Origin of the sequence: Citricoccus sp. NR2 (genome assembly GCF_027594385.1) — a bacterium.
Taxonomy (GTDB): domain Bacteria; phylum Actinomycetota; class Actinomycetes; order Actinomycetales; family Micrococcaceae; genus CmP2.
Genome location: NZ_CP115154.1, coordinates 2624165 through 3085537, shown reverse-complemented (window position 1 = coordinate 3085537; position 461373 = coordinate 2624165). Strand labels below are relative to the sequence as shown.

432 protein-coding genes, 9 tRNA genes, 1 other RNA gene, 3 pseudogenes, 2 riboswitches and 1 other annotated feature (2 of these 448 only partly in view) are annotated in these 461373 nt (G+C 63.9%); of the genes and pseudogenes, 298 read left to right on the top strand and 147 right to left on the bottom strand.

Annotation, left to right across the window (positions count from 1 at the left end):
- From O1A05_RS14565 to O1A05_RS14530, 8 genes are all read left to right on the top strand, one after another.
- Window positions 1–769, top strand: partial view of a sensor histidine kinase gene (locus tag O1A05_RS14565; protein ID WP_270105892.1) — the 3' portion only. The gene continues 359 nt to the left of window position 1, outside the view; only the last 769 of its 1128 coding nucleotides appear in the window; its start codon lies off the left edge, out of view; it ends in the stop codon at window positions 767–769.
- Window positions 766–1434 (top strand): response regulator, encoded by a 669-nt coding sequence (locus O1A05_RS14560; protein ID WP_270105891.1) that lies wholly within the window; start codon window positions 766–768, stop codon window positions 1432–1434. The genes O1A05_RS14565 and O1A05_RS14560 overlap by 4 nt, the downstream gene beginning before the upstream one ends.
- Before the next feature lie 103 nt (window positions 1435–1537).
- Window positions 1538–2443, top strand: a complete 906-nt coding sequence (locus O1A05_RS14555) for an ABC transporter ATP-binding protein (protein ID WP_270105890.1) — start codon at window positions 1538–1540, stop codon at window positions 2441–2443.
- Complete coding sequence (locus tag O1A05_RS14550; protein WP_270105889.1) at window positions 2440–2691, top strand: hypothetical protein; 252 nt, start codon at window positions 2440–2442, stop codon at window positions 2689–2691. The genes O1A05_RS14555 and O1A05_RS14550 overlap by 4 nt, the downstream gene beginning before the upstream one ends.
- Window positions 2688–3434, top strand: coding sequence for an ABC transporter permease (locus tag O1A05_RS14545; RefSeq protein ID WP_270105888.1), 747 nt, complete (start codon window positions 2688–2690; stop codon window positions 3432–3434). Before O1A05_RS14550 ends, O1A05_RS14545 begins: the two co-directional genes overlap by 4 nt.
- Before the next feature lies 1 nt (window position 3435).
- Window positions 3436–4188, top strand: coding sequence for an ABC transporter permease (locus O1A05_RS14540; protein WP_270105887.1), 753 nt, complete (start codon window positions 3436–3438; stop codon window positions 4186–4188).
- Window positions 4189–4253: 65 nt separating this feature from the next.
- Window positions 4254–4646: a hypothetical protein gene (locus tag O1A05_RS14535; protein WP_270105886.1), complete on the top strand. Its 393-nt coding sequence runs from the start codon at window positions 4254–4256 to the stop codon at window positions 4644–4646.
- A 271-nt stretch (window positions 4647–4917) separates the two neighbouring features.
- Window positions 4918–5874, top strand: coding sequence for a helix-turn-helix domain-containing protein (locus O1A05_RS14530; RefSeq protein WP_270105885.1), 957 nt, complete (start codon window positions 4918–4920; stop codon window positions 5872–5874).
- 20 nt (window positions 5875–5894) lie between these two features.
- Here O1A05_RS14530 and O1A05_RS14525 read toward each other — a convergent pair whose 3' ends face one another.
- A complete protein-coding gene (locus O1A05_RS14525; RefSeq protein WP_270105884.1) occupies window positions 5895–6590 on the bottom strand; it encodes a hypothetical protein in 696 nt (231 codons plus the stop codon).
- Between the two features lie 478 nt (window positions 6591–7068).
- Here O1A05_RS14525 and O1A05_RS14520 point away from each other — a divergent pair, with 478 nt between their 5' ends.
- The gene (locus tag O1A05_RS14520) at window positions 7069–7404 is read left to right on the top strand and encodes a DNA cytosine methyltransferase (protein WP_225984242.1); all 336 of its coding nucleotides are present in this window, start codon (window positions 7069–7071) and stop codon (window positions 7402–7404) included.
- A 744-nt stretch (window positions 7405–8148) separates the two neighbouring features.
- Here O1A05_RS14520 and trxA read toward each other — a convergent pair.
- The 21 genes from trxA to O1A05_RS14415 all read right to left on the bottom strand — a co-directional run bounded on the left by trxA (window position 8149) and on the right by O1A05_RS14415 (window position 23953).
- A complete protein-coding gene (trxA, locus tag O1A05_RS14515) occupies window positions 8149–8472 on the bottom strand; it encodes a thioredoxin (RefSeq protein ID WP_006214176.1) in 324 nt (107 codons plus the stop codon).
- A 94-nt stretch (window positions 8473–8566) separates the two neighbouring features.
- The gene (locus O1A05_RS14510) at window positions 8567–9181 is read right to left on the bottom strand and encodes a CueP family metal-binding protein (protein WP_179861205.1); all 615 of its coding nucleotides are present in this window, start codon (window positions 9179–9181) and stop codon (window positions 8567–8569) included.
- A 114-nt stretch (window positions 9182–9295) separates the two neighbouring features.
- On the bottom strand, window positions 9296–10237 hold the full coding sequence (locus O1A05_RS14505; RefSeq protein ID WP_006214174.1) for a cation diffusion facilitator family transporter: 942 nt from the start codon (window positions 10235–10237) through the stop codon (window positions 9296–9298).
- Between the two features lie 2 nt (window positions 10238–10239).
- Window positions 10240–10629, bottom strand: a complete 390-nt coding sequence (locus O1A05_RS14500) for an ArsR/SmtB family transcription factor (RefSeq protein ID WP_040560570.1) — start codon at window positions 10627–10629, stop codon at window positions 10240–10242.
- A 136-nt stretch (window positions 10630–10765) separates the two neighbouring features.
- Window positions 10766–11356 carry a LysR substrate-binding domain-containing protein gene (locus O1A05_RS14495; RefSeq protein WP_197464198.1) on the bottom strand — a complete coding sequence of 197 codons (591 nt, stop codon included), beginning with the start codon at window positions 11354–11356 and terminating at the stop codon, window positions 10766–10768.
- A 322-nt stretch (window positions 11357–11678) separates the two neighbouring features.
- Window positions 11679–11825 (bottom strand): hypothetical protein, encoded by a 147-nt coding sequence (locus O1A05_RS14490; protein WP_156491183.1) that lies wholly within the window; start codon window positions 11823–11825, stop codon window positions 11679–11681.
- 44 nt (window positions 11826–11869) lie between these two features.
- Window positions 11870–11943 (bottom strand) — tRNA-Cys (locus O1A05_RS14485).
- A 15-nt stretch (window positions 11944–11958) separates the two neighbouring features.
- Window positions 11959–12477, bottom strand: coding sequence for a carboxymuconolactone decarboxylase family protein (locus O1A05_RS14480; RefSeq protein WP_040560569.1), 519 nt, complete (start codon window positions 12475–12477; stop codon window positions 11959–11961).
- 13 nt (window positions 12478–12490) lie between these two features.
- Entirely contained in the window at window positions 12491–12862 is a 372-nt protein-coding gene (locus tag O1A05_RS14475) for an ArsR/SmtB family transcription factor (RefSeq protein ID WP_061867933.1), read from the bottom strand.
- 35 nt (window positions 12863–12897) lie between these two features.
- Window positions 12898–13587, bottom strand: coding sequence for a hypothetical protein (locus tag O1A05_RS14470; RefSeq protein ID WP_040560567.1), 690 nt, complete (start codon window positions 13585–13587; stop codon window positions 12898–12900).
- A gap of 52 nt (window positions 13588–13639) precedes the next feature.
- The gene (locus tag O1A05_RS14465; RefSeq protein ID WP_006214168.1) at window positions 13640–13945 is read right to left on the bottom strand and encodes a metal-sensitive transcriptional regulator; all 306 of its coding nucleotides are present in this window, start codon (window positions 13943–13945) and stop codon (window positions 13640–13642) included.
- Window positions 13946–13955: 10 nt separating this feature from the next.
- Window positions 13956–16193: a heavy metal translocating P-type ATPase gene (locus tag O1A05_RS14460; RefSeq protein ID WP_006214167.1), complete on the bottom strand. Its 2238-nt coding sequence runs from the start codon at window positions 16191–16193 to the stop codon at window positions 13956–13958.
- 70 nt (window positions 16194–16263) lie between these two features.
- A complete protein-coding gene (locus O1A05_RS14455) occupies window positions 16264–16863 on the bottom strand; it encodes a YdhK family protein (RefSeq protein WP_006214166.1) in 600 nt (199 codons plus the stop codon).
- 97 nt (window positions 16864–16960) lie between these two features.
- Window positions 16961–17290, bottom strand: a complete 330-nt coding sequence (gene fdxA, locus O1A05_RS14450; RefSeq protein WP_006214165.1) for a ferredoxin — start codon at window positions 17288–17290, stop codon at window positions 16961–16963.
- Window positions 17287–18522, bottom strand: a complete 1236-nt coding sequence (locus O1A05_RS14445; RefSeq protein WP_006214164.1) for an MFS transporter — start codon at window positions 18520–18522, stop codon at window positions 17287–17289. The genes fdxA (O1A05_RS14450) and O1A05_RS14445 overlap by 4 nt, the downstream gene beginning before the upstream one ends.
- 45 nt (window positions 18523–18567) lie before the next feature.
- Window positions 18568–19713: an FAD-dependent oxidoreductase gene (locus tag O1A05_RS14440; RefSeq protein ID WP_006214163.1), complete on the bottom strand. Its 1146-nt coding sequence runs from the start codon at window positions 19711–19713 to the stop codon at window positions 18568–18570.
- 47 nt (window positions 19714–19760) lie between these two features.
- Window positions 19761–20114: a metal-sensitive transcriptional regulator gene (locus O1A05_RS14435; protein ID WP_006214162.1), complete on the bottom strand. Its 354-nt coding sequence runs from the start codon at window positions 20112–20114 to the stop codon at window positions 19761–19763.
- A gap of 66 nt (window positions 20115–20180) precedes the next feature.
- Window positions 20181–20432 (bottom strand): YHS domain-containing protein, encoded by a 252-nt coding sequence (locus O1A05_RS14430; RefSeq protein WP_006213356.1) that lies wholly within the window; start codon window positions 20430–20432, stop codon window positions 20181–20183.
- A 53-nt stretch (window positions 20433–20485) separates the two neighbouring features.
- A complete protein-coding gene (locus O1A05_RS14425; protein WP_040560307.1) occupies window positions 20486–22756 on the bottom strand; it encodes a heavy metal translocating P-type ATPase in 2271 nt (756 codons plus the stop codon).
- A gap of 46 nt (window positions 22757–22802) precedes the next feature.
- Window positions 22803–23744 carry a hypothetical protein gene (locus O1A05_RS14420; RefSeq protein WP_040560308.1) on the bottom strand — a complete coding sequence of 314 codons (942 nt, stop codon included), beginning with the start codon at window positions 23742–23744 and terminating at the stop codon, window positions 22803–22805.
- Window positions 23744–23953 (bottom strand): heavy-metal-associated domain-containing protein, encoded by a 210-nt coding sequence (locus O1A05_RS14415; RefSeq protein WP_006213359.1) that lies wholly within the window; start codon window positions 23951–23953, stop codon window positions 23744–23746. The genes O1A05_RS14420 and O1A05_RS14415 overlap by 1 nt, the downstream gene beginning before the upstream one ends.
- Before the next feature lie 553 nt (window positions 23954–24506).
- On the opposite strand from O1A05_RS14415, the gene O1A05_RS14410 reads away from it, so the two are divergent.
- The 13 genes from O1A05_RS14410 to O1A05_RS14350 all read left to right on the top strand — a co-directional run bounded on the left by O1A05_RS14410 (window position 24507) and on the right by O1A05_RS14350 (window position 36952).
- A complete protein-coding gene (locus O1A05_RS14410) occupies window positions 24507–25298 on the top strand; it encodes a helix-turn-helix transcriptional regulator (RefSeq protein WP_225984163.1) in 792 nt (263 codons plus the stop codon).
- Window positions 25299–25544: 246 nt separating this feature from the next.
- Entirely contained in the window at window positions 25545–26630 is a 1086-nt protein-coding gene (locus tag O1A05_RS14405) for an ArdC-like ssDNA-binding domain-containing protein (RefSeq protein WP_006213361.1), read from the top strand.
- Window positions 26630–27538 carry a bifunctional DNA primase/polymerase gene (locus tag O1A05_RS14400; protein ID WP_235044703.1) on the top strand — a complete coding sequence of 303 codons (909 nt, stop codon included), beginning with the start codon at window positions 26630–26632 and terminating at the stop codon, window positions 27536–27538. The genes O1A05_RS14405 and O1A05_RS14400 overlap by 1 nt, the downstream gene beginning before the upstream one ends.
- On the top strand, window positions 27538–28419 hold the full coding sequence (locus O1A05_RS14395; protein WP_179861206.1) for a DUF2637 domain-containing protein: 882 nt from the start codon (window positions 27538–27540) through the stop codon (window positions 28417–28419). The genes O1A05_RS14400 and O1A05_RS14395 overlap by 1 nt, the downstream gene beginning before the upstream one ends.
- Window positions 28416–28820: a hypothetical protein gene (locus O1A05_RS14390; protein WP_006213364.1), complete on the top strand. Its 405-nt coding sequence runs from the start codon at window positions 28416–28418 to the stop codon at window positions 28818–28820. The genes O1A05_RS14395 and O1A05_RS14390 overlap by 4 nt, the downstream gene beginning before the upstream one ends.
- A gap of 98 nt (window positions 28821–28918) precedes the next feature.
- A complete protein-coding gene (locus O1A05_RS14385) occupies window positions 28919–29806 on the top strand; it encodes a hypothetical protein (protein ID WP_040560311.1) in 888 nt (295 codons plus the stop codon).
- A 40-nt stretch (window positions 29807–29846) separates the two neighbouring features.
- The gene (locus O1A05_RS14380) at window positions 29847–30905 is read left to right on the top strand and encodes a ParB N-terminal domain-containing protein (protein ID WP_040560312.1); all 1059 of its coding nucleotides are present in this window, start codon (window positions 29847–29849) and stop codon (window positions 30903–30905) included.
- Between the two features lie 23 nt (window positions 30906–30928).
- Complete coding sequence (locus O1A05_RS14375) at window positions 30929–31609, top strand: hypothetical protein (protein WP_040560323.1); 681 nt, start codon at window positions 30929–30931, stop codon at window positions 31607–31609.
- A gap of 32 nt (window positions 31610–31641) precedes the next feature.
- The gene (locus O1A05_RS14370; RefSeq protein ID WP_270107605.1) at window positions 31642–33288 is read left to right on the top strand and encodes a M23 family metallopeptidase; all 1647 of its coding nucleotides are present in this window, start codon (window positions 31642–31644) and stop codon (window positions 33286–33288) included.
- Entirely contained in the window at window positions 33288–33554 is a 267-nt protein-coding gene (locus tag O1A05_RS14365) for a DUF6112 family protein (RefSeq protein WP_006213369.1), read from the top strand. The genes O1A05_RS14370 and O1A05_RS14365 overlap by 1 nt, the downstream gene beginning before the upstream one ends.
- Before the next feature lie 129 nt (window positions 33555–33683).
- Entirely contained in the window at window positions 33684–34010 is a 327-nt protein-coding gene (locus tag O1A05_RS14360; RefSeq protein WP_006213370.1) for a DUF6112 family protein, read from the top strand.
- A 30-nt stretch (window positions 34011–34040) separates the two neighbouring features.
- Entirely contained in the window at window positions 34041–35474 is a 1434-nt protein-coding gene (locus O1A05_RS14355; RefSeq protein WP_006213371.1) for a hypothetical protein, read from the top strand.
- A 5-nt stretch (window positions 35475–35479) separates the two neighbouring features.
- Window positions 35480–36952 (top strand): SCO6880 family protein, encoded by a 1473-nt coding sequence (locus O1A05_RS14350; RefSeq protein ID WP_006213372.1) that lies wholly within the window; start codon window positions 35480–35482, stop codon window positions 36950–36952.
- A gap of 6 nt (window positions 36953–36958) precedes the next feature.
- On the opposite strand, the gene O1A05_RS14345 is transcribed toward O1A05_RS14350, so the two are convergent.
- On the bottom strand, window positions 36959–37537 hold the full coding sequence (locus O1A05_RS14345) for a hypothetical protein (RefSeq protein ID WP_270105883.1): 579 nt from the start codon (window positions 37535–37537) through the stop codon (window positions 36959–36961).
- A 187-nt stretch (window positions 37538–37724) separates the two neighbouring features.
- Here O1A05_RS14345 and O1A05_RS14340 point away from each other — a divergent pair, with 187 nt between their 5' ends.
- From O1A05_RS14340 to O1A05_RS14330, 3 genes are all read left to right on the top strand, one after another.
- Window positions 37725–38645, top strand: a complete 921-nt coding sequence (locus O1A05_RS14340; RefSeq protein WP_006213374.1) for a hypothetical protein — start codon at window positions 37725–37727, stop codon at window positions 38643–38645.
- A 120-nt stretch (window positions 38646–38765) separates the two neighbouring features.
- Window positions 38766–39212, top strand: coding sequence for a hypothetical protein (locus O1A05_RS14335; protein WP_270105882.1), 447 nt, complete (start codon window positions 38766–38768; stop codon window positions 39210–39212).
- Window positions 39209–40708 (top strand): hypothetical protein, encoded by a 1500-nt coding sequence (locus tag O1A05_RS14330; protein WP_006213376.1) that lies wholly within the window; start codon window positions 39209–39211, stop codon window positions 40706–40708. Before O1A05_RS14335 ends, O1A05_RS14330 begins: the two co-directional genes overlap by 4 nt.
- Window positions 40709–40846: 138 nt before the next feature.
- Here the strand turns inward: O1A05_RS14330 and O1A05_RS14325 are convergent, their stop codons facing one another.
- Window positions 40847–42076 carry an MFS transporter gene (locus O1A05_RS14325; protein ID WP_006213377.1) on the bottom strand — a complete coding sequence of 410 codons (1230 nt, stop codon included), beginning with the start codon at window positions 42074–42076 and terminating at the stop codon, window positions 40847–40849.
- Window positions 42077–42120: 44 nt separating this feature from the next.
- Window positions 42121–42486: an ArsR/SmtB family transcription factor gene (locus O1A05_RS14320; RefSeq protein WP_197464170.1), complete on the bottom strand. Its 366-nt coding sequence runs from the start codon at window positions 42484–42486 to the stop codon at window positions 42121–42123.
- A 126-nt stretch (window positions 42487–42612) separates the two neighbouring features.
- Here O1A05_RS14320 and O1A05_RS14315 point away from each other — a divergent pair, with 126 nt between their 5' ends.
- The 4 genes from O1A05_RS14315 (at window position 42613) to O1A05_RS14300 (ending at window position 46185) form a co-directional block, all read left to right on the top strand.
- Entirely contained in the window at window positions 42613–43125 is a 513-nt protein-coding gene (locus tag O1A05_RS14315) for a hypothetical protein (RefSeq protein WP_040560327.1), read from the top strand.
- On the top strand, window positions 43122–44909 hold the full coding sequence (locus O1A05_RS14310) for a type IV secretory system conjugative DNA transfer family protein (protein ID WP_063249311.1): 1788 nt from the start codon (window positions 43122–43124) through the stop codon (window positions 44907–44909). Before O1A05_RS14315 ends, O1A05_RS14310 begins: the two co-directional genes overlap by 4 nt.
- 81 nt (window positions 44910–44990) lie before the next feature.
- Window positions 44991–45560: a single-stranded DNA-binding protein gene (locus O1A05_RS14305; RefSeq protein ID WP_006213381.1), complete on the top strand. Its 570-nt coding sequence runs from the start codon at window positions 44991–44993 to the stop codon at window positions 45558–45560.
- Window positions 45561–45579: 19 nt separating this feature from the next.
- Window positions 45580–46185, top strand: a complete 606-nt coding sequence (locus O1A05_RS14300; RefSeq protein ID WP_006213382.1) for a hypothetical protein — start codon at window positions 45580–45582, stop codon at window positions 46183–46185.
- 105 nt (window positions 46186–46290) lie between these two features.
- Here the strand turns inward: O1A05_RS14300 and O1A05_RS14295 are convergent, their stop codons facing one another.
- Entirely contained in the window at window positions 46291–47829 is a 1539-nt protein-coding gene (locus O1A05_RS14295) for a recombinase family protein (protein WP_006213383.1), read from the bottom strand.
- A gap of 35 nt (window positions 47830–47864) precedes the next feature.
- Between O1A05_RS14295 and O1A05_RS14290 the strand changes: the two are divergent.
- A pseudogene (locus O1A05_RS14290) lies at window positions 47865–48374 on the top strand (ABC transporter ATP-binding protein); the annotation flags it as partial.
- Window positions 48375–48517: 143 nt separating this feature from the next.
- Window positions 48518–48778: a DUF1304 family protein gene (locus O1A05_RS14285; RefSeq protein WP_270105881.1), complete on the top strand. Its 261-nt coding sequence runs from the start codon at window positions 48518–48520 to the stop codon at window positions 48776–48778.
- 12 nt (window positions 48779–48790) lie between these two features.
- Here O1A05_RS14285 and O1A05_RS14280 read toward each other — a convergent pair whose 3' ends face one another.
- The 3 genes from O1A05_RS14280 to soxR all read right to left on the bottom strand — a co-directional run bounded on the left by O1A05_RS14280 (window position 48791) and on the right by soxR (window position 51482).
- Window positions 48791–49828, bottom strand: a complete 1038-nt coding sequence (locus O1A05_RS14280) for a methionine synthase (RefSeq protein WP_270105880.1) — start codon at window positions 49826–49828, stop codon at window positions 48791–48793.
- Between the two features lie 5 nt (window positions 49829–49833).
- Window positions 49834–50832, bottom strand: coding sequence for a putative oxygenase MesX (locus tag O1A05_RS14275; protein ID WP_270105879.1), 999 nt, complete (start codon window positions 50830–50832; stop codon window positions 49834–49836).
- A 224-nt stretch (window positions 50833–51056) separates the two neighbouring features.
- Window positions 51057–51482: a redox-sensitive transcriptional activator SoxR gene (soxR, locus tag O1A05_RS14270; protein WP_270107604.1), complete on the bottom strand. Its 426-nt coding sequence runs from the start codon at window positions 51480–51482 to the stop codon at window positions 51057–51059.
- A 150-nt stretch (window positions 51483–51632) separates the two neighbouring features.
- Between soxR and fdxA (O1A05_RS14265) the strand changes: the two genes are divergently transcribed.
- Together fdxA (O1A05_RS14265) and O1A05_RS14260 are read left to right on the top strand one after the other, a co-directional pair.
- A complete protein-coding gene (gene fdxA, locus O1A05_RS14265; protein ID WP_270105878.1) occupies window positions 51633–51959 on the top strand; it encodes a ferredoxin in 327 nt (108 codons plus the stop codon).
- Window positions 51956–52465, top strand: coding sequence for a flavin reductase family protein (locus tag O1A05_RS14260; protein ID WP_270105877.1), 510 nt, complete (start codon window positions 51956–51958; stop codon window positions 52463–52465). The genes fdxA (O1A05_RS14265) and O1A05_RS14260 overlap by 4 nt, the downstream gene beginning before the upstream one ends.
- On the opposite strand, the gene O1A05_RS14255 is transcribed toward O1A05_RS14260, so the two are convergent.
- Window positions 52448–53356, bottom strand: coding sequence for an amidohydrolase family protein (locus O1A05_RS14255; RefSeq protein WP_270105876.1), 909 nt, complete (start codon window positions 53354–53356; stop codon window positions 52448–52450). The two genes, O1A05_RS14260 and O1A05_RS14255, sit on opposite strands and share 18 nt — an antisense overlap.
- A 77-nt stretch (window positions 53357–53433) precedes the next feature.
- On the opposite strand from O1A05_RS14255, the gene O1A05_RS14250 reads away from it, so the two are divergent.
- Window positions 53434–54231, top strand: coding sequence for an alpha/beta fold hydrolase (locus O1A05_RS14250; protein ID WP_270105875.1), 798 nt, complete (start codon window positions 53434–53436; stop codon window positions 54229–54231).
- A gap of 166 nt (window positions 54232–54397) precedes the next feature.
- On the opposite strand, the gene O1A05_RS14245 is transcribed toward O1A05_RS14250, so the two are convergent.
- Window positions 54398–54700, bottom strand: a complete 303-nt coding sequence (locus tag O1A05_RS14245) for a hypothetical protein (protein WP_270105874.1) — start codon at window positions 54698–54700, stop codon at window positions 54398–54400.
- Between the two features lie 54 nt (window positions 54701–54754).
- Between O1A05_RS14245 and O1A05_RS14240 the strand changes: the two genes are divergently transcribed.
- The 7 genes from O1A05_RS14240 (at window position 54755) to O1A05_RS14210 (ending at window position 60189) form a co-directional block, all read left to right on the top strand.
- Window positions 54755–55081 (top strand): ABC transporter substrate-binding protein, encoded by a 327-nt coding sequence (locus O1A05_RS14240; protein WP_270105873.1) that lies wholly within the window; start codon window positions 54755–54757, stop codon window positions 55079–55081.
- Between the two features lie 61 nt (window positions 55082–55142).
- On the top strand, window positions 55143–56102 hold the full coding sequence (locus O1A05_RS14235) for an ABC transporter substrate-binding protein (protein WP_270105872.1): 960 nt from the start codon (window positions 55143–55145) through the stop codon (window positions 56100–56102).
- Complete coding sequence (locus O1A05_RS14230; protein ID WP_270105871.1) at window positions 56099–57043, top strand: amino acid ABC transporter permease; 945 nt, start codon at window positions 56099–56101, stop codon at window positions 57041–57043. Before O1A05_RS14235 ends, O1A05_RS14230 begins: the two co-directional genes overlap by 4 nt.
- 1 nt (window position 57044) lies before the next feature.
- The gene (locus O1A05_RS14225) at window positions 57045–57809 is read left to right on the top strand and encodes an amino acid ABC transporter ATP-binding protein (RefSeq protein ID WP_270105870.1); all 765 of its coding nucleotides are present in this window, start codon (window positions 57045–57047) and stop codon (window positions 57807–57809) included.
- Between the two features lie 43 nt (window positions 57810–57852).
- Window positions 57853–58389 carry a GNAT family N-acetyltransferase gene (locus tag O1A05_RS14220; RefSeq protein ID WP_270105869.1) on the top strand — a complete coding sequence of 179 codons (537 nt, stop codon included), beginning with the start codon at window positions 57853–57855 and terminating at the stop codon, window positions 58387–58389.
- A gap of 64 nt (window positions 58390–58453) precedes the next feature.
- Window positions 58454–59464 carry an MDR family oxidoreductase gene (locus tag O1A05_RS14215; protein WP_270105868.1) on the top strand — a complete coding sequence of 337 codons (1011 nt, stop codon included), beginning with the start codon at window positions 58454–58456 and terminating at the stop codon, window positions 59462–59464.
- 32 nt (window positions 59465–59496) lie between these two features.
- Window positions 59497–60189, top strand: coding sequence for a metal-dependent transcriptional regulator (locus O1A05_RS14210; protein ID WP_270105867.1), 693 nt, complete (start codon window positions 59497–59499; stop codon window positions 60187–60189).
- Between the two features lie 347 nt (window positions 60190–60536).
- On the opposite strand, the gene O1A05_RS14205 is transcribed toward O1A05_RS14210, so the two are convergent.
- From O1A05_RS14205 to O1A05_RS14190, 4 genes are read right to left on the bottom strand one after another with little or no spacing between them, the layout of a single operon-like run.
- Entirely contained in the window at window positions 60537–61460 is a 924-nt protein-coding gene (locus O1A05_RS14205; protein ID WP_270105866.1) for a metal ABC transporter permease, read from the bottom strand.
- Window positions 61457–62401 (bottom strand): metal ABC transporter permease, encoded by a 945-nt coding sequence (locus O1A05_RS14200; RefSeq protein ID WP_270105865.1) that lies wholly within the window; start codon window positions 62399–62401, stop codon window positions 61457–61459. Before O1A05_RS14200 ends, O1A05_RS14205 begins: the two co-directional genes overlap by 4 nt.
- On the bottom strand, window positions 62398–63156 hold the full coding sequence (locus O1A05_RS14195) for a metal ABC transporter ATP-binding protein (protein WP_270105864.1): 759 nt from the start codon (window positions 63154–63156) through the stop codon (window positions 62398–62400). Before O1A05_RS14195 ends, O1A05_RS14200 begins: the two co-directional genes overlap by 4 nt.
- Window positions 63146–64195 (bottom strand): metal ABC transporter solute-binding protein, Zn/Mn family, encoded by a 1050-nt coding sequence (locus O1A05_RS14190; protein WP_270105863.1) that lies wholly within the window; start codon window positions 64193–64195, stop codon window positions 63146–63148. Before O1A05_RS14190 ends, O1A05_RS14195 begins: the two co-directional genes overlap by 11 nt.
- Window positions 64196–64337: 142 nt before the next feature.
- Here O1A05_RS14190 and O1A05_RS14185 point away from each other — a divergent pair, with 142 nt between their 5' ends.
- From O1A05_RS14185 to pth, 6 genes are all read left to right on the top strand, one after another.
- Window positions 64338–65126, top strand: coding sequence for a creatininase (locus O1A05_RS14185; protein ID WP_270105862.1), 789 nt, complete (start codon window positions 64338–64340; stop codon window positions 65124–65126).
- 55 nt (window positions 65127–65181) lie between these two features.
- Window positions 65182–65253: transfer RNA gene (locus O1A05_RS14180), tRNA-Gln, on the top strand.
- A gap of 35 nt (window positions 65254–65288) precedes the next feature.
- Entirely contained in the window at window positions 65289–66767 is a 1479-nt protein-coding gene (gene glmU / locus O1A05_RS14175) for a bifunctional UDP-N-acetylglucosamine diphosphorylase/glucosamine-1-phosphate N-acetyltransferase GlmU (protein WP_270105861.1), read from the top strand.
- Window positions 66768–66809: 42 nt separating this feature from the next.
- Window positions 66810–67790: a ribose-phosphate diphosphokinase gene (locus tag O1A05_RS14170; protein ID WP_270105860.1), complete on the top strand. Its 981-nt coding sequence runs from the start codon at window positions 66810–66812 to the stop codon at window positions 67788–67790.
- Window positions 67791–67931: 141 nt separating this feature from the next.
- Entirely contained in the window at window positions 67932–68588 is a 657-nt protein-coding gene (locus O1A05_RS14165; protein WP_270105859.1) for a 50S ribosomal protein L25/general stress protein Ctc, read from the top strand.
- A gap of 17 nt (window positions 68589–68605) precedes the next feature.
- Complete coding sequence (gene pth, locus O1A05_RS14160) at window positions 68606–69205, top strand: aminoacyl-tRNA hydrolase (protein WP_270105858.1); 600 nt, start codon at window positions 68606–68608, stop codon at window positions 69203–69205.
- Here the strand turns inward: pth and O1A05_RS14155 are convergent, their stop codons facing one another.
- Entirely contained in the window at window positions 69206–69703 is a 498-nt protein-coding gene (locus O1A05_RS14155) for a DUF2505 domain-containing protein (protein WP_270105857.1), read from the bottom strand.
- 155 nt (window positions 69704–69858) lie between these two features.
- Here O1A05_RS14155 and mfd point away from each other — a divergent pair, with 155 nt between their 5' ends.
- Complete coding sequence (gene mfd, locus O1A05_RS14150) at window positions 69859–73500, top strand: transcription-repair coupling factor (RefSeq protein WP_442867698.1); 3642 nt, start codon at window positions 69859–69861, stop codon at window positions 73498–73500.
- A 200-nt stretch (window positions 73501–73700) separates the two neighbouring features.
- On the opposite strand, the gene O1A05_RS14145 is transcribed toward mfd, so the two are convergent.
- From O1A05_RS14145 to O1A05_RS14125, 5 genes are read right to left on the bottom strand one after another with little or no spacing between them, the layout of a single operon-like run.
- Complete coding sequence (locus O1A05_RS14145; protein WP_270105856.1) at window positions 73701–74846, bottom strand: acyltransferase family protein; 1146 nt, start codon at window positions 74844–74846, stop codon at window positions 73701–73703.
- Between the two features lie 54 nt (window positions 74847–74900).
- Window positions 74901–75185, bottom strand: coding sequence for a hypothetical protein (locus O1A05_RS14140; protein ID WP_270105855.1), 285 nt, complete (start codon window positions 75183–75185; stop codon window positions 74901–74903).
- A 3-nt stretch (window positions 75186–75188) separates the two neighbouring features.
- Window positions 75189–75896 carry a deoxyribose-phosphate aldolase gene (deoC, locus tag O1A05_RS14135; protein ID WP_270105854.1) on the bottom strand — a complete coding sequence of 236 codons (708 nt, stop codon included), beginning with the start codon at window positions 75894–75896 and terminating at the stop codon, window positions 75189–75191.
- Window positions 75893–77617, bottom strand: coding sequence for a phospho-sugar mutase (locus O1A05_RS14130; RefSeq protein ID WP_270105853.1), 1725 nt, complete (start codon window positions 77615–77617; stop codon window positions 75893–75895). Before O1A05_RS14130 ends, deoC begins: the two co-directional genes overlap by 4 nt.
- A gap of 4 nt (window positions 77618–77621) precedes the next feature.
- Complete coding sequence (locus O1A05_RS14125) at window positions 77622–78446, bottom strand: purine-nucleoside phosphorylase (protein WP_270105852.1); 825 nt, start codon at window positions 78444–78446, stop codon at window positions 77622–77624.
- A 65-nt stretch (window positions 78447–78511) separates the two neighbouring features.
- On the opposite strand from O1A05_RS14125, the gene O1A05_RS14120 reads away from it, so the two are divergent.
- Window positions 78512–79909, top strand: coding sequence for an NAD(P)H-quinone dehydrogenase (locus O1A05_RS14120; RefSeq protein WP_270105851.1), 1398 nt, complete (start codon window positions 78512–78514; stop codon window positions 79907–79909).
- On the opposite strand, the gene pdxT is transcribed toward O1A05_RS14120, so the two are convergent.
- A complete protein-coding gene (gene pdxT, locus O1A05_RS14115; RefSeq protein ID WP_270107602.1) occupies window positions 79842–80555 on the bottom strand; it encodes a pyridoxal 5'-phosphate synthase glutaminase subunit PdxT in 714 nt (237 codons plus the stop codon). The genes O1A05_RS14120 and pdxT overlap by 68 nt on opposite strands.
- Window positions 80552–81400, bottom strand: a complete 849-nt coding sequence (pdxS, locus tag O1A05_RS14110; protein ID WP_270107601.1) for a pyridoxal 5'-phosphate synthase lyase subunit PdxS — start codon at window positions 81398–81400, stop codon at window positions 80552–80554. Before pdxS ends, pdxT begins: the two co-directional genes overlap by 4 nt.
- A 189-nt stretch (window positions 81401–81589) precedes the next feature.
- Here pdxS and pdxR point away from each other — a divergent pair, with 189 nt between their 5' ends.
- Entirely contained in the window at window positions 81590–83071 is a 1482-nt protein-coding gene (gene pdxR, locus O1A05_RS14105; protein ID WP_270105850.1) for a MocR-like pyridoxine biosynthesis transcription factor PdxR, read from the top strand.
- A 61-nt stretch (window positions 83072–83132) separates the two neighbouring features.
- Here pdxR and O1A05_RS14100 read toward each other — a convergent pair whose 3' ends face one another.
- From O1A05_RS14100 to O1A05_RS14085, 4 genes are all read right to left on the bottom strand, one after another.
- Window positions 83133–84542 (bottom strand): MFS transporter, encoded by a 1410-nt coding sequence (locus tag O1A05_RS14100; protein WP_270105849.1) that lies wholly within the window; start codon window positions 84540–84542, stop codon window positions 83133–83135.
- A gap of 30 nt (window positions 84543–84572) precedes the next feature.
- Window positions 84573–86420, bottom strand: a complete 1848-nt coding sequence (locus O1A05_RS14095) for an acetyl/propionyl/methylcrotonyl-CoA carboxylase subunit alpha (protein WP_270105848.1) — start codon at window positions 86418–86420, stop codon at window positions 84573–84575.
- 221 nt (window positions 86421–86641) lie between these two features.
- A complete protein-coding gene (locus O1A05_RS14090) occupies window positions 86642–87355 on the bottom strand; it encodes a Maf family protein (protein ID WP_270105847.1) in 714 nt (237 codons plus the stop codon).
- Window positions 87352–89055 carry a DUF885 domain-containing protein gene (locus tag O1A05_RS14085; protein ID WP_270105846.1) on the bottom strand — a complete coding sequence of 568 codons (1704 nt, stop codon included), beginning with the start codon at window positions 89053–89055 and terminating at the stop codon, window positions 87352–87354. The genes O1A05_RS14090 and O1A05_RS14085 overlap by 4 nt, the downstream gene beginning before the upstream one ends.
- Before the next feature lie 295 nt (window positions 89056–89350).
- Here O1A05_RS14085 and O1A05_RS14080 point away from each other — a divergent pair, with 295 nt between their 5' ends.
- The 4 genes from O1A05_RS14080 to O1A05_RS14065 all read left to right on the top strand — a co-directional run bounded on the left by O1A05_RS14080 (window position 89351) and on the right by O1A05_RS14065 (window position 92732).
- Window positions 89351–90139: an amino acid ABC transporter ATP-binding protein gene (locus O1A05_RS14080; protein WP_442867697.1), complete on the top strand. Its 789-nt coding sequence runs from the start codon at window positions 89351–89353 to the stop codon at window positions 90137–90139.
- 53 nt (window positions 90140–90192) lie between these two features.
- The gene (locus O1A05_RS14075) at window positions 90193–91050 is read left to right on the top strand and encodes a glutamate ABC transporter substrate-binding protein (protein WP_270105845.1); all 858 of its coding nucleotides are present in this window, start codon (window positions 90193–90195) and stop codon (window positions 91048–91050) included.
- Window positions 91051–91176: 126 nt separating this feature from the next.
- Complete coding sequence (locus tag O1A05_RS14070; protein WP_431521145.1) at window positions 91177–91851, top strand: amino acid ABC transporter permease; 675 nt, start codon at window positions 91177–91179, stop codon at window positions 91849–91851.
- A complete protein-coding gene (locus tag O1A05_RS14065) occupies window positions 91848–92732 on the top strand; it encodes an amino acid ABC transporter permease (RefSeq protein ID WP_270105844.1) in 885 nt (294 codons plus the stop codon). Before O1A05_RS14070 ends, O1A05_RS14065 begins: the two co-directional genes overlap by 4 nt.
- Window positions 92733–92735: 3 nt before the next feature.
- Here O1A05_RS14065 and O1A05_RS14060 read toward each other — a convergent pair whose 3' ends face one another.
- On the bottom strand, window positions 92736–92969 hold the full coding sequence (locus tag O1A05_RS14060; RefSeq protein ID WP_270105843.1) for a hypothetical protein: 234 nt from the start codon (window positions 92967–92969) through the stop codon (window positions 92736–92738).
- Window positions 92969–94585, bottom strand: coding sequence for an acyl-CoA carboxylase subunit beta (locus O1A05_RS14055; protein WP_270105842.1), 1617 nt, complete (start codon window positions 94583–94585; stop codon window positions 92969–92971). The genes O1A05_RS14060 and O1A05_RS14055 overlap by 1 nt, the downstream gene beginning before the upstream one ends.
- Before the next feature lie 158 nt (window positions 94586–94743).
- On the opposite strand from O1A05_RS14055, the gene O1A05_RS14050 reads away from it, so the two are divergent.
- Genes O1A05_RS14050 through O1A05_RS14035 form a run of 4 tightly spaced genes read left to right on the top strand, consistent with a single transcriptional unit; the run spans window position 94744 to window position 98241 of the window.
- Window positions 94744–95679, top strand: coding sequence for a biotin--[acetyl-CoA-carboxylase] ligase (locus O1A05_RS14050; protein WP_270105841.1), 936 nt, complete (start codon window positions 94744–94746; stop codon window positions 95677–95679).
- Window positions 95680–95681: 2 nt separating this feature from the next.
- On the top strand, window positions 95682–96275 hold the full coding sequence (locus O1A05_RS14045) for a PH domain-containing protein (RefSeq protein ID WP_270105840.1): 594 nt from the start codon (window positions 95682–95684) through the stop codon (window positions 96273–96275).
- Window positions 96272–97486, top strand: a complete 1215-nt coding sequence (locus tag O1A05_RS14040) for an adenylate/guanylate cyclase domain-containing protein (RefSeq protein ID WP_270105839.1) — start codon at window positions 96272–96274, stop codon at window positions 97484–97486. Before O1A05_RS14045 ends, O1A05_RS14040 begins: the two co-directional genes overlap by 4 nt.
- Window positions 97486–98241, top strand: a complete 756-nt coding sequence (locus O1A05_RS14035; RefSeq protein WP_270105838.1) for a protein phosphatase 2C domain-containing protein — start codon at window positions 97486–97488, stop codon at window positions 98239–98241. The genes O1A05_RS14040 and O1A05_RS14035 overlap by 1 nt, the downstream gene beginning before the upstream one ends.
- Here O1A05_RS14035 and O1A05_RS14030 read toward each other — a convergent pair.
- Entirely contained in the window at window positions 98234–99511 is a 1278-nt protein-coding gene (locus O1A05_RS14030) for an amino acid permease (protein WP_270105837.1), read from the bottom strand. The genes O1A05_RS14035 and O1A05_RS14030 overlap by 8 nt on opposite strands.
- Window positions 99512–99625: 114 nt before the next feature.
- Between O1A05_RS14030 and ligA the strand changes: the two genes are divergently transcribed.
- The gene (gene ligA / locus O1A05_RS14025) at window positions 99626–101956 is read left to right on the top strand and encodes an NAD-dependent DNA ligase LigA (RefSeq protein WP_270105836.1); all 2331 of its coding nucleotides are present in this window, start codon (window positions 99626–99628) and stop codon (window positions 101954–101956) included.
- 114 nt (window positions 101957–102070) lie between these two features.
- Here ligA and O1A05_RS14020 read toward each other — a convergent pair whose 3' ends face one another.
- Complete coding sequence (locus O1A05_RS14020; RefSeq protein ID WP_270105835.1) at window positions 102071–103252, bottom strand: hypothetical protein; 1182 nt, start codon at window positions 103250–103252, stop codon at window positions 102071–102073.
- A 143-nt stretch (window positions 103253–103395) separates the two neighbouring features.
- Here O1A05_RS14020 and O1A05_RS14015 point away from each other — a divergent pair, with 143 nt between their 5' ends.
- The 11 genes from O1A05_RS14015 (at window position 103396) to phnE (ending at window position 116031) form a co-directional block, all read left to right on the top strand.
- Complete coding sequence (locus O1A05_RS14015; protein WP_270105834.1) at window positions 103396–104301, top strand: inositol monophosphatase family protein; 906 nt, start codon at window positions 103396–103398, stop codon at window positions 104299–104301.
- Between the two features lie 70 nt (window positions 104302–104371).
- A riboswitch (glycine riboswitch) is annotated at window positions 104372–104470 on the top strand.
- A 201-nt stretch (window positions 104471–104671) separates the two neighbouring features.
- The gene (gcvP, locus tag O1A05_RS14010; protein WP_270105833.1) at window positions 104672–107578 is read left to right on the top strand and encodes an aminomethyl-transferring glycine dehydrogenase; all 2907 of its coding nucleotides are present in this window, start codon (window positions 104672–104674) and stop codon (window positions 107576–107578) included.
- A 2-nt stretch (window positions 107579–107580) separates the two neighbouring features.
- Entirely contained in the window at window positions 107581–108786 is a 1206-nt protein-coding gene (gcvT, locus tag O1A05_RS14005; RefSeq protein WP_270105832.1) for a glycine cleavage system aminomethyltransferase GcvT, read from the top strand.
- Window positions 108787–108816: 30 nt separating this feature from the next.
- On the top strand, window positions 108817–109200 hold the full coding sequence (gcvH, locus tag O1A05_RS14000) for a glycine cleavage system protein GcvH (RefSeq protein ID WP_270105831.1): 384 nt from the start codon (window positions 108817–108819) through the stop codon (window positions 109198–109200).
- Window positions 109201–109209: 9 nt separating this feature from the next.
- A complete protein-coding gene (locus O1A05_RS13995) occupies window positions 109210–109782 on the top strand; it encodes a GNAT family N-acetyltransferase (protein ID WP_270105830.1) in 573 nt (190 codons plus the stop codon).
- Between the two features lie 49 nt (window positions 109783–109831).
- Window positions 109832–110128 carry an Asp-tRNA(Asn)/Glu-tRNA(Gln) amidotransferase subunit GatC gene (gene gatC, locus O1A05_RS13990; RefSeq protein WP_270105829.1) on the top strand — a complete coding sequence of 99 codons (297 nt, stop codon included), beginning with the start codon at window positions 109832–109834 and terminating at the stop codon, window positions 110126–110128.
- 5 nt (window positions 110129–110133) lie between these two features.
- Window positions 110134–111696, top strand: a complete 1563-nt coding sequence (gatA, locus tag O1A05_RS13985; protein ID WP_270105828.1) for an Asp-tRNA(Asn)/Glu-tRNA(Gln) amidotransferase subunit GatA — start codon at window positions 110134–110136, stop codon at window positions 111694–111696.
- A complete protein-coding gene (gatB, locus tag O1A05_RS13980; RefSeq protein ID WP_270105827.1) occupies window positions 111696–113195 on the top strand; it encodes an Asp-tRNA(Asn)/Glu-tRNA(Gln) amidotransferase subunit GatB in 1500 nt (499 codons plus the stop codon). The genes gatA and gatB overlap by 1 nt, the downstream gene beginning before the upstream one ends.
- A gap of 216 nt (window positions 113196–113411) precedes the next feature.
- Complete coding sequence (locus tag O1A05_RS13975; protein ID WP_270105826.1) at window positions 113412–114365, top strand: PhnD/SsuA/transferrin family substrate-binding protein; 954 nt, start codon at window positions 113412–113414, stop codon at window positions 114363–114365.
- Complete coding sequence (locus O1A05_RS13970; protein ID WP_270105825.1) at window positions 114365–115168, top strand: phosphonate ABC transporter ATP-binding protein; 804 nt, start codon at window positions 114365–114367, stop codon at window positions 115166–115168. The genes O1A05_RS13975 and O1A05_RS13970 overlap by 1 nt, the downstream gene beginning before the upstream one ends.
- Window positions 115165–116031: a phosphonate ABC transporter, permease protein PhnE gene (phnE, locus tag O1A05_RS13965; protein ID WP_270105824.1), complete on the top strand. Its 867-nt coding sequence runs from the start codon at window positions 115165–115167 to the stop codon at window positions 116029–116031. The genes O1A05_RS13970 and phnE overlap by 4 nt, the downstream gene beginning before the upstream one ends.
- Window positions 116032–116078: 47 nt before the next feature.
- Here the strand turns inward: phnE and O1A05_RS13960 are convergent, their stop codons facing one another.
- Both O1A05_RS13960 and purU read right to left on the bottom strand, forming a co-directional pair.
- Entirely contained in the window at window positions 116079–117182 is a 1104-nt protein-coding gene (locus O1A05_RS13960) for a baeRF3 domain-containing protein (protein ID WP_270105823.1), read from the bottom strand.
- A gap of 68 nt (window positions 117183–117250) precedes the next feature.
- Window positions 117251–118156, bottom strand: coding sequence for a formyltetrahydrofolate deformylase (gene purU, locus O1A05_RS13955; RefSeq protein WP_270105822.1), 906 nt, complete (start codon window positions 118154–118156; stop codon window positions 117251–117253).
- Between the two features lie 171 nt (window positions 118157–118327).
- Between purU and O1A05_RS13950 the strand changes: the two genes are divergently transcribed.
- The gene (locus tag O1A05_RS13950) at window positions 118328–119251 is read left to right on the top strand and encodes a LysR family transcriptional regulator (RefSeq protein ID WP_270105821.1); all 924 of its coding nucleotides are present in this window, start codon (window positions 118328–118330) and stop codon (window positions 119249–119251) included.
- A gap of 39 nt (window positions 119252–119290) precedes the next feature.
- On the opposite strand, the gene fdhA is transcribed toward O1A05_RS13950, so the two are convergent.
- Entirely contained in the window at window positions 119291–120508 is a 1218-nt protein-coding gene (fdhA, locus tag O1A05_RS13945; protein ID WP_270105820.1) for a formaldehyde dehydrogenase, glutathione-independent, read from the bottom strand.
- Between the two features lie 329 nt (window positions 120509–120837).
- Here fdhA and O1A05_RS13940 point away from each other — a divergent pair, with 329 nt between their 5' ends.
- Together O1A05_RS13940 and O1A05_RS13935 are read left to right on the top strand one after the other, a co-directional pair.
- A complete protein-coding gene (locus O1A05_RS13940) occupies window positions 120838–122139 on the top strand; it encodes an aromatic ring-hydroxylating oxygenase subunit alpha (protein ID WP_270105819.1) in 1302 nt (433 codons plus the stop codon).
- Entirely contained in the window at window positions 122136–123551 is a 1416-nt protein-coding gene (locus O1A05_RS13935; RefSeq protein ID WP_270105818.1) for a flavin reductase family protein, read from the top strand. Before O1A05_RS13940 ends, O1A05_RS13935 begins: the two co-directional genes overlap by 4 nt.
- A gap of 208 nt (window positions 123552–123759) precedes the next feature.
- Here the strand turns inward: O1A05_RS13935 and O1A05_RS13930 are convergent, their stop codons facing one another.
- Complete coding sequence (locus O1A05_RS13930) at window positions 123760–126381, bottom strand: GcvT family protein (RefSeq protein ID WP_270105817.1); 2622 nt, start codon at window positions 126379–126381, stop codon at window positions 123760–123762.
- A 121-nt stretch (window positions 126382–126502) separates the two neighbouring features.
- On the opposite strand from O1A05_RS13930, the gene O1A05_RS13925 reads away from it, so the two are divergent.
- Complete coding sequence (locus O1A05_RS13925) at window positions 126503–127237, top strand: IclR family transcriptional regulator (RefSeq protein WP_270105816.1); 735 nt, start codon at window positions 126503–126505, stop codon at window positions 127235–127237.
- On the opposite strand, the gene O1A05_RS13920 is transcribed toward O1A05_RS13925, so the two are convergent.
- Window positions 127208–129238: a BCCT family transporter gene (locus tag O1A05_RS13920; protein WP_270105815.1), complete on the bottom strand. Its 2031-nt coding sequence runs from the start codon at window positions 129236–129238 to the stop codon at window positions 127208–127210. The two genes, O1A05_RS13925 and O1A05_RS13920, sit on opposite strands and share 30 nt — an antisense overlap.
- 606 nt (window positions 129239–129844) lie before the next feature.
- Between O1A05_RS13920 and O1A05_RS13915 the strand changes: the two genes are divergently transcribed.
- Complete coding sequence (locus O1A05_RS13915; protein WP_270105814.1) at window positions 129845–130600, top strand: aminotransferase class IV; 756 nt, start codon at window positions 129845–129847, stop codon at window positions 130598–130600.
- Window positions 130561–132744 (top strand): chorismate-binding protein, encoded by a 2184-nt coding sequence (locus O1A05_RS13910; protein ID WP_270105813.1) that lies wholly within the window; start codon window positions 130561–130563, stop codon window positions 132742–132744. Before O1A05_RS13915 ends, O1A05_RS13910 begins: the two co-directional genes overlap by 40 nt.
- 14 nt (window positions 132745–132758) lie before the next feature.
- Here the strand turns inward: O1A05_RS13910 and O1A05_RS13905 are convergent, their stop codons facing one another.
- Entirely contained in the window at window positions 132759–133841 is a 1083-nt protein-coding gene (locus tag O1A05_RS13905) for a phosphotransferase family protein (protein ID WP_270105812.1), read from the bottom strand.
- Between the two features lie 37 nt (window positions 133842–133878).
- On the opposite strand from O1A05_RS13905, the gene O1A05_RS13900 reads away from it, so the two are divergent.
- Window positions 133879–134748: a CPBP family glutamic-type intramembrane protease gene (locus O1A05_RS13900; protein ID WP_270105811.1), complete on the top strand. Its 870-nt coding sequence runs from the start codon at window positions 133879–133881 to the stop codon at window positions 134746–134748.
- Here O1A05_RS13900 and O1A05_RS13895 read toward each other — a convergent pair.
- On the bottom strand, window positions 134745–135392 hold the full coding sequence (locus O1A05_RS13895; protein ID WP_270105810.1) for a VOC family protein: 648 nt from the start codon (window positions 135390–135392) through the stop codon (window positions 134745–134747). The two genes, O1A05_RS13900 and O1A05_RS13895, sit on opposite strands and share 4 nt — an antisense overlap.
- Window positions 135393–135456: 64 nt before the next feature.
- Window positions 135457–138210, bottom strand: a complete 2754-nt coding sequence (gene hrpB / locus O1A05_RS13890) for an ATP-dependent helicase HrpB (protein ID WP_270105809.1) — start codon at window positions 138208–138210, stop codon at window positions 135457–135459.
- A 197-nt stretch (window positions 138211–138407) separates the two neighbouring features.
- Window positions 138408–138523: riboswitch (SAM riboswitch) on the top strand.
- Window positions 138524–138591: 68 nt separating this feature from the next.
- On the opposite strand from hrpB, the gene O1A05_RS13885 reads away from it, so the two are divergent.
- Window positions 138592–139911: an O-acetylhomoserine aminocarboxypropyltransferase/cysteine synthase family protein gene (locus O1A05_RS13885; protein ID WP_270105808.1), complete on the top strand. Its 1320-nt coding sequence runs from the start codon at window positions 138592–138594 to the stop codon at window positions 139909–139911.
- Between the two features lie 58 nt (window positions 139912–139969).
- Window positions 139970–141139, top strand: a complete 1170-nt coding sequence (gene metX, locus O1A05_RS13880) for a homoserine O-acetyltransferase MetX (protein WP_270105807.1) — start codon at window positions 139970–139972, stop codon at window positions 141137–141139.
- Window positions 141140–141169: 30 nt separating this feature from the next.
- Here metX and O1A05_RS13875 read toward each other — a convergent pair whose 3' ends face one another.
- Window positions 141170–142036, bottom strand: coding sequence for an SGNH/GDSL hydrolase family protein (locus O1A05_RS13875; protein WP_270105806.1), 867 nt, complete (start codon window positions 142034–142036; stop codon window positions 141170–141172).
- Window positions 142037–142251: 215 nt separating this feature from the next.
- On the opposite strand from O1A05_RS13875, the gene O1A05_RS13870 reads away from it, so the two are divergent.
- Both O1A05_RS13870 and O1A05_RS13865 read left to right on the top strand, forming a co-directional pair.
- On the top strand, window positions 142252–142953 hold the full coding sequence (locus O1A05_RS13870; RefSeq protein ID WP_270105805.1) for an alpha/beta hydrolase: 702 nt from the start codon (window positions 142252–142254) through the stop codon (window positions 142951–142953).
- A 98-nt stretch (window positions 142954–143051) separates the two neighbouring features.
- Window positions 143052–145475: a bifunctional metallophosphatase/5'-nucleotidase gene (locus tag O1A05_RS13865; RefSeq protein WP_270105804.1), complete on the top strand. Its 2424-nt coding sequence runs from the start codon at window positions 143052–143054 to the stop codon at window positions 145473–145475.
- Window positions 145476–145583: 108 nt separating this feature from the next.
- On the opposite strand, the gene O1A05_RS13860 is transcribed toward O1A05_RS13865, so the two are convergent.
- Complete coding sequence (locus O1A05_RS13860) at window positions 145584–145817, bottom strand: RNA-binding S4 domain-containing protein (protein ID WP_270105803.1); 234 nt, start codon at window positions 145815–145817, stop codon at window positions 145584–145586.
- A 127-nt stretch (window positions 145818–145944) separates the two neighbouring features.
- Here O1A05_RS13860 and O1A05_RS13855 point away from each other — a divergent pair, with 127 nt between their 5' ends.
- The 3 genes from O1A05_RS13855 to O1A05_RS13845 are packed head-to-tail and all read left to right on the top strand — an operon-like array spanning window position 145945 to window position 149610.
- Window positions 145945–147324 (top strand): glycine--tRNA ligase, encoded by a 1380-nt coding sequence (locus tag O1A05_RS13855; protein ID WP_270105802.1) that lies wholly within the window; start codon window positions 145945–145947, stop codon window positions 147322–147324.
- Window positions 147321–148238, top strand: coding sequence for a GNAT family N-acetyltransferase (locus O1A05_RS13850; protein ID WP_270105801.1), 918 nt, complete (start codon window positions 147321–147323; stop codon window positions 148236–148238). Before O1A05_RS13855 ends, O1A05_RS13850 begins: the two co-directional genes overlap by 4 nt.
- Entirely contained in the window at window positions 148231–149610 is a 1380-nt protein-coding gene (locus O1A05_RS13845; RefSeq protein ID WP_270105800.1) for a YibE/F family protein, read from the top strand. The genes O1A05_RS13850 and O1A05_RS13845 overlap by 8 nt, the downstream gene beginning before the upstream one ends.
- Here the strand turns inward: O1A05_RS13845 and O1A05_RS13840 are convergent.
- Window positions 149574–150029: a hypothetical protein gene (locus tag O1A05_RS13840; protein WP_270105799.1), complete on the bottom strand. Its 456-nt coding sequence runs from the start codon at window positions 150027–150029 to the stop codon at window positions 149574–149576. The genes O1A05_RS13845 and O1A05_RS13840 overlap by 37 nt on opposite strands.
- 441 nt (window positions 150030–150470) lie before the next feature.
- Here O1A05_RS13840 and O1A05_RS13835 point away from each other — a divergent pair, with 441 nt between their 5' ends.
- A complete protein-coding gene (locus O1A05_RS13835; RefSeq protein ID WP_270105798.1) occupies window positions 150471–151622 on the top strand; it encodes an acetyl-CoA C-acetyltransferase in 1152 nt (383 codons plus the stop codon).
- A 19-nt stretch (window positions 151623–151641) separates the two neighbouring features.
- Here O1A05_RS13835 and O1A05_RS13830 read toward each other — a convergent pair whose 3' ends face one another.
- The 4 genes from O1A05_RS13830 to O1A05_RS13815 all read right to left on the bottom strand — a co-directional run bounded on the left by O1A05_RS13830 (window position 151642) and on the right by O1A05_RS13815 (window position 155341).
- Window positions 151642–152829 carry a hypothetical protein gene (locus O1A05_RS13830; protein WP_270105797.1) on the bottom strand — a complete coding sequence of 396 codons (1188 nt, stop codon included), beginning with the start codon at window positions 152827–152829 and terminating at the stop codon, window positions 151642–151644.
- 76 nt (window positions 152830–152905) lie between these two features.
- Window positions 152906–154045: a hypothetical protein gene (locus O1A05_RS13825; RefSeq protein WP_270105796.1), complete on the bottom strand. Its 1140-nt coding sequence runs from the start codon at window positions 154043–154045 to the stop codon at window positions 152906–152908.
- Window positions 154046–154137: 92 nt separating this feature from the next.
- Window positions 154138–154914, bottom strand: coding sequence for an LLM class flavin-dependent oxidoreductase (locus O1A05_RS13820; protein ID WP_270105795.1), 777 nt, complete (start codon window positions 154912–154914; stop codon window positions 154138–154140).
- A 37-nt stretch (window positions 154915–154951) separates the two neighbouring features.
- The gene (locus O1A05_RS13815; protein WP_005464729.1) at window positions 154952–155341 is read right to left on the bottom strand and encodes a heavy metal-responsive transcriptional regulator; all 390 of its coding nucleotides are present in this window, start codon (window positions 155339–155341) and stop codon (window positions 154952–154954) included.
- Window positions 155342–155448: 107 nt separating this feature from the next.
- On the opposite strand from O1A05_RS13815, the gene merA reads away from it, so the two are divergent.
- The 4 genes from merA (at window position 155449) to O1A05_RS13795 (ending at window position 160114) form a co-directional block, all read left to right on the top strand.
- Window positions 155449–156873, top strand: a complete 1425-nt coding sequence (gene merA / locus O1A05_RS13810; RefSeq protein ID WP_270105794.1) for a mercury(II) reductase — start codon at window positions 155449–155451, stop codon at window positions 156871–156873.
- 587 nt (window positions 156874–157460) lie between these two features.
- Window positions 157461–157829, top strand: coding sequence for a Cd(II)/Pb(II)-sensing metalloregulatory transcriptional regulator CmtR (cmtR, locus tag O1A05_RS13805; protein ID WP_094454062.1), 369 nt, complete (start codon window positions 157461–157463; stop codon window positions 157827–157829).
- Complete coding sequence (locus O1A05_RS13800) at window positions 157826–159799, top strand: heavy metal translocating P-type ATPase (protein WP_270105793.1); 1974 nt, start codon at window positions 157826–157828, stop codon at window positions 159797–159799. Before cmtR ends, O1A05_RS13800 begins: the two co-directional genes overlap by 4 nt.
- A 12-nt stretch (window positions 159800–159811) precedes the next feature.
- Entirely contained in the window at window positions 159812–160114 is a 303-nt protein-coding gene (locus O1A05_RS13795; RefSeq protein WP_007321360.1) for a hypothetical protein, read from the top strand.
- Window positions 160115–160262: 148 nt separating this feature from the next.
- Here O1A05_RS13795 and O1A05_RS13790 read toward each other — a convergent pair whose 3' ends face one another.
- Complete coding sequence (locus tag O1A05_RS13790; protein WP_270105792.1) at window positions 160263–160526, bottom strand: LLM class flavin-dependent oxidoreductase; 264 nt, start codon at window positions 160524–160526, stop codon at window positions 160263–160265.
- 121 nt (window positions 160527–160647) lie between these two features.
- On the opposite strand from O1A05_RS13790, the gene O1A05_RS13785 reads away from it, so the two are divergent.
- The 10 genes from O1A05_RS13785 (at window position 160648) to O1A05_RS13740 (ending at window position 172993) form a co-directional block, all read left to right on the top strand.
- Window positions 160648–161343 carry a TetR/AcrR family transcriptional regulator gene (locus O1A05_RS13785; RefSeq protein ID WP_270105791.1) on the top strand — a complete coding sequence of 232 codons (696 nt, stop codon included), beginning with the start codon at window positions 160648–160650 and terminating at the stop codon, window positions 161341–161343.
- Window positions 161343–163958: a YhgE/Pip domain-containing protein gene (locus tag O1A05_RS13780; RefSeq protein ID WP_270105790.1), complete on the top strand. Its 2616-nt coding sequence runs from the start codon at window positions 161343–161345 to the stop codon at window positions 163956–163958. Before O1A05_RS13785 ends, O1A05_RS13780 begins: the two co-directional genes overlap by 1 nt.
- A 104-nt stretch (window positions 163959–164062) precedes the next feature.
- Window positions 164063–164692: an RNA polymerase sigma factor gene (locus tag O1A05_RS13775; RefSeq protein ID WP_270105789.1), complete on the top strand. Its 630-nt coding sequence runs from the start codon at window positions 164063–164065 to the stop codon at window positions 164690–164692.
- Window positions 164689–165939, top strand: a complete 1251-nt coding sequence (locus tag O1A05_RS13770; protein WP_270105788.1) for a serine/threonine-protein kinase — start codon at window positions 164689–164691, stop codon at window positions 165937–165939. The genes O1A05_RS13775 and O1A05_RS13770 overlap by 4 nt, the downstream gene beginning before the upstream one ends.
- A gap of 114 nt (window positions 165940–166053) precedes the next feature.
- Window positions 166054–167355, top strand: coding sequence for an OmpA family protein (locus O1A05_RS13765; protein WP_270105787.1), 1302 nt, complete (start codon window positions 166054–166056; stop codon window positions 167353–167355).
- Between the two features lie 28 nt (window positions 167356–167383).
- The gene (locus tag O1A05_RS13760; protein ID WP_270105786.1) at window positions 167384–168136 is read left to right on the top strand and encodes a hypothetical protein; all 753 of its coding nucleotides are present in this window, start codon (window positions 167384–167386) and stop codon (window positions 168134–168136) included.
- Window positions 168136–168750: an OmpA family protein gene (locus O1A05_RS13755; protein WP_270105785.1), complete on the top strand. Its 615-nt coding sequence runs from the start codon at window positions 168136–168138 to the stop codon at window positions 168748–168750. Before O1A05_RS13760 ends, O1A05_RS13755 begins: the two co-directional genes overlap by 1 nt.
- A gap of 68 nt (window positions 168751–168818) precedes the next feature.
- Entirely contained in the window at window positions 168819–170108 is a 1290-nt protein-coding gene (dusB, locus tag O1A05_RS13750) for a tRNA dihydrouridine synthase DusB (RefSeq protein WP_270105784.1), read from the top strand.
- Between the two features lie 40 nt (window positions 170109–170148).
- The gene (locus tag O1A05_RS13745; protein WP_442867696.1) at window positions 170149–171468 is read left to right on the top strand and encodes a deoxyguanosinetriphosphate triphosphohydrolase; all 1320 of its coding nucleotides are present in this window, start codon (window positions 170149–170151) and stop codon (window positions 171466–171468) included.
- A gap of 124 nt (window positions 171469–171592) precedes the next feature.
- Window positions 171593–172993, top strand: coding sequence for an IS1380 family transposase (locus tag O1A05_RS13740; RefSeq protein WP_270105289.1), 1401 nt, complete (start codon window positions 171593–171595; stop codon window positions 172991–172993).
- Between the two features lie 185 nt (window positions 172994–173178).
- Here O1A05_RS13740 and O1A05_RS13735 read toward each other — a convergent pair whose 3' ends face one another.
- Together O1A05_RS13735 and O1A05_RS13730 are read right to left on the bottom strand one after the other, a co-directional pair.
- Window positions 173179–174624, bottom strand: a complete 1446-nt coding sequence (locus tag O1A05_RS13735) for an aldehyde dehydrogenase family protein (protein WP_270105781.1) — start codon at window positions 174622–174624, stop codon at window positions 173179–173181.
- Window positions 174625–174741: 117 nt separating this feature from the next.
- Window positions 174742–175560, bottom strand: a complete 819-nt coding sequence (locus O1A05_RS13730) for an SIR2 family NAD-dependent protein deacylase (protein WP_270105780.1) — start codon at window positions 175558–175560, stop codon at window positions 174742–174744.
- Between the two features lie 90 nt (window positions 175561–175650).
- Here O1A05_RS13730 and dnaG point away from each other — a divergent pair, with 90 nt between their 5' ends.
- Entirely contained in the window at window positions 175651–177540 is a 1890-nt protein-coding gene (dnaG, locus tag O1A05_RS13725) for a DNA primase (protein WP_270105779.1), read from the top strand.
- A 32-nt stretch (window positions 177541–177572) separates the two neighbouring features.
- Here the strand turns inward: dnaG and O1A05_RS13720 are convergent, their stop codons facing one another.
- Window positions 177573–178208 carry a PepSY domain-containing protein gene (locus O1A05_RS13720; protein WP_270105778.1) on the bottom strand — a complete coding sequence of 212 codons (636 nt, stop codon included), beginning with the start codon at window positions 178206–178208 and terminating at the stop codon, window positions 177573–177575.
- Window positions 178209–178349: 141 nt separating this feature from the next.
- Between O1A05_RS13720 and O1A05_RS13715 the strand changes: the two genes are divergently transcribed.
- The 5 genes from O1A05_RS13715 (at window position 178350) to O1A05_RS13695 (ending at window position 181647) form a co-directional block, all read left to right on the top strand.
- Window positions 178350–179360: a serpin family protein gene (locus tag O1A05_RS13715; RefSeq protein WP_270105777.1), complete on the top strand. Its 1011-nt coding sequence runs from the start codon at window positions 178350–178352 to the stop codon at window positions 179358–179360.
- A gap of 41 nt (window positions 179361–179401) precedes the next feature.
- Window positions 179402–179707 (top strand): transposase, encoded by a 306-nt coding sequence (locus O1A05_RS13710; RefSeq protein WP_270107598.1) that lies wholly within the window; start codon window positions 179402–179404, stop codon window positions 179705–179707.
- Window positions 179668–179796 (top strand) — a sequence feature (AL1L pseudoknot). Its footprint overlaps the gene before it by 40 nt.
- Window positions 179704–180474: an IS3 family transposase gene (locus O1A05_RS13705; RefSeq protein WP_270105776.1), complete on the top strand. Its 771-nt coding sequence runs from the start codon at window positions 179704–179706 to the stop codon at window positions 180472–180474. It overlaps the preceding feature by 93 nt. Before O1A05_RS13710 ends, O1A05_RS13705 begins: the two co-directional genes overlap by 4 nt.
- 206 nt (window positions 180475–180680) lie before the next feature.
- Window positions 180681–180929, top strand: coding sequence for an IS110 family transposase (locus tag O1A05_RS13700; protein WP_270105775.1), 249 nt, complete (start codon window positions 180681–180683; stop codon window positions 180927–180929).
- Between the two features lie 148 nt (window positions 180930–181077).
- Window positions 181078–181647 carry a transposase gene (locus O1A05_RS13695; protein WP_270105774.1) on the top strand — a complete coding sequence of 190 codons (570 nt, stop codon included), beginning with the start codon at window positions 181078–181080 and terminating at the stop codon, window positions 181645–181647.
- A gap of 485 nt (window positions 181648–182132) precedes the next feature.
- On the opposite strand, the gene O1A05_RS13690 is transcribed toward O1A05_RS13695, so the two are convergent.
- From O1A05_RS13690 to O1A05_RS13680, 3 genes are all read right to left on the bottom strand, one after another.
- Window positions 182133–183059: a DUF1963 domain-containing protein gene (locus tag O1A05_RS13690; RefSeq protein WP_270105773.1), complete on the bottom strand. Its 927-nt coding sequence runs from the start codon at window positions 183057–183059 to the stop codon at window positions 182133–182135.
- Window positions 183060–183155: 96 nt separating this feature from the next.
- The gene (locus O1A05_RS13685) at window positions 183156–183866 is read right to left on the bottom strand and encodes a hypothetical protein (RefSeq protein ID WP_270105771.1); all 711 of its coding nucleotides are present in this window, start codon (window positions 183864–183866) and stop codon (window positions 183156–183158) included.
- A 374-nt stretch (window positions 183867–184240) separates the two neighbouring features.
- A protein-coding gene (locus O1A05_RS13680; RefSeq protein WP_270105189.1) for an IS3 family transposase occupies window positions 184241–185529 on the bottom strand; the annotation gives its coding sequence in 2 pieces (ribosomal slippage) (window positions 184241–185256 and window positions 185256–185529; 1290 coding nt in all).
- An 80-nt stretch (window positions 185530–185609) separates the two neighbouring features.
- On the opposite strand from O1A05_RS13680, the pseudogene O1A05_RS15800 reads away from it, so the two are divergent.
- Window positions 185610–186338: pseudogene (locus O1A05_RS15800) on the top strand (zinc-ribbon domain-containing protein); the annotation flags it as partial.
- Window positions 186339–186398: 60 nt separating this feature from the next.
- On the top strand, window positions 186399–186782 hold the full coding sequence (locus O1A05_RS13675; protein ID WP_270105770.1) for a hypothetical protein: 384 nt from the start codon (window positions 186399–186401) through the stop codon (window positions 186780–186782).
- A 34-nt stretch (window positions 186783–186816) separates the two neighbouring features.
- Here the strand turns inward: O1A05_RS13675 and O1A05_RS13670 are convergent, their stop codons facing one another.
- From O1A05_RS13670 to O1A05_RS13660, 3 genes are all read right to left on the bottom strand, one after another.
- Window positions 186817–188064, bottom strand: a complete 1248-nt coding sequence (locus tag O1A05_RS13670; RefSeq protein ID WP_270105769.1) for an FRG domain-containing protein — start codon at window positions 188062–188064, stop codon at window positions 186817–186819.
- A 56-nt stretch (window positions 188065–188120) separates the two neighbouring features.
- On the bottom strand, window positions 188121–188912 hold the full coding sequence (locus O1A05_RS13665) for a hypothetical protein (RefSeq protein ID WP_270105768.1): 792 nt from the start codon (window positions 188910–188912) through the stop codon (window positions 188121–188123).
- 81 nt (window positions 188913–188993) lie between these two features.
- On the bottom strand, window positions 188994–189617 hold the full coding sequence (locus O1A05_RS13660) for a TetR/AcrR family transcriptional regulator (protein WP_270105767.1): 624 nt from the start codon (window positions 189615–189617) through the stop codon (window positions 188994–188996).
- 527 nt (window positions 189618–190144) lie between these two features.
- Between O1A05_RS13660 and O1A05_RS13655 the strand changes: the two genes are divergently transcribed.
- From O1A05_RS13655 to O1A05_RS13640, 4 genes are all read left to right on the top strand, one after another.
- On the top strand, window positions 190145–191398 hold the full coding sequence (locus O1A05_RS13655; RefSeq protein ID WP_270105766.1) for an IS256 family transposase: 1254 nt from the start codon (window positions 190145–190147) through the stop codon (window positions 191396–191398).
- Window positions 191399–191651: 253 nt separating this feature from the next.
- A complete protein-coding gene (locus O1A05_RS13650) occupies window positions 191652–191804 on the top strand; it encodes a hypothetical protein (RefSeq protein WP_270105765.1) in 153 nt (50 codons plus the stop codon).
- Between the two features lie 455 nt (window positions 191805–192259).
- Window positions 192260–192703: a hypothetical protein gene (locus O1A05_RS13645; protein WP_270105764.1), complete on the top strand. Its 444-nt coding sequence runs from the start codon at window positions 192260–192262 to the stop codon at window positions 192701–192703.
- 135 nt (window positions 192704–192838) lie between these two features.
- The gene (locus O1A05_RS13640; RefSeq protein ID WP_270105763.1) at window positions 192839–193414 is read left to right on the top strand and encodes a recombinase family protein; all 576 of its coding nucleotides are present in this window, start codon (window positions 192839–192841) and stop codon (window positions 193412–193414) included.
- A 264-nt stretch (window positions 193415–193678) separates the two neighbouring features.
- Here O1A05_RS13640 and O1A05_RS13635 read toward each other — a convergent pair whose 3' ends face one another.
- The 4 genes from O1A05_RS13635 to O1A05_RS13620 form a co-directional block, all read right to left on the bottom strand.
- The gene (locus tag O1A05_RS13635) at window positions 193679–194560 is read right to left on the bottom strand and encodes a hypothetical protein (RefSeq protein ID WP_270105762.1); all 882 of its coding nucleotides are present in this window, start codon (window positions 194558–194560) and stop codon (window positions 193679–193681) included.
- Window positions 194557–195045, bottom strand: a complete 489-nt coding sequence (locus tag O1A05_RS13630; protein WP_270105761.1) for a hypothetical protein — start codon at window positions 195043–195045, stop codon at window positions 194557–194559. The genes O1A05_RS13635 and O1A05_RS13630 overlap by 4 nt, the downstream gene beginning before the upstream one ends.
- Window positions 195046–195048: 3 nt before the next feature.
- Entirely contained in the window at window positions 195049–195822 is a 774-nt protein-coding gene (locus O1A05_RS13625) for a YfbU family protein (protein ID WP_270105759.1), read from the bottom strand.
- Window positions 195823–195998: 176 nt separating this feature from the next.
- On the bottom strand, window positions 195999–197045 hold the full coding sequence (locus tag O1A05_RS13620; RefSeq protein ID WP_270105758.1) for a DUF4062 domain-containing protein: 1047 nt from the start codon (window positions 197043–197045) through the stop codon (window positions 195999–196001).
- 109 nt (window positions 197046–197154) lie between these two features.
- Here O1A05_RS13620 and O1A05_RS13615 point away from each other — a divergent pair, with 109 nt between their 5' ends.
- Window positions 197155–197565: a hypothetical protein gene (locus O1A05_RS13615; RefSeq protein WP_270105757.1), complete on the top strand. Its 411-nt coding sequence runs from the start codon at window positions 197155–197157 to the stop codon at window positions 197563–197565.
- 63 nt (window positions 197566–197628) lie between these two features.
- On the opposite strand, the gene O1A05_RS13610 is transcribed toward O1A05_RS13615, so the two are convergent.
- The 15 genes from O1A05_RS13610 to O1A05_RS13540 form a co-directional block, all read right to left on the bottom strand.
- Window positions 197629–198516: a hypothetical protein gene (locus O1A05_RS13610; RefSeq protein WP_270105756.1), complete on the bottom strand. Its 888-nt coding sequence runs from the start codon at window positions 198514–198516 to the stop codon at window positions 197629–197631.
- Window positions 198513–199046: a hypothetical protein gene (locus O1A05_RS13605; protein WP_270105755.1), complete on the bottom strand. Its 534-nt coding sequence runs from the start codon at window positions 199044–199046 to the stop codon at window positions 198513–198515. Before O1A05_RS13605 ends, O1A05_RS13610 begins: the two co-directional genes overlap by 4 nt.
- Before the next feature lie 774 nt (window positions 199047–199820).
- On the bottom strand, window positions 199821–201677 hold the full coding sequence (locus tag O1A05_RS13600; protein ID WP_270105754.1) for a type IV secretory system conjugative DNA transfer family protein: 1857 nt from the start codon (window positions 201675–201677) through the stop codon (window positions 199821–199823).
- Window positions 201678–201691: 14 nt separating this feature from the next.
- On the bottom strand, window positions 201692–203158 hold the full coding sequence (locus O1A05_RS13595) for a conjugal transfer protein TraC (protein WP_270105753.1): 1467 nt from the start codon (window positions 203156–203158) through the stop codon (window positions 201692–201694).
- A gap of 115 nt (window positions 203159–203273) precedes the next feature.
- A complete protein-coding gene (locus tag O1A05_RS13590; RefSeq protein ID WP_270105752.1) occupies window positions 203274–204878 on the bottom strand; it encodes a PrgI family protein in 1605 nt (534 codons plus the stop codon).
- Window positions 204879–204919: 41 nt separating this feature from the next.
- Window positions 204920–205939 carry a hypothetical protein gene (locus O1A05_RS13585; protein WP_270105751.1) on the bottom strand — a complete coding sequence of 340 codons (1020 nt, stop codon included), beginning with the start codon at window positions 205937–205939 and terminating at the stop codon, window positions 204920–204922.
- A gap of 44 nt (window positions 205940–205983) precedes the next feature.
- The gene (locus tag O1A05_RS13580; RefSeq protein ID WP_270105750.1) at window positions 205984–206280 is read right to left on the bottom strand and encodes a hypothetical protein; all 297 of its coding nucleotides are present in this window, start codon (window positions 206278–206280) and stop codon (window positions 205984–205986) included.
- A gap of 102 nt (window positions 206281–206382) precedes the next feature.
- Window positions 206383–206991 carry a hypothetical protein gene (locus O1A05_RS13575; RefSeq protein ID WP_270105749.1) on the bottom strand — a complete coding sequence of 203 codons (609 nt, stop codon included), beginning with the start codon at window positions 206989–206991 and terminating at the stop codon, window positions 206383–206385.
- Window positions 206992–207073: 82 nt separating this feature from the next.
- Window positions 207074–207382: a hypothetical protein gene (locus O1A05_RS13570; RefSeq protein WP_270105748.1), complete on the bottom strand. Its 309-nt coding sequence runs from the start codon at window positions 207380–207382 to the stop codon at window positions 207074–207076.
- Window positions 207379–208269: a sigma-70 family RNA polymerase sigma factor gene (locus O1A05_RS13565; RefSeq protein ID WP_270105747.1), complete on the bottom strand. Its 891-nt coding sequence runs from the start codon at window positions 208267–208269 to the stop codon at window positions 207379–207381. The genes O1A05_RS13570 and O1A05_RS13565 overlap by 4 nt, the downstream gene beginning before the upstream one ends.
- 28 nt (window positions 208270–208297) lie before the next feature.
- On the bottom strand, window positions 208298–209422 hold the full coding sequence (locus O1A05_RS13560) for a helix-turn-helix domain-containing protein (RefSeq protein ID WP_270105746.1): 1125 nt from the start codon (window positions 209420–209422) through the stop codon (window positions 208298–208300).
- Window positions 209419–209571, bottom strand: a complete 153-nt coding sequence (locus O1A05_RS13555) for a hypothetical protein (protein WP_270105744.1) — start codon at window positions 209569–209571, stop codon at window positions 209419–209421. The genes O1A05_RS13560 and O1A05_RS13555 overlap by 4 nt, the downstream gene beginning before the upstream one ends.
- A gap of 79 nt (window positions 209572–209650) precedes the next feature.
- Window positions 209651–210811 carry a DUF2637 domain-containing protein gene (locus tag O1A05_RS13550; RefSeq protein ID WP_270105743.1) on the bottom strand — a complete coding sequence of 387 codons (1161 nt, stop codon included), beginning with the start codon at window positions 210809–210811 and terminating at the stop codon, window positions 209651–209653.
- Window positions 210811–211242, bottom strand: a complete 432-nt coding sequence (locus O1A05_RS13545) for a hypothetical protein (protein WP_270105742.1) — start codon at window positions 211240–211242, stop codon at window positions 210811–210813. Before O1A05_RS13545 ends, O1A05_RS13550 begins: the two co-directional genes overlap by 1 nt.
- Before the next feature lie 482 nt (window positions 211243–211724).
- Window positions 211725–211979: a helix-turn-helix domain-containing protein gene (locus O1A05_RS13540; protein ID WP_270105741.1), complete on the bottom strand. Its 255-nt coding sequence runs from the start codon at window positions 211977–211979 to the stop codon at window positions 211725–211727.
- Window positions 211980–212090: 111 nt separating this feature from the next.
- Here O1A05_RS13540 and O1A05_RS15795 point away from each other — a divergent pair, with 111 nt between their 5' ends.
- Window positions 212091–212417: a helix-turn-helix domain-containing protein gene (locus tag O1A05_RS15795; protein WP_442867695.1), complete on the top strand. Its 327-nt coding sequence runs from the start codon at window positions 212091–212093 to the stop codon at window positions 212415–212417.
- On the opposite strand, the gene O1A05_RS13535 is transcribed toward O1A05_RS15795, so the two are convergent.
- Window positions 212379–212451 (bottom strand) — tRNA-Asn (locus O1A05_RS13535). The genes O1A05_RS15795 and O1A05_RS13535 overlap by 39 nt on opposite strands.
- 445 nt (window positions 212452–212896) lie before the next feature.
- Window positions 212897–213055 (bottom strand): hypothetical protein, encoded by a 159-nt coding sequence (locus O1A05_RS13530; RefSeq protein WP_270105740.1) that lies wholly within the window; start codon window positions 213053–213055, stop codon window positions 212897–212899.
- 403 nt (window positions 213056–213458) lie between these two features.
- Here O1A05_RS13530 and O1A05_RS13525 point away from each other — a divergent pair, with 403 nt between their 5' ends.
- The 3 genes from O1A05_RS13525 (at window position 213459) to O1A05_RS13515 (ending at window position 214649) form a co-directional block, all read left to right on the top strand.
- Entirely contained in the window at window positions 213459–213656 is a 198-nt protein-coding gene (locus tag O1A05_RS13525; RefSeq protein ID WP_270105739.1) for a hypothetical protein, read from the top strand.
- A 67-nt stretch (window positions 213657–213723) separates the two neighbouring features.
- A complete protein-coding gene (locus O1A05_RS13520) occupies window positions 213724–213894 on the top strand; it encodes a hypothetical protein (RefSeq protein ID WP_270105738.1) in 171 nt (56 codons plus the stop codon).
- A gap of 116 nt (window positions 213895–214010) precedes the next feature.
- A complete protein-coding gene (locus O1A05_RS13515; protein ID WP_270105737.1) occupies window positions 214011–214649 on the top strand; it encodes an RraA family protein in 639 nt (212 codons plus the stop codon).
- On the opposite strand, the gene O1A05_RS13510 is transcribed toward O1A05_RS13515, so the two are convergent.
- Window positions 214630–215292, bottom strand: a complete 663-nt coding sequence (locus O1A05_RS13510) for a TetR/AcrR family transcriptional regulator (protein WP_270105736.1) — start codon at window positions 215290–215292, stop codon at window positions 214630–214632. The two genes, O1A05_RS13515 and O1A05_RS13510, sit on opposite strands and share 20 nt — an antisense overlap.
- 106 nt (window positions 215293–215398) lie before the next feature.
- Between O1A05_RS13510 and O1A05_RS13505 the strand changes: the two genes are divergently transcribed.
- The 7 genes from O1A05_RS13505 to O1A05_RS13480 all read left to right on the top strand — a co-directional run bounded on the left by O1A05_RS13505 (window position 215399) and on the right by O1A05_RS13480 (window position 220286).
- On the top strand, window positions 215399–215941 hold the full coding sequence (locus tag O1A05_RS13505; RefSeq protein WP_270105735.1) for a thiamine pyrophosphate-binding protein: 543 nt from the start codon (window positions 215399–215401) through the stop codon (window positions 215939–215941).
- 2 nt (window positions 215942–215943) lie between these two features.
- Window positions 215944–216540 (top strand): thiamine pyrophosphate-dependent enzyme, encoded by a 597-nt coding sequence (locus tag O1A05_RS13500; RefSeq protein ID WP_270105734.1) that lies wholly within the window; start codon window positions 215944–215946, stop codon window positions 216538–216540.
- 44 nt (window positions 216541–216584) lie between these two features.
- Window positions 216585–216869, top strand: a complete 285-nt coding sequence (locus tag O1A05_RS13495) for a hypothetical protein (protein WP_270105733.1) — start codon at window positions 216585–216587, stop codon at window positions 216867–216869.
- 134 nt (window positions 216870–217003) lie between these two features.
- On the top strand, window positions 217004–217267 hold the full coding sequence (locus O1A05_RS15790; RefSeq protein ID WP_442867640.1) for a YdcF family protein: 264 nt from the start codon (window positions 217004–217006) through the stop codon (window positions 217265–217267).
- A 137-nt stretch (window positions 217268–217404) separates the two neighbouring features.
- On the top strand, window positions 217405–217899 hold the full coding sequence (locus O1A05_RS13490; protein WP_270105732.1) for a hypothetical protein: 495 nt from the start codon (window positions 217405–217407) through the stop codon (window positions 217897–217899).
- Window positions 217900–217920: 21 nt separating this feature from the next.
- The gene (locus tag O1A05_RS13485; RefSeq protein ID WP_270105731.1) at window positions 217921–219513 is read left to right on the top strand and encodes a sensor histidine kinase; all 1593 of its coding nucleotides are present in this window, start codon (window positions 217921–217923) and stop codon (window positions 219511–219513) included.
- Window positions 219510–220286: a response regulator transcription factor gene (locus tag O1A05_RS13480; protein ID WP_270105730.1), complete on the top strand. Its 777-nt coding sequence runs from the start codon at window positions 219510–219512 to the stop codon at window positions 220284–220286. Before O1A05_RS13485 ends, O1A05_RS13480 begins: the two co-directional genes overlap by 4 nt.
- Here the strand turns inward: O1A05_RS13480 and O1A05_RS13475 are convergent.
- The 4 genes from O1A05_RS13475 to O1A05_RS13460 are packed head-to-tail and all read right to left on the bottom strand — an operon-like array spanning window position 220271 to window position 224852.
- The gene (locus tag O1A05_RS13475) at window positions 220271–222028 is read right to left on the bottom strand and encodes an ABC transporter transmembrane domain-containing protein (RefSeq protein WP_270105729.1); all 1758 of its coding nucleotides are present in this window, start codon (window positions 222026–222028) and stop codon (window positions 220271–220273) included. The two genes, O1A05_RS13480 and O1A05_RS13475, sit on opposite strands and share 16 nt — an antisense overlap.
- Window positions 222028–223209 (bottom strand): DUF1611 domain-containing protein, encoded by a 1182-nt coding sequence (locus O1A05_RS13470; RefSeq protein WP_270105728.1) that lies wholly within the window; start codon window positions 223207–223209, stop codon window positions 222028–222030. The genes O1A05_RS13475 and O1A05_RS13470 overlap by 1 nt, the downstream gene beginning before the upstream one ends.
- 57 nt (window positions 223210–223266) lie before the next feature.
- Complete coding sequence (locus tag O1A05_RS13465; RefSeq protein WP_270105727.1) at window positions 223267–224175, bottom strand: hypothetical protein; 909 nt, start codon at window positions 224173–224175, stop codon at window positions 223267–223269.
- On the bottom strand, window positions 224175–224852 hold the full coding sequence (locus O1A05_RS13460; protein WP_270105726.1) for a hypothetical protein: 678 nt from the start codon (window positions 224850–224852) through the stop codon (window positions 224175–224177). The genes O1A05_RS13465 and O1A05_RS13460 overlap by 1 nt, the downstream gene beginning before the upstream one ends.
- A 206-nt stretch (window positions 224853–225058) precedes the next feature.
- Between O1A05_RS13460 and O1A05_RS13455 the strand changes: the two genes are divergently transcribed.
- From O1A05_RS13455 to O1A05_RS13430, 6 genes are all read left to right on the top strand, one after another.
- Window positions 225059–225916 carry a phage holin family protein gene (locus O1A05_RS13455; protein WP_270105724.1) on the top strand — a complete coding sequence of 286 codons (858 nt, stop codon included), beginning with the start codon at window positions 225059–225061 and terminating at the stop codon, window positions 225914–225916.
- A gap of 46 nt (window positions 225917–225962) precedes the next feature.
- Window positions 225963–226658 carry a CDP-alcohol phosphatidyltransferase family protein gene (locus tag O1A05_RS13450; RefSeq protein ID WP_270105723.1) on the top strand — a complete coding sequence of 232 codons (696 nt, stop codon included), beginning with the start codon at window positions 225963–225965 and terminating at the stop codon, window positions 226656–226658.
- On the top strand, window positions 226655–227578 hold the full coding sequence (locus O1A05_RS13445; protein ID WP_270105722.1) for a DMT family transporter: 924 nt from the start codon (window positions 226655–226657) through the stop codon (window positions 227576–227578). The genes O1A05_RS13450 and O1A05_RS13445 overlap by 4 nt, the downstream gene beginning before the upstream one ends.
- A gap of 21 nt (window positions 227579–227599) precedes the next feature.
- Window positions 227600–228799 (top strand): glycosyltransferase, encoded by a 1200-nt coding sequence (locus O1A05_RS13440; RefSeq protein WP_270105721.1) that lies wholly within the window; start codon window positions 227600–227602, stop codon window positions 228797–228799.
- A gap of 39 nt (window positions 228800–228838) precedes the next feature.
- Window positions 228839–228912, top strand: a tRNA-Ile gene (locus tag O1A05_RS13435).
- A gap of 164 nt (window positions 228913–229076) precedes the next feature.
- On the top strand, window positions 229077–230195 hold the full coding sequence (locus tag O1A05_RS13430; protein WP_442867694.1) for a glycosyltransferase family 4 protein: 1119 nt from the start codon (window positions 229077–229079) through the stop codon (window positions 230193–230195).
- Window positions 230196–230223: 28 nt separating this feature from the next.
- Here the strand turns inward: O1A05_RS13430 and O1A05_RS13425 are convergent, their stop codons facing one another.
- Window positions 230224–230790 carry a M23 family metallopeptidase gene (locus O1A05_RS13425; protein ID WP_270105719.1) on the bottom strand — a complete coding sequence of 189 codons (567 nt, stop codon included), beginning with the start codon at window positions 230788–230790 and terminating at the stop codon, window positions 230224–230226.
- 482 nt (window positions 230791–231272) lie between these two features.
- On the opposite strand from O1A05_RS13425, the gene rpsB reads away from it, so the two are divergent.
- From rpsB to O1A05_RS13395, 6 genes are all read left to right on the top strand, one after another.
- On the top strand, window positions 231273–232133 hold the full coding sequence (gene rpsB, locus O1A05_RS13420; protein WP_270105718.1) for a 30S ribosomal protein S2: 861 nt from the start codon (window positions 231273–231275) through the stop codon (window positions 232131–232133).
- 67 nt (window positions 232134–232200) lie between these two features.
- Window positions 232201–233037 (top strand): translation elongation factor Ts, encoded by an 837-nt coding sequence (gene tsf, locus O1A05_RS13415; RefSeq protein ID WP_270105717.1) that lies wholly within the window; start codon window positions 232201–232203, stop codon window positions 233035–233037.
- Window positions 233038–233213: 176 nt separating this feature from the next.
- Window positions 233214–234026 carry a UMP kinase gene (gene pyrH, locus O1A05_RS13410; RefSeq protein ID WP_270105716.1) on the top strand — a complete coding sequence of 271 codons (813 nt, stop codon included), beginning with the start codon at window positions 233214–233216 and terminating at the stop codon, window positions 234024–234026.
- A gap of 117 nt (window positions 234027–234143) precedes the next feature.
- Complete coding sequence (gene frr / locus O1A05_RS13405; protein WP_431521163.1) at window positions 234144–234665, top strand: ribosome recycling factor; 522 nt, start codon at window positions 234144–234146, stop codon at window positions 234663–234665.
- A 41-nt stretch (window positions 234666–234706) separates the two neighbouring features.
- Window positions 234707–235930, top strand: coding sequence for a phosphatidate cytidylyltransferase (locus O1A05_RS13400; protein WP_270105714.1), 1224 nt, complete (start codon window positions 234707–234709; stop codon window positions 235928–235930).
- A gap of 55 nt (window positions 235931–235985) precedes the next feature.
- On the top strand, window positions 235986–236603 hold the full coding sequence (locus tag O1A05_RS13395) for a DivIVA domain-containing protein (protein WP_270105713.1): 618 nt from the start codon (window positions 235986–235988) through the stop codon (window positions 236601–236603).
- A 39-nt stretch (window positions 236604–236642) separates the two neighbouring features.
- Here the strand turns inward: O1A05_RS13395 and O1A05_RS13390 are convergent, their stop codons facing one another.
- A complete protein-coding gene (locus tag O1A05_RS13390) occupies window positions 236643–237110 on the bottom strand; it encodes a GNAT family N-acetyltransferase (protein ID WP_270105712.1) in 468 nt (155 codons plus the stop codon).
- A 102-nt stretch (window positions 237111–237212) separates the two neighbouring features.
- Here O1A05_RS13390 and O1A05_RS13385 point away from each other — a divergent pair, with 102 nt between their 5' ends.
- The 6 genes from O1A05_RS13385 to O1A05_RS13360 all read left to right on the top strand — a co-directional run bounded on the left by O1A05_RS13385 (window position 237213) and on the right by O1A05_RS13360 (window position 244018).
- Complete coding sequence (locus O1A05_RS13385) at window positions 237213–238571, top strand: M50 family metallopeptidase (protein ID WP_270105711.1); 1359 nt, start codon at window positions 237213–237215, stop codon at window positions 238569–238571.
- Between the two features lie 21 nt (window positions 238572–238592).
- Window positions 238593–239594 carry a hypothetical protein gene (locus tag O1A05_RS13380; protein WP_270105710.1) on the top strand — a complete coding sequence of 334 codons (1002 nt, stop codon included), beginning with the start codon at window positions 238593–238595 and terminating at the stop codon, window positions 239592–239594.
- A 28-nt stretch (window positions 239595–239622) separates the two neighbouring features.
- On the top strand, window positions 239623–240552 hold the full coding sequence (locus tag O1A05_RS13375) for a GNAT family N-acetyltransferase (RefSeq protein ID WP_270105709.1): 930 nt from the start codon (window positions 239623–239625) through the stop codon (window positions 240550–240552).
- An 86-nt stretch (window positions 240553–240638) separates the two neighbouring features.
- Window positions 240639–241232, top strand: a complete 594-nt coding sequence (locus tag O1A05_RS13370; protein WP_270105707.1) for a hypothetical protein — start codon at window positions 240639–240641, stop codon at window positions 241230–241232.
- A gap of 20 nt (window positions 241233–241252) precedes the next feature.
- Window positions 241253–242110 carry a hypothetical protein gene (locus tag O1A05_RS13365; RefSeq protein ID WP_270105706.1) on the top strand — a complete coding sequence of 286 codons (858 nt, stop codon included), beginning with the start codon at window positions 241253–241255 and terminating at the stop codon, window positions 242108–242110.
- Between the two features lie 93 nt (window positions 242111–242203).
- Window positions 242204–244018: a proline--tRNA ligase gene (locus O1A05_RS13360; RefSeq protein ID WP_270105705.1), complete on the top strand. Its 1815-nt coding sequence runs from the start codon at window positions 242204–242206 to the stop codon at window positions 244016–244018.
- Here the strand turns inward: O1A05_RS13360 and O1A05_RS13355 are convergent.
- The gene (locus tag O1A05_RS13355) at window positions 243987–244751 is read right to left on the bottom strand and encodes a hypothetical protein (protein ID WP_270105704.1); all 765 of its coding nucleotides are present in this window, start codon (window positions 244749–244751) and stop codon (window positions 243987–243989) included. The genes O1A05_RS13360 and O1A05_RS13355 overlap by 32 nt on opposite strands.
- A gap of 86 nt (window positions 244752–244837) precedes the next feature.
- On the opposite strand from O1A05_RS13355, the gene rimP reads away from it, so the two are divergent.
- The 15 genes from rimP to O1A05_RS13285 all read left to right on the top strand — a co-directional run bounded on the left by rimP (window position 244838) and on the right by O1A05_RS13285 (window position 259846).
- On the top strand, window positions 244838–245413 hold the full coding sequence (gene rimP, locus O1A05_RS13350) for a ribosome maturation factor RimP (protein WP_270105703.1): 576 nt from the start codon (window positions 244838–244840) through the stop codon (window positions 245411–245413).
- Between the two features lie 105 nt (window positions 245414–245518).
- Window positions 245519–246496: a transcription termination factor NusA gene (gene nusA, locus O1A05_RS13345; RefSeq protein WP_270105702.1), complete on the top strand. Its 978-nt coding sequence runs from the start codon at window positions 245519–245521 to the stop codon at window positions 246494–246496.
- 142 nt (window positions 246497–246638) lie between these two features.
- Window positions 246639–246971 carry a YlxR family protein gene (locus O1A05_RS15785; RefSeq protein ID WP_431521147.1) on the top strand — a complete coding sequence of 111 codons (333 nt, stop codon included), beginning with the start codon at window positions 246639–246641 and terminating at the stop codon, window positions 246969–246971.
- A 126-nt stretch (window positions 246972–247097) separates the two neighbouring features.
- Entirely contained in the window at window positions 247098–249923 is a 2826-nt protein-coding gene (gene infB / locus O1A05_RS13340; RefSeq protein WP_270105700.1) for a translation initiation factor IF-2, read from the top strand.
- A gap of 139 nt (window positions 249924–250062) precedes the next feature.
- On the top strand, window positions 250063–250518 hold the full coding sequence (rbfA, locus tag O1A05_RS13335; RefSeq protein WP_270105698.1) for a 30S ribosome-binding factor RbfA: 456 nt from the start codon (window positions 250063–250065) through the stop codon (window positions 250516–250518).
- A gap of 3 nt (window positions 250519–250521) precedes the next feature.
- Window positions 250522–251484 (top strand): tRNA pseudouridine(55) synthase TruB, encoded by a 963-nt coding sequence (gene truB / locus O1A05_RS13330; RefSeq protein WP_270105697.1) that lies wholly within the window; start codon window positions 250522–250524, stop codon window positions 251482–251484.
- Entirely contained in the window at window positions 251481–251843 is a 363-nt protein-coding gene (locus O1A05_RS13325) for a hypothetical protein (RefSeq protein WP_270105695.1), read from the top strand. Before truB ends, O1A05_RS13325 begins: the two co-directional genes overlap by 4 nt.
- 10 nt (window positions 251844–251853) lie before the next feature.
- Complete coding sequence (locus O1A05_RS13320; protein ID WP_270105694.1) at window positions 251854–252327, top strand: hypothetical protein; 474 nt, start codon at window positions 251854–251856, stop codon at window positions 252325–252327.
- Between the two features lie 80 nt (window positions 252328–252407).
- On the top strand, window positions 252408–253391 hold the full coding sequence (locus O1A05_RS13315; RefSeq protein WP_270105693.1) for a bifunctional riboflavin kinase/FAD synthetase: 984 nt from the start codon (window positions 252408–252410) through the stop codon (window positions 253389–253391).
- Entirely contained in the window at window positions 253391–254200 is an 810-nt protein-coding gene (locus tag O1A05_RS13310; RefSeq protein ID WP_270105692.1) for a class I SAM-dependent methyltransferase, read from the top strand. The genes O1A05_RS13315 and O1A05_RS13310 overlap by 1 nt, the downstream gene beginning before the upstream one ends.
- A 94-nt stretch (window positions 254201–254294) precedes the next feature.
- On the top strand, window positions 254295–254564 hold the full coding sequence (gene rpsO / locus O1A05_RS13305; protein WP_270105691.1) for a 30S ribosomal protein S15: 270 nt from the start codon (window positions 254295–254297) through the stop codon (window positions 254562–254564).
- A gap of 297 nt (window positions 254565–254861) precedes the next feature.
- A complete protein-coding gene (locus O1A05_RS13300; RefSeq protein ID WP_270105690.1) occupies window positions 254862–257117 on the top strand; it encodes a polyribonucleotide nucleotidyltransferase in 2256 nt (751 codons plus the stop codon).
- Between the two features lie 141 nt (window positions 257118–257258).
- Window positions 257259–258587, top strand: coding sequence for a M16 family metallopeptidase (locus tag O1A05_RS13295; RefSeq protein ID WP_270105689.1), 1329 nt, complete (start codon window positions 257259–257261; stop codon window positions 258585–258587).
- 9 nt (window positions 258588–258596) lie between these two features.
- Entirely contained in the window at window positions 258597–259367 is a 771-nt protein-coding gene (dapB, locus tag O1A05_RS13290; protein ID WP_270105688.1) for a 4-hydroxy-tetrahydrodipicolinate reductase, read from the top strand.
- A gap of 35 nt (window positions 259368–259402) precedes the next feature.
- A complete protein-coding gene (locus O1A05_RS13285) occupies window positions 259403–259846 on the top strand; it encodes a hypothetical protein (protein WP_270105686.1) in 444 nt (147 codons plus the stop codon).
- Here the strand turns inward: O1A05_RS13285 and O1A05_RS13280 are convergent.
- On the bottom strand, window positions 259843–261054 hold the full coding sequence (locus tag O1A05_RS13280) for a heparan-alpha-glucosaminide N-acetyltransferase domain-containing protein (RefSeq protein ID WP_270105685.1): 1212 nt from the start codon (window positions 261052–261054) through the stop codon (window positions 259843–259845). The genes O1A05_RS13285 and O1A05_RS13280 overlap by 4 nt on opposite strands.
- A gap of 107 nt (window positions 261055–261161) precedes the next feature.
- On the opposite strand from O1A05_RS13280, the gene dapA reads away from it, so the two are divergent.
- The 13 genes from dapA (at window position 261162) to dapF (ending at window position 274746) form a co-directional block, all read left to right on the top strand.
- A complete protein-coding gene (gene dapA / locus O1A05_RS13275) occupies window positions 261162–262061 on the top strand; it encodes a 4-hydroxy-tetrahydrodipicolinate synthase (RefSeq protein WP_270105683.1) in 900 nt (299 codons plus the stop codon).
- A 27-nt stretch (window positions 262062–262088) separates the two neighbouring features.
- Window positions 262089–263774, top strand: coding sequence for a ribonuclease J (locus O1A05_RS13270; RefSeq protein ID WP_270105681.1), 1686 nt, complete (start codon window positions 262089–262091; stop codon window positions 263772–263774).
- Window positions 263775–263879: 105 nt separating this feature from the next.
- Window positions 263880–264254 carry an ectoine synthase gene (locus O1A05_RS13265; RefSeq protein WP_270105680.1) on the top strand — a complete coding sequence of 125 codons (375 nt, stop codon included), beginning with the start codon at window positions 263880–263882 and terminating at the stop codon, window positions 264252–264254.
- 114 nt (window positions 264255–264368) lie between these two features.
- The gene (locus O1A05_RS13260) at window positions 264369–267443 is read left to right on the top strand and encodes a DNA translocase FtsK (protein ID WP_270105679.1); all 3075 of its coding nucleotides are present in this window, start codon (window positions 264369–264371) and stop codon (window positions 267441–267443) included.
- 65 nt (window positions 267444–267508) lie between these two features.
- Complete coding sequence (locus O1A05_RS13255) at window positions 267509–268069, top strand: CDP-alcohol phosphatidyltransferase family protein (protein ID WP_270105677.1); 561 nt, start codon at window positions 267509–267511, stop codon at window positions 268067–268069.
- Window positions 268044–268538, top strand: a complete 495-nt coding sequence (locus O1A05_RS13250; protein WP_431521148.1) for a CinA family protein — start codon at window positions 268044–268046, stop codon at window positions 268536–268538. Before O1A05_RS13255 ends, O1A05_RS13250 begins: the two co-directional genes overlap by 26 nt.
- Window positions 268539–268726: 188 nt before the next feature.
- Window positions 268727–269167 carry a helix-turn-helix domain-containing protein gene (locus O1A05_RS13245; protein WP_270105674.1) on the top strand — a complete coding sequence of 147 codons (441 nt, stop codon included), beginning with the start codon at window positions 268727–268729 and terminating at the stop codon, window positions 269165–269167.
- 83 nt (window positions 269168–269250) lie between these two features.
- The gene (locus O1A05_RS13240) at window positions 269251–269484 is read left to right on the top strand and encodes a DUF3046 domain-containing protein (protein WP_270107597.1); all 234 of its coding nucleotides are present in this window, start codon (window positions 269251–269253) and stop codon (window positions 269482–269484) included.
- 224 nt (window positions 269485–269708) lie between these two features.
- On the top strand, window positions 269709–270767 hold the full coding sequence (gene recA, locus O1A05_RS13235; RefSeq protein WP_270105673.1) for a recombinase RecA: 1059 nt from the start codon (window positions 269709–269711) through the stop codon (window positions 270765–270767).
- Entirely contained in the window at window positions 270764–271336 is a 573-nt protein-coding gene (locus O1A05_RS13230; RefSeq protein WP_270105672.1) for a regulatory protein RecX, read from the top strand. Before recA ends, O1A05_RS13230 begins: the two co-directional genes overlap by 4 nt.
- 4 nt (window positions 271337–271340) lie before the next feature.
- A complete protein-coding gene (gene miaB, locus O1A05_RS13225; protein WP_270105671.1) occupies window positions 271341–272846 on the top strand; it encodes a tRNA (N6-isopentenyl adenosine(37)-C2)-methylthiotransferase MiaB in 1506 nt (501 codons plus the stop codon).
- Window positions 272847–272895: 49 nt separating this feature from the next.
- Entirely contained in the window at window positions 272896–273780 is an 885-nt protein-coding gene (gene miaA, locus O1A05_RS13220) for a tRNA (adenosine(37)-N6)-dimethylallyltransferase MiaA (RefSeq protein WP_270105664.1), read from the top strand.
- A 9-nt stretch (window positions 273781–273789) separates the two neighbouring features.
- Window positions 273790–274746: a diaminopimelate epimerase gene (gene dapF / locus O1A05_RS13215; RefSeq protein WP_270105662.1), complete on the top strand. Its 957-nt coding sequence runs from the start codon at window positions 273790–273792 to the stop codon at window positions 274744–274746.
- Window positions 274747–274761: 15 nt separating this feature from the next.
- On the opposite strand, the gene O1A05_RS13210 is transcribed toward dapF, so the two are convergent.
- A complete protein-coding gene (locus O1A05_RS13210; RefSeq protein WP_270105661.1) occupies window positions 274762–275403 on the bottom strand; it encodes a class I SAM-dependent methyltransferase in 642 nt (213 codons plus the stop codon).
- Between the two features lie 370 nt (window positions 275404–275773).
- On the opposite strand from O1A05_RS13210, the gene O1A05_RS13205 reads away from it, so the two are divergent.
- The 3 genes from O1A05_RS13205 to O1A05_RS13195 all read left to right on the top strand — a co-directional run bounded on the left by O1A05_RS13205 (window position 275774) and on the right by O1A05_RS13195 (window position 280542).
- Window positions 275774–276457 carry a transglycosylase family protein gene (locus O1A05_RS13205; RefSeq protein WP_270105660.1) on the top strand — a complete coding sequence of 228 codons (684 nt, stop codon included), beginning with the start codon at window positions 275774–275776 and terminating at the stop codon, window positions 276455–276457.
- 439 nt (window positions 276458–276896) lie between these two features.
- On the top strand, window positions 276897–278468 hold the full coding sequence (gene hflX / locus O1A05_RS13200) for a GTPase HflX (RefSeq protein ID WP_270105659.1): 1572 nt from the start codon (window positions 276897–276899) through the stop codon (window positions 278466–278468).
- The gene (locus O1A05_RS13195; protein WP_270105657.1) at window positions 278458–280542 is read left to right on the top strand and encodes an ATP-dependent DNA helicase; all 2085 of its coding nucleotides are present in this window, start codon (window positions 278458–278460) and stop codon (window positions 280540–280542) included. The genes hflX and O1A05_RS13195 overlap by 11 nt, the downstream gene beginning before the upstream one ends.
- A 93-nt stretch (window positions 280543–280635) precedes the next feature.
- Here the strand turns inward: O1A05_RS13195 and lexA are convergent, their stop codons facing one another.
- Entirely contained in the window at window positions 280636–281367 is a 732-nt protein-coding gene (lexA, locus tag O1A05_RS13190) for a transcriptional repressor LexA (RefSeq protein WP_270105656.1), read from the bottom strand.
- Between the two features lie 354 nt (window positions 281368–281721).
- Here lexA and O1A05_RS13185 point away from each other — a divergent pair, with 354 nt between their 5' ends.
- From O1A05_RS13185 to O1A05_RS13160, 6 genes are all read left to right on the top strand, one after another.
- Entirely contained in the window at window positions 281722–281979 is a 258-nt protein-coding gene (locus O1A05_RS13185; RefSeq protein WP_270105655.1) for a LysM peptidoglycan-binding domain-containing protein, read from the top strand.
- A gap of 100 nt (window positions 281980–282079) precedes the next feature.
- Window positions 282080–283141 (top strand): histidinol-phosphate transaminase, encoded by a 1062-nt coding sequence (locus O1A05_RS13180; protein WP_270107596.1) that lies wholly within the window; start codon window positions 282080–282082, stop codon window positions 283139–283141.
- A gap of 59 nt (window positions 283142–283200) precedes the next feature.
- Window positions 283201–283818: an imidazoleglycerol-phosphate dehydratase HisB gene (gene hisB, locus O1A05_RS13175; protein ID WP_270105654.1), complete on the top strand. Its 618-nt coding sequence runs from the start codon at window positions 283201–283203 to the stop codon at window positions 283816–283818.
- Complete coding sequence (hisH, locus tag O1A05_RS13170) at window positions 283815–284462, top strand: imidazole glycerol phosphate synthase subunit HisH (protein ID WP_270105652.1); 648 nt, start codon at window positions 283815–283817, stop codon at window positions 284460–284462. Before hisB ends, hisH begins: the two co-directional genes overlap by 4 nt.
- 226 nt (window positions 284463–284688) lie before the next feature.
- On the top strand, window positions 284689–285459 hold the full coding sequence (gene priA / locus O1A05_RS13165; protein ID WP_270105651.1) for a bifunctional 1-(5-phosphoribosyl)-5-((5-phosphoribosylamino)methylideneamino)imidazole-4-carboxamide isomerase/phosphoribosylanthranilate isomerase PriA: 771 nt from the start codon (window positions 284689–284691) through the stop codon (window positions 285457–285459).
- A complete protein-coding gene (locus O1A05_RS13160) occupies window positions 285456–286361 on the top strand; it encodes an SseB family protein (RefSeq protein WP_270105650.1) in 906 nt (301 codons plus the stop codon). The genes priA and O1A05_RS13160 overlap by 4 nt, the downstream gene beginning before the upstream one ends.
- 29 nt (window positions 286362–286390) lie before the next feature.
- Here the strand turns inward: O1A05_RS13160 and O1A05_RS13155 are convergent, their stop codons facing one another.
- Genes O1A05_RS13155 through O1A05_RS13145 form a run of 3 tightly spaced genes read right to left on the bottom strand, consistent with a single transcriptional unit; the run spans window position 286391 to window position 288667 of the window.
- Window positions 286391–286879: a MarR family winged helix-turn-helix transcriptional regulator gene (locus O1A05_RS13155; RefSeq protein WP_270105649.1), complete on the bottom strand. Its 489-nt coding sequence runs from the start codon at window positions 286877–286879 to the stop codon at window positions 286391–286393.
- Window positions 286854–287495, bottom strand: a complete 642-nt coding sequence (locus tag O1A05_RS13150) for a CE1759 family FMN reductase (protein ID WP_270105648.1) — start codon at window positions 287493–287495, stop codon at window positions 286854–286856. Before O1A05_RS13150 ends, O1A05_RS13155 begins: the two co-directional genes overlap by 26 nt.
- Before the next feature lie 2 nt (window positions 287496–287497).
- Window positions 287498–288667, bottom strand: coding sequence for an LLM class flavin-dependent oxidoreductase (locus O1A05_RS13145; RefSeq protein ID WP_270105647.1), 1170 nt, complete (start codon window positions 288665–288667; stop codon window positions 287498–287500).
- A 214-nt stretch (window positions 288668–288881) separates the two neighbouring features.
- On the opposite strand from O1A05_RS13145, the gene O1A05_RS13140 reads away from it, so the two are divergent.
- Window positions 288882–290228 carry an MFS transporter gene (locus O1A05_RS13140; RefSeq protein WP_270107595.1) on the top strand — a complete coding sequence of 449 codons (1347 nt, stop codon included), beginning with the start codon at window positions 288882–288884 and terminating at the stop codon, window positions 290226–290228.
- Here O1A05_RS13140 and O1A05_RS13135 read toward each other — a convergent pair.
- Window positions 290166–291911, bottom strand: a complete 1746-nt coding sequence (locus O1A05_RS13135) for an FtsK/SpoIIIE domain-containing protein (RefSeq protein WP_270105645.1) — start codon at window positions 291909–291911, stop codon at window positions 290166–290168. The genes O1A05_RS13140 and O1A05_RS13135 overlap by 63 nt on opposite strands.
- 1487 nt (window positions 291912–293398) lie before the next feature.
- Between O1A05_RS13135 and O1A05_RS13130 the strand changes: the two genes are divergently transcribed.
- From O1A05_RS13130 to ssrA, 15 genes are all read left to right on the top strand, one after another.
- Window positions 293399–294622: a CpaF family protein gene (locus O1A05_RS13130; RefSeq protein ID WP_270105644.1), complete on the top strand. Its 1224-nt coding sequence runs from the start codon at window positions 293399–293401 to the stop codon at window positions 294620–294622.
- Complete coding sequence (locus O1A05_RS13125; RefSeq protein ID WP_270105643.1) at window positions 294622–295479, top strand: type II secretion system F family protein; 858 nt, start codon at window positions 294622–294624, stop codon at window positions 295477–295479. The genes O1A05_RS13130 and O1A05_RS13125 overlap by 1 nt, the downstream gene beginning before the upstream one ends.
- 38 nt (window positions 295480–295517) lie before the next feature.
- Window positions 295518–296405 carry a type II secretion system F family protein gene (locus O1A05_RS13120; protein WP_270105642.1) on the top strand — a complete coding sequence of 296 codons (888 nt, stop codon included), beginning with the start codon at window positions 295518–295520 and terminating at the stop codon, window positions 296403–296405.
- Between the two features lie 57 nt (window positions 296406–296462).
- Complete coding sequence (locus tag O1A05_RS13115; RefSeq protein ID WP_270105641.1) at window positions 296463–296663, top strand: hypothetical protein; 201 nt, start codon at window positions 296463–296465, stop codon at window positions 296661–296663.
- Window positions 296664–296680: 17 nt separating this feature from the next.
- The gene (locus tag O1A05_RS13110) at window positions 296681–297082 is read left to right on the top strand and encodes a TadE/TadG family type IV pilus assembly protein (RefSeq protein ID WP_270105640.1); all 402 of its coding nucleotides are present in this window, start codon (window positions 296681–296683) and stop codon (window positions 297080–297082) included.
- Complete coding sequence (locus O1A05_RS13105; protein WP_270105639.1) at window positions 297063–297512, top strand: hypothetical protein; 450 nt, start codon at window positions 297063–297065, stop codon at window positions 297510–297512. Before O1A05_RS13110 ends, O1A05_RS13105 begins: the two co-directional genes overlap by 20 nt.
- Window positions 297509–297955, top strand: coding sequence for a hypothetical protein (locus tag O1A05_RS13100; protein ID WP_270105638.1), 447 nt, complete (start codon window positions 297509–297511; stop codon window positions 297953–297955). Before O1A05_RS13105 ends, O1A05_RS13100 begins: the two co-directional genes overlap by 4 nt.
- A gap of 65 nt (window positions 297956–298020) precedes the next feature.
- The gene (gene prfB / locus O1A05_RS13095; RefSeq protein ID WP_270105637.1) at window positions 298021–299139 is read left to right on the top strand and encodes a peptide chain release factor 2; all 1119 of its coding nucleotides are present in this window, start codon (window positions 298021–298023) and stop codon (window positions 299137–299139) included.
- 54 nt (window positions 299140–299193) lie between these two features.
- Window positions 299194–299661 carry a polyketide cyclase gene (locus tag O1A05_RS13090; protein WP_270105636.1) on the top strand — a complete coding sequence of 156 codons (468 nt, stop codon included), beginning with the start codon at window positions 299194–299196 and terminating at the stop codon, window positions 299659–299661.
- Between the two features lie 93 nt (window positions 299662–299754).
- The gene (locus O1A05_RS13085) at window positions 299755–300945 is read left to right on the top strand and encodes an acetyl-CoA C-acetyltransferase (RefSeq protein ID WP_442867639.1); all 1191 of its coding nucleotides are present in this window, start codon (window positions 299755–299757) and stop codon (window positions 300943–300945) included.
- Window positions 300946–301173: 228 nt separating this feature from the next.
- Entirely contained in the window at window positions 301174–302130 is a 957-nt protein-coding gene (gene ftsE, locus O1A05_RS13080) for a cell division ATP-binding protein FtsE (protein ID WP_270105634.1), read from the top strand.
- Window positions 302127–303041 (top strand): permease-like cell division protein FtsX, encoded by a 915-nt coding sequence (gene ftsX / locus O1A05_RS13075; protein ID WP_270105633.1) that lies wholly within the window; start codon window positions 302127–302129, stop codon window positions 303039–303041. Before ftsE ends, ftsX begins: the two co-directional genes overlap by 4 nt.
- Before the next feature lie 81 nt (window positions 303042–303122).
- Entirely contained in the window at window positions 303123–304661 is a 1539-nt protein-coding gene (locus O1A05_RS13070; protein ID WP_270105632.1) for a peptidoglycan DD-metalloendopeptidase family protein, read from the top strand.
- 95 nt (window positions 304662–304756) lie between these two features.
- Window positions 304757–305272, top strand: a complete 516-nt coding sequence (smpB, locus tag O1A05_RS13065) for an SsrA-binding protein SmpB (protein ID WP_270105631.1) — start codon at window positions 304757–304759, stop codon at window positions 305270–305272.
- A gap of 96 nt (window positions 305273–305368) precedes the next feature.
- Window positions 305369–305739, top strand: a transfer-messenger RNA (tmRNA) gene (gene ssrA / locus O1A05_RS13060).
- Between the two features lie 114 nt (window positions 305740–305853).
- Here the strand turns inward: ssrA and O1A05_RS13055 are convergent.
- From O1A05_RS13055 to aroA, 5 genes are read right to left on the bottom strand one after another with little or no spacing between them, the layout of a single operon-like run.
- Complete coding sequence (locus O1A05_RS13055; RefSeq protein WP_270105630.1) at window positions 305854–306222, bottom strand: fluoride efflux transporter FluC; 369 nt, start codon at window positions 306220–306222, stop codon at window positions 305854–305856.
- Entirely contained in the window at window positions 306219–306683 is a 465-nt protein-coding gene (locus O1A05_RS13050) for a FluC/FEX family fluoride channel (protein WP_270105629.1), read from the bottom strand. The genes O1A05_RS13055 and O1A05_RS13050 overlap by 4 nt, the downstream gene beginning before the upstream one ends.
- Window positions 306684–306704: 21 nt before the next feature.
- Window positions 306705–307535 carry a histidinol-phosphatase gene (gene hisN, locus O1A05_RS13045; protein ID WP_270105628.1) on the bottom strand — a complete coding sequence of 277 codons (831 nt, stop codon included), beginning with the start codon at window positions 307533–307535 and terminating at the stop codon, window positions 306705–306707.
- Window positions 307536–307544: 9 nt separating this feature from the next.
- Window positions 307545–308660, bottom strand: coding sequence for a ribosome small subunit-dependent GTPase A (gene rsgA / locus O1A05_RS13040; RefSeq protein ID WP_270105627.1), 1116 nt, complete (start codon window positions 308658–308660; stop codon window positions 307545–307547).
- Entirely contained in the window at window positions 308657–310114 is a 1458-nt protein-coding gene (aroA, locus tag O1A05_RS13035) for a 3-phosphoshikimate 1-carboxyvinyltransferase (protein WP_270105626.1), read from the bottom strand. Before aroA ends, rsgA begins: the two co-directional genes overlap by 4 nt.
- 73 nt (window positions 310115–310187) lie before the next feature.
- Between aroA and O1A05_RS13030 the strand changes: the two genes are divergently transcribed.
- Both O1A05_RS13030 and rsrA read left to right on the top strand, forming a co-directional pair.
- Complete coding sequence (locus tag O1A05_RS13030; RefSeq protein WP_442867638.1) at window positions 310188–310946, top strand: sigma-70 family RNA polymerase sigma factor; 759 nt, start codon at window positions 310188–310190, stop codon at window positions 310944–310946.
- An 8-nt stretch (window positions 310947–310954) separates the two neighbouring features.
- Window positions 310955–311254 (top strand): mycothiol system anti-sigma-R factor, encoded by a 300-nt coding sequence (rsrA, locus tag O1A05_RS13025; RefSeq protein ID WP_270105625.1) that lies wholly within the window; start codon window positions 310955–310957, stop codon window positions 311252–311254.
- Between the two features lie 94 nt (window positions 311255–311348).
- On the opposite strand, the gene O1A05_RS15780 is transcribed toward rsrA, so the two are convergent.
- The 3 genes from O1A05_RS15780 to O1A05_RS13015 form a co-directional block, all read right to left on the bottom strand.
- Entirely contained in the window at window positions 311349–311423 is a 75-nt protein-coding gene (locus O1A05_RS15780; RefSeq protein ID WP_431521165.1) for a 50S ribosomal protein bL37, read from the bottom strand.
- Window positions 311424–311482: 59 nt separating this feature from the next.
- Window positions 311483–312085, bottom strand: a complete 603-nt coding sequence (locus O1A05_RS13020) for a GDSL-type esterase/lipase family protein (RefSeq protein WP_270105624.1) — start codon at window positions 312083–312085, stop codon at window positions 311483–311485.
- A 134-nt stretch (window positions 312086–312219) separates the two neighbouring features.
- Window positions 312220–315978: a multifunctional oxoglutarate decarboxylase/oxoglutarate dehydrogenase thiamine pyrophosphate-binding subunit/dihydrolipoyllysine-residue succinyltransferase subunit gene (locus O1A05_RS13015; protein ID WP_270105623.1), complete on the bottom strand. Its 3759-nt coding sequence runs from the start codon at window positions 315976–315978 to the stop codon at window positions 312220–312222.
- A gap of 256 nt (window positions 315979–316234) precedes the next feature.
- Between O1A05_RS13015 and O1A05_RS13010 the strand changes: the two genes are divergently transcribed.
- The 6 genes from O1A05_RS13010 to O1A05_RS12985 all read left to right on the top strand — a co-directional run bounded on the left by O1A05_RS13010 (window position 316235) and on the right by O1A05_RS12985 (window position 323066).
- Window positions 316235–317695 (top strand): GuaB1 family IMP dehydrogenase-related protein, encoded by a 1461-nt coding sequence (locus O1A05_RS13010; protein ID WP_270105622.1) that lies wholly within the window; start codon window positions 316235–316237, stop codon window positions 317693–317695.
- A 146-nt stretch (window positions 317696–317841) separates the two neighbouring features.
- Complete coding sequence (locus tag O1A05_RS13005; RefSeq protein ID WP_270107593.1) at window positions 317842–319191, top strand: hemolysin family protein; 1350 nt, start codon at window positions 317842–317844, stop codon at window positions 319189–319191.
- Entirely contained in the window at window positions 319188–320246 is a 1059-nt protein-coding gene (locus O1A05_RS13000; protein WP_270105621.1) for a hemolysin family protein, read from the top strand. Before O1A05_RS13005 ends, O1A05_RS13000 begins: the two co-directional genes overlap by 4 nt.
- Window positions 320247–320325: 79 nt before the next feature.
- The gene (locus O1A05_RS12995; RefSeq protein WP_270105620.1) at window positions 320326–321357 is read left to right on the top strand and encodes a metal ABC transporter substrate-binding protein; all 1032 of its coding nucleotides are present in this window, start codon (window positions 320326–320328) and stop codon (window positions 321355–321357) included.
- 6 nt (window positions 321358–321363) lie between these two features.
- The gene (locus O1A05_RS12990) at window positions 321364–322305 is read left to right on the top strand and encodes a metal ABC transporter permease (RefSeq protein ID WP_270105619.1); all 942 of its coding nucleotides are present in this window, start codon (window positions 321364–321366) and stop codon (window positions 322303–322305) included.
- The gene (locus O1A05_RS12985; RefSeq protein WP_270105618.1) at window positions 322302–323066 is read left to right on the top strand and encodes a metal ABC transporter ATP-binding protein; all 765 of its coding nucleotides are present in this window, start codon (window positions 322302–322304) and stop codon (window positions 323064–323066) included. Before O1A05_RS12990 ends, O1A05_RS12985 begins: the two co-directional genes overlap by 4 nt.
- Here O1A05_RS12985 and O1A05_RS12980 read toward each other — a convergent pair.
- Entirely contained in the window at window positions 323063–323500 is a 438-nt protein-coding gene (locus O1A05_RS12980; protein WP_270105617.1) for a Fur family transcriptional regulator, read from the bottom strand. The two genes, O1A05_RS12985 and O1A05_RS12980, sit on opposite strands and share 4 nt — an antisense overlap.
- Window positions 323501–323588: 88 nt before the next feature.
- On the opposite strand from O1A05_RS12980, the gene O1A05_RS12975 reads away from it, so the two are divergent.
- The 3 genes from O1A05_RS12975 to O1A05_RS12965 all read left to right on the top strand — a co-directional run bounded on the left by O1A05_RS12975 (window position 323589) and on the right by O1A05_RS12965 (window position 325733).
- Entirely contained in the window at window positions 323589–324278 is a 690-nt protein-coding gene (locus O1A05_RS12975; RefSeq protein WP_270105616.1) for an MBL fold metallo-hydrolase, read from the top strand.
- The gene (locus tag O1A05_RS12970) at window positions 324266–325240 is read left to right on the top strand and encodes a sulfurtransferase (RefSeq protein WP_270105615.1); all 975 of its coding nucleotides are present in this window, start codon (window positions 324266–324268) and stop codon (window positions 325238–325240) included. The genes O1A05_RS12975 and O1A05_RS12970 overlap by 13 nt, the downstream gene beginning before the upstream one ends.
- 64 nt (window positions 325241–325304) lie before the next feature.
- A complete protein-coding gene (locus O1A05_RS12965) occupies window positions 325305–325733 on the top strand; it encodes an HIT family protein (protein WP_270105614.1) in 429 nt (142 codons plus the stop codon).
- A gap of 18 nt (window positions 325734–325751) precedes the next feature.
- Here the strand turns inward: O1A05_RS12965 and hrpA are convergent, their stop codons facing one another.
- Both hrpA and O1A05_RS12955 read right to left on the bottom strand, forming a co-directional pair.
- Entirely contained in the window at window positions 325752–329834 is a 4083-nt protein-coding gene (gene hrpA, locus O1A05_RS12960; protein ID WP_270105613.1) for an ATP-dependent RNA helicase HrpA, read from the bottom strand.
- A 43-nt stretch (window positions 329835–329877) separates the two neighbouring features.
- Window positions 329878–330897, bottom strand: coding sequence for a LacI family DNA-binding transcriptional regulator (locus O1A05_RS12955; protein ID WP_270105612.1), 1020 nt, complete (start codon window positions 330895–330897; stop codon window positions 329878–329880).
- A gap of 336 nt (window positions 330898–331233) precedes the next feature.
- Between O1A05_RS12955 and O1A05_RS12950 the strand changes: the two genes are divergently transcribed.
- The 3 genes from O1A05_RS12950 to O1A05_RS12940 are packed head-to-tail and all read left to right on the top strand — an operon-like array spanning window position 331234 to window position 334401.
- Window positions 331234–332235, top strand: a complete 1002-nt coding sequence (locus O1A05_RS12950; protein WP_270105611.1) for a tripartite tricarboxylate transporter substrate binding protein — start codon at window positions 331234–331236, stop codon at window positions 332233–332235.
- Between the two features lie 13 nt (window positions 332236–332248).
- The gene (locus O1A05_RS12945; RefSeq protein ID WP_270105610.1) at window positions 332249–332812 is read left to right on the top strand and encodes a tripartite tricarboxylate transporter TctB family protein; all 564 of its coding nucleotides are present in this window, start codon (window positions 332249–332251) and stop codon (window positions 332810–332812) included.
- On the top strand, window positions 332809–334401 hold the full coding sequence (locus tag O1A05_RS12940) for a tripartite tricarboxylate transporter permease (RefSeq protein WP_270105609.1): 1593 nt from the start codon (window positions 332809–332811) through the stop codon (window positions 334399–334401). Before O1A05_RS12945 ends, O1A05_RS12940 begins: the two co-directional genes overlap by 4 nt.
- 102 nt (window positions 334402–334503) lie before the next feature.
- Here the strand turns inward: O1A05_RS12940 and O1A05_RS12935 are convergent, their stop codons facing one another.
- The 3 genes from O1A05_RS12935 to O1A05_RS12925 form a co-directional block, all read right to left on the bottom strand.
- Window positions 334504–335880 (bottom strand): NAD-dependent succinate-semialdehyde dehydrogenase, encoded by a 1377-nt coding sequence (locus O1A05_RS12935; RefSeq protein WP_270105608.1) that lies wholly within the window; start codon window positions 335878–335880, stop codon window positions 334504–334506.
- 118 nt (window positions 335881–335998) lie between these two features.
- Window positions 335999–336637: a hypothetical protein gene (locus O1A05_RS12930; RefSeq protein WP_270105607.1), complete on the bottom strand. Its 639-nt coding sequence runs from the start codon at window positions 336635–336637 to the stop codon at window positions 335999–336001.
- Between the two features lie 71 nt (window positions 336638–336708).
- Window positions 336709–336784, bottom strand: a tRNA-Arg gene (locus O1A05_RS12925).
- A 140-nt stretch (window positions 336785–336924) separates the two neighbouring features.
- Here O1A05_RS12925 and argS point away from each other — a divergent pair.
- From argS to O1A05_RS12825, 20 genes are all read left to right on the top strand, one after another.
- Window positions 336925–338571 (top strand): arginine--tRNA ligase, encoded by a 1647-nt coding sequence (gene argS, locus O1A05_RS12920; protein WP_270105606.1) that lies wholly within the window; start codon window positions 336925–336927, stop codon window positions 338569–338571.
- Complete coding sequence (lysA, locus tag O1A05_RS12915; RefSeq protein WP_270105605.1) at window positions 338571–340040, top strand: diaminopimelate decarboxylase; 1470 nt, start codon at window positions 338571–338573, stop codon at window positions 340038–340040. The genes argS and lysA overlap by 1 nt, the downstream gene beginning before the upstream one ends.
- A complete protein-coding gene (locus tag O1A05_RS12910; RefSeq protein WP_270105604.1) occupies window positions 340037–341392 on the top strand; it encodes a homoserine dehydrogenase in 1356 nt (451 codons plus the stop codon). The genes lysA and O1A05_RS12910 overlap by 4 nt, the downstream gene beginning before the upstream one ends.
- Before the next feature lie 6 nt (window positions 341393–341398).
- Complete coding sequence (thrC, locus tag O1A05_RS12905) at window positions 341399–342508, top strand: threonine synthase (RefSeq protein WP_270105603.1); 1110 nt, start codon at window positions 341399–341401, stop codon at window positions 342506–342508.
- Window positions 342509–342522: 14 nt separating this feature from the next.
- Window positions 342523–343452, top strand: a complete 930-nt coding sequence (gene thrB, locus O1A05_RS12900) for a homoserine kinase (protein WP_270105602.1) — start codon at window positions 342523–342525, stop codon at window positions 343450–343452.
- A 250-nt stretch (window positions 343453–343702) separates the two neighbouring features.
- Window positions 343703–345751 carry a transcription termination factor Rho gene (rho, locus tag O1A05_RS12895; RefSeq protein WP_270105601.1) on the top strand — a complete coding sequence of 683 codons (2049 nt, stop codon included), beginning with the start codon at window positions 343703–343705 and terminating at the stop codon, window positions 345749–345751.
- A 113-nt stretch (window positions 345752–345864) separates the two neighbouring features.
- Entirely contained in the window at window positions 345865–346938 is a 1074-nt protein-coding gene (gene prfA, locus O1A05_RS12890; protein ID WP_270105600.1) for a peptide chain release factor 1, read from the top strand.
- Entirely contained in the window at window positions 346928–347857 is a 930-nt protein-coding gene (locus O1A05_RS12885; RefSeq protein WP_270105599.1) for a N5-glutamine methyltransferase family protein, read from the top strand. Before prfA ends, O1A05_RS12885 begins: the two co-directional genes overlap by 11 nt.
- Before the next feature lie 10 nt (window positions 347858–347867).
- Window positions 347868–348557, top strand: a complete 690-nt coding sequence (locus O1A05_RS12880; protein ID WP_270105598.1) for an L-threonylcarbamoyladenylate synthase — start codon at window positions 347868–347870, stop codon at window positions 348555–348557.
- The gene (locus O1A05_RS12875) at window positions 348554–349765 is read left to right on the top strand and encodes an MraY family glycosyltransferase (RefSeq protein ID WP_270105597.1); all 1212 of its coding nucleotides are present in this window, start codon (window positions 348554–348556) and stop codon (window positions 349763–349765) included. The genes O1A05_RS12880 and O1A05_RS12875 overlap by 4 nt, the downstream gene beginning before the upstream one ends.
- Window positions 349752–350153 carry a hypothetical protein gene (locus O1A05_RS12870; protein WP_270105596.1) on the top strand — a complete coding sequence of 134 codons (402 nt, stop codon included), beginning with the start codon at window positions 349752–349754 and terminating at the stop codon, window positions 350151–350153. Before O1A05_RS12875 ends, O1A05_RS12870 begins: the two co-directional genes overlap by 14 nt.
- 281 nt (window positions 350154–350434) lie before the next feature.
- Window positions 350435–351247 carry a F0F1 ATP synthase subunit A gene (gene atpB / locus O1A05_RS12865; protein WP_270105595.1) on the top strand — a complete coding sequence of 271 codons (813 nt, stop codon included), beginning with the start codon at window positions 350435–350437 and terminating at the stop codon, window positions 351245–351247.
- A gap of 187 nt (window positions 351248–351434) precedes the next feature.
- Complete coding sequence (locus O1A05_RS12860) at window positions 351435–351650, top strand: F0F1 ATP synthase subunit C (protein ID WP_270105594.1); 216 nt, start codon at window positions 351435–351437, stop codon at window positions 351648–351650.
- Between the two features lie 72 nt (window positions 351651–351722).
- Window positions 351723–352298: a F0F1 ATP synthase subunit B gene (locus tag O1A05_RS12855; RefSeq protein ID WP_270105593.1), complete on the top strand. Its 576-nt coding sequence runs from the start codon at window positions 351723–351725 to the stop codon at window positions 352296–352298.
- A complete protein-coding gene (locus O1A05_RS12850) occupies window positions 352298–353110 on the top strand; it encodes a F0F1 ATP synthase subunit delta (protein ID WP_270105592.1) in 813 nt (270 codons plus the stop codon). Before O1A05_RS12855 ends, O1A05_RS12850 begins: the two co-directional genes overlap by 1 nt.
- Before the next feature lie 79 nt (window positions 353111–353189).
- Window positions 353190–354827: a F0F1 ATP synthase subunit alpha gene (atpA, locus tag O1A05_RS12845; RefSeq protein ID WP_270105591.1), complete on the top strand. Its 1638-nt coding sequence runs from the start codon at window positions 353190–353192 to the stop codon at window positions 354825–354827.
- A gap of 68 nt (window positions 354828–354895) precedes the next feature.
- Window positions 354896–355792, top strand: a complete 897-nt coding sequence (locus tag O1A05_RS12840; RefSeq protein ID WP_270105590.1) for a F0F1 ATP synthase subunit gamma — start codon at window positions 354896–354898, stop codon at window positions 355790–355792.
- A 57-nt stretch (window positions 355793–355849) separates the two neighbouring features.
- Entirely contained in the window at window positions 355850–357304 is a 1455-nt protein-coding gene (gene atpD / locus O1A05_RS12835) for a F0F1 ATP synthase subunit beta (protein WP_270105589.1), read from the top strand.
- Window positions 357305–357307: 3 nt separating this feature from the next.
- The gene (locus O1A05_RS12830; RefSeq protein WP_270105588.1) at window positions 357308–357601 is read left to right on the top strand and encodes a F0F1 ATP synthase subunit epsilon; all 294 of its coding nucleotides are present in this window, start codon (window positions 357308–357310) and stop codon (window positions 357599–357601) included.
- Window position 357602: 1 nt separating this feature from the next.
- A complete protein-coding gene (locus O1A05_RS12825) occupies window positions 357603–358076 on the top strand; it encodes a DUF2550 family protein (protein ID WP_270105587.1) in 474 nt (157 codons plus the stop codon).
- A 180-nt stretch (window positions 358077–358256) separates the two neighbouring features.
- On the opposite strand, the gene nucS is transcribed toward O1A05_RS12825, so the two are convergent.
- Window positions 358257–358952, bottom strand: coding sequence for an endonuclease NucS (nucS, locus tag O1A05_RS12820; protein WP_270105586.1), 696 nt, complete (start codon window positions 358950–358952; stop codon window positions 358257–358259).
- An 82-nt stretch (window positions 358953–359034) separates the two neighbouring features.
- On the opposite strand from nucS, the gene O1A05_RS12815 reads away from it, so the two are divergent.
- On the top strand, window positions 359035–359394 hold the full coding sequence (locus O1A05_RS12815; protein ID WP_270105585.1) for a hypothetical protein: 360 nt from the start codon (window positions 359035–359037) through the stop codon (window positions 359392–359394).
- A 14-nt stretch (window positions 359395–359408) separates the two neighbouring features.
- Here O1A05_RS12815 and O1A05_RS12810 read toward each other — a convergent pair whose 3' ends face one another.
- Window positions 359409–360656 (bottom strand): AI-2E family transporter, encoded by a 1248-nt coding sequence (locus tag O1A05_RS12810; protein ID WP_270105584.1) that lies wholly within the window; start codon window positions 360654–360656, stop codon window positions 359409–359411.
- Between the two features lie 159 nt (window positions 360657–360815).
- On the opposite strand from O1A05_RS12810, the gene O1A05_RS12805 reads away from it, so the two are divergent.
- The 6 genes from O1A05_RS12805 to O1A05_RS12780 all read left to right on the top strand — a co-directional run bounded on the left by O1A05_RS12805 (window position 360816) and on the right by O1A05_RS12780 (window position 368553).
- Entirely contained in the window at window positions 360816–362795 is a 1980-nt protein-coding gene (locus tag O1A05_RS12805) for a hypothetical protein (protein ID WP_270105583.1), read from the top strand.
- Window positions 362796–362862: 67 nt separating this feature from the next.
- Window positions 362863–363804, top strand: a complete 942-nt coding sequence (locus O1A05_RS12800) for a co-chaperone YbbN (RefSeq protein ID WP_270105582.1) — start codon at window positions 362863–362865, stop codon at window positions 363802–363804.
- Between the two features lie 88 nt (window positions 363805–363892).
- Complete coding sequence (locus O1A05_RS12795; protein ID WP_270105581.1) at window positions 363893–364702, top strand: ABC transporter ATP-binding protein; 810 nt, start codon at window positions 363893–363895, stop codon at window positions 364700–364702.
- Window positions 364687–366267 carry a hypothetical protein gene (locus O1A05_RS12790; protein ID WP_270105580.1) on the top strand — a complete coding sequence of 527 codons (1581 nt, stop codon included), beginning with the start codon at window positions 364687–364689 and terminating at the stop codon, window positions 366265–366267. Before O1A05_RS12795 ends, O1A05_RS12790 begins: the two co-directional genes overlap by 16 nt.
- A 30-nt stretch (window positions 366268–366297) precedes the next feature.
- Entirely contained in the window at window positions 366298–366648 is a 351-nt protein-coding gene (locus O1A05_RS12785) for a DUF3039 domain-containing protein (protein WP_270105579.1), read from the top strand.
- Between the two features lie 96 nt (window positions 366649–366744).
- Window positions 366745–368553 (top strand): DEAD/DEAH box helicase, encoded by a 1809-nt coding sequence (locus O1A05_RS12780; protein ID WP_270105578.1) that lies wholly within the window; start codon window positions 366745–366747, stop codon window positions 368551–368553.
- A 77-nt stretch (window positions 368554–368630) separates the two neighbouring features.
- Here O1A05_RS12780 and O1A05_RS12775 read toward each other — a convergent pair whose 3' ends face one another.
- Both O1A05_RS12775 and O1A05_RS12770 read right to left on the bottom strand, forming a co-directional pair.
- Window positions 368631–369305 (bottom strand): isochorismatase family protein, encoded by a 675-nt coding sequence (locus tag O1A05_RS12775; protein WP_270105577.1) that lies wholly within the window; start codon window positions 369303–369305, stop codon window positions 368631–368633.
- Between the two features lie 78 nt (window positions 369306–369383).
- Window positions 369384–370649: a nicotinate phosphoribosyltransferase gene (locus O1A05_RS12770; RefSeq protein WP_270107592.1), complete on the bottom strand. Its 1266-nt coding sequence runs from the start codon at window positions 370647–370649 to the stop codon at window positions 369384–369386.
- A gap of 144 nt (window positions 370650–370793) precedes the next feature.
- On the opposite strand from O1A05_RS12770, the gene clpS reads away from it, so the two are divergent.
- The 7 genes from clpS to O1A05_RS12735 all read left to right on the top strand — a co-directional run bounded on the left by clpS (window position 370794) and on the right by O1A05_RS12735 (window position 376310).
- Window positions 370794–371168: an ATP-dependent Clp protease adapter ClpS gene (clpS, locus tag O1A05_RS12765; protein ID WP_270105576.1), complete on the top strand. Its 375-nt coding sequence runs from the start codon at window positions 370794–370796 to the stop codon at window positions 371166–371168.
- A 30-nt stretch (window positions 371169–371198) separates the two neighbouring features.
- Window positions 371199–371924 (top strand): DUF2017 family protein, encoded by a 726-nt coding sequence (locus tag O1A05_RS12760; RefSeq protein WP_270105575.1) that lies wholly within the window; start codon window positions 371199–371201, stop codon window positions 371922–371924.
- Window positions 371921–372826 (top strand): glutamate racemase, encoded by a 906-nt coding sequence (gene murI / locus O1A05_RS12755; protein WP_270105574.1) that lies wholly within the window; start codon window positions 371921–371923, stop codon window positions 372824–372826. The genes O1A05_RS12760 and murI overlap by 4 nt, the downstream gene beginning before the upstream one ends.
- A 108-nt stretch (window positions 372827–372934) precedes the next feature.
- Window positions 372935–373771, top strand: coding sequence for an MBL fold metallo-hydrolase (locus tag O1A05_RS12750; protein WP_270105573.1), 837 nt, complete (start codon window positions 372935–372937; stop codon window positions 373769–373771).
- 53 nt (window positions 373772–373824) lie between these two features.
- On the top strand, window positions 373825–374577 hold the full coding sequence (rph, locus tag O1A05_RS12745; protein WP_270105572.1) for a ribonuclease PH: 753 nt from the start codon (window positions 373825–373827) through the stop codon (window positions 374575–374577).
- Window positions 374574–375200, top strand: coding sequence for an RdgB/HAM1 family non-canonical purine NTP pyrophosphatase (gene rdgB, locus O1A05_RS12740; protein WP_270105571.1), 627 nt, complete (start codon window positions 374574–374576; stop codon window positions 375198–375200). The genes rph and rdgB overlap by 4 nt, the downstream gene beginning before the upstream one ends.
- Before the next feature lie 3 nt (window positions 375201–375203).
- Window positions 375204–376310, top strand: a complete 1107-nt coding sequence (locus O1A05_RS12735; RefSeq protein ID WP_270105570.1) for an exonuclease domain-containing protein — start codon at window positions 375204–375206, stop codon at window positions 376308–376310.
- Here O1A05_RS12735 and O1A05_RS12730 read toward each other — a convergent pair.
- A complete protein-coding gene (locus tag O1A05_RS12730) occupies window positions 376307–377230 on the bottom strand; it encodes an ADP-ribosylglycohydrolase family protein (protein ID WP_270105569.1) in 924 nt (307 codons plus the stop codon). The two genes, O1A05_RS12735 and O1A05_RS12730, sit on opposite strands and share 4 nt — an antisense overlap.
- Before the next feature lie 249 nt (window positions 377231–377479).
- A pseudogene (locus O1A05_RS12725) lies at window positions 377480–378487 on the bottom strand (IS110 family transposase); the annotation flags it as partial.
- 389 nt (window positions 378488–378876) lie between these two features.
- Between O1A05_RS12725 and O1A05_RS12720 the strand changes: the two are divergent.
- Window positions 378877–380052, top strand: coding sequence for an exonuclease SbcCD subunit D (locus tag O1A05_RS12720; RefSeq protein WP_270105568.1), 1176 nt, complete (start codon window positions 378877–378879; stop codon window positions 380050–380052).
- Window positions 380049–383180 carry an AAA family ATPase gene (locus tag O1A05_RS12715; RefSeq protein WP_270105567.1) on the top strand — a complete coding sequence of 1044 codons (3132 nt, stop codon included), beginning with the start codon at window positions 380049–380051 and terminating at the stop codon, window positions 383178–383180. Before O1A05_RS12720 ends, O1A05_RS12715 begins: the two co-directional genes overlap by 4 nt.
- 19 nt (window positions 383181–383199) lie before the next feature.
- Here the strand turns inward: O1A05_RS12715 and O1A05_RS12710 are convergent, their stop codons facing one another.
- The 4 genes from O1A05_RS12710 to bcp form a co-directional block, all read right to left on the bottom strand.
- Window positions 383200–384660, bottom strand: coding sequence for a malate:quinone oxidoreductase (locus O1A05_RS12710; protein WP_270107591.1), 1461 nt, complete (start codon window positions 384658–384660; stop codon window positions 383200–383202).
- Window positions 384661–384796: 136 nt separating this feature from the next.
- The gene (locus tag O1A05_RS12705) at window positions 384797–386347 is read right to left on the bottom strand and encodes an ABC transporter substrate-binding protein (RefSeq protein ID WP_270105566.1); all 1551 of its coding nucleotides are present in this window, start codon (window positions 386345–386347) and stop codon (window positions 384797–384799) included.
- 231 nt (window positions 386348–386578) lie between these two features.
- Window positions 386579–386660 (bottom strand) — tRNA-Leu (locus O1A05_RS12700).
- 70 nt (window positions 386661–386730) lie between these two features.
- The gene (bcp, locus tag O1A05_RS12695; protein WP_270105565.1) at window positions 386731–387219 is read right to left on the bottom strand and encodes a thioredoxin-dependent thiol peroxidase; all 489 of its coding nucleotides are present in this window, start codon (window positions 387217–387219) and stop codon (window positions 386731–386733) included.
- Window positions 387220–387368: 149 nt separating this feature from the next.
- Between bcp and O1A05_RS12690 the strand changes: the two genes are divergently transcribed.
- Genes O1A05_RS12690 through O1A05_RS12680 form a run of 3 tightly spaced genes read left to right on the top strand, consistent with a single transcriptional unit; the run spans window position 387369 to window position 389307 of the window.
- On the top strand, window positions 387369–388679 hold the full coding sequence (locus O1A05_RS12690; protein ID WP_270105564.1) for an aminotransferase class V-fold PLP-dependent enzyme: 1311 nt from the start codon (window positions 387369–387371) through the stop codon (window positions 388677–388679).
- Window positions 388676–389128, top strand: a complete 453-nt coding sequence (gene sufU, locus O1A05_RS12685; RefSeq protein WP_270105563.1) for a Fe-S cluster assembly sulfur transfer protein SufU — start codon at window positions 388676–388678, stop codon at window positions 389126–389128. Before O1A05_RS12690 ends, sufU begins: the two co-directional genes overlap by 4 nt.
- Window positions 389129–389181: 53 nt before the next feature.
- Complete coding sequence (locus tag O1A05_RS12680; RefSeq protein ID WP_270105562.1) at window positions 389182–389307, top strand: hypothetical protein; 126 nt, start codon at window positions 389182–389184, stop codon at window positions 389305–389307.
- Between the two features lie 64 nt (window positions 389308–389371).
- Here O1A05_RS12680 and O1A05_RS12675 read toward each other — a convergent pair whose 3' ends face one another.
- From O1A05_RS12675 to O1A05_RS12665, 3 genes are all read right to left on the bottom strand, one after another.
- The gene (locus O1A05_RS12675; protein ID WP_270105561.1) at window positions 389372–390772 is read right to left on the bottom strand and encodes an MFS transporter; all 1401 of its coding nucleotides are present in this window, start codon (window positions 390770–390772) and stop codon (window positions 389372–389374) included.
- 211 nt (window positions 390773–390983) lie between these two features.
- A tRNA-Lys gene (locus O1A05_RS12670) sits at window positions 390984–391056 on the bottom strand.
- A gap of 160 nt (window positions 391057–391216) precedes the next feature.
- Complete coding sequence (locus O1A05_RS12665; protein ID WP_270105560.1) at window positions 391217–391699, bottom strand: hypothetical protein; 483 nt, start codon at window positions 391697–391699, stop codon at window positions 391217–391219.
- 284 nt (window positions 391700–391983) lie between these two features.
- Here O1A05_RS12665 and ilvD point away from each other — a divergent pair, with 284 nt between their 5' ends.
- The 15 genes from ilvD (at window position 391984) to O1A05_RS15775 (ending at window position 410311) form a co-directional block, all read left to right on the top strand.
- Window positions 391984–393630 (top strand): dihydroxy-acid dehydratase, encoded by a 1647-nt coding sequence (gene ilvD, locus O1A05_RS12660; protein ID WP_270107590.1) that lies wholly within the window; start codon window positions 391984–391986, stop codon window positions 393628–393630.
- A 385-nt stretch (window positions 393631–394015) separates the two neighbouring features.
- Entirely contained in the window at window positions 394016–395884 is a 1869-nt protein-coding gene (locus tag O1A05_RS12655) for an acetolactate synthase large subunit (protein WP_270105559.1), read from the top strand.
- A gap of 4 nt (window positions 395885–395888) precedes the next feature.
- On the top strand, window positions 395889–396401 hold the full coding sequence (gene ilvN / locus O1A05_RS12650) for an acetolactate synthase small subunit (RefSeq protein ID WP_270105558.1): 513 nt from the start codon (window positions 395889–395891) through the stop codon (window positions 396399–396401).
- A 48-nt stretch (window positions 396402–396449) separates the two neighbouring features.
- Entirely contained in the window at window positions 396450–397478 is a 1029-nt protein-coding gene (ilvC, locus tag O1A05_RS12645; RefSeq protein WP_270105557.1) for a ketol-acid reductoisomerase, read from the top strand.
- Between the two features lie 210 nt (window positions 397479–397688).
- Window positions 397689–399296 carry a phosphoglycerate dehydrogenase gene (gene serA, locus O1A05_RS12640; protein WP_270105556.1) on the top strand — a complete coding sequence of 536 codons (1608 nt, stop codon included), beginning with the start codon at window positions 397689–397691 and terminating at the stop codon, window positions 399294–399296.
- Window positions 399293–400897 carry a methionine--tRNA ligase gene (metG, locus tag O1A05_RS12635; RefSeq protein WP_270105555.1) on the top strand — a complete coding sequence of 535 codons (1605 nt, stop codon included), beginning with the start codon at window positions 399293–399295 and terminating at the stop codon, window positions 400895–400897. Before serA ends, metG begins: the two co-directional genes overlap by 4 nt.
- 28 nt (window positions 400898–400925) lie before the next feature.
- Complete coding sequence (locus tag O1A05_RS12630; protein ID WP_270105554.1) at window positions 400926–401999, top strand: 3-isopropylmalate dehydrogenase; 1074 nt, start codon at window positions 400926–400928, stop codon at window positions 401997–401999.
- A gap of 62 nt (window positions 402000–402061) precedes the next feature.
- Window positions 402062–403198 (top strand): branched-chain amino acid aminotransferase, encoded by a 1137-nt coding sequence (locus O1A05_RS12625; RefSeq protein ID WP_442867693.1) that lies wholly within the window; start codon window positions 402062–402064, stop codon window positions 403196–403198.
- A 31-nt stretch (window positions 403199–403229) separates the two neighbouring features.
- A complete protein-coding gene (locus O1A05_RS12620; protein ID WP_270105553.1) occupies window positions 403230–404015 on the top strand; it encodes a fumarylacetoacetate hydrolase family protein in 786 nt (261 codons plus the stop codon).
- Window positions 404016–404042: 27 nt separating this feature from the next.
- Window positions 404043–405587 (top strand): glutamate--tRNA ligase, encoded by a 1545-nt coding sequence (gene gltX / locus O1A05_RS12615; protein ID WP_270105552.1) that lies wholly within the window; start codon window positions 404043–404045, stop codon window positions 405585–405587.
- Between the two features lie 25 nt (window positions 405588–405612).
- The gene (locus tag O1A05_RS12610; RefSeq protein WP_270105551.1) at window positions 405613–406386 is read left to right on the top strand and encodes an HAD family hydrolase; all 774 of its coding nucleotides are present in this window, start codon (window positions 405613–405615) and stop codon (window positions 406384–406386) included.
- A gap of 35 nt (window positions 406387–406421) precedes the next feature.
- Window positions 406422–406493: transfer RNA gene (locus O1A05_RS12605), tRNA-Gln, on the top strand.
- Between the two features lie 83 nt (window positions 406494–406576).
- Window positions 406577–406649: transfer RNA gene (locus tag O1A05_RS12600), tRNA-Glu, on the top strand.
- Window positions 406650–406831: 182 nt separating this feature from the next.
- Window positions 406832–409246 carry an N-acetylmuramoyl-L-alanine amidase gene (locus O1A05_RS12595; protein WP_270105550.1) on the top strand — a complete coding sequence of 805 codons (2415 nt, stop codon included), beginning with the start codon at window positions 406832–406834 and terminating at the stop codon, window positions 409244–409246.
- Window positions 409247–409423: 177 nt separating this feature from the next.
- Window positions 409424–410311 (top strand): thiamine-phosphate kinase, encoded by an 888-nt coding sequence (locus tag O1A05_RS15775; RefSeq protein WP_442867692.1) that lies wholly within the window; start codon window positions 409424–409426, stop codon window positions 410309–410311.
- 21 nt (window positions 410312–410332) lie between these two features.
- Here O1A05_RS15775 and O1A05_RS12590 read toward each other — a convergent pair whose 3' ends face one another.
- Window positions 410333–411016, bottom strand: coding sequence for an IclR family transcriptional regulator (locus O1A05_RS12590; protein WP_270105549.1), 684 nt, complete (start codon window positions 411014–411016; stop codon window positions 410333–410335).
- Window positions 411017–411265: 249 nt separating this feature from the next.
- Between O1A05_RS12590 and leuC the strand changes: the two genes are divergently transcribed.
- The 6 genes from leuC to O1A05_RS12560 all read left to right on the top strand — a co-directional run bounded on the left by leuC (window position 411266) and on the right by O1A05_RS12560 (window position 417879).
- Complete coding sequence (gene leuC, locus O1A05_RS12585; RefSeq protein ID WP_270105548.1) at window positions 411266–412756, top strand: 3-isopropylmalate dehydratase large subunit; 1491 nt, start codon at window positions 411266–411268, stop codon at window positions 412754–412756.
- A 17-nt stretch (window positions 412757–412773) separates the two neighbouring features.
- A complete protein-coding gene (gene leuD, locus O1A05_RS12580; protein ID WP_270105547.1) occupies window positions 412774–413379 on the top strand; it encodes a 3-isopropylmalate dehydratase small subunit in 606 nt (201 codons plus the stop codon).
- 120 nt (window positions 413380–413499) lie between these two features.
- The gene (gene murA / locus O1A05_RS12575; RefSeq protein WP_270105546.1) at window positions 413500–414843 is read left to right on the top strand and encodes a UDP-N-acetylglucosamine 1-carboxyvinyltransferase; all 1344 of its coding nucleotides are present in this window, start codon (window positions 413500–413502) and stop codon (window positions 414841–414843) included.
- Between the two features lie 59 nt (window positions 414844–414902).
- Complete coding sequence (locus O1A05_RS12570) at window positions 414903–415631, top strand: lysophospholipid acyltransferase family protein (protein WP_270105545.1); 729 nt, start codon at window positions 414903–414905, stop codon at window positions 415629–415631.
- On the top strand, window positions 415631–416704 hold the full coding sequence (locus O1A05_RS12565; RefSeq protein ID WP_270105544.1) for an NAD(P)H-dependent glycerol-3-phosphate dehydrogenase: 1074 nt from the start codon (window positions 415631–415633) through the stop codon (window positions 416702–416704). Before O1A05_RS12570 ends, O1A05_RS12565 begins: the two co-directional genes overlap by 1 nt.
- Window positions 416701–417879 carry a D-alanine--D-alanine ligase family protein gene (locus O1A05_RS12560; protein ID WP_270105543.1) on the top strand — a complete coding sequence of 393 codons (1179 nt, stop codon included), beginning with the start codon at window positions 416701–416703 and terminating at the stop codon, window positions 417877–417879. The genes O1A05_RS12565 and O1A05_RS12560 overlap by 4 nt, the downstream gene beginning before the upstream one ends.
- A 38-nt stretch (window positions 417880–417917) precedes the next feature.
- On the opposite strand, the gene O1A05_RS12555 is transcribed toward O1A05_RS12560, so the two are convergent.
- A complete protein-coding gene (locus O1A05_RS12555; protein ID WP_270105542.1) occupies window positions 417918–418283 on the bottom strand; it encodes a DUF3515 family protein in 366 nt (121 codons plus the stop codon).
- A gap of 271 nt (window positions 418284–418554) precedes the next feature.
- On the opposite strand from O1A05_RS12555, the gene O1A05_RS12550 reads away from it, so the two are divergent.
- From O1A05_RS12550 to O1A05_RS12535, 4 genes are all read left to right on the top strand, one after another.
- Window positions 418555–419661 carry a DAK2 domain-containing protein gene (locus tag O1A05_RS12550; protein ID WP_333481986.1) on the top strand — a complete coding sequence of 369 codons (1107 nt, stop codon included), beginning with the start codon at window positions 418555–418557 and terminating at the stop codon, window positions 419659–419661.
- A gap of 80 nt (window positions 419662–419741) precedes the next feature.
- Window positions 419742–421907, top strand: coding sequence for an ATP-dependent DNA helicase RecG (locus O1A05_RS12545; RefSeq protein ID WP_270105541.1), 2166 nt, complete (start codon window positions 419742–419744; stop codon window positions 421905–421907).
- A gap of 64 nt (window positions 421908–421971) precedes the next feature.
- Complete coding sequence (gene rsmD / locus O1A05_RS12540) at window positions 421972–422559, top strand: 16S rRNA (guanine(966)-N(2))-methyltransferase RsmD (protein WP_270105540.1); 588 nt, start codon at window positions 421972–421974, stop codon at window positions 422557–422559.
- 15 nt (window positions 422560–422574) lie between these two features.
- Window positions 422575–423360: a hypothetical protein gene (locus O1A05_RS12535; RefSeq protein ID WP_270105539.1), complete on the top strand. Its 786-nt coding sequence runs from the start codon at window positions 422575–422577 to the stop codon at window positions 423358–423360.
- A 2-nt stretch (window positions 423361–423362) separates the two neighbouring features.
- Here the strand turns inward: O1A05_RS12535 and O1A05_RS12530 are convergent, their stop codons facing one another.
- The gene (locus O1A05_RS12530; protein WP_270105538.1) at window positions 423363–424169 is read right to left on the bottom strand and encodes an ATP-grasp fold amidoligase family protein; all 807 of its coding nucleotides are present in this window, start codon (window positions 424167–424169) and stop codon (window positions 423363–423365) included.
- A gap of 33 nt (window positions 424170–424202) precedes the next feature.
- On the bottom strand, window positions 424203–425450 hold the full coding sequence (locus O1A05_RS12525; protein ID WP_270105537.1) for an aminotransferase class I/II-fold pyridoxal phosphate-dependent enzyme: 1248 nt from the start codon (window positions 425448–425450) through the stop codon (window positions 424203–424205).
- A 22-nt stretch (window positions 425451–425472) separates the two neighbouring features.
- Between O1A05_RS12525 and coaD the strand changes: the two genes are divergently transcribed.
- The 11 genes from coaD (at window position 425473) to O1A05_RS12470 (ending at window position 439889) form a co-directional block, all read left to right on the top strand.
- Complete coding sequence (coaD, locus tag O1A05_RS12520; RefSeq protein WP_270105536.1) at window positions 425473–425940, top strand: pantetheine-phosphate adenylyltransferase; 468 nt, start codon at window positions 425473–425475, stop codon at window positions 425938–425940.
- Window positions 425941–426109: 169 nt separating this feature from the next.
- The gene (locus O1A05_RS12515) at window positions 426110–426715 is read left to right on the top strand and encodes a YceD family protein (RefSeq protein WP_270105535.1); all 606 of its coding nucleotides are present in this window, start codon (window positions 426110–426112) and stop codon (window positions 426713–426715) included.
- A 2-nt stretch (window positions 426716–426717) separates the two neighbouring features.
- Window positions 426718–426921, top strand: a complete 204-nt coding sequence (rpmF, locus tag O1A05_RS12510) for a 50S ribosomal protein L32 (RefSeq protein WP_270105534.1) — start codon at window positions 426718–426720, stop codon at window positions 426919–426921.
- Between the two features lie 59 nt (window positions 426922–426980).
- Window positions 426981–427661: a ribonuclease III gene (rnc, locus tag O1A05_RS12505; RefSeq protein ID WP_270105533.1), complete on the top strand. Its 681-nt coding sequence runs from the start codon at window positions 426981–426983 to the stop codon at window positions 427659–427661.
- Window positions 427645–428517 carry a bifunctional DNA-formamidopyrimidine glycosylase/DNA-(apurinic or apyrimidinic site) lyase gene (mutM, locus tag O1A05_RS12500; RefSeq protein ID WP_270105532.1) on the top strand — a complete coding sequence of 291 codons (873 nt, stop codon included), beginning with the start codon at window positions 427645–427647 and terminating at the stop codon, window positions 428515–428517. Before rnc ends, mutM begins: the two co-directional genes overlap by 17 nt.
- Window positions 428518–428747: 230 nt before the next feature.
- Window positions 428748–429803, top strand: a complete 1056-nt coding sequence (locus tag O1A05_RS12495) for an LCP family glycopolymer transferase (RefSeq protein WP_270105531.1) — start codon at window positions 428748–428750, stop codon at window positions 429801–429803.
- A gap of 4 nt (window positions 429804–429807) precedes the next feature.
- Window positions 429808–432771 (top strand): glycosyltransferase family 4 protein, encoded by a 2964-nt coding sequence (locus tag O1A05_RS12490; RefSeq protein WP_270105530.1) that lies wholly within the window; start codon window positions 429808–429810, stop codon window positions 432769–432771.
- A 175-nt stretch (window positions 432772–432946) separates the two neighbouring features.
- Window positions 432947–434191, top strand: a complete 1245-nt coding sequence (wecC, locus tag O1A05_RS12485) for a UDP-N-acetyl-D-mannosamine dehydrogenase (RefSeq protein ID WP_270105529.1) — start codon at window positions 432947–432949, stop codon at window positions 434189–434191.
- A gap of 111 nt (window positions 434192–434302) precedes the next feature.
- Window positions 434303–434653 (top strand): hypothetical protein, encoded by a 351-nt coding sequence (locus tag O1A05_RS12480; RefSeq protein WP_270105528.1) that lies wholly within the window; start codon window positions 434303–434305, stop codon window positions 434651–434653.
- A 173-nt stretch (window positions 434654–434826) separates the two neighbouring features.
- On the top strand, window positions 434827–437394 hold the full coding sequence (locus tag O1A05_RS12475; protein WP_270105527.1) for a glycosyltransferase: 2568 nt from the start codon (window positions 434827–434829) through the stop codon (window positions 437392–437394).
- Window positions 437394–439889, top strand: a complete 2496-nt coding sequence (locus O1A05_RS12470; RefSeq protein WP_270105526.1) for a glycosyltransferase — start codon at window positions 437394–437396, stop codon at window positions 439887–439889. Before O1A05_RS12475 ends, O1A05_RS12470 begins: the two co-directional genes overlap by 1 nt.
- A 65-nt stretch (window positions 439890–439954) precedes the next feature.
- On the opposite strand, the gene O1A05_RS12465 is transcribed toward O1A05_RS12470, so the two are convergent.
- From O1A05_RS12465 to O1A05_RS12455, 3 genes are all read right to left on the bottom strand, one after another.
- Window positions 439955–441979, bottom strand: coding sequence for an acyltransferase family protein (locus O1A05_RS12465; protein ID WP_270105525.1), 2025 nt, complete (start codon window positions 441977–441979; stop codon window positions 439955–439957).
- A gap of 166 nt (window positions 441980–442145) precedes the next feature.
- Complete coding sequence (locus O1A05_RS12460) at window positions 442146–442940, bottom strand: ABC transporter ATP-binding protein (RefSeq protein ID WP_270105524.1); 795 nt, start codon at window positions 442938–442940, stop codon at window positions 442146–442148.
- A gap of 101 nt (window positions 442941–443041) precedes the next feature.
- Entirely contained in the window at window positions 443042–443932 is an 891-nt protein-coding gene (locus O1A05_RS12455) for an ABC transporter permease (protein WP_270105523.1), read from the bottom strand.
- 267 nt (window positions 443933–444199) lie between these two features.
- On the opposite strand from O1A05_RS12455, the gene wecB reads away from it, so the two are divergent.
- The gene (gene wecB / locus O1A05_RS12450; protein WP_270105522.1) at window positions 444200–445363 is read left to right on the top strand and encodes a non-hydrolyzing UDP-N-acetylglucosamine 2-epimerase; all 1164 of its coding nucleotides are present in this window, start codon (window positions 444200–444202) and stop codon (window positions 445361–445363) included.
- An 86-nt stretch (window positions 445364–445449) separates the two neighbouring features.
- Entirely contained in the window at window positions 445450–449067 is a 3618-nt protein-coding gene (gene smc, locus O1A05_RS12445; RefSeq protein ID WP_270105521.1) for a chromosome segregation protein SMC, read from the top strand.
- Here smc and O1A05_RS12440 read toward each other — a convergent pair.
- Window positions 449015–450319 carry an MFS transporter gene (locus O1A05_RS12440; protein ID WP_270105520.1) on the bottom strand — a complete coding sequence of 435 codons (1305 nt, stop codon included), beginning with the start codon at window positions 450317–450319 and terminating at the stop codon, window positions 449015–449017. The two genes, smc and O1A05_RS12440, sit on opposite strands and share 53 nt — an antisense overlap.
- Window positions 450320–450422: 103 nt before the next feature.
- On the opposite strand from O1A05_RS12440, the gene ftsY reads away from it, so the two are divergent.
- From ftsY to O1A05_RS12375, 13 genes are all read left to right on the top strand, one after another.
- A complete protein-coding gene (ftsY, locus tag O1A05_RS12435) occupies window positions 450423–451655 on the top strand; it encodes a signal recognition particle-docking protein FtsY (RefSeq protein WP_442867637.1) in 1233 nt (410 codons plus the stop codon).
- Window positions 451656–451816: 161 nt separating this feature from the next.
- Window positions 451817–453142, top strand: a complete 1326-nt coding sequence (locus O1A05_RS12430; protein ID WP_270105518.1) for an ammonium transporter — start codon at window positions 451817–451819, stop codon at window positions 453140–453142.
- Between the two features lie 227 nt (window positions 453143–453369).
- Window positions 453370–454959: a signal recognition particle protein gene (ffh, locus tag O1A05_RS12425; protein ID WP_270105517.1), complete on the top strand. Its 1590-nt coding sequence runs from the start codon at window positions 453370–453372 to the stop codon at window positions 454957–454959.
- 177 nt (window positions 454960–455136) lie between these two features.
- A complete protein-coding gene (locus tag O1A05_RS12420; RefSeq protein WP_270105516.1) occupies window positions 455137–456021 on the top strand; it encodes a VOC family protein in 885 nt (294 codons plus the stop codon).
- Window positions 456022–456195: 174 nt separating this feature from the next.
- Entirely contained in the window at window positions 456196–456636 is a 441-nt protein-coding gene (gene rpsP, locus O1A05_RS12415) for a 30S ribosomal protein S16 (RefSeq protein WP_270105515.1), read from the top strand.
- Between the two features lie 2 nt (window positions 456637–456638).
- Window positions 456639–456878 (top strand): RNA-binding protein, encoded by a 240-nt coding sequence (locus tag O1A05_RS12410; RefSeq protein WP_270107587.1) that lies wholly within the window; start codon window positions 456639–456641, stop codon window positions 456876–456878.
- Window positions 456879–456992: 114 nt separating this feature from the next.
- Window positions 456993–457589: a ribosome maturation factor RimM gene (rimM, locus tag O1A05_RS12405; protein ID WP_270105514.1), complete on the top strand. Its 597-nt coding sequence runs from the start codon at window positions 456993–456995 to the stop codon at window positions 457587–457589.
- Window positions 457586–458272 carry a tRNA (guanosine(37)-N1)-methyltransferase TrmD gene (gene trmD / locus O1A05_RS12400; protein WP_270105513.1) on the top strand — a complete coding sequence of 229 codons (687 nt, stop codon included), beginning with the start codon at window positions 457586–457588 and terminating at the stop codon, window positions 458270–458272. Before rimM ends, trmD begins: the two co-directional genes overlap by 4 nt.
- Before the next feature lie 239 nt (window positions 458273–458511).
- Window positions 458512–458862 carry a 50S ribosomal protein L19 gene (gene rplS / locus O1A05_RS12395; protein WP_270105512.1) on the top strand — a complete coding sequence of 117 codons (351 nt, stop codon included), beginning with the start codon at window positions 458512–458514 and terminating at the stop codon, window positions 458860–458862.
- 146 nt (window positions 458863–459008) lie between these two features.
- Window positions 459009–459554 carry a signal peptidase I gene (gene lepB / locus O1A05_RS12390; RefSeq protein ID WP_270105511.1) on the top strand — a complete coding sequence of 182 codons (546 nt, stop codon included), beginning with the start codon at window positions 459009–459011 and terminating at the stop codon, window positions 459552–459554.
- 10 nt (window positions 459555–459564) lie between these two features.
- Window positions 459565–460326, top strand: coding sequence for a signal peptidase I (gene lepB, locus O1A05_RS12385; RefSeq protein ID WP_270105510.1), 762 nt, complete (start codon window positions 459565–459567; stop codon window positions 460324–460326).
- The gene (locus O1A05_RS12380) at window positions 460323–461033 is read left to right on the top strand and encodes a ribonuclease HII (RefSeq protein ID WP_270105509.1); all 711 of its coding nucleotides are present in this window, start codon (window positions 460323–460325) and stop codon (window positions 461031–461033) included. Before lepB (O1A05_RS12385) ends, O1A05_RS12380 begins: the two co-directional genes overlap by 4 nt.
- Window positions 461034–461045: 12 nt before the next feature.
- On the top strand, window positions 461046–461373 hold the 5' portion of the coding sequence (locus tag O1A05_RS12375) for a DUF2469 domain-containing protein (RefSeq protein ID WP_270107586.1). 11 nt of this gene lie beyond the right edge of the window; the window shows 328 of its 339 coding nt (coding positions 1–328); the start codon lies at window positions 461046–461048; the stop codon falls past the right edge of the window.

Sequence of the window (461373 nt, the reverse complement as noted above, 5' to 3'; positions counted from 1 at the left end):
CGGGATGCTGATGCTCGCCTACGTTCTCGTTGCGCTCGTGGGACGCCTTCTCCGTGGACGACGTGAACGGTTCGAGGCGCTGCAGGCACGTGCCGAGCAGTTGACGCGGGAGCGGGATGCGCAGGCGGTGATCGCGGCCGCTGAGGAGCGGACACGGATCGCCCGGGAGATCCACGACATCGTCTCGCACAGCCTGGGCACGATGGTGGTGATGGCCGACGGCGCCGCGCAGAGGGCGACGGCAGACCCCGAGCAGGCGGGCGCCGCGATGGAGCGGGTGCGCGATACCGGCCGCGACGCGATGAACGAGATGCGGCGGATGCTCGGGGTGCTCCGCACCGCCGACCCCACCGGACGCTCGCCGCAGCCCGGCCTCGGCGAGGTGGATCGGCTCGTGGCGGAGGTGCGTGCGACGGGGCTGCGGGTCGATGTGTCGACCGCGGGCGTGCCGGTGCAGTTGCCGTCGGGTCTCGATCTTGCGGCGTTCCGAATCGTGCAGGAAGCGCTGACGAATGCGCGCAAGCACGGCGGGCCGCTGTTGAGCCTGGCGAAGGTGTCCGTAACGTACCGACCTGACGCGGTGGAGCTCACCGTCACCGACGACGGTCGCGAGCCCGCCGCCGTGGCGGCTGGGGCAGGTGGAGGGCACGGCCTGGTCGGGATGCGCGAGCGCGTTGATGCCTATGGAGGCTCGCTGCGCGCCGGGCCGCGTCCGGGCGGCGGCTACGAGGTCCATGCGACGTTGCCCCTGGGAGGTGGTGCGGGATGACGATCCGGCTGGTGCTGGTCGATGACCAGGAAATGTATCGGGCTGGGTTCCGGATGGTGCTGAGCACCCGCCCGGAGTTCGAGGTCGTCGGCGACGCCGACGACGGCGACACCGCGCTCGAGCTGTTGCGCACGGTCGAGGCGGACGTGGTGCTGATGGATGTGCGGATGCCCCGCATGGACGGGGTGGAGGCGACCCGGCGCATCCGTGAGAACGACGGCCCGCGGGTGCTGGTGCTGACGACGTTCGATCTGGACGAGTACGCCTATGACGCGATCCAGGCCGGCGCCTCCGGGTTCCTGCTGAAGGACGCCCCGCTCGAAGAGCTCGTCGCGGCGATCCGGCACGTCCATGATGGTGACGCGGTGGTCGCGCCGAGCACCACCCGCCGCCTGCTGGATCGTTTTGCCGAGCAGCGGCCCGACCCGCCTCACGCTCGTGCCTGGGATGGAGCGGGCGTCTCCGAGTTGACGGCGCGAGAGCGCGAGGTGCTGGAACTGATCGCTCAGGGCCTGTCGAACGGCGAGATCGCCGAGCGTCTGGTGATCGCCGAGAGCACGGCGAGGGTGCATGTCGGTCGCATCCTCGCGAAGCTCGGCCTGCGCGACCGCGTGCAAGCGGTCGTGATGGCGTATCAGAGCGGGCTCGTCCGCACTGACACGTAAGCGGATCGAGTACGCGACCGGCCCGCGGGTAAGCGGAACGCGTAGCGAAAGATCGTCGTCCAGGCAGACGATTCCTCGCGTGATTCTGGCGAGAGTGGATGTCATGTCACTCGTCGTCTCCACCGAGAAGCTCACCAAGTCCTACGGCTCCCGCACTGTCGTCCACGACCTCGACCTGCGCATCCCGGAAGGCTGCGTCTACGGGTTCCTCGGCCCGAACGGGTCGGGCAAGTCCACGACGATGAAGATGCTGCTCTCGCTGATCCGCCCGACCAGCGGGCAGGCGCAGATCCTGGGCCGCCCGATGAACCGCGGCACCCGTCGGGAGCTGCTGGGGCAGATCGGGTCCTTGATTGAGTCGCCGCCGGGCTACGGGCACCTCACCGGCCGGGAGAACATGCGCATCACCCAGCGGCTGCTCGGGCTGAGCGATCAGCAGATCGACTTCGCGGTGCGCACGGTGCGGATGCAGAACCAGATGGATAAAAAGGTCCGCGAGTTCTCTCTCGGCATGAAGCAGCGCCTCGGGATCGCGATGGCACTGGCTCGTCAGCCGAGGCTGCTGATCTTGGACGAGCCGACCAACGGCCTGGACCCCGCCGGGATCGAGGAGATCCGCGATCTGCTGCGGCGTCTCGCGGAGGGCGGGATCACCGTCATGGTGTCCTCGCACCTGCTCGGGGAGATCGACAAGACCGCCACCATGCTGGGCATCCTCAGTCAGGGCCGGATGATCTTCCAGGGCACCCGCGACCAGCTCTTCTCCGCCGCGACTCCGGACGTTCTCATCGACTGCACACACCCGAGTCGGGCACAGCAGCTCTTCGCCCGGCACTACGACACGACTTTGGAGAACTCGACGCTGCGCCTGCCGGGTGCCGACGACCGCACGACGGCCGGTGTTGTTGCCGCGCTAGTCGGCGAGGGGATCGGCGTTTACGGGGTGCGCCGCGACGAACAGACCTTGGAGCAGATCTTCATGAGTCTCACCGAAGGAGGCGGACTGTGATCCAGAAGAAGACGAAGCATTTGAAGGCCGCCGGCCGCGCGCTCACGGCGAAGGCCCGTCGGGAGAAGAAGCGTCCGACGCGCCAGCGGCGGGCTCGTCGCCGCGTCCTCGTCGGACTGCCGGTCGCCGCCGGACTCGTTGCCCTCGTCATCGTCATCGTGCGCTCACTTCGCCCGGTCATCATTCCGAACCCGGCGACCCAGCCCGCAGTTGTGCGCACTGCTCCCACAGGAAGGAGCGGCCGATGATGAGGACCGCGTTCGTCAACGAGTTCGCGAAGATGCGCCACCTGCACGTCGGACTGCTCATCACGGTACTGGGTGTCATCATGCTCGGTATCGGCCTGTTCAGCTCGCTGGGCAGCCCGGACTTCGATCGCGCGACGCAGGATTCCTGGAACACGCTCATCGGCGGCACGGGGTCGGGCATCACGCTGGCCGCGCCGCTGCTGCTCGCGGTGATCGCCAGCCGGCAGGTCGACATCGAGCACCAGGGCAACGGCTGGCTGATGTCGGCCACCTCCGGCGTCACCCCCGGCGGGCTGTGCCGAGCGAAGCTCCTCGCCCTCGGCCTCCTCGTCGCCGGGGTCACCGTCGTCACCAGCGGGCTGATCGCGGGCGCAGGGCTGCTGCTCGGCATCACGGCCCCGTTCCCGACCGGGCGATGGATCGGATTCACCGCGGCGCTGCTCGCGGTCAACCTCGTGCTGCTCGCCCTGCACACGCTGATCGCCGCACGGGTGGAGAACCAGCTCGTCGGCATCGGCATCGGCCTGCTCGGCACGATCCTCGCCCTGTTCAGCACCGCCGTTCCCGCGTGGATCTCCCACCTCACCCCCTGGGGCTACTACGCCCTCTCCACCGCATCCGGCTACGTCGACGGCACCCTCGTCGCGATCACACCCGCCTACCCGAGCATCGCCGCGCTCGGCGTCGTCGCGGCCGCCGCGTTCCTGATCCTCACCCGCCGGTTCGATCGAAAGGAGGCCTGACGTGAAAGCCATCGGTGCCGAGCTCATCAAGCTCAAGCGTTCCTTGAGCTGGGCCGTCGTCGTCCTGCTCCCCATCCTCCTCGTCGTCTCCGGGTCGATCATGACCCTCATCGACGGGCGCCCGCTCGAAGACGGCTGGCACACGCTCTGGATGCGCTCGATCGTGTTCTACGGGCTGTTTCCACTCGCGGTCGGGATCGCGATCCTCGCCTCCCTGGTCTGGCGGGCCGAGCACCGCGGCGGCAACTGGAACGCCCTCATGAGCGGGCCGACCTCATCGCTGCGCATCGTCCTCGCGAAAGCCGCAGTTATCGGGATGCTCGCCGCGATCATGCAGGCGCTCGCGGTGGCGACCACCATCGTGCTCGGCAAGCTCGTCTTCCACCTGCCCGGCTTCCTGCCCGGCGAATACCTGATCGCCGCGGTCGCCATCATCGTGGCCTGCTTCCCAGTCGCCGTGCTGCAGTCCTGGCTCTCGATGCTCATGCGCTCCTTCGCCGCACCCGTCGCGGTTGCCTTCGTCGGCGCGGGCTTCTCCGCGTTCCTGCTCGTGCTCAAGCTCACACCGGCCATCTTCATCAGCCCCTACGCCACCGTCAGCAGAGCCACCCAGCTCGGCACGTCCACCTTCGCCGACACCGGAGAAGTCACCGGCCCGGTTATCGCGCTCATCATCGGCGCCGCGCTCGCCCTGTCCGCCGTCCTCACCGCAGCGAACACCGCCGTGCTCGAACGCGGCGACACCCGCACCTGAACACTCCACTCACCGTCCGCGAGAGCGCACACGTTCTCGCATCCGAATCCTCAGAAAGGCCGATCATGTCCACGCCCCACCAGCCCCAGACCCCCGACCAGCGCGCCACAGGGTCGAACCCCCGATTCTGGCAGGAGACCGGCGACACGACGGCACCCGCGCCCGTCGAAGACCCCACCCCCGAGCACCGCAGGAACGGTAGCCGCGGCTACGGCCTCACCGCCCTGATCGTCGCCGCATGCTCGATCGTGCTCGGCATCGTCACCCCCCACTTCGCCGCCATCCTCGTCGCCGGCGGCGCGATCGTCGCCGCGGTCGGCATGCGCAAGTGCGCGGGCGGCCCGCGCAAACTCGCCGTCACCGGGCTCATCGTCTCAGCGATCGTGTTCGTCCTCTGCGTCATCTACACGATCGTCGTCTACGCGGTCATGGGCCCCAGCATCTACCAGGGACTCTGAACGCCACACCCATCCAGATTGTGCTCGGTGTCTTCGTCATCGCCCACCACGACCGGCTAAGCGGAACGTGGCGCGACCTCAGGCCTAAGCGGGACCATCCTCGTTTCCAAGGGGCGAGACGCCACCCGAGACACTCCTTGCGATCAGAGCAACAGCGTGACGAGGCGGACGGGGTGCCGGTGCTGTCGATCCTGACCGGCGGCTCCATGATCGGGCAGGCTTCGACCGCGCTCTGCGGGACGCGACCGCCGGTCGGGTTTCGCCGGGATCGATGGTGAGCGGTGATGGCGGGGCGTTGCCGGACTATCAGGTCCTGCTCGCGCGGACCCAGACCGTGCACCGGCCCGTCGGACCGCTCGCCTATGACTGCGTGAAGATTATCGTCGTCCGCGATGGCAGTGCGGTCTTGTTCAGCGAGTTCGGATCGAAGCCGGTGCGCCCGGGTGACGTAATTCTCCTCGGCCCGAACTTGCTGTGCGGCTCTCAACCCGAGGGGCACGTCACCGTGACGACGATCTACGCAGATACCGACTATGTGATCGATCAGGCGTTCTGGCAGTACGCGGGCGTCCTGTACGACCGGCTGGATGCGCCGAGATTTGTGAAGGAGACATTCACTGAGCCGGCGCAGATCATCCGTCTCGGCGAGCACCATACCGGGTTGTTGATGCCGTGGCTGGATGAGATGGTCACCCTCAGTCTCGATGGCCACGGGATGCGGTTCCATCGAATGCAGGCGCTCTGGTTCGCGATCATGGACCGCATTGCGCCGCACATCCGCATCACCGACCGTCGGGTCTCGCCGTCGCAACGGGCGAGAAGCGCCCCGGTACATCCGCGCGTTCGTCGCTTCGCCCCTACCCGGACAGAGGCCGTGGCCGTCCGTGACGCTCTCGCGGCCGCGATCGCTCAGCCATGGACGTTGGATGAACTGGCGGGGATGGTGCATCTGTCCCGGAAGCAACTCTCCCGCGTGTTCGTGGACGCCTACGGCAAGACTCCGCGGGCGTATTTGACGATGCTGCGGGTCGAGGAGATGGCCCGTCTGCTGCGCGAGACTGACCTTTCGATCGCGCAGGCCGGTCGTCAGGTGGGGTGGTGTTCCCGGAACCGGGCCACCGAGGCGTTCGGGCAGGCAACTGGGATGACGCCGAGTCAGTATCGAAGAAGACTGGTGGCCGGGACGCATTCCATGCCGGCGTCCATGAGCGGTTCCGGAATCGAGTAGGACTGTGGCCGAGTCGCGGGCTACAGGGCGCGTCCGGGGCCGGGCCGGTGCCCGCGCCGGGATGGGCCGCTGGCATCGAGGGCGCCGAAGGGGCTCGGGGATCGTCTGCGGTTCCCGTTCTGTTCGCGCAACTGCTTGATCTCGCGCTGTTGCGCCAGGACGCGCTTGCTCAGCATCTCCAGGTTCTGGCGCAACTCCGCAAGCTGGGCGCTGAGCGCGGTGTTGACCTCGTCCATGCGCTGTGCGAGCGCAACCGCGAACCTCTCGGTTGCGAGGGGTTGCGGCTCGGCCGGAATGATCACGGCCTCGCCTGTCGTGCCCAGGTTCTGCTCGGAGGTGTTGCTTCCGCTCCGGCTTTCGAGGCGACACAGCATGGCTGTGCGTGCAATCTCCGGTGGGAACTCATCGATGAAGCCTTCCTCCAAGGCCATCCTGATGACATCGATCGCGGATCGGTCGAGCGACACCACGGGCTCGTCGCTCTCGAAGGCGGCAGCCAGCGACTCGCACCGTTCGGCGAACGCGAGATGAGATTCCACCATCTGCTCGACCTTCGGGGTGATGCCCGGCGGGTCAGGCTCGCCGGGCTCCGGGGTGATCGCGGAGTCCCACAGGTCGTCACCGATTTCTCGTCGGTAGTTGCCGTATCTGCGCAGCTCGTGGGCGACCGCGCTGCGTTCGGCAGGAGTGAGGGCGAGCGTGATCCCGTCGGCCATGATGGCCTCCTCTCCGCCCACACCGGGACGGCCGGTGCGGGCTCTCACGGTTCAGGTGCGTTGGGCCGTTCCGGCTCGGAGGGCACCTCCGAACTGGTGACGCTCGCATCAGATGCGAGCGAATAATGCTCGCTTTACCTCGATCTGCAAGAGGTGTGGACCAACTCTGAGCGGTAGGTGATCAGGCTGGCGACGAGAGAACGCCGAGCCAAAAATTATGCCGTGGGAAGCCCGGTAAGGGTCGCGCAGGTGACAGGGAGGTGAGTGGGAAGCGCTGGAGAAGTTCGGCGCCGGAGACGGACTCGCTTACCTGGCAGCAACCAGACCGGTAGGGCAGGCAACCGCTCAGCACCGGGAAAGCCAATCACCCGGAGCAACTTGTGTCTGCACGTCGCACTTCCCCCCGTTTCCTCGCCGCGAATTGGCTCGACCTTCAGCGGGTACGGAGGGCTCGACCTTGCCGTCGAACACGCCACTGGTGGGGGATACGGTCTGGTTCTCCGAGATCAACACCTCGGTCGCGCAAGTCTTCTCTCACAATTGGTCGGATGCCCCAAACCTCGGCGACATCTCCGTCATAGACTGGAGTACCGTACCGCCGGTCGAAATCGTGATAAGCGGCTTCCCCTGCCAGGGCGTCTCAATCGTCGGCAAGGGTGCAGGCATCGCGCCAGGTACTCGCTCGGGGCTCTGGTCGTGCATGGCACGCGCAATCGAGGAGCTGCAACCCGCGTGCGTCGTGATCGAGAACGTAAGGGGTTGCTCTCGGCCCCCGCTACCCGACCCGCGAAGGGGTATCAAGTGGACCCGTTGACCGTGATCCTACAGCCGCTGGCCATGCAACCGTTTGCGACTTGGCATCCGACCCGTGCGGTCTGGGGGACGCATCAGCCCGACCTCTTCGGACGGCAGGCGCCGTACTCGGAGACCTGGCCGACTTGCGGTATGACGCACGATGGATCGGCCTACCGGCTTCACTTTCCGGCGCTGATCACCATCGCTTCCGTATCTTCATCGTCGCCTACCGCAGGGGCGCTGTTCCGGACGCCGCTAGCAACGGACTCCTCTCGGGGCGGAGAGACGATGGAGACGGTCAGAGCCCGCGGCGGCACTATCGCACTGAGTCATCAGATAATCGACCTCGCACTTAACGGACCGGGCGGCTCGACCATCAACTCGAACGCAGCGGAGACCCTGTTCGCGCTAGTCGACAGCATCTTCGTCGCTGGGGGCGATACGCCGACGCCGTCGCACGATGGGAGCACATCACCCGACGCGGCGCCCCTGCCCCCGCAGTTCTGAACGAGGACAGAGGGCCACGTTCGTCGCCGGAGTTCGTGGAATGGCTTATAGGTCTGCCAGTCGGATGGATCACCGACCCGATGGGTGATCTGACTGCAAATCAGCAGAACACCGCGTTGGGTAACGGGGTCCTGCCACTTCAAGCGCTCCTTGCCCTGCGCAGTCTTGGACTACGTATGGAACCACGCTGATTTGGGCGATCGTCAACTGCCGCGCAACGATCGGCGGAGTTCGGGAACAGTTCGACGGCCGAGCCTCAGATAATACCGTCGAGGCGCTGCTCGATCTGCGGCTTCGGCATCGCCCCGATGATCTCGCGCACGATCTCACCCTTGTCGAAGACCTTCATCGCAGGGATCGAACTGATGTTGTAGCGCGAGGCGATGTCGGGGTTCTCGTCGACATTGAGCTTGGCGATGAGAAGCTTTCCATCCTGCTCGGCAGCAATCTGGTCCAGGACCGGCGCGATTGCACGGCACGGGCCGCACCAGGCTGCCCAGAAGTCCACGAGAACGGGAACGTCGCTCTGGAGCACAACCTCATCGAAGGTCTGGGTGTCGACGGTGGTGACTTCGCTCATGGGACTGATTTCCTTCCTGTTACACGTTGCGTGCGATAGACCGCACGCACACCACAACACCCTACCCCCTGGGGGTATTCCCGTGGTGCTGGTTTCAGGCCAGTCGCATCGTGGTCAAGCAGGTTTGCGCATCGTCGTCGACGCTCGAAAGTTTGGAGGTGGCGGTCTGGCCGTCGTGGGTGATCGAGATCGACGTCTCGATGCCTCGGGGCAGCCAGATCCCGACGAAGCCGTTGTCGAGGGTTCTCATCTCCTCGTCGACGATCGTCTCGCCGGTCGTCGCATCCGTCACCGTGACGGCCACGTCTGCGTTGCGCAGCTCACCCAGGCATCCGGTCGGGCTGTGGTAGTAGCAATCATGGGTCTGCGACCGATACGGGGCGACGGATACGTAGATCTCGTTACTTGGCAACCGCACCTCTGCCGTGTGTTCGTGCTGATCGGTGAGCGTGACCGCCTCCGCAGTGATCGACGTGGTCAAGGTCTCCGTGCGTTCGTCCAGCGGGATCGCATCGAGCGTTTCGACCAGCTCACGCACGTCGAGGCCATCGAGACCGTTCTCGGCAAGGATCTCGGCTCCGCTGGCCGAGGAGGCTGAGGGTGAGTCGTTGGCGGCCGTGCATCCGGTGAGCAGGAAAGCGCCGACCACGACGGTGATTGCAGCGGTTTTCGTTCCGCCGTACTTCGGGAATGGCCTGAAGTTTTTCATGGGATTCCTTGCCGTGTCTGCCGTGGTGCCAATTGGCCATACTACCCCATAGGGGTAGTGCCTACCTGCGTGACGCGGAAGCCCCCGGAACGAGCCCGGGAGGGGGCACTGCGTTCAGTCGTGCTTGCTGATTTCCGGTTCATGTTCGGCAATGTGCTCGGTCTCGATCTGGAAGGTCGAGTGATGGATGGAGACCTCGAAGTGTCCTGCGACGCAATCTTTGATCTCGTGGAGCGTCTGCGCGGCATGACCGTCGGTGAAACACTCGTCGTCGACGACGACGTGGGCGGTCAGGGTCGGCAGGCCGGTCGCCACAGTGGAGGCGTGCAGGTCATGGACATCTTTGACATGGTCAAGTTCGAGGATGTGCGAACGCACCTTGTCGAGGTCGAGGCCCTTGGGAGTGAACTCCATAAGGACGCCGGTGGTCTCGCGCATGAGCTTGAACGCGCGAGGCACGATCAATGTGGCGATAAGCAGTCCGGCGATGGCATCGGCCTGCATGAACCCGGTCGTGGCGATGACGATCGCCGCGATGATCACTCCGAGCGACCCGAGGGCATCATTGAGAACTTCGAGGAACGCGGCACGCATGTTGAAGTTCGAACCGCGGCTGGAGGCGAGGATGGTGATGGCGATGATGTTCGCGACCAGGCCGATGATGCCGAATATCAGCAGTTCGCTTGCGGGCACCTCCGGCGGCTCGAACAGTCGCCGGATGCCTTCGATGGCGGCGTAGGTGCCCACCGCCAGCAGCAGTGCCGACTGTCCGAGGGCTGCGATCACTTCGATACGCCGGAACCCCCAGGTGCGCTTGGAGTTGGCGGGCTTGAGCATCAGCGTCGCGGCGATCAGTGCGACCAGCAGCCCGGAGGCATCGGTAATGGCATGGGCGGTGTCGGTCAGCAGTGCGAGGCTGCCGGTGATGATCGAGCCGATGGCCTGGGCGACGACGATCGTCGCGGTGATCGAGAATGCGATCCAGAGTTTCTTGCGGAAATCTCCGGGGTGACCGGTCTCGCTGGCGGCGGGGCCGTGATTGTGTCCTGCGCCCATGTCTACTTCTTGTCCGTATCTGTCGCGTGGTGGGTATGTGGGAGTCGCAGGTGCGTGCAGAGCAGGGCCTGCGTGCCGGTGGCATCGAGGAGGCGTTCGGCAGCGGCGATGAGGGTACGCAGGAGCTCGGACTGTGCCAGCGAGTACCAGGTGGAGCGCCCTTCCGGGCGCATCGTCGCCAGGCCGCACTCGACGAGGAAGCCGACATGCTTGCTCACCGTGGACTGGGCCAGGCCCATGTGCTCGACCAGGTCCCGGACCCGGTGCTCCCCGGAGGCGAGGTGCTGCACGATCGCTAACCTCGTCGGCTCCGCAAATGCCTGGAACAGGTGGGCGTACGCTACTGTCGCCACTTCGTCGAGGGTTGCCCCCTCCTCTTGAATCATCGTCATAGGGCGATCATATCGCGCTAGAGCGATATTGTCGAGTGTGATCTGTTGCTCCGACACGGAATGAAACTCAGGGGTCCCGTCGCACCCGAGGATGGGCTACCTGGGGGATGGTCGGTCGCATAGCTGCAGTGGGGAGCTACGTCAGCTGACCATCGGCCCCGGTGGAGAGCAGGCGGGGTGGGGAGCCGATGTCGATGAGTCGGGTGAAGTAGTCCTGTGCGCAGGTGGCGAAGACCCCTACCTGCGGGTGGCTCCTCCTCTGCCCTGGCCAGGTCAGCGCCACGGTCACCCGTGGGGCATCCTCGATGGGCAGATAGACCACCTCCGGCGCGCGGTGATTGTGCGTTGTCGCCTCTGCAGTGATGCCGATGGCGTCGCCGACAGCGATGCGGGTTAACCACTCGTCCGTGTTCGCCACCGAGATCGTGCGCGGCATGCGAGCAGTCGTACTCCACAGCTCCCCGGTGGCCGTCGGAGCGGTCGCGCAGACCGCCACCGGCCCGTCAGCGAGATCGGCTAGGGTCACCGACTCCTGCCGGGCACGCGAGTCGGTACTCGTCACCGATGCAACCAGGCGTTCGGTGAACAGCGGTAACCGCTCCAAACCCGGACCAATGGCACGTTTGGGTGAAGAAGAGCGGATGAGTGCGGCATCGATCGCCCCCGTCGCGCAGGGCCCAGATCGGGTCCGTCGGGCGACTGTATTCGATGAGCTCAGCGTGCCCACGCTTCCATTCCTGGAACAGAGGCAAGGTGTGACGGCCAAAGCCGGCCCAGGCGCAACGGCACCAGGATGCGCAGTGAGGCCGTGGTGCGATCTTCCAGGTGAAAAGGTAGGTTTGAATCCGGTTCCGAGAAGGGCACATGGGCCTGGGTCCGACGATCAGACTCTGTTGTGAGCCGCGGCCCGCCCTCGCCCTCGCAACGTTCAAGTGAGTAGATCCTGGAACGGCCGAACTTCAGACGGATGCCGTAGCCGCCGTTGGGTCCGTCAGGCAGAAACTCTGCCCCAATTCTTCGAGGGCGGCCCGCACACGCTCCTGCTTCTTCTACGACAAGTCGTGTCGCCCCTTCTCGAAGTCGCGCAACTCTTCCTTGGTCACGTTGGCTTCACGGGCGATATATTGGGCGCTCACCTTCACGAGGATGCGCGCGGCGCGTGTCATGTCACCGTTGAAGATGTGCTGGCTCTCCATCACTCGCCTCCAACGACGTGTGTCCTATTGGGCTCAGCGGGAAGTGGAGGTGCCTACGGGATTCGAACCCGTGTAAACGGTTTTGCAGACCGCTGCCTATCCTCTCGGCCAAGGCACCAAGTCGCCGGCGAAGTCAGTCGCCCGGCGTGAGGCCAGCAACCAGGTTGAAGGCGCCGGTGAGAATGTTCAGCGACACGACCCCGACGACATCAGAGATCTCACGGTCGCTGTACCCGTATCCCCGAAGCTCGTCAATCTGCTCGTCGGTGATCGACGTAGGCTCACGGTAGACCTGGAGGCCGAGCGCGATCATCGCCGCGACCGGGCCGGTCATCGCCGTACCCTGCTGGGCGAGTGCGATCTCGTCATCGCTGACCCCGAGCGATCGTGCCGCGCTGATGTGCGAGGCCAGGCACATTCCGCATCCCTGCTTCGACTGCACGGCGATCGAAACGAGCTCGCTGACCTTACGGTCGAGCTTGGCGCGACGCATGGCTTTGCTCAGCTGCAGATAGCCGCCGAGCACCGCCGGGGAGTGCGCCATCGTCGAGACCATGTCTCCGACCTGGCCGTGCCGCTCGACGAGATCGCCGAGCAAGTCTCGTGAGGCCCCCACTGCGGTCTCAGGGGTCAATCGGGAAAAACGGGGCATGATGCCTCCTCTGTCAGTTCGGTCGCGAGTTCGAGGTGGGAGAACCCGCACGAGTGCGTTCCTGCTGCTGATGTTCGGCATGGAAGATCGCAGCCTCAGCCAGCGCCCCGGCATGCACACCGTTCAATAGGTAGAAGTCGCCGGACTCGCGTCGCTGCCGACTCACGATCCCGGCCGACTCCAGGCGGTGAAGCTCGTGGGAGGTCTGGTCGACGGGAAGGTCGACGATGTCCGCCAGGTGATTGGCAGAGACCTCGATGTCGCGAATGGCGAGGATCATCTTCACACTCACCGGATTCGCCAGCAACGCGAAGACTCCGACCGCCGCATTCAGATGCGGTGTGTCATACGTGGCGTGCACGTGCTCAACCTTTTTCATAGTCATCAATACTACCCCATACCCCTATAGGGTATCAAGGGTTATTCAATCGATGTGACGGACTCGGAAACGCGTGGCCGGGTGCGGCGGATCGGGGTGAGGCCAGAGGCGACGGGTCCGCGCAGGAGCACGTGTCCAGTCGGGAGGGTCAACCGCGTCCAACGGCCGGCGGTTGAGATCGTGGCCCCGTTTCCTCGGCTGAGGAACCCGAAGACGTAGGCGGCGAACGCAACGCCTTGTGGCAGCGATGCGAGTGCCGTGTCCGGGGTGCCCCAAACCGTGCCCCGGATCTTGCGGACGACATCGTCGCCGGGTTTGTCGGGAAGTGCTTGGGCGACGGCCTCGATGCCGGCACGGGCGCTGCGCATCAGCGTCAGGCTGGACACATCCGCAATAAGTCTCCACCCGTGTTGCGGGGGTTCGACGCTGGTCCAGGCGGGTGCCAGCGCGGTTTCCGGCAACGCCAGGGTAAGAGGGACGGCGGTCGCGGTCAACGTTTCCACGGTGACGTCGCACTGCAGCTGAGGGTCGGAGCGGAGCGTGCGAAGGACGAGGATCGTAGGAGTGCGGTCGAGCGGACCACGGGGCGTTAGCGCGGCTGCGCTCATGCGCAGCAGCCCGGCCGCGGCCTGCAAGCGCACGCCATGGGCACCGGCCTGCGCGGCCCGCTTAGCGAAGGTGAGCGCGTCGCGGGCGGACGGCGCGTCGGCAAGGATCAAGCGCGCTGGCATCCTGAGGGTTTGTGCCCGCCGTGTCCTGGAACGCGGTGATCGGGGTCCGGGTTCAGGAGCGAACGAGCCGGTTGATGGCGTCGGTGGCTTCCTGGATCTTCTCGACGGCCGCCTCGTCGCTGAGCTTGGCGGCATCAAGCACGCAGTGCTTGAGATGGTCGTCGAGCAGACCAGTCGCAACCCCCTGGAGGGCACGGGTCAGAGCGGAGACCTGGGTGAGGATGTCGATGCAGTACTTCTCCTCATCGATCATCTTCGCGATCCCACGCGCCTGTCCTTCGATGCGCTTCATGCGGCCGAGATAGCGCTCCTTGTCGCTGATGTAGCCGTGCTGGTGGGAATCGGTATCGACAGACATGGGCATGTCCTTACTTCTGGCGCTCCAGGACGGAACGCGTGCTGGCTTCGGGTGTGAGGTCGATGCGCCGCAGCAGCTGGGCGTTGAGCGCGACAACCACGGTGGAGGCTGACATCAGGATCGCGCCGATCGACATTGGCAGGACGAATCCCACCGGTGCCAGGATACCGGCCGCCAACGGCACCGAAAGAAGGTTGTAGCCGGCGGCCCACCACAGGTTCTGCTTCATCTTGCCGTATGCGCGTCGCGACAGCTGGATGATCGAGAGCACGCTGCGTGGGTCGGAACTGGCCAGGATCACCCCGGCCGAGGCGATGGCGACATCGGTGCCCGCGCCGATCGCGATGCCGACATCGGCCTGCGCCAGAGCCGGGGCGTCGTTGACGCCGTCGCCGACCATCGCGACCCTCTTGCCCTCTTCCTGCAGCTGGGAGACCTTCGCGGACTTGTCCTCCGGGCGCACGCCGGCGAAGACGCGGTCGATGCCGAGCTCCCGTCCGACCTCGTTCGCGACCGCCTCGGCATCGCCGGTGATCATGACGACCTCGACACCGAGGGCGTGGAGGGCGTCGACGGCGTCGCGGGATTCTGGCCGGACCTCGTCGGCGAGCCTCAGCCCGCCGACCACCTGGCCGCCGCGGAGAACGTGCAGAATGATCGCGCCCTCGGAGCGCCATGCCTCGGCCGTGCCGACCTCGTGCTGACCGGTCTCCTCGAGCAGCCGGGGCCCGCCGACGCGGACCTTCTGGCCGGAGACGGTCGCGGTGACGCCGACGGCGGGCGAGGATGAGAAGCCGCTGGCCTGCTGGAGGGCAAGGCCCTTGTCCTTGGCGGCGGTGACGATGGCCTTGGCGAGCGGGTGCTCGCTGTCGGCCTCGGCCGAGGCAGCGAGGGCGAGGACCTGGTCGGCGTCGAGTTCGCCGGTCGGCTCGACGCCGGTGACGGTGGGCTCGCCCTTGGTCAGCGTGCCGGTCTTGTCGAACAGCACCGCGTCGACCTGCCGCATGGACTCCAGCGCCAGGCGGTCCTTCACTAGGACGCCTCCGCGGGCGGCTCGCTCGGTGGCGATGGAGACGACCAGCGGGATCGCCAGGCCGAGGGCGTGGGGGCAGGCGATGACGAGCACGGTGATGGTGCGCACGACGGCCTCGTCGGGCATGCCGATGAGCGTCCAGACGACCGCAGTGACCAGCGCCGCGCCAAGAGCGAACCAGAACAGCCAGGCCGCGGCCTTGTCGGCGATCCGCTGGGCGCGGGAGGATGAGTTCTGCGCCTCGGCGACGAGCCGGTTGATGCCGGCCAGGGCGGTGTCGTCACCGGTGGCGGTAATCTCCACCCGCAGGCCGGAGTCGGTGGCGACGGTGCCGGCGGTGACGGTCTGGCCCTCGCCGCGAGAGACCGGGCGGGACTCGCCGGTGATCATGGACTCGTCCATGTCGGCGCGGCCGTCGACGATGGTTCCGTCGGCCGGGACGCTGCCGCCGGGGCGCACGATGACCACGTCGCCCACGTCGAGGTCGGCTGGGGCCACCTTGACGACGTTCTCGCCCTCGACGCGCTCGGCCTCGTCTGGCAGCAGTGCCGCCAACGAGTCGAGCGCCGAGGTGGTCTGGGCCAGGGAGCGCATCTCGATCCAATGGCCCAGCAGCATGATGACGATCAGCAGCGCCAGTTCCCACCAGAATTCGAGCTCGTGATGGACGAGCCCGAGCGTGGCGGCCCAGGAGGCGAAGAAGGCCACCGTGATCGCCAGAGCGATGAGCAGCATCATCCCGGGCTTGCGGGACTTCAACTCGCTGACGGCACCGGTGAGGAAGGGCCTGCCGCCCCAGACGTACATGACGGTGCCCAGTGCCGCGGCGACCCAGCCCGCCCAGCCGGGGACCTCGTAGCCCAGCAGCATGGCGAACATCGGTGAGAGGGCAACCGCGGGGATGGCGATGACGAGGTTGATCCAAAACAGCCGGCGGAACTGGCCAACGTGGTCCCCGTGCCCGCCATGGCCGCTGTGATCTCCGTGCCCACCGTGCTGGGCATGCTCATCGTGGCCGCCGTGCTCGTCGAGGCCCGTGTGGCCTGAGTGCTGCCCGTGGTCCATGGCGTGGCCCTGATGCCCGGTGTGCTGACCCTCGCGCGTGCCGTGCGCATCCGCCGAGGCGTGCGCGGACACAGACCCGTGGTGATGCTCGCCGTGGGCGGGTGTATCGGTTTCGTGGCCGTGGTGCTGGTGTGAGTTCGGGTCCGTCATGATTCCTCTCCTCCGTCATCGAGCCAGGCCGATTGCCGCTCACCCGGTGGCCGGGCAAGCGAACGTCGGCTCAGGACGCTGGTTGGATCTCGCTCTCGACGACCCACTTGTGGTTCGTCATCTTCATGCCGTCCGTCTCGTAGTCGACCATGTAGACCGTCTCATCGGTGGACGAAGCGATGGTGGCCTTTACGCCTTCCATGCCTTCCATGTGCTCGGCGAGCAGAGTCACCTCTGTGCCGTCGGCCAGAAGCTCGTCGCCGGCATCCTCAATTTCTTCCTGCACGACCCACTTGTGATCAGTGACGGGGTCGCCGCCACCTGCGGGCGTGTAGTTCACGGAGTACGTGTACGTGTCGAATGCGCCGGAAATCGTTGCTGTAGCCCCTTCCATGCCTTCCATGTGGTCGGCCGTGAGCTGCACCTCGGTACCGACAGGGTAGGTGGGCTCACTGGCTTCGGCGATACCCTCGGGTGCCGGTCCGCCGTCCATCGGGTGCTCCATCTCCTCATCACCGCTTTCTGCGTTGTTGCCGCCGTGGCCCTGATGCTCCTCAGTAGCCGAAGGGTCGGTCTGCTGGTCGTCGTCTGCTCCGCTGGCGCAACCGGCGAGCACGAGCGCCACTCCGAGCGCTCCCGCTGCCAGTCCTGTTCGCAGTCTCCTCTGCATGTCATTTCCTTTCATCAATATGCCTACCATATACCCCTAGGGGGTACTAGTCAAGGCTTGTGTGTTGTGTCGGTATGGATCAATCGGAAGCCCCTTCTCAGAGGGTCTGCTCGTGTTGGATGGGCAATGCGGCGATGAGGGGATGGTCGAAGCCCGTCGGTCCGATCTTCGCGGCTCCTCCGGGAGAACCCAACTCGTCGAAGAACTCGACGTTGGCCTTGTAGTAGTCAGACCATTCGTCGGGCAGGTCGTCTTCGTAGTAGATGGCCTCGACGGGGCAGACCGGTTCGCAGGCTCCGCAGTCGACGCATTCGTCGGGGTGGATGTAGAGCGAGCGTTCGCCCTCGTAGATGCAGTCGACAGGACATTCGTCGATGCAGGCGCGGTCCTTGACGTCCACGCAGGGAAGCGCGATCACGTAGGTCATGGCTGCTCCTCTCGGTCGGGTGCGGATCGGCGGTGAGAGCCGGTGGGAGGCTCGGGGAAGTCGTCAGTCTCTGCCGGGCCTGCGGCCGGGTGCGGGATGCGCAGGCGCAGGACGGTGGCGACGAGGCTGAGGGCGATGATGATCGCACCGAGGATCGTCATCGTCCCCGACAGGGTGAGCACCGGCACGAGCAATCCGGCGACGATGGTGGGCACGCCGAATGCCAGGTAGGCAACTGTGTAGATCACAGCCATCACGGCGGCGCGTTCCGACGATGCCGTGTGGGGCATGAGTGTGCGCAGTACCCCGAGGAACGCTGTGCCGAACCCGGAACCGACGATCGCGACCGAGGCGACATAGGCTGAGTAGGAACCGAGTGCGAGGGCGCCGATGCTCACTGCGGTGCCGAACGCCAGGGCACTGGTCGCATACAGGCTGATGGTGCGGGCGGAACGCCGCTGTAGGACGGACGAGGCGGTGACTCCGGAGATCGCCAGTGCGAAGATGACGATCCCAGCTTGGGTGTGCGTGGAGCCCCCAAGCTCACTGCCGACGAGGTCGGCTCCGAGCGCGAGGAAAAGCCCGTTGGTCGCCCACCCGGCGATGATCACGGGCACTCCGGCGGTGAACATGCGGCGCAGGTGCGGTGGCACGGTGAACCGCGGACGGAGGTCGCCACGTCGTATCCGGGTCTTCGGGGCCAGTTCCGGTGTGCTCCACACGACCGTTGCCACGATGAGGAAGGCAAGCACGAGCGACCCGAAGACGGCAGTTGTCGGTTCGGAGGTGAGATCGAGGAGAAGCGCAGCACCGAGAGCCCCGGCCCCAAGGCCAATCATCGGGCCGATCGTGTTCCACAGGGCTGCGATGTTCCGATGCGACGGGGACTCGAAGTCGATCATCATCGCCGACAGCGCCGGGATCAGCAGACCCGCTGCGAGCCCTTGCAAGGCTCGGGCGACCAGGAGCGCCGCGAGGCTACCGGCGAACCAGAACATGGCCACGCTCAGCGCCAGCGCCAAAGAACCGGCGGCCACGACCGGACGTCGGCCGACGTGGTCGGAGAGTGGTCCGAGGTAGAGCAGCGCGGCCAGGAGGGTGAAGGTGTAGACCGCGAACACGAGTGTGGTGGCGACGGGGATGAGTCCGAGCCGTTCGGCGATCTGGGGGTAGAACAAGGACGGCGCGCTGGCAGCGGCCATCATGAGAATGGTCGCTGCCAGCGAGAGCACGAAGCCCCGCCGTGGGATCTGCCTAATACAGTCTCCCGCCATCGCCTATGCCCGCACGCCGTGGAGCTGCTGCCCCCACTGGTAGACGGTGCCGACTGCGTCGATGCCAGTGACGCCGACGACGATGCCGTCGGTCTCGTGGCGGACGATGAACTCCTCACCGGCTTCCAGGTGGGCGTCTGCGCCGGCTGTGTACCCGACTCCGGAGATCATCTGACCGTAGACCATTGCCATGTAAGGGCTGCGTGGCAGGTAGGCGCCCGGATCGTCGCTAATGCCGAGGTCGTGCAATGCGGCCTGCGCGGCATGCGCACCCTGTGCGGCGGCGTCTTCCCAATGGTCGATGCGCCAGGCGCCCAGTGCCTCGTCGTGGTGCGTGGCCACACCTCCGGCTGCGTAGACGTGTTCTGCCGCGGCGCGGAGGTGATCGTCGACGTCGATACCGTTCGTCCACGGTGACGGGGCTGCGGGCGTCGTGCCGAGCGCGAGGAGAAGGAAGTCAGCCACGACGGGATTTCCGTCGTTGAGGGTGATGGTGACACCGGATTCTGTTTCGTCGACATGCTGGAGAGTGCGACCGAATCGGGCCTGCACCTTGGCGGCATGGTCGGCGGCGAGGCGCTCAGCCACGGGCGCCCCAAACGCTCCGACGCCGGGAACTGAACTGCGGGAGACCAGCGTGACCATGCGTCCGTCGGCTTGCAGAGACGAGGCTGTCTCGGCTGCGATGATTCCACCGCCGTAGATCGCTACCCGCGCGGGTCGCCCCAGTCCGGTCAGCAGCTTTCGGATGCCCAGGGCATCCTCCACGGAGTGAAGAGCGGTGACCCGCCCTTGTCCGGCGTCTTCGCCGCCGAACACGTCAGCGGGCAGGGAGCGAGGCATACTCCCGGTCGCGACGATGAGCGCGTCGTAGGAGACCTGTGCGCCGGAGGTCAGCTGGACCTGCTTCGCCGAGGTATCGACTTTGAGCACGGTGTCGGCGATGACCTCGATCTGAGGCAGCGGGAGCTTGATCATCTCCGGCGGTGTCGGACCGAACGCGATTCCCTTGATGAGCATCCGCGTATAGGGCGTCTCCCCGGTGCGGGTCACCAGCGTCACCCGGACATCGTCGCGTGAGGCGAGAGTGCGGGCGGCTGCGGCCCCGGCTGCTCCCGAGCCGAGGATGAGAACGTGCTGTGGGGTCATAGAAGAACTCCTGAACTGCTGGTCGTGATCGAACTGATGCGCCGGCGTCAGGAGCGCACGAGGCGGGCGATGGCCTCGGACGCCTCGCCGAGCCTCTGCTCGCTCACTGGTCCGCCGGCGAGTGCGGCGTCGAGGACACAATGCTTGAGGTGATCGTCGAGCAGGCCGAGGGCGACATTTTCGAGTGCCCTGGTGACTGCGGAGATCTGGGTGAGGATGTCGATGCAGTAGCGGTCCTCGTCGACCATCCGATCGATGCCGCGGATTTGGCCTTCGAGGCGCCGCAGACGATTGCGGTACTTCGTCTTATCGCTGATGTATCCGTGGACGGACGCGTCGCCGTCGCCTCCTGCGGGGCAGGTGTCGAGGTGGGTTTCGGTGGTGGGAGTCGTAGTGGTCATGTCGGTTCGCTCCGATCAGGTGGCGGGGTGCCGCAGCGGTGCCGCGGCACCCCGCACGCTGGTGGATTACGCCATGTTGGCGGCGTACTTGGCCGGGTCCGAATCGAACGCAGGCCCACAACCAGCGCAGCAGAAGTAGTAGCGCTCATCCTCGAAGTCGCGGTAGAGGCCGGCGGCCTCGGCGGTCTTCTTGCTGACCGGGGTGCCGACCATGACCGGGCAGGTGGTCATGTCATCGGCGCCCCCGCCAAGAAGGTTCTCGCGTCCACCGTTCTCCACGGCCGGGTTGGTCTCGTTCGTGCTGCAGCAGCTGCTCATTCTCTGGTGTTCCTTCGTTATTGGATTCGTGTGGATGGGTGGGTTCTCGTACGTCACTTCGAGGCGACGCTCGTGAACCCGCGCAGGCGGAGGCTGTTGCCGACGACGAAGACGCTGGAGAACGCCATCGCCGCACCTGCGAGCATGGGGTTGAGCATGCCGAGCGCAGCGACCGGGATCGCGGCGGTGTTGTAGGCGAATGCCCAGAACAGGTTGGTCTTGATCGTCGACAGGGTCTTCCTGGACAGGCGGATCGCGTCGACGGCGGCCCGCAGGTCACCGCGCACGAGCGTGATGTCGGAGGCCTCGATCGCGACGTCCGTGCCGGTGCCCATCGCCAGGCCCAGATCAGCCTGCGCGAGCGCGGGGGCGTCGTTGACGCCGTCGCCGACCATCGCGACGATCTTGCCCTCTTCCTGGAGGCGAGTGACGACGTCGACCTTGTCCTTGGGTAGCACTTCGGCGATGACCTCGTCGATGCCGACCTCGGACGCGATCTGGCGGGCCACGGCCTCGTTGTCACCGGTGAGCAGCACCGGGGTCAGGCCGATCTCCTTGAGCCCGCGGATCGCCTCGGCGCTCGTGGGCTTGACGGTGTCGGCGACGACGAGGATGCCGCGCGCAGCACCGTCCCAGCCGATCGCGACGACCGTCTTGCCCTCGCCCTCGGCCTGGGCCTTCGCCTGTGCGACCTCCGGAGAGAGCTTCTGCGACCAGTCCGCCAGCAGAGACTCGCGGCCGACGACGACCGGGGTCCCCTCGACGATGCCCTGCACGCCCTTGCCCTCGACATTGGCGAAGTCCTCTGGAGTAGGCAGCTGGCCGACTTCCTGGGTCGCGCCCTTGGCGATCGCCTGCGCAATCGGATGCTCCGAAGAGTCTTCCAGTGCACCGGCGAAACGCAGCAGCTCCGTACGATCCACACCGGGCTCAGTGATCACGTCGGTCAGAGTCATCTTGCCGCTGGTGACGGTGCCGGTCTTATCGAGCACGACGGTGTCGACCTTGCGAGTGGACTCCAGCACCTCCGGGCCCTTGATGAGGACGCCCATCTGCGCACCGCGCCCGGTGCCGACGAGCAACGCGGTCGGGGTCGCCAGACCCAGCGCGCAGGGGCAGGCGATGACGAGCACAGCGACCGCTGCGGTGAACGCGGCGGCGACGGGGAACCCGCCTCCCAGCCAGGCGCCGAGGGTGATGAACGCGACGACGATGACGATCGGCACGAAGATGCCGGAGATACGATCGGCCAGACGCTGCACCTCGGCCTTGCCGGTCTGCGCGTCCTCGACGAGCTTCGCCATCTGTGCGAGCTGTGTGTCCGAACCCACACGAGTCGCCCGCACGACCAGGCGGCCGCCGGCGTTGACGGTGGCACCGGTGACCGAGTCGCCCTCGCGGACCTCGACCGGCACGGACTCGCCGGTGAGCATCGAGGCGTCCACCGCGGAGGAGCCGGAGGTCACGAGACCGTCGGTGGCGATCTTCTCGCCTGGACGGACGATGAACTCGTCGCCGACCGCCAGCTCAGAGGTGGGGATCTTCACCTCTACGCCGTCGCGGAGTACGGCGACTTCCTTCGCGCCCAACTCCAGGAGGGCGCGCAGCGCGGCCCCGGCCTGGCGCTTGGATCGCTTCTCGAAGTAGCGGCCGGCGAGGATGAACATCGTCACGCCCGCGCCGACTTCGAGATAAATGTTCGCCGCGCCATCCGACGGAGCGATCGTGAACTCGAAGGGGTGCGTCATGCCGGGAGTGCCGGCAGTGCCGAGGAAGAGCGCATAGAGCGACCACAGCAGCGCGACGGAGGTACCCATCGAGATGAGCGTGTCCATCGTCGCCGCACCGTGCTTGAGGTTCGTCCACGCCGCCTTGTGGAACGGCCAAGCTCCCCAGATGATCACCGGTGCGGCCAGGGCGAGTGAGGCCCACTGCCAATACGTGAACTGCAGCGCGGGGATCATCGCCATCGCGATCACGGGAACAGTGAGCACGATCGCGCCGATCAGCCGATGCCGCAGCGAGGTGAGCTCACTGTCTTCCTCCTCCCCGGCCTCGGTCTCCGACATGTTCGCCGTAGTGTCCTTGGGCTTGGGCAGTGCGGCCGTGTACCCGGTCTTCTCGACCTCGGCGACCAGCAGTGACGGATCGTAGCCGGCAGGCACGGTGACCTTAGCCTTCTCAGTGGCGTAGTTGACGGTGGCCGCGACGCCATCGAGCTTGTTCAGCTTCTTCTCGATCCGGTTCGCGCAGGAGGCGCAGGTCATCCCGCCGATCTCCAACTCGATGTCCGGCCCACCCGTTGGGGGCGCTGATGTGCTCATCCTCTTCCTTCTTTCTCAGCTCTCGTGCGACGCCAGGCCCTGCGGGTCAGTGGCCGTCGGAATGCGAATCGTCTGTCTTCGAGCCGTCACCGTGCTCGGCGTCGATCACGAACTCGGCGGTGTGCACCTGCCCGTCGACCTGGAAGTCCAGGTAGAGCAGGTAACGGTCGGCGGTCGGGGCCTCCGCTGCGAATCGGATCTCGGGTCCGGCCGTGTCCCCGGCCTGGGGCTCGTCGCCCTCGGCGTGGACGTGCAGGTAGGCGAGGTCACCCTCGCGCAGCGCCACCAGGTGGCCGAACGCGCCCAGGTAAGGCTCCAGCGTGGTCACCGGCTGACCGTCACGCTCGACCGAGATGGTGAGCTCGCTTGAGGTGCCCGCAGTGAGGTCGCCGTTGAGGGAGACGGTGTATCCGTCGACCTCGTCGGTGGTCTGCGCCTCGGTCTCGACAGGGGTGAAGTCGCCCGCGACCTCGATTGCGCGGGTGAGAGTGATGCCTTCGGCTTCCTCGCCCGCGGGTGTGAAGTCGGCGTACACGCGGTAGGTGCCCGCCTCGTCCCAGGTCCACGGCACCGACCAGGTGCCTGTGCTCGTGTCGAGTTCGGGGTGCACGTGCTGGAAACCGGCGCCGTCGGTGCGCACGGCGATCAGATGCAGGTCCTTCTCGTGCGCGGTGGTGTACTCGGTCACCGGTTCGCCGGACTCGTCGAGGATCTGGAAGCTCAGGTCTCCATCCTCGCCTGCGGCCGTGGGGGCCTGGACCGGAGAGAGCACGAAGCCGTCCGCGCTTGCGGAGACCCCGTTCAGAGCGGGCTCCGCGGTTTCCTGCGCAGCGTCGCCGTGCCCTTCACCGTGTGCGTTCACGTTACTTCCTTCTGCCCATGCTGCTGCGAAGCTATCGGGAATGACGGCGCCGGCGAGGCCGAAGGCCCCGCCGAACGCCACCACCAACCCGGCCCCGTAGAGCGCGAGCCGTCCTCCGGCCTTCATCAGACGCGCACCGCCGAGTAGCCGGCCTCCTCGACCGCCGCGAGGACCTTGGCGTCGTCGATCTCACCCTCGGCGGTGACGTTGAGCTTGCCGGTCTGCGCGCTGACTTGGATGTCCTGGACGCCGGGGATCTCGCTGACCTCCTCGCGGATCGACATCTCGCAGTGGCCGCAGGTCATGCCCGTCACCTGGTAATCGTTCGAAGCCATCAGGTATCCTCCTTGTATGTCGGTAGTACCCCTACCGGGTACGTGTACAAGTCAACGCTATACCCCTGTCAGGTATTCCGCAAGGAGGGAGGCGATCGTGTGAGCTGCATCGCGCAAGTGCTGCAAACGATGGTTGGAGCGTCCGAGGTGTGCCTTGTGGTGCACCGATGCTGCGGGGCGATCCGCTGGGTTTTGTCGATGCGCGTCGGAGAGTAGTGACCCCTCGGCTCATCAGAACCGTGGACTGCCTTGCCGCATCGACGAAGGCAGCGAAGACTGGTACGAAACCGACTCCCGCCCCACAGCGATCATGCGCTATTGCTGTTGGTTCGGAACTGGCGAGCTCGTCCGGCTCCACAGGCGTTCGAGATTAGTGAGCGGATCAGACAAGAGCCAGCAAGAGTGCGCGGCCACGCCAGAGGCAGCGAGGCACTCCTGTGATGCACATTGGCGTAGCCCGCTGGTCGCCCAGACGCTTGCCGTCCACCGGCCTGTCGGCCCGGTGGTTTACGACTGCCTCAACATCTTGTTCATTAGGTCGGGCTCGGCAATCATGTTCAGCGAGTTCGGTCGTCAGCCGGTCAGCGTGGGCGATGCGATCCTTCTCGGCCCGAACGTATTGTTCAGCTGCGAGCCCGAGTGCCAAGTGTCGGTGACGTCGATCCGTGTCGATACCGATTTCGCTCTCGATCAGTTCTTCTGGCAGCACTCTGCGGTGCTGCACGATCGGCTTGACGCCCCCGGTTTCGCGGAGAAGATCTACTCTGAACCAGCGCAGATCCTGCGACTCGGCAGAGATCGGGCCGGGATGGTTGTGCCGTGGATTGATGAGATGGTCGCGCTCAGCGTTGAGAGACGGTTCCGAGAGAGATTCAACCGACTCCAGGCACTCTGGTTCGCTGTCATGGATGTGCTCGGACCATTCATCCGGGTCTCGCCTGCGAGGCTGACACCATTGCAGCGTGCACGCGCGCGTCCAGTGCTGCCGCGCAGTCGCAGGTTAGCCCCTCTCCGTCCGGAGGCGCTGCTGGCACGGGAGGCACTGCATGAAAACGTCGCCTATAGGTGGACACTCCACGAGCTGTCCGAGAGGGTGCGGCTCTCCCCGCAGCAATTGACCCGTGTGTTCGTCGATGCCTTCGGGAAGACCCCGATCGCGTATCTGACGATGCTTCGCGTGCAGGAGATGGCCAGGCTGCTGCGCGAGTCCGATCTTTCTGTCGCAGCAGTAGGTCGTTGCGTCGGCTGGTCCAGCCGTTCACGGGCGACGGAGGCATTCATCGAGCACGTCGGGCTCAGCCCGAGTCGCTACCGCTCCATGCGCCCGGTTGTCGCGGATAGATAGCAGCAGAGTCGTCCGGGAAATCATCACTTCGTCCGGCGTCCGACCGGACTCAGCTGCTTCCAGCCCTACGCAGGCTCTGAGGCTGATACGCCAGTAGGTCCACGTCAGGTGCCGCCCGTGTCCTGACGGCCAACCTACCGACTGTTCCGTTCGCTGACCGTCTGACTCGCCGGAAGCTCCTGGCTCACCTCGCTGGTGCAAGGCCAGCCGCGACCTCGCGGCTGGCCTGCCGAGAGGAGGCCGACGATGGCGACGAGGGAGGAAGCCCGCCAACAGCGGGAAGCGAAGCTCGACGAGCTCCACGAGAAGCTCACCGGTGCCGTCGAACGGCTGGTCACCGGTGAGGACTGGGCCGATGCGATGCGGTTCGCTGCCCGGTTCCGGTCGCGGAGCTTCAACAACGTCTGCCTGATCTGGGAGCAGCACCAGGCCGCATTCGAGGCCGGCGGGGTGCCCGAACCGTTCCCCACCCTGGTCGCGGGATACAAGCAGTGGCAGCAGCTGGGCCGACAGGTCGAGAAGGGCCAGGCCGGGTATCAGATCCTCGCCCCGGTCACTGGCAGGTTCGCCTCGACGAACCCGGCCGATCCGGACTCCTGGCGGCGTCTGAACCGGGGTGAGAAGCCGAAGCCCGGTGAGGTCGTGCGCTCCCGCATGGTCGGCGTGCGCCCGGCCTACGTCTGGGACGCCTCCCAGACCAGCGGCGATCCGATCCCCGAACGGCCAGCGCCACGGCTGCTCGCTGGCGAAGCCCCCGAAGGTCTGCGCGAGGGTCTGGCGGAGCAGGTCACGGCGGAGGGGTTCGAGCTGCTGTGGGTGCCGCACGAGGGCATGATCGGCGGCGCGAACGGGCTGACGAACTACTCGACCCGGCAAGTCGCCGTGCGCACGAACATGGACGACGCCGCGCAGGTGAAGACTCTCGCCCACGAGCTCGGGCATGTGCTGATGCATGGGCCGGACCAGGAGGAGGCGCGGCAGCATCGCGGGATCGGTGAGGTCGAGGCCGAATCGGTGGCGCTGATGATCGGCGCCGCCCACGGCATGGACACCACGGGCTACACGATCCCGTACGTGGCCGGGTGGGCGGCGAACGTCGACGGGAAGAACCCGGTCGAGGTCGTGCAGGCCGCCGGTGAGCGCATCCGCAAGACCGCGCTCAGCATCCTCGACGGCCTCGACACGAACCAGGTGCCCGACGGCACACCGCCCGGGCTGGAACGCGACGGCCCGGCCCCGAAGAGCCCACGGCAGGACACGCCCGGTCGGCAAGTGGCGCCGTTGCCGGCGCCGGAGCGGGCCGCTGCGGTCGTGTTGGGGCGGGGGCTGTGATGTCCGAGAGCAGGTTTACTCGGGCGGTCCGGCAGATGGATGCGTCCTGGCCGCTGGGGCGGGCCGCGATGGTGTTCGCGCAGTCCGGGGTGCCGGTGTTCCCGTGCGCGCCGGAGGGCAAGCAGCCGATCACCCGACGCGGCTTCCACGACGCCACCACCGACCCGGCGCAGGTGGAGGCCTGGTGGCGCAGGTTCCCGGCGGCGAACATCGGCATGCCCACCGGCCGAGCCTCGGGCGTCTCCGTGGTGGATGTCGATGTGCACGGCGTCAACGGCTTCGACGCGATCCGCGCCGCGCGGCGGGAGGGGCTGGTGCATGGCTGGGAGACGATGGTGCGCTCACCGACCGGCGGCCTGCACATCTACTTCCCGGCCGCCGACAGTGAACAGCCGTCGTGGCAGGCCGGCCGTGCCGGGGTGGATTTCCGTGGGGATCGCGGCTACATCATCGTCCCGCCCTCGCGCCGCCAGATCGACGGCGAGAGCGTGCTCTACCGCCCCACCTCGTTCGCCCCCACCGACGGGCGGGCGCTGGATGCGCAGCGCCTGCGGGAGTTTCTCACCCCGCCCCGGCCCCGCCCGAAGACCGGCCCGATCTCGGATGCAGGGGCGATGGTGGATGCGGGTCGGATGGCGTCCTGGCTGAGCGGGCAGTCCACGGATCGCAATCTCAAGCTGTTCTGGGCCGCCTGCCGCCTCGCCGAGGGCAATGTGCCGGTCTCCGAGGCGCTGGATGCGTTTGCGAGCGTGGAGCAGCCGGATTTCGGGCAGCGGGAGATCACTCGCACCGTCGAGTCCGCCTACCGCACCATCACCACCGGTGTCGGCACCTCGACCCGGGCCGAGTCCGTGCCGGAGAGATTCGGGCCGGTGCCGGCTGCGACGCGGGCGGGCCGGGGGCTGTGATGGGCGGGCTGTCGGGGCGGCGATGGGCGGTGGTCGCGGCCGCGTCGGGGACGGTGCTGATCGGCGGCGGCGCGTTCTGGCTGAGCTTCGTCGCTCTGGCCGATCTCGCGGTGCGCTCGGGCATCACCAGGAACCAGGCGTGGATCTGGCCGCTCTTGGTGGACGGGCTGATCGTGGTCGCGACCGTCGCGGTCGTCGCCCTCGACGGGCATCGGGCGGCCTGGTACCCGTGGGTGCTGCTGATCGCCGGGGCGCTGATGTCGGTGAGCGCGAACGCCGCGCACGCCCTCGTCGCCGCTGACGCCTCCGTGCCGGGCCTGCTCGCGGCCATCGTCGCCGCGGTCCCGCCGCTCGTGCTGCTGGCCTCCACGCATCTGACGACGGTCCTGACCCGCTCCACCAGAACCCCGGTCCCCACGCCGATCACCCCCACCCCGGAGTCAGGATCGGCGCTGGAGGTCTCCGAGACCGCTGGCGCGCAGGCACAGGCCGCACCGCTCCTTCTGCCGGAGCTTCCCGAGCGGCCACGTTCGGCCACGGGCATCGCGGTAGCGACACCGCCGGCCCCGGCCGCCAAGGTGCTGGGCGAGCAGACAGAGCCTGACCGATCGGATGTGCCCGTGCTGGAGGCGGTGGCCGAAACCCCATCGGCTGAGCCCGACCCGCCAACGTTGGCAGGTGCTGGGCGGCGGGAACGGGCGGCAGTGCTGCGGGGGCGGGGCTGGTCGAACAAGGCGATCGCGCGCGAACTCGGCGTGCACGCCTCGACCGTCGGCCGCTGGTTCCCCCGCACCGATCCCGCGCCCGCCGCAGACCAGGAGACCTCGGCAGTGCCCGAGCACCACAACGAATCAGATGAGGAGAAGGAGCAGAAATCATGAACCCCTACGAGCAGAACAACCCCGGCAGGCAGGACACGCCCCCGCCGGAGACGACCCGCCCTGACCGGGCGGAGACACCGGGTGCTCCGGAGGCGATCCAAGCCGCCGACGTCACCCGCACAACCGGTGCCAAGACTGAGACTGCGGATGTTGATCCGGCACTGCGCAAGGCGCGCGGGGTTGACTGGGTACGCACCTCGGACCTGATGGCGAGAGGCACCGGGCAGATCTCACGCCTGGCGATCGACTTCGAGGCGAACCTCGCACACAAGGCCCACGACGGCCTCGCCCGCGGCGTCACGCGCCTGGGTGCAAAGGAGCGTGAGCTGCCCCCGATCTCGGCGTTCGGCCGCAGTACGAGCCGTGACGGGGCCGGGCGCGGCCCGGTCGGAATGAACTGAGGTGACCGGCCATGACCACGACCATGCCCGGCGCCGAACGCCGAGCACCAGGTGTCGGAGAAGGCGAGTGCACCTGCCTGCCAGGAGGTGCCGAACCCATGACGACCACGACTCACACAGGTTCCCCGCAGCGGGGGCCTGAGAACTACACGACCAGCGCCGGGCTGCGTGCCCTGCTGGCCCGGCTCCACGCGGCCGGGCCCGGGGCATGGGCGCGGGACCCGGTCGCCGGCGAGCTGATGCAGTATGCGGCGCAGAAGTACGCCGCGCTGGCGCGCAAGCACTCGTTGGACCCGTGGGAGGCCGCCAGCGCCGCGTTCGATGTGATGCGCACCCGCTCCGCCCGGGAGGCGATCGACCCGTGGGGCGTGGTCACGCACGCGGTGCGGATCACCTGCATCGCCGAGGAGCGCGCCCAGGGGCTGCTGTGCTCGACCCATCAGGCCCGCCGCCCGCACATCTCCGCGTTCCACGACGCCGAGCGAATCTCCGACAGGGAGACGCCGCTGTCGGAGTATCACCCCGCGTTCCAGGTCACCGACCCCGAACCCGATCCCGACGGCACCGGAGACGCCGGAGACGGTGACGGTGGCGGTGGTGGTGTGGTGGGGGTGGCGATGTCGGCGTCGTCGGCGGCTGAGGACGCCATCGCGCTGGTGACGATGCTCGGCTGGGAGCCCGCGACCGCGCGGGCGTCGGTGGAGCACATCTGCGGGGCGCTGGCGAAGGCCGGGGCGCGGCATACCGCGTTCGAGACCCTGCGACGTGACCAGCACGCCCGCGCGCTGCTGGATCTGCCGGGCCGGTCCTGGACCGGGCTGCTCAAGGCGCTGCTGGGCAACCCGCACCCGGCGCTGGCGGCGACCAGCGCGGGCCGCGGGGTGCTGCTGCGGCTGCTGATCGGCGAGACGATCCCGATGCTGCTGCGCGATGACGATCTCGTGCTCACCATCTGCCTGGCCGCCCCACGACAGGCCCGGAAGTAACCGGGGACCACGAAGAGAGGACTGAGAGGGGTGAGTGGTGATGAGTATCGAACTGCAACGCACCGTGGAGTCGATTCAGGTCGGTGCCCGTCATCGCGCCGACCTCGGCGATATCCAGGCTCTGGCTGACTCGATCCGCGAGCACGGCCTGTTGCAACCGATCACGGTCACCCCCGAAGGGGTGCTGGTGTGCGGGCGACGCCGGCTGGAAGCGATCCGGCTGCTGCACTGGCGCACGGTCAGCGTGTGGGTGCGATCGGGTGTCTCGACCCGGTTGGGGCATCTGCTGGCCGAGCAGGACGAGAATGCGCACCGCAAGCCGCTCAACCAGCTGGAGGCCGCCGCCCTGTACCGCGAGCTCAAGCAGCTCATGACCGAGGACGCCCAGCGCCGCGATGTCGTAACCCGCTTCTCGGCGGAGAATCAGCCCGGTGCTGACGGGGGTGCCAAATTGGCACCCCCGTCAGGGGGTGTCGGTGGGAGGAGCCGCGCGCAGGCCGCGCGGATGGTCACCGGCCGCGCCTCGTACACGACGCTGGAGAAGATCTCGGCGATCCAGGCCATGGCCGAGAACCCCGAGAATCCCGAGGCGCTGCGCGAGCAGGCGACGACGGAGCTGGCGGGGATCGAGGCCGGCGGGCCGGTCGACCCCGCCTATCAGCGCCTGCGCGGCCAGGTCGAGCAAGCGGACGCCTCTCGCCAGGCGTCGCTGCGCGCGATGGCCCAAGAGGCCGTCGCCCGTGTCACCGCCGCTGGACGCACCAAGCCCCGCACGCACACCTCGGCCCGGCCGGCGGTGGTGCCGGGGCGGTGGCCGGTGACGGCGTTCGTGCAGACCTGGACCTCCCTGGCGGAATGGTGGACCCACTACGACGTGGACGAGCTCGCCCGCGACCTCACCGAGGAGCAGGCCGGCATCTTCCTCGACGTCGCCGACGGCACCAGCGCCTTCGCCGCCCGCCTGCGCATCTCCCTCGACACCACCGGCCACGACGTCGAGACGACAACCGAGGAGCCCCGCACCGACGAGGACACCGGCCCCGGCGCTGATGCCGAATCAGGCGAGAGCGTCTCTCGGCAGCATCTGCGTGCTCTGTGACCGGGTGCGTGCACCTGGGCGGCATGAAGACTTTCGCTGACTCCCGCCCGCGCACCCGCCTGATCGTCCTGCTCGCCGCCGGCCTGGTGATCGTGCTCCTGGCCGGCATCGGGATCTACGGCCTGATCCTCGGCCCCGACACCAGCCCACCCCACGACCGTGACCCCGAGCCGGGCGCGTCGTCGAGTCCGGTCGAGTCCGGCACGCCACGGCCGGGGCGGATCGCTGCGGTGGTCGGGTCCGGGGACCCGGAGGAGTTCGCCCGCAACGTCGCGACGGCGGTGTTCGCCTGGGATACCGGGTCGGGGCTGATGCCGCTGGACTACACGAGCGTGCTGATGGAGGTCGCCGACCCGACCGGCACCGAGCAGGCCGGCCTCGCCTCCGATATCGCCGCCTATCTGCCCACGCGGGAGGCATGGGTCGAGCTGCGCCAGTACGCCACCACCCAGCACCTGGAGATCACCGATGCGTTCGTGCCCGGAGCGTGGGCGACCGCGCAGGAGCAGGCGCAGCCGGGGCAGCTGGTGGAGGGGACGACGGCGATCACGATCGAAGGCGTCCGCCACCGTGCCGGGGTGTTGAACGACGAACCCGTCGACTCCGCGCACGAGGTGGCGTTCACCGTGTTCGTGGTCTGCGAGCCCGCCTACGACACCTGTCATCTGCTGCGGCTGTCCGAGCTGGACAACCCCCTGCGCTGACCCGAGAGGTCTGGGGAGAAAGGAGGGGCGTGGTGCTCAAGAAGCTCGCTATCGGACTGCTCGCACTGGCGCTGGTAGCACCGTTCCTGTCGATGGTCGGGATCGGGCTGCTGATGAACCCCGCCGCGACCTGGGCCTGCACCGTGCCCGGCGGCGGACTGCAAGTCGGCGAGGTGCCCGACGAGCTCGCCGTCGAAACGCGCGATGGGGAGTCGTTCACGCTGAACAAGAAGCAACTCACGCACGCGGCCACGATCATCGAGACCGGCTCCGGCGTCGAGGGCGTGAACCGTGACGGACTCCAGATCGCGCTGATGGCCGCACTGACCGAGTCGACCCTGCGGCAGCTGTCGAACACGAGCGTCTACCCGGAGTCAGCGGACTACCCGAACGATGGCGATGGCAGCGACAACGACAGCCTGGGGTTGTTCCAGATGCGCCCGCAGGCCGGGTGGGGGTCGGTCCCAGAGCTGATGGCCCCCGAGTATCAGGCGCGAGCGTTCTTCGGCGGCCCGGACGGCCCGAACCATCCCTCGCCGCGCGGGCTGCTGGACATCCCCGGCTGGCAAGACATGGGCAAAGGCGAGGCCGCCCAAGCCGTGGAGGTCTCGGCGTTCCCCGACCGGTACGAGAACTACAGCCCCGTCGCCGTCACGATCCTCGACACCCTCCTCGGCACCACAGGCACGAACGTCGAAACTGACCCTGGTGTGGTGCCTGCTGTGGCCGGGGCGGCGGAGTCTTCGCGGGTGGTGTTCCCTCTGCCCGAGGACACGTGGACGGCGACCGACCCGTACGGGCCGCGCACCCACCCGATCACCGGGGAGCAGTCCTTCCACACCGGCAGCGACTTCGCCGCCCCGGACGGCACGCCCATCCTCGCCGCCGCCGACGGCACGGTCACCGTCGCCGAGTACACCGATGCGTGGGGCGGGAAGGTCGTCATCGAACATCAGGTCGGCGGCGAGCAGGTCGCCACCGGGTACATCCATTCCTGGGCCGACGGCATCCACGTCGAGGCCGGCGATAGGGTGCGGGCCGGGCAGCACATCGCCGACGTCGGCTCCTCGGGCCAGTCCACCGGCCCGCACCTGCACCTTGAGGTCTATGTCGGGGGCACCGGCGGTGAGCACACCGACCCCGCCGCCTGGCTGAACGCCCACGACGCCGCGGACCTGCCCGAGGCCGAGACCGGCCCACCGGCCGGCGACTGCGACCCCGACAGCAATGGGCCTGGTGGGGAGCCTGACCCTGCCCCGGCCGGTGACCCGGATGAGCTGGTCGACGACCCGACCAGTAACGGGCAGATCACCCGCCGCACCCTGCACCTGTATCAGCAGACGATCGCGGCGTTCCCCGAGACGACCTGGTCGTGCTACTCGCCACGGCCGGGCACGGTCTCGGAGCACCCGCTGGGTCGGGCCTGCGATATCGCGTTCGGCAACGCCATCGGGCAGATGCCCACGCCCGCGCAGATCGAGGCGGGCTGGGAAGTCACGAACTGGATGAAAGACCACGCCGAGACCCTCGGAGTCGACTACCTCATCTGGCAGGACAAGATCTGGTCCCTCGCCCGTGACGACGAGGGCTGGCGCGACTACACGCGCGGCACCGATATCACCACGAGGCATCAAGACCACCTCCACGTCACCCTCGCCGATTCGGGTGGTGGGGCCTGATGGACGTGTTCCCCGATTTCGAGGGCCTGGGCGGCATCGGCGACCTGGAAGAGGTCATCGGCGCCCTGTTGACGTTCGTGCTCATCATCGCGGTGCTGATGCTCATTATTTCCGGCATCGTCTGGGCGATCGCGTCTGCGTCCGGGAACTACGCCGCCGCCGGCAAGGCCCGCACCGGCGTGCTCGTCGCCCTCGGGGCGGCGATCCTCGCCGGCGCCGGGGTCACGTGGATGAACTGGTTGATCGGCATCGGCCAACAACTCTGAACCCCTGCGCTGAAGCTGCTGCGCCCGCCCCCGGTCTTGTGGGGGCGGGCGCTGCTGCGTGTCTGGCGGGGTCGGGTGCACCTGGTCGAGAGAACACCTCTGTCTCATCTGTCGAAGGAGCGCCCTGCCATGACCATCACGACCCTCGCCACCTGGACCCTCGCCCGCTTGGCGATGCTCCCGATGCAGATCGACATCGACCCCAACGACTCGGGGCTGCCCGGCATCGACCAGCTGCGCACCATCGTCGGTGCCGTCATGACCGTCGGCCTCATCCTGTCCGTCCTCGCGCTGATCGTCTCGGCGATCGTGTGGGGCTTCGGCTCCAACTCCAGCAACCCCCACCTGGCCGGCCGCGGCAAGATCGGCGTCTTGATCTCCTGCGGTGCGGCGGTGATCTGCGGTGCCGCGGTCACGCTGATCAATTTCTTCTGGGGCGTCGGCCAGGCCGTCTGAACCCGCCTATCTGTGTGAGGGAGGTCTGTGATGGCGCTGTGCGATGTTCCCGTCATCTCCACGGTCTGCGACTCCGCCGGTGAAGCGGCCGCGTCGCTGATCGCCGCCCCGTTCGACTGGTTCGCGCAGGCCGTCGGCGGGGCGGCGGGCTGGCTGATCGAGGCCATGTGGACAGTGTTTGACACGACCACGCTGGTCGACGTCACCCAAGAGGGGTACGTGTCGGTGTACAACCTGCTGTTCGGGATCGGCGTGTTCATCGTGCTGATCTTCTTCTGCTTCCAGCTCATCCTCGGCCTGATCCGCCGCGACCCCACCGCGCTGTCCCGCGCCGCCCTCGGGGCCGGCAAGGCCGTGCTCGGCTCCTTCGTGGTCATCACCCTGGCCGCGCTCGCGCTGGAGATCACCGACCAGTTGACCATCGGGATCATCCAAGCCGCCGGCGAGACCACGGCCACGATGGGCGACAAGATCATCCTGCTGGCCGCCGGACTGACCGCCATCAACATCTCCGCCCCCGGTGTCGGGGCGATCGTGACGATCTTCCTCGGCGGGCTCATGGTCGCCGCGGTCGCGATCGTGTGGTTCTCGCTGCTGATCCGCAAGGCTCTGCTGCTGATCGCGATCGTGCTCGCCCCGCTCGCGTTCGCTGGTGCGGCGTGGGATGCCACCCGCGGGTGGATCGGGAAGTGGGCGGCGTTCGTACTCGCCCTCATCATCTCCAAGCTGGTGCTCGTGGTGGTGTTCCTCATCGCGATCACCCAGATGGCAACCCCCATCGAGGCGGACCTGACGGCGATCACCGAGCCAATCACCGGCATCGTCATGCTCGCGATCGCCGCCTTCGCCCCCTACATGGTCTACCGGGTCATCGCGTTCCTCGGCTTCGACCTCTACAACACCATGGGATCGGAACAAGAAGCCAAGAACGCCATGAACCGACCCGTCCCGGTGCCCGGCACACCGCAAGGCGAAGGCCCGAAGAAGATCCTCGACACCAACGGCAACGGCGGCGGAGGAGGTGGGGGCGGGGGTGACGAACCGCCCCCACCCGGAGGCGGAAACCCACCCGGCGGTGGCGGCGGCGGTGGGGGCACGCCGCCACCACCAGGCGGCGGAGCAGATGCCGGAGCAGGTGCGGGCGGTGCGGGCGCCGGCGGTTCGGCGGCCGGTGCGGGAGCTGCCGCGGGACCGGTCGCGGCGGTGGTCATCGGCGCGGAGGTCGCGAAGAAGGCCGCGACGGCCGGCCCCGAGGCCGGCAAGCAGATCGGCGCCCAGGCCGAGGCCGCCACCGACGGCGCCAACCAGAACACCGGCAACACCAACACCAGCGGGAACGGTGAGAGCGGTGGGAGTGGGCCGGGCGCGCAGGCACCGCCGCGCAGCACCCCGCAGCCGAACCTGCCGACCGGCCCGAAGCCCGACGACGGGCCCAGTAAGCCGCCGACCGGTGGGAAGGAGTGATCCTCGTGAGCAACAAGCACAGCGCCGAAGAAGCGCGTACGGGCACCGACCTGGTGCCGGTGAAATTCAGCAGATTGACTCGCCGCGGCATCTTGCTGGGATTGTCCGCGACCCAGCTGGCGACCCTCGCCGTCGGAGTGCTGTCCCTGGTGGGCGCGTTCTACGCCGGCGGGATGCTCATCGCCTACACCGCCCCGATCTGGGTGTCCTCGATCGTGCTGACCTGGATGCCCGTCGCCGGGCGCCCGGTCGTGGAATGGGTGCCCGTGGCCGCCTGGTGGCTGTGGCGGACCACCGGCGGACAGTTGGCCTACCGGCGCCGCATCGTCGCTCCGAGGCCGGCGGGCACGCTCGCGCTGCCCGGTGACATGGCGCGGCTGCGCGAGCACGTCGACCCGCAGAGCGGGGCGGGCATGATCCACGACCCTCACCAGGCGACGCTGACGGTGGTGTGCGAGATCCGCCATCCCGCGTTCGTGCTCCTCGATCCCGGCGAGCAGGCCCGCCGGGTCTCCTCCTGGGGGCGGGTGCTGGCCAGCGTCTGCCGGTCCGGGCGGATCGCGACCGTGCAGGTGCTGGAGCGCACCCTGCCGGACTCGGGCACGGGCCTGGCCGAATGGTGGGCCGCCCACGGCAGCCAGGACGACTCCTTCGCATCGAGGACGTATGCCGAGCTGATCGAGCGCGCCGGGCCCGCCGGGGAGCGTCACGCCACCACGATCAGCCTCAGCCTGGATATGAAGACGGCGGCCCGGCAGATCCGGACCGCCGGCGGCGGGCTGCGGGGCGCGGCCGCGGTGCTGCGCCAGGAGATGAGCACACTGACCGCGGCGCTGCGCTCGGCGGACCTGACCCCTGCCGGGTGGCTGAGCCCGGGGCAGATCGCCGTGATCCTGCGCAGCGCCTACGACCCGGCCGTCGCCGCGACCCTGGAGCGGCACGGGGAGATCGGCCAGTCGCTGGCCACCGCCGGCCCGGTCGCGGTGACCGAGACCTGGACGAGGCTGCGCACCGATACCGGCTACCACGTCGTGCTCTGGATCAGCGAGTGGCCCCGCTCGATGGTGTATCCGGGGTTCCTCGCCCCGCTGGTGCTCTCCTCAGGGATCGGGCGATCCCTGTCGCTGCTCTACACCCCGCTGCGCACCGATCAGGCTGCCCGTGACATCCGCAAGAAGAAGGTCGAGCACATCTCCGATGCCGCGCAGCGCCGCCGGATCGGACAGATCGAGGACGCCGCCCAGACCGCCGAATACACCGACGTGCTCCAGCAGGAAGCTGACCTCACCGCCGGGCACGGCGTGCTGCGCGTGACCGGTCTGGTCGCCGTCTCGGCGCCCACCATCGAGGAACTGGACGCCGCGGTCGCCGCGGTCGAGCAGGCCGCCATCCAGGCCTCCTGCGAAACCCGCCGCCTCGTCGGCCAGCAGGCCGCCGCGTTCACAGCCGCGGCCTTGCCCCTGACCCGGCCCGTATGAGCCGGCTCAGTTGTCCTTCGGGGGCTTCTCCTGTGCTAGGAGTTGGGAGAAGTGCGCGTCGTTTGGGGCGATATCTGGTCGGAGCCAGTGCATGACCTGATACGTGTTGTTCACCAACATGAAGCCGTCCGACGCCATCGCACCGGCGGAGAAGACAACCTGATCATCTCCGAGCGCGTCCAGCAATTCGGCGTTGTCATCGCCATGGACGAGGTCACCGTAGAGGAACATACGTGCGATCTCGTTGTCCCAGGCATTGACACGAACCCCGGCTGCTTCTGGGTCGATCGGGGCCTGCATAATCCGCATTCGGCGAGGCGGGTACTGCGCCCAGTTCTCACGCAACTGTGTCAAATGCTCAGAGACATTGGTGGCGTCCGCCGGCCGAAAGTACTCCAACGCGGCAAGAACCGTTACCCATGCGAGCCGGTCGCCCTTCTTCGTGAGCGTGAGTGGACGGATCAGTGTGAGTGCGTAAGCCACCTGCTCTTTGGGAGGAATGACCTGGCGAATGCCTGCCAGAGACGACTGGCCTGTGGCTTGATCGACAACGAAGTTCATGTGCAGCTGTTGCCCCAGGTTCATCGCATCGTCACGACGTGCGAGCTCGCACGAGAAGAGCTCTTCCGCTCGGCGTTTGAACAGTCGCAGGGTCTGAGTGTGCCTCGCTGCGAGCTGATCGCTGGCCCTATCCTCACCGCTCATGTGCTCCTCCGGCTGGTTCGTGCTCTGAATGCGTACCTCTCGATCACCACAGTCAAGGGGAGGAACCGTGCCTACATTCTACGATCCCGTCGCCGACGCCGAGGAGGCATCGCAGGCGCTGCGCGGCCTGGCGCACGCCAGCCGCGACTTCACCCACCCCGAGGACGCCTACGGGGTGATTGGGGACCTGCTGGCCGGGGTGCGCTCGATGCAGCAGTCGATCCAGCAGCTCGCCACCCGCCACGCCCGCCATGACGGGCGCGCCTTCGACGATGCCGGAGACCCCGCCGCCGGTATCCGTGATGCCCGCCTGGCCGCCGGGGAGCTCTCCGAGGCCGCTGCCGCCCTGGACCGTGTCGAGGAGGGGCTTAACCGTGCCTCGCAGGCTGCCGGTCGCATCGCCTGGCACCCCGCCCCGCCCGCACCCGCCGAGACGGAGATGACCAGGGTTCAGGGGCCGGTGTCGCGGTGGGTGAACATCGTCTTCCTCCAGGGCGGTGAAGCCGATGCGGTGCTGTGGCTGATCGACTGTGACGGCCCGGACGCCGCGATCGAGCACCTGGCCGGCTTCGACTACGGCGAGGAGACCACGGACGCGGCCATGCTCAACGGCTACGTCTACGACACCCCACCGATCGGGGCGCTGGACAAGGAAGCACGCACGGGAGAGTACACGCTGACCTACAACCCGGACCTCGGCCACGTCGCCCTCTACCGCCACCACCAGATCGCGCCCGAGGACAGCCTCGACACCGACACCCCCGCACCGACCATGGACCCCGACATGGGCAGTGCCGGCGGTGCCGCCTCGGCCGGGACTGCGATGGGCGCGGCGGGTGCTGCCGCTGCGGCGCTCTCTGATCGCGGGGTACGCGCCACCGGACGAGAAGCGGGCAGTGCCGCCGGGCGTGGGCCGGTGAGCGAGGGGTCCTGGTTCGAGCATCCGGGCGTCGCGGCGGTCAAGCGTGACCGCGGCCTCGGCCTCTGACCCGACTACCTCCCGTGGTGCCGCCGCCCTGTGGGGTCGGCGGCACCGGCATGTCCGTGACCGGGCGGGTGGGGTGCACCTGCACCACATCCCCGTCGTTCTCGTGCCTGGGAGGCCATCATGTCCGCCGTCTACTATCCCGCCGCGTTCGCCACCGAGGCCGCCCGCAACCTGCGCCACCTCGCCGCGGACAGTGAACTGCAGGCCACGGGTCCCGGCACCGCCACACTGCTGGGCGACCTGCGCGATGCGGCCACGGCGATGCGGGAGGCGATCGACCGGATCGCCGTCGCCCACACCCTCCCCGGCGCCCCGGCCCTCGCATGGGATACCGGGCTGCAGATCGGTGACGAGCTCCATCAGGCCGGCACCGCACTGGAGGAGACCACGACCCGCCTGACCGGTGCCGTCACCGCCATCGAACACCCCACCACCGTTCCGAAGCACACGACGCGGCGTTCCCTGCGCGCGGGGAGGCAGGCGCGGGTCGCGCAGCCGGCAGGGTCGTGGTTCGACCCGCACCCCGCCGGGTCCAGCAGAGGTCAGGGGCGGGGGTTGGGACTGTGAGCGAGAAGGAACGCCTACATACCTCCGTGCTGGTCGCCCCGGCCACCGAGCGGCGACGGCTGCGGGCGCAGCGCCGCCAGGCCGCGGCCCGGTTGCAGGCCGAGCAGCGTCGCCGCGAGGTCGCGGAAGCGAAAGCCAAGGCCGAGGTCGAGCGGGCCGAGCGCAAGGCCACTCGGTATTTGCCCGCCGCCGGGGAGCCCGGCAAGCAAACGTTGCGGACGCCGGGCCGGTTCCGGCTGCCCCGCCACCAGGACACCTCCGCGACCCTGTCGGCCCAGTACCCGTTCCTCGCCGAGGGCGGCCTGGGCTCGGCGGGCGTGTTCGTCGGCCAGGACCTCTACTCCGGGGGCTCGTTCGTCTACGACCCGTGGGTGCTGTATCAGACCGGGGTCATCACCGCCCCGAACGTCGTGGTCGCAGGGATCGTCGGCAGCGGCAAATCCTCCCTCGCCAAGAGCCTGTACACGCGCAGCCTGCCGTTCGGGCGGCGGGTCTACGTTCCCGGTGACCCGAAAGGCGAGCACACTGAGATCGCCCGCGCCGTCGGCGGGCGGGCGATCCAGCTCGGCCACGGCCTGCCCACCCGCCTCAACCCCCTCGACGAGGGCTACCGCCCCTCCGGGCTCAGCGATGCGGAGTGGGAGACGACGGTCGCCTCCCGCCGCCGCGACCTGATCGGCGCGCTCACCGAGACCGTGCTGGCCAGGCCCATGTCGCCGCTGGAGCACACCGCGATCGACACCGCCCTCGCCGAAACGGTACGGGAGAACGAGGTGCCGATCCTGCCGATGATCGTCGACCACCTCCTGTCTCCCTCCCACGACCCTGACGGGCGGCTGGCCGAGGACGGCCGCATGGTCGGACACGCGCTGCGACGACTGGTGGCTGGGGACCTCTCCGGCCTGTTCGACGGCCCGTCGACGGAGGTGTTCGACCCGACCCTGCCGATGGTGTCCCTGGACCTGTCGCGAGTCACCGAGAACTCCACGCTGGTGTCGGTGTTGATGACGTGCTCCAGCGCGTGGATGGAATCGGCGCTGCTGGACCCGAACGGCGGGCAGCGCTGGTGCATCTACGACGAAGCCTGGCGCCTCATGTCCGAACCCGCGTTGCTCAAGCGCATGGATGCGCACTGGCGGCTGGCGAGGGCGTACGGGATCAGCAACATGCTCATCTTCCACAAGCTCACCGACCTGGAAAACGTCGGCGACCAGGGCTCGGCCATGCGCTCGCTCGCGAACTCCCTGCTCGCCAATGCGGAGTCCCGCATCATCTACCGGCAGGAATCCGACCAGCTGGGCACGACCGCGAAGACCCTTGGACTGACCGGCACCGAGCGCGAGCTGCTGCCGACGCTGGGCACCGGACAAGGGCTGTGGCGGATCAAGGAACGCTCCTTCGTCGTCCAGCACCAGCTCCACCCGGCCGAGTACGAGCTCTTCGACACCACCAGCCGCATGTCCGATCCCGGAAAAAACCAACCCCGCGTAGGGTAAGAATCCGCGTGATTCCGCGGATCTCCAGACGTTCTGACCTTGACTGTGGGGTCGCATGTTCGTTACAGATGCAACCGTACGAGCGATCGGATCGATCTTTGTCGAAGCGGTCGTGGAGGGCATGAGCGCTCCCTGTGCTCATCGCTTGTGAGCTTGCACGAGAGTGCGGGACGTAGCGCTCCAAGCAGTGGTGGCGAGGACCGCGCCGAGAATGCCGATACCGACGAGGACGAGAGCCACGGCGGGAAGGCCGATAGCGGCGCCGAGAACACCGGCGAGGGGGTACGTGATGAGGAAGCAGGCGTGGGACAGGGAGAACTGCGCGGCGAACACCGCGGCCCGATTCTCTTCCGTGCTGCCTCGCCGCAGCAGCCTGGCGGAGGGGGTGAGGATCGTGGAGGTTGCCGCCCCCATCAGCGCCCACACGCTCAGCAGCCCGACCCACTGGGGCGTGCCATCGGTCCAGGCGAGCACCCCGGCTCCGGCCAGGAGAAGGACGGGCAGGGCGATGCCGCCGGTGAGCATGACTCGCCGGTCCGAGACGGCTTCCAAGAGCTTGGGCATGGTCAGGGCCACGATCATGGAGCCGCCTCCGTAGGCGGCGAGCAGGAGCGCAGCATCGGACTGGGTGCGGCCCAGATCGCCCAGGACGAGGACAGTGGTGTTGACGATCACCATCGCCGTGGTCGTCGCCACGACGAGGTTCAGCGCCATCAGGCCCTGCAGCTCCCGGCTGGCCCAGAACGCACGGGCGCCGCGGGTGAGGCGATCGAAGAACGGCGCCGGAGCGGGAGCCTCGAAGCGAGGAAAGCGGGAGACAAGCACCAGGGTCGCAGAGGCAAGGAACCCGACCACGGTGCCAGCGAAGAGATTGTGGAAGCTGACGACCGTCAGTAAGGCGGCGGCGAGCATCGGGCTCACCAGCGACTCCAAGTCGTAGGCGAGCCGCGACAGCGACAGGGCACGTGTGTACTGTCCCTCGTCCGGGAGCACGGACGGGATCACGGCCTGAAACGCGGGCGTGAACGTCGCCGATGCGGACTGCAACAGGAAGATCAGCACATAGATCTGCCACACCTCGGTCACGAACGGCAGCGAGAGCGCGACCCCAGCCCGGATGAGATCGGTCCCGATGAGTAGTGGCTTTCTCTTGAGACGGGTGGTGAGTGCCGTCGTGAGGGGGGAGACGGCGACGTAGGCCACCATCTTGATCGTCATCGCCACACCCATCACCACGCCGGCGTCGCCGCCGGCGATTTCGAAGGCGAGCAGTCCGAGCGCGACGGTGAGCAGGCCCGTGCCCAGCAGCGCGATGACCTGCGCGCTGAACAGTTTCGCGTAGGTGGGATTGCGCAGGACAGCAAGCATGAGACGAGGCCTAACGAACGAGAGTTTGTGCGACGAACGGGCTACTACTGCCGGGGTGCGTGGTGGTGGGGCGGGATCTGCCCGTTCGCGACCGCGTGCTCGGCCTGCTTGATCGCCTCGACCACCAGGGCGACCGCGTGTTCGTCGGTGAGGCGGTAGAGCACGCTCGTGCCCTCCTGCCGGGTCGTGACCATCCGCGCCATCCGTAGTCGGGCCAGATGCTGCGACACCCCCGAGGGCTTCTTCCCGACCAGTTCCGCCAGCGCGTTCACCGGCAACTCGTCGGCCTGGCGCAGGGCCAGCACGATCCTGATCCGCGTCGGATCGGACAACAGTCCCAAGACCTCCGCGGCGAGATCGACGTATTCCGACGCGGGATCCATGCCGCACATCTGCTTATCTGCATCCATACGCAGATACTAACAGCGGCGTATGGGTGAGGGAACCCTGCCGTCGTGTGCTGGACGAGGCCCGGCAGCTGCGCCAGCAGCAGCCAGGATGAACGGTGCGGGTACGGGATTGTGCACCTGGCCGGCATGAGACGACATGCGAATCTCCCTGAGCCGGTGCCGGTGTCGATGCGCACCGTGATCCTCGATATCCACGCCGACGGGTCGATGACCGTGATGATCGACGGCACCGTGTATCCGCCCGACGACGACCAGCGGCCGTGGTCGCGGGCCGCGTTCCCGCAGATCATCGACCACGCCAGCCAGGAGCGTGCGGTGCCGGTGCGGGTGGAGGTGCACGAGGCCGACGGCACGAGCTTCACCGAACTCGTCGCCGCACAACCACGCCGCGCCGACCCTGCACCCGAGCCGGCCCCAAAGACGAGACGGCCCAAGGCGGTGCCGGCGCTGATCGAGGTCACCGGGGAGGGGTTCGTCGCCGGGGAGGACATCGCCTGCACCGTGCTCGTCTCCGACACCGACGCGGCCGGCGACGGCACTGCACGGGGGCTGCTCGATCCGCGACGGGTCGGGGATGCCGGAGAGGTGCTGCTGGTCGGGCGCGTCTCCGGCACGGTCGTGGCGCGCAGGCTGCGATGAGCGTCCCGCAGGGCCGCCAGAGCGGCAGCTTCGGCGACGAGCTGACCAACGCCGCGATGATCGGGCTGGTCGGACTGTTCGGCCTCGCCCTGATCCTGCGCGGCGCCGGATCGGTGGCCGCGTTCCTCACCGGCACCGACCAGCCCGCCGCTGGGCCCGCCTCCGGCATCTCGGTGCTGTTCCGGCCCGGTGATCCTGCCGCCGCGCTCGACGCGCCAGGGATGAGCGCGGTCGCCTACTGGGCCGTGACCGTCGTGCTGCTGGCCGGGCTGGTCGCCGGCGGCTGCTGGGTGTGGACGCGGCTGCGCCGTCACGCCCGCAAGACCGAGGTCGACCCGCACACAACCGCCGGAGTCGCGACCCGCCACGAGGTGGCCACGGTCGCCTCACCTACGGCGCTGCTCACCCGCGCCGGGAACTTGCGACCCTCTCTCTCCAAGCCGACCCCGGCGGATGTCGGCTACCGACTCGGGATGTGCCGGGGCCGGGAGGTGTGGGCCAGCGTCGAGGACTCGATCCTGCTCATCGGACCACCCCGCTCCGGCAAGGGCCTGCACGTGGTAATCCCCGCGATCCTCGACGCGCCGGGGGCGGTGATCGCCACCAGCACCCGCCCGGACAACCTCACCGCGACCCTGCGCGCGAGAGAGAAGCACGGCCCGGTCGCAGTGTTCGACCCCCAGCACCTGGCCGAGGGCGTCCCGGCGGGGATGCGCTGGTCGCCCGTGCGTGGCTGCGCCGACCCTCTCACCGCGATGATCCGCGCTACCGGCCTCGCCTCGGCCACCGGCCTGTCTGCCGGCGGGGTGGAGTCTGGCGGATTCTGGGAAGGCAAGACGAGGACTGCGCTGCAGGCTCTGCTGCACGCCGCTGCTCTTGATGGGCGTTCCCCGGCGGAGCTGTTCCGCTGGACCCTGGACCCCTCGGCTGCGGCGGAGGCCGTCGCGATCCTCACCAACAGCCCGGACGCGGCCACGGGGTGGGCGGACTCGCTGGAATCCATGATCGACGCCGACCCCAGGACCCGCGATTCGATCTGGCAGGGCGTCTCTCTGGCCCTCGGTGCTCTCGCTGACCCGCGGGTGCTCGATGCCGTCAGCCCCGGCCCCGGGGAGGAGTTCGACCCCGAAGCGTTCATCCGTGATCGGGGCACCCTGTTCCTCCTCGCGACCGGTGCTGGAGCCGGAGCCTCCGCAGCACTGGTCGCCGCGTTGGTGGAGGATCTCGTGGAGACCGCCCGGCGGATCGCGGCACGCTCACCCGGAGCCCGTCTCGACCCGCCACTGCTGCTGGCGTTGGATGAGATCGGCAACCTCGCCCCGCTGCCGTCGTTGCCGACGCTGATGGCCGAGGGCGGTGGCACCGGAATCACCTGTTTGCCCGTGCTCCAGTCTCTCGCGCAGGCGCGCGACAAGTGGTCGGAGAACCAGGCCGGCGCGATCTGGGACGCCTCCATCGTGAAGATTCTTCTCGGCGGGGCTTCGAACAGCAAAGACCTTCAAGACCTGTCCACGTTGATCGGTGAACGTGATGAGTACACCGACTCGATCACCCTCGGTGATCACGGCACTCGCCAGAACCAGCGCTCCGTGCGCAGGGTCGCGATCTTCCCGCCCGACCGGTTGCGGACCCTCCCGTTCGGCACCGCGGTGACCCTGCTGCGTGCGGCCCCGCCGATCGTCACCGATCTGCGCGCCTGGCCCGCTCGCGCCGACGCCGACCAGCTCAAGACCGACCGGGCCGAGATCGAGGCGCTGCTGCGCCGCCCCGACCCGCCTCGGTAGGTCCGGGACAGCTCGTGTGCACCTGCCTGTCACGACGGCCGCCACGACAGGTGGCCGCATCAGGAAGACAGGAGCAGCACGATGGCCGAGCACGAGAACCCAGGAACCGGCCCCGAGACCCAGCCCGAGCAGGGCGCGGATGTCCGCGAGTCCTTCAAGGGACGCATCAAGTCCGAGCCGACGCTGGGCACCACTCAGAAGGGCAAAGCGGCGTTCTACGCGAAGGTCGAGCAGCGTCATTGGGACTACGAGGACGACGGCACCTACACCCGTCTGCCGAACACCTACCACGACCTCGTCGCCTACAAGGGCGTCGCCGTGCGCGCCTACAAGCAACTCGCCAAGAACGACTTCTTCATCGCCGAGGGGCGCATGGAGGACTACCAGTCCAAGAGCACCGGCGAGACGAAGCAGCGGTTCGTCGCGACCGCGCTCGGTCACGACATGGCCCGCACCACCTACGAGGTCGACCGCACCCCGCGCCGCGAACAGGCCCAGCGACCCACCGTCGAACGTGACGCAGCCCAGCAGTCCGCCGGTTCCGGTGTTCCCGAGCAGCCGGAACGGCAGGTGGCGCAGCAGCAGACGCCTGCCGCGTTCGCCGCGCCCGAGTACCGGCCCGACCGGCAGTCGCCGGACATGGGCCTGTGAGCACCGAGGAGTCCCGATCATGACCGACGACCGCGACCACGAGACCCCCGGTGAGCCCGCCGTGGAGGAGCTGCCCGAGGACGAGCTCGACCTCGACGACGAGGGGATGCTCGAAGACGAGGACGAGGAGGACCCCGGCCCGCCGCACCCAGTGAACTGGTACCTGCTGCGCGCCGACGAACTCGAAAAGGAGTGGTACGCCCTGAACCGGTGGGTCGAGACGACACGCCGCACCTACGGGCTGCCCGCCAGCGTCATCCCACCGTTCTGGCACCGCCACGACGAACTCGTCTGGGAGCTCTCAGCGCTGCATCTGCACTGGCTGTGTGCCTACCACCCCGAGCAGAACGGCAGTGCCCCGTTCGGGTGGCATCGCGACTTCGCCGACGCCCGCGCCAGGCTGCGCGAATGGGTCGCCGCCTCCGGTACCCGCCTGGACCGCGACCGGCCAACCAGGCAGACGACCTGGCCCGGCGAGGACCCCGCCGACCCGGTCGAGGACGTGTTCGTCGCCGACCGCGATGCCGACTTCGTCGAGTACGTCGCCGCACGAGTCGCCGAACGCCGCGCCGCCGAGGACGCCTTCTTCGCAGGCGCCGATCCGCGCACCGGGGAACTGCGATGAGTACCGCAGCTCAGCAGACGAGCGCCGAGCTCTCGCGGCTCCAGGAGCTGGGGCGAGAGCTCGGCGCGTCGTTCCTACCGCCGACTGACCGTCAGGGCGCAGCGGTCAGGACGATTCTGGTCGCCTCCATTGATATGTCTCGGGAACCGAGAACCGAGGAGTGATCTTGATCCGTGCCGGATCAAAGCGGCCGCCCATGGTCTTGGCCTTCTCGATCCGGATGTCGAGCAGCATCTTGAGCATGCGGCGCTTCTCGACCAGGTCGAGAGCTTCCCATGCGGCATCCAGATCCTTCGTCTGGATCAGTGCGAGGAGTTGCCTGTCGGCGACCGGGGGAACGGCGGCTTTCGCGGCACGTTCGATCTCGGGCTTGAGGCGTTCCTCGACATCGGCCAGCATCGTCATGCTGATCCGGCCCTGTGCATACTCGCCCGCTGCGTCGGCGAGGCGCCTGCGCAGTGCTGCGACATGGTCCTGGGCTTCGCGGACCCGCTCGTTCCAGTTGTCGTCCGGGCCCAGAATGACCGCTAGGCTCTCAGGCTTGGACAGCCAACCAAGTAGTGCGCCGGTGACGTAAGCGTCCGTGTAGGGAATGTCGATACTGACCTTCCGGCACCCCACTTTCCCGCAGATGTAGTTGTCTCGAGGCATCCCAGTCCGCTTGCGATCCACGGCACCATGAATGCGCACCAAGGGGTGCGAACAGAAGCCGCACCTGGCAATGAATGACAGCAGCCACCTGGGGTGACTATGGTTGCCTTCCTCCACGTACCGAGTACGGCGAGCCCGGTCCGCAAGGATCTGGTTGACCTTCTCCCACTTTTCGACCGGAACGATCGCCGGCCAGTCCGCTTCACCGATGACCTCGCCCTGATACATGCGCAGGCCCGCAATCGTTGGACTCTTGATGAGTTGGCGCAGGGTTGAGCTCATCCAACCTCGCGACTGGTCGGACGTCGGCTTCATCGGGGTCGGCACCCCCGCGCGATTCAGGCGAGTCACGATGTTGTTGATCGAGACCCCGTCCAGAATCTCATCGACGGCCGTGATGATGATCGAGGCCTTTCCCGGGTCGATCTCCTGACGAACCAGCGCACGCGTCTGCTCGTCATACACCCTGCGGTACCCGTAGGGGAGCCGACCGTGTGGGCGACCCTTCTGCGCGTTGAGCCGCACAGTGCGCAGCTGCCGGTCCCGGATCACCGCGGCGTCCTTCTCCGCAGTGAGGAACTCCAGCCCCATCATGAAGCTGTCGTCATGGCGGGAAAAGTCATAGACCCGGCCCTTCGTCAGGTAGAGCACACCGGCTTCCTGACAAGCCGCACGCAGTTGCACGTACGCCAGTAGCTCACGTCCGGCGCGGGAGGGCTCCCACGTCACGAACGCGTCATACTTCTTGGAGGCGATCAGGTGGAGAGCCTCCTCGAACCCCTCACGCTCGCGGGTGCGCCACTTCGATGCAGATCGATTGGCATCGGTGATGACCCTGCCGACATTCCACGTCTGCTGCGCGCACCAGGCGCGGCAGTCCGTCTCCTGATCGTCGGTCGAGCGCATGAGGTAGTGACGATCCATCGAGGCTCGCGTGTATATGAGAGCCTTGATCTCGGAAGCCGGTGGTCGGGTGGGTAGTCGAGTCTCCATGACAGACAGGTGCTCCTCTTGCATCTGCCATCTAGCTGCTGGGTGAGCCTACCAACGATGTCGACGCCGATATGCTCGCCGCCATGGAGGATGTCCTGGACTCCTGGCCGGGCACGCTGCTGGTGGTATCCCACGACCGGTACCTCCTGGAGCGCGTCACCGACCAGCAGTACGCGATTCTTGGCGGCCGACTTCGGCACGTGCCCGGCGGTGTGGATGAGTATCTGCGGTTGCGAGACGCGCAGGCAAGCGGCGGTACCGCGGCTCCGTCAGGAAACTCCTCGACCGCTTCCGCTCCATCGGCCACCAAGGCCTCCGGGCCAACTGGTGCTGAGCGTCGGGCAGCGCAGAAGGAGATCCAAGCGATCGAGCGAAAATTGGAGAAACTCGGCGACCAGATCCAATCGCACCACGTCTCGATGGCCGAACACGACCAGTCGGACTTTGAGGGACTGGGAAAGCTCACCGAAGAACTCGGCGCGCTCAACCGGCAACAAGAAGAGCTAGAGGAACGCTGGCTGGAGCTGTCTGAGCTGGCGGGCTAAACCGACTTATCCGGCTTTTCCAGCTAATTTTCGTCGGCGTCAACGACGACGAAAGTCATAGCTGAAGTCTAAGAGCGCCGCTGAGGCGAAACCAGGGTCGCCTTCGTCGTGCGCAGGCCACATTCGGCCACACCGCTGACCAGGTGGAAGTCACCAAGGCGTTGGCGTACAACCAGGGCTTCTATAACCTTTTCCTGGCCATCGCCGTATTCCTCGGGACCATTTTCATGACAGCTGGACAGACCGCGATCGGAGCGACTCTGGTGTTCACTGGTGCCGGATCCATGGTCGCGGCAGCTCTGGTGTTGCTGCTGTCCAACCGCACGATGGCCTCCGCAGCCCCCAAACAGGGCGCGATACCGGCGCTGGGCATCATCGCGCTGGCGCTCGGACTCGCGTTTTGACACCCACCATCCCTAGATCGCTGGAGTCAGGAATTCCTCGCGGACGAGAGCGGCGCCGGCGCTGAGGGCGTTGAGCTTGCCCCGGGCGACCTCGCGGGAGAGCGGTGCCATTCCGCAGTTGGTCGACGGGTAGAGCTTGTCGGCGTCGACGAAGCGCAGGGCATTTCTGAGCACGTCGGCGACTTCTTCAGGTGTTTCGACCTCGTTGGTGGCGACGTCGATCGCACCCACCATCACCTTCTTGCCTCGGATCAGCTCGATGAGATCCATCGGCACCCGGGAGTGTTGGCACTCCAACGAAACGATGTCGAGACTTGAGCGCTGCAGGAGCGGGAAGAACCGCTCGTACTGCAGCCATGCTGAGCCCAGGGTCTTCTTCCACTCGATATTCGCTTCGATGCCGTAGCCGTAACAGATGTGCACCGCCGTCTCGCAGCGCAGACCCTCCACGGCGCGCTCCAGAGCGGCGACGCCCCAGTCGTTGACCTCATCGAAGAACACATTGAACGCTGGCTCGTCGAACTGGACGATGTCGACGCCGGCAGCTTCGAGTTCTTTGGCTTCCTGATTCAGGATGCCGGCAAACTCCCAGGCCAGTTTCTCGCGGCTGCCGTAGTAGCTGTCGTACAGCGTGTCGATCATCGTCATGGGCCCGGGGAGCGCCCACTTAAGTTGACGGTCTGTGTGCTGGCGGGCGAAGGCGGCGTCCTCGACGAACACCGGCTTCTCGCGGGACACCGCACCGACCACGGTGGGGACGCTGGCATCGTAGCGGTCGCGGATGCGCACAGTCTGCCGGGTCTCAAAGTCGACCCCGTCCAGGTGCTCGATGAAGGTGGTGACGAAATGCTGGCGGGTCTGTTCGCCGTCGCTGACCAGGTCGATGCCCGCGGATTCTTGTTCGTGCAGGGACAGGCGCAGGGCGTCACGCTTGCTTTCGAGCAGTTCGTCATCCTGCCATCGCCAGGCCGACCAGAGCTGGCCTGGTTCGGCCAACCAACTTGGCTTCGGTAGGCTGCCGGCGGTGGAGGTGGGCAATAGAGAATTCATGGCGATCAACCTTGTCTCGCGACGGCACGCTGCCCGCGATCGGCGGTCCAACGTTCCAGAACGGGTTTGTAGGGTTCGATGAAGTGCTTTTGGGTGAAGAGTCCTTGGCGCTGAGCCAGCTGACTGCGCTCACGGCGGTCGTATTCGATCTGGGTGAACGAGCAGTCCGGGTTCTCCAGGCTCGGTTGAAAGTGCGCACCCGCGGGCGAATTCGCGTTGTAGATCTCCGGGCGGTAAATCTTCTGGAACGACTCCATGGCGCTGACCACGCTGATCAACTCAAGGTTGGTGTAGTCCGTGAGTAAACCTTCGCCTGCATAGAAGGCCAAGGGAGCCACGCTGCCGGTGGGCATGAAGTAGCGCGCCTGGAGCCCCATGCGGTTGAAATACTGGTCCGTCAGCGAGTCGTCATCGTGGAGGTACTCCACACCCAGAATCGGGTGAACGTTGGTGGTGCGCCGGTAGGTTTTGCTGGTGGAGACGCTGAGACAGATCACCGGTGGCTTGGCGAACGCCTCGCGGTAAGTATCCGAGTCGATGACGAACTTGAACAACTCTCCGTGGAGGAGACCGAAGTCCTCCGGAACCTCCCGTCGTTCGGTATTGATGTTGTAGGCGGGAAGGCGCACGCTGAAGTCGTAGTCGCGGACATAGGACGACAGGCTGTTCCCGGTGACGCCGGCGATGCGTTGCTGGGTGTGATGATCCACGATGGTGGTCTGCAGCAGCTCGATCGCCGGGAACGTCTTGCCCTGACCATCCACGTCAATGTCGATGGTGACGATCTCGATCTCCAATGTGTACCTGTCGCCGGTCGGGTTGTCCCAGTTCGCCAGGTGGTTGAAGCGGGAATTGATCATCTGCAGGGTGTTGCGCATGTTCTGCTGACGGTGTTCACCGCGCGCCAAATTCGCGAAGTTCGTGGTCAGTCGGGTGCCCTCGGCGGGGCGATAGTCCTCGTCGAAGGGAATCCTGCTGATGGTCAGTGTGAAGTCGTGGCTCATGGTGATTTGTCGCCCTCATTCCGGAGTCTGCGACTCGTCGGTCGGACCGTGTGGGTGGTGGAATGTGGCAAGCCTAAGCGTCGCCCTATCCCGCCTGGCAACTAGGACGGTCACACATCCTTGGGGCGCGTAAAGTACGGGCACTCATCGATCAATGCCGGATTCTCTCGCCCATGCCGACGTCACGAATTGACGGGTGGAGCGGCGTCTTGCTAGACGCGACGTCACTCCAAGGGGACGCGGCGAGCACCCGCTCCGGTATCGCCGAGCTCGTCGTCGGGATTGAGCAGCGTGCACGCTTTCATGGACAGGCAACCGCAACCGATGCAGCCGGTGAGTTCCTTCTCGAGACGTTCGATGCCCTGGCGACGTTGCTCCAGCACGCGTTTCCAGCGCCGTGATGCTTTTTGCCAGTCTTCGTGGCTCGGGGTCCCCGTGAGCGGGACGTCGGCGAAGGCTTCCTGCAGATCCGACAGGGGAATGCCGAGCCGCTTGGCCACGGAGACTAGCGCGACGCGACGCAGCATGTGCCGCGGGAAACGGCGTTGATTTCCGGCGGTGCGGAATGAAGTGATGAGACCCATACGCTCGTAGTAGTGCAGCGCGGAGACGGCAACTCCGGTGCGCTTGCTCATGTCCCCGACGGTCATCAGCTCGTCGGGGTGGTGGTCGATCGTTGATAGTTCAGTAGCGTCGTCTGCCTGTTGTGACACCTTGCATACCTTCCGGGCTTTGACCTCAACCATACTTGAGGTTCTACAGTGTGGGTAGTCGTTCTTTCTCCCTGGAGGTCCCGTCTCGTGACGTATGTGATTGCTCTGCCGTGTGTGGATGTGAAGGATCGGGCGTGTATTGATGAGTGCCCGGTGGATTGCATTTATGAGGGTGAGCGGATGCTGTATATCCACCCGGATGAGTGTGTGGATTGTGGTGCCTGTGAGCCGGTGTGCCCGGTGGAGGCGATCTACTATGAGGATGATCTTCCTGAGGAGTGGGAAGATTACTATGGTGCCAATGTGGAGTTCTTCTCGGATTTGGGGTCGCCGGGTGGTGCGGCGAAGATGGGCGTGATTCCCAAGGATCATCCGCTCATTACCGCACTGCCCCCACAGGGAGAGTACGCATGAGCCGCCCTGTCGAGGCGAAGGTCGACGTCTTGACCGCTTTCAAGAACGCCTTCCGTGAGCATCCGGCCGGTATTGCGCTCATCACTGCGGCCACACCGGATGGACCAGTCGGCCTCACCGCCTCCAGCGTGGCCTCGGTGAGTGTGGATCCGCTCGCGCTGTCGTTCTCGGTCACCCGGGCGACGGGTAGCGCCGGTGCCATCATCCGCAGCAACAGTTACCTGGTGCACCTGCTGGACCACCGACATCAGGACATTGCTCAGCACTTCAGCGTTACCGGCGGCGAGCGTTTTACCGCTGAGCAAGGATGGACCGTGCTGGATACAGGAGAGCCGTATCTGCCGGGCGTGCGAGCGGCACTGCGCTGTCGCACTCTTCAGCAGGTGCCGGTGGGGTCCTCGACCCTGGTGGCTGCGGAGGTCCTAGAGATTGTGTCCGGTGAGAGCGCGGATCCGATGGTGTATCACGACCGGACCTTCACCCGACTTTCACGTCCCGGTACCTGAGGGCTCCGAGTCCCCGAGCCCGACCAGTTGGCGCGGGGTGTGCCAGAGAAGGTCGGCGAGCGCCTCCCGCCCTAGTCCCCACCGGTTGATGACCTGGAGCTGGTGCGCATAGGGGTAGGGGATGTTCGGGAAATCCGTGCCGAGCACGATCCGATCGGCAATGGCGGCGATGTGGTCCGGGAAATCGGTCGGCAGCGGAGCGATCGACTCCATGTAGTCGGTGCCCACCATCGTGGTGTCCAAGTGCACGTTCGGGTAGTGGCGGACCAAATCGAAAAATGATGCGTAGTCTGGCAGTCCGGCGTGGGCGATCACCAGTGTTAGTTCCGGATGCCGTTGGAGCAGCTCCTGCACCGGTTCCACACCGGTGAACCGGCCGCGGTTCGGCCCGTGGCCGCAGTGGATGACCACCGGGGTACCCCGCTTTTCGAGATGCTGCCACACAGGGTCGAGCAGTGGGTCTACCGGCGAGAAGTCGCCGACCTGTATATGGACCTTGAACAGTCGTGCGCCGTCCTCCAACGCTTGCTCCACCACCTCGACGACCTCGGGCTCCGGGAAGAAGGTGGCTGAGTGGATGGCTTCGGGATGCTCTGCTGCGAAACGGGTGGAATAGTCGTTCAGCCAGGCTGCCATTCCCCTTCGGTGGGCGTAATTAAGGGTGCCGAAGTGCTTTACCCCGATGCCGCGCAGGGTACGCACCCGTTCAGCTTCGTCGGTGCGGTAGGTGATGGACCACGGAGGGACTCCAGGGCGATCCACGGCGTCAAAGAACTGCCACACCTTTCGCAGCACATTGTCGGGCATGAAGTGAACATGGAGGTCGGCAATGCCCGGAATATTTAGCGACTCAAGCCACGCTGGGACTTGCTGATCCGAGGCGGGTTCCATGATGGAGGCTCCTTCACCGGTGGTCGTGCGATACAGTGCGAAAGCACCCCTGGATGATCCACAGGAGACCCTGCTTCATGACACTGAACACCACTCTAACCACACTTGATGGTTTCACTCTCGCGGTGCAACAGGACGGCCCGGGCGACGGTCCGACGCTGCTGCTGCTTCCCGGGCAGGCGAATTCGCACCGATGGTGGAACGGGCTACGGGAGCGGTTCCACGACCGGTTCCGCACCGTGACCTTCGACTATCGCGGTACGGGCGAGAGCCGTGGTGAGATCGGGCCGTGGACCACCCGCAGTTTCGCCGACGACGCGCGGGCCGTGCTCGATCATGTGGGTGCCGATCAGGCTGTTGTCTACGGAACGTCCATGGGCGGGCGGATCGCTCAGTTCCTGGCAGCCCGGGAGCCGGCGAGGGTGAGCGCATTGCTTCTGGCCTGCACCACGCCCGGCGGCGAGCATGCGGTGGAGCGCAGCAATGAGCTGCGGGCCCGGCTCGGTCGCGCCGATGCTGCCACGCGGTTGCAGATGCTTTTCGAGTTGTTCTACACCCCGGCCTGGGGCGGGACACCGGAGTCGAGCACGCTTCTGGGGGATGCGAGCATGACGGGACCGGAACGCGCGGCACACCTGAAAGTCAGCGACCTGCACGACGCCTGGGAGGTGCTACCGGAGATCACGGCGCCTACCCTGGTGCTGCACGGCACCGACGACGAGATGGCGCCGGTGGTCAACGCCGAACGTATCGCGGGCCGGATCCCCGGAGCGCAGCTACGCCTTTGGGCGGGTACCCGGCACGGACTCTTCTCCGAGCGGGCCGACGAGGTGACCGCCGAAATTCTCCGGTTCCTGGACTCTGAACATAGCTGAACCGAACCGACCAGCGTCAGGATTCTGCCGGAGGGAACGCCCAGATCAGGGCATCAGCCCAGGTGCCGTGCCACCAAGCGGCGTCGTAACCGCCCGCGAATTCCAGGTAGACGGTGTCAGCGCCACGCAGTGTGAGTACCTGGTTCAGCCACCGGTTGCCCAGGATCTACCAGACGCGCGCCGGCGGCGGGCCGAACTCCCACATGCCGCACTCTTGGTAGAGCCGGAGCTGGTCCAGTACGGTTTCTTTGCCGTCGAGAAACTCTTGGATCAGCACGGGAACCGGCTTCGTGCCCACCAGATCACCCTCTGTCTGGTCGCGATGGGCGTACCAGCATGAGGGAGACTGCATGATCGCCACCCCGAAGGACTCTGGGTGGTGCAGGGCGGTGAAGTCGGTGTTTGCCGCGAGTTCCGGATGGCGCAGATTCAGTGGGTCGACGAGGATCACCACACCATCCCGGATCATGTCCGACTGTCTCAGTGCATCACGGACGGCCGGTGCCGTGTGCTCGGCGGTGCCGTGCTGACTGAGCTCGGCTTCGAGCTACCCGCCAGCGCGCAGAATTTCCCGGATAAAGTCACTGTCAGTGATGAGCTCATCGGGAACGTTGACGCCGATGTGCTGTTGGTGACCCTGAGCCCTGCGGAAGAGAGTGCAGACTGGTTCCTCGACAACCCGCTGTTCCAGGCGGTGCCTGCGGTGAAGGAGGGACGCTGCGCGGTATTGGAACCCGAAGCGGGTTCCACCTTCGCCGCCGTGGCCTGGGCGCTACGCATGCAAAGCCCACTGAGCCTGCCCTGGGTGGCTCAAGAGCTGGAATCGCTGGCCAACGAAGCAATTGGCTGATTCGTCCTGACGCGCGGCCAGTGCGCCTCGGGGCGAGACCGACAGCGGTAGACTGCTCCTCATGCTTTCTTCCCTTCGCCCCGTGGCGCGCGCCGTGCGGCTGAGCGCTGTGGCCCTCGTGGGCGCATGTGTGCTCAGCGGCTGCGTGACCAATGAAGAGCAGGGTCATCCTGAGGGCTGGCAGCCCGTGGAGGTCGAGGAATCGGCCGACGTGGCGGCACTCGTTCCCGAGGATATCGCCGAGCGTGGCTACCTGACCATGGGCACCAACCCGCCCTTTGCGCCCTTCGAGTTCAAGGACTCCCACGGCGAGATCGTCGGCCTGGAAATCGACCTGGCCACGGCGCTCGCCGGGGCGATGGGGCTCGAACTGCGCCCCGTTGAGCAGGATTTCGCGATGATCCTGCCGGCGGTGTCCTCAGGCACCATCGACATCGGTGGTTCCGGTTTCACCGATACTGAGGAGCGCCGCACTAACTTCGACTTCGTGAACTCCCTCTACGCCGGTATTCAGTGGGCCCAGGCCACCGATTCCGAGCACGGAACGATCGATCCCGACGACGCCTGCGGGCTCACCGTGGCAGTCCAGCGAAACACTGTCTCCGAGACCGATGACCTGCGTCCGAAATCCGAGGCGTGCCGGGAAGCCGGCCGCCCCGGGATCGAGATTCTGTCCTACGACACCTCGGATACCGCGGCCACCGCGTTAGTGCTGGGCCGGGCTGATGCCTTCTCCGCCGACTCACCGATCACGGCCTGGGCGGCCGAGCGCGCCGACGGGAAGATCATGGCCACCGGGGAGATGTTCCAGGCGGCGCCCTACGGGTTCGCCGTACCGAAGGATTCCGAGCTCACCGAGGCGCTCGCTGCCGCCATGCAGCATCTCATCGACACCGGCACCTACGCAGAGGTGCTGGGCCAATGGAATATCGATGAGGGCCTGATCGACCAGGCACTCATCAATGAAGAGCCCTACTCATCCGCCGACCGCACCCCTGCAACCAGGGAGAGTTCATCATGACCCCGACCGACACTGCACGCCCGTCTGCTGCGCCCATCCAAGCCAAGCCGCTGCGCCACCCCGGACGGTGGATCGCTGCCGCCGTGGTGTTGGCACTGGCCGCCTGGTTCATCATCGGTGCGCTGAACAACGATAACTACGGCTGGGATGTGTACCGGCAGTACCTGCTGGACACCCGCATCGCCACTGCTGCGCTACACACCCTGGCGCTGACGGTGCTGTCGATGGTGATCGGCGTGGTGCTCGGGGTGGTGCTGGCCGTGATGCGCATGTCACCGAACCCGGTATTGCGCGCTGTCGCCTGGGTGTACCTCTGGGTATTCCGCGGCACTCCCGTCTACGTGCAGCTGGTGTTCTGGGGGCTGATGGGCTCGCTGTACCAATCGCTGAACCTTGGCTTCACCGAAATCGACCTGCAGGCGCTGCTGAGCAATATGTTCTTCCTCGCCGTCATCGGGCTGGCCCTGAACGAGGCCGCGTACATGGCAGAAATCGTGCGCTCCGGTATTCAGGCGGTGCCTACCGGGCAGATGGAAGCCTCCAAAGCGCTCGGCATGAGTTGGTCGCTGACGATGCGCCGCACCGTGCTACCGCAGGCGATGAAGATCATCATCCCGCCCACCGGCAATGAGGTCATCTCGATGCTGAAGACCACCTCGCTCGTCGTCGCCGTGCCTTACTCCTTGGAGCTCTACGGACGCTCCATGGACATCGCCAATGCGCTGTTCGACCCGGTCCCCATGCTGCTGGTGGCTGCCACCTGGTACCTCGCCGTCACCTCGGTGCTCATGATCGGTCAGCACTACCTGGAGAAGCACTACGACCGCGGCGTCACCCGCGAACTCACCGGCCGCCAGCTGGCGGCGCTGGCCGACGCCGAGGGGTCGATCCCGGCGAATATGACCGTGGCGGATAACCAGCCCTACCGAAAGGGGAACTGAGATGACGAACCTGATGGTAGACGCCCGTGACCTGCACAAGAGCTACGGTGCGGTTCCCGTGCTGAAGGGGATTGACCTGCAGATCGCCCCTGGCACCGTGACCTGTCTGATCGGGCCCTCTGGATCTGGCAAGTCCACCCTGCTGCGCTGCGTGAACCACCTGGAGAAGATCACCGCCGGACGGCTCTACGTCGACGGCGATCTGATCGGATACCGGGAGCGCAACGGCGTGTTGTACGAAATTTCCGAGAAGGAAGCCGCCCGGCAGCGCGCGGGGATCGGCATGGTGTTCCAACAGTTCAACCTGTTCCCGCACCGCACGGTGCTGGAGAACATCATCGAGGCCCCGATCCACGTGGCTGGCATCACTCCGCGCGAGGCCAAGGCCCGCGCCCATCGGCTGCTCGAGCAGGTCGGTCTGGCCGACAAAGCCGGCTCTTACCCGAACCAGCTCTCCGGCGGGCAGCAGCAGCGGGTGGCCATCGCCCGGGCCGTGGCGATGGAACCGAAACTGATGCTCTTCGACGAGCCCACGTCCGCTCTGGATCCGGAGCTGGTGGGCGAGGTGCTGCGCGTGATGAAGCAGCTGGCCGAAGATGGGATGACCATGCTGGTGGTCACCCACGAAATGGGCTTCGCACGAGAGGTTGCCGATACGGTGGTGTTCATGGACGGCGGCGTCGTCGTGGAATCCGGTGAACCCACCACGGTGATAGAGAACCCGCAACACCCGCGCACCCAGGAGTTCCTCTCCTCGCTACTGTAGCTGCCACGATAGAGCACCTGAACCATTCTCGAAGGAGCACCCCGTGACGACCGCTCGCATTCGGAAGGCCACCCGCGATGACATTCCTGCCGCGCAAGAACTGAAGCTCGCCTGCTGGCGTGAGGTCTACGCGGACCTACGCGACGAGGAGTTTTTCCGCCGCGCCGAGGCCCGCCTTGATGAGGATATTGCCTGGTGGCAGCGCGGCGTTGACGCCGGTGCTGAGTTCCACGTGGCCGAACTGGAGGGCACCTTCGGCCCCCAGATCATCGGCATCGCTGGTGCCACCCCGACTCTGCCCGAGGACGCCGACGCTGGCGTGGGCATCGAGATGGGGATGCTCTACGTGCTGCGGAAACACGATGCACCCGCGGCGCCCGGGGCTGGGGCTCCGGGGCTGCGCGCGCTGCTCTTGGAAACGGTGTTGCAGGGCCGTGAGGCGCTGGTGTGGGTGATCGAACAGGACCAGTCAACCCTGGACTTCTACCGCGACCATGGTTTCACCCCAGACGGCGCGCGAGAGTCGCTTGACGGCGAGTGGGCAGGGTTGAGCGAGATTCGGCTGGTCCGCCGCCCCTAGTGTCGGCACGGGTTCGCTCCGTAGTCTGAAGGTGACGAAGAATCGACCCACTGAAAGGGGAACCATGCGTGCCCTGCTGATTCCGGAGAAGGGTGCCGCACCCGTGCTCTCCGACGACCTCGACGACCAGACCATCCTCGGCGCGGAGGCCCCCGGTGCCGCCGATACCGATGCGGTGATCGACGTCGACTGGTCCTCCCTGAATTTCAAGGACGGCATGGCGTTGTCCGGCCGTGGCATCGTGCGCAGCTGGCCTCTGGTCCCCGGCATCGACGCGGTGGGTACCGTGCGTGATCCGGGCGCTACCGGGCTTTCCGTCGGCGACACCGTGGTGCTTAACGGTGCCGGTGCCGGCGAGTCCCGTCACGGTGGCTACGCCGAGGCAACCCGGGTGCCCGCGGAAGCAGCCGTGCGGGTGCCGGAGGCGTTCACCGCAAAACACGCCGCGGCGATCGGCACCGCTGGATTCACCGCCATGCTGTGTGTGCTGGCCCTTGAGGACGCCGGGATGGTGCCCGAACACGGTCCGATCCTGGTCACCGGTGCAGCCGGTGGTGTGGGTTCTGTGGCGGTGTCTCTGTTAGCCGGACGCGGATTCCAGGTGACCGCCTCCACTGGACGGGTGGATTCTGAAGGGGAATTCCTGCGCTCCCTCGGCGCCACCGAGATCATCCACCGCGACGAACTCTCGGACACCTCGCCTACCGAGAAACCGTTGCAGTCCCAACGCTGGGCCGGTGCTGTGGATTCCGTGGGCTCGACCACGCTGGGCAATGCCCTGGCCCAGACCCGCTACGGCGGAGCAGTGGCCTGCTGTGGGCTGGCGGCCGGACCGGATTTGCCCACCACGGTGCTGCCGTTCATCCTGCGCGGGGTACGGTTGCTGGGTGCCAACTCGGTGGACGCACCCCTGGCGTTACGCCAGCGGGCCTGGGACCGCCTGGCCGAGGAACTCGACGTCGCCGTACTGGATTCGCTCACGGAGACGATCGGACTGAGCGAGGTTATCGACGCCTCAGAACGCATTCTTGCCGGGGGAGTGCGCGGTCGTACCGTGGTGGACGTGAGTCGCTGAGTCCGCCCCGGGCGCTGGGATAGGGTGGAGCCATGCCAGAATTTGCAGGACGATCGGTCTCAGAGCTATCGACCAGCACCCAGAATTATCTGAAATCCATCTGGACGCTGTGCGAGTGGTCGGATGAGCCGGTCACCCCGTCCCTGATTGCCGGGCGGGCCGGCGTCACCCTGTCTTCGGCGTCGGATGCGATGCGCAAGCTCGCCGAGCAGGGCCTGGTCGAATACGAACGCTACGGGCAGCTGCGTCTGACCCCGGCCGGGGACCTGCTGGCGCTGGCCATGGTGCGGCGCCACCGCCTGATCGAGACGTTCCTCGTGACCGTGCTGGGCTACCAGTGGGATGAGGTGCACGACGAGGCCGAGAGCTTAGAACATGCCGTCTCCGACCTGATGATCGAGCGTATCGACGAGCACTTGGGACATCCCAGCCGCGACCCGCATGGTGATCCGATCCCGGCCGCCGACGGCAGCATTGACCACGTGGTCGCCGAGGTGCTCACCGACCTGCCGTTGGGTCAGCGCGCCCGGATTGAGCGGATCTCAGACGATGACCCGGAGCTGCTGCAGTTTTTCGCCGCCCAGGGAGTCCAGATCGGCGCAGTCGTTGAGGCACGCGAGGCTCAACCGTTCTCCGGGTCCCGCCAGATTCTGCTCGTCGACTCCGGGGTGACCCTCCCATTGGGACAGGCCGCCACCGACTCGGTCTGGACGGTGCCGGTCTAACTCTGGACTGCACCACCCCCGTGGTGAACTGGCTCGGGGGCACTCTCCCTACATGTCGTCGTCCACGTCGAGATCTATTCTGGATGGCAGGTGCTCACTGACCAGCGGTCCTCACTTCTCAAAGAGGCGCTTCAGAACCGCTTCGAGCTCGTCGTCGACATAGCGCTGGTCGCTGAAGGCGATGTCGTTGCAGGCCACGGCCCACTCTCGCAGAACCTCAACCAGCGAGTGAGGGAGGTAAATTTCCGCATTTTCCTCCCGAAGCGGGCCTCAGTGCAGGGTGTACAGTTCGGCGTTGGGCGTGAGGGGGATTCGCGACACATTGGGGCCGAAGCGAAGGCTGTAGGTCATGGGGTGTGGACCTCTGAACGCTGGACTGCCTGATCAGCAGAGTCTCGGATCAGCTGGTGTCCGGCCTGGCGCCGTCGTTGAGCTCCGAGGAGGTGCCTCACAAGTAGCACCGCCGTGAACATGAGCCCCAGAAAGACTGCAATACCGGCACTGGTGGCGGCATTGAGCACGTAGGCGAGCCAGAATCCGAGGAAAGAACCGCCCGCGGCGAAGCTGAGCGTCAAGGCGATCATCGTGGACATCCGGTGCGCCAGCAGCGCGGCGGTAGCCGCGGGCACCACGATCAGGGCGAGCACCAGAATCGCTCCTACCGCGTAGAAGGCAGCGGTCACGGTCAGTGCCACCAGGAACATCAGGGTCGTGTTCAGTGCCACGGTGCGCAGCCCGAGGCTGGCGGCGTAGGACTGGTTGAACGTCGTCAGTTTCAGCGCCGGATAGCACAGCGCGATAAAGGCGACGTTCAGTGCCAGCACGCCCAACATCACATACAGATGCGTGGGCCCAAGCACGGTGCCGCCGATCACCAGCTGATCGAAGGCGGCCAGGTTCAGGTCTCCCACCAACACGGTGTGAGTGTCCAAGTGCAGGTTCGAGAAATGCGTCGAAACCATCAGGATGCCGATCGAGAAGAGCGCAGGGAAGATCAGCCCCTGTGGAGCATCACCGGCCACCAGCCCGGTGCGCTCAAGGAGTTCGGAACCCAGCACCACGATCAACCCCGACAGGGCCGCCGCCAGCAACAACCAGGGCGAGCTCAGGTCCTGGGTGAACCAGTAGCCGACAACGATACCGGGGAACACTGCGTGGCCGATCGCATCCACCAGCATCGAATTCCGCCGCAGCACCACGAAGGCCCCGGGCAACGCACAGGCGAGCGCTGTGCCAACCGCCAACAGGATCACGCCGATCAGGAAGCTCATGCGCGCACCTGCTCACGGTTCTCGGCCAGCAGCTCGGCGCGCAGTCGCCGCCGCGTGCGTACCCGACGCATCGCGGCAGCCACCACACTGCGTTGCGGGGAGCAGACCAGGGAGACGACGAAGACGGCGAACAGCACCAGCACGATCACCGGTCCGGTGGGCACATCGCCGATCGCGATGGAGAGATAAGCACCCAGGCTGGATCCCAGCCCGCCGAAGATCCCGGACAGCACCACCATCGGCCCCAGTTTCCGGGTCCACTGGCGAGCGGCCGCTGGGGGAGTGACCACGAACGCGACCATCAGCACCAGGCCCACCGCCTTGACGCCGATCACGGTGGCCACCACCACGGAGGTGAACATCACCGCGTCGATGACCTTCCCGCGGAATCCGAGCACCTCGGCGTGGTGGGGATCGAAGCTACGTAGCGCGAATTCCTTCCAGCACAGCGCCAGAGTGACCAGCGCGATACCGCCCACCACCCAGGAGGTGGTCAGATCGGCTCGGGTCATGACCGAGGCGTTGCCGAACAGATAGTCCTGGATACCGCCGATACCCTCCAGACCCGAATTGGAGATGACGCGCATCATCAGCATTCCCGCACCGAAGAATAGAGTCAGGGAGATCGCCATCGCGGTGTCCACCCGGATCGGGGAGATCGCAGTGATCAGGTGCGCGAACCCGACGGCGGCCGCACCCACCACCATGGCGCCCATCACCAGTAGCCCCATATTTCGTCCATCGACGCCGAGCACCAACACGGCGGCGAGGAAGGCAACCAGGGTTCCGGGAAACGCCGCGTGCGAGATGACATCCGACATCAGCGACTGTTTGCGCAGGTACGCGAACGCGCCGAGGCATCCGGCGACGACGCCAATGACCGCGGTTCCGAGGAACACCACGCGGTAGGTGTGATCGGACCAGAAATCGAGCACACTCATCCGGTGGCTCCAGGGAGCTGAACGGCAGGGTCATATGTGGCGCGGATCGATTCAGGAGAGAACGCGATATCTACGGGACCGGAGGCCACCACCGAGCGATTCAGCAGGGTGACCTGATCGCAGTATTCCGGCACGGTAGCTAGATCATGGTGGACCATCACCACGGTCTTGCCCTGGTCTCGCAGAGTATGCAGCACATCGACAATGGCCTGCTGGCTGCGCGCATCCACCCCCTGGAACGGCTCGTCCATGAAGAACAAGTCCGGATTCTGGGCCAGCGTCCGGGCCAGGAACACCCGCTGACGCTGTCCGCCGGAGAGCTGGCCGATCTGACGGTCCGCCAGGTTCGTGATCCCGGTCTGCTCCAGGGCGGAGTGCGCCGCCTCGCGCTGGGTGCGTCCGGGGCGGCGGAACCAGCCCAGCTGACCGTAGGTGCCCATCAGCACGACGTCGAACACGGTGGTGGGGAAATCCCAATCCACCGACGTCGACTGCGGCATGTAGCCCACTCGGGAGCGCACCCGGTTCAGGGGTTCGCCGAAAAATCGCACCGAACCGGTCAGCGGCCGGACGAGTCCCAGCATGGCGGAGATCAGGGTGGATTTGCCCGCGCCGTTGGGGCCGACCACTCCCATCACCACGCCGGCGGGAATGTCGAGATCAACGGCCCGCACCACCGCCTCATCGCGGTAGGCGACGCTCAGGTGGCGGGTGCTGCAGGCGATGTCGCCGTTGCTACTGTGCTTAGTCGGCACTGTGCTCGTCTCCCAATGCGTTCACGATGGCCTCGGTGTTGTGACGGAACACCTTCAGATAGGTGTTGACATTGTCCCCCGCGCCGAGGGAATCTGCGAACAGCTCCTCCTCCGAGACGGCCACGTCCCACCCCCGAGACTGCACCGCCTCACGCAGGGAGGTGATGGCCTGCGGGCTGGCCTGGTTGTCGTAGAAGATGACCGGCACCTCGTGCTCGGCGATCAGATCGGCCAGCTCCGAGAGCTCCCCGGCGCTGAGCGCGGCATCGGAGGAGATGAAATCGGTGGCGTGCACCTCGAGGTCGTAGGTGTCGCCGTAGTAGTTGAACGCGTCGTGGCCGGTCACCAGAATCCGCGGCGCCGGGATCGAGGCGGTGGCGTCTGCCGCTTCGTCTGCGGCCGCCTGAATCTCGGAGAGATATCCCTCGGCGCGCTGCTGGTAGTCGTCCGCGCGCTCCGGGTCGTGCTCGCTGAAGGTCTCGGCGATCACTTCCACTGCTTGCGACCACGCTTCGGGGCTGTTCCAGATGTGCGGGTCGCGCATCGGCTCGCCCTCCTCGTCGGCATCCGGCCACGGCAGCAGCAATTCCGCGTCGATCTGCTCGCCGACGGCGACCTGAGCATCACCCAGGCTGCGCAGCTGGCCCTCCATCTGGGCTTCGAGGTGCAGCCCGTTCCAGAGCACCAGATCCGCGTTCTGAAGGGTTTGGATGTCCTGGGTGGAGGGCTGGTAGGTGTGCGGATCGCCGCCGGGGCCGACCATGGTAGTGACTTCGGCGTCCGGGGCGATCACGGATACCGCATCCGCCAGATACCCGGTGGTGGCGTAGACGTTCAGCGCGCCCTTTCCCGCAGCATCGTCTGCGCCTCCAGACCCGCCGGGGGAGGCCTCCGAGGAGCAGGCGGTGAGCACCAGTGCTGCACCCGCACCAAGGGCCAGCAGGCCGCGGAGTCGACGATGTCGATCAGTCAGCCGAGCCGAAAATCGAGAAGAACGGGATGAGTGGGGCGAGTGAGAACGTCCCAAGACATAACGCATGAGATCAGTGTAGGCATAACTTAAGATACGGCAACCCGTATCTTAAGTTGCTGTTGTCATAGTTGCGTTCAGTGCATCACTGTTGTTTCTGCTGCAAAGGCAGTACGCTGTGAAGAGCATCACGAACCGTGAGGAGATCTCTATGAGCACCGTCGACCTTCGTTACCTGGACGCCCACCAGTACGGGCAGTGGTTGCAGCAGCCCGGGGCTACCGTGATCGTGCCGGTGGGAGCTTTCGAGCAGCACGGGCCGCACCTGCCGATGGCTTCCGACGAAATTCTGTCCGGCCACATGGCCCGCGGCGTGGCCGAGCGCACGGGTGCCAAGGTCGCCGCCCCCATAAACTACGGCTACAAGTCCCAGCAGAAATCCGGCGGGGGAGACCATCTGCCCGGCACGATCTCGCTGGATGCCGCCACTCTGATCGGCATCACCCGCAGCATCGTGAGCTCCTATCTGCGCCAGGGGGTCACCCGACTGGTGCTGCTCAATGGGCACTATGAGAATTACCAGTTCCTCTACGAGGGTATTGATCTGGCCCTGCGCGAGGGAGGATTCACGACGTCGAAGGCCGGCGCGCCCGCGGTCCTATTGCTCTCCTATTGGGACTATGTCACCGAGCAGACGCTGGCCGAGGTGTACCCCGACGGTTTCCCGGGCTGGGATATTGAGCACGGCGGGGTGCTGGAGACCGCGCTGATGCTGCACCTGCAGCCCGAACTGGTGGACCTGGAGCGGGCGGTGGATCACCCGGCCGCCGAGCTGCCGCGCTTCGACCGGTTGCCCGTGGTGGCCGAGCGTACCCCCGTTTCCGGGTGTCTCTCCGCGCCCACCGGTGCCACCGCAGACAAGGGTCGACTGCTGTACGAGCAGGTGACGATGTCGATCGCCGCCGATCTGGAAGAAGAGCTCGGTTCTTCCCCAGCGTGAATCGACCTCGCAGATATGGAACAATAGGCGGGTGCCGTCGGAGGCGACGGCACGGTCCGCCCTGGTGTAACGGCAGCACGCCAGCCTTTGGAGCTGTGCAGTATAGGTTCGAATCCTATGGGCGGAACGTCATGCAGTACCGGATCAAGGAAGTGACCGTCTGTGACCGAGTCCGTATACCCCACGGAGACCTCTGCCCCCTCGGCAGTCATCGTTCTGGCCGCTGGCCAGGGCACCCGGATGAAATCCACCACCCCTAAAGTGATGCATCCTATTGGGGGTCGGTCCCTGGTTGGACACGCACTGGCCGCAGCGCAGACCTTGAACCCTCAGCACCTGGTGGCCGTGGTGCGCCACGAGCGCGACCGGGTGGCCGCCCATCTGATCGAACTGGTTCCGGACCTGGTTATTGCCGACCAAGATGACATCCCGGGCACCGGCCGCGCCGTCGAGCAGGGGCTGGATGCGCTTCCCGAGGACCTGGATGGCACCGTCGTCGTCACCTATGGTGATGTTCCGTTGCTCACGTCCGAGACGCTCACCGAGCTGGTCTCCACGCACCAGCGTGACGCCAACGCGGTCACCGTGCTCACCGCCTCGTTGCCCGACCCCACCGGCTACGGTCGCATTGTGCGCGACGACGCTGGGTTGGTGGAACGGATCGTGGAGCATAAGGACGCGCTGAAGATTCAGCAGGATACCGGCGATGCTTCCGTGCTGGCGCTGACCGAGGTGAACTCCGGTATCTATGCGTTTGACGCTCGCGTGCTGCGCCGCACCCTGGCACAGGTGTCCACCGACAACGTTCAGGGCGAGAAGTACCTCACTGACGTGCTCGGCCTGGCCCGCGCCGAAGGCGGCCGGGTTGCGTCCCTGATGACGGCCGACCAGTGGGAGGTTGAGGGCGCGAACGATCGCCGCCAGCTGGCCGAACTGGGTCGCGAACTGAATAACCGCCTCACCGATCACTGGATGCGCGCCGGGGTGACCATCATCGACCCGGCCTCCACCTGGATCGACGTCCAGGTCAGCCTGAGCCCCGACGTCGTGCTCAAGCCCGGCACCCAGCTACACGGTGCCACCACCGTGGGCGTGGGCTCCGTGATCGGCCCTGACACCACCCTCACCGATGTGACCGTCGGTGCCGGCGCCACCGTCAAGCGCACCGACGCCACCGATGCGGTCATTGGTGACGACACCACTGTCGGCCCTTTCACTTATCTGCGCCCGGGCACCGTACTGGGCGAGGAAGGCAAGATCGGCGCGTTCTACGAGACCAAGAAGGTCACCATCGGGCGCGGTTCCAAGCTCTCGCACCTCGGCTACGCCGGCGACGCCGAAATCGGGGAGTACACCAACATTGGCTGCGGCAACATCACCGCTAACTACGATGGCGTGAACAAGCACCGCACCGTGATCGGATCCCATGTGCGCACCGGCTCCAACACGGTGTTCACCGCACCCGTAGAAATCGGCGACGGCGCCTACACCGGCGCTGGAGCCGTGGTCCGCAAGAACGTTCCGGCCGGGGCACTGGCCTTGACCGTTGCCCAGCAGCGCAACATGGAAAACTGGGTGCGCGAAAACCGCCCCGGTACCGCCGCTGCTGAGGCTGCCGGCCCTGCCGCTCCCGCCTCCTGATCTCAACCGCCGCACCGAATCACCGTCACTGAGGAGAACCCGATGAGCGAACTCAGCCATCACGTCAACAAGAAGCTGGTCGTCGCCTCCGGACGTGCGCACCCCGAGTTGGCGGAGGAGATCGCCGAGGCGCTGGGCACCGAGCTACTGCCGCTGAGCGCCTACGACTTCGCCAACGGTGAGATCTACGTGCGCCCCGGGGAATCCGTGCGCGGCAAGGACGTCTTTATCCTGCAGTCGCACCCGGCCCCGCTGAACAACTGGCTGATGGAGCAGTTGCTGCTCATCGACGCCGCCAAGCGTGCCTCCGCTCGCCGGATTACCGTGGTGTCCCCGTTCTACCCTTACGCCCGCCAGGATAAGAAAGGTCGCGGCCGCGAGCCGATCTCTGCCCGCATGGTGGCCGATCTGTACAAGGCCACCGGTGCTGACCGCGTGATGAGCGTGGACCTGCACACCGCCCAGATTCAGGGCTTCTTCGACGGACCGGTGGACCACCTCTTCGCCATTCCGCTGCTGGCCGACTACATCCGCGGTCGGGTGGGCAACTCCGACGTCACCGTGGTCTCCCCGGACACCGGGCGCGTGCGCGTGGCCGAGCAGTGGGCGGACCGTCTCGGTGGCGTGCCACTGGCGTTCGTGCACAAGTCGCGTGACCTGACCGTTCCGAACCAGGCCGAGTCCAAGACCGTCGTCGGTCAGGTCGAAGGCCGCACCTGCGTGCTCATCGACGACATGATCGACACCGGCGGCACGATTGCCGGAGCCGTGCGCGTGCTCAAGGAAGCCGGCGCCAAGGACGTCATCATCGCCGCGACTCACGCGGTGTTCTCCGACCCGGCCGCCCAGCGCCTGGCCGAATGCGGGGCCCGCGAGGTCGTCGTCACCAACACCCTGCCGATCCCGGCCGGCAAGCGTTTCAATAACCTCACCGTACTGTCGATCGCCCCGCTGATCGCCCGTGCCATCAAGGAGGTCTTCGAGGACGGCTCCGTGACGAGTCTCTTCGACGGCAACGCCTGAGCGGAAGTGCTAAAATAGTCGCTGTTGCCCAGGCGAGGGAGCGTCACGCTCCGTGATCGACGAGGCTGCCAGCGAAACGCCTCGCGGATCCTGGCCTGTCCTGACTTTCCTGCCTGGAACCAAAACCACAGGAGGACAACTATGAGCGACCGCATCAAACTGCAGGTGGAGACCCGCGACGACTTCGGTAAGGGTGCATCCCGCCGCGCCCGTCGCGAAGGCAAGATTCCCGCCGTGATCTACGGCCACGGCACCGAGCCGAAGCACATCCTGATGCCCGGCCAGGAAACCTTCCTCGCCGTGCGTAACCCCAACGCCCTGCTGACCCTGGTCAATGGCGGCGAAGAGACGATGGCCCTGCCGAAGGACGTCCAGCGTGATCCGCTGAAGGACACCATCGACCACATCGACCTGCTCATCGTGCGCAAGGGCGAGAAGGTCACCGTCGACGTCTACGTTGAGGTCGAAGGCGAGGTCGCGCCGGGCGCGATTCACAACCTCGAGGAAGTCACCGTGCCGGTCGAAGCCGATGCACTGAAGCTGCCTGAGCGCGTCACCGTCTCCGTCGAGGGTCGCGAACCCGGCGAGCACCTGCACACCACCGACGTCGTTGTCGACGGCGAAGGCGAGGTGCTCCTGGAAGAGGATCACGTCATCGTCACCGTCAACGAGGTTGTCGAGCAGGATCTTGGCGAAGAGACCGAGGACGCCGACGCCGCTGAAGGCGAAGAGGTTGCCGAGGGCAAGGCTGCTGAAGGCGAAGAGTCCGGCGAGTCGGCCGAGTCCGACAGCGAGTGATCTGCGGCTAGCCAACAGTGAACACCACCGCAGAGTCCAACCCCACCACCGGCCCCTGGCTGGTGGTGGGGTTGGGCAACCCCGGTGATCAATACGCGGGAACCCGGCACAATATCGGCCACATGGTGGTTGACGAGCTCGCCTCCCGTCGCGGGGAGCGCTGGAGCCGCCACAAGGCCGGCGCCGCCATCGTCGAAACGCGGCTGCGCCCCGGGACCCCCAAAATCATCCTGGCCAAACCCGCCAGCTACATGAACCTCTCCGGGAAACCGGTCAGCGCGCTGGTGCGCTTCTTCTCCCTGACCCCGGAGCATCTCATCGTCGTCCACGACGAACTCGACATCGACTTCGACACCATCCGCCTGAAACGCGGCGGTGGTGAAGGAGGGCATAACGGGCTGAAATCCATCAGCCAATCCCTGGGTACCCGAGACTATGTGCGTGTGCGCGCCGGCATCGGCCGCCCTCCGGGACGCATGGATGTGGCCGACTATGTATTGCGGCCTTTCGGCACGACCGAGCGCAAGGAACTTCCGCTGCACCTGGACCGCTGCGCTGACGCCGTCGAATCCCTCATCGAAGACGGTATGGCAGCGGCCCAGAACCGCTTCCACTGATCAGCGGGACTGGATCCACGCTTTGACTTCGCGGGCCTGACGATTCACCACGCGGCCTACCTGAGGCTCCGCGAACTGGGCGATCTTTGCCCCCGCGAACGGAATGCCGCAGGTCACCGAACCAGAGACGGTGATGCGGGTGCCTTTCTCCGTGGGCTCCAGCACCTGGGTGACATCCGCGGTGACCTTGCCGGCCGGAACGGTGACGGTCATGCTCGCGGTACGGGCGCCCTCAGCCGACGCCGTCGACCACTGATCCTGTTGCTGCACTGAAATCTGGCCCTTGACGAACCGCTTCGCCATCTCCGGCAGCTTGGCCGCAGGAACGGTGCGGGTCATCGACACGAGGGTGGCGCCGTCGCCGCCCTGGGTGGCCGAAAACTCCGTCAGCTCGCCGCCGAGCGTCTCGGAGACCGAGCGGTTGAACGCCTCGTCGGTGAGGACGGCGAAAACCTCTTCCACGGGGAAGGGTAGCTCGGTGGATTCAGTGAAAGCCATGGCAAGGGCTCCTGTTCTCGCGGGGACGGGTGCGCGCCCCCGCGCCGTGCGGTGGGTTACTCGGAAAGAGTCTACGGGACGCGACATCGAATCCGGTTCTGCCAGGCGGCGCAGAGTCGATATGCTGGAGGCCGCGTCATCGTGAAGGCAAAGGAATCTGTGTGAGCTCAGCCCCATCACCCCTGGCACCCCTGTTGTCCCTGTTGAGTCGGGATACGGCGGTGTCGGCCGCCCGGGCGGGCGCCGGGCGGTCCGATCGTACCGCTGATCTGGCGCTGGCGTTGCCCGATGGGGCTCGCCCCGCCGTCGCTGCCCTGCTCGCTGATGCGCTGGAGAGTGCTGCCGGGGAACATCCGGTGGTCCTACTCATCACCGCCACCGCACGCGAAGCCGAGGACCTCACCACCACGCTGGGCGCGTGGATGGACCCCTCGGCGGTCGCGCATTTCCCGTCCTGGGAGACCCTACCCCACGAACGGCTGTCCCCACGCTCGGATACGGTGGGTCACCGACTGGCCGTGCTACGACGTCTGGCGCACCCCGAGGCCGACGGCCAGCCCCCGTTGCGGGTGATCACCGCCCCGGTGCGCTCGGTGCTGCAGCCGCTGGTGACCGGACTGGGGGACCTGCAGCCGGTGAGCGTGGCCGTGGGGGAAGAACACGACTTCGATGACATCGTCGCCCGGCTTTCCGATGCTGCGTACTCTCGCGTGGACATGGTGTCCCGCCGCGGAGAGTTCGCCGTGCGCGGTGGGCTGTTGGATGTCTTTCCGCCCACCGAGCCGCACCCGCTGCGCATCGAGTTCTTCGGCGATGAGATTGAGCAGATGCGGTACTTCTCGGTGGCCGATCAGCGCTCGCTCACCGACACCTCCGACGACGGGTCCGCCACCCCCACCCGACTGTTCGCCCCGCCGTGCCGGGAGCTGCTGCTGACGCCTGCGGTGCGGGACAAAGCGCGTGCGCTGCAGGCGCAGATGCCCGGATCCGTGGACATGCTGGAGCGGATGGCCGAGGGCATCGCCGTGAAGGGCATGGAATCGCTGGCTCCGCTGGTGGCCGAGATGGTGCCGTTGTTGGACCTGTTGCCGGCGGGCTCGCTCAGCGTCGTCGTCGAACCCGAGAGAGTGCGGCATCGTGCTGATGATCTGCTGCGCACCAACGAAGAATTTTTGGAGGCGGCCTGGGCCTCGGCAGCCGGTGGTGGGTCCGTGCCGATCGACCACCAGCAGCAGGCCGGCGGTTTCGCCAGCCTGGCGGAGGCGCGCGCCCTGGCGCATCTGCGGGATCAGGGTTGGTGGCAGCTGAGCTCCCTGGAGACCGATGCGGAGCTGTTGCCCGAAGTCGACTCGCTGACCACCGGCTTCCGGGCCCCGATACAGTTCACCGGCGACGTGCAGCCGATGATCGACCTGGTGCGTCAGCGCATGGAACAGCAGTGGTGCGTGGTGGTGGCCACCGACGGCACCGGATCCGCCCGGCGCATCGCGGAGATGATGCTCGAGGCCGGGATCACCGCCTCGCTGGTGGACCGGCTGGAGACGGGCTCAGGACTGCCGGCCTCTCAGGTGCTGCTGATCACGGCCGTCACCGGACGCGGCTTCACCTATCCCGACGGGCGCTTCGGCGTGGTCACCGAGCAGGACCTGTTCGGCCGCAACCACGTCAGCGCCGAGCGCGGGGCCAAGCGCTCCCTCGCTCGGAAGCGGCGCAATGCTGTTGATCCGCTGGCTCTGCAAGAAGGCGACTATGTGGTGCATGCCCAGCACGGCATCGCCCGATTTGTGGAGCTGCAGCGCCGAAAGGTAGCCGGCTCGGTGTCGGCCGGCGGGGAAGGCTACCGCGAGTACCTGGTGCTCGAATACGCCGCCTCGAAACGCGGTGGGCCGAAAGACCGCCTGTTCGTGCCCACAGATCAGCTTGACCAGGTCTCCCAGTACGTGGGGGGAGAGGCGCCGAGCCTGTCGAAAATGGGTGGTTCGGACTGGGCCGCCACGAAATCCAAGGCGCGCAAGGCCACCCGCCAGATCGCCGGGGAGCTCATTCAGCTGTATTCCGCGCGGATGGCGTCCCGCGGGCATGCCTTCGGCACTGACACCCCGTGGCAATCCGAGCTGGAGGAGTCCTTCCCGTTCATCGAGACCCCGGACCAGCTGACCACGGTGAATGAGGTCAAGAAGGACATGGAGTCCGAGGTGCCGATGGACCGGTTGGTGTCCGGCGACGTCGGCTTCGGCAAGACCGAAGTGGCGGTTCGTGCTGCCTTTAAAGCAGTGCAGGACGGCAAACAGGTGGCGGTGTTGGTGCCGACGACGCTGCTGGCCCGCCAGCACACCAGCACCTTCACCGAGCGCTTCGCCGGATTCCCGGTGCGGGTCAAGACCCTCTCGCGGTTCCAGAACGCCAAGGAGTCCCGCGAGATCCTGCAGGGCCTGGCCGACGGCACAGTCGACGTCGTGATCGGCACCCACCGTCTGCTCTCCTCGGAGATCGAATTCAAAGATCTCGGTCTCGTCGTCGTCGATGAGGAACAGCGTTTCGGCGTCGAACATAAAGAGGCGCTGAAGAAGATGCGCACCAATGTGGATGTGCTGGCGATGTCGGCCACCCCGATTCCGCGCACCCTGGAGATGTCGCTGACCGGGATTCGTGAGACCTCCACCCTGGCCACCCCACCGGAGGAACGGCACCCGGTGCTGACCTATGTGGGCGGGTACACCGATCAGCAGGTGACCGCCGCGGTGCGTCGTGAGCTGATGCGCGAGGGCCAGGTGTTCTACGTGCACAACCGGGTGTCGTCGATCGATTCGGTGGCCGCGCGCATTCGCGAGCTGGTGCCCGAGGCCCGGGTCGAGGTGGCGCACGGCAAGATGTCGGAGTCGCGGCTGGAGCAGATCATGGTGGATTTCTGGGAGAAGCGCTTTGACGTGCTGGTCTCCACCACCATCATTGAAACCGGGCTGGACATCGCCAACGCGAACACCCTGATCATCGAGAACGCGAACAACTACGGCCTCTCCCAGCTGCATCAGCTGCGTGGACGCGTGGGACGTGGCCGCGACCGGGCGTACGCCTACTTCCTGTACAACCCGGAGCGGCCGTTGGGGGAGACCGCGCTGGAACGGCTGAAAGCGGTGGCCGAGCACAACGAGCTGGGGTCCGGGATGCAGCTGGCCATGAAGGATCTGGAGATCCGCGGGGCGGGCAACCTGCTGGGCGGAGAGCAATCCGGGCACATTGCCGGGGTGGGTTTCGATCTGTACCTACGCATGGTGGGTGAGGCCGTGGCCGACTTCAAGGGCGAAGAGGAGACCGGGGCCGCCGAGGTGAAGGTGGAGCTGCCGGTGAACGCGCATCTGCCGCACGACTTCGTGCCGGGGGAGCGGTTGCGTCTGGAAGCCTACCGGAACCTGGCCCAGGCCAAGGACGACGCCGAAGTGGATGCCGTGGTGGAGGAGTGGACCGACCGGTACGGAGAGCTGCCCGAACCCGCCCAGCACCTGGTGGCCGTGGCCCGCTTCCGCAACCAGGCACGCGCGCTCGGGGTGCACGAAGTGATGCTGCTGGGAAAGAACGTGAAGTTCGGTCCGGCAGAACTGCCGGAATCGCGCGAGATGCGCCTGGCCCGGATGTACCCGGGCGCCTCCGTGAAGCCAGCGCTGAAAGCCATCCTGGTGCCGCGGCCCAAAACTGCCGGGGTGATGGGCAAGGACCTGGTCGACGGCGAACTGCTCGCCTGGGCACAGGAACTCTTGCAACGGATTTTCGCCCCGGAGCCGGTCGCGTCGTCGTCCTGAAGGCTGCCGCTGAGAGGTTCCGCAGCCCGTTAGAGATCCCGGAGCGCGTCTAGGAGGCGTTCGGTCACGGTGTCGGGGACGTCGGGGCGGTAATCCTCCGTGGAGTTGTCGATGAACAGATGGGTGTCGACCTCGTACTCATACAGGGTTGCGGCGGCGATCCCGCTGCGTGCGGCAGTGCGACGTCAGCTGCAGGCTGGCTAGGACGTCGGCGCAGAACCTGAGGCGGCATCACCGGACGAGGAAGCGGCCGCGGCGCGACGTCGTTTCCACCATTCGGGGGCGGGTACTCCCGAGAGCAGCGGCGACAGGGGAGTGGCGTTGATGAGCAGGCCCAGCGCCCAGGAAATCAGCACGGTCAGGGCGAATCGCGAGAAGTTCTCATCCACATTGAACTGGGCCAGCTTGATGATGATGTAGCCGTGGGCCAACACGACCACGGTGCCGGTGCGCACCAACGCGTTGACCGCGGGGCGGGCCCAGCCGAGCGCCATGTTCACCCAGGTGCCGAATATCAACAGCATGCCGGTGGCCATCACGACGCCCACGATCGGGGTGATCAGGAACAGTCCGAAGCCAGAGAATTTGATGTTGTGTGAGGGGATTCCGGCGGCGACGGCGAGTCCGCCGAGAAGTACGAGCACGATACCGAGGCTGGCCAGCTGGTGCGGGCCGAGCCGGCGGGCGCCGTCGTGATGTTCCAGACGGGTCCCCGGAATCGATGCATAGCGGGCTAAGACCTCGTAGCGGAGGTACTCCCCGCACAGAATGTAGAACATGCACGGTAGGGCAAGGCCGATGCCCAACGGCAAGAGCCCCATGGGGCCGGCCGGGTAATCGTCACCGCCGGTGATCTGCGCCAGACCCAGACCGACCATCGACACGGCCCAAGCCACCCAACTGGGGTAGCGCTCCAGCCAGCGGCGCAACAGGGTGGTGAAAAACAGCACCGAAATGAACCAGAATGCCCACCACGGCGGGTCCTGCCAGGAGCCGCCGTACCAGCCGCGCGCCATGAGCTCCCAGAACTGGGCAGGATCATCGGAGTTCCAACGCCAGGCGGCGAGGCTCATCAGCACGCCCCACGCCAGGTACGGTACCGCCAGGGTGCGCCACCGTTGTCGGGCTTCAAAGGCGAACGTGCGCCCGCGGGTGAAGAAGAACCCGGAGAGGAAGAAGAACAGCGGCATGCGCCAGATCTCCAGATAGCGCCGCCACTCCAGATCGGAGGCGTAAACATGCCCCACCACCACCGCCACGATGGAGACGATTCGCAACACATCGACCCCGGTATTGCGGGCGGTGGATCCGGTCCGCGGGGAAGTCGATGGGGGCTGTGGTGTCATTCAGCGGTGAGGGATGGGGCAGGTTCAGAAAATCGTGTGAACGACCCGGGTACCTCAGTGGTGGGTGGAAGCCGGGGCGGTCTGGACGCGGTGGATGTCGTTCTTCTCGAGGGTGTCACCGCGGCCGAGCAGGTTCTTCGGAACGATAAAGGTGACCACGGCCAGGCCCAGAGCGATCAGGCCGGGTGCCCAGGCGTTGCCCCAGGCCGCGCCCAGGTCCCAGTAACCCATGGCGAACAGGGATCCGCAGAACACCAGGAACAGCACCAGGGTCACCAGGATGTTGCCCCAGAAGCCGCCTTCAGCGGAGTGGTTGATGGCCTTTCCGTCACGAATCACGGTCTACCTCGTTCCCTTCGGTGAGTGAGCGTCAGATGAGTCTGACTCGGAGTCTTCTTCCAGGATAGCAAGAGTGGAGGAAGCTCCCAGACGTGTGGCGCCGGCATCGAGCATGGCCAGGGCGGTGGCACGGTTGCGAATACCGCCGGACGCTTTCACCCCGAGGCGATCACCGACGGTGTGGCGCATCAGTGCCACGGCGTCGACGGTGGCGCCGGTGCCAACAAAACCGGTGGAAGTCTTCACGAAATGCGCGCCCGCGGCCTCGGCGGCCTGGCAGGCCAGCACGATGGCGTCGTCGTCGAGTGCGCCGGTTTCCAGAATGACCTTCACGACGACGTTTTCCCCGGCGGCCTGCACCACGGCGGAGATATCGGCCATGAGTGCGGCCTGATCACCGGCGACGGCGGAGGCGTGGTGGATGACCATGTCGATCTCGGTGGCACCGTCTGCCACGGCAGCCGAGGCTTCGGCGGCTTTGACCGCGGAGGGGGTGGATCCGAAGGGGAAACCGACAACGGCGCAGACCGGCACCGTGGAATCCTGCAGTGCGGCGGAGGCGGTCGCTACCCAGATCGGGTTCACACAGACGCTGGCCGCGGAGACCTGATCGGCTTCGACACACAGACGCAGGATGTCTTCGCGCAGGGCAGTGGGGGCGAGCAGGGTGTGGTCGATCACGGAGGCGAGGCTCGCGGAGGGCGCAGTCATGCTTCCAGCCTACCGGCGTCGTCGATCATCTCGCGCACCGCGGCGGTGAGTTTCTGGAGCCGGTGGTGGGCGTCCGGTACGGTGCCGGCCACGGCCTCCAGGTAGCACTTCAGTTTTGGCTCGGTGCCCGAGGGCCGCACCATCACCCGGGCGCCGTCGAGCTGAAACGTGAGAGCGTCGGTGTCCGGCAGGAAATCGATGACGTCGAGCACCGGGGCGCCGGCGAGCGTGGCGGGGGCGGTAGCGCGCAGTCGGGTCATCAGGGTGCCGATCTGGCTCAGATCGGTGACCCGCAGGGAGATCTGCCCGGTGGCGGTGGGGCCGACCTGGGCTTGGAGTCCGTCCAGTTCCTCGCCCAGTGTGCTGCCCCGGGCGGCGAGTGCGGCGGCGGTGTCGGCGATGAGCAGGGCCGCGGCGATACCGTCCTTGTCGCGGACCACCTCGGGCGCCACGCAGTACCCGAGCGCCTCCTCGTAGCCGTAACCCAGGGCCGGTGTGCGGGCGATCCATTTGAACCCGGTGAGGGTGCGGTGGTGTTCGACGTCGGTGCCGGCGAGTAGCCGCTCGAGCATGCTGGAGGAAACGATCGATGACGCCGCGGTGGTGTGGGTGCGCTGTAGTTCCGGCAGCAACCGATGGCCGAGCAGTAGCCCGACTTCGTCGCCAGTGAGCATCCGGTATCTGCGGTGCTCGGGAGTGCTGGTGGCGGAATCGGGGATACCGACGGCGAGTCGGTCGGCGTCGGGGTCATGGGCGATGATCAGATCGGCGCCCAGGTGCGCGGCCAGCTCGAGGGCTGCGTCCATGGCGCCGGGCTCCTCGGGGTTCGGGAAGGCCACGGTGGGGAAATCCGGGTCGGGCTGTTGTTGCTCGACGACGACGTGATGGTCGGTGAATCCGGCCCGCTGCAGGGCCTCGGCGAGCACCGCACCGCCGACCCCGTGCAGGGCGGTGGACACCAGACGCAGTCCGGCGCGGTCGGTGGTCGGCGCGTTCAAGGGCAGCGCGGTGAGGACCTCGTGGAGGTAGTCGGTGACGACGGCGTCGTCGAGCACCGTCCAGCCCGAGGCGGCCAGCTCCGGCATCGTCGCGGCGTGGCGGGCAATATGGGCCGTGATCTCGGCATCGGAGGGGGCGGTGATCTGCACGCCGCGACCGTGCTCGTCGGTCATCCGGGCGCCCAGATACACCTTGTAGCCGTTGTCCCGCGGCGGGTTGTGGCTGGCGGTGACCATGATGCCCGCGTCGGCGTCCAAGCGGCGGACCGCGGCGGCCAGCACCGGGGTGGGCAGCGGCCCCGGGAACAGCAATGCTTCGCACCCGGCGGCGGTGACGACGGCGGCCGAGTCTTCGGCAAAATCCGCCGAACCGTGGCGGGCGTCGTAGCCGATCACGATCCGTGGGGGAGTGTGCTCGCGGGCGTGCGGGGATGTGTGCGGAGGCGTGTTCAGGGCGGCGAGGAGATAATCGGCGATGCCAGCGGCCGTGCGGCGCACCACCACGCGATTCATCCGGCGCGGACCCGGGCCGAGCTCAGCGCGCAGCCCGGCGGTGCCGAAGCTCAGAGTGCCCGCGAACCGCTCGCGCAGTGCTTTGCCGTCGCCGCGGGAGATCTCGTCCTCCAGGATGCGCGCGTGCTCGGGGTTCGGGTCGATGTCCATCCAGGCACGGGCAGCGTGGATCAGTGCCGGGTCGGTCGGCGCAGCGAAATCGGGAGTCATCGGCTCAGATTCGATGGATGATCTCGGCGAGCAGAGCCGCAATGCGCGGACCCGCCTCGGTGCCGGCCTGCAGTACCTCGGTGTGGGAGAGTGGCTGATCCGACACCCCGGCGGCCAGGTTGGTGACCAGGGAGATCCCAAACACCTCCAGTCCCGCGTGCCGGGCGGCCACGGCGTCGAGCGCGGTGGACATGCCTACCAGGTCCCCGCCGATGGTCCGGGCGTAGCGCACCTCGGCCGGTGTTTCATACTGGGGGCCAGCGAACTGCACGTAGACGCCCTCGGTCAGCTCGGGGTCGACATCGCGGGCGATCTGACGGATCCGCGGCGAGTACAGGTCCGTCATGTCCACGAACTCGGGGCCGCGCAGCGGGGTGTCGCCGGTCAGGTTGACGTGGTCGCTGATCAGCACCGGGGTGCCTGGGGTGAGTACCGGGTTGATGCCGCCGCAGCCGTTCGTCAGCACCACGGTCTCGGCCCCCGCCGCAGCAGCGGTGCGCACGGTGTGCGCCACGGCGTCGACGTCGCGGGATTCGTAGTAGTGGGTGCGCGACCCGAATACCAGCGCGTGAGAGCCATCGGGCAACCGCACCGAGCGCAGGGTGGGCCGGTGGCCGGGTACCGACGGAGCGTTGAATCCAGGCAACTCGGCGGTGGGCACGGTGGCTACGGTCTCGCCGAGGCGGTCGGCGGCCTGGCCCCACCCCGATCCCAGCACGACGGCAATACGGTGGCGGTCCACGCCGGTGGAGTCGCGCACGGCTTGAGCGGCCTCGCGGGCCTGGGGGAATCCGGGGTGGTGGCCGGTCAAAAAGCGTTCATCACTCACGCACACCACCCTACTCACCGGCGGTGGGTTTTGGATTTAGGCCACCCCGCCAGGACAATGGTGACGTGAGCCCTCTCGAAAATGTTCAGCGTCCCTCTCTCACCATCGTCGGCGGCGGGCCGGGCGGCTACGAAGCTGCCCTGGTGGCGGCCAAACTCGGTGCCACCGTCACCGTGGTGGAACGCGCCGGACTCGGTGGCGCTGCGGTGCTCACCGACGTCGTGCCCTCCAAGACCCTCATCGCCACGGCCGACTCTCGCCGTCGCGTGATGAAAGCCCCCGCGCTTGGCGTCCAGCTGGACACCGAGGCCATCCAGACCGACATCCAGGCGATCGATCGGCGCCTGCTCCAGCTGGCTTCCGACCAGTCGCGGGATATTCGTACCGCCTTGGAGCGCCGCGGCGTCAAGATCATCATCGGCGAGGCGAAGCTCACGTCGGACAAGACCGTCTCCGTGACCACACCCGAGGGTACCGAAACCGTCACCTCGGACGCGATCCTGCTGGCCACCGGCGCCTCACCGCGTGAACTGCCCACCGCCATGCCCGACGGGCAGCGGATCTTCAACTGGAAACAGGTCTATAACCTCACCGAGTTGCCCGAGCACATGATCGTGGTCGGCTCCGGCGTGACCGGTGCTGAGTTCGCCTCCGCATACAACCTGCTGGGCGCGAAGGTGTCCCTGGTGTCCTCGCGCGATCAGGTGCTGCCGAACGAGGACCCCGACGCCGCCCGCGTGCTGGAGGACGTGTTCACCCGCAACGGCGTCAACGTCGTCTCCCGCACCCGCGCCAATGCGGTGACCCGCACCGAGAACGGGGTGCAGGTGGAGCTGTCCACCGGGGAGATCCTCGAGGGCAGCCACTGCCTGCTCGCCGTCGGTGGAGTCCCGAACACGCAGAACATCGGGCTAGAAGAAGTCGGCGTGCAGCTTACCGAATCCGGTCACATTGCCACCGATTCCGTCTCGCGGACCTCGGTGCCCGGGATCTACGCGGCCGGCGACTGCACCGGTGTGTTCGCGCTGGCTTCCGTGGCCGCCATGCAGGGACGTGTCGCGGTGGCGCACCTGATGGGTGACGCTGTGCAGCCGATCAAACAGCACCTGGTGGCTTCGAATATTTTCACCTCACCGGAGATTGCCACCGTGGGACTGACCGACGCGCAGACTCGCAGCGACCAGTACCAGGTGGATGAGATCAAGATGGATCTGACCACCAACCCGCGCGCCAAGATGGCCGACGTCTCCGAGGGATTTGTCAAGATCTTCGCCCGCAAGGGTTCCGGCACGGTGGTGGGCGGCGTCATCGTGGCCCCGCGTGCCTCCGAGTTGATCTACGCGCTGGCGCTCGCCGTCACCCACAAACTGCACGTGGATGACCTGGCGAACACCTTCACCGTGTACCCGTCGCTGTCGGGATCGATGGCCGAGGCGGCTCGACGCCTGCACGTGCGCGGCTGACCGGGGAGGGGCGGGCGACCTGGTGCAGAAAGTCCCGGTGCACCGTCGTGTCGCCGGTGAGTTCTGGGTGGAACGCGACAGCGGTGATGTGCCCCTGGCGCACCCCGATCACCCGGCCGCCGTCGCGTAGCCGGGACATGACCTGCACGTGTGCGGCGTGTCGCACCACCTCGGGGGCGCGAATAAACGACGCCGTCACCTGCCGTGGGCGCGGATCCGTTGGCTGCGCGTCATCGGTAGGGGACGGGGTCCACTCGACGACGGCGCGCATCGAATCCAGTTGCGGACCGAAGGCATTGCGGCGCACCTGGACCGCCAGTCCGCCCAGCGGTACCAGTCCCGCCGCCGGATTCTCGACGTCGTCGGCCAACAGCACCATGCCCGCGCACGTGCCGAGCACCGGCAGCCCGGACGCGATCAGGCTTCGCAGCGGGGCGCGCAGCCCCACGATGTCGATCAGCCGAGACAGGGCGGTGGACTCCCCGCCGGGGATCACCAGTCCGTCCAACTGCGGCTGCTGCGCGCCCGGCCCACCGGTCAGATCCTTCGGCCCGCGGATCGCCACGGTCGTCGCACCGAGGGACTCCAGCATGCGCCGGTGCTCGATCACCCCGCCTTGCAGGGCGAGGACGCCGATCCGGTTCACCAACCGCGCTCAGCCAAACGATGCGGAGCCGGCAGATCCGCCACATTGATCCCAACCATGGCCTCGCCCAGACCGCGGGACGCTTCCGTGATGGCGTCGGCGTCGTCGAACTGAGCCGTGGCCTTCACAATGGCAGCAGCGCGGGCTGCGGGGTCACCGGACTTGAAGATGCCCGAGCCCACGAACACGCCGTCGGCGCCGAGCTGCATCATCATCGCGGCGTCGGCGGGCGTGGCGACACCGCCGGCGGTGAACAGCACCACGGGCAGCTTGCCGGTGCGCGCCACCTCCTGCACCAGATGCAGCGGTGCCGCCAGTTCCTTCGCCGCCACGTAGAGGGCGTCGGGATCGCGCAGGGCGGTGGCTTGGAGCTGGGCGATTTCGGAGGTGATGGTGCGGATGTGACGGGTGGCCTCGGAGACGTCTCCGGTGCCAGCCTCGCCCTTGGATCGGATCATGGCCGCGCCCTCGCCAATGCGGCGCAGCGCCTCACCCAGGTTGGTGGCGCCGCACACGAACGGTACGCGGAACCGGGTCTTGTTGATGTGGTGCACGTAGTCGGCGGGCGAGAGCACCTCGGACTCATCGATGAAGTCGACGGAAAGGGATTCCAGGATCTGCGCCTCCACGAAGTGGCCGATGCGTGCCTTGGCCATCACCGGGATGGACACCGCGTTGATGATGGACTCGATGAGGTCCGGGTCCGACATGCGGGCCACTCCGCCCTCGGCGCGAATGTCGGCGGGAACGCGCTCCAATGCCATGACGGCGACGGCGCCGGCGTCCTCAGCAATGCGAGCCTGTTCTGCGGTGACAACGTCCATAATGACGCCGCCCTTGAGCATTTCGGCGAGGCCGCGGCCCAGCTGGGCGGCATCATCCGGGGTGTTCTGGTGGTTCCGGTTGGTGTGGTCGGTCTGATCAGTGGTGATGGTTTCTGTCATGGGTCCCATTGTGATCCGAGTGTGTGGACCAAAGATAGGGCCAGATTCTGATAGTTTTTGTGGACCAGTTTGTCTGCCCGAGGAGGCCCGGTGGCCCGCTTTGCCCCGTCGTTCGAGCTGCCGCTGAGCATCGACCGCACCGCACCCGGTTTGCCGCGCCAGCTGGCTGAGCAGGTCCGTGCCCTGATTCACGCCGATCGGCTGCGCCCCGGGGACCGGATGCCCTCCACCCGGGCGCTGGCCCAGGAACTCGGGGTGTCCCGCGGTTCGGTGAGTGCGGCCTATGAGCAGCTGGGCGAGGAAGGCTATCTGCAATCCACCCCCGGCGGCACCGTGGTGCATCCGCGTCTGGCGCCGGCACCTGCACCTGCTTCGGGGCGTGAACCGATCACCACGGAGCTGACAGAGTCCGCGCGGGCGTGGCACCGGGACGTCCGCAGGGAATCACCGATGGGGACCACTCGTGTGGCGCCGCTGCGCCCCGGGCGCCCCGACGTCTCGGTGCTGACCTCCACCGCCTGGCGGGCGGCCTGGCGTGCCGCCGCGGCCCAGCCCAGCCTCGGATACGTGGGCTCTGGGTCAATGACGCTGCGGCGGCAGATTGCCGAGCACCTGCGTTCCGTGCGGGCCATGGCGGTCGATCCTGAAGCGCTGGTGGTGACCGCGGGCGCCCGCGATGGGCTGCGCCTGCTGATCACGGCGGCCAGCGCTCGTCACTCGGGGCCGCTGACGGTCGCCGTGGAGGACCCTGGTTATCCCTCGCTGCACCAGGTCCCCGCCTCCATGGGTCACCGCGTACTGCCCCTGCCTGTGGACGACGACGGACTGCGGGTGGACGCGCTTCCCACCGGCACCCACGCCCCCGCGATGGTGATCGTCACCCCGTCACACCAGTATCCGCTGGGATCATCCATGTCGGCCGGGCGCCGTCGTGACCTGATCCGCTGGGCCCAGCACAACAACGCCCTGGTGGTGGAGGACGACTACGATTCCGAACTGCGCTATGTGGGTGACCCACTGCCCTCTCTGGCCGCCTCCGACACCACCGGACGGGTGGCCACCCTGGGCTCCTTCGCGAAACTGGTCACCCCCGGGCTGGGGTTGGGTTATGTGGTGGTTCCGACGGATGTGCGTCAGGCGGTGACGTCGTTGACGGCGCAGGCGGGCACCCCGGTGTCGGGAATTGTGCAGGATGCGATGAGCACGTTCATGGCCCAGGGCGGACTGCGCCGCCACACCGCACGGATGCGCAGGGAGTACCGGCGTCGTCGTGATGTGGTGCTCCAGGTTTTCGAGGATGCCTCCATGCCGTCTTCGGTCACCGTGCTGCCGATGGCCGGGGGGCTGCACGCGGTGTTGACACTCGACGACGCCACCCAAGAGGCCCGCGTCATCAGCGCGGCACGGGCAGCCGGGCTCGGCGTGCAGGGGCTGGGGGATTACTGGAGCCGGGGGACCTCGGCGCAGCCCGCCATGTCCGGCGTCGTGTTGGGTATCGGTGAGACTTCCCGGGAGCGCCTGCAACAGCAGCTGGAACAACTGCGGGCGGTGCTGATCGCTGCCCTCCAGTGAAGGGACAGCGATCAGCACCGCCCGGTCGTTGTCAGATCAATCCAGATCAGACCAGCCCAGATCAGCGAATGGTGACCTCGTCAAGGTTGCGGGTCTTAGTTTCCGGGGCCAGGATCAGCGCGAGCGTGGTCAGCACGGCCGCAGCGGAGAGGTAGTACCCCACGTAGGACACGTCGAAGCTCTGCACCAGCCACGCGGCGATGAACGGGGTCAGCGCGGCACCCAGAATCGAGGAAACGTTGTAGGCGACGCCGGATCCGGTGTAGCGGGTGTTCGTCGGGAACAGCTCCGGCAACACGGCGGACATGGGCCCGAAGGTCAGCCCCATCAACGCCATGCCGACCATGAGGAACGCGACCATGCGCATGGCCGAAATGCCGTCATCGGTGATCATGTTCTCGGGGGAGAGCCACCAGCCGAAGGTCAGGCCGAACACCACGATCAGCGCGGAAATCACGATCAGGGTGGGACGTCGTCCGAAGCGGTCCGCCAACAGGCCCGAGACGGGAACGAAAGCGGCAAAGAAGAGGATGCCGATCAGTTGCAGCACCAAGAACTCATTGTAGGACTCGCCCAGGCCACCGCTTTCGCGGCGACCGATGGCGTAGGAGAGGATCCAGGTGGTCATCAGGTAGAACAGCACGTAGGTGGCGTACATGATGAAGGTGCCGAGAATCAGCTCCCACCAGTTGCGCTTGAAGACCTCGCTAATGGGGGCTTTCACCCGCTGGTCATTGTCGATGGCGCGCTGGAAGACCGGGGTCTCCTCGAGTCGGACGCGCACCCACATTCCCACAGCCACCATGACGGCGGACAGCAAGAACGGCAGGCGCCACACCCAGTCGATAAACACGTGGTCGGCGCCGTGCTCCACGGAGTTGTAACCGAACGCCACCACCAGAATCAGGAACAACCCGTTGGCCAGCATGAAGCCGATGGGCGCACCCAGCTGGGGCCACATGGCGGCCCAGGCGCGCTTACCTTCCTTCGCGGTTTCGGTGGCGAGCAGCGCCGCACCGGACCATTCGCCACCCAAGCCCAGGCCCTGGCAGAAGCGCAGGATGGTGAGCATGACTGGCGCCCACAGCCCGATTTGGAAGTAGGTGGGCAGGCAGCCAATGAGGAAGGTGGCGATGCCCATGGTCAGCAGCGAGCCGATCAGGGTGACCTTGCGCCCGATGACGTCGCCGAAGTGACCGAAGATGATGGATCCCAGCGGCCGTGCAACGAAGGCGGCACCGAACGTCGCCATCGAGGCCAGCAGTGCGGTGGATTCGTTGCCATCGGCTGCGCCCGCGAAGAAGATCAGCGGGAAGACAGACACGGCGGCTGTGGCGTAAATGTAGAAGTCATAAAACTCAATCGAGGTGCCGACCAGTGAGGCGATCACGACGCGGCGGCGGGGCACTCCGAGCTCGGCGGTGCCGTCGTCGGGGCGGGAGCCCTCGACGGTGGTGGTGTCTGCGGACATGCAGGTTTCTCCTGAACAGGTGTGATTAATTTAGTCGCCGATGACGGCGATGACGGCGCCGGCGGTGACTGTGGCCCCGGCGTCGGCGGCGAGCTCCGTGATGGTGCCGGCTTTGTGGGCCGTCAGTGGCTGTTCCATCTTCATGGCCTCGAGCACCACAATCAGGTCTCCTTCGGCCACGGTGTCACCCACGTGGGCGGCCACCTTGACGATGGTGCCCTGCATCGGCGAGGTCAGCGTGTCCCCGCTGGCCCCGGACGCGGTGGCACCTCGGGCTGAACTGCGGGAACGGCGACGGCGCGACCCTGGTTTTGAGGCCACACCACCGGAGATTGATGGTACTGCACCGTAGCCGCCGGGCAAAGACACCTCGACGCGCTTACCGTTGACTTCCACGGTCACGGTGCGGCGTTCGTCATCGTCGGACTCAGCGCCACCCGCGGCCTCGGCGCCGCCAACAGGACCCGCGTAGGGGGCCAGCTCGGTGGCGAATTCGGTTTCGATCCAGCGAGTGTGCACGCTGAAGGGCTCGTCTGAGCCGTGCACCTCGGGCGCAAAAGCAGGATCGGTGACCACGGCGCGGTGGAATGGCAGCACGGTGGCCATGCCTGCGATCTGCATCTCGGCCAGGGCGCGCCGGGATCGACGCAACGCCTGCTCGCGGTCAGCGCCGGTGACGATGAGCTTGGCCACCATCGAGTCGAAGGCGCCCGAAATGGTCTCGCCCTCCTCGACGCCGGTGTCCACGCGCACGCCGGGGCCACCCGGCAGGCGGAAACTGGTCAGGGTGCCCGGTGCGGGCATGAAGTTGCGACCCGGGTCCTCGCCGTTGAGGCGGAACTCGAAGGAGTGTCCGCGCACCTCGGGGTGGTCGTAGCCCAGGGTCTCACCGCGGGCGATGCGGAACTGTTCGCGCACCAGGTCCAGCCCGGTGACTTCCTCGGAGACCGGGTGCTCTACCTGCAGGCGTGTGTTGACCTCGAGGAAGGAGATGGTGCCGTCCTGGCCCACCAAGAACTCGCAGGTGCCGGCGCCGATGTAACCGGCGGCACGCAGCAGCTCCACGGAGGACGAATAAAGGCGCTCGTTCTGCTCGGTGGTCAGGAACGGGGCAGGTGCTTCCTCCACGAGCTTTTGGTTGCGCCGCTGCAGGGAGCAGTCGCGGGTGGAGACGACGACGACGTTGCCCGCAGCGTCGGCCAGACACTGGGTTTCCACATGGCGCGGTGCATCCAGGAAGCGCTCCACAAAGCACTCGCCGCGTCCGAACGCCGCGGTGGCCTCGCGCACGGCCGATTCGTAGAGTTCCGGAATCTCGGCACGCTCGCGTGCCACCTTAATACCGCGACCACCGCCACCATGAGCGGCTTTGATGGCCAGGGGGAGTCCGAATTCGTCGGCGAAAGCCAGCACTTCATCCGCGCTGGACACCGGATCGGGGGTGCCCGGAGCCAGGGGAGCACCGACCTGCTGGGCCAGGTGCCGGGCCGAGACCTTGTCACCCAGCTGTGAGATGGCCGATGGCGGCGGGCCGATCCACACCAGCCCGGCATCGAGTACCGCCTGAGCGAAATCAGCGTTTTCGGAAAGGAACCCGTAGCCGGGGTGCACGGCGTCGGCACCGGAATCGCGGGCGGCCTTCAGGATCTTGTCCACCACGAGGTACGAATCGGTGGCGGTCACCCCGCCCAGGGCGTAGGCATCGTCGGCCAAACGCACATGCAGGGCATCACGGTCGGCGTCGGCGTACACCGCTACCGCCTCCAGACCCTCATCGTGAGCGGCGCGGATGACCCGGACCGCGATCTCGCCTCGGTTGGCGATCAGCACCCGCGAAAACGGGCGGAGATTCATCGGCTCACCGGTGATGGCGGTCATGCAGGTCGGCTCCTTGAACGTGCTCGGTTGCCGCCAACGGGGCAGCAACGGGGTCTTCGGTGACCTCCCCGGAGCCGCTGGGCACCCCGCTGGGCTCGGTGGGTCACCCTGAAAAGGGTATGCCACCAGACGTGGGATTCCTACAGGATGACGCGCGGAACATGCCCGAATCGGTCCATCTCTTGTAGGAATCCTACAGTTGACCCGCTGTCAGGGCGCGGTTAGTCCGCCCAGACGGAAGTGAGCGAGTATCCCAGCTCGTTCAGCATTTCGCGCAGGGCCAGCACGGACAGGCCCAGCACCGCATTCGGATCACCCTCCACCCGGCGCACCAGGGCGGCCCCGCGGGCCTCCAGGGTGAAGCCACCGGCGCAACCCAACGGTTCCCCGGTGGCCACGTAGTCCTGGATCTCTGCCTCACTGGCATCAGCGAAACTCACCTGGGCCGAGACCGTGCGTCGGCGCTGCCGGGTCGGGTCCGGCAGTGCGCCCTCGGCATCGGGAACCTCGATCACGGTATGCCCGGTGTGCAGAGTGCCGGTGCCGCCGGCCTGGGCCCTCCAGCGTTTCAGCGCCACGTCGGCGGTGCCGGGTTTGCCGTGGGCTTCGCCGTCGAACTCGAACACCGAATCGCAGCCCAGCACCAGCAGGGCGGGCTCGTTCTGCGAGGGTGTTGCTGCGGTGCCTGCGTGATCTCCGGTGTGATCCTCAGGTGCGTCATCGACGTCGGTCAGGAGCGTGGCGACGACGTCGAGGGCCTTCGCCCGGGCGAGCTCGCCGGCCAGTGTCTCTGGATCCGGCGAGCCTAATTCTGCGGCCACCGCCTCTTCGTCGACGTCCGAGACCATGGTCATGAACGGGATCCCGGCCCGGTGCAGCATCTCGGCCCGGGCTGACGACGCCGAGGCCAGCACCAGGCGGAACGGACGACTCATGCCAGGGCCTCGCGCAGGGTGTCGAGTCCCATTGAGCCCAAGCGCAGCGCCCGGGTGTGAAACGCCTTCAGATCGAACTCGACGCCGTTCTGCTCGGCGCGTTGCTGGTGCTCGGCGCGGATCTGTTCCCAGATGCGCTGACCGACCTTGTAGGAGGGCGCCTGGCCGGGCCAGCCCAGGTAGCGGGTGAATTCGAATTTCCGCTGGCCTTCGGAGATGTCCAGGTGGCGGCTCAAGAAGGCGTAGCCGTTCTCCGGGGTCCAGTGTGCCTCGCCGACTTCCTCTGGCGGGGTGAACCCGCAGTGCACGCCGATGTCGAAGACGACGCGTGCGGCGCGCATGCGCTGCATATCGAGCATGCCCAGGCGGTCACCGGCATCGGAGAGGTAGCCGAACTCGTCCATCAGCCGCTCCGCGTACAGGGCCCAGCCCTCGCCGTGTCCGGAAGTCCAGCAGCCGGTGCGGCGCCAGTCGTTGAGCTCGTCGGCCGCGGTCATCGAGGTTCCCACCTGCAGATGGTGGCCCGGAACGCCCTCGTGATACACCGTGGTGGTTTCGGCCCAGGTGGTGAAAGAATCCTCACCGGCCGGCACCGACCACCACATCCGCCCCGGGCGCGAGAAATCCTCGGACGGGCCGGTGTAGTAGATGCCGCCTTCCTGCGTGGGGGCGATCATGCACTCGATCCGGTCGATCTCCGCTGGGATCTCGAAATACTGCTTCATGGCGGCCAGCGCCTCGTCCGAACGCTGCTGCATCCACTCACGCAACGCCTCGGTGCCGTGCAACTGACGGGCCGGGTCCTCGTTGAGTAGCTTCTTGGCTTCCTCAATGGTGGCGCCGGGGGAGATCTGCTGGGCGACCTGCTCCTGTTCCGCGACGATGCGGGACAGCTCCTCGATGCCCCAGGCGTAGGTGTCCTCGAGATCCACGGTGGCGCCAAGGAAATCGCGGGAGGCGAGACGATACGCTTCGATGCCCACGGCGTCCTCGGTGGGGGCCTCGGGGCGCAGCTCGGCGCGCAAGAACTCGGCGAAATCGCGATAGGCCTGAGCTGCGGCCTCGGCATGTTTCTCCACCTCGGCGCACAGAGCCTCATTGACGTTGCTGTTGGCCGCGGCGCGCTGCACCAGGGTGGGGAAGAAGCCACCGTCGGCGCCGTGGGCTTCGGACTGCTCGATCACGATGTCGACCTGGCGCACTGCAGCGATCTGGCCTTGCCGCGCCGAAGAACGCAGCGATTCCTGGTAGCCGACCAGGGCGCTGGGGAGGTTGGCCAGACGGCCGGCCAAGTGCTGCCAGTGCTCTTCGGTCTCATCCGGCATCATGTCGAACACCATGCGGATGCCCTGAGCTGGGGAGGCGATGTTGTTGAGTTCGGTGCGGCCGGTGGCATGAATTTCACGGGCCAGCCCAACGCGTTCACGCAGGGCGGCCAAAGTGACCAAATCGACCGAGTCCACCGGGGTGATCAGATCCAGGTCGGCCAGCAGCTCCGCATTGACCCGATCCACAGCCTCGGTTCCGGCTGGCGAGTAGTCAGGGTACTCGGTCTCGTGGCCGGGGCGGCCCAGCTCGGTCGCGGCAACCGGGTCCAATTCCAGCAAGTCGGCGAAGTAACGGTTCGCGCGATGATCAATGTCTGACAGGGGGCGAGGGGAAGCAGATCCGTGCTGTGCCTCAGTGTGATTCTCGGTCATGGTCACATCCTACGGGTCGATATCCAAGACCGTCGCATGCCAGTAGTTCACCGAAGCGGTGACCGAGCTAGCAGCCGAGCCTGCAGCCGAAACAACAACGGAAACAGCACAGGAAACAGCGCCGACCCGGCGACGTAGCCTCGCGGAAACATCGGTCGTGCAGACTGATCCACGAACCTTGGAGTCACCTGGACATGGTGCTGGTGTGACGTTTAGGGTAAAAGTGATGTGTACCACAGAGGCGCGTGAGCCGCGTCTCTGCAGATAATCGAACTTGTTAAGGACTGGGGGCATGATGAGTGTTTCTTCCGCCCAAGAGCACACCCAGAACACACCGCCCAACGCGTCGCCCCTGGTGCGTCTGCACGAAGTAAATAAGCACTTCGGCAGCTTCGCTGCGCTGACAGATATCAACCTCGACATTCCGCAAGGCCAGGTTGCTATTGTCATCGGCCCCTCTGGCTCCGGCAAGTCCACGCTGTGCCGCACCATCAACCGCCTGGAGACCATCGATCCCGGCGGCACCATCGAAGTCGACGGTAAGGCCCTACCCGAAGAAGGCAAAGAACTCGCCCGACTGCGCGCCGATGTGGGCATGGTGTTCCAGTCCTTCAACTTGTTCTCGCACAAGTCGATCCTGGAGAACGTCACCCTCGGACCCATCAAAGTCCGCGGTGTGAAGAAAAAGCAGGCCGAAAAAGAAGCTATGGAGCTACTCGACCGCGTCGGAGTGGGCCACCAGGCCAAGAAAATGCCAGCCCAGCTCTCCGGTGGTCAGCAGCAGCGCGTCGCGATCGCCCGCGCCTTGGCCATGAAGCCCAAGGTGTTGCTCTTCGACGAGCCGACCTCCGCACTGGACCCGGAAATGGTCCAAGAAGTGCTTGACGTGATGGTCGACCTGGCTAAGGGCGGGATGACCATGGTCGTCGTCACCCACGAGATGGGCTTCGCGCGCAAAGCCGGCGACCGACTGATCTTCATGTCCGACGGCAAAATCCTCGAAGACACCACTCCGGAAGATTTCTTCACGAACCCGAAGACCGATCGCGCCAAGGACTTCCTCGGCAAGATTCTGGCTCACTGACTCACACACCGAGCAACCGCTCATTCATCACCCACGCAATCGAAAGGCATACGATGCGCACTCCCTTGAAGACCACCCTCGCCATGGCAGCCGTGGCCGCACTCGCCCTCGTGGGCTGTTCTCCCGCTCAGACCGAAGATTCCGATGAAGGCGGCGAGAACGGCGGCGCCGGCTCGATCACTGTCGGCATCAAGTACGACCAGCCCGGTCTGGGCTTCCGCGAAGGAAACAACGATCCCACCGGCTTCGACGTCGACGTCGCCAAGGCCGTGCTGTCCGAGATGGGCTACGAAGAATCTGACATCGAATGGGCTGAAGCCGAGACCCCGCAGCGTGAGAACCTGCTGGAAAACGGTCAGGTCGACATGATCTTCGCGACCTACTCGATCACCGAAGAGCGTGCCGAGCGCGTCGATTTCGCCGGACCGTACTTCGTGGCCGGTCAGGACATCCTGGTCCGCGCCGACGACACCGAAATCAACGGCCCGGATGACCTCAACGGTCGTAATCTCTGCTCAGTGACCGGCTCGACCCCGGCACAGAACGTACAGGAACGCTACGCGGATGACGTGAACCTGGTGGAGCAGAACGGCTACGCCGAGTGTCTCACCTACCTGCAGTCCGGTCAGGTCGACGCTGTGACCACCGACGACATCATCCTGGCCGGCCTGGCCGCCACCGATGAGTACGCCGGTGAGTTCAAGGTGGTCGGCAACCCCTTCACCGAAGAGCTCTACGGTGTGGGTCTGCCCCCGGAGTCAACGGAGGTGTGCGAGGAGGTCAACGCCGCGATCCAGACCCTGTTCGACAACGGCACGATCAATGACCTGCTGGCGGCGAATACCGAGGGTGTTGAATACGAAGCCAACGAAGAGCTGAACACGGACATCGAGCTGCAGTCCTGCTCCTGATCGCCTTCAGCTGGTGAGCTGCAGTGACCCGTGGCGGCGGCAAGAATCGTCGCCGCCGCGGGTGCTGGCTCGCACACATCATCCTTGCCCGCGCCTCTAGACCCTGTGAAGAGGAGGTGAACCGTCGTGGACGGGTTCCTCAGTCTGTTTGAGACCTACCCCATCATGGAGGGCTTCTGGACGAACATTCGGCTGGCGTTCTTCTCAGCAATCGCCGCGTTCATCCTCGGCGTCATCCTGGCCCTGTTCCGCATCTCCCCGGTTCCTTCCTTGCAGTGGATCGGCACCGCCTACGTGAACGTGGTGCGCAACACCCCGCTGACCGCCATTATGGTGATCGGCATCCTGGTGGTCTGGGGGCAGCTGAGCATCCAGTTCTCCTCCGATTTCAACCTCAACTTCTTCATCCTGGCCACGATCAGCCTGACGATCTACCACGCGCCCTTCTTCTGTGAGGCGATCCGTTCCGGGGTGAACACCGTCCCGCTCGGACAAGCTGAAGCAGCCCGGTCTATCGGGCTGAGTTTCCTTCCCGCGGCTCGCCTGGTGATCCTGCCGCAGGCGCTGCGTGGGGCCATCACCCCGATCGGAAACACCCTGATCGCGCTGACCAAGAACACCACGGTCGCCGTCGCCGCCTCCGTCACGGATATTTCTGCGGTGATGCGGGCGATGATCGAATCCAACCCGAACCTGATGATCTACATCTTCCTGACGATCGCCATCGGGTTCTGCCTGATCGTGATCCCGATCGGGTTGCTCACCACCTGGCTGTCCAACCGATTGGCGGTGCAGAATTGAGCCAGCAGACCGTTCTCTTCGACGCCCCGGGCCCTAAAGCCCGCCGGCGGATTCTGATCACGAACATCGTCGCGGTCATCGTCGTCGCCGCGCTGATCGCTCTGGTGCTGTGGCGCCTGTGGGATCAAGGTCAGCTACGCCCGCACCTGTGGCTCAACGCCATCAACGGCAACGCCTGGACCAACTACTTGCTACTGGGCCTGCAGTTCACGCTGCAGGCGGCGGCTATTGCGGTGGTGACTTCGCTGATTTTCGGCCTGGCCTTTGGCTTCCTGCGGCTGGCCCCGTATGCACCGTTCCGTGGGTTCGCCATGGTGATCGTGGAATTCTTCCGCGCCGTGCCCGTGCTGATCCTGATGGTGTTCTTCTTATCGTTTTACTCGCAGATCATTGCCCCCACGGGACTCATCGATCCGCGGAATGCTCCGTACTTTTCCGTGATTACCGCCCTGACGCTGTACAACGGCTCGGTGATTGCCGAGCTCGTGCGCTCCGGTGTGAAGTCCCTGCCCCGCGGCCAGCGTGAGGCGGCGATGGCGATTGGTATGACCAATACCCTGTCGCTGCGCACCGTGGAAGTGCCGCAAGCGGTGATCGCGATGTTGCCGTCGTTGATCTCTCAGTTCGTCATCATCCTGAAGGACTCGGCACTGGGATACCTGATCGGCTTCTCCGAGCTGCTGCGCTACGCCCGTCAGCTGGGCTCCGGCTACGGAAATATTTTGCAGTCCATCACGGTGGCCGCGATCCTGTTCATCCTGCTCAACTTCCTGCTCGGATGGGTGGCCACGAAGCTGTCGCGGCGGCTCAGCTCGCGCACCGCCGGTGACACCACCGCGGAGGCGCCCGGAGGGGCGATCGGTAAACCCGCAACGCCGTAAGTCTCAGCGCAGCCCGGCAGCGGAGCGCCAGGTGCGCACCTCGGAACCGGCCCAGGTGGACATCCGGCGGCGTCGGCTGGCCTGTGCTAAAGGATCGGCGTCGTCGTCGGTCGAAGTACGAGCCTCGGACTGCAGCGACTGCACCACCAACAGGAGTGCGGCGGTCTCTTCTTCGGTGAGTCGGGACCCGGTGATGCGGATCCCGGTGGACTCGGCTTCGGCGGACGTGGCAGACATCACAGCGGGATGTTTCCGTGCTTGCGGGCCGGGCGCGATTCACGCTTGTTTCGGGTGGCGCGCAGGGCCCGGACCACCTGGGTGCGGGTTTCCGAAGGGGCGATCACCTGATCGATGTAGCCCAGCTCGGCTGCCTGGTAGGGGTTGAGCAGCTCTGCTTCGTAATCTTCGACGATCTGGGCGCGTCGGGCTTCGACATCGCCGCCGTCCTCACCGACTGCTTTGAGCTCGCGCCGGTAAAGGATGTTCACGGCACCCTGGGCACCCATCACACCGATCTGGGCGGTGGGCCAGGCCAGGTTCACGTCGGCGCCGAGCTTCTTCGAGCCCATCACGATGTAGGCGCCGCCATAGGCCTTGCGGGTGATGACGGTGATTTTCGGGACAGTGGCCTCGGCGTAGGCATAAATGAGTTTGGCGCCGCGGCGGATGATCCCGTTGAACTCCTGGTCGGTGCCGGGCAGGAACCCCGGCACATCGACGAGGGTGAGGATCGGGATATTGAAGGCGTCGCAGAACCGGACGAAGCGCGCGGCCTTCTCTGAGGCCGCGATGTCCAAGGTGCCGGCAAACTGCATGGGCTGGTTCGCCACGACTCCCACGGTGCGGCCCTCGACCCGGCCCAGCCCGCACACCACATTGGGGGCGTAGAGCTCCTGGGTCTGCATGAAGTGGCCGTCGTCGACGATCATCTCGATGATGGTGAGCATGTCGTAGGGCTGGTTCGCCGAATCGGGCACGATGCGGTCCAACTCCAGGTCATCGACCGTGATGTCGAGTTCTTCGACAAAGTCGTCGACGGGCGGGTCAGAGAGGTTGTTCGAGGGCAGGAACTCCAGCAGATCGCGCACGTACTCGAAGGCGTCCATTTCGGAGGCTGCCAGGTACGAAGCAGTACCGGTGGTGGAGTTGTGGGAGGTTGCCCCGCCCAGGGTCTCCATGTCGACATCTTCACCGGTGACGGTCTTGATCACGTCTGGCCCGGTGATGAACATGTGGGAGGTCTGATCCACCATGATGACGAAGTCGGTCAGAGCCGGTGAATATGCAGCACCGCCGGCACAAGGTCCCATGATGATCGAGATCTGAGGGACGACTCCAGAGGCCATCACGTTGTTGCGGAAAATGTCGGCGAACATCGCCAACGAGGCCACGCCCTCCTGGATGCGGGCGCCGCCGCCGTCGTTGATACCAATCACCGGGCAGCCGTTGCAGGCGGCGAACTCCTGGACTTTGACGATCTTCTCGCCGTTGACCTTGGACAGCGAGCCGCCGAACACGGTGAAGTCCTGAGAGTAGATGGCGACGAGGCGGCCGTCGATGGTGCCGTACCCGGAAACCACGCCGTCGCCCAGAGGGTGCTTGGCGTCCATGCCGAAGGCGGTGGAACGGTGCACGGCCAACTGGTCGAACTCCACGAAAGAGCCCTCATCGAGGAGCATCGAGATGCGCTCGCGGGCGGTGTTCTTGCCGCGGTCATGCTGCCGGTCCACGGCGGCCTGACCGGCGGGAACCTCGGCGGCCTCGCGCCGACGGTAGAGATCCTCCAGCTTGCCCGCTGTGGTGGTCAGGTCCGGGGTGGCGTCGAGATCCTGCCGGCTGCTGTCGCTACTCACATCAACTCCATTCCGTGCGCGCACGGATTTAGACGGTTCGCACTAACGATCACTCAGTCTACTGCCAGTCTGCTGGGTCGCAGTTGTAGGAAACCTCCAGATTTCGTGCGCTCGCGTCGAGTCAGGCTTCGTGGAGCAAGCCTCGCTAGGCTGGAGAAATGATGCCCTCCCGCACCGGACTCACCTGGATTGACCATGTCTCCTCAACACAGGACGTCGTCCTGGACCACAGCACCGACCTGGACCATGGCGCGGCCGCCGGTACGGATGATCAGCGCGCAGGCCGCGGGCGCAACGGGCGGAACTGGGAAGCCCAACCCGGACAATCGGTGGCCGTGTCCACCCTGCTGCGTCCCGCCCGCCGAGACCCACCGCTGCCGGCGCAGCGCTGGCCCTGGATCACCTTGAGTGTTGCCGCCGCCGTGGTGGAGGTGGTGCGCGGCTGGGGTGTGCCCGCCTCCGTGAAATGGCCTAATGACGTGATGATTTACGACGATGACGGCACCGGGCGCAAGCTCGCCGGCATTCTCGCCCAGGTCACCCGTGATGCCAGCGGGGTGGTGCTGGGGATCGGACTGAACCGGGATTTCAGCGCGGGCCACCGCCCTAGCGAACTGGCCGTGGCGCTCAGCGACTGGATGGCACCGGGCGAGGTGCCGGACTCGCCGAGCCTGGCTGAAACCTTACGTGGCACCGTGCTGGACGCCGTCGATCATCTCGCTCGCAGCCCTAACCCGGTGGCGCGGGTGCGTCCGGTGATGCACACGCTGGGCCAGCGCGTGCGCGCCGAGTTGCCCGGTGGCGTGACGCTGGTGGGGGCCGCTTCCGGTTTGGGGGAGTCGGGGACGCTGCTGATCGAGGTCGAGCAGGTGAGTGCCCCCGAATTCGACAACGCGTCGAAATCCTCGGCGACCATCGACGAAAGTGCCGGAATTCGTGGAAAGATAGTGACGGGTGAGACCTACGAGGTATCAGCTGCCGACGTGGTCCACCTCCGGCCGCAGCATCCGCCAGTAGTGTCGGACCGGGTGGAGGGCGCCGCGCGCAAGACCAATATGTATGACCAGAACGAAGGGCACAGGGCAGGGGAGTGACCATGGCGCATCGTCTGCAGCCGGGCGAGCAGGTCCGTGTGCGCACCCGGACGCACGCCCGCGGGCTGTTGAAGCCGGCCATCTGGTTAATCGTGCTCTGTTTGGCCGCGGGCATCTGGCAGGGGTACCTCTCCCGTCCTGATCTGCCGTTTTGGGTGAGTGATTACCGCGGTGCCTGGCAGATCACCGGTTATCTTGTGCTGGGGCTGCTGCTGTTCTTCGGTGCCGTGCGCCCGCTGTGGCGTTGGCTGACCCGGGTCACTTACCTGACCACGCTTCGAGTGTCGCAGCGTATCGGGTGGCTCAGGGTACAACGTCGCTGGCTGACCCTGGAAGCGATCGAGCGCGTGCAGATGCGCCAGAGCCGGCGCCAACGGTGGGCTCGCCGGGGGGACCTGCAACTGTGGTCCTATTCCGGCCACGTGTGGACGCTGCGCAACCTCCCCGAAATTCAACGATTCACCCAGCTGCTCGAAGCTGAGCTCTACTCCGTGCGGGCCCGCTACGGATATGGTTACCCAGGAGTCGCGCCGAACGGCCCCGCTTCATATCAAAATTTCCACGACCACAGCTCTGATCCGGGGGTGAGACGATGACCGAGTCACACGACGACGCAGACGACGTAGCCGTGCCGCGCGACCCGCATCCGACGGCTCCGCTGCCCGTGGTGCCGACCACCCCACCCGGGGCGAGCTCACCCGACGTCGATCCTCAGCCGGCCGACATTCGCAAGGTCGCTGAAGAACTGGCTCAGGCCGAGGACCCGGCCACCTGGACTCAGGCCATCCGAGTGCTGGACGAGGAGCTCATCGGCGGCCCGCGCCTGCTGACCCGCCGCGACCTGGCCAACCGGCTCGGCGTCTCCCTGGTCTCGGCCCGCAAACTCTGGCGCGCCCTGGGCTTCCCGAACGTCGGTGAGCACGAGCGCGTGTTCACTGATCAGGACGTTGACGCCATGTCCGGCGTGATCGACCTGGTGCGCCGCGACGTCCTCAATGAGGAAACTGCCATTTCGGTGGCCCGCTCCATCGGACAGATGACCGACCGCATGGTCGTCTGGCAGATCGAGGCGCTGGTCGAAGACAAGATCAGCTCCCAGCGTTTCAGCGACCCGGAGGCCCGCCGGGAGGTAGTGAAGCTGATTCCCCAGGTCATGGAGACCATGGAGGAAGTGCTCACCTACTCTTACCGGCGCCAGCTCAATGCCGCACTGCAGCGACTGACGGTGCGTGTCCAGGCTGGCCTGGATGCCTCCGAAGCCGGGCGCGACGGTACCGAAGACGACGCCCCGCTGCCCCTGGCCCGCGCCGTCGGATTCGCCGATATGGTCTCCTACACCTCCCTGTCGCGCCAGATGTCCGAGCGCACCCTGGCCCAGATGGTGCAGCGTTTCGAGTCCAAGTGCGCCGAGATCATCTCGGTGGGCGGCGGCCGCCTGGTGAAGACCGTGGGCGACGAAGTGCTCTTCAACGCGGAGACCCCCGAAGCCGGCGCCGAAATCTCCCTGGCTCTGGCTAAGTCGATGTCCGAAGATCCGGTGCTGCCGTCCGCTCGAGTGTCGCTGGTCTGGGGTCGAGTGCTCTCCCGCCTGGGGGATATTTACGGGCCCACCGTGAACCTTGCCGCACGGCTGACCTCCATCGCCGACCCCGGCACCGTGCTAGTAGACCAGCTGACTGCAAACACCCTGAGCCAAGACGAGCGCTATCTGCTCATCCCGCAGCCCCCGCGCAGCGTGCGCGGATTCGGAGAGATCCGTCCCTCCATGCTGCTGCGTGGCTCCGGCGAAGGGTTGCAGGTCGACTGATGACCTCGCAGATTTATCGGTATCGCGCCGGTGCTGCCACCGATGTGGGCCTGCGTCGCGAGCTCAACGAAGACTCCCTGCTCGTTATGGACGACCTCTTCGCTGTGGCCGACGGCATGGGCGGACACGACGCCGGGGAAGTAGCCTCCAGCAGCTGCGTGCAGGCGCTGCGCGAAATGCGCCAAGACATGATCGCGGCCGACCCACCCCAGCACATGGACCTGGAGGCGCTGCGCTCGATGATCGGCTCTGCTAATACCTCGGTGCTGGTAGCCGGACAAGGTCGAGCCGGGACCACCCTGACCATGCTGGCGGGCATCCGGCACGACGACCCCGCCGGAGAGCACGCGCTCGCCGTCGCCAATATCGGTGACTCCCGCGCCTATTGGTACCAGGCTGCCGCGGATCAGATGGTGCAGATCACCGAGGATCACTCTGCGGTGCAGGAACTCGTCAACCGCGGCATCATCACCGCCGAAGAAGCCCGGACCCACCCTGATCGCAACGTGATCACCCGGGCCGTAGGCACCAGCCCCCACATCGCTGCCGACGTGGCCGTGCTACGTCCCGAACCCGGTGATCGGTTCCTGCTGTGCTCGGATGGGCTGACCAACGAAGTCTCCGACGACGACCTCGCCTGGGCCATATCCTCCGGTGACGACCTCGACGCGATCGCTCACGACCTGGTGGATCAGGCCAACGAGGCCGGCGGCCGCGATAACATCACCGTGATCATCGTCGAGATTCTCAGCTGAAGAAGCTGAGCAGGATACCGCCCACCGCCACGATTCCGGCGATCACCACAAACACGTTCGACGCCGCACCACGGAAGCGCTTTAGCGCAGGCACCTTATGAATGGCGTACATCGGCATCAGGTACAGCACCGCTGCAATGACCGGCCCGGCGAGTGATTCGATGAGCGAGAGGATGCTGGGATTCAGCACCCCGGCCAGCCAGGTCGTGACGATCAAGAACACGCTCACCCCGATGCGCACGCCGCGTTCCGTGAACCTGCCGCGGCGGTCCACCATGGTGGTCACGACGCCCGCAGCGCCTTCGGCCGCACCTAGCCAGTGGCCGAAGAACGAGGAAGCGATAGCAGTGATGGCCACCGCAGGACCCAACCACGCGATCAGCGGGATGCCCATCTCATTGGCCAGATGAGAGAGCACCGGGATGTTGGCGTCTTTCGCCGCCTGCAAGCCATCTGGACCCAGCGCCAGCACGCACGACCACACAAACCCCATGGTGAACAGCACCAGCATCACCGCGGTCACCCTCAGAACGGAGGATGCTTTGTCAGCGGCGGCGTGACCGTAGCGGGACCGCAGTGCCACCGAGAATTGCGAGATGGCCGGGGAATGGTTGAACGAGAAGATCAGGACCGGAAGCATCAGCCACAGCGCCATGGAGAAATCTCCGATCGCCGGGAACGCCCCGAACCCATCGAAGCTCCAGAAGGGGATCAACAGCAGGGTGACGGCAAAGAGCACCACGATCAGCGGGTAGACGATCCACTGGGTGACCACCAGCATCACCCGCTGCCCGGCCAACATGACGACGGACATGGCCAGCACCAGCACGGCCGCCAACAGCCAGCGTGGCCACGGCTCCATCCCCAGCTGATTCACCATCAGCGAGTCCACCGTGTTGGTGATCCCGACCCCGTAGATCAACACAATCGGGTAGATGGCCAAAAAGTACAACACGGTGACCAGACGTCCGGCATTCTCGCCGAAATAATCGCGGACCACCCCGGTAATGTCCTGATCCGGATTCGGCGAGGCCACCACCATCCGTGACAGCCCGCGGTGGGAGAAATACGTCATCGGACCGATCAGCAGGGTCGCCACCAACAGCGGCCAGAATCCTCCCAGCCCAGCGTTCATCGGGAGGAACAGGATTCCGGCCCCCACCGCCGTGCCAAACAAGCTGATGGTCCAGCTGCTGTCGAAACGGTTCCAGCGCGCCGCTGCGGTAGCGGTCTCCTGCGCAGTCTGTGCGGGTTGGTCTGGGGAGGACATGGTGGACTCCTGGCGGTGGTGGTGCGAGGTCGTGGTTCAGTAGACCACGATCGACGAGGATGACGCGACTTTGCCGCGGATCACCGTCGAGACATCCGCGCTAAGCTGGGACGGGTGAGCACCGAGAACACGAACGAGTCGATCTCCACACCCCGCGAGCAGGACATTCCCGACCAGCAGTTGCGCGAAAATTACGAGCAGCTGATGGAAGAGGTCCGCCACCATCGCACCGCGTACTACCAGAATGACGCCCCGGAGATTTCCGACGCCGAATTCGACAACCTCTTCCGCCGTCTCGAAGACCTCGAGGCGCTGCACCCGGAGATCGTCTCCAACGATTCGCCCACCCAAGAAGTCGGCGGCGATGTGTCCTCCGCGTTCGCCCCCGTGGAACACTTGGCTCGGATGTACTCGCTGGAGGACGTCTTCTCCCTGGACGAGCTGCGCACCTGGTTCCATCGTGCCGCCGGCTCCCTGCAGCAGATCCGCCCTGGCGTGAAGCCCAGTTGGTTGGCCGAAGTCAAAATCGACGGGCTCGCGATCAATCTCCTCTACCGCGACGGTGAACTCGTGCGCGCCGCCACCCGTGGAGACGGCGTCACCGGTGAAGACGTCACCCACAACGTGCTCACCATCAAAGACATCCCCACCACCCTCACCGGGGAAGACATCCCCGCCGAGGTGGAAGTGCGCGGTGAGATTTTCATGCGCACCCAGGACTTCCGCGACTTCAACGCCCAGCGCGCCGAAGCCGGGCTGCCGCCCTTCGCCAACCCGCGCAATGCTGCGGCTGGCTCCCTGCGACAGAAGGACCCGGAGCAAACCGCTCAGCGACCGCTCACCATGTTCGTCCACGGCATTGGCGCTCAGCAGGGGCTGAGCGTCGGCTCTCAACACGAGGCGTACGAACAGCTGGCCGCCTGGGGGCTGCCCACCAGCCCCTACAGCTTGTTGGTGCCCGGCGACACCGACATCGAGCCGGAATCCTCAGCGCCACTGGCCAAGCTCTTGAACTTCATTGCTGAGCGCGGAGAGCAGCGCCACGACCTGATCCACGAGATCGACGGCATCGTCATCAAGGTCGACGATTTCGGCCTCCAGGCCCAGCTCGGTCACACCTCCCGCACCCCACGCTGGGCGGTCGCCTACAAGTACCCGCCGGAAGAAGTGCACACCCGGCTGCTCGACATCAAGGTCAACGTCGGACGGACCGGGCGAGTGACGCCGTACGCCGTGATGGAGCCCGTGCTGGTGGCCGGGTCTACGGTCTCGATGGCTACTCTGCACAACCAGGACGTGGTGCGGGCTAAGAACGTCAAGATCGGCGACACCGTCGTGCTGCGCAAAGCCGGAGACGTCATCCCCGAAATCGTGGGACCGGTGCTGCCCCTGCGCGAACAGCATGAACGCGACGGCGAACTGCGCGACTTCGTGATGCCCACCCACTGTCCGTCATGTGGTGAACCGTTGGCGCCAGCCAAAGAAGGCGACGTCGACCTTCGCTGCCTCAACGCCCACCGCTGCCCGGCGCAGCTCACCGGGCGCATCGAGCACGCAGGATCCCGCGGCGCCTTCGACATCGAGGCGCTGGGGGAGGAAGCCGCTACCTGGCTCACTAACGGCCCGGGAGAGGACCCAGCCGAGAATCATGGACACGTCCAGCCCGCTGGTGAGGGCGTCATCACCGCCGATGCGCAGCTCTTCGACCTGGCCGCTGACGGCGACGAGGAGCTCAAGCAGCGCCTCGCGGAAGTGCGCGTCTGGCGGGAGAAGCGTAGCAAAGGCCAGGGCACCGGAAAATGGGAGCTGGTGCCGTACTTCTACACCAAGGCCACCGCTAAGACCCCTTCAAAGCCCACCGCCAATACGGTGAAGCTCTTCGACGAGCTGGAGAAGGCCAAGTCCCAGCCGCTGTGGCGCGTGCTGGTGGCACTGTCCATCCGCCACGTGGGCCCCACCGCCGCTCGCGCGCTCGCCGGTGCCTTCGGCTCCCTGCCGCAGCTGCAGGCCACCGCCCTGGATGCGGAGAACGGCCGCCAGCGACTGTCCGACGTCGACGGCGTGGGCCCGACGATCGCCGACGCCGTGTCCGAATGGTTCCGTGACGAGGTCAATCGCACCACCGTTGAGCGCTGGGCCGCGGCCGGGGTCCGGATGGAAGACGAGATGGATGAATCCGTCGCCAAGACGCTCGAGGGACTGACCGTCGTGGTCACGGGGTCGTTGCAGAACTACACCCGCGACTCGGCGAAGGAAGCGATCATCTCCCGCGGCGGTAAAGCCTCGGGGTCGGTGTCGAAGAAGACCGACTTCGTGGTCGCTGGTGAGAACGCCGGTTCCAAGCTCGACAAAGCAGAATCGCTGGGACTCACCGTGCTCGACGAAGACGGTTTCACCGCGTTGCTGAAGAACGGTCCTAGTGGCGTGGACGAAGGGTCGGTATAGACGGTTGTGAGCGAAGCAACCTGTCAGGATTTCTTACAAGTTCAGTTTCTCAACGACTGCAACGCTTTGAAGCGCACTCGCCAGTTGTCGCAAGAATTGCGACAACTGCGTTGCTTACTGCCCGGGCTCTAAATCCAGATCGGTTGATTTCCCGTCTTCTTTGTCCGACCGACGTTGTGCGATCCGGTCTGAGATGGCTCGATTCAAGCGACCTTTTGCCGCCTTCGCACTCCCGAAGGTTCTGACTCCGAAGCGACGAACGGCATCAACGCCCTCGCTGCCTGTTTCGAAGGTCTTATCACGTGCCTCGGCGACGGCTGCCACCCATCGCTTCGCCGCGATGTCGTCGCGGGATGAATCGATTCCGATGCGTTCGTTAAAGATGATGATGTCGGTTGCGACCTCGTTGCTGGAACGAACGGCGCCACCGGCTTTGAACGGACGCAATAAGGTCTTGTCGTTCGCTGTCTTCGCAACCGCGTCGATTCGGGCGAGCAATTTGCCGGTGGTGCCAGCGATCTGTGTGCGACGTCGATCCCGTGCGGCTTTGAGTCCCTTGCGGTAGCTTTCAAGCTCTGCCGGTTCTGCATCCATGACTCGGTCTAGTTCCAAGATGGCTAGGGCATCGTAGAGTTGAAAGCAACGAGCAAGAATGGCCAGCCATTCTTCAACGGAACCGGTCGCTGTACTTGCGACATCCGCTAATTCTCCGACGCGGTGTTGTTTCTTTTCTAGCTTCTCGGCTAAAGCATCGAGTTGGCGCAACGCATATCCCTGGACCGTTGCAACCGTCTCTGAAGCACCTTGGACCTTGGACCACATGACATCCGACACACGATTCGTGTGTTCGCGCTGCGTCATGACACTGTCCACGGTCGAGCCGACACCGATCAGTTGAGAAATCTGGGCGTCCTTCTGAGCCCGCAGAATATCGTCAACCTTCTCGTCGATGGTCTGTAGATAGTCGGTGATCTCGTCCATCGTTTGTTGCATGGCAAACTGCGCCATGATTCCTGCGGCCCCAGAAAGAATCGCCGGGTTGGTGAGGATAGGTCCTGCGGAACTGGGATTCACGTATTCGAGAATATTCGTGATCTTGCCCTTGTCTCCGGTCACGATGGCTCGACTGAGTCCGTCTGAGGAGCCTTTCATCGCAGTGCCGAGTTTCAGATTCTGTGAGGAATCTTTGGTGAGCTTGATCCACCGGCCAGAATTCGCAGCAGCCTCAGAACCAGCTTGTGCCACGCCGGAACCTGTCTTCAGGTAGGCGTTCGACGACGTCAGAATGCCTTCCATCTAGGCATTCGCTGGTACACCAGCTATCTGCGCTCAACGGTCACTCCGAACTGGATGCCTTGAGATCAGTAGACTGAGCCACGAAGTGGATGGCGATATTGCACATCCTGCCCGTTTTCGCCCTGTTCTGGAGGAACTCAGCCATGACTCCGTCTTCCGACGCCCCAACTGCCAACACACCGGCACTGTCCACGCTGCTGACGGTGGCGCGGGCCGCGGCGCGCGCCGGGGCCGACGTGCTCGCGTCGCGACCGCGTACGGTGCTGCCCCTGCAGCAATCTGACCTGGGCGCGGAGACCAAGTCGTCGGGCTCGGACTGGGTGACAGATTTCGACCGCCAGGCCGAAGAGAGCGTGCGCAGGGTTATTACCGGATACCGGCCGAACGACGAAATCTACGGCGAGGAATACGGCTCGACGCGTCCGGAGAATCCGACCGGTTATCGATGGTCGATCGACCCCCTGGACGGGACCACGAACTTCATTCGGGGAGTCCCGCACTATTGCACGTCCGTGGCCGTTGCTGGACCGGACGGGGACTGGCTGGCCGGCGCCGTCGTCGCTCCAGCCCTGGGACGGATCTGGTACGCCTCTCGGGGCAACGGCGCGTTCGGTATCGCCGAGACTCCAGGCGCCGATGAGATGGTGGGCATTGCCAGCCACCCGGCTGAGCCGCAGCTTTTGAGCGGGCCGATTCTGGGACGGTCCGGTCGACTGTTGGCCAGCGGATTCGGCTACGACGCGGAACGGCGCCGCTTCCAGATCGGGGTCCTCTCGGAGTTGCTGGCAGAATTCGGAGACTTGCGCCGGATCGGCTCGGCGGCGCTGGATTTGTGCATGGTGGCCGACGGCACCTTGGACGCTTATGCCGAGTACGGGACGCAGGAGTATGACTGGGCGGCCGGGGCACTCATTGCTGAAGAAGCCGGTGTGCCCGTACGCCGCCCTCAGTGGCCGGAATCGAGCGAGACTCCCGATTGGATGATCGCCGGGGACATTGGTCGTCCGTTGGCCGAGATGCCGCACGCACCCGGCCATCCGCACGCCTGAGAGACCACGCACCCGGATTTCGGGTACTCTGGAAGGGGTTGTCGAACCTCACATTCGACAACCGCGCCGCTGACGGATGGTGGGAGAGCTCCGCACCACACCAGGGGCGGGCACCGAAGGAGCAACCCCTCCCCGGGAAACTCTCAGGTCTCCGTACCGCCATCACGAGGCACCTCTGAAAAGCAGTTGCGTTCGGAAACGGACACGACTCACCGACGGTGCAAGCCGGTCCTGCGTAAACACGCGACCCGGTCAAACTCTCAGGTTATTCAACAGGGTGGGGAGGATCAGTGACTCGCTGAGACGGCGTGGCCTCGTCGTCGTACGCACCGTTGCAACCGATCCGACAGATCCCTGGAGAGTTTCGATCATGACTCAGACCGTGCCTTCGGCCCCGTTCACCGACCGCCATATCGGTCCCACACCCGATGACGCGACCATGATGTTGCAGACCCTCGGCTACGACAGCCTCGAGGCGCTCATCGACACCGCCATTCCGAAGTCCATCCGCCAGAGCACACCCCTGGACCTGCCGGCCGCGAATGAGACCGAGGTCCTCGGCGAGCTGCGCCGGATGGCCTCCCGCAACATCCAGCGCACCCAGATGATCGGGCAGGGCTTCTACGACACCGTCACGCCCGCCGTGATCCGTCGCAATGTGGTGGAAAACCCGGCGTGGTACACGGCGTACACTCCGTACCAGCCGGAAATCTCCCAGGGGCGCCTCGAAGCCCTGCTGAACTTCCAAACCATGGTGATGGACCTGACCGCCCTGCCCATCGCCAACGCCTCCCTGCTCGATGAAGCCTCCGCCGCTGCTGAAGCCGTGCTGATGATGCGCCGCGCCAACAAGCGCAAGGCCGATGGGCTGATCCTGGTGGACGCCAACACGTTCCCACAGAACCTCGCCGTCATCGAGACCCGCTCCCGGGCGGTGGAAGCCCAGACCCGCGTGGTCGATCTGTCTGTCGGGCTCAGCGACGAGCTGCTGACCGAGATCAACGACGTGGGACTGTGCGGCATCGTCGTCCAGCAGCCCGCCAATGACGGCTCCCTGGTGGACCACACCGCACTCTTCGCCCAGGTGAAGGGACTCGGCGGCATGATCACCGTGATCGCCGACCTGCTGGCCCTGACCCTGATTCAGGCACCGGGGGAGCAGGGCGCCGATATTGCGGTGGGCTCCACCCAGCGCTTCGGTGTGCCGCTGTTCTATGGTGGCCCGCACGCCGCCTACATGGCTGTGTCCAAGGGCCTGGAGCGCTCCATGCCCGGTCGCTTGGTGGGTGTCTCCACCGATGACGTGGGCCGTCCGGCTTATCGCCTGGCCCTGCAGACACGCGAGCAGCACATCCGCCGCGAGAAGGCCACCTCCAACATCTGCACCGCCCAGGCACTGCTGGCCATCTGCGCCGGACTCTACGCCGTGTACCACGGCCCCTCCGGCCTGAAGCGGATCGCACAGCACGCCCACCGACAGGTCAGCCGTCTGGCCGCCACGCTGACCACGGGCGGATACACGCTGGCCTCGCAGAGCTTCTTTGACACGATCGTCGTCGAGCTGAAGGATGAGACCTCCGCACAGCAGGTCTTCGACGACGCCGAAGCCGCCGGCATCAACGTGCGCCGCTTCGCCGCAGACCGCATCGGCATCTCCGCGGACGAAACCACCACCGAGGCGCACCTGTCCACGCTGGCCGACGTCTTCGGTGTGGAGCTGGCGGCAGGGGAGTCCGACGGCGAGTCTTCCGCGATTCCGGAGGCGTTGCGCCGCACCTCGGACTACCTCACCCACCCGATCTTTCACTCCATCACCTCCGAGACCCAGATGATGCGCTACCTGCGCACCCTCTCGGACCGTGACCTCGCCCTGGACCGCACCATGATCCCGCTGGGCTCATGCACCATGAAGCTGAACTCCGCCGTGGAGATGGAATCCATTACCTGGCCCGAGTTCGCGTCTATCCACCCCTACGTTCCGGCATCCCAGGCGCAGGGCTGGCGCGAGCTGATCGACGATCTGGAAGCCAAGCTGGTGGCGATCACCGGTTACGCCGGGATCTCGGTGCAGCCCAACGCCGGCTCCCAGGGCGAATACGCCGGTCTGCTGGCGATCCGCCGCTACCACGACGCCAACGGCGACCGCCAGCGCACCATCTGCCTGATCCCGGCTTCGGCCCACGGCACCAATGCTGCCTCGGCTGTGTTGGCCGGGATGTCCGTCGTCGTCGTCAAAACCGCCGAAGACGGCACCATCGACGCTGAGGATCTCGACGCGAAGATCGACAAGCACGGTGCGGAATTGGCCGCGATCATGATCACCTACCCCTCCACGCACGGCGTGTACGAGGGTGATGTGCGCCAGGTGTGCGACAAGATCCACGCCGCCGGCGGCCAGGTGTACATCGACGGTGCAAACCTCAACGCCCTGGTCGGACTGGCCCAGCCCGGCGAGTTCGGCGGTGATGTGTCCCACCTGAACCTGCACAAGACCTTCTGCATCCCGCACGGCGGCGGTGGCCCGGGCGTGGGTCCGATCGGCGTAGGCGAGCACCTGTTGCCGTACCTGCCCGGTGACGCCACCGGTCAGGACGACGCCGCCACCCGCCTGGGTGCCCCCGTGACCGCCACCGTGTTTGGTTCGGCGGGCGTGCTGCCGATCTCCTGGGCCTACATTGCGCTCATGGGTGGGGAAGGCCTGACCAAGGCCACCGGCACCGCCATCCTGAATGCCAACTACCTGGCGCGCCGGCTCTCCGAGCACTACCCGATCCTCTACACCGGTGCGGCCGGGCTGGTCGCCCATGAGTGCATCCTGGACCTGCGGGAGCTCTCCGCGCAGTCCGGCGTCACCGTGGACGACGTCGCCAAGCGCCTCATCGACTTCGGATTCCACGCCCCCACCATGGCGTTCCCGGTGGCCGGCACGTTGATGGTGGAGCCCACCGAGTCTGAGGACCTGGCCGAGATGGAGCGCTTCATCGAGGCCATGGCCGTGATCCGCGACGAGATCCAGCAGGTCATCGACGGCGCCCACGCCATGGAAGAGTCCCCGCTGCGCCGCGCCCCGCACACCGCGGCCGCGGTGATCACCAGCGACTGGGACCGCCCCTACACCCGCGAGCAGGGCGCCTTCCCGGTGGCCAGCCTGCGCCAGGACAAGTACTTCGCCCCGGTCGGACGCGTGAACCAAGCTGCAGGCGACCGCAACCTGGTGTGTGCCTGCCCGCCGCCGGAAGCCTTCGAGACTGTGTCCGCCGAAGACGAGGAGAACTGACCATGACGACCGAACTGCGCCGCACCGCGCTGCACGCCGCCCACGAAGCCGCGGGCGCGCGTTTCACCGACTTCGGTGGCTGGGACATGCCGCTGCGTTACGCCTCCGAGCTTGCCGAGCACGAAGCCGTGCGCACCGCAGCCGGGCTCTTCGACCTCTCCCACATGGGTGAAGTGTGGGTGACCGGACCCGACGCCGCTACCGGGCTGAACTCGGTGCTGGCCGGCAACCTCGCCGTTATCAAGGTCGGCAAGGCCAAGTATTCGCTGTCGCTCGACGAGGACGGCGGCATCATCGACGATCTCATCGTCTACCGCCTGGCCGAGGACCGCTACCTGGTGGTTCCTAACGCCGGCAACGCTGAGGCTGTCACCGCCGAGCTGCAGCGCGTACTCGTGGATTCCGGGAACTTCGACGTTACCCTCGACGACGCCACCGCCCGCACCTCGCTGCTGGCGGTGCAGGGCCCGGCCTCCGAGCAGATCGTTGCCCGGTTGCTCACGTCCGAGGCGGACCATCAGGCCCTGGCCGAGCTGCGCTATTACGCGGCCCTCGAGCTGGACCTTGCTGTCTCCGTGAATGCGGCCGGCGAACCCTCCGACGTCACCTTCCCCGTGCTGGTGGCCCGCACCGGCTACACCGGTGAGGATGGATTCGAGCTCATCCTCGACCCGGCCCACCCGCGGGCTACCGAGGCTGGCGCCGACGCCGAGGCCGTGCCGTCTCAGCTGTGGGATGCGCTGCTCGCCGTCGGTGAAGCCGATCAGCTCATCCCGTGTGGGCTGGCCGCGCGCGACTCGTTGCGCCTGGAAGCAGGCATGCCGCTGTACGGCAACGAGCTCAGCCGCGACCGCACCCCCTTCGACGCCGGACTGGGACCCGTGGTGTCCTTCAAGAAAACCGAGGACTTCCCGGGTCGGTCAGCGCTCGAGCCGCTACGAGACCAACCCAGCGCGTGGCGCCTCATCGGACTCCAAGGCCTGGAGCGGCGCGCGGCCCGTCCGGGCAGTGCGATCCTGATCAACGGTGAGTCCGCCGGCGAGGTAACCTCCGGGTTGCCCTCGCCCACTCTGGGGTACCCGATCGCCCTCGGTTACGTCTCCACCGAGGCGGCCGCCGGGGTCGAGCCCGACACCGAGCTCACCGTGGACATCCGGGGCAAGGCCCACCCGTTCCGCGTGGTCCAGCTCCCCTTCTACACTCGTTAATCACCAGCATCATTTGTGAGGAGAATCACTATGCCCGTTGTTCCTTCATCCCTGCACTACTCAGCCGAACATGAGTGGGTGGACGCCACCGAAGGCACCGTGAAGGTCGGCGTTACTGCGGTGGCCACCGATCAGCTCGGCGAAATTGTCTACGTCGACCTGCCCGAAGTGGGTGACACCGTGACCGCGGGCGAGACCTGCGGCGAGATCGAGTCCACCAAGTCCGTCTCGGATCTGTATTCTCCGGTCACCGGCACCGTCGCGTCCATCAACGATGACGCCGTCGACAACCCTGCCTCTATCAACGAGCAACCTTACGGCTCCGGTTGGCTATTCACCGTGGAGGTGTCCGAGGTGGGCCCGCTGCTCACCGCAGAGGAGTACGCTTCCGCGAACGACGCCACGGTGGAGTAACCTGGCGGAATGAACCATCAGACCAGTCACCAGCCACTGGATCTGCGCTTCGGCGGCGTCACCGTAAGGGACGCCGCCGAAGCCGATTTTGAGGCCATCGCCGCCCTGACCTACGCCTCCTATGTGGAAGCCGGGCACATCCCCGCCGACGACGACTACGTCGCCCAACTCCTGGACGTTCCCGCCCGAGCCCAGGGTCCGGGGCGCCTCGTCGTGGCCGAGCTTGACGGCGCGGTGGCCGGTTCCACCGTGTTGCTCACCGGGGAGATGGACATGGCCGAAGTCGCACACCCTGGCGAGTTTGAATTCCGGATGCTGGGTGTTGCGCCCGCGTTCCAGCGCCGCGGGGTTGGCCGCGCTCTGGTGGCCACTGCCGAAAACCACGCCCGGGCACTGGGCTGCTCCGCCATCGTCATCACCACCATGGCCTCGATGACCGATGCTCACCAGCTCTACCGCGCCTGTGGATTTGAACGCCGGCCCGACCGTGACTGGTCGCTGGGGGAGCGCGGCTGGCTGGAACCCGGCGAACGCGACGAGACGTTCCTCGCGTTCGTGCATCCGCTCGCGCCGCGCGACTAGACTGGACGCCGACGAGAATTCTCCCTGCCGTTTGACTTGAAGGAGTCGTATGTCTGAGATCACTCGCGAGAACGTGGTGCATTTGGCACAGCTGGCTCGCATCGACATGAGCGAGGCCGAGCTGGATCAGCTCTCCGGCGAGCTCGCCGTCATCCTCGACTCGGTGGCTGCCGTGTCGCAGGTAGCCGGTGACGACGTCGAGCCCACCTCGCACCCGATGCCGCTGACCAATGTATTCCGCGACGACGTTCCGCGGGGGCTGCTCACCCAGGAGCAGGCGCTGGCCATGGCGCCCGACGCCGAAAACGGCCAGTTCAAGGTTCCTGCAATCCTGGATGGAGAGTGATCGAGATGTCAGATCTGATTCGACTCACGGCCCTGCAGATGGCCGAGAAGCTGCGCTCCGGTGAGATCACCTCGGTGCAGCTCACCCAGGCTCACCTCGACCGCATCGCCGAAGTAGACGGCGTGATCGGCGACGACGGCGCACCCACCGGGGTGCACGCGTTTCTGCACGTCTCCGCGGACGAAGCCCTGGCCACCGCCGCCGAGGTGGATGCGATCCGCGCCGCGGGAGGTGCTGAAGCCGAGGCGCTGCACCCGCTGGCCGGTGTGCCCATCGCGGTGAAGGACAACATCGTCACCACCGGGCAGCCCACCACTGCGGCTTCCAAAATGCTCGAGGGCTGGATGAGCCCCTACGACGCCACCGTCGTGGAGAAGATCCGGGCTGCGAAGCTGCCGATTCTGGGCAAGACCAACCTCGATGAGTTCGCCATGGGCGGCTCCACCGAATACTCCGCGTACGGCAACACCCGTAACCCCTGGGACCCCGAGCGGGTGCCCGGCGGCTCCGGTGGTGGCTCGGCTGCCGCCGTCTCTGCCTACATGGCCCCGCTGGCTCTGGGCTCCGACACCGGCGGCTCTATCCGCGAACCCGGCGCCTACACTGGCACCGTGGGCGCGAAGCCCACCTACGGTGCGGTCTCCCGGTACGGGCTGATCGCCATGGCCTCATCCCTGGACCAGATCGGTCCGGCCGCGCGCACCGTCGCCGATACTGCCGCGCTCCAGGAGCTCATCGGCGGGCATGACCCCAAAGATTCCACCTCGCTGCCACAGGACCTCACCGGGCTGCTGGAGGCAGCCGAGAGCCGTGACCTCACCGGGCTGCGCGTCGGCGTCATCGCCGAACTGCAGGGGGAGGGCTACCAGGAATCCGTGCAGCGGATCTTCAAGGACAACCTCGAGATCCTGCGCGCCGCCGGTGCCGAGATCGTCGAGGTCTCCTGCCCGCACTTCCGCTACGCCTTGGGCGCCTACTACCTGATCATGCCCTCGGAAGTCTCCTCCAACCTCGCCAAGTTCGACGGCGTGCGCTACGGCCAGCGCGTCGTTCCTGAGGGCGGGGGCACCATCGAGCAGGTCATGTCCGCCACCCGCGCCGCCGGTTTCGGTGACGAGGTCAAGCGGCGGATCATCCTGGGCACCTACGCCCTCTCCGCCGGCTACTACGACGCCTACTACGGCTCCGCGCAAAAGGTCCGCACCCTGGTACAGCAGGACTTTGCCGCCGCCTTCGAGCAGGTCGATGTGCTGGTCTCCCCGGCTTCGCCGCGACTGCCTTTCCGCTTCGGCGAACAGATTGACGACCCCGTGACCCTGTATCTCAACGACGTCACCACCATCCCCGCCAACCTGGCCGGTGTGCCCGGCATCGCGGTGCCGTCCGGTGTGGTCGACGGACTCCCCGTCGGTGTGCAGTTCATGGCACCCGCCACTGAAGACGCCCGCATGTACCGGGTGGCCGGCGCCCTGGAAGCACTGGTCACCGACCAGTTGGGTTCCCCGATTCACACGCAGGCGCCCGAGGTGCCCGCCGCCGCACTGACCATCGCAGGAGGCCAGCACTGATGACCACCGAGATCATGAGCTACGACGACGCCATGGCGCAATTCGACCCGGTTCTGGGCTTCGAAGTGCACGTCGAGCTGAACACCGCCACCAAGATGTTCTCGTCGGCGCCCAACGCCTTCGGTGATGAGCCGAACACCAACGTCACCGAGGTCGACCTGGGTCTTCCCGGTGTGCTTCCGGTCGTCAACGGCACCGCGGTGGAGTACGCCATCCGCCTCGGCCTGGCTCTGAACTGCCAGATCGCTGAGTCCTGCCGTTTCGCCCGGAAGAACTACTTCTACCCGGACACCCCGAAGAACTTCCAGACCTCCCAGTACGACGAGCCCATCGCCTTCGAGGGCTATCTCGACCTGGAACTGGAAGACGGCGAGGTCTTCCGCGTGGAGATTGAGCGCGCCCACATGGAGGAAGACGCCGGCAAGCTGACCCACCAAGGCGGCACCGGTCGTATCCAGGGCGCAGCCTCCTCGCTGGTGGACTACAACCGGGCCGGGGTCCCGCTGATCGAGATCGTCACTAAGCCGATTGTCGGCGCCGGTGAACGCGCGCCCGAACTGGCGCGCGCCTACGTCACCGCCATCCGCGACATCGTCAAGGCGCTCGACATCTCCGATGCCCGCATGGAGCGCGGCAACGTGCGTTGCGACGCCAACGTCTCGCTGATGCCCAAGGGCGCTGAGGTCTTCGGCACCCGCACCGAGACGAAGAACGTCAACTCCACCCGCGCAGTCGCCCACGCCGTGACCTTTGAGATCCAGCGCCAGGCCGCCCTGCTGGCCAGTGGTGAATCCATCACCCAGGAGACCCGGCACTGGCATGAGGACACCCGCACCACCACCTCGGGTCGTCCGAAGTCCGACGCCGATGACTATCGCTATTTCCCGGAGCCAGACCTGGTGCCGCTGCACATCGACCGCGAGTGGGTCGAGCGCGTCCGCGCCGAGCTGCCGGAGCTGCCGGCGGTGCGCAACAAGCGGCTCAAGGCCGAGTGGGGCTTTTCCGATGAGGAATTCCGCGATGTCGTCAATGCCGGCGTACTCACCGAGATCGCTGCCACGGTTGACGCCGGCACCACCGCCGGTGCGGCCAGGAAATGGTGGATGGGCGAGATCGCCCGTCTGGCGAACCTGGCCGAGAAGGAGATCGCTGAGCTCGGCGTCACCCCGGCCGATGTTGTCGAGATCGAGGAGCTGATCTCATCCAAGACCATCAACGACAAAATCGCCAAGCAGGTCCTCGGCCACGTGGCCGACGGCGAGGGCACTCCTCAGCAGATCGTGGAAGCCCGTTCCCTGGCGGTCGTGTCCGACGACGGCGCCCTCACCGAGGCGATTGAAGCCGCCATGGCGGATAACCCGGACGTGGTCGAGAAGGTCAAGGCCGGCAAGGTCCAGGCCATCGGCGCTCTCATCGGCCCCGTAATGAAAGCGACCCGCGGCCAGGCCGATGCCGGACGCGTGCGCGAAATTGTGATGGAGAAGCTCGGCGTCTCCTGATCAGCACTCATTGCCGCGAGTAAAGCCCGGCGGAGCATCGGCTCCGCCGGGCTTTGCCGAACGTTTGGGCAGATTTCATACCGCGTTGAGATCCGCCCGCAGTTTCGTTTAGTCCGGGTTTACCTGGCGGCAAGGTGGCTTCGTGAGGGTGGAGGTGGTGGTGCGTTCACCGAACCATCACTCACACCTGAAACTCACCTTGAAGAGGTCTTACCGATGTCACGACGACTGCTTGCTGTCTCCTCCGCCGCTGCCGCGGCCCTGCTGCTCACCGCCTGTGGAGGCGACGCCTCCTCCTCCGAGGACGCAGAAGGGACGACCGATCAAGTCGGTGCCGACAGCGCCGCCGCCGTCTGCTCCGAGTTCGAACCCCTGCGCTTCTCCGACACCGGCGTCGAGGGTCTGGAAACCCTGGTGCTGGAATTTGAAGACTTCCGCGTGGCTCTGGAGGAGGTCACCGGTCTCGAGGTCGAATTCGAGCCCATGGCGTCCCGTACGGCTGCTGCCACCGCCCTGCAGTATGACGATCTCGACGTGTTGCTCACCGGCCCCGCCGAGTACGTGGTGCTCAAGGAAGAAGCCGACGCTCTGCCGCTGGCCGGGGTGACCCGCGAGAACTACAAGGCCGCTATCTTCAAGCGCGCCGACTCCGACCTGGAATCCGTAGAGGACCTGGAGGGCGGCACCTTGATCACCAAAGAAGTCGGCTCCACCTCCGGCCACCTGGGTCCCCTGGAGATGCTCGTGACCGCCGGACTGGACCCGAACGTCGGTGACGTCGATGTCGTGCCGCTTTCCGACACCCACATCGAAGCTTTCGCTACCGGCGACGGCGACGCACTGGGAACCGGCATCTCCGATCTGGAGACGATCCAGGAGATGATGGGCGAGGACGCCGTCGAGGTGCTCGAAGAAGGCCCGGACCTGCCGAACGACCTGTTCATCGCTCGCACCGGCCTGGGTGAAGACTGTGCAGGGTATCTGCAGGACGCCCTCGTGGAGAACCAGGATGTGCTGCTGGAGGCCATCGTGCAGACCGGTGAGAACGACAAGTACCTCGAGTCCGAGTTCGTGGAGGCTGCCGACTCCGACTACGATCCGACCCGTCGTGCTTTTGAAGCGGCCGGATTCTCCCAGTACGCCGACCTGCCGGACGAGGACGAGCAGTAATGCCTCAGCCTGACGACCTGGGATCCACCGTGGTCCACCTCGCCGGGCTGAGCAAAGAGTTTCCCCACGGAATGCGCGCACTGGACGGCATCGACCTTTCGGTGCGCGCGGGGGAGACCGTCGTGCTGCTCGGTGCCAACGGCTCCGGAAAATCCACCTTGCAGAAATGCCTGACCCGACTCGTGGCACCCACCGCCGGGACCGCCCGGGTGCTGGGCACCGAGGTGACGACGGCGTCGACGTCGGAGATCACCCGCCTGCGCCGCCGGGTGGGGGTGGTGCACCAGAAGATCAACCTGGTGCGTGAACTCTCCGTGCTGACCAACGTGATTCACGGGTCTTTGGGGCGGGTGCGGGCGCCACGCAACTGGTTCGCCGCTACTGCCCGTGCCGAGGAGCGCGACGAGGCCATGGCCGCCCTGGAACGGGTGGGTCTGGCTGATGTGGCCGGGCGCCGCGCCGAGCAACTCTCCGGTGGCCAACAGCAGCGCGTAGCGATCGCCCGGATGCTCATGCAGCGTCCTGAACTGGTGCTGGCTGATGAGCCGGTGGCGGCCCTGGATCCCCGCGCCGGACGTGTGGTGATGGATATGCTCTGGCAGATCGTCGCCGAGCACGGCATCACCCTGATCTGTACCCTGCACCAGCTTGAACTGGCTCGCGCTTATGGCGACCGTGTGGTGGCCCTGCGGGATGGTCGCATCGAGCTGGATACGAGAATGAACCTGGTGGCCGACGCCGAGCTGGAGGGGCTATACACCAGCGACGACGACGCCGACCATGCCCAAGGAGTCCGACCATGACCGTCCAGACCACCCCGAGCGCGACCGAGCGGGCGGGCGCCCGGGCGGATCCTACCGCGGAGATGCCGCCTCGCTGGCGCTGGCCGAAGTGGACATCGCTACTGATCGGGTTGCTACTGCTCGGGCTCGCTGTCAACGGAATCCGGAGGTTGGATATCTCTGGGTCACGCATAGCTCAGGGGCCGGAGAACATCTGGGGGTTCATCACCGGGGCATTCCCGCCGAATATTGAGCGGTTCCCGAACCTGGCCGAGGCCATGCTGGAGACGCTGGAGATCGCGATCATCGGCACCGGTATCGGCGTGATCCTCAGCATTCCTGCTGCCTTGCTGGCGGCACAGAACACCACCCCATTCCCGGCGTTGGGATTCACGGTGCGTTTCGTGCTCACTGTGCTGCGCTCGGTGCCCGATCTGGTGTGGGCGCTGATCTTCGTGATGGCAGTGGGTCTGGGGCCGCTAGCCGGGATCCTGGCGATCGCCGTGGACGTGCTGGGCTTTGCCGGGCGGTTCTTCGCCGAACGCATCGAAGAGGTAGAGCGTGGCCCGATTGATGCGCTGCGCTCCACCGGTGCCAGCGGCGTCGCCGTCGTGGTGGCCGCGGTGTTGCCGGCGTCGTTTGCCTCATTCACCGCGACGAGCCTGTATTGCGTGGAGAAGTCCATCCGCGGTGCCACCATCCTGGGTATGGTGGGGGCCGGCGGCATCGGTATGGAACTCACGCCGGCATTCAACCTGCGCCAGTTCGACACCGCGTTCACGATCATCATCATGATCCTGGTGGTGGTTTTCCTGGCTGAGCAACTCTCCTCGCTGGTGCGGCGCAAGATGCTGGGAGCAGACCAACTGCGCCGAGCCGTCTAGGGACAGCTCGGCGCAGCGCGTCTGCGGTTACGGTTCACCGAACCGCGTTAGAACCTCAGCAGTGCCCCGACGTTCTCGATGCGGCCGTCAGAGATGATGACGAGGTTGCCGGAACTATTCAGGGTGTCCAGGATCGCCCGGTCGACGTCGCCGTTGCCCTCGGAGGCACCCAACGAGGGGTTGATGAACAGCGTGTCTACCCGGCCCTGTTGGGCGGCTTCGCTGATCTCGTCGGGCTGGGCGATGCCGTTGCCGGTGCCGTGCGCGGCCGCAAACCGGTCGTAGGCAGCGTCGTCGTTCTTCTCGAACCAGGCGCGGGCGATCTTCCAGGCGGCAGCGTGGAGTTCGGCGGGCCCGGTGGCGTCGTGATTGCCGGAGATGAAATCGTCGAGTAGCACCGGGTAGGCACTGAGCCGTTTCATCAACGGATGTGCCTCACTCACCGCGGCCAGCACCATGGGTTGGCTACGGGCCTTGCCGAGGAGTGTGCCCAGGCCGTCGCCGACCGCCTTGACGAATTTTTCCTTGTCGATCTGGTCGATCTCGTCGCCCGAGCCGTGACCGTGGAACATCGCCTTGCCGCCGCCGGTGGAACGATGCTGCAGGTGCTTCTGCCGCTCTTCGGGATCGATGACGTCGTCGATACTACTGGGGACTGTGTCACCAAGGTCGATCGGGTGGATGGTGTCTTCGGTGGCATTGAACAGGCGCACCTTGTTGCGCGACAGCGCGAGCACGTAGAACGCGTGCGATTGTGTGAGCGCCGAGGCGATCGGGCGCAACACGAAGTGGTCGTTGACGGCGACGTGCTCGTCCAGCGGCAGTCCCAGTCGGTAGACGAAGTGCACGCCGTCGGCCGCGAACGCCGCAATGCTTTCGGATTGGCTGCGCAAAAACGCGCCGTCGGTGGCGAGCGCCTCGAGTGGGGCCACGATGCGTTTGGCAGTAGCCTCATCGGTGCCCTGCTCGAGGAGCGCTCGCACAGCGGAGGTGGTCAGAGACTTCAGGCGGATGCCCGTGTCCTGGGGTTGGTGGTGTGCCGGGGCGGTGGGAGCGAAGAGCGAGACTACCGGTCCCGTGGCCGCCGCCATGGCCTTCAGATCGTCGTGGGTGATGTGGTCGAATGAGCCAAGAGTCTTCGATGCATCCATAGGTCCACGTTACTGATGATCCTCGACTTTGACGAGACCCTGATCACAGGCAGCCAGTATGGACCTGTTCAGGTCAGCACTACCGTGCGGTTCCCGCTGAGGAACACGCGGCGCTCGCAGTGCCACTTCACCGCGTTGGCCAGTGCCTTGCACTCGGTATCGCGACCGACTGCCACCAGATCCTCGGGCCCGTAGGTGTGATCCACCTGGAGCACCTGCTGGGCGATGATCGGCCCCTCGTCCAGCTCGTCGTTAACGTAGTGGGCGGTCGCGCCCACGGTCTTCACGCCGCGATCATAGGCCTGGTGGTAGGGCTTCGCGCCCTTGAACGAGGGCAGGAACGAGTGGTGGATGTTGATGGCACGGCCGGTCAGGGCGGTGGTCAGCTCATCCGAGAGGATCTGCATGTAGCGGGCGAGAATGACCAGGTCGATATCGAACCGGTCCACCAGCTCCAGCAGTTTCGCCTCGGCGTCGGGTTTGGTTGCGGGGGTCACAGGGACGTGGAAGAAGGGGATGCCGTGCCATTCAACCAGCCCGCGGTGGTCTGGGTGGTTGGAGACGACGGCGCCGATCTCCACCGGCAGTTCGCCCACCCGGGCGCGGTACAGCAGGTCGTTGAGGCAGTGGCCGAACTTCGAGACCATGATGAGCACCCGCTGCGGGGCGCCATGGGCGGTGAGGCTCCATGCGGCGCCGTAGGACTCGGCCAACTGGGCGAGTTCTGCCCGCAAGGGACCGTCGGGGCCGGCCACGGAGGCATCGGCTACCGAGAAATGCAGACGCAGGAAATAGTGGTTCGCCCGCGGGTCGTCGAACTGCTTGAGTTCAATGATGTCGCCGTCATGCTCGACGAGGGCGCCGGTAAGGGCGTGGACGATCCCCGGACGCTGGGGGCACGAGAACGTCAGGACGAACTCATTGCTGGACGTGGACGATGACGCCGCGGATGCGGAGCGAAGCAGGGTTGACATGGTGCGGGCCTCCTGAGGAACGCTGTGAATGTATCACTAGACACATTCTGATATATCAGCTGTAATTAATATAGTATGAGCTAGCTCACACTCGTGGCAAGTGCACTTTCTGACCTGTGAGGCCGATGATGGAGTTGTGTCGTCTGAGGGGTCGTCACGGAGGAGAATCCAATGCTCGATCATCGTCTCGTGGTGCTGCGCACCTTCGCCGTTGCCGGCACGCTCGGCGCCACTGCGGATGCGCTGGGTTATTCGCCCTCGGCAGTGTCCACGCAGCTACGCGAATACCAGCGCGCACTCGGGGTGCGCCTGGTGGAAAAGGACGGGCGCGGGCTGAGGCTCACCCCAGCCGGTGCGGCACTCGTGGAGCGAGCCGATGAGTTGGTGGCGCTCTGGGAAGGGATCCACGCCGAACTGCGCGAGCGCAGCGCCGAGGCCGTGCCGACCCTGTTGCGTCTGGGCGGATTCTCAACCGCCACCGGTTCACTGCTGTCACCGACGGCGGCGGATCTGAAGGCGAAGTATTCGACGTTGGACGTCCACATCGTGGAGGCGGATCCGCAACGGTGCCTGGAGCTGCTGGTGGCCGACCGGCTCGACGTCGCCGTCGTGGTGGCCATGCAGGCCACTCCGCAGGTCAATGATCAGCGTCTGGAGCAGATCACCCTGGTCGATGACCCGCTGGATGTGCTGCTGCCGCGCGACCACCGTCTCGCTGGGCGCGACTTCATTGAGCTGAAAGAGCTGGCGGGGGAGTCCTGGATTACGGATCGCCCCGGTACGCCGTACCGGGCGCTGTTCGTCACCGGATTTACCGCCACTGGCGTGATACCGCAGGTGGTGCACCAGGTCTCCGACTGGGGATCTCAGGAGGCGCTCGTCGGCCACGGGCTGGGCGTGGCGTTCATTCCGCGGCTGATGCGGTTGAGCCCGGATTCCGATGCGGTGCGGGTGCGCCTGGCGCCGGAGTCGGCCCCGCATCGACGCATTCTGGCAGTGCTCCGCCGGGGCACCCGCTCTCACGCACTGTTCGCCGAGGCGCTGGAGACACTGCAAGCTAAAGCAGCGTGCTACCAGGATTCGGCTGTCGAATGAGGGGTGCCCCGGCGGGATGTATCCGGGATGAGGTCGGGGTTAGCTGCGCGGGATCAGCCCGTGCGGATCGATCACGAACTTCCGGGCCGCGCCCTCGTCGAACTGGGCATAACCCTGTGGTGCCTCGTCGAGCGAGATGGGGGTGGCCTTGACGTTCTTGGCGATGCTGACCTTGTCCGAGAGGATGGCGTGCATGAGGCCGCGGTGATACTTCATCACCGGGCACTGGCCAGTGACGAAGGTGTGCGATTTGGCGAAGCCGAGGCCGAACCGCATGGACAGCGAGCCCCGGCGAGCGGCTTCATCTTCGGCACCGGGGTCACCGGTCACATAGAGTCCAGGAATACCCAGGCTGCCGCCGGCGCGGGTGATCTCCATGAGCGAGTTCAGCACGGTGGCCGGTTGCTCGGTCTGGGCGTCTGAGCCGTGGCCGCGGGCTTCGAACCCGACGGCGTCGATGCCGCAGTCGACTTCCGGTACCCCGAGAATCTGCTCGATCTGACCGCCAGGGTCGCCCAGGGACACATCGACTGTCTCGCAGCCGAAGCTGCGCGCCTGCGCCAACCGGTCCTTGTTGAGGTCACCGACGATCACGACGGAGGCACCGAGCAGCTGTGCCGAGGTGGCGGCGGCCAGGCCGACCGGTCCGGCGCCGGCCACGTAGACGGTGGAACCCACGGTGACCCCGGCACCGACCGCGCCGTGGAATCCGGTAGGGAAAATATCCGAAAGCATCGTCAGGTCCAGGATCTTCTCCATGGCCTGATCGCGGTCGGGGAACTTCAGCACGTTCCAGTCCGCGTAGGGCACCAACACGTACTCGGCCTGGCCGCCGACCCAGCCACCCATATCCACGTACCCATAGGCAGATCCGGGGCGATCCGGGTTCACATTCAAGCAGATGCCGGTCTGGCCCTCCTTGCAGTTGCGGCAGCGTCCGCAGGCAATGTTGAACGGGACGGACACCAAATCGCCGACCTTGATGAACTCGACGTCGCGTCCCACCTCGACCACCTCGCCGGTGATCTCATGGCCCAGCACCAGTCCCTCCGGTGCGGTGGTGCGACCGCGGACCATGTGCTGATCCGAACCACAAATATTGGTGGCAACGGTGCGCAGGATGACGCCGTGATGAACCTGCCGACCGACGTTAGCCGGGTTGACGCCAGGACCGTCCTTCAGCTCGAACTCCGGATAGGGGGTATCGATGACGTCGACGACCCCGGGCTTGATGTAGCTGACTGCGCGGTTGCTCACCGTGTGCTCCTCTGATCGATGGTGCCTCGTCGTGGTGTCGACAAGGGTGGATGCACGATGAGTCTTTCCCCGAGGATCGCGCGTGTCAAGCATCACAGTTGTGCGAAATCGGCTGGTTTTTTACTCGGGGTGCCCCTGGATCCGCATCAACTCGCAACACCGTTGAAACACCGCGGAAATCGTGCAAAAAAGGCGCACGATAACGGTGAAGAATTTGCGCTGGTGCTGACGTATTGGCGATCCATACGATGGTTGATCATCGCACCCATTCCGCGATGCTCGTTGCCCCACGGGCACCCTTGCACCGGCCCTTCAGATGGGAGTCACCCATGACGTCTACCGTGAATAAACCAGCCACCCGTGGTCGCCTGACCGGGTCGATGAGCGAAGAGCGTCTTGACGAGATCCTCGCGCTGTTCGAGCAGCGCCGTCTCGGATACTCCCTTGACGCGCCCTTCTATACCGACCCGGATATTTTCGCCGCCGATATGGAGGGCATTTTCGGGAAGCACTGGGTGTTCGCCGGCTCGCTGGCCGAGGTGCCCGAGCCCGGGGATTACATCACCGTCGACTTCGGCCCGTACTCGCTGATCGTGCTCCACAATGACGAGGGCGGCGTGAACGTGCTGCACAACGTCTGCCGCCACCGCGGCGCCCGGGTGCTCACCGAGAGCTCGGGCACCACCGGCAACATGGTCTGCGGCTACCACTCCTGGACCTACGACCAAGAGGGCAATCTGGTCCACGCCTCCGCACCAGGCGAAGTGGACTTCAACAAGGGATGCTTCGCGCTCAAGCGCGCCCACTCCCGCGTCGTCGCAGGCCTGATCTTCGTCAGCATGGCCGCCGAACCACCAGAGGATTTCGACGAAGTTGCCAAGATCTTCGAGCCCTACCTCGGCCCCCACGAGATCTCCAAGACCAAGGTCGCCTACCAGCAGCAACTCATCGAAGAGGGCAACTGGAAGCTGGTCATGGAAAACAACCGCGAGTGCTACCACTGTGATGGGCACCCGGAGCTGGCCTGCTCGCTGTTCCCCACCTGGGGACTGACCGAAGAGACCGTGCCCACCCACCTGGCCGACGTCTGGCAGCGGAACCTGACCGCCGAATCGGACCTGCGCTGGCGTTGCGAACGCTACGGTCTGCCCTACGAAGTGATCGAAGAGCTGGACACCCGCGTTCAGGGTTTCCGCATCTCCCGTGAGCCCCTCGATGGCGACGGCGAATCCTTCTCCGCATCGGGGCGTCGTCTGTCCAAGAAACTGTTGGGCGATCTGCGTGACTTCCGGCTGGGGCGGTGCTCGATGCACCTGCAGCCGAACAGCTGGTTCCACTTCCTCGGGGACCACATCATCACCTTCTCCGCCTTTCCGGTGAGCCCGGGGCAGACCTTGGTGCGCACCACCTGGCTGGTGGCCGATGACGCCGTCGAGGGGGTCGACTACGACCTGGACGAGCTCACCCACACCTGGAAGCAGACGAATATTCAGGACAAGGACTTCGTGGAGCTGTGCCAGCGCGGCGCGTGCAGCCCCGCCTACGAGCCCGGACCGTACATGAAGAGCGAATACCAGGTCGAGGCATTCATCAACTGGTACGTGCAGCGCATGAAGGAGCACCTCGCATGACAGCGACGGTGAGCACCTACACACCCATCTCGGAGAACATCCACATCCGCGGCCTGGAGATGCCCTGGAACCGGGTGCTCCAGGCCTCGGCGGAACCGGCCGGAGCCGCGCGGGCCCTGGGTCCATGGCACCCGCAGGAGTTCCAAGCCGAATGTGTGGAAGCGGTCGCCGAAGTAGGCGACATGCTGACCCTGGTGTTCCGCCGACTGGACGGGGCGCCGCTGGCGTTTCGTTCCGGGCAGTACCTGAATATTGCGTTTCCGGTGCATGGTGAGCACACCGAACCAGTGGACCGCAGCTATTCACTGTCGAGCGCACCGACGGAACCGTGGACCTTCGCCATCACTGTCAAGCGCGAAGCCGAAGGCGAGGTCTCACCCTGGGTGCACGATCATGTGCGCCCGGGGATGATTCTCGACATGCTCGGACCGGTGGGCGCGTTCCACCTGCCGGACGCCGATCGCCGCGCCCGCTACCTGTTTTTGGCGGCCGGCTCGGGGATCACCCCCATCATGTCGATGGTCCGGACGATCCACTCGCTGCCCGGCAGCGCCGACGTCATCGTGCTGTATCACGGGGCCGAACCGGGCGCTTTCGCGTTCTCCCGCGAGCTGGAATACATCTCCTCGGTGGACTGGCGCATCCGTGTCTACTACTCGCTGGGGGATCGCAGTATTCCGGGAAACTGGGAGGGCATGGTCGGTCGCCTGACCGCGGAGATGATCAATGAGGTCGCCCCGGACGCCAACGGGCGCCAGGTGTATGCCTGTGGTCCCGAAGGGTATCTGACGGTGGCAGAAGATCTGCTGCGCAAGGTCGGCGTCGATGAGACCTCGATCCACGTGGAGTTCTTCTCCGGCGGCAAAGACGCGCTCCAGGAGTACGTGGAGGAAGTCGCGCTCGCCGGTGAGATCGCCGAGGACGTCGCCGCCACCGGGGAAGGCTATTACGCGCCGAACGCGGAGCCGGTGGATCTTTATGGTCCGGACTACGATTCGGGCGGTCTCGGCGAGCCCATCGAAGAGACCGAGATCTTGAGTGTGGAGACCAGCACGCTCTCGGCGACGGCGGAGGAAGCCTCCGTCGCGCCGGTGGTGTCCGAGGCTCCGGAGGACACAGACCCCGACGCTTTCCAGACGGTGGGCGAAGGCGAGCTGGTGATGTCGTTTCTGCGCACGCGGCTCAATGTGCGGATTAACCGGAACGAGCCGATTCTGGGCGCGGCGAAGCAGGCCGGGATCCGGATCGGTTCCAACTGCATGGACGGCATGTGCGGTTCGTGCAAGATAGTCAAGGTCTCCGGGGAAGTGGACATGAACCACCAGGGCGGCATTCGTGCCCGTGAGATCGATGCCGGCAAGTTCCTGCCCTGCTGCTCGACGGCGACCACGGACCTGGTGATCGACGCCTAAATCAAATTCGCCAAACGCGCTCCCTTCATTTTTCGAAGGGAGCGCGTTTGTGTGTCGGGGGCACACCGCCCATCGAAGCATCGTCCAGGGCAGAGGGGACACAAGACGTGCAGGAAGTACACGAAACACGCAGAACGGACGAAAAAGGGGCTTCCCTCGTGGTGGTCACGAGGGAAGCCCCTTCAGGGCAAGGTGCCAGGCGACTCGCTTAGCGGCGGATGCGCGCCATGCCTGCGTCGTAGACCGGCTCAGCCAGCACCTCGGCCTGGATTTCCGTGCCGAAGCGCAGGATGGACAGGGCGGTGCCGACCTCTGCATATTCCACGGGCACCCAGGCAAGACCGATGACCTGCCCGGTGACGTAGCCGAAATCGGCGCTGGTCACCCAACCGATCACCTTATCGGTGCCCGCTGCCAGCACCGCGGCTCCGGCCTCCGGGCGACCGGCGTCGAGGCGAGCCCCGAACGCGACCAGGCGGCGTCCGTTCGTGGAACGCTCGCGTAGGGCATCCTGGCCGATGAAGCCGCCTTCCTTCTCCATGCGGACGGCGAATCCGAGTCCGGCATCCTCCGGGGTGTCCTCGCGAGTCATGTCCGTACCGAAGGAACGGTAGCCCTTCTCCAGGCGCAGGCTGCTGAACGCGGCTCGTCCGGCGGGGATGATGCCGTAGGGGGCGCCGGCGGCTGCGATCTGGTCCCAGAGCCGCAGACCGTGAGCTGCCTGTGTGTAGAGCTCCCAGCCGAGTTCGCCCACGTAGCTGACGCGCAGCGCCAGCACCGGAACGCCGGCCACTCGAATCTTGGCCGAGCGAAAGTACTTCAAACCCTCGTGGCTGACGTCGCCCTCGGTGAGTGGTTCCAGGACGTCGCGGGCGTGTGGGCCCCACAGTCCGATGCAGCAGGTGCTGGTGGTGATGTCCTCGATATGCACGGTGCCGGAAGCGGGTAGCAGCCCGGTGAGCCGGTCCAAATCCAGCGGACCGTTGGCGCCGATGAAGTACTCTTCGTCGTCGAGACGGGCCACAGTGACATCGGAGAGGATGCCACCGCGCTGGTCGAGCATCAACGCATAGGTGACCGCACCGACGGTCTTGCCGATCTTGTTGCTGGTCAGGCCTTCGAGCCAGGCCGTGGCGCCAGCACCCTTCACCCGGTAGCGCGTCAGCGACGACATGTCGTACATCGCCACGCGGTTGCGGGTCGCCCAGGCCTCGGCCGCGGCGATGGGGGACCAGTTCACCTGATCCCAGGCGTCACGTCGAGGAACCGCGACCGGCACAGGAGCGTCGATGTCATTGCTGACGGCAGCATCATCGAGCGCCGACGGGGCCTGCGCTGACGCACCGAACGCCTTGGGTGCGCGGGAGAGGAACTCCGGGTCGCTGAAGAGGGAAGCGTTCTGCTGATGCCACAGGGCGCGCTCCCAGCCGTTGGCCTCGCTGAACACGCCGCCGGCGTCCTGGATGCGGGTGTGGAACGGGCTGGTCTTCAGGCCGCGAGTGATGGTGGTGTCTTGGTGTGGGAAGTGGACGTCGTAGACCTCGTCATAGCTCTCGGACGCCTTGCCGCGGATCCACTCATCGCTGAGCAGGTCGGGGTCGAAGCGGTTGAGGTCCAGACCGTGGGTGTCGATGCCGGGGTGGCCGGTGAGGATCCACTCAGCCACCACCTCGGCGCACCCGGCGGATTGGGTAACCCAGATGGCCTGGGCTGCCCAGAACCCCTCCACAGTGGAAGAGGGGCCGAGCATGGGTCCGCCGTCGGGAGTGAACGAGAAAACACCGTTGAACTCGTCCTCCAGCGGGAGATCCTTGATAGCGGGGAAGAAGCGAGCTGTTTCCGCCCGGCAGAACTCGAAGTCCTCCTGGGTGAAAGCACGTTTGGCCGGTTCCTGTCCGGTGGACAGCAATTCGGGGGTGTCCGTCAAATCCTCCGGGGCCAACGGGATCGGGCGGTGCTCGTAGGCCCCGATACCGATGCGGTTGCCGAACTCGCGGAAGTACAGTCCGGAGCCCTGGTGCCGGATGATGGGCCGGCCCGGCTCGTTGTCGGCCAGAGGTGTGCCGTCGGGGGCGGTGCCCGGCAGTTCAGGAACAGGAGCAGTCCAAGCGAAGCCATGCTCCATGGGGTGCATGGGCAGGCGCATTCCACCCAGCTTCGCCAGGGGGTGACCCCAGATGCCACCGGCGGCGACGACGATGTCAGCCGGTATCGTGCGCCGATCTTCACCCGTGGTGGCGTCCTCGACCAGCACACCGGTGACGCGGCCGTCCTCGGTCTCGACCTCGACCACGCGGGTCAGCCCCATCACGGTGGCACCGCCGGCTTCGGCGCGACGGGCCTGGAACTCCACCGCGCGGGCCGAGTAGACCACGCCGTCGGTGGGGGTGTGCAATGCGCCGAGAATCTGGGTGACGTCGAGGCCGGGCCACAGTTCCACGGTCTGCTCGGGGGTGAGTAGCTTCGCGGGCACGCCCCAGGCGCGGGCGAATCCGTAGCGACGCTTGATTTCCTGAAGCTGCCCCGGGGTGCTGGCCAGTTCCAGCCCGCCGACTCGAGCGGACAGCGGCTTGCCGTCCAGCTCGAGCCCGTCGAGCTTGTTCATGGTGCGTTGCGCGAGCTGACACATGGTGCGTGAGGGGCTGGTCTGGAAGACGAAGCCGGGGGCGTGCGATGACGATCCACCTGTGTGATAGAGCGGTCCCTGATCCACCAGGGTGACGTTCTGGGCGCCACGGGTGATGAGCTCATCGGCCAGGGCGGCGCCAACGACGCCGGCGCCGATGACGACGATGCGAGCCGACGGGTCGGCGGGGGTGGTTTCCGGCATGATGCCTCCTGCAGTGCGATCCCGGAGTGTTGCATATTGTGCAACTAGTTCATATAGTGCAACTATTCAATCGGAGTTACTGAGGTCACGTCAAGAGTTTCTCGGGCAGAAAATGAGGTGCATGATGGGAATCCAGTCGGTAGACCGGGCGGTCGAGATCATGGAGGCGCTCACACAGGGACCCTCTACGGTGGGGGCCATCGCCGAGCGGTTGGAGGTGCACAAGTCCACGGCGTCGCGCATTCTTTCCTCACTGGCCGATCATGGGCTGGTGGAAAAGAGCTCGAGCTCGGGCGCCTACAGTCTGGGATTCGCGCTGGTGCGGTTTGCCTCGGCGGTGACCCGTCGCATGGACCTCTCCGACACCGCGCAGAAACTCTGTGACGAGGTCTCCGCGGCATTGAAACTTACTGCCAATGTGGCGATCCTCGATGAGGTGTTCGCCGTCAATGTCTCTCAGGCGGTGGGTGGTGGACTGCTGGCGCCGCGGCATTACGTGGGGCTGCGCACCCCCGGTCACGCCACCAGTTCCGGCAAGGTGCTGCTGGCGCACGACGAGGCCGCCGCCGAGGCAGCACTGTCCGATGTGCTCGAGCCGCACACCGAGCGCACCATCACCGACCCGGAGGCGCTGCGTGCCGAACTGGAGGCGGTGCGTGCCCAGGGCTGGGCGGCCTCGAACGAAGAGTGGGAACAACACATCACCGCGGTGGCGGTCCCGCTGCGACTGCATGACGGGCGGGTGGAGGCCACGCTGACCGTGACCGGTCCGACCCACAGCCTGCCGCCGGAAAGCTTCGCCGAGGTGGCCCAGCGCATGCTCGCCCTAGCTGCCGTCACCCACCGCTGGACCTGACTTGGGCTCGCGGCCCAGCACCTCATCGAAGAGCTGCTCGGATTCGTGTTCCCAGCCTGTCGCGGATTCGGAATACTCCGGAGTATCGAAGGCTTCCTCGCTGATCGGATCCTTGAAGGTAGCCGGTTCCACCCAGTTCAGCGTGCCGGTCTCCGGGTTTACCGTGGTGGCGTGGGCTGGTACTTCGTGCATGGCCAGCACCAGCTCATCGGTTTCGTACTGCACTGGTGCCTGAGGACGACCGGCGGTGTGGGTGAGTCCGCCCAGGGTGGCCGAGGCCGAGGTGAAATTGTGTCGGAACGAGCGCGCCTGGGTGGTGAGGATGTCCCGGAGGCTGCGCTCCAGGTCCGGCCCATCGGCATGACCGGCCACCTCGCGAGCGGTATCGACCAGTGCGGCCTTGGAGGGCTGCTGGCGGATGCGGATGTACTTCGGCATGGTCGCCGTTTCGTAGCGGAACATCCGAATCATCGCCACCACGGCCAGCACCATCACGATCGATAGGGGCAGTGCGGCGGCAATCGAACTCACCTGAAGCACGGTCAGTGCTGCGGAGCCGCCGACCACCAACAACACCGTGGCGACGATGCCCTCCATCAGCGACCAGAACAGCCGGGTGATCCGGTGCGTCTCGGTCTTACCGCCGTAGGAGAGGATATCGACCACCAGCGATCCGGAGTCCGACGAGGTGACGAAGAACAACACGATGACGATGATCGCCAGCACCGAGCTGATGGTGGACCAGGGCAGGGTTTCGAGTAAGTGGAACAGGCTCGTGTTGGTGTTCACGGCGCCCTCGGCGTCGACCATGTCGCCCTGACTGAGCTGACGGTACATGCCCGTGCTGCCGAAAATGGTAAACCAGATCATCCCGATAATCGTCGGTGCCAGCAGTACCCCGGCCACGAATTCGCGGATGGTGCGGCCGCGCGAGATCCGCGCGATGAACATCCCGACGAACGGTGCCCAGCTCATCCACCAGCCCCAGTAGTAGATGGTCCAGCCCACGGTCCAGCCGTCTTCGGCGCCGGCGCCGGAGGCGAACATCAGCTGGGGCAGTGCCATCGCGTACTCACCGGTGTTCTGGACCAGTGACTGCAACAAGAAAAGTGTGGGCCCGGCCAGTAAGACGAAGAGCGCGAGGACTGCGGCGAACATCATGTTGATATTGGACAGCCACTTCAGTCCGGCGTAGAGCCCGGAGATGACCGAGAGGGTGGCCAGCGCGGTAATGCAGGCGACCAGGGTGATCAGGAATGCTGGGGAGGACTCGACCCAGCCGAGGAACTCCAGGCCCGCCTCGATCTGCAGCACACCCTGACCCAGGGACGTGGCCACACCGAAGAGGGTGCCGACAATGGCGACGACGTCGATGACGTGACCCACCCAGGACTCGATGAGCTTGCGCCCGAAAATCGGCTCGAGCAGCCAGCGCAGTGCCAGTGGGCGACCGCGGCGGAAGGTCATGTAGGCCAGGCCGAGCCCGACGACGACGTAGATCGCCCAGGCGTGCAGCCCCCAGTGGTAGAAGGTCTGTCCGATGGCGGTGGCTGCCGCTTCGGCGGTCCCGGGCTCGACGCCGGCCATGTCAGGAGGGCTCATCATGTGATTCATCGGTTCGGCCACGCCCCAAAACACCAGGCCGATGCCCATGCCGGCGGAGAAGAGCATCGCGAACCAGGTCAGCCGTGAAAATTCGGGCTGTTCGTCGTCGCGACCCAGTTTGATCTGTCCGGCTTTGGACACTCCGGCCCAGATGGCGAACACGACGAACCCGGTGGCGATGAGCACGTACCACCAGCCCACCGAGGAACCGATCGCGTCGCGTAGCGCCACGAACGCTTCCGCGGCGTCGTCGCCGTAGGTCGCTCCATACCAGGTAGCCCAGCCCAGAGCCGCGGTGATGACGAGCACCGCCGGAATGAAGACCGGCTTGTACAGGCCACGCCAGGCCTCTCGGGGTGACCAGTGCTTCATAGGTTTCTCGGAGTGCGAGGCCATCGGTCCCTCTTTCGCTCAGACAATGGACATCAACGCCGCGGAGAGGGGAGCCAGCGGTGAGCGGCTGGATCTCGGGTGCGAATGCTCTCCACGCGGTTGATGATGAAAAAGTGTGTCGTACCGCGCAAACATTGTTAAGCGTCAAATTCGGGGTCGATACGTTCGAAAAAATGCGCTGGTCAGGTGAGGGTGCGTGTGCTACTCGCGCGGTATGGAGTGCGTGGAATGTCTGGTGCGGGGTGTCCTCGATGGCTGGCGCGTCATAGTTCGTCATATTCAAGGGTCGGCTACTCAAAAGTCACTTCTTGTGCCGGATGAGTTCACGTGTTGTTCATCTGCGGCAGGATGCCGAAGTTGCGGATTCGAGGAGACGAGGGCGGGAAAAATGTGACGGACTGGGGCGCGAGGCTGCCCAAGGGCGGCGGAGAAAACGTTCGAATCGGCAGGCTCGGCTCTGGTAGGTTTTTCAACGTCGCGACGCGCTGGTAACCCGGTGGCTGCGTAGATTTCGGAGCGGTTTCCGCTTCGTGAGGCCTCCCTTGATGCTTGTTCAGTCCCTTGCATCACGGGAGGCCTCGCTGTTTCCCGGGTGGGTAGAGTGGAGGTATGACTTCTCACCCGCAGGACCACGCCTCGTCAGCGGACCGGGTGATCGACTCCCTGCTGATCCGCGACGGACACGCCCGCGCTCTGGACCGCCACCGCCAGCGATTCCAGCGCGCCGTCGAGACCGCATTCCCCAACACGACACCACCCCCTTCGGCCGATGCCGTCTGGGATGAGTTGCTCGCGACCGTGCCGCGCGAAGGGTCGTGGTTCCCTCTGGTGGAAGCCCGACGCGCGGAGGACGCACGGGTGGAGCTGAGCGTTGAGGTGCGGCCGGCCCCACCACTGCGCGCCCACACCCGACTGAGCGCGGTGGCCGATCGTCGTCGTTTCCCCCAACTCAAAGGGGCGGACCCCGTGATTACCGCCGAAGACCGTCACGCCGTGGTGACCCATGGGGCCGATGACGCCCTGTATGTGACCGAGGCCGGGCGTTTGCTGGAAGCGGCCAACGGTGCCGTGGTCGGGTGGAACGGTGCCGATCTGCATGTGTGCACGTCCGAGCGGGTGCTGGACTCGACCACGGTGGGACTGTTGGTGGGCGAGGCCGAATCAGGTCGGCCCGGCGTACCCTTCACCCGAGTGGTGCGCTGCCCGGAGGGGATCGACACCTCGGTGGTGCAGGAACTCTGGTACCTCAACGCCCTGCACGGCATCACCCCGGTCACCCAGCTCAACGGGGCATGGATGCGGGTGGACGACGACCGACTCATCTTGTGGCAGCACATCGCCGAGACCTGGTGGCGGCCGGTGTGATCCTGGTTCTCGACAACCGCGATTCCTACACGTTTAACCTGGTGCAGCTCTTGCGCGAGCGCACCGATCGCGAGGTACGTGTGGTGAGCGCCGACGACGGCGAAACCGCCCTGGAGCTGTTGGCTTCCGGGGAGGTGGCCGGGGTGGTGATTTCGCCCGGGCCCGGACACCCGGACGACCCTGACTATTTTGCTGCATCTGGCGCTCTCATCGACGCTGTATTGGAGCGGGGCGGTCCGGCTGGTTCTGGTGGTTCTGACTGTGACGCGCTGCCGATGCTGGGCGTGTGCCTGGGGCACCAGGGGCTGGCCCGCCGGTTTGGCTACGAGGTGGTCGCGGCACCGCGGCCGCGCCACGGGTGGCTCTCGCCGATCCAGCATACCGACACCGGGATTTTCGCCGGGATGCCCCAGGGCACCACCGTGACCCGGTACCACTCGCTGGCCATTGAACCGGGGGAGAACCCGGACCCTCGACTGCACGTGACCGCCCGCAGCGAAGACGGCGTGATACAGGGGTTCGAAATAGAGGGAGCGCCCTGGTACGGGGTGCAGTTCCATCCCGAATCGGTGGCGTGTGAGCACGGCGCACTGGTGCTGGAGCGATTCTTGGACGCCGTGGAGCAACGGTCCGGATCCACCCTACATGTGGCCACCGCGCGCTGGGCGCTCGACGACTTCGGACTGAGCCCGCGGCAGGCGTCCCGGGCGGTCTACCGCGGGGTGCTCGAGCGCGGTCACGGCTCGTTCTGGTTGGATTCCGCGTTGCCCGATGCGGATCAGGCACGGTGGTCGATGCTGGGCGACGCCTCCGGGCGGGGTCGGATCGAACGGGTCGAGTTGTCTGATATTGCTGACATGGCTGTGCTGCCCGCCAGTGCTGACCCCATGGTGAGGCTACAGGAAGGTCTACGGGCCATCCGGCATACGGTGGGGGCCGAGGATCTGCCGTTCCGCGGCGGAGCGGTGGGCTGGTTCGGCTATGAGCTGGGCATGCGGTTGCTGGGCGTTGAGGTACCTCAGCCGCCCGTCGGATCGGACCCGGAAGCCGGACCGAAAGCACCGGCAGAGCAGCCAGCACCGCCGGCATCATGGTGGGTGTGGCCGGAGCGGTTCGTCGTCGTCGACCATCGAGACCGTGTGCTGACGGTGTGCGTGGCCAGCACCGATCCCGCCCAGGCGCAGGAAGAACTCGGTGAGTACCAGCGCCGGGTGCTGGACGTCCTGGGAACGGAACCTGGACCTCAGCTGCCATACACCCCCGGAACGGAGCCGGAAACAGACCCAGGAGCAGCGCCGATGATTCCGGGCGCCTGGCGCGACGACCGACCCGAATACCTCGACAAGATCCGGCGCTGCCACGACGCGCTGGTGGCCGGGGAGTCCTATGAGCTGTGCCTGACCAACACCTTCACCGCCGATGTGCAGGCGAGCACGGGGATCGATCCGGCCGATTTGTTCGAGGACCTGATCGAGCATCACCCCACCCCGTATGCGGGATTGATCGAGGCGGATGCAGAGCTCGCCGTCGTTTCGGCGTCTCCTGAGCGGCTGCTGCGCGGGCGGAACACGGTGTACTCGACCAAGCCGATCAAGGGCACCGCACCCCGCGGGGACACCCCCGACGAGGACGCCGCTCAGGTGGAATTTTTGCGCACGGACCCGAAGACGTTCGCGGAAAACCTGATGATCGTGGACCTGCTGCGCAACGACCTGGGGCGGGTGAGCGTGCCGGGATCCGTGGAGGTCACCGAGCTGATGGCAGTGGAAACCTACGCCTCTGTGCACCAGTTGGTGAGCACCATTGAGGCGGTGGCCGAACCCGGGGTGGACGCCGTCGACGTCGTGCGTGCGCTGTTCCCGGGTGGGTCGATGACCGGGGCGCCCAAGGTGCGCAGCGTGCAGATTCTCCACGAACTCGAAGCCGCCGCACGCGGGGTGTACTCCGGTGCGCTGGGGTTCTTCAGTGCCGACGGCGCGGTGGAACTCTCGATTGTCATCCGCACCGCCGTGCGTTTGGGTGGGAGGTGGACCATCGGGGCCGGCGGCGCGATCGTGCTGGATTCGGACCCGGAGACCGAAGCCGACGAGGTCGAGCTCAAAGCGTCCGCCCTGCGCCGAGCAATGCATCGGGTGGCCGGGTGATGCATCGGTTGAGCTTAGCCGAGTAGTTCGGCCGCGCGCTCCAGCCGGGGCAGGGCGCGGTTCAGCAGGCGCCTCCACTTTTTCGGCGCGATCTGCTCCAGCCTGAGTCCGGCGTCATAGAGCGACTCCAGCGCCATCGCGGCCAACCACACCCGGGCCCGGTGGTGTTCGTCGTCGTCGAGACACAGTTGCCTCAACTTCTCCTCACCGTGCCACAGGCTCAGATACGCCGGATTCAGGGCAGGATCCCACAGGCAGGCCAAGTCCCAGTCCAGAATCCCGTTCAGCCGCCACCGGTCTTCCCCCGGAATCGGCAGCCAGCGCATATTGTGCCCGGCCAGATCCCCATGGACCAGCGAGGGTGCGACCACCGGGCGCTCCGTCCACTCGTGCACCGTGCGGATGATCCTGCGCGCAGTGTCCTCGAACGTGTGCCGGGTACAGGCCGGGAAGAAATCGGGCCAGGGTACCGAGGAATCACGCTGCTCCAGGCGCTGCGGCAACTCGACCAAGGCGGCGATCTTGGTCGGCGTCCAGGGACCGCGAAAGGCGAAGGGCTGCGCCAAATGAGGGTGAAGCGAAGTGGTGTCGACAGTGGCAAGAACCCGGCAGATCTCACGCAATTCCTCGGGGCGACCACAGTGCGGCGGGTGGGCCTGACCGGGAACATAATGTTGCACGACGACGGCGGCGCGGTGTGAATCAGAAGGGTCGGTGCCGAAATCTGTGCCGGTATCCGCGAACACCGGTCCGGCCAGAGGGAGCGGGAGCTCCCAGGGCAGATTCAGGGCGTGCAGGGCGCGCAATAGTTCGGTGGTGCGGGTCAGCTGGGCGGCGGCGTCGGCGGTGCGAGACATGCGCGCCACCACCGTGGGAGTACCGGGTGCAGCGTTCGTCCCGGTTCTGGTCTTCGTCCCGGTGTTGATCTCCGTCTCCGTGTCGGGGATCAGCACCAGATGGTGTTGGCCGCCCTCCTCCACCAAGCTGCGGGACCAATCGACGTCGAGCCCCGGGTCGGGTCGGTCGGACTGGGGCTGCGCACAGTGGGAGGCACGGGCAGCGAGCGCGGCTTCCGCCGTCGTGGCGCATCTGACCATGGCACCACCGTATCGCGCACAGACCTAGACTGGGGACGTGACCGCCACCGAATCCGCCCCGCACCCGGCCGACACCCTCCGCTACCCCTCGCGTGCGGTGGTGTGGTGGGAGATCATCATTGTGCTTGCCCTGTCACTGGGCCGTTCCGGGGTGTACGCCGTCGTCGATCTGATGCAGAACGCGATGACGGCCCCGCTGAGGGATCAGACCACCACCCTGAACCCTTCGCTGGCGAACGAGGAACTGTTTGACCTGATCCGCCAGTTGCTCTCCATCGGGTTTTCGCTGGTGCCGGTGCTGCTGGTGTGTCACCTGGTGTGGATCTACGGGCGCAATCCGTTCCGCACTTTTGGGTTGGATTTTCGGCGGTTCTGGACGGACGCCGGGCTGGGCGTCACCCTGTTCGTGGTGATGGGGGCGGGCACGCTCGGGGTGTACGCGCTCGGCCGCACGCTCGGGCTGACAACCGCGCTGGTCGGATCAGCGATGAACGAATACTGGTGGACCACGCCCGTGCTGGTGCTCTCGGCGCTGCGGCACAGTCTGCTCGAGGAAGTGATCGTGCTGGCGTGGTTGCTGGACCGGATCGGATACCTACAACAGTTGCGGGGCACCCCGACTGCGAGGCCGAAGACCTTCCACACGACGGCGACGGGCGCCTTCCGACCCGGGCCAGCGGCGGGGCTGGTGGCCGCGGTGGCGGTGTCGGCTCTGGTGCGCGCCTCGTACCACTTGTACCAGGGGATCGGTCCCGGCGTCGGCAACCTGATCATGGGGGTGGTGTTCGCCGTCGTGTATCTGCGCTACCGCCGGGTGATGCCGTTCGTGTACGCCCACCTGCTGCTCGACGTCGCCGGGTTCGCCGGGTATCCGCTGCTGCTGCGGCTGGGCTGGTTTGGAGGCTAGAGCGTGACGCTGCCGCGCGGCGTGGTGAAGGTGACCTCCATGATGCCCGGGGTACCCGACGGTGCCACGAACTCCACGTCCACATCCTGCACCGACTTCTCGGGCTGATCCAGACCCAGCCAGTCGCGTACCCGATCCCGGGAACCGCCGATGGTGATCTGCTCGATGGAGCCTTCCGGTGCAGCCGCCTGGGAAGGATGCAGATCCTCGGTGCCGTCGTCCCAGCGCAGAATGTAGGGCAGCTGCGGGTCCGCAATGAGGCCCTTGATGCCGATCTGCCGCCAGGTCAGCTCGCGACCATCCGGGAACTTCCGCTGTGCGGGCACGGCGCCGCGGCCCAGGCGCTCCTCGAACGGTGCCAAATCGTCGACGGCGACGACCCAGCCCATCCAGCCGCCGCCCATTTCCTTGCGGGCGCGCACGGCCTGACCGAACGGCGCCGAATCAGCCGCGGGATGGTCGAGGACCTCAACGATCTCCAAGTACTGCCGGTTGGTCATCGGGAACAGGGCGTTGCGGGTGCCGAAACGCGGATGTACCCCGCCCTTGACGCGGTCGATCCCCAGCGCGGAGCTGATGCGCTCCACGGTGGCGTCCAGCCCCTCGGGTCCGACAGCGTAGGAAACATGGTCTAAACGCATCATGATCTCATCGTGCCACGTCCAGTGGGGCGGGTCTCATGAGTCCAGGCTCAGCGTTTAACGGGCGTCAACTAGGAGGTATTCTCCGCATCGCACTGTTCGTGCGCGGGGTGGCGACGGCGGTCCACGGGTCTTCCGGCCAGGGATGTTTGGCGTAGCGGGCACGGTTTTCCGCTCGCACGGCCGGATAGGCGTTCTCCCAAAATGAGTTCAGATCCGAGGTGACCGCCAGGGGTCGTCCGGCAGGGGAGAGCAGGTGCAACAGCACGGGAACCCGGCCCTCGGCCACGGTGGGCCCGGTGCGCCAGCCGAAGCACTCCTGCAGTTTCACCGCGAGAACCGGTGGGGCCGGCGTGTCGGCGTCGGGATTGTTCTGAGAGGGGTGGTCTTCGGGGGCCGGCCAGTCTAAGGTGATCTGCGAGCCCGAGGGCACCGTCAGCCGGAGCGGGGCGAGCTCGTCGAACCGGGCGGCCTCGGGCCAGGGGAGCAGCCGGCGCAGCGCGGAATGGAGGTCCAGTGAGCGTTCGGCGGCACCGGCGGCGAGCTGGTCGATTTCCGGGCCGAGCCAGTCCTCCACGGTGGCGGTGAGTGCGGCGTCGGTCACCTCGGGCCAGGGGGCGCCGTACACGCGATGCAGGAAGCCCAGCCGATTCCGCAGGGTGGCCACCGATGCTCCGGCGCGCTGCACCAGGGCGAGCACCCCGGTCTCGCGCCATTCGGCGACGACGGCGGATCGGGCGTGTTCGGGCTGTGGCGGCACCGGGGTGGAACTGAGTTCGATGGCGCCCAGACGGCGGATTCGGCGGGCGGTGACCCGGCGGTGAGTATCGGAGGCAGCGTCCAAGCGGGCCACTGTCTCGTCCACGAGCAGAGGGCCCGCCGCTAACTCAGCGTGTTCGGGATCCAGCTCGACGGCGGCGCGAATCACCGCATGGTCGCCGTGCAGGCTCAGCTCGGCCACCGCAATCCATTCGGCCCCGATCAGCGACGACGACGCCGGCAACCGGGCCGCGGTGCCGGACGCGAGCAGGTATTCGGCGTCCCGGCGTCGGGCGATCTGCTGCGGGTAGGCCAGCGCGGTGATCAGACCGAGTGCGTCGTGGTGAAGGTGATGCTGGTCGAGAGGTCCTCCGGCGTCGTCGTGTCCCGTCGACTGCGGGGCGAGGTCCTCCGCCACCACCGCGGCCCGGGCCAGCCGATCGACGTCATGACGCCAGCCCGGATCCGAGCGCAGCTGCCGGTAGCGCGCCATCAGATCGGCCCCCGGGGCACGCGTGTCCGCGGCCAGGGTGGCCACTGCCTCGGCCGCCACCCGGGCGTCCCACAGCTCTGCCCCGTCGAGCAGGGCCCGGCCCAGATGGGGGTCCACCGGCAGTCGGGACATCCGCGCACCCAGCTCCGTCGGGGTGCCGTCGTCGTGGACCGCGCCCAGTTCTTGCAGGCGCTGCTCGGCTCGATCGGCGGCCGCCGTCGGAAACGGGTCCGGCAGCCGCAGGCCAGCACCGCGCGGGGCTCCCCAACAGGCGACGTCGAGTAGTGCCCGGCCGAGCTCGTTGCGTCCTGCGGTGCGGATTTCGGGCGCAGTGTGGGCCGGCCGTGCCGCGTATTCGGCCTCGCTCAGGCAGCGCACCACCGTGCCGGGCGCCTCGCGGGCGGCACGCCCACCGCGCTGCACCATGGCGGATTTGGACGCGCCGAGGGTGATCAGCCCAGATACCCCGCGCCGGGAATCCTCCCGCAAGGCCCGTTCCAGACCGGCGTCCACCACCAGCCGCACCCCGGGCACGGTCAGCGCCGATTCCGCCACATTGGTGGCCAACACGATGCGCCGGGGAAACTGCGAGGCAGTGTCGGTACTGCGGGCCAGAATCCGGTCCTGTTCCCGGGCCGGCATCGACCCCAGCAGAGGCAGCACCGCGGTATCGGGCGCCAGGCGCGGGTCGCTACCCAGCCGGGCCGCCACCCGGTCGATCTCACGGGCGCCGGGCAAAAACACCAGGGTGTCACCGGGGCGATCGGGACCAACGGGGGTATGCGGGTACTGGTGCAGATGCTGATATTCGACGACGACGTCGGCCACATGATCCAGAAAACCGGGTGCGACTCCGCGGGCATCCAGACTGCGCTGCGCCTGCGTTCCCCAGGGTGCCCAGATCTCCTGCAGCGGATGCGGTTCGGTGGCCACCTCAAGCACCCGTGCACCCAGCAACTCCGCCCAGTGTCCGACGTCGAGGGTTGCCGACATCACCACCACATGCAGCTCCGGGCGCAGCTGACCCAGCTGTTCCACCAAGGCGAAGGTCAGATCGGTGTCCAGGTGACGCTCGTGGACCTCGTCGAGCACGATGGCGCCGATTCCGCTGGCTTCCGGGTCCGCGATCAGCCGACGCAGCAGCACCCCGGTCGTCACGAACTCCACCCGCGTGGCAGCCGAAACGTGTCGGTCCCCGCGCACCGTGTAGCCGACCTCGCGGCCCAACTGCGCACCGCTGAGAGAGACGAGACGACGCGCGGCAGCTCGGGCGGCCATCCGGCGCGGTTGCGTGACGACGACGCGGCCCGCCGACACTGCAGCCAGCGCCGGTGGCACCACCGTGGTCTTGCCGCTACCGGGCGGCGCGGAAATCACGACTCGGATGCCCGCCGTTCCGGCCCCGGAGTCTGTTCCTGGCGCGGTGAGCTCAGCCTGCTCGGCCAACTCACATCCGGCCAGCCCGGTCAGTTGCGGCACCAGGCGGGCCGCGGGCAGCCCCTGAACGATCCGTTCCCATGGGATCTCCCAGGAATCGGCGGGTTGGTGCGCGGCGGGTGTGTTCGTCATGATCGGTTCCCCGCCCCTCTTTCCTTCAGCACTGTCACCGACCCCGGTGCCCCGCGCGTCGTCGGGTTTGCCGGGTTTGTCCGGTTTCTCGGAAATACGGTATCAACCCCGAACCCGCCCCTGCAGATGACGCCGCGTCTCGCCCGTGACCGCCGGCGAGATGAAACCGGCGGTGCATTCTGGCACAATGACATCCAGGTCACGAGTGTCAGCGACAAGCCCCGGCTAGCTGATCGGCAACCCTCCAACCGCGGTGGGGTGCCCCGGGTGAGGACCAGGCGATCGAGGAACCCCTCGACCGCAAGCGCGGGCCATCGCGGACCGCCTCTTCGGCCTCGGAGCGGCGATGGTGATGGCCCTGACAGAACAGGAGCCGCCATCATGTCCCCTTCAGCAGACTGGTCGTTCGAGACCCAACAGATCCACGCCGGGATCACCAACGACCCCACCACGGGAGCCACCCAGCTGCCGATCTACCAGACGACGTCGTTCAGCTTCCCGTCCACCGAATCTGCCGCGGGACGTTTCGCCCTGCAGGAGCTCGGCCCCATCTACACGCGCCTGACCAACCCGACCACCGACTCCGTCGAGAACAAGATCGCCGCGCTCGAAGGTGGGGTGGGCGCGGTATTGCTCTCCTCGGGGCAGTCGGCCACTACCCTGGCGATCCTCAACGTGGCCGGGGCCGGGGACCATATTGTGGTTTCGGCTTCGCTGTACGGCGGCACCCAGAACCTGTTCAAACACACCCTGACCCGACTGGGTATCACCACCACGTTCGTGCAGGATCCGGACGATCTGAACGAGTGGCGTTCGGCCGTTCAGCCGACGACGAAGGCGCTGTTCGGTGAAGTGTTGGGCAATCCGCGCGCCGATGTGCTCGACATTGCCGGGGTGGCTCAGGTGGCGCACGACGCCGGGGTGCCGCTCATCGTCGACTCCACCCTGACCACCCCGTACCTGGTGCGACCCTTTGACCACGGGGCCGACGTCGTCGTGCATTCGGCCACCAAGTTCCTGGGCGGGCACGCAGCCGCCCTGGGCGGCGTGATTGTGGACTCTGGCAACTTCGACTGGACCGCCGATCCGGAACGGTTCCCCGGTTTCAATGAACCGGATGAGTCCTACAACGGCATCGTGTTCGGTCGTGATTTCGGGGCCGACGGCGCACTGGGCGCCAACGTCGCGTACATCCTGAAGATCCGCACGCAGCTGCTGCGTGACCTGGGCACGTCGGCCAGCCCGTTCAACGCGTTCATTCTCAACCTCGGATTGGAGACGCTCAGCCTGCGTATGGAACGTCATGTCGCCAACGCCCAACGGGTTGCCGAATATCTTGAGGCTCACCCCCAGATGCATTCGGTAGCCTACGCCGGTCTGCCGTCGAGCCGGTGGCACGAGCGGGCATCGCAACTGTTGCGGGGTGCCGGTTCCGTGGTGGCATTCGAGATCGACGGCGGAGTGGCGGCCGGGCAGGCTTTCGTGGAGGCGCTGCAGCTCCACCAGCACGTGGCGAACGTCGGCGACACCCGTTCGCTGGTGATTCACCCGGCGTCCACCACCCATTCTCAGCTCACCGAGGATGAGCGGCGCGCCGCCGGGGTGGGCCCGGGGCTGGTGCGACTCTCGGTGGGGCTGGAGCATGTCGACGATATTCTGGCCGATCTCGAGGCCGGATTTACCGCGGCCGTTAAGGCCTGAGGGTCCGATTCGAGAGTGACCAATATCCCAGACCAGACGGCGAAAGAAGCAGGAACACATGACCATCGGAGTGGACCCGATGCCCGGCAGTGACACCAGCAGCACCACCAACACCGCTGACAACAGTGCGGTGGCACTAGACCTGCAGGGCGGACTCCGCTACGCCGATCTCGGCCGCTTCGATTTCGAGACCGGCGGCCAGCTCCCGCAGATCCGGCTGGCCTATGAGACCTGGGGCGAGCTCAACAGCGACGGTAGCAATGCCATCCTGATCGAGCACGCGCTCACCGGTAATTCCCATGTCGCCGCCTCCGACGCCTCGGACGAACCCGGCTGGTGGGAGGGCCTGGTCGGTCCGGGCCGCCCCATCGACACCGAAAAGTGGTTCGTGGTGTCGGCGAACATGCTCGGCGGTTGCGACGGTTCCACCGGTCCTTCGAGTCTCGACGATGACGGTCGGGCCTGGGGATCGCGCTTCCCGTTTGTCACCATCCGCGACGCCGTGCACGCCGAGGCCCGATTGGCGGATGCCCTCGGAATCCGGGTCTGGCATGCCGTGCTGGGCGGTTCGATGGGCGGCGCCCGGGCTCTGGAATGGGCCGCCACCTATCCGGACCGGGTGCGTGGTTTCGGGGTGTTCGCGGCCGGTGCGCACTCCACCGCCGAACAGATCGCTTTCGCTCAGGCGCAGGTGGAGGCCATCCGGTTGGATCCGAACTTCCACGGCGGTGACTACTACGACGCCGACCACGTTCCCTCCGGTGGTCTGGGGATCGCCCGTCGTATCGCGCATATCACCTACCGGTCGGAAGCGGAGCTGGAGGCGCGGTTCGGCCGCGCGGCCCAGCCCGGGGAGGACCCTTTCGGGTCGCCGACCCGTCGCAACGGCCGCTACCAGGTTGAGTCGTACCTGGATTACAAGGCGATCAGCTTGGCCAAGCGGTTCGACGCGAACAGCTACCTTGCGCTCACGGAAGCGCTGATGTCACACGACGTCGGCCGCAACCGCGGGGGAGAAGCGGCAGCGTTGAGCCGGGTGACGGCGACGCCGTTCATCGCAGCGGTGACGTCGGACCGGCTCTACCTACCGGAACAGTCGGATCAGCTGGCGGCGCAGTTGCCCGGGGACGTTCCGGTGTTCATGATCGACTCACCGATCGGTCACGACGGGTTCCTCACAGACCTGGAGCAGCTTTTTGACGAACTGGTCGAGACCCTGAGTCTGTAATTGTCGCGGCTCGTGTAGCGTCAGGGGACGTCAGCGAGCGGACTCGCCGTGATCGTCGGTCGGCTCTTCGTGCGGGTCGCTGCCCTGAGGCATCGGGGCACCGAACATGGGTGCCGCCGTCGGGCGCTTCGCCGTCGTGTGGTCGCCGGAAGATTGGCCGCGCAATCGTCGCAGCACCCACGGCAACAGGTGGTCCTTCGCCCAGATCGCGTCGGCGGTACGTGCCTGACGCCAGGTTCGTTCAACCGGGGGTTTCGGCTCCAACGGGGAAAGCTGGTGCGGCACGTTCAGGGTGTCGAGAACCATGGAAGCGATGGTGTGATGACCGGTGGCCGAAAAATGCAGCCGGTCCTCGGCCCACATCTCCGGTCGCGTCAGCTCACGCAGTGCCCACATATCGGCGACGACGGCGTCGTGCCGGGCCGCCACCGCCCGCACATTTTCGTTGTAGATGGCCACTTTGCCACGAATCCGCCCCATCACCGGGGTGTCTCGGATATCGGGGCCGTTGAACACGACGACGGTGGCGCCACTGCCGGTCAGGCGCTCGACCACCGCATCTAGCTCGGTGGCGATGACATCGGGATCACCGGAGGGGCGTAGCACGTCGTTCCCGCCGGCGCAGATGGAGATCAGGTCGGGCTGTAGTGCGAGTGCCGGTTCCACTTGCTCGTCGCGAATCTGGCCTAGCAGCCGGCCGCGGATAGCGAGGTTGGCGTAAGAGAAGTCCTGATCGGCGGGTACGGTTCGGGCCAGTTCCTCGGCCACGCGGTCGGCCCAGCCTCGGTGGTATTCGGGATGATCGTCGAGGGGCTGGGGGTCGCCGATGCCCTCGGTGAAAGAGTCTCCGATGGCGACGTACCGGCGCCACGGGTGTGGAGTGAGAAGAGCATTCATCCTTCCATTCTGTCATTATCTGTCGTCTTGCCAACTTTCGGGTAACCCCCCGATCGGCCAGCGATGCGTGGTGGACCATGGTGCGCAGGTCGATGGTGACGCTGATCTGCGGGCGGGTCGTTCGGGACAGCCTCGGTGGAGTCGGCCGGGGAATCGGTGGGAGAGACCATGCGCCGGGTCAAGCCGGCAGGCGCCCGGCCTTTACACTGGTGGGTATGGCTGAATCCTGGAACCCCACCGTGCGCTGGTCCCGACCCGAACACGAACGCGAGGGCACCGATCTCCTCGTGTTCCTCCACGGGTACGGCGCCAACGAACACGATCTGTTCCCGCTGTCCCAGTACCTTCCGCAGCGTTACACGGTCGCCTCGGTGCGCGCCCCGATGGCCATGGAATTCGGCGGCGTCGTGCAGGGGTACACCTGGTTCCCGCTCGCTCAAGACATGGGATCCGACCCCGCACTCGTGTACCAAGCCACGGTAGACCTGCAGTCATGGGTGGCCGCACAGCGCTCGCAGTTCCGTTCCGTCAGTCTGCTCGGATTCTCCATGGGCATGGTGATGGCTACCTCGCTGCTACGCATGGAACCCACCGCATATGACCGCATCGTGGGGCTCTCCGGGTTCGTCATCAATATTGACCCCGACAGCCCCGCTATCCGCTACCCCGTGGATGATGCCCTGCGCTCGTTGTTTCACGACGACGAGGTCGCCTTTGCCCGTCCGAAGGTGTTCTGGGGCCGGGACCCGCAGGATCCCATCATCCCGGTCGAGCAGGTGGACTACGCCCGCAGCTGGCTCAGCGACCATGTAGAGCTCACCGCGGAAGAGTATTCCGGCGTCGGGCATGGCATCCACCCCAACGAAATTCAGGACGTCGCGCGGTTCCTCGAGCAGAGCCCCCACGCCGGAGAGTAAGTCCAGCGGTCAGGGACGCGTCATCACCGGTTCACCTTCCGGCCATGATGGCTCCCTAGGGTGAGCGAGTCATTGACTCACCGTGAAGGAGCCCACCCATGTCTTCATTCCGTCACCGCGCGGGCGCTGCCGCCCCGCTGATGGTGCTGGCGCTGGTCGTCACTCCGGCCACCGCGCTGGCCGATACCACCGAACAGCCCGGCACCCCTGACGATGCCGCCGGCGAAACCGCCACGCTGACCCTGCTGAATTTCAACGATTTCCACGGTCGACTCAACGACGACGGTCTGGCGATGGCGAAGAACATCGAGGCCGAGCGCGAGGCCAACCCTAACTCGCTGCTGGTCTCCGCCGGTGACAACGTGGGCGGCACCCTGTTCGTTTCCTCCGCCAGCGACGACAACCCGACCTTGGACTTCCTGAACGTGCTGGGCCTGCAGGCCTCCGCCCTGGGTAACCACGAGTTCGATCAGGGCCGCGAAGACCTGGACGCCCGCATCGTGGAGCGCTCCGCGTTCCCGCAGCTGGGCGCCAACGTGCTGGAAGCCGACGGCGAACCGGCCTACGAGCCCTACACGCTACTGGAGACCGAGTCCGGCCACACCGTCGCCGTCATCGGGGCCGTCACCCCTGAGACCACCACACTGGTCAGCCCCGCTGGCATTGCCGATCTGTCGTTCGCGGATCCGGTGGAGCACGTGAACCGCTACGCTGAGGCACTCTCCGACGGCGACGACGCCAACGGTGAGGCTGACATCATCGTCGCCGCTTACCACGAGGGAGTGAATCAGGCTGATCCGCTCAACGCCCCGATCGTCACCGACACTCACGCCGCTGTGGACGTCATCTTCACCGGTCACACCCACCAGGAGTACATCATCGACGCCCCGGTCCCCGGTGACGCGGAGCGTACCCGCCCGGTGATGCAGTCCGGTGAGTACGCCGACACCCTCGGCGCCGTCGACCTGGAGATCTCCGCCGACGGCGAGGTCCTCGGCTACACGGCCGAGAACATTGCCTCCGTGGTGCCCGAGAGCGAGGACGAGTACGCTCAGTTCGAGGCGGAGATTGCCGCGAACCCGATGCTGGCCGAGCTCAGCTCTATTATCGACGACGCCGAGGCCGTGGCCGATGAGGTGGGCAGCGTCGAGATGGGCACCATTCAGGATTACGTGACCACCGGCATCCGCGAGGACGAGGGCGGAATGAACTTCGACCAGCGCGACCTGGAGTCCACCATGGGTCACCTGGTGGCCGACGCCTGGCTGTACGCCGCGAACGAGACCGAAACCGGCGCCGGCGAGGTTGACTTCGGCATCGTCAACCCCGGTGGTCTGCGTGACGAGTTCCCGGGCGGTCTGCGCGGCAACCAGTCGCTTCAGGTTCCGGCCACACTCACCGTGGCTCAGGCCGTGGGTGTGAACCCGTTTGCTAACACCCTGTTCTTGGTGGACATCACTGGTGCGCAACTGCGCGAGACCTTGGAGCAGCAGTGGCAGACTTCGGCCTCCGGGGAAGTCCCGGGCCGTCCGTTCCTGCAGTTGGGCCTGTCGGAGAACGTGCGCTACACCTACACCACCGAGGTGCGCACCTCCGGGGACGACACCGTGGGCCACGACACTCGCGGATCGAACATCGACCAGATCTGGGTCAACGACGTTCCGGTGCTCGACGACGACGTGTTCACCGTCGCTCTGCCGTCCTTCCTGGCGGCCGGTGGCGACAACTTCCGCGCCCTGGCCAACGGTCAGAACCACCGCGACACCGGACTGATCGACACCGATGCGTTCCACAACTACGTGCAGGACGGTCTCGGCGGCGAGGTCGGCCCGCGCTATAACAAGCAGGCCGTGCAGCTGACCGAGCTGGCTGATGAAATTTCCGTCGACGGCGAACTGAGCCTGACCTTGGCCGATCTGGGCGTGCAGTCCTTCGGCGCCCCCGAGGCCGGCCAACTGACCGCCGAGATCGCCGCCTACCCCGGTGACGATGCTCACGAGCCGCTGGCGGATGACACCTACCAGTTGCTGGGCACTGTGGCGGTGGATGCCGACTCCGCTTCGGCTGCCGTTTCGCTGAACCTGGCCGAGGCACAGCTGGGCGCCGGCACCCACGTGCTGCGCTTCACCGATGCCACCACTGGCACCGTAGTGACCCGCACCGTCGAGCTGGTGGGTTCCACCGACGACGCCGACAACACCGGTGGCAGTGGGGCAGGCGACGGCACCGTCACCCCGACCCCGGGCACCGGCGGCTCGGGCGGTTCCGGCGGCGGTTCGGTTGGTTCGGACGACAACACCGACAACAACACCGACAACAACACCGACAACACTGACAACGCCGGTGGCACCGACAACACTGACGGTGCAGACAACACCAGCGACGCAAAGACTGCCGGCCAGGATGGCGGCGGCGCTCTGGCCGCCACCGGTGCGGACATCACCGGTCTGGCCCTCGGCGCGCTGCTGATCCTCGGCACCGGCGTCACCCTGTTCCTCGTGCGACGCCGCAGCGCCCACTGAGCGGAGTAAGACCCGCTCGCTGACGCACCCGCTCCACCGGAGCACAGCAGGGGCCGCCGGAGTTGATCCTCCGGCGGCCCCTGCTGCTGTTGTTTCGTGGTCGGCCGGTCAGTCTTCGCCGTCGTGGGTGATCAGGAGACGTTCCTCACCGAATACGATCACGTCGCCAGGGTGCAACTGGCGCCCGCGGCGGGTCTCCACCTCGTCGTTCACGGAGACCTCACCGTGCTCGATCACGTGCCGGGCATGCACGCCATCTTCCACCACATTCGCCAGCTTCAGGGCCTGGCCCAGGCGGATCATGTCATCGCGGATCGGGACCGGTTGCGTTTCATCGCTCATGGTCCCATTGTCGCAGGCACGCCGCCTCCGGATCGAGATGAGCAAAACCGGTGTGGCCACGTAGACTGGGGCGGTGACGTCGACTCCGCCGTCACCCCACCTTCGACCCCACGGAAGTGATAGACCTATGGCTGCACCGTCCACTCTCGACCAGGTGATCTCTCTGGCCAAGCGCCGGGGATTCGTGTTCCAGGCCGGTGAAATCTACGGCGGTTCGCGCTCGGCCTGGGATTATGGGCCCTTAGGTGTGGAGCTGAAGGAAAACATCAAGCAGCAGTGGTGGAATACTTTCGTCCGCTCCCGCGCAGACATGGTGGGGCTGGATTCTTCCATCATTCTGCCGCGCGATGTGTGGAAGGCCTCCGGTCACGTGGAGACCTTCACCGACCCGCTGATCGAGTGCACCTCCTGTCATCACCGCCACCGCCAGGACCACCTGCAGGAGGCCTACCAGGCGAAGAAGGGCAGCTGGCCGGAGACCATGGACGACGTCGTCTGCCCCGACTGCGGCACCCGAGGCCAGTGGACCGAACCGCAGCTGTTCTCCGGGCTCGTCAAGACCTACCTGGGCCCAGTGGATAACGAAGAGGGCCTGCACTACATGCGCCCGGAAACCGCCCAGGGCATCTTCGTAAACTTCCTCAACGTGGTCAACGCCGCCCGCAAGAAGCCGCCGTTCGGCATCGGCCAGATTGGTAAGGCGTTCCGCAACGAGATCACCCCCGGTAACTTCATCTTCCGCACCCGCGAATTCGAGCAGATGGAGATCGAATACTTCGTGCACCCGGACGAGGCCGGCACCCACTTCGACACCTGGGTGGAAGACTGCTGGAACTGGTTTGTGGACCTGGGCATCAACCCGGACCACCTGCGCAAGTTCGACGTCCCCGCCGAGGAACGCGCCCACTACTCCGACGGCACCATCGACCTGGAGTATCAGTTCGGGTTCCAGGGCTCCGAGTGGGGCGAGCTCATGGGTATCGCCAACCGCACCGACTACGACTTGGGTCAGCACACTCAGCACTCGGGCACGAAGATGCAGTACTTCGACCAGGGCTCCGGGGAACGCTACACCCCGTACGTCATCGAGCCCAGCTTCGGTCTGACCCGCTCCATGATGGCGTTTTTGGTGGATGCCTACGCCGAGGACGAGGCGCCCAACACCAAGGGCGGCGTCGACGTGCGTACCGTGCTGAAGCTGGATCCGCGCCTGGCTCCGGTGAAGGCCGCTGTGCTGCCGCTGTCCAAGAAGGAAGAGCTGGCGCCGACCGCCCAGAACCTGGCCTCCGAACTGCGCAAGAACTGGAATATCGACTACGACGAGTCCGGTGCGATCGGACGCCGCTACCGCCGCCAGGACGAGATCGGTACGCCGTTCTGCATCACCGTCGACTTCGACACCCTGGAAGACCAGGCGGTGACGATTCGTGAGCGCGACACCATGAACCAGGAGCGCGTGGGGCTGACCCAGGTGCGTAGCTGGCTGGCGGAGCGCCTGAGCCGATGAGCATCACGCTGCGCCCGTGGCAGGACGGCGACGACCTGCGCTTGTTGGAAATTTTCGGCGACGCCGAGAACCCGCAGCAGCATCAGGACCGGGCGCTGTTGCGGGCGGCATCGGACACCCCTTTCACCCGCTGTCTGGTGGCCGAGGACGCCGGGGTGCCGGTGGCTGCCGCCGTCGTGTCGGCCTCGGCGGTGCACCCTCAGCGGCTCTGGTTCTATGTGGAGACTGCCGCGTCGGAACGCCGTCGTGGGATCGCCACTACGCTGCTGACCGCACTGCGCGAGGAGATCGGCGCGACGTCGGTCGATGTTCCGTCCGCGCTGAAAACGAGGTTCGCCGAGCCGTCCCGGGGCACAGAGGGCTTCCTCACCGCCCAGGGTTTCGCCCCCATCCAGACCTCGCGGCGCGTGGTGGTGGGTCCCGGATCCCTGGCCGTTCCTGAATTCACCGAGGACGGGCTCCAGTTGCAGGACCTGGCCACCGGTTCGGTGGAGCTGACCGGCATGGTGCAGCGTTTCTACGAGGCCACCCACGAGTGGGATCCGGCGCAGGTGAGCCTGGGTCGAATCCAGCAACTCCTGCTCGCGCCCGAGACCGGTGCCGGCGGTGCGGTGGTGCTGCGTGACAGACCCCAGGCCGCCGGTGGGCGGATTCTCTCCTTTGCGGTGTCCTACTCGGCGATGCGCGACGACGAACACATCACCGAGGTGCTGCTGGGCTGGAACCCGGACCTTTCCGAGACCGAGGCGCAGTTCGCCCTCGCTGGTTTGCTGGCCATGCTCACCACGCAGCACCCGGTGGAGCTGGAAGTGGATGAGTCGATGGTCCCGCTGCTGCCGATCATCGACGGACTGATTCACACCGGTCACGCCCGGGAAACGCTCACCACGAGGATCCTCGCCACCGATGCCTGAGGCGCCGGAACAGCAGGGTCATGAGGGCCACGGGCACGGGTTGCCCGCCGGGCCCTCAGCCGACCGGCTGCTCGGCGGGAGTCGATCGTCCCGGCGTCGGGTCACCGTGGCGCTCACCGCCATCCTGGCCCCGCTGACCGTGCTGCTCATCGGGGCGATGTTCGTGCTCTGGCCCTCCGGGTCGTACCAGGAGCTCTCGCTGGATAATCCGTACGGCACCGCCGAGGGATTCAGCATGGTCAACTCCACCGTCACCGACACGCTGCCCCGGGACTGCACCGGCCAGACCGGGGTGCTGGATACCTCCCAGGGCACCACCACCCAGATGCCCGACGGCACGGAGCTGTCCTGCATCTACGCCGTCGTCGATGTGGACGACAGCGCGGATCTGCCCGCGGACAGCCACGAGCAGGCCTATGTCGAAATTCCTCCGGACATCACCGCCTCCATGGACGTGGAACCCGGCGACCGGCTGCGCGTGATTATCCTAAACGGGCTCTCCGAGATCGACGGGTACGAGGAAGCGGTGTTCGTCGACTTCCAGCGCACCGTGCCGGTGGCGTTGCTGGCCGGACTCTACGCGCTCGTCGTGTTGGCGGTGGCCCGGTGGCGGGGCCTGCGCTCGATCATCGGGCTGGTGCTATCCTTCGGCGTCATCTTCGGATTCATGATTCCGGCTCTGCTGGAGGGTGGACCGCCGCTATGGGTGGGCCTGGTGGGCTGCTGCCTGATCATGGTGGTGGTGCTCTACTTTGCCCACGGTTTCTCGTTACGTACGACGACGGCGCTGCTCGGCACCTTGCTCGGGCTGGGGTTGACCGCGCTGCTGGCCCTGTGGGGGACGGAAGCTGCCTATCTCGTGGGCCTGGGGGAGGAATACTCCTATATTCTGGCGTCCGTGGTGCCGGAGGTCCGGCTGTCGGGCATCGTGCTGTGTGGCCTGCTGATTGCCGGACTCGGGGTGCTCAACGATGTGACCATCACCCAGTCTTCGGCGGTGTGGGAGCTCCAGGCGGCGAACCCGAGGACGTCCTCACGCGAGCTGTTTGCTGCGGGGATGCGCATCGGTCGTGACCACATCGCCTCCACCGTGTACACCATCGCGTTCGCCTACGCGGGGGCGGCGATGCCGGCGCTGATGGTGATTTCGCTGTACGACCGCTCTCTGCTGGAGACCCTGACCTCCGGGGAGATGGTCGAAGAGGTGGTGCGGATTCTGATCGGCTCGATCGGGCTGGTGCTGGCGATCCCGATCACCACCGGCATCGCCGTCGTCGTTGCCAAAGCCGTGGCCCAGGATGACGCGCATCCTGTGCCGTCACCGGATGACGATATTCAGGCGCCGAGGCCTTCCGGTCCGTCCAGGTCATAGCTCCAGGTCCAGCCGCCGTCGAGCCACCAGGGGCGGAATGCGATCTCACCGGCCCGGTCGGATACCTCCAGAACGACCACGCCCTGCACCGATTCTCCAGGGCCGATCTGGCTGGGGAGTTGTTCGGACGACGACAGGCACATCATGGTGGCAAAGCTTTGTGCGTCGTTCATCCGCTGACCATCGGCGCCAAACGAGATCCATTCATTGGTCAGGTCGATTTCACCGTAAAGCTCATCCCACGAATCCTGATGCTCTCCCGAAGCAGGCTGCGTGATGGCTGTGATGTCTACGGCAATGAGCCTGTTGCCTTCTGCTGCTAAATCACCGGGCGTCCAGAGGGGATCGGTGCATTCCGTTTCTTCAACGCTGTCGACGGTGAAGGAAATCGTGGGCGACTCAGCGTCGATATTTCCCACCCCAGCGGGTTCGTCAATCTCCTTGATCAGGTCCCCGCGGTCGTTACGGGCCGGTGGGGTGGGAGAAGGTGTTTCCGGTTCCTGAACGGTCTCGGCGGACGGGGCGTTTGCTGGAGTGGTCTCGTCCGCTGCATCAGACGAGCAGGCGGTGAGTGCGAGAAAGCCGATAGAGAGGGCCGCGAGTGCCCCACGACGACAGAACATGATGCCTCCACGCGGCGAAAATTTGGCGTGTGAGTAGGTGAACGAGTGATGGTGAACAAACTCTGATTCCATGATCGCCTCACGGAATGACACGTTTAGAATCCTGCACCTAAATGACGAGAACCGCCCCGCCCGACGAGGCATCGCGCGAAACTAGTGACGCGGAGTAGTGTGGATCACAGTCCACCTTTCACTACTTTTCACTACTTTCCACTTCTTTTCACTGAAGGAGTCGCTATGAGCCAGGCAGCGTACATCGTCGAAGCGGTGCGGACCCCGGTGGGTCGCCGCAAGGGCGGCCTCTCCCAGGTTCATCCGCTGGATTTGGCAGCGACGCCGATCCGGGCGCTGATCGAGCGTCTCGGCGTCCACACCGACGACTACGACGAGGTGATTCTGGGCTGCATCGATCAGATCGGCCCGCAGTCCTTCGACATCGCACGCAACGCCTGGCTCGCCGCGGGTGGGTCTGAGGGGGTGCCCGGCACCACCATTGATCGGCAGTGCGGATCTGGCCAGCAGGCGGTGCACTATGCGGCGCAGGCGGTGATGTCTGGGACCGCGGATCTGGTGGTGGCCGGCGGCGTGCAGGCGATGTCCACCGTGCCCCTGGGCGCGGCCAACGTCATCATGAAAGATCAGGGATTCCCCACCCCGTTCACTGGGTCAACATCGTGGGACGAACGCTACGGTGACCAGGAGATTTCGCAGTTCCGCGGTGTAGAGATTATTGCGGAGCGCTGGGGCATCACCCGCGATCAAGCCGAGGCCTTCGCGATGGAATCGCACCGTCGTGCCTTGGCTGCGCAGGCGGCGGGGGTGTTCCGTGACGAGATCGTGCCGGTCGGCGAGCTCCGCGTCGATGAAGGTCCGCGCGAACCGAACCCGGAGAAGATGGCGCAACTGGAGCCCATCCGCCCCGGCGGAGTGCATACGGCGGCCTCGGCGTCGCAGATTTCCGACGGGGCCGCGGTGCTCGCCATCGCGTCGGAGCGGGCGGTTGAGGAACATGGGTTGAGGGCTCGCGCCCGGATTCACCATATTTCGGCGCGCGGCGACGACCCGGTGGCCATGCTGACCGCCCCGATCCGGGCAACCCGGTACGCCCTGGAAAAGAAGGGGATGTCGATCAACGACTTTGACACGATAGAGATCAATGAGGCCTTCGCCGCGGTGGTGCTGGCGTGGCAGCAGGAGCTGCAGCCGGACCCGCAGAAGGTCAACCCCCATGGGGGAGCGATCGCCTTGGGGCATCCGATCGGTGCTACCGGTGCGCGGCTGATGACCACGCTGTTGCACACCCTCGAGTCCATCGGCGGACGATTCGGACTGCAGACGATGTGTGAAGGCGGCGGTCAGGCCAACGTCACCATTATTGAGCGGCTCTGACGGCTGCTCGCTGACCGGCTCAGCGGTAGGTGGAGGGCCAGTCGGTGCGCAGCCGGACGATGCGCCCGTTGGCCTGACGCTGTAGGCGCCCCGAGACCAAACCCTCGCGAATGCCATCCTGTAGCTGGTGCTCTACTTTGCGGCGCCCCGAGCCACCGAAGAGATTCTGCGGGACGGAATCGCCCAGGATCTTCTGCATGCCTTCGGGCAGGCTCTCGATGCCTCGGTGGATGGACTTGTTCAGACCGTCGTTGAGTCCCTGCGTCCAGGTCGCGGCACCGCGGGAGCTGATGTCCATGCGCTGCTTGAGTTGCTCGAGCAGTTCGTCTTCGGTGAGCCCGCGTTCGTCGTCGAGAATCACCCAGGCCGCGTTCGCCACCTCGATGGCCGGTGCTTCGTGGAGTGCAAGGTCTGCGCTGCGGCCGAAGGTGCGGAAGGTGCCCCAGTGCTCCACCGTGATGGCGGCGGGCCAGAGGATGCCGTGCTGGTCGGCGCGGTAGCGTCGGGTGACGATCAGCTGCTCAAGTGCTTTTTCGGCTCGTTTTCCGGCGGTGTACCCGCCGCGCTGCTTGACCGCCTGTATGACGGCGTCGCGGTGGACCGGGAAGATCGCGTCCAGAAAGGACTTCAGGGCGGGAACGCCCGAGACATCATCCAGGGCCGGCACCGGCGGGAAGACGGCGGGCCGACCCCAGCGGTGGTCCAGCATGAACTGGGCGTGGGGCAGTCGGTCGTCACCGGGGCGGGTCCACCCGGTCATCCGCACGGCGCGGTCCGTCTCGGCGTAGGCGTCTTCGAGCTGCTCGACCACCAGCTCATAGCGTTCAAGGTCGGTCTCCGAAGGCGCGAGCCGGGACGCAGAGTCGGCGGGAGCTTCGAGCGCTTTCTGTATTTTCTTCTGCTGGCCGGCGGTGGCGGCCGGGGTGTTTCGTTCCAGTTCGGCGCGACGCTGCTGGGCGCGTTTCAGGGTGCTGGAGAAACCGCGGACCAGGGGATTGGACCTGTCCAGCCAGCCGGGGGCGGCCAGCGCCCGGTGCGGGTCGGTTTCGACCTGAGTGGAGTCCACGGTGACCCGGTCGAAACGCTGGTCGAGGGCGCGCCAGCGCTGCTGCCGATCCGTGAGCTTTCTGCGGTTCATCGAGGTGACCGACCCCCATCCGAGGAGCACGGCGAGGGAGATGAGGAGCGGGATGAGCCAGAGTTCCATGCTCTCCTGTGCCGTCCCTTCTCTCACGGCGGTGCCGTGGGTGTGCAGATGTTTGTCTCAGGTTATCAACGCTGTATTAGCTGGCGTTGTTCCTGTAAGTGCCCGGCCAGCTACTCCGGCCTCGGCCGAGTCTGCCGTCCAGACGGCGCTGTAGCCGCTCGGTCAGCATGCCGGTGTGCACCGCACTGGCGACCAGGCGGTCCCACTGCGCGGTGCGTCGTGACAGGGACTCCGCGAATCGCTCGGTGGGTGGAACGCCGTCGGGAAACCCGGTGAGGTCGAGGTGCTCCAGCAGACCGGCGGCGATCTCTTGCTCGGTCATGCTCGCCTCGCCGAGCATCACCCAGATCGCGTTCGCGAGTTCCACCGGGGACGCCTGATGCACGCTGAGGTCGGCGTCGGGGCCGAAAGTGCGATGCACGCCCCAGGACGCGACGTCGACCCAGTGCGGCCACAGGAATCCATCGGCATCTTCGGTGGCATGTTCTGCCAGCAGGGTGGGCAGGCTGCGGCCACCGGGTAGGCGTCCGGTTCCGCGCGAGCTGAGGGCGTCAAGGGCGTCGGCGCGGGTGATCGGATAGGACTCCTCGATGAATCGGCGCACGTTGTCATGCCCGTGGGCGCCGTCGAGAATCACCCGTGAGGGCAGCAGGGCCGGCTGGCCCCAGCGCTGATCCAACAGAAACTGTGGATGCGGTGCGGCCGCGTGATCATGGTGAGCCCATCCGGTGAGGCGCAGTGCCTGGTCGATTTCCTCGAAGGACGCGGCGAGCTGGTTGACGATGAGCCTGAAGTCGCGCAGCTGGGCTGTGGAGACTCGGTTCGGTGCCGACGAGGTGCTGTTACGGCGTGGACCGCCACCGTCTGCGATCAGCTGTTCGCGCTGATGCTGCGCCTGCGCCACGGCGGTGGCATAGGAACGAACCAGTGGATTCGACTCATCCAGCCAGCCCGGGGTGGTCAAGGCGCGCTGTGGGTCGGACTCGTGTCGCTCGATGTGGGTGCAAAGCGCGGTGAACCGCTGGTCCAGTTTGTGCCAGGCGTAGCGCCGGGAGTCGTTCTCGCTTGAGGCCGCGCCCCAGGTCACTAGCCCCCAGATTGCCAGTCCGATGACGATCAGCCCGACCACGATGTACCAGTACTGGACCACCAAGCCGATGAGTACCAGCGCGACGATGATGCCGAAACACCCGCCGCCTCCGCCTCCGCCCTTCATGTCGTGTCCTTCCGTTCAGGTGTGAGGTGTGCACCACCATCGTGGATGTTCGATAGGACACGATAAGGAGCGGGGGTGGAGTGCGCAGGCAACTACTTCCAGCCCAACAGCCGGAACACCTCGACCCACCCCTCGAAGAGGTGGCGGTTAAACTCCACTCCGAGCTGGTTCGGATTGGCGAAAAGCACCCAGTCCGCTGCCTTCACGGCCTCATCCTGGCTGAGCATCTCCGCGAGCTGCTCCACGGTGCCGGTGTAGGTGGGGCCGGACCGTGCCGGGCTGCCGTCCAGGTATCCCGAGGAATCGGAAAGCTCGCGCCGTCGTCCGAAGCGCATCTCGTCTTCGGGGGTCCGGATCGGGAACATCGATCGAGTGACGGCGGTGGAGCCTCCGGTGGAGAACCCGGACTCGGCGTAGGCCTGGTGATAGCGGGCGATCTGATCGGCCTGTTGCACGTGGAAGGGGCGTCCGTCGTCCTGCAAGAGCAGAGTCGAGGACAGCAGGTTGTACCCCTGTTGCCCGGCAACGACTCCGGAGGAGGTGGATCCGGAGCCCCACCACAGGCGATTCAGCAACCCCGGGGCCTGGGGCTGCACGCTCAGGCGCTCCACCCCGTGCGGCGCCCATCCCGAGGACGGGTCGGCGTGCGCCACCGGGGCACCGGACAGGGCTTCGCGGATGCGCTGACCTCGCTGCTGGGCGAGCTGGGACCAGGTCTGGCCCGGCTCCAGATCGTAGCCGAACTGGTGCTGGCCGTCGCGTGCGGCTTCGGGTGAACCGCGTGAAACGCCCAGCTCGAGCCGTCCGTCGGCGATCAAATCGGTGGTGGCCGCCTCTTCAGCGAAGTAGAGCGGGTTCTCGTAGCGCATGTCGGGGTTGTGGCGTTGGCGCGAACGGCTCTGCCGTTTACAGGTATCGGCAGACCTGGTCCGCGCTGCACGAGTCGGGGTCGGGCTGCGCGGCGTCGTGCCTGAGCTCGGCGATGGTGTCTCGGAGCGCTGTGAGCTGGGCGATCTGCTGCTCGATCTCGGCGAGGCGCGCGTCGAGGAGGTCGCGCACGTGCTCGCAGGGAGCAGCGCCGCCGTCGCGGATTTCGAGGATCTGGCGGATCTGGGCGAGGGTGAGGCCCGCGGCCTGGCCGCGGTGGACGAAGTCGATCCGGGCGGCCGTCTCGGGCGCGTAGTCGCGGTATCCGGACGGCGTGCGCTCGGCCGGGGGCAGCAGGCCCTGCTCCTCGTAGAACCGCAGCGTCTTCGCCGTCGTTCCCGCCCGCTCGGCGAGTTCCCCGATGCGCATCGCAGGCCCCCTGTTCTTTCGGCAGAAGTCCTCTTGACCTTCCCCTGCACTGGAACGTCCAGTATGGCTGAGATAGACCGGAAGTCCAAGTATTGACAGGAGCTGCGATGCCCACGAAGTACGACCTCGCCATCATCGGATCGGGCGGCGGTGCGTTCGCCGCCGCGATCCGCGCGACCACGCTCGGCAAGTCGGTGGTGATGATCGAGCGCGGGACGCTCGGCGGCACCTGCGTGAACACCGGCTGCGTGCCGTCGAAGGCCCTGATCGCCGCGGCCGACGCATGGCACTCCGCGGCCGACGCCGCCGACCGGTTCCCGGGGATCGAGACGACGGCGGGGCCGGTGGACATGCCCGCCCTGATCGCCGGGAAGCAGGCGCTGGTCGAGTCGCTGCGGGGCGAGAAGTACGCCGACGTCGCCGACTCCTACGGGTGGGCCGTCCGCCGCGGGGACGCCGCGTTCGCCGGCACCCCCGACGCGCCGGTCCTCCAGGTCGCCGAGGACGACGGCAGCACCGAGACGATCGAGGCCGCGCACTACCTGGTCGCGACTGGCTCTCGGCCGTGGGCCCCGCCGATCGACGGCCTGGACGAGACCGGGTACCTGACCTCGACCACGGCGATGGAGCTGACCGAACTCCCTGAGTCCCTGCTCGTGCTCGGCGGCGGCTACGTCGCCCTGGAGCAGGCGCAGCTGTTCGCCCGGCTCGGCTCCCAGGTCACCGTGCTGGCCCGGTCCCGGCTCGCGTCGAAGGAGGAGCCGGAGGTGTCCAGGACGCTGCAGGAGGTGTTCGCCGACGAGGGCATCCGGGTGGTCCGCCGCGCGCTGCCGACGCGGGTGTCCCGCGACGCCGCGACCGGGCAGGCCGTCGTCACCGCGGACGTCGCCGGCGGCCGGGAGGAGTTCCGCGCCGACCAGGTGCTCCTCGCCCTCGGACGACGACCGGCCACCGACGGGCTCGGCCTCGACGCGGTCGGGGTCAAGACCGGGGACCTCGGCGAGGTGGTCGTCTCCGACCGGATGCAGTCCTCCCACCCGCGGATCTGGGCCGCGGGCGACGTGACCGGCCACCCCGAATTCGTCTACGTCGCCGCCCAGCACGGCACCCTCGTCGCCGAGAACGCGTTCGCCGACGCCGACCGGGCCGTGGACTACGCCCGGCTGCCGAGGGTCACGTTCACCGGCCCGGCGATCGGCGCGGTCGGGATGACCGAGAAGGACGTCGTCGCCGCCGGGATCCGCTGCGACTGCCGCGTCCTGCCCCTGCACCACGTGCCCCGCGCCCTGGTCAACCGCGACACCCGCGGCTTCGTCAAGATCGTCGTGGACGCCGACACGGGGAAGATCCTCGGCATCACCGCCGTCGCCAAGGACGCCGGCGAGCTCGCCGCCGCCGGGGTCCACGTGCTCGGCAAGACCGTCGCCGAGGTCGCCGACGCCTGGGCCCCCTACCTGACCATGGCCGAGGGCATCCGGATCGCCGCCAAGGCCTTCACCACCGATCCGTCGCTCCTGTCGTGCTGCGCGTGAACGCGCACGCAGACAATCGGGGGGAACGCTCAGCTGGGAGAGGAACAGACGATGAGCGGCGATAAGGGCCACGACTCGCATCGCGCGGGCGTGCTTGTCGGTGCTGGGACGGGCTTGCTCCTGTTGGCATGCTGCGCGCTTCCGCTGCTGATCTGCTGCGGCCTGCCTCTCCTCGCCGCGGGCGGAGCCCTTGCAGGTATCGGAGGTTTCCTCGGCAACCCTTGGCTCATCGGTGCCGGGATCGCAGTCGGGGTGGCCGTCACAGCGGCGATCGTCCTCCGGCGACTGCCGCGGCACCGACGTCGCTCGACCGGCGGCTGCGGCAATCGTTCGACTACTGACCGGGGTCAGTAGTTCGAGTGGCTCCAGTCATCGTCGCCAGCTCGGCCACGTCGGATCCGGCTACGGGCTTTTCGCGTCCACCCGCTGGGTCGCAGGTTTGGTGGAGACCTGGAGGGGCCGCGGGATGCCGACGTGGCCGAGCTGGCGCAAGAGGTGACCGCGATTCCCGAGGGCAAGCGCGCGGAGCGCGTGCGGCAGCCCCTGCATCTGGACCATTGGTCAGCGTGCACTGTATAGTTCAGCGCATGCTGACTATTGCTTCGCGCCTCGACGTGATGAACCGGCTTGGCCGGGCCATGGCCGACCCGACGCGCTCCAAGATCCTGATGTCCCTGCTCGACGGTCCGAGCCACCCTGCCGTGCTGTCGCGCGAGCTGGGGCTGACGCGCTCGAACGTGTCCAACCACCTGACGTGCCTGCGCGACTGCGGGATCGTGGTCGCCGAGCCCGAGGGCCGCCAGACCCGCTACGAGATCGCCGACCCGCACCTGGCCGGGGCGCTGACGGCGCTGGTGGACGTCACGCTCGCGGTGGACGAGAGCGCGCCGTGCATCGACCCGCACTGCTCGGTGCCCGGCTGCTGCGCCGCGACCGGTTCAGGGGACGCCTCGTGAGCGCCGCCTGCGGCTGCGACGAGCCGACCACCAGCGCCGCCGAAGAGGCCGAGGAGGCCGAGGAGGCCGAGCGCCCGTGGTGGCGCGATCCGGGACTGGTGGTGCCGATCCTCTCCGGCGTCGCGTTCGGCACCGGCCTGGTGCTGGAGTGGTCGGGGCTGCATGTCGCGGCGCTGGTCGCGTTCTGGGCGGGCCTGCTGCTGGGCGCGTACACGTTCGTGCCCGGCGCTCTGCGGAACCTGTTCGTCAAGCGGAAGCTGGGGATCGCGCTGCTGATGACGATCAGCGCCGTCGGCGCGGTGATCCTCGGCTACGTCGGGGAGGCCGCCGCGCTGGCGTTCCTCTACTCGATCGCCGAGGCCCTGGAGGACAAGGCGATGGACCGCGCCCGCGGGGGCCTGCGCGCGCTGCTGAAGCTTGTGCCGGAGACCGCGACCGTGCTGCGCGACGATGCCTCGGTCGAAGTCCCGGCCAAGGAGATCGCCGTCGGCGACGTGCTGCTGGTCCGCCCCGGCGAGCGGGTCGCGACCGACGGGACTGTCCGGTCCGGTCGCTCCAGCTTGGACACCTCGGCGATCACCGGCGAGTCGATCCCGGTCGAGGTCGCCCCCGATGACGCAGTGTCGGCGGGCGCGATCAACACCGCCGGGGTCCTGGAGGTCGAGGCGACCGCGGCGGGCACCGACAACTCGCTGACCACCATCGTGGAGCTGGTCGAGCAGGCCCAGGCCGAGAAGGGCGAACGCGCGCGCATCGCCGACCGGATCGCCCGTCCGCTGGTGCCCGGCGTGATGGTCCTCGCCGTCCTGGTCGGCGTGCTCGGCTCGCTGCTCGGCGACCCGGAGACCTGGATCACCCGCGCCCTGGTCGTGCTCGTCGCGGCCAGCCCGTGCGCGCTGGCGATCGCGGTGCCCGTCACCGTGGTGTCCGCGATCGGGGCTGCGACGAAGTTCGGCGTCGTCATCAAGAGCGGTGCCGCCTTCGAGCGCCTCGGCGGCATCCGCCACCTCGCCGTGGACAAGACCGGCACCCTGACCCGCAACCGGCCCGAGGTCACCGCCGTAGTCGCCGCCGACTGCTTCGACGACGCGCAGGTGCTCGCCTGGGCCGCGGCGGTGGAGCAGCACTCGACGCACCCTCTCGCCGCCGCCATCGCCGCCGCGGGCCAGGGAGCCCCCGCCGCGCAAGAGGTGACGGAGGAGGCCGGCCACGGCATCGGCGGCACCGTCGACGGCCTCCGGGTGAGCGTGGGCAGCCCCCGCTGGATCGACGCCGGACCGCTCAAGGCCCGGGTCGAGGACCTGGAGGCCGAGGGCCAGACCTGCGTGCTCGTCACCGTCGACGGCCGCCTGGCCGGGGCGATCGGCGTCCGCGACGAGCTGCGCCCCGAGGTCCCCGACGTCGTGCGCACGCTGAAGAGCCAGGGCGTCGAGGTGAGCATGCTCACCGGAGACAACGCCCGCACCGCCCACGCCCTGGCGCAGATCGCCGGGATCGGCGACGTGCACGCCGAGCTGCGGCCGGAGGACAAGGCCCGCATCGTGGCCCAGCTCTCCGAGCAGTCACCCACCGCGATGATCGGCGACGGCATCAACGACGCCCCCGCCCTGGCCGGGGCGACCGTGGGCATCGCGATGGGCGCGACCGGCTCCGACGCCGCGATAGAGTCCGCCGACGTCGCCTTCACCGGACACGACCTCGGCCTGATCCCGCAGGCGCTGCGGCACGCCCGCCGCGGCCGGGCGATCATGAACCAGAACATCGTGTTGTCCCTGGCGATCATCACCGTGCTGCTGCCGCTGGCCATCACCGGCGTGCTCGGCCTGGCCGCAGTCGTGCTCGTCCACGAGGTCGCCGAGGTCATCGTCATCGCCAACGGGCTGCGCGCCGCGCGTGCCCGCAAGAGCCAAGCGGCGGCCGCGTCGCCTGAGACGGCGTCACCGGCCGCGGTCCGCGCGGACAGAGCCTGAGAGGAGTGGATCATGGAGATCACGTTGCAGTACTTCGACGGGTGCCCGAACTGGGAGGTGCTCGACCGGCGGCTCACCGAGGCCCTCGACGGCCGATCGGACGTCCGTGTCGTGCATCAGCGAGTCGAGACTGCCGAGGACGCCGCCCGCCTCGGGTTCCACGGGTCCCCGACCGTCCTCATTGACGGTTCCGACCCCTTCGCCGACGAGCACACGCCGGTGGGGCTCGCCTGTCGAGTGTTCCGCACTCCTGCCGGGCTGGCTGGTTCGCCCACCGTCGATCAGCTGCGCGAAGTACTTGATGCGCCTCTATGAGGGTGGAGCACCGCCGGGTTGCGCGATCATCGCACCGACGCTCAGCGCAGGAAGAGCCGCCTTCATCGAAAACCAGCCAGGATTGCCGTCAGCGTTGTGCTGTAAAGCGCGCCGACGCTGACAACGGGTGCTACAACCCGGGCATGCGCTAGCGCAGATCGATGACTCCGGTCCCCAGGTGGATGGTCGAGGTGCGTGCGGCCATCGCAGCCAGCGTCGGGAACGGGGCGGAGAGCATGTCTTGGAAATGATGCGACCGGATCCACGCGCCGTCGAGGCCGACCTTCTCAGCGGCAACCGTCATCTCGATCTGGTCACTCAGCGTGGCGGCAGCATCGGGTGTGCGGGAGCCGGGGACGTGGTTCCAGTGGCCGAAGTTCAGGAACCCCAGCTTCTTGGTGGTCTCAGTCATGCTCACTCCAACCTTTCAAATCTGAAGAGTATTCCCGGCGCACTGGCGCATTTGCGCACACAGGGGAGCGGGTTTATAATTTACACCTGTAAATGACTTACGAATGTAAAGGTGTGACGGTGTGGTGGAGTTGATCGAGACGGCCCCGGGCGGCGCAGAAGACGTCGTCGACGTGCGGCTGCGGCGCTCCCGGCTGGCCATGATCGCGGCCGTGGATGAGCTCATCGCCGAGGGCACGGGGCTGGAGGGGATCACCATCACCGCCATCGTCCGCCGCGCCGGGGTGTCCCGCCCGACGTTCTACAAGCAGTTCGCGGACGTCCCCGAGCTACTGCGCGCCTCGGCGATGACCCGGATGACGACGATGTTCGAGCGGGTTGGGTGCCAGGTTCCAGGAACGTCCTGGCAGGATTTCATGACCCGCACCATTCGCACGCTGCTCACCGAGCTCGTCTCCGACCGCCCGTACTACCTGACCGCTCTGGAAGCTTCCCCGGCATCGCTGACCGAGGAGATCACGGAGCTCATTACCGAGCGGCTGTTGCACCATTCCCCACTGGCCCCCACGTTCGGCAGCGCGACGGGGCGGGTGACTGCTCGTCAGCGGGCCGGCTTTCTCGCCACCGGCACCGTGTGGCAGGCCCGCTCCTGGCTGCAGTCGCTGCACGAGGCCGACGTCACCCATGACCAGGTCGCCGCGGCGATCGAGGAGGAGATGGCGGTGCTTAGCGAGCTGCTGATGAGTGCGACCGGCACCTCCGATCACGATGAGCTGCCGGCTGCCCCCGCTTCCGATCAGAACCGAGAGGACCGCTGATGCTGGAGAGAATCCGCGCTATTCCTGCCTCCGTGTGGATTAAGACCTTGGTGGTCCTTACTGGGATCTCTCTGGTCCCGCTGATCTATGCCGGCGCGCTGACCTGGGCCAACGAGGACCCGATGGATCGCCTCGACCAGATCCCGGCGGCCGTGGTGAATCTCGACGTCCCGGCCACCCAGCCCAGTGCCGCAGACGACGACGCCACCACGCTGACCCTGGGCGACGATCTCACCCAGGAGCTGCTGGACTCCGAGGAGAACCAGAACTTCGACTGGACGCAGATGAGCGCCGATGAGGCCGAACGCGCGCTGGAAGAAGCGGATGTCTACGCAGTGCTGACCATCCCGGAGGCCTTCTCTGCCGCGGCCGCCTCGCTCGGCGCCGACGATCCGCAGGATGCCCTGTCGACGAAGCTGGAGGTCACCACCAACGACGGCACCAACGTCATCGCCGGCAACATGGCCAACAGCGTCGGGCGTGTCGTGGCCGACACGGTACGCTCGCAGGTCTCCCAGGAGTACCTCGACAACATCTACGTCGGATTCACCACCATCCATGATCAGGTGTCCGAGGCCGCCGATGGTGCGACTGAACTCTCGGATGGCGCCTCCGATGCGGAAGCCGGTTCTGTCGAGCTGGTGGTCGGTCTCAATGATCTGGGTTCGGGGGCGACCACCCTGGCCTCCGGGGCTGCCGAGCTGGCCACCGGAGCGAGCAGCGCTCATGAGGGCGCCCAGCAGCTGGCGTCCGGCAGCGCCGCACTGGATGAGGGAGCTCAGACACTGAGCAGCGGAGCGCGTGAGCTCTCCGGTGGACTCTCGACGCTCGCCGACGGTGTGCACGACGCCGACGACGGAGCGCGCACCCTCTCCAGCGGCGTCCAGGACGCCGATGACGCCGCACAGCAGTTGTCGTCCGGACTCGCCGAGCTCAACTCCTCGGTGTCTGGACTGCCTGACACCCTGGATGCGTTCGTGGGCGAGGCGCAGTCGTTCGCCGCCACCGGCAGCGAGCTGGTCGAGGGGCACCGTCGCATCCGCGAGGACGTGGAGACGGTGACCTCGAGCAGTGCCCAGGCCGCCGAGCGCATCGACGCCGCCTCCTCGGCTGCCCAGCAGGTCAAGAATCAGACCTCCACGCTCTCCTCCACCGCCGACGAGGTGGTCGCCGGGCTGCAGAACTGGGACTCCCTGTCCGAGGGGGAGCGCGCCGCGGTGATCGCCTCGGCCGAGCAGATCTCCAACGGGCTCGACACCGTCGACACCGGGGTGGGCGAGTTGCTCGGCACCGACACCTCGGGCACCGGGTTGGCCGGGGCCCGTGAAGCCACCGGCCAGGTCGTCAACAGCGCCTCCACCATCTCCTCCGGTGTCGATGAGGTGAGCCAGGGGGTGGAATCGCTGAACACCGGCTCCACGAACCTAGACGAGCTAGTCGACCCCGTCCGGCAGCGCCTCACCACCCTGACGGACGCCATCGCCGCGGCTGATGACGGCTCCACCCAGCTGGCCGCCGGCACAGCACAGCTACGCTCGGGAGCATCTGCGCTCGCCCAGGGCACCTCCCAGCTGCGCGACGGCGCGGACTCGGCAGATACCGCGTCGACCCGATTGGCCGAGGGCGCCTCCGAGCTCGCCGCCAACACCTCCACCTTGGCCCAGGGCGCAGGCGATCTCGCCGACGGCGTCGGTCAACTCGATGCCGGCGCGCAGCGGCTGGCCGAGGGCAGCGCCACCCTCGCCGACTCCCTGGGCACGGCGGAGGGCGGAGCCCATGATCTCGCCTCGGGCCTGGGGCAGCTGTCCTCAGGAGCCAACGAACTCGAGGACGGGCTGGTCTCGGGTGCCGAGGAGATTCCCGCCTACGGCTCCACCGACGCCGACCATCTCTCCGGGGTGGCCGCTGATCCGGTGTCCGCCTCCATGAACCGAGCCAACGAGGTGCCGCGGATGGGCTACGGCATGGCTGCGTACTTCGTGCCGCTGGCCCTGTGGATCGGCGGGCTGAGCTTCTACATGATGTTCCCCGCGCTGCGCGCCCGGGCCGTGTATTCGCGGATGCGCTCCTGGCTCATCGGCCCCGTGAGTCTGCTGCCCGGCGTGATCATGGGCGTGGTCCAAGCGCTGCTGGTGTGGGCGATGCTGCGCGCTGGCCTCAACATTGAGCCCGCCCAACCGTGGGGTCTGTTGGTGCTGATGCTGCTGATCAGCCTGACCTTCGTGGCCATCAACCAGGCGCTGGTCGCCCTATTGGGCAGTCCGGGTCGGTTCGTGGGTCTGATCTTGCTGGTGCTGCAGTTGGCAGCGGCCGGAGCCACCTATCCCGTGCAGACGGCGGCTCCTTTCTTCCAGGCGGTGCATTCTTGGGTGCCCATGACCCACGCGGTCAACGGGGTCCGCTCGCTGATCGCCGGTGGCGGCTACGGCGTCGGCCACGCGGTCGTCTTCCTGCTGCTGTGGTTCGTGGGCGCGCTCGCCGTGTCCGTGATCGCCGGAGTGTTGCAACGTCGTCGTCATGACCACGGCGTCGAGGTGGAGGAAGGATCGGAATCGGTGGGCATGTCGCTGATCGAGGAAAGCCTGGTCGCCCGCCGGTCCGTCACACGCGCCTAGACCATCCCCACAGCGCGGATTCTTGGCTACACTTTTCCACTGGAAGATGACGACGGCGGATCCTGCCGCAGCGGATCTGCCACGGACCCGGTGTGGAGGGGCGTGTGAAGGCACTCGAGCGCGCGTTGGTCAAGAACGACGTCGACGCCGCCCGCCGGTTGAGCCGCGAAGCCGTCGACGCGGGAGCCGCCGACGACGCGCTCGCCCTCCTCGCCCGGCACGCCCGCGACCGTCCCGCGGACCCGCTGGCCGCCGAGACCTTTCTGGAAACCCTCGACGCCACCGGGGTGGTGCGCCGCTTCGCCGGCGGAGCGCTGCTGGACCAGAGTGCGGTGGATGATGTCAGCCAGGAAGCACTGATCTCCATCGCCGCATCGCTGGGTTCCTACACCGGACAGTCCAAGGTCACCACCTGGGTGCACAGCATTGTGCGGCGCCGAGTGGTGGACCATCTGCGCCGGCAGCGCTCCACCGCGCCCTTGACCGAGGAGCTCTCCCCAGCGGCGCGGATGAGCTCGGTGATTGCGACCCGCGTCACCGTGCAACAGGCCCTCGACGCACTGCCGGATCTGTACCGAGAGCCCGTGGTGCTGCGCGATCTGCAGGGGCATTCCTACACCGAGATCGCCGAGCGGCTGGACCGCCCCGTGGGCACCGTGAAGGCGCAGATCAACCGTGGACGCGCCCTGGTGGCCGCGGGACTGCGCGGTGACGACGACGGCGCAGGCGCATGACGGCGGGGCTGGACCGGTACCGGCTGGAGGAAGTCATCGGTGTCGGTTCCTTCGCCACCGTGCACCGTGCCGTGGACACGCTGTTGGACGACACCGTGGTGGTGAAGCTCCTGGCCGAAAACCACTCGCTGAATCCGGAGGTGCGGGAACGGTTCATCGGAGAGGGTCGCAGCTTGCGCAAAGTGGTCGGCCCGCACGTCGTCTCCGTGCACGACATCGGCGAATCACCGCGCCAGCAGCCGTATCTGGTGCTCGAACATGCCGACCGGGGTAGTCTCGCCGAGCGGGTAGACCAGCTGCGCGCCACCGGCTGGACGGCGGAGGCCGAAGACTTGCTGGCCGTGGCCCGACCGCTGGCGGCGGCCCTGGACGCGGTGCACCGTGCTCAGCTCGTGCACCGCGACCTCAGCCCCCGGAACCTGCTGCTGACCAGCAGCGTCCCGGAACCGAACCCGACCCTGCCCGCACCCGCATCACCCCGGTTGACCGAGGCGACGGATCGACCAGCGAAGACGGTCACCGCCGAGGAGCGCCTGCTGCTGGCCGACCTGGGGATGTGCAAGGATCTCGCCCTGAACTCCGGCCTGACCGTCTCCGGTGGCACCTCCGGGTTCCGTCCCCCGGAACAGGCCGGTCCTGGAGTGGTTGATACCCGCGCCGATATTTGGGCGGCCACCGCACTGCTGGCCTGGCTGAGCGAGGGCGCCCAGCTGCCCTCAGCCTTCTCCCGGTTTCTCCGCCACGGCATGCAAGCCAAACCGGCACGGCGACCACAGACCATTCTCGCCTGGCTTGCTGAGCTGGAGGACGCACTGTCTCCGCCTCCGGAACCCGAGACGCGGACCACACCGACTACGCCGATCGTGCCCGCGGACCAGCCCGCGCCGCCCCGCCGATGGGGCCTGCTGGCGGGCATCGGCGCAGCCCTCACCGCGCTGGCCCTCGTCATCGGGGTGCTGGTGGGGATGAGCCTGAGCGATGACGAGCCGGTTTCGTCGGTCGATGGCGTCTCCATATCCATCTCCGGTCCTTCCGAAGTGAGCGTGGGGGAGGCCGCGACCTTCACCGCCGAGGCCACCGGCGTGGACAGCTGGGTGTGGACGCTGCCCAGCGGCAGCTACCGCACCGACGATCGTGAAGCCACGGTGACGGCAACCTCGCCCGGCACCACCCTGGTGGTGCTGCGCGCCCAGACCCCCAACGGCCAGGAACTTGAGACGCGACACCCGGTGCGCGTCGTCGAGTAATCCGCTCTCGGGCCGACTGCGAGAAATTTTCTTCGACACCGTGCAACTTTTCGCCCCACGTCCACGACTTACGAGTGAACTCACCCCACCGCAACAGATCTGGAGGAGCTGATCATGCTGACCCGCACCCCGCCCCACCGTCGCAGACCACTGGCCCTGCTCCTCGGGACGATGACCCTCACCGGCGTGGTGGTAGCTGGCTGTTCTGCGGATCCTCAGGCCGGATTCACCGACGACGCCGCCAGCGCCTCCGAGAGTTCCGCGGTGCCGGCCACCTCCGAACCCAGCGCCTCGGCCGCTGTCTCCGGTGCCGATCATGACGGCGCCATCGTGGCGGAGATCGATGAGCCGATGGTGTTCGAGGTCTGCGAAGAGGCCGAAGAGTCCGAAACGGCCACCGTTACGTGGCTCGAGGACGTGGTTCTCGAGGAAGAAGAGGTCGCTGAGGCCGTACCCGCTGAGACGGTCGAGACGGATGAGGGTGACCTCGAGATCCCTGGTGCCCCCGCGGTCATCGTGCCCGAACGCGTCGGACAGAGCGGCTGCGTCATCGAATACGACGCCCCGGGAGGTTGCCTGCCGGCCGTGGAGATCTCCGGTTCCTACATTCCCGGGTACACCGTTCCGGAGCGCACGATTCCTGCCGTCGATCTCCCCGGCGGCGGCACGAACAAAGAACTCGTTCAGGAAGCCATCTCCGTCGACGCGGTCCAGACCGATGGCGCCCGAGCCGAGCAGGTGTGCCAGCTGGACGAGGGGGAAGCCCTCGCAGGTCGTGTCATTCCCGCGGTCACTCGCCCCGCGATCACGCGCAGTGTCATCACCTCGAGTGTGAAGACGAACGCTGTGCAGACTACTGCCACGGCGATGACGGATGCGGGCCCCGTTCCCGGGTACACCCTCAACGGCTACAGCATCGCGGGTATCTCCGTTCCCGGGACCTCCGTCTCCGGCGAGAGCCTCTCCGGCCGAGTGTTGGATGGAACCGAGAACACCGATGCTGCCGAACGCGACGGCGAGGTGTACTACACCACCGAGGGCGATGTGCTCTTCGACAGCGACGCTCATGAACTGCGCTCGGGTGCCGAATCGGAGCTGACCGCGATCGCCGAAGACATCGCCGACCAGGGTGAAGACGTGACCATCACGGTGGAGGGCCACACCGACAACCTGGCGACCAGAGCCTATGAAGACAACCAGGAGCTCTCCGAGCAGCGCGCGCAGTCGGTGGTGGACTGGCTGGTGGCGAACACCGACGTCAACAAGTCCTCCATCACCGCCGAAGGGCTGGGCGAGGACCACCCGCGCGCGTCCAACGACACCGAGGACGGCCGTCAGCTGAACCGCCGGGTGGTCATCACGGTCACCCCGGCCGGCTACGAACACGAACCCGACATCGAGATCGAAGACAACTGAGACCTGCCCCCATCAGGAGGAGACCATCATGAAGACCCGTCACGAATCCACCCGTACCCTGCCCGTTCGTAGCCTGACCGCCCTGGTGCTCGCCGGAGGTCTGGCCCTGACCGCCTGCTCCACCGACGGTTCCACCGCCGGATTCACCGAGGGCGAGGACAACACCGAACAGGCTGCAGTGACCGCCGAGACCACGGGCGCACCCGAGGACGATGCCACCGAGGACGCTGATCAAGGCGACGACGCCGGATCATCCGACGGCGAGAACAACGCATCGGGAACGCAGATCACCGCTGAGGACGCGGTCGAGACCGTCACCTACAACATCCCTCACGGCGACATCGATGGCACCATCACCGTCGGGTTCCATAGCCTGAAGGTGCGCGGCGAGACCATGGAACTGACCCTGACCTACACCCCGGAATTCGAGGGCGGCGATTCTTACAACTTGTGGCGTTTGCACAGCAGCGATCACTCTGCCGTCGCCCCGGCGCTGTTCGACCGCGAGAACCTGAAGCGGTACGACATCCTGCGTGCCGGACCGGAGTGGGAATCGGGGGATGTGTGGAATTCGAGTCACCTCGTGACCCGGCTGAACTCCGGAGACACCCAGGTCTATCAGGCCACCTTCGCCGCGCCGCAGGACGACATCGACACGATCAACGTTGCCGTCTCCGCGGCTCCAGAATTCGAGGACGTGCAGATCGAGCGCGAGGGAGAGTCGTCCGGATCTTCGTCTGAGTCGGCATCCACAGAGGAGACGACGGAGGAGGAGAACTGATGCGCCGCCACCACCAGCTACCACGCACCGCGACAGCGGGCCTCGCCAGCGCCGTCATGGTGATCGGACTGACCCTCACCTCGGCACCGTTCGCGCTCGCCGCCACCACCGACGACTCCGAGGCTGCCATGCACGACGTCGACTGGGAGGTGACCGACAAGATCATCTCCCAGTCGATCACCCGGTTTAGCGTGGATGATTCCATCACCCGGTTCGCTGTGGAGGAGTCCGTGACCTCGCTCGGCGAGGCCGAGCCCGACGAGGAAGACGTGATCGTGCTCGAGGCCGACATCCTGTTCTCCGCCATGCTCTGGGACCTCTCCGATACGGCGGAAAAGCGGATCGCGGAGCTCACCGAGGAGATTCCCGACGGCGCCAGCGTGCAGGTTCACGGACACACCGATTCTCGCCCCATGCCCGAGGGCCACGAGGTGGACAACCAGGGACTCTCAGAGAACCGCGCCCAAGCGGTCGCCGATGCCCTGGCCGAAGCCCGCCCTGACCTGGAACTGGAGGTCGAAGGATTCGGTGACACCCAGCCGGCAGAGACGGAGTCCGAGGACGATCCGGGGTCCTACGCCGCGAACCGGCGCGTAGAGATCCGCTTCGGCTGAGCCTGGGTCCACAAGCAGAACCACGCAGGTAGGAGACGCGCCGGGTTTCTGGGATAATCAAAGGTAGTATGACTGCTCTTTCCCAGAACCCGGCGCCCGCTGCGCCATCCCAGACTCCCGCACCCGGTGTTCGGCACGCCCGCAACCGGGTGATCGGTGCACCCTCTGATGAGGGATCCCTGCATCCCAAAGCCCGCGCCTCCACCATCTCGTTGCCCCCGCTGCAACTGGGCCCGCTGACCATTGATGTACCCGTGGTGTTGGCGCCGATGGCCGGGATCACCAACACCGCTTTCCGCCGCCTGTGCCGCGAATACGGGGGAGGCCTCTACGTTTCCGAGATGGTCACCGCTCGCGCGCTGGTGGAGCGCAACCCGGAATCGATGCGCATCATTCACCATGACCCGGACGAGACCCCGCGTTCCGTGCAGGTCTACTCGGTGGACCCGGTGACCACTCGTGACGCGGTGCGGATGCTGGTTGAAGAAGACCACGCCGACCACATCGATCTGAACTTCGGCTGCCCGGTCCCGAAGGTCACCAAGAACGGCGGCGGCTCCGCCCTGCCCTGGAAAATTGATCTCTTCGCGTCTATCGTCGCCGCCACCGTGCGCGAAGCCTCGAAGAAGAACATCCCGGTCACCGTGAAGATGCGCCGCGGTATCGACGAGGACCACCTCACTTACCTCGAGGCCGGACGGCGCGCCGTCGATCTTGGGGTCGCCGCCGTCGCCCTGCACGGGCGCACCATGCAGCAGCACTACTCCGGCCAGGCCAACTGGGACTCCATCGCCCGGCTGCGCGAAAGCCTCCCCGCCGAGGTGCCCGTGCTGGGCAACGGCGACATCTGGTCCGCCGAGCACGCGATCGCCATGGTGGAGCACACCGGGGTCAACGGCGTAGTCATCGGCCGTGGCTGCCAGGGCCGCCCCTGGCTGTTTGGCGACCTGCAGAATGCCTTCACCGGCTCCACCGAGCGCTACCGTCCCAGCCTCGGCGACGTGGCCGATTCCTTCTACCGCCATGCCGAGCTGTTGGTCGACACCTTTGGCGGCGATGAAGCCAAAGCACTGCGCGATATCCGCAAGCACGTCGCCTGGTACTTCAAGGGCTACCCGGTCGGCGGCGAACTGCGCGCTTCCCTCGCCCAAGTGATGGACCTGGCCATGCTCGAGGACCTGCTCAGCCAGCTCGACTGTGACACCCCGTACCCGGGCGCCGACGTCGAAGGACCCCGCGGTCGAGCCGGTTCTCCCAAACGCCCGCACCTGCCGCAGGGCTGGTTAGACTCCCAGGAGCTCAACGAGCGCCAGCGCGAACTCATCAAGGCAGCCGAACTGGACGTCTCCGGTGGCTGAGCGCTCTGGGCAGCGGCAGCCAGCCGCGGTGCAGCAGACCCTGTTCGGCCCCGAGGGACGCCCTCCCTACGCCGGACGCCCCGCCGACACCCCTGGTTACGGCGCCTGGGACCGTGCCCGCTGGCTCCCCGAGCCACCCAAGTCCTCGTACCGGTCCGACTTCGAGCGCGACCGGGCCCGGGTGCTGCACTCCTCGGCGCTGCGCCGGCTCGGCGCCAAAACCCAGGTCGTCTCACCCGGCGACGACGACTTCACTCGGACCCGGCTCACTCACTCGCTCGAGGTCGCCCAGGTGGGTCGCGAACTCGGACGCTCCCTCGGCTGCGACCCCGACGTGGTCGACACCGCGTGCCTCTCCCATGATCTTGGGCACCCGCCCTTCGGTCACAACGGCGAGAAAGCACTTGATGCGATTGCCGAGACGATGGGCGGCTTCGAGGGCAACGCCCAGACGCTACGGCTACTGGCCCGACTGGAGACCAAGAAAACCTTCGATGACGGCTCCTCGGCCGGGCTCAACCTGACGCGCGCCTCCCTCGACGCCGCGTGCAAGTACCCGTGGTTGCGCGAAGACGCTCCGCTGAAGGCCGATGGCACCCGTTCCAAGAAATTTGGGGTCTACGCCGACGACGCCGAAGTGTTCGACTGGTTCCGCCACGGCGTCTCCGCCCACCGTCAGTCCATGGAAGCCCAGGTCATGGACCTGGCCGATGACATTTCTTACTCCGTGCACGACGTCGAGGACGGCATCGTCTCCGGACACTTCCAGTTGCAGTGGCTCACTGGCACCGAACACCGGGCCCAGGCGATCGAGACCACCCGCACCTGGTACCTGCCCGACACCGACCCGGCCGAGATCGAAGCCGCCCTCACCCGCCTGGAATCCACCCGGGTGTGGGTGACCAACGCCGATGGCTCCCGTGCCGCCCGCGCCGCGCTGAAGGACATGACGTCCCAGCTCATCGGTCGCTTCTGCACCGCCGCTTTTGATGCCACTCGCGAGGTCTACGGCAACGACCCGCTCACCCGGCACAACGCCAACGTGGTCGTCCCGCCGCAGACCGCTATCGAGATTGCCACCATGAAGGGCATCGCGGCGGCCTATGTCATGTCCTCCGAAGACCGCCGCCCGCTCTATGAACGCCAGCGCCAGCTGCTCACCGAGCTCGTCGAATTCTTAGCCCACACCGAGGGGGAGTATCTGGAGCCGATGTATGCCTCCGATTGGAAGCACGCAGCTGACGACGCCGGAAGAATGCGCGCCGTGATTGATCAGGTGGCATCGCTGACCGACTACGCCGCCCTGGAATGGCACACCACCCTCGTGCAGGGTAAGCGGTATCCGGGCGGCGCAGTCTAAGCCTTGATCCACCGATGAGCATGCTTGGTACTGGTACGTAATTAAGAACGAAATGCCCGTCTGACCGGGAAGAATGGCACTTGTTCAGGGTTCCGTTCCACCGCGATGAGAGGGCATCTCGCAGATGCAAGTTTCCCACACCCGTTCCGCACTGTCAGCTTCCTTCGACGAGCCGAACCTCATCGGCTCCGCCGGACTGGTCCCGATGATGGAGCTGGCCGCCGAGGCCGGCCTGCACCAGCTGGCCAAGGGGCGATTGACGGTGCCGACCGACAAGGGCGCCAACGCCGGGGCCAAGATCGCGGCCCTGGTGGCCGGCATGTGCGCCGGAGCCGACTCGATCGACGACATGGCCATCCTGCGCCACGGGGCGATGAAACGAATCTTCAACGCCTGCTACGCGCCCTCGACCCTGGGTTCGTTCCTGCGTGCGTTCACCTTCGGGCACGTCCGCCAGCTCGACGCGGTCGCCTCCGGACTGTTGGCCAACCTCTCCGTCAGGGCATCGGTGCTGGGAAGCCCCGGCGCCGGACAGTTCGTCTATGTGGATGTGGACGACACGATCATCGAGGTCCACGGCTATCAGAAGCAGGGCTCCGGGTACGGATACTCGGGCGTGCGTGGACTCAACGCCTTGCTGGCCACGGCGAGCACCGAGACTGCGGCCCCGGTGATCTTGGGTCAGCGTCTGCGTCGCGGAGCGGTGGGCTCCCCACGCGGGGCCTGCCGGTTGATCGCCGACGCGCTGGCCACGCTCAAGCGACTGCCTCCGGACTCTGGCGCCCGGATGTTGGTCCGTGCCGACTCGGCTTTCTACGGGCACGCCACCGTGGCCACCGCGTTGAAAGCCGGTGCCGACGTCTCGGTCACCGTGCGGATGAATCTGGCGGTCAAGGCCGCCATCGCCACCATCGCCGACGATGCCTGGACCGGCATCGAATACCCCGAGGCGATCTACGACGAGACCACCGGCACCTGGGCCTCCAAAGCCGAGGTCGCCGAGGTGTCCTTCACCGCGTTCACCTCGAGAAAGAAAGCCGAACGGATCCCCGGACGGCTGGTGGTGCGCCGCATCCCAGAACTGAACCTCAGGCAGGACGACGGGCAGCCGACGTTGTTCGACACGCACCGGTTCCACGCCTTCTTCACCACCGTGGATCCGGAAGTGTTGGACACGGTGGCCGCGGACCGGACCCACCGGCAACACGCGATCATCGAGCAAGTCAACGCCGACCTGAAAGACAGCGCCCTGGCCCACCTGCCCTCCGGCCACTTCGGGGCCAACAGCGCCTGGCTGGTCTGCGCGGTGATGGCCTACAACCTCACCCGCACCGCCGGGATCCTCGCCGCCGGCACCTTCACCAAAGCCCGCACCGGCACCATCCGGGCCAGACTCGTGAACATCCCGGCCCGAATCGCCTCCAGCGCCCGCAAAATTCGAATCAGACTGCCCGAGGCCTGGCCCTGGCAACAGGGACTCGAACGGCTCTTCACCGCCATCCACCCGCCACCACAATCGGCATAGCCAACCGACCGAACGCTGCGCCCCGGCACGACCGAAGGACCAACAGTGGAACACCACCGGCAGCGAGGCCGGTTACTTCCTCACGCCCAAAATCGATTCACCCGGTGCTTCCGGAATCACACTCCGGCCTGAACCCGCGTCGGTGGATCGAGGCTAAGCGGTTTCGGGTCCTGCCGAGGCGAGCATCAGCCCTTGAGCAGTCCGAGGGCGTGCGGCTCCTGGAACTCGCGCAGCCCGATCGTGCCCATCTCGCGACCGATCCCGGACTGCTTCACCCCGCCGAAGGGCGCGCGCTGATCCAACAGTGCGGGGCCGTGCGTATTGTGGAAGACGTAGCCGGACTGGAGCCGGCTGCCGACCTCCACCGCCCGATCCTCGTTGGCGGTCCACACGCTGTTGCAGAGGCCGTAAGGGCTGTCGTTGACCATGGCGATGCCCTCTTCGACATCGTCGAAGGTGATGATCGGAATCGTCGGGCCGAACTGTTCCTCCGTCACCACCCGCAGCTGCGGGTCCGGGTCGAGAATCAGCGAGGGGCGCATGAAGTACCCCTCCGACCATTCGCCGCCCGGCAGCTCGCCGAATTCCCGCACCTCGGCGCCGGCAGCACGTGCCTCTTCAACGAGTTCGGTGACGAATTCCAGCTGAGCCTTCTGGTGGAATGGGCCCATAGTGGTGTCCGGATCGGTCGCCGGACCGATCTTCACCTGCTCCAGCCGACGGGTGAGCTCCGCGATCAGCTCGTCCTTCTTCGAGGAGTGCACGTAGATGCGCTTGGCATTCATGCAGACCTGGCCCGTGGTGCCGAAAATCCCCATGAACAGCAGGTCCATGCCGTGCTCGGTGAACTCGGCGTCGTCCAGGATGAGCACCCCGTCGTTGCCACCGAGTTCGAGAGTCACATTGGTCAGGGTCTCCGCGGCCATGGTCATGATGCGCTTACCGCCACGGATGGATCCGGTGAAGCACACCTTGGCCACGTCGGGGTTGGACACCAGTGCCTCACCGATCTCGGCGTCCTCACCGGTCACGATGTTCAGCACACCGTCGGGCAGCTTTTGGGCGTAGCGTTGCAGCACCCGGGTCATCGCTAGTGGGGTGGAGGGTGGCGGCTTCACGACGACGGAGTTACCGGCCATCAGCGCGTAGGGCAGGGAGGCACCGAGGATCGCTAGCGGCCAGTTGAACGGCACGATGATCGTGACGACGCCCATCGGCTGGTGGCTCACCCGCACCTCGGTGGGAGGCCCGGGCAGGATCTCGACGGCATCCACGTCATCGACCAGCCCACAGGCCAGCTCGGTGCGCTGTTGCAGTCCCATCAGATCGAAAGTGGATTCGCCGACGACCTTGCCGTTCTCGGACGACAAGATCCTGGCGTCTTCCTCCGCGTTTTCCATGATGGTGCCAGCAGCGGCCTGCAGAGCTTGCGCGCGGTCTTGGGCCGACGTTGCTGCCCAGGCGGGGAACGCTGCCTTGGCTGCTGCCACTGCTGCCAACGCCTGCTCTCGCGAGGCAGCCGCAGCGGTACCCACGGTCTCCGAGGGACGGGCGGGGTTTCTGACATCCAGTGTTTTTTCTGTGGTGTGTTCCTGACCGCCGTAGAACAGCGGGGTTGAGATCGCAGACATGGTGTCCCCTTTCGGAGCGACGGGAATGAACAGCGAATACCTTTCAAATGTGAGATAACTCACTTAGTCTTGAGTGAATCAAACCCGAGGGCAGGCGTCAAGGGTGCTGTGCAGTATTCACGACAAAGCGCCGCTGGAATCCAGGAGCAACTCGGGCAACAACTCGGCTGCTGTACCCCGCAGCGTCACCGTTGCGTCATCACTGAGTGGGGTGGCCTCCGGGTTGATCTCGACGACGGCGGCTCCGGATCCCAGCGCCAGATAGGGCAGCGACGCAGCGGGCTGAACGAGTCCCGACGTGCCCACTACGAGGGCCAGATCGCACTGTTCCACCGCCGTCTGCGCCGAACTGAAAGCGTCCATCGGCAACATCTCTCCGAACCACACGATTCCGGGACGCAAGGTTCCGTGAGCACATTGACTACAGATCGGTGGAGGAGTCTGCATTATCTGCTGCAGGTCCTCTTCCGACCCCATGTGTCCAGCCTCCGCGGTGCCCGGGTCGAACTCCGCGGGCGCACCACAATCGGCGCACCGATACTCGAACAGCGAGCCGTGTACATGGGCCAGTACCTCGGCCCCGCCGCGCTCGTGGAGATCGTCCACGTTTTGGGTCACGACCTGCAGTGAGCCGCCCCGCTCCGCGCATCGGTGCTGTGCGACGCCGAGCGCCCGATGCCCTGCGTTCGGCTCGCAGGCTCTCACCATCCGGGCCCGCCATAGGTACCAGGACCACACCAGATCCGGCTCTGCCCGAAACGCCTCCTCGGTGGCCAGCTGTTCGGGGGAGTACCGCTCCCACAGTCCCGTCTGAGCGTCACGGAACGTCGGAACCCCCGACTCGGCGCTCATCCCGGCGCCCGACAACACCACCACACGCGTGGCGTCCTCGGTGAGTTTACGTGCGGTATGGAGTAACTCCGATGCAACGGTCATGACACCACCGTGGCACAGCGCGATGTTTTCCTCCACAGGCTGACACGGTCGCAGCACGTCGTCGCGCCTGTTGGATCTAGACTGGAGGTCATGGCGGGACTGATCAAGCGGGAGGACATCGACAAGGTGCGCGAGAGCACCGATCTCAAGGAGATCGTCGAGGAGTACGTCACCCTGCGCACCGCCGGCGTCGGCTCGTTCAAAGGGCTCTGCCCGTTCCACGACGAGCGCACCCCTTCCTTCCACATCCGGCCTTCGGTGGGCACTTACCACTGCTTCGGCTGCGAGGAATCCGGTGACGTCATCAGCTTCCTGATGAACCTCGAGCACACCAGCTTCACCGAGACCGTGGAACGGTTGGCAGCGAAAGCCGGTATCGAGCTGCGTTACGAAGACGGCGGTACCGGGCCGGACAAGCACCAGGTGGGCCAGCGGCAGCGACTGCTGGAGGCCAATAAGCTGGCCGATGAGTTCTTCCACACCAACCTGGGCGCGCCCGACGCCGAGATCGGGCGGACCTTCCTCAAGGAGCGAGGCTTCACCCGCGAAGACGCCAGCCACTTCGGTGTGGGATACGCTCCGCAGGGATGGGACAAGCTGCTGAATCACCTGCGCCGCAAGGGGTTCAACGACGACGAACTGCGCGCTACTGGGTTGTTCTCCGAAGGTAACCGCGGGCTTTATGACCGCTTCCGCGGCCGGCTCACCTGGCCGATTCGAGATATGACCGGCTCCACCATTGGCTTCGGTGCCCGGCGCCTGCACGACGATGACCAGGGCCCCAAGTACCTCAACACCCCGGAAACGGCGCTCTACAAGAAATCCCAGGTGCTCTACGGGCTGGATCTCGCGAAACGCGATGTGGCCAAGTCCCGGCAACTCGTCGTCGTGGAGGGCTACACCGACGTGATGGCGGCCCACTTGTCCGGGATCACCACCGCGGTGGCCACGTGCGGCACCGCTTTTGGTGCGGAGCACATCAAGATCGTACGACGGCTGATTTCCGACGACGGCAGCGGGGGAGAAGTCATCTTCACCTTCGACGGCGACGCCGCCGGTCAAAAGGCAGCATTGCGTGCCTTTGAGGAGGACCACCGGTTCCTGGCTCGCACCTATGTCGCGGTGGAACCCTCCGGAAAGGACCCCTGCGACGTGCGCCTCGAAAAGGGGGACCAGGCAGTCCGGGATCTTATTGAATCGCGGCGCCCGCTGTTCGAATTCGCAATCCGGGCAGGGCTCAAGAACCACAACCTGAACACGGTGGAGGGCCGTACCCAGGGGTTGCGCTATGCCGCCCCGATCGTGGCTGACATTCGCGATTCGGTGATCCGTGCTGGCTACACCCGCGAGCTGGCCGGGTGGCTGGGCATGGATCCCGGCATCGTCACGCGGGCCGTGCAGGCCTCGCAACGCTCCGGGAACACCCCGGGGCACCAACAGCAGGGGCGAGGATCCCAACAGGACCAACAAAGTGCGGAAGGCGCGGAGCAGTCGCAGCGATCTTCCTTCCGGCCCGATCTGAATGACCCGGTGTCGCGCATGGAAAAGGAAGCACTGGAAGTCGTGCTCCAGCAGCCCACTCAGCTTTCGGCCGAGCAGTGGCAGGCGTTCTACACCTCGCAGTTCAAGGTGCCCGCATTCGCCGCGATCCACTCCGGGGTGATGGCGGCCGGATCTGCCGGGGCGACCCCCACGAACTGGGTCGACAAGGTGGTGGATGAGGTGCCGCAGCCGCTGGCGTCCCTGGTCGCGGAGCTGGCCGTGACGTCGTTGCCGGCACGCACCGAAGAAGACCTGGCGCGCTACTGCCGCGACATCATGAACCGCCTCTTCGAGCTGCAGATCACCCACCGCAAGGCCGACCTGATGGGCCAGCTGCAGCGCCTCGGCGCCGAAGCGGATTCGGAGACCTTCACCAAGATCAACGAAGAACTCATGGAGCTCGAACAACGACGACGCGCCCTGCGCTCAGGTCGCTGAGCACAGGGCGCGTGTGGCACTGACGTTCAGCGTCAGTTAGCAGGGATCTCCAGCTCGGCCAAGTCATTTCCGTTTTCGTCGTCCAGATCGATGTCCCACACCAGGCGGTCATCGTCCTCATCCAACTGAGCCTCGTCGAGGACGGAACCCTCGTGCTGGTTCAGTGCCTCACGAATTGCGTCGGCAGCGGTCACCGTGGCCTGCTGGGCTTCACGGATGTCGTCATCGTCGCCCTCGCGCTCGTCCTCGCGGATCTCGCCGTCAACGGTGACCTCGAGCTCGATGATCTCATTGCCGACCACGACGTCGATGTCATAGCGGTCGCCGCGGTCTTCACGGTCGATATCAACGATGATGCCGTCGGCGTACTCGGCCAGCACGGCGTCGATCACGCCGAAGACTGGATCGTCACCCTGAGCAGCAGCGTCACCGTTGCCAGCGTCATCCGATGCTGCGGCCGAAGCCTGGTCGGTGCTGTCGGTCGACTCCGTGGTGTCAGCGGCGCCCGAATCGGTAACGGTCGCGGAAGGGGTGTCGATCGGAGGCTGGGAGACGGTGTCACCGGAGCCTTCTTCGGTGGTGCACGCAGCCAACAGGGCCACGGCGGCGAGTGCCGCGCCGGTGGTGGTGGCGAAACGGCGGATGGTGGCGGTGTTCTTGTTCTTCATCACTCATCACTCCTGGGGTGATCGACGGGTGCCGACCGGTATGAATCGGCTCATGGCATCAGCGTAACGACCACGCGTGAGAACCAGATGAGAGCCTGTCTGAGCGTAGGCCCGTGGTGTGCCCACCCCTACACTGAGGCCATGAAGAGCGCGGTGCTGGGGAACGTTGAGTACGAGCCCGCGTCACTACGTGATGCCATCGCGGTCGATGACGTCGTGGCAGCAAGCACCAGAATCGGTGTCGAAGCCCAGCGCTACCTCAGCCAAGGCACTGACAATGCGGTGGTCTCACCAGCCTCCCTGATGATGGCGTTCGGCATGCTGGCCGAAGGGGCCAACGACGCAGCCGCGGAAGAATTGGACACATGGCTAGGAGCTACCGGTGAGGACCGCACCCGGGCACTCAGCGCACTGCAGGAATCAGTGCGCAAGTTCGATGGTGACCCGAGCGCGGTCCAGGAGGACGAACTACCCGAGGTGCCCCTGCTGCATCTAGCGAACCAGGTGACCGTCCGCGAGGGCGGGGGAGTGAAGGAAGAGTTCTTGAACACTCTGAGTCGCTGGTACGACGCCGGTGTTGGCGACGCAGACTTTACGACTCCGGCCGCGAAGGGCGCCTTGGACGAATGGGTGAACCGCCATACCGGGGGACTGATCGAAGAGTCTGCGATCGAGCCAGATGTTCGCACTTTCGCGGTAATCCAAAACGCCCTCCTGATGGAGGCAAGGTGGGAGAATCCCCTCGACCCGAACAATACGCGGCCCACGGATTTCAGTCTGCTCGACGGCAGCACCGTCGAAACCGACTCGATGACGCACATGGTGGAAGCTCAGTACCAAGATTCGGAGATCGGCCAAGTAATCCGGTTGCGCTACACCGATGGATTCGCCATGGACATCGTGTTGCCAGCACCCGGCACATCTCCTGAGAGCATCACAGCGGCCCACTGGAGTGAGATTTCGGAGGCGTTTGAGAGCGAGAAGCTGACGGAGGTCGATCTTCGGGTCCCCGTGCTGGACGGGATCATGGAATCAGATCTCTGGATCGATGCCGTGGGGCATCAGGCCCAGCTGCAGGTCGACGAGGAAGGAACCAATGGCGCAACCGTCACCGAAATCGAAGTAGCAGAAACTGAATCGCTCCGGGGATAATAGAGGCAGGGAGATTGGAAGAAGGAGATTCTCTCTTGCCAGTGAAATACACCGACGAACTCAAGGCTCGTGCCGTCGAGCTCGTCCTGCATGCCCAGACCGACCCGGACACCGCGAACGGAGCCATCACCCGCGTCGCGAACGAACTCGGCCTGAGCAAAGAGACCCTGCGAGTCTGGGTACGTAAGCACAAGGACTCCGGCAAAGCCACACCGGCCGAGTCGGTTGATCTTGAGGCTGAGAACCGCCGACTACGGGCTGAGTTGGCCGAAGCAAAGAGGGCCAACGAGATCCTGAAGAGAGCATCGGCTTTCTTCGCGGCGGAGCTCGACCGCCCATCGAAGTGATCGTTAGCTTCATCGACGATCACCGTCACGAGTTCGGAGTCGAGCCAATCGTGCGCGCCCTGTCCGGGACTGCTGCACGGATTGCTGTGAGCTCGTATTACGCGTACAAGAAGCGTCAACCATCAGCCCGGGCCCGACGGGACCAGGCACTGATAGTGGTCATCCAGGATGTGCATGAAGCGAACTACTCCTGTTACGGAGTGCGGAAGATGTGGAAGGCAATCAACCGCGACTACGCCGACCAGTTCGGTCCGGTGGCCCGCTGCACAGTGGAGCGGTTGATGCGCCAGCTAGGCATCGACGGAATCCGACGCAGGAGGAAGCGGCCGAAGACGGCTTCAGCATGTGCCGAGGAGTGTCCGGATGATCTCGTCGAACGTGAGTTCGCAGCACCGGCACCCAACTGCTTGTGGGTCGCGGATATCACCTATGTTCCGACGTCTGCTGGGTGGGTGTACACGACGTTCATCCTTGACGTCTTCCACCGGGAGATCGTCGGCTGGCAGGTGACGAACCATATGCGGGAATCACTGGCCAGAGACGCACTCACGATGGCTCTGGCGGCGAAATACCGGGCCGGCGAAGACGTATCCGGGCTTGTCCACCACTCGGACCGAGGCGTTCAATTCCGATCGATTCGCTATGGCGAGACCCTGGCAGAGTCCGAGGTCGTGGCATCTGTGGGGTCGCGCGGGGACTCGTATGACTGTCAGCCTGTTTCCACCGGGTTCCGCAAGAATCGGGGAGTCCCGGCCGCAGTACTCTGACCCATGCTTATGATTGGCCCGCAGGGTGCCTTGGCGTTGTACTGTCGAGCTTCCGGCCGGGCAGGCAAGAACACGCTGCCGCCGACCAGGAGTGACCTAATAGGAGCCTGGAGCCAAGCAAGTCAACGAAGCGTCCTCGTGACAGTCCTGTCCACCCGCCGGCGACAGCGTGACTCCCACGCTCATCGGCAGGAGGAACAGAAGCTATGGACACCGTAGAGACCGCCCGTTTCGGGCATGTCGTCTTCGGGGTCGACACCCACAAGTACATCCACGTGGCTGCTGTGATGGATTCCATCGGCGGGATTCTAGCTACACTAACGATCGCCACGGATGTCGCAGGCTATAAACAACTGCTGGAGTGGGCGGCCGGGTTTGGCAAGATTATCGCTTTCGGAATTGAGGGCACCGGCCCCTTATGGTGCTGGGCTGACCTCGTTCTTGAGGCGGAATGATCACAAAGTCATTGAGGTTTCCCGACCGGATCGACGGTTAAGGCGGCTGAATGGCAAATCCGACACGCTGGATGCTGAGAACGCTGCCCGGGCGGTGCTGGCAGGCTTCGCCACCGCTACGCCGAAGTCTGCCGACGGTGCGGTGGAGATGATCCGGCAGCTGAAGGTTGCCCACGATACCGCGCTCAAGGACAGGACCGGGGCAATGATCACGCTCAAGGCGATGCTCATCCACGCATCAGAAGACCTGCGCCGTGAAACAGCAGGGAAGACCCAGAAGATGATCGCTCGTCACTGTGCTGGGCTACGCCCACGCGGACTGAACACCCCGGAGGATGCTAACCGCCACGTACTGCGTTCGATTGCCAAGCGCTGGATGACGCTCAATGACGAAATCATTGAACTGGAGGAGATGATCAAGGACCTCGTGGCCCAGCGAGCACCGCACCTGCTGGAGAGATTCGGCATCGGGGTCGACACCGCCGCGGAGATCCTGATCGTTGCCGGCGATAACCCTGAGCGCATCAGAAACGAAGCTGCGTTCGCGAAACTGGCAGGCATCAGCCCCATCCCGGCAGGCTCAGGGATGACCAGTGGCAAACATCGCATCAACCAAGGCGGGCACAGACAGCTCAATGCTGCGATTTTGCCGCACCGTAATCGTCAGGATGAGATTCCACGAACCCACAATCGCCTACGTCGCACGCCGAACTGCTGAGGGCAAATCCAAGCGCGAGATCATCCGCTGCCTAAAACGCTACGTGATCCGAGAGGTTTACCACCTCGTCAAGACCGACCCGAGGACCGGAGAAATCGCGAGTTGACAACTATAGGAGCATCACGCAGACGTTCTTCATGCCCTGCCGGTTACACCAGCTGATCACGGACGGGACCGTGCTGAAGTGATGTGTTTTCTAAGGGCGATGTTCCTTGGGCGCAGACTTACTCCCAGAGATTGCGGATCGAAGATCTCGCAGCCATGGCGGGGACACTCGTCCGGGTCAACACAACTAGTCGTGCCAACTGAGTTTTCGAATGGGGTGAAGCTGCCTCCGGCCTGGTTTCGCTTTGTTTGTTGGAGACCGGTGGTCGAGGGACCTAGATCGTTGGTTTTTCCCGACTCAGGTCGAGGCCCCCAAGGCAAATGGTCTGGGGGCCTCGATGACTTCCTCGGCGGAAGCCCTGACGTCGGTTACGTGAGGTCTAGTCGGTACGGATCATGCACCACGACTGATCAAAGCTGCCGTCACGCAGGTCTGACTCGCGTATCCACACCTCGAAGTTGCCCGCGTCTCCAAACCAGCCATCAAAGAAAGTCCAGCTTTCCACACTCAACAGGAGGATGTGGCGGTCGCCGTCCCGGCGCAACGGGCGGACCTCTTGGAGAATATCGAGCGCATACTCAGTCCCGGAGTCGCTATGACCATAGAGATGACTAAACGGGATGAGCGGCTCCTTCACCTTCTTACCAAGGGTACGGTTGAACATCCACGTGGCATACAGCTCGCTTTCCACTCGCTCCGCCGCCTCGAAGCGTTCATCGCTATCGTCAGTGAAGTCGACGGCTCGCGGAACGCTGAATCCACCGTGCACCCACACGGCCTGACAGACCTCCGATGGTGTATCAAGATCGTCAGGCGGGGACACTAACGCCGGGAAACTGTCGGCGTCGACCGCCCAGGGCACATGTCTGACTAGCCAGCCTTGTGTGCCGTCGTCCTCCGGGTTCCCATAGGTCTCCAGATGGTGAAACACTTCGAGATAACCGCTCTCGGGTAGCCGTGCTCCTGGCTCCGGCCAATCCTCCTCGCTGAGGTCATCGGACTCGATCATCGCCTGGACTTCAGGGAGGAAGATCGTCGCGATATGAGCCAAAGGCTCGCCCTGATCAGTGCGAGGCCATTCGCTGAGGGGTTCGATGGCTGGTCCACCGAACCACGACAGTTCCCCCAGTTCTGCCCGCTGCGCAAGAATCGGGTCCAAACCGGGTAGGTACTGGTCGATGAAGCCAAACGAGTACATCAGATCGTCGGCGAGAAAAGCCGCTTCTATCTGCGAAGACGAGAGCCACCTAGAAATGTTTCGCCGGGAGTCGAATGGCACGTTGGTTTTTGGGAGCTTTTTCGCCATGAAACACCACCCTATCTGCTATCCGTCGCTCTGGAGAGGGTGGCTCACTATGACTCGTGCTGTGGTCAATGGATGGGTCTTGGTTGTGCCGGTTGTTTAGGGTCGTGGGTTTTCGCGGTCGTAGGCTTCTGCTTCAGCAATGAGTTGACGTTCTTCTTCGAGGAGTTCTCGTTCGTAGTCGGTCAAGTCGCCGGTGGCTTTCTTGCGTTCCCAGTCCCGTTCTGTTTCCTCATTTTCACGGGCGGTCTTGATGTAGTCGAGTCCATGTTCTGCGGAGAACCCGGTAATCCCTTGTTCCTTGAGGTGGTCGAAGACCTCGGAGGTGACATCGAAACTTGCGCTGGGTAAGTCCTTGTATGGGAAGGAGCGCACAGGTGAATCATCACTGGCAGTGGGACTGATGACGATCAGGTGATAATCGTCAGAGAGCTTCTCACCGCGTTTGGACCTGACTTCCAGCGGCCAACTCTGTATTCCCTCGGGAGTGAACTTCTTGAGCGCTTTCACGAGTCGGGTTGAAATAGCCGTGTAGGACATGGTGCACGTCCAAAGAACGTCCTCCATTCGTCCCTTTTTATCGGCTTGAAGCCAGACCTTGTCAGCGATCGAGCTGAAACGGCCTTCGCTGAGGAGATCCAAAAAATCAGTGCCATCTGGAAGTGTAAAGGGTCTATCCGGATCGATGCCTTCCCATGCTAGACCTACCCACATGTCGCGGGTCGTTCCCTTTCCTGAGATAATCCAACGGTCCTGGTAGTCGCTCGCGTCAATATTCGTCCAGAAGTTGTGCTCATCGGGTTCATCCATGTTCATGTGGTTCTTTTCCTAACGAGTTACTCAGGGGCAACGAGGTGGATACTGCTTCAAGACCGCAGTTCTCTTGTTGAGAACACTCTTTTTGCTTGGAACAGTTCTTTTCCGGGTACTCCACCAATTACTCCAGCTGGTGTTTACAGCGCTTGCTTTGCTGCGGTGATCTGACTTCTCCCACCACACCAAGTACTTCGGGTGATGAATTGAATCATTACCCACAAATCCTGCTCTGGCGAAATCGGGAGCAAACTTTTGCGGGAGGGTATGGTGCGCATCGCATTGGGAGGGGTTTCTTGTGGTTCGGATTATGAGGTTGTGGCGGTAGTTACCATATGTGAAGGTGAACCGTCCTAGGTTTTCTGCCGCTTTTATGCGGGGAGCAGCTCTGGTGTCAGGGCTGCGTAGTAGGTCGCCTCGTATTCTTCGGGGCTGACCATTCCGAGGCTACCGTGGAGCCTGCGGTGGTTGTACCAATCGACCCAGCCGGCCGTGGCGTATTCAACGTCAGAGATCGTCTTGTACGCCCCGTCATGGAACACGGTCGTGCGTACACACTCGGCCTTATAGAGCCCGTTGATCGTCTCCATGAGCGCGTTATCGTACGCATCCCCAACGGACCCGATCGACGGGGCAATCCCGTCCAAGGTGAGCTTCTCGGTGTAAGCAACCGCGGTGTATTGAGACCCGGCATCGGAATGCGCTCGTAACTGTTCTGGCTGCACGGGCCGGCCTTGCCGGGCCCGCTCCCAGAGCGCCATCCGCAAGGGGATCATCACCAGATCGACCTGTTTGCTGGTTTGCGCGTGCCAGGCAACGATGCGCTGGGAGTACACGTCAACAATGAACGCGACATAGACCCATCCGGCCCAGGAGCGGACGTAGGTGAAGTCCATGACCCATGTGTGATCCGGGTGCGGAGCGGTGAAGTCACGGTTGAGCAAGTCCCCGGCACGAACACCGTCCTTCGACGGGATCGTCGTGCGAATCGCTTTCGCCCGAGTGACGCCCTCGAGGCCAAGGACCCGCATGGCCCGGTCCACGGCGCCACGAGAGGCCTCCGGCAGGCTCGTACGGCGGATCAGTGCGGTCATCTTCTTCCGCCCATAGAGCCCTTCCGGGGCCAGACGCCGGTACTCGGTCCCATCAGCACGCTTCACCGTCGTCCATGCAGCGTCCCGGACCGCATCCACGACCAGAGCGTCCGTCACCGTCCGGGAACTGACCCGGCCGGCCTTCCACGACCGGTAGGTGCGCGCAGCGATCTTCACACCCTGCTGACGCAGGACGCGAATGATCGACTCGACTGCATGCCCCTCGGCTCGCATCTGGTCAATAAATCCCATCAAGAGCGGTTGCGGGGGTCGAGCTCCCCCGCGAAGAAAGTCGCCGCGGACTTCAAAATCGCAACATCCTCACGCAGCCGCCGATTCTCTGCTTTCAACCGGCGAATCTCAGCATGCTCTTCACTGGTTTGACCCTCACGATCACCAGCATCAATCTCAGCCTGAACCACCCACCGGCGCAGTGATTCAGTCCCCACCCCGACCTGGCGGGCGACCGCCGCGATCGCTTTCGCCGTCGATGGGTACTCCGCCCGATGCTCCAACACCAGCCGAACAGCACGCTCACGGAGCGCGGGATCAATCTTCTTAGGCATGACGCCATCCTCTCAACTCAAAAGGAAGCGGCATCAAACCTAGGACGGTTCAGTTGTGGGATCACGAGTTGAACGACCCGGTGTGGTTTGCGACGGCGTCGGTGCGTGCCCGCCGGGAGGTGTCGTGGGTGTGTCCGTGTGGTGCCCGGTTCCGGGAGAAGATCTTGTACATCGGGGGTGGGTCTCGATGTCCGGAGTGCACTGCTCGGGAGCGTGAGGAATGGTCGCGGGAGTATGAGCGGTGGCAGGTGACTCTGTGTTCGGATGTGCCGGAGTTGGTGGCGGCCTGGGCGGATGATGAGTACGACCCTGCTGAGGTGACGGTGGCGGGTACGTTCGTGGGCACGGGTGTGCGGTTTCGTTGTCCGGAGGGGCACCACCCCCGGGTGAACCCGTACACGTTCTTGAAGTCGGGGTGCCCGTCGTGTCGTGCTGCAACGACGCGTGCTGAAACGGTGGCCGCGGTGGAGGAGGATCCGCATGGGGGTCACCTGCCGGAGGTTGCTGAGCAGTTCCACCCGTCGAAGAACGGGAAGTGGACGGTGCAGAGGTTGTCGCCCAGGTCGAAGCGAGTCATGTGGTGGCGTGACCCGCGGTGTGGTCACGAGTGGCAAGACTCCCCGAAGGACCGTGCGTATCAGCCGAGGTTGCGATGCCCGGAGTGTCGAACGATCTTGGACTCCTTGGGCTGGCATTTTCCGGAGCTGGCCGCTGAATGGTCACCGGAGAACCCAGTGTCAGCGTTCCATGTGCGGCCCTCTGGGCAGACGGCGTTTGACCCGCTGTGGGTGTGCAGCGTGGATACCTCCCACGTGTGGTCGGCGTCGTTGGCTTCACGTTCGTCAGGTTCGGGATGTCCCGACTGTCGGGTGCACGGCAAGTCGCAGGTCGAGCTCGATCACATGACGGCCGCCAAGGACGTGTTCGCTGGGCGGGTGTCCTCGGGCGCGAAGGTTCCCCGGGCGGCGCCGGGCCGGCGCTCGCAATGGGTGGTGGACGTACTGATCGAACTCGACGATGGCCGAACGCTGGTGGTCGAGTACGACGGGGCGTACTGGCATGCGAACAAGGCAGAGCTCGACACGGCCAAGACGGTTGACCTGCTTGCGTCAGGGCACCGGGTTGTCCGGTTGCGGGAACACCCGCTCGAGGGGCTGCCGATCGACGATGAGAACTACCTGGAGGTGCCGGTGTACGCCACCGCTCCCAACCCTGAGGCAGTCATGGGCCAGGTGGCTGACTGGGTCCGGTGAGGTCACGGTTCGGCAGGTGTCAGCAGCCCTGTTCTCACCCGGTGGGGTAGTTGCGTCGCACGTTGGTGACCAGCCCGGGCAGGTCCGGGTACATGGTTTTGGACTTCAGCCCGCGGGTGGCGAGGTGTGCGCGGATGACTTCCTTGACCTCACTGGCGATGACGATCGTGAAGATCGGAACCAGGGGAGTGTCGGTGGCTTTGGTGACCCGATTGATGGGGGAGGGCAGCCCGATGACGGAGGTTGCTCGTTCCAGTTCGCTGCGCCGCCAGTCGTGATCTTCGTCGGTGGTTCGGGTGAGCTCGGCGTTGATGACTTCAACGACAGGCTCCGTGAAGATGGGCCCGGATTCGATCATGAACCCGCCATGTTGAACTCGCATGCGAAGGCTGGGATGGGGTGGGAACCAGACGTGAGCGCGCTCGCCGGTACCCCACCCGCGGTCACGCCGCTCCTCAACGTTCCACTCACGCCAAGGCAGCTGGTGGCCGCCATCGAGGTTCAGTAGTTCGCTGGTGGACTGCTCGTTCTTGGCGACGCCCTTCTTGCCGCGGGGGTGCTGCCCCCAGGCGATGAGCAGAGCGTCGTGCTCGTCGTGTGCGGGGTTCTCCACGGCGAACCACGCGGCGATCTCGGGAACCTGGGTGACGTCGAGCAGCCGGGTGGGCGCGCCGGCGTGCTGCAGTTCGGCCAGCACGTGCAAGGGAGCAGCTGGGAAGTCCATCGGGTGCAGGCCCCACCCGAGTGCGTCGTTGACGATGTCGGTTTCAGCTTCGATGAGTTCGTCTTCAGTAGCGCCGTTGGGAGACACCGCTCGGGACAGGGTGGAGCGCACAGCCCAGTCGGCGTTGCCCTGCCCGCGCCACACCAGTTCGTGGTCGGAATGCTTGGCGGACAGTTGGGCCACGGCCTTGGTGAACTGCGCCAGGGTAGTGACCTCGGTGGCGTTGGCGGTGAGGAACTTTCGCGGGGTACGGGTTGAGCGTGGCCGTGAACGGTCCGGGGGACTTTGCCAGGCCCGCAATGCGGCGTCGGAAAGCATCGATTGCAGCTGCTGCCCGACGGTGGGCTGGAGTTGTTCCAGAAGGTGCTTGTGGTTGGCAGCGAACAGCTGGGACAGGTCAGGCAGGTTCGGCTGCATGGCGTCAAGGATGTCCTGACGGAACTGACCGAAGCCGGTGAGGTCACCGAAGCTCCTAGCGAACTGGGCACCGTACGGGGACGGGTACGGCCGCCGCGGGGCGGGCTCGTTGGTGTCGTCGGGTTCGGTGTCGTCGCCCATGGGTCAATACTACGGGCCGGGGTTGGGGTGTAGGACGCTCCTACATGTGAGGGTGTCTAACAGGGCAGGCGGGCGGCGACCGCCGGTCGAGTCAGATGATCTCGCTCACCACCACCGTTCGCCCGACTAGTGGTGCAGTTCGCCAAGGACCGCGCGGTCATGCGCCGTTGAGAAGGAAGACGAGGATCGCCACGTCCAGCAGGAAGTGAATCGTGAACGCCCAGAAGATGCCTTTGGTTTCCTGGATGGATTTGGCCAGGAAGAAGCCCAGAAAGGCTGACAAGAGTGCCCCGACCAATCCGTTTGGCATCGCACCCCAGTAATGCATACCGCCGAACACCACTGACCGCATGATGATGCCGTACCAGACAGTCCGAGTCGCGCGCGCCAACGGAGACGAACGAGAGCCGGTAGATGGTCTCCTCGACGACCGCATTGGTGGCTGCCAGGGGAATCACGAACAGCAGGTGCACCCAGTGGAACGAAAAGCCACCCGGCAGCAGTTGGAAGAACGTGACCACACCGATGATGGCGACCATGATGAGGCCGATCGCCCGCCCATCGGTCTCCCACCTGCCGTCCTCTCCTTTCTTGCTGAAGAACGGCCGCATCACGCCTTCCCGGTTGAAGTTCAGGTAGCGGAGAATCGTTCTGCCTGCGAACAGGAACGTCACGACCGCCGCCAGCGCCGCCACGGGCAGCGCACTGAGCTGGTAGTTGATGTGCGAATTGACTGTTGCGCTCTCGAAAGGTTCGAAGCTGAACAGTGGGTTCGCCGCCACGACGAACAGGAGCCCCGCGATCGACACCATCAGGATCGTGAAAGTGGTGAGTTTGACAGCCTTCATGAGGTCCGTCCCTTCAGTCGGCTGGCCGGGAGATCGTCGGGCAGCTCCCTCGTTGGGATAGGCGGGGAGCTCGCCCTCCTGTCACGACCGGACTGAGATGGCATGGTCGATGAAATCGAGGAGCGTGTCGATCCGGCTGCTCAGATCCCCCTCCGCATCTTGGCCCCAGGAGTCCAGCAGGCCGTCTCGGCACCGCAGGATGATGTGCGCCACGGTCTCAGCGTCAAGGGGACGGAACTCCGCCAGCTGCTGACCCCGGCGCAGGATCTTGGCCAACCGCTGGGTCTCGGCGGTGACTTCACCGTCGAAGGCGCGGGAGAAACCGGGATCACGATGGTTCGCCATGATGTCGAACATCGCGGTGGACTCGACCCGATGGGCCGCGAAGAACATTAGCTCTGTTCGGATCCAGCCGTGCACCTGCTCGTGAGCAGTTGTCGCTGACTCGATGCGCGCCGCCACCTCCTGACTGCAGCGATCGAGGAAGCGAAGCGAGACGGACCGCAGGATCTCGTCCTTGCTCTCGAAGTGATAGGTGATGACCCCTTTACTGATCCCGGCCCGCTCGGCGATGCGTGCGGTGGACGTGCTCGCGTACCCCACCTCAGCCACGACCTCGGCCGCCGCTTGGATGATCTGGTCACGCCGCGCGTGCGCGGCCAGCGACCGGTGGGCTTCCGGCTCCTCTGCAAGTTCAGTACGCATGGACTAATTTTAGAACGGACGAACGAGACGTGTTACATCCCTGGCTCGACCGTCGAAGAGTGCCCGGGCGTGCTGCTTGACAGCGCCCCGCCGAACATCGCACAGGCGCGGAAATAAAGACGCCGACTATCTCACCCTCACGTCGCTGATTCACCTGAAAGAGAGCACGCGAACAACCACGCAGTCAGAGCTGGACCGCATCTTTGATGAAGTTTTTCCCGGTCTCTCCGGCGGACCCTGGGCGGGGGCGAATCTGTGCTTGACAGGATTTATGCACAGGCCGAGATAGCGTTGACCGCTGACGAAGGAGTCAACTTCGCGAATAAAATCGTGCTGTCTATGGCGATCCGTCTCCGTGCCGAGGAGTTCATGGTGTCGGCGCTCGATGCCGATGGTTTCGACGAAAGTAGAGCCCCATAGAGTGGTGTAACGCACGACTGACCAGCACGTTCTTCCGGACGTGGACGCGGCCACCGTGTGATCCTTCGAGTCAACCTTCCACAGAATCCTCGAAAGGAGTCACCACGGTGACCGCTCCTCATATTGTCGACCCTGCCGGTCTGCTCGGCGAAGCCCTGTCCGAAGCCTCCCCGGATCTGATGCGTTCGCTGCTGCAGACCGTGATCAACTCCCTGCTCTGCGCCGACGCCGACGCGGTGGTCGGCGCCGAATGGGGCAAACCCATTCCGGGCCGCTCAACGCAGCGCAACGGCTACCGCCACCGCGACCTGGACACCCGGGTCGGGACCATCGACGTGGCCATCCCCAAGCTGCGCTCCGGCACCTACTTCCCCGAGTGGTTGCTGGAGCGGCGCAAGCGGGCCGAGTCGGCGCTGATCACCGTGGTCGCCGACTGCTACCTCGCCGGGGTCTCCACCCGCCGGATGGACAAGCTGGTGAAGACGCTGGGCATCAACGCCCTGTCGAAGTCGCAGGTGAGCCGGATGGCGGCGGACCTGGATGAGCAGGTCGAGGCCTTCCGCCACCGGCCCCTCAGCGAGGCCGGCCCGTTCACGTTCGTGGCCGCGGACGCGCTGAGCATGAAGGTGCGCGAGCACGGCCGGGTCGTCAAAGCCGTGGTGCTGCTGGCCACCGGCGTCAACGGTGACGGCCACCGTGAGGTCCTCGGGCTGCGGGTGGCCACTTCCGAGACGGGGTCGGCGTGGAACGAGTTCTTCGCCGACCTGGTCGCCCGGGGACTGGCCGGGGTCCGACTGGTCACTTCCGATGCGCACGCCGGGCTCAAGGACGCGATCGCCGCCAACCTGCCCGGGGCCGTGTTGCAGCGCTGCCGGACCCACTATGCGGCGAACCTGATGGGCATCACCCCGAAGTCAATGTGGCCGGCCGTGAAGGCGATGCTGCACAGCGTCTACGACCAGCCCGACGCCGGCGCGGTTCACGCCCAGTTCGACCGGTTGCTGGACTACGTGACCGAGAAGCTCCCCGCCGTCGCCGAGCACCTCGACGCCGCCCGGGCCGACATCCTGGCCTTCACGACCTTCCCGAAGGACGTCTGGACCCAGATCTGGTCGAATAACCCCGCGGAGCGGCTTAACCGCGAGATCCGCCGCCGCACCGACGCGGTGGGGATCTTCCCCAACCGGGCGGCCATTGTGCGCCTGGTCGGGGCGGTGCTGGCCGAGCAGACCGATGAATGGGCCGAAGGCCGCCGCTACCTCGGCCTCGAGGTGTTGGCCCGCTGCCGCCTCACCCCCGTCGACGACACCGGAAACGAGGTGAACACCGAATCCGACACCGCCCTCGAGCTCAGCGCCTGACAACCCCAACGAAGGAATCAGCCGTTACACCACTACAAGGGACTTGACCAGCGGAGTTGCGAGAGTTGCGAGGGCGGACCCGATTGCTGGAGCAAGGGAACGAAGTACTTCGTCGGGGCGCCACCTATCTGTCACAGGTGAACCTGCCGTCAAAAGGCTCTTCCCTCACGTGAGATGGCTCGCCGCCGACGGGATCCCCGTGGCGGGACCATGTCGGGTCTCGAATCTCTCTCGCCAGCACTACCCTTGGTGGTTGGCCACACCGCTCCCTGAGGCCGATCTCGCCGAGGCGCATCGGGCCAGCGCGCTTGTCGATGCCCATCGCGGTGACCCCGAATTTGGGCGCCGGTACCTCGCCGATGACGCTCCAGCCGGCGGCCAGACTATAGCCGTGCGCACCGCATGACGGCTGTGTCTGACCAATACCTGGTTCTCGGCCCTCAGCAACGGGAGGGGCACGAACGGGAAGGGGCTGCCCCACCCGTCCACGATGACCTCTGTGCCGTAGTTGACGAGGATGGGCGGACCTGGCAAGAGTTCAAAGCGGATGTCGTGAGCCGACTGTGGTTGACCGATATTTCTCAGCATCACACCGATGAAGGCGAGCTCTATCTCTGTGCGATCAGGAGCACCTATTAGGGTTGCATCGCGGCCTACGCTCCAGACCAATATCTCATCAATGAAGGCAATTGAGGCACATATCATTGCAACAGCCGACAAGTCCGAGTAGGTTCCGAACCAGCTTCACCCAATTCCCTTTCGTTTCCGGAGCGCGGTCGCAATGCGGTCCGAACGGTGCCGGACGGAAGCATCCAGGCTTTCTCCGAAAACGGCCGATTCTGAGAGGAATGCATCTAGCACATGGATGACAAACTGAACGCGCTGAAAGATTCAGAGCTTAAGAGAGTCCAGGTATTCGTCTGGGTCTGGTGCGCGCTGCTCGTAGCGCTGCCGATCGTAGCGGTCTTTGCGGGCGGGTTGAGCATGTATTCTATCCTCCCTCTGGTGATGCTTGGCGTGCCTAGTGCTGGGCTACTCCTGGCCGCCTGGGCAGTTCTACCGCGTGTCGGACGGAAGCCACTCAGGCTCGGGGAGACAGCCGCAGCGCAGGAAAGGCAGCTGAAACACATTCGTACCTTGGCAGGCGTGCAAGGGGGCATCGGGTTGGCAATCATTGCGACAATCGGATTATTTGACCCTGGCCCGCTGGAGTATGACTTGTTGACCGCAAGCGTTTTCTGGGCGGCAACCGCTGTCGTCTATTTTGTCGCCTTCTGGGGAATGGCACGCTTGGAGCGCGAGTGAGTGCCCGATAACGGCCGTTTCTGACAACGCTGCAGCGCCCGGTGGCGTCGTGTCCGACACGCCGGGCGCTTCCGCGTTCACAACCCTGTTCCGAAACCTTCTTGATGTCATAACCTATGCCGTACCGTTTTCGGTATGACCGCCATCGTTGGATACGCCCGCGTGAGCACAAGCGAGCAGAACCCGGCCGCCCAAGTAGCTGAGCTCCGCGCTGCTGGAGCCGTGCGTGTGTTCACCGACCACGGTGAATCCTCCAGGGTAAGGGACCGCCCGCAGTGGGTCGCCTGCCAGGACTATCTACGCCAGGGTGACACCCTCGTGGTCCGGGCCTTGGATCGTCTGGCCGGCGGCGAGGTCATGGCCTTGCAGCTCGTCCACGAGCTGGGGGAGAAAGGCGTACACCTGAGATCTCTCACAGAGCCCGAGATCGACACCACAACCCCGATGGGCCGGGCGCTCTTCGGTGTCGTGGCCGTCTTCGTCCAACTCCGCGTTGACACGATCCGCGAGAACACCCGTAGGGGGCTGGCTCACGCCCGCGCACAGGGCCGAGTGGGTGGACGCCCCACAGTGATGTCAGAGCAACGCAGACGCGCGGCGGCGGACCTGCAGGCGCAGGGGCATAGTCTCAACGAAATCGCGGCCGCGCTGGGCGTGAGTCGGTCCAGCGTGTGGCGTGCGCTGAACCGTGTGGATGCGTTTGACGGCTAATCGAGGAGTTCTCGACCGCAGACTGAATGCGAGGCCCTAAGGTCGGTCTGGTTTTCGACCAGATTCTCCATGACTGTCACTTCTCCCCGATTCACCATTCCAATCGTCCCCCCTACTAGCTCATCAGTTCCGTTCAGAGAACCTGTTCAGTTTGTAGTCTCTATACGTTTGGTTGTTGAAAGAGCTTTCGAATACTCATTGCGCCCTTGCAGCGTACTAGCGGCAACGCAGTTCAGATTCAAATAATGACCGTTCGCTGAACAGTCAGGTGCTCGCTTCATCGGGTGGACAGGCTCCTGCGGAGCCGGCATCCTTCATCTCGACGATTGCGATACCGTCGAGGTAGTCCGTGAGTAGGGGTACGGTCTCCCACGTTGTCCTCCGTCCAGACGGGGGATAGATCCTGGTAGCGTCGGGAAGCACGACATCCTCCGGGCGCAGCGGTTTCGGGGCGTAGACGACGACTCCGACGAGGTCTGCGATCCGAATATGAGTGACGAGTGTGAGCTCCATGATTTTTAGTATGTCGCCTTGCTGGTCCTGCGGACAGAGCGCCATCTCCGGCGATTTCTGCACCCAGTCGAATACGCCGTTCTGTTTGGCCGAACGGAAGAGGTGGACTGCGAACCCGGAGGGAATGCCGGTCGCCAGACCGTGGCGTGACTGCGCCTCGACGAGCAGCCGGAACGGCTGCGTTACGTTGAGGTTGACCGCGGTCTTGGCAAACCATCGAGTGATGACGCCGACATCGTCGCTGGGGATTGCCCCCTGCCGAGGCTCTTGGGTGAGGATTGGCATGGCCGCGGCCTCGAGAGCAGACATCCAGCCGTTGTTGCAGTCGGCGCACACCTCGCCGTTGACGTGCGCGCGAAGCGGGCGCTCACCGCGTTCGGACACGACTGCACCACCTAACGGGAGACTGATCCTGGTGGGGTGGACCCGTTCGTCCATCGCGTCGTGGTGCCGGAGGAGCCACTGCGGGAAGATGTGCTCCTTAGACCTCGTCCCAGCAGTGCGGTCACAGAACCAGCAGAAGGGTACGGGTTCGACGACGCGATGGGCGAGCCGGTGGCCGGTCTCCATGAGGTTGCGGTCGAACTTCCGGCGTTTGGAGTCCGGCACGGCCGGATCTTCTCCCTCGGTCATCGTGCCTCCGCGGTGACGGGCGTGACCGGCGGTCGCACCTGCGATACCGCGGACAGCTGCTCGTTGAGTTCGGTGATCGCAGTGTCCAACCACTCGTTGTCGATCCAGAAGCGCTTGCCCGTGGTCTTCCGGTCTCGCACCTCGGCACGGTTTAGGCGCTGACCTTGATCGGGGTGGGTGGCGGGGCGAGCATGGAGGACGTCGTTGCGGAGGTCCGCTGCGACAAAGAGGGCGTTATAAACGGCGACCAAGTAATCCTTCACCGCGTCTTCGGCTGTCACCTTCGACGCGCTCTTCACCGCCGACGCGATTTGCGACGTCATCATCGGCTCCAGCCTACTCAGAACGAAATCGTTAGGGAGTTGCCCCTCGAGTCGTTGCAGGTCGCCGAGGATCGTCCATTCAAGATACGAGACGGTGTAGGCAATCTCTCCGATCCGGGCGAGGTAGTCCTGCTCAGGGAGTGTGACGCGCGATCTTGGCATGTTTCAGTCCTCGGCCGCGCGGCGATTGGCAGGGTGGATGCGTGCCTCGGAGATCCGCGCGAGCTCGTCCTTACTCAGCAGGTAGTCGTGACGGCTGGAGCCTCGTTTGCGGCCGTCCTTAATCCGTCGGTACTCGGCGAGCATACGCAGGTAGGTGTCGAGCATCAGCGAGTGTGAGTTCCCGTTGTCATTGCTCTCGATCTGGGGCTGTAGCTCGGTCCACAGTTCGCCGTCGCGCATGAGGAAGCTGACATAGCTCGCCATTTGGCCCTCGAGCGCATCGTTGTGGTCGAAGCCGCTGAACTGGAGCTCGTGGACGAGTCGGCCGTCGAGTTCCACGCCTTCGTCGCGAAGGTGGTCGATGCTGAAAGTGCAGATTCGGAACATGTCCAGGATGTCCTTGACCCGTCGACAGTCCCGCATCGACAATTCGGTGCTGAATCCTGCTGTCTCATACCAGTACTCGCCGGTGTAGCCCTGTTCAAGGATCTTGGCGCGCATGAGCTGGTAGTCGAGATCGCCGTCGACGTCGTTGGAGTCCTCCGGCAGCACTCGCGCCAGGATCCGGTGCAATAACGCGAGCACCTGCCGGTCGGCGATGCGCATGCTCTCGGCCGGCGGCTCGTCGCCACGCTTCACCTCCTGCTCGTATACAGGGACGACCGACTCCATCAGCAGTTCGCGGACGTACTCGCTCAGCGAGACGCCCTGATTGTCGGCTAATTCCTGTAGCTGTACGCGGATGTGATCGTCGACTTCGATGTTCAATACGGCCACGGCAACTCCTTTTGTAGTGTTGTAATACACCTTCGTAACACTGTCATTCATGACTATTCAAGGGTTTTGGCGCACCGCCTTGTCGTGCGCGTTTCGATTCGACCTACCTTCTACGGAATTGGAGTCCGAGATCTAGGGCGGGCGACCGAATGATGAAATGGGTGACGGGTTGGTTATCAATCGAGCTTCTGTATCGCCTCACTGGGTACAGCCCTGAGCGTGACCAGGTAGTCGTCTCCGGCTGGCGTGAGTTTCCAGTAGACGGCTTTGTCACTCGCGGTGCGCTTTTTAGTGCCGTTGGTTATAAGTTTCAGTGCCCGTAGCTGAACAAGTATCGCACCCCACGACCTGTCTGTAATCTCTGCCGACTCGCGGCTCCAGCGTGTCTCCCAGCCTTCGTCGTCGGATGCGTTCTGGATGTCGTTGAGCATGTGATTGTCGAAGGTTTGGCGCAAGGCTGGCTCTGGAGCCTCGTCGATCATGAACGGTCCGAGTACCTCGAAGATTTCGTCCCAGGTGTAGTTAAGGAGACCGTCCTCTTCCTCAGCTTGGTACGAGCGGAACCCTTTGTGCTTCAGTAAAATGTCGGTGTGTTCGCTTCCGTGGGCGAACGCTTTGTCGATCTGCGACGCTGTCGTCGCATCGGTTTCAATTTCCTTCTTCTCGAACTGAGCAATTTTCGCTTCTAGTTCCGCGATTTTGACCTTGGTTTCTGGCGTCATTGCTTCGTTGCCCCGCACCCAGCCGGGCCGGGGATGCTTCTTGATCAAGTGCGTGAGCCCAAGAACCACCTTGCCTGCGAGATCCGGTCCGTCGCGCCAGTCTTTCGTCATTCGAGTCTGGACTTTCGCGCGAAAGTCGTCGAGTTTCCTAGCAGCTGCTTCGTTCTTGTCGGTCTTCTTGACCGGGATCCCTTCGGGATCGGCGACGACAAATCCCATGACAGGGATGCCGCGCGCTACGGCGTAGTCGTATTCCTTCTCGGTGTAGCTAATTCCCTCCGCGGTCATTGACCCGTATCGGCCACCGAGGATCACAAGGTAGTAGTCGCTCTGCTCAATGACGCCCTTTATCAGCGTCCATTGGTCTTCATTTGCTGCGGGGAACAGTTCCATGCCGGACGGCATGCAGTCCATTTCTAGCAGCGCCTGCATCACTTCGCGTCTCTCTTCGGTGAGGTCAACGAAGGTAGAGCTGATGAATACTTGGTATCGCTTGTCCATGGATCAGATGCTACCGTTCGCTTACGGTCCGGCCTGGATAAGATGGGTGCAGAGCTGATGGAAGAGGTAGAGGTTGAGTAACCTGGGCGGATATCAAACGGTCACTACCTTGATCAAGCGTGTCGGAGGTCCTGAAGCCGCCATGAAAATGGTGGGCGTTGCCGGTGTTCTTTCGTTCGTCGCGGGAGGTGCTGCCATGGCTGGCGTCCTGCGGGTCACCCCGGTCGTAAAGCAAAAGGCGGAGCAGCTTCTCGAGAAATGGGGGAGCCGTGGGAATATGGACGAACTTGCCGGCAACGTCTATAAGGTCTCAAGCTCGCACGAGGACGCCCAGGGCATAATCTTCGAAGTCGGCGAAGTGTTCCGTGTTCTCCAACGGGACGGTGACGCCGTCCTGATCGAAATGGTTGGTCATGGCGACAATCCGTGGTTTGTATCAGCGCAGTTTCTTGCTCGGATCTCCGATTTCCCGTCGGATATCCCGAATACAGACGTTGATGCTACAGACAGTGATTCATAGGTTGTAATCCTTTAGTGTCACGAGCCTACCCGGCAAGCGTTGAGAGGCCAGAAGGTTTTGCCTTTACCTTCCTGGGGCCCCGGACTTTGAAAGCTGTCCCGATGCCCGCTCACTCGGGTTTTCTTTTTCAGTGATCTTCTTCCATCTCTTACCATCTGTTGATTGCTCCCACACCAGTCCCGCGTCATCGGGTGTCCCGATGACAGTCGCGGACAGTTGCGCCTTCCCGGTGGACATGGACCCGAACTCTAAGCCCACGTGAGCCTCGGGGAGCGAAGTATCTGCTCTCAGACCAATCGGAGAAGATTCAGCGAGGCGTTCGCCTTGCACGCTCACTGCCGCTGCGCGCACGTACCGGACGCCGGTCTTGGGTCGGTCGATCAGCTCAGAGCGGCGGATCGTTGAGGCATGCACGCACCAGTCTGATTCGTCGTAATCGCGCTCGAAGGCTCCTACGCCTGCTTTGTATCCGGTGGGCTCTTGATGTCGGCCTTTGTTCGCGCAACCGGCCTTCTCCGTCATGGCCCTTACCCGGTAGAGCATCTGTTGCAGATTCGGGTGCCAGAACATCATGGGGGACAGGTTCGGGGATTCTTCTTCCCAGACCTTGTACTCCATACACATTGCAGCGTAGAGCTCCGCGGTGATGTCGGGGTGGTGATACCAGCAGGAGGGGACCTCTTGCTGGCTGACTCGGTACTCGTGCACGAGCCAGTCCACCCACCGACGTAATCCGTTCCAGGCTTGCCATTGGTCCTCTGGGGCTATTTCTCGCCACCTGACACCAAACCATTGTGGTGGCCCCTCCGCTAAGAGCTCTGCGGCGATTTTCGGGTCCATGTGTGGCAGCGGGGTCCCCTTCCCGGGGCTCTGCTCCTGGCTACTCTCCGGCGCGTCTACATTGTCTGTCTCGACGTCGAGGTCTTCGTCATCCACCCACGGGTTGCTCATGATGGGGTGTGCTCCTGTCCTGCTTCATGATCGTAGAATTGCCACGTCCGGGGGCGTCCGGTGACCAAAGGGAATCGCCAGAGTAGGGCTCGAACGCAATCCCGGCAGTGTTCCACTGCCCAGGCATCTGTCTCGTCGTGGATCAGATAGTGTTCGGCGGTGAGCCGGTGGCTGCCGAGCCCGGCCGTGAAGCAATCCGGGGTCGAGAGCATCCTGCGGGCCTCTTCCCGGGTTTCCGGGGCTCGAATCATTCCCCACTGTTCACGCAGGAACTCGGTGGCCGTGTCGGTTTCAGCATCAACCCACTGCCGCATCAGATGGTTGTTCAACGAGGCCGGACGCGGTTGCACGCCGCGCGGGTTGATGCCCTGCCACATCACTGCATCCAAGAAGGGCGTCGTCTCAGACATTCCGTTGAGCACCGCCTTCTGGCCCACGGTCAGTAGGACCAGCCAGTCGGGTTCGAGCGGTTGCCCGTTCAGGGGGATGCTGCGTTGTTTATCGAGGAACTTCCGGGTTCTGGTTGCCATGACGTGATGCTCCTTGTTCGCCTGGTCATTGTTTCTTGCGTCGATACCGTCGTGGGGGAGCGAACAATGCTTTCGAGAGTCTGACGAACATCGCATTCACCGCTGTCTCCGCTGATCCTGGACCGGGGTGAGCGTTCATCCACCGATGCACGGCGTCTTCACACATCGTGCACAACCACACCCCGGATTCGGTTTCGCTGGTAGTTCGACAGTGTGCACGGTCCGCGATGTCAACCGAGGTCGCGTGGAAGGACAATGGTTGGGAGCGTTGACAGATCCCGCACGTGCCCAGTGGTGATCTGGGATCGGTCCAATCTCCGTGAATGACTTCATTCCAGTCGGTGTTTTCGTTCATTGTTCGTGTCGTCCCCTCCGGATCATGTTCTTTTTCGGTGTCGTCGAATCATCCGGGCGATGATCACCACGGTTGCTCGGCGGCGATCCCACCCGAAGAACTCTTTGCGTCCATCCATGATCCGGTGAAGGTCTCGGTGGTGTTGCCTACACAGTGACATGAGATCCTCGTCCGTTTCCTGTGCCCGCCACTGGCCTGTGGATGAATCTCGCCCGACCCCTTCATAGGAGACGTGGTGGAGGTCCAGGGTTCCAGCATCGGTGAGGGTGATCCCGCAGACCTGGCAGGCTGGCTCGAAGCCTCGCTTGCGCTGATCACGAAACCACCGGACTCGTCGGAAGCCCCATTGCGGTGACCGTAGATACTCCCGGTAACTGGAGGAGCCGGTACGATGCAGCGACAGTCTCGACATGGTTTCATCACCGAACCGGAACCGGCAGTCCGCTACCGTGACCAGCACTCACATCCACATCCGTGGTGGAGGGTCCCGAGGACAATACCTCAGCTCCACCCAACAGTTCCGCGAGCAGCGCCTTGTTGTACGCACCGGCTGCTATTTTGATTTGTTTGGCATCAGCACGGTCCGGCCATTTCGTCATCTGCATCACGATCGGTCGACCATTGCGGTTGAAGAGAATGCCCCACCCAAACGGCAGACGTCGCAGATCAGAAATGTTTAGCACTTGCAGCTCCGCGACTTGTTCGGAGGTGGAGACCGAATCTCGGGAACGAGACTTTGAGAACCGGGTGATCTCCCTGGAGCCTGCCAGTTTCGAGAAGGTCTCCAAATCCGAGACGTTGGATGCCCCGCCGAGTTGAATTTTCACGGTCGCAGAATCAAACAACGCGGTGGCTTGCTGTTCTCCCCACTCGTTACGAGCCTGGGCCAGCGACTGGAACACGGCGAACACGCTGATCCCCACGCCACCACCGTCGGCCATCAACTGGGTGAGTCCTGGCCATGCCCCGGAGATGTTGGCGATCTCATCCAGCACCAGTGACAGGGGAGGATCCAACCGGTTGCCCGGTGATTTGGCCGCCAGCTCACGGGCGCGCTCCGTGATTGCGTCCATCATCGCGATCAGGAACGGCCCGGCCGAAGAACCACCGGTTTTGGTCCCAACTATGTAGAGGGTGCCGTTCTCGGTGAGGAACCGATCAATATCGAAAGTCTCATCCACCCGGGCCGGATTCAACACCGCCCGCACCTCCGGTACCGCTAGCCCTTTGACCGCGCCCTCAACACCAAACCATTTGTTCTGCAACAGCTTCGGGTCGCCCTCAATGATGCCCTGCAGCACCAAGTTCCAGTTCGACGCCGCCCCAGGGTGATCATTCAGGATCCGCACCACTTCTTTGGCTTCCATCGGATTATTGCCCCACCGCATCAGGTCATCGACCGTCCGGCGTCCGAGAGCGGCCGCGTGTAGCAGGCATTCCATGATCGTCGTCGCTGGGGCCCGCCACTCCTGATTCCCCGAAGATGCTCCCAGCCCGGAGGCCCCGATCAAGGAAGTGGCCCGCTGGTTAGCGACCATCGGACGTTCACAGCCAGTGATCGGGGACCACTTCAACGTGGTCGCCCTCCCGGTCAAGCCCTGTGGATCGAACAGCGCCACCGGCCCCTTTTCCTTGCGCAGATCCCATGTCATCGCCAAGTTGTCGGCCCGCGACGAGGTGGTGATCACCGGGCCAGGCGCATCCAGAATCGCCCCCACCAGCAGGTGGAGGCCCTTACCAGAACGAGGAGGACCAATCAGGCACACCGATTCCTCCAGCGACGCCCACACCCGGGAACCTTCAGATAACCCGAGTTTCAGCGCACCCTGACCTGGCTTCGGATTCTTCAACGACGGACGGACTTTCCCCACGCGTTTGCTCACGGATCGAGTCCCCACAGTCCGGCGCACCTCCGGGGAGCGTGCGATGCCTTCACGACGGCGCAGATCCTTCAAGAACGCTCGATCAGATTGCTTCCACCGGGCCCGCGCCCAGAACCCGACCCCCACCAACACGGCCACGACCACGAGCACTCCGACGAGGACGGTCACGACCGCTGCGGTCGGAGCTGAGCACCCGTCCACGGTTCCGAACACGGTGGTATCACCGCTGGTGAAGAAACCCAACGGCCCAAACAAAGAGTCTGGGGACCCGCCTGGCCCGCACACGGCCCGGGTGACTCCCATGCCCGTGAGCACGAACAGCCCATACACGGCTGCCACGCCCAGGCCGATGAGGATCAGCCGTTCCTGATTGCCACTATTGTTCTCACTCATGGGTCCTCTTTCCCTCAGCCCCGTGCCTGCCGGGCCAGCATCATCGAGTCGACTGTGATGTCGAGGGTGCGCATCCGCTCGTCGGTGTCGAACAACGGCGCCTCGGCCCGGGACCGGTCATTGGCGACCTCGAAACTCGAATCACGCAGCCGCCACAGCCCCACACCTTTATCAAGGGACTTAATGAGCGACCGTTCCCGGTCAGAGAGATCGAGTTCCTCCATGGTGACTTTCAACGCGGAAGCGTCCTGACGGTAGATGACCTTCACATCAGAATCTGCCAGCAGAGACCTCGCCATGGCAGCCATCCGGGATTTCTGATCCCCGGCCATGTCCAGGTCACTGATCTTGTGCATCACCAAAATGTTGAACAACCCATAGGCTCGCGCCAGTTTCCAGGACTCAACCATCCGCTGCAGGTCAGCCTCCGACGAGATGTTGTCCCATCCTTCTTCATAGATCACCAGCCGCTGACCGTAGTCACTGTTGGTCACCATCGCCTCGGTCCAGGCACCCGCACACGCATTCACCACGCGCACCGCTTCGGGACTAGCCCCAGCCAGCGCGGAAGAATCGATAGAAACTGCCGGGGCGTTCGGGTCGAACGTCACCGTGGATTCCCCATCAAACATTCCCGCCAGGTCCCCGCTGGTGATCCGGTGCAGCGTCAACTCGAGGTGGCCGGCGGCTTTGCGGACCTCGTCCTTATGCTCGTTTTCACTGGCCTGCGCTAACTCGTGGATCACATCAGGGATCACCACTTCCCGACCCCGCAGGCCAGCGCCCTCTACAGCCCGGTCCAATCCCAGAGACAGTGCGTAGCGTTGTTCTGAATCCATGTCGTGGTTGCCGATCAGGATCTTCACTAGCGTGCCAAGAATCGCCATGCGACGGGTGCGCACGATCATCGCCCACTCGTCATCACCCATCGGTTCCCCTTTCGGGTTTCGTCCCGGGCGGTGACCTTCATCCAACGGGTTCAACCGGTTCCTCGCCCCGGGCCCGACTTGAATTACCACCCCGCCCAGTGCGCGGATGACTCTCGTCCACTCGCCCTTCTTATCTGAGGGCACCGCAAGTTTCCGTCCGATCAGGACCTGGCGCACGGCCAAAGACTTCGCCAACGTCGACTTTCCTGTACCGATCTGACCGAAGAGCATCATCGACATGCCCGAGATGACACCGCGCTTGTAGAGTTCCCACGGGTCGAATGTGAATGCGCCACCGCCGTTGAGGTCACGGCCGATGTACACCCCTTCAGGGCCCAGCGAAGGACCCGCGACGTAGGGGTATGCTGTCGCGGCCGTGTGTGCGGTCGTCGGGATTCCCCTGACGACCAACGGTCGAGTCCCGCGCAGAGATTTCGGGCGAGCCTCGCCTCCGGACGACCAGGCCTGCTTCGGCAGCCCAAACTCGTCATCGTTGGCGTCTGCCTTTTTCGCTTCAGCCCGCTGCTTCAGGGCCGTGCGCGTCTGCTTCACCAACTCACGTCGGGCTGCACGAGTATTCTCCGTGAACCCGAAACTTGTCGTGGTCTGATGCTTCGTGCTTCGCATTCGGATCCACACCTACTTTCTGACTCTTCGTGGGCTCGGTTTAGCGTTTGATCCATCCGAACGGCAGACCAGCGGCGAGCATGCCCGATCCTTGTTCGGCGTAGAGGACACGCAATTCGCAGCTGGCTTGAACCGCCCGGCCCAGAAGATCGGCACAGTTCGCTTCCAACTCGAGCTCGTCTTTACCGGTTACCACCACAAACGCGGCAATATCCAACGGGGCATGCCCGTCGACGAGCTCGGCTTCTTCTGCCTCGATGTCGTCCCATTCCCGCTGGTGTTCCAGCGAGGGAGGACGATCCATTTTTGTCAGCAGCCGGTCCGAGGTCGTCCATGTCGCTTTGCGGCCGCCCACTCGGGCCTTGGCCTTCCTCAAATCACCAGGAAGGTAATACACGGACACCGTGTGGCGGAACTCTCCGGAGAAGACGAAAGCGTCGAGGAACCCCAACCGGGCCTGCCGCTGAGGGAACTCAGAGACCTTATACACCCGGTGCAGATAACCATCCGTGGCCAAGTGATCCACGAACACGTCCAACGCCATAGGTCCCGCTTGCGCCGGGGAGGCCCCGACCCAGGAGGCGGAGCGTTCAGAAATCATGACCGAAGAATCTGGGTCGAACGCCGAACGTGAAAGCCCTGCTAACGAACGCGGGGAGTGCCAGGAAACGACCTGGGTTCCAGACGGTGGTAGCACTCCTTCAATGGTGGACATCAGCTTCAGCGCGATCTCCATGAATCCAGAGAGCCCTCCACCCAGGACTTTGATACGTTTCCCGAGTTTCTCCTTCGATAGCACCACGGTCAGCCACATCTCGTGGACCGGCATGTCCTGGGCTTCAGTCATCAAGTCCTCTAACCCGGCGTGCAAGAACGGGTCGACCTCAGCACCGGCCTTCCCTCCCGAAGTCAAGGTATCTTCAACACGGGACTCATAGAACCGCTGGATCCTGGACCCAGAAATCAGGGTGGTCTGATCACTGCACTGCATCCGCAACACCCCAGGGAGATTAGCGACCGCGGTCAGCCCATCTCGCCAGTGCCCGGTGCGTTCTTCTTGGGAATCAAAGGATTCCAACGCGAACCCCTTCGAGGTCATGATCTTCGCCGACACCAGGCCCTCACCGGTGCGCGGGTCGTAGCAGAAACCAGCACCGCCAGGCAGCTCATAGGCCAGGAGCTCTCCGGCTTCACCTGGTAGTTGGAAACGCCAACCCCGACCAGGAAGAATCCGGCCTTTCTTGTCACGACGCTGCGCGTCCTCCACCTCGTCCGAAGGGGATAGCACGCCAGCGGAAGGTGCACCGGCCTCATCGAAGGAGTCTGGCTGCACATAGGAGAGTTGCCCTCGTGCGCCTTGGGCACCATGACGGATCAGGGCCACGAGCCAATCCGCGACCGGGACGCCCTGTACTTTCAAGAGCGCCAGCGCTCCCGCGATCAATACGACGATCACGGCCATAATCAATCCGGTCGGAGCGCCACCGGCGACGATGAACACCATTCCCAGCCCTAAACCAGTTCCAGCGATAATCACTTGGCGCAGGTTCAGCCCCATCACCACCCCGGAGGATTGCTCTTTAGCGAAATGTGCCCCATCCCATTCCGAAGCCTCTGCGGCGGGGGTCTGTGTGTGCTGCGCCATCGTTTAGGTCCTTCCTGCGTGTTGTTGTGCTGACTGTGATCTCAGCGTTTGATAGCTGCTCGCGTCATACTCGTAGCGCGCCGTGCACTTCCCGCGACCGCACGGTTTCCTTGCCTGGCTGCGGATCGTCCCATCCCGGCAGCTGCTCGTTCCATCGGGTCCGATGCGCCGCCAGTGGCGAAGGCGATGAAGGTCAGCATCACGATCGGCATCGCCGCCGCGATCAGTACCAGCACGATCCCTGCCGCGAGCTGAGTCCAGTCATTGCCTATAGCCGAGGCGACGAGTCCGAACTTCACGATGATCGCCGCCACAGGTTTGGCTATCAGTAGCGCTACGATCACGGACACCCACCGGGTGGCAACTGCTTTCGCAGGCTCAAGTGCCAGTGAATAGATCGCCACAGGGCCGAAGGTCAACAGAATGAGAATCGCGACCAGCCGGAAGATCATCATCAGCTGCAAGATCAGGCCCACCACGAAAATGATGGACATCGCGATTAAGGGGACGATGATCTGGCCTGGTTCGCCTCGATTCGCGGCCATTTCCCAGAGCATGAAGTTCTCATCCATGATGATTTCGCCCGAGGACGGGTCGTAGAAGAGCCCGAACAGCGCCAGGATTCCACCGGCCGCGGAGGTTTCATCATCTCCACCAATTTCGAGTATCCATTGGGTCATTTGATCGGTGGCGATCATCAGCATCCACCCGATCCCGGTGGTGATGTAGACGGTGGGCACCGACACGAGGGCCACGAGGAAGGCTCGGACCACGCCTTCAACAGAGGACCGGAACAGTGACCAGATCACCTGGATGGCAACGAAGATGACCAGGAGAGGGATCATCGCGATAACGACGACGTTGAGCATGCCTGGGTGATCGATCACTGTCTGAGCGCCGTCGACGTCGACGATGATCGTGCCACCCACCAGCACTGCCCACCACTCGGCTGTGACAGCACCGGCTTCAAAGGAGCTACGCAGGAATTCCCAGGCAGCCAACGCCAGCCCGACGATGCCGTCGTTCATGAAGTCGCGCAGCCAGTCCGACCCGAAATTCATGTCATCACCTCCTCACGTTCGATTCCTCAAGACACCCGTGCCGATCAAATGAGCGGCAATCCTGCCGCCCACCCCACCAGGCCACCGATCGCGCCGACGATCCCGGCCGCGAGCAGTCCCCAGAGAATGATGCTGATACCGGCGTCTTGACCTCGCCCAGACGATCCCAGCTTGCTGGCGATCCACACGACGGCACCGACCACGAGAACGATCACGAGCACCACCAGGGCCGTACCTCCAGCCCAGCCAGCGATACTTCCCAAGAAACCCATCCACGGAGCATTGAACGTGGGGGAGATGCTCTCCGGGGTTACCGATGCCACTACCGACGTGAGTTGCATTGCTTTGTTCCTTTCGTACTGACCGACAACCCGGTGTTGCCGGATCCTTTGGGCTGACCACCAACAGCGATGATCAGAAGTCATCTAGGACTCGCCGCGGCCTCAACGCACTTCCACGGTTTGGGAACCGCTGCCTTGAACAACGACCGACACCTCGGTCCCGGCAGCGGCGCGGAGGTTGTTCTGGGAGCAATCGTTGCCTTGCGGATACCAACTAATGGACTGGATGACACCGGGGCCGAAGCCTGGGATTCCGGTCACCCCATCTCGGGCTCCCAGATCGAACTCGTTGAATGCTTCATCGCCTGCGATCTGGTAGAGCGCATCTTCACGGTCCTCTGGGGTCGCGCCGTCTGTTGCTCCCCAGGTTTTGGTGACGCGATCGGTGCAGCTCGTCAACGCGGCTTCGCGCTCGATCACGATCTCGCGGGGCTGAGCGGCTTCCGGCATCAGCTCGGAGGTGCCCATGCTGGTGCTGAACTGGATCACTCCACCCACGCTGCCCAGCACGACAGCACCGGTCAGTGACACCCACAGGGTGTTCATGCCTCGGGTAGCCGCTGAAGATGACTGCTTTGCTTTCCCACCGATCCACACCACGACACCGATCGCGCCGCCAGCCACCAAGATCAGCAGAGCCGATCCCAGAAAGTACCGGGCGACGAGATTGATCTGTGACAGGCCACTGAGATCAGAGAGTCCATCCAACATCGCGAAAGTCCTTACCGCACCCGGATCCCGGGCGCTTTGTTCGATTCGTGACCAGTTCGCGGCTAGCAGCCCATCGGGTGTGTCAGCTGACTAGTGTCACCGCGACCACACCCCACCCCAGGATCACGGCCACCGCTGCCGCGCCGACCAGGACCCGCCCGCTCACCGTCCGGGCCCAGCTGGGCAGCCGGTTCTCGACCCTCTCGGGCAGAGGCGCGTCAATCGTGTGAGCCGCCCAGGAGTTCTTCTTGGTGCTGAACCAGCCCCTGACGCGTGTCCGCCACTTTGGTTTCGACGCCATCACGTACTGCACCGGGGCGTCATATCCGCTCATGGTCTCCTCCCACAGCGGGGTTTGCTGGCTGTGATTGATCTGGTGGTCGTCGTTCATGGCTTCTTCCCATCGGCTGTTTGGGCGGCGGTTTTCTGGTGGTTGAATACGGTGGCCGCGACGCGCAGCAGGTGCTGCGTCTGGGCCAGGTACTGGCGGGACGTATTGAAGCTGAATCCGGTCACCGCCATCACATCCGCAGGGGTGACGTTGCCCAGCTGGCCACCGGCTCGTGCCACTAACAGCCCGATCTGTCCCGCCCAGTTCCCCGACTCTTCGCCCTGTGGCAGGCACTCGATGAGGTGCCGCATGGTGGCCGGCCGGTCCTGCCGAACGGCTTCCTGGGCCTTCACCACGACCTGGCAGCACCGCACCAACTCCCGGCGTGCCTGACGGAGCCGGTCCATCGACACCCCCAGCGCGCGGGACGCCAGCTCCACATCGTCACCGAAGACCATCAGCAGTGATAATCCTCGGGCCGTGGATTCGCGATTGATGATCACCTGATTCACCACGGACAGGATCTCGATGAGGGTTTGCCTGGTTTCCAGGCTCATCATCGTCTCTTCCGCGTGATCGTCTTGCGTGATCGAGAGCATCGAAGCCACCCGGGAGGTAGATTCCTGTTCTGCCCGGTGCTGGACATCGAGGTCCCGAGATCGGGAACGCAGCACATCAATCGCGCGACGTTTCGCGATCACAACCACCCAAGCGTGCAAGCTCGATCCCTTGGCCGGGTCGAACGAGCCTCGTGCCCGCCACGCCGATTCCCAGGTGGCCTGCAGCACGTCTTCAACATCGCCTTCTCGCCGCTGATCACCCAGGGCGTTCACCACGGCTGGGCGGGTGCGTTGAATCGCTTCGGCGAGCACCTGACCATCCAACGGCTCCGTCACTGCATTCTTCCCCGGCATTGAGTCATGGTGGGTCGTGTCTTGGTAGTTCATCCCCGCATTCCTTTCCTCGACCCCCGGCTCAGGCGTTTACGCCTCGCACCGAGCGCGCCCAGTCCCTGAACCGCTCGGGAAGCCGGTCGATCTGGTCCTCGGTGAGGTCGTCCACGTGAAGAAACTTCTGCCCGGTCTTTGCCTCTCCCCGGCACGCCGGGCAATTCGTGAGGTTGTAGCCGGAGCCCCAGTGATCGGGGTTCGTGCACGGCACGGCATCGGTGTGTACCACCGGCTCCGTGACCGGCACGGAAGGACCGGACCCCTGAGCGGTGTCGGGCTGAGACGGGGTCAGGGTGGCTCGTGCTTCAGCGACCAGCCCGACACGGTCGGTCTCAACGGCGCGGGCCACGTAGCGGGCCGGGGCTTTGACGACGGTGGTCGCTCGGTCCAGGACCACGTTGACCACCCGGGCGGCTAAAACGTGATCGTCGGTGTCGACCCCGAGTTGTTCAGCGAGGGTGGTGAGGTCCACTCCTCGATGAAAGATCCGATCATCATCGTCATCATCGATCCGCTCAACCGGTCCCGGTGCCTGGTGAGCTCGTTCGTCGACAGATGATGATTCATGAGGGTTAATCCGCGCGCGTTCCTTATAGTGCCCAAAACGCGAATCTGCGTTTAGGTCATACGCGATTCTGCGTTTAGGTGACCTAACCGCAGATTCTGCGTGTCCTTCATTCTCGCGGTGCGCAGATTTTGCATGTGGCTTGTTTGTGCGGTACGCAAATTCTGCGTTTAGGTTGTTCTCACGGTGCGCAGATTCTGCATGTCGCTCGTTCTCGCGATACGCAGTTTCTGCGTTCGGATTGTTTTCGCTGGCCTGCGTCTCAGTAGTGGCGTCCTCTTCGGCGGCCTCGGACAGGGAGAACAGGGCTTCTTCTTGCAGGTAGTAGCGCATCCCGATCCGGCCACCGCCAGTCCCGTGGCGGCTTTCGACTCGTAATAGTCCCAGTGTCTTCAGCCGCCCGATCTGCGTGTTGATGGTGCGCAGTGACTGATTCGTATCCCTGGCAAGGGAGCTCTGGGACGGCCAGCACGACCATGCCTCATCAGCCATGTCGGCCAGTTGCCACAACACAAGGATCTCCGGTGCCCGCAGCACACCGGTGCCCCCGACCTGACGGGCCCAATTGATGGCCTGAATACTCATTGGTCCTCACCTTCTTGTGTGATCACGTACCCGACACCGGAGAGCACCATCGCGTGGTCGGGAGCATTCATCCTGGATCCGGGAAGCTGCATGAAATCCGTCACCCCGTGCTGGTACCCATCCAAGGGCGGGACGAGCCGGTAGATCACTGCGCATCCTGCACCCGGGCGAGGAACCGCCCGGACCGGAGTCGCGGTCCACTGCCGCTCATTCCCGTGAGTCGTGGGATCACTGGTTGCTGGCTTGCGCATCCTGGATCTCTCCGTCGTTGTTGTCATGGTTCTCACCAGGTGTCTCGAATAGCTCCGGCTGGTCAGTGCGCAGCTTTTGCAACCACCGCCGCCCCGTACGGTCGGAGACTTCGAACTGTTCCGCGATCATCTCCGCTGTTACTTCCACCCCGTTCTGGGTGTGTTCACGGATGAACTCGGTGGCCGCATCGGGTCCCGTGGCCCGCCCAGAACCACCACTTGGCTTGTGCTCATGGGTGGTTTGTTGGTGGTGGTCATTGACCAGGTGTAGTCCCTGTCCAGTGAGCCTGGATTGGGGCTTCGTCTCGGGCTCAGTTACGGCCTTCACTTCCAGTTCTCGTCGTGCCCGGACCTTCTCCAGCTCGGTGGCGTGACGTTCCCGTTCCAGCTCCCGGGCTCGGTCTTCTTCCTCGCGTTCCCACTGCATCTGTCGCGCCAGTTGGGCCTGTTCGAATTCCAGGCGCTGCCGTAGCTGGGCCTGTTCAACCTGGGCTTGATCCATCAGGGACTGCTGGTGCATCTCGGCACGCCGTGAGGCGGGATCTTCCACCGCAACCCGAGACAGCTGCTCGGTAGCCACGAAAATCGCCACGGGCACCATGCCCGCGATGATCGCCCCGACGAAGCCTTGCCAGGATTGTTCATGGGTATGGCTCCACGCGTGCGCGGCGTTAGCGAATACGCTGAGCGTGGTGAAGATCCCCAACGCCGCCCAGGACGGCCACGTGCGTTCCCCGCGGGCTTTGTGCACGAGCACGGATGCTGCGTAAACGAGGATCGCCAAGTCAATGAACACCGGTACCGCCCACCACATAAACGGGGGCAGTCCCAACCATTCCGCGACCTCGTAGAGAGCGGCGAAACTGATTGCGAACGCCACCACCCCCGCAATGACGACACCGGCCACGACGAAGCGGATAAAGCGCCCATCATCGGGGTTGACCCTCTTCGCGCCGCGTGCAGCCGAGTGAGGGTGCGTGGTAGTGTCTGAGCCGGAAACAGTGATCCCCGCAAAGATTCCTGTCTTTCCACTGGTGTCCCACGATTCGTCACTGCTTCGTGGGGCACCTTCTTGTTCCAGGACTTCGGCGTCTTCAATCAGGCCGTCGTTCGCCAGGGTGTCGTGCTGGTGCGTCATTACTTCTGTCCTTCCAGAGCGTTGAGAATCCGCCCGAGGTCATCAATCGCGTCCTGCAAGTTCGTGGTCATCTCCGTCAGGGAATGACCAGCGGTTTTCTGCTCCGTGAGTGGGGCTTCCATGGACCGGACGACGTAGGAGAGGGTGCGGACCCCGCGGGACACATCGAAGGCCAGTGCTTCGATCCGTTCGCCACTGACTACGGCTTGCCCGGTAACGGGGGAGACCAGCGCGGACATTTTTGAGGCGAGTTTGATCGTCATTGGCAGCGCGGCAGACCCCGTGCCGTGGAACTCGCGGATAGCTCGCTCGACCTGCTCTCGGTCGTGATCAGCGAGCTGGTCGATGTCCAATGGTGCGACACCGAGATCAGCGGCCGGCATGTCCAGCACGTCATCCACCGAGACCTGACCCGGCAGTGGCTCAATCACTTCTTCTTCGAACGATCCATGGTTCTCGTCGACCGGCTGGGCCTTACGCTTCGGCTGGGTTGAGGGCCGGTGCTTTCCATCTTGTCCGAGGATGGTTTTGGGCTGTTGCGTGGACGCTCCTCCAACTGTCCCATTTGGGACAGTTGACTCATGAATTTCACGGTGTACCGTGTTTTTGCTGAGCTGTGTTGCTGATGCGATTGAACGGACACTCATCCCGGCTTCGCGAAGAGAACGGACAACTTCTTGGCGCTCTTCCAGAGGCGGACGCAAGTACAGATTCCCAAACTCGCGGTGCACGTACTCATCCCACGATGAGAAACCAAGCGACACCCAAGCCCGGCCGCGGTAAGCAGCTTTAATCAGGTGGAAGACGCCCTCCAACCCGGTTCGAATCTGGTCCGTCAGCTCACGGGCTGCTTCAGGCGTAAGCTGTTGTGCTGCCGTAGGGTCGTTGGATTCGATCACCAAGGTCCCCATGGTCAGCTCACCGCCAGATCATCGGTTTGATCGGCCTGCCACTCTTCCTCCACGCCGTGCAGGAGGGCATCAACGCTAACGTCCAAGGCGTGGGCAAGTATAAGAAGTTCATGAATCCGAAAGGGCGTCCGTCCTTTCAAACGCCCTGCAAAGGACGCCTGTGGTAGCCCAAGAAGCCGACCGGCTTCGGTCTGACTCATCTCATTCTTGGAAAGCTCTGCGACGATATTTGCTCTTAGCTGGCGAATGTAGCTCATGGCTCTACCGTAATTGCTCAGCAAATATCTCCGCAAGGCTCTATATCGCGTGTTGCGCGGAATTATCGGTTCAGGCTGTTTTTTCTCGCTTCAGGACGATAGGCTGGTCGCATGACAGATCTTGTTCCAGACGTGCATTCGACAGCAACTATTACCGCTGCTCGGGAGGTCAAGGCGTGGATGGCTCGCCTGGGCTATCGGCAGGCTGATATTGCTCAGCTTCTAGGCATTGCCCAGGGGCAGGTGTCGGCTCGCTTGCGAGGGAGGATTCAGTTCACTCTCGAGCAGCTCATGATCATCGCGGCGGAGTTTGAGATCTCTCTCGGGGACTTGCTCGGCGAACGCATCATTAATGAGAAACGCCCCCGCCCCGCTAAGCGGGACGAGGGCTTTCAGGAGCTCCCCCGGCTGGACTCGAACCAGCAACCCTTCGATTAACAGTCGAATGCTCTGCCAATTGAGCTACGGGGGAAAGCAACGGATAAGACTCTACCACCGGTTCTCCGGATATGTGAAATCGGCGTGATTGCTTTCGCTGCGCGGCAGATTTGGTCCGCGAGGCGTCGACTTGCCTGCATGAGAATCGTCTGGTGATTGCTGATGGCGACGGCGTCAATCGTGCCGTCATGGGCAACGAGATTGATGGAGGCAATGACGTCTCCCTCCACCGATCGGACCGGTGCGGTAATCCTCACGGTGCCACGGTGCCACGGTGCCACGGTGGCGCTCTGACTGGCTCACGAAGTATCCGGTGTCCCGCGCGGACTGTAAATCCGCGCGCAGTGTGTCGGCCGTCTGGACGCGTCCGTCCGCAAGACCGAAGGGTTCGTATGAGCCCGGGAGACACTCCTGGTCGTCTTCGGGAGCATGCGCAAGGAGCACTTTTCCGCCGCCGAGGAACAGGCTCAGCAATTGACCTACGGGACCTGGTAGCTCAGGGGGCTGGGTGACTCGCAACGGGCGATCAAAACGCGTTCATCGCCGGTGCGGACGAACACCGACGACGTCAGTCCGGTGTGGTGGGTGATGTCGCTCAAAATGCTGGGTGCAATCAGGGCGAGCCGATCCTGAACCACGAAGGTGTGTGACAGGGGAAGTACTCGTGGGCCTAGCGTGTATCCCGTGGAATGGACGCTAGGTAGTCTCTCGCGACGAAGCCACGCACTCGAGCAGGTCTAGTGCTCGATCAAGCGTGCGACCTTGATTGCCAGCGGCTTCGACCCTGGGTGCCTTTCGGTGTGTGGAGGCGTGAAATCACTGGGCGTTTGAGTGTGTTCCCGTTCGTTTTCTCAGAGTCCTCGACGAGGCAAGGACGCGCCCAAGAACTGCTGAATCGTGCTTGACAGCTGGTGTGAGCATCCACGCAATGATCCGAGTCACTCTATTGAGTGATAGAAAACTTCATACCGCCACGCTCAGCGCTGTGGGCTAAGTGTCTCTCTTCACCCTCGTGGCGCCGGAGTTGATCCACTGCTCGCCGTGATCGCAATTCTGGTCTTCGCCTCGACCGAAGGTGCCTCTCCTCCGACCAAGGGGTCGATCTTCGTTGCCGGCGGTATTACCGAGGCGCGACCTGAAAATACATTCATACCACTCGTGGTCTACTACGTGCTTCCGTTCTTTGTGCTCGGCGTGCTCATTGCGCTGGGAATCGCACTGTACCGATGGAATGACTGAGATGAAAACTGCCTCGAAAAAAGTGCTTCTGCCCCTGTGCACTGTCGCTATCGTGGCGTTCCTACTCATGGCTTTTGCCATCGTGCTGACGCAACTCGCCGGACTATTGCTGGGACAGGGTGTCTGGATCGACCGCGCTTATGAGGTGTTCGCGCAACCGAGCATTATCTCGGCCATTTCGGTCGGGATACTGGGGTATGCCTACTACAACACGGTGGAGAAGGAGTCGACCGTGTAGGGCAAGACTGAATCACTGACCACCTCGCGGAGCCTCAGCTGTATCCCGGACCGAGCGGGGCGGGTAGTCTAATCAGAGTGACATTCTGACACTCAACTACCACTTAAGGAATTGCCATGTTCATGGATCTTGATGCCTCCTCGATTCGGGTTGCAGCATTTGATCGGACCGCGGACTTGGGGCAGGTGGAGCAGCTGGCGAAATTTCCCGTTGCTCTCATCGGCGATACGCGTGGGCGCATGGGGATGATGGATCCGCGGATCCGTCCGATCACTCCGAAGCCGCTCATGTTCGGTTCGATTCTTCCGGTGTGGTGTCGCGAGGGGGATAACTTGGCTGTGCATCGAGCTCTTGAAGAGATCCGACCCGGAGACGTCATGGTCATCAACGCCATGGGGGAGGTGACTCGAGCCATTATCGGCGCCTTGATCGCCGAAGCTGCGGTGATCCATGGACTGGCGGGATTGGTGGTGGACGGCTCCATTCGAGACGCCGAGGAGCTGGCGGAGCTCGGGCTGCCCGTGTATGCGCGAGGCGTCAGTCCCGCCGGGCCGTACAAGAGCGGGCCCGGAACCGTGGGGGAATCGGTGGCCTGCGGTTCGTTGGTATGTCGCGGTGGGGACGTGATTATCGGTGACGCTGACGGTCTGATCGTGCTCCCGCCCAGTGAGGTCGCTGGTGCCCTGACCGCGGCGTCGGCACAGCAAGACTACGAGGAGAAGATGAAGACTCGATTCAGGTCACAGGGTTCCTGATGCCTTCGAGAGCGGCCTGGTAGAGCGTACTGAAGTGCTGGACTAGCTGGCGGTCGCTCAGCCCAGTGGCGGTGCGCAAATCGAGAATCTCCCGCGAGTTCACCAGGGTATTGAATAGGGTGAGTGCGCTGGGAAATTGGGACGGTGAGATCTCCCGTTCCGCGAGCATGCCGCGAAGGGCCTCGCCCCACACTTGAGCGATGGCTAAGGTGTGCGCCTCACCCTGGAGATACCGTGTCAAAAAGCCTTCCCGGGAGCGCACGATGACCATGGCCCGTCCATAGTGCGACACAATACGCACCCAGTGCTGCAGGATCTCTTCAAACCGGGCGGTGCCTGTGCTGGTGAGCAGGGACGTTTCCTCCTGCAAGCGACGGATGACCGAGAGCATAAATTCGCGGTGGAGATGATCCATCGTCGGGAAATACCGGTACGCGGTGGTCAAGGACAGGCTGGCGCGCTCGGCCACGGCGGGCATGAGGGCCCCTTCTGGATCAGAGATGAGTAGCTCACCGACGGCGCGTACCAGCTCCGCCTTGTTGCGTAATGCGTCCTGCCTCACCGCTCGCTGCCGTCGGGGTGTCACGGAGGCTCTGGGCTGCTGGGATGGGGTGCCGGTGGTGCGCGGGTGCTCTGCGGTCATGGTCACGTCCAGAGGAGATCGGTGCGGTGGGGGAGAGAAGTCTTCCGCTTCGAGTGTACTGATGTTTATGATGTGGTTGTTAACTTCCAGATAGAGGAGAATGCGGATGGCTGAGACGAGCTACGCCGAAGCGGTCGCGAGAGGTGTGTGGAGGTCCGGAGCTGACCTGGTGGGCTATGTGCCTTCGGTGACGGTGGCTCCGGTGATCGATTCACTGGTGGAAGCCGACGGCGGCGCCGCTGGTTCGTCGCCGCGAGTTACTCCGCTCTCGCGGGAAGAAGAAGCGGTCGGTCTGGTCGGTGCTTTGCCTCTGGCCGGTCAGTTCGGTGCGGTCGTGATGCAGGACAACGGATTCGGCAACGCACTCACCGCGCTGACGACCTTCAGCGTCTCCTACCATCTGCCACTGCTGATCGTGGCGAACACCCGCGGCAGCTTGGGAGAGTACAACTCGATGATCCACTCCGTCAGCCAGCCCGTGCCTGCCTGGTTGGAAGCGGCCGGCATTCATACCCTGCACTTAGACCGCCGGTCCGGCGTCGAAGACTGGGAAGACGTGATTGCCGAGGCGGGTGTGCACGCGCGCATGACGTTCCGGCCCGTGGTCGTCTTGGCATCGTTCTGGAATACCGATGGGAAGGTGGCTTGATCATGAAGCGGATCGAAGCGCTGCGCATCATCAACGACCTCACCCCGGACCTGCCGGTGGTGCTGACCTGTGCGGCCACCAGCCGTGAGATGGCATCGGTAGAGGACCGAGGCAACCATTTCCCGGTGTTGGACTCGATGGGTCTGGTGGGCTCCATTGCCACCGGCCTGTCCTGGGCCGTGCGCGATACGGACGTGGCCAAGGTCGTGGCAGTCGAAGGAGACGGCTCCCTGCTGATGAATCCCAATGTGCTGCCCACCGGTGGATTCCTGGCTCCAGAGAAGTTGCTTCTCATCGTGCTCGACAACCAGGTGTACGGGTCGACAGCCGGTCTGCCCACCTATGCTTCCCGTCTGGATCTGGGGGCCCTGGCCGAGGCCGCCGGCTGGCGAGTCGGCCGCGCCGTGGATGGCGAAGGACTGAAGACTGAGTTCACTCAGCTGCTCTCCGAGCCGGGCCCGGCGCTGCTGCACGTGCGGATTGAGCCGGGTAACGCGGCGAACATCCCGAAGCTGCTGGTGGATCCGGTCGCCATCACGGACCGCTTCACTCGGTGGCTGACAAACCGCCTCGAGGGTGCCCGCACTTCTAGCGCATAGGCTACAAAGCAAGGTCGGCTGATGAAGTCGGTGAAGGAGGCGGGATGCCCGTCATCATCGTGAGCGTCGTGGTCACGATCGTCGGGCTGCTCATCGCCGCTGTCAGGCTCTGGCGAACCGTCACGGACCCCCGAGGTTTCGAGGTCTATGGCGTGATCGTGCTGGGGCTGGTGCTCGCGGGTGCGGGGATCAGCGCGTGGCGGTATCGCGTGGGTGATCCGGTACCGTTCATGGTGCTGGTCGGCATCGCTCTCGGAGTGCTGCTGTTGTTCAACCTGCTCGGCTCTTCTGGCCGGAATCGGGCTCATTTTGCTTCCTGGAACTCATAACCGGCTGGCTCCGCTAGAGCGGTCCGGGCTGCCCCTTGGTACATCATCGGCTATGGCGTGCATACGTTCGCGGTCTTGGTGGTGGCCTATGTCTCTGCAGCGTCGAGATTCAGCGGTTATTCACTCCGGCACCCGTGCTCATTCCGAGCGGCGGGCAGGGTGCGGATGAACCACGCAGTGAGGGCGAGGCGATGGCCGAGTCCTTGCGAGACGAACTTGGTGTGCCTGAGACGCAGACACAGCCCCCAACGGAATCACGCACCACCCGAGAAAATCTCATCTACTCCCGCGCGCTGTTGGCCTCGGAACATAACCCGATCACGGTGGTGACCAGCAGTTACCAAGTGTTCCGAGCGCGATCCTTCGCGAATTTGCGGCGGTTTTGCACGACGACTTGAAAGTGCATGCCCTGGCAGTGCTTGCCGTCCTGATCGTGTCCGTCACCATGGCGGTGGTGCTGGGTCCGGCGATGGCGTGGTCACCGTGATGCGCCCGCTCTCATCCAGGTCTCATTGAGGTCCGGCACACTGAGGCCATGAGTCGAAATTCTGCCGTTTCTCGGGCCTTTCCGTGGGTGAGCATTGCCAGCGTGGTAGCGGTGATCGTCGCCGCCGTGGTGATCATCGTGACGCTGTCGACCGCCAGCCCGGGCACCGTGGACCTGGGCCCCTCGGTCTCGGTGAGTGACGAGCCCACGGACACGGGAAACCAGCCGTCGTCGATGGCCAGTGAGTCGGAATCCGAATCCGCCTCCGCCACGGAATCAGCATCCGAGACCGCGTCGTCCTCGGCCAGTGCCTCCGCCTCGAAGACGGCCACGACTCCTGCCGCCACCACCAGTGCCGCCCCACCTCCGGCCACCAAGGCGCCGTCCGCGCCGCGCGCCGTGCCCGAACCGGCGCCGTCTCGTGCCCAGACGCAAACCTGGGATGACGATGATGATGACGACTGGGACGATGACGACTGGGATGATGACGATGATGATGACGACTGGGACGATGACGACTGGGATGATGACGATGACGACTGACGCGCTCGCTAAGGTGGGGGTGTGAGCGCAACTTCCACTCGACGATCGACCAGCGCCTGGGGTCGGTTCACCGTGCGCACCCGCGTGGTGATTACCCTCGTGGTGCTCACCGTGGCCGCATTGACCGTGACCGGCCTCATCTCCTACGGTCTGCAACGCACCGACTATCAGCAGCGCATTGATGACTCGCTCACGCGTACGGTCGACGAGGTGCGCATCCTCGCCCAAGAGGGGGTGGACCCGGGCACCGGTGAGCCGTTCGTGGAGTCGGACCAGATGGTGTACGTGGCCATGCTGCGGCACCTCCCCCGCGCCACGGAAGGCATGCTCGGCATGAACTCCTCGGGCGTCGTGTGGACAGCTAACTCCTCGGTGCCGTTGCGCCTCGAGGACGACCGCGAACTGGTAGCCCAGCTGATGAACCGCGTGGGCCCGGACTCCCGCGCCGAAGTGGTGCTCGAAACGATCACTACCTCCACCACGGACTATCGTGTGGCGATCATTCCCATCTCCTTCCCCGACGACGCAGAGCCCTCGGTCATGGTGGTGGCGGAGGACCAACGCGCTGCATTGCGCGCACTGGACAACACGTTCCTCACCTACGCTGCCACCGGACTCGGGGTGATGATCGTCGCCGGACTCATCGGATCTCTGGTGGTGGGGCGGCTGCTGGCTCCGCTGCGGGTGCTGCAGTCGACGACGGCCGAAATCTCTGGAGATGAGGATCTCGACCGCCGGGTGCCGATCGGTGGTGGTGATGATGTTGCCCGACTGGCCGAAGACTTCAACGCCATGCTGGACCGGCTCTCCAGCAGCTTCGCCTCGCAGCGGCAGTTGCTCGACGACGTCGGGCATGAGCTGCGCACTCCGATCACCATCGTGCAGGGTAATCTGGAGCTGATGGATCCCAACGATCCGGCCGATGTAGCGCAGGTCCGCGATATCTCCCTTGACGAGCTCGACCGGGTCACCCGCCTCACCGAGGACCTGGTGACCCTGGCCAAATCGAATCGGCCCGACTTCGTCACCCCGCGCCCGCTGGACGTGGCCACCCTCACCTATGCCGTCGTCGAGAAAGCCGAGCGACTGGGCCCGCGCGCCTGGATGGTGGAATCGGTGGCCGAGGTCGTCCACGAGCTCGATGAGCAGCGCATCACCCAGGCCTGGCTGCAGCTGGCCAACAACGCCGTCAAATACTCCGAGCCTGACACCGAGGTGTGGATCGGCTCGCGGGTGGAGAATATCGGCGGACCGGTGCACGTCGTCGCCGACTCTCCGGAGGTCACCCTGCCCGGACAAGCCCCCGCACCCACCCCGGCCAACGGGCGCTGGCTGAGTCTCTGGGTGACCGACCGCGGAATCGGGGTGACCGCCGAGGACGCCCAGCGCATCTTCGAGCGCTTCGGCCGCGGCGGAAACTCCTCGCGTGCCGAAGGCTCCGGGCTGGGCCTGAACATCGTGGTGGAGATCGCCCGCGCCCACGGCGGCACCGTCTCGGTGCGCTCCACGCCCGGCACCGGCTCCACCTTCATCATGCATCTGCCCCTGACCGACCAGCAGTCTCATCTCGATTCGCCCCCCGGACCGACCGCCATCACAGGAGGACACCCGTGACCGCCCAGCGCATTCTGATCATCGAGGACGAACACCGCATCAGCGACTTCGTGTCGAAGGGACTGATGGCCGAGGGGTTCGAGCCGACCGTGGTGTCCACCGGAGCCGACGGCGTCCGGGAGGTCTACGATCCGCGCTCCGGTGAGGGATATCAGCTGGTCATCCTCGATCTCGGGCTGCCTGACATCGATGGGTTCGAGGTGCTCAAGAAGATCCGGGCACGCTTCCCGCAGCTGCCGGTCATCATCCTCACCGCGCGCACCTCGGGCGCAGATACCGTCACCGGGCTCACCTCCGGGGCGGACGACTACGTGCCCAAGCCGTTCCGCTTCCCCGAGCTGGTGGCCCGGATCCGGCTGCGGCTCAAGGCGCACGAGGGCATGGGTGACGACGACTCGGCCTCGGGTGCTGGTGGTTCCTGGTCTCACGGGAGCAACAGCAATGGCGGTACCGCTCAGGACGCGGAGACCTTGCGCCACGCGGATCTGGTGATCGATCCGGTGCGCCATCTCGTGACCCTGGACGAGACGGTCGTGGAGCTCTCCCCGCGCGAGTTCACCCTGGCCGAGACGTTCTTGCGCCACCCCGGACAAGCACTCACCCGCGACCAGCTGCTGTCGCGGGTGTGGGGAGACGACTTCGAGGGCAGCTCCAATGTCGTCGACGTGTATGTGCGGTACCTGCGCACCAAACTCGGTGCCTCACGCTTCTCCACCGTGCGTGGTATTGGCTACCGGTTGGTGGAGGAACGGAACTATCAACCCGAGGCGTGAAGCACCGGCAGTTCTGCGGTGACCGGTTCGGCGTCAACGTCCCAGAGCACTGCACCAGCCTCGGCACGGCGGCTGTACCGCAACAGGGCCTGCGGGTTCGACGACGACACCAGCACCACCCCGGGGTGGCGGTCGATGAGACCGGCCAGCTGGCGCAGCCCATCGGTGTTCAGATCCTGGTCCACCTCGTCCAGCACCACCAGCGGGGGCTGGCCTAAAAATGCCCGAGCCACTTTCAATCGTGCTACCTGCTGCGCCGTCCAGGGGGCACCGTCGTTCTTCAACCGGCGCCCCAGATCCCGCGGATGATCCTCCACGGTCTCGAGCAGACCCATCCGATCCAGCATCCACCGGATCTCGCCATCACTGGCCTCCGGGGTGCGATAGGCGGCCAGTCGGCGCACCGAACCCCGCTCCAGCGGCAGGTGGCGGGCGGCCACGCCCACCAGATGGCGGCGCTCACGCAGCGGAGCCAACGGGTACTCCGCCCCGGCAATGCGCACTGTGGCCGGAGAGTCCTCCGCGGCCATCAACATCGCATCCAGGGCCTGACGACGACGCAGCGGGTCCGTGGCCTGCAGCTGCACCACCGAGCCGGGGGCCGCATGCAAAGCAGACAGCCGAACGCGAGTGTCCCGGTGCGCAATGGTGGCCCCCACGACGTCGACGCCGGCGGGAGTGTTGCCGGGCTGTGCCTCGGCTTCGGCAGCGACCTCTTCCCATCGGCGCTCGCGTTCGGCTTCGGCTGCTGTCAGCTCCTGCGCTTGATGCAACACCGGGGCGATCACCCGACGCGCGGCCCGGAAGTTCTGCCGGTACTCAACCACCTGACCCAGATCAGTCAGCGGGGTGGACATGACACCCAGCAGGGTCATCACGGAAGCCACCGAGGCGGTATCGATCCAACCGAAGGTGGACAGCAACACCACGGCCACGGTGCTCAGTGAGGCTGCCGTCACCGTCAGCGCCCGGATCAGACCGGTTACATAGGAGCGCTGCACGGCAGCATCCACCACCTTGCGGGAGTCGCGGTCCACGGCGTTGAGCTCGCGACGCACCGCGCCGGCCAGGATCACCGAGTCGCCGGCTTTCACCGCGTCGGCGATGCGCGCGGACATCCGCCCGCGCATCCGGCGCACGGTGCGGGCCCGCTCGCGAGCCATCCGTGCCAGCCAGGGCAGCAGGGCGGCCATCAACAGCAGTGGCAGGGCCACCGCGGCGGCGATCACCAGATGAGAGAAAGTCAGCGCCCCCAGCACCACCAGGATCAGCGGAAGCCCGGTGAGCAGCGGGACCAGCCCGCGAGAGATCCAGGTGCGCACCGCGGTGAGGTCGTTGGAGGCCCGGGTGACGATCACGCCTAGCGAGCGGTTCCCGGCACCCCCGAAAGCCGCGGTCACCAGACGACGTCGCTGCTCGAACACGTAGTCCTGCCCCAGTTCCTCGGCCACGATGCGCTCGATCCAGCGGATGATGCCGATACCGAGCACCGAACCGACGAGACCCGCCACCAGCATCCAGGTCGGCAGGGCGTGGGCGGGATCGGTGCCAGGCTCCGCGGAGGCCGCCGAGAGCAGCGTCTCCACGAGCAATGCCATCGCCAGTCCTGCCACCGCCTGTGCCACACCGCAGCCGACCAACTGCAACAGCAGCAGGCGACGACGCCCCTTCCAGACCCGCGGCATGGCGGGGTCACGGGAGTCATTCGAGCGGGTGGAAGGGTGCGTGGTGACAGCCATCATCAGGCCTGTTCGTTCAGCAGCAGCCGGGTGGCCACCTCGGGGTCAGTCAGTTCCATGGTGTTGATGACCGGCACACCGGCACTGGAGAGCACCTGGCCGGCCTCGCGGGTGGCCAGCGGCGACGACGTCATCACACCGGAAGCAGCAGCCACGGAGAGCCCGACGTTCTGCAGTGCCTGCACACCCGCCTGGGCACCCAGTGCGTCCGAAGCGGTGAAGACCACCTGGTCGACGACCTCGTGGAACAGGGGGTCACGCAGCAGGGCAGCGGTTTCCTCCTGGTAGACACCATCGGCGATCTCCACGATCACCACGTCCATGGACCCGGAAGCGCTGTCGGCCAGGCGGTCGATCAGGTTCACGGTGAGGCTGCGAACCTCGGGCATCGAGGTCTTGAAGGTGGTGGGGTAGCCGAAATCGGTGAAGTCCAGCACCTTCTGCGCCCCGGCGTCGTGGTAGCGCATGGGATCATTACCGGCCCCGGTCCCGGTGATCTTGCCCGCGGCGACCCGACGATCCGAGGCGGTAAGACCGTTCACCAGGCAGGCGGCCGCCGTGGACTTCCCGGAGTTCATCGAGGTGCCCAGGACCGCGATCACCTCGGGCCGCGAGACGCGCAGGCGCTCCAGTGCGGCGGCGTCGTCGAAGTGCAATGGGGCTGAACGCGCCACGTTGACCACACCGTGCTCATCGGCCAGCAGACCCAGCGGCTCGATCAGCGTGGGCTCTTCCATATCGGCGTGGGATTCGGTGACCAGTCCGGCAATTCCACCGGCGGCGACCAGGTGGCAGGGCTGCAGCGAGTCCGGCACGTGTGCCAGGAACTGGTCGGCGGCGTATCGGTGACCGTAGGCCAGCATGATGATCGAGTTCTCGAACAGGATGGCTTTACGTGACTCCGTGGTCTCCACGCGCTTGTGGTTACCGATCTCGACCACGCGGGCCACCACGACGTCGCCGGTCATCGGCCGCATCCCATTGCCGGAGAGCAGATGGAAGGCATCGGGGCGGGCCGCCAGATCAGCCGCGGCGAAGCGGGTGGTGTAGGAACCCTGGACCCGGGCCGGCACCGGCTGGCGGACGATCGACAGCTGGTTCAGCGGGGAAGCCGAGCGGAGCACTTCCTCGGCGCTCAGTGGGGCGGGGAGGGAAGCGATGGAGGAAGTCAGAGAAGCAGTCATGGCGGATCCTTTCGGGTCAGACCGAGGGGGTGCGGTGTCAAGAAGTAGAAGACCACGTCAAGATGACGAGCCCGTGAGATGTGCATGAGAATCCGATGAGGGCAGGCCCCACGGGAAGAACGACAGGTACGCCACCCCTGAGGTGTTGTAGGAAAATTTGATGCCCATCATCCGGCGAATGCCCCAGTGCATTCCCCAGGCGCCGACGGCAAAAAGTTGCCCGAGGCGAGGGTGCGCCAGCGCCGCGGGGGCCCCGAGTTCCACGGCCAGGGATACCGCCGCAAGCACTCCAAACGGGGTACCCGAGGTCTCCACATGCCGCGCGGTTTCCGGGGGAGTGGAACCGAAGACTTCTTTGCGGAGCGCATCGGCGGCAATCTGATCACGCAGGGTATCTCCGGACGCCCACTTCCAACCGCGGGGGGAGCGGACCTTGGCCACGCCCGAAATGAGGTAGATCGCACAGGTCGCCACATTCATGGCCGGCGCCACCGCACCGTAGGTGCGTCCGCTGCGTTCGGGCAGTAGTTCGCCGTCGCGCAGCAGGGCATCCACCGAGAGCGAATCCGCCGAACGGGTCACGCCCAGCACGCTCTGATGCAGCAGCATCATGTTGTCGTGATGGAAGATCATGCCCCAGGAGTTGCGGTAGGTCAGGGTCCACCACTGCAGGGCGGCGTTGGCGGGGCCGGTGATGCGGTGGGCCACCCCGGCCGTCGCAAGCACATTAGTGACCAGCGACAGATCCAACACGGCATCGGCAACGCGCGGAGGCAACGGGCGTTTCAACACGGAGACGACACCGACCGGTTTGAAACGCTTCGGGTCCTGGCGGTGTAGGCTACGGAACATTTTCCGACGGCGCACCTGCTGGGTCACCGAGTAGGCGCCCACCCCGATTCGGAGCACGGCCGGCCGGGAAGCATCGGCGATGGGTCGCAACAGAGAAATCATGGTGTTCAGCATCAGCGGTCCTTCATCGAGGTATCGGAATCGGGGCGAGCGAGTATGCCGGGGGAGCACAGCGTGGCCGTGCCACCGGGGGCACAGCGTGCGTGGACGTTCTCGGCGAAGGGACGGCGGTCACCGGCGAAATAATCGGAGAAGATGAAGCGGCTGCGCACCACCAGAACCTCGGAAATCTCCTCCGGGTTGCCGTAGCGGTGCAGCGCATCCGCGTAGTTCTGGGCGACCGTGTCGGCATGGCCTTGACGTACCGCGCGAGCCACCTGCTTGCGTACCTGGTTCAGGCCACCGGTGCCGTAGAGCCGGTAGGAGAGGTTAATGCGCTCGCCGTCGGCCGTCTCACCCACCACATGGGGGACGACGATGCGCCCGGCTCGATCGGCCGAGAACATCGGATAGGTGGAGATCGGAAATGAATCGTGCTTGTTTTTGTCGCGCTGGACCTTCTTCTGCGGACCCACGTAGTGGCGCAGCGGCGATAGCAGTGCGGCGGCGAACGCGGCGGTGGCCAATAGTCCCGCCACATCCGAACGCTGTGGAGTGGTGGATGCAGCGGGGCCCGGTGGAGGCGTGAGGAACGGTGTCATGAGGCTCGGCTTCCGGTGGTGGGTGGACCGACGGCGTCCCAGCGCCGTCAGGCTAATGTGCACATCCTGACGCTGACGGATGAGAAACATGTGAACATCAGATGAGATGGTGGTGAGAAGAACCGGGGGAGCGGCGTTGATGTGAACTACGCGGGGCGCTGGGGCCGGTGATACTTTTGTAGGCGACAAGACCACCGTCCGAGATGTTAAAGAGGTAGTTCCGAATGGCAAATCCCGGTACTCATGCGGCCGCTGACGCATCAGCGCAGCACTCGTCGCAACGCGGACGCGTGCGTGTGACGGATCAGACGCGGTCCAGCTCCATGCTCGATCTGACCGCCACGGGCCTGCGACTGGTGCCGAAACAGCTTAAGGACGAGTCCGCGCTGGCCGTCAACCACGTCAAGTCCAAGGGCATGGGTCTCGGCGTCGGCATCGGCCTGGCCGTGCTGGGGCTGTTCCTGCTGGCTATCGTGCTGATCGCGCTGGTCGTGGCCCTCATCGGTGCGTTCGCCGACACCGGAAACCTCTGGTTCTGGTCGCTGATGGTCGCCGCTGGCGCTCTGGTGGTCAGCCTGATCTTCATCGGCATTGGAGCACTCATCCTCAAGGGCCAGATGCCGCTGGTGCCACAGGAGACTATCCGCGGATTCAAGCATGACCTGGGCTACCTCGCCGAGGGCAACGCCTTCGACCCGGTGGAATTCGACCGCCTCGAAGCCGAGAAGGCCGAGCGCAAGAAGCAGGAGAAGCTGCGCGAGAAGGAACTCACCAAGCAGGCCCGCAAGGAAGAGAAGGCCGCCCGTAAGCGCGGTGAGGCGCCCACCACGGTGGCCTCCATCAAGCCTTCTTCCGAGGAACTGCGCCACCGCGCTGAACTGCGCCGTCGTCACTTGGGTGATATCCGCTCGGGCCTTGAAGAGAAGACCGACGTCAAGGCCCAGTTTGCTGCCTTCACTGCGGCCGCTACCGGTCGTCGTCGAGAGGACGCCGGCACCTCTCCGGTCTCGCCCTACACCGGGGCGGTTCGCGCCGGTGAAAAGGTGGGCGACGCCAGCGACTACGTGAAGGACCGTTGGCAGCCGATCGCACTGCTCGGGGCGTCGTCCACCGCCCTGGCGGTATTCTTGAAGAAGCTCACAGACAAGAAGTGAGTCGCCGCCCGCTCGTCGACTCACACCACCCCTCGGGAGTGACGGGATGAAGCTGATTGGCGCCGGCACCAGAACCGATATCGACTACCGGGTATCGGACCGATGGCTCACCGCGCCGAACATCATCACCCTGGTGCGGTTCTGTCTGGTTCCGCTCTTCGTCTGGCAGACCTTCACCGGTCAGTACCTGGGAGCCTTCATTACCCTGGCGGTGTTGTTCAGCACCGACTGGGTGGACGGCTACGTCGCACGCAGGTTCAACCAGATTTCGACGGTCGGGAAATGGCTTGACCCGCTAGCCGACCGGATTTCGATTGTCGTCGTCGCCATCACCGTGGTGATCACCGGGGTGGCCCCCAGCTGGTTGGTTCTCACCCTGCTCATCCCGGATCTGCTGCTCTTCGTGCTCAACGCCGTACTTTTCCTCGGTTCTCCGGAGCTGGAAGTCACTGCGCTGGGGAAGATCCGCACCGCGATGCTCATGGCCGGAATCCCCTTCCTGCTCTTGGCCCAGGTAGCGGACATGGATTCCACGTTCTGGCATGTGGTGGCTTATGTCTTCTTGATCCCGGGCTGCCTTGGGCACTGGGGTGCTGCGATCGACTACACGCTCCGCTCGTTGCGCAAGCACCGTGAGCTCCGCGCCGCCGGAATTAACCCGCGCGAACGACAGGCCTGGACCTTTAAACATCAGCAGGGCCGACCTGAAAACAGCATCGCCGCAGAAACCGGAGCATCATGATCATTTGGGCCGTGGTGGCCGCACTGCTTGGAGCGGTGTGCCTGGCGGTTGGCTCCGAACGACAATCATCGGGAGTTCGTCAATACGCCGGGGTGACGGTTCTACGCCCCTTGGATTACATCAAGTTGGTGCGACAGGGGCGCTGGCTGGTGGGTGGGTTGCTGTTGCTGCTGGGCATGGCGCTCAACGTTTATGCCTTGGCCACCGCGCCCCTGACGGTCGTGCAACCCATCGGCGCGGTCGCGGTGGTGATCACCACCGTGCTGCACGCTCGAATTGCTGCCCTGAAGTTGAACCGGTCCACCATCATCGCCATCGCCTGCTGTGTGGGTGGCTCCGCAGGGTTCGTCGCTCTCGCGATTGCGGCGACACGGGAGAATCACCGCCCCCTCTTGGACCAGGAGAACCTGACGAATTGGATCGCCATCGCAGTCATCTTCGTGTTCGCGATCACGGCGGCAATTCTTCGGTCCCACCCCTCGGCTTTCCTCTACATCATGGGCGCAGGTGTGCTGTTCGCCTTCGTCGCCGTCTCCACCCGATTGGCCATTTTGCACGTGCTCGATCGGGACGCCGGTGGATTCATGGGCATCCCGTGGCTACAGCTGGCGGTGCTGATTACTGCCGCACTACTGGGTAGCTACTTCGTGCAGCGGGCGCATCAGCATGGTCCACCCGATCTGGTGGTAGCGGGTCTCACCGTGGTGGACCCGCTGGTCGCCGTCGTTATCGGAATCTTCGTGCTCGGCGAGTTACAAGATGGGGTATCTCTCTTCGTGTTGGCTGGAATGGTCGTGGCTGCTGCCGTAGCATCGGGGGGAGTTCTGGTGTTGGCCAGGGACCACCCCGATGTGATCAAGCGCAAGGTCGAGTGGGACCAAGCGGCTCAACCCGAATCCCCGAAACAAACCGCGCCCTAGCTCGAGAAGGAGCAGCTCGACGTGACCGACGCTGACCGCGCACCCTTGAAGGTACTGATCGCGGCGGACACTTATCCTCCGCATGTCAACGGCGCGGCAACGTTCTGTCATCGGCTGGCCACCGCGTTGCACGCGCGCGGACATGAAGTCCACGTGGTCGCCCCCCGCAATGAATCCGGTCCGAACACGGTCGAGCACACCGATGTGGCCACGGTGCACCGGGTGCGGTCCGTACCTGCCCCCACACACGAGTATTACCGCCTGGTGAGTAAACGCGGCGCAGCCCGTGCCATCGGGCGGATTCTGGACGAAATTCAACTCGATGTGGTGCACGTGCAGTGCCACTACATGATCGGCGAAGCTGCTATCAAACAAGCCACGAAGCGTCGTATTCGCGTCATTTCGACCAACCACTTCATGCCGGAAAACCTTGAGCCGTTCTTGCCGTTCCCGCAGTGGTTCCTCAATATCGTCTCCCGCAATTCTTGGCGCGACATGGGACGGCTCATGGGCCAGACCGCCGTGGTGACCACTCCCACCGAACTGGCCGCACGTACCATGATGGAAAACGCGGGGCTAGAGGATGTCCTGGCGGTGTCCAACGGCATTGATTCAGCAAAATACGAACTGAAACCAGAGGAGAAGCTGATCAAGCATCAGCAGCCCACCGTATTGTTCGTCGGCCGCTTGGCGGTCGAGAAAAACATCGACGTCTTGTTGCGCGCTCTTCCGCTCACTGATCCTGATCTGCAGGTTCGTGCCGAAATCGTCGGCGACGGCGAACAGCGGGACGCCTTGCGCTCCCTTGCCGAGGAACTGGGTATCACCGACCGAGTCGCTTTCCGCGGCCACGTGACGGAAGCTGAGCTGCGTGAGGCGTACCTGTGCGCCGACGTGTTCTGTCAGCCCGGTACCGCCGAGTTGCAGTCGTTGGTGAGCTTGGAAGCAATGAGCGCCTCGAAGCCGGTGGTTCTTGCCGACGCGTTGGCCCTGCCACACCTGGTCGACAACGGCGAAAACGGGTACCTGTTCACACCCGGCGACTCCGCAGATCTGGCACAGAAGCTGGAAGCGGTGCTCGGCGCCGACCCGGCTGTCCGTCAGTCCATGGGGGAGAAATCCCACGAAAAAGTACAGCAGCACGCAGAATCGAAAACCATCGACATCTTCGAGCGCATTTACCGTGGAGCTTCCGCCAATGAAATCCGCGCGTTGAACTGACAGTATGATGGACGGGTTGCCGTTTCGACGGCAGCGCAGGGGGCGTTAGCTCAGTTGGTCAGAGCAGAGGACTCATAATCCTTGGGTCGCGGGTTCAAGTCCCGCACGCCCTACCGCATGAATACAGGGGAGTCGCCTCATCAGAGGTGGCTCCCTTGGTGGTTTACCTGGAACGAAACCTGGAACAGGGTGAGACAGATAGAGTTCTCGATGGAACCACCCGTGCTGGAGGAGAGGAGCCCGGTCCGTGATTCAGGGTCGATCGTTGCGACTATTCATGGATGCCCGATACACGCGAACGGACTTCCATGATGGAATTTCCCGGTACGGTGCCTCCCTCATCGAAGCCACTGCGAGGCGGGCCGATGTCACGATGATCATCCACGACGAGGCACAGTTGCCGATGCTTCCGGCGGGCGTGCCCTGGGTCAAAGTCTCTGCCCCGACCTCGGCCCGTGAGCCCATGGTCGCTCAGCAGTTAAACGCTTTTTCCCCCGATGTGGTTTTCTCCCCGATGCAGACCATGGGATCGGCCGGTCGACGCTTCGGCCTCATTCTGACTCTGCACGACCTGATCTACTACCAGCACCGCACCCCACCTCGAGACTTGCCCCTGCCGGTGCGTGGACTCTGGCGGCTCTACCACTTGGCGTACTGGCCACAGCGGCTGCTATTGGACCGGGCCGACGACGTTGTTACCGTCTCCCGCACGACCCAGCGACTGATGCGACATCACCGTCTCACCCGTAGGCCGATCACCGTGGTCTCCAACGCGCCCCAGCCCACCGCCGAGCCACGCGAGCCCGACCGAACACCTGAGAAGTCACTGGTCTACATGGGCTCCTTCATGGATTACAAAAACGTGGAGTCTCTGATCGCAGCCATGCCGCACCTGTCCGGCTACCGGCTTCATCTCCTCTCCAGGATCACAGCGAATCGTGAATCTGAGCTCTTGGAACTGGCGGATGAGCTGGGTGTTGCCTCGGATGCGCTGGTGTTCCACCGCGGTACCAGCGAAGAAGAGTACCGGGGCTTACTCCGTTCCTGCACTGCACTGGTCACGATGTCGCGTGCCGAAGGGTTCGGGCTGCCGTTGGCCGAAGCGATGGCCGAAGGGACCCCGGTGATCGTCTCCGATCTCGAAATTTTCCGGGAGATCGGTGGCGAAGCCGGAGCAGCTCAATTCATCGAACTGGAAGAGCAACGTCAAGCCGGAGAAAAACTGGCCGCGGCGGTGCGACGCTGGGAAGATCCCACGGCCTTTGCCGATGCATCTCGGGCCGCTGTCGAACAGGCCTCCCTGTTTACGTGGGAGCGATCTGCCGAAGAACTACTGCGAGTCGCCGAATCTGTGGCGGCTCGTCGGTCACTCCGTCCACGCCGCCAGTCCAACTGACGAGCACTTCACTTCGACGAGCCAGCTACTACCGGAACGGGGACCCCTGCAGCGGCCACAACACCGACGGTCCCGACCAGCCCAATAGCAGTCCAGGGTCGATGTAGCGATCACGCACGGTCGACCCGATTGTCCAACCGTCTGGGATGCGCACGCCCCAGTGCACGCACGACATCTCGCAGTGCTGTTCGCCGCTCAGCGAGCCGAGGACCTGTCCCCGCCGGACGACATCCCCGAAGCTTAACTCCGTAGCCACTGGTTCAAACGAGGACAACATCCCGTTGTCGTGCTCGATGGTCAACACCGGGCGATCGACCACCGTGCCCACAAAACGGACCGTACCACCGTCGGGTGCCACCACCTCCGAAGACGCGGACAGGTCGATTCCGCGATGGCCAGCACCCCAGGGAGTCGATGGCCCGTGGAACTCGCGCACGACCGATGACGCGTTCGCCCCTTCTACGGGCGGCGTCCAGTTTGCGCCAGCGGTGCTTGTTGCCGGCACTGCATGACGCACAGAAGTGATCGCATGGCCGTGAGCGCCGAAGGCAATCAGCGTGCCACAAGCCAGTACGAGGGCAGTAACGGCGATCACCCATGTACCGTGAAATGTGGTGCGTGGTGATTCTAATGGGGGAGCAGTCATAGTGACATCGTGATTCCCGATCCACGTCAGTGCCGCGGAGCAATCCGGCACATGTGGAAATGGGACGACTGGGACGGTCGTCGCAACGGTTGTGGAGGAGTCAGAGCCGTTCAAGGCGGAGGTCAAGATGGGGTATGCTGGTGCGAGCAGCTCTGTGTCCAATCGTCGTGCCTCGGCGCGAAGAAACCACGGAGCTGACTACGCGCACAGCAAGTGAAGGGCAAACGCTCTTCGACGTGCGGCCATCGGTCCGCCGCGGACGTTTTCCGCGTCGGTCATCGGCCGCAGAGTGGCAACCGCCATTGCTCTGCCAGGGGCAACCGTCACCAGAAGGTCTGCCAAACAACCGAGAAACTACGATAAGCAGTGTGCCACGCCCTGTGCACCGCGGTCTGCGGTGCCCGGCGTCTCGCCTGCACAGAAGGAGCGACATGCCAGTCGTGACAATGCGCCAGATGCTGGATTCCGGCGTCCATTTCGGCCACCAGACCCGTCGTTGGAACCCGAAGATGAAGCGCTTCATCTTCACCGAGCGCAACGGCATCTACATCATCGACCTGCAGCAGTCCCTGTCTTACGTGGACCGCGCCTACGAGTTCATCAAGGAGACCGTCGCTCACGGCGGTTCGATCCTGTTCGTCGGCACTAAGAAGCAGGCTCAGGAAGCCATCGCAGAGCAGGCTACTCGCGTGGGCATGCCCTACGTGAACCACCGCTGGCTCGGCGGTATGCTGACCAACTTCCAGACCGTTTCCAAGCGCGTGAACCGCATGAAGGAACTGGAAGCTATTGACTTCGAGGACGTCGCAGGTTCGCAGTACACCAAGAAGGAACTGCTGCTGCTGCACCGCGAACTGGAGAAGCTGCAGGCTAACCTCGGCGGTATCCGCAACATGACCCGCACGCCTTCGGCCGTGTGGATCGTGGACACCAAGAAGGAGCACCTGGCCGTCGACGAGGCGGAGAAGCTGGGTATCCCGATCGTCGCCATCCTCGACACCAACTGCGACCCGGACGAAGTCACCTACCCGATCCCGGGTAACGACGACGCTATTCGCTCCGTGTCCCTGCTGACCCGCGTGATCGCCGACGCTGTGGCCGATGGCCTCATCGCCCGCAATCAGGGCAAGTCCGGCGGACAGGGCACCACCGAAGAGCCCATGGCTGAGTGGGAGCGCGAGCTCCTCGAGCAGCACAACGAAGCTCAGGCACAGCAGTCCGCTGCTGAAGGCGAGACCGCAGAGGCTGCAGAGCAGTCCGAGCCGGCCGCCGAAGCCGAGAAGTCCGAGTAAGACCTCTACGATCACTGACCAACATCACTGCGGAGACCCCGCGTAACTGAAGGATGTGTTAACAGCAATGGCGAACTACACCGCTGCTGACATTAAGGCACTGCGTGAGCGCACCGGTGCCGGCATGATGGACGTCAAGAAGGCTCTGGACGAGGCCAACGGTGATGCCGAGAAGGCCATCGAGATCATTCGCGTGAAGGGCCTCAAGGGCGCCACCAAGCGCGAAGGTCGTTCGGCCGCTGAAGGCCTCATCGCCGCGACCGTCGCCGATGGCGCCGGCGTGATGATCGAGATCAACTGCGAGACCGACTTCGTGGCCAAGGCCGACAAGTTCATCAACCTGGGCAACACCGTGCTCGAGGTCGCCGCCGCCTCCAAGGCTGCCGATGTCGACGCCCTGCTGGCTGCCGAGTACAACGGCCGCACCCTGGGTGACCACGTCACCGAAGAAGGCGCCCTGATGGGCGAGAAGGTCGTCGTGCGCCGCGTGGCTCGTGTGGAAGGCCCCTTCGTGGATGCCTACCTGCACAAGACCTCCAAGGACCTGCCGGCTCAGGTGGGCGTGCTCATGGCTGTGGATTCGGACTCGGCTGAAGCGCAGACCGCGGCTCACGACGTCGCCGTTCACATTGCTGCCATGGCCCCGACCTACCTGTCCCGCGACGAGGTTGCCGAGGACGTTGTGGCCAACGAACGCCGCATCGCCGAGGAGACCGCGCGCGCCGAGGGCAAGCCGGAGCAGGCCATGCAGAAGATCATCGAAGGACGCCTGACCGGCTTCTTCAAGGAGATCGTGCTGGAGGACCAGGGCTTCGCAAAGGACCCGAAGGTCTCCGTGGGCAAGGTCCTCGAGCAGGCCGGAACCAAGGGCGTGAAGTTCGCTCGCTTCCGCGTCGGTAGCTGATCCCAGTAGACTGCACCACAACGTCCGTCGTCGTCCATCGACGATGAACACCTGAAGGAGGGGGTGATCACCACATGGTGGTCACCCCCTTTTTCTCTGCCGAACCACGAATTCGGCGCCACACCCGTCCGCTTCTGCGCACCACCTCGCGCGCGTTCGATGTCTAGGAGACGCCCATGCCGGATCAGCATGCACCGGAAACATCCTCCACCCCGACCATCAATACTCCCGGCGGCCTTCAAGATGGCCCGGACGCCCAACAACGCTACAACTCCACCGCCCCGTCGGGACGCCGTCGGGTACTGCTGAAGCTCTCCGGTGAGGTCTTCGGCGGTGGCAAAGTCGGAATTGACCCAGCAACCGTGCGTTTCGTTGCCGAACAAATTGCCGCCGTGAAAAACACCATCGAGGTGGCGGTCGTCGTCGGTGGTGGCAACTTCTTCCGCGGCGCCGAACTGTCTGAGAACGGCATGGACCGTCGTCGCGCCGACTACATGGGCATGCTCGGCACAGTCATGAACTGCCTGGCCCTCCAGGACTTTTTGCTACAGGCCGGCGTCGACACCCGTGTGCAGTCGGCCATCTCGATGGAGCAGGTTGCCGAGCCTTACATTCCGCTGCGTGCGATTCGCCACATGCAGAAGAATCGCGTGGTCATTTTCGGTGCCGGCACGGGTCTGCCGTACTTCTCTACCGATACGGTGGCCGCGCAGCGCGCCCTAGAAATCGGTGCCGACGAGGTGCTAATGGCCAAGTCCGGGGTGGACGGCGTCTACACCGCAGACCCGAAGAAGGACCCCACGGCCGAGAAATACGACCGGCTCACCTACGACGATGCGCTGCTGAAGAACATCCGCGTCATGGATCTGACCGCCATGACCATGTGCAAGGACAACGACCTGCCGATGATGGTGTTCGGCATGGAAGGCGACGGCAACGTCACTCGAGCGCTGCGCGGTGAGCGCATCGGTACCACCGTCACTGTCTGACGCGGCGGCGAGCGCTGGCCCGCAATGCCCGCGCCGTAGCCTAGGATTGACAACAGACCCATCAACGTCGAAGGAGACATCGTGACCGCAGAGAATCTGGTCGAAGCCGAACAGCAGATGGAACGCACCCTGGAAGCCACGCGAGAAGATTTCGCCGGGGTCCGCACGGGCCGCGCCAACCCGGGGCTGTTCTCCAAGGTCATGGTCGATTACTACGGCACCTACACTCCGTTGCAGCAGCTGGCGTCCTTCACCACTCAGGATGCCCGCACGCTGATGATCGCCCCCTATGACGTCTCGGCGCTGCGCAACATCGAGAAGGCCCTGTCCGACTCCGAGGTCGGCGCTAACCCCTCCAACGACGGGAAAGTCATCCGCGTGGTGATGCCTGAGCTGACCGAGGAGCGCCGCAAGGAATACGTGAAGCTGGTGAAGACCAAAGCCGAGGATCACAAGGTCTCGGTGCGCAACACCCGCCGCAAGACCAAGGAAACCCTCGACAAGCTCGTTAAGGACGGAGAGATTGGCGAGGACGAAGGCGCACGCGCGGAAAAGGAGCTTGACGCTCTGACCCGCCGCTTCACCGACTCTATCGACGAGATGGCAAAGAACAAGGAACAGGAACTGATGGAGGTCTGATCTGTTCGCTTGCGAATAGATCTCTGACCTGGCCATTTGATATGTCAGACCCAGCAGACACCGCGACGTCGTCTCCTCGTGAGGAGACGACGTCGTCGTCACACCCCGAGACCGCATCTGGGCCGGTGATTACCGAGCTTGAAGGGTTCCCGGATCCCGTGCGTGATCCGGACACGGGAATGATCATCCCGCAGTCCCGTAAAGAACGCCGGGCGCTCGAGGCTGCCCAGGCGGCTGCCGCAGCGTCCTCGACCGTAGGGGAACCACCAGTACCACCAGAACAGCTACCGGCCGCAGTGGCGGCCGCGCCGCTGGTGAGCCGGATTCCGGGCACGGGCAGCGGGGCCGCCATTGATCCGCGCGGCGGACGCGCCGCTATCGGCATTGACCTCACGGACGAAGGCGCCCAGGCGGCACTGGACTCACCACTGGAGCTTCCGGCCGCGGAAGAACCGAAGAAATCCCGCGCGGGACGGAACCTTCCCGCCGCGATCATCACCGGCGTGATCCTGCTGGGCACTGCCATTGTAGGTTTGCTTTACGTACACCTGGTGCTCGTGGTGCTGATTGTGGTGTTGCTGCTCATGGGGACCTGGGAGATCGCACGGGCGCTACGGCCCCGCGGTATCGATGTTCCGCTGGCCCCCCTGTGGGTAGCCTCGGCGGCCATGCCGCTAACAGCGTACTTTGGTGGCATCGACGCGATGATGTTCGCCCTTTTCGGCACCATGTTGCTGGCGCTGTACTGGTGTGTCGTCGAGAGCTCCACCACCCCCGTGGGTACGGTACTTTCCGCCATGCTGATCCTGCTGTGGGTGCCGTTCCTGCTGTCCTTCGGTGTGGTGCTGTTGCACGAACCCCAGGGCAGCCTGATGGTGGCCTCCCTGCTGCTGATCGTCGTCGCCAATGACACTGGTGGTTACGTGGTCGGAGTGTTGTTTGGCAAGCACCCCATGGCGCCGAAAGTGAGCCCGAAGAAGTCCTGGGAAGGGTTGATGGGATCGCTGGTGGCAGCCATGGGCGTGGGCGCCGGTTGCTTCCACTGGGCCCTGCACGAGCCCTGGTGGATCGGCGCGTTGCTGGGCTTCGCCATTGTTTTTGCCGCGACGGCCGGCGATTTCTCGGAGTCCATGGTCAAACGTGAACTGGACATTAAGGACATGGGCAACTCGCTACCGGGACACGGAGGCGCGATGGACCGCCTCGACTCGCTGGTGTTCGCCGCCCCTGTCGCTTACACCGTCTTCGTGGTGCTGATGCCATGAGCGCACGCACCACCGCCCTCGCACCACAGAACGGCATCAAGGGAGCTGATCGATCATGAACGCGAAAGCCCGAAGCGCTGCCAAGCGCGGGTCCAAGCGCGCACCACTGTCCGCGAACCCCGGTGAGGCCAACCCGTTCTCGACGACCTCGCGCAAGAACTACGGCTACGATCCCAAGCAGGTTGACGAGTTCATTCGCCGTGCCCGCCACGCTTACCACGGTGACGGAACCATGACGGCCGCCGAGGTGCGCTCCACCTCGTTTGACGCCGTCAAAGGCGGGTACACCGCTCACCAGGTGGACCAGGTGCTGGACCGGCTGGAGGACGCCTTCCTGCGCACCGAGCGCGATGAGCTCATCCAAAAGCAGGGCATGGAGACCTGGAATACGTACCTGGACGAGCTGATCCGGCGGCTGATGTTGCGCCTGGATCGTCCCGACGGCGAACGCTTCCGCCGCCCCAGTAACGAAGAGTCCACCAGCTATCACCAGCAGGATGTCGACACCCTGTGCCGGAAACTGCGGGGGCACCTCACCGACGAATCTTCAGTGTCGGTGACGGATCTGCGGGTGGTCTCGTTCCGCTCGGTGCAGGGTAGCGAGGGATATGAAGAGGGTCAGGTCGACGCGTTCATTGACGACGCCGTGGAACTTCTCACCGTTCTCGATTGAGCACCGGGAAAAGTACGGACGCCAGGGCGACCGGAACGATTAGGCGCTCAGCTCCAGAACGAGCTCGGTCACGACCTCGGCGCGAGCATTCGAAAAAGTCTTGACTTCGTCGACGACGGCGAATCCGCGGCGGGTGAGGACCTTCTGCGAACCGATATTGTCAACCGGCACATGGGCGCGGACCGGGCGCGGCTCGAAACCGGCCAGGAACTCATCGACCGCAGCCGTGGTGATGCCCTGACCCCAAAACTGTCGAGCGGTCCAGAACGACAACTCGGGCACATCATTGAGTCCTGCGCACACCAACGCTCCGGCCACGTGTCCGTCGTGCTCAATGGTGTACACGAGCGAATTCTCGTCACGCAACAGCGCTGACCAGTGGAAATCGAAGACGCCTCGATCTCGGGGATTGCGCGGCGCGAAGGCGGCCATCACATTCGCCTGCTCGTCCTGCTGCTGCAGGAAAAACTCGTCGACATCCGTAGAACGGACCTCACGCAGGATCATGATTGTCGTGACCTCCTCGTCACCGTCGGTCGATGTTCTCACTACTCTACGTGGTTCCGGTCGATTCAGCCGACACACAGCGCATACCTGCATAATGGTGCGGTGACTTTCTCTGCCGTGGCCTTTGTGATCGGTGTGCTCGTCGTCGCCGTTGGCATCATCCTCTCGATCGCCCTTCACGAAATCGGGCACCTCGTTCCCGCCAAACTTTTTGGGGTGCGGGTCACCCAATACATGGTCGGTTTCGGCAAGACCCTGTTCTCGTTCAAACGTGGAGACACCGAGTACGGGATTAAAGCAATACCGCTGGGTGGCTACGTGGCCATGATCGGCATGTACCCGCCGGCCCACCCCGACCAGGGGGAGCAACCGCGTAACGCCTCCACCGGGTTGCTGCAGCAAATGTCCCAGGACGCCCGTGAAGTCGCGGCCGCCGAGCTGCGCGAGGGTGACGAGCACCGGATGTTCATCTCCCTGCCCGTGTGGAAACGCATCATCATCATGCTGGGCGGGCCGTTCATGAACCTGGTGATCGGCACCGTGCTCACCGCTATCCTGGTGACCAGCGTGGGCGTATCCACCCCCACCACCACGGTCTCGGAAGTGTTCCGCTGTGCGATGAGCGCCCAAGAACAGACAGAGCGTGCCGAAGCCGGTGCTGAGGAATGCACCGACGAGGATCCTCCTTCACCGGCGTACGCGGCGGGGTTGAAGCCGGGAGACGAGATTACCTCGTTCAACGGGGAACCGGTCGTCGACTGGGAGTCGCTCACGGCCGGCATCCAGGAGCGCGCGGATCAGGTTACCGAGATCACCTACCTGCGGGACGGGACCGAGCACACCACCACGATCACCCCGCAACTCACGGCACGCCCGCAACTCGATTCGTTGGGACGTGTCCAATACGACGATGACGACAACATCATCACCCACCACGTCGGCTTCATCGGCATGGGATCTCTCGTGGAGAACCAGACGCAACCGGTCACCGAGACGTTTCCCGTGCTGGGTCAGCAGCTGGAAGCCACTGCGCGCGTGGTGGTGGCCCTGCCCGTGCGGCTGTGGGACACCGTCGTCGTGATTGCCACCGACGGCGAACGAGACCCCAACGGTCCCATGTCCGTGGTGGGGGTCGGCCGGATCGCCGGTGAGGCGGCCGCACAAGAAACGGTTTCGGTAGCCGACCGGGCGGCGATGCTCTTGTCGCTGATCGCCTCCGTGAACATTGCACTGATGGTGTTCAACCTCATCCCGTTGTTGCCCCTTGATGGCGGGCATGTGGCGGGGGCGCTGTGGGAGAAAATCCGCCGGACGTGGGCCAAACTGCGCGGTCAGAAGGACCCCGGTCCGTTCGATATTGCGCGACTGCTGCCGCTGACCTACATTGTGGCTGCTGGGCTGATGGTGATGGGCGCCATACTGATCGTGGCGGACATCGTCAAACCTGTTCAGCTGTTCTAGCTCGTCGTTAGAGTGGCCCCTATGCCTGACCCCTTCGATGCTACTTCACGCCCCGTCTCGTTCCCGACCCGTCGTGCCGTTCTGACCGGCCTGACAGGGGTGGGCGCGACATGGGTGCTGGCGGCATGCGGATCGGGAGGTTCCAACGCCTCGGGAAGTCCGTCCGCTTCGGGCAGCGCGTCCGCTTCGGTGAGCGCCGCGGCGTCGCCGTCACCCACCTCCACACCGAAACCCGAGCTGCCCGGTGGCGGCACCCGGCTGTTCCCGGGACGGCGATTCGTGGCCCTTTATGGTTCACCGGGAATCCCTTCCTTGGGGTTGCTGGGCGAGCAGGACCTGGAAGAATCCATCACCCGCGCCCAGGAACTGGCGGCATCCTACGAGGGAACCAGCCGCGAGCCGGTGATGCCCGCCTTCGAGATCATCTCCACGGTCGCCACCGCATCCGAAGGACCTACCGGTGAATACACTTCCGCGGTGGACATGGACGTGTTGCGTGAGTGGGTCGAAGCCGCGGCCGAGAGCGACATCTACGTCATCCTCGACCTCCAGCCCGGACTCTCGGATTTCCTCACCCAGGCGAAACACTTCGAGGACTTGTTGCTGGAACCCCACGTGGGCCTGGCGCTGGATCCCGAATGGCGACTGCAACCTGGCCAACGGCATATGGCTCAAATCGGACAGGTGCAGGCCGATGAGGTCAATGCGACGACCGAATGGCTGGCCACACTGGTGGCCGAAAACAATCTGCCCGAGAAACTGGTGATCCTGCATCAGTTCCAGCTGCGGATGATTGTCGACCGCGAAAAAGTGGCGGAGCGCCCGGGACTGGCGTTGCTGGTCCACGCGGATGGTCACGGCACTCCCGGTCAGAAAATGGACACCTATCGCACCCTAACGAAGGACCTGGCCCCGCATGTGCGAATTGGGTGGAAGAACTTTATTGACGAGGACAACCCCACCTTTACGCCGTCAGAGACGATGGACATTGTCCCCAAACCCTGGTTTGTGTCGTATCAGTGAGCCAGACTGCTGCTGAAGGAGGACGCCGATGAGTGTGATGCCGCACGGGGTGCACTGGACCGCCGAAGTCGACGCTGCGATCCGGTTGCGCACCCAAGACACGGTGCGTCTGCTCACGGACGCCGACACCGAAGCGCTCGGGCGGCTGTGCGCCAGCGATCCTGTTGCTCATTGTTACGTCCAGGCCATTCTCGATACCGGACGACTGGCCGGACCGTTGCGCGCCCTGCATCGCGGAGTGTTCCTGGGGATTGACGATCTTGACCGTCCCGGTGAACTGCTCAGCGCCTGCTGGGTGGGCTCCAACGTGGTCCCCGTCGGTTCCGACTGGTTAGCCGGCGAATTGATCGGACTCGCCGTGCGCGTGCTCGGCCGCCGATTGGGCTCAATTTTCGGTCCCCGGGAATCCGTGATGAGCATCTGGTCCGCCCTGCAAGAAGGTCCGCAACAGGCTCGGGACGTCCGCGAACACCAGCCGCTGATGATGCTGGACACCCAGCCGACCGGTCCGCTCAACCCGCGGGTTCGACCGGCGCGATTGGACGAGTTCTCCCGCGTGCTTCCGGCTTCCGTGGCCATGTTCACCGAAGAGCTCGGATACTCGCCCCTCGACGACGGACCCGTGATGTACCGCAGCCGGGTGGAGTCACTGATCTCCCGTGGGCACTGCCTCGTCGACATTGACGAAACCCCCGGTGAAACGGCGGGACGAGTGCGGTTCAAAGCCGACATCGGTGTCTTCACTCGCGCCTGCATCCAACTGCAAGGGGTTTGGCTGGCTCCCTGGGCCCGCGGCCAGGGCCAAGCAGCCGCCGCGGTGGCCGCCACCGCCGCCCACGCGCTCACCATGTCGCCGCGGGTGAGCCTCTACGTCAACGACTACAACAAGCCGGCCATCCGCACTTATCAACGGGTCGGATTCGAAACGGTCGGCGATTTCGCCACCGTGCTGTTCTGAGCCGGCGGGTGATCCTGGCGGTACACTGGCAACGGTGTCGGGAGCGAGTGGCGCGCCCGACAGGTCATCGCGTCGAAGGAATACCCATGCGAGCACGCCTCAGCGCACTCCCGTTGCGCGGCGCCGTCGTCGCCGTTGCCCTCTTGCTCTCGACCGGTTGTGGTGCCCCGGAAGAAGAACCCGAGCCGAGCCCGTCCGAGGCGCCGTCGCGGGAAGGGCCCAGTCACGCCGCCTCCACCGCTCCCGATTTCACGGCCGATTCCGTGTCCGTGGAATTCGAGGAGGCGCTGCTGGCCGAACTGGGGGAGCAGTCCACCACCTTGGCCGGCGAGTCCGCACTGGCAGCGCCCCAGGACTCCGACGACATGATCGAAAGCTCCGGCGTGAGTCCCGAAGACTGCGCCCCGGCCGCGGGGCTGGTCGTCACCACCGAAACCTCCCTGGTCATGGATGAAGAGCTGACGGAGGCGCCGGAGGACTCCGCCACCGATGGTGCAACCGAGGCCGTGACCGATGCCCCGTCCGGAACCGCCGCGACCCCGTCGTTGGACCTGGACCCCACTCTCGCGGTGTACGTGCCCGCCGGCACCGACCTCTACGTTGACACCGGGGACGCTGACACCGACACCGACGCCGCCGTGGAGCTCATCGAGCGACTGCGCGAACGTCTGGAGTCGTGACCCGCCGATGAAGGAGACCCATGACCGCTCATGACGCCTCACACATGGTGCGATTGGCCGGCACCCTGATGCTCGGCGCGCTGCTGTTGACCGGCTGCCGCGAGGGTGCCCCCGGCACCGAGGAGACTCCCGAGCCCACCGCGTCCACCACCGCGACCAGTGCGGAAGAAACCCCGTCGGCGACCGACCCGGAGGACCTTACCGAAGAGCATCTCGCGCAGGCGCTCTTGGACCTTCTGGGCGAGGACACCGAGATCCTCACCGGTGATGCCGTGTTGGCCCAGCAAGTGTTGCGCCAGCAGTGGAGCGATGTGGAGTCAGCAGAGCCCGCCGAGTGCTTGGCCACCCTGGTCGGCTCCGGATCACACGAAGACGGCGCCGACACGGCCGAACCGAGCGAGGAAGAAACCCCCGGCCCCCTTGAAGAGGCCGGAGCCACGCTCGCCGCGGCTGGCACTACTGTGGATGCCTCCCAGCCCGGTAGCTATATCATCGAGCAGCTCACCGTGATGACCTTCGACTCCCCGGAGGCAGCATCCGAGTATGTGCTGAACCAGCGTGACGTCGCGATCCGCTGCGACACCGTGGACGTCACCCTCGGCAATGGCACCCAGTTGCGCGCCGACACCGAAGTCACCGAGCTCAGTCACCACACCGATGAAGCCCTCGAACTGCTCAACTCGATCGTCCCTGCCGAATCCGAGGATGACGAGGAAGAACAGGGCAGCGCCCAATTACCGTCCATGGACATCTCCACCGTGCTGGTCCGCGACGGTGACCAGGTGTACAGCTACCTCAGCTCCGAACCATCCGACGTCGGGGTCGGGCTCACGTTCATCGATCAGCTCAGCGAGTCCCTCCGCCTCGAGGAGAGCTGAACCGCGCTCAGACGGTAAGCTGGAGCAGGCTGTCCGAAGCGCCGTCTTGCGCCGGGCATCCCACCCTGTCGCCCCAGTTCGAACGGAGCCGAAATGCCGCTGCGCATGTCCACCCTCTTCCTGCGCACCCTGCGTGATGATCCCGCAGAGGCCGAGGTCGCCAGCCACAAGTTGCTGGTCCGAGCCGGGTACATCCGGCGCGCCGCCCCGGGAATCTACACCTGGCTGCCGCTGGGGCTGCGGGTGAAGAACAAGGTCGAGCAGATCGTGCGCGAGGAAATGAACGCCATCGGCGGCCAGGAAGTGCTCTTCCCGGCCCTGTTGCCGCGCGAACCTTACGAGACCACCGGACGCTGGGACGACTACGGGGACAACCTCTTCCGTCTGCGAGACCGTAAGGACGCCGACTACCTACTGGCCCCCACCCACGAGGAAATGTTCACCCTGCTGGTGAAGGACCACTACTCCTCCTACAAGGACCTGCCGGCCTACCTGTACCAGATTCAGACCAAGTACCGTGACGAAGCTCGTCCGCGGGCGGGTCTGTTGCGCATGCGCGAATTCATCATGAAGGATTCCTACTCCTTCACCGTGGATGAGGCCGGTCTCGACGAGGCCTACGCCGCCCACCGCAGCGCCTATCTGAAGATCTTCGCCCGGCTAGGTCTCGAGGTCGTGCCCGTGCAGGCCACCGCGGGTGCCATGGGCGGCTCCCAGTCTGAAGAATTTCTGCACCCCTCGCCGGTGGGCGAGGACACCTTCGTTGAGTCCGCCGGCGGATTCCGCGCCAACGTTGAGGCCGTGACCACCGTGGTCCCCGAACCGCTGGACTACACCAACGCTCCGGCGGCCGAGGTCAAGGACACCCCGGATTCCACCACCATCGCCACTCTGGTGGACGTCTCCAACCAGTTGCTGCCCCGCGAGGACCGGGCATGGGAAGCTGCAGACACGCTCAAGTGCGTGGTGCTCACCGCGGTCGTCGACGGCGGAGAACGCCGCCAGTTCGTCGTCGGTGTGCCCGGAGATCGCGACGTCGACCTGAAGCGCCTCGAAGCCAGCGTGGCCGAGCTGCTCCAGGTCAACGGCGAACCGACACTGGAACCGGCCACTGAAGAGGACCTGCGCAAGCACCCGGGACTGGTCAAGGGGTACATCGGCCCCACCGATTTCAGCAGCGGCACCGCTCGAGCGTTCTTTGGCGAAGAATCCCAGACCCGGCTGCCGTTCTTCGTGGACCCGCGCATTGTGGCCGGTACCGCCTGGATCACTGGCGCCAACTCCGCCCAGCAGCACGTCTTCGGCCTGGTGGCCGAACGTGACTTCACCTGGGACGGCGTCGTTGAAGCCACCGAGGTGCGTGACGGCGACCCGGCCCCCGACGGTTCCGGACCGCTACAGACCCGCCGCGGCATGGAAATGGGTCACATCTTCCAGCTCGGCCGCAAATACGCCGAAGCATTGGACCTGAAGGTGTTGGACGAAAACGGCAAGCAGGTCGTCGTCACCATGGGCTCCTACGGCATCGGTGTCACCCGCGCGGTCGCTGCCCTGGCCGAGGCCCACCACGACGAGCACGGCCTGGCCTGGCCTGTCGCCGTGGCCCCGGCCGAAGTGCACATCGTGGCTACCGGTAAGGGCGACGAGATTTTGGCAGCAGCTGAAAAGCTCAGCTCTGAGCTCGAGTCACGCGGACTGGAAGTGCTCCTGGACGACCGCAAGAAGGTCTCCGCCGGCGTGAAGTTCTCCGACTCCGAACTCCTCGGCGTCCCGCTGACCGTGGTCGTGGGCCGCGGCCTCGCCGACGGTGAGGTGGAACTCAAGGTCCGTGCCACCGGTGAGCGCCGCAACGTCGCCGTCGCCGACGCCGCCGAGATCATCGACGATCAGCTGCGCTCCCTGCGCTGAGCTCCTCGAGCACCGTGGCCTGCCACAAACCGTTGCGGGCCACGGTCTCGACCTTCTCGGAATCCGCATCCACCCACACCCGGGTCCACTGATCGGTCAGCGCGGGCAACAGCCGCGTCAACTCAGAGGCCGGAGCCTCCGTAACCTGGAACGCGGTGCCCGCCTCATCCCAGCACTCGGTCGGCACCCACTGCTGCAGTGCCCGCCACATCGTATACGTGCCTTGGGCGGTTTGTTCCGCGAATTCGGCGTCGCCGGCAGCGGCAGCGCGCGCTTCGGCGGTCTCGCTCAACTGGCCCAGGGCGCGGGTCGATGCCATAGCGGTCTGCACCGCCGAGAGGGTGGAGGACTCACAGGACAGTGCTTCCGTGCCCGCCACCGCCTCGCTCAGTGTGGACACCGCCGGGGGAGTCTCGCCAGCCGCGGCCAGACGCCGGTACTCCGCCACCAAGGCCGCACCGCGCTGCTCGCGATTCTCTTGCACCCATCCGGTACCCGGCGCCAGGTTTCCGCCGGCATCCGAGACGATCGGAGTTTGCCCGGGGGAGTGCTCGCCCACCAGGGCCCGAACCACACCGGATGCGAGTCCCCACAACGCCACCAGAAATCCTGCGGCCAGTAGTAACCCCAGTCCCACCACCAGCCACCGAGACCACACGCGACGCGGCTGCGACCTCGTCGAGGCTGGACCCGCGCTGGGGTTCTCCGGTGAATTTGGCGTGCTGGTGCTCACGCCTGTGTATTGTGTCATGTTCTGGGCCTGTCCTGAGTACCCTGGTAGCCGAGAGTCATCCGTTTCCCACTCCAGAAGGAGCCGACATGTCTGCACAGCCTGCACCGAGGAGCCTGCCGGACTCCGCACGCCCCGAAGACGAGCGCACCGCATTGGAGCGGCTGGTGCTGGGCGCCCTGGACACCACCGGGCTGTGGCTCGAGGAGGTGCGGGTCACCGGTTCGGGACCGTCCCAGGTGCTGACCGTGATCGTCGACCTGCGCGAAGGAACCGAGGGCGTTGACATGGACACCCTGCAGACCGCCACCGAAGCGGTCTCCCACGCCCTGGATGCGATCGACGACCTGCCCGAGCTGGGCCGCGACGCCTACCAGCTGGAAGTCAGCTCCCCGGGAGTCACCCGCCCGCTGACCAGCCCGCACCACTGGGCTCGCAACGTCGGCCGCGTCGTGGAAGTGACCATTGGCGACGACGACGAGGCCGTCTGGGGGCGCATCATCGCCGCCGATGACGAGGGTATCGACTTCGCCGAAATCCGCCCCGGCGCCAAGAAAGGCATGCCCGCCAAGGAGTCCGCACCGAAACGCCACTCCTACGCGATACTGTCTAGCGCCGTCGTCCAGGTAGAGTTGACCCACGGCCGGTCGATCACCGGAGCCTGATGCTGTCCTGACAGCGAGGTTGGGGCTGGAAATTCGGCAACGAGATCGACAGCCCACGGCCCAGCACCCACAAGCGAATACAGGGAAAGAAACGGGAGGCACACGGTGGACATTGACATCAGCGCGCTGCGCATGCTGGAGAAAGAGCGGGAAATTCCGCTGGATCAGCTGCTGCCCACCATCGAGCAGGCCATCTATCTGGCCTATCAGAAGTCGCCCGGCGCCTTGAGCAAGGCCCGCGCCGAGGTCGATCGCAAAACCGGCAAGGTCACCATCTGGGCCGCCGAGATCGATGAAGACGGTACCGAGATCGGCGAATTCGACGACACCCCCTCCGGGTTTGGCCGCGTCGCCGCGTCCACTGCCCGTCAGGTCATCCTGCAGAAGCTGCGCGACGTCGAAGACAACCAGATTCTTGGTGAATTCCGCGACAAGCAGGACGAGTTGATCTCGGGGGTGATCCAGCAGGGCAAGAACCCGCACATGGTGATGGTCAACCTCGGCTCCGTCGAGGCCGTGCTGCCGCCCCAGGAGCAGGTGCCCGGCGAGGATTACACCCACGGCCGGCGGCTGCGCTCCTACGTGGTCTCGGTGCAGCGGGGCATGAAGGGCCCCTCCATCACCCTGTCCCGCTCCCACCCCTACCTGGTGCGCAAGCTCTTTGAACTTGAGGTGCCTGAAATTGCCGACGGTTCCGTCGAGGTGATGGCGCTGGCTCGCGAGGCCGGACACCGCACCAAGATCGCCGTGCGCGCCACCCAGCCCGGCGTCAACGCCAAGGGCGCTTGCATCGGTGAAATGGGCGCTCGTGTGCGTGCGGTGATGACGGAACTGAACGACGAGAAGATCGACATTGTCGATTACTCCGAGGATCCGGCGACCTTCATCGCCAACGCGCTGTCCCCGGCCAAGGTGGCTTCCGTGCCGCGCGCCGATGAAGCCACGCGCACGGCCCGGGTGATCGTGCCCGACTACCAGCTGTCCTTGGCCATCGGCAAAGAAGGCCAGAATGCACGCCTGGCGGCGAAGCTGACCGGCTGGCGCATCGATATCGTCGGTGAATCGCAGGCAGAATCCCGCTGAGTTAAGCCTTCACGTCACCCTGATCGCATGAGGAGTGTCACGTCCGACTCACATCGACGGGCAGAAAAGGCTAGACTAGTAGGCGGTCCATCACTGTGGCGACGTTCGATGCGCCCGACGATATCTGTGAAGCGGGTGTGGAATGCGCGATCGTAGTCCGGTGCGCACCTGCATCGGCTGTCGCCAGAGAGAGGACCAGTACCACCTGATTCGAGTGGTGCTCGTCGGTGATGCGGATACCCGATCCGTGACCCTCGACGAACACCGTCGCCTGCCGGGCCGAGGGGCCTGGTTGCATCGAGACCCTCGATGTTGGGATCTGGCTGAGTCGCGACGCGGTTTCGCACGCGCCTTCAAAGGGCCCGTAGACACCACGGACCTCCGCGAGCAGCTGAACCGAGCAGCCGAGCGTCTTGTGAGGCGAGACGAATCAGGACGACAACAGACAAACCATGAAAGCGGGTCAGAGATCTGATGGATACCCGGTGAGCACGCGATGAGTGCCCAACGATGAACATCACACCCATCAACGGTCTGACGCCGGAGGTGTGCGCGAGCTAATTCGTGCATGCGTCACGGTTCGGACCAGAACAGGAGAACCGTGGCGAAGCTACGCGTCCACGAAGTTGCTAAGCAGCTTGGTATCACCTCGAAGGAGGCGCTGTCGAAGCTCCAAGACATTGGAGAGTTCGTCTCCTCAGCCTCCTCGACCATCGAACCCCCGGTGGTTAAAAAACTGAAGGCGGCCTACGCCGACGCCCCCGCAAAGGGCGATGCAAAGAAGCCTGCCGCGGGCAAGCCCAGCGCTCCGAAGCCCGCTGGCAAGAAGCCGGCCGCACCCGCTGCCCAGAAGCCTTCCCCCGCAGCTCCCAAGCCCGGTGCCTCGTCGGCGCCCAGCAAGGATGCTGCCCCGGCCGAGAAGCCCGCTGCGGCTCCACAAGCCAAGCAGACTCCGGCCGCACCGACTCCGGCCTCGTCCGCACCCGAGAAGCCGGCTGCATCGAACGCTCCGAAGCCGGGAGCCGCTGCGCCCAAGCCGGGTCCGGCCGCACCTGCATCGAAGCCCAATGGCCGAGGTGGCGGCGGACGTCCGGGCAACAACCCGTTCACTCCGAAGCACAGCTCCGACGAGCGCTCCGGCGGTCCCCGTCCCTCGGGTGGCCGCGGTGGTGGACCGCGTCCGGGCAATAACCCGTTCGCACCGAAGCAGGGCATGAAGCCCAGCCGCAACGACGGCGATCGTCCCGCACCGCGCCCCGGCGGTAGCCGCGGCACGGCCGGGGCGCCTCGTCCTGGTGGCGCGGGGGGACAGGGCGGCGGTCCTCGTCCTAACCCGTCCATGATGCCCGGCCAGATCTCTCGGCCCGCACCCGCCGGTGGCGGACGTGGAGCCGGTGGTCGCGGTCGTGGTGGCGGCGCAGCCGGCGGCGGCCCCAGCACCGGTGGACCCGGTGGCGGCGCACCTCGCGGTGGTCGCGGCGGTCGCGGTGGCACCCAGGGCGCTTTCGGCCGCGGAGGCGGCTCGCGCAAGCAGCGCAAGTCGAAGCGCGCAAAGCGCCAGGAGCTGGAGCAGCAACAAGCACCAGTGGTAGGCGGCGTCAAGGTCCCCAAGGGCGACGGCGGCACCGTGGTGCGTCTGCGCCGTGGCTCCTCGCTGGCTGATCTGGCAGACAAGATCAAGGCGGATCCGGCGGCCCTGGTGACCGTGCTCTTCCACCTCGGTGAGATGGCCACAGCGAACCAGTCGCTCGACGAGGGCACCTTCCAGGTGCTCGGCGAGGAACTGGGCTACAAGATCGAGATCGTCTCGCCCGAGGATGAGGATCGCGAGATCCTGGACTCCTTCGACATCGACCTCGAAGCCGAAGCTGAAGGCGAGAGCGCCGATGATCTGGCGAAGCGCCCGGCTGTGGTGACCGTCATGGGTCACGTCGACCACGGTAAGACCCGACTGCTCGACGCTATCCGCTCCACCCACGTCATCGAGGGCGAAGCCGGCGGCATTACCCAGCACATCGGTGCCTACCAGGTCAGCCTGGAGCACGAGGGCAAGGAACGTCGCCTGACCTTCATTGACACCCCCGGTCACGAGGCGTTCACCGCCATGCGCGCCCGTGGTGCCAAGGTCACCGATATCGCTGTGCTCGTGGTTGCTGCCGACGACGGCGTCATGCCGCAGACGGTGGAAGCCCTGAACCACGCCAAGGCGGCCGGTGTGCCGATCGTCGTCGCGGTCAACAAGATCGATAAGCCGGAAGCGTCCCCGGACAAGATCCGTGGACAGCTCACCGAATACGGTCTGGTGCCCGAGGAATACGGTGGTGACACCATGTTCGTCGACGTCTCTGCACGCCAAAACATGCACATCGACGATCTGCTCGAAGCTGTCATGCTCACCGCGGATGCCGCACTGGAGCTGCGCGCCAACCCAGACAAGGACGCGCGCGGCGTGGCGATCGAGGCGAACCTCGACAAGGGCCGCGGCGCCGTGGCAACCGTGCTCGTGCAGTCCGGTACCCTCCGGGTCGGCGATAACATGGTGGCGGGCACCGCCCACGGCCGTGTACGTGCCATGTTCGACGAGAACGGCGACACGGTCTCCGAGGCGCTGCCGTCGCGCCCCGTGCAGGTCCTCGGACTCTCCACCGTGCCGCGCGCAGGTGACCTGTTCCTGGTGACCGAAGATGACCGCACCGCGCGTCAGATCGCTGAGAAGCGTGAAGCCGCCGAGCGCAACGCCACCCTGGCGCGTCGTCGCAAGCGGATCACCCTGGAAGAGTTCGACCAGGCCGTGGCCGAGGGCAAGATTGACACGCTGAACCTGATTATCAAGGGCGACGTCTCCGGTGCCGTGGAGGCCCTGGAAGATTCGCTGATGAAGATCGACATCGGCGAGGACGACGTGCAGCTGCGCGTCATCCACCGTGGCGTGGGTGCCATCACCCAGAACGACGTCAACTTGGCGACCGTGGACAACGCGATCATCATCGGGTTCAACGTCCGCCCGGCCGAGCGCGTCAACGAGTACGCCGACGAAGAAGGCGTAGACATGCGCTTCTACTCGGTCATCTACGACGCCATCGACGATATCGAGTCCGCCCTGAAGGGCATGCTCAAGCCGGAATACGAAGAGGTCCAGCTGGGCACCGCCGAGGTCCGCGAAGTGTTCCGTTCTTCGAAGTGGGGCAGCATCGCCGGTTCGCTCGTCATGTCCGGGATTGTCCGCCGCAACGCCTCGGCACGCCTGGTGCGAGACGGTGCCGTGGTGGCCAACGATCTCAAGATCGAGTCGCTGCGCCGGTTCAAGGACGACGCCACCGAGGTCCGCGAGGGCTACGAGTGTGGTATCGGCCTGGGCAAGTTCAACGACATCAAGGACGGCGATATCATCGAAACCTACGAGATGCAGGAGAAGCCGCGCGTCTAATGATGCCTGCCCGCACCACCGCACCGGCGGTGCGGACCCTGTAACGGAGAACGGCCGTGGCCGGCGAGGCTGAGCCTTGTCGGCCACGGCCGATCGTCTCCCCACCCACCTACATTCAAACCAGAGAGGACGCCAGACCATGGCCGATCCAGCACGCGCGGCCCGCTTGGCCCAGCGCATCAAAGTGCTCATCGCCGAGGCGATGCGCAAAGCAGTCAAAGACGACCGGGTGGAACCGGTGACCATCACCGAGGTCCGCGTCACCAACGACCTGCAGCACGCCTCCGTGTACTACACCGTGCTCGGCGACGACACGGTGGTTGAAGAAGCTCGAGAGGGCATGGAAGCCAACCGTGGGATCCTGCGCCGAGAAGTCGGCCGCGGGCTCACCATCCGTCTGGTACCCACGCTCGAGTTCATTCCCGACACGGTTCCGGAAGCCGCAGCGCATCTCGAAGACGTGCTGCGTGCGGCACGGGAACGGGACGCCGAAATCGCTGCTGCCTCCACCGGAGCCCGCTACGCCGGGGACGAAGATCCCTACCGCAAGGACGATGAGGAATCCGAATCCGCCGAGGACACCCGGGAGCACTGACCGATGACTCAGCAGCGTCCGAACGGGGCACCGGGGAGCGAAGTATCGGGACTGGCCCTGATCGACAAGCCCGCCGGATGGACGTCTCACGACGTAGTGGGCAAAACCCGCCGTCTCGCCGGCACTCGCAAGGTTGGCCACGCCGGCACCTTGGACCCGATGGCCACCGGACTGCTGGTCATCGGGTTCAACAAGGCCACCCGGCTGCTCACCGCCATTACCGGCACGGACAAGACCTATCAAGCCACCATCCGGCTGGGCGCCTCCACCACCACCGATGACGCCGACGGCGAGATCGTCCGCTCACGCCTGGCCAACGCTGTCACCGAGGAACGGGTGCAGGAACAGATCAGCGAACTCACCGGCGATATCCTGCAGATTCCCTCCTCGGTGTCCGCGATCAAGGTGGACGGTCGCCGTGCCTATGACCGTGTGCGCGCCGGCGAAGACGTCGAACTGCAAGCCCGCCCGGTGAGGATCGACTCCTTCGAACTCACCGACTACCGCAGAGCCGAAGACGGTAAAACCGTGGACCTCGACGTCACCGTGAGCTGTTCTTCCGGCACCTATATCCGTGCCCTGGCCCGAGATCTAGGCGAGGCGCTGGACACCGGTGGACACCTCACCATGCTGCGCCGCACCCGGGTCGGCCCGTTCTACGTTGATGACGCCGTCACGGTGGATCAGCTTGCCGACACCTTCGCCTACATCGAACTCTCCGAGGCCGCCTCCGGGCTCTTCCCCGTGCGCACCCTCACCGATGACGAAGCTGCTGACCTGCAGTTTGGGCGCCGTATAACTCCCAGCGAGGATGCGGGGACCGTGGCTGCTCGCACCCGAGACGGCGTCGTGATCGCGCTCATCGAGAACTCCACGTTCCGTGACACCGCGGTGGCCAAGCCCAGCATCGTCTTCGCCGCCGCAGACGGACCCGGACAACTGCCGGAGAAGGGCACCCCCTCGTGATCTACGACGCCTGGTTCTGGACGGGGGCGGTTATGTGCATCCTGTCCTTCGTCATCTGCGTCATCATGACGACCATCCGCACCTTCCCCGACGACGCCTCCATTATCTCGGTCGGTGCGGTCGAACTGTTCCTGGTGGTCTACTCGGTTGCCGCACTGGTGCGCTCCACTACGTCCACCCCCATTGCTGGACCATTGTGGGAATTCTGGGGCTACATCCTCACGGCGCTGATGCTGCCGGTGATCGCCTTCGCGTGGGCCGTCACCGACAAGACCCGATGGTCTAATCTCGTGCTGGGAGCGATCGGCCCCACCGTACTGGTGATGATTCAGAGAATGCAGGTGATCTGGTTTGGGTGAGAGGCAGAAGATGACGGACGCGACGGCCGAAACGAACCCGGTGGCCCCACCGAAGGGCCGACGAAATTCCGGGCTCGGGCGCGTCATCATCGCCGTGTACGGTATCTTCGCGCTCTCCGCATCCGTCCGCGCCGGGTACCAGCTGGCCTCCGATTTTTCGGCAGCCCCGGAACCCTATCTGCTCTCGGCCTTCGCCGCCGTCGTCTACATTGTCGCCACCGTTGCCCTGGCCGTCCCCGGAGTGCGCGCGTGGTGGACCGCACTCGTGGCGGTGCTCATAGAGCTGGTGGGTGTCATCGCCATCGGCGCCTATTCATTCGTCGCCCCCGAACACTTCCCGGAGTCCACCGTGTGGAGTCACTTCGGTGAAGGCTACGGCTACGTGCCGATGGTGTTGCCCATCATTGGTCTGATCTGGTTACTCGCTCATCGCCCCGGCGCAGAAACCGGAGCCCACGACACTGCGGTCACCGGACGCGACTGAGCCCGCCGGGACGGTACCGTAAAAACCGTGCACATCGTGACGACGGTGCAGCCGAGACAAGAATTCGTGAGAGGAACCGCGTGCAGTATTGGCAAGGCCTAGCAGCCGTCCCCACCCCACAGCCAGCCTCGGTGGTCACCCTCGGCAATTTTGACGGTGTCCACCGCGGCCATCAGGCGGTGCTCGACCAGGTGGTCGCCACCGCCCGCGCCCGGGGAGAACAGGCCGTGGCGCTGACCTTCGACCCGCACCCGCGCCTTGTGCACCGGCCCGAAGAACCGCTCGTGCCGATCGTGTCCCTGCCACAGCGCCTGGACCTGTTGGCCCAACGCAACCTCGACGCCACCGTCGTCGTGCACTACACCCTTGACTTCGCCCAGCAGACCCCCGAAGAATTTGTCCGCAGCGCCCTGGTGGAGACCCTCAACGCCTCCGTGGTGATCGTCGGCCACGATGTGCGGTTCGGCCGGAACAACTCCGGCGACTTCGCCACTATGCGAGAACTCGGCGCCGCCCACGGATTCGACGTCATCGCCATCGACGATGTCGGTGACGAACGCCGCTGGTCCTCCACGTGGGTACGCGAAAGTCTCACCCTGGGCCGGGTCGCTGCCGCTGCCGAGGTGCTCGGACGTCAGCACGCCGTGCACGGAGAAGTGGTACACGGCCACGCCCGCGGCCGCGAACTGGGATTCCCCACCGCGAACCTCTCCACCGAAACCCAGGGGCTGATTCCGGCCGATGGCGTGTACGCCGGCTGGCTCATCGACGACGCCGAACGCCGCTGGCCGGCTGCTATTTCGGTGGGGTCCAACCCGACCTTCGATGACATCGAGCGGGTCGTCGAAGCCCACGTGATGGACCGGCCCGAAGAAGCTATCAGCGATTTCAACCTCTACGGCCAGCAGGTCACCGTCGAGTTTGTGGCCCGCTTGCGCGGCATGGTCGCCTTCGAAGGGATCGAGAAACTGGTGGCCCAGATGGACCGCGATGTGACCATGGCCCGGCTGATCCTGCGCGGAGATATGCCCGCTGTCGATTCCGACTTCGCCACCACCGGGTGATGACCCAGCCACCCCCGCCACGACCCCAGCGCCTGCCCCGACTCGACGCGCACCAGCGTCATCGACTGGGTGGCGCGTTCGCAGCCGGGGCCTCCGCCGCGGAGATCTACCACTCGGTACGCCCGGGCTACCCGGCAGAAGTCATTGAGGTGCTCGCGCCCGACACCGGTTCCCGACGCGCCCTCGACGTCGGGGCCGGAACGGGACTGCTCACCGACCAGTTGGTCCAGGCTGGATACGAGGTGACCGCACTGGAGCCAGCCGCCGAGATGCTCGGGGTGTTGCGACGTCGACACCCTCTCCTCACCACCATCGAAGCCCGTGTCGAGGACCTGCCCGCCCACCGTGACGTCGTCGCCGAACACAGTATTGATTTGGTCACCTGCGGTCAGGCCTGGCACTGGATCATCCCGGAACTCGGCACTCAGCGGCTGGCCGAAGTCTTGGCGCCCGGGGGAGTGCTGGGCATCGTCGAACACCAACTGGACACCTCCGTGCCCTGGGTGCACCGGCTGAGTCGCATCATGCACGCCGGGGACGTGCACCCCGTGGAGGCCCCGCCGCAGCTGGGCCCCGGGTTCAGCCCACCACAGCGCACCGGTTGGCATTGGGAAGACTCCGTCACCGTGCCGGGCCTGCACGCGCTGATGGCCACCCGGTCCTACCACCTGCGGGCCACCGAAACCACTCGCGAGAAGATGCGGGCGAACCTGGATTGGTACCTGCTGGAACACCTGGGCCACGCCACAGATTCGGTGCTCCAGCTGCCCTACATCACCAGCGCCTGGCGGTCAGACCTGGTAAGCTGAATCCTTGGTGCCCGCTGCAGTCCGCGGTGGCAGGGCACCGGCGCTCTCCGGAGCGTCATTCATGATCGCGGTACAACTCTCAAAGGAGTTCAGCGTGGCACTTGACCCCGCCGTGAAGCAGGAGATCATCAAAGAGTACGCGACGCATGAGGGCGATACCGGCTCTCCGGAGGTGCAGGTTGCTGTACTGTCCCGTCGTATCTCGGATCTGACCGAGCACCTGAAGGACCACAAGCACGACCACCACACCCGTCGCGGCCTGATGGCCCTGGTGGGTCGCCGTCGTCGCATGCTGGGTTACCTGCAGCGTGTCGACATCGAACGCTACCGTGCGCTGATCGAGCGTCTCGGCCTGCGTCGTTGAGACCTGCAGAGGCGGTGGACTCCTAGAGGCCACCGCCTCTGGTCTGTCCCCCGTGGATAGGCCACAATGGTGAACGGTGCGCTCCGTTGTCGGAGCGTGCATCGCACCGAGTGCAACACCCGAATAGCAACACCAAGAGAACCTCGCCCGGGCTGCCCGTTCGCCCGTGATCCCGGTCCTCGACAGTGGCTCTCGCAAGGTGGCGCCCGACCAGGGCGAACCACAGCGTGCGAGAGCTTCGATCGAAGACCGACCACGGCACCGCAGTCTCCCGGGCGACCACCCGAAAGGAGACCCATGGAGGGTCCAGAAATTAAGTTCGCTGAAGCCATCATCGACAACGGCCCCTACGGCCAGCGCACCGTGCGCTTCGAAACCGGTCGTCTGGCACAGCAGGCCGCCGGTGCGGCCATGGTCTACATCGACGAAGAGACCTCGATGCTCTCGGCCACCTCGGTGGGCAAGTCCCCGCGCGAAGGCTTCGACTTCTTCCCGCTGACCGTTGACGTCGAAGAGCGCATGTACGCCGCCGGCCGCATCCCCGGCTCGTTCTTCCGCCGCGAGGGTCGCCCGACCACCGACGCCGTGTTGACCTGCCGCCTGATCGACCGTCCGCTGCGCCCGGCCTTCGCCAAGGGCATCCGCAACGAGGTCCAGGTCGTCGTCACCGTCACCTCGATCGCCCCCGACGAGATCTACGACACCGTGGCTATCAACGCCGCTTCGATGTCCACCCAACTCTCCGGCATGCCGTTCTCCGGCCCGGTCGGTGGCGTGCGCGTGGCGCTGATCGACAACGGTCAGGGCGAACGCCAGTGGGTTGCGTTCCCGAAGCACTCCCAGCTGGAGAACGCCGTGTTCAACATGGCCGTGGCCGGTCGTGTGGCCGGCGACGACATTGCCGTGATGATGGTCGAAGCTGAGGCCACCCCGAACGCCTGGTCGCTGGTCAAGGAACAGGGCGCCCAGGCTCCCACCGAGGAGATTGTCGCCGAGGGGCTGGAAGCGGCCAAGCCGTTCATCAAGGCCCTGTGCGAGGCTCAGGCTGATCTAGCCAACCGCGTGAACAAGGCGCCGGTCGACGTGCCGTTCTTCCTCGACTACGAGGACGACGTCTTCGAGGCCGTTCAGGACTACGCCTCCGAGCGCCTGCGCGAGATCTTCACCATCGCCGACAAACAGGAGCGCGAAGCCGCCTCGGACGAGTACCACCAGGAGGTCGTGGAAGCACTGGCCGGCGAGGGCACTCAGTTCGAAGATCGTCGCAACGAGGTCGTCAAGGCTTACGGCTCCGTCACCAAGCAGGTCGTGCGCCAACGCATCCTCACTGAGCAGGTGCGCATCGACGGCCGCGGTCTGACCGACATCCGCAAGTTGACCTCCGAGGTTGAGGTGCTGCCGCGCGTGCACGGCTCCGCCATCTTCGAACGGGGCGAGACTCAGATCATGGGTGTCACCACGCTGAACATGCTGAAGCTGGAGCAGCAGATCGACTCGCTCGCACCAGAGAAGACCAAGCGCTACATCCACCACTACAACTTCCCGCCCTACTCCGTGGGCGAAACCGGCCGCGTCGGTTCACCGAAGCGTCGCGAAATCGGCCACGGCGCCCTGGCAGAGCGCGCCATCGTGCCCGTGCTGCCCACTCGCGAGGAGTTCCCCTACGCCATCCGTCAGGTCTCCGAGGCACTGGGCTCCAACGGCTCGACCTCCATGGGCTCCGTCTGCGCTTCGACTCTGTCGCTGCTCAACGCCGGTGTGCCCCTGAAGGCACCGGTCGCCGGGATCGCCATGGGCCTGGTGTCTGACACCGTCGACGGCGAGACCCGCTACGCCGCCCTGACCGACATCCTGGGCGCCGAAGATGCCTTCGGCGACATGGACTTCAAGGTCGCCGGTACCTCGGAATTCGTCACCGCTATCCAGCTCGACACCAAGCTCGACGGCATCCCCGCCTCCGTGCTGGCCGCCGCGCTGACCCAGGCCCGCGAAGCCCGTCTGCACATCCTGTCCGTGATCACCTCCGTGATCGACGGCCCGGATGAGATGAGCCCGACCGCGCCCCGGATCATCTCCGTGAAGATCCCGGTCGACAAGATCGGTGAGGTCATCGGCCCCAAGGGCAAGATGATCAACCAGATCCAAGAAGACACGGGCGCCGACATCTCCATCGAGGACGACGGCACCGTGCTCATCGGCGCCACCGAGGGCTCCGCTGCCGAGGCCGCCCGCAGTGCGATCAACGCCATCGCCAACCCGCAGGTTCCCGAGGTCGGCGAGCGCTACCTCGGAACCGTGGTGAAGCTGACCAGCTTCGGCGCCTTCGTGTCGCTGACCCCGGGCAAGGATGGCCTGTTGCACATCTCCGAGCTGCGCAAGCTCAATGAAGGCAAGCGGGTGGACGACGTAGAAGACGTCATTGGTGTAGGCCAGAAGCTGCAGATCGAGATCTCCAAGATCGACGACCGCGGCAAGCTCTCCCTGGTACCCGTCATCGTCGGTGAAGACATCGACGGCACCGAGGCCGAGGACAACGACGGCGACGACGCCTGATACAGATCCTGACCCCTTCAGGTGAGCCCAACCGCGGCCCCCGTCTCAGCCCTCACCGGCTGAAGCGGGGGCCGCGGTGTTTCCCTCGCCGAAACCACACCGATTCCCGCTGACCCCTCGCTCCTTGCCATAATGGGCACAATGACGACCAAGCAGATCCCCGTAGACTTTACCGGCACCGTTTTTGACGGCGGCAATGGAAACCTCGTGCGCCGCTCCGTGCTCCCCGGTGGCGTGCGCGTGCTCACCGAAGCGATGCCCACCCAACGCTCCGTCAGCATCGGCTTTTGGATCGCGGTGGGATCACGCGACGAATCCCCGGAAGGCTACGGGTCCACTCACTTCCTCGAACACCTCCTCTTCAAAGGCACCCCACGCCGCAGCGCCATGGATATCGCCAGCGCCTTTGACCGGGTGGGCGGGGAAGCCAATGCGGCCACGGCCAAGGAATCCACCTGCTACCACGCTCGGGTGCTGGATGAGGACCTGCCGATGGCGATCGATGTCATCTCTGATATGGTCACCTCCGCTACCCTGGATCCGGAGGAGATGAACCTCGAACGCGGCGTGATCCTCGAAGAACTCGCCATGGACGCCGACGATCCGGGAAACCTTAGCCACGAGATCCTCGCTGAACGCCTGCTGCACGAGCACCCGCTGGGTCGTCCCATCGGCGGCACCGCAGACACCATCAACGCGGTCACCCGCGACCACGTCTATGACCACTACCGACACTGGTACCGCCCCGAGGAGCTCGTCGTCACCGCTGCCGGTGGTCTCGAGCATGACGACGTGGTCAGACTGGTCACCGCTGCACTCGATTCCGCCGGCTGGTTCGCCACCGCCACCTCTGATGCACCGGCGCCGAGACGCTCCACCCAAGCCCAGGAACCGGGGCTGCTGCCCGGGACCATCACGGTGCACAAGCCCGTAGAACAGGCATCCGTGATCGTGGGCGGCCGCGGCTTCCACACCCTCGATGACGACCGCTTCGCCCTGTCCGTCATGAACACGGCCTTGGGTGGGGGAATGAGTTCCCGGCTCTTCCAAGAGGTGCGCGAACGGCGCGGACTGGCCTACGCCACCTACGCTTTTGCCGCTGGTTATTCGGACGCCGGCTACTTCGGGCTCTACGCCGGATGTCACCCGCGCAACACCGAAACCGTGGCCGAGGTGATGGTGGCCGAGCTGGACGCCATGGCTGCTCAGACGATCTCCGCCGACGAACTCGACCGCGCCCACGGCCAAATCTGCGGTTCCCTGGTGTTGGGGCTGGAAGATACCGGATCGCGCATGTCGCGACTGGGACGCGCCGAGTTGGTCACGGGGGAATACACCGACCTCGATGGTGCCCTGGAACGCATCCGCGCCGTTGGCGCCGACGATGTCCAGCGGGTGGCTACCCGGTTGGCCAGCTCCGAGCGCGCCACAGTGGTGGTCGGGCCCGAGAACGGCCGCGAGCAACGGTAGGGTAGAGCCATGACCTCTCCGGCAGAAACCTCCTCCCTCCGTGTTGCCCTGGTCGGCGCGACCGGCAAGATGGGCCGCTACGCTGTCAACGCCGTGAACGGCGCCGATGATCTCGAGCTGGTCGCCACGCTGTCCTCGCGCGACAGTCTCGACGCCATCGGGGACTCCGGTGCCAGCCATGTGCTCGATCTGACCGTGCCGTCGGTCTCGCCCGAGGTGGTGCGTTATGCCGTGGATCACGGACTGCACGTCGTCGTTGGCACCTCCGGTTGGAGCGACGAACGCCGCGCCGTGCTGGAAGCTCAGCTGGCCGAGCATCCGGAGGTGGGGGTACTCATCGCGCCAAACTTCTCCATCGGATCGGTGCTGGCCAGCGAATTCGCCGCGAAGGCCGCACGCTATTTCGACTCCGTCGAAATCATCGAAATGCATCACCCCAACAAGGTGGACGCCCCCTCCGGCACGGCGGTGCGTACCGCCGGACTGATCGGTGCCGCCCGTGCCGCCGCTCAGCTCCCGGCCAGCCCGGATGCCACCGAACATGACCCGGACGGGTCCCGTGGGGCGCTGGTGGATGGGGTGCGCGTGCACGCCGTGCGCCTGGCCGGGCTCGAAGCCCACCAAGAGGTGTTGCTTGGTACCCCCGGACAACAACTGGTGCTCCGTCACGACGCCTTCGACCGTTCCGCTTATATGCCCGGCGTGTTGCTGGGGCTGCGCACCGTGGCCTCACGCCCCGGGCTCACTTACGGCCTCGACGGCTACCTCGACCTGTCCTAAACTCTGCTGGCTAAGCACCTTCGAAGAAAGTCCTGATGCGCGCGAAAATCGGCACCATTCTGCTCTCCATGCTGCTCCTGCTCTTTGCCGTGCTGGCGCTGTGGTCGGCGATCGGCTTCATCCGATCCGGATCGGTGATCGCCGCGGTCATCGGGGTGTCCGTCATCATCATCGTGGGCATCAGCATTTGGCTGATCACCCGCGAGATCCTCTTCGGCCTGCGTTCCGAACGCATGGCCCAGGTGCTGGAATCCGAAGGCGGGCTGCCCGAAGACACCCTGCCGCGCTCACCGGGTGGGCGCATCGACCGCGCCGAGGCTGACCGGCAGTTCGAGCTCTACCGCGCCGAGGCTGAAGCCGCCCCCGAGGACTGGCGCAGCTGGTTCCGGCTCAGCCTCGCCTATGACGCCTCCGGCGACCGCCGTCGTGCCCGCAGTGCGATGCGGGAAGCGATTCGGCGTTTCCTCGCCGCCAGCTAGCGTCGCGCGGGAGACACCTCGCCCGAGGACAATTCGTGCAGCACCCACTCGAGCGGACCGCGCCGACGCAGCAAGGCGAAGACCAGCCCGATCACCAGTGCGGAGACCAGATAGACGGCGGCCAGTCGTGGCTCCGACCAGGTCTCGGTGGCGTCACTCAACAGATGCAGCGCCACCAGGTGTCCCACATACAGGGTCAGCGGTAGTGCACCGGCGCCGATCAGCGGTAACAGGGGCCAGCGCAGGACTCCGCGGGCCACCGTGGTGGCCAGCAGGCAGAGACCCACGATCGCTACCGCCGCCCCGGCGGAACGCACCAGATCCAAAGGCGCGCCCGAATGCGGTGTGGCCGCGGCAAACCAGGACGCCGCTCCCACCGTGTACTCGTCGATCATTCCGCTGCCGGTCTGCAGGGCAGCATCGAGTGCTTCAGGCTCCACACCGGTGCGTTCCATCACCTGATCACGTAGCGCCGTCGAACGGAACAACAGCGCCGACACCCACCAGCTGGCCAGGGCCGCCAGCCCGCCACCTGTGGTCAGCAAGGCCCCGGTGCGTAGCCGGTCCAGACGCAACCGCCCCAGCGCCAGCCCGAGTAACAGATACCCGGTCCACTGCAGCACCGGGTAGTAACCGGTGAACAGCAGATCCCACATCAACAAGCCCGGCTGGACGAGAAGATCCCCGAAATTCGGGGTATGCCACAACCGCCAGCTATCCACGTACTCGTTCACGCCCAGCTGCGCTTGCATGAACCGAGCCAACCCCGCCGCGACCAGCGGAGAGACCAGCAACCAGGCACTGGCCACCAGGGACAGCTGCCGGGTGCTCAGAGTAATGAACGCCGACGCCGCCAAAAACAAGAGGCCGTAGTGGCAAAGGATCACGGCGATGGAAGTATCCAGGTGCCCGCAGGCCAGCCCCAGAAGCACCAGAATCAGAGCGCGCATCCACATACCGCGGCGCGCCTGAGCCGGGGCGCGCGACGATGACCACAGCGACAGCGAGATTCCTGCCACCACCGCGAACAGGGCGGAGGCCGTCCCGGTGAACAGCCGACCCACCAGCGTAGGCTCCATGGTGGTTCCATCCGAGCTCACTTGGGTCAAGGACATCAGGTGCACGCTGATCATCCCGAGCAGGGCCACCCCGCGCGCAGCATCGATGCCGGTGATCCGGGTGGGGGAGAAGATCGGGGTCGACCGCATCGTCGAAGGTCCTTCCGTCAGCACTCGGATCGGTGGCGTAGAGCACGTCCCGCGCGTCGTCGGGCCCAGGAAGTGCCACCGACCATTCTCGCAGGTAGGCTGGTGTTATGACTTCTGCGACTTCATTCCTCTTCGGCACGGTCGTGCCCGCCATGGTCACCCCCTTCAACGACGAAGGTCAGCTGGATACGGACAGCGCGCAGAAACTGGCCGAACACCTGGTGAACGAGGGTGCCGACGGCATCGTCGTCACCGGCACCACCGGTGAAATCTCCACGCTCACCGACGACGAGAACGTGCGCATGTTCTCCGCGGTGAAGGAAGCCGTGGGGGACCGTGCGACCATCATCGCGGGCACCGGTACTAACGACACCGCCCACTCGATCGAGCTCTCGCGCCGCGCTGAACAGGCCGGTGCCGACGGACTGTTGCTCGTCACCCCGTACTACAACAAGCCCAACCAGGCCGGCATTCGAGCGCACTTTGAAACCGTCGCCTCGGCCACCGACCTGCCGATGATGGTGTACGACATCCCCGGCCGCTCCGTGATGCCGATCCACTCCGAGACCATCATCGCTTTGGCCCAGCATCCCAACGTCGTCGCACTCAAGGACGCCAAGGCTGACTACCAGTCCACCACCCGGGTGCTGGCCGAGACCGACCTGCTGGTGTACTCCGGCGACGACGGACTCACCCTGCCGCTGATGGCCGCCGGTGCCGTGGGCGTGGTCTCGGTGACCGCCCATGTGGCCACCGCCGGTTACCGCCGCCTGGTCGATGCCATGCACGCCCAAGACCTGAGCACCGCCCGCGCAGTGCACTTCGAGCTGGACCCGATCCAGCGCGCCGTGATGAGCCACGTTCAAGGCGCCGTCGCAGCGAAAACCATTCTTCACTGGCAGGGCATCCTGCCGAACTCGGTGGTGCGGCTTCCGCTGACACAGGCCACCGAGGCCGAACAAGCCGTGATCCGCGCCGACCTCCAGGAGGGCGGCGTCACGGTGTGATCTCCTTCCGAAAGGACCACCCGCACCATGACCCCATCTAACACGCTCACCACGCCTCCGGCCCTGCGCGACGGGACCTGCCGCATCGTTCCTCTGGGCGGTATTGGCGAGGTGGGCCGCAACATGACCACCTTCGAGATCGACGGCAAGATCCTCATCGTCGACTGCGGGGTGCTCTTTCCCGAAGAGGCTCAGCCGGGCGTTGACCTGATCCTGCCCGATTTCGAGTACATTCGCGACCGTCTCGACGACGTCGTCGGTATCGTGCTCACCCATGGTCACGAGGACCACATCGGCGCCGTGCCGTACCTGTTGCGCATGAAGCAGGACATCCCGCTGATCGGCTCCACCCTCACCCTGGCCCTGATCGAGGCCAAGCTGGAGGAGCACCGGATCAAGCCGCTGACGCTGGCGGTCAAGGAAAACGACGTCGAGCGTTTCGGTCCGTTCGAATGCGAATTCGTGGCCGTCAACCACTCCATCCCCGACGCGCTGGCCGTGGCCATCCGCACCGAGGCCGGGACCATCCTGCACACCGGTGACTTCAAAATGGACCAGCTGCCCCTCGACGGACGCATCACCGATCTGCGCCACTTCGCCCGGCTGGGTGAAGAAGGCGTGGACCTGTTCATGACGGACTCGACGAACGCCGAAGTCCCCGGGTTCACCATGACGGAAAAGAACATCGGCACCACCCTGGAGACCTACTTCACCCGCGCCACCAAGCGGATCATCGTGGCCTCCTTCTCCTCGCACGTCCACCGTGTGCAGCAGGTGCTCGACGCCGCCGCCCTCAACGGACGCAAAGTGGCCTTCGTTGGTCGCTCCATGGTCCGCAACATGTCGATCGCGGCCAAGCTCGGCTACCTCAACGTCCCCGAAGGCATCCTCGTGGACGTCAAGAAAATCGGAAACTACCGCGACGACGAAGTGGTGCTGATGTGCACCGGTTCCCAGGGCGAGCCCATGGCGGCCCTGTCGCGGATGGCCAACGGCGATCACCAGGTCCAGATCGAAACCGGCGACCTCGTGGTACTAGCCTCCTCGCTGATCCCCGGCAACGAAAACTCGGTGTACCGGGTGATCAACGGGCTGATGGGCCTGGGCGCCGAAGTCGTCCACAAGGGCAACGCCAACGTGCACGTCTCAGGCCACGCCTCCCAAGGCGAGCTGATGTACTGCTACAACATCGTTCGCCCCCGCAACGTGATGCCCGTGCACGGCGAAGTCCGTCACCTCATCGCCAACGGCCGCATTGCCGAAGCCACCGGGGTGCCCTCCGAGAACGTGCTGCTCACCGCCGACGGCACCGTGGTGGACCTGCGCGATGGCGTGGCCGAAATTGTGGGCGACGTCGAATGCGGCTATGTCTACGTTGACGGCTCCTCCATTGGCGCCATCACCGAATCCGATCTCAAGGACCGTAGGGTGCTGGGCGAGGAAGGCTTCATTTCCGTGATCACCGTGATCAACCGCCAGACCGGCAAGATCGTCTCCGGTCCCGACATCCACGCCCGCGGTGTGGCCGAGGACGACAAGGTGTTTGACTCGGTGAAACCCAAGATCATCAAGGCCCTGGAAGAAGCGGCAGCCTCCGGTAAACAGCACACCACCCACCAGCTGCAACAGGTGGTGCGCCGCGCCATCGGCTCCTGGGTTAACCGCAAGCTGCGCCGCCGCCCGATGATCGTGCCGGTGGTTCTGGAAGCCTGAACCGAACCATTGGAATAACGAAAACCCGTTGATGAGCCCCTGACTTTCAGGGGCTCATCTTCTTACGGTGGACCTGTCTCTGTCGCACTTCGAGAAAGGAACACGATGTTTACACGTACGCGTGAGGAAGCCCAGACCGTGGAATGGGGCGGAGGTACCTCCGACCGTCTCCTGGTGGATGCTGACCAGATGGGCTTCGCCGTCGCCCACACCGTGGTGCGTGCCGGTAGCTCCTCCAAGCTGCAGTACCGCAACCACCTCGAAGCCTGCTATTGCATCGGTGGCTCCGGGTCCGTGGTGGAGAAGGACGGCACGGTCCACGACATCACACCCGGCACCATCTACGTGCTCAACGAACACGATCCACACGAACTACGTGGTGGCGAAACCGAGGACATGATCCTGGTGTCCATCTTCAATCCCGCCATCACCGGCGAAGAAAAGCACGAGCTCACTGAGGACGGCTATTCCAGCTACTAAAGTCTCTCGACGAAGCGACCTCGTCACCGGAAAAGGGCTCGGAACCGCACGATTCCGAGCCCGGTTCTGTGTTGAATCAACGAAAAATGGCGGATTCACGGTATTCTTTCGGGTATGGCGACCCGAACTTCCCCCACTCGCTCGCCGTCTTCGACGCGTTCGACCTCGGCCAAGTCCCGCAGCGGCACGGCCAAAAAAGGCTCGACCACGACGAAGGCGAAGCAACAGGAGGCCTTCGAATCCTCCGAACCCACTATGGCCTGGCCCCTGCGCGCCCTGCGCGGGACCTGGATCGGTTTGGTGACCCCCATCGGTGCCACCGTGCGCAAACTCGGCCCCGACGCGAAAGTCGCTCCCGAGGATCGCCGCGACGGCACCGGCTTCGTGCTACTCGTGTTGGCCATCCTCATCGCCACCGTTGAATGGTGGGGACTGCGCGAAACGCCCGGCTACGGCGAAATCGTCCACGGCATCGCCGCCGGAACCTTCGGCTGGATGGCCCTGATCGTCCCCGTGTTGATGGTCATGGTGGCCGTGCGCTGCTTCCGCACCCCGCAGGAGCACCGCGCCAACGGCCGTATTATTATCGGCTTGCTCATTATTACCGCGGCCGGCTCCGGCCTGGCTCAGCTCACGCACGGAAACCCACCTGTCGCCGGTGACCTCTCCGGCATGCTCGCCTCGGGAGGAGTGCTCGGATACTTGGTCACCGACCCGTTGGTCGCGCTGATCACTCCTGGGCCGGTCTGGGTCATCATGAGTGTGCTCCTTTTCTTTGGTCTGCTCGTGCTCACCGCCACGCCCGTGGGCCGCATCCCCGAGCGACTCGCCGGTCTCTATGCCTGGCTCACCGGTCAGCAACCCCACGCCGAGCGTTCCACCCACGCCGATACTGCCCCGGAAGCCGGGGGCTCTGACCACGACCAGTCCTACCTCTACGGCGACGACGAGGCCGCAACCAATACCGGGCGCAAAACCAAGAAGAGGTCGGCCTCGGGCAGCGGCAAGAAGCGGTGGAAGTTCTTCGGTTCCGATGATCCCGACACGGTAGACGGTGATGCCGAAGACTCCGCGAGCGCCGACGAAGCGTACGCCACCCCGGTGATCCACGACCGTGATGAGGCCCGCACTGACCTGGTCGATGTGGACGGCATCTTCGATAGCGAAGCGCCCCCTGAGAATGTGCCCGCTCGGACGAAAACAGAGCCCACCGTTCCCGCCGGGGTCAAGCGTCCCACCGCCGCCGATCGTGCACTGCAGCAGGCCCGCGCCCAGGCCGGCGTGGGGGAGAACGCTACCCACGACGCAGCCGACGCCGACGCCATGGACGATCCGAACGCCACCGTCCCACTCAGCACCGTCGCCCCGGTGGCTTCCAACCCGGTGGCCCAAGTCAGCCCCGACCTGCCGCCGCTGCCCACCCGTTCCGAACAACTCCACCTCGACGGCGACGTCACCTACACGCTGCCAAAGATGGACTTGCTCCCGCTGGGCCCGCCCGCCAAGGAGCGATCCGAAGCCAACGATCGCGTCGTCGCAGCCCTCACAGAGACCCTGCACCAGTTCAAGGTCGACGCCGAAGTCACCGGATTCTCCCGTGGACCGACGGTCACCCGCTACGAGATCTCGGTCGCCCCGGGCACCAAGGTCGAGAAGGTCACCAACCTGGAGAAGAACATCTCCTACGCCGTGGCCTCCACTGATGTGCGTATTCTCAGTCCCATCCCGGGCAAGTCCGCTATTGGTGTCGAGATCCCGAATACCGACAAAGAAGTGGTCGCGCTCGGTGACGTGTTGCGTTCTCCAGCCGCGCGCAAGACCGACCACCCCATGGTGATGGGCGTGGGTAAGGACGTCGAGGGCGGCTTCGTCATGGCCAACCTGGCCAAGATGCCGCACATGCTCGTCGCCGGTGCCACTGGTGCCGGTAAGTCCTCGTTCGTGAACTCCATGATCACCTCCATCCTGATGCGGGCCACTCCTGATGAGGTGCGGATGATCATGGTCGACCCCAAGCGCGTGGAACTCACCGCCTACGAAGGCGTGCCCCACCTGGTCACCCCGATCATCACCAGTCCCAAGAAGGCGGCCGAAGCGTTGCAGTGGGTGGTGAAGGAGATGGACACCCGCTACGACGACCTCGCAGCTTTCGGGTACAAACACGTCGACGACTTCAACAAGGCCATCCGCGCCGGCAAGGTTACGCTGCCGCCGGACTCCAAACGCCAGCTGAAGCCCTACCCGTACCTGCTCGTGATCGTCGATGAGCTTGCCGATCTGATGATGGTCGCCCCGCGCGACGTCGAAGACGCCATCGTGCGTATCACCCAGTTGGCGCGTGCCGCCGGCATCCACCTGGTGCTGGCCACCCAGCGCCCCTCGGTGGACGTGGTCACCGGTCTCATCAAGGCCAACGTGCCCTCGCGTATGGCCTTTGCGACCTCCTCCGTCACCGACTCGCGCGTGGTTCTCGACCAGCCCGGCGCCGAGAAGCTGCTCGGCCAGGGCGACGCACTGTTCCTGCCGATGGGCAAGTCCAAGCCGATGCGTGTTCAGGGTGCCTGGGTCAATGAGTCCGAGGTCCAGGCGATCGTCGAGCACGTGAAGACCCAGATGACGGCGCAGTACCGCGAGGACGTTGTTCCTGAGAAGGCCGAGAAGGTCATCGACGAGGACATCGGCGACGATCTGGAAGTCCTGCTGCAGGCGGTCGAGCTGGTGGTCACCTCGCAATTCGGTTCCACCTCCATGTTGCAGCGCAAGCTCCGAGTGGGCTTCGCCAAGGCCGGGCGCCTGATGGACCTGATGGAATCCCGCGGGGTGGTCGGACCCTCTGAAGGCTCCAAGGCCCGCGACGTGCTCGTTCAGCCGGATGACCTCGGCGAGGTGCTGGCCACCATCCGTGGCGATAAGCCCGCAGGCGGTGCGCCGGCCAACGCTGCCGCCGCTGAGCCCTCGATACCCGGAGCGACCGGTGCCGCACTGAGCGCGAGCGAACAGCGCATGGTCGCCGATTCTGTGCCCTCAGACTCACCAGCCGACGACACGGACGCCACCGACGATCAGGCCACCCGTGACTGGGGCCAGGATCTGGTCGGACAGCACTACGATCAATACACGCAAGTCGTGGACTACCACGATGACGACGAGGGAGAGTCCGAAGACGCATGGCAGCTGACGGGTCGTTAGATCGAGCGCGGGGCTATCATCCCCTTTGGAACCTGCCCAATGTGCTGACCATGGTGCGGATCCTCATGGTTCCGCTGCTGGTATGGCTACTCGTGCTGGGTGGAACCTTCGGCGAGGAGTCCCTGCTCTACCGCTGGCTCGCTTTTGTGGTGTTTGCCGCCGCCATGTACACGGACAAGCTCGACGGCGACATCGCCCGCAAACGGGGGCTGGTGACCTCCTTCGGTAAGATCGCCGACCCGATCGCCGATAAGCTCCTCACCGGTGCGGCCTGGATCGTGCTCTCCCTCTTGGACGAGATCTGGTGGTGGATCACCATCGTCATCCTGGTGCGCGAATGGGGTATCACCCTGATGCGCTTCATCGTGCTGCGCTACGGGGTCATGCCCGCCTCCGCCGGCGGAAAACTCAAGACCGTGCTCCAGACCGCGGGCATCGGACTGTTGCTGATACCGTTGGCCCCGCTGGTGGGATCCTGGTGGCCCTGGGTGGGCTGGAGCATCATCATCCTGGCGCTCATCGTTACCGTCGCCACTGGCATCGACTACATCGTCAAAGCGGTTCAACTGCGCAAGACTTCTCTGCTGAACTCGACCGAAGATGGGACCCGTGACGACCGCAGCTGACGTCGTCGAGCTGTTGAGTGCTCACAGTCTCACGCTCGCCACCGCCGAATCGCTGACCGCCGGCGCCGTTGCAGCCCGCGTCGCTGATATCAGTGGAGCCTCCCGGGTGTTGCGCGGGGGAGTGATCGCCTACCAGAACGACATCAAAGCCGACGTACTCGGTGTGAACACCGCCCGGTTGGACTCCCACGGTGCCGTGGATGAACAGGTCAGTTTGCAGATGGCCGACGGCGCTCGACGCCGCCTCGGTGCGAACCTTGGCGTGGCCACCACGGGCGTGGCCGGTCCGCAACCGCACCAAGGCCAACCGGTCGGCACCGTCTGGATCGCGGTGGCAACGGACGAGGTCCAACGCGCCACCTTGTTCCGTTTCGAAGGCGACCGCGAAACTATCCGGCAGGCCAGTGTGGATGCCGCACTGCGATTAATCGTTGACGTCGTGCACGGCCCTTCGGGCATAGGCGAATGAGTTCTGCGGCACTAGAATAGTGAGAAACGCCAGAGTTGCTGGACATTAGCTGTGAATCGGGCGCAGTCCTCGCCCTGAGGGAACAAAGAACCCGAGAGGTGCGTTGTGAACAGCAACGGATCTCGTCCAGTAGTGGACGGAATCCCTTCAGCCCATACATCGTCCCCGCACAGGAGAAGACAGTAGACATGATGAGAGAACCGGTGACCATCAATGGCGTGACCCGTTGGTTGGCAGCCGGAGAATCCGAACCCAGCCCGTCCCACGCTAAGGAGCATGCCATGCCTGTACTACGCCAGGAGATCGGAGATGTGCTCCGCGACGTGCGCCAGCGTCAAGGACGAACCTTGCGGGAAGTCTCCCACAAGGCCCGTGTCTCCCTCGGGTACCTTTCCGAAGTGGAGCGCGGCCAGAAGGAAGCCTCATCCGAATTGCTTGCCGCAATCTGCGAAGCACTGAGTATCCCGCAGTCAACCATGTTGCGCGAAGTCGCCGACCGCATGGCTATGGAGGAGGCGCTGCATATGCCAGACGTCCCCGACACAGTGCCGGCTGAGATGACGCACCGCTACGCGCAGCTTGCGAAGGAACTGCCCGACGATTTCGGTCAGCTGGCTGGCAGCCACTGATCCTCGTCGATCCAGCGAAGGCCGCAACCGGAGGTCCCGGTTGCGGCCTTCGCTGTTGAGATCGATACCCTTGAGGGGTGAAGATGAAACGCTCGGCCTTCTGGACGCTGATGAACGACGAATTCGGTGAAGCCAACGCAGAAGTCATCGCCAGCTCCCTGGTCCTGCCGACCCTGCACGAGACCGCGCAAGACGCACTGGCTCATGGTGTCGACCCGCGCGAAGTGTGGGCCGCCGTCTGCGATCTGCATCAGATTCCCGCAGCACGTCGCTGGGGTCGAGACATCGCACCGCGCGATACTCCGGGTTGGTCCTAGCTCCTATCTCAGAACAGAGATACGACACGCGCGTCGAAATGCTAGAAGAGGTGTTCGAGTTCAGTAAACTCCTACACAGAGCATGAAATACAACGAATCCAAGGTCGTTATCCACGAGACCGGTGCTGGCGGCCTAACGTGTCCGTCACGGTCCGTAGACTCGACTTATTCGTGCAGTTCACTGACTGACCGTCCGAAGCGTCGGCCCCAACCAAGGAGAAGAGATGGCAGCAGCCACTGATCGTGAGAAGGCTCTGGAAGCCGCTCTCGCCCAGATCGACAAGAACTACGGCAAGGGCTCCGTGATGCGCCTGGGCGACGACGCTCGCGCGCCGATCGAGACCATCTCCTCGGGCTCTGTCGCCATGGACATTGCACTGGGAATTGGCGGGTTCCCCCGTGGGCGCGTCGTGGAGATCTACGGCCCGGAATCCTCGGGTAAGACCACCGTGGCGCTGCATGCTGTCGCTAACGCTCAGCGGAACGGTGGAATTGCGGCGTTCATCGACGCCGAGCACGCACTCGACCCCGAATACGCCAAGAAGCTGGGCGTCGACACGGATGCGCTACTGGTCTCCCAGCCGGACACCGGTGAGCAGGCACTGGAAATCATGGACATGCTCGTTGGCTCAGGCGCACTCGACATCATCGTCATCGACTCGGTGGCCGCGCTGGTTCCCCGCGCGGAAATCGAAGGCGAGATGGGTGATAGTCACGTGGGTCTGCAGGCGCGACTAATGTCTCAGGCGTTGCGTAAGATTACCGGCCGCCTGTCGCAGACTAAGACGACCGCGATCTTCATCAACCAGCTCCGCGAAAAGATCGGTGTATTCTTCGGTTCCCCCGAGACGACCACCGGTGGTAAGGCCTTGAAATTCTACGCTTCGGTGCGTGTTGACGTTCGGCGCATCGAAACGCTGAAAGAAGCCGGTAACCCGGTAGGTAACCGTACACGCGCCAAGATCGTCAAGAACAAGATGGCTCCGCCATTCAAGCAAGCAGAGTTCGACATCCTGTACGGCGAGGGCATCTCCCGCGAGGGTGGGCTGATCGACATGGGTGTCGAACACGGTATTGTGCGCAAGTCCGGCGCATGGTTCACCTACGACGGTGACCAACTGGGCCAGGGTAAAGAGAACGCGCGTAAGTTCCTCAAAGACAATCCCGATCTCGCGGTGGAGATAGAGGATCGTATCAAGCAGAAGCTGGGTATCGGGGTCACCGAGGCAGATGCTGACGGGGAGCCGGTTCTCAAAGCCGTCCCGGGTGACGCAAAGAAATGACCGCGCGAGGACCTGAGGAACCTCTTCTGGAGACGGCCGTCGGCGACGCCGAGCCTGACCCGGAAGAGGTCGCCAGGTCCATTCTGCTTCGGCAGCTCACCGCGGCTCCGAAATCCCGCCAACAGCTGGCGGAAAAGTTAGCTGCGAAAAACGTCCCAGAACAGGTCGCTACTGCTGTGCTCGACAGGTTCGAAGACGTGAACCTCATCAATGATGAGGAGTTCGCCCGCATGTGGGTGCGTTCTCGGCATCAGGGCAAGGGCCTGGCACGTGGCGCCCTGCGGCGCGAGCTACGGGCCAAAGGAATCGACGGTGATGAAGCGGAACAGGCTCTGGACACCGTGAGCGATGAAGACGAGCGCGAAGCGGCCGAAAGACTTATCGAGAAGAAGCTTCGAACTCAACGCATTCCGACCGGGTCCGGACCTGAGGAGCGAGCCGAACGGGACAAGATTGTTCGACGTCTCGTCTCGATGCTGGCCCGTAAGGGATACTCTCCGGGGTTGGGATTCGACGTTGTCAAAGAGCTGATGACTGTCCAGATCGAGAATGATGAGGGCCTAGAATAGTGGGGTGACCACTCTCCAGGACTCGATACAGCCCCTCCGTTCCTACGAAGTCCGGACGTTTGGATGTCAGATGAACGTCCACGATTCCGAACGCATTTCTGGGCTGCTCGAAGACTCCGGCTATGTCGCGGCCGCGGTGAACCAAGAACCGGACCTGGTGGTGTTCAACACCTGCGCGGTGCGCGAGAACGCTGACAATCGGTTGTATGGAAACCTGGGCAACCTCCGACAGGTGAAAGAAAAGCACCCCGGCATGCAGATCGCGGTAGGTGGCTGCCTAGCCCAGAAGGATCAAGACGTTATCGTCGAAAAGGCACCCTGGGTGGACGTGGTCTTCGGTACCCACAACATTGGGTCTCTTCCGGTACTGCTGGAGCGATCACGCCACAATGAGCGGGCCGAAGTCGAGCTACTGGAGTCTCTTGAAGTCTTCCCCTCGACCCTGCCAACCAAGCGGGATTCAACTTATTCTGGTTGGGTCTCCATCTCTGTTGGTTGCAACAACACCTGCACGTTCTGCATCGTTCCCTCGTTGCGTGGCAAGGAAAAAGACCGCCGCCCCGGTGAGATTCTGGCAGAGGTCCAGGCACTGGTCGACGCCGGCGCAGTCGAGGTGACGTTACTCGGGCAGAACGTCAACACCTACGGCGTGGAATTCGGCGATCGCGGTGCGTTCGCCAAACTACTGCGTGCGTGCGGCGACATCGAAGGGCTGGAGCGGGTGCGTTTCACCAGCCCGCACCCTGCCTCATTCACCGATGATGTTATTGATGCGATGGCGGAAACGCCGAATGTGATGCCCCAGCTGCACATGCCCTTGCAATCCGGGTCGGACACGATCTTAAAGTCGATGCGTCGGTCCTACCGCTCCAAGAAGTTCCTTGGCATCTTGGACAAAGTACGTGAGCGGATTCCTCACGCTGCTGTAACCACCGACATCATCGTGGGATTCCCCGGGGAGACCGAAGAGGATTTTGCTGAGACGCTGCGCGTGGTTGAAGCATCTCGGTTCTCCTCCGCATTCACCTTCCAATACTCGATCCGCCCGGGCACTCCCGCCGCCACCATGGACCACCAGGTTCCGAAGGATGTGGTGCAAGAGCGTTTCGAACGCCTCACCGCGCTACAGGACCGTATTAGTGCTGAAGAAAGCGCGACTCGTGTCGGAGTCGAGCAGGAAATCCTGGTCACTAATACTCCCGGTACCAAGAGTGAGGAAACCGGCCGCCTTTCGGGACGAGCCCCAGACAATCGACTGGTGCACTTCTCCGTGCCCGCAGGAGAGCAGCAGCCGCGCCCTGGGGACTTCGTGACCGTACCGGTCACCGCTTCCCACCCTTACCACCTGATTGCCGATCCGGAGCCGGGGCAGTACCAACTGCGCCGTTCACGGGCCGGGGATGCCTGGGACCGTACGCAGGCAGAAAGCTGTGGAACTCCCACGCCGGCTGGTGATAGTACTGCACCCGGGGTGAACTTGGGGATGCCCACCCTGCGAGTGGGGGGCTGAGATCGACTCCGCCGATGCGGGAAGTGCCCGGAAGCCTATCGTCGTCCTGGTGGGCGCCACCGCTTCCGGGAAGACCCGGCTGAGTCTGGACCTGGCTGAGCGACTTCACGGAGAGGTCGTCAACGCGGACGCGATGCAGTTCTATCGGGGCCTGGACATTGGGACAGCCAAAGCCACGCAGGTCGAACGCGACTCCGTGCCGCATCACCTCATTGATGTTCTGAACCTGGACGAGGTGGCTTCCGTTGCTCAGTTTCAAACCTGGGCTCGTGACTGCTTCGGACAACTGCGAGCGCGGGAGCGAACACCCATTCTGACCGGGGGATCCGGTCTGTATGTGCGTGCCGCGATTGATCGGATCAGATTCCCGCCGACGGACCCCACGGTGCGTTCCCAGCTTGTGCAACGCCTCGAATTCGAGGGGAGCGACACTATTCGCGCCGAATTGGCGCGCGTCGATCCTGAGTCTGCGCAGCGAATCAACGACGACCGCCGATTGATTCGGGCGCTCGAGGTGTACCTCGTGACGGGTGAACCTTTCACTTCCTTTATGCCCCAGCGGACCTATGCTGAGGAGATTCCACCGGTCGTGCAGATCGGCTTGAGTATCGACCGAGACACTTTGTACGAACGCATTGGCGCACGGGTGAACACCATGATGGAGGCCGGCTTCCTCGACGAGGTTCGTGCTCTCACCGCTCATGGTCTCAACACGGCACCCACGGCATCACGGGCTATCGGTTATCCGCAGATGCAACGTGTACTTAGCGGTGAACTGACCGTCGAAGAAGGTGTGGAGGAGACGATTGTCGCGACTCGACGTTTCGCCAAACGCCAACTGACGTGGTTCCGTGCCGATCCCCGCGTGCACTGGATCGACTATGACGATCCTCGGCTAGTGAACAAGGCCCTACAAGTGATTGCGGATCGGTAGACTAAACCCATGTCGCATCCCCCAGCAGAGACCGAATCGGACCACTTAACCCCGTCGCTGCGTCAGCTGAACGGCATGTCCTTCATGAAAGGACATGGCACCGGGAATGACTTTGTTCTATTGCGCGATTCCGATGGCGATCTGGAACTGACGCCAGCACATGTCAGCGCCCTGTGCGATCGCCACCTGGGCATCGGTGCCGATGGTTTGATCCGAGCCGTGCCCTCCAGCGAACTGCCCGAGGGGCGGGAACTTCTCGGCGCTGCTCCCGAAGCTGTCTGGTTTATGGACTACCGCAACGGCGACGGTTCGATCGCCGAAATGTGCGGTAATGGCGTGCGCGTATTCGTGCATTTTCTCGCGGAAACCGGGACGATCGATCTTCCCGTCGGCGGCCATGTTGTGATCGGCACTCGGGCGGGAGTGCGCACGGTACATCGAACCGAGACCGGGTACTCCATCTCGATGGGTCCGTGGTCCTTCATCGATCCCGAGATGGCGCTCGAAAGTGCCTCAGACTCGCTGGTCAGGGCTTCCGGCTTGCCGGAGCCACGGCCAGCTCTGAGTATCTCGATGGGCAACCCACACACGGTGGTGGCTCTTTCCCCGCAAGAGGATCTCGACCAGGTCAATCTGCACGAGAAGCCTCAAGTCGAACCAGTTCCGCCGAATGGTACCAACGTTGAATTCGTCGTGCCTCAGGAGCCGTTGGTCTCCGACGGTATCGGTCATGTGCGCATGCGCGTTCACGAACGCGGAGTTGGCGAAACGATGTCCTGCGGCACCGGCGCGTGTGCTGCTGCAGCGGCAGTGCGTGTCTGGGCCGGTGCGGAAGGCGCGGACTCGTGGCGGGTAGACGTCCCAGGTGGGACGGTTCAAGTCGATTTCGTGCGCAATGAAGACGGCGCTGAAGACGTCATTCTCTCCGGGCCCGCGGAGCTAGTTTACAGCGGTACGGTGAACTGAACCCAGTACCTCAGCTCAGGCGCGCGGGTGGCGAATCACCCGGAGGATGCGGAAGCCTTTGATGGTATCCGCACGCTCTACGGTGAAACGACTCTCCAGAATATGAGCTTGATCGTTGAGCATGGTCTGGATCCATGGCATCAGCGAGTCTGCCCCGAGATTCTTCTGCACCACCAGCCAAGCTTCGCCGTGGTCGTTGAGCCTCGGTAGCCACAGCTCCAAGAGCTCGTGCAGTGCCTTCTTGCCAATGCGGATCGGTGGGTTCGACCAGATCAGATCGTAAGAGCGAAGCGGGTCCACATCCTCGGGGGAGGAAACGGCGATATTGGGTACTCCCAGGGCTTCTGCGTTGTCACGACACAGCTGTGCGGCGCGCTCGTTGACCTCCACGGCAGTGACTTGAGCGTTCGGGCTCATCATGCCCAGGGTCAGTGCCAGTGGCCCCCATCCACAGCCAATATCCAAGAATTCGCCTTGTTCGGGTGGTGCCGGAACCGCGGACAGCAACGCAGCTGTTCCCTTGTCCACACCCTCCGGTGAAAAGATGCCGTTGGCCGTGAGAACTTCAACGCTACGCCCGGCCAATGTCACAGTGATGGTACGACGTCGTTCCTGGTCAGAGGGGGAACGGAAGTAATGCCCAGAAGTTTCATTCACCCGACCATCGTAGGACAAGACCTCAACATCATGGTCATGCCCATTGAATTCACAGCGATTTTTATAACAAAACGATAACGGGCCATTCTGCCGCGTGAACTAGCCAATCTCGGCTGAATTTGCCCGAAATTTCGATTTGCATCGTCTCGCGCTTTCGAGTTTGCTGGCAGGCGTTGGTCAATGCGCTTTGACGCATGCGGCTCCTACGTCTTCAGACGATTCGGCCGAGAAAACCAACGTATGGGTCCCGGCACCTGCAGTGCCGTCCGCCGAGGGCTCCGAATGAACAGTCTCAATACGGATTGTTGGACGGCGACGCGTTGACGGCTTCGGGAAGCCTGAGCGTTCAGGTGACAGGATCTTAGGTTTCATGCAGAAGAACAACAAGGTACTGAAGAACGTCATGGGTGGATTGGCCACTTTGGGTCTGGCCGGGGCCGGATTCATGGCTGTGGCGCCGGCAGCCTCCGCAGATACGGCGTCCGACTGGGATCGCCTGGCCGAGTGCGAGTCCGGCGGCGACTGGTCCATCAATACCGGCAACGGCTATTATGGCGGTCTCCAGTTCAGCCAGCAGTCATGGGAAGCCGTGGGTGGCTCCGGACTGCCTTCGGATGCGTCCAAGGAAGAACAGATTCAGCGAGCAGAGCAGCTGCGGCAGATGCAGGGCTGGGGAGCATGGCCTTCTTGCTCGGCACAGTTGGGCCTCTCCGGCGAGCCCTCGGGTACGCCGGCAGCGGCTGAAGCCAGCGAGCAGCAGGCTCCGACACAGCAGGAAGCTCAGGTGGAGACCTCGCAGTCCTCGGGCCAGGAAGCTGCTGAGCAGTCAGCTCCGGTGGAGAAATCGGCACCGGCTCAGAAGCACGCACCGGCACAGGCAGACGTTGCCGCATCCGGGGAGATCTACACGGTGCAGTCCGGTGACACCATCAGCAAGATCGCCGACGCTTGGGGCATCTCCGACTGGAACGACCTGTACCAGGTGAACGCCGATGTCGTTGCTGATCCTGCACTGATCTACGTCGGCCAGGAATTGCAAATCCCTGCCTCCTGATAACACAGCCATGATCAGCGCGACCCAAGCCTGAATGGCACATGGTGTGACTTGGGGGCCCATCCTGGTGGATGGGCCCCCAAGTTGTGTACAGAGTGGGTGCTATACTAGTCGGCATGTGGATTACTTACCTTTGAGCCCGATTTCAATCGAGGAGCTCCGGCGTATCTAAGCGCCGTTATTCATGCCCAGCTTGATTCAGAGCGTCAGGTAGATCCACACCCCACGCGCATTCGGCGCAATGTAAAAGTCTTTGATTCTTGGCTCGGTTCGTTGCCAGGAGAATCGACGGGGAAGAACTGTGTTCGGGACAAGGACCGAACCCGGCGGTGAAATCGCGACGACCTGAGTCTTTCCAGACCACCAGGGAGAATTCATGCCCCGGACACCGCACCCAGAAACCGACTATTCTTTAACGACCCACTTCTCCAAGGAGACCATGACCCATTCCTCAGCGTCAGGTGAGCAGCCTGACAACAATGACCAGCGGCGCGACGACGAAGCCAAGAGCCTCATCGACAGGATTCTCGCCTCGGATGCTGCCCACGCAACCGCGAGCCCATCGGCATCTGGCGACTCACTGATTAGTGCCCAAAAATCCCGAGCCCTGGCTCTCGACGCCGGCGAAAGTAGGCACACCGAAGACGACGGCGACCAGCTCGATCTCGCAGCACGCCACGCTCTGCGCCGCGTGGAGGGACTCTCCACCGAGTTGGACGACATGTCCGAGGTCGAATACCGGAAGGTTCGACTCGAACGCGTTGTGTTGGCCGGATTGTGGACCGAAGGCAGCGCTGATGATGCCGAGAACTCACTGCATGAGCTTGCGGCACTGGCCGAGACCGCGGGTTCAACGGTGCTGGATGGAGTTATCCAGCGACGACACTCGCCCGACCCTGCTACCTACCTTGGCAAAGGCAAAGCTCAGGAACTGGCCGACGTTGTCAGCGATACCGGCGCAGATACTGTGGTGGTCGATGCTGAGTTGGCGCCTTCTCAGCGACGAGCCTTGGAAGATGTGGTGCGGGTTAAAGTCATTGACCGTACAGCGTTGATTCTCGATATTTTCGCCCAGCACGCCCAATCACGCGAGGGCAAGGCACAGGTTGAGCTTGCACAGCTGGAGTACTTGCTTCCGCGGCTGCGTGGTTGGGGTGACTCGATGTCGCGCCAGGCCGGTGGCCGTGCGGCAGCCGGTGAAGGTATCGGTTCACGCGGTCCTGGTGAGACGAAGATCGAACTCGATCGACGTCGCATCCGTAACCGGATGGCGAAGCTGCGGCGCGAAATCGCCGCTATGGCGCCTGCGCGGGAAACCAAGCGAGCCAATCGCCGACGCAACAAGGTGCCATCGGTCGCCATCGCGGGATATACGAACGCCGGTAAATCATCTCTGCTCAATCGGCTCACCCGCGCCGGAGTGCTGGTGGAGAACGCATTGTTCGCCACCCTCGATCCGACGGTGCGCAAAGCGGTCACACCGGATGGTCTCGGCTATACCCTGTCCGATACGGTCGGCTTCGTTCGTAACCTTCCAACTCAGCTGGTGGAAGCTTTCCGCTCCACGCTGGAAGAAGTGGGCGAGGCCGACGTGATCCTCCATGTTGTGGACGTTTCTCATCCAGACCCGGAATCGCAGATTGCTGCCGTTCACGAGGTTCTCAATGAGATCGACGCACGTCGAATTCCAGAGATCATAGTCCTCAACAAGGCTGATGCCGCGGACCCGATGACCATTGCGCGGGTGCGCCGGGCCCACCGTGACACCGTGTTGGTCTCGGCACACACAGGGGAAGGGATCGAGGATCTCGAAGCCATGATTGCGGACACGATTCCGCGTCCCACCTTGGAGCTGGATCTTTTGATTCCGTTCACTGATGGCGACGTGGTCTCGCGGCTGCACGGTTCCGACGTCGAGATCTTGTCTGAGCAATACCAGCCCGAGGGGACTCGTTTGACCGTGTTGGTACGCGAAGAAGACAAGGAAGAATTCGCGCAGTATGTCGTCTAGCACCACCGTGTCTTCTGACTCTGAGCAGCCCGTCGCAACGCTGAGCCCAGCAGAGCGGCGGGCTGCCGCCTGGCTGGAACAAGCTATTGAACGGACCGGGGGACAACGTCGAGAAGGCCAACGACAAATGGCCTTGGAAGTTGCGCGCTCTCTCGACACCGGAAAGCACCTGCTCGTGCAAGCCGGAACTGGAACCGGGAAGTCCTTGGCCTACCTGGTTCCGGCTCTGTCCCATGCGGTAGAAGCAGATCTGCCGGTCGTGGTTGCCACGGCGACGTTGGCACTGCAATCTCAGATCATTCGTCGAGATGCTCCACGTCTTCTTGAGGCGCTGAAAGAGGAACTCCCACGGCCCATGGACATCGCCCTCCTCAAGGGGCGGGCAAATTACGTGTGCCTGCATAAGCTGAACGGTGGATTCCCTGCCGACGAGCCGGAACCAACGCTTCTTGACGGAGCCGATCACGCACCGGCAGCGCCCCGTACCGACCTCGGAAAGCAACTCGTGCGCCTGCGCGAGTGGGCGGAAGATACAGAGACAGGGGATCGGGACGACCTAGACCCTGGGGTTGACGATAACGCCTGGCGGCAGGTGTCTGTGTCTGCGGTAGAGTGTATCGGCGCTCAGCGTTGTCCCTTCGCTGAAGAATGCTTCTCGGAACGAGCCCGTCAACAGGCCGGCGAAGCAGACGTGGTAGTCACGAATCATGCCATGCTCGCCATTGCCGCTTTCGAAGGGTTGCAAGTTCTTCCCGAATTCGAAGCTGTAATCGTAGACGAGGCCCATGAATTGGCGGATCGTGTTACGAACGCAGTGACGGGTCAGATTTCCTCTGCATCTGTCCGCGCAGCCGTGACCGCCGGCCGTCGACAAGCGTCAGTCGTGCTCGAGGACCTCGGTGCTGCGGCAGATGCTTTGGAAGCTGCCTTCATCTCCGCACCATCGGGGTGGATGCCAATGGGACCCAACGAGGTTCAGACACAAGCTCTCGAGTCAGTGCGAGCAGCCGCTCGTGAGGGATTGAGCCAGCTCAAGACCACGGGGAAAGAATCCACAGATGCCTCGTCGACGAGCGATGACTCCTCGGGCCGCCATGTCGTCCGCACGAAGCTACAAGAGGTACTTGAGACAGCCGAACGTGTTCTGGATGCCGGCCAAAACGGAAACAACCGTCAGGTCGCATGGGTGTCCCGCCCTGGACGATTTGAGCCTGGCGTGGGGTGGATCGCCGGCGACGAGAATACGTCTCCTACCGTCTACGTGGCTCCTCTGTCGGTGTCCGGAAGGCTGCGTGAGAACCTTCTGCAAGACACGACGACGATTCTTACGTCGGCAACGTTGACGGTCGGGGACTCATTCGGGCCCATCGCTGGAGATCTAGGATTCTCGGGGTCCGGTGGACCGGAGTGGACGGGCATTGACGTGGGTAGCCCCTTCGAATACGCCAAGCAAGGCATTCTCTACGTGGCTGAGAAACTGCCTAAACCAAGTCGCCTCACCTCGCCGGCGACGTACGACGAACTAGAGGCGTTGTTGCGAGCTTCTCAGGGTGGAGCATTGTGTCTCTTCTCTTCGCGCCGGGCGGCCGAGGACGCGGCTCATGAGTTGCGTCGGCGGTTGGGGCCAAATCCACAGATTCTCTGCCAGGGCGACTCCACGCTGTCCGCATTGATCAAACAATTCGCGGAAGAGGAGGATACCTGCCTTTTCGGCACGATGTCCCTCTGGCAAGGCGTGGACGTCCCCGGACGCTCCTGCCGTCTGGTGGTGGTGGACAGACTGCCGTTCCCACGTCCTGATGACCCACTGTCCGAGGCTCGTACACGAGACGTTGCGCAGCGCGGGGGCAACGGTTTCATCCAAGTCTCAGCGACTCATGCTGCGGTCCGACTCGCTCAGGGCGTGGGTCGACTCATCCGGTCGGCTAATGACCGAGGTGTCGTGGCGATCCTTGACTCGCGGCTTCATCATGCCCGCTATGGAAAGTATATCCGGTCAGCCCTGCCGGACTTTTGGTACACGACGGAACAGGACACTGTGCTCGGTGCCCTCGGTCGCCTCGCGAAGGTCTAAATACGGTGAGCGATCACGACGCGACAGGGGCCCAACGACGAAAACGTCGTTGGGCCCCTGTCGTTCTATCGGCGGGCTATATCGCCGATAGCGTCAGATGGATCGAAGGACGGACACAACTTTTCCCATGATGGTGGCGTGGTCGCCCAAGATGGGCTCGTACGCGGTGTTCTGAGGCAGCAACCAGGTATGGCCATCGCGCTGGCGGAAAGTCTTCACCGTTGCTTCTTCATCGAGTAAGGCGGCGACGATGTCGCCGTTGGTGGCGCTGTTCTGCTTGCGTACCACGACCCAGTCGCCATGGCAGATAGCGGCATCCACCATCGAGTCTCCGGTGACTTTGAGCATGAACAGGTCCCCATCACCAGTTAGCAACTTGGGGAGGGCGATGACATCTTCGATATGCTGATCAGCCAACACTGGCCCGCCGGCGGCAATGCGCCCCACCAAGGGAACCATGACGTTGTGAGAGTCGATTTCGCGGCTAAAGGGGAGCTGCAACTCATCGGTGTCAATCTCCTGGGCCGAATCTGACTCATTGCCCAGGAGATTTCCGTCTTCATCGCGAAGAATCTCGATGGCCCGGGGGATACGAGGATCTCGGCGGATGTACCCGTACTCGGTGAGCTTCTTGAGCTGGTACGTCACGGATGAGAGAGACAGCAACTCCGTCCCCTTGCCGATCTCACGCATCGACGGTGGATAGCCAGTCTTCGCGATGGCTCGTCGTAGGTAATTGAGCACTTGTCGCTGCCGCTGCGTCAGCTTCTTAACGCTGTATACCGCGAAGTTCTGCTCGTGACCGTCTGGAGTCGATGAACTCATGGGGCTCTCCGTTCTTATCGTGTCCATGGCCGCTGATGGACTCTGTTTCGCAGTCAAGACGCCGGGACATCCGGTGACCGATTCGCAGGGTCAAGGCGATCCGTACTTCAAGGCTACAGCATTCTTCGAACAAGTTCAAAGATCTGTACGAGGAATATCTTGCATCCGGTCGAAAGGCTGTGCTAGAAAAGATGTACGAACTTAGAACGGTCGATCGAGTCGAAAGAAGTGGGCCGTTCGAAAAGAGAGGACAGTGGGATCATGAGCATCGCTACGCAAAACCAAGGAAGCAGCGGCATTTGCCTGACTCGACGCGGTCGATTTGTTCTACGAACACTTCCCCTCATTATTCTGATGGCCCTGATCGTTGCAGCGGCCCTGATCGGGGATCTGTTCGGTTCTTCAGCGAACGCGTCGAACTCCGGTCTGCCCTCGGGTGCAATCGAATACACTGTCGGATACGGCGACACCCTCTGGGGGATCGCGGGACAGGTTGATCTCGATGCACCCCGCGCTGAGATTGTTCAGCGCATCGGTGACCTGAACCAGCTCGCAGGATCGGATATTAATGTCGGCGATACGCTCTTCGTTCCCGCGTCACCGGGGAACTGAAGGTCAACGTCGGATCTAGACTGTGTGCGTGACTCCAAACTCGAACGATTTCAACGCTGATGCTCTAGCGGCTCTACCTTTGCGTGAGAACCTGCGTGGCATGACTCCCTATGGGGCACCACAACTAGATGTGCCGGTAATGCTCAACACGAATGAAAACACGCATCCGGTTCCAACAGACGTGGTCGAATCGATCGGAGCTGAAGCGCTTCAGTCGGCACGTTCGTTGAATCGCTATCCGGACCGGGAATTCACGGAACTCCGTAGACGTTTGGCGGCTTATCTTGGCGAGGGTCTGACTGAGCGGCAGATCTGGGCAGCGAATGGATCTAACGAGATTCTTCAGCAGATTCTGCAGGCTTTTGGTGGACCAGGCAGAAGTGTTCTGAGTTTTCCACCGACTTACTCGATGTATCCCTTGCTCGCTGAAGGCGTGAGCACCAGATACATCGCCGGAATTCGGAATGATGATTACACGCTTACAGCAACATCTGCCTCAGTGCAGGTCGAAGAACACGCGCCTAACATCGTGATCCTGTGCTCTCCCAATAATCCAACCGGAACGGCATTGGGGCTGGACGTGATCGAGGCCGTTTACGAGGCTTCCGACGCATGCCAGTCCATGGTTGTTGTGGATGAGGCCTACGCCGAGTTCGCATTGGAGGGTACGCGTTCCGCACTTACTCTGCTCCCCGGACGTCCCCGATTGATCGTGACGCGTACTATGTCGAAGGCTTTCGCGTTGGCCGGCGCCCGTCTCGGTTACCTCGCGGCGGCGCCAGAAGTGACTGACGCCATTCGGCTCGTGAGACTTCCGTATCACTTGTCTTCTATGTCTCAAGCGACGGCTAACGCCGCGTTGGCCCACGTTGACTCGCTGTTGGCAACGGTTGAGGAAATTAAGGTCCAACGTGATCGAATCGTGGATGGGCTTCGGGAGCTGGGATTGCGTCCTGCAGTTTCCGATTCAAACTTCGTGTTCTTTGGTGGGCTGTCGAACGCCAGCGAAGTCTGGCAAAGGCTACTTGCTTTCGGGGTCTTGGTGCGAGATGTCGGTATTGCCAACCACTTGCGTGTGACTGCAGGCACAGCTGAAGAGACCTCGGCGTTTCTTGACGCGATGAGGCGTATTCTCGAGGACGCTCCGGAGCTTGCACAGTAGACTTATTGGCGTCGGCTGGACAGTCCCAGTCGGCCTTGAACTCAAGGAGCGCCCTCTTCATGGTTGCTGAACTGATTTCCAGCCGTCGTGCGCGCATGCAACGCACAACGTCAGAATCCAACGTATTCGTCGAGTTGGACCTGGATGGAACCGGCACGTCGGACATTTCCACCTCCGTGCCGTTTTTCGATCACATGTTGACCGCCTTGGCGAAACATTCGCAGATGAACCTGGTGGTGAAAGCATCCGGCGATACGCACATTGACGTCCACCACACCGTCGAGGATGTTGCTATCACCCTCGGTGAAGTGCTGAAGGTCGCTTTGGGTGACAAGAAGGGTATCCGTCGGTTCGGTGAAGCCTCAGTGCCATTGGACGAAGCGCTGGCCCGCGCGGTCGTAGATCTTTCTGGGCGCCCTTACCTGGTGCACGAAGGTGAGCCTGATGGGCAGCAGTACCACCTGATCGGCGGTCACTTCACTGGCTCGATGACGCGTCACATCTTCGAGTCGATAACCTTCCACGCTTCCATTTGCTTGCACATGGACGTGGTCCGTGGCCGGGACCCGCACCACATTGTCGAGTCTCAGTTCAAGGCGTTTGCTCGCGCTCTGCGCGTGGCTGCCGAAGACGACCCTCGTGTCACTGATGTGCCGTCGACGAAGGGTGCCCTGTGAGCGGCCTCGCTACCGGACCTTCTGTGGCTGTCCTCGATTACGGCTCTGGCAACGTACGATCGGCTGTACGTGCCTTGGAACGTGCAGGTGCACGCGTCAGCCTCACTGCAGATCCCGACACGGTGATGAACGCTGATGGGCTCGTGGTGCCCGGTGTGGGTGCGTTCGGCGCCGTCATGCATTCGCTCAAGAACGTCGGGGCGCTTCGCTGGATCGGGCGTCGTATTGCCGGTGGTCGCCCCGTGCTGGGAATCTGCGTTGGGCATCAAGTCCTCTTCGAACGCGGTGTCGAACATGGCGTCGAAACCGAGGGCATGGGGGAGTGGCCAGGCGTGGTGGAGGCACTGCCCGCCCCGGTTTTGCCACATATGGGCTGGAACAGTGTCCGGCCGGCGGAGGATTCAGTTCTTTTCCGCGGGCTCGAAGACGAGCGTTTTTACTTTGTGCACTCCTACGCCGTCCAGAACTGGACGTTCGATCAGACGATTGCTTCGATGGCTCCGCCGAAGGTCACCTGGTCGCATCATGGTGCCGACTTCGTGGCAGCCGTGGAAAACGGCCCGCTTTCAGCGACCCAGTTCCACCCGGAGAAGTCCGGCGACGCCGGCATGCGGCTGCTACAGAACTGGTTGGGTTCTCTCTAATGCCATGGTGGACTGTTGTGCTCATCGGCATTGGTGGACTTATGCTCGGCGGGGCATGGTCAGCGTATCGACAGGAGCTACCAGCATGGTTCTTCTTCGGGTTAGCCGTCTGCGGGATTCTAGCGATCGTCGCTGGCTTTGTATTGGTTCCAGGCGAAGCCTGATGATTAGGCCGCGCTCTGGGCGGCTTCATGACTTTTCGAGAAAATTGATCAGGAGTATTTAGATGAGCGAAACACCTCGTACCCGGCTGGAGCTTTTGCCTGCGGTAGACGTACAGAACGGGCAAGCCGTTCGCCTCGTTCAAGGCGAGGCGGATTCTGCCACCGGTTACGGGGCTCCTCTGGAAGCTGCCCTGTCCTGGCAGAACGCGGGAGCAGAATGGCTGCATTTGGTCGACTTGGACGCCGCTTTCGGTACTGGCGACAACCGCAAGATTGTCCAAGAGGTAGTCCGTGAGCTGGGCATCAAGGTGGAACTGTCGGGGGGTATTCGTGACGATGCTTCGTTGGAAAATGCTCTTGAGCTCGGTGCAACTCGAGTGAATCTGGGAACCGCTGCTTTGGAGAATCCGGAGTGGACCGCGAAGGCGATCGCTCGGTTCGGTGACCAGATCGCGGTCGGTCTCGACGTGCGGGGCGAAACACTCGCAGGTCGAGGCTGGACCACTGAAGGTGGAAACATCTGGGAAGTGCTCCAGCGCCTTGAGGACGCCGGCTGCGCCCGTTACGTGGTCACAGACGTGACTAAGGACGGTACATTGACTGGACCCAACACGGACCTGCTTGCGAAGATCAGCACTTTTACTGACAAGCCTGTGGTCGCATCGGGAGGAATTTCCTCCCTCGATGACATTCGCGCGCTGACGACGATGGTGCCGCAGGGCGTGGAAGGCGCCATCGTGGGCAAGGCGCTCTATGCGGGTAAGTTCACCCTGCAGGCGGCCCTGGCTATTGCCGAACAGGTACCTGGCGTCGGCGGAGGCGCCGAGCAGTGACATCACGCGAGCTTCCCGGCCACATTCAAGCTGCGATCCAGAAGAACCTGGCGCGCCAGCATCGATCCGAGGATGGTCGTCCCGCGGACTCTGCCGGGCAAGCTTGGGAAGGTCGTGATTTCTCCGGCACGGGAATCGACGGATCGGCCAACCCGCTCCACGCGTTCGACAAGGATGACGGACTGGCTTCGGCAGCTTGGATTGAGGCGTCCGAACGCTTCATGTCCGGCGTAGCGGATGAGGCCGAAGTGGTCGCTGCTTTATCGAATGTTCGGGTGTTCGCCGCCGTGGTTCCGACCCTGGCCGAGGAGTCGACTCACGAGGTCGCCGCTGAGGATGGCGTGCATGTCCACGGGGACAAACAAGCAGATGTCGCTTTGGTCACCTTGCAAGCTGCCGACGGTCGTCGAGCAATGCCGGTATTCACCTCGGTTCCGGCATTGACCGCTTGGCACACTGAAGCACGCCCAGTTGCGACATGGATGCCACGTGCGTGCCTGTCAGCCGTGGATGAGGGGTCTGACCTGGTCGTCATCGACCCTGGTCAAGAACTCACCTTTGTGGTTCGTCGCCCGGCGGTCTGGTCGCTGGCGCAACAGCGAAATTGGGTGCCGTCCTACCAAGATGAGACTTTGGCCGCCGACCTTCACGACATCGTGTCCCTGGTGCCAGGATTGCAACGTTTGGCCCTGGCTCCTGGTCGGGGCGTTGCCACGCGGCTGAAATCGGGGGGCCTGGTCAACGGCGGAGGAAGCGGGCCGGAGCTCAACATCATCGCAACACCTGAAGACGGCACTGATGCGACGGGTCATCGGTTGATGCTTGCGACGTTGCAGCAGTTGCTATCTCAGGTCACGTCGTTGTCAGAACGGGCAGACTCCGTGGAGATCTCACTCGGGTAATACCCGCGTCACCAAGTGAAGCCGGAGACTCACGACTCCGAGAGAAGCTGATCCTGAACACGAGAGAAGACCGTATCGATGATCTGTGCTTCTTCGTCGCTAATCTTCGCCGTGAAGAACGTTTCGATGTCACGGACGTGCAAAATGGCGGCCTTGCGGAAAGTGCGCCGTCCTTCTTTGGTGAGTGAGGCGATCCATGATCGAGCGTCGGTATCACTGCGCTCACGGCGGACGAGGCCGCGGTTCTCCAGGATTTTCACCTGATAGGTCAACCGCGACGGAGAAAACACCATTGCTTCGGCGAGTTCTCCCATGCGCATGCACCCTGTCTCCGACTCGGTGAGCAACAACATGAGGTTGTAATCGCCCAGATGGAGATCGAGTTCAGATTTGAGAGTTGACTCAAGGCGTGTCATCAACCGAGCTGTAGTGACCCAGTAGGTGCGCCACGCCCCTTCTACGGAGCGCACCTGACTGGGTCGTGACGCCGATTTATCGTCCGGCGAGTAGCTGTTCAAATGGTGTCACCTCAAAGGGAGTCTGCGCATCGGTTGGTTGCTTTTTCGGACGCCGTTGAGCTGGCGACGACGTCAGCATTTCGCCGAATTGTCGCCCGGCCTCGGTAATCCGCTTGCTCAACACTATCTCACCATCGTCGAACTGCCCGGTGTTGAGACCCCAATCGTCAGTAGCCGCGAAAACGGCCAAGGGGGCGATTTGTGCCTTGAGGTAGGTGAACAGCGGACGCATCGCGAAGTCGATCATCAGCGAGTGACGCGCTGTTCCACCGGTGGCGCCCAATAGCACGGGCATCGCCTGCATGGCGTCATCATCGAGCAAGTCGATAAACGCCTTGAAAAGGCCAGCGTAGGACCCCTTATAGGTGGGTGTCACCGCAATCAGCGCATCGGCCGTCTCAACCTGACGCAGTGCCCGGTCGAGCTTTTCCGAACGGGACGTTGAAACATGTCCCTCGGCAATGTCGAGCGCCAGTTCGCGCAGTTCAATGCGCCGGATGTTCACCTGTGTGCCGTTGCCCGACAGGTACTCTTCAGTGGCGGACTGGAGGCGGTCAGCGAGCATGCCGGTGGACGAGGGGTTGCCCGATCCCGCGGAGATCACCGCGATGTTCATTGTCATTCTCCTTCGTTCTTCTCTGCTGCTTCGCGCTGTGCGCGTTCAATGCCGGCCGGCGAGTCGGGACGACCGCCGGGGACGGGATCTTCGCCGCGCGCGTGGCGCTGGCGCAGGAATTCGTGAGTGGGCGCCTCGGGCACGTCGTCCGGCTTCAACGCCGCGAACTCCTTACGCAACACCGGCAGTACCTCTTCGCCGAAGATGTCGATCTGTTCCAGGACCGTCTTCAACGGCAAGCCTGCGTGGTCAATGAGGAACATTTGACGCTGGTAATCGCCGACCCAATCGCGGAAGCTCAGAGTGCGCTCGATCACCTGCTGAGGGGAGCCCACGGTCAGCGGCGTCATCTCGGAGAACTTCTCTAGGGACGGGCCATGGCCGTAGACGGGTGCGTTGTCGAAGTAGGGACGGAATTCGTTGACGGCGTCCTGGGAGTTTTTGCGCATGAACGCCTGTCCGCCCAACGCAACGTAGGCCTGGTGTGGCTGTCCATGCCCGTAGTAGGCGTAGCGCTGGCGGTAAAGCTCCACCATCTGGATAACGTGTTCCTTGTTCCAGAAAATGTTGTTGTGGAAGAAGCCGTCACCGTAGTACGCCGCCTGCTCCGCAATTTCGGGTGACCGGATGGAACCGTGCCACACGAATGGCGCAACGTCGTCCAGCGGGCGTGGGGTCGCGGTGAACTGCTGCAGCGGTGTGCGGAATCGGCCCTGCCAATCGACTTCCTTCTCACGCCATAGCTGGTGCAACAGCGCGTAGTTCTCGACTGCCAACTGAATTCCCTGGCGTATGTCGCGGCCAAACCACGGGTAGACCGGACCGGTGTTTCCGCGGCCCATCGTTAGGTCAATGCGACCGTCCGCCAAGTGCTGCAGGTAGGCGTAGTCCTCGGCCAAGCGCACCGGATCCATCGTGGTGATGAGAGTGGTAGCCGTAGAGAGTTGAAGAGAAGAGGTTTGGGCGGCCAAATAGGCCAGCAACGTCGGAGGGTTGCCCGGGGCAACGAAAGGAGGATTGTGGTGCTGGCCCGTGGCGAAGACGTCGAATCCGGCGGCTTCTGCGTGCCGAGCAATAGCCACGGTGTCCTTAATGCGCTGATTCTCCGTGGGGACGCTACCGTTGTTCGGATCTGCGGTGACGTCGCCGATGGTAAACACGCCGAACTGCATGACTTCTCCTTATTTCAAATCTGAACTGTCATGGGATGCAACTGCGTTCACGCCGCGATTATTCCATGGTCAGTCTGGCGCCGAAATCCATCTAAGATGGAACGCAGCAACGCCATGTCAGGCTCGCATGGCCGTCGTCATCATCGACGGCTACAGCACGTTTCGTTCCGGTAGGTCCATGACCTGGATTTGTTCGGTCGTATTTGAGGTCACCATGGATTTTCACTCCTATATTCGCTTGCTTCGGGATCAGCGCATCCGGCGACTCTTGGTGGTCGGCTTGATCGCGAGACTTCCTCATTCAGCGCTTGGCGTGGTCCTGACGCTACACATTGCGGTGACCATGGGGTTGGGGTACGGGCTCGCAGGTCTCGCTGCAGCCTCATTGACGCTGGGTATCGCGGTAGGCGCGCCGTGGCGAGGTAGACAGGTGGATCGCGTCGGTCTGCGCCGCGCGCTGATTCCCTCGGTGGTCGCTGAAGCCTTCGTCTGGGCTATTGCACCGTGGTTGCCTTACCCGGCTTTGCTGGTGGCGGTGTTCATCGGCGGCGTGTTCTCACTACCGATCTTCTCCATCGTGCGTCAGTCGTTGGGCGTGATGACGCGAGGTCAGGATCGACAAACCGCCTTCGCTCTTGACTCGATCTTCACCGAGATGGTCTTCATGGCTGGCCCAGCCATGGGGGCGCTGACGGCCACGCTGTGGTCTTCGGCGTGGGGTCTCGTCATCATTGGTGTCTCCGGGTCAGCAGCCGGGGCGTATTTGATGTGGTTCAATCCTCCGACGCGCTCGTCTCAGCGATATGTGCCGTCTCGCCCCGGTGATTTCACCGAAGCCGAGGAACAAGAACGCGCAGTGGCCGATGCGGTTCACTCAGCTCCAGCCCATGTCGATCTCACGGCAACGGAGCTTCCAGCAACGACGGGTTCCATCCCGATCATCAGCGCGCTCACAACACAGGCCGACGCCGAGAAAGTCACCGTTACTGCCCGTGTGCGCCGTCAGTTCTCCTGGGTTAGCGGATCCGCGCTCGCGGTCTTGCTGGTTTCATTTGCAGCGGGTCTACTGATGGTTGCTACAGAAGTGTCGATGGTGGCGCAGCTGGAGTCCGTGGGACAAGCTTCTAAAGTCGGTATCGTGTTCGCGTTTTGGTGTGGCGCGTCCGCAGTCGGCGGGATTCTCTACGGTGCGCTGCGCAAGAACATTTCACCGATGCTCATGATGGCTCTCTTCGCCGTTTTCACTTTCCCCATGGCGTTTGCAGAAGACGTCTGGGTCATGGCGATCATTTCGCTCGGGTCAGGCTTCTTCACCGCTCCGACGCTGGCGTCGGCTTCATCCATGCTGTCGCATTTGGTTTCCGAAGAGCGCCGCGGCGAGGCCATGGGCTTCTACGGCTCTGCGATGACGGCCGGAGCTGCACTCGGGTCTCCGATGGCAGGCATCTTCATCGATGTGGTGAGTCCACATGCTGGCTTCGTGTTTGCGTCCGCTGTTTCATTGGCGTTGGTTGCTACCTCCTGGGTCTTTCGGATGCTGCGACGTCGTCGCCGTCGGTGACGCGGGCAGTGTTGCGAGCTGGACGGCGAGACCTGCGGCGACGGTCTCTGGGGTAACCATGACAGCACGCAGCGGCACTTTAGGTATCTTCAACAGCGTTGGCCACACGAGGCGTTGTTCGGGCGTCGTGCCGAGAGGAAGATAGAAGCGTCGATCGATATGTGCGATCAGTCGTCCGCCGGCGAGCTCACGATTGCCGAAAACAAAGAATCGGATACGGGATCGGAAGTCGCGCAGGAGGCGCAAGATTCGCTCCTCGAACGTGACGAAGGTCGATCCGCTACGACGATCTGCCCAGTATCCCCATGAGGTGATACACAGTGTGACGGGCTGTTCCTTATCTAGGGCCTCCTCGAGGGTATCTAGTTTCTGATCGATCTCGTCATTGTCGGCGGTCCGATCGAGGATGGGGCTCACCACCGGATGACCGACTAGATATTCAGACCCGTCGAAGACGAACACCTGGCGTGTTGAGCTATGTGATTCCGAAACCGCGATCCGTCGACAGACGTCTCTTATCGATTCTGACTCGACGCCGATCCATGCTGTTGTATCGGCGTGATCGAAAGCCGAGAACACAGGAACCTGACGATGGTGCGTTGGGTCGTCGAGTAGGCCCAAGACGCTTCCCTGCTTCTGGAAATTGAATGTCGGCATATATAGTTCTGGTAGTTCCGGTGTGAGAATCGGATTCGGCTTTCGATGGCCCGCCGAGGAACTGCGCCGAGCAATGTATTCCACAACGTCGTGCCACCGTCGTGGAAGAAACGGCGGGTTCATCGAATGTGTGCCTTGCGTGGCAGGCGTCAGCACAGGCTCGGCGTCTGGACACATCGGCTGATCCGAGTGGAACTCGTGGGGCGATGCAGCACCGGAGCGGAAGAAAGCCCGTCCTGGCAATTCCGGTGGAATGGCCGAGGCGTGAGCTGACCCGAGTAGGTCCCATGACTCTTGCTCGGTAGACGTTCTCAAGCAGATGATTGAGCCGATGTTCGACCGAATCTCCGAAGTGACCGTCCCTAGTGCCCGTTGTGTGGCGAGAATCAGATGAAACCCCAGGGACCGACCTGTTGCGGCAAGGCGCGCTAGTTGGCCAATGGCGGTGGGAAGCTCCTCGACAAGAATGCGAAGTTCGTCGATGGCGACCACGATGCGTGGAAGGACATGGTCGGGATTCTGCCGACGAAAAGTGGTGTAGTCGGGGACCTTCGCCGTAAGGAACAGTTCTTCTCTACGGGTAAGTTCTGCCGAGATTGCCGAAAAGCTGCGTAGGGAGTCTGCGCCGTGCAGATTCGTTTCGAGCGTCATGGTGTGGGGGAGACTCACTAGCGGAGCGAACGTTGCTCCACCTTTGAAATCTAAGAGGAGCAGCCCTAAATCTGCTGGCGGATAATCATGCGTGAGATGAGCGAGAAGGCTTAGCAACAACTCTGACTTTCCTGAGCCGGTGGTCCCTACAATCAGCAGATGTGGTCCGTCCTCAACGAGGTCGAGCTCGAGAGCACGTGACCTCGTTCCGAGCGATGCACGAAGATGCTCGTGGCTCTCGCGGAAGGGGGCTTCCTCGTCGAACAATGAGGCCGTCTCTGCGGGGAGCCGCGAACCGGAATGGCCAACGACGTAATTAAGCTGCTCATGAGTTCCCTGACTGATGCCATCGAACCGCACATTATCTGCATACATGCTTTGGACGGTGAGACGACGGTCCGTGCAGAAAGCGATGACCTCCGGCTCAGACTCCCGAGGTGTATTTTCCCATTCTTCGTCCGTGTACCGAATAATCTCAGGCGCTGGAGAAGAAGTCGTTGACTGCCGGTTCGCATGGAACCGCTGCAACTGGATATCAATCCACCGCGCTAGGGGGAGTGTCTCAGCAGGATCTCCGACGATGTTGATCTTTGATGCTGTCAACGACGTAACGAGTGGAATTGTTGTGGTGAGATCCGGACTCCACTTAGGATCAACGTCTCGTTCCGTTTGAACCACGACTCGGCCGTCGCCCCAGCTAAGGACGCACGGGGTCGGTAGATTGCTGATGCCAAGTGGGTCAGAACTACGAATACGCGATGCTAGAACAAGGTCAGTAGCCGACGGTGCGGAGTTCCGAAATTGGCCCACCAGTTCCTGCAGCTCTTGTCGAATTGATGCGAGAAAGCGCGCTCGGTTTCGTCGATACTGGAGGATCATTGTTACAGCCATGAGCACTGAGACCAGGCTGAAAAGCATGAAGAACCAGTGCCCAGTGACAACGACCATTACCGTTCCAATCAGGAGTGGGCTCAATGCCGTCACGGTTTGAAGGGCGATGTTCGGCTTTGATGGTTCTGCGTTGGTCGAAATAGTGAGCGGTGGCGGTTCAGAGGTGAGGGGGACAGGCGCCGATTCGCTGAGGCCCACCCTGAACTGTGAACGCCCCCACCTCGGAGTGTCTGTGTCGGCCCGCAAAGAAACGGGCGCATGACGCTGGTCTTCTGGCGATCGAGTGAAATGCACACCGTGGCGAGAGTGGGAAACGGTGGCGGGCGTGGTCGGCAGATACGGGTCGTGGATCTGTAGATGGGTGTTCCCCCGCCCGAGCGTGAAAGTTCCACGAGGTAGAGGAATAAGCCGGCCGCTATCAGGTCCCCTGGTTGTGCGTAACTGAATCGATTGTGTGGCGGCGCTTGGTGAGTCGTCGTTCGAGAAAAACGTCGGTATGACGACTACTTCGAGTGTTTGAGACGCAGAACGGAGAGAATCCAAACTTTTCCGCTCCCAAGATTCCAGGGGGCGATCGCGAAACATTAAGCTGGCTGCTCGATATTCTCGGGGCAGTTTCTGAACGATGATTTCGGCAATTCCCTTGCCACCGTCGAGCGGCACATGCGAGAGCTCCCAGTCTCGGTGAACTGATTTGGGCAGGCCGAAAAGGACTACACGCACGTTGATCTTCCCAATCTTCGGGGGCACTTTCTCTTCTATCCGACCAGATAATCTGTCGCTCCGGGGCTGATGGATATGGGGAGTGTGGATAACTCGCGGCCGGTGAGTTTCATGACGCTTCCATGAAGGAGTTATCCACAGAAAAGTTAGGTAGGGATTACTTTCGGTGTCCAGCACTTGTAGTCTGAGATCGCTCGAACCATTGCATGACAGGCGGACCAAAACGCCCGACGAAGGAAAGACGACTGATGGACGCTGTGAAGTTGCTAGAGACTGAGGTGCGCGAGTTGGTTCGCCGCCGGGGTCTAGACCCTCAGCAGGATCCGGAGTCGGTTCGGGTGTTGGTGGACGATGCCACCCGGGATTATGACTCCCGTTCTCTGATGAGCAACTTGCCCGTCTTGCCGGATCGTGACGAAGCTAGACGCCTCGTTTTCGACGCGGTGGCCGGATTCGGTCCTCTGCAGCCACTTTTGGATGATGACACCGTTGAAGAGATTTGGTGGAACACCCCTTCAGCAGTTTTTTGCGCGCGGAATGGTGCTTCGGAACTCACGAACGTACGGCTCACCGACCAGCAGGTAAGAGACCTGGTCGAGAGAATGTTGAAACAGTCCGGGAAGCGTCTGGATCTATCGTCGCCATTTGTTGATGCATCGCTTCCCGACGGATCACGACTCCATGTGGCGATTCCGGACATCACCCGTAGACATTGGGCAGTCAATATTCGAAAGTACATCATTGCGGCTCACCGACTCGATGACTTGGTCTCCACTGGATCCTTGCCTCCTGTTGCTGCGCGCTATTTGGACGCTGCCGTCGACGCAGGCCTGAACATTCTTGTGTCCGGGGCGACCCAGGCTGGAAAAACCACTCTGCTCAACTGTCTCTCCGCGTCGATCGGTGCTCGTGAACGCGTCATCAGCGTTGAAGAGATCTTTGAGCTGAAAATCCCCCTAAGGGATGTGGTCAATCTTCAATGCCGCCAGCCGAACCTCGAAGGGAACGGAGAGATTCCGCTCCGTCGTTTGGTGAAGGAAGCGCTTCGAATGAGACCAGACCGGATTATTGTCGGCGAAGTGCGTGAAGCCGAGGCTTTGGATCTGCTCATTGCGCTGAACGCGGGACTGGCCGGAATGTGTACCGTGCACGCAAACTCGGCCCAGGACGCTCTGACAAAGATTTGTACTCTGCCACTTCTGGCCGGTGAGAACATTACGAGGGACTTTGTCGTTCCTACCGTCGCCTCATGCGTGGATTTGGTCGTACATTGCCAACGTGATCGATCAGGACGGCGTAGGATCGCGGAAATTCTTGCCGTCGGTAGTCGTGTCGAGAACGGCGTAATCGAGACGGCTTCCGTTTTTCACGAAGTCGATGGGCACCTTGAGTTCAACCCCTCAGGAATTCTTGAGAACCCCAAGTTCGAGTCGCATGGCGTCGACCAACGAATCTTGGTCGGTGGTTTCTAATGGCGCTTTTGGTGGGGCTCCTGTTGGGGCTGGGGCTGGTGCTGATTTGGTGGTCCTTTTGGACTTCCCCGGTCGACCAGGACGCCTCCAAGCAGAAGAAGGACACAAAGCTCCGCCAACTGATTGCACAGTCGGGCGTGGAACGGCTGACTCCGGTCGGTGTTGTCGCAATTTCCACGGTATTAGGCGTCTTCGTCTTCACCTTCGTCAGTCTTCTGACCCGTGCACTTCCTGTGGGACTTTGCTTTGGATTTTTCGCGAGTCTTTTGCCGGTACTGATTCTTCGCTGGCAAGCCAACAAACGGCGGGTGCTTCTTCGAGACGTCTGGCCGGATGCTTTGGACCACCTGCGTTCAGCAATCCGCGCCGGGCTGAGCCTTCCTGAAGCGATGAGTCAGCTCTCGGTCACTGGTCCTGAACAATTACGGCCAGCATTGGCAGAATTTGCCGATGACTATCGTTCGGGGATGAGATTCGGCGATGCTTTGGACCAATTGCGATTTCGAATGGCCGATCCAATCGCAGACCGACTTGTCGTTGCGCTGAAGATTACACGTGAAGTTGGTGGCGCCGATGTCGGCCAACTACTAGGGACACTGTCTGAGTTTCTTCGCGAAGATGCCCGTACGCGCGCCGAGCTGGAAACGCGGCAGTCGTGGACCGTGAACGGTGCCAAGCTCGCCGTGGCGGCGCCGTGGATCGTGCTCCTGCTACTGGCAACCCAGCAACAAGCCATGCAGGCTTATCAGTCTGTACAGGGGCTGTTGCTACTTGCGGTAGGTATTGGCGTATCCGTGGTGTGCTACCGACTCATGCTGCGCCTCGGTGCTTTGCCTGCAGAGCGGAGGGTTCTCTAATGGTCGTCCTCTCGATATGCGTCGGAAGCCTCTTGGGCTTGGGGCTGGCGATGATCGTGGCGGGCTTCCCGCTCGGCTGGAAACCTTCGCTTTTAGCCCGCGTTGAGTCTCAACTTCGTGGCCACGTTCCCGCCTCGAAACTGATCCAGCGGCCTAGCCGAACACCCATGGGGGCCGTGGGGCGACTCGGACGTCCCGCGATAGAAGCTGCGGTCCAGCATCTTGAGCGTTACAACATAGGCAATGATGTGTTGGAGCGACGTCTGCGTACAGCCGGCCTATCTGCTTCTGTCGTCGACTACCGAGTCCAGCAACTCGTGATGCTTGTGCTCGGTGCTTGCATCGGCATCGTCGGCAGTGTTGTCCTCGCATTGCGCGGGTCTCTCCACCCACTTCTCGGGGTGGTCCTCGTCGTGGGATGCGCAGCTCTTGGATTCGCACTTCGAGACAATGTCCTATCGATGCAGATCAAAGCCCGGCATCGCAGAATCGTCTCCGAATTTCCGACGATTGCTGATGTCATCGCTCTGTCCGTATCGGCCGGCGATTCGATCCTTGGTGCCTTGCAACGAGTTGCGCATCTGACGAGAGGAGATCTTGCAGGCGAATTTAACCAGACACTGCAAGACGTCCATGCAGGCGCAAGCCTGCCATCTGCTCTGCGTGCCTGCGCCGCGCGAGTGCAGATTCCCGCTGTCGAGCGGTTCGTTGAGGGCATTATCGTGGCATTGGAACGAGGAACCCCGCTCGCCGAAGTCATGAGGGCACAAGCGAAAGATGTCCGCGAACTTTCTCGACGAGAACTGATGGAGACAGCTGGAAAGAAAGAAATCAGCATGATGGCACCTGTGGTCTTCGGGCTTCTGCCACTCACGGTGGTGTTCGCTGTGTTCCCGGGTTTGACATTGCTGAACATTAACGTCTGATTTACGGGATCACCTGAACGCCACAGCCGGTGGCATTCACCTATGGAGAGGAAACACATGAATAACGAACGTGAAGCACTTCAGCCTGTAGTCACTTCTGCGGTCCATGACCGGCTGCAAGATGATCGCGGTGATGTGCCAGGTTGGGTGATGATCACTTTGATGTCTGCGATTCTCGTCGCGGGGTTGCTCGCCCTGGCCGGTCCAGCGCTCGCAGATCTGTTCAACCAGGCGATTAGCCAGGTCACCACTGGCTAACGGTGCGCCGTAGTTGTATGACGAAGCCCACACGAGCTGACACCCCCGAGGGCGAGCGTGGTGCCGCCGTTGCGGAATCGGCCATGATCATGGCCCTGTTGGCCATCCTTTTCGCGGCCATCATGCAGTTCGGGGTAGTGATCTACACCTATAACGCGATGGTGGATGCGGCCTCGGCCGGTGCCCGCCATGCGTCTTTGGCCGACCGATCTGCCCAAGATGGGGCGGAACGGGCGAAAAGTCTGATGACGAGTGCCGTCCCGCGGTCACAAGACCTCGACGTCAGCACGTCAATCAGTTCCGGGGACGGCGGGGCGGAAATGGTCACGGTGATTGTGAGGCACCAATTGCCCATGGTCGGGTTCATCAGCGGTCCCGTAATCCTGGAAGCGACGGGGCATGCGTATCGATACCAGTAAAGCGCGACGGTCGCTGTGTGATGATTCTGGTTCGGCGACTGTCGAGTTCACCGTACTCGCCGTCGTCCTCTTGATACCGGTCCTCTACTTCATGATTCTGGCCGGGCAAATTCAGTCAGCTGGATACGCGTCTCTGGCTGCCGCTGATCAGGCCGCGTCGGCAATGAAGAACGCACCTGATGAAGAAACCGGTCGGATTCGTGCAGGACACGCTCTTGAAGTCACCACAACCGACTACGGGTTTGACCTGGCGAATGTCGAATTATCGATGGATTGTGCCCCGGCTTCGTGTGACGAATCAGGGAGTGTGGTGTCGGCGACCGTGGAAATTCGTGTAGATCTTCCTCTGGTTCCAACCATCTTGAGTAACGAGACGACGGTGGCTCGGGTGTCTTCATCGGCATATGAACGTATCGGAGAATTTGAATGATGCGCTTCGAAGAGCAACTGCGTAAAGACGATGGGCAGACGAGTGTGCTCATCATCGGATTGTGTGTGGTGTCGTTGATGTTTGCTGTGACCATGCTGGCGATCTCGGCAATCAATCTGGAAGCCCGCAAGCTCTTGTTGGCTGCCGACGGTGCGAGTTCCGCGGCCGCAACCGAATTCACCGCTGAAGTCAACAGCGCCGAGCTGATCCCAGTGCTGACCCTAAGTGCCGCTCAAGAATCAGTCACCTCTCACCTTCAGGAAACCGGCGCCTATTCCCGCTTCGAGAGCCTGGGGGTGGAATCCGTCGTGGTTGCCTCTGCTGGGGACACAGTCACCGTGCACCTGCGTTCGACGGCACGACCGCCGGTGGTGAGTTGGTTCATGCCAGACGGTATTACCGTTCAAGCAGAGTCCTCGGCTCGCACAAGTCTGGAGCGTTGATACGGTCGGGCCGTTGTTGCGCACGATGAGCGGCAGGCGGTGGGATGCCGTAGTCTAGGAAGGCCATGGCTGACATTGACTTTTCACAAGAGATCTCCGAACTCCGCTCTACACTGTCCTCAATTGAGGATGTCTCCGATGTAGAGGGGATTCGCGCTGAGATCGCCGAGCTGTCCGAACAAGCGGGAGCCCCCAATCTCTGGGACGACCCCGATGCGGCGCAGAAAGTCACCTCGAAGTTGTCCCACCGGCAGTCTGATCTCGAGCGGATCACCCGCCTTGAATCGCGCATTGACGACCTCGAGGTCATGATCGACTTGGCAGCCGAAGAGAACGAGCCGTCGCTCTTGGACGACGCAAAGACCGAGCTGGAATCGATTAAGAAGTCGCTGTCCGAACTCGAGGTCGTGACGTTGCTCAGCGGTGAGTATGACCCGCGTGATGCAGTGATTACTATTCGTGCCGGTGCTGGTGGTGTCGATGCCGCGGACTTCGCGGAGATGCTGATGCGCATGTACCTGCGCTGGGCCGAGCAGCGTGGCTGGTCCACGAAGGTCATGGATACCTCCTACGCCGAAGAGGCTGGACTGAAGTCGGCCACCTTCGAGGTCAATGCTCCTTTCGCCTTCGGCACTCTCTCTGTTGAGGCTGGTACTCACCGTCTGGTGCGCATCTCGCCTTTCGATAACCAGGGGCGTCGTCAGACCTCGTTCGCAGCGGTCGAAGTCGTGCCGCTCATCGAATCAGACGACTCGGTTGAGATTCCCGAATCTGAGCTCAAGGTTGACGTCTTCCGGTCTTCGGGCCCCGGCGGTCAGTCCGTGAACACCACCGACTCGGCCGTGCGCATGACGCACATTCCTACCGGAATCGTCGTGTCGATGCAGAACGAAAAATCCCAGATCCAGAACCGTGCCGCTGCGTTGCGTGTGATGCAGTCGCGACTCCTCCTGCTGCGTAAACAAGAAGAAGACGCCAAGAAGAAGGAAATGGCTGGCGACGTGAAGGCATCGTGGGGCGACCAGATGCGCTCCTACGTGCTGAACCCCTACCAGATGGTCAAGGATTTGCGGACGAACCATGAAGAGGGTAACCCCTCATCAGTTTTCGATGGTGCGATCGACGGCTTCATCGACGCAGGCATTCGCTGGCGGGCTGAAGGCCGCGGCAACGAAGAGAACTGATCCAGTGTGACTCCGGTGGTTTCACGAACAGCCGGAGAATGACACACTGGCCTCATGACTGAGAACCGTATCGTTTCTGCCGAGAAAAACATCCGAGCTGCGGCGTCGGACATTTTCAAGATTCTCGCGGACCCCGCCCAGCACTCTCGTATCGATGGCAACGGCAACGTAGACCATGCCGACCAGGGACAGCGGATCACCGCCAGCGGGCAGGTCTTCACTGCGCGACTCACGAACGGTGATTCCCGCGAGAACCTGGTCACCGAGTTTGATGAGGGCCGGGTGCTCGCGTGGAAGCCGGCGGTACCTGGCTCGGAGCCACGTGGACACTTCTTTCGCTGGGAGCTGGAGCGCATCGACGACGACACGACCCTCGTGCGGCATACCTACGACTGGACCCAGCTGACCGATGAAACCCGTTTTGAAAGGGCGCGTTCATACACTTCCGCGGCCCTGGCCACGTCCATTGACGGGCTTGCAGCACTGGCGGAGGACGACGGGGCCGGATCCGAAGAAGGCTGAGCACCGTCGATACGACTTATACAGAAGTGTGTCAGGACATTATACTGAGACTCGTCGTCCAATGTAATTCTGATCACCTTCTGGAGGTTGACCGTGCAGCACAACGACCGCGACGCCGTCATCGTCGCCGGCGCCCGCACCCCGTTCACGAGGCTTCTCGGCGCGCAGGCCTCCCTGTCCGCCGTCGAGCTGGGCGCCCACGCCATTTACCATGCCGTGCGGCGTTCCGGCGTCGACGCGAACGATATTGACGCCGTGATCATGGGACAGGTCGTGCAGGCAGGATGCGGCCAAAACCCAGCGCGCCAATCGGCGTTGGCAGCGGGCATCGGTTATGACGTTCCGGCCATCACGATCAACAAGGTGTGTCTGTCGGGTGCCACCGCCGTCATCGAAGCGACGCGTCGCATTCGTCTGGGCGAGATCGACGTCGCCGTCGTAGGTGGACAAGAGTCCATGACCAACGCGCCGCACCTGCTGCCAGATTCTCGGAAGGGGCACAAGTACGGTCCGGTGACCATGGTGGATGCAGTGGCGCATGACGCCCTGCGGGACACGGTCACGGAGGTCTCCATGGGGGATCTCACCGAGGGCGGAAACGGTGAGCGCAAGATCGGACGCGCCGACCAGGATCAGATCGCTGCCGGTTCGCACCAGCGGGCAGCGCAGGCGCAGTCCGAAGACATTTTTGCCGACGAGATTGCGCCGATGGAGATTCCGCAGCGCAAGGGCGATCCCGTGGTGGTCGCGCAGGATGAAGGTGTTCGTCCCGACACCACAGTCGAGTCACTGAGCGGTTTGCGCCCGGCCTTCGCGAAGGACGGAACCATTACCGCGGGTAACTCGTCGCCACTGTCAGACGGCGCAGCCGCCCTAGTGGTGACATCACGCGACTACGCCAAACGGAACAACCTGACGATTCTGGCGACCGTCGCAGGATACGGGCAGGTCGCTGGCCCGGACACCTCGCTGCATTCCCAGCCCTCTCGAGCCATCCAGGAAGCGGTCAAGCGCAATGGCTGGACCGTGGACGAACTGGATTTCATTGAGATCAACGAGGCCTTCGGTGCGGTCGCGATCCAGTCGCTCAACGACCTGGACTACCCGGTAGAGCAGACGAACATCCACGGCGGGGCAATCGCCCTTGGGCATCCGGTGGGTGCCTCAGGCGCGCGGCTGGTGCTCCATGCGGCCCTGGAATTGTCCCGACGCGGAGAAGGTAAGTCTGCTATCTCCCTGTGCGGTGGCGGCGGTCAGGGAGACGCGGTTCTGCTGGAGCGCTAATCCTGTACCGTCAGGCATACTGGCGAAAATCATTGACGACGGGGCATCGCCGCAGACAGTGATGCCCCGTCGTCGCGGCTAAAAGCCCTCGACACGCGCAGAATGAAGGCGGCGAGGTCCCACGTTCGTTACAGAGTCGTGACTATCGTGGAACTACCGGTATGCTCACTTCCCCGAGTTTGCCCACATGCCGGAGGGTTCTTTGCGAGCCCGGGCAGGTGGACAGGCATGATTCGATTCGAACAGGTCACGAAGGTCTACGACCGGACCTCGCGTGCAGCTCTGGACGACGTGACCGTAGAATTTGAGCGCGGCGAGTTCGTCTTTCTCGTCGGCGCATCCGGATCCGGTAAATCCACCTTCATCCGTCTGGTGTTGCGTGAAGAGCGCGCCAGCCACGGTGCGGTCTATGTGACCGGCCGGAATGTGGCCCGCCTTCCCAGCTGGCGGGTGCCACGACTTCGACGCAGTATCGGCGTCGTCTTCCAGGACTTCCGCTTGCTTCCCAATAAGACTGTGTTTGCTAATGTTGCCTTCGCCATGCAGGTGCTGGGCCGGCGCCGGGCGTTGATCAACCAGGCGGTTCCCGACGTGTTGGAGATGGTGGGACTCGCCGGCAAAGAAAAGCGTATGCCGCACGAGCTCTCCGGTGGTGAGCAGCAGCGCGTTGCCATCGCACGCGCCGTCGTGAACCGTCCGGCCATTTTGCTGGCCGACGAGCCCACCGGAAACCTGGACCCGGAGACGTCCCGGGGCATCATGGACGTCCTGGACCGCATCAATCAGAACGGCACCACCGTGGTGATGGCCACGCACGATGACGACATCGTCAACGCGATGCGCCGTCGCGTGGTCGAGCTGTCCGACGGTGTGATCGTGCGTGACGAAGCCGAAGGCCAGTATGGCCCGTTTATTGCTCCCGAAACCGACGCGGTGGTGCTCGACGCGCAGTCGGGCGTGACCCTGTTCGAGACCACTCCGGTGGTCAGTGCACTTCAGGGCGAGCCGGGAGCTGCAACCTTGCTCACCGAGCAACCGCAAGATCAACGCCCGGTATCACCGCCGACAGGGCTTCTCGACCTGCGGCGAAGTGGCGCACTGGGAGGGCGGCGCACCCCGGCGGCTGATACGGCTCCGAGCACGGACCACGACGCTGTGGATCAGGAAGGGGAGGCAACTCGATGAGGCTCGCTTTCATCCTGGGGGAGACGTTCTCCGGAATTCGCCGGAACCTCTCCATGGTGGTTTCGGTCATCCTTGTGACCTTCATTTCACTCTCCTTCGTGGGCACCGCCGGTCTGCTCCAGCTGCAGATCAACCAGATGAAGGGGTACTGGTATGACCGCGTTGAGGTCGCGATCTTCCTATGTACGGAAACGTCAGGCGCGGCCAGCTGTGCTGCGGGTGCCGTGACCGATGAGCAGCGCACCGCCATTCAAGACCTGCTTGATTCTCCGACGGCTTCGGCCTACGTCGACTCGTATGAATATGAGTCCCAGGAAATGGCGCTCGATATCTTCCGCGAACAGTTCTCCAACTCGACGATGTCTGACACCGTCACCGCGGAACAGCTACCGGAATCTTTCCGAGTGGCGCTGATCAACCCTGAGCAGTACGAAGTCGTCAACGAAATGTTCTCCGGAATGCCCGGCGTGGAAGTGGTTTCTGATCAGCGGGAGTTGCTGGAGACGCTCTTTACCCTGATGAACATTGCTTCGGTGGTGGCTGTGGCGGTGGCCATCGTCATGCTGGTCTGTGCCATTCTGCTCATTGCCACGACCATCCGGCTGTCCGCCTTCTCACGTCGGCGCGAAACCGGAATCATGCGCCTGGTCGGTGCCTCCAAGACCATGATTCAGCTTCCGTTCCTGGCCGAGGGAGTAATTGCAGCACTGATCGGTGCGGCGATGGCGTCCGTGGCGACCTGGGCGGTGGCTCACTTCTTCGTGGGGGACTGGTTGACCCAGCAGTATCCCGGCACCGGGTTTATCTCCGGCGTTGATGCCTTGCTGATCATCCCGTTGCTGTTGATCATCGCGGTGGTCCTGGCAGCAGTCTCGTCGATGTTAACTTTAAGGCGGTACTTGAGGGTCTAGTCCTTCTGTGCCCATGAGCCCCTACTCTTCCCCCTTTCGCCATGCTAGGAGCAAATGATGCGAGGACGTCTCCCTCGAGCGGTGATCAGCACTGGACTGATAGCCGTACTGAGTCTCGGCCTGATCGCGCCCGCCAACGGTCAGGACGCCGTCGACGAGCTGGAACGGCAACTGCAACAGTCCGAACGGCAGCAGTCGCAGCTCTCTGACGCGCTGGGGGAGCTGGACGACCAGAAGTCGGGCCTGCAGTCGAACCAGGGTGACTTGAACGCATCCTTGGAAGGGCTGGACGCCGATATCGCCGAGAAGGTTACAGAGCTCAATAATCTCCAGGCGCAGTTACCTGCCGCCCAGCAAGCTGTGACGGATGCTGAGGGACGGGTTCAGGCAGCCGCGGCCGAAGTGGCGTCCCTGAACGAGCGCGTCGCGCGTGCCGAGTCTCAGCGTTCTGAAATCCAAGCCGAGATCGAGGCGGCCGAGCAGCAGATCGCCGAATCGTATGACGAGATCGGACAGATCGCCAGCCAGGCTTACAAACAGGGCGGCGTATCGCAAAACTTGTCGTTCATTCTGGGCCTGGACGATTCGTCCTTGCCGGAAGCCATGGGGCTGGCACAACAGGCGCTGCGCATTCAGGACAGCAAGCTCTCCACGGTGTCACAACAGAACTCCACCGATCGCAACGCCGAGGCTCGCCTGGCCGCGGTGGAGGAAGAAATCCGCGAGCTGAAAGCCGAGGCGGAAGCTGCCCTGGCGCGTGAGGAGCAAGCTCGAGATGAAGCTGCCGCAGCCAAGCGCGAGCTGGACCAGATGGTCTCCACCACGCAGCAGCTGACCGAGGAACTGGAAGCTGAACGTCCCAGGATCCAAGCGCAGATTGACCGGAACCAAGAGCAGCAGGACAAGGTGAACGCGGAGATTGCCGAGCGCCAGCGCGAGTTGGTGGCTCAGCAGTCCGATCACGCTGATCTGCAGGCTGAGCACAAGAAAGCCGTGGAAGAGGCTGAGCGACGTCGTCGGGAAGCCGAGGAGGCTGAACGCAAGGCACGGGAAGCCGAAGCTGCGGCAGCGCGGGCCGCTGCCAACGAGCGCCAGAAGGAAGCGGCTCGTCAGGCGCGGGCCAATGCCACCAAGGCCAGCGAGGCATCGGCGGAGGCCGATCGACGCGTGACACAGAGCGCGCAGTCGTCGTCATCCTCGTCGTCTTGGGGGCTGATCCGCCCACTGAATACGTACCAGACCTCCGGCTTCGGCTGGCGTCCCACTCCGGCCGGCACCTACGACTACGGTGGCCGCGGTGGGTACGTTCACACCGGAATCGACTACGGCGGCGGTTGTGGCTTGCCGATCCGCGCCGCAGCCTCCGGCACCGTGTGGAACGCTGACTGGGCCGTGTGGACCTCCGGGCGCCGTGTGGTCATTTCTCACGGTGTGGTGAACGGCAAGGCTCTGGCCACCAAGTACCACCACATGACCCGCTACGTGGTCAGCCCGGGGCAGAAGGTGAACCAGGGCGACATCATCGGCTACACCGGGACCACCGGTAACTCGACTGGTTGCCACCTGCACTTCGAGACGATCGTCAACGGTACGGCCGTCAATCCTGCGGGTCTGCTCTAGTCCAGCAACGTCTGGCGCCGTCGCCGCGCCTCGACCTTGACATGGACGGTAAAATAGATGTTTGCGTCTATTGAGTTTCGAGGAAGGGGCGAGCCATGGCGAAAAAGTCAGCTGGTAAGAAGCCGGCGCGTGACGAGCGCGTGGTCATTGCCACCAATCGCAAGGCGCGTCACAACTACACCATAGGTGACACCTACGAAGCAGGGATCTCGTTGATGGGTACCGAGGTGAAGTCGCTACGTGAAGGCCATGCCTCACTGGTCGACGGGTTCGCGACCTTCTATCGCGACGAGCTCTACTTGGAGCAGGTCTACATTCCGGAGTACTTGAACGGGTCGTGGACCAACCACGCTTCCCGGCGGCGTCGCAAGTTGCTGTTGCACCGACAGGAACTCAATAAGCTCTCACGCCAGGTTCAAGAATCCGGCATCACGATTGTGCCGCTGCAGCTGTACTTTGTGAATGGGCGAGTTAAGGTCGAAATTGCGGTGGCCGAAGGTAAGCGGGACTACGACAAGCGCCAGACGCTGCGCGAAAAGCAGGACTCTCGCGAGGCACAGCGCGCAATGCGCGTGGCCAACCGGCGGGGCGATTCTGCATTCCGTCGCTGACACTGAGGGCCACCATCAGCCCTTGGCCGGAGCGCGCGCGTCTGATAACCTAAGATGTCCTGCTCCTAGAGCAGGGGTTGTTTGATAACTCAACACGGGGATGATCGGTTTCGACGATGTGAGTTGCCGCAGGAGAAGCGGGCCGAGAATGTAGAGTCATCTCGTAAACGTCCTCTGCAAACTAATAAGTGCCGAATCTAAGCGCACTGACTTCGCTCTCGCTGCCTGATACAGCGAACGAGTCCGTCAGCCCGGGATTGCTATCGTCCCGGAACCTGGCGTCGATTAGATAGCCACTGTCTATTGCCCTTGCCGGGGGAAGCAATAGAGACCTAAATCCGGATAGGCCTGGACTGGCTGCTTGTCTGCATGACAGCCAAGGCCGAAAAACTCCGACGCAGACTGCGCCCGGAGAAGCCCTGCTAAAGCCACATCGGACGGGGGTTCGATTCCCCCCATCTCCACAGATTAAGCCCGGAACCCTCGCGTTTCCGGGCTTTTTCCTTGTCCGAGCACGAAACGTCAGTCGGTTCCTGATACGGGTGCTTGACTTTGTACCGGCGTTCTTCGGGGAGAACAAGTCACATAGCAGTCGACGTCAGCCAAGCGATAGCGAGATACCCGAGTGTGGCGGCCGTGAGGCTCGCGCCGTAGTGAAGCAACAGGGTGCTCAGTGTGGTGCGGTAGCGACGTTCGAGGAGGGCCTTGCCCGCGGCCAGCGAGACGGTGGAGAACGTCGTCAGTGATCCGGCCAGCCCCGTGGCAAGGAACATAGTTGTCGATTCTGACGCACCTGCACCCCATACCGCAGCGAAGACGGCACCGGCGATCAATGAGCCGAGAACGTTGACGAGCAGGATACCGTGCGAGGACAGTAATGTATCGGCCACGTAGCGCAGCGCCGCACCGAGGGCACAGCAACCGGCGAACATCAAGAGCACCAGAATCATTTTTCCTTTCCTGTGCGGCCGTCTGCCGAACGGATGCCTGCCGCGGCCAGCAGAGCACCGAGCATGGTGGATCCGAACAGCACCGCGAGCCCGAGTGCACCGGCCGTAGCGAGGGACGCCCCGGTGGCTGCGGAGGACGTGCTGAGCACGGCGAGGGCGGCGAGCCACGCCGTCGTGAGCGCCGAGAGCGTGGTGAACGAGCCCAAGACGCCCGTGCTGAGTCCGACGCGTGCCCATTCGGGCCAGGCCGCATGGGACGCAATACCGGAGACCCAGCCCAGGGCGAACGAGCCCACCAGATTGATCACGGTGAGTGTGAGAAATTCTCCCGTCAGCGCCAGCCAGGTGCTCAGGGGCTCCTGTCCGAGGGGGAACATTTCCATGGCGGCCAGACGCAGGCCACCGCCCAGCACCCCGCCGAGCGCAACGGCGAGCAGCGTACGCGAGGAAACGCGAGCCATGGTCTCGAGGTGCGCTGTGGGTTACTGGGCCACGTGCTGCCCGCGCAGGGCAGGATTGAGACGCTCCAGCACCTCGGAGTGCAGCAGATCGTTGGTGGCCAGCGCGTTGCCGCCGAAGGGGCCGGGCTCGCCTTCGAGCGACGTGAAACGCCCACCTGCCTCGGTGACAATCGGGACGAGCGCGGCCATGTCGTAGAGCTCGAGCTCCGGCTCGCAGGCGATGTCGATGGCGCCTTCGGCCACCATCATGTAGGACCAAAAGTCACCGTAGGCCCGGGTGCGCCACACATCCGAGGTCAGTTGAAGGAATTCGCGGATATTGCCGCGTTCGCGCCACCCTTCGAGGGAGGAGAACGACAGGGAAGCGTCCTCGAGCCGGGAAACATTCGAGGCGTGAATGCGCTTGGCATGGGCCAGCGACCGGCCGGTGTAGGCGCCGGCGCCGTTCATAGCCCACCAACGCCGGTGCAGGGCCGGAGCGGAGACCACACCGAGCACGGGGACGCCGTCGTCGAGCAAGGAGATCAGGGTGGCCCAGACGGGCACGCCGCGGACGAAGTTCTTGGTGCCATCGATGGGATCGATCACCCAGCGTCGGGAACCCGAACCCGAGGTGCCGAACTCTTCACCGAAGATGGCGTCGCGGGGGCGGGCACGGGAGAGCTGACCGCGGATGAGGTCTTCGGCCGAGCGGTCGGCGTCGGAGACCGGGGTGAGATCCGGTTTGGTGGAGACCTTCAGATCGACGGCGTTGAAACGGGACATGGTGACGGCATCGACCGCATCGGCCATGGCCAGAGCCAGATGCAGATCGTCCCGGTAGCCGCGCTGGAAGTTCTCGAGTGGAGTCATGCGTCTAGGCTACCCGCCGAGTGCGGTGCCGCCGGACTCTTGGTGCGGCGGGTCTGCCGTGGGACGTTCGTCGTGGTCGTTGGTGCCGCGGTTGCCGAGCAGGCGCCGCAATGAGGCGAGCCGGGCGGCACCGGACGAACCGGCCTGGCCGCCCGCCACCCAGGCGTCGAGGGCGCATCCGGGGGAGGCCTCGGTGTGTTCGCACCCTTTGGGACAGTCGGCGATAGCCGGTGCCAGTTCGTCGAAGGCTTCCACCAGGTGGTCGGGATCGACGAGGCCGAGCCCAAAGGAACGGATGCCGGGGGTGTCAATGAGCCAGGTGGCGTCGTCGTCCGAGAGCGGCAGTGCCAGCGCAGAAGAGGAGGTGTGTCGGCCGCGGCCGGTAACGGCGTTGACGTGACCGGTGGCACGATCCGCGCCGGTGAGCGCGTTGATCAGCGTAGATTTGCCGACGCCGGAGGGGCCCACCAGGGCGCTGACGTGGCCGTGAAGGCGGTCCAGGATCCGTGCGAGCAGCGCGTTGTCGAGCAGCGCGTCGTCGTGCTCATCAGCGGACTGGGAGGTGAGGATCTCCAAGTCCACATCCGCGTAGTGGGCGATGAGTTCGCTGGGGTCACGCAAATCGGTTTTAGTGATGCACAGTAAGGGCGTGATCCCGGCATCATAAGCCGCGACGAGGGCGCGATCGATGAAACCGGTGCGTGGTTCCGGGTTGGCGGCGGCGACCATGATCACCAGTATGTCCACATTGGCCACCACCACGCGCTCGTAGGAATCGGTGTCGTCGGCGGAGCGGCGCAGCACCGTGGCGCGGTCCTCCACGCGGACCATGCGGGCGAGACTGCCTTCGTTGCCGGAGAGGTCTCCCACCAGGGCGACGAGGTCGCCGGTGACGACGGGGGTGCGGCGCAGTTCTTTAGCGCGCATGGCGGTGACCATCACGCCGTCGGGCAAGCGTACCCGGTAGCGACCACGGTCCACCGTGGTGACGCGACCAATGATGGCGTCCTCGTGGCGCGGACGCTCTTTGGTGCGCGGGCGGGAGCCACGCTTGCTGGGGCGGTCGCGAATGCGGGATTCGTCCCAGGCGTTCGGGTCGATCCCGCCGCGTCGGCCCGGCGTCATCCGTGAATCACCGTGGTCGGTGCCGAGGTCTCAGCAGTTTCCGCCATCGTCGACCAGGCCTGGGGGAAACGGGGCATAGTCTTGGATGTGGTCCCCACGTTCTCGATGCTCACCCCGGGGACCACCAGGCCGATCACGGCGGCAAAGGTCGCCATGCGGTGATCGTGGTAGGTCTGCATCTGGGCTGCCGTGAGTCCGGCGGGTCCTGCGCCGGTGATGTCGAGCCGGTCAGGGTGTTCCTCGATGGTCCCGCCGAGCCGCCGGATTTCGGCGGTGAGGGCGGAGAGCCGGTCCGTCTCGTGACCGCGCAGGTGGCCGATCTTCGTCAGGTGAGTTTCTCCCTGCGCCAGTGCTGCCAGAGCAGCCACGGTGGGGGCCAGCTCGGCGGTGTCGGAAATCTCCCCGCCGCCGGTGACGACAGGAACTCCGGACTCATCCCGGGACCCGGCGACGGTGAGGGTGCCGTGCTCGGTTCCCGGGTCTGGAGTGAACGTGACGGTGGCACCGAAACGGGGCAGAATCTCCCGCCAGCGGTCACCAATCTGGGTGGTGTGGGCGGGCCAGTGTGGAATGCGCACCGTGCCGCCGGTGGCCACGGCAGCGCAGAGGTAGGGGCCGGCATTGGAGAGATCGGGCTCCACGGTCCACTCACCGCCGCTGATCGGTCCCGGTGCGATGACCCACTGGCCCGGTGTGGTGTCATCGACGACGACGCCGGCCTGACGCAGCACGGATACGGTCATCCCCACGTGTTCGGGGCTGGGCGTGTGCTCACCGGTGTGCCGCAGGTGCAGCCCGTGGCGGAACCGGGCCCCGGCCAGCAGCAGCGCGGAGATGAACTGAGAGGAGCCACCGGCGTCGATGGTGACCTCGCCGCCGTTCACGAATCCGTTGCCGCGCACACGCAACGGCAACTGGGTGGGGGTGCCTGACACACCGTCGAGGCGCTCCACGTGAGCCCCGGCTTGCACCAGACCCTCGAGCACGGGCGCCATGGGCCGCACGCGTGCCTCCGGGTCGCCGTCGATGGTTACGGTGTAGCCGGTTAGCGCGGCCACAGGGGGAAGGAACCTCATCACGGTGCCGGCCAGACCGCAGTCCACCGTCCGTTCTATGGCGGTCTCAGCGTGGCCCTCAGGCATGGGGGTGACCTGCACCGTGTCGGGATGATCCGCGTCAGGCTCGATGGCCGCCCCTAAGGTGCGGAGGGCTTCGATCATCAGCCGAGAGTCCCGGGAATCCAACACCCCGTGCACGGTGCTGGGACGATCCGAGAGCGCGGCCAGCACTAGATAGCGATTCGTCAGGGACTTCGAACCGGGGATATGCACCGTGGCGTCGACGGGCTGGGTAGGGGTGGGCGCGGGCCAGGGATCGAGGACCGGCGTATCGGTGTGGCGCATCGTGGTCATCGGCTGCGGGACCTCCCGGTTGCGGTGTGGTGGCGAAGACATCTCCAAGATACCTTGACTAGCGCGGAATATCCGGGTGGAGTATCGCGCTATGTCCGGTGAGAAGGAGGGACGCATGACCGTACTTGCCCCGGAACAACGAGCTAGGTCACAGAGCTGGCTAGACTGGTCGGTGATGGACACTCACGAGACCACTGACCTGACAGCCGGCGCCGACGGCTCACGCGTTGACGCGGGAACCGAATCGGACGCCCAGAGGCGCGAGCGCTTCGAGCGTGACGCCCTGCAGTATGTTGACCAACTCTACGCTGCGGGACTGCGGATGACGCGGAATCCCTCTGACGCCGAGGATCTGGTACAGGAGGCGTACACGAAGGCGTACTCCTCGTTCCACCAGTACAAGCCGGGCACCAATTTGAAAGCCTGGCTGTACCGGATCCTCACGAACACCTACATCAACCTGTATCGGAAGCGTCAACGTCAGCCGCAGCAGACCAACACCGACACGGTGGAGGACTGGCAGATGGCACAGGCCGCCGAGCACACCTCTTCGGGGTTGCGGTCGGCGGAAACCGAGGCTTTGGACCGCTTGCCCGATAGTGACGTCAAGAACGCACTGCAGGCGATCCCGGAAGAATTCCGCTTGGCGGTGTATTTCGCCGACGTCGAGGGCTTCGCCTACAAGGAGATCGCGGAGATCTTGGGTGTGCCGATCGGAACGGTCATGTCGCGCTTGCACCGTGGACGCAAACTGCTGAGGGATCTACTCACGGACTACGCCACCGAACGCGGCATCCGGGTACAGGGTAAAGCAGCTAGCACGGCGGGCACGCGCACCCGCCGCGGCGACGACACCGGCGCGAAGAAGGCTTGAGGAGCACGATGAGCGAGACACAAGGAGCAGCTCCGATGAAAGACGATCAGGACTGTCAAAAGATCGGGGACTGCCACGACGCCCGCGTCCAGCGGATCTACGAGTACCTTGACGGGGCCTTGAGCCACGACGATATCGAGGAAGTGCGTCTGCACCTGACCGAGTGCACCGACTGCAACGCCGAGCATGACCTGGAGTGCATCATCCGCTCCGTGGTGAAGCGTAGCTGCAGCGAAAAGGCCCCGGATCAGCTGAAGACCTCAATCATCACCCGCATTAGCGAGATTCGGGTCAAGGCCGGTCACTGACGCCTGGTCCAGTGCCTGGCCCGGAACGCAACGAGGCCCTGTGAACAACGACGTTGTTCACAGGGCCTCGTGCTGTCATATCCTGGTCAAAGACTCAGGAGTTGGGGCGCTTCCCGGAGTTCGCCTTGTTCTTGCGGCGGTCCTTGCGCTTGCGTCCACGCTTGCTCATTGCGGGTCTCCTTCCCTCACATCCGTGTTTCGGCCGGATACCAGGGTATCACTGCTGGGTTAGCTCGTCGGCTCCGCGATGCCCAACCACGGGTACCAGCCGCGATGTAGGACCAACCACGCCAGCAACCCGTAACCGGACTGACCGGGACGTCCCTGGCCGCCGGCCAGGTCACTGCGCCACTGCTCGTGTCCGAGCAATGGGGTGAAGGTGTCGACATAGGGGACGTCGCGTCGTTCGGCGACGTCGTGGTATGCCGAGTTCAGGGCGTCCAAACGGCGGTTGCGCTCTTCGTCCAACCCTGGAGGCGGTCCCACGACCAACACGGAAATGCCCTGCTGGCCAGCGCGGTCGAGGATGTTCGCGAGGTTGAGCCGTGCCCGGGCGGAGGAACCTTCGAGATCGGCGTCGTGTTCGGGCAAGGCGACCACAAGTCGATTGTCGGTATTGGCACTAAAACGGCTCAGCGCTTCGGTTTCCCACCGGTGGGAGAGGGCTTCTGTGGTGTCGCCGGGGGAAGCGAGAACATAGCTCTCGATCTCCACTTCTGGGGTCACGGTGCGGGCCAGGACGCGTCCCAGCCACCCCAGGGCGCGCGAATCGCCGACGCCGGCCAGGGTTTCCGCGCCGATCGAGGCGATGCGAATTCTACGAATCTCCACAGTTTGAGCCTTTCTCGATCATCGTGGGTTCCACTGTAGTCGGTGGGCTGTCTTCGGGTGAACACGCGCCGCGGCCCGGTCGCGAATCGCAACCGGGCCGCGGCGTATCAGGGAGGGCGAGCCCCAGAAGCTGATCAGCGTCCGAAGGCCTCCGTCAGCAACACGTCCAGCTCGTGGTCGTGCCGCGGCTTCATGCCAGCGGCCGGTGAGGCCGAAGCAGCGCGGGAGACCAGCTTGACCTTACGGTCCAGTTCCGGCAGCAGGTTGAGGGCCATGAAGGGCCATGGGCCCTGGTTGGCCGGCTCATCCTGCACCCACATCACCTCGGCGTCGGGGTACTGGTTGAGTTGCTGGGTGATCTCCTCCAGCGGCAGCGGGTAGAGCTGCTCGACGCGGACGATGGCGGTCGAGGTGTCTTCCAGCTTCTCGCGGCGTGCCAGCAGGTCGTAGTAGAGACGGCCCGAGACCAGCATGACCTTCTTGGCGGAGGAGCCGATCTTGTCGTCTCCGACCACCTTCCGGAAGCCAACCTGGGTGAAGTCCGCCACCGAGGAAGCCGCAGCCTTCAGGCGCAGCAGCTGCTTCGGGGTGAACACCACCAGAGGGCGACGCGGGGTCGAGTAGGCCTGCTCACGCAACAGGTGGAAGTGGTTGGCACCGAACGACGGTTGCGCCACGCGCATGTTGTCCTCGGCACACATCTGCAGGAAGCGTTCGATGCGGGCGGAGGAGTGGTCTGGTCCCTGACCTTCGTAGCCGTGCGGCAGCAGCAGCACCACGGAGGAGTGTTGGTTCCACTTTTGTTCGGCCGAGGAGATGAACTCGTCGATGATGATCTGGGCGCCATTGACGAAGTCGCCGAACTGAGCCTCCCAAGCCACGAGCGCATCGGGGCGCTCCACCGAGTAGCCGTATTCGAAACCGAGCGCGGCGTACTCAGACAGCAGCGAGTTGTAGATCCACAGCTTGGCCTGATCCGCAGCCAGGTTGGAGATGGGGGTCCACTCGTCGCCGTTAATGCGGTCGTGGTACACGGCGTGGCGCTGCACGAAGGTGCCGCGCTGCGAGTCCTGACCCGTCAGACGGACGGACTTGCCCTCCATCAGCAACGAACCGAAGGCTGCCAGCTCCGCGAAGCCCCAGTCAATGTCGCCGTTGACGGCCATTTTCGCTCGGCGCTCCAGCAGCGCTTTGAGCTTGGGGTGAACGGTGAAGTCCTCCGGGATATCCAGGTGGGCCTCGCCGATGCGCTGGAGGGTCTCCTCCGTGATCGCGGTGGTCTCCGGGACGTACTGCTCGTCGGACTCCCTCGAGCCGTGAGCGGAGCCCACGGTGGGGATGGGCGAGGTTTCGGCCTCGTTCATCTCCGCGAAGGCACGCTCCAGGCGTGCCTGGTAGTCCTTCATGGCGTCGTCGGCTTCTTCCTGGGTGATGTCACCACGGCCGACGAGCGATTCCACGTAGAGCTTGCGCACGGAGCGCTTCTGTTCGATGAGGTTGTACATACGCGGCTGCGTCATCGACGGATCGTCGCCCTCGTTGTGACCGCGACGGCGGTAGCAGATGAGGTCGATGACGACGTCCTTGTGGAAGCGCTGACGGTACTGATAGGCCAGCTGGGCCACACGTACCACGGACTCCGGGTCATCGCCGTTGACGTGGAAGATCGGGGCCTGGATGGTCCGCGCGACGTCGGTGGAGTACGTCGAGGAACGAGCCGACGACGGCGGGGTGGTGAAGCCGACCTGGTTGTTCACGATCACGTGCAGAGTACCGCCGGTGCGGTAACCGCGTAGCTGCGAGAGGTTCAGGGTTTCGGCTACGACACCCTGGCCTGCGAAGGCGGCGTCGCCGTGCACCAGGACGGGCATCACCGAGAAGGAGCCCACGGAATCGGCGCCTCGGTCGAGGCGGTCCTGCTTGGCACGTACGATGCCCTCGAGCACGGGGTTTACGGCTTCCAGGTGCGAGGGGTTCGCTGCCAGGGACACCTTGGTGGAGTTGCCGTGGTCAGAAACGAAGGTTCCCTCGGTGCCGAGGTGGTACTTCACGTCGCCGGAGCCCTGGTTGACGTCGCGGCTGCCGGTGCCGGCAAATTCGCGGAATACCTGGGAATAGGTCTTTCCAGCGATGTTAGTCAGCACGTTGAGGCGACCGCGGTGAGCCATACCAATGGCGACCTCGTCGAGTCCGTCATCGGCGGCGCCGGAAATGGCAGCGTCTAGCAGAGCGATCAGGGATTCGCCACCCTCCAGGGAGAAGCGCTTCTGGCCGACGAACTTCGTCTGCAGGAAGGTCTCGAAGGCCTCGGCAGCGTTCAGGCGGCCGAGAATACGCAGCTGCTCTTCGCGGGTCGGTTTGGCGTAGGGGTGCTCCAACTCATCCTGGAACCACTGGCGCTCCTCAGGCGAGTTGAGATGCATGTACTCGATGCCGGTGTTGCGGCAGTAGGCATCGCGCAGCACTCCGAGGATGTCGCGCAGCGGCAGGGCGGACTTGCCGCCGAATCCGCCCGTGGGCCATTCGCGATCCAGGTCCCACAGGGTCAGGCCGTGCGAGAGGATATCCAGATCTGGGTGCTTGCGCATGGAGTATTCCAGCGGGTCCACATCCGCGATCAGGTGACCACGCACGCGGTAGGCGTGGATCATCTGCTGGATCCGTGCTACCTTGCCGATCTGGTCTTCCGGGTTGACCTGCACATCGGGTTTCCAGCGTACCGGCTCATACGGAATACGCAGGGACTCGAAGATCTCCTCGTAGAAACCGTCGGCCCCTAGCAGTAACTGGTGAACTTCCTTCAGGAATTCACCGGAGGAAGCGCCCTGGATCACGCGGTGATCGTAGGTGGAGGTCAGGGTGATGGTCTTGGAAATCGCCAGGCGGGCCAGCGTCTTCTCGGAAGAACCCTGGAACTCGGCCGGGTAGGTTAGGGCACCGACACCGATGATCGCGGCCTGGCCCTCAGATAGGCGGGCCACTGAGTGCACGGTGCCGATGCCGCCGGGGTTGGTGAGCGTGACGGTGGTCCCGGCGTAGTCGTCCAGGCCTAGCTTGTTGTTACGGGCCTTTTTCACGAGGTCTTCATAGGCCTGCCAGAACTCGCGGAAGTCCAGAGACTCTGCGCCCTTGATGTTCGGGGCGACCAGGGTGCGCGAGCCATCGGGCTGGGGCAGGTCGATGGCCAGGCCGAAGTTGATGTGCGCCGGCTCCACCATGGTCGGCTTGTTGCCGTCCAGGCGATAGAGATTGTTCATCTCGGGGTGCTTCACCAGGGCACGGATCAGTGCGTAACCGATCAGGTGGGTGAACGACACCTTGCCACCGCGGGAACGAGCCAGGTGGTTGTTGATGACGACCCGGTTGTCGATCAGCGCCTTGGCAGGCAGGTCACGGACGGTGGTTGCCGTCGGGACCGTCAGCGAGGCATCCATGTTCTTGGCCACGGCCCGTGCCATACCGCGCAACGGGGTGACCTTGTCCTCGGCCGGCTTGTCCTCGGCGGTCGGCTTCTTCTTTTTGGAGGACTTGGCCGGCTCGGAGGGAATAGCCTCGGAGGCGGTCGTGGACTTCTTCACCTTGGGTGCAGCCTTTTCGACTGGCTCAGCGGAGGCCTTCTGTGCGCTCTGCTCGCTCGGAGCGGCGGCCTTGGGCGCCGACGCCTGTGCTGGGGCAGACTCTTTCGACGCGGAAGGGGAGCTGGTACCGGCCGACGGTGCTGGCTTTGCGCCGTTCGTCGTCGAGGACGAGGCACCTTCCAGGCGGGCAAAGATCTCAGCCCACTTGGGGTCTACCGAGGACTTGTCCGCTTTGTATTTGTCATAGATATCCGCAACAAGCCATTCGTTTCCGGGGAATTCCTCGGAGAGCTGAGCGGACGTAAGTTCTGGCACGGTGAAACGCCTCTTCCGTAATCAGGATGTCGATCTGGTGGCGAGGGCGAACCATCAAGCCGGAAGTGGAGGCCCTCAACCTCTATGGTGTTCTCCACCTGACTCGTGAGTCACCCGGAGAACGGCTCCCTCCAGCATAGTGATGTTTTGCGCCGAATCTCCACATAACATCGGGGTGGACGCGAAAAAACTTCGAACCCTCGAAGGTCGCTGATCGAACGGTTCCTCCGAGCGCCAGAGATGACAGGATGAAGACATGAAGTTCTTGACTCAGCCGATGACCGATCTCACCTATTCGGATGTTTTCCTTGTACCGTCGCGGTCCGAACTGACCAGCCGCATGGACGTCGACATCTCCGCTGACGACGGCACCGGCTCGACGATCCCGCTTGTTGCCGCCAACATGAACGGCGTGACGGGACGACGCATGGCCGAGACGATGGCCCGGCGCGGGGGGCTCGCCGTGCTTCCTCAGGATGTTCCCGTGGAGCTGATCCAGGATGTGACCTCCTGGGTGAAGTCCCGACACGCCGTCGTGGAGACCCCGCTGACCCTGAGTGAAGACGACCGGGTGCTGGATGTTCACCACCTTTCCTCTAAGCGCAATCACGATTCGGTGTGCATCGTGCGCCAGACCGAGACCGGAGCGACGCTGGTGGGTGTCGTACGCGTCAAAGACTGTGAAGAACTGGATCATTTTGCGTCCATCGCCTCCGTGATGCGACAGCCAGCTCTCACCCTCGAGGTGTCAGAGCTCGACGGCGGTGCGGGCGAAGAGTCGGTCTTTGAGACCCTGTACGAACGCTTCCACGCTGCCCAGGCCACCTATGTGCCGGTGCTGGACGGCGAAAACCTGGTGGGTGTGCTCACCCCGGGTGGGGTCTTGCGTTCGGGCATCTTCGAGCCCACGCTGGATCAGGCCGGAGCGCTGCGGGTGGCTGCGGCGGTCGGCATCAATGGTGACGTGCGCGGTAAGGCTGAGGCCCTGGTTTCCGGCGGCGTCGACGTGCTCGTGGTCGACACAGCTCACGGCCACCAGGCGAAAATGCTGGAAGCGCTGCGCACGGTCCGGGATCTGCCCGTGCCGATCGTGGCCGGGAACGTGGTCTCGGCGGATGGCGTCCGAGATCTGGTGGAGGCCGGTGCCGACATTCTGAAGGTCGGTGTCGGCCCGGGCGCCATGTGCACCACCCGCATGATGACGGCGGTGGGACGTCCCCAGTTCTCGGCCGTCTATGAATGTGCCCAAGCCGCAGCCGAACTCGGCAAGCACGTGTGGGCGGACGGGGGAGTGCGGTACCCCCGCGACGTCGCCCTGGCCCTGGCCGCTGGCGCCTCCCAGGTGATGATTGGCTCCTGGTTCGCCGGTACCTATGAGTCACCCGGCGACTTGTTCACCGACAGTGATGGGCGCCGATACAAGGAGAATTTCGGGATGGCTTCGGCCCGCGCGGTACAGAACCGTACCCGCAGCGAGGGCGCCTACGACCGGGCCCGCAAGGCACTGTTCGAAGAAGGGATTTCCTCCTCCAAGATGTATCTGGACCCGCAGCGTCCCTCGGTGGAGGACCTGCTGGACGGCATCACCGCCGGGTTGCGCTCCTCGATGACCTACGCCGGTGCAACCAACCTCTCGGAATTCCGGGATCGTGCCGTCGTCGGCGTCCAATCGGCGGCCGGATACGAAGAGGGTCGCCCCGTGGTGCAATCCTGGTGATCACCCCCCGGATCCGGCGTGTATCATTCTGCTATGCATAGACACCGATCTGGTGCCTCCGCACATGGCCGCAGCGCTTCCGCTGCGGGAACGGAGCCCTCTAGTTGCCCCTGCTTGTATCTTTCTAGCCAAGGCAGGTGGTGACGGTGGAATGGATACTCCTCGCCGTCGGCCTCCTGCTGATATTCGGTAACGGGTTCTTCGTTGCCGTCGAATTCTCCATGATCGCGCTGGACGTTCCGACCGTCCAGCGCCTCGTGGATGACGGGGATAAAGGTGCTGAGCCCCTGCTCAAGTGCTTGAAGACCCTTTCCACTCAGCTCTCCGCGTGTCAGCTTGGTATCACCCTGACCGTGTTGCTCACCGGCTACATGATGGAGCCCTCCCTGGGGCGGCTGCTCGCCGGGCCGCTGGAGAATGCTGGCCTCACTGGTGTTGCGGCGTCGTCCGTATCGCTGGTGATCGCCATGATCGTGGCGACCTTCCTGTCGATGCTGATCGGCGAGCTGATCCCCAAGAACCTGGCCATCGCCCGTGCGATGTCGGTGGGTCGCGCCCTGGCCCGTCCGCAGCTGGTCTTCACCGCCGTGTTCAAGCCCGCGATCTTCCTGCTCAACGGCTTCTCCAACCGAGTCCTGCACACCATGGGCCTGGAAGCCAAGGAAGAGATCTCCGGAGCGCGTACCCCGGAGGAGCTGTCCTCGTTGGTGCGACGCTCGGCCGAAATGGGCACGCTGGATGTCAAGACGGCGACGTTCGTTGACCGTACGCTGCGGTTCTCCGAGCGCTCGGCCGCCGACGTGATGACACCGCGTATCCGCATGGAGACCGTGGAAACCGGCGACAACATCGACGCCGTCCTGGAAGTGGCTCGCCGCACCGGGTACTCCCGTTTCCCGGTGATCAATGACTCATCAGACGACATCCGCGGCGTCTTGCACGTCAAGAAGGCCGTGGCCGTGCCGCGTGAGAAGCGCGGAGAGGTGATGGCGGCAGCGATCATGACCGACGTCGCCCGCGTCCCCGAAACCGTGCACTTGGATCAGCTGCTCACCGAACTACGCCAGGCCAGCCTGCAGATGGCCGTGGTGGAAGACGAATACGGTGGCACCGCCGGTGTGGTGACACTGGAGGATCTTGTGGAGGAAATCGTAGGCGAGGTGTCCGACGAGCACGACCGCATTACCCCCGGGGTGCTTCAGACGGCGTCCGGCAAGTGGTACTTCCCGGCGTTGTTGCGTCCGGATGAAGTGGGCACGCAGATTTCTGGTCTGACCATCCCCGAAGACGGATCCTACGAAACCGTCGGCGGCTACATCATGGCCCAGCTGGGTCGGGTGGCCTCGGTCGGTGACGTGGTCGACGTCGATGGTGGTCGGCTGCGGGTGGAGCGGATGGACGGTCGGCGTATTGACCGGGTGAAGTTCATCCCGGACTCCGGCCCGGACTCCGACGACGCCCACGGTGATCACGGCAGCAAGGAGGTCGCCCGATGAGCTCCGATCTGATGGGACTGATCTGGCTGGTCGTGCTGCTGATAGGCAACGCGTTCTTCGTGGGCGGCGAGTTCGCCGTCATGGGGGCGCGCCGTTCGCAGATCGAGCCGCGTGCTGAGGCTGGCCACAAGCGGGCGAAGACCGCCCTGTTCGCCATGGAGCATGTCTCCCAGATGCTGGCGATCTGTCAGCTCGGCATCACCGTCTGCTCCCTGCTGATTCTGAACATCTCCGAACCGGCGATTCACCACCTGTTTGTGATTCCGCTGGAGGCCATCGGCATTCCGGCAGCCGCGGCGGATATCACCGCGTTCGTGCTCGCCCTGCTGATCGTGACCTTCCTGCATGTGACTTTCGGAGAGATGGTGCCCAAGAACGCCGCCGTCTCCATGGCCGATAAAGCCGTGATGTTGCTGGCTCCGCCGCTGGTGTGGTTGGAGAAGGCGCTGCGCCCGGTGATCTGGTTTATGAACTGGATGGCCAACATTGTGCTGCGGGCCATGCGCGTGGAACCCAAGGACGAAGTGAATTCCAGCTTTACTCTCGAGGAGGTCCAGTCCATTGTGGCCGAGTCCACGCGGACCGGTCTCGTGGAGGACAGTTCGGGTCTCTTGGCCGGCGCCCTGGAATTCACCGCCCACACCGCCGGGTCGGTGATGGTCCCCGACTCTGAGGTGATCACCTTGCCTGCGGGTGGCACCCCGGCCGACTTCGAAGAAGCCGTGCGCAAGACCGGGTTCTCCCGGTTTGTGCTGGAGAACGACGATGGGACCTACCTGGGCTATCTGCACCTGAAAGACGTGATGACGATCTCGGCGGAACGCAGCCGGGAACCGATTCCGCTGACCAAGGTGCGCTCGATGGCCAATGTGGATGCCTCCGAGGAGATCGAGGACGCGCTGAGTTTGATGCAGCGCACCGGATCGCATATGGCTCGGGTGATTTCGGCCGACGGCCAGACCGTGGGCGTGCTCTTCTTGGAGGACGTCCTGGAAATCCTGGTCGGCGAAATCCACGATGCGACGCAAGCCAACGCGCCCCGCAGGCGTTATTGAGAACCGTTCGCAGTGTGATAGCTTAGGATCGGCCCGCGGAGGTACCGCGGGCCGATTCGTTCGTACAGGAGCTGACGTCATGACCATCTCTCGTCCACGGTGGGGAATCACCCTCGGAGGTGCCACGATCGGTGCCCTGCTGCTGGCGGGGTGTGGCGGGGGTTCCAGTGATGCTGGCAGCGAAGCCGAAGGCGAGACCGTGGCCTACGCGACAATAACGCAGCTGGGCTCGATCACCTCCGAGATCACCGAATGCGCGGACACCCAGACCCAGACGCTGATGGGCCCCGGCGACGACCCTCACGTCTTCGCGCCCAGCTCCTCGGAAATCGCCGAGATGTCGCAGGCGCCGCTGGTGGTGGCCAACGGTCTCGGACTCGAGGCCAGCATGGTGTCCGCGTTGGATACCGCCGTGGAGGATGGCGTGAACGTGGTGGAGGTAGCTCCGCAGCTGGATCCGCTACCCTTCGCGTCCCATGACGGTCATAGCCACGATGAAGACGACCATCGCCACGAGGACGAGGACGAGGACGAGGACGAGGACGAAGGCGAGGTGGGGCACAACCATTCGGGCACGGATCCTCACGTCTGGATGGATGTGTCCCGGATGGCCACCGCCGCCGAGCTGATCGGCGACGAGCTGGCCGAGGCTACCGGCGATGACACCTACCGCGACTGTGCCACCGAGACCTCCGCGCAGCTCATGGAGACCCACGAATCGATCATCGAGATGTTCAGCGAGATACCGGAAGATCAGCGCACGCTGATGACCGACCACGCTGCTTACAACTACTTCGCTGACGCCTACGGCCTGGAGATCACTGCCGTCGTTGTGCCCGGTGGCTCCACTGACGGCGAGCCGTCGTCTCAGGACCTGGCCCGGCTCTCGGCAGAGATTGATGCCGAGGGCGTGGACGCGCTGATCACCTCAGTGCAGACCTCCAACCGGCTGATCGAAACCCTGGCCGACGAGAGTGGCGGGGAGGTGCCGCTGGTCCAGCTCTATGAAGGTGGCCTGGGCGAGCCCGGCTCCGAGGCAGAGACCTACGCGGAAGCCATGGAATACAACGCACGCACCCTGGCCGAGGCCCTCGGCGCGGCACAGGACTGAGGCTCGATGGATCTGATCACCTGGCTCATCGAGCCCTTCACCCTCGGCTTCCAACAGCGCGCGCTGTGGGGCGGAATGATCGCGGCCCTGATGTGCTCGATCGTCGGGGTGTGGCTGGTGCTGCGCGGCATGAGCTTCTTCGGTGACGCGTTCGTTCACGGTGTGGTGCCCGGGCTCGCGGCGGCGGTGCTGTTCGATTTCTCCCCGTACCTCGGCGCGGGTATTGCCGCGCTGGTGATGGTGGCGGGGATGGAGCTGATCTACCGGTCCACCTCGCTGAAGGAGGACACCTCCATTGGTTTGCTTTTCGTCGGCATGATGGCCCTGGGCGTGGTGATCATCTCGAAGGCAGATTCCTACACCGGTTCGCTGACCTCCATACTCTTCGGTGATGCCCTGGGGGTCAGCTGGGACGACATCGCGATTCAGGCGGTGTTCGCCGGAATCGTGGTGGTGTTGTCGCTGTTGCTCTACCGGCCGCTGATGGTGTTGTCGTTCTCGCCAGCAAAATCCCAGTCGCTGGGGATGCGCCCGCAGTTCACTCACTGGATGCTGTTGATGCTCATCGCCACCGCGGTGATCGGCTCCTACCAGGCGGTGGGCACCCTGTTGGTCTTTGGTTTGCTCGTGGGCCCGGCGGCCACTGCGGCGCTGGTGTCGCGCACCGTGCCCATCATGATCGCCGTCTCGGTGGCTATCGGCCTGCTCGCCGTGTGGGTAGGGTTGCTGATCAGCTTCTACGCGGGTACCGCCGCCTCGGCATCGATGTCGCTGGTGCCGGTGGTGCTGTTCTTCGTGGTGCTGGCGGTGCGCGAGGTGGTGCGGCTGGTGCGCCGTCGTCGCTTTTCGAACGGTGCTGGTGGACGCCGTCTCTTGAGCGACCGTTCCCCGGTGGCGCAACCGGTGGACCAGCGCGAAAATCCGACTCACGGAGAGGTAGTCTCATGAGCACGCAGCACCTAGTGCAGGCCGAAGACATCGTTTTGATGCACGGTAGCCACCTGGCCCTGGACTCCAGCTCCTTCACCCTGCCCGCTGGTGGGGTGACCGCGGTAATCGGCCCCAACGGCTCCGGTAAGTCCACCCTGCTGCAGGCGATTGCCGGCATTCTGGAGCCGTCGGCGGGACGGATTCAGGTGCTGGGAGCCTCCGTGGAGCAGATGCGCCCCCGGATCTCCTACGTGATGCAGTCCGTGGTGTACCCGGTGGGCACGCCGCTCACCGTGCGCGATGTGGTGCGCATGGGGCGTTTCTCCACCCGCGGCTGGTTCAAACCTTTCGGCGCGGACGACCGCAAGGCCGTGAAGGATGCGATGGTGCTGATGAATATTGAGGACCTGGCGCACCGGCATTTAGAAGAGCTTTCCGGCGGGCAGCGGCAGCGCGTGTACGTGGCTCAGGGAGTGGCCCAGGGGCACGAGATTCTGATGCTGGATGAACCGATGACCGGGCTGGATATCGTCTCCAAGCGAATTATCGACGACGTCGTGCACACCGAAACCGAGCATGGCCACTCAGTGGTGCTCACCACCCATGACTTGGATGAAGCGGCAGCGGCCGATCATGTGCTGTTGCTCAACGGCTCCGTGGTGGCCTCCGGCCCCCCTGAACAGGTCTTGACCCGCGAGCACCTGGAGACGGTGTACGGGCTGGGGGCGCTGCACTCACCGGCCTCGGCGTTGGTGGACCCGCCGCACGAGAACTGCTAGTTCGAGGAGTCCCGGGGCAGGGCCGCGCAGGCGGGGCAAAGCCCGTAGATTTCCAGGGTGTGTTCGACCTCGGTGTAGCCGTGCTCATCGGCCACCCGTGAGGCCCAGTGCTCCACGGTCGGGGCTTCGATTTCCACGGTGGCTCCACAACGGCGGCACACCAGATGATGGTGATGCCCCGTGGAAGCGCACTGGCGGAACAGAGCTTCGCCGTCGTCCTGAGGGAGAATGTCCACCTCGCCGGCCGCGACCATCTGCTGCAGCACCCGATACACGGTGGCCAGCGACACGGAATCGCCGCGCTCGCGGAGCAAACCATGCAGCTCTTGGGCGGTCAGGAAATCGGTGGACGACTCCAGCCCCGCGAGGATGGCTTTCTTCTGGCGGGTCACGCGGCCGGTGATGGCCGAACGCTCGCCGGAACCTGTGGTCATCGGTGGTGTGGCCCCTTCTGTTTGGTCGACCACCAGGCTACCAGTCAGAGACGTTTCACGATCGGGAATCTCGCGATAATGTAGGGGAGTGCTTCCACCTTCGACGTCGTCGCCCCTGCACATCACCAAGCACGGGCACGCTTGTATCAGCCTGCACCGTGATGGGCGAACCCTGGTCATCGACCCCGGGACGTTCACCGACCTCTCCGTGGCCCTAGACGGCGCCGAGCATGTGCTGGTGACTCACGAGCACGCAGACCACCTTGATGCGGCGCCGGTGTTGCAGTGGCTGAATGACCACCCGGAGGCCACGCTCACCGCCCCGCCCGCGGTGATCAGCGCACTGGGTGCGGCGAGCGAAAACGAGCTCTCCGCCCAGCTGCTGGTGGCCGAACCCGGCGACGAGCTGGAGCGAGCTGGATTCCGCATTCGGGTGCTCGGCGGTCAGCACGCCGTCATCCACCCCCAGATTCCGGTGGTGGCCAACCTCGGCTACCTCATCGACGAGCGGCTCTATCACCCCGGCGACGCCTATGTGGTGCCGGAACTGACCGGGCTGGACACGTTGCTGGTCCCGGTCAGCGCGCCCTGGGCCCGGCTCGCCGAGACCCTGGACTTCATCATCGCCGTCCGCCCCCGCCAGGTAATCCCGATCCACGATGCGCTGCTCAGCGGCGTCGGCCGTGGGGTTTACCTGAAGCAGGTGGAGGCTTTCGCGCAGCGCTATGGCGCGGAACTGACAGTGCTGACCGAGGGGGAGAAGACATGGACGAGGTGAGTTCGACGAGCGGACGGCGGCGCAGCAAGCCGCCGGCGGTGCTGATCGATGCCCACACCCTGGCCGGCTGGCTGGGGATGGCCCCTCCCGGTGAGCCCGCCGCGCAGCCGGCCACCGGTTTCGCGGCGTCCGAGGCCGTCCCGGAGCCCGGCCACCTGGTGATTCTGGACGTGCGCTGGTCGGTGCAGGCCCCGGGACAGGGCCACGAGCAGTACCGGCAGGGTCATATTCCGGGCGCGGTGTTCGTCTCGATGTCGGGCCAGCTCTCCGGTCACGGCGCCCCCACCCTGGGACGGCACCCGCTGCCGGACCCGGTGCGCTTCACGGATTCGGCCCGCATGCTCGGGATCAACGACGGCGACACCGTGGTGGTCTACGACGACGTCTTCTCTGCGGCCGCACCGCGGGCCTGGTGGCTGCTGCGCCACGCCGGCTTCGATAAGGTCTACGTGCTTGACGGCGGTTTGGCCGCCTGGCGCGACGCCGATCTGCCGCAGCAGGCCGGTGAGGTGCTTCCTGTGCTGGGCGATGCTCACACCTCCTGGGGCAAGATGCCGGTGGTTGACACCGACGAAGTGGAGGCCGTGGCGGAGACCGGTGTGGTGATGGACGCACGCACTGCTGATCGGTTCCGCGGCGAATCCGAGCCCATGGACCCGGTCGCAGGCCACATTCCCAGCGCCGTCTCGGTGCCGCTCGCTGAACTGATGACGCCTGAGGGCAGGTTCCGCCCCGCCGAGGAATTGCGCGAGCATTTCGCCCGGCTGAACGTGGACGAATCCACCCCGGTGGTGTCCTACTGCGGTTCCGGTGTCACCGCCGCCGCAGAGATTCTGGCCCTGAACCTGGCCGGCATTGAGGCCGCACTGTATCCGGGGTCCTGGTCGGCCTGGTGCAACACCTCGGGGCGTCCGGTCGCCACCGGCGATGACTCCCAGCCTGCCACCATCAACCAACCCTGACGCACCGGCACCGGATTTGAGACACTGAGAGCGATCACCGAAGACACGATCCAGGAGGTACCTCATGCCCACCGTGTTCACCCGCATCATCGACGGCGACCTGCCGGGCCGGTTCGTCTGGAAAGACGAGACCTGCGTGGCGTTCCTCTCCATCGGCCCGCTCACGGCCGGACACACCCTGGTGGTGCCGCGCGAGGAGATTGACCTCTGGACCGACGCCAGCCCCGAGCTGGTGCAGCACCTGATGACGGTGGCGCACACCATCGGTGCGGCCCAGCGCACCGCTTTCGGTGCGGCTCGTGCCGGCCTGATGGTGGCTGGCTACGAGGTGCCGCACCTGCACGTGCACGTTTGGCCCTCGAACTCCCTGTCCGACTTCGACCTGGACACCGTGGACAACCACCCGGACCCGGCTGATCTGGACGCCGCCGCCGAGAAACTGCGCGCCCAACTGCGGGCGGAGGGCCACGAAGCCACCGTCCCGCAGGCCTAAGCCCGCAGGCTGAGCCGGTCAGCTACGCCGGGCCCCCTGCAGGGCCTGGCGTACCCGTTTTTCTGACACCGAGACGGCGGTGCCCAGATCCTGGGCGAAGAAGCTGACCCGTAGCTCCTCGATGAGCCAGCGCACCTCGGCAAGCTCGTTCGGCACCGGGATGGACTCGGGCACGGCGGCGACGGCGTCGTCGAATTGATCTTCCAGCCCCTGGACCACCTGCATGTTCAGCCCGTCGCGCTGCAACTGACCGCCGGCATCCAGCCGGTCCAACCGGGTGAGCATGGCCTGTAAGTACCGGGGCAGATGCTGTAGATGCCGCCAGCCCGTCTCCGCCACGAATCCCGGATAGATCAGCTGATCCACCTGAGCACGCAGATCCGACACTGCCGCCGCCAGCGATAGCGAGCGCGTGGCCTTCACCCGTTTGCGCACCTGAGCTGCCAGCCGCAAGGACTGCTCGACGACGCGGGTGACCGCGAAGACCTTCTCGATCAGCTCGGCCCGGACCTGCTCACCTAGGGCCGAGAAGTCCCGTTCCGTGAACGGTAGCGCATCATCAGCGGGCAACAGCGCGTCGATAGCTGCCGTGGTGCAGTCCGCAATCAACGAATCGATGGAGCTGTGCGGGCTCTGGGAAAAGGTGAGCTTCTCCTGGTGGTTGAGGTGATCCAGCACGTACCGCTGTGGATTCGGCACGGTGGCCCGCAGCAGAGCGGTCACCCCGCGGCGGTGCACCTGGCGCTGCTCGCCCGTGGTGCGGGTGATGATCAGCCCCGCCGCCGGGGAACCATCCTCGAGGGTTTCCGCGCGCAGCGCCGGGTAGCCGGTGATTTCCTGGGAGCCGGAGCCGGCGGGGACCGACGTTTTCACGCTGCGCGAGAGATCGCCCACGTCCCAGGAGGTCAGCCCGTGCCGCGGAGTATAGGCGGGCGCGTCGGCTCTGCTGTTGGTGTTGCCCTTGCTCCGCTTTTGTGCGCCGCGCTGAGCCGCAGCGCCCGGGGTCGGCCGGGGCGCGGAAGACTGAGCTGGGCCACGGGTGCCGTCGCGCGTCGCCAGGCCCGCCTCGGCCAGGGATGCGGCAATGGCGGTGCGGTTGGCACTGGAAAGCCGGGCCTGCAGGTCTTCGAGATTCTCGCCCACGCCGACCACCGCGGAACGATCATCCACCACGCGGTAGGTCATCCGCAGATGCTCCGGCACCGCCGCCGGATTCCACTGATCTTCACTGATCACCACCGATTTCAGTCGGCGCAGTACGGTGCTCAGCGACGCAAGCAGCTCATCATGGGCCGGGTCGAACTCGGCGTCGAGTATCGCCACGGCGCGCGCGGCGACGTCGGGAGCGGGCACCACCTGTTTGCGGACCGCCTTGGGCAGGGCACGGATGAGTGCGGTGACCAGTTCGACGCGCAGGCCCGGGATCAGCCAAGCGAAGCGCTGCGGGTCCATCTGGTTGAGCAACACCACCGGGATGGTGACCGTCACCCCGTCGGTGCCGGATCCTTCCGTGGTCACGCTGGGATTGAACGCGTAGTCCAGTGCGAGCTCCACGTCACCCGAGCCGGTGGGATGGGTGAACACGGTCGGAAAGAGATCGGTGTCGAGGTCTTCTGGCTCGGCCTGGATGAGTGCCTTCGGATCCAGATCCAGCAACTCAGGATTCCGGTGGCGTTCCTTCTTCCACCAGGAATCGAAGTGACGCTGTGAGACCACGGAGGCCGGAACCCGCTCGTCGTAGAACCGGAACAGGTCCTCGTCGCTGATGCGCAGGTCCCGACGGCGCAGTCGGGTTTCCAACTCCTCTACCTCGCGTAGCGCCTGTTCATTGCGCGCCACGAAATGGTGTCGACTCTGCCAGTCACCCTCCACCAGTGCGTGCTGGATGAACATAGCGCGAGCCTCGGTGCGGTCAACACGGGAGAAACGCACCAGCCGGTCCACCGCGATGGTCACCCCCAGGACGGTGACGCGCTCGCGGGCCATGGCGGCGCCCTGACGACGAGACCAGTGTGGTTCGGAGTAGCTGTGCTTGGCCAGGGAGCCAGCGGCCTGTTCGATCCATTCCGGTTCGATCGCGGCCACCATGCGGGCCCACAACCGGGAGGTTTCGACCAGCTCGGCGGCCATCACAAAGGCGTGGCGCTTCTTGAACAGCCCGGAGCCGGGGAACACTGCGAACCGGGTGCCGCGGGCTCCCTGGTATTCCCGTTTGCGCTCATCCCAGGAGCCAATGTGGGAGAGCAGTCCGGTGAGCAGCGCCCGGTGCACTGGTTCGTGCATCGCCACCGCGTCGAGGGGGCCGGGGGAGACCTTGATGCCGATCTGTGAGGCCAACTGGCGCAACTGCTGCACCAGGTCCTGCCATTCGCGCACCCGCAGGTAGTTGATGAACTCGGCCCGGCACATCTTGCGGAACTGGTTGCCGGAGAGCTCCTTCTGCTGGGTGCGCAGATACGACCACAGATTCAAGACCGAGGAGAAATCCGAGGCATCGTCTCGGAACCGGGCGTGGAGCTCATCGGCCTGGGCCCGGTGTTCGGTGGGACGCTCGCGGGGATCCTGAATGGTCAGCGCGGCGGCGAGGATCATGACCTCGCGGGTGCAGCCCAGCTCGTGGGCGGCCAAGATCATTCGGCCCAGTCGCGGATCCACGGGTAGCCGGGCCAGGGAACGGCCCAGGGAGGTGATGGTGCCTTGGGACCCTGACCCGGGTGCTCCCGAGTTCAGCGCGCCCAGTTCGGTGAGCAGCGTGGCGCCGTCGGTGATTTGGCGGGTGTCCGGGGGCTGTAGAAAGGGGAAGTCGGCGATGTCTTTCGGGGTTTTCGCCACCCCCAGGTGCAGCATCTGCAGGATGACGGCGGCCAGGTTGGTGCGCAGAATCTCCGGATCGGTGAACTCGGCGCGCGCCTCGAAATCCTCTTGAGAGTACAGGCGGATGGCAATGCCGTCGCTGGTACGCCCGGACCGCCCGGAACGCTGAGCCGCGCTGGCCTGGGAGATGCGTTCGATGGGCAGCCGCTGCACCTTCGTGCGGTGGGAGTACCGGGAAATGCGGGCGGTGCCGGTGTCGACGACATATTTGATGCCGGGAACGGTCAGCGAAGTTTCCGCCACATTGGTGGCCAACACGATCCGTCGCTTGCCTCCGCGACGGAACACCCGGTGCTGCTCGGCCATCGACAGCCGACCGTACAGGGGCAGAATCTCGGTGGTGGACAGGCGCGGATGTGCTGCCAGCCGCGGCGCCAGCGCTTCGGCCGCATCGCGGATTTCGCGCTCGCCCGGGAAGAACACCAGAATGTCGCCATCCGGTTCGGCGGCGAGCTCCTCGACGGCGTCACCCACGGCGTCCACCGGATCGCGGGATTCCTCGTCGTGGCCGCCGCCACGCTCTGCAGCGTCGTCGTCACCGTGAGGAGAATCAGACTCAGTGAGCGGCCGGTACCGGATCTCCACCGGAAAGGTTCGCCCGGAGACTTCGATAATGGGCGCCGGCTCCGGTTCGCCTTCCGCATCCACGCCGGTGGCGAAGTGCGCGGCGAACGATTCTGGGTCGATCGTGGCCGAGGTGACAATGACTTTCAGGTCCGGGCGTTGCGGCAGGATCCGCTTGAGATAGCCCAGGAGGAAGTCGATGTTGAGGCTGCGCTCGTGGGCCTCGTCGATGATGATCACCGAGTAGCGCTTTAGCAGCGGATCATGCGGGATCTCGGCCAGCAGAATGCCGTCGGTCATCACCTTGACCCGGGTGTCCTCGGACGTTTCGGCGGTAAAACGCACCTGGTATCCCACGGTGGATCCGATGTCCTCACCGAGCTCCTCGGCGATGCGTTCGGCCACCGAGCGGGCGGCGATGCGGCGCGGCTGGGTGTGTCCGATGATCCCGTGTTCGTCCAGGCCCAAGGCCAGACACATTTTGGGCAACTGGGTGGTCTTGCCCGATCCGGTCTCGCCGGCCACGATGATCACCTGGTGCTCGGCCAAGGCGGCGATGATGTCGTCACGCCGAGCAGAGACGGGCAGATGCTCGGGAAAGGTGATGCTGCGCGACGGGGCGGGGGCGGAGCCGTGGTTCGGCTGGGCTGCGGAATCGGACATGATGACCCCGATTCTACCGAGTGTGGCGCGTCGTCAACGTCGTTCAGCCCGCTGGAGCTGGTCCGGTGGAGCCACGCACCCGCAAGGGGGAAGGGAGCCGGATGGTGCGGGGCCGGGTGTCCCCGCCGATCTGGGTCAACAACAAATCCACCGCGGCCCGACCAGCCTCCTCAACGGGGGCGTCCAAGCAGGTCAACCCCGAATGTACGAAGCTCGCCCCGTAGGTGTTGTCGTAGCCGGTAATGGAGAGGTCCTCGGGTACCTGTACCCCGCGGCGCACGAAGTGGCGGATCATCCCAATCGCCAGTTGATCATTGAACGCCACGATCGCGGTGGGACGGTGCGCAGCGGCGATCTCTCCGGCCACTGGCCCCTGATCGTAGTTGGGAGAGAAAGGTCCGGTGCGGATGATCGTCATACCTAGTTTCCGCGCTGCGTGATGCAGTGCACGCCAGCGTTGTAGATTGGTCCAGCTATTGTTCGGCCCGGCGCAGTACACCACGCGACGGTGTCCCAAGGCGTGCAGGTGCTCGATGAGCTGATGCGAACTTTCGGAGGTACCGGCGATGACCGAACTGACACCGACCACCTCCCGGTTGAACATCACCAGGGGTTGGTGACGAGCCAGTTCGCGCATTTCTGTATCCGAAGTGGACCGTGCCGAGGTAATGATGCCGTCGACGGCACGCGATACCCGCTCGATGAGGACCTGCTCCATGGCCGGAGTTTCTTCGGCGTCACCAACGACAGCCAGATAGCCAGCGGCCTTGGCTTGACGGACCACGCCTTTGACCAGATCCGTGAAGAACGGATTAGCGCTGTCCTGCACGAGCAGATACAGGGTGCGCGACATGGTGCGGGCCGGCGTCACCCGTGCAGGTTCGCGGCGATATCCCAACCGGGCGGCGACGGCCATAATGTGCTCGACGGTCTGAAAGTTCACCCGGTCCGGCTGGGTGAAGGCCCGAGACGCCGTGGACAGCGCCACCCCGGCGGCGTCGGCGACATCGCGCAACAGTACCCGTTCGGCTGCGGAGGGATCCTGATCGGCTGTGCGTGTCATCTCCGGTGACCCTTCCCGGGCGAGCGGTGGTGGTGGCGGTGTGACGCGCCTAACTCAGTTGAGTGGATATTGCCATGCGTTGCCAGGATCTGTCCATTCCGCCGGGAACAGCGCGGAGTGGCGGCCGTCACAATCGGTCATGCTTGGCAACTTTTGGCAATTGTGTGGCCTGACCCGGGTGGTCGTGGCAAGCTGGTTCATCATCATGTTGTGACTCAGCTCACGTTTGCAACCGGTTGTATTGGATGTTCATTCATACCGATGGCACGGCGTAGGCGGGGTCAGACACGCGACAACACACCCACACATCACATCGCCCTTTCTTGGAGGAACGTCATGTTGAATCGCACATCGCGCCGGGGCCGGTCCCTGATCACCACCATCGCTCTGGCAGCCAGCGCCGGCCTGGCTCTGAGCGCCTGCGCCAGCAATAACGGCGGTGGGGGAGAAGACTCCGAATTTCCCACGAAGGATCTGCGCCTGATCGTGCCATGGCAGGCCGGTGGCTCCGGTGACCTCTCGGCCCGCACCATCGCCCCACTGCTCGAGGACGAGCTCGGCGTCAACGTCGTCGTCGAGAACCGTCCGGGTGCCAATGGCTCCGTCGGCTACAACTGGCTGAAGGAACAGGAACCGGACGGCTACAACATGTCCATGGTCGGGGCAGAGGTTGCCACTCTGCAGTTCATGGACTACGACATCTCTCCGGATGACTATGAGTTCCTCTCGCAGATCATCTCCGGCCCGGGCGCCATTGCCGTGCGCACGGACAGCCCGTATGAGACGCTGCAGGATCTTATCGACGATGCCAAGGAGCGTCCGGGCGAGGTCACGTACTCATCTCCCGGTGTGGGCTCGGTGTGGGACAACCCGGCCCAGGGTCTGCAGGAATTGGCAGACATTGAGCTGACCAACGTCCCCTTCGACGGTTCGGCTCCCTCCATTGCTGCTGCTGCGGCCGGTGACGTGGACTTCTCCATCGACGCCGTGGGCTCCCAGAAGGCCCAGGTCGACGGTGGCGAAATGCGCTACCTCGCCGTGCTCACCGAGGAGCGGCTGGAAGAGCTACCTGACGTGCCCACCGCCGCTGAAGAGGGCGTAGACCTGCAGAACGCTTCCTTCACCGGAATTGTGGTTCCTGCAGGTACGCCCGAGGACGTCGTGACGGTGCTCAGCGAAGCCATCCAGGCTGCCGCGCAGGATCCCGCCTACACCGACGTGATCGAAAGTTCCAACCTCATCCCGCTGGGCACCTCCGCCGAGGAATTCGAGACCTTCATCCAGGAAGAAGAAGAGCGTCACGGCCGCTGGATCGAATTGGCACAGTCCACCGAGTGAAAGCGAGAAGACGATGACTGACTCGCCCCGCGAGTCCGTCGTCCGAGATGCTGACGCCGACGTCGTCCCCTCCGAGGAGGGGACGACGCTGGCAGAACTTCGGCATCCGGAGGCGGAACCTCTGCTGAAGAATCTCCCCTATCGGCTCCGTGAGCTGATCCCGGTGGCCGCCGCCGTGGGCGTGGGCATCTGGGTGCTGGTGATGACCGGCAATATCCAGGCACACAACCGCGGCGAACTGGGACCGCAATTCTGGCCGACGATGCTCGCTGCCGCGATGATCGTGATGGGCGGGCTGCTCATCCTGACCAACGTGATGCGCGGTGTACGGCCCGCGGACATTCCTGATCACATGACCTGGTGGGGCATGAGCCGCCTGCTGATCTCCGGCGCGGTGCTGGTCGGATACGTCTTGCTGTTTAACGTGCTGCAATTCTGGCTGATCACCATCGCTGCGACCGCCCTGCTCGTGGCCCTCTACGGGTTGCGCGGCTGGCGGGCACTGGTGGTATTTCCGATCATTATCGGAGCCGTGTTGCATCTGCTGTTCATTACTTTCTTGGGGGTTCCGCTATGATCGAGCCACTCATGACGGGGATGCTCCCCGATTTCTTCCACGCCGCCAGCTCGCAGCTGGTACTGGCGAATTCGGTGCTGGACGGCGCCTCCGTGGTGTTGCGCTGGGACACGTTGATCTACATCGGCTTGGGCATGCTCGTCGGCATGCTGGTGGGTGCCTTCCCCGGCGTGACCGCCACCATGGCGGTCGCTCTGGCCTCCGGGTTCACCCTGACCATGGAACCGCTGCAGGGCCTGGCCGTGTTGCTGACCATCTACGTGGCCGCCCAGTTCGGTGACCGGGTACCCGCCATTCTGATCAACACCCCGGGCACGCCGTCATCGATTTCCACCACTTTTGATGGCTACCCGATGGCGAAGAACGGTCAGGCCGGCCTAGCGATGACCGTCTCTGCCTTCGGCTCGGCGTTCGGCATGGTTTCCGGCACGATCCTGTTGGCCCTGTTCGCGATCCCGATCGCCGGCCTGGCTCGTGAATTCGGTCCACCGGAGCTTTTCGCTCTGGTGGTCTTCGGCCTGACCATGATGATTGGTGTGTCGTCCGGACGCATCACTAAGGGCCTGATCGCCGGCATGTTTGGATTGTTCCTCGCCACCGTAGGGCGTGATCCGATCACCGGTGACCAGCGTTTCACCCTGGGCATCCTTGAGCTCAACGGCGGGGTTCCGTTCATTCCGGTGATTATTGGTCTGTTTGGTCTGGCCGAGGTGCTCAACCAGATGATCACGCATCGACGCAACGAAAAGCAGGTCAAGCCGATTCAGCAGTTGGGCCGCTGGTTCCCTGATGGAGCTACCTTCCGCCGGATACTCAAGCCGATGGGTGTCGGTGCTGGTACCGGCTCCGTGGTGGGTCTCGTGCCCGCCGTCGGTGGTGACATTGCCGGCATCATCGCCTGGGACAACGCCAAGCGCGTGTCCAAAAACAAGCATGAGTTCGGTAAGGGTTCTATTGAAGGGCTTACGGCGGGGGATACCTCCTCCACCGCCACCATTGGTGGCTCGGTGACGACGACGATGGCGCTGGGTATTCCCGGTGACTCCGTGATGGCGGTGCTGATCGGATCCATGATGATCTGGGGCATCCAGCCCGGACCGGCACTGTTCGCGAACGATCCCTCGTTGGTTTACTCGCTGGCCATGATTCTGCTGATCGCGACCGTGTTGTCGCTGGTGGTGTCCCTGGTGCGCATGAAGTCGATGGTGAAGCTGTTGGAACTGAAGAACCAGTACCTGTGGGTGATCATCCTCGTGTTCTGTATCGTGGGCACCTTCTCGATCAACAACTCTGTCTTCGACGTGATGGTGATGCTGATCATGGGCCTGGTTGGACTGTTCATGCTCCGCTTCGGATTCCCGCCCGGCCCGGCTGTGCTGGGACTCATCTTGGGCCCGCTGGCTGAATCCAACCTGCGTCGAACGCTCATCGGTGGCGGATGGGAGGCATTCCTCGGTTCGCCGATTGCCCTGGTGCTTTTCGCCATCTCGGCGGCGGCACTCATTCTGCCTCCGCTGCGGGCTATGCGCGCTCGCCGTAAGGCAGCCATGGCTGGCAAGGACGAGGGTATGTCCGTGCTGATTCCCTGATCAACAGGGAAGAACATCGCTCCACCGCGAAATCGGCCCGGTCGGTGCACTGCTTCTCAGCAGCGCACCGACCGGGCCGATGCGTTTCGGGTCTACCGAAGGTCAGGACTCGCGGATGGTGAACAACCGCTTGTTCACGAATTCGTCCATGCCCAGCGGGCCCAACTCGCGCCCATAGCCGGAGCGCTTGACCCCGCCGAAGGGCAAGTCGGCCCCGGAGGTGTTGTACCCGTTTACATGAGACATGCCAACCTCCAGCTGCTCTGCCAGTCGTGTGGCTTGCTCGACGTCCGTGGAAAACACCGAGCCGCCCAGACCGTACGCAGAGTCGTTGGCCAGTGTGAGTGCTTCTTCTTCCGAAGACACCTTGTAGACCATGGCCACCGGACCGAAGAGCTCCTCCTGGTAGGCGCGTGCAGCCGGAGTGATGTCGGTAATCACCGTCGGCTGGACGTAGTACCCATCTCGTGCCTCGCGCTGTCCGCCCACGCGGATCGTGGCGCCGTTCTGTGCGGCGTCGGCGATCTGGCTCAGCAGCCCTTCTACGGCCGACTCCGATGAGACCGGGGGATAGGTGCCACGTTCCGAGGCGGCAGGATCACCGGCGGTCAGTACTTCGGCTTCGGCAACGAGTGATTCGACGAACTCGTCGTAGATATCCTCCATCACGATCATCCGCTTATTGGAGGTGCAGGCCTGGCCGGCGTTGGAGAGCCGGGTACGCAGCGCGGTCTTCGCGGACTTGGCCACATCGTCCGAGCTGAGGATGATGTATGGGTCGGAGCCACCGAGTTCCAGTACGACCTTCTTGAGATGCCTGCCGGCCTGTTCGGCCACAATGGCGCCGGCCCGCTCGGACCCGGTCAGCGACACCCCCTGGATCTGAGGCGCGGCGATGATGGTGGAGACTTGCTCATGGGTGGCGAAGACGTTCTGGTAGACGCCCTCAGGCACTCCTGCTTCGTGGAGCAGCTCGGCGATCGCGAGCGCGGAGGCCGCGCAGATTTCAGCGTGCTTGAGGATGATGGTGTTGCCCAGCATCAGGTTCGGCGCGGCGAATCGGGCCACCTGGTAGTACGGGAAGTTCCAGGGCATAATGCCCAGCAACCCGCCGACCGGACGACGCTGAATCAGACACCGGGTGCCGTCGATATTGCGCAGCTCTTGGTCTTTGCTGAGCTCTTCGCCTTCGGTGGCGTAGTAGCGGAAGATCTGGGCCACGTACTTGACCTCGCCGACGGCTTCGCGCAGCGGTTTTCCCATCTCGCGGGTGGCGATGGCGGCCAGGTCCTCTGCGCGTTCGTCAAAGAGATCGGCGACCCGCTGCAGGATAGTTCCCCGCTCGGACATGGGCCGAGCCGACCACGCGCGATAGGCCTGCTCGGTGGTGGTCAGTGCCTGCTCGATTTGCTCGTCGGTGGCGTTGTCGAACTCGCGCTCAATCACGCCGGTGCTTGGATTCTGTGTGCGAAAGCCCACGGAGATCCTCCTTCGCGTCTGTAGGGGTCATCAGTGAGTCAGGGAACCTCAGCTACTGACTCGCGATCGCCGAACGGCGACCGGTGAGCCCACTGTATCGACGAGCGGGGGAGGTACGTCAGCCTTGAGAGCCGCCCAGGAGGGGGTCGAATTCAGCCAGGGATCGTTTCCACAGGGATTTCCACGTGTCGAGTGCCTCCGCGTCGGCAATCTTGGAGTGGGCGACCACCACGGCGGCCCGGTCACCCTGTTTCGCGGGGCGGGGTTCAACGCTCACCAGGACAGCGGTGCCGTCGTTGAGGGAGACACGCCAGTTGTCGCGTTTCTCAGTGGAGGAGACGCGGGGTTCACCAGCCGGGGCGCTGGGAAATTCGGGGGATTCCAATAACGTATCCAACCAGCTCAGTATCTCGGGCAACAGTGCTTCGCGAAGGACAGGCAACGTCCTGGATGCAGATGCTTCGAAGGTTCCGTCGGCACGCTGCCCCGGAGCTCGGCGACCGATGTGCTGTTCATACGCGACCGTGACGCCTTGAGCCCACCAACCCGGGCTGCTGTGAATTTTCGCATCCTCGGGAATGCTCAGATGGGTATCGGGATCATCGCCGGTGATCATGTGTTGCGCCAGCTGTGCGATCTCGGCGTGGGGTTTATCCCGAGCGCCATGATGGTCGAGGGCGGAAACCCAGTCATCCCAGGCCACATGAGAGGCTTCGACGATGCTGGAGGTGCTGGTACCAGAAACAGGTGTGGCCATGCTCACAGCATAGCGGGATTCGGCGTAGCAGAAGCGGGGAGCGAAAAACAGAACGCCAGACGCAAGAGAGGTGGTGCCCCCAGTAGGATTCGAACCTACGGCCTTCTGCTCCGGAGGCAGACGCTCTATCCCCTGAGCTATGGAGGCGGGGGTCCCGGTGGGACCTGAATACTCTATCGCACTTTCGCTCCCATTGCAGACGCGCGGATCCACACCAGCGGCATGACGGCTGTCACGAGGTGTCGTGAAATGTAGTGACAACGCTTCGGGTGACTAGACTGGGGCGGGTGACTCCAGAAGAACTTTCCGCAGTGATCGTGGCCTGCCTTCAAGACGCCGTTTCCGCCGGTGATATCACCGTCGAGGTACCCGCAACGGTGAAGGTGGAGCGACCCAAGAACCGCGACCACGGCGACTGGGCCACCAACATTGCACTGCAGCTGGGCAAGCGGGCCGGAATGAACCCGCGAGACTTCGCTGGTGCACTGGCCGAGCGTCTGACCGCCCAGGAAGGAATCGAATCCGTGGACATTGCCGGGCCCGGGTTCATCAACATCACACTGGCCGCCGGCGCTGCCGGACAGCTGGCCCGGACCATCGTCGAGGCCGGTGCGGCGTTCGGCACCAACGACACCTTGCGCGGCGAGACAGTGAATATGGAGTTCGTCTCAGCCAATCCCACCGGTCCATTGCACATCGGACACACCCGCTGGGCCGCCCTGGGCGACGCCATCGCCCGCCTGCTGCGCGCCTCGGGTGCCACGCTGACCACCGAGTACTACATCAACGACGCCGGCAGTCAGATGAATACTTTCGCCGCCTCCGTCTATGCCCGCCTGCACGGACACGACGTGCCCGAGGGCGGGTACCCCGGCCAGTACGTTCAGGACCTGGCAGACAGGATCGTCGCCGAGCATCCAGAGGTCCGTGACCTGCCGGAAGCCGACGCTTTGCCGGTGCTGCGCGAGCACGCCTACAGACTGCAGCTGGCCGACATCGAGACCACCCTCGATGACTTCGGTGTGGACTTTGACGTCTGGTTCTCCGAAACCGAGTTGCACACCTCCGGCGCCATCGGCACTGCTGTGGATCGGCTGCGCGAGCAAGGCCACATCCTGGACCAGGACGACGCCGTGTGGTTGCGCACGACCGACTTCGGTGACGACAAGGATCGAGTGCTGATCCGCGCCAACGGCGAGCCCACCTACTTTGCCGCCGATGCCGCCTACTACCTGTCGAAGAAGGACCGCGGCTTCGACCGGAAGATCTACCTGCTCGGAGCCGACCACCACGGCTACGTGGGCCGTCTCAAGGCCATCGCGGCTTGCGCTGGTGACGACCCCGAGAAAAACATCGAGATCCTCATCGGCCAGCTGATCTCCGTCAACGGAGCGAAGCTCTCCAAGCGCGCCGGCAACATCATCGAGCTCAAGGACCTCATCGAATGGCTGGGCAAAGACGCGCTGCGCTACTCGTTAGCGCGATTCCCCGCCGACTCGCCGATGGCTATTGATCCGGAGCTGCTGCGCTCGCGGTCCAACGACAACCCGGTCTACTACGTCCAATACGCCCACGCTCGGTCGCGCAACGCCTCCCGCACCGCGGAAGCACACGAGATCACCCGGGAGCTGTTTGACTTCGATGCCACCACGTTGACCCACGACACCGAGTCGGCACTGCTGGCCCACCTGGGGGAGTTCCCCTCGATCGTGGCCATGGCTGCATCGATGCGCGAACCACACCGCGTGGCACGCCACCTCGAAGTCATCGCTGGCGCCTACCACTCCTGGTATGCCGCGTGTCGCATCACCCCATTGCAAGGTGAACAGCCCGGCCCGGTGAACGTGGCCCGCCTGTGGCTGAACGAAGCCACCAGCCAGGTGCTGGCCAACGGGCTGGCCCTGCTGGGTGTCGATGCGCCGGAGAAGATGTGATGACGCGCTCCGCACTGGCGCCAGCGTGGCTTCCCTACCCGGAGTCGGTCTCTGACGCTCATCACATCGACCCGGTGATGTGGGCTGACGGCGTGGAACGCGGGGGCGACGGTGTCGTTACCGTGCACGGTGTTTCTGTGGCGAAACTCGCCGAGGACTACGGCACCCCGCTGCTGGTGCTCGACGAAGACGACTTCCACGCTCGGGCCCGGGCGTTTCGTACTGCGTTCAACGCCGCGTTCGACCAGCTCTGCGGCGGAGTCGACGTCTACTACGCCTCCAAGTCATTGCTCACGGTCGACGTGGCGCGCTGGGCACGGGAAGAGGGCCTGCGGGTTGACACCGCTTCCGGTGGCGAGCTGGCGCTGGCACTGCGCGGCGGCGTTGATCCCGCAGACATCGGACTGCACGGGAACAACAAGTCCGATGCCGAAATCCACCGTGCTCTCGAGGTGGGGGTCGGACGCATCGTCGTCGACTCTCTCGACGAACTCAACCGTGTCGCAGAACTGGCCGGTGAGACGGGGCAACAGGCTCCGGTGATGCTGCGGCTCACCCCCGGTGTTCACGCCCACACCCACGACTACATCGCCACCGCACACGAAGACCAGAAATTTGGTCTCTCCATGGCCACTGGGCGTAACGGTGAGGACCCACCGGCGCTGGAAGCCGTGCGGTTCGCGGCTGAATCTGCGTCGATTGAATTCCTCGGGTTGCATTGCCACATCGGCTCGCAGATCTTTGAGGCGGCTGGTTTTGGGGCCGCGGCAGAGAAACTCCTGACCTTTATCGCAGAGATTCGGAACGACGCTGGCATCGTTGTGAAGGAACTTGACCTCGGTGGCGGTCACGGCATCGCGTACACCCCGGCCGATACCCCGCGTCACCCGGAAGAAATCGCTCAGACGCTGGCCGCACTGATGCGTGCGGTGGTCGACCGTCTGGGCATCGACTGCCCACGGGTCTCCATCGAGCCCGGCCGTGCGATTTCCGGTCCGGCAGGATTCACCCTCTACACCGTGGGTGTGACCAAGACCGTGCAAGTGGACGACGACCACTCGCGCCGCTATGTTGCCGTCGACGGCGGGATGAGTGACAACCCGCGACCGGTGCTCTACGACGCCGACTACACCGCCATGTTGGCCTCGCGCGTCTCCGAGGCGTCGGCTACGCTGTCGCGAGTGGTGGGCAAGCACTGCGAATCAGGTGACATCGTGGTTCGCGACGGCTACCTGCCCGATGATGTGGGCCGTGGCGACCTGCTGGCCGTTCCCGCTACCGGCGCATACACCCACGTGATGAGTTCCAACTACAACATGCTGCCCCGACCCGCCATCGTGGCGGTGTCCCATAGCGGCCCCCGATTGATCATCCGCCGGGAATCCGAAGCGGATCTGTTTGCCCGCGAAGTCGGCCTCGCCAACGTACCCGCATCCACCCCGACCACGACCGACAACGGAGGATCATGACCACCGTCTCCCACCACGACACCCCCGTGCTCAACGTTGCCTTGCTGGGCGGCGGCACCGTTGGATCACAGGTCGCACGCATTCTGACCGAAGACTCCGAGCTGCTCACTGAGCGCATCGGCGCCCGCCTGAACCTCGCCGGGGTCTTCGTCCGCAACACCGCCGCTCAGCGTGACTACCAGTTGCCGTCCGAGCTCTACACCACCGACGCGGAAGAACTGATCTCCCGAGCCGACATCGTCATCGAGCTCATGGGTGGCATTGACCCGGCCCGTGAGCTCATCCTGGCCGCCATCAACCGCGGTGCTGCTGTGGTCACCGGCAACAAAGCCCTGTTGGCCACCCACGGAACCGAGCTCTTCACCGCCGCCGCGGATCAAGGCGTGCAACTGAGCTTCGAAGCCTCCGTCTGCGGTGCCATCCCGATTCTGCGCCCGCTGCGGGACTCGCTCTCCGGTGACCGCGTCACCCGCGTCATGGGTATTGCCAATGGCACCACTAACTACATCCTCGACCAGATGGACACCACCGGAATCTCCTTCGGTGACGCCCTGGCCGAGGCCCAGCGCCTGGGCTACGCCGAAGCGGACCCAACCGCCGACATCGCCGGACACGACGCTGCCGCCAAAGTCGCCATTCTTGCCTCGCTCGCATTCCAGGCACCCTTTACCTTGGACCAGGTCGACTGCCAGGGCATCACGACCATCACCGCAGAAGACAACGAAGCCGCTGCTGCCGCCGGGTTCGTCATCAAGCTGCTGGCCATCGCCGAACGCGTCAGCACCAACGGCGACGACGGTGTGGTCCTGCGTGTGCACCCCACCTTGCTGCCGCGCGAACACCCCCTGGCCGCTGTCCGCGGGGCCTACAACGCGGTGTTCGTCGAGGCCGAGAACGCCGGGGAGCTCATGTTCTACGGGGCGGGCGCCGGCGGCGAGGCCACCGCAAGTGCGGTGATGGGTGACGTCGTCTCCATCGCCAAGCGACTGCAGCACGGGGGACCGGGACGCCCCCACACCCCCAAGACGAGCCTGGACGCACTCGAGATCGGCCACACCACCACCAGCTACATGATCGTGGTGCACGCCGCAGATCAGCCCGGCGTGCTGGCCACCGTGGCCAGCCTGTTCGCCGAGCAGGGCGTCTCCATCGAGACCATGCAACAGGCCCCGGCCGAGCTCACCCCGCTCGAAGCCGAACGTGCCGCAGCGGCGGGGGAGACCCCGCAGGCGGTGCTGCGCTTCATCACACACCGAGGATTGGAACAGCGGCTGGCAGACACCGTCGCCGCGATCGAAGAGCTGGACGTGGTCTCTGCCGTGACCTCCGTCCTGCGCGTGGAAGGAAACTGATCAACCGTGGCACACCAGTGGCGTGGAGTCATCCACGAATACAGCGATCGTCTGCCCGTCACCGAGAACACCCGCGTGGTGACCCTCGGTGAGGGCGGCACCCCGCTCATCAACGCACCAAAGCTCTCGGCACTCGTCGAGGGCGACGTCTGGCTTAAATTCGAGGGCATGAACCCCACTGGGTCCTTCAAGGACCGCGGCATGACGATGGCGATCACCGCAGCGGTCGAACAGGGCGCCAAAGCCGTGGTCTGCGCCTCCACCGGCAATACCTCGGCCTCCGCCGCCGCCTACGCCACCCAAGCCGGGCTGACCTGCGCGGTGCTGGTGCCGGACGGCAAGATCGCCATGGGTAAGCTCTCTCAGGCCATCGCTCACGGCGCGGAACTGCTGCAGGTCGACGGCAACTTCGACAACTGCCTCGAGGTCGCCCGCAAGCTCTCCGAAAACTACCCGGTGTTCCTGGTGAATTCCGTGAACCCGGCCCGCATCGAAGGTCAGAAGACCGGCGCCTTCGAGGTGGTGGACTTCTTGGGCGACGCCCCGGACTATCACCTGCTGCCCGTGGGCAACGCGGGCAACATCACCGCGTACTGGAAGGGCTACCAGGAGTACGCGGCACCCTATGTGAACCCGCACCCGGGCACTTCGGATGAGGAACTGCCCGCTGTGGCCACCAAGACCCCCATCATGTGGGGCTTCCAAGCCGAAGGTGCCGCCCCCATCGTCAAGGGCCACCCGGTGACCGAACCTGAGACGGTCGCAACCGCTATTCGCATCGGTAACCCCGCCTCCTGGGAGCAGGCCGAAGCCGCCCGTGACGCCTCTGGCGGCCAGATCGACTCCGTCACCGATGAGGAGATCCTCGACGCTCACCGCTGGCTGTCGTCCAAGGAAGGCGTGTTCGTGGAGCCGGCGTCGGCCGCCGGTGTGGCCGGACTGATCAAGCACCATGGCCTGGGCAACGTTCCCGCAGGTAAGCGCTGGGTGATCACGGTGACCGGTCACGGCCTCAAGGACCCCCAGTGGGCGCTGAAGAGTGCCGACGGGTCCGACATCACCCCGAAGCAGGTACCCTTCGACGTCGTGTCCGTCGCCGACGCTTTGGGCCTGTGATGCCCCGACTGCGCATGCTGGAACCGGGTACCACGGTCCGGGTCAGGGTACCCGCCACCTCGGCCAACCTGGGCCCCGGTTTCGACACCATGGGGTTGGCGCTCAGCCTCTTCGACGACGTCGAAGCGCGCACCGTTGAAAAGGGCTTCCGCGCCGAGATTACCGGTGAGGGCGCGAATACTCTGCCCACCGACGGCCGCCATCTAGTGATCTCCCAGGTACGCACCCACCTGGCACGGTTCGGCTGGGACGTCCCCGGGTTGACGCTCACCGCGCACAACCGGATCCCGCATTCCCGGGGTCTGGGCTCGTCGGCGGCCGCTTATGTCACGGCGGTGCTCATCGCCAACGCGTTGCTTCCCGCCGAAGAGCAGGCCAGCGCCGACGAGTTATTGCAGTACACGGCGAGCCTGGAAGGTCACCCTGACAACGTGGCTCCCGCGCTCACCGGGGGACTGGCGGTCTCTTGGGCCGACGACGCGGACCACTACCGCACCGTGCGCATTGCACCGCATGCGTCCATCACCCCGGTGGTCGCCATCCCCGAGTTGCCACTGAGCACCGAAACGGCCCGTGGACTGTTGCCGCAGCAGGTGAATCACTCGCAGGCCGCGGCCAATGCCGGTAGGGCCGCACTGCTGACACACGCACTGTCCCAGGACCCCTCGGTGTTGCTTCCCGCCACCCGCGACCTGCTCCACCAGGACTTCCGCGAGCCGGCCATGCCGGAATCCCTGGCCCTGATGAATGCGTTGCGTGCCGAAGGTACGGCCGCCGTCGTCTCCGGCGCCGGGCCCACCGTCATGGCGTTGGCCGTTTCACCCATCGAGGCGACATCCGTGCGAGACACGATTTCTGCGCACATCCAATCCTCGACACAACGGTGGACGGTGGAGATTCTGCCGGTGGCCACAGAAGGTGCTAAGGTGGAGGTGTTCCGCTGAGGAAGCCACACTTCCTTTCTAATTGCGGATCAGCTCCTCTCTTCTTGAGGTAGTTCCCCCGAATGATGACGCAGATCGTTGCGCGACATTCGGTTGGCACGGGCACGTGCCAGAAGTAGCCCTTTCATGGGAATGAACATGCACATTCGTTCGCGCCACCGTGCGCACAGTCGTGCAACGAACGCGAATGCACACCAGCAGGACGCCATTCTGTCAGCGCGCCCTGCCTGACGAGGGAGAAGGAACCTTCGTGACCGAAACCAAAGAAAACACGACTTCCGCAGGTGGCGGCCTCGCCGGCCTGAAGCTGGCACAGCTGCAGGCACTGGCCTCACAGCTCGGCATCACCGGCGGATCAAGGATGCGCAAGGCCGATCTGGTCGCAGCCATCTCCAACCACCAGCGCGGCGGTGCCGTGGCCAGCCGTGACTCCGAGTCCGGATCGTCCGAGAAGCCCGCGCAGAAGAACGACGACGCTGCCAACCGGGGTGGCGACGACGCCACACCGGCAGCCCCGGCCCGCCGGTCCCGCTCACGCCGCGCCGACTCTCAGGCCTCCGCCGATCAGTCCAGCACCGGGCAGGACGCCAACGACAACTCCGCAGAGAAGTCCGAGAAGTCCGAGCATGCTGAAAAGTCTGATCAGAACGCGTCATCCGAGCAGTCCTCTTCCGCTCAGGAATCCGGCTCCCAGGATGAACAGGAAGGCAACCGCCGTCGCTCCCGCGGTGGCCGTGGCCGCGGCGGACGCGACGACAAGCAGACCAGCGACCGCTCGGATAACCAGCAGGAGCAGCAGTCTGAGGGCTCCGAGTCTTCGGATCGTTCGCAGAAGAACGACCGTCCGGACGAGGGGCGACGCGACAATAATCGCGATAACAACCGTGGCAACCGCGACAATCGTGGTGGACGTGACAACCGCGACAACAAAGATTCCAAGGACGGAAACCGGGATAACGACAACCGCGATCAGCGCGGCAATCGGGACAACCGGGATCAAGACGGCGACGACGATCGCCAGGATCGCGGATCGCGCCGCAACCGTCGCAACCGCAACCGTAATGACCGTAACAACCGTCGCACCAACCGCCGAGGTGGGCCCGAGGTCGACGAGACCGAGCTGAGCGAGGACGACGTGCTCGTCCCCGTCGCCGGTATTCTCGACGTCCTCGACAACTACGCGTTCGTCCGCACCTCCGGCTACCTGCCCGGTCCCAAGGACGTGTACGTCTCGCTGTCACTCGTCAAAAAGTACGGCCTGCGCAAGGGCGACGCCGTCGTTGGTGCCATCCGGGCTCCCCGCGAAGGTGAAGAATTCTCCGGTGGCGGCAAGGGCACTAACCGTCAGAAGTTCAACGCCCTGGTCAAGCTGGACACCGTCAACGGCCAGCCCGCCGGCGAATCCGGTCCCCGCGTCGAGTTCTCCAAACTGGTGCCACTGTACCCGCAGGAGCGCCTGCGCCTGGAAACCGATCCCAAGGCCATGGGACCTCGTATCATCGACCTGGTCTCGCCGATCGGCAAGGGCCAGCGCGGTCTGATCGTGTCCCCGCCGAAGGCCGGTAAGACCATGGTGCTGCAGTCCATCGCCAACGCCATCACCACGAACAACCCCGAGGTGAAGCTCATGATGGTCCTCGTGGACGAACGTCCCGAGGAAGTCACCGACATGCAGCGCTCTGTGCGCGGCGAAGTGATCGCCTCCACCTTCGACCGTCCGGCCGAAGACCACACCACCGTCGCCGAGCTCGCCATCGAGCGTGCCAAGCGCCTGGTGGAGATGGGCCATGACGTCGTCGTGCTACTCGACTCCATGACCCGTCTGGGCCGCGCCTACAACCTAGCCGCCCCGGCCTCCGGTCGTATTCTCTCCGGTGGTGTCGACTCCTCGGCGCTGTACCCGCCAAAGCGCTTTTTCGGTGCTGCCCGCAACATCGAGAACGGCGGTTCGCTGACCATTCTCGCCACGGCACTGGTGGAAACCGGATCGCGCATGGACGAGGTGATCTTCGAAGAGTTCAAGGGCACCGGCAACATGGAGCTGCGTCTGTCGCGTCAGCTCGCCGAACGCCGCATCTTCCCGGCGGTCGACGTCAACGCCTCGGGCACCCGTCGCGAGGAAAACCTGCTCTCCGCAGAAGAGATCAAGATCATGTGGAAGCTGCGCCGCGTGCTTTCCGGTCTGGACACCCAGCAGGCCCTCGAAACGCTCACGCACAAGCTCAAGGACACCCAGTCCAACGCAGAGTTCTTGATGCTCGTCTCTAAGACGACCCTGGGTTCCAAGGGCGACGACTAGCACGACGACGACCACCGCGCCTTCCGCACAACCTCGTGTGGAGGGCGCGGTGGTCTCTGTGTATCCTCTTCCCGCAGGCTCGTTGTCTGCCCTGACCCCCGAAGGAACCCAGGATGTTCGAATCCGTCGACTCGCTCCTTGAAGAACACGCCGAGATCACCAAGGCCCTCGCCGACCCGGAGGTGCACGGTGACCAAGCACGCTCCCGGAAACTCGGACGACGCTTCGCCGAGCTCAACGGCATCGTCGCCGCCCACCACCGCTGGAACCAACTCTCCGACGACCTCGAGACCGCCGAAGAGCTGGCCGCCGACGACGAGGAATTCGCCGCCGAAGTACCGCGTCTGAAGGAACAACTGACCGAGGCCGAAGAGCGCCTGCGCCGGCTGCTCATCCCGCGCGATCCCGACGACGCCCGCGACGCCATCCTGGAGATCAAGGGCGGTGAAGGGGGAGAGGAAGCGGCGCTGTTCGCCGGTGACCTACTCCGGATGTACCTTCGCTTTGCCGAATCCAAGGGTTGGAAAACCGAGATTATCTCCTCCACCGAATCCGATCTGGGCGGCTACAAAGACGTTCATGTCGCGGTCAAGGGGTCCTCCTCCGACCCGGCCGAAGGGGTCTACGCCCACTTGAAATTCGAAGGCGGTGTCCATCGCGTCCAGCGGGTGCCCGTCACCGAATCCCAGGGCCGGATCCACACCTCGGCCGCGGGAGTGCTCGTCTTCCCCGAAGTCGACGCTCCCGATGAGATCGAGATTAGTCAGAACGACCTCAAGATCGACGTCTACCGTTCCTCTGGACCCGGCGGACAGTCGGTGAACACCACCGACTCGGCGGTGCGCATCACCCACGTGCCCACCGGCATCGTGGTGTCCATGCAGAACGAGAAATCGCAGATCCAGAACCGCGAAGCCGCCATGCGCGTCCTGCGGTCCCGACTGCTGGCGCACCAGCAGGAACAGATCGACGCCGAAAACGCCGCCACGCGCGCCTCGCAGGTGCGCACCATGGACCGTTCCGAACGCATCCGCACCTACAACTACCCGGAAAACCGGATTGCCGATCACCGCACCGGCTACAAGGCCTACAACTTGGACCACGTGCTCGACGGCGGACTTGGACCGGTGATCGAATCCTGCATCCAGATGGACGAAGCCGATCGGCTGGCCGCTCTTGGCGAGTGATCTGGGGCGGATTCTGTCCCAGGCAACGGCCCGCCTCTCGACGGCCGGTGTTGATTCACCGCGCTACGACGCCCGGGTGCTCGCCGCCCATGTTCTCAACATTGAACTCGGGCGGCTCGAGGTACTCTTGGCACTGGGGCACACGCTCACCGACGACGAAACCGCGAGCTTAAATTCACTGCTGTCACAGCGTGAGCAGCGGGTGCCATTACAGCTGATCCTGGGGCGCGTGGCATTCGCGGGGGTAGAGCTCGACGTCGCTAGCGGCGTGTTCATCCCGCGCCCGGAAACCGAGCTGCTGGCCGAGGAAGCACTGAAGCGCATGGCAGCAGAGCCGTATGATGATGAGCTCATCGTGATCGACCTGTGTACGGGCACCGGCGCCCTCGCCGCCGCCCTCGTCCACGGACTGCGCACCCATGCAGGTCAGCGGTCGATCCAGGTCCATGCCGTCGAGATCGACCCGCACGCTCACACACTGGCTCGACGGAATCTGGATCGTTGGGACGTCGAGGTACATCTCGGCGACGCCACAGCACCGGAGTCTCTCCCGCGGCTAGTTCCCCTGCTGGGCACCGTGGACGCTGTCGTCAGCAATCCGCCCTACGTTCCCGAGCGGCAGCCGGTCACCCAGCTCGAAGCCCAGGCCGACCCGGCCCTGGCCCTCTACGGTGGTAGCCCTGACGGAACACTGATTCCGCTGCGCATCGCCGACGCCGCCGCTCGACTGCTGCGCCCTGGGGGACTGTTCCTGATGGAACACGATGAAACCCACGCAACGGCACTTGTCGAGGCCTTGCAAACCTCAGGATTCTGGGACGCGGTCACCGTGCACCTCGACCTTGCCGACCGGCCACGGTTCCTGTCTGCCCGCCGTGCTGACCTCGTCGTTCCACGACCAGGCCCTGTTGAGGTGTAAGAATAGAGCCGTGAGCGAGCTGTTTGACTGCACCGATGAGACCACCCGCGCCGAAGGCATCGCTGCCGCTGTCGAAGCGGTGGGCCGTCGCGGATGCGTGGTGCTCCCTACCGACACCGTCTACGGCATTGGTGCCGACGCATTTTCCCCGCAGGCTGTTGCCGTGCTCCTTGCTGCTAAGGGCCGCGGACGCACCATGCCACCGCCGGTGCTGATCGCCCACCCGCGGGTGCTGGATGGTCTGGCCATTGACGTCACCGAACAGACCCGCGCGCTGGCCGAGGCTTTCTGGCCCGGTGGACTGACCCTCATCGTGGTTGCGCAACCCTCACTCACCTGGGATCTGGGGGAGACCCGGGGTACCGTCGCGCTGCGCGTTCCTGACGACGAGATTGCCCGCACGCTCCTGGAACAGACTGGTCCGCTGGCGGTCTCCTCGGCGAATCGTCACGGCCAAGAAGCCGCGCACAACGCCGAACAAGCCCGCGAAGCACTCGCCGAATCCGTGGAGGTCTACCTCGACGGCGGCGAACGCTCCGACTCAGCCTCCTCCACCATCATCGACTGCACCGTGGCGCCCCCGCGCGTGGTGCGCTCCGGTGCGATCAGCATCGAACGGATCCGCGAAGTGGTCCCCGAGGTCCTGGATCTCTGCGACGACGAGCCCTGCGAGGACGACGAGGGTACGCCTACCGCATGAAGGTCTATCTCCTCCTGATGCTGATGGCAGCTCTGATGAGCTTCGTCATCACGCCTGCCGTGCGGGTGATCGGCGTTCGCGGCCGGGTCTACACCCCGCGGCGGAAACGCGATATGCACCGCGAGCCGATCCCTAAACTCGGGGGAGTGGCGATGGCGGCCGCGGTGTTGGGCGGGCTTTGTATCGCCGGAACCATTCCCTTTCTTGACGGCATCTTCATGAACCCGGATCCCATTCGCGGATTGCTGGTGGCGCTGCTGATCATCATCGTGGTCGGCGTCGCCGATGACCTCTGGGATTTGCACTGGACCATGAAACTGGCCGGCCAGGTCAGCGCCGGGCTCATGGTGGCCCTGGGCGGAATCCGCGTCGAAGCTATGCCCGTGGGGTGGATTCCCGTCGGGAATGAAGCCGCGCAAATCATTCTTACCGTGTTCGTGGTGGTGCTGACCATGAACGCCTTCAACTTTATCGACGGTCTCGACGGACTCGCCGCTGGTGTTGCGGTGATCGGCGGCTCGGCCTTCTTCCTGTACAGCTATCTGCTCACCCGCACGATCAATGCCTACGACTACTCCAATATGGCCACCATGCTGATGGCACTATTGGTGGGTGCCTGCGCCGGATTCTTGCCGCATAACTTCCAACCCGCGCGTATCTTCATGGGTGAGGTGGGCGCCCTGCTTATCGGTCTGCTGATGGCTACCGCGGCCGTCGCAGTCACCGCTGATGTGGGTGCCCTGGCCGGGTTCCGTTTCCGGAACGTGCCTGCCTATATGCCGATTCTGTTGCCCCTGGCCGTCATGCTGTTGCCGCTGCTCGATCTGCTGATGGCGGTGATCCGCCGCACCGCACGACGCAGTAGTCCGTTCTCTGCGGACCGCGGGCACATTCACCACAAACTCGTCGACGGCGGCTACACCCATCGTCAGGCGGTGTTGCTGCTATACCTGTGGGCTTTTGTGGTCGCCTACGGTGTGGTTGCTCTGAACTACTTCCGATCCGACGTGGTGCTCATCGTCATCGGTGTCGCGTTGGTGGCCATGCTCGTGTTGACCCTGTGGCCGTGGATCGTGCGCCGGCTGTACTACCGAAAATTGCGGCAGTTACGCGCCGCCCGAGCCGCCAAAACGGCCCAGCTGTTGGATGCTGAACAAGCGTCTGTGACCAAGACGGAACAACGGAGAGTGACCCGTGAAAGACAATAAGCACGGCTGGTGGGGCATCCTGCGTGACGCAGCAATCTGGAGCCTGGCGGGGGTAGCCATCACCGCCATCGTTTTTGCCGTCCTCCAGGGCGGTGCGGCCGTTGCCTCCGTGGCCGTGGGTGGTCTGGCCATCATCGTGTTGTCGTCACTGACCCTTGTGGGAATTGCCGCCGTCTGGCGACAGCACCGCAACGCCGCTGTTCCCCTGGCGATGGGGTTGTTCATCCTGAAGATTGTGCTCTTTGGCATGGCTCTCACCATGATTTCGGCACCAGGCTGGCTCGAAACCGTTCCGGCGGCCATTGGAGCGATCGTCGCCATCGTGGCGTGGCAAGCCGGGGAAGTGCTTGCGTTCGCGCGAACGCGCCATCAGCTCTACAATGTGTAGAAAAGAACCAACCTGGTTCTCTGCGATCGAATCCTCGTGATCCGCGCACCGCGCGATACTTCGGATCCATTGGTGACCCTCAATAACCTTCAGATCCGAAACAAATAGGAAAATCTTCCTGACGAAACTGGTCTCAAGACAACGTGGAGCCCCAGTGTTTGGTAGGGTGAACGAGGATCAAATACGACATCGTCGAGGCTTTGGTTCATCCGTGCCAGCTTGCTCGCTACCTCCTGCTCATGATGAGGGGAAGAGTCGCGAAGACTGTAGAGAGGAAAAGCGTGCTTCCGCTCCTGCTCGCCAGCTCCACCACCGACGGTGGCTTCTCCGCCCCCACGATCAGCGAAACCCATCTTCCGGAAATCATTCCGTGGGCAGCCGAATGGGGCACCGGTTTCGGTAAGCAGATGCTGATGATCATCCTCTCGGTGATCCTCATCTCCGCGTTCTTCATGATCGCGATGCGCAAGCCCAGCCTCGTTCCCGGCAAGATTCAGTGGTTGGCTGAGTCAGGCTACGCATTCGTGCGTAACTCCATCGCCCGGGACATCATCGGTGAGAAGCAATTCAAGGCCTGGGTGCCGTTGCTCTTCGGACTGTTCTTCTTCGTCCTTCTGAACAACCTCTTCGGAGCGATTCCGTTCCTTCAGCTGCCGAGCTTCTCTCATGCCGGCGCTGCCTACGCCCTGGCCGTGATCGTCTACATCATCTGGATCGGCGTCGGTGTCCGTCACCATGGCATCAAGTACTTCAAGCTGGCTGTTGTACCTTCCGGTGTTCCCGGCTGGATCCTCCCGCTGCTGGTGCCGCTGGAGATCATCTCGAATTTCATCGTCCGTCCGCTTACGCATTCCCTGCGTCTGATGGCCACCATGCTCTCGGGCCACATGATCGTGATGCTGGCTGGCTCGGGCGCCGCCTACCTGATCACCGAATCTGGAAGCCTTGCCATGCAGGGAACCGGTGTGCTCGTGATCATCGGCTCGGTGGCCCTGTACTTCCTGGAACTGCTGATCATGTACCTCCAGGCTTTCGTCTTCACCCTGTTGACTGCGATCTACATTCAGGGTGCTCTAGCGGCCAACGACCACTAGTTTCCGAAGCCGGGTGTCACCCCTGCGGTGCATTGGGCCTCGATACAACTGAAAAGCTCTGTCGCTCTGCTTGCAGATCGGCGAAGGTGAGTTCAACACCCACCAATCTTCTCGGGCCGGTACCCTCCGGAATCTGCCGGGAATACCTCCGCAACCTGCCGAACATCGGCATCTTGAAAGGAACACCATGGAACTGCACGGTTCACTGAACATGATCGGCTACGGCCTGGCATCCATCGGCTCCGCCATCGGCGTGGGTCTGATCTTCGCTGCTTACATCAACGGCGTTGCACGTCAGCCTGAGGCACAGCGCATCCTGCAGCCGATCGCCCTGCTGGGCTTCGCTCTGGCAGAAGCACTGGCCATCCTTGGCCTGGTGTTCGCCTTCGTTATCGGCGCCTGACACAACGGCCATCCACGGTCGAGTTCGCTCGGCCACCCATGACTGGAAATTCACCTAAAGGATGGTTGATTCATGATCAGGTCTGAAATGGTCATTGCAGCCGCCGAGGGCGCCAACCCACTGATCCCCAACTGGTGGGAAGTGCTTGTCACGGCGACCGGCTTCGCTGTGCTGATGTTCATCGTGGTCAAGTTCGTCGTACCGGCACTTGAGAAGTCCTACCAGGACCGCGTCGATGCCATCGAGGGCGGACTGGAGCGTGCCGAGGCCGCTCAGGCTGAAGCTAATGCAATGAAGGCTGATTACCAGCAGCAGTTGCAGGACGCTCGCGCTGAGGCCAGCCAGGTGCGCGAGGAAGCTCGCACTGAAGCGGCCCAGATCGTTGCTGAGGCACGTGAGCGCGCGTCCGAAGAGGCGGCTCGCATCACCGAACAGGCATCGGTTCAGATTGCTGCGGAGCGCAACCAGGCTGTGTCCTCTTTGCGTACCGAGATCGGCACGCTGGCCAGTTCTCTCGCTGCCAAGATCGTCGGCGAATCCCTCGATGACGACGAGCGTTCGCGCCGTGTTGTTGATCGGTTCCTGGCAGATCTCGAGCGCGATCAGGCAGGACAGTCCACCGCTTCGAGTGCAGGTGCATCTGAGTAATGGCTGGAGCATCACGCGATTCATTGGCACAGGTCAAGACTGAGGCCGAACAGGCGCTGTCCACCGGAGGCATCGAACTGTCCGAGCAGCTCTTTGCAGCGTTGGCAGTGATTGACGACAACGGTTCGTTGCGGCGTTCACTGACGGACCCCACGTGGGAACCGGCGAAGCGCCGTGCTCTGGCGGCAAAGGTTTTCGGGGCGCACGTGAGTGACGCCACTCGTCAGGTACTGGAGGCAGCTGTCGCTGCCCGGTGGTCTCACGAGCGCGACCTCGGCGATGCACTGGAGCACCTGGCTGTGCTGGCTGCGGCCGGTGCCGCTGAGCGTGGCGGTCTTGACGGGTTGAAGAATCTGGTAGCTGAGCTGCTGGGTTTCCGTACCGCTGTGGAGTCCTCCCACGACGTTCAGCGTGCACTGACGGAGCAACAGGCACCCGCTAGCGCACGTGGCGATCTTGCTGTGCGTCTGCTGCCCGCGTCCGCAAGCCCGGAAGCCCAGCTCTTGGTTCGCCAGGCAACGGAGCACCCACGCGGAGCTAAGCCGGTCGACCTCGTCCGCCGCTTTGCTGACGTGATCTCCGATCGCCAGCGTCGCTGGATCGCTGATGTTACTGTCGCGCGGCCGCTCGATAAAGCACAGCTGGAGCGTCTCGAGCGTGGGCTGTCCTCGGCATTTGGCCGGGATCTCACACTCAACGTGAACGTCGACCCCGAGCTGGTTGGTGGTATTCGGGTGCAGGTTGGCGATGACGTCGTCGACTCCTCGATCGCTACTCGACTGAACGATTTGCAACGGAAGATGGCCGGCTGACGACCGGCACTCGAACTAGTACACATTTACGGTCATCGTGATCCACGATGATCAACACTGAAGAGAGCAGGGACTGCAGATGGCCGACTTGACCATCAACGCTGATGATGTCCGCAATGCCTTGAACGACTTCGCGGCGTCGTACGAACCCTCTGGCACCGAGCGTGTCGAGGTCGGCTACGTCGTCTCCGCAGCAGACGGTATCGCCCGTGTCGAGGGTTTGCCCTCGGTCATGGCCAACGAGCTGCTGACGTTCGAGAACGGCGTGTTCGGGCTTGCTCAGAACCTCGACCCCCGTGAAATCGGCGTCGTGGTTCTGGGTGAATTCCAGGGCATCGAAGAAGGCATGGAAGTACGCCGCACCGGAGAGGTTCTTTCCGTGCCGGTGGGCGACGGATTCATGGGTCGCGTGGTCGACCCTCTGGGTGCGCCGCTGGACAACCTTGGCCCCATCGAAGCCGAAGGACGTCGCGCACTGGAGCTGCAGGCTCCCGGCGTGACCCAGCGCAAGTCGGTTGAAGAGCCGCTGCAGACCGGGATGAAGGCTATCGACGCCATGATTCCGATCGGTCGCGGACAGCGCCAGCTGATCATTGGTGACCGTCAGACCGGTAAGACTGCCATCGCTGTCGACACCATCCTGAACCAGAAGGCCAACTGGGAGTCTGGCGATGCTTCCAAGCAGGTTCGCTGCGTGTACGTCGCTGTGGGCCAGAAGGCTTCCACCATCGCCTCGGTGCGTTCCACCCTTGAAGAGCACGGCGCCCTGGAGTACACCACCATTGTGGCTTCGCCCGCGTCCGACCCGGCCGGCTTCAAGTACTTGGCGCCCTACGCAGGCTCGGCTATCGGCCAGCACTGGATGTACGGCGGCAAGCACGTTCTGATCATCTTCGACGACCTGTCCAAGCAGGCAGAGGCTTACCGTGCGGTCTCGCTGCTTCTGCGTCGTCCTCCGGGCCGCGAGGCATACCCCGGCGACGTGTTCTACTTGCACTCCCGGTTGCTCGAGCGTTGCGCGAAGCTCTCCGATGACCTCGGCGGCGGTTCGATGACCGGTCTGCCGATCATCGAGACCAAGGCCAACGACGTATCCGCCTATATTCCGACCAACGTCATCTCCATTACGGACGGTCAGATCTTCCTGCAGTCCGACCTCTTCAACGCCAACCAGCGTCCGGCTGTCGACGTGGGTATCTCCGTGTCCCGTGTGGGTGGTGCTGCACAGGTGAAGGCCATGAAGAAGGTCTCCGGTACGTTGAAGCTGGACCTGGCTCAGTACCGCGACATGCAGGCGTTCTCCATGTTCGCTTCCGACCTGGATCCGGCGACCCGTCGTCAGCTGGCTCGCGGTGAGCGTCTGATGGAGCTGCTGAAGCAGCCCCAGTACACTCCGTACCCCGTTGAGGAGCAGGTCGTGTCGATCTGGGCTGGTTCGAAGGGCCACCTCGACGATGTGCCGGTCTCGGATGTTCTGCGCTTCGAGCGCGACTTCCTGGATCACCTGCGCCGCAAGGACATTGTGCTGGCGTCGATCGCCGATACCGGCAAGCTGGAAGATTCGACTCTGGAAGCTCTCGAGAACGAGATCACTTCCTTCAAGAAGAATTTCCTGGCCGAAGGCGATGATCACCTGGTGCATGCAGGCCACGAAGAGCACGATGCTCTTGAGGCCGAGAATGTCACCCAGGAGAAGATCGTCAAGCAGAAGCGCTGACGCCCGACGGTGGCGGCTGACCGGTTCACGACAAGTCGCCGCCGTTCTGGACGAAGGAAAGGACAACCATGGGAGCAGCCGATATTCGGGTGTATCGCCAGAAGATCAATTCGACCACGTCGATGCAGAAGATCTTCAAGGCGATGGAGCTCATCGCGACGTCTCGAATCACCAAGGCTCGTGCCCGCGTGAGCGCGTCGTTGCCCTACGCTAACGCGATTACGCGTGCCGTCTCGGCCGTGTCGTCGCAGCAGGACATCGAGCATGTCCTCACCTCCGAGGTGGAGAACCCGCGTCGGTCGGCCGTACTGATCATGTCTTCGGACCGTGGCATGGCCGGCGCGTACTCGGCCAATATTCTCCGTCACGCCGAAGGGCTGCTGGAAAAGCTGCGCGAAGAGGGCAAAGAGCCTGAGGTCTACTTGATGGGCCGCAAGGCACAGAGCTACTTCGACTTCCGGAGCCGGGAGTACAAGCAGGTCTGGACCGGCAACACGGACAACCCGGAATTCCAGGTGGCCCGCGAAGTCGGCGAGACGTTGGTTGACGCCTTCCTCAAGGACACCGATGAGGGCGGAGTCGATGAGATCCACGTGGTCTTCACCGAATTCCGTTCGCTGGTCACGCAGGTGCCTGCCGTTGTCCGTCTACTTCCATTGGAGGTAGTCGAGGAGGAAGTCACCGAGACGACCGAGCTGCTTCCGCTCTACCAGTACGAGCCGGATCCCGACCAGGTGCTGGATGCGCTGCTGCCGAAGTACATCGAGTCGCGCATCTTCTCGGCCATGCTGCAGGCAGCCGCATCGGAGTTGGCCAACCGTCAGCGGGCAATGAAGTCTGCCGGCGACAACGCCTCCGATCTGATCAAGGAATACACGCTGCTGATGAACAACGCTCGTCAGGCATCCATCACCCAGGAGCTCACCGAGCTCATCGCGGGTGCGGATGCTTTGAGCGCGTCCTGACGCTTCGGGCTGAGAAGCTCACATCAACCGCCATCCACATCAAACGAAGTGAGAAAGATGACTGCCACCATTAACGAATCCGGCACCGGTTCCGCCACCGGCGCTGTGGGGCGTATTGCCCGCGTGACTGGTCCGGTGATTGACGCTGAATTCCCCAGCGACGCCATGCCGGAGATCTATAACGCTCTGACCGCTGAACTTTCCGTCAACGGTGAGACCCGCACCATCACCTTCGAGACTGCACAGCACCTGGGTGACAACCTGGTTCGCGCTATCTCGCTGCAGTCCACCGACGGCCTGGTCCGCGGTGCTGCTGTGACCGACTCTGGCGCTCCGATTTCGGTTCCCGTCGGCGATGTCGTCAAGGGCCACATCTTCAACGTGCTGGGCGAGGCCCTGGACGTTGAGACCTCCTCGCTGGAAGTCAACGAGCGTTGGCCTATTCACCGCCCGGCTCCGAACTTCGCTGACCTCGAAGGCTCGACCGAGATGCTGGAGACCGGCATCAAGGTGATCGACCTGCTGACGCCCTACATCCAGGGCGGAAAGATCGGCCTCTTCGGTGGTGCCGGTGTGGGCAAGACCGTGCTCATCCAGGAAATGATCACCCGCGTGGCCCGTAACTTCGGTGGTACTTCAGTCTTCGCCGGTGTCGGCGAGCGGACCCGTGAGGGTAACGACCTCTGGGTCGAGATGGAAGAAGCCAACGTGCTCAAGGACACCGCCCTGGTGTTCGGCCAGATGGATGAGCCGCCGGGCACCCGTCTGCGCGTGGCCCTGACCGGTCTGACTATGGCGGAGTACTTCCGTGATGTGCAGAAGCAGGACGTGCTGTTGTTCATCGACAACATCTTCCGCTTCTCACAGGCTGGTTCCGAGGTATCGACCCTGCTGGGCCGCATGCCTTCTGCAGTGGGTTACCAGCCGAACCTCGCCGACGAGATGGGCGTTCTTCAGGAGCGCATCACCTCGACTCGTGGTCACTCCATCACCTCGATGCAGGCCGTGTACGTCCCCGCGGACGACTACACCGACCCGGCTCCGGCTAACGTGTTCGCCCACCTCGACGCCACCACGAACCTGACCCGTTCGCTGGCCTCCCGTGGTCTGTACCCGGCTGTGGATCCGCTGGCTTCGACCTCGCGCATCCTCGACCCGCAGTATGTGGGCCAGGAGCACTACGACACTGCCATTCGCGTGAAGCAGATCCTGCAGAAGAACAAGGAACTGCAGGACATCATCGCGATCCTTGGCGTCGACGAGCTCTCCGAAGAAGACAAGATCGTCGTCTCCCGCGCCCGTCGCATCGAGCAGTTCCTGTCGCAGAACACCTACACCGCCAAGCAGTTCACTGGCGTTGAAGGTTCCACCGTGCCGATCAAGGACACCGTTGAGGGCTTCAAGGCCATTTGCGATGGTGACCTGGACCACGTCGCGGAGCAGGCGTTCTACAACGTCGGCGGCCTGGACGATGTTGAGCGCGAGTGGGCACGCATCCAGAAGGAATCCTGATTCATGGCTGCCAACGAACTCGAAGTAGAGATCGTCGCTGAGGACCGTTTCGTATGGTCTGGCCCGGCTCGATCCGTTTCGGCACGCACCATCGAAGGTGAGATTGGGATTCTTCCTGGTCACACCCCGTTGCTCGCCGTTCTCGGCGACGGTGAAGTTGTGGTCGAGTCCGGAGACGGAACGGCCGTAACCGTGCGCGCAGAAGGCGGGTTCTTCTCCGTGGACAATAACCGCGTGGTGATTGCTGCCGGTGCTGCAACGCTGGAGGGTGAAGCCTCACACGGGTCTGTAGCCTGACATGACGTCCGGGTGGTTCGTAGGAACCGTACTGAGTATCCTCGCCATCGTGGCGCTGATCGTCCTGATCGTGGGCGCAGTGCTCTGGTGGAGGAGACGTACGCTCCTACGGACCCCTGGTACGTTTAAGGCCAGATTCGTGGCTTCCCCGGATCAGATCGATTCACAGGGGCAAGGTGCCCGCGTGATCGTCTGCTACAACGAGACCACGGTAGAACTGATGACAGTATTCTCCGTGAGTCCGTTGCCCCGCTGGACGGCTCCACGCCATCGTTTGGACATTAAGCGTCTCGGACCAGCGCGTAAAGAAGGCTGGGTCCGCGTGCGTTTAGAAGACGGTGCGAAGGCGCAGGAACTGCTCATGGACGAGATCAACGTCTCCGAATTGGCTACGTGGTTGGAGTCTGGCCCGTCCATCGGAATCGGTATCTGGCGGGATGAACCGATCCGACGGCAACGGCGTCGTTTCTTCTGACTCGGTCAGCCGGTGTCGGACGACCTCGGACACTCAACACACAACTACACAGAAGCCGCTGGGTGAGGACAGAAGCCGCTGGGTGAGGGAACGTGGATGGTCCCTCGCCCGGCGGCTTCGTCGTTGAGCAACGTGCGCTCCTAGCCCGCAACTACGTCAGAAGACTAGCCCGCTACTGCGTCAGAAGAGTCGAGCATCGGCGTCGTCAACACCGCGAAGCGCATCGTAGTCCAGCGTCACGCACCGGAAACCGCGGTCCTCGGCAAGAGTGCGGGCCTGCGGTTTGATCTGCTGTGCGGCGAACACCCCTTGGACGGGCGCCAGCAGGGGATCGCGATTCAGCAGCTCGACATAGCGGGTGAGCTGCTCCACGCCGTCGATGTCACCGCGCCGTTTCAGCTCCACGGCCACGGTGGCGCCTTCGGCATTCCGGGCCACAATATCGACCGGACCAATAGCGGTCATGTACTCGCGGCGGACCAAGCTGTAGCCATCACCCAGGGTGGTGATCTGCTCGGCCAGCAATCGCTGCAGGTCGGCTTCCACACCGTCCTTGATCAGTCCCGGGTCCTGTCCCAGTTCGTGGGAAGAATCATGATGGGTTGCGAAAAGATGGATGATCAGTTGGTCATCGGTTTTCTGTGCGGAGACGGTCCAGACCGACTGGACGCCTTGTCCAGATAATGCTTCATCGGGTTCAGTTTCGCGCAAGGTGGCCGGAGGGCTCATCCAGTTCAGCGGCTTGTAGGAACCGCCGTCGGAGTGCACTAGGACAGCGCCGTCTGCCTTGATCATCAACAGGCGACTTGCCCGTGGAAGATGGGCGTTGAGTCGGCCTCGATAAGTCACTGAACAGTCTGCTATCACCAATCGCACACCGGAGAGTTTACCCGGTATCGGTCCTCTCCGAGTCTGCCGAGGCCGAGGGTGGGGGAAGTCGGTATGCGAAAATGGTGGCATGCCCCGTTCCAACCGTCCCCGCCGTTCGTCGTCGTCACGACGTCGCGGGGCCTCTCCGGATCGTGGCCAGGGGGCCTCGCGTCCGGGAATGCCTGACGGGTTGAATCTGCGTCTGGGAATGGATCCCGGATACCACCACGAATCTGCCGCCGATGGGGACTGGCACGTGCGTCAGATCCCGGCCTGGCGTGCCGTGAAGGATTACACCTGCCCGGGCTGTTTCCGTACAATCATCACTGGCCAGGCACATCTGGTGGCCTGGCGCAGTGACCATCTCTTCGGGGACGAAGCCGCCGGTGAAGAACGCCGGCACTGGCATCTGAAATGCTGGGAGAACCGGCGTCAAGATCGCCGTTGAGCGGTTACCTGCGGCTATCGCGAATCCTGATACGGCAGCAATACTTCTCGAAGTATCAAGAGCACCGCCGCAGCGGTGGGGATAGCTATCAGAGCTCCGAGAACCCCCAGCATGGTGCCGCCAGCGATGACGGCAATAACCGCCACGGAACTGGGGACGGCCACCGCACGAGACATCACGCGCGGGGAGACGAAGTAAGCCTCGACCTGCAAGTAGATGAAGTAGATGGCGGCGAAGATCAGTGTGGCCTGCCAGCCAACAGCCAGGCTGATGAGACTGATGATAATCCCGCCGATCATGGCCCCGACCAGCGGGATGAACGCCATCAGGCCGGCAAAGAATGCCATCAGTGTGGCAAACGGGATTCCGGCAATGGAGACGGCGATGAAGGCAACGCAGCCGTTGAGCACGGCGACGATGGACTGTCCGATGACGTAGTGGCCCACGGAGGTGGTGATCCGCTCCGAGAGGGTTTCCACGCGAGTCCGGCGGCTGCGGGGGACCAGGTGGTACATCCACTGTTTCATGGTCGGCAACGAGACCAGGAAGTACAGGGTGAGCACGAAAATCACGAGAGCGCTGAACCCGGTGGTGATGATCGCAGTGCCCACACCGAAGATGCCACCGAAGAGGTTGGTGACATTGGACGTATCGGAAACGAACCGATTCAGTTCGGTGTTGACCCAATCCTGAACGTCATAGCGGGCGTCGAGATCCTGGAAGAACTCCGAGCCAATGAACTGGTCGACGAGATCGGGTAGGTCGTTGATGAACTGGGTGGTCTGCTGGGCGACGATCGGGATGAGCTGGGAAAAGAACAATCCCAGAATTCCGCCGAAGATGGCCAGGGCGCCGAGGACACCGACGCCGCGCGGGGCGCCCCAGCTCTCAACCTTACGCACGATCGGATCCAGCCCAAGGGCGATAAACAGCGCCGCCCCGATCCAGGCCAGCAGCGATGAGTTCACGGTAAGCACCATGTACAAGAACAGCGCCAGACCGATGCCCACGGCCAAGAGGAACCCGGTACGAATAGGGTGCTGCATGACAATGTCGACGCTGGACGACGTCGCTTCGGCGGTCATGGTGTCGCGGGTGACCGGCTGATCGGTGGATTCCGGAATGCTGAACTGATGCCGTGGGCGCGCACCCGGAACGCGGAACCCACTGAGTCGCCGCCGAAGAGCGCGCACGCGATCCGCGCCACGGGGAAAGGTCGGTGCGGGGGTCGATTCGCCGGATACGTCGTCGTTGTCTGCCACAAACACAGCGTACGTCAGCGCCTTCTCGGACCGGCAGTGCCCGTGTCCGCGGCGTCGTAGAGACCGTCCGTTATCGAAAAGTGACCATTCTCGGTACAATGAGTGCCCGTCCGGTTCACCGGTTTCTGTCACCTCGTTCTCGATTCAAGAAGGTTCTGCGTGAAAGCATTCTCAGGAGTCATCGCGATACTGCTCGGTCTTGGCGCGATCTTCGCTGCCCTGGGCCTGCAGACCGTTTGGGCTCCACCGGAGCAGGTGACCGCAGGCGTGGCAACCGAGGGCGAGGGGGCCCCTGGAGAGGCTCCGCTGACGATCATTACCGGCGGAATCACCGAGGTTGATGACGAGAACATCGAGTACAGCCTGACGGGCGAGGGCGACTACACCTTGATGCTCGGTCAGACCCGCGATATCGAGGCATGGGTGGGCGACGCCGCCCACAACACGATCACCGGTGTGAACACCGATGTACCTCGCGGCGAGAGCCCCGTAGTGACGGTGGAACACACCGAGGGTGAGTCCACCGTGCCCAGCCCCGTGAGCTCGGATCTCTGGGTAGACATTCAAGAAGCTGAAGGCACTATCACTCAGCGCTGGTCCACGCCAGCCGAAGGCGAATGGGCGCTACTTGTGGTGGCCGACGGCACCGAATCGGCTCCCACGGACTTCTCGGTGACGTGGGTGAACCAGGAAGGCAATTCGCCCTGGATCGTGCCGCTGTACGTGATCGGCTCCCTGCTGGTGTTGCTCGGCGTGCTGGTGCTGGTCTGGCTGGCAGTCGTCTTCCAGCGCAAGCGGAAGCGGCCTTCGGGCCGTCGCGTGGCCGGTCGAGATGCCGTCGGCCCGGCCACCGCGACCACCGCGGTCGCAGCCCCCGCTCCTGCCGCCAACGATGTCGAACCTCATGTCGAACCCGAGCCGACTGATGAAAAAGCCAGTGACGAATCTGACGAGACCGTAGAACCTGATGACACCACCGACATCGATGATGATGTGGATGGGGGAGAAGCCGTGGACGAGCCGGAGCAGGAACAGAATGGCAAAGACCGTCCGGAGTCTCCGTTCCTGAAACGGGTCGTAGCTGGTCTGGGAACCGTGGGACTGTCAGCCGGTCTGCTTTGGGGCGGCGTGGGCCCGGCAACGGCCGACACCGCGGAAGACGCCTCGGAACCCGCCGCGAGCACCGACAGCGATATCAGCGAGGCCCCGGATGCCGGCTCCGACGCCGAAGAGGCTGGTTCCGATGAGTACCCTGTCGTCGTCGAGCAGCAGCTCGAGCAGATTCTTACACGTGTAGGTGCCACGGTAGCCCGCGGCGATGAAGAACAAGATGCTGACGTGTTGTCCTCGCGCATGATGTCTCAGGCACTTCAGGCCCGCAAAGACAATTATCGCAACCGCGCCATCGATGATGAGACGCGCGCTGTGGCTGCGCTGCCCGCCGAGCCGGTGCTGGCCGCGTGGTCGGATGCCTCCGAGGAGTTCCCTCGCAACCTGGTGGCTGTCGTCGGTGGCGAGGATGACCAGATTCCACAGCTGGTGCTGTTGCGTCAGGAGGATGCCCGCAGTCAGTACAAGGTGGCTTACACCGCGGCGATGATTCAGGGCACCGAATTCCCGGTGTCTTCCGTGATGGACTCCGGAATTGAGCAGATCAACGTCACCGATGACACCGGCCTAGCGATGAGTCCTCAGGCTGCTCTACAGGGGCTGGGTGACTACCTTTCGGACCCCGACGACGACTTCGGTGACCAGGTGGGGGAGAACGTCACCATTGATGCTCTGCACACCTTCCAGACCGAGCGCCAGGAATCGCTGGAGGAAGCCACCGCCGAATACAGTCGTACTCCCGTGCAGAACGGCTACACGTCGGTGCGCATGCCCGATGGCTCGGCGTTGGTGATCGGCTCGCTGAACGCTGAGACCCGGATGTCACCGAACGAGGAAGGCGCGGGCATCGAGGTCAGCGAGCTGTCCGCTGAGCTGGCTGGTGAGGATTCGCGCAACCACGAGGGCGAAGTCGTGGAGATTTATCGCGAATCGGTCGCCGTGCTGGTGCCCTCTGCTGAGGACGAGGACGCGCAGGTTCGGCTCGTGGCGATGAGCGACGATATCGCCTCCGTGGAGTACATAGACTAAGTACGAAACGTCCCGTCCCGGGGGTGAACCCGGATCAGCATCCCGGCCGCGTGCCGGGGGAGGAGTGATGATGACCGAGCAGCCAGATCGTTCCCAGCCTGCCGCAACGCCACAGCAACGTGGCGCCGTGGATCTCTCCGCCCTGGCCAACAGCGCCAGCGCACCGGAGTCGGGTGCTTCCGGAGGCTCAACCTGGGTCACGCGCATCGCCAGCGAGGCCGAGCTGCAGCAAGTGTTGCAGCTGGGTGCGCAGGTTCCGGTGCTGATCCACCTGGCTGCTCCGTCGAATCCGGCTTCGGCCCAAATCGATCAGGCCCTCGTCCCGGCCGTTGACGCCCGCCAGGGACGCCTCGTGCTGGCCCAGGCCGATACGGAAGCCGACCCCGCGCTGCTGCAGATCTTCGGTGTGCCGGCCGGTCCGGTCGTCGTTGCCGTGGTCGGTGGGCAAGCTATTCCATTGCTGAACCAGCCGGCCCCGGCCGAACAGATCTCCGCTGTCTTGGACGAAGTCCAGAAGATCGCCGTACAGAATGGTCTCTCCGGTACGGTGGCCCCGTTCGCTGCCGGGCCAGCGGAGGAATCAAACGAACCGGCGCTGCCGCCACTGCACGCTCAGGCTGAGACGGCACTGGGCGAGCGGGATTACGAGGGTGCCCTGGCCGCGTATCAGCAAGCGCTGAAGGAAAACCCCGGTGACGACCTGGCGAAGAACGGGATTTCCCGTGTTCAATTGATCCAGCGTACCCAGGCCATGGACCCCCAGGCCGTGCGTGCTCATGCGGCCGAAAACCCGGAAGACGTCCAGGCACAGATAGACGTGGCCGACCTGGATCTGCTCGGCGGACATGTGGAGGACGCCTTCGCCCGGTTGGTGAGATTCATCGCATCTCATCGCGACGAATCCCGGGAGTCAGCTCGCGCTCATCTGGTGGATCTCTACGCCGTGGTGGGCGAAAATGATCCGCGGGTCGCCGCCTCGCGCCGCCAATTGGCGATGGCCCTGTTCTAATCAGTGTGCCTATGCTGGGGCACGTCCCGGATCTGCGCCGCTGTCGAGAACGGGGTCCGTGACCGCTCATGGAAAGGACACTTCGACCGTGGCCGACGCATCTTCACCCCAGCCTTCGTCACCGCAGCCGGTCGCTCCGAGCGACGACCAGCACGCTTTCGTCGTCCGGCAGCTAGGCAAACAATTTGGCCCCAAGATCGCCGTCAACGGCATCGACCTGGACATCCCCGCCGGATCGTTCTACGGACTGGTCGGGCCGAACGGAGCCGGCAAGACCACCGCGATGTCGATGATGACGGGGCTCTTGCGCCCGGACCACGGCAAAGTGTGGGTGCACGGTATCGAGGTGTGGGAACAGCCCGGCGCTGCCAAACGCATCATGGGCGTTCTCGCCGACGGTGTGCGCCTTTTCGACCGGCTCAGCGGTGAGCAACTGGTGACCTACTCCGGGCTGCTGCGCGGCATGGACCGTGAGTTGGTGGCCGAGCGTACCCGTGACCTCTTGCGGGTCATGGACCTCAACGAGGACGCCGGCAAACCTGTGGTGGATTACTCGGCCGGTATGACGAAGAAAATCGCCTTGGCCGCAGCCATGATCCACGCGCCGAAGGTGCTGGTGCTCGACGAGCCTTTCGAAGCAGTCGACCCGGTCTCGGCGTCGAACATTCGCCAGATCCTCCAGCAATACGTATCTTCCGGCGGCACCGTCATCGTCTCCTCGCACGTGATGGACCTCGTGCAGCGGATGTGCGACCACGTCGCGATCATCGCGCAGGGTAACGTCCTGGCCGCCGGTACGGTGGACGAGGTACGCGGTGAGCGCTCCCTGGACGAGACGTTCGTCGAGCTGGTGGGCGGAGACGGCCCTGGAGAGGGGCTCACGTGGTTGCGCACCTGATCTCTCTGCGCTTCCGGCTGACGATCGCCGGATGGAAACGCTCGACTATGGTGCTGGTGATGACGCTGATCGGCGTCGTCTACGCCCTGGGCCTCCTGTTCGCGATGATTCTTGGGATGACCGCGCTCGGCTCCGTCGACACCGAACTGCGCGGCACCGTCGTCGTCCTGATCGGCGCCGTCCTGGTGCTCGCATGGTTGGTGGTGCCCCTGTTTGCCTCGGGTATGGACCAATCCATGGAGCCGCGAAACTTTGTCACCTATGGCATTCAGACACCCGTCTTGATCACCGGGCTGGGGCTGGGAGCGCTGACCACGGTGACCGGTGCGTTCACGCTGTTAGCGAGTATCGCAATGATCCTGCCTTGGCGCGACAACGTGGTGGTGATGCTGACCGCCCTCGTGGGTGCACTGCTGGGAACGGTGTTCTGTATCTGCCTTGCCCACGGGGTCACCGGTCTGCTGAGCGCGATGACCGGTCGACGTCGGGTCCGCGAGACGCTGTCGCTGATTGCGTTCATCCCGCTCATGCTCGCCGGCGTTATTTTCGGAACAGCGGTCGAGAGCATTCCGGGCCTGATCGAGCAGTTGCCGGGCGTACTGGGCGTGCTGGTGTGGACGCCGCTGGGTAGCTTCACCGGGTCCGCCTGGACGGCATCGCAGGGCGACCTTAGACTGGCAGCGGCCCAGTTGGGAGTCAGCCTCGTCTGGGTCCTCGGTGCCATCTGGCTGTGGGCGACGGCCGTGCGGCGCAGCATCGATCGCGCACCAAGCTCCGGCACGAGCAGCCGTAGCACTCGCGGCACGGGGCTGTTCGCCCGTTTCCCGGCCACCCCCGCCGGTGCGATTGCGGCGCGGTCGATCATTTACTGGCTCAAGGACCCGCGCTATTCGGCGAGCCTCATCATGGTGCCGCTCATAGTGGTCGTGTTGATATTCCTGGGCGCGCAATCGGGCAGCTCCGTGATCGTGCTCCTGATCGGCCCCTTGGTCGGCTTGCTGTTGGGATTCGCGATTCAGGCGGACCTCTCCTATGACGGCGCTGCTCTGTCCATGCACATCACCACCGGAGTCACCGGTCAAGACGACCGACGCGGTCGCGTCTCGGCGCTGCTGATCTGGGCGGTGCCGGCCACCATCGGCGCCACCGTGATCGGTGCAGCCGTGACCGGGGCGTGGAACCTGCTGCCTGCAGCCTTGGGCCTGGGCATGACGCTGTTGCTGGGCGGTGCCGGACTCTCCGCGCTCATTTCAGCGCGATTCGTGTACCCGGTGCCAGCCCCCGGGGCGAGCCCGTTTGCCACACCGCAGGGTTCGATGATGCGCACCGCCATGGTGCAGATGGTGTCCCTGCTCGCCACCGTGGTGGTCACCCTGCCAGCCGTGGTGCTCTCCATCGTGGCCCTGGTCAACGGGGATACCCTGTGGAACCTCATCGCCTTGGCGGTGGGCCTGGTCAACGGGGTGATCGTGCTGTGGATCGGCATGAAGCTCGGAGCCGTCTGGTATGACAGCACCAGCGACAAGACCTACCAGCAAGTGCTGCGCTACGTGTCCAGCCAGTAGCCAGCCGACTGAAGGAGTAGAATGGCCACCATGACGTCTTCCGTTCACGCCTCCCAGCAGGATCCCTACGGTCAGCCCGGCTCTCCGAGCGGAGCCGGATCCAGCGTCCTGGAACGTGAGGAGCAGCTCCAGGAAATAGAACCAGGCGACCACGAGCGCTTCGCACACTACGTGCGCAAGGAAAAGATCATGGAGTCCGCCATGACCGGCGAGCCCGTGATCGCCCTGTGTGGCAAGGTCTGGACGCCGGGCAGGGATCCCCAGCGGTTCCCCGTGTGCCCCGAGTGCAAAGAGATCTACGAAGGTTTCAGTTCTGGCGACGAAGGCTCCTCGGGATCCGGCGGCAAAGGACGCGGCTGGTTCGGCCGTGGCAAGTCCTAACTCGACCGCCTGAATTCCCAGACCAAAGTGACTGTCCCCGCAGGTGCGGGTTTGCTCGCCGCGCGTACGCGGCGATAGAGGAGGTGTCCTGCACCCGTGTCGGATGCACTGTTCCAGATCGGCGAGAATCTGCCCCCAGCGATGCCCGAACGCGCCGCCTGGGGTACGGCAACGAAGCTTCGTCAGTGGCAGCAGGAGGCCCTGGAACGGTACTTTTCGGCACCACATCGGGACTTCCTCACCGTGGCAACCCCCGGCGCAGGTAAGACCACCTTCGCGCTACGCGTGGCCAAAATGCTCAAAGAATCCGGCGTGATTAGCCGGATCACCGTGGTGGCACCCACCGATCACCTGAAGAAGCAGTGGGCTGATTCTGCCGCTCGCGTGGGGCTGGCGATCGACCCTAACTTCAAGAACTCCGACGGTCGCCACGGCGACGAGTACCTCGGCGTGGCTCTCACCTACGCTCAGGTGGCGAATAAGCCGATCTTGCATCGAAATCGCACCGAAGCGGCAAACACCCTGGTCATCCTCGATGAGATCCACCACGGCGGCGATGCGCTGAGCTGGGGCGACGGCATCAGGGAGGCCTTCGAACCGGCCGCCCGAAGGCTCGCTCTGACAGGTACTCCGTTCCGCTCGGATACGGCATCGATTCCCTTTGTCGACTATGTTGAAGAGCGCGACGGCATCCGGCGCAGCCGGGCCGACTACACCTACGGTTACGGGCCTGCGCTGCGTGACCACGTGGTGCGCCCGGTGCTGTTCATGGCCTACTCCGGTCAGATGCGCTGGAAATCCTCCGCCGGTGAGGTGATGGAAGCCCAGCTCGGTGAGGCCGCAACCAAAGCCATCACGGGGGCCGCCTGGCGCACTGCGCTGAATCCGGAGGGGGAGTGGATCCCCTCGGTGCTTCGGGCGGCCGACCGTCGACTCACCGAAGTGCGGCGTAATGTCTCCGATGCTGGCGGACTGGTGATCGCCACCGACCACGAGGACGCCCGCGCGTACGCCGCCCAACTGGAAGTTATCACCGGGGAACCGGTGACCACGGTGCTGTCGGATGATGCCGGCGCCTCGGAGAAGATTGAGACGTTCGCGGAGAGCGACTCCCGGTGGATGGTCGCCGTGCGCATGGTGTCCGAAGGCGTGGACGTGCCCCGCCTGTGCGTGGGTGTGTACGCCACCTCGACCTCGACACCGCTGTTCTTTGCGCAGGCGATCGGCCGTTTCGTGCGTTCGCGTAAGCGCGGTGAGACGGCCAGCGTGTTTTTGCCTTCGGTGCCCCAACTGATGCTGTTGGCCAACGAGATGGAGGCCGAACGCAACCACGCACTGGATGCCCCGGTGGGTGGGGTGGACCCGGAGACCATGGAGGATCTCTCCAACGCGCCGGAGGAAGATGAGTTGGCCGCGGCCAATCGTGAAGACTCCGCCTCGGACAGTCTGTTGCGCGAGAAATTCCAAGCCCTGGAATCCTCGGCGTCCTTCGATAAGGTGCTCTACGACGGTGCTGAATTTGGCACCGGTGGTGCGGTGGGTTCCGAGGATGAATTGGACTTCTTGGGGATCCCTGGACTGCTCGATGCGGACCAGGTTTCCACCCTGCTGCGTCAGCGTCAGGCCGAGCAGCTCAAGCGCCGCCCACAGACCCCGCAGGTCAACGGTCAAGCCTCGGAGCAGGAAGCAGCGCAGTCCGTGGTTTCGCACCGTCGAATGAAAGAACTGCGCTCGGAATTATCGAAGTCGGTGGCCGCGTGGTCGGCACGTACTGGCACCCCGCACGGGGTGATCCACAATCGGCTCCGCGAAGTCAGCGGCGGGCCCGCGGTGGCTCAAGCCAGTCAGGACCAACTGGAGAAACGGCTCAGCACCCTGCAGGGCTGGTTTGTCGGGCGAAGCTAAGAACGACACACATTTAGACACAGATAGAAGCGGGGCTCGAGAGCAAAGATCTCGAGCCCCGCTTCTATCTGTGTCTATCAGCCGACGGCGTGGACCCAGTGGCACAACTGGGCGCCAGCGTCTTCCATCTCGTCCAGCGCAGCGTTTGAGTTTTCCTCGCTGACGCCCACGATGAGGTTCGTCATCACCTTCGTCTGGTAGCCAGCATCCACGGCATCGAGCACGGTGGCTTGTACGCAGTGGTCGGTGGCAATGCCGACAACAGTGATGGCATCGATGTCCCGCTCGGAGAGCCATTCATCCAGCGTGAGTGCATCGTCCTCGATGGCGGCGGCACCAGCGGCGGTGGCGCCATAGGGGCCGACGGTGCCCTCGGGGGCGTTGGGGTGGATGGTATCCGGGTCTCCTAGCTGCCCGTCGAAAGCAGAGTAGGAGGCGTCGTAGCGGCCCTTGAGGAATTGGGCGTCGAGGTACTCTTCGTCCAGGTTGGGGTGCAGTTCAGCGCCGGTAGTTCCTGCCAGGCAGTGCACCGGCCAGGTCTCTTCAAAGTCGGGTTCAGCATCCGAAGCCGCAGCGAAGTGCGGACCCGGGTCAACATGCCAGTCGCGAGTGGCGACAACAGCAGCATATTCTCCGGAGTGCTCTTCGAGGAACTCGGAGATACGGGCGGCAATGTTCGCGCCGCCGGGGACGGCCAGTGAGCCGCCTTCGCAGAAGTCGTTCTGGACGTCTACGATCACCAAAGCACGCATGGTCGGTGTCCTTTTTCATTGAGCGTCGTGGCGAGTGATTGAGCTTGCTGCCCCCGGTTTTCAGGGGCGCAGGCCAGCTTAGCCCATTCCATCCACAAAGGTGGAGAGCGCGGCTTCGCCCGGTTGTAACCTTCGGACCACATTGGGCAGTTCGGCCAGCGAATCACGATGGCGTTGGGCTGCTCGGGTCACGGCTTCGGGGCCGGTCCAGCCTGACACAATCTGGCCGTCACGGACAAATTCGTGCATCAGAGCTCGGTCGTTGGCGTCGGTGGCGGGGGGCTGATTAACACCGACGAGTTCGGCGGTGGCGATGCCATGGGCGTTGAGTCGGCGAGCAGCGTGTTTGCGGCCGCCGTAGCTGGCTTTGCCGGTAGACGCCTTCGCGACGTCGATCCATTCGCCGTCGTCGTTCTGCCGTGACACCAGCTTATAGACCATGGAAGCGGTGGGGGCGGCCGAACCGGTGACCAACCGCGTCCCCACCCCGTACGTGTTCACGGGGGCGGACTTCAGGTAGGCGATGGCGAACTCATCCAGGTCTGAGGTGACCATGATCCCAGTGTCCTGGTTGCCCAGCTCATCCAGTAACTGGCGCACCCAGTGGGCTTGCTCCACCAGGTCCCCGGAATCGAGGCGAACATTACGCAACGCTCGCCCGGCCACCTCAACCGCGGTGCGAACCCCTTGTTCCACCTCGTAGGTGTCGACGAGCAGAGTGGTGTCGGCGCCGAGGGCATCGACCTGCGCCTGGAATGCGTCCCGCTCGGAATCGTGCAGCAGGGTGAAGGAGTGCGCGGCGGTGCCCAGAGTGGGGATGCCATAGCGGATGCCGGCCTCGAGGTTAGAAGTGGCGGTGAATCCGGCAATGATGGCGGCACGGGCAGCAGCTACCGCGGCTTCTTCGTTGATGCGTCGCGACCCCATTTCCACGCAGGCCCGGTCTCCGGCGGCCGAGGTCATGCGCGAGGCGGCGGATGCCACCGCGGAGTCATAGTTGAGGATGGACAGAATGTAGGTCTCCAGAATGCAGGCCTCGGCGAAACTCGATTCGACCTGGAGTACCGGGGATTGCGGGAAGTAGGCCTCGCCCTCGGCATAACCATAGATATTGCCGCTGAACCGGAAATCGGCCAGCCAGGCCAGGGTGGTGTCATCCACCACGCCTTGACGGTCCAGGAAAGCCAATTCGTCGTCGGCGAACCGGAAATCGGCCAGGCCCTCTAAAAGGCGCCCTGTGCCAGCGAGGACACCGTAGCGGCGTCCTTCGGGCAGTCGACGGGTGAACACCTCGAAGACGGAACGGCGGTGGGCTGCACCCGAGCGCAGGGCCGCCTGCAGCATGGTGAGCTCGTAGTGGTCAGTGAACAACGAAGTGGGTCGCTGCCCGCGAAGCTGATGTGTCTGATCGGTCACCCTGGCCACGATACTCGGTGTGTCCGCCGGATGCCGAGATGCGGTACGTCTTAAGAGCGTTAGAATGCGCATATGTGTCCTTCGACGACGAGCCTGCCTGATGCGGGCGCGAACCCCGAGGCCACGCCGATCTTGCGAGTGTCGGTGGACGGGGCGGAATCTACTGAAACAGGAACCGACACCTTGGTGCGGCCCGAGGATCGTACCCGCCTGGAGAAGCCGTGGATCGTGATTGTCTGGAACGACCCGGTGAACTTGATGTCCTACGTCTCCTACGTGTTCCGGCGCCATTTCGGATTCTCTGCGGCGCGCGCCGATGAGCTGATGTTGCAGGTGCACCACCAGGGCAAGGCGGTGGTCGCTTCCGGAACGCGGGAAGAGGCCGAGCGGCATGTGGAGGCTATGCACGGCTACGGGCTGTGGGCCACCCTGGAACAGCCTGAATGACACCGAGACACGAAAGCTGACACTGACTTCATGGCACGAGGATTTACCTCCACTCCGCGTGGCTACCTGGCCACGTTTGAGAGCGGCGAACAGCGGCTGCTACGCCAGCTCTTCGACGACGTCATCACCCTGTTGCGTCGTCGCGAAGATGAAACCCGCTCTGACGCCGAGACCGATCAGGCTGGCGCCGAGGCTGAGCCCGATACCGAGGCTGGTACCGGAGACGCTGGTGACGCCGACATCGCGACAGACAGTGACTTCTGGGCTCTGGTGTCGGGTATTTCGGCGGGCACCGGGGAGAATCGCCGCGCCGCGCCGAGTGAAGCAGCGACGTTACGACTGTTGCCCACCGGCACCCCGGATGCGGCCAGTGAGGCGGAGGCCCAAGAGTTTCGGGCACTGACCGAAGATGCCGTGCTGCAGGCGAAACTGGAGGACCTGCAGCGTGCCATCGCCGCCGTGGAATCGCGACACCTGGTGCTGGATCTTGCCGCGGCCGAGTCGTTTGGTCGGGCCCTGAACGCCGTGCGCCTGGTGTTGGCCACCCGCCTGGAGATTGAGACCGATGACGACGCAGCGCGGGTGCACGAGATCTCGGATGTCGCCAACGCCGACTCGGTGGACGCCTATATGGCGCTGCTGTACAACTTCACCTCCTGGTTGCAGGAGACGCTGATGACCGCATTGCTGGCGGATCTGCCCGACCAGCTGGGTGCTGCCGATGATGACCACGGCGAGAAAGAGGACCGCCCATGACCACCGCCGCGAACTCGGGCGCACCGATCGGGATCTTCGACTCCGGGGTGGGCGGACTCACTGTAGCCCGTGCCGTGATCGACCAGCTACCGCAGGAATCCATCGTCTACGTAGGGGATACGGTCAACAGCCCTTACGGCCCGAAATCCATTGCCACGGTGCGCCGACTGGCTCTGGAAGTGATGGATGAACTGGTGGATGCCGGGGTGAAGCTGCTGGTTATTGCCTGCAACTCGGCCTCGGCCGCTGTGCTACGCGACGCCCGGGAACGCTACACCCAGCGCTACGGAATTCCGGTGGTGGAGGTCATCCAGCCGGCGGTGCGCCGGGCGGTGGCGGCAACCCGTAACGGTCGCATCGGCGTCATCGGCACCGAAGCCACCGTGGGATCGCGGGCCTACGAGGACACGTTTGCGGCCGCACCGTCGTTGGAGATCACCTCGGTGGCGTGCCCGCGTTTCGTGGAGTTCGTGGAGGCCGGGATCACCTCCGGCCCCGAACTGCGCACCCTGGCCGAGGAGTACCTGGCTCCGCTGAAAGCAGCTGGCGTCGATACTCTGGTGCTCGGTTGCACTCACTACCCTTTGCTGACCGGCGTGATCTCCTATGTGATGGGGGAGAGCGTCACCCTGGTGTCCTCCGCGGAGGAGACCGCGCAGGACGTGTACCGCGAGCTAGTGCGCCACGACCTGGAGAATGTCGATTCCGGGGTCGAGCGGGAGCCCGGTGAGACAGCGCTGCAACGGCACCGGTTCATGGCCACCGGCGACGCCGATCAGTTCGAGCTGCTGGCCCGGCGCTTCCTCGGCCCCGAAGTCTCCGGGGTGCATCACGTGAACCGGGTAGCCGAAGAGCTGCCCACTGGCACCTTGTCTGTGGTTCCCGTCCCGGACGCCCGGTGACGCAACGTTGGGCATGAGCCAGCACGGGCGCAGTACAGTGACCAGGACAGCCAGCAACCGAACCCGCCGACGGGTCACGGCGGCACCGGACCAGGGAGGAACCCCACGATGCAGCTGACCATCATCGGAGCCTCGGGCTCGTTCCCCGGCCCGGGCTCACCCGCCTCCTGCTATCTGGTGACCGCGGAGGGTGTTGACACTGACGGGGTGACGCCGAAAACGTGGCGGGTGCTGTTGGATTTGGGTAACGGCGCCCTGGGTACGCTCCAGCGCTACATGATGTTGCCCGACATCGACGCTATCGCGCTGAGCCACCTGCACCCGGACCACTTCATGGACCTGTGCGGGTTGCATGTCGCGGTGCGCTGGGATCCGGAAGGCTGGAAGGGCATTCACATTCCCGTGTTCGGTCCCTCCGGCACCGCTGATCGACTGGCCACCGCCTACGGGCTTGACCCGGACCCGGGCATGCACCCGGACTTCGACTTCCAGACCTGGACGCCCAGGGAGCCGGTGACCGTGGGGCCGCTGACCATCACCCCCTACCCGGTGCGCCATCCCATCGAGGAAGCTTTCGCCCTGCGCGTGGAGGCCGTGGAACCGGGAGAGCCCGGAGTGAGGGGAGAGGCTGCAGACCAGCACACCACCACGGTGCTGACTTACTCCGGTGACACCGATACCTGCGACGGACTGGTGGAGGCCGCCCGCGACGCCGACCTGTTCCTCTGCGAGGCTGGCTTCCACGAGGGGCGCGACGACGCCATCGACGGCGTGCACTTGACCGGTAAACGCGCCGGGGCCACCGCCACCGAGGCCGGGGTACGCCGCCTGCTGCTCACCCACCTGCCGGTGTGGAACGACCCGATGGCCACCGCCGTCGAAGCCCGCGAGACCTTCGCCGGCGACCTCGCCGTCGCCGTCTCCGGTGTAACCTACCGGGTGTGAGTCCGCCGCTCGCGGACAGCCCCACCCAGAACCACGAGGAGAGATCCCGAACCATGAGCACCGCCGTCACCCGCGCCGATGGGCGCGCCCTCGACCAGCTGCGGCCCGTCACCATCACCCCCGGCTGGTCCGAGCCGGCCGAAGGGTCCGCGCTGATCGAATTCGGTTCCACCAAGGTGCTGTGCACGGCCTCCTTCACCGAGGGCGTGCCCCGGTGGCTCAAGGGCCAGGGCACCGGTTGGGTCACCGCCGAGTACGCGATGCTGCCGCGCGCCACGAATTCCCGAAACCAGCGCGAATCCGTCAAGGGCAAACTCGGTGGACGCACCCACGAAATCTCCCGACTGATCGGGCGCTCCCTGCGTGCCGTCATCGACACCGCCAAACTCGGCGAAAACACCATCGTGTTGGACTGCGATGTGCTCCAGGCCGACGGCGGCACCCGCACCGCCGCCATCACCGGTGCCTACGTCGCACTGGCGCAGTCGCTGGACTGGGCGCGCTCGCGGGGCATCGTGCCCGCCGCTGTTAATCCGCTCTCCGGTTCGGTGGCGGCTATCTCGGTGGGCATCATCGACGGCGCCGTCATGCTCGATCTGCCTTACGAGGAAGACTCGCGCGCCGAAACCGACATGAACGTGGTCACCACGGGCACCGGCGAGTTCATTGAGGTCCAGGGCACCGCCGAAGGTGCGCCCTTCCGCCGTGCCGAGCTCGATGGACTGCTCGACCTGGCCATACAGGGCACCGCTGAACTGACCCGGCTCCAGAACGAAGCCCTCGCCCAGGCCGGAGTGAGCCTATGACCACGGGCGCACCCGAACCGAAAGTCGTCCTCGCCACCACCAACCAGGGCAAGCTGCGCGAGCTGCGGGAGCTGCTGCGCGGGTCCGTGCCCGGGCTCGACGTTGACACCCAGGTCATCGACGCCGCCACCGCCGGGGCACCCGACGTCGTCGAGGACGGAGTGACCTTCGAGGCCAACGCCCTCAAGAAAGCTCACGCCGTCGCCCAGCACACCGGGCTGATCTCCGTTGCCGATGATTCCGGTCTCGCCGTCGAGGTGCTCGGCGGAGCCCCCGGGATCTTTTCCGCCCGCTGGTCCGGACGACACGGGGACGACACCGCGAACCTCCAGCTCCTCTTGGCCCAGCTCGGGGACGTGCCCGATGCGCACCGCGCTGCCGCTTTCGTCTGTGCTGCCGCGCTGGCCACCCCGGACGGCGCCGAGCACGTGGAGCGGGGTTACCTGAACGGCAGCCTGCTGCGGGCGCCCCAGGGCGAGGGCGGCTTCGGCTACGACCCGATCCTGCAGCCCGAGGGCATGGACCGCTCCTGCGCCGAGCTGAGCTCAGCGGAGAAGAACGCCATCTCTCACCGCGGCCACGCCTTCCGAGCCCTGTTGCCCCATCTAGTCGAGGTGCTCTGAGCGGTGCGCCTCACCCAGGTTCCTGGACTGGATTTCACCGCCATCGACTTCGAAACCGCCAACGGTTTCCGGGGTTCACCGTGTGCGGTCGGCGTGGTGCGCGTGCGCGACGGACTCGTCGCCGAGACCGCATCGTGGCTGATGCGCCCACCCGCCGGTTTTGACCGCTTCGACCCGCGCAATGTGCGTATCCACGGGATCACCGAAGACCAGGTGGCCGACCAGCCGCGCTTCGGAGAGATGTTCGCCGAGCTACAGGATTTTATTGGCGACGACGCCGTGGTCGCCCATAACGCCGGTTTCGACGTCGGCGTCATCGAATCCGCCCTCGAGGTTTCTGGTGCGGATGTGCCCGAAATGCACTTCGGCTGCACCCTGATGCTGGCCCGCAAGTCCTACTCGCTGACCTCCTACGCGCTGCCGTCGGCCTCCGCAGAGGCTGGGTTCACCCTAGACCATCACCACGACGCGCTCGCCGACGCCCAGGCTTGCGCTGCCATTGTTCAGGACATTGGGCGCCGCCAGGCCACCGACGAGACGACGCAGGTGCCCGCTACAGGTCATCGCGACCTGGCGACCGTGCTGGGTGCCGCGGGGCTGTCGCTGCGGACCCTGGCCGCCCATCCCGCCGGACAGAACGAATCGCGACCCACCATGCAGGCTCGGGGAATGTCCGACTACTTCGACGCCACCGTGGCTCTGCCCCGGGGCACCCGGCTCCCGGATCTGATGCGCTGGCCCGATGAGGGCACCAACCCGCAACCGAATCCCGACGCCGACCCCGCCCACCCGCTGCACGGGCAACTGGTGGTGTTCACCGGTAACCTGGGCATGCCGCGTCAGGAAGCCAAACACAAAGTGGCCCACTATGGTGCGAGCACCGCGAACCGGGTCACGGCCGCCACCACGGTGCTGGTCGTCGGTGACGGTTTCCGCCCCGAGCACCTGCACAGCACCGGTGCGTCGCGAGGGACCAGCAAGGCGATCGGTCACCGCAAAATGCGCGACGCCCTGGCCCGGCGGGACCGTGGCCAGCAGCTGAGCATCCTCTCCGAGCCTGAATTGTTGCAGATGCTGGACATGAACTGGCCGGCCGCCTCCGCCGTCTAGGTCATCGACGCCACCCAGCGTTCAACGGCGACCGACACGAGATCCGGGGCTGCGGCGCCTTCGACGATGATCGATTCCCGCCCCTGAGTGGCGTGCAGCTGGCGCACCAGCACTGACACGCTCTCCGGATCTTCCGGGTGTTCTTCGAGACGCTCTGCACCGACAGCAGAGGCATACGCGGCTGCGGCCAGCACCACGGGAGCGCTGGAACCGACCAGTTCGTCGGGCCAGGCCACAGTATCCAGGTCTGACGTTGTCTGTGCCTTCTCGAGCGCCGTCGTCAGTAGCGCACGCACCGGCGCGGCCGGCTCTGCCTCCAGCACATCCACCGCCCGGTGGACGGCGTGTACCAGTGCGTCGGTGCTGTCACCGTCGTGAGCGGAATACAGCAGGTCGGCTATGATCACCGCCGCCGCACAGGACGCCTCCCACGCCGCAGGCTCGCCCTGCGTCAGGGCTGCTCCTTGACGCGCCAGCGAGACGATCAGGTGATCTTCCAGCCCGGGGACCAGCGCATAGATCGCGCTGCGGGACAATGCTCGAGGTCCGTCGTCTCCGGGGTGGGCCGGATCGCGCAGGGTCGGCATCTGATCCGAATCCAGCGCCCGCAGATTCCGCTCCGCGTCTCCGCCGAAGACGGTCTCCAGCACCGATTGCTCGTCGATCCACCGCGGCGGCACCGGGGGAGCACCGTCCGGCAACGTCCCCCGCTGGGCCCGCCACCAGCGCAGTCCACCCAACCAGACACAGGCAGTCGGGTCGGATTCATACCCCTGATTCGCCCACTCGATCCACTCCAACAGCCCGTCAAGGAAATACACGCTGAGCCCGGCGTCCGTTCCGGCAGCGGCACGCACAAGCGATTCGGCCCGCACGGCAAACTCAGCGGACAGGGGAGCAGGCTGGGAAGATTCGGTCATCTCCCCAGCTTAATCCCCAGCTCGGCGACGTGACCCTTATCGTGATGCTCCTATATGGTGTCAAAGCGTTTGTAGGAGGTACTTTCGGTACTGCTTTGTGAAGTGATCATCTCGGCTTTGGCCGCGTTCGATCCGGGAGATCTTCCCCGGCGAAGTATCGAAGTGATCAGCGACCTGTGTCAGGGTCAAATGTTGCTGATGCCGCAGTGGGCGAAGGTCGTCTGAGGGCGGGACTTGATCAGGGTCAAGAATCAATGTGTAGACCTCGTTAGCCACATATCTCTTCAGACATCGCATGATCTCCCTGGTTCCCTTTCCCTCAGCGGTGCGGCGTTCAACATAGCGACGAGTACGTTCATCGTTGCCCATCCTGACCATCACGATCCGGTGCAACGCCCAATTCGCTTGCCGATCCCCGCCTCGGTTGAGGCGGTGACGCTGTGTCTTACCGGAAGAAGCCGAGATCGGACTCACACCACACAATGCTGCGAAAGCAGCCTTGGACTTGACCCGTTCCGGATTAGCCCCGGCAGTGACAAGTAACTGGGCCGCGGTGATCGTACCGATCGCTCGAGCCTGAGTGAGCTCCGGAGCCACCCGAACCGTCAGCACCTCCAGCTCCTCGACCGCCTGATCAATTTCCTCACCGAGGTATTCATAGCGCCGCGCCAATCGACGCAACACCCGCTTCAGCGTCTGATCTGATTGCGGACGACTAGCGGCCAGTACCTCGATGAGTTCCTCATCAGACAAGTACCGGTAAGCCTCTCGTACCCGGGCTGGTGCGGTGGTGAGGAAGTCCTTGATCTGGACCATGGCCACGTTGCGGGCCTTAATGGCACTGCTGCGGGCTCGGAGTGTGACCCTGATCTGCTCGACCTCGCCATCCAGCAGCTTCGGGATCGGCAGGTCGTCGTTAGCTGCGACGCTCCGGGCCGCCGCATAAGCATCGATGGGGTCGGACTTGCCGTTGCGGCGGGCTGCCCGGCTGGGGCGGATGACTTCTCGCACCACGATCCGCTCGGCCCGCAGATAGGCGGTGAGCCCGGCCCCATACGAGGCAGTTCCCTCCACACCGATACGTTGGACCGTCCCGAACTCACCCACGAAAGCCAAGAGCTGCTGGTAACCGAGAACCGTGGTGGGGAACTCGGTGTCACCGAGTCGGCGTCCCAACCCGTCGATCACGGCTACGTGGTGTGTCTCGGCATGGGTATCAACCCCGGCGTATACATCCAGTGCGGAACTTGCCATGATGGAACTGCCTTTCTCGTTGTGTTCAACCTTGGGAAGGCTCCGGCCGGACGGGCAGACAAGACATTGACGAGGCCGGGACCACCAGGCTCCTATGAGGTCATGTCCGTCCGGCTGGATCACCTCCATGTAAGGCCCCTGTATCCGGTGGGCAGATCACGAGCGGGAAACAGCGGTTCAGTCCTAGTGCTGGGCCACACCGGAGGCCTTATGATCCCATCCTCCTCGCCAGACACCGCGATGTCAGTCCCACTCTCAGAGTCCTTTCGAGGCGGCGGGGCCGGTGGACACATCACGATCAAGACACATGCTGGTCAGTCCGAGTGGGAGTCACACCGACGAACCCGCGCCCTTACCATCTTCAATGTCCGAGTTCTGCCTAAGCTGGAGGCATGCGTCTGTTGCACACCTCCGACTGGCACCTCGGCCGATCCTTCCACGGCACCGGGATGCTCGACACTCAGCGTGAGTTCATCGCCGCCCTCATCGACACCATCCGCACCGAACAGATCGACGTGCTGCTGATCAGCGGCGACGTCTACGACCGTGCCTTGCCCGCCTCCGACGCCGTCGAGGTCTTCGACGACGCCCTGGCCCGGATCCGGGAGGCCGGGGCGATCGTCGTCATCACCTCGGGCAATCACGATTCCGCCACCCGCCTGGGTTTCGGCGGCCGGTTGATGGATGCTGCCGGGGTGCACGTGCGCACCCGGGCCGACACGGTACAGGATCCCGTCTGCGTGGAGATCGACGGGGCGACGGCGCTGATCTACGGGATCCCCTATCTGGAACCGCGGCTGATCAGCACCTCCTGGCAAACCCCCTCCCATCACACCGGGGTGCTCACCGAAGCCATGACCCGCATCCGGGCTGATCTGGAGCAACAACAGTCCGAACGCGGACCTCTCACCAGCATCGTGATGGCTCACGTTTTCGCCGCCGGCGCCTCCGGCAGCGATTCCGAGCGAGACATCGGCGCCGAGCAGATGCAGGGCGGGCTCGGACAGGTCGCCGCCTCGGTGTTCGACGGAGTGGACTACGTCGCGCTGGGACATCTCCACGGGCGTCAGAGCATCACCGAGACGGTGCGTTACTCCGGCTCCCCGTTGCGCTACTCCTTCTCCGAGGCGCGCCAGGCGAAAGGCGGATGGATCCTCACCATCGGCGCGGAAGGAATCGAGAGCATCGACCCGGTGCAGTGGCCGGTGGGCCGGGCGCTGAAAGTGCTGGAATCGGACATCGAGGATCTGCTGCACAACCCGGCCTACGCCGACGCCGAGGACGCCTGGTGCCAGATCACCGTCACCGACGCCGAGCGCCCACCTCAGGCCTACACCCGGCTGAAGCAACGCTTCCCGGGGTTGCTGAATTTCATCCTCGCCCCGCGCGGACCCAGACCGATGGTCACCTCCTATGCGCAGAAACTCGACGACGCTGTCTCCGATGTGCAGATGTGCACCGATTTCGTGGAGCACGTACGCGCGCGACCCGCCTCCGAGGCGGAGACCGCGCTTTTCAGCGAGGCCCTGGAACACGGCCGCATCCAGGAAGCGGAGGCCCGCCGATGAGACTACACCGCCTGGAAATCCAAGCCATCGGTCCCTTCGCCGAACGCGAGACCATCGATTTCGCCGACCTCGATCAGGCCGGGCTGTTCCTGCTCGACGGCCCCACCGGAGCCGGTAAATCCACCGTGTTGGCCTCCATCTGCTACGCCCTTTACGGCTCCGTGCCCGGCCAGCGAAAACTGGACTCCCTGCACTCCACCCTGGCCGCCCCCGGCACCCGTCCCGAGGTGTTGCTGGAGGTCACCGTCTCCCAGCGCCGCTTCGAGATCCTGCGCTGGCCGGCTCATCAGCGCCCCGCCAAGCGCAAACGCACAGGGTCTGACGGCACCACCACCGAACAGGCCGGGGTGCACCTGCGCGAATGGGTCGACGGCGATTGGATAGAGCGCTCCCGCCGTAACGACGAGACCGGGCACCTGCTTTCCGAAGTGCTGGGACTCACCGCCGAGCAATTCATGCGGGTCGTGCTCCTGCCGCAGGGCGAGTTCGCCGCGTTTTTGAATGCCGGGTCGAAAGATCGCGAAATCCTGCTACGCAAACTCTTCGACACGCAGCGCTTCGACGCTGTGGAGGAGTGGTTGCGTGAGCAGGCACGGGCCCACGGCGACAAAGTACAGCGCGACTCCGAAACCCTAGACGAGATCCGCCAGCGCCTGCGCGTCGCCCTCGCCGAGCTGATCAATGACGAAGGCGACACCACCGACGGCGGCGAGTCTGATGATACGGCGGCGCCCCAGGCCGAGGCCGCTCTACATGTTGAAGCATTGACCGATGACGCACTGTTGGAGCAGGTGGAATCAGCCTTGCGCCTGAGCGTCGACCTGGCTGAGGCAGCACAGTTGCAGGTGAAGCAGCGCAGCACCGCCGCCCGCCAGCGGCTCGATGCGTTGACCACACGCCGACGCACCCAGCAGGCCGCTCAGGCCTGGCAGCATCGCCAGCAACGTCACCTAGAATCCAACGAGGCGGTCGACCAATGTCGGCAACGACTACAGCGCCACACCGCAGCCCAGAAGGTGCTGGAGGCGGCCGCTACAGCGCAACGTGCCACCGAGCAGCGCAAGCACCTGCAGGAATCGACGAACGATCTCAGCCAGCACCTGGACGCGACGCCTGAGGTGATGGCGTGGAACCCCGACACGTCCACCGAGCAATCGCCAACCAGTCGTTGGCGCGAAGCTCTTGCCGCGGGATACCGGCAGCAGCAGCGCCTGGAACAGGCACGCACCGACCAGCAAAAACTGCTCCGCCTACGCAGCCGCAGCGAGACCGTCCGAAAAGACATTGAGGCACGAGAAGCCGGCTGCGAAAAAACCCAGGAGTCCATGACCGCACTCACCTCCGAGCGCCAACAGCACGAAGAACACCTGGAGAAGTTGGATGCGGCATCGGTCTCGCTGGAGCACTTGCGAGAAGAAAAGAATCGTGCCGACGACATCGCACAAGCGGCCCGGCGTGCCGCCGCGGAAGCCACGAAGCTGACCGAAAAGGAAGAGCAGCTGCGTGCCGTGATTGATCGCGCTCAGGCGGCGACACAGACCTGGCAAGACCTGGTGCAGCAGCGCCTGGACCGTGCGGCTTCACTGTTGGCTGTGGAGCTCATGGACGACCAGCCCTGCGCGGTGTGCGGTTCGCCGGAGCACCCGGCACCTGCGTCCACCGCCGAGCTGGAACAAATCTCTCCGGAGAAGCTTCAAGAAGCCGAAGGTCTGCGCGACGCCGCGGTCCGGGAACGCACCACCGCCGAGGAAGCCGTTGGCACGGTGCGTGCCCGACGTGACGCCGCCCAGGCGCAGGCCGGTGGCCTCTCGGTGGCACAGGCCGATGCGCAGGTCGTCACCGTCCAGGAGAAAATCACGGCGGCTGAAGCCACGCAACGTCAACGCCGCGAGATCGATGAATTGCGCCAACACGTGGTGCAGAAAATCGAATCCGCTCAAGCTCGACTCACGGCGGATCGGGAGAAGCTGGCCGGTGAGCGCAGCACGCTCGAAGCACTCACCGAGGAAACCACCGCGCTGGGAAATCAGGTCACGCCAGAGGATCAGCAGCTCACGGATGACGACTGGCAGTCGCGTCAGTCTGCGGTTGCGGACCGCATCGCAGAAATCGAGGGGCTGATCGAAGCGCTACAACAACTTGAGCACGCCAGAGAGACTGAGGATGAATCCCGGCGCCGCCTAGAAGCCCAACTGTCCGCAGGTATCGACCCCGAGGATTCCGATAGCCAGGGATTCGACGACGTCGACCAGGCCCGAGCCGCTGCCCTGACCACTCAGGAGGCGACCGCCGATCAACAGCAGCTGGAGGCCTGGCGTAACGAAGCGGCCGCCCTGGCTGAGCTAGCCGAACAGCCTGATGTGGTAGCCGGTCGGGCGAGCCTGGAACGCGACGAGCCAGCACCGACAGACGAAGATCTAGCCCAGGCCGCCACAGCACTAGAAATGGCCGAACATCAACTGTCCCAGGCCGCCACCGAACTCGGCTCGGTGCGGACCACGCGCGACCAGCACCGCGAGGAGATGGACCGGATGCGCGGGATTGTGGAGCGCTCCGCCGATCAGCTGGCCCGATTCCGAGAAATCGACGAGCTGCTGAAGCTGGTGCGTGGCGAGGGCGAAAACTCCTACAAGATGCGGCTGGGCAGCTACGTGCTGGCCGGGCGCTTGGAGAAAGTCGCGCTGGCTGCCTCGGAACGGCTGGCGGGCATGACCCAGGGACGCTACACCATTGAGCACGACGACACGGCGGTGTCCGGGCGTCGGGCCGGGCTCGATTTGCGCATCCGCGACCACGTCAATGACACGCTGCGACACCCCAGCACCCTCTCCGGTGGGGAGGGTTTCATGGCGTCCCTGGCGTTGGCCCTGGGCCTGGCCGATACGGTGCAGGCCGAGGCTGGTGGTATCACCATGGACACCCTCTTCGTGGATGAGGGTTTCGGTTCGCTGGACGCCCAGACCCTGGAACAGGTTATGGAGGTGCTTGACGGGCTACAGGCCTCCGGGCGCACTATCGGGCTGGTGAGCCATGTGGAAGCGATGAAGCACCAGATCGCTCACCGTGTGGAGGTGTCCTTGACCGGCGGCGGCTCCCACCTCACCGTGGTGGGGCCGCCCCTGGCCTAGGCCGGACGGTTCAGCCGCGTCAGTTCAGCTGCAGGGCCGCATCGGTAGCCTGAGTGACCTCATCCAGCAGGGTTGGGTCATCGTTGAGTTTGCGCCCGTAGGACGGGACTATTTCGCGCAGCTTGGCCTCCCAGCCGCCGATCTTGGCGGGGAAACAGCGCTCCAGCAGGCCGAGCATGATCGGTGCGGCCGTCGAAGCGCCGGGGGAGGCGCCCAGCAGGCCGGCAATGGAACCGTCGGCAGCGCTGACCACCTCGGTACCGAACTGCAGAATGCCACCCTTCTTCGGGTCCTTCTTCATCACCTGGACGCGCTGTCCGGCGGTGATGAGCTCCCAATCCGAGCCCTCGGCCTCGGGGAAGAAATCGCGCATGGTGTCGATCTTCTTCTCCCGGGTCTTGGCCACCTCAGAAACCAAGTACTTCACCAGACCCAGGTTGTCCTTGGCCACGTTGAGCATGGGCAGCAGGTTGTGCGTGCGCACCGACAGCGGCAGATCCAGGAACGAACCCGTCTTCAGGAAGTTGGTGGAGAAGCCAGCGTAGGGACCGAACATCAGGGAGCGCCTGCCATCGACGAAACGGGTATCCAGGTGCGGCACCGACATGGGCGGGGCACCCACCGAAGCTTGGCCGTAGACCTTGGCATGGTGCTGGTTGATGATCTCTTCGTTGGTGCACCGCAAGAACTGTCCGGACACGGGGAACCCACCGAAGCCCTTGGCCTCCGAAATGCCGGACGCCTGGAGCAGATGCAGGGCGCCACCGCCGGCGCCAATGAAGACGAATCGGGCGCGAGCGGTGAAGGAGGAGCCGGCAGCCTTGCTCTTCACGGAAAGATCCCAGCGACCGTCGGAGCCACGGGAAAGCCCGGTCACCTTGTGCCCGAACTTCACATCCACCCCGTGATTGGTCAGGTGGGTGGTGAGCTGACGAGTGAGCGAACCAAAGTCGACGTCGGTGCCGCCGGCGAAACGTGAAGCAGCCAGGCGCTTGCCGTCGTGGCGGCCGTCGATCAACAGCGGTGCCCAGCCGCGGATCGTCTCCGGATCCTCGGTGTGCTCCATAGCCTGGAACAGCGGCTGCGGGCTCATCGCCTCGTAGCGGGCCTTCAGGTAGTCGGCGTGATCATCGCCCCACACGAAGCTCATGTGCGGTAGCGGGTTGATGAAGGTCTTGGGATCTTGGAGCACACCGTTGTTGACCAGGTGGCTCCAGAACTGGCGTGTCACGTGGTACTGCTCGTTGATGCCGATCGCCTTGTTCGGATCCACGGTGCCGTCGGCGTTCTGCGGGGCGTAGTTGAGCTCACACAGGGCGGCGTGGCCAGTACCGGCGTTGTTCCAGGGATCAGAGGATTCCTGACCGGCCTGATTGAGGTTCTCGTACAGTGCGATCGACCAGGTGCGCTCCAGCTCGGCGAGCAGCGTGCCCAATGTGGCCGACATGATGCCACCTCCCACGAGAACGACGTCGTACATCGGGGAGTCGGTTTGCTGTGGCACGTTCACATCTCCTGATCAGTGATTCCAGTTCGCGGGCACATCGAGCATGGCGACGGGCCGCCTTCATCCCAAACTCTACTACTCGAGACCGGCCAAGGATGACCAGCGACATCTACGACGACAGTTGCACACGGGCGAAATGCTCATCCAAGACCGGCGAGATCGGGTAGTAGTTCACGCTCGGCCCGGTGGCCAGCGCGGAAATCGGGAAGGCCAACGGGAGGGCGGGCAGATCCGTGGCAATGGAGCGGGTGATCGCATCGATCAGGCCCTGACGTGCGGTGCCATCGGTGGCCGTTCGGGCCCGGGCCAGCCGGTTCTCGACCGTCGGGTTGGTGTAGCCGAACTCACCAGACGCCGTGTCGAAAATCGAGGTCAGTACGTGCAAGGGATCGCGGTACGTGCAATTGCGCCCCAGCAAATGGAAAGCCCGCGACGACGAGGAGCTACCGCCCGCCCGGGAGACATGGGCGAGGTAGCCGTCGTCCCACGGCACCGGATCCGGCACGATGCGCAGTCCGATGCTCGCCATATCTTCGCTGATCAAGGAGAAAACCCGCTGAGGGTCTGCCAGATAAGGCCGAGACGCATCCACCGGGTAGGTGAACACGAGGTCCTCGCCGTCGTAACCGGAGACCTCTAGTTCGCGGGCGGCCTCGGCAAGGTTGTAGTCGTATCGTTGCATCCCCTCCGGGGCGGACGCCAGCGCCGGCGGAATGAAATGGTGCGCCGCGGAGCTACCCGAGAGCATGGTCTGCTCCACCAACAGGGACCGATTCACCGACAGGGCAACCGCGCGCCGGACACGAAGCGAGGACAGCACAGGATGCTGCAGATTGAATCCGAGGTACAGCACCGAGAGCGGATCGCGCTGTAGCACTTGGGCCCCCGATTGAACCAGGGCACGCAGGGAACCAGGATCCACGGTGTCGAAAAGATCCAACTGGCCGGTCCGCAGCCCGATGAGACGCTCCTGAGCTGCGGACGCCGCCACCAGTTCCACGACGTCGGGGCTGGAGTCCTCATCGGTATTCGGTGCGTCGGCGGAACCGGATGACCCGGCGGCGGAGCTGCCGGTGGCGTTTCGGTCGCGCACCAGGCGCACCGTACCGGCGGGGACCTCGTCGTTGTCCAGACGATAGGCGCCGGTGCCGGCCAGCGCCACTAGGGTTCCGGATGCTCCTCGGGCCGCGTCAGAAGCGGCCCAGGAATCGGGGGAAGTGATGGCGAAGGCAGGATCGGTGAGGGCCCGCACCACACCGAAGACCGGTTCGGTGAACACGAGCCGCACCGTGATTTCATCCTCGGCGACCGCTTCCTCGAAAACACAGCCTGGCTCGCCAAGGAACCCCCCGAACACGGTGGCGAAACTCAGCGGCAACCGGTGCTGTAGGGCAGAGGGTCCCACGCGTTCCGGTGTGGTGGCCCAGCGTTCCACATTGGCCACCACCACCTCGGCGGTCAGCTGTGTGCCATCGTGGAACACCACATCATCGCGTAGCTCGAAGGTCACCTCGCGGTGATTGCGTGAAGCCTCCCAACCGGTGGCGAGCCCGGGAATTGGGTCACCGGTGTCCAAATCCACATCTACGAGATTGTCGTACATCTGCCGCATCACCCGGTGGCTCTCCACATCGGTGGCCAGCGAGGGATCCAAGGTCAAAGGGGAAGCCGGGACACCCAGACGTAAAGTACGCCCCGCTGATGTCGATCCGGATGCAGAGGTCGAGTCGGCGACAAGAGACGCTGGCCGGGGTGACCATCGGGGTAGCCCGTTCAGAGAGCCGATCAGGGTAGCGGCGCCGAAACCCGCCAAGGAACCGAGGAAAGAACGTCGGCTCACGGCCATGGCGGTCCTTTCACAGCGGTCTTGAGGGCAGGGCCATCACTCGAGTGCGGGCGGAGGGACTTGAACCCTCACGTCGTAAGACACTGGAACCTAAATCCAGCGCGTCTGCCAATTCCGCCACGCCCGCATTGATCCACCCGCACACCCGGAACCGGGCGCGGCGGATCGGAGACCATTCTACATCAGAGGGAGGGTGCTCAGTCGGAGCTCAGACCCAGATCGCGGCGCAGCTTCGCCACGTGCCCGGTGGCTTTCACGTTGTACTGGGCCAACTCCACCGTGCCGGACGCGTCCACCACGATGGTGGAGCGGATCAGGCCCTCGTACACCCGGCCGTAGTTCTTCTTCTCGCCCCAGGCGCCGTACTGCTCGGAAACGGCATGATCGGCATCGGAGAGCAACGGGAAGGTGAGCTGTTCCTTTTCGGCGAAATTCGCCAGCTTCTTCTGCCCATCCGGAGAAACACCGAGCACGGCGATACCCTCGGACGCGAAGGCGGCGATGTTGTCGCGAAAATCACAGGCTTGCTTGGTGCATCCCGGCGTGGAAGCGGCCGGGTAGAAATAGACGATCACGCGCTGACCGGCATAATCGGCCAGCGAGACCTCCTCGCCCTGCTGGTTCGTCAGTGTGAAGGCGGGGGCAGTATCGCCGGGGGACAGGCGTGCCGGGTGAGTCTCAGTCATGGCAACACTGTGGCACCTGGTGCCGGACGCTGGCAACCAGACGTCGGCAGATGTCACCGCGGCCACGCGCATCCAGCTGGGTCGATTAGGCTGAAAGGCGGAGAAAACCGCTATTCAAGCACCGCCAATACCGTGGAGGAGCAGGCTGCGTGACGCAGAACTTGGAGCACAATGCACCGCTGACGAGTGAGGAAGCTGAGCGTATCCGTGCCGACTTCCCATTACTGAGCCCCGATGCTGAGGGGAACCGGCTGGTCTATCTGGATTCCGGTGCCACCTCGCAGAAACCGCAACAGGTGCTCGACGCCGAACACAACTTTTACCGCAACGCCAACGCGGCCGTGCATCGTGGTGCCCATACGCTCGCGGTGGAGGCCACCGATCGGTTCGAGGCCGCGCGCCGCCGGGTTGCCGACTTTATCGGCGCCGACGAACGAGAAGTGGTGTGGACCTCCAACGCCACCGAAGCGCTAAATCTGGTGGCCTACTCGATGTCGAACGCCACCGCTGGCGCCCAACCCGGTCCCGAAGCCGACCGGTTCCGCCTGCAGCCCGGCGATGAGATCGTGGCCACCGGCATGGAGCACCACTCCAACCTGATCCCGTGGCAGGAGCTCGCTGCTCGCACCGGTGCCACCTTCCGCTACATTCCTCTTACCGCTGACGCGCGCCTGGACTTGGATGCTGCCGCGGAGCTCATCGGCCCGAAGACCCGACTGGTTGCTTTTACCCACGTGTCGAACGTGCTGGGACTGGTCAATGATGTCGTCGCCATCGTCGCCTTGGCCAGGGAAGCTGGCGCGCTCACCGTGCTGGATGCCTGCCAGTCCGCGCCACACCTGAAACTCGACGTGCACCGTCTCGGTGTCGACTTCGCCGCATTTTCCGGGCACAAGATGCTCGCCCCCACCGGTATCGGCGTGCTCTACGGTCGAGCGGAATTACTCGACGCGATGCCTCCGGTGCTCTTCGGTGGCTCGATGATTACCACCGTGACCATGGATCGCGCCGAGTTTTTGCCCGCTCCGCAGCGGTTCGAGGCCGGTACCCAGCGGGTCGCTCAGGCCGTCGGGTTGGCCGCGGCTATCGACTATCTAGACGCCGTCGGAATGGACAGGGTCGCTGCGTGGGAGGTAGCTTTGGGGCTCCGTCTGATGGAGGGCATCGAATCACTGCCTGGCGTGCGTCTGCTGGGACCGGCGCTGGATTCCGGTGTTGAACGCACCGGTGCTGTAGCTTTCACGGTGGAGGGGGTCCATCCCCACGACGTCGGCCAGTTCCTGGACGCTCGCGGCATCGCTATTCGGGTGGGGCACCACTGCGCCGAGCCCCTGCATGGATTCCTGGGGGTGACCGCCTCCACGCGAGCCACCAGCTACCTGTACAACACCGAAGCGGACATTGACGCCGCGCTGAATGCCCTGGCGGATGTGCGCGGATTCTTTGGAGTGGCCCGATGAGTGCGTTCGAAGCACTCTACCAGGACCTCATTCTTGACCACGCCCAGCGCCGGGTCGGTGACGCCGAACTGACCGAGGAGCCGGGGGAGTACGAGGCCCGGTCCAAGCAACACAATCCCTTGTGTGGTGACCGGATTACGTTGCAGGTCCGCGTCGTCGACGGGCGGGTGGAACAAGTCGAGTGGACCGGAGACGGTTGCGCGATCTCGATGGCCTCGGCCTCCATGCTCACGGAATTGATGCGCGGTGAGAGTGTTGTTGATTTTGAGTCCACGCTCGCGGTGTTTCGCGAGATGATGGGTTCACGCGGCCGAGGTGAACCCGACGAAGACACCCTGGGTGACGCGGTGGCGTTGCACGGCGTGGCGCAGTTCCCGGCACGGATCAAGTGCGCCCTACTGAGTTGGGTCGCCGCTGAAGATGCCATCCGCCGTAGCTCAGCCGCCTGACCCCCTGTTGAGGCTCGATTACACGACGCGAAACGCAGAAGGAGGTACCAGCAGTGACACCCGAGCAGATCAAGCCCGTCAGCAAGGCTGCCGCCGCATACGACTCGCTGCGCCGTTCCATCGTGCGCGGGGTGCTGGTGCTGCTGTTGGTGAGCGTGCTGATTCCGATCTTGTCCTAGCTGATCGTCAGCGACGTCGGGCCGGGTTAGGCGTTCCCGGCCCGACGTTTGGTAGCGGACCAGGTTAGGCGTTTCGCTCTGGCGGTCGGTTGGCTTCGGTGTCCACGCCGCGCATAAGCCACAAGGCGAGTGAGCCAACGAGTACGGCCACGGCCACGCTGATGTACACCTCCTGGGGCGTCCACCCACCGTCGAGCAGGGATCCCGTCACGATGGGAGCGAGGATCGCGCCGGCCCGACCAATACCGATCGCCCAACCAGAACCGGTGCTACGGACCGCGGCAGGGTAAGACTGCGGGGTGAGTACATAGAGTCCGGCAATGCAGCCATTGATCAGCATGCCGACCACAATGCCCAGCGCGAGCACGAGTGACACGACGGCGGTGGAGGAGATGAAGAGCACGATCGCCACCGAAGCGCCGACGGTGAACCAAAACAGGGTCGACCGGGTGGACCAGCGCGCCGTCAGAACGCCGAACAGCAGTGAGCCGATGGTCCCGCCCAAGGTCAACATGATGCCGCCAATCACGCCTTGCTCTTGCGTGAGCCCGGACTCGTTGAGCAGTCGTGGGGTCCACGAGTTGACGAAGTAGAAACCAAACATGATGGCGAAGAAAGCCAACCAGATCAGCAACGTGGTCCGGCGGTTGCGTGCGTTGAGCAGAGCACCGATGCCGCGTCCACCGCTCTTTACGGCGGCGGTCCCATGGTCGGGGTCGTCAGCACCGTTCGGTGCGAGACTGGTTCCCGTCGTGGTCAGTTCGCGAACGGGTTCTTGGCCGATGCGCCGGGCGATGGCATTGATCTTTTCCAGGGCCCGATTCGGGCGGCGGGCGTAGAGGTAGGACGCAGATTCCGGCATCAGCGCGATGACGAGCACGAGAGAGAACACGGTGAGCACCCCGCCCAGGGTGTACACGGAACGCCATCCGTGCTCAGCCATGATCCACACGGCCGCCGTTCCGCCCAGGGAGGCGCCCACGCCGTAGCCGGCAGCGTAGATGCTTACGGCCAACCCGCGCCTTTTTCGGTTGGCGTACTCGGCAGAGAGCACGTTGGTTCCGACGAGGATCCCGCCGATGCCCAGGCCGGTGACGATCCTCCAGATGCCGAGCTCAGTGGCATTGGACGCCGTGGCGGAAAGGAAGAGGCCGGCCGCGTTCACCACCAGGGACAGAATGGTCATGTTTCGTCGACCGATGCGATCGGCGACCGGGCCCAATGTCAGAGAGCCGACCGCCATGCCCACCAACCCTGCGCTGAGCAACAGGCCGAGCACGGAGGCGCTCAAACCGAATTCTTCGGTGACCGGGGTGGCGGTGAAGGCCATGGCCAGGACATCGTAGCCGTCGAGCGCGTTGAGGAAGGTGCAGATACCGATGATGACCCACTGATAAAGGCCCATCGGTGAGTTTTCGATGCGGTTCCGCAGGTCCTGAGAACCACGGTCTGTAACTGCAGTCATGGCGAAATACCTTTGCCTGTACCTATTGCGATAGTTATTGTTTCGCGACCAAACTATCAGTGAGCGGCGTCACGGGCCACCATGGCGACAGTCACCATATAAGAAATGAGAAAATGAGGTGTCGCGTGGACGTTCGCGGCGGCAAAAATGGCGGCTGGATACAGCTTCGGCCTCGTCACAACGAGGTGACGAGGCCGAAAATGATGATCTGTGCGCCCCCCGGGACTCGAACCCGGAACCTATTGATTAAGAGTCAAGTGCTCTGCCAGTTGAGCTAGAGGCGCAGACCGTTGCTGACGATTTCCACTGTGTGGCGTGCTGTGCAACGAAGAAAGACTCTACCAGAGGATTTTCCTGGATGCGAAATCGATGGGACGTGGCGTCGGACACGCTCCACCGGTCTGGCACATGAGCAGCGGATGTTCCGACGGATCCGCAGTGCAGTTATTGCGCAGAAGACGGGTCCGAGGGGGTGTAGAACGAGTCTAGGGTGTCCATGAACAACGTCATGAAGCGCTCGAAGTCTTCGGCGTCGGATGTCTGCTCCACCTGCAGTTGATCGTCGACGTCGTGCGAGGTATTCCATGTCACCGGAATCCGGGGCTTGGGCTGGACGTCGAACCACACGCGATACCCCGTGACGGATTCGACCTGGTATCCCGAACCTGTGTCGGCCAGAGTCGCCACGTTGGACAGTTCGATGGTGGTATTGGACCAGGTCGGGGTCTCGGTGGTGGGCCGATCGGGATCGAGGGTGTCCGAAGGCACGGGGCAGAGCACCATTTCCAGGGGCTGTCGCCGATAGCCGATCAGCAGCGGGTCTGAGGATCCGGAAGTGTTCGCGTAGACGACGTTGTAGTCGCCGTAGTTGAAAATCCGAGAATCGAAAAACTCGCGCAACGTCTTCTTGAGGTCTTCGTTGTCCATGGCGACCAGTCTACGGTGGCGCACGGGGTGCTCAGGTTACCCCGATCACAACGTTTCTCAATTGTGACCGGAGAACGTACAGATTTTTGGCATGTGGATCGTGATTGAGGAGACATCTTCGTTACGAAGGGTCGCATTTGATAACGCGGTCGTATGATGAGCCAATGAGCTCTCGCACCGATGAATCAGCAGGGCCTGAGGCTCCCGACGCAGCAGCCGCCGGCACCACGGGCCAAAATCCTACGATCGATATCAAGCCTCGTTCTCGCGACGTCACCGACGGCATGGAACGTGCTCCCGCACGCGGCATGCTGCGCGCCGTGGGCATGGGCGACGACGATTTTGCCAAGCCGCAGATCGGCATCGCCTCGTCCTGGAACGAGATCACCCCTTGCAACCTGTCGCTAGACCGACTGGCTGATGCAGCGAAAAACGGCGTGCACGCCGGTGGGGGATACCCCTTGCAGTTCGGCACCATCTCGGTGTCCGACGGCATCTCGATGGGTCACGACGGCATGCACTACTCGCTGGTGTCGCGCGAGGTCATCGCCGACTCCGTCGAGACCGTGATGATGGCCGAGCGCCTCGACGGTTCCGTACTGTTGGCTGGTTGTGACAAGTCCCTGCCCGGCATGCTCATGGCCGCGGCGCGACTCGACCTGGCCAGTGTCTTCGTCTACGCCGGATCGACTATGCCCGGCTACGCCACCCTGTCTGACGGGGTGGAGCGTCAGGTCACTCTCATCGACGCGTTCGAAGGCGTGGGGGCCTGCGCGCGCGGAACGATGAGCCAGGAAGACTTGGACAGGATTGAACGTGCCATCTGCCCGGGCGAAGGGGCTTGCGGCGGGATGTACACCGCTAACTCGATGGCGTCCGTGGGCGAGGCCCTGGGCATGTCCATCCCCGGCTCGGCTTCCCCGCCCTCGGCCGATCGTCGTCGCGACGCCGACGCACGTGCTGCCGGTCAGGCTGTGGTGAATCTGCTGCGCAAGGGGATCACCGCCCGCGACATCCTCACGAAGAAGGCGTTCGAGAACGCCATCGCTGTGATGATGGCCTTTGGTGGTTCCTCCAATGCGGTGCTGCACCTGCTGGCGATTGCTCGCGAGGCCGGAGTGGATCTGCGTCTCTCCGACTTCAACCGGATCGGCGACAAGGTTCCGCACCTGGCGGACATGAAGCCCTTCGGCCAGTACGTGATGACCGATCTCGACAAGATCGGCGGCGTGCCGGTGGTCATGAAGGCCCTGCTGGACGCGGGTGTGCTCCACGGCGATGCGTTGACCGTGACCGGCAAGACCGTGGCCGAGAACCTGGCCGACGTCAACCCTCCGGAACTGGACGGCAAGGTGCTGCGCAAGATGGATAATGCGCTGCACCCTAGTGGTGGTCTCACGGTGCTGCACGGCACCCTGGCGCCGGAAGGTGCTGTGGTGAAGTCGGCCGGATTCGACGCCGATGTCTTCGAGGGCACGGCGCGCGTCTTTGAACGCGAACGCGCCGCGATGGATGCGCTCTCCGAGGGCAAACTGAAGGCTGGTGACGTTGTGGTGATCCGCTATGAAGGACCCAAGGGTGGTCCGGGTATGCGCGAAATGCTCGCCATCACCGGTGCCATCAAGGGCGCGGGTCTGGGCAAGGATGTCTTGCTGCTCACCGATGGTCGCTTCTCCGGGGGTACCACCGGCCTGTGTATCGGTCATATTGCCCCCGAGGCCGCCGTAGGTGGACCCATCGGGTTGGTCGAGGACGGCGACATCATCCGTGTCGACATCGGAGGTCGGTCCATCGAGCTGGATGTGGACGAGGCCGAGCTGGAGCGCCGTCGTGAAAACTCGACGCCGATTCAGCCGAAGTTCACCACCGGCGTGCTGGGCAAATACGGCCAGCTCGTGCACTCCGCCGCCGAAGGCGCCTACTGCGGCTAAGGTTACGACCCCGGTCTAGCAGATCATGATGACCCCGCGAGTCTCACAGCACAGCTGAGGCTCGCGGGGTCTTATGATGAACACGTGGCTCAGTCTCGTTGACAGGGGCGGGAAGTTTGGACATGATGTAAGCATGTCCAACACGGAACGCGTCGTCGTTATCGAGCGCATGGCCTGAGTTAAACACTCAGCACGGGCGAAGAACTCGCCGCCATGCGCTAAACCCCGAGCAGGCACACCAGCCGACTTTCGGGGTTTTTTTGTTGGATATCCGAATGAGCTGGCCACACATCAGTAGACGGAATCCTCCGCCACAGAGGGCGGACGCCCCGGAACCCGCCGGGGTGGCACGAATGCAGATCACGAATCAACCGAGGCACAGCCAATGAGTTCTGGAACACGGATCACCCCAGCGGTGATGCCCGCCCACAGTGGTCGCGATAAGCGCGATCAGACCGAATCCGCCGAATCCCTAGTACCCGGGCCGAACAACATGGTGGAACCGACCTCGATGAAGGGCTCCGCGGCGATCGTCCGCTCGCTGGAAGAAATGGGAGTCACCGACGTCTTCGGTCTTCCCGGCGGCGCCATTCTGCCGACCTACGATCCGCTGATGGACTCGAAGAAGATCCGCCACGTCCTGGTCCGTCACGAGCAAGGCGCCGGTCACGCAGCCCAGGGCTACTACTTGGCCACCGGACGCCCCGGTGTGGCCATTGCGACCTCCGGCCCGGGGGCGACCAACCTGGTGACGGCGATCGCCGACGCGCACATGGACTCCCAGGCGGTGGTGTTCATCACCGGTCAGGTCGGATCCCAGATGATCGGCACCGACGCCTTCCAGGAAGCCGACATCGTGGGCATCACCATGCCGATCACCAAACACTCCCGTCTGGTGACTCGCGCCCAGGACGTGCCGCAGGCCCTGGCCGAGGCGTTCTACATCTCCACCACCGGTCGGCCCGGTCCGGTACTGGTGGATGTCACCAAGGATGCCCAGGAAGGTCTGATGGACTTCTCCTGGCCGCCGAAGATCGACCTGCCCGGCTACCGCCCCGTACTGCGTGGCCACGCTAAGCAGGTGCGCGAGGCCGCCAAGCTGATCCAGGAAGCAGAGCGCCCCGTGCTCTACGTCGGCGGTGGTGTGTCCCGAGGTCACGCCTCCATCGAGTTGCGCGAACTGGCCGAAAAAATCAACGCTCCGGTGGTCACCACTCTGACCGCTCGCGGCGTGTTCCCGGACTCGCACCCCCAACACCTGGGCATGCCCGGCATGCATGGCGCCGTCTCGGCCGTCTCCGCACTGCAGATGTCTGACCTGCTGATCACGCTCGGGGCCCGCTTCGACGACCGCGTGACCGGACAGCTGGTCAGCTTCGCCCCGAACGCGAAGGTGATCCACGCGGACATCGACCCGGCCGAAATCTCCAAGAACCGTACTGCCGATGTGCCGATCGTGGGCTCCGTGAAGGAGATCATCCCCGAGTTGACCGAAGCTGTGCGTGAAACGCGCAAGACGACCGAGGGTCCGGATCTCACCGAGTGGTGGCGGATTCTGAACCGCATCCGCGAGACCTACCCGATGGGTTACACGCCCACCGAGGACGGGCTGATGGCTCCGCAGGAAGTCATCAAGCGCATTTCAGAGGCCTCCGGTCCCGAGGCTACGTATGTGGCCGGGGTGGGCCAGCACCAGATGTGGGCCTCGCAGTTCGTCAAATACGAACGTCCCCACCAGTGGCTGAACTCCGCCGGACTGGGCACCATGGGCTTCGCCGTCCCGGCCGCCATGGGTGCCAAGGTGGGCGAGCCTGACCGCGTGGTCTGGGCCATCGACGGCGACGGCTGCTTCCAGATGACCAACCAGGAGCTCGCCACCTGCGTGATCAACCAGATCCCCATCAAGGTGGCCGTCATCAATAACTCCTCGCTGGGCATGGTGCGTCAGTGGCAGACCCTGTTCTACGACGCCCGCTATTCCAATACCGATCTCAACACCGGCCACGACACCGCCCGGGTCCCGGACTTCGTCAAACTCGCTGACGCCTACGGTTGCGTGGGCCTGCGCTGCGAGCGCGAAGAGGACCTGGACGCTGTGATCGCCGAGGCCATGTCGATCAACGACCGTCCGGTCATCGTCGATTTCGTCGTCTCGCGTGATTCGATGGTGTGGCCGATGGTGCCCTCGGGCGTGTCCAACGACGACATCCAAGTGGCCCGAGACATGACGCCTGAGTGGGCAGAGGAGGACTGAGACCATGTCACGACACACACTCTCTGTGCTGGTAGAAGACGTGCCCGGTGTGCTGACCCGTGTGGCCAGCCTGTTCGCCCGTCGCGCGTTTAACATCGACTCCCTGGCCGTGGGACCGTCGGAGACCCCGGGGCTGTCCCGGATCACCGTCGTCGTCGACGCCGAGGGCGATCTGCTCGAGCAGGTCACCAAGCAGCTGAACAAGCTGATCAACGTGATCAAGATCGTGGAGCTCACTCCGGACGCCTCCGTGCAGCGCGACCACATGTTGGTCAAGGTTCGCTCTGATGCCGCCACCCGCGCCTCCGTGGTGCAGGCAGTGGAGCTGTTTCGCGCCTCCGTGGTGGACGTTTCCACGGATGCGATCACCATCGAGGCCACCGGCTCCCTGGACAAGCTCCACGCCCTGCTCGAGGTGCTCGAACCCTTCGGCGTGCGTGAACTGGTCCGCTCCGGCACCATCGCCGTCGGCCGCGGCGCCAAGTCGATGACCGATCGCGCGCTCAGCAAGCACTGAACACCCCTGACCCCCCTAGACCCGCAACATCACTAAAGGAGAACATCCGTGACCAAGAAGTACTATGACGCCGATGCCGACCTCTCGCTGATCCAGGGCCGCAAGGTCGCTGTGATCGGCTACGGCTCACAGGGCCACGCCCACGCCCTGAGCCTGCGCGATTCCGGTGTGGACGTGCGCATCGGTCTGGCCGAAGGCTCGAAGTCCCGCGCCAAGGCCGAGGCCGAAGGCCTGCGCGTGGTCACCGTTGCCGAAGCAGCTACCGAAGCAGACCTGATCATGATCCTGGTTCCGGACCAGGTCCAGGCCAAGGTGTACAACGAGGACATCGCCCCGAACCTCAAGGACGGCGACGCCATCTTCTTCGCCCACGGCTTCAACATCCGCTTCGGCTACATTGAGGCTCCCTCCGGTGTGGACGTCGCCATGGTGGCTCCGAAGGGCCCCGGCCACGTGGTGCGCCGCGAGTACGAAGCCGGTCGTGGCGTCCCCGCCCTGATCGCCGTCGAGAAGAACGAGTCCGGTCAGGCCAAGGATCTCGCCCTGGCTTACGCCGCAGGCATCGGCGGCACCCGCGCCGGCGTGCTGGAGACCACCTTCACCGAGGAAACCGAAACCGACCTGTTCGGTGAGCAGGCTGTGCTCTGCGGCGGCGCCTCCCACCTGGTGCAGGCGGGCTTCGAGGTGCTCACCGAGGCCGGATACCAGCCGGAGATCGCCTACTTCGAGGTGCTGCACGAGCTCAAGCTCATCGTGGACCTGATGGTCGAGGGCGGCCTGGCCAAGCAGCGCTGGTCCATCTCCGACACCGCCGAGTTCGGTGACTACGTCTCCGGCCCGCGCGTCATCACCCCGCAGGTGAAGGAGAACATGAAGGCCGTGCTCGCCGACATCCAGGACGGCACCTTCGCCCAGCGCTTCATGGACGATCAGGCCTCCGGCGCCGAGGAGTTCAAGAAGCTGCGCGCTGAAGAAGAGGCTCACCCGATCGAGAAGACCGGTCGCGAACTGCGTCAGATGTTCTCCTGGCTGAAGGACTCCGACGACGACTACACCGAGGGCACCGCCGCGCGCTGATCAACACCGACGCGCGGTGACGGGCCGACGCCGGCCCGATACCCCTGATCGAGGACGGCGGGACCCCACCCAGGTGGGTCCCGCCGTTGTCCATTTCACAGCTTCACCTGACGGCATCGGTGTGCACCGGCACCGTCGTCGTTCTAAAATCGAATCGGCCCTCCGAAGAATCCTCCGTGTGGGCTCACCCCTGCAGACGAGTGGAAAGTATTGACCGTGTCAAAACCCGTTGTCCTGATCGCTGAAGAACTGTCGCCCGCAACCGTGGATGCCCTCGGACCTGATTTCGAGATCCGCTCCACCGACGGCGCCGACCGTGCTCGTCTGCTCGCTGACCTCCCCGGGGCCGATGCCGTGCTGATCCGCTCGGCCACCCAGATGGACGCTGAGGCCATTGCCGCGGCCCCCGATCTGAAGATCATCGCCCGCGCTGGTGTGGGTCTCGATAACGTGGACACCCGCGCGGCCACCGACGCCGGCGTCATGGTGGTCAATGCGCCCACCTCCAACGTCATCTCCGCCGCCGAACTCACCTGCGGCCATATCCTCGGTGTGGCCCGCAACATCGCCCCCGCCAACGGCGCGCTCAAGGCAGGGGAGTGGAAGCGCTCTAAGTACACCGGTGTCGAGCTCTACGAAAAGACCCTCGGCATTATCGGCCTGGGCCGCATCGGCGCCCTGGTGGCTGAGCGCATGAAGGCGTTCGGCATGAAAGTTGTTGCCTACGACCCCTACGTCACTGCCGCCCGTGCACAGCAGATCGGCGCCCAGCTACTGGGTCTGGACGAGCTACTGGAGACCGCCGACTTCGTGACCATCCACATGCCGCGCACCCCCGAAACGCTGGGCATGATCTCCGATGACCAGTTCGCCCGGATGAAGGACACCGCCTACGTGATCAACGTGGCCCGCGGTGGACTCATCGACGAAGACGCACTGGGCCGCGCCCTGGAGGCCAAGACCATCGGTGGCGCCGCTGTTGACGTGTTCGTCAAGGAGCCCGCCGTGGACCTGGACTTCTTCGGCTACGACAACGCCGTGGTCACCCCTCACCTGGGCGCCTCCACCGCCGAGGCCCAGGAGAAAGCTGGCATCTCGGTCGCCAACTCCGTGCGCCTGGCGCTGGCCGGGGAACTCGTTCCCGACGCCGTCAACGTGGCCGGCGGAGCCATCGACCCCTACGTGCGCCCCGGCATCCCGCTCGTGGAGAAGCTGGGCCGAGTGCTCACCTCGCTGCTGCACCAGAAGTCCCTGGCGGCTGTTGAGGTCGTCGTCGCCGGTGAGCTCGCCGAACTCAATGTCGACTCGCTGCGCCTGGCCGCACTGAAGGGTGTCTTCACTGACGTCGTCTCCGGGCAGGTCTCCTACGTCAACGCGCCCCTGCTGGCTGAGCAGCGCGGCGTGGACGTGCGCCTGACCACCACCCCCGAGTCGCCCGCCTACCGCAACACCATCACGGTGCAGGGCGTCGCTGCCGACGGCACTCAGGCCGCCGTCACCGGCACGCTGACCGGACCGAAGCAGATGCAGAAGCTCGTGGGCATTAACGGCTACGACTTCGAAGTGGCCCTCACCGACCATTTGCTGGTGTTCAACTACGCCGACCGCCCCGGCGTGATCGGCCTGATCGGTGCACGCCTGGGTGACGCCCAGGTCAACATCGCCGGCATGGATGTCTCCCGTTCGGACTCGGCGGATGAGGCACTGGCCGTGCTCACCCTGGACTCTGACCTTCCGGAGGGCACCACCGAGGCGCTGGCCACCAGCATCGAAGCGTCCATGGTCGCCGAAATCAACCTGGAGGACACCGGCCGATGAGCTCCACGCCCGACCGCCGCTACTATGTGACCACCGCGATCGCCTATCCCAATGGCGAGCCGCATATTGGTCACGCCTATGAGTACATCGGCGCCGACGCGATGGCCCGGTTCAAGCGCCTGGACGGTTACGACACCTATTTTCTGACCGGCACCGACGAGCACGGTCAGAAAATGCAGCAGACCGCCGAGAAGCTCGGAATCACCGTTGCCGAGCTGGCCGCGCGCAATTCGGCCCAGTTCAAGCGGATCGACGACGAGGTGCTGGGCATCTCCTACGACCGGTTCATCCAGACCACCGACCCCGACCACCACGTCACCGCCCAGGAGCTGTGGCGGCGGATGGAGGCTAACGGGGACATTTACCTGGACCGGTACGCCGGTTGGTATTCGGTGCGCGACGAGCGGTTCTTCACCGAAGACGAAACCGAGGTAGGCGAGGACGGCACCCGCACCGCCGTCGAGACCGGCACCGAGGTCACCTGGACCGAGGAGGAATCATACTTCTTCCGGCTCTCGGCCTACCAGGACAAGCTCCTGGAGCTCTACCGGACCCACCCGGAATTCGCCGCACCCCGATACCGGTTCAACGAGGTCATCCGCTTCGTCGAATCCGGTTTGGAGGACCTGTCCATCTCCCGGACCTCCTTCGACTGGGGCATCGACGTGCCCGAATCCAGCACCGGCATGACGCCGTCCGCCCATCACGTGATGTACGTATGGGTGGACGCACTGAGTAACTACCTCACCGGTTCCGGGTTCCCGAACGAGTCCTACACCCAGCGCTGGCCCGCCGACCTGCACGTCATCGGCAAGGACATCTCCCGCTTCCACTGTGTGTTCTGGCCCGCGTTCTTGATGTCGGCCGGTATTGAGTTACCGCGTCGGGTCATCATCCACGGGTTCCTCAACAACCGTGGCGAGAAGATGTCGAAGTCGCTGGGCAACGTCGTCGGACCCGAGGAATGGGTCAACCAGTACGGACTCGACACCGTGCGCTACTTCCTGCTGCGCGAGTTCAGCTTCGGCGCCGATGGCTCCTATTCGCATGAGGCTGTCGTGGGCCGGCACAACGCGGATCTGGCGAACAACCTGGGTAACCTCGCCCAGCGTTCCCTGTCCATGGTGGCCAAGAACTGCAACGCGGCCGTGCCCACTCCCGGCGAGCTGACGGAGGCCGACCAGGGGCTCCTGGACGCCGTCGAGGCGCTGCTGGAGCACTCCCGGGCCGCCTACGAGATCCAGGACTTCCACGGCGCGCTCGAGCACACCTGGAGCGTGCTGGCCAAGGCCAACGCCTACTTCGCCGACCAACAGCCCTGGGTGCTGCGGAAAACCGACACTGCGCGTATGGAAACCGTGCTCTGGGTGACCCTGGAAACCGTGCGTCGAATCGCCCTGCTGGTGCAACCGGTGCTGCCCACCGCCGCGGGACGCCTGCTGGACCTGCTGGGAATCGATGCCGACGGCGACGCCGGGGCAACGAACGCCTCGGGTGACGGCGCTCGCTCCTTTGCAGCATGGAATGATTCCCTGGTTCCCGGAGCGGCACTGCCAAAGCCGGAACCGGTGTTCCCGCGCTACGAAGAGCCCACCGAATAGACCCCCACAGAAAGGGTAGACTGCAACAATGTCTTCCAGCTCACATTCCGCATTGAATCTCGCCGTCATCGGCGGCGACGGCATCGGCCCGGAAGTTACCGCAGAAGCCCTGAAAGTCATGCGAGCGGCCTCCGCTGCCGAGGGCGACGCCGAGATCACCGCCACCGAATACCCGCTGGGCGCAGCCCACTGGCTCGAGACCGGTGAAACCCTCAACGACGAGACTATCGAACGGCTCCGCGGCCACGACGCCATCCTCTTCGGCGCTGTCGGCGCGGCCCCCGACGACACCCGCATCCCCTCCGGGATCCTGGAGCGCGACGTGCTGCTGAAGCTGCGGTTTACCTTCGACCACGGCGTCAACATCCGCCCCGCCGTCCTCTACCCTGGGGTGCGTTCTCCGCTGGCCGAGCCGGGGACCATCGACTTCGTCGTCTTCCGCGAAGGCACCGAAGGCCTCTACGTAGGCAACGGCGGCGTGGTGCGTCAGGGGACTGAACAGGAAATCGCCACCGAATCGTCCGTCAACACTGCCTACGGCGTGGAGCGGGTCGTGAGGGCCGCCTTTGAGTTTGCCGCCACCCGGGAACGCAAACACGTCACCCTGGTGCACAAGCACAACGTGCTGCTGTTCGCCGGCCGACTCTGGAACCGGATCGTCCACCAGGTGGCCGCCGAGTTCCCGCAGGTCACCCACGACTACCTGCACGTAGACGCAGCGACCATCTTCATGACCACCGACCCGGGGCGCTTCGATGTGATCGTCACCGACAACATGTTCGGCGACATCATCACCGACCTCGCCGCTGCCGTCACCGGTGGCATCGGCATGGCCGCCTCGGGAAACATCAACATTCACGGCACCGCGCCGTCGATGTTCGAGCCCGTTCACGGCTCCGCACCCGATATTGCCGGTCAGCAGAAGGCCGATCCCACCGCTGCAATCCTCTCCGGAGCGTTGCTGCTGGAACGCTACGGCCGTCCCGGCGCTGCTGCACGCATTCACCGCGCGGTGTGGGATGACGTCGCCGCCCACGCCGCCGGTCCCTCGGCTCGCAGCACCGCGCAGGTCGGAGACGACATCGCCGCCGCCCTGGCGTAGGCGCACCCACTCGCACCGTATCGGCCAGTTCGACCACGACTGACCCTGATGAGGAAAGGCACATCGTGACCATCGACTTCGAGATCCAGGCCCATCCGTCCCCGCTGGGAGACGAGGCCCGTCACGAGATTCTCAGCAACCCCGGATTCGGGGACCACTTCACGGATCACATGGTGACGATTGACTGGACGGCGGACCTGGACGCCCAAGCCGCGGCCGTCGCCTCCGGGGACTTCCTCAACATTCAGGGTCACTGGCACAACGCCCGGCTCGAGCCCTTCGGGCCGATCAGCATGTCCCCGGCCTCGGCCGTGTTGCACTACGGTCAGGAGATCTTCGAGGGGCTCAAAGCCTACCGGCATGCGGATGGCTCCATCTGGACGTTCCGCCCCGAGGCCAACGCCGCCCGACTGAACCGTTCCGCCCGTCGTCTGGCGCTGCCGCAGCTGCCCGAAGAGGCGTTCCTGGAAGCCATCAGACTGCTGGTCGCCCACGACCACCAGTGGGTTCCCGACGGCGACGGCGAGTCTTTGTACTTGCGCCCGTTCATGATCGCCACGGAAGAGTTCCTGGGGGTGCGGCCCTCGCGCACCGTGTCCTTCCGGGTGATCGCTTCGCCCGCCGGTAACTACTTCGGCGGCGAGCTGAAGCCGGTCTCCATCTGGGTCTCCCGTGACTACGCCCGTGCCGGGGTCGGCGGCACCGGGGTCGCCAAGTGCGGGGGCAACTACGCCGCCTCGCTGGCGCCCCAGCTGGAAGCGGCCGCCCGCGGCCACGACCAGGTGCTGTTCCTGGACCCGTTGCATGACAACTCGATCGAGGAACTCGGCGGGATGAACGTGTTCTTCGTTTTCGCCGACGGCCGCCTGGTCACCCCGGAACTCACCGGCACCATCCTGGAGGGCGTCACGCGTTCCTCGGTACTGCAGATCGCCCGCGATCACGGCCACACCGTGGAAGAACGCCGTATCACCCTCGACGAGTGGAAAACCGGGGTCGCCTCCGGTGAGATCACCGAGGTATTCGCCTGCGGCACCGCAGCCGTCATCACCCCCATCGGTGCGGTGCAGGATGGCGAGGAGATCATCGAATCACCCTCCGGGGATGACGCCACCACCCTCAAAATCCGCAAGGAACTGCTTGACCTGCAGACCGGTCGCGGTGAAGACCGCCACCAGTGGATGCACCGCCTCGTCTGATTCCTCAAACCCCCACCCGAAAGGCACTGATATGCGGATTGCCCGCTTCGTGGCCCACGACCAGCCCGCCTACGGCGTCGTCGAAAATGATGACTCCAAGGCCGTGGAGGACCTCACCCTCACCGTGCTCCAGGGGGACCCGTTCTATCAGGGCGTGCAACCGACCAACCAGACCCATACGGTCGGCGACGTGCGTCTGGTGGCCCCCATCATTCCACGCTCCAAGATCGTGGGTATCGGACGCAACTGGGCCGACCACGCCCAGGAACTCGGCAACGAGGTCCCGGCCCGTCCTTTGATGTTCCTTAAGCCCAACACCTCGGTGGTCGGACACGGCGATCCGGTCACCCTGCCCAGCTGGTCCGAGGAAATATCCTACGAAGCCGAGCTCGCCGTCGTCATCGGCACTATCTGCAAGGATGTACCGCGCGAACGCGTCAAGGACGTCATCTTCGGCTATACCGTGGCGAACGATCTTACGGCCCGCGACGCCCAGCGCAACGACAATCAGTGGGCGCGTGCCAAAGGTTTCGACGGTTCCTGCCCGTTGGGACCCTGGATCGAGACCGAACTCGACACCGATGATGTGCGCATCACCTCCCACGTCGACGGCGAACTGCGTCAGGACGGCACCACCGCCGACATGATTTTCGACGTCGCCGAGCTGGTGGCCACCGTGTCCGAAGCCTTCACCCTGCTGCCCGGTGACGTCATTCTCACCGGTACACCCGCCGGGGTCGGCATCGTCGACGCCGGTGCTCGCATCGAGGTCGCGGTGGAAGGCATCGGCTCACTGGCCACGGTACTGCGACGCTAGCCTCGCGGGGACTAGACTGACAGCATCATGAGTCAGAATTCACGCCCCATCCCTGCCGATATCCCCGCCGTCCCGGCCGATGCCGACGTGCGCGTCCGCTTCTGCCCCTCGCCCACGGGCACCCCGCACGTCGGGTTGATCCGCACCGCCCTGTTCAACTGGGGCTGGGCACGCCACACCGGCGGCAAGATGATCTTCCGCATCGAAGACACCGACGCCAAGCGCGACTCCGAGGAGTCCTACCTACAGCTGCTCGACGCGCTGCGCTGGCTCGGCATCGACTGGGATGAAGGCGTCGAGGTCGGCGGACCGCACGAGCCGTATCGCCAGTCCCAGCGCGCCGGGATCTACCAGGATGTGATCTCCAAGCTGCGCGAAGCCGGCTACATCTACGAGTCCTTCTCTACCCCGGAAGAAGTCGAAGCCCGCCACCGTGCCGCCGATCGTGATCCGAAACTGGGGTACGACAACTTCGACCGCGACCTCACCGACGACCAGCGCGCCGCCTACCGCGCCGAGGGCCGCGAGCCGGTCTTGCGTCTGCGGATGCCCGACGATGACATCACCTTCACTGACACCGTCCGCGGCGAGATCACCTTCAAAGCCGGCTCCGTTCCGGACTTCGTGGTCGTCCGCGCCGATGGCTCCCCGCTCTACACCCTGGTCAACCCGGTCGATGACGCGCTGATGGAGATCACCCACGTGCTGCGCGGCGAAGACCTGCTCTCGTCCACCCCGCGTCAGATTGCGCTCTATCGCGCCCTTCACGCCGTCGGAGTGGCCCGCTACATGCCCGAATTTGGACACTTGCCCTATGTGATGGGACAGGGGAACAAGAAACTCTCCAAACGTGATCCGGAATCGAACCTGTTCCTGCACCGCGAGAAGGGATTCATCCCCGAGGGCCTGATCAATTACCTGGCGCTGTTGGGTTGGTCACTCTCGGCGGACGAGGATATCTTCACTCGCGAGCAGTTCATCGAGAACTTCGATATCCACGACGTGCTGGCCAATCCGGCCCGGTTCGACGAGAAGAAGGCCACCGCCATCAACTCGACTCACGTTCGCCTGCTCGACGGCGACGACTTCCGCCAGCGGCTCGTGCCGTACCTGCACGATGCCGGGCTCATTGCCGACCCGATCACCGACGACGAACAGCGCATCCTCACCGCCGCTGCCCCTCTGGTCCAGGAACGCGTTCACCTGTTGGGGGAGGGCGCTGAGATGCTGGCCTTCCTGTTCCGCGATGATGCCGAGATCGAGACGGAGCAGGGTGCGCTCAAGGGCATGCCCGCGAACCTGCAGGAAGCGCTGACCGTCGCCACCGAGGCACTGGCCGGACTCGAGGACTGGACCATCGAGGGCATTGAAGCCGCGCTGCGCACAGCCCTGATCGAGGGGCTGGAGCTGAAACCGCGCCAGGCTTTCGGACCGGTGCGCACCGCCGTCTCCGGGCGCAAAGTCTCTCCGCCGCTCTTCGAATCACTCGAGATTCTGGGCAAGGAATCAACCTTGGCCCGCCTCCAGCGTTTCGCCCAGGAGCAGGCCGACGCTGCCGCGGCGACCGCCTGAACGCCGTAGCGTCATGATTCGCGGTGTGCTGTTCGACATCGACGACACCCTGATCGATCTTGCTTCCGCACAGACGGTCACCTTTCAGGAGACGATAGCGCGGCAGACAGGCCAGGATCTGATGTCGTTCGACCCGGCCACGCTGGCCGAGGCCACCCGGTACTTCGCCCGCGACCTCGACGGTCACTACGACCGCTACGTCGCCGGTGAACTGGATTTCCTCGGTCAGCGCCTGGCCCGCGTGCGAGGCGCCATGGACGTGCTCGGACGAAATACCGCTCCGGATGAGCAGTTGTGGGGTGAGACCTACGAACGCAACGTACGGGCTCGCTGGGCGCTCTTCGACGATGTCGCACCGACCCTGACATGGCTCGACGAGCACGAGGTGCCCTATGGGGCGGTGTCCAATAACGTGGAGCATTATCAGCGGGGAAAACTGGCCGAGGTGGGGCTGTCGTGGGACATCGTCGTTGGCACCGATACCGCTGGTGCTCCCAAACCCGACCCGGCCCCCTTCCTGGAAGGATGTCGGCTGCTGAACTGTGCACCCAACGACGTGATGATGGTAGGGGACAATCCCATTGCCGACGGGCAGGGCGCACTCGAGACCGGGCTCACCTCGGTGTTGGTCGAGCGGCCCCAACCAAAATCGCTGCGTGCAGCCGCCTCCGTCAGCGCCGTCAGCGCGACCGCAGCAGGCGATCGACTGGACCATGCAACCGCGCCACCAGGCGTGCACCGGATCACTGATCTGCGCGAAATTCGGCGTTTTGTCATCGGCGCCGAGACTCGTGTATAGTCTTTACCTGTTGCCGGAGCGATCCGGACAGCCCTTGGGGTATGGTGTAATTGGCAACACAACGGTTTCTGGTACCGTCATTCTAGGTTCGAGTCCTGGTACCCCAGCGAAACTCCAATTTGGAGGATCATCCCGACAAGTGATAAGCTTGCGGGGTTGCTTGATCGGACTTCTGTCCGACAAGGCCACTGGCCCCATCGTATAGCGGCCTAGTACGCCGCCCTCTCACGGCGGTAACGCGGGTTCGAATCCCGCTGGGGTCACAGTGAGAACGAGGCTCCGGGTTCATCCCGGAGCCTCGTTTGTTTTGTGCGATAGAACAGATGAGGTTGTGACGATCTTCAACGGCTCCTTTATACTCGTGGTGGCGTTGAGACACTTCTCACTTGCAGTTTTATCCTGCCGGACGCCCCAGCTCATCACTCTCTGACACATTGAGGCCACCATGCCGAACTTCGCACTCGGATTCCTCGCCCCTGCCGTCTCCCTGACACTGATCGCCGGCCTTGGCCTTCCCGCCGTGGTCTCCTCCGATCCGCCGACGCAGACCACCCCGGCATCGACCACAACGTCGGAGGAAACGGAAGCGGTTACCCCCACCGGACAAGACGAGGAATCGATCTCCTTCACCGAGGTCGACCCCGAGGCGCTGCCACTGGACGCGCAACCTCAGGATTCAGTATCGGCATCGGCTCCTCCCGAGGCTGTCGAATCTGTAGAATCCTCGGAACCCGCCGAGTCCAGCGCGGAAGCTTCACCGGAGACGTCAGAGCCCGCGGAAGACGCCGCGTCCACAGATGCGGAGGCCACGGGTGAGCCGAGCACCGAAGTGCCCAGCGAGGTCACGGAAGATCAGTCCGCAGCCGAGCCGCAGGCACTCTCGGCTCCGGCGCCTGCCCCGGTCGACGAGCGCGACGCCGCCGATCAGGAACTGGCCGAAACGGCGCTGCCCGACGACGAAGAGCAACTCGCAGCGCTCACCGCTCCGACCGAGACCATTGATTTCATCGCGGCCGGGCTCACCTGGAACGCCTCCACCACTGAGAATGTGGTCGAAGCCTCAGTCCGCGTGCGCGAAGGTGACCAGTGGTCGGACTGGAACGAGCTAGAGATCCACCCCATCGACCGCGAATCTGGGGTCACCGTCACCAAACAGGGCACGGAGCCACTGATCACCAATGGAGCCAACGCCATCCAGGCGCGCGTGCTCACGGAAAGCGGTGACGTCCCCGGCGGTTTGGAAGTCACCGTCATTGACCCGGGGGAGTCCCCGACCGATGGTGAACTGGCTCCGGCCTCACCAGCGTTGGAAGAAGAGCCCGTGGAAGCCGAGCTCAGTTCTTCCGTGGCGCCAGCAACCACAGGGGTGGACGCATCTGCCTCGATCCGTTTGGCCAGTTCCATCACGCCGGAAGAATCCGGAATGACACGGGCCATCCAGGCCTCGTCCAATGCGAATGTGCTCAAGCCAGCGATCGTGACGCGCAGTCAGTGGGGTGCTAACGAATCGTGGGCAGTTGATAGCGCTCAGTCACCGAAGCTGGATGCGATGTACATCCATCACACAGCGGGCACCAACAACTACTCTGCAGCCCAGGCCTACCAGCAGATTCGCGCCATTTACTCGTATCACGCGCGGACCCTGAACTGGGGCGACATCGGCTATCAGTTCTTGGTGGACCGATACGGCACCATCTATGAAGGACGTCGCGGTGCCCTGACCTCCTTGCCGGTCGGCGCCCAGGCCGGCGGATTCAACACGAATACCATCGGTATTTCTGCCATGGGCAACTTCGATGTGGCCCAGCCTCCTGCAGCCATGGTTGAGGCACTGCAGAAGGTGCTGGCCTGGCAGGGCTATCGGCACGGTCTGAAAGCGAATTCCAACACGCAGCTGACGTCGCGTGCGACGCCGGGGTCCTCAGCCAAGTACCCTAGCGGAACCAAGGTGACGGTGCCTGTGATTCTTGGCCACCGCGACACCAACTCGACGGCGTGTCCAGGGCGCTACCTGTACCCGAAGCTTTCCTCCATGCGCACTAATGTCGCCAACCGCATCGCCGCCGCCGAGCGCGAGCATGGCCCGGGTGATGCCGTGCACGAGCAAATGTGGCTACGCTCAACGCAGGGTGTCAAAAACGGTACTGGTGTTGGCGCTTCAACTTTGGGGTGGATCGGTCGCGGTGAGATCGTGACTCGGATCGGCACTAATGGGTCCTGGTCTCGGGTTCAGACTCCCATCGGAACCGGTTGGCTGCCCACGAAGCAATTGTCCCAGTGGCAAGTCACATTGGGTGCTGTTATGGAGACCCGGTACACCAAGCGCAGCACCACCATGCGAGTGGGTGCGAATAGCAAATTCGCCTTCAGAGCCACGGTACCGGACCAAGCACGCGTCGAAGTACTCAGCCGCTTCGGAGCATGGTCATACGTCACGACGGATGCAGGTACCGGCTGGATTGCCACTTCGCACCTCCATGTCGCTCGCTGGGCATCCGCCACGGTGATGATCAAGCGCTCTCCCAGCTCCTCGGCAGCATCTATCGGCCGGATTGGTCGAGCCGAGGCGGTCGGAGTTCGCGGAACTTCAGGAAGTTGGTCGGAAGTGATCACACCGATTGGCCGGGGATGGATGCCGACCTCGCAGGTCACGGCCTCCAAAGTGTCCCCAGGATCGGTGATTTCAACCACGACAACGAACCGTCGGACCACGCTTAAGGTCGGCGCTCACAGCTCTTTCGGCGATCGTGCGGTCCTGGCGAACGGCGCACGAATCCAGGTACATGCGCGTGTGCCGTACTGGTCTTATGTGACGACCTCGGTCGGCACGGGGTGGGTCGCAACAACTCATCTGAAATAGGTTCGGCACCCAGTGACACAACGTGTGGGAGATCTCGGCGAGCATGCGGTTCTCGAGGCGATTCAGCGGATTATCGAGGCCGCCGAGCGTCCCTGGCCCGAAGGCACGATAGGCCCTGGAGATGACGCAGCCGTACTTCCGGTAAAGAGTGGTCGGGTCGTCGTCAGTACTGACGCGATGAGCCTTGATCGTGATTTTCGCCTGGTCTGGCCGAGCGGTGTTCGCGACAATGGCTTCTCCACAGGGTGGAAGGCAGCGGCCCAGAACCTGTCCGATATCAATGCAATGGGTGGGACCAGCACCGCGCTCTTCATGGCCCTTACGATGCCTCCAGAAACAAAGATCCAGTGGGTCGAAAATCTGGCACGTGGGATGCTGACGGCGATCCGAGTACTTCACGGTCCCGGATGCCGGTTGGCAGGCGGTGATCTTGGATCAGGATCCGATCTTACGATGGCTGTCACAGTCATGGGGGAGACGGGAACCCGCGACCCCATACTTCGTCGCAGCACGAATATGCTCCGAAACCCAGAAGAAGCCGTGCTCATCCACACAGGCCATGTCGGATGGGCCGCCGCTGGCTTGTGCGTTCTAGAGACGCCACGGAAAGACCTGGAACACATTCTTCGTCAGAGTCCTCATCCGAGGCATCTGGTTCGGTTGATGGTTCGTGCAGTCCGAGCGCAAATGCGGCCGAGGCCGCCGCTGACCCAAGGGCCAGCGGTACATGGCGCAGTCGACTGCATGATGGATGTTTCCGATGGACTCACGCGCGACAGCCATAAGCTGGCCCAGGCCAACGGATTTCGCGCATTCTTGGATGAATCTTGGGTGAGCGCACGTTCGGCTGAGTTACGGCCTATCGCCGAGGCTGTTGGCGCTAGCGCTGAAGAGTGGGTCAAGGAAGGCGGCGAAGACTATGGCTTGCTCGGGGCGATACCCCACGATGCTCCAGTGCCCAGCGGGTGGTCACGCTGTGGCACCCTTCGGGCTCTTCGCGCGGATGATGTGGAAGCCAACGTAGTCGCTGGCGACACGGGGGGTTGGGATCATTTTTCCGAGTAACCTGGCTGACCCGCAAGCGGGTCAGCCATTCTCGATGGAGCGCACCATTTCCGTCAGCCGATGAGCCGCGCGTAGCACTGTTGCTGAATGATGCCGGCCAGGGGAGCGTGTCAGGCGCTCGATCGGTCCGGAGATCGACACTGCTGCAATGACTTTGTTGTTGGTTCCTCGCACCGGTGCGGAAACAGAACCGACACCCGTCTCGCGCTCACCCATGGACTGTGCCCAGCCCCGTCGGCGCACGCCTGCCAAAGTGGCCGGGGTGAAGATCGCCTGATCTAGGCCCTCGAGCAGACGTTCTTGGTCCTCCCAGGCCAGGAGTACCTGAGCGGCGGAGCCGGCTTTCATGGAGAAGCGAGTCCCGACCGGAATCGAATCTCGCAGCCCCACTGGTCGTTCAGCGCTCGCGACGCAGACTCTCGTGTCGGCATGGCGACGGAACAACTGAGCAGATTCTCCAGTGCTGTCTCGCAGCCATGCAAGAACCGGCACGGCCGCGGCCGTCATCCTGTCCTCGCCGACTGCTGAAGCCAACTCGGTGAGGCGGCCACCGAGAACGTAGTGCGATTGGTAGTCCCGGCTGATGAGTCGATGGTGAATGAGGGCAGCTGCAAGGCGATGCAGCGTGGGCCGTGCAATCCCCGTCGACTCGACCAACTGCGCCAGCGATGCCGGGCCGCGCTCCAGAGCGTGCAGGATCATCATTGACTTATCGACGACGCCGACGCCCGACGGGGAGTATGTGGGATCGACGGCTTCGTTTTCACGAGGGATGTGTGAGATCGGGGGTCGAGAGCTACTGTGTTCCACTATTCGATAGTATCATCTCAATATATGAGATGAATTGGTGACTGTTTTGCCCCCTTGTTCTCGCGGTGCGATTGTAGTGAGCATCAGGGCCCGGCCAGAAGGGGGACGGGTGGTTACTGGTATCGGAAGGCAGGCGAGATCGCCATGAGTGATCAGCAATCGGAATACGGAACGACCATCACGACGTGGGACCGCCCGCGTACACTCGCAGAAAAGGTGTGGGACGACCACGTTGTCGTTCGTGGTGAGCGCAACGGCGACGTCCAGACGCCTGACCTGCTATACATTGACCTGCACCTGATTCACGAAGTGACCTCACCGCAGGCCTTCGAAGGGTTGCGGCTGGCGGACCGTCAGGTGCGTCGCCGTGACCTTACCATCGGCACCGAGGACCACAACACTCCAACGATGGACATCAACAAGCTCATCGCGGATCCCACCTCGCGTAAGCAGGTGGACGCGCTGCGCACGAACGCCGAAGAATTCAACATCCGCTTGCACTCCCTGGGCGACCGTGAGCAGGGCATCGTGCACGTCGTAGGCCCACAGCTTGGTCTCACTCAGCCTGGCATGACGGTGGTCTGCGGTGACTCGCATACCTCGACCCATGGTGCCTTCGGTGCTTTGGCTTTCGGTATCGGCACCTCTGAGGTGGAGCATGTGATGGCCACCCAAACTTTGCCGTTGAAGCCGTTCAAGACCATGGCCATCAACGTGGAAGGGACGCTGAAGGAAGGCGTCACCTCCAAGGACATCATTCTGGCTGTCATTGCCAAGATCGGCACCGGTGGCGGTCAGGGCTATGTGCTCGAGTACCGCGGATCCGCTATTCGCTCCCTGTCCATGGAAGCTCGGATGACGATCTGCAACATGTCGATCGAGGCAGGTGCTCGCGCTGGCATGATCGCTCCTGACGAGATCACCTTTGACTACGTTCAGGGCCGTCCGCATGCCCCTGAGGGCCAGGACTGGGACGATGCTGTGAATTACTGGCGTACCTTGAAGACGGATGAGGGCGCCACCTTCGATCAGGAAGTCTTCCTGAACGCTGATGACCTCGAGCCGTTCGTGACCTGGGGGACTAACCCCGGCCAGGGTGTCTCCCTCTCGGCTAACGTGCCGGACCCGGCATCCTTCGAAGATCCGAATGAACGGGCCGCTGCCGAGCGCGCACTGCAGTACATGGATCTCACCGCAGGTACACCGATGAAAGAGATTCCTGTTGACACGGTGTTCTTGGGCTCGTGCACGAACTCTCGTATCGAGGATCTGCGACAGGCTGCAGCCATTCTCGAAGGACAGACGAAGGCCGAAAATGTCCGCATGATGGTTGTCCCGGGATCGCATCGCGTGCGCATGCAGGCTGAGGAAGAAGGTCTGGACAGGATTTTCAAAGAATTTGGTGCCGACTGGCGATTCGCTGGTTGCTCGATGTGCTTGGGTATGAACCCGGACCAGCTCGCGCCAGGGGAGCGGTGCGCATCAACATCGAACCGCAATTTCGAAGGGCGACAGGGCAAGGGCGGTCGCACTCACTTGGTGTCTCCCGTTGTTGCCGCCGCAACGGCGATCCGGGGAACGCTGTCATCACCGTCCGACCTCACATCGGATGCCGCAGTACTGCAGGACGCTTGAGGAGCTGAGAAAGAGTCATGGAAAAGATCAGCACACACACCGGTATCGGCGTTCCACTGAAGCAGTCCAACGTGGACACGGACCAGATCATCCCAGCTGTCTACTTGAAGCGGATCACCAAGACCGGATTCGATGATGCCCTGTTCGCAGGTTGGCGGAAGAACCCGGACTTCATCCTCAACCAGGAGCCCTATAGTCGAGGGTCGGTTCTGGTGGCAGGACCGGACTTCGGCACCGGATCTTCCCGTGAGCACGCGGTGTGGGCACTGCGTGACTACGGCTTCAAGGTCGTGATTGCCGCACGTTTCGCCGACATCTTCTACGGAAATGCGGGCAAGCAGGGACTGGTGGCCGCGCAGGTTGACCAGGGCGACATCGAGCTCATTTGGAAGGAGCTCGAAAACAATCCGGGCACCGAAATTACGGTGGACCTTGAGCACCGCCTGGTCGAGTGTGGATCCATCTCTACGACCTTCACTATCGACGATTACACGCGTTGGCGGCTCATGGAAGGCCTCGATGACATCAGCCTGACGCTGCGTGACGAAGAGCGAATTCGAGAATACGAAGCACGCCGTCCGGCGTTCAAACCCACGACACTCCCGGCACGCACGGCGGACTAATTCTCAGAACTTTGTCATCTTCTCGGCGTATGCTGTTCTCTACATGTGCGCGGTGAGGGGTCGTTTCGATCGCTCAGGACGCCAGGGAAGACTGCACCAGCCACGGAGGTTTCGAATCCTATGGGAGAACTGCTGACCATCAACGGCGGTAAGCCGCTCGAAGGACGTGTCAGCGTACGCGGCGCGAAGAACCTGGTGCCTAAGGCCATGGTTGCCGCACTTTTGGGGTCGGGAACTTCCGTGTTGCGCAACGTTCCAGAGATCAAGGACGTTGATGTCGTCACTGGGCTGTTGCAGCTTCACGGGGTCAAGGTCGAACGCGATTCCGAAGACGGATCAATGACGCTCGACCCTCGTGAAGCCAAGACGGCTGGATCGTCTGAGATCGATGCTTTTGCTGGCGATTCTCGCATTCCGATCTTGTTCTGTGGCCCGTTGATGCATTCCGTGGGTGAAGCATTCATCCCTGACCTCGGCGGCTGCAAGATCGGTGACCGTCCGATTGATTACCACCTGACCGTCCTTCGCAACTTTGGCGCCGTCGTCGAAAAGCGTCCGGGCGGAATTCACATCTCTGCTCCTAAGGGGCTCTACGGAGCCAAGCTCGAGTTGCCTTATCCTTCGGTCGGAGCGACCGAGCAGGTACTGCTGACCGCGGTGCGTGCCGAGGGCATTACGGAGCTTAAGGGCGCCGCCGTCGAACCAGAGATTCACGACCTGATCCACGTGCTCCAGAAGATGGGCGCGATCATTACGGTGCAGACAGACCGCACGATCCGTATCGAAGGCGTCAAGAAGCTCAGTGGTTACAACCACCTCGCCATTCCGGACCGCAACGAGTCCGCTTCCTGGGCATCAGCCGCTTTGGTCACCCAGGGCGATATTTTCGTCGAAGGTGCCATGCAGCGTGATCTGACGGCGTTCCTCAACGTGTACCGCAAGATTGGCGGTGAGTTCTCCGTCCACGACGATGGCATCCGTTTCTGGCATGGTGGCGACGCGCTGAACTCGCTGGTCTTGGAGACGGACGTCCATCCCGGGTTCATGACCGATTGGCAGCAGCCGCTGGTCGTAGCTCTCACCCAGGCACAGGGTGTCTCCATTGTGCACGAGACCGTGTATGAGAACCGGTTCGGCTTTACGGACGCGCTGGTGCGTATGGGCGCTTCCATCCAGTTGCACCGTGAGTGCTTGGGATCGGTGCCGTGCCGGTTCGGTCAGCGGAACTTCCTGCACTCAGCTGTGATTTCAGGACCGACGAAGTTGCATGGCGCCGACTTCGATATCCCGGATCTGCGTGGCGGATTCTCTCACCTTGTTGCGGCCTTGGCGGCCAAGGGGACCTCGCGTGCGACCGGCATCGAGATCATCAACCGTGGTTACGAAAAGTTCATGGAGAAGCTCGAAGGCCTCGGCGCCGACGTGTCGCTCTCTGATCAGCAGGCGTCACTACAGCTCATTTGATCCGTGCGGAGCCGGTGTGCCAAGTTTTTGCTCGGCCGGGTCTGCCCTACAGTTATAGCGTGACTGAGACATTTCTGCTGCGAGCCGGGTTCGCCGGCGCCGCCTCCATCGTTCTGCCGACACTGAACCTGTCGATGAACAAAGAATGGTCGGGCCGCGAGTACCTTCCCGACTCCGGGTTCATCCTGGTTGCCAACCACATTTCCGAGCTCGACCCACTCACGTTGGCTCACATGGTGTACCGGGCCGGCTACTTGCCTCACTTCCTCGCCAAGCGTGAACTCTTCGACGCGCCGGTGCTGGGAAAGATCCTTACTGGGATGCAGCAAGTGCCCGTCGACCGCGCCAAGGGCGGTGCGGAATCCCTCGAGGTCGCGGAGAAAGTGGTCTCGGATGGTGGGGTTGTCATCATCTACCCTGAAGGCACTATTACTCGTGATCCGCAGGGCTGGCCCATGGCGGCCCGTACCGGCGCAGCGCGTTTGGCCCTGAAGACCGGTGCTCCTGTGATCCCCGCGGGGCAGTGGGGTGTGCACGAGTTTTTACCGCGCAAGGCAAAGAAACCGTCCCCGTTCCCGCGGAAGACGTCACGTATTGCCATCGGTCCCGCTGTAGAGCTGGACGATCTGCGCAACGGTCCACTGACGCGCAAAGTCCTGGTGTCGGCCACCGAACGCATGATGCGCGCGATCACCGAACGTGTGGAGATTCTGCGCGAGGAAAAGGCGCCAGACGGGATCTGGGATCCTACGCTCAATAAACGTCGCCCGCATGGAGAAGCCCTCTGATGAGCTCACAACCAGCTCAGCCCAGCGCCGTTGGAGCGCGTGAACTGCCTGCGAACATCACCGTGTTGGGTTCCGGTTCTTGGGGAACCACCTTTGCCAAGGTGATTGCCGATGCAGCCGTCGAACGTGGTGACCACGATCTCGCCGTGATGCTCTGGGCGCGCCGCGACGACGTGGCGGCCGCCATCAATGAGCGACACGTCAATCCCGAGTACTTAGACGAGATCGACCTCCCCGAAAGTATTCGTGCCACCACAGATTTGAAAGCGGCGGTCGAAGGCGCGGAAGTGATCGTGCTGGCCGTTCCGGCTCAACATGTCCGCGAGCAACTGCATGCGCTGAAGGATGCCCTCGGCGAAGACACCGTCATCGTTTCCCTGGTGAAGGGACTCGAGCGGGGAACCGATGAGCGGATTTCTGAGATCTGTGCTTCGGAACTGGACCTAGATCCGGAGAACTTTGCCGTGGTTTCCGGTCCGAACCTGGCCATGGAGATTGCCCGTCGCGAACCGACGGCCACGGTGGTGGCATCTGCAAGTGAACAGACTGCCGCAAAGATCGCGAAGCTCACGAACTGCTCTTATTTCCGCCCCTACCGCAACACCGACGTCACCGGGGTCGAAATTGGCGGAGTGGTCAAGAACGTCATCGCCTTGGCTGTTGGACTCTGTGACGGGCGCGGATTCGGAGACAACTCGAAGGCGTCCATCATTACCCGCGGATTGGCCGAGACCACCAGGCTTGCTGCAGCTCTAGGGGCTCGACAAGAAACCATGGCGGGGCTCGCCGGGTTGGGCGACTTGGTCGCCACCTGTGCCTCGCCGCTGTCACGTAACCGCACCGCCGGTCGTTTTATGGGCGAAGGCTATCGAGCAGACGAACTGAACTCGGTCATGCGTCAGACGGCCGAAGGCGTCAAATCTGTCTCGGCCGTCGTCGAACTTGCGCACCGCATGCGTGTAGAAATGCCCATCAGCGAGGCGATGAACGCCGTCGTCTCCGGTGCCTTGGACGTAGAATCCCTGGCCACCCTGCTCCTCGCCCGTGATCTGAAATCGGAGGCCTCCTCATGACCTCAGCCCCCACGACTCGTCGCCGCGTACTTGTTCTCTTTGGCGGCCGTTCCGCGGAGCATCCGGTGTCTTGTGTCACCGCAGTCGGCGTTCTCAACGCCCTTGACCGCAATGCATACGAAGCCATCCCTGTTGGGATCACGCGCAACGGAACCTGGTCGGCCGTCCGGGAAACTCCCGATACCTGGACCGTATCCCGACTGATTGGACAAACGGCCATCCCAGAAGCCGAGGCAGCCTCCGGTAGCCCGCTTGGTGCAGAGTTGCCTGAGGTGCAGGAACCGGAGCACCCGGTGGCGCTCCACCGCGCCTCAACAGGGATCCAACTCGTCGACACGGTCACCCACGAAGTGCTCAGCGAGGTCGATGTCGTCTTTCCGCTGTTGCACGGTCCTTTCGGCGAAGACGGCACCGTTCAGGGGCTCTTCGAAACACTCGGGATTCCCTACGTGGGCGCCGGAGTGTTGGCGAGCGCGGTCGGTATGGACAAGCACTACATGAAGTTGGCTTTCCAAGCGGCTGGTCTAACTGTGGGCGACTGGGTCACCATTACGAATCGCGATTGGTATCAGCGTCGAGACCAGAAACTGGACGAGATCCGAAACCTTGCCTTCCCGGTGTTCGTGAAACCGGCTCGTGGTGGTTCTTCCCTGGGCATCACCCGAGTCACCGACCCGGCCCTGCTCGAGGACGCCATCGAGGAAGCCCGCAGATTTGACCCCAAGGTCGTCGTCGAGGCAGGAATCCTTGGACGCGAAATCGAATGCGCGGTCCTGGACGGGCATGAAACGGACGATCCTCGTGCTTCGTACCCCGGGGAAATCGAAGTGCTCGACGAAACGTCGGGCCACCAGTTCTATGATTTTGCCGCCAAGTATCAAGATGATGCCGCAGCCGAACTCAGCTGTCCCGCCCGGATTCCCGAGGATGCCATCGACGAAGTGCGTCGCCTTGCGGTGCGCGGATTCCAGGCTGTTGATGCGTCCGGACTGTCGCGGGTGGACTTCTTCTACACTCCGGATGGCCAATGGGTGATCAACGAGATTAACACCATGCCCGGCTTCACCCCTATCAGCATGTACCCGGCGATGTGGGACCGCACCGGTCTGAGCTACCCTGAGCTGATTCACGAACTCATTGAGCTAGGCGTCGAGCGCGGGACCGGGTTGCGCTGATCGCACTGTAGTCGGCGTAGCCGACTATCCCGACCGATTCAGCCGTTGGTGCTTGGGATGGGTGCCTGCGTCGCATCGGGCTGGGCGGTGCATTCCCGCTCTGCCGGAATCCTCTCTACCGCCGACGCGAGATCAACCATCACCGACGACGAAGCGGCACGAGAGGCATCAAAGAGCACCTCAACGGCAGGGTCCCGACCGTAGCTGGTGAGACGCCAATTCTCGCCTTCCTCCATGGCGATCCAGTCAACACCATTCGCGTTGACGCAGTGCTCCGTGGTGGGCCCCGGAACGTCCACACCGCAACGCAACACGACAGCCGCTGGATCACCCCATGCGCCCGTGGACTGCGCATCAGTGCGCGCCCGGTCGAAGCCGGCTACCGTTTCAGGAAGGGCAACCATTGCTTCTGCGCAGACAGGGTTGGTTGCATCTTCCGCGGTCTCGATTCCGGAAACCATGTTGCTGGCACACCCGGACAGACCCAAACCGACGATCGCAAACCCGGTTCCGAACACAGCCGTGGTGATGCGACGGCGACGTGGACGAGGGCCTGACGAGAGTGGGCGAAGCGCGAACGCGCCCGAGGAAGGTTGCATGACTCCAGCCTAACGATGTCTGGTTGCCGTCCGGTAAGAATGGCGATGAGAAGTCTTTCTCAGTAGGGTAGGACCGTTGTCCAAATCACTTGTCTATGAGACCGGAACCCCTGAGCTAATCGTGAATCCTCCAGCAGATCACCCGCGCACCGAGTCGCAGGAACCTCATGCCGTCGGTACTGGGGCACCGGTGATCTTGGAATGGCTCGTTCAAGCGGAGTCCGCACTGGCCAACAGCTCCGACCGACTCAACGCGATCAATATTTTCCCGGTGCCGGACGGTGACACCGGCACCAACCTCTACACGACCGTCGCGGCGGCCCGCTCCGGGCTGAATGTGGACGATCCCGCCGTCCGCACCGTGGGAGACGCACTAGCGCACGCCGGACGCGCCGCCCTGGACCAAGCGCGAGGTAACTCGGGCACGCTGATGGCGGTAGCGCTTACCGGGCTATCGGAGCCCATGCGAGAGTCGCCACGGCTCACCGCGCCGTTGCTCGCCCAGGGACTAGACCGTGCCCGCACGGCTGCATGGTCGGCACTGTCTGACCCACAGGAAGGCACGCTGCTATCGGTCCTGACTCGGTGCGCTGACGAGGCACGGGAGTTCCTGGATTCTCTGGATGACCAATCTTCCGATCACCTCAATTCTCGACGAGTCCTCGCCCAGTGTTGTGAGCACCTCGTTGTGACGGCCCGAACAGCCGTGGTGGCAACCGAGAATGAGCTGGCGGCGCTAACTCAAGCCAAAGTCGTTGACGCAGGTGCCATCGGTTTGCTGCTCGTACTCGACGCACTGCGTAGCGCCGTCACCGGCCGTCCCTGTGAAGAAGGCCTGCTCGAAGGACTGCACGGCACGGATATCCAGGCACCGCACCTGCATTCGCACCTACCCGATCATGAAGGCCATGAAGTGATGTGTTCCATGGTGCTGTCACCGTTGGACGCTGCGACCCTGCGCTTCGGGCTGGACGAAATCGGGGATTCGGTCATTATGTCTCCGATTTCCACGGACGCTGACACCGAAGGGCGGGTGCGTTGGCGGATCCACGCCCATGTTCCCAACGTGGAAACAGCCCTGGAACTCGTCCGGCGGGCCGGGCAACCGGAAAACCTCGACGTCACTGATCTTTCCGCGGGTGGGCACCCCCACGCGACCACCCACTCTCACCGGGACTCGTGAGCTCCCTCATCGCGGCCCAACCGGGCTCAGTACTTCACCAACCGCTCAGTGGCATTCTGGGCGGTCGCACAGCTACACGTTTGCAGGAACAGCTCAAGATCACCACCACCGGGGAATTGCTGGAGCACTTTCCTCGTCGCTGGGTGGAACTCGGTGAGCTGACACCCATTCATCAACTTCCCGTGGGGGAACAGGTCACGATCGTCGCTCGTGTCGTGTCCACTACCAAACGCCGCATGCAGTCGCGTCGGGGTTTCCTGGTCGATGTGGTCGTCTCGGATGACATCGATGGTCACTCCGGTGGAACGCTATCTATGGCGTTCTTCAACGGTTACGACGCTGATCGCCGCCTATCATCCGGCACCCGTGCCATGTTCCACGGCAAGACTGCCCTGTATCGGGGCGCATTGACTCTCAACAACCCCGATTTCACCGTGCTCGACGCTGCCGAAAACCCTAGCGATCAGGATCTATCTCCAATTCCGGTGTATCCGGCCACTGCGAAGCTAGCGTCGTGGACCATTCGCACCTGTGTGGATACCGTGCTGGACGCCATCAACTGGGACGCAGTTGAAGACCCAATACCCGACGATCTGCTTCGCGAGGCCTCGGACTCCTTGGAACCGTTGCCGGGACTGGACCAGGCCCTCCGCGACATACATCGCCCGCGTCAGGTATCGGATGCGTACCGGGCGAAAACCCGTTTTGCGCTCCACGAGGCGCTCATTTTGCAAGGTGTACTGTCTCAGCGACGCGAGCGCAATGCTACCCGGTCGGCCTCTACACCGTATCCGCGTCGCGAGGACGGAATGGCGGCGTTACTGGACGATCGGCTTCCTTTTACGCTCACGGAGGGACAGACGGCGGCTGGCACCGCCATCAGTAAGGGACTCGACTCGACTCAACCCATGTCGCGATTGCTCCAGGGAGAGGTTGGTTCGGGAAAAACGTTGGTTGCGTTGCGGGCGATGGCCCAAGTGGCGGACGGCGGCGGGCAGGCCGCACTCATCGCCCCGACGGAAGTGCTGGCCGCCCAGCATTATCGATCCATTGTCTCGACGCTGGATGTATTGGCCACTGCGGGGCAGCTCACCAGTTGGACGGGTCCGGCCACGGACGTCGTTCTACTCACCGGGTCGATGTCGACACAAGCCAGACACGAAGCGATGCTCAAGATTGCCTCGGGACAAGCTGGAATCGTCATTGGTACGCACGCGCTGCTCTCTGACCGCGTCAGCTTCGCCCAACTCGGGCTCGTCGTCATCGACGAACAGCATCGCTTCGGCGTCGACCAACGCGAGGCGTTGCGCCAATCCAATCCTGGCACTCACATGTTGGTCATGTCCGCCACACCCATACCGAGATCGGTCGCCATGACCGTCTTCGGTGATCTCGATGTCACCGTGTTGGACGGACTACCCTCCGGGAGAAAACCAGTGGCTACTCACGTGGCGCGGATGGATCACGGCCCGAGGATTATCGGCCGTGTTTGGGAGATTATCGCCGAGCAAATACAGGCCGGACACCAGGCGTTCGTCGTATGCCCCAAGATCACCCCAGGTCTGTCCGCTACGGATGCCAACACTGACTCCAGCGGCCTGAGGCTGAGTCTGACTGCACCGGAGCATGCGGCAGCCGTGGAAGACATGGTGGAACGGATTCCGCAGATCCCGGTCTTGCAGGGTACCCGTGTCGCAGCTTTGCACGGTCAATTAGACCAACCGACCCAAGACGAGGTGATGGGGCGGTTTGTGCGCGGCGAAATCGACATCTTGGTAGCAACAACCGTCATCGAAGTCGGAGTCGACGTTCCCAACGCTACGGTCATGGCGGTGCTGGATGCCGACGCCTTTGGACTGTCGACCCTGCATCAGCTTCGTGGTCGCGTGGGACGAGGGCAGGCCCCTGCCGTGTGTCTGCTAGCCACTCGGCTTCCCGACGGTCACACCGCTCTGGATCGTCTCGACGTATTGGCTGAGACGCAGGACGGCATGCGTATTGCAGAAGCAGATGTAATGGCCAGAGGTGAAGGGGACGTGTTGGGATCCAGCCAGCACGGATTTGGCTCCCGGTTGCTGGTGCTGAAAGTTCTGCGTCACGCCTCCCTCATCCAGCTATGCGCGGCATGGATCACGAAGGCTCGTGAACACGACCCCCAGCTACAGGCTTACCCGGCGCTGGCAGGTGAGATTGCCGCGTGGGAGGCGGCGCACGGGGCGACCTCCGGATATCTTGAGAAGACCTGATCCATGTTCTGACGTATGGTGAAGTTCTACACTCCGTCACCCACGACCCAAGGAGATTCGCATCGTGTCTCGCATCGTTTCAGGCGTGGCGGGAGGCCTCCCACTCGTCTCGGTCCCCGGTACTGGAACTCGGCCAACGACGGACCGTACCAAAGAAGCCCTGTTCTCATGGTTGGAATCCCGAGGTTGGCTGGAGGGAACCGCGGTGCTCGATCTTTACGCTGGCTCGGCTGCGCTTGGTTGCGAAGCCGCCTCACGGGGTGCGGGCGAAGTGCTCAGCGTAGAAAAGCACGGTAAGGCCGCCGGGGTGTGCAAGCGCAATGCAGAGACACTGAACAGCAAGCTCGGACGCACCGCCGTGCGAGTACAGAACGCGTCTGTTGATACCGCGTTACAGCAGTTGACACCGGGCCAATGGGACCTAATCCTTGCCGACCCACCTTACGATCTCGACGGTGAACAGTTGAATCGCAGCCTGGAGTTGATGGATGCGGTGTTGGATGAACGTGGACTGCTGGTGTTGGAGCGATCCACACGGAGTGCTGAACCCCAATGGCCCCAAAGGCTGGACGTGATCGAACAGCGTGACTATGGGGAGACTCGACTGTACTTCCTCCGTCCACGGGACGATGAACAGCCAGCCCGACGATGAAGGGGAGTGAGCCCGATGGAAAACACCGACAGTTCGATGCCGGTCACGGATTTGGCGATGGAGCAGGTGGTGACCGCGGGCGAGACCTACCAGATTGACCTGGTCACCTGGGGGCCAAGCAATAATGCTAGGGCGGGAGTGTTGGAACTGATCTTCGCCGACAGCGCAGGTAACAGGATTGAGGTTCCGGATTGGCCCCACCATTCGTCGTTGTTCGGTGAGTACCTCTACCTACGGGCCAAACAGGACCAGCCGCGGCGGATGACGCTGCTTGTCACCGCGCCGGCGGAGGCGACCCGGCTCCGGCTCACCGGCCATGCCTGGTCGGAGTACGAAGGGCTGAAACTGCTGGCACCACCACGGATCGTGCGTTGTGAACAAGCTGTTAGTACTGTCAATGAATCTATTGGTGGAGGGCTGAAAACTGGTATTGCGCTTGCGGCTGTCCACGCGTGCCACCATGTTCCTTTTAACATAGGGACTTTGCAGGTTGAGATTCCCATTCAAGGAAACCTTCGACCAGTGCAACAGATGCTTTACCTGCGTTTCTTCGCTGAGGACGATAGCCTACTGTGCGTTTCGCAAGGAACCGAGGAGGACTCGCTAGTCGTCGAAATTCAAGTGGAATCTCACGCGGCAAGCTGGCGAGTTCATAGTCGTGATATAGCCGTGCCAGACCGCGCAGCATACGTATTACTTTCTGGTCCGCCACCGGGGCATGATTCGAACCCCGTAACGGTCTTGCGATTACCGGGGCTGCGCTGGAAGCCCGCGGTGGAGGAATCATCCGAGACCACCTGACCTCAGCTCGATTGCGCTTTTTCTGCGTCGCGCCACTGTTGAGCCAGGTTGCGCTCATAGGTACGCGACAAGGTGTAGCTCTGTCCGAAGTACAAGCCGCCAGGCGTTAGCGTGATCTCTCCGATGACTAAACCCTGCACACTCCGGTACAAGTCGATGCGGCAGAACGGGGTCGGCACCGCGCTGGAGGCGGCCTCACCGACTCGAATAATTTCCGGTCCGATCTCGGACAGATCGAAGTCACCGATGTCCACTTTTCGTGGGTTGTAGCTGATCCGGTCTCCGCCGATCGGAGTCAGTTTCCGATCGAACCACTGCACCGTATGTGGCCGTGTGTTGCGATCTATCACCAGAATGAGCTCGACCCTCCCGCCGAAAGCGTAGACCTTGAAATCACGGGGAATGTCGTAGCCGTCAGCATCGACGACCTTCTCCTCGACGATCAAACGGTTGCCACTGAGATGCTTCTGGTTAAGCTCCGGACGGTCGAAAAACTCTTGCTGGCGCTCTCTGATCTCGTCCTCAGTGAGGACCTCATCATGAAACGCCTCGTGAAAACCCTCCGGGTGCTCCGAGAGGACCATGACTCCCTGCGCTGAATGTAGCTGTGTCGGTTTCAGCACGAACTCCAAGGGCAATCCGGAGAGATTGATCTCGGCAGGGGTCTCGAAATCTCGCAGAATATTCACCACAGGTAGGGAATGGGTCTGGCAGAACCGGGCACACTCTATCTTGTCGTGCAGGAACCATGGGACATCTGGTTCCTCACCGTCGATCCGTCGTTGAAGATACTGGTGCCAATACTCCATGCCGCCTCCTGTGCTGAACGTGGGGTGGTGTTTCTATCGAATGCGTGTGTTGAGGGCTTGGCGAGCTGCCGCGATCACGCTGGGTTGCTTGCAGAAGGCAAAGCGCATCCACGATTGCAGGGGAGCATCGCTGAGCCAAGGGCGGCACAATGCGGTCACGGGGATTCCAACAATCCCGACGGACTCGGCTAACCACCGTGCCGCTTCCGTGGCATCGTTGCGCCCCCACGGCTCCAGATCCACAACAGCAAAGTACCCGGATGCTGGAACCACAGGGTCTAGCCCCGCATCACGAAGCGCTGCCACAAGCTCATCGCGACGATGCCGAAAGCCGTCCCGCTGCTCCCGGAGGTAGTCATCACCCTCTCGCAGGGCGTGGGCAATTGCATGCTGGTACGCCGGACCCGACGAATACGTGAGGAACTGCTTGACGGCACGGATCGCAGCGACCACTTCAGGTGCACCCAGGACCCAGCCGATTTTCCACCCTGTGAGTGAAAAGGCTTTGCCCGCCGATGACACCGTCACGACTTTCGAGCTAGCCACCTCAGTGCCGTCGGATGCTGTACTACCGCTGGCCATCGGCAGGTGGGCGCCGTCATAGACGAGATGCTCGTAGACCTCGTCCGAGAGCACCCAGAGGTCATGGCGGTGTGCGATTTCCAGGAGCGCATCCCGCAACTGAGCCGTCAGTATCGATCCAGTGGGATTGTGTGGCGTATTGATGATGATCATTGAGGTGCGCGGAGTGATGGCGGCCTCCAAAGCCGCCGGGCCGGGTAGGAATTCCGGCGCATTCATGGGCACAACTACCTGGGTTGCACCCCGTAACGCGATCATGGCTGCATACGAGTCGTAGAACGGCTCAAAGGTGATGACTTCGTCGCCGGGTTTCACCAGGGCCAAAAGAGCCGCGGCAATACCTTCGGTGGCCCCGGTAGTGATCAGTACCTGATCTTCGGGGGAGTAATCCAACCCATAGTGGCGCTGTTGGTGCTCGCTGATCGCCCTGCGCAGCTCGATCAATCCGGTGCCCAGTGCGTACTGGTTGGCGTTCGTGGCTCCGGGGCTCATCACTAGTTCGGCGGCGCGCTGGCGGATCCACTCGGGTCCATCAGTATCGGGGAACCCTTGTCCAAGGTTCACCGCATGGTGCCGAACCGCCAAACTCGTCATCTCTTCAAAGATGGTCGGTGCCGGTACCCCTTCACGGAGCAACCCGGCTGATTCGGCCGCACTTTTCCAGGGTCCGGTGGGGTAGGGTCGAGTCAAGGAATCCATAGTCTTCATAGTAGGTTGTCCCATGCGTCGAGCAGTTTGTCCCGGTTCATTCGACCCCGTCCACAACGGCCACGTGGAGATCATCGCCCGGGCGTCCTCGCTCTTTGACGAGATCATCGTCGCGGTGTCTACCAACGTCAACAAGACTTACCGATTCTCCTTGGAAGATCGCATGACGATGATTTCCGAGACGGTGTCCTACTTGCAAGGCATCACCGTGATGGCACTGGAAGATGGGCTGATCGCAGAGTTCTGCCGCGACCAGGGCGCCAATGCCCTCATCAAGGGGATTCGCAATCCGCTCGATGTCGACTACGAAATGCCCATGGCGACCTTCAATAGGCACCTTACTGGCATTGAGACGATTTTCCTGCCGACGGATGGGCGGTATGCGCACGTCTCCAGTTCGCTGTTGAAGGAGATCTCAGGTTTGGGCGGGGACATCTCTGAATTTGTGCCGCGCTCGGTGGCACGCCGGTTGGCACGCTAACTCCGTAGCCTATCCTCGCGCGTCTATTTGGTTCAGTGCATCCTGGGCGATACACTGGATGCTTGGTTCAATCGATCCAGCGCGCCCCGATGCCCTTTCATCTGATCGGTGTTGTGTGGCGTGCGGACTCGGGCAACAACGAAGACTGATACGGAAAGGAGTCCCGACGATGCCATCGACACGATCGACGTCCACGTCGACGACTGCCAACCCGTGGATCCTCTCCGTTAATGACCTGGTCCAGAGTCCCGGGAACATGCGCTCGGTGGAGGGCACTTGGCCCGCACCGGACGCGTTGTCTGTTCCTTTGTTCGGCATTCAGCAGGGCGCTGATGTTGACGTTGAATTGCGACTGGAATCGGTGCATGAGGGAATCCTTGTGTCCGGCCAGGTCACCGCTGACGCCAACGGAGAGTGCTCCCGTTGCCTGGATCCCTTGCATGAGACCCTCGTGGTTCCCGTGCAGGAGCTGTTCCTCTACGAGCCTGAGGGCGATGAAGAGGACCAGCCACTGGTTCAGCGCGACACCGTAGATGTCGAGCCTGTGGTCCGCGACTCCGTGGTGCCCTCGCTCCCGTTCCAGCCGGTGTGCCGGGACGACTGCCAAGGGCTGTGCGGACAATGCGGCATCCGTTTGGATGAAGCTCCTGAGGGGCATCATCACGAGCAGGTGGATCCGCGTTGGGCGGCATTGGCTGCGTTTGCGTCCGAGCAGGATACCGACGACACTGGACTGGAAGAAAAGACCTTCGATCACGAGACAGAAGAGAGATAATCGTGGCTGTTCCAAAGCGGAAGATGTCCCGTTCCAACACGCGTTCGCGCCGTTCGCAGTGGAAGGCTTCGGCCCCCACCCTGATCAAGTCGGTTGAGAACGGTCGCGTCAGCTACCGTCTGCCGCACCAGGCTCAGTTGGTGACCGACTCGGCCGGTACCCCGCTGTTCTACGAGTACAAGGGCCGCAAAGTCGCTGACGCCTGAGGCACACCTTGACTCGTAAACGTGCATCGAATTTCGATGCCGAGCGGACAACTCAAGAAGTGACGAAGCATCTCGGAGTCCATATTGGCGCCGAGATGCTTTGTCTTGCTTTAACCCACCGCTCCTATTCGTTCGAGCATGGAGGCATCCCCACCAACGAACGACTCGAATTCTTAGGCGATTCCGTCCTGGGTGTACTGGTCACTGACCACTTGTATCGCACGTTCCCCGACGGAGCCGAAAGCTCACTGGCCAAACTACGCGCCTCAGTCGTTTCGACTTTCGCCTTGGCCACAGCGGCCCGACGCATCGGCATCGGTCAACATATCCGCCTCGGTCAGGGAGAGATCCGTACCAACGGTGCGGACAAAGACTCCATCTTGGCTGACACCCTCGAAGCGTTGATCGGCGCTGCCTATATCGAGGGCGGATTCGCACGCGCCGAGCAGATCGTCGCACAGCACATCATCCCGCTCCTAGACGACGACGATGTCATGGGAGCTGGCAAAGACTGGAAAACACTGGTCCGCATGGTAGCGGAGAACAACGGTCTAGGCGATCCGGTCTATCAGATCGATTCCACTGGACCGGACCACGCGCGTTCATTCACCGCGACTCTCGTTGTCCAAGGCATTTCCTACGCGACAGCCCAAGGTGGTTCCAAGAAGGAAGCAGAGCGGGAAGCCGCTCGCGCCAGTTGGCCCGCCATCAAGGAACTCGATCATGCCGGAGTTGCCTGAAGTCGAAGTAGTGCGAAGGGGACTGCAGAGCTGGGCCGTCGGTCGACGGATCACTGACCTCGAGATTCTCGATGCTCGAACCTTAAGACGCCACGGGCAGGGCCCACAGGATTTCATCGAGCAAGTTACCGGGGCATGTATAGACTCCGCCCAGCGTCGTGGAAAGTACCTTTGGCTACCGATGAAGACTGGCTCTGGTGAGGGAACGGCCATGGTCGTTCACCTCGGTATGAGCGGGCAGATGCTCGTGTCTCGTAGCGATATTCCGGATCAGCGGCACTTGCGGTGCCGATTCGTTTTGGATGACGGTGCCGATGAACTGCGATTCGTTGATCAACGAATTTTCGGCGGACTCTATGTGGACCGTCTCATTGCTGTGGATGATGCACCCGGCGAGACTATTCCTTCCACCATCGTGCATATCGGGCGTGATCCTTTGGACCGACTCTTTAGCCTTGATGAGGTATTTGCACATGCCCAGCGTCGCCGCACTGAGATCAAGCGGATCCTGCTGGACCAGTCGGTCGCGGCAGGAATCGGCAATATTTACGCGGATGAGGCCCTGTGGCGGGCCGGTCTGCACTTCGCGACGCCGGTCAACTCCATGAGTCATGACGAAGTTTCCGCCATCTATGCAGCGGCTCATGAAGTCATGACTGAGGCATTAGACCAGGGAGGAACCAGCTTCGACTCCCTCTATGTGAACGTCAACGGTGAATCCGGATACTTCGCCCGTAGCTTGAACGTCTATGGCCGTGCGGGAGAGAATTGCCGGCGGTGCAATAGCACCATCGTTCGCAGTGCCTTTATGAACCGCTCGAGCCATTACTGCCCGGTGTGCCAGCCGATTCCTTGACCAAGGAATCTCGTGGTGACGCTCGGGTTTCTGACAGAGTGCGTTCGTACTGTGTGCGTATACTTTTTCCGTCGGGATAATTGGCGTGCGAGCATGCCTGGACGACGCTCCGTATTCGTTGAAGGGACCTGAGTTTGTCACGTGCATCGCACTCCGCGCCACGTCGGTTCCGCCGCCTCCGGCGGATTCGACCTCCGCGGAAAAGCGTTTGGTTGACGCTACTCTCGTCTGTGCTGGCTCTAGTGCTTGTCGGAGTCGGAGCCGTTTCCCTGTACGCCAACCGCCTCACCACCGAGTTCAATGAAGGACGCCAGACCGTGGAGTCAGGAATTATTCCCGACCACGAGCCGCTGGAAGATGGCGTTCTGAACATCTTGCTTCTAGGATCCGACTCGCGCGGTGATGCCGAAAACTCAGATGAAGGTGGTGGCGAGCGCTCGGACACCATGATGTTGGTGCATATCCCGGAAGACCGCGAATCTGCCTACGTCATGTCGATCATGCGCGACCTCTGGGTAAATATCCCGGGATACGGCGAAACGAAGGTCAACGCCGCTCTCGACTACGGAGGGTACCCCTTAGTGATCGATACCGTGGAAGAACTCGTCGGCGCCGACATTGACCACCTTGCTATCGTCGATTTCGACGGCTTCAGAGAACTGACGACGGCGCTGGGTGGTGTCGAAGTCGAGAACTCGATCCCCTTCTCTTCCGGTCAGTCCAATCCTGCCTTCTACCCAGAAGGGACCATTCGGCTTGAGGGCACAGACGCACTGCGTTTCGTACGCGAGCGTAAGGCATTCCTCGACGGTGACTACCAGCGTGTCAAAAACCAGCAGCTGTTCCTCACGGCGATCATTAGGCAGCTGTTGAACGCAGATACCCTTACTGATCCGCAGAAGGTCAATGATGTCGTGAGCATGTTCACCCCGTTTATCACGGTGGACGAAAGCCTCGATGCCTCGACCATCGTGGACTATGGCATCTCACTGCGGGACCTCCGCGCCAACAACATCGAAATGTTCACTATCCCTAACGCCGGCCCGGGAACAACGTCCGGCGGCGCCTCGGTGATCTGGCAGGACGAGAATGTCATGCCTCGACTGCAAGAAGCGTTCCGCAACGACGATCTGGGAGCCTTCCTCGAAGCCGAGGGGTTGTTGGAAGATGATGAGGCAGAGGGAGCGGAAGCGGTACCGTCGGCAGAGGCCTCCGACGACGCATCCGCTCCGTCTTCTGAACCCTCGGTTGGCGGGGCACCTGAGTCTAGCGGTGAGGATAGCTGAGCCGGTGCATATTCAGCTCATCACCCACTCTTACCTGCCGGAGAACACTCCGCCACGTCGTCGCTGGGAAACTTTCGTCGCCCAGCTGCGTGCGGCAGGTCATGATGTTGACGTCGTAGCCCCGGTAGGGGATCCGCGGTGGCTGACGGACGATACCCCCAGCAACGCCGCCAGGCTTCAGTGGGGCCCAGCGGGGGAGAGGATCATTCGTGTTCCGAGCCTTGCCGGCCTGACGGGTAGTCGTGATGGTCGCTTTCTCGCTTCGGTGGTCCAATCATTGGCCACGATTCCGGTCGCGCTGGGCGCGAAGCGTCCAGATGTTCTCGTGGTCACCCTTCCTGCCTTGCCACTCGTGGTCCCCGCATGGGTCCTGTCAAAAATGCGTGGCAGTGCTTTGGTCGTGGAAATGCGCGATGCCTGGCCGGATTTGGTCTTCGATTCCGGGGTCAAAGCAGGCGCTTTGTCTACATTGCTGGCCCATCTGGTGACCGGAATCCAGGAGCAAGCCGACACCGTGGTCACAGTCACTCGAGGATTCGGTGAGCGACTGCGTGAGCGCGGCATCGACCCCGTCGTGCATATTGGCAATGGTCTACGCCAGACTCATGAATGGCCCGATACGATTCAGCATGTGCGCAACGAAGGCGACTTGAACGTTCTCTACCTGGGTAATCACGGCGAATCGCAAGGGCTGGAGACTCTCGTCGAAGCCGCTGCAATGGCCCGCCAGATTGAACCGGGAATTCGGGTCAGATTCGTCGGCGATGGCACACAAGTCCAACGACTCCAAGAAATCAATGAGTCATTCGGCAACCCGGTTGAAATGCTTCCTAGTGTCGCAGCATCTGGCGTGGGCGAACACTACGCATGGGCAGACACGTGCGTGGTTGCCTTGCGCCCGGATTGGGAGAGCTTTGGTTGGACCATCCCATCCAAGACGTATGAGCTGATTTCCACCGGTAAGCATCTAACGGGGATCGTGACCGGTGAAGCAGCCGAAATTCTCAAAGACTATGGCAACGCCGAGGTAGTCGTCGCGAACGCTAAGGACATTTCCGCAGCCTGGGTTCGCATGGCACGGGACACGACGTCGACTCCGTGGTCCCCGTCTGGCGCTCAATGGGTTGAGCAATATGCTTCGCTTCCCGTGCTCGGCAAGCACATGGTCGATGTCATTGATGAGACGCAGAATCGGGGATTGAAGACCATGTCGGATGACGCATCCCGAGGCTCGGAAATACGGACCAATGCACAGTTGGTGGCTACCACGATCACCGACCATCTCACGGACGACCCGATGCTATTGGCGCTGCAGGTATCCCGTCGCCTTCCCCAGAAGGTACGTGGGCCACTCAGTTCCCTGGGCACTAAAGTCCGAGGAGGGAAGCTCAATCTGATTCGCGGTCTCTCATTGGCTGCATCAGGACGGTCAAACGAGTTGCGAGACATGGCGCTGGATGCGGTAGACAATCGTGCTTCCGGCCGAAGCTTAGCGAGGTGGGCCGATATTCTGATCAATGACGGTCAGCCTGACACCGCACAGTGGATTCTTGACCGTGTGCGCCCTGGCACTGCGGGTCTCGCACCGGCTCGGGCGCGACTGGCTTGGTACCGCGGAAACATGTCAGAAGCCGTAAGAATATTGGGCGCGGAGGCATCGAGCGATCAGCTCGACCGACTGGCGTCGGAATTGCGAAGCTACCAGGGGGCACGTCCTAGTCTGCTTCAGGTCGAAGACTACAGCCCGTTGTCTGGGCACGTTCTCCATGTCTTGACCAACTCTCTGCCGCAGACCGGTTCTGGCTATGCGCAGCGGTCCCACTCGATACTTCGTTCTTTGAAGGACCGAGGGTGGTCAGTTTCGGCTGTGACGAGACTTGGATGGCCCGTCCAAACAGGGTCGGTGGTTGCCCCTCACCACAGCGTGGTCGACGGCATAACCTATCTCCGCCTGTTGCCTCGTCGGCTGAAACCCGGCTTTGACGCTCGGATTCAGCAACAGGCCGAGATGCTTCTTGAGCTGGTCCAGTCGGTTCGGCCGTCATTGCTCCACACCACGACGCACTGGACGAACGCAGTGATCGTTCAGGCCGTCGCCCAGGCTGTCGGCATTCCATGGGTCTACGAGGTTCGCGGACAACTCGCAGATACTTGGGCGTCATCGCGCGGCAAAGAAGCGCTTGAATCCGAACGCTACCGGCTTTTTGTGGAACGTGAGGATGAGGTTTCTCGTCAAGCAGACGCCGTCGTGACGCTCGGCACCGGTATGAAGTCTCGATTGATCGAAGCGGGGGTAGACGAGAACCGGATTGAGATGTGCCCGAATGCCATCGGCGGTGCTTTCCTGGAAGAGCCTGGATCACGCCATGACGCCCGCGTGTCACTCGGTCTCGAACCTTCGCTGGAATACGTCGGTACCGTCAGCTCCATTGTCGGGTACGAAGGTCTCGACACTGTGGTGGAAGCGGTCGCACTACTCGCAAGGTCGCGGCCACAACTACGTTTCCTGCTCGTGGGGGACGGCGCCGAGTTGCCTCGGCTCAAGGAAAGGGCTGCTGAGCTTGGCGTTCTGGACCGGATGATTACTCCGGGGCGCGTTGATCGGTCCCAAGCGCACCTTTACCACCAGGCCCTCGACATGTTCGTAGTGCCTCGTCGGGACACCAGCGTGACTCGTGCAGTAACGCCCATGAAACCCTTGGAAGCATCGGCTTCAGCGCGTCCGGTCTTGGCGTCGAATCTGCCGGCACTTGCTGAACTTGTTCACGACGGTAAAACTGGCTGGCTGGTGACTCCTGAGCAGCCCGCTGAATGGGCGTCGGTGATCAACGAGCTACTAGAGAGTCCTGAGAGCGCCGCCGAATTGGGGGCCGCCGGGCGCGAATGGGTTCTCGCCGAGCGAACGTGGTCAGCCAATGCGGAAAAATACGACCGCATATATCAAGATATTGTGCGTGACCAGCGGTGAACCTGCGGGATATCGAGACCAAACTTGACTATCAACATCCCGTATCTGGGTCCACGGAACTTCTCGACAGGTGCCCTATACTTGGTCGATGGAAAGCAGGGGCGCGGGTATCGTCGCAAACCTCAATCTTCGGTCCTAAACAAGACCGGAACCCGAAAACGCAAGGAACGATTCTATGTCGAACATTGATAGCGTCGCGGTAATTGGCCTCGGCTACATCGGCCTGCCGACGGCAGCCATCCTCGCCGAGCACGGCACTCGCGTGTTCGGAGTCGACGTCAATCAGAAGACCGTCGACGCGATCAACGCTGGAACCGTTCCGTTCGTTGAGCCTGATCTGGGCGAGTTTGTTGAGCGGAACGTCAAGTCGGGACAGTTGACTGCTTCGACGGAGACCCCACAGGCTGATGCTTACATCGTCGCGGTACCGACCCCCTTCAACGACGACAAGTCCGCTGATCTCTCGTACATCGAGGCCGCTGGCCGCGCCATTGCTCCTCAGTTGCAGGGGGACGAGCTGGTTATCCTTGAATCGACTTCTCCTCCCGGGGCCACCGAACGCCTTGCAGAGGTCATCTACGAGGAGCGTGAGGACCTGCGTGAGGGTGGACACCTGATGTTCGCTCACTGCCCCGAACGTGTCCTGCCTGGCAAGGTCATGACTGAGCTGGTCTCCAATGACCGTATTGTGGGCGGGTCGACTCGGGAAGCCGCTGAGCGTGCGCGTGATCTATACGCTCGCTTCTGCAAGGCCGAACTCCTGCTCACCGATACCCGTACGGCTGAAATGTCGAAGTTGGTTGAGAATTCTTTCCGTGACGTGAACATTGCTTTCGCCAACGAACTGTCGATGATCTGCCAGGAACTGGATATCGACGTTTGGGAGCTTATTGAGCTGGCCAACCATCATCCTCGAGTGAACATTCTTCAGCCTGGTCCGGGCGTGGGCGGACACTGCATTGCAGTCGATCCATGGTTCATCGTGGCTGCTGCCCCCGACACTGCGACCATCATCCGTAACGCCCGCGAGATCAACGACGCTAAGCCGGAATGGGTGGTTCGCCAGGTCAAGGCGGAAGCTTACGACGTAGCCAAAGAGACCGGCCGTGCACCGGTTGTCGCAGCGCTGGGACTGGCCTTTAAGCCGAATATTGATGATCTGCGTGAATCGCCGGCCCTGAATATTGCCCTACGTCTGGCCGAAGAATTCCAAGACAGCCGAGTGCTGGCCGTTGAACCACACGTAGAGGAACTGCCTGCACGCCTCAGCGCTTCGCCGAACATTGAATTCCGGACAGCTGAAGAGGCTATCGCCGAGGCTGACATCATTGTGCTATTGGTTGATCACCAGGCCTTCGCCGGAATGAAGCACTTGGCTGAAGGCAAGCGTGTGATCGACACGCGCGGTCAGTGGCGTTGAGTCACCATCGCCCCTACGCTTAGCACGGAGACGTGCGCAAGGGTGCTTCGTCGGCCATGACTGTCGTAGTGGCAACCAATTTATCGCTGTTGGAAAGGGAAGCTAAGAATCGTGTCATCTGAACAGTCACCCGTTTCAACAGAGGTGTTGCTCGAGAAGCTACAGGCCGAAGTTCGGCGGCAGAAGAAACTGCAGAATGAACTCAAGCGTGCCTTGAGCGCGGAACGAGAGCTGCGGAACGAGAACGCCATCCTCACAGAGGTGCTTCGCAGTCGAGGTCCGATGCATTTGATGGCCGCAAGTTTCTTGCGCGCCAATGATCAGGACCGGAATGCAGCGTCTAACAAGAACACTGTGAAGCGGGCAAAGGCGGCCGTCAGGAAGGTCGGAAACAAAATTCCCGGTGTACGCAGCGGATACCGCGCTATGAAAGATATCGTTCGTCAGCAGGGCAAGAAGTAGGCAATACAGCGATGGTTCCCATGACGCAGAGTGAAGATCGGTAGCTACAGATGCCTTTACCATCGCGGAAGTCGTCGCGGAGCATCAACACGTTGACGACGCGACTGGCTGAGTTGAGTCGGAACCACCGTGCGCTAGATGAACGACTGGACATCTACTCGCGTGCACTCGAAATGAGCGACGGCGAATTTCGTTCGGCACTCGCTCAGGTCGGGCTCACGGATCGGTCGCAGGATGCCCTTCTGGAAGGCAACGTTGAATACTCTATGGCGAGCCTGCTGCAGCGTGCTGCTCAGGATCCTGGTTACTCGCGAGGCATTGCCAATCGGCCGTTGAAGGCACGCATCGGTATCATCAGCGATCTCTTTTTGTACAAGAGCTTCGAAGGGCTCGCGGACTTTGTTCCGATCACGCCGACCAACTATGACACCGTCGGTTCGATCGATGTTCTTCTCGTGGTTTCTACGTGGCGAGGAATCGATAATGAATCCTGGCGCGGCGTGGCCCAAGCAAACGGTGAGCTTCGGTTCCACCTGCTCGACACGATCATCCCGCATTTTCGCCAGGCTGACGTCCCGGTGGTCTTCTACTCAAAGGAAGATCCACCGAACTACAGCAAGTTTTTGCAGTTTGCCCAAGCCGCCGATGTGGTTTTCACCAGTGCCAAGGAATCGCTACCGAAGTATGAGCGGGACTGTCCGCAAGCGACTCATATTGAGGTACTTCCATTTGGTGTGAACCCGTTGCATCATTCTCCGATTGGTTCTCGACAGCGGACTCGCTCAACGGTGGTTCCGTTTGCAGGATCGTGGTTCACGAAAAAGTACCGTGAACGTTCTCGCTGGGGTCGTGAATTGTTGGACGCGGTGGCGGCTGCTGACGGTTACGAGTTGATGATTTTCGACCGTAATTCGGATTCTGGACTGGACCGCTATCGGTTCCCGGAGCGGTTGAATCAGCATATTTTGCCGGCGATCGACCACACTCAGCTATTGAATATTCAGCGGGTCTCCGACATTGCCATCAACCTCAACTCTGTCCATAGCTCAATGACGATGTACGCGAATCGGGCCATCGAGCTTCAGGCTCAGAGCACGTTTGTGCTGAGTAACTACAACGCTGGATTGAACTCACGGTATCCACACGTGCATCTGGTTAATTCCTATCGCGATGTGTTGGCGACGCTCGAGTCAATAAACGAAGACTGGCTGCGCAAGGCTCAGGCCGACGGAGTGCGGAGCGTATTCTCGAATGATCTCGCTTTGATGCGCGTACAGAGGATCCTCAAATCCGTCGGGCTTAGCGAAGATCGTTTGAGTCCCACCGTTGGATTGATTGTCTCCGGAGGCGACGACACTCTCGCAGAGGATTTGGGTCGTCAAACCTACGCAGAGATCTCGCGGTCGGTGGACGCCGAGGACGAAGCCGCAGTGGCAACACTGCGCGAGGAATCCGACATCGTGGTCAATGTGTCTTCGAAGTACCGCTACGCCACCACCCATATCGAAGATCTCGTCAATGCCTTCCGTTACACAGATGCACGTCAGGTGAGTAAGGTTTGTGTCAGCCACGAAGAGGCAAACACACTTGTCCATCGCTACACAGTTGCTCCAATCGACCGCGACCTCAGTGCAGAATATGTAGGCGAAACAGCGGACGACGCTGTCGTTCAGCCGGCGTACACAGTCGACAACATGGGAATGTGTCGGCGCACCGAAGGCTTCATCTCTCGTTACGACTCGGCACCGGATTCAGCGCGTCCGATCTTGTCGGTCGTGGTGCCGATTTACAACAACGGGCGACACCTTTATCACAAGTGCTTCTCCAGCCTCCGTCGGAGTTCCGTGTTTGAACAAATGGAGATCATCCTCGTTGATGATGGCTCCAACGATGCTGTGACGCTGGAAACGATCGAGCGCATACGCCACGAAGCACCGCATGTCGTCACCTACCACTTCCCTCAGGGCGGCTCTGGTAGCGCTTCGCGTCCACGGAACAAGGGACTGGAATTGGCGACTGCCGAGTTCGTCACGTACCTCGACCCGGACAATGAGGCGATCAATGATGGCTACGCCCGGTTGTTGAACACGATGTACACCAAAGACGTGGACTTTGCCCTGGGTAATATGACGCGTTGGCGCTCCGGTCACACCTTGACCAATTATGTGGGGATCATGACGAAACGGGTCGAAAGTGCCGACGGCGTGGTCACTACCGGGCCACGTTCATTGGCAGACCTGGGATTCACCCCGATGAGTATTCAGGCAACGGTATCGCGGACCTCGTGGCTGCGCAGTCTTGGCCTCGAGCAGCCCGTTGGCGCCGTTGGACAGGACTCCTTCTTCTTCCAGCAGATGTTCTACTACGCCCAGCGCGTGGGATTGCTCAATGACGCGATCCATACGTACTACGGCGAGGTCGAATCTTCGGTGGTGAACACGGTCGGTGTGAAGTTTTTCCAGAAGTATCTTCCGCTGGAATCAGCACGAGCCGCTTGGCTTACAGAAGTGGGGCTTTTAGAAGACTACAAACAGTCGCGTCTGGAACCATTCTTCACGGGCTGGTATCTGAAGAAGCTGGAGTCAGTAGCGCCCAATGACCGTGCCGAAGCAGAAGAGATCGTGACGCGGCTGGGTCGTATGTATGGCGAGCACGAGTGGACCAGCGAGGAAGCACTGGAATTTTGGGAACGGCACAATAAGTCGTCGAACGCCACCAATGTTGAGGCTGGTGAATCCTAATGAACGACGAGTCGCAGTGGTACGAAGCCTATCTGAAGGCGTTAGCAACGGAAGATCGGTCCGGTGCGAACCATTTCGAATCCGCGGAATTTGTTCTGGACTCACACGTTGAATTTGCTTCTATCCTCGATGCGCTTATTGTCATACGCTCGCATGTTGGGATCAAGGACCCTGCAACATTGCTGGAGCTGAGTCTGACTGCTCATGCTCGTGGTTTGGTGAACACCGCTGCACGGATTCTGCGTCGCGTCCGTGGTCTTCAACGGCTCATGGAAGATATCAGCGATGCGCAACGTGAGATCGTTGAGGAGCTTTCGGAACACCCCGTCACAGATATCCTGTCCACGCACGAATCGATCATCGTGACCGATGCTAAGGCGACGGGTCTTGTCGAGGCGTTGACGAAGAGTCTTGAAGCATTCGCTCCACGAGACCTGAAACTCGATTTAGCTTCGTCGCTGGGGTCTGCGGTCGGTCTCAGGGCTATGCTCAAGCGTCTTGATAAGCATGCCGATGAATTGCACAAGCTGGTGATTGTCGTCGACGCGGACCACCGTGATGAATTGGCATCAGGACGCCAACTGGGGCAGATACTGGGAGCACCCGTTTTGGCCCTGACCGCGGACGCTGCCTCGTTCGATACCGAGTCTCTCCAGGAGGATGGCCCCGTCGCCCTCCCCGACGGAGCGTGGGCTCCGCAGTTCTTGCTTAGTGTCGACGACGGCAGCCGTCAGACCAATGATCCACGATCTGCGGTGGAGCTTACTTGTGCATCATCGGTAGCCACCGTTCTGCCTGCGGACACGACCGGTGCAGCCGAGATCCTGATTGAACTTGGGTTCTTGTTGCGTGACGGGCTGAATTTCCAGCGTCGACCCATGCCGGAGCCCTCCAAGCTGGAGTACAACGCCTTGTCTTGGATCAAGAACGAAGGCCTCACTGGTCGCACCACAGACCTGAACCGTTTCGACACTTACGCGATCGCACTGGACTGGCTCTGGCGAATGCCGCAGGATCTTCGGACCAAGGTTTTGATAGCTACCATGGAGTCCTCCCTGTTAGCCGGGACAGACAGTGAACGTGCTTCGACGCTCATGCTTGCGACTCGGTCTTCGGCTGGCAATTTCTTGCGTGCGCATAGCGTCGCACAGAGTTTCAACGATCAAGACTACGCGTCAGTTCTCGACCAGCTCGCCGGGGGAGACTCGCCAGGTCTCGGAGCGGAGGAATACTTTCTTCGCGAGGCTACGGCGGCGCTGGAGCTCAGGAACCTGTTGGAAGAGTCCGTTCCCTCGGCGGCAAGATCGAAGGCAGAAGCCGAAGAGAAGATTGTTTGCATCCTTCATGGCTCGGCACCGTTACAGTCCGGGGGCTATGCCGTCCGTGCACACGGTATTCTCCAAGCGTTGCGTCAGCGGGACGTCAACATCGTTGCAGTGACACGCCCAGGTTTCGGCTGGGTCAGTGATGGTCCCAATGTCGATGTAGAAGACGGCGTCGAGTACCACCGGCTACCTGATGCAGGCTTCCCCCGTGAACTAGGCGAGGCGCAGCACATGCTCAGCTTCGTTGAGCCCTATGAACGGTTCCTGCAGGAGCAAGGCGCGACCAAGGTTCACGTGCGGTCGACCTATTTGATTGCTCTTCCAGCCATCATCGCCGCGCATAGGCTTGGACTCAAAGTGGTCTATGAGGTGTCAGGTCTGTGGGAACTCGTCTATGAGGATCGCGAAAAGCAACAGAGTCTGCTCAGGCGCAGCCCGTTCGCGACCTTTGGTGAAGTTCTAGCCGTGCGGCACGCAGATCAGGTGATCGTGATGAACGACGCTGTGCGAGAGCTATCTATTTCTCGTGGTGCCGATCCGGAACGGATGCGAGTCGCCCCGAACGCCGTCGACGTCACTCATTTCGCACCTTCGCCGAGCGTCGGTGATGCCCCTAACGAACTGACGGTTGGGTATGTTGGAAGCTTTGTGGACTATGAAGGTATCGACAAGATTGTTCATTCCGCAGCGGCGCTCAAGGCACGAGGCTTGACAACGCGGTTCCGACTGGTCGGCGATGGACAACGGCGCCCGGTGATCGAGCAGCTGGTGGAGAAACACGATGTCGGAGACATCGTTACTCTTACGGGTCGCGTTCCGCATGCTCAGGTAGTCGACGAGTATCGTCGTATGGACGTCCTGGTCTATCCGCGCAAGAAGACCGGTGCCACGAGCACAGTGACTCCGTTGAAGCCGTTTGAAGCCCTGGCTATGGAGAAAGCGATTGTTGTCTCGGATGTTTCGCCGCTGAAGGAGATCGCTGGTGATAATGAACGCGCTCTAGTCGTGCGGCATAACTCTAAGCATGACCTGACTGAGGCCATTCTGCGTCTGCTGGAAAACCCTGCTTTGCGTGAGCAATTGGGCCGGGCCGGCCGAGACTGGGTCTCTGAGCATCGAAACTGGTCGATCGTCGTCCAAGCGTTTCTGGACGCGTACGCAGAGCTCTAATCGTCTTTGTCAGCCCGTACAGCGTGGGCGCGGCAGGAATACGGACGCGCCCCTCGCTGTATGAATTAGTTCGCGACGCCCTGCTCTTCGAGCTCCGCTTCGAAATCGTCGATGTAGGTTCTCACGAAATCCGAGGCAAGATGGTGGTGGTCATAGTAGGCCACCATGCCCCCGACCAGCCCGTAGCAGCGGCCCTCCCGGCACAGTCCGGGATTCGGGTCGAACGTGGCGGCGACGGCGTCGGAAGACTCTGCAGCAGCGGTGAGGTTTGCACGACGTTCGCTGGTGTTCTCCACCGTCTCGGAACAGTCCTCATCCGCCGATTCTGGATTGGATTCGATGCACTGAGGAATGTCGATTTCAACATCACCGAAATGCGGTGTCTCCTTGAAGACGACGACGTCTTTTCCAGCGTCCTTCCACCGTTGCCACAAGTTGTCGAAGCCTTCGTCAGTCACGTCGGTTCCCGAATTGTTCGCAGCATCGTAGTACGTGCGGTTTACGCGGGAAGCCGCCGTAAAGACGACATCAATCGATTCGTCCGCTGCAATCTCTTCCGCGGAGTTAGCGACGAAGTCGGTACAAGCCTGAGCCTCTTCTGACGCGGCTGTGTCTGTTTCCTCGGGCCGATTCAAGTCCAGCGGTGTGCACCCACTCTTGGTATAGGTCTTGATCGTCCATTCGTGAGCCTTGCCGTAGTCATCCAACAGCGGCAACCACATCCTTGCATGTGAATCACCGATGATCGCAGCGGTACGGGTGCTCTCTTCCGCTGGTGCTCCCAACTCACAGTGGGTGGGGGGAACATCGCCTGGGGGAATATTGCATTCGGAAAGCGGGTCATCCGTGCTTTGCTCGACCACGTCGGCCGGCGGGACCAGAATGTGCGAGGTGAAAATCTCCTCATCGGAGCAGTCGTTCAGCATGGCGTTCGCTCCCGTGCATTCGCCGGTCGCCGAATATTCTTGGGCCTGCGTGCCCGGGATGACACGTGGCGTGACGATTGCAAATGCGCTGATCACGGCCATACCGACCGCCATCATGGCGAAGCTGCGTCTGCTGGGCTTCAGCGCCGGTGCAAAACGAATCGGATCCTCGACGAACTTCTGCGACAGTGCGGAGAGGAAAATGGCGATCAGAGCCAGGACGATCTTGTGGTACCAGAGGAAGGAATCCATGGTAGTCGAGGCCAGCACGATCAATGGCCAATGCCACAGATAGATCGCGTAGGACCAATCACCTAGACGCACGAACGCCGGACGGCTGGCCCACCAGTAGACCCCGACGCCGCGAGTCATCGTCCCATAACGAATAAACAGAGCCGTGCCAATCACCGGCACCAGGGCAACATATCCGGGGAACAGAGACGCTCCGGTAAGCCAGAAGGCGGAGAAAATGACCATGGCTAGTCCACCCCAGCCGAGTAGGTTGCTCAACACAGGGGATCGCTGAGGCGAAGGGGCCAGCAAGGCGAGCAGCCCGCCGACGCAGAATTCCCAGAATCGCGTGGGGGTCACGAAGTAGGCCTGAGAGGGGCTGTAGTTCGTGTAGATGATGGAGAATATCAGCGAAGCTGCACCCAGGATCGCCAAGGTAACGATCAACACGATCCGCAACGCTACGGCCGTCTCGGCAGAAGCCTTCTTCTTTTTGACCTTGGCCCAAATGAATACGGCGGTCAGGAGCAGAATCGGCAGAACGAGATAGAACTGTTCCTCGACGGAGAGCGACCAATAGTGCAGGACCATGGTCTGGTCGTTGTCTTGAGCCGAGTAATCAACGGCATCGATAGCAAGAACCCAGTTCAGCGCGTAAAACGTAGCGCCAAGAAGCTGCCTGAGATTCGGGTCCCATGTTGTCTGCGGCATGAACAGGAACAAGAGTCCCAAAGTAACCGCTAGCACCAGGAACGCGAGGGGCAACAATCGCCTCACACGCCGGGCCCAGAATTGACCCAAACGGATGGTGCCGGTCTTGAGCAGCTCTTTGAAGAGGTGCCCCACAATGAGGAAACCGGAGATGACGAAAAAGACGTCAACACCCACGAATCCGCCGGTCATCCTTGCTGGCCACAGGTGGTGAAGCAACACCAGCCCGACAGCTAGGGCCCGAAGACCCTGCAACTCGAGTCGGAAGGACGAGCCGGAGGCAACAGTAGGCTTGCTACTTGCTGACGGGGTCGTTGTGGACGTTGAAGTGGGCACAGAGGCTACCTAACGAAGGGTGCGGCGTTGTCGTTTTTGAGCGTAGTTCGCGCTAGGTCCATTGGACCTGGGTCTTGACGAGGTTTTTCTTCAGCAACCGCAGGTACGCTTGTGCCTCGTCGTGTTGGTCACGCATAAGCATGCGAGTGTACTTCACGTATTTCGCCACGGTCAGTTTCGGATCCCCATCTTGGATGAGGTCGCCTTGTTCGATCCACAAGACCCTGGTGCTAATGGACTTGATGGTCTTCAGTGAATGGCTGACGAGGAATACGCAGCCGGCGTTTTGTCGGAGTTCGTCGATTCTGGCCCGTGTGCGGTCCTTGAATTGAGCGTCGCCCGTGTTCAACGCTTCATCGATGATCAAGATCTCGGGATCGACGCTGGTGGCAATTGCGAACTGCAGTCGTGAGGCCATTCCCGAGGAGTATGCACGAAGCGGCAGGTGTAGGGCGCGTTGCAATCCGGAGAGCTCAACAATACTTTGACGCTTCTCTTCAACTTCGGCATGGGTCATCCCCATGGCCAGGCAACCCAGGGTGATGTTGTCGTGGCCAGAGATGGTTTTGACGAGAGCGGCATTGACGCCCAGCAGCGTGGGCGTGGATCGGGCATAGATCGATCCCGTGGTCGGTGGGAGCTTGCCGGTGATCATGTTCATCAGCGTCGATTTGCCGGAACCGTTGGTGCCGATGATGCCTATCGATTCGCCTTGGTGGACAACGAAGGACAAGGGGCGCAAGGCCTCGACTTCGTTGGTCACGTTACCGCTGCTGCGGCGAAGACGCTTCCGCAGACCTCCCTTGGAGGATGAAGAAGCGGATGCAGAGCGCACGGCGTACCGCATGGAAGCATTGTCGACGACGACGAGGGGAGTGGCAGGTTCCCGTTCCGTTTGGTGGTCCTCGATTACAGGTTCTGTGACTGTGTCTACAGTTTCACTCGACATCAGAACTCCCGTCCGTAGCTTTCCTCGGCGCGCCAGAAGACGATGCTTCCGATGATGGTAAGGCCGAGCGACCATGCGCCCAGAACGATCCAGCGTTCATATCCTGGCCAGGTGTCGTAGAGAAGCACGTCGCGGGTCATATCAAGAACGCAAAACATGGGGTTTGCGTGCATGACGGTGAGCAGCGCGGGGTGGTCGGCGAAACGGTCCGCGCTAAAGAACACACAGGACATGTAGAGCCAGGCGCGTGTAGCGAAGCTGATGAGATGTGAGATGTCGTTCCACTGTGCCACCAGCCGCGCCAGAATCAGGCCGAGTCCCAGGTTCATGAGGAACTGCAATGCCAGAATTGGCAGGAACATGAACCATTTCCAGGAGATGGGTTCCAGCGGAGGGATGATGAGCACCAGAGCGAACATCATCATGAAGGTGGGGATGTTTGCCAACAGCTCGCGAACATTCACCGCAATGGGCAGTGTTGCACGAGGGAAGCTGAACGCCTTGACGACGTTTCGGTTCCCTGTGATGGCCTTCGACCCGGACGTGACGGCCGAGGTAGTGTACCGGAACATGAAAACGCCGATAATCAAATAGGCGATGAAATTGGGGATGCCGCGACCGGTTCCGAGGATGAAACCAAAGACGAAGTAGTACGTGGCGCCGTTGAGGATGGGGTTGAGCAACATCCAGAACCTGCCGAGCACGTCCGTGCTCGACTTTCCAGCGATGCGGGCTTTGGAATCAAAGAGAATGAAGCTTCGAAAGGTCCAGAGCTGTTTGAGGTAGCGGAAGTAACCTGGCCGTGCACCAACGCGACGCAGCTGGGATCGATCGACGCTGACTTCGCGTAGGCCATCGCCCTTAGCCAACGCAGAACTGCCGTCCGTCATCCAGGACACCTTTCGCCTTTACTCGAGCGAGACTGCAGGAGACCTCGCGGAATCGATCGTGATCGTTGACCGCACTCTCCATGTGTCGCACGATCTATGTGAGTTTACCAATCTGAGACCAAGCCACTGAGACAGACTAGACGGTGCGTCTGAGAATCTGCCGAAGATTCAGCGTGGCTCGATGATACAGAATAGGATGACAATGCAAGCCTGACCCAAGTCACGAGACCGTTCACGAGACCGTCGTCATCCAAACTGAGGAGTGCTGTGAAGAAGATCATGCCCGTCTACGGGACCCGTCCGGAAGCGATTAAGGTTGCTCCGATCATCAAGGCCCTGCAGGACGCGGACGATTTTGATTGCGTCGTCACCGTCACGGGCCAGCACCGTGAAATGCTGGACCAGGTTAATGAGCTCTTCGGTATTGAGCCGGACCATGATCTCAACATCATCCAGCCGCGCCAGACTTTGAACATGGTGATGGCCAAGACCATTGATGGACTCGACGCCATCCTGGAACAGGAACAGCCCGACGCCGTTGTGGTCCAGGGCGACACCACGACGTCGACGGCCGGAGCCATCGCCGCCTTCAACCGGGGGATTCCGGTGGTCCACGTAGAGGCCGGGCTCCGTAGCTTCAACATCTTCTCGCCCTTCCCTGAAGAAGCCAACCGCAAGATGACATCGCAGATCTCCTCGCTGCATTTGGCCCCCACCTCGGTGTCCAAAGCAAACCTGCTACGGGAAGCGGTGAACGAGGATGACGTCTACGTTTCCGGTAATACCGTGATCGATGCATTGCTCGACGTCGTCGACAAGAAGGTTCCGTTCGAAGACGAGGCCTTGCAGAACGTACAAAAAGCTGTTGAGGGTGGACAGAAGCTGGTGCTGGTGACCACCCACCGTCGTGAGAACCAGGGTGACGCAATGCGCGGCGTGGGTCGTGCTCTGGCTCGCTTGTCGGAGACGCACCCGGACGTCCTGTTTGTTCTTCCCGCTCACAAGAATCCGGTGGTGCGCGAAGCGATCCTGCCGTTCCTCGAGGGCAAGACTAATGTGGTGGTGACCGAGCCGGTAGCTTACGGCCAGTTCACCCACCTGATCTCGCTGGCGAACGTGGTGCTGACCGACTCCGGTGGAGTTCAGGAGGAGGCTCCTGGCCTGGGCAAGCCCGTGCTGGTGATGCGCGAGAACACCGAGCGTCCCGAGGCTGTGACTGCGGGGACCGTGCGTTTGATCGGCACCGATGAGGAGCGGGTCTACAACGAAGTGACCGAGTTGCTGACCGACTCCGCCGCCTATGAGCGGATGTCGAACGCCGTGAACCCCTACGGTGATGGCAACGCCGCCCGCCGAACGCTCTCGGCCATTCGCGAACTGCTGGGCACCGGCAAGCGCGAAGCTGAGTTCGATGACGGGCTGGGTAACTGACCACACGCTGAGCTGAACGCACCCGAGCGGTATGCTCGGGTGCGTTCCCTTTTAATCACTTCACGACCGATGATGGCGCCAACACCATGTACCTGAAGACCCTGACGATTCGCGGATTCAAGTCGTTTGCCTCGGCGACGACCTTTGAGTTCGAGCCGGGCGTCACCGCCGTCGTGGGTCCCAACGGTTCCGGAAAGTCCAATGTGGTGGACGCTCTGGCCTGGGTGATGGGGGAGCAGGGGGCCAAGAATCTGCGCGGCGGGAAGATGGAGGACGTCATCTTCGCCGGCACCTCAGGACGATCGGCGCTCGGACGAGCCCAAGTCTCGCTGACCATTGACAACTCTGATGGCGCTCTGCCGATTGAGTATTCCGAGGTCACCATTTCGCGGACCCTCTTCCGCTCCGGCGGTTCCGAGTACGCGATCAACGGCAACAGCTGTCGTCTCCTGGACATCCAGGAACTGCTCTCCGACTCGGGGCTGGGCCGCGAGATGCACGTCATCGTCGGGCAGGGGCAGCTTGACCGCATCCTGCAAGCGACCCCGGAAGAGCGCCGCGGGTTCATTGAGGAAGCCTCCGGCATTCTCAAACACCGACGGCGCAAAGAGCGTTCCGTGCGCAAGCTGGATTCGATGCGCAGCAACCTAGACCGGGTACGCGACCTCACCGAGGAAGTGCGTCGTCAGCTGGGACCGTTGTCGCGCCAGGCCGCCACGGCACGCAAAGCTCAGCGGATCCAATTTGATGTCCGCGATGCTCGTGCTCGGCTGTTGGCCGATGAGGTCGTCACCCAGACACAGATCGTTGACGACGTCACCGCACACGATGACGCGATCGGAGAACGACTCGCCAGCGCCACCCGCAAGCAAGAACAGGCGGAGGCCGAGAGTGCCCGTCTGGCGGAACAATCCGGCACCGCTGCCGAAGCAGCCGCGGCAGCACGCGATCATTGGTACGCGCTGTCGAACCTCGCTGAACGCTACCGTTCCCTGGAAGCGCTCAATACCGAGCGGCTCACCGCGGCGGCTGCTCCGCAACCGGCTCGGACGGGACCTGACCCGGACACGGCTGAGGCGCAGGCAGAACAATCCGAACGTGAACAGGCTACGGCACTGTCCGCGGTGGAAACCGCTCAGAGGGCACTCGAAGAGTCCACGCAACGTCGCCAACAAGCAGAACGCGCGGCACGCATCGCCGCCGAGACATACACCCAGCTTCTTCAGCAAGCCGCAGACCGGCGCCAAGCCGTCGCAGTCGCACAGGGTGCGGTCGATACGGCGCTCGCCCAGGTCAACGCGTTAACAAGCCAGCTCGATCGAACCGACGCCGACCTGGACCATGTGGCTGCCACGGTCGAAGACTTTCAACAGCAGTTGGCTGCCTGGGACCAACCCGACGGCGAAACCGACTCAGTCACCGGCGTCGAAGAGGAAGCTCTGGCAGCCCAGCAACAGGTGACCGCGTTGCGGGAGCAACTCGCCGCTCAGGACCGGTTGGTGTCGGAAGCGCGCTCCGCTCATAGCTCTGCGACCACTCGCCGTGACGTGCTGCAGGAGGGTCTCCGCCCTGCCCCTGGCTCGGCGCTCTCACTGCTGGAACCGCTCGGTGTGGCCGACCTGTCGCCGTTACTGGCGGTGGAGTCGGGCTGGGAGCGGGCGGTCACGGTGGCACTCGGTGAGGGCCTGGAGCAGCTGTGGTCCGAAGACGCCGTCAGCACGGAACAGGTCATCGACGCCCTGGTGTCTGGCCGGGGCGGCGACGCTCGGGTGATCTTTGGGGGAGCCGACCGACCTCTCGCGGCAGGAGCAGGACGCGTTCTCACCACGGGGATGCACTCGGTCGGAGACATCGTGCGAGTCCAAGACGGCGCACCGCAGTGCCTGATCCATGCCTTGCACCACGTCCTCGCCGATGTGGTGTTCGTTGACGACGTCGAGACGGCGCGTCAATGGTGGACTATGCATGCTGGTGAGGAATCTGTCCGAAGGCTGGTCACTCCTCAGGGACACGTGGTGGGACACAGCGATGTCTCCGTACGTGGTCACGACGTCGCCTCCGCGCTCGAAACCCGCGCCGCGGCCGAAGCGGCGGCCGAGGCTGCTGAGCAAACCGCGGCCACGGTTCAGACCACGCAGTCCCGTCGGGACGAATTGGCCAAGGAGCTAGCTCAGGCGGTGTCCCACGAGAAGGGCCTCTCGGAGCGGCTCCATCAGGAACGAACCGAACGAGCCGCGGCCCAAGAGCGGCACAGCTCTATCCAGCGGGGTCTGTCGCAGGCACAGCAATCGTGGCAACGGCTACAGGAACAGCGAAAAGGCCTGGAAGAGTCGCTGGCGGAAGCAGAGAAGAAGCTGGTCGTTTCCCAGGAACGGCTCGAGGCCGCACAGGCCGCACAGACGGCGTCCGGTGAGGCGGGCGGCGCTACCGAGGTGTCCTCCGCAGACAAAGACACCGCAGAGAAAGCTGCCTCGCAGGCGCGTACCGAGGAGACCGAATCACGCCTGGCGCTGCGTACCGCCGAGGCCACCCACCAGCAGGCCGTGCAACGGACGGAGCAGGCACGGCGTCGAGTCCAGGCAGCCAGGCTCGCGCAACAAGAGGAACAGCGCGCAGAAGCCCGGCGTCGTCGCAGTCTGGACCGGTTGGGTGCCCTGCGAGCGGCCATTTCCGAGGCCACGCAGAAGATACAGGCCTCCGTCCAGCGCGCCGAAGATGACCGGCGTGGCCTCGAAGAACAGCGCGCGGAATTGGACGGCCTGCGCAAGACGGCACTGCAGGAGGCAGAGGCCGCACGCAAGGATGTCAGCACGGCCAAAGACGAGGTCCACGCCCGCGAGATGGCGCTGCAGGAACAGCAACTCAAGCTCGAGCAGCTCCACCAGCGTGCCCTGGATGAACTCGGCTACACGGCCGACTACCTGATCGAGAACTTCGGGCCCGAACTACCTGTTCCGGTGAACCCGCCTGAAGCGGAGGACGAGGACTCGGCTCCCGAGGCCGGCGTCGAGACGATGCCGTTCGACCGTGAGGAACAGGCTCAGCGATTGCGCCGGGCTCAACGCCAACTGACCGCACTGGGCAAGGTCAACCCGTTGGCCCTGGAAGAGTACGCCGCAGTGGAGGAGCGGCACCAGTACCTCTCCAAACAGCTGGCCGATCTGGAACAGTCGCGCAAGGACCTGCTGCAGATCATCGCCGACGTCGACGCCACGGTGCTGCGGGTCTTCGAATCCGCTTTCAACGACACCGCCGCCCAATTCCAGCACGTCTTCGCCACCCTGTTCCCGGGCGGAGAGGGCAAGCTCTCTCTTACCGAGCCCGACAACCTGTTGGAGACCGGCATCGAGGTGGAAGCACGTCCGGCAGGCAAGAAGGTCAAACGGCTGTCGCTGCTTTCTGGTGGTGAACGCTCACTGGCCGCGGTAGCTATGCTCGTGTCAATCTTTAAGGCCCGGCCGTCACCGTTCTACGTGATGGATGAGGTTGAAGCCGCCCTGGATGACACCAACCTTTCGCGCCTGCTCACCATCTTCCGGGAGCTACAGCAGGACTCACAGCTGATCATCATCACCCATCAGAAGCGCACCATGGAGGTGGCAGACGCCCTCTATGGGGTGTCCATGCGCGGCGACGGTGTCACCAAGGTGATCAGCCAACGTCTCGATGGCTCTGCTCGGCAGACCCAGAGTCCGCAGGCGTGATCTTCGGCAACGCACCCGTCCTGGGGCCACCCGGAACCACCGGATTGTTCGTTTCCGGCGCCAACAGCCAGCCGATTCCGGCCATGACGAGCACCGCACCGGTAATGGCGAACGCCAGTTCATAGTTCGCGACGTCGACCAGGAATCCGACCAGCAACGGTCCCACAATCGCCCCGAGATCCGAGGACATCTGCGCGGTCGACATCACCGAGCCCGCCTTGCGGTTCTGCCCGACCAAATCCGCGATGGCGGCTTGTTGCGGTGCATTGAGCATCCCGGTCCCCATCCCCGCAGCAATGCACAGGGCCAAGAACCACCAGGCGTCGGGGGAGAACCCGATGGCGGCCGTGGCCACACCGGCGATCATCAGTCCGGGAATGATGAGCGGGCGCCGTCCGTAACGGTCGGAGAGCCGCGACGAGAAAGTGATGGCGACGATGTTTCCAGCGGCAAACACCGCGAGCGCAGCTGCTGCCGTCTGAGGGCCGTTGAGGATGAACCCCGAACCGACGAAGGCGCTGGCGGCAAACAAGGGCGTGATCGAGTTACGCACTCCAAAGGTGGCCCAGCCATTGGCCAAGAACGAACCGAGTGAGGCCCGGTAGGCGCCATGGCCCCAGGCCTCCGCGACGGGCATCGCCGTTCGGGTGTCCGGGGTACGCCGGTCGGCCAGGCGAGATTCCCGCAACAGCACGAACACCAGCCCCGCCGCGACGAGCAGTGCGGTGCCATAAATGATGAACGGCACACGCGGTCCCCAGGTGGCCAACAGCCCACCGACGACGGGTCCGGCGATATTGCCGATCAGAAAAGCCGAGGCATAGGCACCTGAGACCCGCCCGCGAATCGACGGCGGCGATTTACGGGCCAGGAAGGACATGGCCGAAACGGTGAACAGGGTGGAACCCAAACCGCCCAAGCCTCGGAAGACCAGCAACTGCCAGTAGGTTTGTGCCGAGGCGATCAAGAACATGGAGATCGCCACGATGGTCACACCGATCATGTACACCGGGGTCTCCCCGAACCGGCTGGTCGCACGTCCCGACACGGGGGCGAACACCAGGCGCGCCAGCCCGAAAGCCGATACCACCGCCGAGACTGCGAATGCGCCGACCCCAAAGGACTGGGCGTATTGCGGCAGAACGGGGGCGATGATGCCGAACCCGATGGCGATGATGAACGCGCAGCCGATGAGCACTTTGATCTCACGAGGGATGGTCACACGGTGAGTTGTTTCGGCAGAGCGGCGCATGCCCCCGATTATCTCAACGATTTCGTGCGACGACAGGGGCGAATCAAGCACTATGCGACCAGCAGAATCCCCGTGGGCGGAATCAATGTGTCAAGATGAAGACGTGGAGATCATCATCATTATCGCCGTGCTCGTTCCGGTCCTGGTCGGCCTCGTGCTGGCCATCCTGCTGGATCGGCCGCAGAAGCCCAAGACCCCGTACCTCACCGATCGCGATGCCGACGACCTGGATCCTGATTCGGACGTCGGCCGCGCGACCATTGCAGACTCCGACGGGGGAGTGTTGCCCGTCGACCATCCGCACCTGACCACGCCGACGGATGAACTCGTCGCCGATCACCACCCGGCGCCGGTCGAGGAAGCTCCCGTTGTTGAGGAGGAGCCGGCAGCTCCCGCCGTCGAGAGCCCGGCTCCAGTCGCTGGACGTTTGGCGCGGCTGCGCTCGCGGTTGGCCAAGTCCAATAATGTCTTCTCCCAGGGCCTGCTTGCCCTGCTGTCCAGCGACTCCATCGACGACGACGTCTGGGACGAAGTCGAAGAGAGCCTGCTCGTAGCTGACCTGGGCACCGAACCCACCCTGGAGCTGGTGGACCGCTTGCGTGAACGCGTCACCGTGGAAGGCACCAAGGACCCAGAAGCGGTGCGGGCGATGCTGCGCGAAGAGCTCATCAAGATCGTCGACCCCGGCCTGGATCGTCGCCTGACTGCTACCCCGACCGACGGCATTCCGGCCGTCATGATGGTGGTCGGCGTCAACGGCGTGGGGAAGACCACCACCGTGGGCAAGATCGCCCGAGTGCTGGTGGCCGAGCAACGGGAAGTGGTGCTCGGCGCTGCCGATACCTTCCGCGCCGCGGCCGCCGAGCAGCTGGCCACTTGGGGTGCGCGCGTCGGCGTGGACACCGTGCGCTCGGACGTGGAGCAGGCCGACCCGGCCTCGGTGGCCTTCGAAGCGGTGAAGACCGGTATCGAGCGCGAGACTGACGTCGTGCTCATCGACACCGCAGGTCGCTTGCAGAACAAAGCGAACCTGATGGACGAGCTAGGCAAGATCAAGCGCGTCGTGGAGAAGCAGGCCCCGGTCGGCGAAGTGCTGCTGGTGCTGGACGCCACCACCGGGCAGAACGGGCTGAGCCAGGCCAAGGTCTTCGCCGAGGCGGTCAATATCACCGGCATCGTGCTCACCAAGCTCGACGGGACGGCCAAGGGCGGCATCGTGGTGCCTATTCAGCGGCAGCTAGGCGTCCCTGTCAAGCTGATTGGTCTCGGCGAAGGCGCCGACGATCTGGCTCCGTTCGAGGTCGAGGCTTTCGTCGATGCGCTGCTGAGCGAGTAACAGCGACCATCCAGCGTCGCGTAACGTGCTGTTAACACAGACGTGGTGACCGTCACCCGATGGAAACACCACTGAGGGCACCGTGAAACACGGTGCCCTCAGTGTTTAACCATCAGCCGCGGAGGGCCCGCGGCAATGGTGAGAGGACAACCATGGAAACGATGGAGCTGAGCGCAGTCGACGTCTGGACGATGGTCACTGCAGCCCTGGTGCTGTTGATGACTCCCGGGCTCGCTTTCTTCTACGGCGGCATGACACGGGCTAAAGCCGCACTCAACATGATCATGATGAGCTTCGTCTCGATCGCGATCGTCGGCATCGTCTGGGTGCTGTGGGGCTTCAACATGACCGGAGCCGAAGACGGCGGCCTCGGTTTCGGCGGCATCTTTGCCAACCCCTTCTCGGACTTCGGCCTGCGCGGGATGATGAGCGACCCGTCTGCGATGATCGGTGTCGGATTCGGCGCCACGTTCGCCATCATCTCCGTCGCCCTGATCTCGGGCGCAGTCGCGGACCGGGCCAAATTCAGCACCTGGTGTGTCTTCGTCCCGCTGTGGACCACCCTGGTGTACTGCCCGCTGGCCTTCATGGTCTGGGGTGGTGGACTGATGGGTCCCGACGGCGCCATCGGCTCCATCTTCGGTGAAGCGGTCGACTACGCTGGCGGTCTCGTGGTGCACATCTCCGCAGGCGTTTCGGCCCTCGTATTGGCCCTGCTCATGGGCAAGCGCCAGGGCTTCGGAACCGACCCGGGGCACCGTCCCCATAACCTGCCCTTCGTCCTGCTCGGCGCCGGCATTCTGTGGTTCGGTTGGTTCGGGTTCAACGGCGGTGCGGCCACTGATGCTGCCGAAGCCGGTCAGATCTGGGTCAACACCCTCGTGGCTCCCGGCGCGGCGATGTTGGGCTGGATCATCGTGGAGATCATCCGCATCGGCCGTCCGACCGCTCTGGGCTCCGCCTCGGGCCTGGTCGCGGGTCTGGTGGCCATCACCCCGGCCTGCGCTTTCGTGGAACCGCTCGGCGCCATTGCGATCGGCCTCATTGCCGGTGTGCTCGCCGGTGCTGCCGTCCAGCTCAAGTACAAGCTGGGCTTCGATGACTCGCTCGACGTCGTGGGCGTTCACCTGGTAGCCGGTATCGTCGGCACCGTGATGATCGGCTTCTTCGGGGTCATGCAGGAAGACGGCCGCGGCGGTCTCTTCTACGGCGGCGACATGCGACTGCTGGCTGCGGAGGTGCTTTCCGTGATCGTGGCTGTCGCCTTCGCCGCGGTGATGACCACCATCGTGGGCCTGGCGCTGAAGTACACCATGGGACTGCGCGTCTCGACCCAGGACGAGATCCGCGGTGTGGACTACTCCGAACACCGTGAATCCGCCTACACTCTGTTCTCCGAAGGTACCGAGACCACCGTCATCGGTGACGACGAGGGCCAGTCGACCATCGCCGGGTACGAACAGGGCGACAAGCAACCCGTGAGCTGATGCAACTCTGAATCAGTGCTACAGCACTACGGCGATGGCTGGTCGACGAATCGACCAGCCATCGCGTGTGTCATCACCCAGATTCGGCGGTTGGAGCTGGAATCGGCTCGGCGCAATCGAGTTGCTAGGCTTAAGGGCAGACTGCATCCGAGGCACCAGTCGCGAAAGCACGCCAGATCCGCCAGTGTGCGCTGCTGGGCCCGAACCACGACGAAAGAACTCATACTGTGTTCAACTCCTTGACCGACCGATTGACATCGACCTTCCGGAATCTGAAGGGTAAAGGTCGCCTGTCCGAGGCCGATATTGATGCCACGGCACGGGAGATTCGGCGAGCGCTTCTTGACGCCGACGTCGCCGTGCCGGCCGTGCGTGACTTCATCTCCCATGTGAAGGAACGTGCTCTCGGCGCCGAGGTGTCCGAGGCACTGAACCCGGGCCAGCAGGTCGTCAAGATCGTCAATTCGGAACTCGAGCGCATTCTTGGCGGTGAGACCCGTCGACTGACCCTGGCGAAGACTCCGCCGACCGTGATCATGCTGGTGGGTCTGCAAGGTGCGGGTAAAACGACTCTGGCTGGCAAGCTGTCCAAGCACCTGAAGGATCAGGGCCACACGCCCATGTTGGTGGCGGCCGACCTGCAACGCCCCAACGCCGTGCGACAGCTGGAGATCAACGGCGAGCGGGCTGGTGTGCCGGTGTTCGCGCCGCACCCTGGCGTGTCTTCGGAAGCGGAAGCGCCGACCGGTGATCCCGTCCAGGTCTCACGCGATGGCATTGCGGAAGCGACACGCAAGCAGCATGACATCGTGATCGTGGACACCGCCGGCCGTACCGGTGTGGATGCCGAGCTGATGCAGCAGGCCAGCGATATTCGCGCTGCGATCAACCCCGACGAAGTCCTCTTCGTCATTGACGCCATGATCGGTCAAGACGCTGTCGCTACGGCTCAGGCCTTCAACGAGGGCGTTGGATTTACCGGTGTCGTGCTCTCCAAGCTTGACGGCGACGCCCGCGGTGGTGCCGCCCTGTCTGTCGTCAATGTCACCGGCAAGCCAATCATGTTCGCCTCCACCGGTGAGCAGCTGAACGACTTCGAAGTTTTCCACCCGGACCGGATGGCATCGCGCATCCTCGATATGGGTGACGTGCTCAGCCTCATCGAGCAGGCCGAGAAGAGCTGGGACAAAGACGAAGCGCAGAAGATGGCGCAGAAGTTCGTCGACCAGGAAGACTTCACCCTGGACGACTTCCTGAACCAGATGCAGCAGCTCAAAAAGATGGGCTCGATGAAGAAGATGCTGATGATGATGCCGGGTGCAGCCGGCATGCGTCAGCAGCTCGAGCAGTTCGATGACAGCCAGATTGATCGCATCGAGGCGATCATCCGGTCCATGACTCCGCATGAGCGCAACGCGCCGAAAATCATCAACGGTTCGCGCCGGGCCCGTATCGCACGGGGTTCCGGTGTTCATGTGTCCGAAGTCAACGGTTTGCTCGAGCGTTTCGGCCAGGCACAGAAGATGATGAAGAAGATGGCCTCCGGCGGGGGAGGGATGCCAGGAATGCCGGGCATGCCCGGTGCCGGTCACGGGGGATCCAAGCGCAAAAACGCCAAGGGGAAGAACAAAAACAAACCTAAGTCAGGGAATCCTGCCAAGGCAGCAGCAGAAATGAAAGCCATGGAGGAACGCCGGAACCGGCCTCGTCAGAATCCGCTGAGCGGAAGCTCTTTCGGCCAGGGCGCAGATCAGCAGGGAGGGTTCGACATGTCGGATCTCAATCTTCCCAAAGGCTTTGATAAGTACCTGAAGTAGGCTAGAACGTTCCCGTAGTGCTGTGTGGGACGCTCTCGGACCGAGGGCGTCCCTTATTCTTTTCAAGAATGTTATGAAGATCGGGAATGAATCGTCGAGGGCCACAGTTGTACATGTCAAGATAGTTCAAATCTGAAGAATATGACATCCGCTCTAGGCGATCAGGAAACACTCATTATGAACCGTGCACAAGACATCGATTCTCTGCCCACAGGACTCTCCATGGGCATCGTTACTCTCAAGAGTGAAGACGTCCCTAGCCTTCAGGATTATTACGAGCAGGCCCTGGGGCTGACGGTCGTCGCTCAGAATGGACCGGACGTGGTGCTTGGTCGCGCCGGTCAGCCGTTGCTGGCCATTGATGAGGCCCGCGGTCTGAAGCTGCCGAATCGCAACGAGGCTGGCCTGTTCCACACGGCATTCCTCTTCGACACGCAGGCCGACCTAGCGGCCGTCGTCTACAAGGCGTTGCGTCACGACGCGAGTCGTTTCGTCGGGAGCTCGGACCACCACGTTTCGGAAGCCTTCTACTTCCAGGATCCGGAAAACAACGGCATTGAACTGTATTGGGATCGTCCACGCGATCAGTGGCTGTGGAACGGGTCGGAAGTGCACATGGTGACCGAGCACCTGGCCTGGGACCAGTACCTGAACACCCACCTCACGGAAGAGCGCTTCCAGAACCTCGAGCAGTCGACGGCAGAAATCGGTCACGTGCACCTGCAGGTGGGCGATGTTGCCACCGCCGAGAAGTTCTACGTAGACGTGCTCGGATTCGACAAGACCGCGGGTCTGGGCACCCAGGCGCTCTTCGTTTCTGCCGGCGGGTACCACCACCACATGGCCATGAATACCTGGAACTCCACCGGCGCAGGCCCGCGCCGCAACACCCTGGGGCTGGGGCGTGTGGACATCACGCTTCCCGCCGGTGAAGGGCTGGGCGCCGTTGAAGATCGCCTTCGCACCGCCGGCTTTGTGGTCGAGCCGACCGCGGACGGAATCGAAACCCGGGACCCGTGGAACACCCTGCTGCGCCTGAAAGCTGACGCGCCCGCCGCGTGAGTGTGTCGGGTTCGCATCGAATGCGGGCATCTGGCACAATAGGACGGTACTGAATTGCTGTGCGGACGACCCTCTATCCTCTGGCAGTAATTCTGTAGCGCGGCCGGTTTGAGCCACCAACCCCACGGTAGGCTCGCGGGCTGCACCCCAACAAGAACCAGGAGCACCACACCAGTGGCCGTAAAGATTCGTCTGAAGCGCATGGGCAAGATCCGTGCACCTCACTACCGCGTCGTCGTTGCCGATTCTCGTGCCAAGCGCGATGGTCGCAACATCGAGGAGATCGGGCACTACCACCCGACCGAGAACCCCTCCTACATCAACATCAAGTCTGATCGTGCTCAGTACTGGCTCTCCGTCGGCGCTCAGCCGACCGAGCAGGTGCTGGCACTGCTGAAGGTCACCGGTGACTGGCAGAAGTTCAAGGGCCTGCCGGGCGCCGAAGGCACCCTGCAGCAGCCCAAGGGCAAGGAAGAGTTCGTGGCTCCCGAAAAGGGCTCCGTGATCCTTCCCGAGGCCATCACCCCGAAGGCCGAAGAAGCACCGGCCGCTGAAGAAGCTCCGGCTTCTGACGAGGCTGCCGCTGAGGGCGAGACTGAAGAGAAGTCCGAGTGACCATGCTTCAAGAAGCGCTGGAGCACCTAGTCCGTGGAATCGTAGATTCACCGGAGGAAGTCCAGGTGGACCTGCGGAACAATCGGCGAGGCGAGCTCCTGGAAGTGCGTGTGCACCCGGATGACCTCGGCCGTGTGATTGGCCGCAAGGGTCGTACCGCTTCGGCATTGCGTACGGTGGTGGACAGCCTGGCTGGGCATCCCGTTCGCGTGGACGTTGTCGACACTGATCGTCGGCGCTAACCCACATCAGCTTGGCGATCATGGCCCGTGATGAGCAATCATCGCGGGCCATCGTCATGTCTGCCACCAGCATGCGCTAGCGTGGTGCTCACCTTCCCGAGAGAGGATTCCTTCATGGCCGACTCAGCCAACGCCGGCGGTTCAACGTCCGAGGATGAACTTGTTCGTGTGGCACGCATTGGAAAACCGCACGGCATCAAAGGCGATGTCACCGTGCAAGTCTTCACGGATATGCCCGAAGAACGGTTCGTGCCCGGTGCAGTGTTGTCGGTACGCGAGGGCTCTCCCGGAACGCGCAGCACCGTGACCGTCTCGCGAGCTCGGTGGAACAAGCACATCCTGGTCCTCGGGTTCGAAGAGTTTTCTGATCGGAACGCGGCCGAACTGCACCGCAATGCCCAACTATTCGCTGCACCAGCCACAGTCACAGAAGACGACGGCTGGTACGAGGACGACCTGCTTGATTTCACCGTTCGTCATCCCGACGCGGGGGAGGTGCCACTGGGCCGGGTGACCGGACTGATCACGGGCGACGCCCAGGACCTGCTCGAAATCGCGCTGACCTCGGGCGAGACCGCGCTGATACCGTTCGTCGAAGAAATCGTTCCCGAGATCGACGAGGAATCGCGGATCGTCTACGTGACTCCGCCGGACGGATTGCTGGAGCTCTTCCAAGAATCCGACGAGGATGAGCCGGAGGCCACACGATGAGGATCGACATCATCTCGATCTTTCCGGAGTACCTGTCTGCGCTGGACATTTCTCTCATCGGTAAAGCGCGAACTGATGGCCTTCTCGATATCCGGGTGCATGACCTGCGGGATTTCACCTTCGACCGGCATCGCACCGTGGACGACACGCCCTACGGTGGCGGAGCCGGCATGGTCATGAAACCAGAGCCGTGGGCGTTGGCGATCGAGCACATCCTTGAAGAGGTCGATTCACGTCCTCGCCTCCTGGTGCCGACGCCGTCGGGGGCGGTTTTCAGCCAGGGCCATGCGCAACGACTTTCCCAGGATGACCATCTCATCTTTGCCTGTGGTCGCTACGAAGGTATCGACGAGCGGTTCTTCGAATGGGCACCTTCCGTGTGCGATGTGGAATTGGTGTCACTCGGAGATTACGTCCTCAACGGGGGAGAAGTGGCCGCTCTTGCCATGATCGAGGCCGTAGGCCGACTCGTCCCCGGAGTGGTGGGAAACCCGGACTCATTGGTCGAGGAGTCCCATTCCGATGGTCTCCTTGAATACCCGGTGTACACGAAACCATCTCAGTGGCGCGGTGCTCAGGTCCCAGAAATCCTGCTGTCGGGCGACCACGGCAAGATTGCTGTCTGGCGACACGAACAACAGCTCATGCGAACGCAGCAGCGGCGCCCCGACCTGCTGAGCTGATTTACGGGACGAGATCGATGAAGTGACGCGTCCACCTGGAAGCCGGACACCGGTTTCTGGCATAATGGAGAAGTTGTCTGCCGGGTGGGTGTTCTGCCGCAGGGGAGCACATGCTGTAGGCGGACGAACGGTATGGGCGGATGAGACCGTCCCTTATCGAGACTTCCACCACGGATTACCCGCTTAAGGGCCCGTTGACCATGTGGGTGACCTGCGGCATCTGCTAGGAGTACAGTTCCATGAACATTTTGGATCAGCTGGATTCAGCTTCGCTGCGTAACGACGTTCCGGACTTCCGCCCTGGTGACACGGTAAAAGTCCACGTGAACATCATCGAGGGTAAGACCTCCCGTGTTCAGGTCTTCCAGGGCTACGTCCTGGGCCGCCAGGGCTCGGGCGTCCGCGAGACCTTCGCCGTGCGTAAGGTGTCGTTCGGTGTTGGCGTTGAGCGTGTCTTCCCGGTTCACTCCCCGGTGATCGAGAAGATCGAGCTCGTCACCCGCGGTGACGTGCGTCGCGCGAAGCTCTACTACATGCGTGATCGTCACGGCAAGGCTGCTCGCATCCGCGAGAAGCGCGTCAACGGCTGATTGCGTCGTAAGATCACCGGAGGATTGTGAAACACCGCGATTCTTCTGCTCAGGCTCCGTCTCCCGTTCGGGAGGCGGAGCCTCGTGCGTGGTGGCGGCGAACCGGATTCTGGATCAGTTGCGCGGCCGTAGCACTCGTGATTGGCGTGGCTGTCGTATTCATCACCCGCGAAGAGTATGTGAATACCTACACCATCCCTTCCGAGTCCATGCAGCCTGGGCTGGTGGTTGGTGACCGGATCGAGATCGATCCGCACGCCTACGACAACGACAACGTTCAACGTGGTGATGTCGTGGTTTTTGACTCATCCGGAAGCTTCGCGCCGTACCAAAGTCGTACGGCACTGCAACGCTTCCTCGATGACATGCTAGAAGACCTGGGCCTGCGTGCAGATCCGCATGCCATGGTGAAGCGCGTGATCGGAGTCGGTGGTGACGCCGTCGAATGCTGCACAGCCAACGGCCAGCTACGCGTCAATGGAGAACCCTTGTCGGAGCCGTACCTCGCCGAACCAGCGCCTCCAGGCCGTGCTTCCATGGATAGATTTACCGTGACGGTGCCTGAAGGCCGAGTTTTCGTGCTCGGAGATAATCGTCATGCCTCCGAGGACTCGAGGGCGCTTCTTGGATCCGCCGGAGGTGGGATGATTCCAGAGTCCAAGATTCGAGGACGCTACCTCTCCACCAGGTAGAGTGGGGATGATGTCTGCCTCCGCTTCTGAACGATCCGATGATATTGCTGCACCGCAGAGCGGTCCGGCAGATTCCGACCACCATGAACGTCCGGTCAGTTTCGGCCGGCGAATCTGGTCCATGGTGCGTGAACTGCTCATCGTTATCGTCATTGCACTCGTCGTTTCGTTCCTGTTCAAGACCTTCCTGTTCCGCGCCTTCGTGATCCCCTCGGGATCGATGGAGCAGACGCTGCAGGTGAATGATCGCATTTTCGTGAACTTGATGGTCCCCGGAGTGTGGGATCTGGAACGTGGCGACGTGGTGGTTTTTGAAGATACTCAGGGGTGGCTACCGCCAGCGGAGGACAACTCCAATGTTCTTCACGATGCCCTCCAGCTGATTGGGCTCGCTCCAGACTCGTCAGAACAGCATGTCGTCAAGCGAATCATCGGGACGCCTGGCGACCATGTCACCGTCGACGAAGAAACACAAGCACTCGTCGTTAATGGCCAGATCTTGGATGAGGAAGCCTACTTGTACCCGGGCGTGGTCGGTTCCGAGACGGACTTTGACATCACCGTGCCGGAAGGACACTTGTGGGTGATGGGGGATCACCGCGATGCCTCCGGGGACTCGCGTGCGCATCAGAATGGTCCCGGCGAAGGTTTCGTGAGCCTTGACGACGTAACCGGGCGCGCCGAAGTGATCGCCTGGCCTCTGAACCGCTGGGGGAGTGCTGGATCGAACAGTGACGTCTTCGCCGACGTCCCGGACCCAGAGGCTCCATGACGGTGCTGCTCGCCGATCTAAAAGTCGAGAAGGAAATCCTGGCCGGTTTTGCGGGCGGGGTGGGTCCACTCGTGATCGCCGGAATGGACGAGGTCGGCCGTGGAGCCCTTGCCGGTCCGGTGACTGTTGGTGTCGCTGCCGTCACCGTGAGCCTCGACACCAAAGCGATGGGAGGCCTCAGGGATTCCAAAGCGCTCTCGGCGACTCGGCGCGAAGGGCTGGAACCGAAAATCGTGGAATGGTGCGATGCGGTTACAGCAGATCACGCCTCGGCAGAGGAAATCGATGAGTATGGGATCTCCGCTGGGTTAGCTCTGGCCGCTCGTCGTTCCTGGACCCAACTGGTGAACAGCCTCGGCCGAGTCCCCGACGTCTTGTTGCTCGACGGGCGCGATAACTGGTTGAGCCGTGCCCCGCACCAACTTGTCCAGGACATGCCTGCATTGCCGCAGCACATTCATCTTCAGATCAAGGCCGATGCCCAGTGCGCATCCGTGGCCGCCGCAGCCATTTTCGCCAAAGTGGCAAGAGACCGGTTGATGGCCGAACTCGACGAACAACATCCAGAATTCGGGTGGAAGAAGAACAAAGGATACGGTGCCGCCGTTCATCGTGACGCGTTGCTCACCTACGGTCCCACCTCGTACCATCGTCGGAGCTGGAACCTGACCGGGGGCCACAACCCCAACCAAGGAGCTTTGCTGTAGATCATGAGTGATATGAACGGCGACGACCTCGAAGACTACGAGGCCGGACAAGAACTGACACTGTATCGCGAGTATCGGGATGTCGTGACCCTGTTCCGCTACGTCGTTGAAACAGACCGTCGTTTCTACCTCGCCAACGAGGTCAAAGTCACGACTCACGCCGAAGCCTCGGACGTGTACTTTGAGATCGAAATGGAAGACGCTTGGGTCTGGGACATTTATCGCACCTCCCGGTTTATCAAGCGGGCGAAAGTGCTGAGCTTCAAGGACATCAACGTCGAAGAGCTCAGCGCTGGGACGGACCTGAACGATCTGTCTCTTCCTGACGGTCCGTCAACGC

What these genes read in the sequence shown, in the direction of transcription:
- O1A05_RS14560 (WP_270105891.1), top strand. Translation starts at nt 766, where the DNA reads ATGACGATCCGGCTGGTGCTGGTCGATGACCAGGAAATGTATCGGGCT.
- O1A05_RS14555 (WP_270105890.1), top strand. Translation starts at nt 1,538, where the DNA reads ATGTCACTCGTCGTCTCCACCGAGAAGCTCACCAAGTCCTACGGCTCC.
- O1A05_RS14545 (WP_270105888.1), top strand. Translation starts at nt 2,688, where the DNA reads ATGATGAGGACCGCGTTCGTCAACGAGTTCGCGAAGATGCGCCACCTG.
- O1A05_RS14535 (WP_270105886.1), top strand. Translation starts at nt 4,254, where the DNA reads ATGTCCACGCCCCACCAGCCCCAGACCCCCGACCAGCGCGCCACAGGG.
- O1A05_RS14530 (WP_270105885.1), top strand. Translation starts at nt 4,918, where the DNA reads ATGGTGAGCGGTGATGGCGGGGCGTTGCCGGACTATCAGGTCCTGCTC.
- O1A05_RS14525 (WP_270105884.1), bottom strand. Translation starts at nt 6,590, where the DNA reads ATGGCCGACGGGATCACGCTCGCCCTCACTCCTGCCGAACGCAGCGCG.
- trxA (WP_006214176.1), bottom strand. Translation starts at nt 8,472, where the DNA reads ATGAGCGAAGTCACCACCGTCGACACCCAGACCTTCGATGAGGTTGTG.
- O1A05_RS14510 (WP_179861205.1), bottom strand. Translation starts at nt 9,181, where the DNA reads ATGAAAAACTTCAGGCCATTCCCGAAGTACGGCGGAACGAAAACCGCT.
- O1A05_RS14505 (WP_006214174.1), bottom strand. Translation starts at nt 10,237, where the DNA reads ATGGGCGCAGGACACAATCACGGCCCCGCCGCCAGCGAGACCGGTCAC.
- O1A05_RS14500 (WP_040560570.1), bottom strand. Translation starts at nt 10,629, where the DNA reads ATGACGATGATTCAAGAGGAGGGGGCAACCCTCGACGAAGTGGCGACA.
- O1A05_RS14490 (WP_156491183.1), bottom strand. Translation starts at nt 11,825, where the DNA reads ATGGAGAGCCAGCACATCTTCAACGGTGACATGACACGCGCCGCGCGC.
- O1A05_RS14480 (WP_040560569.1), bottom strand. Translation starts at nt 12,477, where the DNA reads ATGCCCCGTTTTTCCCGATTGACCCCTGAGACCGCAGTGGGGGCCTCA.
- O1A05_RS14475 (WP_061867933.1), bottom strand. Translation starts at nt 12,862, where the DNA reads ATGACTATGAAAAAGGTTGAGCACGTGCACGCCACGTATGACACACCG.
- O1A05_RS14470 (WP_040560567.1), bottom strand. Translation starts at nt 13,587, where the DNA reads ATGCCAGCGCGCTTGATCCTTGCCGACGCGCCGTCCGCCCGCGACGCG.
- O1A05_RS14465 (WP_006214168.1), bottom strand. Translation starts at nt 13,945, where the DNA reads ATGTCTGTCGATACCGATTCCCACCAGCACGGCTACATCAGCGACAAG.
- O1A05_RS14460 (WP_006214167.1), bottom strand. Translation starts at nt 16,193, where the DNA reads ATGACGGACCCGAACTCACACCAGCACCACGGCCACGAAACCGATACA.
- O1A05_RS14455 (WP_006214166.1), bottom strand. Translation starts at nt 16,863, where the DNA reads ATGCAGAGGAGACTGCGAACAGGACTGGCAGCGGGAGCGCTCGGAGTG.
- fdxA (WP_006214165.1), bottom strand. Translation starts at nt 17,290, where the DNA reads ATGACCTACGTGATCGCGCTTCCCTGCGTGGACGTCAAGGACCGCGCC.
- O1A05_RS14440 (WP_006214163.1), bottom strand. Translation starts at nt 19,713, where the DNA reads ATGACCCCACAGCACGTTCTCATCCTCGGCTCGGGAGCAGCCGGGGCC.
- O1A05_RS14435 (WP_006214162.1), bottom strand. Translation starts at nt 20,114, where the DNA reads ATGACCACTACGACTCCCACCACCGAAACCCACCTCGACACCTGCCCC.
- O1A05_RS14430 (WP_006213356.1), bottom strand. Translation starts at nt 20,432, where the DNA reads ATGAGCAGCTGCTGCAGCACGAACGAGACCAACCCGGCCGTGGAGAAC.
- O1A05_RS14425 (WP_040560307.1), bottom strand. Translation starts at nt 22,756, where the DNA reads ATGAGCACATCAGCGCCCCCAACGGGTGGGCCGGACATCGAGTTGGAG.
- O1A05_RS14420 (WP_040560308.1), bottom strand. Translation starts at nt 23,744, where the DNA reads ATGAAGGCCGGAGGACGGCTCGCGCTCTACGGGGCCGGGTTGGTGGTG.
- O1A05_RS14415 (WP_006213359.1), bottom strand. Translation starts at nt 23,953, where the DNA reads ATGGCTTCGAACGATTACCAGGTGACGGGCATGACCTGCGGCCACTGC.
- O1A05_RS14410 (WP_225984163.1), top strand. Translation starts at nt 24,507, where the DNA reads ATGTTCAGCGAGTTCGGTCGTCAGCCGGTCAGCGTGGGCGATGCGATC.
- O1A05_RS14405 (WP_006213361.1), top strand. Translation starts at nt 25,545, where the DNA reads ATGGCGACGAGGGAGGAAGCCCGCCAACAGCGGGAAGCGAAGCTCGAC.
- O1A05_RS14400 (WP_235044703.1), top strand. Translation starts at nt 26,630, where the DNA reads ATGTCCGAGAGCAGGTTTACTCGGGCGGTCCGGCAGATGGATGCGTCC.
- O1A05_RS14395 (WP_179861206.1), top strand. Translation starts at nt 27,538, where the DNA reads ATGGGCGGGCTGTCGGGGCGGCGATGGGCGGTGGTCGCGGCCGCGTCG.
- O1A05_RS14390 (WP_006213364.1), top strand. Translation starts at nt 28,416, where the DNA reads ATGAACCCCTACGAGCAGAACAACCCCGGCAGGCAGGACACGCCCCCG.
- O1A05_RS14385 (WP_040560311.1), top strand. Translation starts at nt 28,919, where the DNA reads ATGACGACCACGACTCACACAGGTTCCCCGCAGCGGGGGCCTGAGAAC.
- O1A05_RS14380 (WP_040560312.1), top strand. Translation starts at nt 29,847, where the DNA reads ATGAGTATCGAACTGCAACGCACCGTGGAGTCGATTCAGGTCGGTGCC.
- O1A05_RS14375 (WP_040560323.1), top strand. Translation starts at nt 30,929, where the DNA reads ATGAAGACTTTCGCTGACTCCCGCCCGCGCACCCGCCTGATCGTCCTG.
- O1A05_RS14365 (WP_006213369.1), top strand. Translation starts at nt 33,288, where the DNA reads ATGGACGTGTTCCCCGATTTCGAGGGCCTGGGCGGCATCGGCGACCTG.
- O1A05_RS14360 (WP_006213370.1), top strand. Translation starts at nt 33,684, where the DNA reads ATGACCATCACGACCCTCGCCACCTGGACCCTCGCCCGCTTGGCGATG.
- O1A05_RS14355 (WP_006213371.1), top strand. Translation starts at nt 34,041, where the DNA reads ATGGCGCTGTGCGATGTTCCCGTCATCTCCACGGTCTGCGACTCCGCC.
- O1A05_RS14345 (WP_270105883.1), bottom strand. Translation starts at nt 37,537, where the DNA reads ATGAACCTGGGGCAACAGCTGCACATGAACTTCGTTGTCGATCAAGCC.
- O1A05_RS14335 (WP_270105882.1), top strand. Translation starts at nt 38,766, where the DNA reads ATGTCCGCCGTCTACTATCCCGCCGCGTTCGCCACCGAGGCCGCCCGC.
- O1A05_RS14325 (WP_006213377.1), bottom strand. Translation starts at nt 42,076, where the DNA reads ATGCTTGCTGTCCTGCGCAATCCCACCTACGCGAAACTGTTCAGCGCG.
- O1A05_RS14320 (WP_197464170.1), bottom strand. Translation starts at nt 42,486, where the DNA reads ATGGATGCAGATAAGCAGATGTGCGGCATGGATCCCGCGTCGGAATAC.
- O1A05_RS14315 (WP_040560327.1), top strand. Translation starts at nt 42,613, where the DNA reads ATGAGACGACATGCGAATCTCCCTGAGCCGGTGCCGGTGTCGATGCGC.
- O1A05_RS14310 (WP_063249311.1), top strand. Translation starts at nt 43,122, where the DNA reads ATGAGCGTCCCGCAGGGCCGCCAGAGCGGCAGCTTCGGCGACGAGCTG.
- O1A05_RS14305 (WP_006213381.1), top strand. Translation starts at nt 44,991, where the DNA reads ATGGCCGAGCACGAGAACCCAGGAACCGGCCCCGAGACCCAGCCCGAG.
- O1A05_RS14300 (WP_006213382.1), top strand. Translation starts at nt 45,580, where the DNA reads ATGACCGACGACCGCGACCACGAGACCCCCGGTGAGCCCGCCGTGGAG.
- O1A05_RS14295 (WP_006213383.1), bottom strand. Translation starts at nt 47,829, where the DNA reads ATGGAGACTCGACTACCCACCCGACCACCGGCTTCCGAGATCAAGGCT.
- O1A05_RS14280 (WP_270105880.1), bottom strand. Translation starts at nt 49,828, where the DNA reads ATGAATTCTCTATTGCCCACCTCCACCGCCGGCAGCCTACCGAAGCCA.
- O1A05_RS14275 (WP_270105879.1), bottom strand. Translation starts at nt 50,832, where the DNA reads ATGAGCCACGACTTCACACTGACCATCAGCAGGATTCCCTTCGACGAG.
- soxR (WP_270107604.1), bottom strand. Translation starts at nt 51,482, where the DNA reads ATGACCGTCGGGGACATGAGCAAGCGCACCGGAGTTGCCGTCTCCGCG.
- O1A05_RS14260 (WP_270105877.1), top strand. Translation starts at nt 51,956, where the DNA reads ATGAGCCGCCCTGTCGAGGCGAAGGTCGACGTCTTGACCGCTTTCAAG.
- O1A05_RS14255 (WP_270105876.1), bottom strand. Translation starts at nt 53,356, where the DNA reads ATGGAACCCGCCTCGGATCAGCAAGTCCCAGCGTGGCTTGAGTCGCTA.
- O1A05_RS14250 (WP_270105875.1), top strand. Translation starts at nt 53,434, where the DNA reads ATGACACTGAACACCACTCTAACCACACTTGATGGTTTCACTCTCGCG.
- O1A05_RS14245 (WP_270105874.1), bottom strand. Translation starts at nt 54,700, where the DNA reads ATGATCCGGGATGGTGTGGTGATCCTCGTCGACCCACTGAATCTGCGC.
- O1A05_RS14235 (WP_270105872.1), top strand. Translation starts at nt 55,143, where the DNA reads ATGCTTTCTTCCCTTCGCCCCGTGGCGCGCGCCGTGCGGCTGAGCGCT.
- O1A05_RS14230 (WP_270105871.1), top strand. Translation starts at nt 56,099, where the DNA reads ATGACCCCGACCGACACTGCACGCCCGTCTGCTGCGCCCATCCAAGCC.
- O1A05_RS14225 (WP_270105870.1), top strand. Translation starts at nt 57,045, where the DNA reads ATGACGAACCTGATGGTAGACGCCCGTGACCTGCACAAGAGCTACGGT.
- O1A05_RS14215 (WP_270105868.1), top strand. Translation starts at nt 58,454, where the DNA reads ATGCGTGCCCTGCTGATTCCGGAGAAGGGTGCCGCACCCGTGCTCTCC.
- O1A05_RS14210 (WP_270105867.1), top strand. Translation starts at nt 59,497, where the DNA reads ATGCCAGAATTTGCAGGACGATCGGTCTCAGAGCTATCGACCAGCACC.
- O1A05_RS14205 (WP_270105866.1), bottom strand. Translation starts at nt 61,460, where the DNA reads ATGAGCTTCCTGATCGGCGTGATCCTGTTGGCGGTTGGCACAGCGCTC.
- O1A05_RS14200 (WP_270105865.1), bottom strand. Translation starts at nt 62,401, where the DNA reads ATGAGTGTGCTCGATTTCTGGTCCGATCACACCTACCGCGTGGTGTTC.
- O1A05_RS14190 (WP_270105863.1), bottom strand. Translation starts at nt 64,195, where the DNA reads ATGCGTTATGTCTTGGGACGTTCTCACTCGCCCCACTCATCCCGTTCT.
- O1A05_RS14185 (WP_270105862.1), top strand. Translation starts at nt 64,338, where the DNA reads ATGAGCACCGTCGACCTTCGTTACCTGGACGCCCACCAGTACGGGCAG.
- O1A05_RS14170 (WP_270105860.1), top strand. Translation starts at nt 66,810, where the DNA reads ATGAGCGAACTCAGCCATCACGTCAACAAGAAGCTGGTCGTCGCCTCC.
- O1A05_RS14165 (WP_270105859.1), top strand. Translation starts at nt 67,932, where the DNA reads ATGAGCGACCGCATCAAACTGCAGGTGGAGACCCGCGACGACTTCGGT.
- O1A05_RS14155 (WP_270105857.1), bottom strand. Translation starts at nt 69,703, where the DNA reads ATGGCTTTCACTGAATCCACCGAGCTACCCTTCCCCGTGGAAGAGGTT.
- O1A05_RS14145 (WP_270105856.1), bottom strand. Translation starts at nt 74,846, where the DNA reads ATGACACCACAGCCCCCATCGACTTCCCCGCGGACCGGATCCACCGCC.
- deoC (WP_270105854.1), bottom strand. Translation starts at nt 75,896, where the DNA reads ATGACTGCGCCCTCCGCGAGCCTCGCCTCCGTGATCGACCACACCCTG.
- O1A05_RS14130 (WP_270105853.1), bottom strand. Translation starts at nt 77,617, where the DNA reads ATGACTCCCGATTTCGCTGCGCCGACCGACCCGGCACTGATCCACGCT.
- pdxS (WP_270107601.1), bottom strand. Translation starts at nt 81,400, where the DNA reads ATGCTCAAGGGCGGCGTCATTATGGACGTTGTCACCGCAGAACAGGCT.
- O1A05_RS14100 (WP_270105849.1), bottom strand. Translation starts at nt 84,542, where the DNA reads ATGTCCGCAGACACCACCACCGTCGAGGGCTCCCGCCCCGACGACGGC.
- O1A05_RS14095 (WP_270105848.1), bottom strand. Translation starts at nt 86,420, where the DNA reads ATGACCGCCATCACCGGTGAGCCGATGAATCTCCGCCCGTTTTCGCGG.
- O1A05_RS14090 (WP_270105847.1), bottom strand. Translation starts at nt 87,355, where the DNA reads ATGAGTCGTCCGTTCCGCCTGGTGCTGGCCTCGGCGTCGTCAGCCCGG.
- O1A05_RS14085 (WP_270105846.1), bottom strand. Translation starts at nt 89,055, where the DNA reads ATGACCGAGAATCACACTGAGGCACAGCACGGATCTGCTTCCCCTCGC.
- O1A05_RS14080 (WP_442867697.1), top strand. Translation starts at nt 89,351, where the DNA reads ATGAGTGTTTCTTCCGCCCAAGAGCACACCCAGAACACACCGCCCAAC.
- O1A05_RS14075 (WP_270105845.1), top strand. Translation starts at nt 90,193, where the DNA reads ATGCGCACTCCCTTGAAGACCACCCTCGCCATGGCAGCCGTGGCCGCA.
- O1A05_RS14060 (WP_270105843.1), bottom strand. Translation starts at nt 92,969, where the DNA reads ATGTCTGCCACGTCCGCCGAAGCCGAGTCCACCGGGATCCGCATCACC.
- O1A05_RS14050 (WP_270105841.1), top strand. Translation starts at nt 94,744, where the DNA reads ATGATGCCCTCCCGCACCGGACTCACCTGGATTGACCATGTCTCCTCA.
- O1A05_RS14045 (WP_270105840.1), top strand. Translation starts at nt 95,682, where the DNA reads ATGGCGCATCGTCTGCAGCCGGGCGAGCAGGTCCGTGTGCGCACCCGG.
- O1A05_RS14040 (WP_270105839.1), top strand. Translation starts at nt 96,272, where the DNA reads ATGACCGAGTCACACGACGACGCAGACGACGTAGCCGTGCCGCGCGAC.
- O1A05_RS14035 (WP_270105838.1), top strand. Translation starts at nt 97,486, where the DNA reads ATGACCTCGCAGATTTATCGGTATCGCGCCGGTGCTGCCACCGATGTG.
- O1A05_RS14030 (WP_270105837.1), bottom strand. Translation starts at nt 99,511, where the DNA reads ATGTCCTCCCCAGACCAACCCGCACAGACTGCGCAGGAGACCGCTACC.
- O1A05_RS14020 (WP_270105835.1), bottom strand. Translation starts at nt 103,252, where the DNA reads ATGGAAGGCATTCTGACGTCGTCGAACGCCTACCTGAAGACAGGTTCC.
- O1A05_RS14015 (WP_270105834.1), top strand. Translation starts at nt 103,396, where the DNA reads ATGACTCCGTCTTCCGACGCCCCAACTGCCAACACACCGGCACTGTCC.
- gcvP (WP_270105833.1), top strand. Translation starts at nt 104,672, where the DNA reads ATGACTCAGACCGTGCCTTCGGCCCCGTTCACCGACCGCCATATCGGT.
- gcvT (WP_270105832.1), top strand. Translation starts at nt 107,581, where the DNA reads ATGACGACCGAACTGCGCCGCACCGCGCTGCACGCCGCCCACGAAGCC.
- gcvH (WP_270105831.1), top strand. Translation starts at nt 108,817, where the DNA reads ATGCCCGTTGTTCCTTCATCCCTGCACTACTCAGCCGAACATGAGTGG.
- O1A05_RS13995 (WP_270105830.1), top strand. Translation starts at nt 109,210, where the DNA reads ATGAACCATCAGACCAGTCACCAGCCACTGGATCTGCGCTTCGGCGGC.
- gatC (WP_270105829.1), top strand. Translation starts at nt 109,832, where the DNA reads ATGTCTGAGATCACTCGCGAGAACGTGGTGCATTTGGCACAGCTGGCT.
- gatA (WP_270105828.1), top strand. Translation starts at nt 110,134, where the DNA reads ATGTCAGATCTGATTCGACTCACGGCCCTGCAGATGGCCGAGAAGCTG.
- gatB (WP_270105827.1), top strand. Translation starts at nt 111,696, where the DNA reads ATGACCACCGAGATCATGAGCTACGACGACGCCATGGCGCAATTCGAC.
- O1A05_RS13975 (WP_270105826.1), top strand. Translation starts at nt 113,412, where the DNA reads ATGTCACGACGACTGCTTGCTGTCTCCTCCGCCGCTGCCGCGGCCCTG.
- O1A05_RS13970 (WP_270105825.1), top strand. Translation starts at nt 114,365, where the DNA reads ATGCCTCAGCCTGACGACCTGGGATCCACCGTGGTCCACCTCGCCGGG.
- phnE (WP_270105824.1), top strand. Translation starts at nt 115,165, where the DNA reads ATGACCGTCCAGACCACCCCGAGCGCGACCGAGCGGGCGGGCGCCCGG.
- O1A05_RS13960 (WP_270105823.1), bottom strand. Translation starts at nt 117,182, where the DNA reads ATGGATGCATCGAAGACTCTTGGCTCATTCGACCACATCACCCACGAC.
- purU (WP_270105822.1), bottom strand. Translation starts at nt 118,156, where the DNA reads ATGTCAACCCTGCTTCGCTCCGCATCCGCGGCGTCATCGTCCACGTCC.
- O1A05_RS13950 (WP_270105821.1), top strand. Translation starts at nt 118,328, where the DNA reads ATGCTCGATCATCGTCTCGTGGTGCTGCGCACCTTCGCCGTTGCCGGC.
- O1A05_RS13940 (WP_270105819.1), top strand. Translation starts at nt 120,838, where the DNA reads ATGACGTCTACCGTGAATAAACCAGCCACCCGTGGTCGCCTGACCGGG.
- O1A05_RS13935 (WP_270105818.1), top strand. Translation starts at nt 122,136, where the DNA reads ATGACAGCGACGGTGAGCACCTACACACCCATCTCGGAGAACATCCAC.
- O1A05_RS13930 (WP_270105817.1), bottom strand. Translation starts at nt 126,381, where the DNA reads ATGCCGGAAACCACCCCCGCCGACCCGTCGGCTCGCATCGTCGTCATC.
- O1A05_RS13925 (WP_270105816.1), top strand. Translation starts at nt 126,503, where the DNA reads ATGATGGGAATCCAGTCGGTAGACCGGGCGGTCGAGATCATGGAGGCG.
- O1A05_RS13920 (WP_270105815.1), bottom strand. Translation starts at nt 129,238, where the DNA reads ATGGCCTCGCACTCCGAGAAACCTATGAAGCACTGGTCACCCCGAGAG.
- O1A05_RS13915 (WP_270105814.1), top strand. Translation starts at nt 129,845, where the DNA reads ATGACTTCTCACCCGCAGGACCACGCCTCGTCAGCGGACCGGGTGATC.
- O1A05_RS13905 (WP_270105812.1), bottom strand. Translation starts at nt 133,841, where the DNA reads ATGGTCAGATGCGCCACGACGGCGGAAGCCGCGCTCGCTGCCCGTGCC.
- O1A05_RS13895 (WP_270105810.1), bottom strand. Translation starts at nt 135,392, where the DNA reads ATGATGCGTTTAGACCATGTTTCCTACGCTGTCGGACCCGAGGGGCTG.
- hrpB (WP_270105809.1), bottom strand. Translation starts at nt 138,210, where the DNA reads ATGACGAACACACCCGCCGCGCACCAACCCGCCGATTCCTGGGAGATC.
- O1A05_RS13885 (WP_270105808.1), top strand. Translation starts at nt 138,592, where the DNA reads ATGTCCCCTTCAGCAGACTGGTCGTTCGAGACCCAACAGATCCACGCC.
- metX (WP_270105807.1), top strand. Translation starts at nt 139,970, where the DNA reads ATGACCATCGGAGTGGACCCGATGCCCGGCAGTGACACCAGCAGCACC.
- O1A05_RS13875 (WP_270105806.1), bottom strand. Translation starts at nt 142,036, where the DNA reads ATGAATGCTCTTCTCACTCCACACCCGTGGCGCCGGTACGTCGCCATC.
- O1A05_RS13870 (WP_270105805.1), top strand. Translation starts at nt 142,252, where the DNA reads ATGGCTGAATCCTGGAACCCCACCGTGCGCTGGTCCCGACCCGAACAC.
- O1A05_RS13865 (WP_270105804.1), top strand. Translation starts at nt 143,052, where the DNA reads ATGTCTTCATTCCGTCACCGCGCGGGCGCTGCCGCCCCGCTGATGGTG.
- O1A05_RS13860 (WP_270105803.1), bottom strand. Translation starts at nt 145,817, where the DNA reads ATGAGCGATGAAACGCAACCGGTCCCGATCCGCGATGACATGATCCGC.
- O1A05_RS13855 (WP_270105802.1), top strand. Translation starts at nt 145,945, where the DNA reads ATGGCTGCACCGTCCACTCTCGACCAGGTGATCTCTCTGGCCAAGCGC.
- O1A05_RS13850 (WP_270105801.1), top strand. Translation starts at nt 147,321, where the DNA reads ATGAGCATCACGCTGCGCCCGTGGCAGGACGGCGACGACCTGCGCTTG.
- O1A05_RS13845 (WP_270105800.1), top strand. Translation starts at nt 148,231, where the DNA reads ATGCCTGAGGCGCCGGAACAGCAGGGTCATGAGGGCCACGGGCACGGG.
- O1A05_RS13835 (WP_270105798.1), top strand. Translation starts at nt 150,471, where the DNA reads ATGAGCCAGGCAGCGTACATCGTCGAAGCGGTGCGGACCCCGGTGGGT.
- O1A05_RS13830 (WP_270105797.1), bottom strand. Translation starts at nt 152,829, where the DNA reads ATGGAACTCTGGCTCATCCCGCTCCTCATCTCCCTCGCCGTGCTCCTC.
- O1A05_RS13825 (WP_270105796.1), bottom strand. Translation starts at nt 154,045, where the DNA reads ATGAAGGGCGGAGGCGGAGGCGGCGGGTGTTTCGGCATCATCGTCGCG.
- O1A05_RS13820 (WP_270105795.1), bottom strand. Translation starts at nt 154,914, where the DNA reads ATGCGCTACGAGAACCCGCTCTACTTCGCTGAAGAGGCGGCCACCACC.
- O1A05_RS13815 (WP_005464729.1), bottom strand. Translation starts at nt 155,341, where the DNA reads ATGCGCATCGGGGAACTCGCCGAGCGGGCGGGAACGACGGCGAAGACG.
- merA (WP_270105794.1), top strand. Translation starts at nt 155,449, where the DNA reads ATGCCCACGAAGTACGACCTCGCCATCATCGGATCGGGCGGCGGTGCG.
- cmtR (WP_094454062.1), top strand. Translation starts at nt 157,461, where the DNA reads ATGCTGACTATTGCTTCGCGCCTCGACGTGATGAACCGGCTTGGCCGG.
- O1A05_RS13795 (WP_007321360.1), top strand. Translation starts at nt 159,812, where the DNA reads ATGGAGATCACGTTGCAGTACTTCGACGGGTGCCCGAACTGGGAGGTG.
- O1A05_RS13790 (WP_270105792.1), bottom strand. Translation starts at nt 160,526, where the DNA reads ATGACTGAGACCACCAAGAAGCTGGGGTTCCTGAACTTCGGCCACTGG.
- O1A05_RS13780 (WP_270105790.1), top strand. Translation starts at nt 161,343, where the DNA reads ATGCTGGAGAGAATCCGCGCTATTCCTGCCTCCGTGTGGATTAAGACC.
- O1A05_RS13770 (WP_270105788.1), top strand. Translation starts at nt 164,689, where the DNA reads ATGACGGCGGGGCTGGACCGGTACCGGCTGGAGGAAGTCATCGGTGTC.
- O1A05_RS13765 (WP_270105787.1), top strand. Translation starts at nt 166,054, where the DNA reads ATGCTGACCCGCACCCCGCCCCACCGTCGCAGACCACTGGCCCTGCTC.
- O1A05_RS13760 (WP_270105786.1), top strand. Translation starts at nt 167,384, where the DNA reads ATGAAGACCCGTCACGAATCCACCCGTACCCTGCCCGTTCGTAGCCTG.
- O1A05_RS13755 (WP_270105785.1), top strand. Translation starts at nt 168,136, where the DNA reads ATGCGCCGCCACCACCAGCTACCACGCACCGCGACAGCGGGCCTCGCC.
- dusB (WP_270105784.1), top strand. Translation starts at nt 168,819, where the DNA reads ATGACTGCTCTTTCCCAGAACCCGGCGCCCGCTGCGCCATCCCAGACT.
- O1A05_RS13740 (WP_270105289.1), top strand. Translation starts at nt 171,593, where the DNA reads ATGCAAGTTTCCCACACCCGTTCCGCACTGTCAGCTTCCTTCGACGAG.
- O1A05_RS13735 (WP_270105781.1), bottom strand. Translation starts at nt 174,624, where the DNA reads ATGTCTGCGATCTCAACCCCGCTGTTCTACGGCGGTCAGGAACACACC.
- O1A05_RS13730 (WP_270105780.1), bottom strand. Translation starts at nt 175,560, where the DNA reads ATGACCGTTGCATCGGAGTTACTCCATACCGCACGTAAACTCACCGAG.
- dnaG (WP_270105779.1), top strand. Translation starts at nt 175,651, where the DNA reads ATGGCGGGACTGATCAAGCGGGAGGACATCGACAAGGTGCGCGAGAGC.
- O1A05_RS13720 (WP_270105778.1), bottom strand. Translation starts at nt 178,208, where the DNA reads ATGAAGAACAAGAACACCGCCACCATCCGCCGTTTCGCCACCACCACC.
- O1A05_RS13715 (WP_270105777.1), top strand. Translation starts at nt 178,350, where the DNA reads ATGAAGAGCGCGGTGCTGGGGAACGTTGAGTACGAGCCCGCGTCACTA.
- O1A05_RS13700 (WP_270105775.1), top strand. Translation starts at nt 180,681, where the DNA reads ATGGACACCGTAGAGACCGCCCGTTTCGGGCATGTCGTCTTCGGGGTC.
- O1A05_RS13695 (WP_270105774.1), top strand. Translation starts at nt 181,078, where the DNA reads ATGATCCGGCAGCTGAAGGTTGCCCACGATACCGCGCTCAAGGACAGG.
- O1A05_RS13690 (WP_270105773.1), bottom strand. Translation starts at nt 183,059, where the DNA reads ATGGCGAAAAAGCTCCCAAAAACCAACGTGCCATTCGACTCCCGGCGA.
- O1A05_RS13685 (WP_270105771.1), bottom strand. Translation starts at nt 183,866, where the DNA reads ATGGATGAACCCGATGAGCACAACTTCTGGACGAATATTGACGCGAGC.
- O1A05_RS13670 (WP_270105769.1), bottom strand. Translation starts at nt 188,064, where the DNA reads ATGGGCGACGACACCGAACCCGACGACACCAACGAGCCCGCCCCGCGG.
- O1A05_RS13665 (WP_270105768.1), bottom strand. Translation starts at nt 188,912, where the DNA reads ATGAAGGCTGTCAAACTCACCACTTTCACGATCCTGATGGTGTCGATC.
- O1A05_RS13660 (WP_270105767.1), bottom strand. Translation starts at nt 189,617, where the DNA reads ATGCGTACTGAACTTGCAGAGGAGCCGGAAGCCCACCGGTCGCTGGCC.
- O1A05_RS13645 (WP_270105764.1), top strand. Translation starts at nt 192,260, where the DNA reads ATGGATGACAAACTGAACGCGCTGAAAGATTCAGAGCTTAAGAGAGTC.
- O1A05_RS13640 (WP_270105763.1), top strand. Translation starts at nt 192,839, where the DNA reads ATGACCGCCATCGTTGGATACGCCCGCGTGAGCACAAGCGAGCAGAAC.
- O1A05_RS13635 (WP_270105762.1), bottom strand. Translation starts at nt 194,560, where the DNA reads ATGACCGAGGGAGAAGATCCGGCCGTGCCGGACTCCAAACGCCGGAAG.
- O1A05_RS13630 (WP_270105761.1), bottom strand. Translation starts at nt 195,045, where the DNA reads ATGCCAAGATCGCGCGTCACACTCCCTGAGCAGGACTACCTCGCCCGG.
- O1A05_RS13620 (WP_270105758.1), bottom strand. Translation starts at nt 197,045, where the DNA reads ATGGACAAGCGATACCAAGTATTCATCAGCTCTACCTTCGTTGACCTC.
- O1A05_RS13610 (WP_270105756.1), bottom strand. Translation starts at nt 198,516, where the DNA reads ATGAGCAACCCGTGGGTGGATGACGAAGACCTCGACGTCGAGACAGAC.
- O1A05_RS13605 (WP_270105755.1), bottom strand. Translation starts at nt 199,046, where the DNA reads ATGGCAACCAGAACCCGGAAGTTCCTCGATAAACAACGCAGCATCCCC.
- O1A05_RS13600 (WP_270105754.1), bottom strand. Translation starts at nt 201,677, where the DNA reads ATGAGTGAGAACAATAGTGGCAATCAGGAACGGCTGATCCTCATCGGC.
- O1A05_RS13590 (WP_270105752.1), bottom strand. Translation starts at nt 204,878, where the DNA reads ATGGCGCAGCACACACAGACCCCCGCCGCAGAGGCTTCGGAATGGGAT.
- O1A05_RS13585 (WP_270105751.1), bottom strand. Translation starts at nt 205,939, where the DNA reads ATGAATTTCGGGTCGGACTGGCTGCGCGACTTCATGAACGACGGCATC.
- O1A05_RS13580 (WP_270105750.1), bottom strand. Translation starts at nt 206,280, where the DNA reads ATGCAACTCACGTCGGTAGTGGCATCGGTAACCCCGGAGAGCATCTCC.
- O1A05_RS13575 (WP_270105749.1), bottom strand. Translation starts at nt 206,991, where the DNA reads ATGTTGGATGGACTCTCTGATCTCAGTGGCCTGTCACAGATCAATCTC.
- O1A05_RS13570 (WP_270105748.1), bottom strand. Translation starts at nt 207,382, where the DNA reads ATGAACGACGACCACCAGATCAATCACAGCCAGCAAACCCCGCTGTGG.
- O1A05_RS13565 (WP_270105747.1), bottom strand. Translation starts at nt 208,269, where the DNA reads ATGAACTACCAAGACACGACCCACCATGACTCAATGCCGGGGAAGAAT.
- O1A05_RS13560 (WP_270105746.1), bottom strand. Translation starts at nt 209,422, where the DNA reads ATGAGTATTCAGGCCATCAATTGGGCCCGTCAGGTCGGGGGCACCGGT.
- O1A05_RS13550 (WP_270105743.1), bottom strand. Translation starts at nt 210,811, where the DNA reads ATGACGCACCAGCACGACACCCTGGCGAACGACGGCCTGATTGAAGAC.
- O1A05_RS13540 (WP_270105741.1), bottom strand. Translation starts at nt 211,979, where the DNA reads ATGAGCTACATTCGCCAGCTAAGAGCAAATATCGTCGCAGAGCTTTCC.
- O1A05_RS15795 (WP_442867695.1), top strand. Translation starts at nt 212,091, where the DNA reads ATGACAGATCTTGTTCCAGACGTGCATTCGACAGCAACTATTACCGCT.
- O1A05_RS13520 (WP_270105738.1), top strand. Translation starts at nt 213,724, where the DNA reads ATGGCTTTTGCCATCGTGCTGACGCAACTCGCCGGACTATTGCTGGGA.
- O1A05_RS13515 (WP_270105737.1), top strand. Translation starts at nt 214,011, where the DNA reads ATGTTCATGGATCTTGATGCCTCCTCGATTCGGGTTGCAGCATTTGAT.
- O1A05_RS13510 (WP_270105736.1), bottom strand. Translation starts at nt 215,292, where the DNA reads ATGACCGCAGAGCACCCGCGCACCACCGGCACCCCATCCCAGCAGCCC.
- O1A05_RS13505 (WP_270105735.1), top strand. Translation starts at nt 215,399, where the DNA reads ATGGCTGAGACGAGCTACGCCGAAGCGGTCGCGAGAGGTGTGTGGAGG.
- O1A05_RS13500 (WP_270105734.1), top strand. Translation starts at nt 215,944, where the DNA reads ATGAAGCGGATCGAAGCGCTGCGCATCATCAACGACCTCACCCCGGAC.
- O1A05_RS13495 (WP_270105733.1), top strand. Translation starts at nt 216,585, where the DNA reads ATGCCCGTCATCATCGTGAGCGTCGTGGTCACGATCGTCGGGCTGCTC.
- O1A05_RS13490 (WP_270105732.1), top strand. Translation starts at nt 217,405, where the DNA reads ATGAGTCGAAATTCTGCCGTTTCTCGGGCCTTTCCGTGGGTGAGCATT.
- O1A05_RS13475 (WP_270105729.1), bottom strand. Translation starts at nt 222,028, where the DNA reads ATGATGGCTGTCACCACGCACCCTTCCACCCGCTCGAATGACTCCCGT.
- O1A05_RS13470 (WP_270105728.1), bottom strand. Translation starts at nt 223,209, where the DNA reads ATGACTGCTTCTCTGACTTCCTCCATCGCTTCCCTCCCCGCCCCACTG.
- O1A05_RS13465 (WP_270105727.1), bottom strand. Translation starts at nt 224,175, where the DNA reads ATGCTGAACACCATGATTTCTCTGTTGCGACCCATCGCCGATGCTTCC.
- O1A05_RS13460 (WP_270105726.1), bottom strand. Translation starts at nt 224,852, where the DNA reads ATGTTTCTCATCCGTCAGCGTCAGGATGTGCACATTAGCCTGACGGCG.
- O1A05_RS13450 (WP_270105723.1), top strand. Translation starts at nt 225,963, where the DNA reads ATGAAGCTGATTGGCGCCGGCACCAGAACCGATATCGACTACCGGGTA.
- O1A05_RS13445 (WP_270105722.1), top strand. Translation starts at nt 226,655, where the DNA reads ATGATCATTTGGGCCGTGGTGGCCGCACTGCTTGGAGCGGTGTGCCTG.
- O1A05_RS13430 (WP_442867694.1), top strand. Translation starts at nt 229,077, where the DNA reads ATGGATGCCCGATACACGCGAACGGACTTCCATGATGGAATTTCCCGG.
- rpsB (WP_270105718.1), top strand. Translation starts at nt 231,273, where the DNA reads ATGCCAGTCGTGACAATGCGCCAGATGCTGGATTCCGGCGTCCATTTC.
- tsf (WP_270105717.1), top strand. Translation starts at nt 232,201, where the DNA reads ATGGCGAACTACACCGCTGCTGACATTAAGGCACTGCGTGAGCGCACC.
- pyrH (WP_270105716.1), top strand. Translation starts at nt 233,214, where the DNA reads ATGCCGGATCAGCATGCACCGGAAACATCCTCCACCCCGACCATCAAT.
- frr (WP_431521163.1), top strand. Translation starts at nt 234,144, where the DNA reads ATGGAACGCACCCTGGAAGCCACGCGAGAAGATTTCGCCGGGGTCCGC.
- O1A05_RS13400 (WP_270105714.1), top strand. Translation starts at nt 234,707, where the DNA reads ATGTCAGACCCAGCAGACACCGCGACGTCGTCTCCTCGTGAGGAGACG.
- O1A05_RS13395 (WP_270105713.1), top strand. Translation starts at nt 235,986, where the DNA reads ATGAACGCGAAAGCCCGAAGCGCTGCCAAGCGCGGGTCCAAGCGCGCA.
- O1A05_RS13390 (WP_270105712.1), bottom strand. Translation starts at nt 237,110, where the DNA reads ATGATCCTGCGTGAGGTCCGTTCTACGGATGTCGACGAGTTTTTCCTG.
- O1A05_RS13380 (WP_270105710.1), top strand. Translation starts at nt 238,593, where the DNA reads ATGCCTGACCCCTTCGATGCTACTTCACGCCCCGTCTCGTTCCCGACC.
- O1A05_RS13375 (WP_270105709.1), top strand. Translation starts at nt 239,623, where the DNA reads ATGAGTGTGATGCCGCACGGGGTGCACTGGACCGCCGAAGTCGACGCT.
- O1A05_RS13370 (WP_270105707.1), top strand. Translation starts at nt 240,639, where the DNA reads ATGCGAGCACGCCTCAGCGCACTCCCGTTGCGCGGCGCCGTCGTCGCC.
- O1A05_RS13365 (WP_270105706.1), top strand. Translation starts at nt 241,253, where the DNA reads ATGACCGCTCATGACGCCTCACACATGGTGCGATTGGCCGGCACCCTG.
- O1A05_RS13360 (WP_270105705.1), top strand. Translation starts at nt 242,204, where the DNA reads ATGCCGCTGCGCATGTCCACCCTCTTCCTGCGCACCCTGCGTGATGAT.
- rimP (WP_270105703.1), top strand. Translation starts at nt 244,838, where the DNA reads ATGTCTGCACAGCCTGCACCGAGGAGCCTGCCGGACTCCGCACGCCCC.
- O1A05_RS15785 (WP_431521147.1), top strand. Translation starts at nt 246,639, where the DNA reads ATGCGCGATCGTAGTCCGGTGCGCACCTGCATCGGCTGTCGCCAGAGA.
- rbfA (WP_270105698.1), top strand. Translation starts at nt 250,063, where the DNA reads ATGGCCGATCCAGCACGCGCGGCCCGCTTGGCCCAGCGCATCAAAGTG.
- truB (WP_270105697.1), top strand. Translation starts at nt 250,522, where the DNA reads ATGACTCAGCAGCGTCCGAACGGGGCACCGGGGAGCGAAGTATCGGGA.
- O1A05_RS13320 (WP_270105694.1), top strand. Translation starts at nt 251,854, where the DNA reads ATGACGGACGCGACGGCCGAAACGAACCCGGTGGCCCCACCGAAGGGC.
- O1A05_RS13310 (WP_270105692.1), top strand. Translation starts at nt 253,391, where the DNA reads ATGACCCAGCCACCCCCGCCACGACCCCAGCGCCTGCCCCGACTCGAC.
- O1A05_RS13300 (WP_270105690.1), top strand. Translation starts at nt 254,862, where the DNA reads ATGGAGGGTCCAGAAATTAAGTTCGCTGAAGCCATCATCGACAACGGC.
- O1A05_RS13295 (WP_270105689.1), top strand. Translation starts at nt 257,259, where the DNA reads ATGACGACCAAGCAGATCCCCGTAGACTTTACCGGCACCGTTTTTGAC.
- dapB (WP_270105688.1), top strand. Translation starts at nt 258,597, where the DNA reads ATGACCTCTCCGGCAGAAACCTCCTCCCTCCGTGTTGCCCTGGTCGGC.
- O1A05_RS13285 (WP_270105686.1), top strand. Translation starts at nt 259,403, where the DNA reads ATGCGCGCGAAAATCGGCACCATTCTGCTCTCCATGCTGCTCCTGCTC.
- O1A05_RS13280 (WP_270105685.1), bottom strand. Translation starts at nt 261,054, where the DNA reads ATGCGGTCGACCCCGATCTTCTCCCCCACCCGGATCACCGGCATCGAT.
- dapA (WP_270105683.1), top strand. Translation starts at nt 261,162, where the DNA reads ATGACTTCTGCGACTTCATTCCTCTTCGGCACGGTCGTGCCCGCCATG.
- O1A05_RS13270 (WP_270105681.1), top strand. Translation starts at nt 262,089, where the DNA reads ATGACCCCATCTAACACGCTCACCACGCCTCCGGCCCTGCGCGACGGG.
- O1A05_RS13265 (WP_270105680.1), top strand. Translation starts at nt 263,880, where the DNA reads ATGTTTACACGTACGCGTGAGGAAGCCCAGACCGTGGAATGGGGCGGA.
- O1A05_RS13260 (WP_270105679.1), top strand. Translation starts at nt 264,369, where the DNA reads ATGGCGACCCGAACTTCCCCCACTCGCTCGCCGTCTTCGACGCGTTCG.
- O1A05_RS13255 (WP_270105677.1), top strand. Translation starts at nt 267,509, where the DNA reads ATGGTTCCGCTGCTGGTATGGCTACTCGTGCTGGGTGGAACCTTCGGC.
- O1A05_RS13250 (WP_431521148.1), top strand. Translation starts at nt 268,044, where the DNA reads ATGGGACCCGTGACGACCGCAGCTGACGTCGTCGAGCTGTTGAGTGCT.
- O1A05_RS13245 (WP_270105674.1), top strand. Translation starts at nt 268,727, where the DNA reads ATGATGAGAGAACCGGTGACCATCAATGGCGTGACCCGTTGGTTGGCA.
- O1A05_RS13240 (WP_270107597.1), top strand. Translation starts at nt 269,251, where the DNA reads ATGAAACGCTCGGCCTTCTGGACGCTGATGAACGACGAATTCGGTGAA.
- recA (WP_270105673.1), top strand. Translation starts at nt 269,709, where the DNA reads ATGGCAGCAGCCACTGATCGTGAGAAGGCTCTGGAAGCCGCTCTCGCC.
- O1A05_RS13230 (WP_270105672.1), top strand. Translation starts at nt 270,764, where the DNA reads ATGACCGCGCGAGGACCTGAGGAACCTCTTCTGGAGACGGCCGTCGGC.
- dapF (WP_270105662.1), top strand. Translation starts at nt 273,790, where the DNA reads ATGTCGCATCCCCCAGCAGAGACCGAATCGGACCACTTAACCCCGTCG.
- O1A05_RS13205 (WP_270105660.1), top strand. Translation starts at nt 275,774, where the DNA reads ATGCAGAAGAACAACAAGGTACTGAAGAACGTCATGGGTGGATTGGCC.
- hflX (WP_270105659.1), top strand. Translation starts at nt 276,897, where the DNA reads ATGACCCATTCCTCAGCGTCAGGTGAGCAGCCTGACAACAATGACCAG.
- O1A05_RS13195 (WP_270105657.1), top strand. Translation starts at nt 278,458, where the DNA reads ATGTCGTCTAGCACCACCGTGTCTTCTGACTCTGAGCAGCCCGTCGCA.
- lexA (WP_270105656.1), bottom strand. Translation starts at nt 281,367, where the DNA reads ATGAGTTCATCGACTCCAGACGGTCACGAGCAGAACTTCGCGGTATAC.
- O1A05_RS13185 (WP_270105655.1), top strand. Translation starts at nt 281,722, where the DNA reads ATGGCCCTGATCGTTGCAGCGGCCCTGATCGGGGATCTGTTCGGTTCT.
- O1A05_RS13180 (WP_270107596.1), top strand. Translation starts at nt 282,080, where the DNA reads ATGACTCCCTATGGGGCACCACAACTAGATGTGCCGGTAATGCTCAAC.
- hisB (WP_270105654.1), top strand. Translation starts at nt 283,201, where the DNA reads ATGGTTGCTGAACTGATTTCCAGCCGTCGTGCGCGCATGCAACGCACA.
- priA (WP_270105651.1), top strand. Translation starts at nt 284,689, where the DNA reads ATGAGCGAAACACCTCGTACCCGGCTGGAGCTTTTGCCTGCGGTAGAC.
- O1A05_RS13150 (WP_270105648.1), bottom strand. Translation starts at nt 287,495, where the DNA reads ATGAACATCGCGGTGATCTCCGCGGGATCGGGCAACCCCTCGTCCACC.
- O1A05_RS13145 (WP_270105647.1), bottom strand. Translation starts at nt 288,667, where the DNA reads ATGCAGTTCGGCGTGTTTACCATCGGCGACGTCACCGCAGATCCGAAC.
- O1A05_RS13140 (WP_270107595.1), top strand. Translation starts at nt 288,882, where the DNA reads ATGGATTTTCACTCCTATATTCGCTTGCTTCGGGATCAGCGCATCCGG.
- O1A05_RS13135 (WP_270105645.1), bottom strand. Translation starts at nt 291,911, where the DNA reads ATGTATGCAGATAATGTGCGGTTCGATGGCATCAGTCAGGGAACTCAT.
- O1A05_RS13130 (WP_270105644.1), top strand. Translation starts at nt 293,399, where the DNA reads ATGGACGCTGTGAAGTTGCTAGAGACTGAGGTGCGCGAGTTGGTTCGC.
- O1A05_RS13125 (WP_270105643.1), top strand. Translation starts at nt 294,622, where the DNA reads ATGGCGCTTTTGGTGGGGCTCCTGTTGGGGCTGGGGCTGGTGCTGATT.
- O1A05_RS13115 (WP_270105641.1), top strand. Translation starts at nt 296,463, where the DNA reads ATGAATAACGAACGTGAAGCACTTCAGCCTGTAGTCACTTCTGCGGTC.
- O1A05_RS13110 (WP_270105640.1), top strand. Translation starts at nt 296,681, where the DNA reads ATGACGAAGCCCACACGAGCTGACACCCCCGAGGGCGAGCGTGGTGCC.
- O1A05_RS13105 (WP_270105639.1), top strand. Translation starts at nt 297,063, where the DNA reads ATGCGTATCGATACCAGTAAAGCGCGACGGTCGCTGTGTGATGATTCT.
- O1A05_RS13100 (WP_270105638.1), top strand. Translation starts at nt 297,509, where the DNA reads ATGATGCGCTTCGAAGAGCAACTGCGTAAAGACGATGGGCAGACGAGT.
- prfB (WP_270105637.1), top strand. Translation starts at nt 298,021, where the DNA reads ATGGCTGACATTGACTTTTCACAAGAGATCTCCGAACTCCGCTCTACA.
- O1A05_RS13090 (WP_270105636.1), top strand. Translation starts at nt 299,194, where the DNA reads ATGACTGAGAACCGTATCGTTTCTGCCGAGAAAAACATCCGAGCTGCG.
- ftsE (WP_270105634.1), top strand. Translation starts at nt 301,174, where the DNA reads ATGATTCGATTCGAACAGGTCACGAAGGTCTACGACCGGACCTCGCGT.
- ftsX (WP_270105633.1), top strand. Translation starts at nt 302,127, where the DNA reads ATGAGGCTCGCTTTCATCCTGGGGGAGACGTTCTCCGGAATTCGCCGG.
- smpB (WP_270105631.1), top strand. Translation starts at nt 304,757, where the DNA reads ATGGCGAAAAAGTCAGCTGGTAAGAAGCCGGCGCGTGACGAGCGCGTG.
- O1A05_RS13055 (WP_270105630.1), bottom strand. Translation starts at nt 306,222, where the DNA reads ATGATTCTGGTGCTCTTGATGTTCGCCGGTTGCTGTGCCCTCGGTGCG.
- O1A05_RS13050 (WP_270105629.1), bottom strand. Translation starts at nt 306,683, where the DNA reads ATGGCTCGCGTTTCCTCGCGTACGCTGCTCGCCGTTGCGCTCGGCGGG.
- hisN (WP_270105628.1), bottom strand. Translation starts at nt 307,535, where the DNA reads ATGACTCCACTCGAGAACTTCCAGCGCGGCTACCGGGACGATCTGCAT.
- rsgA (WP_270105627.1), bottom strand. Translation starts at nt 308,660, where the DNA reads ATGACGCCGGGCCGACGCGGCGGGATCGACCCGAACGCCTGGGACGAA.
- aroA (WP_270105626.1), bottom strand. Translation starts at nt 310,114, where the DNA reads ATGTCTTCGCCACCACACCGCAACCGGGAGGTCCCGCAGCCGATGACC.
- O1A05_RS13030 (WP_442867638.1), top strand. Translation starts at nt 310,188, where the DNA reads ATGACCGTACTTGCCCCGGAACAACGAGCTAGGTCACAGAGCTGGCTA.
- rsrA (WP_270105625.1), top strand. Translation starts at nt 310,955, where the DNA reads ATGAGCGAGACACAAGGAGCAGCTCCGATGAAAGACGATCAGGACTGT.
- O1A05_RS13010 (WP_270105622.1), top strand. Translation starts at nt 316,235, where the DNA reads ATGAAGTTCTTGACTCAGCCGATGACCGATCTCACCTATTCGGATGTT.
- O1A05_RS13000 (WP_270105621.1), top strand. Translation starts at nt 319,188, where the DNA reads ATGAGCTCCGATCTGATGGGACTGATCTGGCTGGTCGTGCTGCTGATA.
- O1A05_RS12995 (WP_270105620.1), top strand. Translation starts at nt 320,326, where the DNA reads ATGACCATCTCTCGTCCACGGTGGGGAATCACCCTCGGAGGTGCCACG.
- O1A05_RS12990 (WP_270105619.1), top strand. Translation starts at nt 321,364, where the DNA reads ATGGATCTGATCACCTGGCTCATCGAGCCCTTCACCCTCGGCTTCCAA.
- O1A05_RS12985 (WP_270105618.1), top strand. Translation starts at nt 322,302, where the DNA reads ATGAGCACGCAGCACCTAGTGCAGGCCGAAGACATCGTTTTGATGCAC.
- O1A05_RS12980 (WP_270105617.1), bottom strand. Translation starts at nt 323,500, where the DNA reads ATGACCACAGGTTCCGGCGAGCGTTCGGCCATCACCGGCCGCGTGACC.
- O1A05_RS12970 (WP_270105615.1), top strand. Translation starts at nt 324,266, where the DNA reads ATGGACGAGGTGAGTTCGACGAGCGGACGGCGGCGCAGCAAGCCGCCG.
- O1A05_RS12965 (WP_270105614.1), top strand. Translation starts at nt 325,305, where the DNA reads ATGCCCACCGTGTTCACCCGCATCATCGACGGCGACCTGCCGGGCCGG.
- hrpA (WP_270105613.1), bottom strand. Translation starts at nt 329,834, where the DNA reads ATGTCCGATTCCGCAGCCCAGCCGAACCACGGCTCCGCCCCCGCCCCG.
- O1A05_RS12955 (WP_270105612.1), bottom strand. Translation starts at nt 330,897, where the DNA reads ATGACACGCACAGCCGATCAGGATCCCTCCGCAGCCGAACGGGTACTG.
- O1A05_RS12950 (WP_270105611.1), top strand. Translation starts at nt 331,234, where the DNA reads ATGTTGAATCGCACATCGCGCCGGGGCCGGTCCCTGATCACCACCATC.
- O1A05_RS12945 (WP_270105610.1), top strand. Translation starts at nt 332,249, where the DNA reads ATGACTGACTCGCCCCGCGAGTCCGTCGTCCGAGATGCTGACGCCGAC.
- O1A05_RS12940 (WP_270105609.1), top strand. Translation starts at nt 332,809, where the DNA reads ATGATCGAGCCACTCATGACGGGGATGCTCCCCGATTTCTTCCACGCC.
- O1A05_RS12930 (WP_270105607.1), bottom strand. Translation starts at nt 336,637, where the DNA reads ATGGCCACACCTGTTTCTGGTACCAGCACCTCCAGCATCGTCGAAGCC.
- lysA (WP_270105605.1), top strand. Translation starts at nt 338,571, where the DNA reads ATGACGCGCTCCGCACTGGCGCCAGCGTGGCTTCCCTACCCGGAGTCG.
- O1A05_RS12910 (WP_270105604.1), top strand. Translation starts at nt 340,037, where the DNA reads ATGACCACCGTCTCCCACCACGACACCCCCGTGCTCAACGTTGCCTTG.
- thrB (WP_270105602.1), top strand. Translation starts at nt 342,523, where the DNA reads ATGCTGGAACCGGGTACCACGGTCCGGGTCAGGGTACCCGCCACCTCG.
- prfA (WP_270105600.1), top strand. Translation starts at nt 345,865, where the DNA reads ATGTTCGAATCCGTCGACTCGCTCCTTGAAGAACACGCCGAGATCACC.
- O1A05_RS12875 (WP_270105597.1), top strand. Translation starts at nt 348,554, where the DNA reads ATGAAGGTCTATCTCCTCCTGATGCTGATGGCAGCTCTGATGAGCTTC.
- O1A05_RS12860 (WP_270105594.1), top strand. Translation starts at nt 351,435, where the DNA reads ATGGAACTGCACGGTTCACTGAACATGATCGGCTACGGCCTGGCATCC.
- O1A05_RS12855 (WP_270105593.1), top strand. Translation starts at nt 351,723, where the DNA reads ATGATCAGGTCTGAAATGGTCATTGCAGCCGCCGAGGGCGCCAACCCA.
- O1A05_RS12850 (WP_270105592.1), top strand. Translation starts at nt 352,298, where the DNA reads ATGGCTGGAGCATCACGCGATTCATTGGCACAGGTCAAGACTGAGGCC.
- atpA (WP_270105591.1), top strand. Translation starts at nt 353,190, where the DNA reads ATGGCCGACTTGACCATCAACGCTGATGATGTCCGCAATGCCTTGAAC.
- O1A05_RS12840 (WP_270105590.1), top strand. Translation starts at nt 354,896, where the DNA reads ATGGGAGCAGCCGATATTCGGGTGTATCGCCAGAAGATCAATTCGACC.
- atpD (WP_270105589.1), top strand. Translation starts at nt 355,850, where the DNA reads ATGACTGCCACCATTAACGAATCCGGCACCGGTTCCGCCACCGGCGCT.
- O1A05_RS12830 (WP_270105588.1), top strand. Translation starts at nt 357,308, where the DNA reads ATGGCTGCCAACGAACTCGAAGTAGAGATCGTCGCTGAGGACCGTTTC.
- O1A05_RS12825 (WP_270105587.1), top strand. Translation starts at nt 357,603, where the DNA reads ATGACGTCCGGGTGGTTCGTAGGAACCGTACTGAGTATCCTCGCCATC.
- O1A05_RS12815 (WP_270105585.1), top strand. Translation starts at nt 359,035, where the DNA reads ATGCCCCGTTCCAACCGTCCCCGCCGTTCGTCGTCGTCACGACGTCGC.
- O1A05_RS12800 (WP_270105582.1), top strand. Translation starts at nt 362,863, where the DNA reads ATGATGACCGAGCAGCCAGATCGTTCCCAGCCTGCCGCAACGCCACAG.
- O1A05_RS12785 (WP_270105579.1), top strand. Translation starts at nt 366,298, where the DNA reads ATGACGTCTTCCGTTCACGCCTCCCAGCAGGATCCCTACGGTCAGCCC.
- O1A05_RS12775 (WP_270105577.1), bottom strand. Translation starts at nt 369,305, where the DNA reads ATGCGTGCTTTGGTGATCGTAGACGTCCAGAACGACTTCTGCGAAGGC.
- O1A05_RS12770 (WP_270107592.1), bottom strand. Translation starts at nt 370,649, where the DNA reads ATGCTGCAGGCGGCCCTGCGCTCGGGTGCAGCCCACCGCCGTTCCGTC.
- clpS (WP_270105576.1), top strand. Translation starts at nt 370,794, where the DNA reads ATGTGTCCTTCGACGACGAGCCTGCCTGATGCGGGCGCGAACCCCGAG.
- O1A05_RS12760 (WP_270105575.1), top strand. Translation starts at nt 371,199, where the DNA reads ATGGCACGAGGATTTACCTCCACTCCGCGTGGCTACCTGGCCACGTTT.
- murI (WP_270105574.1), top strand. Translation starts at nt 371,921, where the DNA reads ATGACCACCGCCGCGAACTCGGGCGCACCGATCGGGATCTTCGACTCC.
- O1A05_RS12750 (WP_270105573.1), top strand. Translation starts at nt 372,935, where the DNA reads ATGCAGCTGACCATCATCGGAGCCTCGGGCTCGTTCCCCGGCCCGGGC.
- rph (WP_270105572.1), top strand. Translation starts at nt 373,825, where the DNA reads ATGAGCACCGCCGTCACCCGCGCCGATGGGCGCGCCCTCGACCAGCTG.
- rdgB (WP_270105571.1), top strand. Translation starts at nt 374,574, where the DNA reads ATGACCACGGGCGCACCCGAACCGAAAGTCGTCCTCGCCACCACCAAC.
- O1A05_RS12730 (WP_270105569.1), bottom strand. Translation starts at nt 377,230, where the DNA reads ATGACCGAATCTTCCCAGCCTGCTCCCCTGTCCGCTGAGTTTGCCGTG.
- O1A05_RS12720 (WP_270105568.1), top strand. Translation starts at nt 378,877, where the DNA reads ATGCGTCTGTTGCACACCTCCGACTGGCACCTCGGCCGATCCTTCCAC.
- O1A05_RS12715 (WP_270105567.1), top strand. Translation starts at nt 380,049, where the DNA reads ATGAGACTACACCGCCTGGAAATCCAAGCCATCGGTCCCTTCGCCGAA.
- O1A05_RS12710 (WP_270107591.1), bottom strand. Translation starts at nt 384,660, where the DNA reads ATGTACGACGTCGTTCTCGTGGGAGGTGGCATCATGTCGGCCACATTG.
- bcp (WP_270105565.1), bottom strand. Translation starts at nt 387,219, where the DNA reads ATGACTGAGACTCACCCGGCACGCCTGTCCCCCGGCGATACTGCCCCC.
- sufU (WP_270105563.1), top strand. Translation starts at nt 388,676, where the DNA reads ATGAGTGCGTTCGAAGCACTCTACCAGGACCTCATTCTTGACCACGCC.
- O1A05_RS12675 (WP_270105561.1), bottom strand. Translation starts at nt 390,772, where the DNA reads ATGACTGCAGTTACAGACCGTGGTTCTCAGGACCTGCGGAACCGCATC.
- O1A05_RS12665 (WP_270105560.1), bottom strand. Translation starts at nt 391,699, where the DNA reads ATGGACAACGAAGACCTCAAGAAGACGTTGCGCGAGTTTTTCGATTCT.
- ilvD (WP_270107590.1), top strand. Translation starts at nt 391,984, where the DNA reads ATGGAACGTGCTCCCGCACGCGGCATGCTGCGCGCCGTGGGCATGGGC.
- O1A05_RS12655 (WP_270105559.1), top strand. Translation starts at nt 394,016, where the DNA reads ATGAGTTCTGGAACACGGATCACCCCAGCGGTGATGCCCGCCCACAGT.
- ilvN (WP_270105558.1), top strand. Translation starts at nt 395,889, where the DNA reads ATGTCACGACACACACTCTCTGTGCTGGTAGAAGACGTGCCCGGTGTG.
- metG (WP_270105555.1), top strand. Translation starts at nt 399,293, where the DNA reads ATGAGCTCCACGCCCGACCGCCGCTACTATGTGACCACCGCGATCGCC.
- O1A05_RS12630 (WP_270105554.1), top strand. Translation starts at nt 400,926, where the DNA reads ATGTCTTCCAGCTCACATTCCGCATTGAATCTCGCCGTCATCGGCGGC.
- O1A05_RS12620 (WP_270105553.1), top strand. Translation starts at nt 403,230, where the DNA reads ATGCGGATTGCCCGCTTCGTGGCCCACGACCAGCCCGCCTACGGCGTC.
- gltX (WP_270105552.1), top strand. Translation starts at nt 404,043, where the DNA reads ATGAGTCAGAATTCACGCCCCATCCCTGCCGATATCCCCGCCGTCCCG.
- O1A05_RS12595 (WP_270105550.1), top strand. Translation starts at nt 406,832, where the DNA reads ATGCCGAACTTCGCACTCGGATTCCTCGCCCCTGCCGTCTCCCTGACA.
- O1A05_RS15775 (WP_442867692.1), top strand. Translation starts at nt 409,424, where the DNA reads ATGAGCCTTGATCGTGATTTTCGCCTGGTCTGGCCGAGCGGTGTTCGC.
- O1A05_RS12590 (WP_270105549.1), bottom strand. Translation starts at nt 411,016, where the DNA reads ATGATGATCCTGCACGCTCTGGAGCGCGGCCCGGCATCGCTGGCGCAG.
- leuC (WP_270105548.1), top strand. Translation starts at nt 411,266, where the DNA reads ATGAGTGATCAGCAATCGGAATACGGAACGACCATCACGACGTGGGAC.
- leuD (WP_270105547.1), top strand. Translation starts at nt 412,774, where the DNA reads ATGGAAAAGATCAGCACACACACCGGTATCGGCGTTCCACTGAAGCAG.
- murA (WP_270105546.1), top strand. Translation starts at nt 413,500, where the DNA reads ATGGGAGAACTGCTGACCATCAACGGCGGTAAGCCGCTCGAAGGACGT.
- O1A05_RS12565 (WP_270105544.1), top strand. Translation starts at nt 415,631, where the DNA reads ATGAGCTCACAACCAGCTCAGCCCAGCGCCGTTGGAGCGCGTGAACTG.
- O1A05_RS12560 (WP_270105543.1), top strand. Translation starts at nt 416,701, where the DNA reads ATGACCTCAGCCCCCACGACTCGTCGCCGCGTACTTGTTCTCTTTGGC.
- O1A05_RS12555 (WP_270105542.1), bottom strand. Translation starts at nt 418,283, where the DNA reads ATGGTTGCCCTTCCTGAAACGGTAGCCGGCTTCGACCGGGCGCGCACT.
- O1A05_RS12535 (WP_270105539.1), top strand. Translation starts at nt 422,575, where the DNA reads ATGGAAAACACCGACAGTTCGATGCCGGTCACGGATTTGGCGATGGAG.
- O1A05_RS12530 (WP_270105538.1), bottom strand. Translation starts at nt 424,169, where the DNA reads ATGGAGTATTGGCACCAGTATCTTCAACGACGGATCGACGGTGAGGAA.
- O1A05_RS12525 (WP_270105537.1), bottom strand. Translation starts at nt 425,450, where the DNA reads ATGGATTCCTTGACTCGACCCTACCCCACCGGACCCTGGAAAAGTGCG.
- coaD (WP_270105536.1), top strand. Translation starts at nt 425,473, where the DNA reads ATGCGTCGAGCAGTTTGTCCCGGTTCATTCGACCCCGTCCACAACGGC.
- O1A05_RS12515 (WP_270105535.1), top strand. Translation starts at nt 426,110, where the DNA reads ATGCCATCGACACGATCGACGTCCACGTCGACGACTGCCAACCCGTGG.
- mutM (WP_270105532.1), top strand. Translation starts at nt 427,645, where the DNA reads ATGCCGGAGTTGCCTGAAGTCGAAGTAGTGCGAAGGGGACTGCAGAGC.
- wecC (WP_270105529.1), top strand. Translation starts at nt 432,947, where the DNA reads ATGTCGAACATTGATAGCGTCGCGGTAATTGGCCTCGGCTACATCGGC.
- O1A05_RS12475 (WP_270105527.1), top strand. Translation starts at nt 434,827, where the DNA reads ATGAGCGACGGCGAATTTCGTTCGGCACTCGCTCAGGTCGGGCTCACG.
- O1A05_RS12470 (WP_270105526.1), top strand. Translation starts at nt 437,394, where the DNA reads ATGAACGACGAGTCGCAGTGGTACGAAGCCTATCTGAAGGCGTTAGCA.
- O1A05_RS12460 (WP_270105524.1), bottom strand. Translation starts at nt 442,940, where the DNA reads ATGCGGTACGCCGTGCGCTCTGCATCCGCTTCTTCATCCTCCAAGGGA.
- O1A05_RS12455 (WP_270105523.1), bottom strand. Translation starts at nt 443,932, where the DNA reads ATGACGGACGGCAGTTCTGCGTTGGCTAAGGGCGATGGCCTACGCGAA.
- smc (WP_270105521.1), top strand. Translation starts at nt 445,450, where the DNA reads ATGTACCTGAAGACCCTGACGATTCGCGGATTCAAGTCGTTTGCCTCG.
- O1A05_RS12440 (WP_270105520.1), bottom strand. Translation starts at nt 450,319, where the DNA reads ATGCGCCGCTCTGCCGAAACAACTCACCGTGTGACCATCCCTCGTGAG.
- O1A05_RS12430 (WP_270105518.1), top strand. Translation starts at nt 451,817, where the DNA reads ATGGAGCTGAGCGCAGTCGACGTCTGGACGATGGTCACTGCAGCCCTG.
- O1A05_RS12420 (WP_270105516.1), top strand. Translation starts at nt 455,137, where the DNA reads ATGAACCGTGCACAAGACATCGATTCTCTGCCCACAGGACTCTCCATG.
- O1A05_RS12410 (WP_270107587.1), top strand. Translation starts at nt 456,639, where the DNA reads ATGCTTCAAGAAGCGCTGGAGCACCTAGTCCGTGGAATCGTAGATTCA.
- rimM (WP_270105514.1), top strand. Translation starts at nt 456,993, where the DNA reads ATGGCCGACTCAGCCAACGCCGGCGGTTCAACGTCCGAGGATGAACTT.
- trmD (WP_270105513.1), top strand. Translation starts at nt 457,586, where the DNA reads ATGAGGATCGACATCATCTCGATCTTTCCGGAGTACCTGTCTGCGCTG.
- rplS (WP_270105512.1), top strand. Translation starts at nt 458,512, where the DNA reads ATGAACATTTTGGATCAGCTGGATTCAGCTTCGCTGCGTAACGACGTT.
- lepB (WP_270105510.1), top strand. Translation starts at nt 459,565, where the DNA reads ATGTCTGCCTCCGCTTCTGAACGATCCGATGATATTGCTGCACCGCAG.
- O1A05_RS12380 (WP_270105509.1), top strand. Translation starts at nt 460,323, where the DNA reads ATGACGGTGCTGCTCGCCGATCTAAAAGTCGAGAAGGAAATCCTGGCC.